This is a genomic window from Pseudomonas lalucatii, assembly GCF_018398425.1.
Taxonomy (GTDB): domain Bacteria; phylum Pseudomonadota; class Gammaproteobacteria; order Pseudomonadales; family Pseudomonadaceae; genus Aquipseudomonas; species Aquipseudomonas lalucatii.
The window spans coordinates 1-456,305 of record NZ_JADPMV010000001.1; the positions used below are offsets into that span (position 1 = coordinate 1).

Here is a 456,305-nt window from a genome sequence, read left to right on the forward strand (position 1 = left end):
AGGCCGGGGGTTTGCCTTTGTGCGCAGGTAATAGTTTGCTCGGTCCGATATTGGCCCTGAGCGCGAGCGGTACTTATCCGAGCGCATAAAAAAGCCACCTGAACGGTGGCTTTTTTATGCGCTCGGATTCAGTCGCCGCGGTACTCGCAGCCACTGGTGCAGGTCTCGTGAATACGGATGCGGGACAGTTCCGGAAGGAGGGGCTTGAGCTGTTGCCAGAGCCATTTGGCGATGACTTCGCTGGTGGGGTTTTCCAGGCCGGGGATATCGTTGAGGTAGTTGTGATCAAGCTGCTCGTAGAGCGGCTTGAAGATCTCCTTGATCTCGGCGAAGTCACGGATCCAGCCGGTGTAGGGATCTACCTCGCCCTCGATATAAACGGCGACGCGGAAGGAGTGGCCGTGCAGCCGTCCACATTTATGCCCGGCGGGGACGTGGGGGAGGCGGTGAGCAGCCTCGAAAATAAATTCTTTGAACAGTTCCACTACAACAGGTCTCTCTAGGTGCGCGGCCGCTAGCTCCGCTCTGATGAAGGTCGATCTTACCAGTTAGGCTCGCGTTTTACCCTATGATGTGATCGGCAGTCCTCGTGAGCTGCAGGCGAGCTGTAGATGACGCTTACTGGTCTTTAGGTGCGCCGTTCCTCTCGCGTCGATAGACGCTCACCGCCTCATACACGGATTTCCTCAAGCGGTTGATGCCGCCGATCGGTCGGTGCTCCGCAAGCGTGTGCCAGGGGTTGAAGGACAGGTTGTCGCAGAACAGATTCTGCTCCGTGCTATCGAAATCCTGGGCCGGCAGCTGGATGTTTGCCACGGTTTCATAAGGCGCGAGCGCCTCGTCCCACTCGACGCTGGGGTCTTCGATCGGCATATAGTGCGCGGGGTTCTGTTTTTGGACCTGCAGGGCGAAACAGGCGGGCACGCGATCAAGCGAGAGCTGTTGGTAGAGTGCGCTGCGCAGGAAGTTGGGCAGATCGGTATTCGGCGCAGGCAGATCGTAGTCCGGACAGTTTTCCGGAGCCGGGATGACGCGGTACTTGATGTTGTGTGGTCCGAGTTTGAACGGTGCAATGGAGTTGTAGGTGGTTGCGACCGGACTCTGCGGTGCCGGCGCCAGGGTCTTGAGGGCAATGATGAGGTGACGGAGCTCCCAGCTTCGTGGATCCCAACTGGGGAAGAATGCCAGGGCCTTCTTGCCATCGGCCTGGGCGGCGAAATTGCTTCGGTACTCGGCTACATCGCGCACGAAGAACACGGGATGGTTGAACATCACGAAGTCCTGTTCGTCCTTATGGGCTGCCCCGGCCATTAGCTTCTCACCGGGTACAGCGAGGAGCTTGATCGCCATGCCGCGGGCGTCGCGGATGCGGTCGAACTGCGGGTAGGCGTTGCCGTTGGACAGGCGCATCCAGGCCTGCCAGGTCTTTCCCGGCTCGCTCAGCACGCCATGCTGAAGACTCGCATCCAGATCGGCCAGAACGGTCACTTCGGCCTTTACACAACCATGGGCCTTGGCATGCGCGTCACGCAGGACACGGGTGTTGTCCCGGTGTTGCTCGACGATGCGAATGGCATCTTCGATGATGGCTTGAGTGTAGGCGGCCTCGTCGGGCGGAATTTGCTCCACGCTGGGCACCGGCCCGGAGTGCTTCCAGCTATAGTAGGCGGTCCCGGCAGCCCAGCCGCCTAGCCCGAGGGCCATCAACAGGAGCAGTAGTCTGCCGAACTGGCGGCCGAGCCAAAGCCAGATTCGTTTGAGCATGGGTCCCTTTCCTTATCCGTTGTAGGTGTATTTGGCTGCCGGGTGGCAGGTATTTCTGGTGTCACGTCGCAGAAGAGGCGCTACGCCTCAAGGTTGGCACTTGGGGCCAGGACTCCAGGGCCTGGCCTTGATCGGCGGCAACTGCTTTTCGAGTTCGCTATTGCCCAGGACCTTGAGGTATTCGATCAGGGCCAGGCGCTCGCTGGGTTGCAGGGCGCGGCCGATCACCCCGCCTTGGCGGCAGCCATCGCGGAACTCATGACCGCGGTTGCTGTTGCCCGTAACGCTGGTGTCGTAGAGGAAACCGCCGGGAAATTGCGCGCCGTCGAACCCGACTTTCTGCGGGTCGAATTCGAAGCTGCCGACCCAGAAGCGTGTCTGGCGCTCCGATACGGGCGAGAGCAGCTGGAACAGGGTCGGTACGGAGCCGTTGTGCAGGAACGGCGGGGTGGCCCAAATGCCGTCCAGGGGGCGCGCCTTGTAGCCACGTTTTTCCTGCACGCCAATCGGCAGGCCGAATCCGTCCATGCGCCAGCGTTCTCTGGGCTGAATGCCAGCGTCGCGATAGGCGCGGTCTTCCACGTAGGCGGTGATGTAGGCCAGCCCTTGGGCGCTGGAGATGTTGCGCAAGTCGATGTCTTCCAGGCGGGTATCGAACAGACGGACGTCCAGTTTGCCCAACTCGTCCTTGGTCCAGTCCAGTTTGCCGAGATCGAAGCGGTGGTCGGCGATGTTGTCGGCGGCCGTCGGGTCGGTGCCGACCACATCGGTAGGTACTACACGCATGTGCCACTCGGGGTTGCGCGCGGGGGCGAAACGCTTGTCGCGGGGTTTGGCCTCCGGCGCGTGGCAGTAGGCACAGTTCTCTTGGTACAGGGCACGGCCCTGGCTGGCGAGCGCCCGGTCGATTTGGCCGAATATGTGCTCGGGCCAAGCTGGGGGCTGCAATTGCTTGAGGGTTTCCTCCAGCTTGTAGAGCTCCCGCAGGCGTACGCTGGAGGCATAGCGCTCGGCTTCCGCGACAGGCTGGCCGTCACTTCCCATCAGGTGCAACGTCGCGCCTACGCCCAGGGCTTCGCCGATATTGCGTGCCATCGGCTGCATGGCCGAGGCGTTCCACTGCACCCAGTCGAACTTCCAGATGTCCCATACATGCGGGTAGCTTACCGGGGCATTGGCCACACGATAGTTGGCCGGGTCGATGGCATCACCGAAGACGCTGTTGGCGATGCGCCCGAAGGCGTCGGTGCGGCCGAAGCCCTCCTCGGTCGGGTAGAGTCCTCGGCGCCAGTCGTTGAGGGCGGTGTCGAGCAGGCGATCAAGCACTTCCTTGAAGTCGCGACGTAGTTGATCCCGCTCCTGAGCATAGTCCTCGCCCAAGACCTCCTTGGCGAAGCGCCTGAACTTCAGGGGGTTGTAGTAGGTGAACAGCATGCTCATGCCGAGCGCCTGGCCGAACCCGCCGCCGCGCAGGGTAGGCACCGTCGAGGCCAGCGAGTGCAGGGCCGCTCCGCCGTCAATGCGCACCGCTTCGCCTCGGTAGCGCAACTCGCCCGTGTGACAGGCGGCGCAACTGATATCCAGGTACTGGGTGCCGCTCGCGCTGTCTTCATGGCGGGCGAAACCGACGGGGAGGTTGGCCGGGTTGAGCTCGTTGGCACTCTGTTGCGGGTCGACCAGAAAGCCGAAGCGCGCCAAATACGCCGGGGTGGCGAACTTGTCGGTGCTCAAGGGCAGCTCCAGGGCGCTGAACCATGCATAACGCAGCCCCTTCACGCGGGTACCCTGGGGGGTGTAGTAGTAGGTCTGCCGCTGTGCCTCGCCCCACTGGTCGAGGTAGTGAAGCCGTGTCGGCTTCTGGTAGGCCGGCAGGTCCGGGTTGGCGATGAAGTACAGGCCGAGAGCGAGGCCGAGACCCAGCATCAGCAGTAGACCAGCTATGGTGCGACGGAGCATCCGCATCGGCACTTCCTTGTAGAGCAGTCTTTTGGACCTGAGTTTATGCCAAGCGCGCCGCCTAATGGCAAGCGGCCATGACCTTGGCCGTCGTTGCGCCTTCGCATATTGGCCGTCGACAGCGGACTCGAAAGCAGGGTGCGGCTGGAGCGCGCCACATGGGGCGGTGGCTGATAGCCTCAGGCATGAGGGTTTGCAGAGCCGCTCGAAGTCTGGCTACCCTGAGCGCACAATCGACAGGAGTTCGCGATGCATCCGTTCGAAGCCAAGCATCCGCAGCAATTGGCCATGCACCTGGGCTATGCCGGCCTGATTCCTTTCGTCAGCGGAGCCTTGGGCATCTGGATCACGCCCTTTGCCTGGCGGCCCTATGTCATGGCTGCGCTGCTGGATTATGCGGCAGTGATCCTGGCATTCATGGGGGCGATTCACTGGGGGCTGGCGATGCGGGCCGAGGCGAGCGACGAACGGGCCAAGCTGCAGCTTGGCCTGTCGGTGATTCCGCCCTTGCTGGGATGGGTCGCGGTGGCCAGCGGCATGCCTTTCGGTTTCGCCTTGCCGGTGTTCCTGGTGGCCTTCGTGTTGCTGTATCTCGCCGATTTGCGGGCGGTCAAGCTGGGCCTGGCGCCCAGATGGTATCCGGCCCTGCGGCGTCCGCTGACCATCGTCGTGACGATCAGTCTGCTGCTCGCCTGGGTCAGCCTGCTGCGTCTGTGAGCGGGGCGGTCGCCGATGCAGGTCTCTAGTAGGTGAGGCTATCGGCTTGGCGATAGAGCATCAGCAGCTTGCGGGTAATGGTCTGCTGGATGTCTTCGCGCTCGAAGGACGAGAGGCGGTTGAGGCGATGGACCTGCAGCCGGTGCAGGTGGATGTAGGGCATCTGCTGATCGAACTCGCGCAAGTCGCCCTTCATCATGATCGGCAGGAACAGGTCGCCGATTTTCTTCTGGTTGCTGATGATCTGTGCCAGGGCCTGTTTGAACGGCATGGTCTTGGGGGCCGGGCCGCCTTCTTTCATCTGGGTGGCCAGTAGCAGGCCGGGCTTGCCCAGCAGGGCGCCGGGCAGCACGCAGAGGCCGGTCTTGCGCACAGCCAGCGCTTCGATGCCGTGCAGCGTGTCATGGAAGGCATAGGGGTTGGGCAGCACCACCATCTTGCGGCCTTGGTCACTGGGGAAGTGCAGGTCGTAGTTGGTATAGAGCTGGCGAACGGACTCGGAGTAGACGCACAGGCGGTTCTCGAACAACTTGATGAAGCGTTCGGCCAACTCCCGGCGGGCGATACTGTCGAGATCCCAGATCAGGTCCTGGTTTTGCGCCTTGCCGAGTTCAACTTCCTGGTGTTCCATGCCGCTCATCTTCTTGCCTCATACATGAAACTGGTCGAGCACTCTGTCGAGTCATCCAGCGCCAGCGCATTATCCGGTGTCATGCGGGTCATCTGGGTGACTTTCTGATTAAAAACTTCGGGGGCGCGCTAGTGTTGCAGTGTGGTCCTGGCGCGCAAAGCATTCAAGGCCATCGGCTGCCCAGTCTGGCCGGCCCGGGGGGCTCTGCGCAAGAGTTGGCGCAGGCGCACCGGCAACGCGTGTTTCTCTGGTAGCATTTCGGCCCCTGTGGACGAGCCTGGACCGTCGGTGCTGGGTTGGCCGCGTGCCGGAACCTTACCGCAGGCGATGAGTCCGAAGCTCGTCCGTTATTGCTTAACCCCCGCATAGACAGGTAGTTCGCACGGTAGTGACCGCGCGCCTTAGGAGATTGGATGGATCTGTGGCTGGCCGTACAGGCTTTGATTTTGGGCGTTGTTGAAGGCATTACCGAGTTCCTGCCGATTTCCAGTACGGGTCATCAGATCATAGTCGCGGACCTCATCGACTTCTCCGGTGAGCGGGCCATGGCCTTCAATATCATCATCCAGTTGGGCGCCATTCTCGCGGTGGTCTGGGAGTACCGGCAGAAGATCCTCGAGGTCGTGCTCGGGTTGCCGGAACAGCGCCAGGCCCAGCGCTTCACGGCGAATCTGCTGATCGCCTTCTCCCCTGCGCTGGTGCTCGGCGTGGCCTTCGCCGACCTGATCCACGCATTTCTGTTCAATCCGATCACGGTAGCCGCCGCGCTGGTGGCCGGGGGCGTGGTCATGCTCTGGGCCGAGCAGCGCACTCATCGGATCAGCGCCGAGAGCGTGGACGACATGAGCTGGCAACAGGCGCTGAAGGTCGGCTGCGCGCAGTGCCTGGCGATGATCCCCGGAACTTCGCGCTCCGGCGCCACCATCATTGGCGGGCTGCTGTTCGGTCTGTCACGCAAGGCGGCGACCGAGTTCTCCTTCTTCCTGGCGATGCCGACCATGGTCGGGGCTGCGGTGTATTCCGGTTATAAGTACCGGGACCTGTTCCAACCGGCTGACCTGCCGGTATTCGCCATCGGCTTCGTCACCTCCTTCGTCTTTGCCATGCTCGCCGTCCGCGCGCTGCTGCGGTTTATCGGCAACCACAGCTATGCGGCCTTCGCCTGGTACCGGATAGTATTCGGCCTGCTGATCCTGGCCACCTGGCAGATAGGCCTGATCGACTGGAGCACGGCCCAGGGCTGAGCCTGCCGGGGGCTTTCAGCTGTCGAGCAGCAGGCCCGCTTGCAGACGCTTGGGCAGCCGGCGTACCACCAGCTGGTGGGAGCGGGTCAGCAGTTGGCGCAGTTCGTTGTCGCCGAGCGGCGGCTGCGCGCAGCTCATGCTGATCCAGTGTGCCCGCGCCAGGTAGGGAGCAGGCCGGACGCCCGGACGGTCGACATAGCCGAGGAACAGGTCGCCGTCGACCTTGAAGGCGAGATCCTGGCCGAGGAAGTCGAGGACGGCGAACATCTTGTTGCCGGCCACGGAAAACACCCGGTTGGAACCCCACTTGAAGTCCTCGCGGGCGCCGGGCAGGTGCAGACAGAAGTGCGCTATTTCATCCCGGGTCATTTCGCCTCAGCCGATTGATGGCTCGTCAGCCAGGCTCGTAGTGCTGGCGGTGACTGGGCGCCGCGCCGGCCGCCGGCAAGGCGTCGCCGCGTGCTACTGCTTGGCGATCAGGTTGCCGGCGTGCAGTCCGCACTCCTTCTGCGTGGCTTCCTCCCACCACCAGCGTCCCTCGCGTTCATGCTGGTTGGGCAGCACCGGCCGGGTGCAGGGTTCGCAGCCGATGCTGATGAAGCCGCGCTCGTGCAGGCTGTTGTAGGGCAGCTCGAGCATGCGGATATAGGCCCAGACCTCCTCGCTGCTCATCTGCGCCAGCGGGTTGAACTTGTACAGCGGCCGTGCCGCTGTGGAGAAGGCCGTGTCGATCTCCAGCGCCGCCACCTGGCTGCGGGTGCCGGGGCTCTGGTCGCGGCGTTGGCCGGTGGCCCAGGCCTTGACCGTGGCCAGCTTGCGGCGCAGCGGGGCGATCTTGCGGATGCCGCAGCACTCGCCGTGGCCGTCCTTGTAGAAGCTGAACAGGCCCTTTTCCTTGACCATCGCCTCGAGTGCGGTGGCATCCGGGGACAGCACCTCGATGGCGATGCCGTAGTGCTCGCGCACCTGGTCGATGAAACGATAGGTTTCCGGGTGCAGGCGGCCGGTATCGAGGCTGAAGACCTTGACCTGCTTGTTGAGCTTCCAGGCCATGTCCACCAGCACGACGTCCTCGGCGCCGCTGAAGGAGATCCACAGCTCATCGCCGAAGTGCTCGAAGGCGAGTTTGAGAATGTCCTGGGGCGACTTGTTCGCGTAGGTCGCGGCCAGTTCGGCTACATCGAAGGGGTGGCTCATCGGGCTGGATTCCTGGTTATGGTGCGCTGGCAGGGACGCCGCGGGGCGCTTGGCAAATCGGCCGCTCGCTCCGTCCGCGCGCCCTGGCGCTCTTTCTGTGCCGCGGATGGTAGCAAAAACGCGTTATGCGGCTAAATAAACAAATCCCATGAGAGCCAAGGTGTTTGGATATAAGGGCCGCGTTGCGTGGCTGTGGGCGAGCGGCTAGAGTGCGGCCTTCATTCAAGCTCAAGTCAGGAGTGTGCCGTGGAAATCGCTTGTCTCGATCTGGAAGGCGTGCTGGTCCCGGAAATCTGGATCGCCTTCGCGGAACAAACCGGCATCGACGCGCTGAAGGCGACCACCCGCGACGTTCCCGACTACGACGTGCTGATGCAGCAGCGCCTGCGCATCCTCGACGAGCATGGCCTGAAGCTGGCCGACATCCAGGAGGTGATCGCCACCCTCGAGCCGCTGGACGGCGCCGTGGAGTTCGTCGACTGGCTGCGCGAGCGCTTCCAGGTGGTGATCCTCTCCGACACCTTCTACGAGTTTGCGCAACCCTTGATGCGCCAGCTGGGTTTCCCCACGCTGCTGTGCCACAGGCTGGTCACCGACGACAGCGGTCGCGTGGTCAGCTACCAGCTGCGCCAGAAAGACCCCAAGCGCCAGGCGGTGATCGCCTTCAAGAGCCTGTATTACCGGGTGATCGCCGCAGGCGATTCGTACAACGACACCAGCATGCTCGACGAGGCCCATGCCGGCATCCTGTTCCATGCGCCGGACAACGTGATTCGCGAGTTCCCCCAGTTTCCGGCGGTGCACAGCTATGCGGACCTCAAGCGCGAGTTCCTCAAGGCATCCAGTCGCGCGTTGAACCTGTAGCCTCGGCGCGCAAGGGATCAAGGCCATGGCGGCGGGCCTTGCCCGTCAGTCGCAGAAGCGCTCCAGGGTTTCCAGCAGAACCTTCACCTTGGTGATCGACTCCTGGTACTCCGCCTGCCACTGGGAGTCGGCGACTATCCCGCCGCCGCCCCAGCAGCACAGCTGCCCGTCCTTGGCCAGCAGGCTGCGGATGGCGATCGAGCTGTCCATCTCGCCGCGCACGTCCAGGTACAGCAAGGAGCCGCAATAGAGCGCACGGCGCGTCGGCTCCAGCTCGTCGATGATCTGCATCGCGCGAATCTTCGGCGCCCCGGTGATCGAACCGCCGGGGAAGCTGCCGGCGATCAGGTCCAGGGCATCCTTGCCGGCGGCCAGTTCGCCGGTCACCGCGCTGACCAGGTGGTGGACATTGGGGTAGCTCTCCAGGGCGAACAGCTCCGGTACCCGTACCGAGCCGGTGCGGCAGCTGCGGCCCAGATCGTTGCGCAGCAGATCGACGATCATCAGGTTCTCGGCCCGGTCCTTCAGGCTGTCGATCAGCGCCCGGGCCTGTGCGGCATCCTGTTGCGGGTCGCTGTCGCGCGGCCGCGTGCCCTTGATCGGCCGGGTCTCCACCGCGCCCTGGCTGACGCGGATGAAGCGCTCCGGCGACAGGCTGATGATCGCTCCGCCCTCCGGCAAGCCCTGGTAGCCGGCGAAGGGCGTCGGGCAGGCCTCGCGCAGGGCCTGGTAGGCGCTCCAGGGATCGCCCCGGTAGCGGGCGCGGAAGCGTTGGGCGAAGTTCACCTGGTAGCAGTCGCCGGCCTGGATATAGGCCTGGATGCGCTCGATGGCCTGGCGATAGTCCTCCTGGTCGAGGTCGGCCTGGAAGGCGCCGAGCAGCTCGAAGGGGCGTGGCGGCACGGCGGCCGGCCGTTCGAACAGGACGATCAGTCGCTCGCGCTCTGCGGCCGACAGGCTCGGATGGAACAGCAGCTGGCTGGTCTCCGACTGGTGGTCGCTGATCAGCGCCCAGGCGTACAGGCCGAAGCGGGCGTCGTTCAGGCCGAGGTCATCGGCCGCCCGGGCGGGCAGCTTTTCCAGGCGACGGCCGAAGTCGTAGGCCAGGTAACCGATCAGTCCGCCGGCGAAGGGCAGGGGGCAGTCGGCGGGCGGTTCGGCGGCGCCGAGCCCGGCCAGGCCGCCGCGCAGGCGCTGGAAAAAGTCTTCCGCGCTTTCGTCGGGGCCCGCCATCAACTCCGCCAGCGGCCAGGCGCTGATCAGGTCATAGCGCCCGCGTTGCGCCGTCGGGCGTCCGGCATCCAGCAAGACCGCGCCGGGCGCCTGGCTGACGACGCTGAAATAGTCGACGGGGTCGGCCCGGTAGGGCAGAGAATGAATGAGGCAAGTAGGCATGCGAGGTATTCGAACGAGCGGACGCCGATTGTAGAACGCCGTCACCGTTCGTCCTAGGGTTTGCGCGTAGGTTTACTCGGCAGAATGGGGCTGATTAGTATGGACGGCCGCCCGGCAAGCGGTACGCCAGTGCCATAAAGTCACCCGATCAAGGACCGTGTTCATGGAGGAATGTCTGGGGGCAGCCGCTGCAAGCCATCTGCGCTCGAGGCTCGGCCCGCCCCAGTTGCCCGGCGAATACCTGTCGAGGCCCGGGGTAGAGGCCGCCCTGGCGGCTTGTCGGCATGCGCGCCTGCTACTGTTCTCGGCTCCGGCCGGGTTCGGCAAGACCTGCGCCTTGGCCGCTCTGGCGCATGCGCGCGCGGGTGCCGGCCAGGCGGTGGCCTGGCTGTCGCTGGAGAGCGGGGACGACGAGCCGACGCGCTTCTTCGCTCAGCTGCTCGACGCGCTTGCCGGGCGGCTTCCCGGCCTCGGTAGAGAGGCCCGGGCCTATATGGAAAACACCGTGGAGGTGTCGGAGGCCGCGGTGATGGAGTGCCTGCTGGCGGACTTGGCACAGCGGCACGAGCCGTTGCTGCTGATACTCGACGATCTGCACCTGATTCAGCATGCCGGGGTGCTGGCTGCCCTCCGGCGTCTGATCGGTTGCGCGCCCAATGGGTTCGTCCTGGCGGTCGGCAGCCGCGGACAGCCGGCCCTGGGCCAGGCGACCCTGCGCGCCAAGGGGCTGTTGCTGGAGCTGGGGGAAGCGGAGCTGCGCCTGGGACCGGCGGAGGCCCGCGAATACATGGATCGCCGTGGACTCCATCCGAGCGATGAAGCCTTCGCTGCCCTGTACCGGCACACCGAGGGTTGGCTGGTCGGGGTGCACCTGACCTGTCTCTGGTTGCGCCAGCGACCTGAGGCCAGCCTGCAATGGGCCGAGAGGGAGGCCGGCCAGGCCGCCGGCGATTACCTGCTGCGCAGCGTGTTCGAGCAGCTGCCGACGGACAGACAGCAGGTGTTGCTGGCCCTGGCCGTCGCCCAGCAGCTCGACGGCGACCTGGCCGGCACCCTGACCGGGCGCCAGGATGGCCAGTGGCTGCTGGAGGAGTTGGAGGCCCTGCAGCTGTTCCTGCTGCCGCTCGATCGCGAGCGGCGGTGGTACCGCTTCCACAACCTGTTCGCCGAGTTTCTGCGCGGACGCCTGCTGGCGACCGATTCCGAGCGATTCAGGCAGCTGCACTTCAATGCCAGCCTGTGGTTCGCCAACCACCACATGCACACCCTGGCGATCGAGCACGCCAGCCTGGCCGAGGACCCGCAGATGCTCGCGGCGCTGGTGGACGGGTGCGGCTTGGAGCTGATCAACCGCGGTCAGCTCCACCTGATCTACAAGTGGCGCCAGCGCGTGCCCGACTCGATTGCCGAGGGCTATCCGCTGCTGGTGCTGGCCGACGTCTGGAGCCGGGCGGCGGAGCTGGGGTTGGCGGAGGCCAATCGCATGCTCGACGAGCAGTCGCAGCGCTGGGGCCGGACGGAAGACGCGGCGCTGCTCAGCGACAAGCTGCTGGCGACCCTGACGATCAAGGCGGTGGTCGCCCTGCAGAAGGACGACCTGCCGGGTTGTCTCGCCCTGGCGCGGCGGGTGGAGCGGCAGCTGGGGCAGCACTCGGCCTTCCTCGAGGTGGCCATGCTGATCGTCGGCGCGCTGGCCTGCGTGATCATGGCGATGCCCGAGTCCGCTCGGCGCCTGCTGGCCCAGGCACAGCAGCGCAATCACTTCCTCCCAGGCCGCTATCTGGCTATGCAGCTGAGCAATGTGGAGGTCCTCCTGTGCCTGGAACAGGGGCGAGTCAGGCAGGCGCAACTGCTGTTCGCGCAGTTGCGCGCGCAGACGCTGCCTTGTTTCGCGCAACGTTCCCGGGCGTTGGTCCTGCCGAGTATCAGCGAGGCGCTGCTCGCCTACCATCAGGGCCATCTGGACGGCCTCGAGGAGAGCCTCTGCGAGGCCCTGGCGAGGGTGGACCTGATCAATCCGATCGACCTGTACGCCCAGGGCATGCTGTGCCTGGCCCAGGTCCGGCGCATGCACGGCAAGCCGAAGGAGGCGGCGGCGACCCTGTTGCAGATGCAGAGCCTGGCGGTGCGCAACCGCGCCTGGCGTTTCCAGGCCCAGGCCATCGGCGAGGAGGTGGCGCAGATTCTCCAGGAACCGGCCGCCGACCGCCTCGCGCGTGCCGAGCGACGGCTGCACGGCTTCGATTGGGCCGGGCTGGCCGAACACTACCGAGACATGCCATGCAATCCGTTGGTCTGGGTGCAAGGGCTGGCGCGCACCCGCCTGAGCCAGGCGCGGGGTCAGCATGGCGAGGCGCTGCACGAAATCGCCCAACTGCACGGCCTGCTGCTGGATGACTGGCACGGCTTGCCGCGCCTGCGCCTGAATCTGCTGGCGGCCCTCAGCTATCAGCGCCTGGGCTATCGGGAACGCGCCTTCAGCCTGCTCGAGCAGTGCCTGCTGGATGCCGAGCGCGAAGGGGTGCGCAGCCTGCTCATCGAAGAGGGCGCGCAGGTGCGCCTGCTCCTGCAGCAGTTCGAGGCGCTCGAACGGCAACCGGCACTGCTGCAGTTCGCCCGCTCGATCCTGGCGATCTGGCCGGGCCGCGACCATGGCCCGGCTCCAGAGGGCATCGCCGAGGGGTTGACCGAGCGTGAAGATGAGGTGATCCGGCTGGCGGCCCAGGGCCTGTCCAATGACGCCATCGGCCGGCGGCTGGGGCTGGCCCTGGGCACCGTCAAGTGGCACCTGCACAACATCTACGAGAAGCTCAAGGTGCGCAACAGGACCCAGGCGATCCGCCGCGCCCGCGACTTCGGCCTGCTTGCGCCATGAGCCTGCCCGAGCCGGCGCTCCCGCCGCTGTTGCCCAGCAAGCTGCTGCCGATGAGCGACGGCGGGCGCCCGCAGCTGGCGCGTGCCGCGCTGATCGAGCGCTTGTTCGAGGCCCGCGAGCGGAGTCTGACGATCTGTGCGCCGGCTGGGTTCGGCAAGAGCACGTTGCTCGGCCAGTTGCGCCAGCGCCTGCAGGCTAGCGGCGCGGCCGTGGCCTGGCTGACGTGCGACGAGGCCGACAGCGAGCCGCAGCGCCTGCTGCGCTATCTGTCGGCAGCCATCGCCGGGCAGCTGCCGGGCTTCGGCGCGGCCACCCTGGGCTTGTTGCAGGCTGGCGGGCGCCTGTCCCCTCGAGTCCTGGTCGACGCCTTCCTGGCCGAGCTGGAGGCGCTCGAGGCGCCGCTGTATCTGATCCTGGACGACCTCCAGCACCTCCGCCAGCCGCCGCACGACCCGCTGCTGTGCCATCTGTTCGAGCGGCTGCCGGAGCCTGTGCGGCTGCTCTGCGGCGCGCGCGCACTGCCGGGCTTCATCGACGGGCGCCGGGTGCGGGGGGCTGCGGCGCTGCAGATCGGCGCCGAGGACTTGTGCCTGACGGCGGAGGAGGCCGGGGCCTATCTGCACGAGGTTCAGGGCCTGCGGCTGAGCCACGCCGAGGTCATGCTGCTGCACGGGCGCACCGAGGGCTGGATCGCCGGGCTGCACCTGCTGGCGTTGTCCCTGGCGCGCTGTCCGGACCCTGCGGCCTTTCTCCGCGGCGTGTCCGGCAGCGAACGCTATATCGCCGACTACCTGGGTGAGGACGTGCTGGATCGGCTCCCACCCCGACAGCAGCGCTTCCTCGAGCTGACCTCGGTGCTCGACGAGTTCGATATCGAGCTGTGCGGGGCACTGACCGGCCATGACGACGTGCCCGCGATCCTGCACCAGCTGCAGGACGAGCAGCTGTTCATCGTTGCCCTGGACGAGCGAGGCCGGTGGTTCCGCTACCATCCGCTGTTCGCCGAGTGTCTGCAGGGGCGTCTGGCCCGGTGGGGGGAGCCGACTCAGCTGCTGCACGCCGCGGCGCGCTGGTGCGAGCAGCAGGGTCTGGTGGACAAGGCGGTCGACTATGCCCTGCGCGCCCGCGACTATGGTTTCGCCGCCGCCCTGCTGGAGCGTCAGGGCGTCTACCTGATGGCCAGCAACCGGCTGTACGACATCCTCGCGAGCATGGCCAGGCTTCCGGCGGAGATGATCCGCGAGTACCCGGTGCTGCAGATCTTCTATGCCTGGCAGCTGGCCTTCGAGCAGAAGTATCTGGATGCCGAGGCGCTGATCGACGATGTCGCTGCGCGCCTGCAACGAGGCTGCGGCCGTGGACTGCGTGGCGACTCGGGTGAGGCCCTGGCGCTGACGCAGGTGATCAAGGCCCTGGTGCTGCTCTACCAGGACAGGCTGGCGCAGTGCCTGAGCGTTACCCGTCACTGGCTCAGCCTGGTGCCGGACGAGCAGGCGCTGATCCGCGCCAGCCTGTCGTGCGTCCAGGCGGCGGCCCATGCCCTGCGCGGCGAGTTCGATGCGGCCAGGCACTCGCTCGAGCTGGCCCGTGACTACCTGCGGCGCAGCGCCAGCGAATACCTGCAGGCGATGCTCTGCCTGATCGAGGCGCTGCTGTGCAAGGAGCGGGGACAGTTGGAGCGGGGCTGTGCCCTGGCGGAGGACGCCCTGGCCAGCGCCGAGCGGGTATTCGGCCCGCATAGTCGGGCGGGTGGGCCCCTGGTGCTGGCCTACGCCGACCTGCTGTACGAGCGGGACCGCCATGCCGGCATCCTCGCCGCGTTGCCCCAGGCCGTCGTCCGGCGCGATGTCGCCACGCCAATCGAGCTGATCAGTCGTGGCCGCTTGCTGATGGCGCGTGCACGTTTCTTTGCCGGCGAGAGCGAGCAGGGGCTGCTGCAGCTGGACGAGTGGCTGGGGCAGCTGCATGGGGCGGATTGCCAACGGCTCTACGCGCTCGCCGTGAGCTGCAAGGTGCATTTCCTCCTGTGGCTGCGCCGTCCCCATGAGGCCGAGCGGCTCTGCCTGCAGGCGCTCGGTGATTGGCGCGGGCTGCCGGTGCCGGGCGCCGCCGATGTCGGCGTCGCCCTGGTGCTGTGCCAGGCGCGCCTGGCGCTGTCCGGGCGCCGGGGCGAGCGGGCGGTTGCGCTGCTGGAGGCCTGCCTGGCCAAGCAGGTCGCCGAGCACCAGCGCGACAGCCTTTTGCGCCTGTCCTTGCTGCTGGCGGTGGCGTACTGGAGCACGGGCAGCGGCGAGCGGGCCTTCGCCCTGCTGCGCGCCAGCCTGGCGGACGCCTGGGGCAGCGGCTACCGGCGCCTGTTCCTCGACGAGGCGCTGTGGCTGTTGCCGCTCTGGGAGGCCTGGCAGGCGAGCGACCCCGGCTGCGCCAGTGGCTGGCAGGGACTGACCGAACGACTACGGGAGCAGTGCCGATGCCTTGGCGTCGATCAGCAGGCGTTCGCCGGTCACCAGGATGTCAGCCATCGGGAGCAGGAGATCCTGCGCCTGGTCGCCGCCGGCCTGGCCAACCGCGATATCGCCAAGGCCATGCACCTGAGCGAAGCCACCGTCAAATGGCACCTGCATAACCTGTTCGCCAAGCTGGGGGTGCGCAGCCGCACCCAGGCGGTGCTGGTGGGCAGAGGTTCGGGCCTGTTGAACGAGGCCTGAGGAGGGCGCGGAGCCCGGCATCGGCCGGGCTCCGCGCGCCGCGGTCAGACTTCGTTCGGCTGGGCGTGGCCGAACAGTCCCTGGGAGAAGCGCATGCGCTCTTCGGCGCTTTCCTGGATGCCCTTGGCCTTGAGCTCGGCGAGGCGTGCCTCGACGGCGTGGGCGCGGTGGGTGAGGCCGCAGTCGTTGGCGATCTGGATGTTCAGCCCCGGACGGGCGTTGAGCTCGAGGATCAGCGGGCCCTTCTCCTGATCCAGAACCATGTCCACGCCGATATAGCCCAGGCCGCAGAGCTCGTAGCAGCCGGCCGCCAGCTTCATGAAGCCGTTCCAGTTGGGCAGTTGCACGCCGTCCACCGCGTTGGTGGTGTCCGGATGCTTGCTGATCTTGTTGTTCAGCCAGGTGCCGCGCAGGGTCACCCCGGTGGCCAGGTCGACGCCGACACCGATGGCGCCCTGGTGCAGGTTGGCCTTGCCGTTGGACTGGCGGGTCGGCAGGCGCAGCATGGCCATCACCGGGTAGCCCATCAGCACGATGATGCGGATGTCCGGCACGCCCTCGTAGCTGATGCTCTTGAAGATCGGGTCCGGGATCACCCGGTACTCGATCAGTGCGCGGTCGCGGTGGCCACCGAGGGAGTAGAGGCCGGTGAGGATGCTGGAGATCTGGTGCTCGATTTCCTCGTGGCTGATGATGCGCCCGGAAACCGTCTTGTAGCGCTCCTCGAAGCGGTCGGCGACCACCAGGATGCCGTCGCCGCCGGCACCCTGCGCCGGCTTGACCACGAAGTCGCTGCGCTCGCCGATGATACTGGTGAGCTTGTCGATTTCCTTCTCGGTGCTGATCACCCCATAGAGCTCAGGCACATGGATGCCGGCCTCGATGGCCCGTTCCTTGGTGATGATCTTGTCGTCGACGATCGGGTACAGGTGCCGCTTGTTGTACTTCAGCACGTAGTCCGCATTGCGGCGGTTGATGCCCATGATGCCCTTGGCTTCGAGGGCCTTCCAGGTTTTCCAGAGACCTAGCATGGCTCAATCCTTCAGGAAGGCTTTGAAGCGGAACAGTTCGGTCAGGCGGTAGCCGCGGTAGCGACCCATCGCCAGCATGAAGCCCACCAGGATCATCAGCACCGCCGGGAAGGTGAACACGAAGTAGACCAGTTCCGGAATGCTCATCAGCAGGTGCGACAGGGTCGCGGCCACCAGGGTGCCGATGGCGACCTTGAAGGCGTGGCCGCCGCCGCGCTCTTCCCAGGTGATCGACAGGCGTTCGATGGTCATGGTCAGGATCACCATGGGGAACAGCGCCACCGACAGGCCGCGCTCCAGGCCGAGCTTGTGGCTGAACAGGCTGATCACCGCGATCAGCACCACCACGAAGGTCAGTACCACCGACAGGCGCGGCAGCATCTGCAGCTTGAGGTGCTCGAGGTAGGAGCGCAGCGACAGGCCCAGGGCGGTGATGACGGTGAACAGCACGATGCCGAAGCCCAGCTGGGTCTCGCGGAAGGCCAGGGCGATCAGCACCGGGGTGAAGGTGCCGAGGGTCTGCAGGCCGCCGAGGTTGCGCAGGATCAGGATCAGCAGCACGCCGATCGGGATCACCACCATGATCTGGAAGGTCTGCTGGGTCGACAGCGGCAGGCCGTACAGCGAGTAGCCGAGGAAGTCGGCGTCGGTGCTCTCGTCGGTCAGCTTGGCCAGGCGGATGGCGTTCATCTCGCTCTTGTTCAGGCTGAAGCTGACCTGGGCCTTCTTGCCGCCTTCCAGATTGATCAGGTCGGCATTGCCGATCCACCAGATCAGGCGATCGGCCGGCAGGCCCTGCTCACCGCTCTCCGGGTTGAAATACAGCCACTTCTCGCCGTTGAAGCTGCGCAGCCAGAGCTCCGGGTTCTGCTGACTGTCGGCACTCAGGCGAATGGTGTGCACACGCTCCATCGGCACATGGGCGATCGACAGCAGCAGGTCGATGGCATTGGCCTTGTTGGCGGTGGAGGCGTCGCCGCCGAGCAGCAGCTTGACGTTGTCGTCGGTGACGTCGTTGACCCGCTTGATGGTCTCGCTGATGAAGGTCTCGACATCCGCCGAATGCTGGCGGATAGGCGCCAGCAGGGCGTCGGCGGCAATCTTCTCCGGCCCTTCGACCGGCAGACTGTCGCGGAAGATCGGCCCCTTGGCCTTGGTCTGCTCGCCGCTGTAGCGCTTGGTCAGCACCAGGCGGTAGTAGAGGGTCTGCTTGCCGCTGGCCCGCCGCGCCGACCAGGTGACACGGCGGTTGCCCTCGGCGCGGTTGATGCTGACGCCGTAGTTGTTGGAGATGAAGCTCTCGTTGAGGCTGACGTAGTCCTGGTTGAGCGGCGGCACGAACATCTGCAGCTTGACCGGCTCGCGGGGGTTGGCCTGGAACTCGACCTTGGCATCGATGTTCCACAGATCGTCCGTCTCGTCCTCGGTCACCGGGATGCCGAGGATGAAGATCTGGTAGGCCGTAATCAGAATGCCCAGGCTCACCAGGAGCGTGATCAGGACTTTCAGATGCAGAGTAAGAGAGCGCATGGGAATTACTCGCCAGGGTGTGCGTCAGGGGTGCAGCCGGGTTTCCCCGCTGCGTACTTTAGGCTTGGGTCGACCAGCGCGCTGAAGCGTTTGAGGGCTTCGGAGCCGATCAACAGCGGGTATTGGAAGGCACTGCGGTCGGTCAGGTTCACTTCGATCGTGCGCAGGGCTTGGCCCATGCACACGGTCAACTCGATAACGGGGCGTGCGGTGTAGGTCTTTTCTTCTTCGGGATCATAGTCGCCGGCGCGGCGCTTGATCTTGCTGATGCGCGCCAGCGGCCGTTCGATCGGGTGCTCGTGGGCCTCGTCGATGGCCAGGTAGAACTGTACCCAGGTTTCATCGTCACGCTTGAAGCGCCTGATGTCGCGTGCGCTCAGGGATGCGGTCTTGGCGCCGGTGTCCAGTTTCGCAGGAACCTCCAGGTCGAGATCGTAGAGCTTGGCGTACTCGTTGAGGCCATAGACGGTCTTGTTCGCGGCGAGTCCCATGCCTGGCAGGAGAAACAGGCAGAGCAGCAGGGCAGAGGGCTCGAGTCTCATAAGTCCTATTGAATGTTGCGCAACGTTTTGATCAGAAAGACCGGCGGGCGTGATGCAAAAGCCACGTGCGTCTGGCGTGGAGTCTAGCAGGCGTGGCGGACGCGCCCGCCCAGGCTAAAACCGGCGGCATTCTAGCATGGCGATTTTCTGCTGTAACAGACGCTTACGAGTAATCGCCCGGGTGATTTACCGAGCCCAGGCGTCGGGGTGGCCTGCCGGGAGATTGTCGACAGTATCCATTGCTTGGTTGACATTAAGGTCTGATAAGCCTATTTTTTCGGCATCAAGCAATCATGGTGTCGACAATATGCTGGACGCAGCCGAAGCCCCCCGCGATGCGCAAGAGGACAGCGAGACTCTTTCCGAGCATGTCTTCCGGCGTATCCAGGCGGCCATAGTCCGTGGCGAGATCGCGCCGGGCAGCAAGATCTCCGAGCCGGAGCTGGCGCGCACCTACGGCATCAGTCGCGGACCGCTGCGCGAGGCGATCCATCGCCTGGAGGGACAGAAGCTGCTGGTGCGCGTCCCCCATGTCGGCGCGCGGGTGGTGTCGCTGTCCCATGACGAGCTGATCGAGCTGTACGAGATCCGCGAGTCGCTGGAGGGCATGGCCTGCCGCCTGGCCGCCGAGCGCATGAGCCAGGAGGAGATCGAGGAGCTGCGCCGGGTGCTCGACCTGCATGAGCAGGACGAGGCCTTCAAGGCCGGCGTCGGCTACTACCAGCAGGAGGGCGACTTCGACTTCCACTACCGGATCATCCAGGGCAGCGGCAACAAGACCCTGAGCCAGATGCTCTGCGGCGAGCTGTACCAGCTGGTGCGCATGTACCGCCTGCAGTTCTCCGCCACGCCCAGTCGGCCGCGCCAGGCCTTCGCCGAGCACCACCGCATTCTCGATGCCATCGCCGACCGGGACGGCGAGCTGGCCGAGTTGTTGATGCGCCGTCACATCGGCGCCTCCAAGCGCAACATCGAGCGTCACTACAGCTCCCAGAAGGGGCAGGGCGCGCAATCCAAGACAGCCAAACCCAGAGGTGAGTCATGAGTCAGCTTTCCCCAGGCCAGCGTTTTCGCCAGGCTCTTGCCGAAGAACAACCGCTGCAGGTGATCGGCGCCATCAACGCCAACCATGCGCTGCTGGCCCAGCGTGCCGGCTTCAAGGCCATCTACCTGTCCGGCGGCGGTGTCGCGGCCGGCTCGCTGGGTCTGCCGGACCTGGGCATCAACACCCTGGATGACGTGTTGACCGACGTGCGCCGCATCACCGATGTCTGCGACCTGCCGCTGCTGGTGGACATCGACACCGGCTTCGGCCCCAGCGCCTTCAATATCGAACGCACCGTCAAGAACCTGATCAAGGCCGGCGCCGCCGCGGCCCATATCGAGGACCAGGTCGGCGCCAAGCGCTGCGGCCACCGCCCGGGCAAGGAAATCGTCTCCTGCGAGGAGATGGTCGACCGCGTGCGTGCCGCCGCCGACGCCAAGACCGACGCGGATTTCTTCCTGATCGCCCGCACCGACGCCATCCAGGCCGAGGGGGTGGACGCCGCCATCGAGCGCTGCCAGCGCTACGTCGAGGCCGGTGCCGACGGCATCTTCGCCGAGGCCGCCTATGACCTGCCGACCTACAAGCGCTTCGTCGATGCGCTGAACGTGCCGGTGCTGGCCAATATCACCGAATTCGGCGCGACCCCGCTGTTTACCCGCGACGAGCTGGCCTCGGTCGGCGTGGCCATCCAGCTCTACCCGCTGTCGGCCTTCCGCGCCGCCAACAAGGCCGCGGAAAGCGTCTACACCGCCATTCGCCAGCAAGGCCATCAGAAGAACGTGATCGAACTGATGCAGACCCGCGCCGAACTGTATGAGCGCATCGGCTACCACGCCTTCGAGCAGAAGCTCGACGCGCTGTTCGCCGCCAAGAAGTGACAGCGCCAGGCCAGATCAACCAGGATTCGAGGAGATAAGCATGAGTGCCACCGAAACCACCCCGGGCTTCAAGCCGAAGAAATCCGTCGCCCTCTCCGGCACCGCCGCCGGCAATACCGCGCTGTGCACCGTCGGGCGCAGCGGCAACGACCTGCACTACCGCGGCTATGACATTCTCGACGTGGCGACCACCTGCGAGTTCGAGGAGATCGCCCACCTGCTGGTGCACGGCAAGCTGCCCAACGTCGCCGAACTGGCCGCCTACAAGGTCAAGCTCAAGGCCTTGCGCGGCCTGCCAGCGGCCCTCAAGAGCGCCCTGGAACAACTGCCGGCGTCCGCCCACCCGATGGACGTGATGCGCACCGGCGTCTCCGTGCTCGGCTGCCTGTCGCCGGAGAAGGACGACCACAACCATCCCGGCGCCCGCGACATCGCCGACAAGCTGATGGCCTCCCTGGGCTCCATGCTGCTGTACTGGTACCACTTCAGCCACAACGGCAAGCGCATCGAGGTGGAGTCCGACGAGGACTCCATCGGCGGTCACTTCCTCCATCTGCTGCATGGCGAGAAGCCGCGCGACAGCTGGGTGCGCGCCATGCACACCTCGCTGATCCTGTACGCCGAGCACGAGTTCAACGCCTCCACCTTCGCCTCGCGGGTGGTCGCCGGTACCGGTTCGGACATGTACTCGGCCATCGCCGCGGGCATCGGCGCGCTGCGCGGGCCCAAGCACGGCGGCGCCAACGAGGTGGCCTTCGAGATCCAGAAACGCTACGACGACCCGGACGAGGCCGAGGCCGATATCCGCGCCCGCGTCGAGAAGAAGGAAGTGGTGATCGGCTTCGGCCACCCGGTGTACACCGTGAGTGATCCGCGCAACAAGGTGATCAAGGAAGTGGCCCGCGAGCTGTCGCAAGAACAGGGCAACAGCAAGATGTTCGACATCGCCGAGCGTCTGGAAAGCGTTATGTGGGACATCAAGAAGATGTTCCCCAACCTCGATTGGTTCAGCGCGGTCAGCTACCACATGATGGGCGTGCCCACCGCCATGTTCACTCCGCTGTTCGTCATAGCCCGCACCTCGGGCTGGTCGAGCCACGTGATCGAGCAGCGCATCGACGGCAAGATCATCCGCCCCAGCGCCAACTATGTGGGCCCGGAAGATCTGCAGTTCGTGCCGCTCAAGGACCGCAAGTGACATGAATACTCAATACCGCAAGAACCTGTCCGGCAGCGTGCTGGACTATTTCGACACCCGCGAGGCGGTCGATGCCATTGCGCCCGGTGCCTACGCCAGGCTGCCGTACACCTCGCGGGTGCTCGCCGAGCAGCTGGTGCGGCGCTGCGATCCGGCCGCGCTGAGCGATTCGCTCAAGCAGCTGATCGAGCGCAGGCGTGACCTGGACTTCCCCTGGTACCCGGCCCGCGTGGTCTGCCATGACATCCTCGGCCAGACCGCGTTGGTCGACCTGGCCGGTCTGCGCGACGCCATTGCCGAGCAGGGCGGCGATCCGGCCAAGGTCAACCCGGTGGTGCCGACCCAGCTGATCGTCGACCACTCGCTGGCGGTGGAGCACGCGGGCTTCGATCCGGAGGCCTTCGAGAAGAACCGGGCGATCGAAGACCGGCGCAACGAGGACCGCTTCCACTTCATCGAGTGGACCAAGACCGCGTTCAAGAACGTCGATGTGATCCCGGCCGGCAACGGCATCATGCACCAGATCAACCTGGAGAAGATGAGCCCGGTAATCCAGGTGCGTGATGGCGTGGCCTTTCCCGATACCTGTGTGGGCACCGACAGCCACACCCCGCACGTCGATGCCCTGGGCGTGATCGCCGTCGGCGTCGGTGGCCTGGAGGCGGAAACCGTGATGCTCGGCCGCGCTTCGATGATGCGCCTGCCCGATATCGTCGGCGTCGAACTGACCGGCAAGCGCCAGCCGGGCATCACCGCCACCGACATCGTCCTGGCCCTGACCGAATTCCTGCGTCAGGAGCGGGTGGTGGGTGCCTGGGTCGAGTTCTTCGGCGAGGGCGCCGACAGCCTGACCATCGGCGACCGTGCCACCATCTCCAACATGTGCCCGGAATACGGCGCCACGGCGGCGATGTTCTACATCGACCAGCAGACCATCGACTACCTCAGGCTAACCGGCCGCGAGCCGGAGCAGGTGGCGCTGGTGGAGCACTACGCCAGGACCACCGGGCTGTGGGCCGATGCGCTGGTCAGCGCCGAGTACGAGCGGGTGCTGCGCTTCGATCTGTCCAGCGTGGTGCGCAACCTGGCCGGGCCGAGCAACCCGCACAAGCGCCTGCCGACCTCGGCGCTGCATGAGCGCGGCATTGCCGACGAGGCCAAGCTGCAAGCCGGCAAGGCCGAGGAAGCCCAGGGCCTGATGCCCGATGGCGCGGTGATCATCGCCGCCATCACCAGCTGCACCAACACCTCGAACCCGCGCAACGTGGTGGCCGCCGGCCTGCTGGCGAAGAAGGCCAATGCCCTGGGTCTGCTGCGCAAGCCCTGGGTCAAGAGTTCCTTCGCCCCCGGCTCCAAGGTCGCCAAGTTGTACCTGGAAGAGGCCGGCCTGCTGAGCGAGCTGGAACAGCTCGGCTTCGGCATCGTGGCTTACGCCTGCACCACCTGTAACGGCATGTCCGGTGCCCTGGACCCGAAGATCCAGCAGGAAATCATCGAGCGTGACCTGTATGCCACCGCCGTCCTGAGCGGCAACCGCAACTTCGACGGGCGTATCCATCCCTACGCCAAGCAGGCTTTCCTGGCCTCGCCGCCGCTGGTGGTGGCCTACGCCATCGCCGGCACCGTGCGCTTCGACATCGAGCAGGACGTGCTGGGCCACGACCAGAGTGGCAACCCGATCACCCTTAAGGATCTGTGGCCGAGCGACGAGGAGATCGATGCCATAGTCGCCTCCAGCGTCAAGCCGGAGCAGTTCCGCCAGGTCTACATCCCGATGTTCGACCTGGGGGCCGTGCAGGAGGCCGAGAGCCCGCTGTACGACTGGCGGCCGATGTCCACCTATATCCGCCGCCCACCCTACTGGGAGGGCGCGCTGGCCGGTGAGCGCACGCTCAAGGGCATGCGTCCGCTGGCGGTGCTGCCGGACAACATCACCACCGACCACCTGTCGCCGTCCAACGCCATTCTGCTGGACTCGGCGGCGGGCGAGTACCTGGCCAAGATGGGCCTGCCGGAGGAGGACTTCAACTCCTACGCGACTCATAGGGGCGACCATTTGACCGCCCAGCGCGCCACCTTCGCCAACCCCAAGCTGTTCAACGAGATGGTGCGCGGCGAAGACGGCAGCGTGAAGCAGGGTTCGCTGGCCCGCGTCGAGCCGGAAGGCCAGGTGATGCGCATGTGGGAGGCGATCGAGACCTACATGCAGCGCAAGCAGAACCTGATCATCGTCGCCGGTGCCGATTACGGCCAGGGCAGCTCGCGGGACTGGGCGGCCAAGGGCGTGCGTCTGGCCGGGGTCGAGGTGATTGCCGCCGAAGGCTTCGAGCGCATCCACCGCACCAACCTGATCGGCATGGGCGTGCTGCCGCTGGAGTTCAAGCCGGGCACCACCCGCTTGACCCTGGGCATCGACGGCACCGAGACCTACGACGTGATCGGCGAGCGCCAGCCGCGCGCCACGCTGACCCTGGTGATCAGCCGGCGCAACGGCGAGCGCGTCGAGGTGCCGATGACCTGTCGCCTGGACAGCGATGAGGAGGTACTGATCTACGAGGCCGGCGGCGTGCTGCAGCGCTTCGCCCAGGACTTCCTCGAGTCGTCCAAGGGCTGATCCATCATCCGGGGCGGCAACGCCCCGGTCTTCTTTCAGGAGAACGCACCATGGCTCACGCAGCCCAGATCAAGATTCCCGCCACCTATATGCGTGGCGGCACCAGCAAGGGCGTGTTCTTCCGCCTGCAGGACCTGCCCGAGCGCTGCCAGGTGCCGGGCGCGGCGCGCGACCGGCTGTTCATGCGGGTGATCGGCGGCCCCGACCCCTATGCCGCGCACATCGACGGCATGGGCGGGGCCACCTCCAGCACCAGCAAGTGCGTGATCCTGGCGAAAAGCACTCAGCCGGATCACGACGTCGACTACCTCTACGGCCAGGTCGCCATCGACAAGGCCTTCGTCGACTGGAGCGGCAACTGCGGCAACCTGTCGACCGCCGCCGGTGCCTTCGCCCTGCATGCCGGGCTGGTCGATCCGGCGCGCATTCCGCAGAACGGCACCTGCGTGGTGCGCATCTGGCAGGCCAATATCCGGAAAACCATCATCGCCCACGTGCCGGTCAGCAATGGCCAGGTGCAGGAGACCGGCGATTTCGAGCTCGACGGCGTGACCTTCCCGGCTGCCGAGATCGTGCTGGAGTTCCTCGACCCGTCCGATGAGGGCGAGGCGGGCGGCTCGATGTTTCCCACCGGCAATCTGGTCGACGACCTCGAGGTGCCGGGCCTCGGCACGCTCGAGGCGACCATGATCAGCGCCGGCATTCCGACCGTGTTCGTCAACGCCGCGGCCATCGGCTGCAGCGGCGCCGAGTTGCGCGAAGACATCAACGGCGACGCCGAGGCGCTGGCGCGGTTCGAGGCGATCCGGGTCGCCGGCGCCTTGCGCATGGGCCTGATCAAGACCGCGGAAGAGGCGGCCACCCGCCAGCACACGCCGAAGATCGCCTTCGTCGCACCGCCCAGGGACTACATCACCGCCAGCGGCAAGCAGGTGCGGGCCGGCGACATCGACCTGCTGGTACGTGCGCTGTCCATGGGCAAGCTGCACCACGCGATGATGGGTACCTGCGCGGTGGCCATCGGCACCGCCGCGGCGATCCCGGGCACCCTGGTCAACCTGGCGGCCGGCGGTGGCGAGCGCGAGGCCGTGCGCTTCGGTCACCCGTCCGGCACCTTGCGCGTGGGCGCCGAGGCGGCGCAGGTCGCGGGCAAGTGGTCGGTGACCAAGGCGGTCATGAGCCGCAGCGCCAGGGTGCTGATGGAAGGCTGGGTGCGGGTGCCCGCAGACGCCTTCTAGGGCGGGGCGGCGGCGCTTCAAGGCGCCGGACGGGGCGCTACGCTGATAGGTGAGGGGCCCCGTGGCGGCCCCTGCACGGGGGTATGGTTCTTCAGCACCTCGCCCGAGGAGGAGGCGCCCGATGTCCACATCCATCGAGACGAATGCCCGTCCCGACTACGACCAGGTTCTGCAGGATATCGCCGACTATGTCCTGAACTACCGGATCGAGTCCGCCGAGGCGCGCAGCACCGCGCGCCACTGCCTGATGGACAGCCTTGGCTGCGCCCTGCTGGCGCTGGCCTTTCCCGCCTGCACCAAGCTCCTGGGGCCCCTGGTGGAGGGCACCCAGGTGCCGCACGGCGCCCGCGTGCCGGGCACCCGCCTGGTCCTCGACCCGGTCAAGGCGGCCTGGGACATCGGCTGTGCCGTGCGCTGGCTGGACTATAACGACACCTGGCTGGCGGCCGAGTGGGGGCATCCCTCCGACAACCTGGGCGGCATCCTCGCGGTGACCGATCACCTGTCGCGCAAGCGGGTCAGTCAGGGGGAAGCGCCGCTGACCATGGGCGCGGTCCTGGACGCCATGATCATGGCCCACGAGATCCAGGGGGTGATTGCCCTGGAGAATGCCTTCAACCGCGTCGGCCTCGACCACGTCATCCTGGTGAAGGTGGCAAGCACGGCGGTCTGCGCCAGGTTGATGGGGGCCACTCGCGAGCAGCTGCTGTCGGCCCTGTCCCATGCCTTCGTCGATGGCCAGGCCCTGCGCACCTATCGCCATGCGCCGAATGCCGGCAGCCGCAAGTCCTGGGCGGCGGGCGATGCGACCAGCCGCGGCGTGCGCCTGGCCGACATCGCCCTGCGTGGCGAGACGGGCATTCCCGCTGTGCTGACCGCGCCGCAGTGGGGGTTCTACGACGTGTCGTTCAGTCACTGCAATCAGGACCTGGCGACCAAGCCTGCGCAGCGGCGCCGGTTCAGCTTCTCCCGCGGCTTCGGCAGCTACGTGATGGAGAACGTGCTGTTCAAGGTCAGTTTCCCGGCCGAGTTCCACGCCCAGACCGCCTGCGAGGCGGCGGTGCAGTTGCACCCGCAGGTCCGGGAGCGCCTGGGCGAGATCGCCAGGATCGTCATCCACACCCAGGAGCCGGCGCTGCGCATCATCGCCAAGACCGGGCCGCTGGCCAATCCGGCCGATCGCGATCACTGCCTGCAGTACGTGACGGCGGTGCCCTTGATCTTCGGCACCCTCACGGCCGAACACTACGAGGACGACTTCCACGCCGCCCACCCGCTTATCGACGAGCTGCGCGCCAAGATGGCGGTGGTCGAGGAGCCGCGCTACAGCCGCGAATACCTGGAGGCCGACAAGCGCTCGATCGCCAACGCCGTCCAGGTGTTCTTCACTGACGGTACGAGCAGCGCCAGGGTGGCGGTGGAATACCCGGTTGGCCATCGGCGGCGGCGTCAGGAGGGCATCCCGCTGCTCGAGGCGAAGTTCAGGGCCAGCCTGGCGAGCCGCTTTCCCGGCCCGCGCTGCGCCGAGATCTTCGCCCTGTGCCAGGATCAGGCGCGGCTGGAGGCCACGCCGGTGCACCGGTTCATGGACCTGTGGGTGATCTGATCCGCCTCCACAAAAAAGCCGGAGCGCGGGCTCCGGCTTTCTTGTGGGGGCGGGGCCTACTTGAGCCGTCGCTCCACGCCTTTCTCCACGAGGATCTTCGCCGAGATCTCCTCCACCGAGAAATGCGTGGAGTTGATGAAGGCGATGTTCTCGCGGCGGAACAGGTTCTCCACCTCGCGCACCTCGAACTCGCACTGGGCGAAGCTGGCATAGCGGCTGTTGGGCTTGCGCTCGTTGCGGATGGCGGTGAGGCGGTCCGGGTCGATGGTCAGGCCGAACAGCTTGTCCTTGTGCTTCTTCAGCGCGGCGGGCAGTTGCAGTCGCTCCATGTCGTCTTCGGTCAGCGGGTAGTTGGCCGCGCGGATGCCGTACTGCATGGCCATGTACAGACAGGTGGGGGTCTTGCCGCAGCGCGAGACGCCGACCAGGATCAGGTCGGCCTTGTCGTAGTAATGGGTGCGCGCGCCGTCGTCGTTGTCCAGGGCGAAGTTGACCGCCTCGATGCGCTCCATGTAGTTGGAGTTGTGGCCGATGGAGTGGGACTTGCCCACCGAGTAGGAGGAGTGCGAGCTCAGCTCCTGCTCCAGCGGGGCGAGGAAGGTCGAGAAGATGTCGATCATGAAGCCCTGGGACTGGGCCAGCACGTCGCGGATGTCCTGGTTGACGATGGTGTCGAAGATGATCGGTCGCACCCCGTCTTTCTCGGCAGCGCTATTGATTTGTTGTACCATGGCGCGCGCTTTTTCCACGCTGTCGATGTACGGCCGCGTGAGCTTGATGAAGCTGGTGGTTTCGAACTGCGCCAACAGGCTCTGACCCAGGGTTTCGGCGGTGATGCCGGTACCATCGGAGATGAAAAAAGCGGTTCGTTTCATTTGCGCCGTGGGCCTTAAGCTGAGGACGATTCTTGGCTATCATAGGCCCGCTTTGGCTGGCCCGAACTGGTCGGCATTGTTACTTATTTTCCAGGGCCAGGCCACAATCGTGCGGATCCGCTCCGCCGAACTTTCCCAGCCCCTTGAGCTTTTCCAACACCTAAGTGGAGAGATCACCTTGGTAGAGTACGTAGTTTCCCTCGATAAGCTCGGCGTCCACGATGTTGAGCATGTAGGGGGCAAGAACGCCTCCCTGGGCGAGATGATCAGCAACCTTGCCGGTGCCGGTGTATCGGTTCCCGGTGGTTTCGCCACTACCGCCCAGGCCTACCGGGACTTTCTCGAGCAGAGCGGGCTGAACGCACAGATCCATGCGGCCCTCGATGCCCTGGACGTCGACGACGTCAACGCCCTGGTCAAGACCGGCGCGCAGATCCGCCAGTGGGTGATGGATGCACCGTTCCCGGCGCGCCTGGACGCGGAGATCCGCGAGGCCTTCGCCGCCATGGCGAACGGCAACGACAACATGGCCGTGGCCGTGCGTTCCTCGGCCACCGCCGAAGACCTGCCGGACGCCTCCTTCGCCGGCCAGCAGGAAACCTTCCTCAATATCCGCGGCGTGGACAACGTGATCCGCGCGGCCAAGGAAGTGTTCGCCTCGCTGTTCAACGACCGCGCCATCGCCTACCGCGTGCACCAGGGCTTCGACCACAAGCTGGTCGCCCTGTCCGCCGGCGTGCAGCGCATGGTCCGTTCGGAAACCGGCACCGCCGGGGTGATGTTCACCCTCGACACCGAGTCGGGCTTCCGCGACGTGGTGTTCATCACCGGCGCCTACGGCCTGGGCGAGACCGTGGTGCAGGGGGCGGTGAACCCCGACGAGTTCTATGTGCACAAGCAGACCCTGGAAGCCGGTCGTCCGGCCATCCTGCGCCGCAACCTGGGCAGCAAGGCGATCAAGATGATCTACGGCGACGAAGCCAAGGCCGGCAAGTCGGTCAAGGTGGTCGACGTCGACCGCGCCGACCGCGCCCGCTTCTGCCTGAGCGATGCCGAGGTCAGCGAGCTGGCCAAGCAGGCGCTGATCATCGAGAAGCACTACGGCCGGCCGATGGACATCGAGTGGGCCAAGGACGGCGATGACGGCAAGCTGTACATCGTCCAGGCCCGCCCCGAGACTGTGAAGAGCCGCGCCAGCGCCACCGTGATGGAGCGCTACCTGCTCAAGGAAACCGGCACCGTATTGGTCGAGGGCCGCGCCATCGGCCAGAAGATCGGCGCCGGCAAGGTGCGGGTGATCAACGACATCGCCGAGATGGACAAGGTCCAGCCCGGCGACGTGCTGGTGTCCGACATGACCGACCCGGACTGGGAACCGATCATGAAGCGCGCCAGCGCCATCGTCACCAACCGCGGCGGCCGCACCTGCCACGCGGCGATCATCGCCCGCGAGCTGGGCATCCCGGCCGTGGTCGGTTGCGGCAACGCCACCTCCGTACTCAAGGACGGCCAGGGCGTGACCGTCTCCTGCGCCGAGGGCGACACCGGCTTCATCTTCGAGGGCGAGCTGGGCTTCGACATCCGCAAGAATTCGGTCGACGCCATGCCCGAGCTGCCGTTCAAGATCATGATGAACGTCGGCAACCCGGACCGTGCCTTCGACTTCGCCCAGCTGCCCAACGAGGGCGTGGGGCTGGCGCGTCTGGAATTCATCATCAACCGCATGATCGGCGTACACCCCAAGGCCCTGCTGAACTTCGCCGGCCTGCCGCCGGAGATCAAGGACAGCGTGGAGAAGCGCATCGCCGGTTATGACGACCCGGTGGGTTTCTACGTCGAGAAGCTGGTCGAGGGCATCAGCACCCTGGCCGCGGCCTTCTGGCCGAAGAAGGTCATCGTGCGCCTGTCGGACTTCAAGTCCAACGAGTACGCCAACCTGATCGGCGGCAAGCTCTACGAGCCGGAAGAAGAGAACCCGATGCTCGGCTTCCGCGGTGCCTCGCGCTACATCAGCGAGTCGTTCCGCGACTGCTTCGAGCTGGAGTGCCGCGCCCTGAAGAAGGTGCGCAACGAGATGGGGCTGACCAACGTCGAGATCATGGTGCCCTTCGTGCGCACCCTCGGCGAGGCCAGCCAGGTGGTCGAGCTGCTGGCCGAGAATGGCCTGGCCCGCGGTCAGGATGGCCTGAAGGTCATCATGATGTGCGAGCTGCCGTCCAACGCCATTCTCGCCGAGGAGTTCCTCGAGTTCTTCGACGGCTTCTCCATCGGCTCCAACGACCTGACCCAGCTGACCCTGGGCCTGGACCGCGACTCGGGCATCGTCGCCCACCTGTTCGACGAGCGTAATCCGGCGGTGAAGAAGCTGCTCGGCAACGCCATTGCCGCCTGCAACAAGGCCGGCAAGTACATCGGCATCTGCGGCCAGGGCCCCTCGGACCACCCGGACCTGGCCCGCTGGCTGATGCAGCAGGGCATCGAGAGCGTCTCGCTGAACCCCGACTCGGTGCTGGATACCTGGTTCTTCCTGGCCGAAGGCCAGCAAGCCTGATCTGCCGCTAACCACCTTGAACGAGGGCGGGTTATCCCGCCCTTTTTTGTGGCTCGCCATCCCCGGCAGTCACCCTTAGGGCCGTCGCCAGGCGACGTGGAAAATTGCTCCCGGCAATTTTTTTGCAGCAGAGCGAAGTAGATGCAGAGCAGCAGTGAGCTTTTTCCCGTCGCCCTGATCGGCGCGGACATTCGGGGCGACCTGAGCGAGGATGTCTATCGCCTCAAGCCCGGCAACAGCCCGGACGCCAGCGTCGAGCTGGCACTGACCCGCCTGGGGCGGTTCGGCCGGGAGGGCGAGCGGGGCGTGCCGGTGGTGCTGCTGCCGGGCAGCTTCTCCAATCGACGGTTCTGGTACTCGCCCAAGGGCCTCGGCCTCGGCCCCTATCTGGCGCGTGCCGGCTTCGACGTGTGGATCGCCGAGATGCGCGGCCACGGCCTGTCGCCGCGCAACCGCGGCTATCGAGGCAACCGGGTCGGCGATTACGTGCGCTACGACCTGCCGGCGATCGCCGCCTTCATTCACGAGCAGAACCCGCAGGCGGCCCACTGGCTGGGCCACTCCCTGGGCGGCATCACCCTGGCCGGCGCCCTGGGCGGGGGCTACCTGGAGCAGGCCCGGGTGGCTTCGGTCGCGCTGTTCGGCAGTCAGGTCAGCCGCATCTACTGGCCGCTGAAGCTGCCGCCGGTGGAGTGGGGCGCACGCCTGCTGCTGGGGCGCTTCTCGGTGCTGTCCGGTGCGCGGCTCAGGCGCGGCCCGGAGGACGAGCCGATCGGCCTGGCCCTGGAAAGCCTGCGCTGGCATGGCCTGTTCGGCCGCTTCGGGGACGCCGAGCGGGACTGGTGGGCGGGCCTGGGCGAGGTGCGGGTGCCGGTGCTGGCCGTGGCTGCGGCGGGGGACCGGCAGGACCCGGCATGGGCCTGCCACAAGCTGCTGGAGCAGTTCGGCGGCGCGTCGCGCGAGTTCCTCTGTCTGGGCAGTTCGCGGGGCTTCTCCAGCGACTTCGGTCATGTCGAGATGCTGGTCAGCAAGGCGGCGCAGGATGAGGTCTGGCCGCTGGTCGAGCATTGGTTGCGGCAGGGCTCGCTGCTCGCCGCAGGGGTGCAGGCCCAGGCCCTCGAGCCGCGGGCGGGAATATCGTCGGAGCCCTCATCCGGTTAAGATATGACGCCGTGCGTTTTCGTGGTCACTTTGTGCGGTTGGTTCGGGCGGCTGTTCGCTGCCCAGGCGCGTGCCTCGGGCCTGCGCGAGGGCCATCCCGGCCCGCCGCAGGCGGATCACTGCCGTGGTCCAGGGCGTGCTGACGGGCGCGCACGCACGCTGTCTGTGGCAAGCTGGTGCAACCATCCTGGCCGTTGAGGCCGACCGCCTCGGCAGCGCCCGGTGACGCCAACCGCCCATTTCTTCAAGGAGCTTAGCCATGCACTACATCACCCCCGATCTGTGTGACGCCTACCCCGAGCTGGTGCAGGTGGTCGAACCCATGTTCAGCAACTTCGGCGGCCGCGACTCCTTCGGCGGGCAGATGGTCACGGTCAAGTGTTTCGAGGACAACTCGCGGGTCAAGGAGTTGGTCGAGCAGCCCGGCAAGGGCAAGGTGATGGTGGTCGATGGCGGCGCCTCGATGCGCCGCGCGCTGCTCGGCGACATGCTGGCGGAGAAGGCCGCGAAGAATGGCTGGGAGGGCATCGTGGTGTACGGCTGCGTGCGCGACGTCGACGTGCTGGCGCAGACCGACCTGGGCATCCAGGCGCTGGCCAGCCATCCGATGAAGACCGACAAGCGCGGCATCGGCGACCTCGACGTGCCGGTGACCTTCGCTGGCGTGACCTTCCGCCCCGGCGAATACCTGTACGCCGACAACAACGGCATCATCGTCGCGCCCAGCGCCCTGAAGATGCCCGAGTGAGGCCTGCGAGCGGCTAGTCAGGAGTTCTAGATGCCGATGGAAGACAACGCCCACTGGGGGCTGGTGCATGCCCTGGTGCTCGATGGCCGGGGCGGAGCGCGGGCGCTGGCCTACGAGGAGCTGGCCGGGCTCGAGCTGGGCGAGGGCGAGAGCCTGTGGCTGCACTGGGATCGCAGTCACCCGCAGACCCGCCAGTGGCTGCGCCTGAACAGCGGCCTCGGCGAGTTCGCCTGCGACCTGCTGCTGGAGGAGAACACCCGGCCGCGCCTGTTGTCGCTCCCCGGCGAGGAACTGCTGCTGTTCCTGCGCGGGATCAATCTCAACCCGGGGGCCGAGCCCGAGGACATGGTCTCGGTGCGCATCTTCGCCGAGGCCCGCCGGGTCATTTCCCTGCGCCTGCGACCGCTGCGCGCCAGCGAGGACCTGATCCGCGACCTGCAGGCGGGCAAGGGGCCGAAGACCTCCTCCGAACTGATCCTCAGCCTGGCGGACTACCTGACCGACAAGGTCGACGGCCTGGTCGGCGAGCTGGCCGAGCAGGTCGACGAGCAGGAGGAGCGGATCGATGCCGACGAGAGCACCCTGCCGGACCACGACCTGCTGCTGCAGGTGCGCCGCCGCGCCGCCGGCCTGCGCCGCTTCCTGGCCCCGCAGCGGGAGATCTACGCGCAGCTGAGCCGCAACCCGCGACCCTGGTTCCTGGCGGACGATTGCGACTACTGGAACGAACTGAACAACCGCCTGACCCGCTACCTGGAGGAGCTGGAGCTCAGCCGCGAGCGGGTCAACCTGGTGCTGGACGCGGAGAAGCGGCGCATGGACGAGCGGATGAACCGCATCATGTACCGCTTCAGCATCATCACCATGGTGTTCCTGCCCATGAGCTTCCTCACCGGGCTGCTGGGCATCAACGTCGGCGGCATGCCGGGGGCGGAGAGCTCCCTGGGCTTCGTCATCGCCTGCCTGCTCATGTCGGCCCTCGGCCTCGGCCAGTGGTGGTTGTTCCGCCGCTGGCGCTGGCTCTGATGTGACCCGGCGGGCGCTGACCTCGTCTAGCCGAGACGTCCTGTGAGGTGCTTCATGCACGATCCATTCGAAGAATCCCTGCGCGATCTGCTCAAGTCATCCGTCTCCGAGCACGACGACGATGCCTGTCTGCACCGCGTGCTGAAGACCGCCAACCGCCAGGTCGGCGCAGGCGACCTGTTCAGCCTGATGGGGCACTGGCTCGGTGCCCTGATGATCGCCCTGAATAGCGGTTCGGCGCATGTCGCGCCGGTCTCCCGCCGCCACTCTTCTACTCGTTCTACTGATAAGGCCGACTGAAATGGAACTCGATCCCTGGACCCAAAGCCTGATTGCCGCGATGACCGCCCTGTGGACCAAGGTCGCCGGCTTCATCCCGAACCTGTTCGTGGCGTTGATCCTGGTGCTGCTCGGCTTCGTCGTGGCCAAGCTGCTCGACACCCTGCTGTCCAAGCTGCTCGGCAAGCTGGGCCTGGATCGGCTGATGGCCGGCACCGGCCTGACCAAGCTGCTCGGGCGCGCCGGCATCCAGGTGCCGGTATCGACCCTGATCGGCAAGATCGTCTATTGGTTCGTGCTGCTGATCTTCCTGGTGTCGGCCGCCGAGTCCCTCGGCCTGGAACGGGTGTCGGCGACCCTCGACGTGCTGGCACTGTACCTGCCCAAGGTGTTCGGCGCGGCGCTGGTGCTGGTCGCCGGCGTGCTCCTGGCCAACCTGGTCAGCGGCCTGGTACGTGGCGCGGCCGAGGGCGTCGGCCTGGATTACGCCCACGGCCTGGGGCGCATCGCCCAGGGCCTGGTGATCATCATCAGCATCTCCGTGGCCATCGGCCAGCTGGAGGTCAAGACCGAGCTGCTCAACAACGTCATCGCCATCGTATTGATCTCGGTCGGGCTGGCCGTGGCGCTGGCGCTGGGCCTGGGCAGCCGGGAGATCGCCGGGCAGATACTGGCCGGCATCTATGTGCGGGAGCTGTATCAGGTCGGGCAACAGGTGCAGATCGGCGAGGTCGAAGGGCAGATCGAGGAGATCGGCACGGTCAAGACTGTCCTGCTGACCGAGGCAGGCGAGTTGGTCTCGGTGGCCAACCGCACCCTGCTCGAGCAACGGGTGAGCAGCCGCTAACGCGCCAATCCCTGCTAATGTATGCCGCCGAACCTGTCGCCTGAGGCATCAGGCGCTGGCGGCTCTTGTCCCGACTGTCGGCCCGACCCGTTTTGAATAAAGCCCAATCGTTGTCCATGCGATACGACCCCCGCGAGCTCTCGGACGAGGAGCTGGTGGCGCGGGCGCATGGCGAGTTGTTTCACGTCACCCGTGCCTACGAAGAGCTGATGCGGCGTTACCAGCGCACCCTGTTCAACGTGTGTGCGCGCTACCTGGGCAATGATCGCGACGCGGACGATGTCTGCCAGGAGGTTATGCTCAAGGTGCTCTATGGCCTGAAGAACTTCGAGGGCAAGTCCAAGTTCAAGACCTGGCTGTACAGCATCACCTACAACGAGTGCATCACCCAGTACCGCAAGGAGCGGCGCAAGCGCCGCTTGATGGATGCCCTGAGCCTCGATCCTCTGGAGGAGGCGTCGGAAGACAAGACGCCGAAAGTCGAGGAGCGCGGCGGTCTGGATCGCTGGCTGGTGCATGTCAACCCGATCGACCGGGAAATCCTGGTGCTACGTTTTGTCGCGGAGCTGGAGTTCCAGGAGATCGCCGACATCATGCACATGGGCCTGAGCGCCACGAAAATGCGCTATAAACGCGCGCTGGACCGATTGCGTGAGAAGTTTGCCGGCGACACCGAAAGTTAGTTCGGGGCAGCTCTCTCTGGCGCAGCAATCGTTCTGCTAAACTCGCCGCCGTTTTGCGTGTCTACCTGCACGCAATTCAATCAATCACCATGTGGGGATTTACGGATGAAACTGAAAAACACCTTGGGCGTAGTCATTGGCTCTCTCGTTGCCGCCTCTTGCATGAGCGCGCTGGCTCAGGGCCAAGGCGCAGTCGAGGTGGAAGCTTTCGGCAAGCGTTACATGACCGACAGCTCTCGCGACCTGTCCAACGGCAATCTGCTGGGTGGTTCTGTTGGCTACTACCTGACCGATGACGTCGAACTGGCCCTGTCGTATGGCGAATATCACGATATTCGTTCGGAAAACGGAACCGGTAACAAGAACATCAAAGGCAACCTCGCTGGCCTGGATGCCATCTACCACTTCGGTGAGCAGGGCGTCGGCCTGCGCCCCTACGTGTCTGCTGGCTTCGCCCACCAGAACATCAGCAACGTGCCGGCGCGCACCGGTCGTGATCACTCGACCTTCGCCAACGTCGGCACCGGCGTGAAGTATTTCTTCAGCGAGAACCTCTTCGCCCGTGCCGGTGTGGATGGCATGTACAACATCGACGCCAACGAGGCCGAGTGGGCCGCTGGCCTGGGTGTCGGCATGAACTTCGGCGGCAGCAGCAAGCCGGCCCCGGCGCCTGCGCCGGTCGCCGCGGTGCAGCCGGTTGCCGAGCCGGTTCAAGTCGAAGAAGAGCCGATGGAGATGGTCCGCGTCGAGCTGGACGTGAAGTTCGACTTCGACAAGGCCAACGTCAAGCAAGAGAGCTACGGCGACATCAAGAACCTGGCCGACTTCATGAACCAGTACCCGCAGACCACCACCACGGTCGAAGGCCACACCGACGCCAAAGGCAGCGACGCCTACAACCAGAAGCTGTCCGAGCGTCGTGCCAACGCCGTGCGTGAAGTGCTGGTCAACCAGTACGGCGTGCAAGGCGAGCGCGTCAACGCCGTCGGTTACGGTGAGAGCCGCCCGGTGGCCGACAACGCCAGCGATGCCGGTCGTGCGATCAACCGTCGTGTAGAAGCCGAAGTGGAAGCCCAGATCAAGCAGTGATCGCGGCGACGCTTCGAAGAAAACCCGGCCCCGGCCGGGTTTTTCTTTGCCCAGAAAAAGCCCGGCCGGAGCCGGGCAGGAACGACTTCGCAGGAGCGAAGCGGTTAGGCGCTTGCCGCCAGCTGCAGGGGTTGCGGCTCGGCGGCGACCTCGCCGATCACCAGGATGGCGGGGCTCTTCAGTTGGAAGGTCAGGGCATCGTGCTGCATCGCCGCCAGGCTGCTGCGGCAATCGCGTTGCTGGGGCAGCGAGGCGTTCTCGATCATGGCCACCGGCATGTCGGCGGGCATGCCGCCGGCCAGCAGGCCGTCGCGGATCTCCGTCAGCTTGGCCACGCCCATGTAGACCACCAGGGTGGTGCCGCCCTGGGCCAGCGCGGCCCAGTTCAGCGTGCTGTCGTCCTGGGTGTGGGCGGTGACCAGGGTCACGCCGCGGGCCACGCCGCGCAGGGTCAGGGGAATGCCGCACTGGGTGGCCCCGGCCAGGCCGGCGGTGATGCCGTTGACCAGCTCCACCTCGATGCCGTGGGCGCCCAGCCAGTCGGCTTCCTCGCTGCCGCGGCCGAAGATGCAGGGATCGCCGCCCTTGAGGCGCACCACGCACTTGCCCTGGCGCGCGTAGCGCAGCATCAGCCGGTGGATGAAGGCCTGGGGCGTGGAGCGGCAGCCGCCGCGCTTGCCCACCGGCACCACCCGGGCCCTGGGGCAGTGCTCCAGCACGGCCGGGTTGACCAGGTCGTCGATCATCACGATCTCGGCCTGGCCCAAGGCCTTTACCGCCTTGAGGGTCAGCAGCTCCGGGTCGCCGGGACCCGCGCCTACCAGCCAGACTTTCGCGCTCATCTTCATCACCTCAGGCGTTCGCTGCCGCGGCTACGGAGGGCGCCGCCAGCAGTCGTTTGATTTCCGGCACGCAGGAGCCGCAGCTGGTGCCGCATTTGAGCTCCTGCTTCAGTCCATCCAGGTTCAGGCCGCGAGCGATGCCGGCGCAGACCGCCGCTTCGCTGACGTCCAGGCAGTTGCACAGGGTCTTGCTGGCCTTGCCGGCAGCGGCAGTGCCGGGCGGGGTGGACAGCGGCGCCAGCAGCCAGCGGCGCAGGTCCGCGTCGGCCTGGCCCTCGCTCCACAGGCTCTTCAGCCAGTCGCGGGCGGCCGTTTCGCCGGCCAGGCGGATGGCGGTTATGCGCCCGTCCTCGATGCGCACGCGCTTGCCGACGGTGCGCCGGGGGTCGTCGTAGGCCAGCACCGGGCCCTCGACGACGTTGAGCAGCGCATCGATCCGTGCCAGCAGCTCGGCTTCCGGGGCCAGCGCACTGGCGGCGCGGATCAGCAGGGCGGGGCGCTCGCGGCCGGTGAGGGTCAGGCTGGCGTAGGCGAAGTCCTCGAACAGCGGGCGCAGCGCGCTGAAACGGCGCTGCACGTCGCCCTCGACCAGGGCGAACAGCTGCCAGGGCAGCTCGACCTTCTCCACCTCGATGCCGGCGTGCTTGAGTTCCGGCTGCTTGGACAGCGGATCACAGGCCGGCAGGGTCAGCACGTTGGTGCCCAGGCCCTTGAGGAAGCGGTCGCCCCAGTGCATCGGCAGGTAGGCCTGGCCGGAGCGCACCGCCTCGTCACCCTGCACCGGCAGGATCAGGCTGCCGCGGCGGCTGCGCACCTTGACCAGGTCGCCGGCCTGCAGGCGGCGCCGACGCAGCTCGTCCGGGTGCAGGCTGAGCACGGCCTCGGGGGCATGGCCGAACAGGCGGGCGGCGGTGCCGGTGCGGCTCATCCCGTGCCACTGGTCGCGCAGGCGGCCGGTGTTGAGGGTCAGGGGGAAGCGTGCCTCGCGCTTCTCCTTGGGGGCGCGGTAGGGGTCGGCGTGAAAACGCGCGCGGCCGCTGTCGGTGGGGAAGCGGCCGTCGCCGTACAGGCGCGGCGTGCCGTGGCGGGCACCGGTGGGAAACGGCCACTGCTGGGGGCCCAGCTCATCGATCAGCGCGTAGCTCAGGCCGCTGAGGTCGAGGTCGCGGCCCCGGGTCAGTTGCTTGTATTCCTCGAACAGCGCCTCGGGACCGTCGAAGGCGAACAGGCTGGGCAGGCCGGGGCGCAGCAGGGCTTCCAGGCGGCGGGCGAAGTCCGTGGTGATCGCCCAGTCCGGCCGTGCCTGCCCCGGCGCCGGCACGGCACGGCGCACATGGCTGACGCGGCGCTCGGAGTTGGTCACGCTGCCTTCCTTCTCGCCCCAGCTGGCGGCCGGCAGCAGCAGGTCGGCGTACTGGCAGGTCTCGGTGGTGAAGAAGGCTTCCTGTACCACCACAAAAGGACAAGCGGCGAGGGCCTCGTGCACCTTGTTCTGGTCCGGCAGTGACTGCGCCGGGTTGGTGCAGGCGATCCACAGGGCCTTGATGGTGCCGGCGCGCACCGCCTCGAACAGCTCGACGGCCGTCAGCCCGGTGCTGTGCGGCAGGGCGTCGACGCCCCAGTAGCCGGCCACCTCGGCGCGGTGCTCGGGGTTGGCGGCGTCGCGGTGGCCGGGCAGCAGGTTGGCCAGGCTGCCGGTCTCGCGCCCGCCCATGGCATTCGGCTGGCCGGTGAGGGAGAAGGGCCCGGCACCGGGTCGGCCTATCTGCCCGGTGGCCAGGTGCAGGTTGATCAGCGCGCTGTTCTTGGCGCTGCCGGCGCTGGACTGGTTCAGGCCCATGCACCACAGCGAGAGGAAGGAGGGCGCCCGGCCGATCAGCTCGGCGCAGGCCTGCAGGTTTTCCAGGGAGATGCCGCAGATGTCCGCCACCGTGCCCGGGGTGTAGTCGCGCACCAGCTTCTTCAGGGCGTCGAAGCCCTCGGTGTGGGCCTCGATGAAGGCGCGGTCGATCCAGCCTTCCCACAGCAGGATGTGCAGGATGCCGTGCAGCAGCGCCACGTCGGTGCCCGGCAGGATCGCCAGGTGCAGGTCGGCCAGCTCGCAGGTGTCGGTGCGCCGCGGGTCGATGACGATGACCTTCATCTCCGGGCGCCTGGCCTTGGCTTCCTCCAGGCGGCGGAACAGCACCGGGTGGGCGTAGGCCATGTTGCTGCCGGCGATCAGCAGGCAGTCGCTCTGCTCGATGTCCTCGTAGCTACAGGGCGGGGCGTCGGCGCCGAGGCTGCGCTTGTAGCCGACCACAGCGCTGGACATGCACAGCCGCGAGTTGGAGTCGAGGTTGTTGGTGCCGACCAGGGCCCGGGCCAGCTTGTTGAAGGCGTAGTAGTCCTCGGTCAGCAGTTGGCCGGAGATATAGAAGGCCACGCTGTCCGGGCCGTGCTCGCGGATGGTCTCGGCGAACACGCTGGCGGCGTGGTCCAGGGCGCTGTCCCAGTCGCTGCGGGCGCGGGCCAGGCCCTTGCCCAGGCGCAGCTGCGGGTACAGGCCGCGGGCGTCGAGATCGCCGGTCAGGTGCAGGGTGGAGCCTTTGCTGCACAGCTTGCCGTAGTTGGCCGGGTGGTTCGGATCGCCTTTGACGTCGAGGATCTGCTCGTCGTCGTGTTCGATCAGCACGCCGCAGCCGACGCCGCAGTAGCAGCAGGTCGACGCGGTGATCTGGTTGGTGCTGGCCATGATTCGGGCTCCTACTGGCGTAGGGTGGACGACGCTGTGCGGGTCCACCGATACGAGGGGGTGGTGGAAAAGCCCGCGGCGCTTTCCACCCTGCGGCTTAGGCGCACTGTTCTGCGGTTTTCAGGGCCAGCAGCACACGGCCGTTCTCGACCTTGGCCTCGTGCCGGTGGGCGCAGCCGACATCCGGGGCCACGGCCTCGCCGCTGGCCAGCTCGATCTGCCAGTTGTGCAGCGGGCAGGCCACGCGCTTGCCGTAGATCAGGCCCTGGGACAGCGGCCCGCCCTTGTGCGGGCAGCGGTCGTCGAGGGCGAAGACCTCGTCATCGGGGGTGCGGAACACGGCGATGTCGCCCTTGGGGCCGGCGACAATACGCGAGCCGAGCACGTTGATCTCTTCCAGGGCGCAGATATCCAGCCAGTTCATACGGTGGCCTCCTCGAGCTGCACGACATTGATGCGGTCGAACTCTTTCTTCAGGTTCGGGGTTTCGATGCGCTCCTTCCACGGGTCCTGCTCGAAGGACAGCGCGTACTGCAGGCGGGCGTTGAGCGCCTTGCGGTTGTCGGCGTCCTCGAGCACGGCCTTCTTGATGTGCTCCATGCCGACGCGCTGCATGTAGTGCACCGTGCGCTCCAGGTAGAAGGCTTCCTCGCGGTACAGCTGGAGGAAGGCGCCGTTGTATTCGCGCACTTCCTCGGCGGTCTTGAGCTTGACGAAGAACTCGGCGACCTCGGTCTTGATGCCGCCGTTGCCGCCGATGTACATCTCGAAGCCGGAGTCCACGCCGATGATGCCGACGTCCTTGATGCCGGCCTCGGCGCAGTTGCGCGGACAGCCGGAGACCGCCAGCTTGACCTTGTGCGGCGACCACATGTTGAACAGGTCGTGCTCCAGGTCGATGCCCAGCTGGGTCGAGTTCTGCGTGCCGAAGCGGCAGAACTCGCTGCCCACGCAGGTCTTCACGGTGCGGATGGACTTGCCGTAGGCGTGGCCGGAGGGCATGTCCAGCTCCTTCCAAACCGCCGGCAAGTCGTCCTTCTTGATCCCCAGGAGGTCGATGCGCTGGCCGCCGGTGACCTTGACCATGGGTACGTTGTACTTGTCGGCCACGTCGGCGATGCGGCGCAGCTCGGAGGGGTTGGTCACCCCGCCCCACATGCGCGGCACCACCGAGTAGGTGCCGTCCTTCTGGATGTTGGCGTGGGCGCGCTCGTTGATCAGGCGCGACTGCGGGTCGTCCTTGGCCTCGCCCGGCCAGGTGGAAATCAGGTAGTAGTTCAGCGCCGGGCGGCAGGTGGCGCAGCCGTTGGGCGTGCTCCAGTTCATGAAGGCCATGGCCTCGGGCAGGCTGGTCAGGTGCTGCTCACGGATGGTCTTGCGGATCTGCCCGTGGTTGAAGTCGCTGCAGCCGCAGATGGCTTTCTCGCTCTTGGGCTTCACATCCGCCGCGCCGCCGACGGTGCTGATCAGGATCTGCTCCACCAGGCCGGCGCAGGAGCCGCAGGAACTGGCGGCCTTGGTGTGCTTCTTGACCTCGTCGACCGAGAACAGGCCGTTCTCCTGGATGGCCCGGACTATGCTGCCCTTGCACACGCCGTTGCAGCCGCACACCTCCATGCTGTCGGGCATGTTGGCGGTCTTGTCGGCGCCCTGGTGGCCGACGTCGCCGATGGCGCCTTCGCCGAACATCAGGTGGTCGCGGATCTCGCCGACGTTGTGGTTCTCGCGGATCTGGCGGAAGTACCAGCCGCCGTCGGCGGTGTCGCCGTACAGGCAGGCGCCGACCAGCACGTCGTCCTTGATCACCAGCTTCTTGTACACGCCGCCGATGGGGTCGGAGAGGGTGATGGTCTCGGTGCCTTCGGCGCCCATGAATTCGCCGGCGGAGAACAGGTCGATGCCGGTGACCTTGAGCTTGGTCGAGGTCACCGAGCCCTGGTAGCGGGAGAAGCCGAGCTGGGCCAGGTGGTTGGCGCAGACCTTGGCCTGCTCGAACAGCGGCGCCACCAGGCCGTAGGCGATGCCGCGGTGGCTGGCGCATTCGCCGATGGCGTACACCCGCGGGTCGAAGGTCTGCAGGGTGTCGTCGACCAGGATGCCGCGGTTGCAGGCGATGCCGGCCTTCTCCGCCAGCTCGGTGTTGGGGCGGATGCCGGCCGCCATCACCACCAGGTCGGCGGGGATCACCTCGCCGTCCTTGAACTTCACCGCGCAGACCCGGCCCTCGCCGTTGTCCAGCAGCTCGGCGGTGTGCTTGGGCAGGAGGAACTTCAGGCCGCGGTCCTCCAAGGACTTCTGCAGCAGGTCGCCGGCGGTGCGGTCGAGCTGGCGCTCCAGCAGCCAGTCGCCGATATGCACCACGGTGACGTCCATGCCGCGCAGCTTGAGGCCGTTGGCCGCCTCCAGGCCGAGCAGGCCGCCGCCGATCACCACGGCGTGCTTATGGGTCTTGGCGGTCTCCATCATCATCTGGGTGTCGGCGATGTCGCGGTAGCCGATCACCCCGTCCAGGTCCTTGCCGGGAATCGGCAGGATAAACGGGTTGGAGCCGGTGGCGATAAGCAGACGGTCGTACTCGGCCTCGCTGCCGTCGTCGGCGACCACCTTGCGCGCCTTGCGGTCGATCTCCACGACCTTGCGCCCCAGGCGCAGGTCGATGCCGTTGTCGGCATACCAGGCCAGGTCGTTGAGGACGATTTCCTCGAAGCTCTGCTCGCCGGCCAGCACCGGCGAGAGCAGGATGCGGTTGTAGTTCGGGTGCGGTTCGGCACCGAACACGGTGATCTCATAGAGCTCGGGGGCGAGCTTGAGCAGCTCTTCGAGGGTACGGACTCCGGCCATGCCGTTGCCGATCATCACCAACTTGAGTTTTTTCATGGTTCCTCACCGTCACGCAAAACCGGAAAACAAAAAAAGGCGTCCCGCCAGTCACCTAGCGAGGACGCCTTTGTCCAGATCCCGTTCTCTCGGGAAGCGCGGCCTTCCACGTTGAAGGTCGCGCTTTTTGAATTGTATGAGTGCTTTAGCAGGCTCTGTGCCAACTCTCACGAATGCAGGTTTCATGGGCCCTGCAGCGCTGCCGATGGAACCGCACGGCGGTTCGGAGCGGGGCTCGGCGCACCTGTTTAAGGCGAGTTGCGCCCTTATGGTGCATGCCGGGGTGCGCTAGCCGAGCAGCGCCAGCAGCAGGGCCAGGTTGAGCAGCAGGGACAGCAGCGCTACGCCACGCCAGACCAGCAGCGGTTCGCGCTCCAGCAGCGGCCGCGGCTGGCTGTTGAGGGCCTGGCGTTCGCCCTGTTCCAGGGCCAGCAGCCATTCCTCGGCGGTCTCGTAGCGCTGTTCGGGGTTGGCGCTGACGGCGCGGTTGAGGCTCTCGTCGATCCAGCTCGGCAAGTCGGGGCGATAGCGGCTGGCCGGGGTCGGGTTGGCGAAGCGCGGACTCTGGAAGGCTTCGATCTCGCCGTGGGGGTAGTGGCCGGTGAGCAGGTGGTAGAGCGTCACACCCGCCGCGTAGAGGTCCTGGCGGGGGCTGGGCGGGCTGCCGGCGAAGGCTTCCGGGGCGATATAGCTGGGGGTGCCCGGCAGGCTGCCGGGGTCATCGCGGGACAGGCCCGGACAATAGGCCAGGCCGAAATCCACCAGGCGCAGTTCGCCATCGTCGCCCCACAGCAGGTTCTCCGGCTTGACGTCGCGGTGCAGGATATTGCGCCGGTGCAGCATGCCCAGGGCCTTGAGCAGGCGCGGGGCGAGGTCCAGCCACTCAGGCAGCGGCAGTGGGCCGGACAGGCGCAGGTGCTCGGCCAGGGTCTGCCCCGCGTACTCGCGCTGCACGTAATACAGGTGCTGGCGCTGCGGCAGCGGGTGCACCTCGGCGAAGTGGCGGCCGGCCACGCGGCGCAGGAACCATTCCTCCAGCAGCAGCGCCGGCCCGGCCTGGGGCTCGTCGCCCCGGGTCGGCGGCAGGGTCTTGAGCAGCCAGCGCCGGGCCTGGCCGTCGCGCACCCGGTAGACCAGGGACTGGCGCGATTCGGCCAGCAGGCGCTCGACCTGCCAGCCCTCGAAGTCCTGGCCCTCGCGCAGCCGGGGCGGCAGCGGCCAGTGGGCGAGCTGCGCCAGGGTGTCGGCCAGGTCGCTCTGCGGCAGCGACTCGACCCTGACCAGCAGGGCGCTGGCATTGTCCTGGCTGCCGGCCAGGTGGGCGGCGCTGACCAGCGCCCGCGACGCCGCGGCCGGGTCCGGCTCGTCGTGCAGGATGTTGCGGATGCCGGCATCGCCGAGCACCGCCCAGACCCCGTCGCTGACCAGCAGGAAGCGCTCGCCCTCGCGCAGCTCGCCATCCAGGTAGTCCACCACCAGGTGCTGGTCCAGGCCCAGGGCGCGCTTGAGCACATGCTGCATGCCCGGCTGCTCCCACACGTGGTCCTCGCTGAGACGTTCCAGTTCGCCGTCGTGCCAGCGGTAGGCGCGACAGTCGCCGACATGCGCCAGGGTGAAGCGGCGGCCGCGCAGCACCAGGGCGCTGAGGGTGGTGAGCAGCGGCTGACCGCCGCCACCCGCCTGCAGCCAGCGGTTGTGGGCCACCAGCAGGCGGTCCAGGGATTGCGCCACCGCCCAGGTCTCCGGGGTGGCGTAGTAATCCAGGGCCAGGGCCTGCAGGGTCGCCCGGGCGGCCAGGCCGCCATCGGCGCACTGGCTGACGCCGTCGGCCAGGGCGAACAGGTAGCCCTTGCTCACCGCCAGCGCCGGTGCCGGCGTCACCACGCGGATGGCGTCCTGGTTCTCTGCCCGGGGGCCGGTGGCGGTGGCTTCGCCGAAGGTCAGTTGCAGGGCCATCGGGCTGTCCTGTAGAGGGGAGGGCTGAGGCAAAGGCGGGGCCGGGGCACGGCTGCGGACGGGGCCGTCGCCGGCCTCGCCCGCCTTTCCTGACCAGTGCGTTGCCGCTCTGCCGGTCGGCCCCGCCTTTGCCTCAATGCTCCAATGTCTGGGAGGTTGTAGGGTGGACCGCGCTTTACCGATCCACCAAGGGTGGATGAAAAAGGCATCATCCACCCTAGGTTGCTTGCTTACACCCGCGCCGCGGTGACGGCCGCCGAGCCCCAGGTGGTGCGCCAGCGCTGCTTGACACCGTGCAGGCCGATCCAGGCCAGCACGCCCAGGCTGGCGAACAGCCAGAGGCCCAGCTGGTAGTCGCCGCTGTGCTGCTTGATGGCGCCCAGGCCGGCGGCCAGGAGAAAGCCGCCGACGCCGCCGGCCATGCCGATCAGCCCGGTCATCACGCCGATTTCCTTGCGAAAGCGCTGCGGCACCAGCTGGAACACCGCGCCGTTGCCGGCCCCGAGGCCGAGCATGGCGGCGACGAACAGGGCCAGCGCGGCGGTCGAGCTGGGCAGGTTGAAGCCCACCGCGGCGATGCACAGCGAGGAGCAGGTGTACATCACCAGCAGCGAGCGGATGCCGCCGATGCGGTCGGCCAGGGCGCCGCCCAGGGGGCGCAGCAGGCTGCCGGCGCAGACGCAGGCGGCGGTGTAGTAGCCGGCGGTCACCGGGTCCAGGCCGTACTGGTCGTTGAAGTAGCCGGGCAGGGCACTGGCCAGGCCGATGAAGCCGCCGAAGGTGACGCTGTAGAAGAACATGAACCACCAGCTGTCGCGGTCGCCGAGGGCCTTGAGGTAGTCGGCCAGGGCCTTGGGCTTGGGCCGCTCCGGCGCGTTCTTGGCCACCAGGGCGAACACCAGCAGGGTGATCAGCAGCGGAATCAGCGCCCAGCCGAACACGTTCTGCCAGCCGAACAGGGCGGCCAGGCCCGGGGCGAAGACCGCCGCCAGCACCGTGCCGGAGTTGCCGGCGCCGGCGATGCCCATGGCCTTGCCCTGGTGCTGCGGCGGGTACCACTGCGAGGCCAGGGGCAGGGCGACGGCGAAGGCCGCGCCGGCGAAGCCGAGGAACAGGCCGAGCAGCAGGGCGTGCTCATAGGTCTGGATGCCGATCTGCCAGGCGGCGAACAGCGAGCAGATCACCAGCACCTGGCCGATCAGGCCGGCGCTCTTGGGCGACAGGCGGTCGGCCAGCAGGCCCATGAAGATGCGCAGCACGGCGCCGGCGAGGATCGGCGTGGCGACCATCAGGCCGCGCTGCTGGGCGGTCAGCTCGAGATCGGTGGCGATCTGCACGGCCAGCGGGCCGAGCAGATACCAGACCATGAAACTCAGGTCGAAATAAAGGAAGGCGGCGAACAGCGTGGGGGCGTGACCGGCTTTCCAGAAACTCGTATTCATCGAACACCTCATCGGCAAAATTGGGTCCCGGCCGGGGCGCGGCAGACCGTGGTCGTGGACACGGCGGCCGCAGCCCGCCGGGGAGGCACGGCACTTGTGGTGCCGCACCCTGCGGCCGAAGCCACAGCTGGGTTGAGAGAGTTGCCCGCAAGGCCCATGGATCGCAGGGGCATCACCAGCCCCTGGCGCTGGGGCTAAAACGAAAAACGCCGCCCGACCCGGGCGCCGGCTGGCGCAGGGTGGGGCGACGTCTTTGTCGTTCGTGAGGCAGCCGCCATTGGTTGCCTGCCAGGAGATACCAGCAAGAGCCGGGCCAACCTGTGAAATGGCGCGGAATCAGGCGCGCAGAGGCGCTACTGCCGGCAAACGGCGAGTCAAAGTGGGGCGCGCGCCATGAACGTGCGCCGTGACGGGGCGCGACGCTGCAGCGCGTGAGCGAAGGCGGGGCAGACGGCCCGGGCTGGTGCGCTCAGTCGGCCGGCGCGGCGGGGAAGCGGATGACCGGCTCGGATGAGCGTCTGCTCGGGCGGCAGGTCGAGGCGCTTGACCAGGCAGCAGATGGTCAGCAGGCCCGGGGGAGCCCTCAGCCGGTGGTCGGCGAGGCGCCGTCCAGCCAGTTGGCTTGGGGGAACTTGGCGCTGAAGCTCGCCGGCATCGACACCACCCGGCCGCGCCTGTAGTCGAAGAACACGAAGCCGGACTTGGCCAGCGCCACCAGGGTGGCGTCGTGTGGGCGGCTGATGCGGAAGGTGATGTCGCCGCCGTAGCGGTTGAAGTCCATCACCCCGACCTCGAACAGCAACTGGTCGCGGGCATGGGCCTCGGCGCGGTAGGCGGTGGCCAGGTCGGTGACGATGATGCCGGTGCCGTCCGCGCGGGCTTCCTCCACGCCGAACTCGAACAGAAAGCGCGCCCGCGCCTCGGAAATCATCGAGATCATCGAGTCGTTGCCCAGGTGGTTGGCCCCGTTGATATCGGTGACCCGCACCGTGAGCTGGGTGCTGTAGCAGAACTGGTCTTCGGGGAACTCGAGTTGCAGACGGGCCATGGTCGGGTCTCTATGGGACGCAGCTGCGCTGGGTGGGGCCGCGATTGTACGCGAAGGCCGGCCTGTGGCGCGGCATTCGCCGCCTCGATGAATGCCGCGCCCGCGCCTGCCGGCGGTTGCAACCACCGGCAGGCGCGCCCGGGTGGCGCTCAGGCCGCCGGGCGCTGCTGCTTCTGGTAGAGGAACTCCAGCACCGCCGCGCGGTAGTCGTGGTAGCGCGCATCGTGGGCCAGGGCCATGCGCTCGCGCGGGCGCGCCAGCTTGACCTCGAGGATGTCGCCGATGGTCGCCGCCGGACCGTTGCTCATCATCACGATGCGGTCGGACAACAGCACCGCCTCGTCGACGTCGTGGGTGATCATGATCACCGTGTTGCCGAGCTCGGCGTGGATCTCCATCAGCGAATCCTGCAGGTGGGCGCGGGTCAGGGCGTCGAGGGCGCCGAAGGGTTCGTCCATCAGCAGCACCTTGGGCCGCATGGCCAGGGCGCGGCCGATGCCGATGCGCTGCTTCATGCCGCCGGAGATCTCGCTGGGCCGCTTGTCGCGGGCGTGGCTCATGTGCACCAGCTCGAGGTTGTGCTCGATCCATTCGCGCATCTCGCCCCGGCTTTTCTGGCCCTGGAACACCTGGCGCACCGCCAGTTCGATGTTCTGGTAGCAGCTCAGCCAGGGCAGCAGGCTGTGGTTCTGGAACACCACGGCGCGCTCCGGGCCGGGCGAATTGACCTCGCGGCCGTCGAGGATCACCCCGCCGGTGCTGGCCTGGTAGAGGCCGGCGACGATGTTCAGCACGGTCGACTTGCCGCAGCCGGAGTGGCCGATCAGCGAGACGAACTCGCCCTTGGCGATCTTCAGGTTGACGTTCTGCAAGGCGCAGTACAGGCCCTTGTCGGTGGGGAAGCTGATGCCGACGCCGGTCAGTTCGAGGTGTGCGTTGTTCATGGCGGACTCCTTAGTTGACTGTCGTTAGCGCAGGTCGGCGTGCTTGTCCCAGCTGGCACGGCGCTGCAGCATGAGCATGAGGCGGTCGAGGACGAAGCCGATCAGGCCGATGACGATCACCGCCACCATGATCCGGCCGAGCGAGTTGGAGCTGCCGTTCTGGAACTCGTCCCAGATGAATTTGCCCAGGCCCGGGTTCTGCGCCAGCATCTCGGCGGCGATCAGCACCATCCAGCCGGTGGCCAGCGACAGGCGCAGGCCGGTGAAGATCATCGGCACGGCGGCGGGCAGCACGATGCGCCGCACATGGGACAGTGGCGACAGGCTGAGCACGCGGCTGACGTTCTGCAGGTCCTGGTCCAGGTTGGCCACGCCCACCGTGGTGTTGATCACCGTCGGCCACAGGCAGCACAGCGCCACGGTGATCGCCGAGGTGACGAAGGACTTGGCCATCATCGGGTCGCTGCTGGTGTAGACCGCGCTGACCACCATGGTCACCAGGGGCAGCCAGGCCAATGGCGATACTGGCTTGAACACCTGGATCAGCGGGTTGACCGCGTTGTAGATCGGCTTGCTCAGGCCGCAGACGATACCCAGCGGAATGGCCAGCATGGAGGCGATGGCGAAGCCGGTCAGCACCGTGTAGAGGCTGGTGAAGATCTGCTTGAAGAAGGTCGGCTTGCCGGTATAGGGGCGAATCTTCACCTCGGCGTCGGGATTCTTCGCCAGCTTGGCGGCGTTGCGCGCTTCCTGGCGGGCGTAGAAGGCGTCGGCCTTGTCCTGCTCGCGCTGGTGCTCGCTGACCAGGGCGCCGAACTGGCTGGCGACCTGGGTCGGGCCGGGGAACTTGCCCAGGCTGGTGTCGATGCTGCCGGCGGCGATCTGCCAGAACAGCAGGAAGGCCAGCACGCCGATCAGCGGCATCAGCACGCTCGGCAGCCAGCGTTTGAAGGCGGCGCTGCGCGCCGACTTCAGGGTTTCCCGTATGGGTTGGGCGACGGCGGGGTTGCTCATCGTCTGATCCTCGAAGCAGGGGGGAGCCGGAGGGGCGGCTCCCTGGGCTATGGCTGGCTTACAGCGCGGAGTCGGCCTTCAGGCCAATGCTGAACTGGTTGATATAGGCGTTCGGCTGGCGCCCGTCGTAGGTCAGGCCGTCGATGAACTCGTTGGTCGGGGCGCGGAAGCCCTGCTCGTCGGCCGCCGGGAAGTCCGCGGCGCGGGCCCTGCCTTCGGCGACCAGTTCGGCGGCGGCGGTCTGGTAGATCTCCGGCAGGTAGACCTGCTTGGCCACGTCCAGGTACCAGCTGTCCGGCTTGGCCTCGCCGATCTGCCCCCAGCGGCGCATCTGGGTCAGGTACCAGATGGCATCGGAGTAGTAGGGGTAGGTCGCGTGGTGGCGGAAGAACACGTTGAAATCCGGCACTTCGCGGATATCGCCCTTCTCGTACTCGAAGGTGCCGGTCATGGAGTTGGCGATCACCTTGGCGTCGGCGCCCACATACTCGGGACGGGCGAGGATTTGCACGGCCTCGGCGCGGTTGGCGTTGCCGTTCTCGTCCAGCCACATGGCGGCGCGGATCAAGGCCTTGACCAGGCGCTTGTGGGTCTCGGGGTTGGCCGCGGCCCAGGCTTTGGACACGCCGAAGACCTTCTCCGGGTTGTTCTTCCAGATCTCGTAGTCGGTGATCACCGGCACGCCGATGCCCTTGAACACCGCCTGCTGGTTCCACGGCTCGCCGACGCTGTAGCCATCGATGGTGCCGGCCTCCATGGTCGAGGGCATCTGCGGCGGCGGGGTGACCGAGAGCAGCGCGTCGGCATTCAGGGTGCCGGCGATGTCGCCCTTGGCCGGGGCGTAGTAGCCGGGGTGGATGCCGCCGGCGGCCAGCCAGTAGCGCAGTTCGTAGTTGTGGGTCGAAACCGGGAACACCATGCCCAGGTTGAAGGGCTTGCCCTGGGCCTTGTACTGCTCGATCACCGGTTTCAGGGCATCGGCCTTGATCGGGTGCAGCGGTTTGCCGTTTTCCATCGGCACGTGCTTCTTCATCTCTTCCCAGACGGCATTGGACAGGGTGATGCCGTTGCCGTTGAGGTCCATGGAGAAGGCGGTGACCACCTCGGCCTTGGTGCCGAAGCCGATGGTCGCCCCCAGCGGCTGGCCGGCGAGCATATGGGCGCCGTCCAGCTCGCCGGTGATCACCCGGTCCAGCAGTACCTTCCAGTTGGCCTGGGCTTCCAGGGTGACGTACAGACCTTCGTCTTCGAAATAGCCCTTCTCGTAGGCGATGGCCAGGGGGGCCATGTCGGTCAGCTTGATGAAACCGAGCCTGAGTTCGTCCTTTTCCGGATCGGCCGCCTGGGCGACCTGCAGGCCCAGCGGCGAGAGGAGCAGGGCGGCGGCGCAGCCGAGTCCGGTCAGGGTCTTTTTCAGCAGGGAACGGCGAGCGATAGAGTGCGGCATGATGATTCCTCAGGTCTCAGAAACGAAGAAAGACGTCGCGGACAACACCGCCCAGGCGGGCAGGCTGTCTTCGACGTCTTTGTCTATTCGTCCCGATCACCGCCGTTGGCGATCCGATGACGTGGGCTGAGGGGAGTAGTGCAAGGGGCTTGCCAGCTTCCCCGGCAACGGCCGATCGCTGTTGCGCCCGGCACGGCCCAGGGACGCTGGATGGTCCAGGCGTCTGGGGGTAAAAGCTTTTAAAAGCATGGAGTTATGGCGAGTGTCCGAGAGTTTTCATGGTCCGGATCATCGCCCAGCGCCCGGCCTGCCAGCGCTCGCCCAGGTCGCGCCAGGGCCGTTCGTTGAGCCATCGGCGTGCGTACCGGGCAGCACCTGGACCTCCGCGCCTCGCCCTGGTGCGCCCCCGGCCACGCCGCCGCGCGGCCGGCGCAAGGGTCAGCGCGCGGCGGGCCGGGCGTGGCTTTCCTCGACGAACTCCCTGAGCCAGCGCAACACCTGCACGGCATCCCAGCGCCCCGGGTCGAACATGGCATAGGCCTGGCCCTGATAGCCGACCACATCCAGCTGCTTGTGGTAGCCGGCGCGCTGCAGCAGGGCCTCGATCTCGGCGAAGCAGGTGTTGAAGTGCACGCGGTTGAAGGGGGTCTTGCCCTCGGTGACTATGCCTTCGAGCTGCAGCTCCTCGACCGTCGTGCGGACCCTGTCCAGCGGCATCCGGTTAACCCGGTGTTTCAGTTGCAGTACGTCCAGCATCGCTTTGCTCCTGATTGATGCTCCGAAGTGGCCGGCCCGGGGCGTGGCGAAGGGCGACCGGTGACGAGGGACAGTCTAGTGGAAAAATACTGTACAAATAAACAGTATTCGACAATAGTGAGACCGTCGCCTTCCGAACTCACTCGTTCGCCCGGTCCCCAGATGCTGGAGGCAGTGGCGCACTGCAGAGGAGCAATGAGCAATGCAACAGAGCTTGATGACGATTGTGCTGTTGGCCCTGCTGAGCGGCTGCGCCCAGCCGCAGGTCGAGCAACCCAGGGCCAATGGTTCCTACCTGGTGATCGAGAACGGCCAGGCCTGGGCGGTGCTGGTGGCCGACGGCAAGCGGCGGGAGGAGCGCGGGACGGTGATCGATGCGATCCGTCTGCCCGGCGCCCATGCGCCGGTGGCCGCCAGTTATGTGATAGACACCCCCAACTGTGGCCGGGTGCAGTGGCTGACCGAGCGGCAGGATGCCGTGGAGGGGGTCACCAGCCTGATGTCGCTGCACTACAACCAGCGCCTGGGTGAGTCCGCTTGCGTGATAGGGGACGGGCTGAGCCGGGTCTGGACGGTGCTGGACTATTCGGGCTGAGGGGGCCGTTGCGCGGCGGCATGGCTACCGCGCGCAACGGTTCAAGGCATCAGGCTTCCGGTGCCTTGCGCGGCTTGCCGGCGGCGGCCGGCAGCAGGCCGTCGGCACGGAACATCGCCTTGATTCCGCGCAATGCCTGGCGGATGCGGTCCTGGTTCTCGATCAGGGCGAAACGCACGTGATCGTCGCCGTAGTCGCCGAAACCCAGGCCCGGCGACACGCAGACCTTGGCCTCGAGCAGCAGCTTCTTGGCGAACTCCAGCGAGCCCAGCGCGGCGTACTGTTCGGGGATCTTCGCCCAGACATACATCGAGGCCTTGGGGTTCTCCACCATCCAGCCGATCTCGTGCAGGCCCCTGACCAGCAGGTTGCGGCGCTGGCGGTATTGCTCGGCGATGTCGCGCACGCACTGCTGGTCGCCTTCCAGGGCGGCGATGGCCGCCACCTGCAGCGGGGTGAAGGTGCCGTAGTCGTGGTAGCTCTTGATCCGCGCCAGGGCGTTGACCAATTCCGGATTGCCGACCATGAAGCCGATGCGCCAGCCGGCCATGTTGTAGCTCTTGGACAGGGTGAAGAACTCCACGGCGATGTCCTTGGCGCCCGGCACCTGCATGATCGACGGCGCCTGCCAGCCGTCGTAGACGATATCGGCGTAGGCCAGGTCATGCACCACCAGCACGTCGTATTGCTTGGCCAGGGCCACCACGCGCTCGAAGAAGTCCAGCTCGACGCACTGGGCGGTGGGGTTGGAGGGGAAGCCCAGGATCATCATCTTCGGCTTCGGGATCGACTCGCGGATGGCCCGCTCCAGCTCGGCGAAGAAGTCCACGCCGGGCACCAGCGGCACCGAGCGCACCTGGGCGCCGGCGATCACCGCGCCGTAGATATGAATCGGGTAGCTGGGGTTGGGCACCAGCACGGTGTCGCCATGGTCCAGGGTGGCCAGCATCAGGTGGGCCAGGCCTTCCTTGGAGCCGATGGTGACGATGGCCTCGCTTTCCGGGTCGATCTCCACCGCGTAGCGGTCTTGATACCAGCGCGAGATGGCGCGGCGCAGGCGCGGGATGCCGCGGGAGGTGGAATAGCCGTGGGTGTCCTCGCGCTGGGCGACGGTGCAGAGCTTCTCGACGATGTGCGGCGGGGTGGCGCCGTCCGGGTTGCCCATGCTGAAGTCGATGATGTCCTCGCCGCGGCGGCGGGCCGCCATCTTCAGCTCGGCGGTGATGTTGAACACGTAGGGGGGGAGTCGATCGATGCGCGCAAAGCGGCGCGAAGCTTGATCAGCCATGCTGTCCTCGAGAAACGTAAGCGCCCGGAACCGTCCGAGCGACGTTGGCCAGTGCGCTGGCCAGGCGCCGAAGATAAGCGCAGCGCCCGGGGTTTGTCGAGTGGCTCGTCGGCTCCCGGCGCTGCGCTCGGCCCTACGCGCGCTTCAGGTGCAGCAGCAGGTCGCTCAGGGCGCGGACATCGGCATCAGCGGTGCGCCAGGACGACAGGCTGAGGCGAAAGGCCGGGCGCCCCTGCCAGAGGGTCGGGCCGAACCAGACCTCGCCGGAGGCCTGGGCCGCCTCGCGGATGGCCTGGGTCTGCTGGTCGGAGTCGGCGCGCACCAGTACCTGGTTCAGCACGACGCGGTTGAGCACCTGGTAGCCTCCAGCCCGCAGGGCCTCGGCCAGTTCGCCGGCCTGGCGGATATGCCGGTCGATCATCTCGCGCAGGCCGTCGCGCCCGAGGCTCGCGAGGGCGGCCCAGATCGCCACGCCGCGGGCGCGGCGGGAAAACTCCAGGGTGAGGTTCTTCTGCGCGTCCCTGGAGGCCGTGGCATATGCCGCGTCGCTGTTCATCGCGTTGGCCAGGGCGTCGGCGTCGCGGCAGATGGCCATGGCGCCGTCGTAGGGGGTGTTCAGCCACTTGTGGCCGTCGGTGGTCCAGCTGTCGGCCAGCTCGACCCCCTCGGCCAGGTGGGCGGAGGACGAGGCGCGGGCCCAGAGGCCGAAGGCGCCGTCGACGTGCATCCAGGCGCCGGCCGCCTTGGCCTTGGGGATCAGCTCGGCGAAGGGGTCGAACTCGCCGGTGTTCACCTCGCCGGCTTGCAGGCAGAGGATGGTCAGGTCATCCAGTGGCGGCAGTTGCTGCGGATCGACGCGCCCATGGACGTCGGTCGGCGCGACGATCAGCCGGTTCATGCCGAAGCCGAGGATGCGCAGGGCCTTCTTCACGGTGATGTGGCAGCTGGCGGAGACCACCACGCGCACTTCCGGGGCGCCGACCAGGCCGTCGCCGTCGAAGTCCCAGCCCTTGCGGGCCAGGAGCTTGCGCCGGGCGGCGGACAGGCAGGCCAGGGTGCAGGCGGTGGCGCTGGTGCCGAAGCCGACTGCGCTCTCGGGCGGCAGGCCGAGCACTTCGCAGACCCAGCGCCCGGCGATGCGCTCCAGAGTATCGGCCGCCGGCGAGTTATCGAACGAGGAGGCGCACTGGTCCCAGGCCAGCACCAGGCGCTCCGCGGCGGCGGCGGCGGGCAGGGTGGCGCCGATGACGAAACCGAAGTAACGCGGGCCGTTGGAGGCGACGGTGGCCGGTGAGGCGATGTCGTCCAGGCGACGCAGTACCTCGCTTGCCGGGATACCCTGGGCGGGGATGTCGTGCTCCAGGGATTGCAGGGCGGCGATCGCGCTGGCCGGCGGGAAGGCGGGGCGGCCGGGGATGCCGTCGAAGTAGTGCAGGGCGCGGCGGTCGGCCTCGGCCAGTAGCTGGCGCTCTTCGTTGTCGTGGTTCATCTGGGAACTCGCTGTCGCTGGGCTGGGAGGTATTCCAGCTTAGCCAGGGCGCTGCCCCGACAGCAGTCACACCCGAGCCTGGAAATGTCCGTACAGTGAGGCGTCAGGGGGCCGTGTCGGGGAGCACAGTTGGCCGTTCGGCGGTACAGCTGGCCGCCGGGCGGTGATCGGGTGGCCGGCGACCGCCCGGAGGCCTTCAGTCGCCGAGCATGTCGTGCATGGCGATGATCTGCTCGGCGACCTGGATCAGCTTCTGCTGGCGGCTCATGGCCTGGCGGCGCATCAGGGTGTAGGCCTCTTCCTCGTTGCAGCTCTTCATCTTCATCAGCAGGCCCTTGGCCAGCTCGATGCGCTTGCGCTCGGCCAGCTGGGCGTCGCGGGCCTGCAACTGGGCGCGCAGGGCCTGGTCGCTCTCGAAGCGGGCCATGGCCACGTCGAGTATCGGTTGCAGGCGCTCGGCCTGGATGCCTTCGACTATGTAGGCGCTGACCCCGGACTGGATCGCCTGGCGCATGACCTTGGGGTCGTGCTCGTCGGTGAACATGACGATGGGCCGGGGCTGGTCGCGGCTGACCAGGACCACCTGCTCCATGACGTCGCGGCCGGGGGATTCGCTGTCGATCAGGATGACGTCGGGACGGACCGCCTCGACCCGCTCCGGCAGGTCGATGGTCAGCCCCGACTCGTCGATCACCTCGAAGCCGGCCGCGGTCAGGGCGGACTTGAGCCGGCCGACCTTCTTCGGCGTGTCGTTGATCAGGAGGATGCGCAGCATGATGGCAGGGGTTCCCTAGGTTAGAGGGCCGCAGTCGCGGCCGAAGCGGCATCGGCCAGGGCGTGCAGGGCGAAGCTGCGGGCATAGGCGGCCGGATCGCTGCCGTCCCAGACCTTGCCATCGAGCAGCACGGAGCTGCGCATGGCGCTTGCCGGCAGGGCGACGCCCACTGCCGTGGCAGCTTCATGATACAGCCCGAGCTGCTGCACCTGACTCGCCACCGCGAGGTAGTCCGGGTCCTCGCGCAGCAGGCCCCAGCGGCGGAACTGGGTCATGAACCAGAGGCCGTCGGACAGATAGGGCATGTTCACCTTGCCCTCGTCGAAGAAGCGCAACGCCTGATCGTCCAGCCAGGCGTGGCCGTTGCCGTCTTCATAGTGGCCGAGCAGCCGCGGCTGGATGGCACTCAGGGGGGCATCGACGTAGTCCCCGGCACTGAGCAGCTGTGCGCTACTGCGCCTGTTCTCCTCGTTGGCATCGATGAAGCGGCTGGCCTCCAGCACCGCCATCACCAGGGCGCGGGCCGTATTGGGGTAGTCGCGGACGAACGCCTGGGTGCAGCCGAGGACCTTCTCCGGGTGGCCCGGCCAGATCGACTGGCTGGTGGCCAGGGTGAAGCCCATACGTTCTTCGATCGCCTGGGCGCCCCAGGGCTCACCGGCACAGAAGCCGTCGATGCGTCCGGCCCGCAGGTGGGCGACCATCTGCGCGGGCGGCACGACCAGCGTCTGCACGTCTTCCAGCGGGTGGATGCCCTGGCTGGCCAGCCAGTAGTAGAGCCACAGGGCGTGGGTGCCGGTGGGGAAGGTCTGCGCCAGGGTGAGTTTTGCACTATTTTGGCGCGCGCGTGCGCGCAGTGCCTCGGCATCGGTCACGCCGGCTTGCTGCAGGCCGTGGGAGAGGTTGATGCTCTGGCCGTTCTGCGACAGGCCCATGAGCACCGCCATGTCCTGCGCCGGGCTGCCGCCGATGCCCAGGTGCACCGCATAGAGCAGGCCGTAGAGGCCCTGGGCGGCATCCAGCTCGCCACTGAGCAGTTTGTCGCGCAGGCCGGCCCAGGAGGCCTGGCGCTTGAGGTTGAGGCTCAGGCCGTAGGGCTGGGCGAAGCCCTGGGTCGCGGCGACGATCAGCGAGGCCGAGTCGGTCAGGGCCATGAAGCCCAGATTCAGTGCGTTCTTCTCCGGCGCATCGCTGCCGTTGACCCAGGCCAGGGCGTCGCCGCGGGGAACATCGTGCTCGCTCATCGGACATTTTCCTTTCTCAACACTCGAGGTCGCCGCACCGGCTCGCGGGTTGAGCGGAACGACGCCACTGTCTGCGGGCCGCCTGCAACGCTGGCGCGGCCCCGTTGAGTCTCTACAAAGCAAGCGATATGCCACGACGGCGGAATGTCGCGCATAAAAAAGCCCCGCACGGGGCGGGGCTTCTTCGACGCGGGTAACGCTTAGGCTTGCACGACCGGAATCTGGGCGTTGGCAGCGGCTTCGCGGAACTCGGCGATCTGGTCGAAGGACAGGTAGCGGTAGACGTCGGCCGCCATGCTGTCGATGTCCTTGGCGTAGACCATGTACTCCTCGACCGTCGGCAGCTTGCCGGTGATCGCGGCGACCGCTGCCAGTTCGGCAGAGGCCAGGTACACGTTGGCGCCATCGCCCAGGCGGTTGGGGAAGTTGCGGGTCGAGGTCGAGACCACGGTGGAGTTGGCGGCGACCCGTGCCTGGTTACCCATGCACAGCGAGCAGCCCGGCATCTCCATGCGTGCACCGGCCTTGCCGTAGATGCCGTAGTAGCCTTCCTCGGTCAGCTGGTGGGCATCCATCTTGGTCGGCGGCGACAACCACAGACGGGTCGGAATGCCGCCCTTGACCTTGTCCAGCAGCTTGCCGGCGGCGCGGAAGTGACCGATGTTGGTCATGCACGAACCGATGAACACCTCGTCGATCTTGTCGCCGGCGACGGTGGACAGCAGGCGGGCGTCGTCCGGATCGTTCGGCGCGCAGAGCACCGGCTCCTTCAGCTCGTTGAGGTCGATCTCGATGACTTCGGCGTATTCGGCGTCGGCATCGGCGCTCATCAGCTCCGGGTTGGCCAGCCAGGCTTCCATGGCCTGGGCGCGGCGCTCCATGGTGCGGGCATCGCCGTAGCCTTCGCTGATCATCCAGCGCAGCAGGGTGATGTTCGACTTCAGGTACTCGGCGATGGCCTGTTCCGGCAGCTTGATGGTGCAACCGGCGGCCGAGCGCTCGGCGGAGGCGTCGGACAGCTCAAACGCCTGCTCGACGGTCAGTTCGTCGAGGCCTTCGATCTCCAGGATGCGGCCGGAGAAGGCGTTCTTCTTGCCCTTCTTCTCGACGGTCAGCAGGCCCTTCTGGATGGCGTAGTAGGGGATGGCATGGACCAGGTCACGCAGGGTGATCCCGGGCTGCATCTTGCCCTTGAAACGCACCAGGATGGACTCCGGCATGTCCAGCGGCATGACCCCGGTGGCGGCGGCGAAGGCCACCAGGCCGGAGCCGGCCGGGAAGCTGATGCCCATCGGGAAGCGGGTGTGCGAGTCGCCGCCGGTGCCGACGGTGTCCGGCAGCAGCATGCGGTTCAGCCAGCTGTGGATGATGCCGTCGCCCGGACGCAGGGACACGCCGCCACGGGTGCGGATGAAATCCGGCAGGGTGTGGTGGGTGGTGACGTCGATCGGCTTCGGGTAGGCCGCGGTGTGGCAGAAGGACTGCATCACCAGGTCGGCGGAGAAGCCCAGGCAGGCCAGGTCCTTCAGCTCGTCGCGGGTCATGGGACCGGTGGTGTCCTGGGAGCCGACGGTGGTCATCTTCGGCTCGCAGTAGGTGCCCGGGCGCACGCCGGTCACGCCGCAGGCCTTGCCGACCATCTTCTGCGCCAGGGTGAAGCCCTTGCCGCTGTCGGCCGGGGCTACCGGCTTCTTGAACAGCTCGGAGGAGCCCAGGCCCAGTTCGGCGCGGGCCTTCTCGGTCAGGCCGCGGCCGACGATCAGCGGGATACGGCCGCCGGCGCGGACTTCGTCGAGCAGCACCTCGGTCTTCAGTTCGAAGCTGGTGATGACTTCTTCGCTGCCGTGCTTGCACACCTTGCCGGCATAGGGGTAGACGTCGATCACGTCGCCCATGTTGAGGTTCGATACGTCGAACTCGATCGGCAGGGCGCCGGCGTCTTCCATGGTGTTGTAGAAGATCGGGGCGATCTTGGAGCCGAAGCAGAAGCCGCCGGCGCGCTTGTTCGGCACATAGGGGATGTCGTCGCCGAAGAACCACAGCACCGAGTTGGTGGCGGACTTGCGCGAGGAGCCGGTGCCGACCACGTCGCCGACGTAGGCGACCGGGAAGCCCTTGGCCTTGACCGCTTCGATCTGCTTGAGCGGGCCGATGGCGCCTTGCTGCTCGGGCTCGATGCCGTCGCGGGCCATCTTCAGCATGGCCAGGGCGTGCAGCGGGATGTCCGGGCGCGACCAGGCGTCGGGGGCCGGGGACAGGTCATCGGTATTGGTTTCGCCGGGGACCTTGAACACGGTCAGGCTGTACTTCTCGGCGATCGCCGGGCGCTTGGTGAACCACTCGCCATCGGCCCAGGACTGCAGCACAGCCTTGGCGTGGGTGTTGCCGGCCTTGGCCTTCTCGGCGACGTCGTGGAAGGCATCGAACATCAGCAGGGTGTGCTTGAGCTGCTCGGCAGCCACGGCGGCCAGTTCGGCATCATCCAGCAGCTCGACCAGGGTGGCGATGTTGTAGCCGCCCTGCATGGTGCCGAGCAGTTCGACGGCGCGCTGCTTGTTGATCAGCGGGGAGCTGGCTTCGCCCTTGGCCACGGCAGAGAGGAACCCGGCCTTGACGTAGGCGGCTTCGTCCACGCCTGGCGGCACGCGGTTGGTGATCAGGTCTACGAGGAATTCTTCTTCGCCAGCCGGCGGGTTCTTCAGCAGCTCGACCAGGCCTGCGGTTTGTTCGGCGTTCAGCGGCTGGGGCACGATACCCTGAGCGGCACGCTCTGCTACGTGTTTGCGATAGGCTTCAAGCACAGTTATTACCCTCATCAGTGGTCCCAAAGGGTTGTCCGGGACGCGATCCAGAAATCACTGAACCAGGCGCTTCGTGGCTTTATGGGCTACTCAGCCGAGGTTTCAGGGGTTTCTTCCAGAAGCTGCTTTCAAAGTTTTACGCCGGCAGGACGGGCGAGATGAGGGCTGGCGCTGACCCTTGAAGGAACATTCAAGAGCCGGCGCCAACATCGTACCTGCAGGATCGACTGTGCTCGTGACGCTTTGAAAACAGCTTCCAACGGACATTGGCGCCTATAAAAGGCGGGCCGATAGTACCGGAAAGCGCGGGCGAAGTTAAGCCGCCGCCTGGCCGGATTGGGGATGAACTGGTTTAGACAAAGGGCTAAGATGCCAGGCCGTTTCGCCCTCGACGCCTTCTTCACCATGTCCAATCAACGCATCAAGACGCCCTGCGTAGGCCTGTGCTCAACCGTATACGGCGATCTGGTATGCCGCGGCTGCAAGCGCTTCCACCACGAGGTGACCCATTGGAATGGCTACGACGACGAGGAGAAGCGTGCCGTCTGGCTGCGCCTGGAGCAGCTGCTGGTGCAGGTGATGGCGGCCAAGCTGGAAGTCTTCGACGCGGTGCGTCTGCGCCGCCAGCTGGAGCAGCGCCAGATCCGCTTCGTGCCGCAGCAGTCGCCCTATTGCTGGGCGTATCAGCTGATCGCCCGTGGGGCCCGGGTGATCAGCCAACTGGAAGCCTACGGTCTGGCGCTGCTGCCGGAGTTCCGCGACTGGTCCTTGCCGGAGTTGCGTGACGCCATCGATCGCGAGTTCTTCCTGCTGTCCGAGGCACACTACGAGCGCTACATCGCCCCGCGTTTTCTCCGAGACGGCATGACGCGGCTGTAGGCCGCCTCATGTCGTGCGGGCTTGCCCCAGGTCTCCGCGGCGCGCTCTGCCTCAGCGCTGGGCGACCAACTCTTCCAGGTGGGCGATGATGTCGGCCGGCTTGAGCACCAGGATGTCGCTCTCCAGCGAGTCCAGAATGACTTCGGCGGTGTTGCCGATCAGCACGCCGGACAGCCCGGTGCGGGCGACGGTGCCGATCACCGTGACCGCGGCGTTGAGGGTGCGCGCCATCTGCGGGATCAGGGCATCGGCCGGGCCCTCGGCGATATGCAGGCATTCGTCGGCGATCTCGTATTCGGCCTGGAAGGCCTTGCACTCCTCGCGGTAGCGCGCCTCGATGGTTTCCTTGAGCTGAAAGGTGGGGTCGGCGGCGGACAGCATCGGCGCCGGGTGGGCGCTGATCACGTGCAGCTGGGCCTTGGCCAGTGCGGCGATGTCGTAGCCGTGGCTGATGATGCTGGCATGCAGGGTGCGGTGCTCGGCGTCGGCATTGCCGACATCCACGGCCGCCAGGATGGTGCCGCCGATCCAGGATCTGTCGGTTTTTACCATCAGCACCGGGCTGGGGCAGTAGCGCAGCAGCTTCCAGTCGTCCGGGGTGAGCAGGGCTTTCTTCAGCGGGTTGTCGGGGAAGTGCTGCTTGACCACCAGGCCGCAGCCCTCGGCCTGCTGCACGGCGATCACGGTCTGGTACAGGTTCTCGTGCCAGGCCTGTTGGCCGGATACGCTGTAGCCTTCCTGCTGCAGGCTGTTGCTCAGGTCATGGAGGAGGGCCGAATGATCGTGCTTCTTGTCGCAGATCAGCAGGTGCAACTGTGACTGGGTCACTCCGGCGATCAGCTTGGCTCGTTTCAGGGCCAGGCCCTCCGGCTGTTCCGGCGTAATGACCACCAGAATGCTGCGAATCGCTTGCATGATCGTCTCCCTGCGCAATGGATGAGGCACTCGAATCACTATAGATGGCGGCGCGGCGCCTTGTCTTGACCACGGTCAACGCTGCGGCTGGCTGTTCCGGGCGTCATTCGTATAATGGCCGGCCGTGCCCGCTGGCGCCGCCATCCCAACCGTGAGCCTATGCAACTGCTACCCGAGATCGAAGCCTTTCTCCTCTGTCCCACGCCGGACGCCTGGATCGACCAGGCCCTGCAGCATCAGGACATCATGCTGATCGACCACGCCAACTGCGAGAAGAAGGCCGCCTCGACGGCCATGACCCTGCTGTTCCGCTATATCGAGAAGGCCGATTTGCAGTACAACTTGTCGCGTCTGGCCCGCGAGGAGCTGCGCCACTTCGAGCAGGTCGCGGCCCTGATGGCCAAGCGCGGCATCGCCTACCGGCCGGTCAGCGCGGCCTTTTACGCCCAGCGCCTGCACAAGCACATACGCAGCGCCGAGCCGCACAAGCTGGTGGACACCCTGATCGTCGGCGCCTTTATCGAGGCGCGTTCGTGCGAGCGCTTCTTCCGCCTGGCGCCGCACCTGGACGAGGAGCTGGGGCAGTTCTACCGTTCGCTGCTCAAGTCCGAGGCGCGCCACTACCAGGGTTACCTGAAGATGGCCCGGGACTATGCCGGCGAGTCGATCGACGAGCGGGTCGCGTATTTCGCCGAGGTGGAGCGCGAGGCGATCCTCACGCCGGACAAGGAGTTCCGCTTCCACAGCGGCGTCGCTGCCTAAGCCGCATCGAAGAGGGCTGCCACCGGGTGTGCCGGCGGCAGCTAGCGGGCTGCCGTCAGAAGGCGCCGGCCGTTGGCGGGATGATCGGCAGCACCTTGCGGTTGCCGCGCAGGATGACGATGGCCAGGGCCACCAGCAGCAGGGAGGCGGCCGTCAGCACGAAGAACACGTCGTGCAGCGAGCCGGTGGTCTCGCGGATATAGCCGGCCAGGAGGTTGCCCAGGGTGCCGCCCAGGCCGAAGGTCACCATGCAGATGCCGCTGATCTGCATGGTCGCGGTCGAGGAATAGTGCTGGTTGACCCAGCCGGCGACGATGCCCCACATCGGGAAATACATCAGGCCGTAGCCGAAGCCGGCGACCAGGGCGAACCTGCCCGGATCGAGGATGAACGCCAGCAGGCCCAGGGCGAAACCGCTGAAGATCACCATCAGTGCGGTGCCATGGCCCCGGCGGTCGGCCAGCTTGCCGGTGATGAAGCCCGCCACCATGCCCGTGCCGCCCACCGTCGCCCAGGTATAGCCGCCCAGGGCCGCGGGCAGGCTGAGCTCATCCAGATAGGTATTGAGCCAGTAGGAGAACGGCATGGTGGTGAAGCCCACCAGCAGGCAGATCAGGCAGGCGAACAGCGCGGTGCGCTCGCCGATGATGGTGGCGAACAGCTTCGACGTGGGGATCGCGGCGTCGACCGGAGCGGGGCCGGCGGTCGGGCAGGCGGGTGCGCTCTTCAGGTCGCGCAGCATGTGCCAGGTCAGGGCCACCACCAGCAGGCCGAACAGCCCGGCGACCTGCCAGCTGGCCTGCCAGCCGAGCAACGGCACCACCACCAGGATCAGCAGGCCGTTGAGGGCGTAGCCCCAGGCCGTGCCGCTGGAGGCGCAGGACAGGTAGGTCGAGCGCTGCTCGGCGCGGGCGCAGCGGCTGACGATCTCGACGATGCAGCCCCAGCTGATCGCCGCGCTGGCGGCCAGGCAGGTCAGGGTCAGGGTGATCAGCAGCGGATCGCGCAACTGCGACATGCACAGCAGCAGGGCGCTGCTGAAGATGCCGGTCAGCAGGGCCAGGCGGCCGGTGCCGAGACGATGGCCGACCAGGCCGAGCAGCATGGCCCCGCCCAGATAGGCCAGCTGGGTCAGGGCGCCGATGGTCGCCAGCTGCCAGGCGCTGATGTCGATGGACTCGCGCATGAAGGGCATCAGGGCGGCAAACAGGAACATGCCAAAGCCGTGGCTGACGATCTGGTTCATGCCGAAGGTGGTGGGCATCCGCATTGATTCAGGCTCCGAGGCAGCTCGCAGGGGTGAGCTGGATGCTGGCCAAAATAGAGGCTTGTCAGCGTTCAGGAAAACGATAAATATTGATCACTGCTTTCAATAAGGTTGAATTCTGTGATGCGTGACCTGCCCATAGCCTTGCTGCGCACCTTCGTGGTGGTCGCCGAGACGCTCAACCTGACCACCGCGGCGGCGCGCCTGCACCGCGCGCCCTCGACCATCAGCATGCAGCTCGGCCGCCTGGAGGAACTGGTCTCGGCCGAACTGCTGCAGCGCGGCCAGTACGGCGTCAGGCTGACCCCGGCTGGCGAGCAGCTGAAGTCCTGCGCCCCGCAGCTGTTGAACCTGCATGACCGCATCCTCGGTACCTTCCAGCATGCCGAGGTGGGGGGCCAGGTGCGCTTCGGCACCCACGACCAGTACGCCACCCGCAGCCTCACGCCGCTGCTGGAGGCCTTCGTGTTGAGCTATCCCGAGGCCAGCCTGGAGGTGGTCTGCGACCATCGTCCCGAACACCTGGCGGCGCTGGTGGCCGATGGCAAGTTGGACCTGGCCCTGGTGGAGATGCCGGCCTCGTCCACGGGCGGCCGCCGGCTGTTTCGCGACGAGCTGGTGTGGGTGGGCGCCGAGGCCCACTCGACCCATGAGCGCGCGCCCTTGCCGTTGGCGGTGTTCGTCGAGGGCTGTTACCACCGGGCCTCTGCGGACAAGGCCCTGGCCGGGGCGCAGATTCCCTACCGCGTCGCCTTCACCAGCCAGAGCCGCGCCGGGGTGCTGGCGGCGGTGCGTGCCGGGATAGGCGTGGGCATCATCCCGCGCTCGACCCTGGAGCCGGGGCTGCGGGTAATAGAGGAAGGCTTGCCGCCCTTGCCGGGCACGGACATCACCCTGTTCGTCGCCGAGCAGGTCAACGAGGCGACCCTGCGCCTGGCGCAGACCATAGAGGCGAGCCCGCAATACCGGCGCTACGAGCGCCAGGTCGCGCTGCAGCGCTAGGCGCGCGGCTCAGGCGAGGGGGAAGGGGGCCAGCGTCCAGCCTTGGCCGTCGATCTGCAGGGCCCAGCCCTGCTTGTCCCAGTCGCCCAGCACGATGCGCCGCGCCGGCTGGCCGGCCACCTGCAGTGCATGCTCCGCCGGGCGGTGGGTATGGCCGTGGATCAGCGTGCGCACGCCTTGGGCGGCCATGACCCGCGGCACCTCGCTGGGGGTGACGTCGACGATGGCGCTGGCCTTCATGGCGGTCTGGCTGCGGCTTTCCTTGCGCAGCTTGCGCGCCAGCTTGTGCCGGGTAGCCAGGGGCAGGTGGCGCAGGATGAACAGGCTCAGCGGATTGCGCAGCCAGCGGCGCAGGCGCATGTAGGCCTCATCCTGGGTGCACAGGCTGTCGCCGTGCATCAGCAGGACCTGTTCGCCGGCCAGTTCGACCCGGCTCGGGTCGTTCAGCAGGGTGCAGCCGGCCTCGCGGCAGAACGCCCGGCCCAACAGGAAGTCGCGATTACCGTGCATCAGGAAGATGCGCGTGCCGGCGTCGCTCAACTGGCGCAGGGCCTGGGCAACGGAGCGCTGGAAGGGGCTGATGGCATCGTCGCCGATCCACACCTCGAAGAAGTCGCCGAGGATGTACAGCGCCTCGGCCTGGCTGGCGCGGGTCTGCAGGAAATGCAGAAACGCCCGGCTGATGTCCGGGCGCTCCTCTTCAAGATGCAGGTCGGAGATCAGTAGGATCACTCAACGATCTCGGCACGCTCGATGATCACGTCGTCGACCGGCACGTCCTGGTGGCCGGACTTCATGGTGGTGGCCACGCCCTTGATCTTCTCGACCACGTCCATGCCTTCGCTCACTTCGCCGAATACCGCATAGCCCCAGCCCTGCACGGTCGGTGCGCTGTGGTCGAGGAAGGTGTTGTCGGCGACGTTGATGAAGAACTGCGCGGAGGCCGAGTGCGGTTCCATGGTACGGGCCATGGCGACGGTGCCGACCTTGTTGGAGACGCCGTTGTTGGCTTCGTTCTTGATCGGCGCGCGGGTCGGCTTCTGCTGCATGCCCGGCTCGAAGCCGCCGCCCTGGATCATGAAGTTGCTGATCACGCGGTGGAACACGGTGTTGTCGTAGTGGCCGGCCTTCACGTATTCCTTGAAGTTGGCCACGGTTTCCGGGGCCTTGTCTTCGAACAGCTTGAGGGTGATGACGCCGTGGTTGGTGTGCAGCTTGATCATGTGAGATTCGCTCTGTCGAGAAATTCGAAGGCCTGTCAGGGGGTTGACAGCTTCGGCTATGATAAGCGCTTTGTTTTAGCCGGCCTACCCTGCGCCGCACCTGCATGATCAAGGACCCCATGAGCAAGCCAGAGACTCCCGCCGCCACGAACTTTCTGCGTCCCATCGTCCAGGCCGACCTGGATTCGGGCAAGCACACGAAGATCATCACCCGTTTCCCGCCGGAGCCCAATGGTTACCTGCACATCGGCCATGCCAAGTCGATCTGCCTGAACTTCGGCCTGGCCAAGGAGTTCGGCGGCGAGTGCAACCTGCGCTTCGACGACACCAACCCGGCCAAGGAAGACCAGGAATACATCGACGCGATCAAGAGCGACGTGCAGTGGCTGGGCTTCCAGTGGGCCGGCCAGGAGCACTACGCCTCCGATTACTTCGACCAGCTGCACGACTGGGCCGTCGCGCTGATCGAGGCGGGCAAGGCCTACGTCTGCGACCTGTCGCCGGAGCAGGCTCGCGAGTACCGCGGCAACCTCACCGAGCCGGGCAAGAACAGCCCGTTCCGCGAGCGTAGCGTGGAGGAGAACCTCGACCTGTTCGCCCGCATGAAGGCCGGCGAGTTCCCCGACGGCGCCCGCGCCCTGCGCGCGAAGATCGACATGGCCTCGCCGAACATGAACCTGCGCGACCCGATCCTCTACCGCATTCGCCACGCCCATCACCACCAGACCGGCGACAAGTGGTGCATCTACCCCAGCTACGACTTCACCCATGGCCAGTCGGACGCCATCGAGGGCATCACCCATTCGATCTGCACCCTGGAGTTCGAGGACCATCGTCCGCTGTACGAGTGGTTCCTGGCCAACCTGCCGGTGCCGGCGCAGCCGCGCCAGTACGAGTTCGCCCGCCTCAACCTGAACTACACCATCACCAGCAAGCGCAAGCTCAAGCAGCTGGTCGATGAGCAGCATGTCGAGGGCTGGGACGATCCGCGCATGTCGACCCTGTCCGGCTACCGCCGCCGCGGCTACACCCCGGCCTCGATCCGCACCTTCTGCGACATGATCGGCGTCAACCGCGCCGGCGGCGTGGTGGACATCGGCATGCTCGAGTTCGCCATCCGCGAGGACCTCGACGCCAATGCCGCCCGCGCCATGTGCGTGCTCAAGCCGCTCAAGGTGGTGATCAGCAACTACCCCGAGGGCCAGGTGGAAAACCTCGAGCTGCCCCGCCATCCCAAGCAGGACATGGGCGTGCGCGTGCTGCCGTTCAGCCGCGAGCTCTACATCGACGCCAGCGACTTCGAGGAAGTCCCGCCGGCCGGCTTCAAGCGCCTGGTGCCGGGCGGCGAAGTACGCCTGCGCGGCAGCTACGTGATCCGCGCCGACGAGGCGATCAAGGATGCCGACGGCAATATCGTCGAACTGCGCTGCAGCTACGACGAGAACACCCTGGGCAAGAACCCCGAGGGCCGCAAGGTCAAGGGCGTGATCCACTGGGTGCCGGCCGCCGAGAGCGTCGAGTGCGAAGTGCGCCTGTACGACCGGTTGTTCCGTTCGGCCAATCCGGAGAAGGTGGAGGAGGGCGCCAGCTTCCTCGACAACATCAATCCAGAATCGTTGACTGTGCTCAAGGGCTGCCGCGCCGAGCCGTCGCTGGCCCAGGCGCAGCCCGAAGAGCGCTTCCAGTTCGAGCGCGAGGGCTATTTCTGCGCCGACCTCAAGGACAGCCAGCCGGGCGCCCCGGTGTTCAACCGCACCGTGACCCTGCGCGACTCCTGGGGAGGCCAATAATGGCGCTGTCGATCTACAACACCCTGAGCAAGACCAAGGACGTCTTCAAGCCGCTGGTGGACAACCAGGTGCGCATGTACGTGTGCGGCATGACCGTCTACGACTTCTGCCACATCGGCCATGCGCGGGTGATGGTGGCCTTCGACGTGATCGCCCGCTGGCTGCGCCATAGCGGCTATCAGCTCAACTACGTGCGCAACATCACCGACATCGACGACAAGATCATCAAGCGTGCCCAGGAAAACGGCGAGCCGTTCGAGGCCCTGGTCGAGCGCATGATCGCCGCCATGCACGAGGACGAAGCCCGCCTGGCGGTGCTGCGTCCGGACCAGGAGCCCCGCGCCACCGGCCATATCGCCGGCATGCACCAGATGATCCAGACCCTGATCGACAAGGGCTTCGCCTACGCCCCGGGCAACGGCGACGTCTACTACCGGGTCGGCAAGTTCGTCGGCTACGGCAAGCTGTCGAGGAAGAAGATCGAGGACCTGCGGGTCGGCGCCCGTATCGAGGTCGACGAGTCCAAGCAAGACCCGCTGGACTTCGTCCTGTGGAAGGGCGCCAAGCCCGGCGAGCCGAGCTGGGATTCGCCCTGGGGCAAGGGCCGGCCGGGCTGGCACATCGAGTGCTCGGTGATGTCCACCTGCTGCCTGGGCGAGACCTTCGACATCCACGGCGGCGGCCCGGACCTGGTGTTCCCCCACCACGAGAACGAGATCGCGCAGAGCGAGGCGGCCACCGGCAAGCTCTACGCCAAGGCCTGGATGCACGCCGGCGCGGTGCGGGTGGACGGCGAGAAGATGTCCAAGAGCCTGGGCAACTTCTTCACCATCCGCGAGGTGCTGGAAAAGTACCACCCCGAGGTGGTGCGCTACCTGCTGGTCGCCAGCCACTACCGCAGCCCGATCAACTATTCCGAGGACAGCCTCAAGGAAGCCAAGGGCGCCCTGGAGCGTTTCTACCATGCCCTGCGCGGCCTGCCCGAGGTGGCGCCGGTCGGCGGCGAGGCCTTCGCCCTGCGCTTCAGTGCGGCCATGGACGACGACTTCAACTCCCCGGAAGCCTGCGCCGTGCTGTTCGAGATGGCGCGCGAGGTCAACCGCCTGCGCGACGCCGACCTGCCGGCCGCCGCCGGCCTGGCCGCGCGCCTGAAGCAACTGGCCGGGCTGCTCGGCGTGCTGCAACTGGAGGCGGACGCCTTCCTCCAGGCCGGCGCCGGAGGCAAGGTGGACGCCGCCGAGGTGGAAGCCCTGATCGCCGCCCGCCTGCAGGCCCGCGCCGAGAAGAACTGGGGCGAGTCCGACCGCATCCGCGACCAGCTCGGCGCCATGGGCGTGGTGCTGGAGGACGGCAAGGGCGGCACGACCTGGCGCCTGGCCGAGTAGGCCGAGCCCCCGCCAGCAACGAGGCCGCCGGAACGCGGCCTTTTTGTTGGTCGTTCTTCGGCCGTTGCCGGTAGCGGGGGCGGGGCCGACGGTCCCGGTTCCTGCAATGGCAACACATGGTTCAACGGCCTATACGGCCTATCGAGTGGAACACGGCGAATGTTGTCAGCTGTCAGGCGTTACAAGGTGCTGGTCTCCGACGCCCTGGTGCGCTGCTTTCCCCGCACCACGGCGTACCTGCGCGGCGAGAGCGCCGCAGGCCCGGGCGCACCAGGAGCCAAGGGGCCGGCGCGGCCGAAGCAGGGCGGTGCCGGCAAGGTGCAAGGCGCCGCTGCGCGCAAGCCCGCCAAACCCCGCGGCACGTCGAAGAAGGCGCCCACTGCAGGGATCTATGGCCGCGCCGGGATGAAGGTCGAGGAGCATCAGGTCCAGGCGATGCGCGAGAAAGTGGCCCAGGCCGTGGCCGCGGGGCTGATCGGTCCGCCGTCGGACGAGCAATGGGCGATGATCCTCAGCGATCGTCCCCTGACCCGGATCTTTGCCGGGGCGGGCTCGGGGAAGTCCACGACGCTGGTGCTGCGGGTGGTGTTCATGCTGGCGCACCTGGGGATCGACCCGGCTCGCCTGACGGTGATCTCCTTTACCAATGCATCCTGCGCCGAGTTGCGCGCGCAATTGCGCCGGGTGCTGCGGGTCTGGCAGTACCCCTTCGATGACGCGGCGGCGCGGCGCTGCGTGCGTACCTTCCATTCGGCCATGGCCGCGCTGGCCAGGGAGGTGCTGGGCACGCCGCTCTGGTTCGAACAGCTGGACGACAAGGGGGCGGCGCAGGAGCCGGACAACCCGCTGGCGGCGTCGCGGCTGCGGCCGGCCCAGCGGCGCCTGCTGCAGCAGGCCTATCAGCGCTGCTACGACGAGGAGGCGCAGTTCCGGCTGCGGGTGCATGCCTTGCTCGGTCTGCCGGAGCCGGTGCCGGGCGCCCCGGTGGCGAAGGCGCCGCTGGACGGCTACAGGCTGGATGGCGAGTTCACCCCCGTGCCGCTGTTCGAGGCCTTCTACGCCCAGGCCGGATTCATGCAGAGCATCGCTATAGAGCTGGACCGGATGCGTCCCGAGACGCTGGCTGGCACGGGCCGCGAACGCCTGTTCGTCGAGGCCCTGCTGCAGTTCTGGCGCGTCTTCGAGGCCTGCCTGGCCGAGCGAGGGCTGATGACCTTCGATGGCGCCTTCCTGCGCCTGACCCGGATGTTCGAGGCGGGCGGCACTGCCACCTCCAGCGCGCCGCTGGCCCCGCTCGGCCATCTGCTGATCGATGAGTTCCAGGATATTTCGCCGCAGATCGTCCGATGGCTGCGCGCCGTGCACGGCAACCTGGCGCGCCAGGGCGAGGCGGTGAGCCTGATGGCGATCGGCGACGACTGGCAGTCCATCTACGGCTGGCGGGGCAGCTCCCCCGAGCTGTTCATGGAATTCGACCGCCACTTCCCGAGCCGCGGCCGGGCGAATCGCAGCCAGGTATTGCTGCTGGCCACCAACTACCGGTCGGTCGCGCCGGTGCTGCGCGATGCGGAACTGGTGCTCGATGCCGTCGCGGTCAAGCAGGCCAAGTCGAGCATGGCCTTCCGGGCCGTGCGTCCCGGCGATCACGGCGTCAGGTTGCAGACGGGCTTCGACATCAAGCAGCACCTGCCCAGGCTGCTGCGGGAGATCGAGGCGCAGTGCGCCGCGGTGGCCAGCCGCGGCACGGCCGAGCGCACCGCGGTGCTGGTGTTGAGCCGGCGCAACGAGCCGCTACGCGCGATCAAGGCCGCGCTGGACAGCCACCTGTCGGTCAAGGCCTACAGTATCCACCGGGCCAAGGGCTTGCAGGCCGAGGTGGCGATCATCGTCGACGACTGCGCCGCGCCGCAGACGCACCCTCTGCGCAATGCGCTCTATGCCTATTCGGGGTTGTTCCGCAACAGCTACGACCAGGCCATGCAGGACGAGAGTCTGCGCCTGGCCTATGTGGCTATTACCCGCGGGGTGAGCCGGGTCGTCTGGTTCACGCGCAGGCCCCAGGGCGCGACGCAGCTGTTGGCGAGCAGGGCCGGCCGGCAGGGGCGCGAGGCCTGCTGAGGCCGCGTGGCTAGGGTTTCAGGCCCTGCGCGCGCAGGCGCTTGTACAGGGTATTGCGGCTGACACCGAGGCGCCGGGCCAGGTGCGAGATGTTGCCGGCGCAGGCCTGGTACTGGCTGGCCAGGTCATGGTCGCCGGCGCCGTCCGCCGGGCCGTGCCGAGGGCGGACGACACCTGGTTCGGGGCGTCCGGCCAGGTCGGCGAAGAAATCGTCGGGCAGGTGCTCGGCCCGGATCGGCTGGTCCTCGGCCATGGCCAGGGCAACCTGCAGCACGCTGCCGAGCTGGCGCAGGTTGCCGGGCCAGGGGTGGCGCTCGAACAGCTCCAGCACCTCGCGACTCAGTCCCGCCCCTTGCCCGACCTCGCGATGCTGATCCCACAGGCGCTGGAACAGGGCCTGCTTGTCGCTGCGTTCGCGCAGCGGCGGCAGTTCCAGGTTGAGGCCGCTGATGCGGTAGTAGAGGTCCTGGCGGAACAGGCCGCCGTCGACGTCCTGGCGCAGCGGGCGGTTGGTGGCGGAGATCAGGCGGATATCCACCGGGTACAGCTCGCTGCTGCCCAGGGGCTGCACACAGCGCTCCTGCAGCACCCGCAGCAGGCGGGCCTGCACCCGTAGCGGCATGTCGCCGATCTCGTCGAGGAACAGCGTGCCCTTGTGGGCCTTGCGGATCAGGCCGATGCTGCCTTTCTGACTGGCACCGGTGAACGCCCCCTTCTCGTAGCCGAACAGTTCGGACTCCACCAATTCGGCGGGGATGGCCGCACAATTGACCGCGATCAACGCCTGGCCGGCACGGGAGCTGGCCTGGTGCAGGGCCTTGACGAAGACTTCCTTGCCGACCCCGGTCTCGCCGTGGACGAGTATCGGGATGTCCTTCTCCAGCAGGCGCTCGGCCTGGCGCACGGCCTTGGCCACCCGCGGGTCGCCGAGGTCGATCGCCTCCAGGGTCAGCGCCTGGGCGCTATTCGCCGGGCTCGGCGGTGGTGCGGGGCGAAAGTCCCGGGCCTGGATCGCCGCCGGTTGCTGCGGGCGCTTGAGCAGGCCGTGGAAGCGATAGCGGCCGGCGGCGCGCAGGGCGAAGGGCAGGCCCTCGGGCTGGTTGAGCAGCTGGCGCAAGGGCACACCGAACAGGCTTTCCAGCGTCACCCGCGACAGGCTGATGCCCAGCAGGGTGTCGGCGCGGCGGTTGGCGGACACCACCAGGCCGGTCTCGTCGAAGATCAGTAGGCCGGCCCACTGGCTCTCCAGGTTGTTCAGCCCGGTATTGAAGATCAGCTGGAAGTAGCGGCCCTGGAACAGGTTGAGGATCAGGCGGTTCTCCACCGACTGGCTCATCATCTTGACCATGCCCAGGGTGTGGGAGGGCGGCAGGTAGCTGTCGCTGGAGACGTCCAGCACGCCGATCATCTGTCGCTGGGCGTCGAAGATCGGCGAGGCCGAACCGGTCATGAAGCGATTGGCCTTGAGGAAGTGCTCGTCGTGCTGGATATGCACGGCCTGGGTGCTGCTCAGGGCGGTGCCTATGGCGTTGGTCCCGGCATGCCGCTCCAGCCAGCGGGCGCCGGCGACGAAACCGGACGCCAGGGCCGGCTCGACGAAGCGCCGGTCGCCCCAGGACTGCAGCAGCTGGCCCTGGCTGTCGGCCAGCATGATCAGGCAGTTGGAGTTGGCGAGGATGTTCTCGTAGTAGGGCAGCACCTCCCTGTGGGTGGTCTGCACCAGGAACTGCTGCCTGTCCAGCAGGGCCGACACCTCGCCGTCCGGGGGGCGGGAAAAGTCCGGGGCGCTGTGGTGGGACAGCCCGTGCTCGCGGCAACGGGCCCAGGAGTCCTGGATGATGGTCGCGTGGGGAAGCGCTTGGGCGGCATCCTTCATAAGGTGGTCCGATCACCTGCGTGTTGTTCTTGTTCTTGTTCGGTCGGCGAGTGGATGTTCGCCGCCGTTGTTCTCGGTGCAGGATGTTGTTCGCCGCTGTTCATTGTCAACGCCCGGCGTGTTCAGTTGTTCAGGTTGAACAGTGGTCAGCGGTTCGATCGAGCCCTGGTCTGGCGGCGGTTTGTTCGATAAAAGCCTTTTTATTCAATGGCCTGCAGGAGGTGTCGGGGAGGCGGGGGAAAGTGGCACGGATGTCGCTAAGTCATGGCGAGGCGGTTCATACCGCAGGACATAACAAGAATAAGGGCACGCCATGTCGCTTACCCTCGAGCATGTCAGCCGCATCGTCGACAACCAGGTCTATATCGACGATGCCTGCCTGACCTTCGAACCCGGTTCCTTCAACGTACTGCTCGGCCGCACCCTGGCGGGCAAGACCAGCCTGATGCGCCTGATGGCGGGGCTGGACAGGCCGAGCAGCGGCCGCATCCTGATGAGCGGCGCGGATGTGACCGGCGTGCCGGTGCGCAAGCGCAACGTGTCGATGGTCTATCAGCAGTTCATCAACTACCCGACCCTTACGGTATTCGAGAACATCGCCTCGCCGCTGCGCCAAGCCGGGGTCGGCCAGGCGGAGATCGTCCAGAAGGTCGAGGAAACGGCGCGCATGCTGCATATCGAGAAGCTGCTGCAGCGTTACCCGCTGGAGCTGTCCGGCGGCCAGCAGCAGCGCACGGCCATGGCCCGGGCGCTGGTCAAGGAGGCCGACCTGGTGCTGTTCGACGAGCCGCTGGTGAACCTCGACTACAAGCTGCGCGAGGAGCTGCGCCAGGAGATGCGCGAGCTGTTCCAGGCGCGCCACACCATCGCCATCTATGCCACCACCGAGCCGAACGAGGCGCTGGCCCTGGGCGGCACCACCACGGTGCTCCACGAGGGGCGGGTGGTGCAGAGCGGCAAGACCGCCGAGGTCTACCACCGGCCGCAGCAGGTCCTGGCGGCCGAGTTGTTCTCCGAGCCGCCGATCAATCTGCTGGGTGGGCATATCAGCGCCACCGAGGTGAGCTTCGAGGAGGCCGTGCATTTCCCGCGCAACCCCGACCTGGACGAGCTGGACGAGGGTGCCTACCGCTTCGGCGTGCGCCCCAGCCATATCGGCCTGGTGCCGTCCAACGACGACGACCTGGAGCTGGCGGTGACCGTCGAGCTGGCGGAAATCAGTGGCTCGGAGACCTTCCTGCATGTGGGCAACGAACATGTCTCCCTGGTCCTGCACCTGCCCGGGGTACACGAGTACGACGTCGATACGCCGATCCTCATCTACATCCCGACCCACAAGCTGTTCGTCTTCGACAGCCGGGACCGGCTCGCGCAGGCGCCCAGCCGGCGCATGGGGAGGGGTGCCTGATGGCCGAGATACGCTTGCATAACCTGGCCCACAGCTACAGCCGCACGCCGGCGGGCCCCCAGGACTACGCGATTCGCGAGATGAACCACGTCTGGGAGCAGGGTGGGGCCTATGCCTTGCTCGGTCCCTCCGGCTGCGGCAAGTCGACCCTGCTGAACATCATCTCCGGATTGCTCAGCCCCTCGGAGGGGCAGGTGCTGTTCGATGCCAAGGAGGTCAACCGGCTGCCCCCGGAGCAGCGCAACATCGCCCAGGTTTTCCAGTTTCCGGTGGTCTACGACACCATGACGGTGTTCGACAACCTGGCTTTCCCGCTGCGCAACCAGGGCCTGGCCGAAGCCAAGGTGCTGAGCAAGGTGCATGAGATCGCCGAGGTGCTCGACCTGCACCCGCTGCTGCACAAGAAGGCGCGCAACCTGACCGCAGACGAGAAGCAGAAGGTCTCCATGGGCCGCGGCCTGGTGCGCGACGATGTGTCGGCGATCCTCTTCGACGAGCCGCTGACGGTGATCGACCCCCACCTGAAGTGGAAGCTGCGGCGCAAGCTCAAGCAGATCCACGAGCAGTTCAACATCACCATGGTCTATGTCACCCACGACCAGCTGGAGGCCTCGACCTTCGCCGACAAGATCGCGGTGATGTACGGCGGCCAGATCGTCCAGTTCGGCACGCCGCGGGAGCTGTTCGAACGCCCCAGCCACACCTTCGTCGGCTATTTCATCGGCAGCCCGGGGATGAACCTGATCGAGGTCGAGCGCTGCCCCGGTGGGGTGCGCTTCGGTGCCATCGAGTTGCCGCTGGCCGATGCCCTCAACCGGCGCCTGACCGAGTGCCCGGACAAGCGCCTGCAGGCCGGCATCCGCCCGGAGTTCGTGCACGTCTGGGAGGGCCCCTACGAGGGGGCTTTCTGCAGTGAGGTGGTACATGTGGAGGACCTGGGCACCTACAAGATCCTCACCCTGCGCCTGGGCGAGCAGCTGCTCAAGGCGCGCCTGCAGGAGGACCAGCAGGTGCCGCACAGGCAGGCGTACATCAGCTTCCCGGCGCAGTGGCTGCTGCTCTACGCCGACGACGTGCTGGTCGACAGCGCACAGGCGGAGGAGCGGGCATGAACAAGGTGCACAACAACCGGGCCTGGTGGCTGGTGCTGCCGGTCTTCCTGCTGGTGGCCTTCAGCGCCATCGTGCCGATGATGACGGTGGTCAACTACTCGGTGCAGGACATCTTCGACCAGTCCAGCCGCTACTTCGTCGGCGTCGACTGGTTCCGCCAGGTGCTGCAGGACACGCGCCTGCACGACTCGCTGCTGCGCCAGTTCATCTACTCGGCCTGCGTGCTGCTGATCGAGATTCCCCTGGGGATAGGCATCGCCCTGTGCATGCCGACCAAGGGGCGCTGGGCCTCGCTGTGCCTGATCCTCATGGCCATTCCGCTGCTGATCCCGTGGAACGTGGTCGGCACCATCTGGCAGATCTTCGGCCGCGCCGACATCGGCCTGCTGGGCTGGAGCCTGAACGAGCTGGGGGTGGCCTACAACTATGCCTCCGACACCGGCGACGCCTGGGTCACGGTGCTGGTCATGGACGTGTGGCACTGGACCTCGCTGGTGGCGCTGCTGTGCTACTCCGGCCTGCGGGCGATCCCCGATGTCTACTACCAGGCGGCGCGCATCGACCGCGCCTCGGCCTGGGCGGTGTTTCGTCACATCCAGCTGCCCAAGCTCAAGAGCGTGCTGCTGATCGCGGTGATGCTGCGCTTCATGGACAGCTTCATGATCTACACCGAACCCTTCGTGCTCACCGGCGGCGGGCCGGGCAACGCCACCACCTTCCTCAGCCAGACCCTGACCCAGATGGCGGTCGGCCAGTTCGACCTGGGGCCGGCGGCGGCCTTCTCCCTGGTGTACTTCCTGATCATCCTGCTGGTGTCCTGGCTGTTCTATACGGCCATGACCCACGACGACAAGCAACGCTGAGGTCGACCATGAGCATACGCAAACGTCTGGTGCTGCTGGGCTACCTGCTGTTCCTGCTGGTGCCGATCTACTGGCTGCTGAACATGTCGTTCAAGAGCAACACCGAGATACTCGGCGGGCTGAGCCTGTGGCCCCATGCCTTCACCCTGGACAACTACCGGGTGATCTTCACCGATCCGAGCTGGTACCAGGGCTACCTCAACTCGCTGTACTACGTCAGCCTCAACACCCTGATCTCGCTCAGCGTGGCGTTGCCGGCGGCCTATGCCTTCTCGCGCTACCGCTTTCTCGGCGACAAGCACCTGTTCTTCTGGCTGCTGACCAACCGCATGGCGCCGCCGGCGGTGTTCCTGCTGCCGTTCTTCCAGCTGTATTCCTCCATCGGCCTGTTCGACACCCATATCGCCGTGGCCCTGGCCCATTGCCTGTTCAACGTGCCGCTGGCGGTATGGATTCTCGAGGGCTTCATGTCCGGGGTGCCCAAGGAAATCGACGAGACCGCCTATATCGACGGCTACAGTTTCCCGAAATTCTTCGTGAAGCTGTTCATCCCGCTGATCGGCTCGGGCATCGGCGTGACGGCGTTCTTCTGCTTCATGTTCTCCTGGGTCGAACTGCTGCTGGCGCGCACCCTGACCTCGGTGGAGGCCAAGCCGATCGTCGCGGTGATGACCCGCACCGTGTCGGCCTCGGGGATCGACTGGGGCGTGCTGGCGGCGGCCGGGGTATTGACCATCCTGCCAGGCATGCTGGTGATCTGGTTCGTGCGCAACCATGTGGCCAAGGGCTTCGCCCTGGGCCGGGTGTAAGGAGAGGACTATGGAGTGGATGGCTTGGACCCTGCCGACGGGGCTGTTCTTCGGCGCCATCGCCCTGACCCTGGTGGGCATGACGGCCTGGGAATTGCGTTCGCCCAGCGTGGAGCGCAAGGGCTTCCTGCCGATTGCCACCACCCGCGGCGATCGCCTGTTCATCGGTCTGCTCGGCAGCGCCTACCTGCATCTGCTGGTGGTCGGCGCGACCGACTGGAGTGTCTGGACGGCCTCGTTGCTGTCCCTGTTGTGGCTGCTTGCAGTGATGCGCTGGGGCTAATCCGCGGCGCTGGCCTCGTCCCGCCGGTGGGTTTCGGCGGTGCAGGGCGCAGACCGTGCTGCCTCTTATAAAAACTGAGATGGAGGTCTCCATGTTCGACAATAACAACAACACCCGACATAGCGTGGCCCTGGCCGCCTTGCTGGCACTGTCCGGGCTCAGCGGTGCGGCCTGGGCGGATGCCTACGAGGAGGCGGCGAAGAAATGGATCGCCGAGGAGTTCAACCCCTCGACCCTGACGCCGGAGCAGCAGCTGGCCGAGCTGCAGTGGTTCATCAAGGCGGCCGAGCCGTTTCGTGGCATGAGCATCAGTGTCGCCTCGGAAACCATCGCCACCCACGAATACGAGTCCAAGGTGCTGGCCAAGGCGTTCAGCGAGATCACCGGCATCCAGCTCAAGCACGACCTGATGCAGGAAGGCGATGTGGTCGAGAAGCTGCAGACCCAGATGCAGTCCGACAAGAATATCTACGATGGCTATATCAACGACTCGGACCTGATCGGCACCCACTTCCGCTACGGCAAGGCGGTGGCGATCAGCGACATGATGGCAGGCGAGGGCAAGGCGGTGACCTCGCCGACCCTGGATCTGCCGGACTTCATCGGCACCTCGTTCACCACCGGACCGGACGGCAAGCTGTATCAGCTGCCCGACCAGCAGTTCGCCAACCTCTACTGGTTCCGCGCCGACTGGTTCGAGCGCCCGGAACTCAAGGCCAAGTTCAAGGAAATCTACGGCTATGAGCTGGGCGTGCCGGTCAACTGGTCGGCCTACGAGGATATCGCCGAGTTCTTCTCCGAGAAGGTCAAGGAAATCGACGGCCAGCGCGTCTACGGCCACATGGACTACGGCAAGAAGGACCCGTCCCTGGGCTGGCGCTTCACCGATGCCTGGTTCTCCATGGCCGGCGGCGGCGACAAGGGGCTGCCCAATGGCCTGCCGGTGGACGAGTGGGGCATCCGCGTCGACGGCTGCCGGCCGGTCGGCTCCAGTGTCGAGCGCGGTGGCGACACCAACGGCCCGGCGGCGGTCTATGCCACCACCAAGTACGTCGACTGGATGCGTCAATATGCACCGCCTGAGGCCCAGGGCATGACCTTCTCCGAGGCCGGTCCGGTGCCGGCCCAGGGCAACATCGCCCAGCAGATCTTCTGGTACACCGCCTTTACCGCCGACATGACCAAGCCCGGCCTGGCGGTGGTCAACGGCGACGGCACGCCGAAGTGGCGCATGGCGCCGTCGCCCAAGGGGCCCTACTGGGAAGAGGGCATGAAGCTCGGCTACCAGGACGCCGGTTCCTGGACCTTCCTCAAGTCGACCCCGGAGAAGCAGCGCCTGGCGGCCTGGCTGTACGCCCAGTTCGTCACCTCCAAGACCGTGTCGCTGAAGAAGACCCTGGTCGGCCTGACGCCGATCCGCGAGTCGGACATCAACTCCCAGGCCATGACCGATGCGGCGCCCAGGCTGGGCGGCCTGGTGGAGTTCTACCGCAGCCCGGCCCGGGTACAGTGGACGCCGACCGGCACCAACGTGCCCGACTACCCGCGCCTGGCGCAGTTGTGGTGGCAGTTCATCGCCGAGGCGGCCAGTGGCGACAAGACGCCGCAGCAGGCGCTCGATGGCCTGGCGGCGGCGCAGGACACCATGCTCGGGCGCCTGGAGCGTTCCGGGGTACTGGGCGAATGTGGGCCTAAGCTGAACGAGCCGCGCGACCCGCAGTACTGGCTGGATCAGCCCGGCGCGCCGAAAGCCAAGCTGGCCAACGAGAAGCCCAGGGGCGAAACCATCAACTACGACGAACTGCTGAAATCCTGGGAGCAGGGGCGCAGCTAAGCGCTGGTCGGGCAAATGAAAAACGGCACCCTGGGGTGCCGTTTTTCATGCGCGCAAGATGGCCTCAGTCGTGCAGGTGCTCCGCCGCGTGCAGGGTGTTCTCCAGCAGGCCGGCGCGGGTCATGGGGCCGACGCCGCCCGGTACCGGGGTGATCCAGGCGGCACGGGGCAGGGCGGTCTCGTGCACCACGTCGCCGATCAGCTTGCCGTCGTCCTGGCGGTTGATGCCGACGTCGATGACGATGGCGCCTTCCTTGATCCACTCGCCCTTGACCAGTCCCGGCTTGCCGGCGGCCACCACCACGATGTCGGCCTGGCCGACATGCTGCGGCAGGTCCTTGGTGAAGCGGTGGGTGATGGTGACGGTGCAGCCGCCGAGCAGCAGCTCCATGGCCATCGGCCGGCCGACTATGTTCGAGGCCCCCACGACCACGGCATGCAGCCCGTAGAGGTCCACGCCGGTGCTCTGCAGCAGGGTCATGATGCCCTTCGGGGTGCAGGGCCGCAGCAAGGGCATGCGTTGGGCCAGGCGGCCGATGTTGTAGGGGTGGAAGCCATCGACGTCCTTGTCGGGACGGATGCGCTCCAGGAGCAAGGAGGCGTCCATGTGTTCCGGCAGGGGCAGTTGCACCAGAATGCCGTCGATGCTCGGGTCTTCATTCAGGCGGTCGATCAGTGCCAGGAGCTCCGCTTGGCTGGTGCTGGCCGGCAGGTCGTAGGCCTGGGAGAGGAAGCCCACTTCTTCACAGTCTTTGCGCTTGTGCGCGACATAGACCTGAGAGGCAGGGTCGCTGCCGACCAGGATCACCGCCAGGCCGGGGGCCCGCAGGCCCTGCTGGCATCGCTCGGCGACCCGTTGGGCGATCTGCTGGCGGAGGCTGGCGGCGATCGCTTTGCCGTCGATCAGTTGTGCGGTCATTGCGCTAGATTAACCATTGGAAAGGATAGGGAGAGGACGGGCATTCTCGCATGGCGAGGTGGCACGGCAAAGGCGCCGGTCCAGGATTTTCCCGTAACCCCTTTATCTCACTGAACTTTTTTTGAAATTAGTGTTGACGCCCCATGGGCGCCTCTATAACATGCGCCCCGCTTGTCGAGCACAGCCAGTCGCTGGGTAAGACGGCAAACGCAGGGGTCGCAAGGCCTCCGCCGAAGCCGAAAGCTTTAAGTCTGCGCTTGCAGATGGATAGGCGCCCGTAGCTCAGCTGGATAGAGCATCCGCCTTCTAAGCGGATGGTCGCAGGTTCGAGTCCTGCCGGGCGTGCCATTTGGCAGTCTTGGCACAAGCAAAATGCAATATGGTGGGCGTAGCTCAGTTGGTAGAGCACAGGATTGTGGCTCCTGGTGTCGTGGGTTCGATTCCCATCGTCCACCCCATATTCCAGAACGCCAGGCCGAAAGCCTGGCGTTTTTGTTTTATAGTCTGACCACGCGGACGTGGTGAAATTGGTAGACACACCAGATTTAGGTTCTGGCGCCGCAAGGTGTGAGAGTTCGAGTCTCTCCGTCCGCACCATCTACTTCCCCTCCCGATTGCCGCCTGCATCTAGGGTGACTTCTGCAAATTGACCCTCTAGAATGCATGCCCTTGATCTGGGGCCGGAAACGGCCGGCTTATGTCTGTGCAACGAGGAATATCCATGCAAGTTTCTGTTGAAAGCACTTCTGCTCTTGAGCGCCGCATGACCGTCGGCGTTCCCGTCGAGCGCATCGAGACTGAAGTCAACAAGCGTCTGCAGCAGACTGCCCGTCGTGCCAAGGTTCCCGGTTTCCGTCCCGGCAAAGTGCCGATGAGCGTGATCCGTCAGCGCTACGAAGCCTCTGCGCGCCAGGAAGCCCTGGGCGACCTGATCCAGGAGACCTTCTATGAGGCCGTGGTCGAGCAGAAGCTGAACCCGGCTGGCGCTCCGGCCGTCGAGCCGAAGCCGTTCGAGAAGGGCAAGGATCTGGAATACGTCGCCACCTTCGAGGTGTTCCCGGAGTTTCAGGTGCAGGGCTTCGAGTCCATCGCCATCGAGCGCCTGCAGGCCGAGGTGGCTGATGCCGACCTGGACAACATGCTGGACATCCTGCGCAAGCAGAACACCCGCTTCGAGGCCGTCGAGCGCGCCGCCGAAAGCGGCGATCAGCTGAACATCGACTTCGTCGGCAAGATCGACGGCGAAGCCTTCGCCGGCGGCTCGGCCAAGGGCACCCAGCTGGTGCTGGGCTCCGGTCGCATGATCCCGGGCTTCGAAGACGCCCTGGTCGGCGCCAAGGCCGGTGAAGAGCGCGTGATCAACCCGACTTTCCCCGAGGACTACCAGAACCTGGACCTGGCCGGCAAAGTGGCCGAGTTCAGCGTCACGGTAAACGGCGTCTCCGCTCCGCAGCTGCCCGAGCTGAACGAAGAGTTCTTCGCCCAGTTCGGCGTCAAGGACGGCGGCCTGGAAGGCTTCCGCGCCGAGGTGCGCAAGAACATGGAGCGCGAACTGCGCCAGGCCATCAAGTCCAAGGTGAAGAACCAGGTGATGGACGGCCTGCTGGCGGCCAACCCGATCGAAGTGCCGAAGGCGCTGCTGGGTAACGAAGTCAATCGTCTGCGCGTGCAGGCGGTCCAGCAGTTCGGTGGCAACATCAAGCCGGAACAGCTGCCGGCCGAGCTGTTCGAAGAGCAGGCCAAGCGTCGCGTGGTGCTTGGCCTGATCGTCGCCGAGGTGGTCAAGCAGTTCGAACTCAAGCCCGACGAAGAGCGCGTGCGTGAGTTGATCCAGGAGATGGCGTCGGCCTACCAGGAGCCCGAGCAGGTCGTGGCCTGGTACTACAAGAACGACCAGCAGATGAACGAAGTGCGTTCGGTTGTGCTGGAAGAACAAGTTGTAGATACTGTTTTGCAGAAGGCCAACGTGACCGATAAAGCGGTCTCTTACGAAGAAGCTGTCAAGCCGGCGGAAGCGCCCAAAGCCGACTGATTCTTTACCTCGTTCGAACACGCCATAAGCCAGCCTCCGCGCTGGCTTATGCGTATTTGTGACATGACTATTTAGGGAGCGAGTGCAAGACATGTCCCGCAATCCTTTTATGCAACACATGCCTGACATCCAGGCGGCCGGCGGCCTGGTGCCGATGGTGATCGAGCAGTCGGCCCGCGGCGAGCGCGCCTACGACATCTATTCGCGTTTGCTCAAGGAGCGCGTGATCTTCCTGATCGGTCCTGTCGAGGACTACATGGCCAACCTGGTCGCGGCCCAGTTGCTGTTCCTCGAGGCCGAGAACCCGGACAAGGACATCCACCTGTACATCAACTCGCCGGGCGGCTCGGTGACCGCTGGGATGTCGATCTACGACACCATGCAGTTCATCAAGCCCGACGTGTCGACCATTTGCATCGGCCAGGCCTGCAGCATGGGCGCCTTGCTGCTGGCCGGCGGCGCCGCGGGCAAGCGTTACTGCCTGCCGCACTCGCGGATGATGATCCACCAGCCGCTGGGCGGCTTCCAGGGCCAGGCCTCGGACATCGAGATCCATGCCCGGGAGATCCTGACCATTCGCGAGCGGCTGAACAAGATCCTCGCCGACCACACCGGCCAGCCGATCGAAGTGATCGCCCGCGACACCGACCGCGACAATTTCATGAGCGGTGAGGATGCGGTCAAGTATCGCCTGATCGATCAGGTGCTGAGCAAGCGTCAACTGGCGGGCTAAGCGGCTTGCGTATGGGGCGACTGGATTGTTCCAGCCGCCGCGCGGGCTTGAAAACGCCCGCATTTGCCTTCATCTTGTGTTTCAAGCCTACCGTATTGGATTGATCGAATGACTGATACCCGCAACGGCGAGGACAACGGCAAGCTGCTTTATTGCTCCTTCTGCGGCAAGAGCCAGCACGAAGTACGCAAATTGATTGCCGGGCCCTCTGTCTTTATCTGCGACGAGTGCGTCGACCTGTGCAACGACATCATCCGCGAGGAGGTGCAGGAAGCCCAGGCCGAGAGCAGCGCGCACAAGTTGCCTGCGCCCAAGGAGATCAGCACCATCCTGGATCAGTATGTGATCGGTCAGGAGCGTGCGAAGAAGGTCCTCTCGGTAGCGGTGTACAACCACTACAAGCGCCTCAACCAGCGCGACAAGAAGGACGACGTCGAGCTGGGCAAGAGCAACATCCTGCTGATCGGTCCCACCGGCTCGGGCAAGACCCTGCTGGCCGAGACCCTGGCGCGCCTGCTCAATGTGCCGTTCACCATCGCCGATGCCACCACCCTGACCGAAGCGGGTTACGTCGGGGAAGATGTCGAGAACATCATCCAGAAGCTGCTGCAGAAGTGCGACTACGATGTCGAGAAGGCCCAGATGGGCATCGTCTACATCGACGAGATCGATAAGATTTCGCGCAAGTCCGACAACCCGTCGATCACCCGCGACGTGTCGGGCGAGGGCGTGCAGCAGGCGCTGCTGAAGCTGATCGAGGGCACCGTCGCCTCGGTTCCGCCCCAGGGCGGTCGCAAGCACCCGCAGCAGGAATTCCTGCAGGTCGACACGCGCAACATCCTGTTCATCTGCGGCGGCGCGTTCTCCGGCCTCGAGAAGGTCATTCAGGGGCGCTCGACCAAGGGCGGCATCGGCTTCAATGCCGAGGTGCGCAGCAAGGACCTGGGCAAGAAGGTCGGCGAATCGCTGCGCGAGGTCGAGCCGGATGACCTGGTGAAGTTCGGCCTGATTCCCGAGTTCGTCGGCCGCCTGCCGGTCATCGCGACCCTCGAGGAGCTGGACGAGGCTGCCTTGATGCAGATCCTCACCGAGCCGAAGAACGCCCTGACCAAGCAGTATGCCAAGCTGTTCGAGATGGAGGGCGTGGAGCTGGAGTTCCGTCCGGACGCGCTGAAAGCCGTCTCGAACAAGGCCCTGGAGCGCAAGACCGGCGCCCGTGGCCTGCGCTCGATCCTCGAAGGCATCCTGCTCGACACCATGTACGAGATCCCTTCGCAGTCGGAAGTGAGCAAGGTGGTGATCGACGAAAGCGTGATCGACGGTTCGTCCAAGCCGCTGCTGATATACGAAAACAGCGAGCCGCCCGCCAAGGCAGCGCCCGACGCGTGACCGTTACATCCTGAATGCAAAGGGGCCTGCGGGCCCCTTTGCATTTCCAGGGCTAGCGCTTGTTTTTTGCTGGGGCTACCCCCATCTTAGGGCCAAGGGTACTCCCATCTGTTTACGGCCGTATGGCCGCCGTAGAGCCGAAATCATGAAGACAACCATCGAATTGCCTCTCCTGCCGCTGCGCGATGTCGTGGTCTATCCGCACATGGTGATCCCGCTTTTCGTCGGGCGCGAGAAATCCATCGAAGCCCTGGAGGCAGCGATGACAGGGGAGAAGCAGATCCTGCTGCTCGCCCAGAAGAACCCCGCGGATGACGATCCGGGCGAGGAGGGGCTCTACCGGGTCGGTACCGTGGCGACTGTTCTCCAGCTGCTGAAACTGCCGGACGGCACGGTCAAGGTGCTGGTCGAGGGCGAGCAGCGTGGCGAGATCGAGCGGTTCATCGAGGCCGATAGCCATTGCCGCGCCGAAGTGCAGTTGCTCGACGAGGTCGAAGCCGCCGAGCGCGAGTCGGAAGTATTCGTGCGCAGCCTGCTCAGCCAGTTCGAGCAGTACGTGCAGCTCGGCAAGAAGGTGCCGGCCGAGGTGCTGTCGTCGTTGAACAGCATCGATGAGCCGAGCCGCCTGGTCGACACCATGGCCGCGCACATGGCGTTGAAGATCGAGCAGAAGCAGGAAATCCTCGAGATCACCGATCTGTCGGCCCGGGTCGAGCATGTGCTGGCCCTGCTGGACGCGGAGATCGACCTGCTGCAGGTCGAGAAGCGCATCCGTGGCCGGGTGAAGAAGCAGATGGAGCGCAGTCAGCGCGAGTACTACCTGAACGAGCAGATGAAGGCCATTCAGAAGGAGCTCGGCGACATCGACGAGGGCCACAGCGAGCTGGACGAGCTGAAGAAGCGCATCGAGAACGCCGGCCTGAGCAAGGAAGCCTACGACAAGGCGCAGACCGAGCTGAACAAGCTCAAGCAGATGTCGCCGATGTCGGCCGAGGCCACCGTGGTGCGCTCCTATATCGACTGGCTGGTGAACGTGCCGTGGAAGGCCCACAGTAAGGTGCGCCTGGACCTGGCGCGGGCCGAGGCGATTCTCAACGCCGACCATTACGGCCTGGAAGAGGTCAAGGAGCGCATCCTCGAGTACCTCGCCGTGCAGAAGCGGGTGAAGAAGATCAAGGGCCCTGTGCTTTGCCTGGTCGGGCCGCCGGGGGTGGGCAAGACCTCCCTGGCCGAGTCCATCGCCCATTCGACCAATCGCAAGTTCGTGCGCATGGCCCTGGGCGGCGTGCGCGACGAGGCGGAGATCCGCGGTCACCGCCGTACCTATATCGGCTCCATGCCGGGGCGGCTGATCCAGAAGATGACCAAGGTGGGCGTGCGCAACCCGCTGTTCCTGCTCGACGAGATCGACAAGATGGGCCAGGACATGCGCGGCGATCCCGCCTCGGCGCTGCTCGAGGTGCTCGATCCGGAGCAGAACCACAATTTCAACGATCACTACCTGGAGGTCGATTACGACCTGTCCGACGTGATGTTCCTCTGCACCGCCAACTCCATGAACATTCCGGCGCCCTTGCTGGACCGCATGGAGGTGATTCGCCTGCCCGGTTACACCGAGGACGAGAAGGTCAATATCGCCATCAAGTACCTGGCGCCCAAGCAGATCCAGGTCAACGGCCTGAAGAAGGGCGAGCTGGCGTTCGAGGAGGCGGCGATTCGCGACATCATTCGTTACTACACCCGTGAGGCCGGGGTGCGCAGCCTGGAGCGGCAGATCGCCAAAGTCTGCCGCCGGGCGGTGAAGGAGCATACCCGGCAGAAGCGCTTCGAGGTGCTGGTCACGGCGGAGTCGCTGGAGCACTTCCTCGGCGTGCGCAAGCATCGCTATGGCCTGGCCGAGCAGGAGGACCAGATCGGTCAGGTGACCGGGCTGGCCTGGACCCAGGTGGGCGGCGAGTTGCTGACCATCGAGGCCGCGGTGGTGCCCGGCAAGGGCCAGTTGATCAAGACCGGCTCCCTGGGCGATGTGATGGTCGAATCGATCACCGCCGCGCAGACCGTGGTGCGCAGCCGTGCCAAGAGCCTCGGCGTGGCCCTGGACTTCTACGAAAAGCGTGACATTCACATCCATATGCCCGAGGGGGCGACGCCCAAGGACGGTCCCAGTGCGGGGGTCGGCATGTGCACCGCGTTGGTCTCGGCCTTGACCCAGATTCCGGTACGTGCGGATGTGGCCATGACCGGTGAGATCACCCTGCGTGGTCAGGTTCTGGCGATCGGCGGGTTAAAAGAAAAACTGCTGGCGGCTCACCGGGGCGGAATCAAAACCGTGATCATTCCCGAAGAAAATGTCCGCGACTTGAAAGAAATTCCCGAAAACATAAAGCAAGACCTGCAGATTAAACCTGTTAAATGGATTGACGAGGTCCTGCAAATTGCGCTGCAATACGCCCCGGAGCCCTTGTCCGATGCGGCTCCTGAGCTGGTTGCAAAGGATGAGAAGCGCGAGTCTGATTCCAAGGAGCGAATCAGCACGCATTAGCCGGGGGGCTTTCTTGACACAATTTTAGAGCCCTTGTTATAAAGCGGCTCTTATTGTGTCTGCAGGCCGCCCAGCACCCGCTTTGCTTACACTAAAAATCAAGAAACAAACTCAACAGAAATTAAGGGGACTTAGAGTGAACAAGTCGGAACTGATCGATGCTATCGCTGCATCTGCTGATATCCCGAAAGCTGTTGCTGGCCGCGCGCTGGACGCAGTGATTGAATCCGTCACTGGCGCTCTCAAGGCTGGTGACTCCGTCGTACTGGTAGGTTTCGGTACCTTTGCTGTCAAAGAGCGCGCCGCTCGCACTGGCCGCAACCCGCAGACCGGTAAGCCGATCAGCATCGCCGCCGCTAAGATCCCTGGCTTCAAAGCTGGCAAGGCACTGAAAGACGCCGTCAACTAAGCGTCTTTCGGGCCTAGCCCTACCAGGTCGGCTGCGAGGTCGATCTGGCAGCGGAGGGGAGAGGCGGTCGGTGAGAATTCCGGTCGGTCATGCAGGGTTCGCGGGTTCGGGCCCTATCCGCTCCGCCAGTTACGCGAAGGCGCATCCCCGGATGCGCCTTTCTTCTATCCGGATATTACCCACACTGCACGGCTGCGTTTTTTTTATACAGTCGTTCTGGGGGACGCATGCTGCAGAACATCAGGGACAATTCACAGGGGTGGATTGCCAAAACCATTATCGGTCTTATCGTCGTGTTACTGGCGCTGACCGGTGTCGAGGCCGTGTTCACCGGCACCAGCAACAGCCAGAACGCTGCCGAGGTGAACGGCGAGAAGGTCAGCTTGAATCAGCTGGGGCAGGCGGTCGAGATGCAGCGTCGCCAGCTGCTGCAGCAGCTCGGCAAGGACTTCGATGCCTCCTTGCTGGATGAGAAGCTGCTGCGCGAGGCGGCGCTCAACGGGCTGATCGAGCGGACCCTGCTGCTGCAGGCGGCGGCGGATGCCGATTTCGCCTTCTCGGAGCAGGCGCTCGATCAGCTGATCCTGCAGACGCCGGAGTTTCAGGTGGACGGCAAGTTCAACGCCGACCGTTTCGACCAGGTGATCCGCCAGCTGGGTTATAGCCGCCTGCAGTTCCGCCAGATGCTGGCCCAGGAAATGCTCATCGGCCAGCTGCGTGCGGGGCTGGCGGGCAGTGGTTTCGTTACCGATGCGCAGATCGAGGCGTTCGCCCGTCTGGAGCGGCAGACCCGTGACTTCGCCACCCAGCGCGTGCCGGCCGATACCGCCGCCGTGCAGTTGAGCGACGACGACGTCAAGGCCTACTACGAGGCCCAGGCCAGTCAGTTCATGAGTCCGGAGCAGGTGGTTCTGGAGTATCTCGAGCTGAAGAAGGACGCCTTCTTCGACCAGGTCGAGGTGGCCGAGGAAGACCTGCAGAGCGCCTATCAGAACGAGATCGCCAACCTGGCCGAACAACGCCGTGCCGCGCACATCCTGGTCGAGGTGGGCGACTCGCTGAGCGACGAGCAGGCCAAGGCCAAGCTCGAAGAGGCCCAGAAGCGGTTGCAGCAGGGCGAGGATTTCGCCGCATTGGCCAAGGAACTCTCCGATGACCCGGGCTCGGCGGCCGAGGGCGGTGATCTGGGTTATGCGGGGCAGGGTGTATACGACCCTGCCTTCGAGGGCGCCCTGTATGCCTTGGGCGAGGGCGAGGTCTCCGCACCGGTGCGCAGCGAGTTCGGCTGGCACCTGATCAAGCTGCTCGGCGTGCAGGCCCCCGAGGTGCCCAGCTTCGACAGCCTGAAAGACAAGCTGGTGCGCGAGCTGAAGGCGCGGCAGGTGGAGCAGCGCTTCGTCGAAGTCGCCAAGCAACTGGAGGACCTGGCGTTCGAGGCCTCGGACCTGGTCCAGCCTGCGCAGGAGCTGGGGCTGGAGGTGCAAACCACCGCTGCCTTCGGCCGTGAAGGCGGCGAAGGCCTGGCCGCCAACCGCCAGGTCGTGCAGGCGGCCTTCAGTGCCGAAGTGCTGGAAGACGGTAGCAACAGCGCGAGCCTCGAGCTCGATCCGAGCACCGTCGTGGTGGTGCGGGTCAAGGAGCACAGAAAGCCAGAGCGGCTGGCCCTTGAGCAGGTCAAGGAGAGCATTCGTGCGCACCTGATCCGGGTCCGCGCCAGCGAGGCGGCGAAGGCCCAGGGTGAGGAACTGCTGGCGGCCTTGCGCGATGGCAAGGCGCCGGCCGAGCGGGCTGAAGAATGGCAGGTGGTCGAAGCGGCCACGCGCAGCCAGGACAGCGTCGAGCCGCTCGTGCTGCAGGCGCTGTTCCGCATGCCCAAGCCGCGCGAGGCCGGGCAGCCGACCTTCGCCGGCGTCGGCCTGGACAGTGGCGACTTCGTGGTGATTCGCCTCAATGGCGTGAGCGAGCCGCAGGAGGCCTTGGCCGAGGAAGAGAAGGGCATGTACCGGCGCTTCCTGGCCTCGCGCAGTGGTCAGCAGGACTTCGCGGCCTTCCGCAAGCAGCTGGAAGCGCAGGCGGATATCGAGCGCTTCTGATAGCGACCAGCAATAAAAAAGCCCGCGTTAGCGGGCTTTTTTATTGTCGGCACCGGGCCGATCAGTCTTCCATGGCGCCCATGGCGGTGGTGTTGAAGCCGCCGTCGACGTACATGATCTCGCCGCTGACGCCCGAGGCCAGGTCGGAGCAGAGGAAGGCGCCGGCATTGCCGACTTCCTCGATGGTCACGTTACGGCGCAGTGGGGTCTGCTTCTCGTTGGCAGCGAGCATCTTGCGGAAGCTGGCAATGCCGCTGGCCGCGAGGGTGCGGATGGGGCCGGCGGAGATGGCGTTGACGCGAGTGCCTTCCGGGCCGAGGCTGGCGGCCAGGTAGCGCACGCCGGCTTCCAGGCTGGCCTTGGCCATGCCCATCACGTTGTAGTTGGGCATGGTGCGCTCGGCGCCCAGGTAGGAGAGGGTCAGCAGGCTGCCGTTGCGACCCTTCATCAGCTCGCGACCGGCCTTGGCCAGGGCGACGAAGCTGTAGGCGCTGATGTCGTGAGCGATCTTGAAGCCTTCGCGGGTGGTGACGTCGGTGAAGTCGCCGTTGAGCTGGTCGCCCGGGGCGAAGCCGACCGAGTGGACGATGCAGTCCAGGCCGTCCCACTTCTTGCTCAGGGCCTCGAACACGCTGGCGATCTCGTCATCGTTGGCCACATCGCAAGGGAAGCACAGCTCGGGACCCGAGCCCCAGCCGGCGGCGAATTCTTCGACCCGACCCTTGAGCTTCTCGTTCTGATAGGTGAAGGCCAGTTCGGCGCCCTCGCGGTGCATGGCCGCGGCGATGCCCGAGGCGATGGACAGTTTGCTGGCAACGCCAACGATCAGTACGCGCTTACCGCTTAGAAAACCCATGTGTCTCTTCCTCTTCCTACTTTCAAGGATTAGTCGGCAGCTGCTGGAGCCAGAAAGGCTGCCTCCAGCAGCTGCCGAGTGTAAATATGTTGCGGTGCGGCGAAGATCTTCTCCGCTGCCCCCTGTTCCACCACTTGCCCTTCCTTGACCACGATCAGCTGGTGGCTCAGTGCCCGAACCACGGCCAGGTCGTGGCTGATAAACAGGTACGTCAGGTTGTGCTTGATCTGCAGCGCGCGCAGCAACTCGACGACCTGGCGCTGAACCGTGCGATCGAGCGCCGAGGTGGGCTCGTCCAGCAGTATCAGCGCCGGTTTCAACACCAGTGCCCGGGCGATGGCGATCCGTTGCCGTTGCCCGCCGGAAAACTCGTGGGGGTAGCGGTGCCGGGTTTCCGGGTCCAGGTCTACCTCCAGGAGCGCGTCGATGATCGCTTGTTCCTGTTCCGCCGGCGTGCCCATGCGATGGATATGCAGGCCCTCACCGACGATCTGGCCCACCGACATGCGTGGGCTCAGGCTGCCGAAGGGGTCCTGGAACACCACCTGCATCTGCCGGCGCAACGGGCGCACGGCGTGCTGCGACAGTCCCTGCAGTGCCTCGCCCCGGAAGCGAATGGCGCCCTGGCTGCCGAGCAGGCGCAGGATTGCCAGGCCCAGGGTCGACTTGCCGGAACCGCTTTCGCCGACTATGCCCAGGGTCTGGCCCCGGGGCAGGCTGAAGCTGATCCCGTCCACCGCCTTGACGTGGTCGACGGTGCGCCGCAGCAGCCCCTTCTTGATCGGGAACCACACGCGCAGGTCGTCGACCTCCAGCAGCGGTTCGCCGGCAGCGACTGCCACCGGGTCGCCACTGGGCTCGGCACCGAGCAGTTCCTGGGTATAGGGATGCTGCGGCGCATGGAACAATTTTTCACACGACGCTTGTTCGACGATCTTTCCGCTCTGCATGACACATACGCGATGGGCAATTCGCCGCACCAGGTTGAGGTCGTGGCTGATCAGCAGCAGGGCCATGCCGAGGCGGGCCTGCAGGTCCTTGAGCAGTTCGAGGATTTTCAGCTGCACGGTGACGTCGAGGGCGGTGGTCGGTTCGTCGGCGATCAGCAGTTCCGGCTCGTTGGCCAGGGCCATGGCGATCATCACCCGCTGGCGCTGGCCGCCGGACAGCTCGTGGGGATAGGCCTTGAGGCGCTTGTGCGGCTCGGGAATGCCGACCAGCTCCAGCAGCTCCAGGGTGCGCTCGGTGGCGGCCGTACCGCTCAGGCCCTTGTGCAGCGCGAGCACCTCGTTGATCTGCTTCTCGATGCTGTGCAGCGGATTGAGCGAGGTCATGGGCTCCTGGAAGACCATGGCGATGCGATCGCCGCGCAGGGCGCGCAGGCGGTTCTCGTCGAGTGTGAGCAGGTCTTCGCCGTTGTAGTGGATGCTGCCGCTCGGGTGCCGGGCCAGGGGGTAGGGCAGCAGGCGCAGGATCGAGTGGGCGGTGACCGACTTGCCGGAGCCGCTCTCGCCGACCAGGGCCAGGGTCTCGCCGCGCTGGATGGAGAAGCTGACGCCTTCGACCACGCGCTGCTTCTGCTCGCCGGTGACGAACTCGACGGCCAGGTCGCGGACCTCGATCAGGGGGGCGGAGTCGTTCATCTCATTTCCTTGGGTCGAAGGCATCGCGGGCGGCTTCGCCGATGAACACCAGCAGGCTCAGCATGATCGCCAGCACGGCGAAGGCGCTGATGCCGAGCCAGGGCGCCTGCAGGTTGGCCTTGCCCTGGGCGACCAGCTCGCCGAGCGACGGCGCGCCGGGGGGCAGGCCGAAGCCGAGGAAATCCAGGGCGGTGAGGGTGCCGATCGCGCCGGTGAGGATGAAGGGCATGAAGGTCATGGTCGAGACCATGGCGTTGGGCAGGATGTGGTGGAACATGATGGCGCCGTTCTCCATGCCCAGGGCGCGGGCGGCGCGCACGTACTCCAGGTTGCGCCCGCGGAGGAACTCGGCGCGCACCACATCGACCAGGCTCATCCAGGAGAACAGCAGCATGATGCCCAGCAGCCACCAGAAGTTCGGCTGCACGAAGCTGGCCAGGATGATCAGCAGGTAGAGCACCGGCAGGCCGGACCAGACCTCGAGGAAGCGCTGGCCGAGCAGGTCGACCCAGCCGCCGTAGAAGCCCTGCAGGGCGCCGGCGAACACCCCGATGATGGAGCTGAGCACGGTCAGGGTCACGGCGAACAGCACCGAGATGCGGAAGCCGTAGATCACCCGTGCCAGCACGTCGCGGCCCTGGTCGTCGGTGCCCAGCCAGTTGGCCGCGGACGGCGGCGCAGGGGCCGGCACCTCCAGGTCGTAGTTGATGCTCGAATAGCTGAAGGGGATCGGCGGCCACAGCATCCAGCCGTTCTTCTCGGCGATCAGGCCCTGGATGTAGGGACTCTTGTAGTTGGCCTGCAGCGGGAACTCGCCGCCGAAGGTGGTCTCCGGATAGCGCTTGAGCACCGGAAAGTACCACTGGTCGTCGTACTGCACGACCAGGGGCTTGTCGTTGGCGATCAGCTCGGCGCCCAGGGTCAGGACGAACAGCGCCAGGAAGATCCACAGCGACCACCAGCCCCGCTTGTGCGCCTTGAACCGCTCGAAACGCCGCTGATTGATAGGGGACAGGGCCATCTCAATGCTCCCGGCTTTCGAAGTCGATGCGCGGATCGACCAGGGTGTAGGTGAGGTCGCCGATCAGTTTCAACACCAGTCCCAGGAGGGTGAAGATGAACAGGGTGCCGAACACCACGGGGTAGTCGCGGTTGATCGCCGCCTCGAAGCTCATCAGGCCGAGGCCGTCGAGGGAGAAGATCACCTCGATCAGCAGGGAGCCGGTGAAGAAGATGCCGATCAGCGCCGAAGGGAAGCCGGCGATGATGATGAGCATGGCGTTGCGGAACACATGGCCGTAGAGCACGCCGTTCTTCGACAGGCCCTTGGCCCGGGCGGTGACCACGTACTGCTTGTTGATCTCGTCGAGGAAGCTGTTCTTGGTCAGCAGGGTCAGGGTGGCGAAGTTGCCGATCACCAGGGCGGTGACCGGCAGGGCCAGGTGCCAGAAGTAGTCGAGGATCTTGCCGCCGAGGCTGAGCTCGTCGAAGTTGTTCGAGGTCAGCCCGCGCAGGGGGAACCAGTCGAAGTAGCTGCCGCCGGCGAACAGCACGATTAGCAGGATGGCGAACAGGAACGCCGGAATGGCGTAGCCGACGATGATCGCCGAGCTGGTCCAGACGTCGAAGGCGCTGCCGTGGCGCACGGCTTTGGCGATGCCCAGGGGAATGGACACCAGGTACATGATCAGGGTGCTCCACAGGCCGAGGGAGACCGACACCGGCATCTTCTCGACGATCAGGTCGATCACCTGCGCGTCGCGGAAGAAGCTCTCGCCGAAATCCAGGCTGGCGTAGTTCTTCAGCATGATCCAGAAGCGTTCCGGCGCCGGCTTGTCGAAGCCGTACAGACGCTCGATTTCGGCGATCAGCTCCGGGTCCAGACCCTGGGCGCCGCGGTAGTTGGAGCCGGCCACGGCCACCTCGGCGCCGCCGCCGGCGATGCGGCTGGTGGCGCCCTCGAAGCCTTCCAGCTGGGCGATCATCTGCTCCACCGGGCCGCCGGGGGCGGCCTGGATGATGATGAAGTTGAGCAGCAGGATACCGAACAGGGTGGGGATGATCAGCAACAGGCGGCGGACGATATAGGCCAGCATGCTAGCGCTCCGTGCTCGCCGCGTCGGCGTCGGTCGCCTTCGGGGCCTGTGGCAGTTCGCGGAACCACCAGGTGTTCAGGCCGATGTCGTAGAGCGGGGTGACCTTGGGGTGGGCCAGGTGGTTCCAGTAGGCCACGCGCCAGGTCTTGATGTGCCAGTTGGGGATGACGTAGTGGCCCCACAGCAGCACCCGGTCCAGGGCGCGGGTGTGGTCGATCAGGCTCTGCCTGGAGTCGGCGTTGATCAGGCCGTCGACCAGCTGGTCGATCGCCGGGTCCTTGAGGCCGATGTAGTTGCGGCTGCCCGGCTTGTCGGCGCTGCTGGAGTGCCAGTACTCGCGTTGCTCGTTGCCCGGCGAATTGGACTGGCCGAAGCCGCTGACGATCAGGTCGAAATCCCGCGAACGCAGGCGATTGATGTACTGGGAGACATCCACCCGGCGGATCACCAGCTCCATGCCGAGGTCGGCCAGGTTGCGCTTGAAGGGCAGCAGCACCCGTTCGAACTCCGGCTGGGCGAGGAGGAACTCGAAACTCACCGGCGTGCCCGTGGCGTCCAGCATATGATCGCCCTCGACCCGCCAGCCGGCCTCCTGCAGCAGCTGGTAGGCGCGGCGCTGCTGCTCGCGGATGATGCCGCTGGCATCGGTAACCGGCAGGCTGAACGCGTCGGTGAAGACCTCGGGGGGGATCTGCTCGCGCAGCGGTTCGAGAATCTTCAGCTCCGCCTCGCCGGGCAGGCCACTGGAGGCCAGCTCAGAGTTGTCGAAGTAGCTGTGGGTACGGCTGTAGGCGCCGTTGAACAGCTGCTTGTTGGCCCATTCGAAGTCGAACAGCAGGCCGAGGGCCTCGCGCACCCGGCGGTCCTGGAACAGCGGGCGGCGCAGATTGAAGATGAAGCCCTGCATGCCGGTGGGGTTGTGGTTGTCGATCTCTTCCTTGATCAACTGGCCGTTGGCCACGGCGGAGGTGTCGTAGGCGGTCGCCCAGTTCTTCGCACTGCTCTCCAGCCAATAGTCGAACTGCCCGGCCTTGAGCGCCTCCAGGGCCACGGTGTTGTCGCGGTAGTAGTCGATGCGCATGCGCTCGAAGTTGTAGAAGCCGCGGTTCACCGGCAGGTCCTTGCCCCACCAGTCCTCGACCCGCGCATAGGTAATGGAGCGCCCGGCCTGCACCTCGGCGACCCGGTAGGGGCCGCTGCCCAGGGGGATCTCCAGGTTGCCCTTGGCGAACTCGCGCTCGGCCCACCAGTGCTTGGGCAGTACCGGCAGCTGACCGAGGATCAGCGGCAGTTCACGGTTGCCGGCGTGCTTGAAGACGAAGCGCACCTGGCGCGGGCCTTCGATCTCGACCCGCTCGACGTCGGCGTAGTAGGCCCGGTACAGCGGCGCGCCATCCTTCATCAGGGTCTCGAAGGTGAACTTGACGTCCTCTGCGGTCACCGGCTGGCCGTCATGAAAGCGCGCCTCGGCGCGCAGGTAGAAGCGGACCCAGGCGTTGTCCGGGGCCTTCTCCATCTTCTCGGCCAGCAGGCCGTATTCGGTGAAGGGCTCGTCCAGGCTGTGGCGGGTCAGGGTGTCGTAGATCAGGCCGATGTCGTCGGCGGCCACGCCCTTGCTGATGAAGGGATTGAGGCTGTCGAAACCGCCGAAGCCGGACTGGCGCAGGGTGCCGCCCTTCGGCGCATCCGGGTTCACGTAGTCGAAATGCCGATAGTCGGCAGGGTACTTGGGCGCCTCGTCGTACAGGGTCAGCGCGTGTTGTGGCGCCGCCTGGCCGATAGCGGCCAGAGCCGACAGCAGCAGGCCGCTGCCGCGGACGAGGAGGGCGCGCAGGGAATGGGTCATCGAGCGGTCTCCGAGGATTTCAGCCACCAGGTGCGCAGGCCCAGGGTGTAGGGCGGCGTGGCGACGAAGGCGAAGCGGTTCCAGTACGCCAGGCGGTGATGGCTGATATACCAGTTGGGAATGGTGTAGTGCTGCCACAGCAGCACCCGGTCCAGGGCGCGGGTCGCGGCCACCTGCTGGTCGCGGGTCTTGGCCGCCAGCAGCTTGTCGAGCAGGGCGTCGACCACCGGATGGTCGATGCCCGCGTAGTTCTTGCCGCCCTTGATCTTGGCCTGGCTGGAATGGAAGTACAGCCACTGCTCCAGGCCGGGGCTGAGGGTTTGCGGCAGGGTCAGCAGGATCATGTCGAAGTCGAACTGGTCCAGGCGCTGTTTGTACTGGGCGCGATCGACGGTGCGCAGGTTGGCCTCTATGCCGATGCGCGCCAGGTTTTCGGCATAGGGCTGGAGGATGCGTTCCAGCCTGGGGTTGACCAGCAGAATCTCGAAGCGCAACGGCTGGCCATCGTCGTTGAGCAGGTGCTGGCCGCTGGGTTTCCAGCCGGCCTCGCCCAGCAGCTGCAAGGCGCGCCGCAGGGTGTCCCGGGGAATGCCGCGGCCGTTGGTCTGCGGCATCTTGAATGGCTCGGTGAACAGTCGCGCCGGCAGTTGCTTGCGGTACGGCGACAGCAGCAGCCACTCGGCGCCCTTGGGCTTGCCGGTGGCGGAGAATTCGCTGTTCGGGTAATAGCTCTGGGCCCGGGTGTAGGCGCTGTTGAAGAGGGCGCGGTTGGTCCATTCGAAGTCGAACATCAGGCCGATGGCTTCGCGCACCTTGCGCTCGGCGAAGGTCGCGCGGCGCGTGTTCATGAACAGCGCCTGGGTCTGGGTGGGGATCTGGTGGGGGATCTCCGCGCGGACCACCTCACCGCGCTCCACGGCCGGAAAGCGGTAGCCGCTGGCCCAGTTCTTCGCCTGATGCTCGATATAGAAGTCGAACTCGCCGGCCTTGAACGCCTCGAAGGCCACATGGCTGTCGCGGTAGAACTCCACCTCGACCCGGTCGAAGTTGTACTTGCCGCGGTTGATCGGCAGCGCCTCGCCCCACCAGTCCTTGACTCGCTCGAAGACCAGGCTGCGGCCCGGGCTCACCTGGGTGATGCGATAGGGCCCGCTGCCCAGCGGCGGCTCGAAGGTGGTGGCCTTGAAGTCGCGGTCTTTCCAGTAGTGCTGGGGCAGCACCGGCAGTTCGCCCAGGCGCAGGATCAGCAGCGGATTGCCCGAGCGCTTGAAGACGAAGCGCACGCGGTGGCGGTTGAGGATGTCGACCCGCTTGACCTCCTGCAGATGGGTGCGGTACTGCGGATGCCCCTCCTTGAGCAGCGTGCGGTAGGAGAACGCCACGTCATAGGCGGTGATCGGCTTGCCGTCGTGGAAGCGCGCCTGCGGCCGCAGGTTGAATACCACCCAGCTGCGGTCCTCGCTGTACTCGACCGACCTGGCGATCAGGCCGTAGCTCGAGGCCGGCTCGTCCCCGGAGGGGTCGTAGGAGTCGGTGCCGGCCATCAGCGGTTCGTTGAGGCCGGTGATGCCGTACTGCAGGAAGTTGGCCGTGGAGATCGGGCTGGTGCCCTTGAGGGCGTAGGCGTTGAGCGTATCGAAGGAGCCCAGCGCCATCATCCGCACGGTGCCGCCCTTGGGGGCGTCGGGGTTGACCCAGTCGAAGTGGCTGAAGCTGGCGGGGTACTTGAGTACGCCGAATTGCGCATAGCCATGGCTTTCGCGGATGGCGGCCCAGGTCGGCAGGCAGATGGCCAGGCCGAGGAGTAGCGAGAGGAGGGGACGTATCAAGTGAAATATCCGATCCGTGGCGGCTTTTGGGCTTCTTGTCCGGTACAGTAACAGCTTGTATCCGCTGGAAAAAGACCGGGCCTGAGGGCAGGACGCGGACGCCTTTCGACGACACTTGGACAACTCATAGCGGGGCCTCGAACTTGGATACACGTAGCCATGGTTTGCAGTCGTGGATAGAGCGCTTGAGCGAGGCGGAGTTGCCCGCGCTGGCCGCGGTGGTGCAGGACCTGCATCGCCTGGCGCAGGAGGAGAGCGCCTCGGTCAAGCAGCTGGCCGACGTGCTGCTGCGCGACGCCTCCCTCACCTCCAAGGTCCTGCGTGTCGGCAACAGCGCATACTACAACCCTTCGCAGGAAAGCATCCGGACTATCTCGCGGGCCATCGTGCTGATCGGTTTCGACAACGTGCGCCTGATCGGCCTGGCGGTGAGCCTGATCGACGGCCTGCTGACCCGGGCACCCCGCGAGCAGTTGCAGGCGTTGCTGGCTCGTTCCTTTCACGCCGCGGTGCAGGCGCGCAACATCGCCGGCTACGTGCTGTCCCGGCACCAGGAAGAAGTCTTTATCGCCGCGCTGCTGTTCCACCTGGGCGAACTGGCGTTCTGGGGGGGCGGTGGCGAGCAGGCAAATGAGCTGGCCGGCGCCCTGGCGCAGCCGGGCGTCGATGAGGAGGCGGCGGTGCGCGCCGTGCTCGGCACCAGCTTTCGCCAGTTGAGCCAGGGCCTGGTCAAGGCCTGGAATCTCGGCGAAATCGCCAGTCTGGCCCATGGCAGCGCCAACCAGAACGATCCGGCGGTGTATGCGGTCAACCTCGGCACGCGGATCAGCGAGGCCGCCCTGGAGGGCTGGGACTCGCCGGCCATGGAACGCCTGGTGGGGCAGCTGGCCGCATTCGTCGGGGTGACCCGGGAGGAGGCCATGCAGCAGGTGTTGGCCAGTGCCGAAGAGGCGGTCAGGGTGGCCGTCACCTTCGGCGCCGGCAAGCTCTGCAGCCTGATTCCCAACACCGACCCCGAGCAGATCCGCCTGCAGCAGGAACAGCGCCGGGCGCGCCTGCTGCAGCCCGACCTGCAGCTGCTGCAGGCGGCGCTGCAGGAACTCGGGCAGATGGCGGTGCGGCGCGGTGAGGTCGGCTCGATTCTCGATACCCTGCTCGAGGGCCTGCACCGCGGTGCCGGGCTGGAGCGGGTGATGCTGGCGGTGCTGGCCGACGGCCAGAGTCGTTTTCGCGCCAAGCGGGTGACCGGCGAGGGCACCGCCGGCTGGCTGAGCGACTTCGAGCTGCCGTTCGATCCGGCCGCGCAGAGCCATATCTTCGGCTATGTGCTGCGCCACCGGGAGGCGCTGTGGATGGGCGTGCCGGCCAGCTATGGCCTCAGCGACCTGGTGACCCAGGCAATGCGCGAGAAGCTTGGCCAGGGAATGTTCTTCATCGCCCCGTTGCTGGCAGGCAAGCGCGAGATAGGTGTGCTCTACGCCGACAGCCGGGTATCCGGGCGGGCCCTGAGCCATGAGCAGTTCGTCGCCTTCCAGCGTTTCGCCCTGCTCGCCGGGCGCTGCCTGGAGGCGCTGAGCCGGCGCGGCTGATCAGCGCGGCAGGTGCAGGGTCAGGGTCTGGCCCGGCTTGAGCGCGCTGCCGGTGCGCGGGTTCCAGCGCTGCAGGTGCTTCATCTGCACCTTGAAGCGCTTGGCGATCAGGTACAGCGAGTCGCCCTTGCGCACCCGGTACAGGGTCGCGGTGGTGCCGGCCGAGGTGGCCGGCGCCTGCAGGCGGAGGGTCTGGCCGGCGCGCAGGTCGTGGCCCGCGAGGCGGTTCCAGCGTTGCACATCCTTGACCGAAACCCGGTGGGTCTTGGCGATCTGCCAGAGACTGTCGCCGTTCTTCACCTTGTAGCTGCGTGGCGTGCCGGCACTGCTGGCGAGCGCCGCGAGCGCCGCGGGCGCGGCTTGCTGCGCCTGGCTGCTCGGTTGCGCGGGGATGCTCAGCACCTGGCCGATGCGCAGGCGGTTGCTGCTGAGGCGGTTGATCTCCTTGAGGGTGCGTACCGTGAGCTGGTGGCGATTGGCGATGGCGTGCAGGCTGTCGCCGGAGCGCACGCGATACTGCTGCCAGTCGACCAGCTCCTGGGGCTTGATCAGGGCCAGGTTGGCGGTGAGCATCTCCGCCTTGTCGGTCGGCACCAGCAGGTGCTGCGGGCCGTCCAGGGTGATGCGCCGCTTGAAGGCCGGGTTGAGCTGGAACAGCTCGTCCTCGTCGAGATCGGCCATGGCCGCCACGCGCGACAGGTCCATGCGCTGCTTGAGCTCGACCTTCTCGAAGTAGGGCTCGTTGGCGATGGGGCCGAGGCTGACGCCATAGGCCTGCGGGCTCATGATCACCTGGGACAGGGCGAGCAGCTTGGGCACGTAGTTGCGCGTCTCGTTCGGCAGCGCCAGGTTCCAGTAGTCGGTCGGCAGGCCGAGCTGCTGGTTGCGCTCGATGGCGCGGCTGACCCGGCCTTCGCCGGCATTGTAGGCGGCCAGGGCCAGCAGCCAGTCGCCGTTGAACATCTGGTGCAGGCGCGACAGGTAGTTCATCGCCGCGTTGGTCGAGGCCAGCACGTCGCGGCGGCCGTCGTACCAGCTGGTCTGGCGCAGGTTGAAGTGGCGGCCGGTGGAGGGGATGAACTGCCACAGGCCGACGGCGTCGGCCGGCGAATAGGCGAAGGGGTTGTAGGCGCTCTCGATCATCGGCAGCAGCGCCAGCTCCATCGGCATGCCGCGCTCTTCCAGGCGCTCGACGATGTAATGGATATAGGGGCTGCTGCGCTCGCCGACCTTCTCGACGAAGGAGGGGTTGCTGACGAACCACAGGCGCTGCTGCTCGATGCGCGGGTTGATGCCGATCTCGTCCTGCAGCTGATAGCCGTCGCGGACCCGCTCCCAGATGTCTTCCGGCTCGGCGGGCTGGATGTCGGGGGTCAACCATTCGGGCTCCCGCTCCAGACCGATCGCCCGGTCGGTGTCCAGGCCCGGGTCGTCGATGCCGCCGCGGCCCTGGCAACCGGCCAGGAGCAGCGAGAACATCACCACCAGCGCCGTGGCGCTTCGTGCCAATGCCTTTGAAATCAAGGTCTTGCGTGGTGATAAAGGCATTGGTCGGCGCGCACTTCCCAGGCAAAAGAGCGGGGGATTCTAGAAACCCCCGCCCGCCAGGGTCAAGTTCGCGGCGAACCTTTTGCGCGCGCGTCGAGCTTTTAGAAGCCGTCCTTCCAGGCGCGCAGGCTGGCGAAGACCTCGCTGGGCGAGCGTGCCCGGTGGCCTTCGCGCGTGTCGATGCGGGCCTGCACCGAGGCCTCGCCGCTGCGCAGGAAGGGGTTGGTGGCCTGTTCCAGGGCCAGGCTGGACGGGAGGCTGATGCGCCCGGCCTGGCGCCAGGCCGCGACCTGTTCCAGGCGCTGGGCGACCTGCGGGTTGTCCGGCTCGACCGCCTGGGCGAAGCGCAGGTTGCTCAGGGTGTACTCATGGGTGCAGTACACCCGGGTCGCGGCGGGCAGCGCCGCCAGGCGGCTGAGCGAGTCATGCATCTGCTGCGGAGTGCCTTCGAACAGGCGACCGCAGCCGGCGGCGAACAGGGTGTCGCCGCAGAACAGCCAGTGCTGCTCGGCCTGGTAGTAGGCGATATGGCCGAGGGTGTGGCCGGGGACCTCGAGGATGGCGAAGCTGTGGCCGAGCACCTCGACCCGGTCGCCTTCGCTCAGGGCCAGGTCGCGGGCGGGAATCTGCTCCTTGGCCGGGCCGAGCACGCGGGCACCGCTCGTCGCTTTCAGTCGCTCCACGCCGCCGACATGGTCATGGTGGTGGTGGGTGACCAGGATGTCGCTCAGTTGCCAGTCCGGGTGCTCGGCCAGCCAGGCCAGCACCGGCGCCGCGTCGCCGGGGTCGACGACCGCGCAGCGGCGTGTCGCGGCGTCTTGCAGCAACCAGATATAGTTGTCGGTAAAGGCGGGGAGGGCGTCGATCTTGATCATGGTGTGGGTCGCTAAGCGGTTCACAAAGGTGCATCTTAGGCCTCAATGGCACTGACGGCTACGCAGGCAAACCTTATGTCCGATCATCCTTTCGCTCAGGCCGATGCCGACTGGCTCTCGCTGATCGGCAAGGCACGTAATTGGTTCAACGGCCCCTATGGCCAGCTGCTGCTGGTCGAGGAGCGGCGCCTGCTGGAGGACGAGCTGGCGCGCTTCTTCGGCGGTTACCTGGTGCATTACGGCCCATCGGCCCAGGCGGTCCCGGGCGCCACCCAGATCCAGCGCAGCGTGCGCCTCGGCGCGCCGTTCAAGGGCGTGGAGATCGTCTGCGAGGAGCAGGCCTGGCCGCTCGGCGAGCACGCGGCGGACCTGGTGCTGCTGCAGCATGGCCTGGACTTCAGCCTGTCGCCCCACGGCCTGCTGCGCGAGGCGGCGCGCAGCGTCAGGCCCGGGGGGCACCTGGTGGTGATCGGCATCAACCCCATGAGCGCCTGGGGCGTGCGCCACCTGTTCAGCCGCGACGCCCTGCGCCAGGCCCGCTGCATCGCACCGACCCGGGTCTGCGACTGGCTGCACCTGCTGGGCTTCGCGCTGGAGAAACGCCGCTTCGGATGCTATCGTCCGCCGCTTGCTTCGCGTGCCTGGCAGGCGCGCCTGGCGCCGCTGGAGGCCTGGGGCGATGCCTGGCAAGTGCCCGGCGGCGGCTTCTACCTGCTGGTGGCGCGCAAGCTGGTGGTCGGCCTGCGGCCATTGCGCCAGAGCCAGCGCGCGCCCATGGGCAAGCTGGTGCCCATGCCGGTGGCCAAGGTCAGCCGGCGCGATTCCGAACAGCGCTAGACCAGCGGCCCCAGAGCCTGCCGGGCGACATTTACCGAGAGAAAGGCTGTGCATGTCTGAACAAGTCGAGATTTACACCGATGGCGCCTGCAAGGGCAATCCGGGCATCGGTGGCTGGGGGGCGTTGCTGGTTTTCAAGGGCGTGGAGAAGGAGCTGTGGGGCGGCGAGGCCGAGACCACCAACAACCGCATGGAACTGACTGCGGCGATTCGTGCCCTGGCCGAGCTCAAGCGGGCCTGCGAGGTGCGCCTGGTCACCGATTCGCAGTACGTCATGCAGGGCATTCAGGACTGGATGCCGAACTGGAAGAAACGCGGCTGGAAGACCGCCGCCAAGCAGCCGGTGAAGAATGCCGACCTGTGGCAGCAGCTGGATGAGCAGGTCAATCGCCACAACGTGACCTGGCAGTGGGTGCGCGGCCATACCGGCCATCCGGGCAACGAGCGGGCCGACCTGCTGGCCAACCGTGGCGTCGAAGAAGTGAGGGGCTTGAAGCGTGCGTAGCATCGTTCTGGATACCGAAACCACCGGCATGCCGGTCACCGATGGCCACCGCATCATCGAGATCGGCTGCGTCGAACTGGAAGGCCGGCGCCTGACCGGCCGGCATTTCCACGTCTACCTGCAGCCGGACCGCGAGATCGACGAAGGCGCCATCGCGGTGCACGGCATCACCAACGAGTTCCTGCAGGACAAGCCGCGCTTCAAGGACGTCGCCGAGGAGTTCTTCGAGTTCATCAAGGGCGCCCAGCTGATCATCCACAACGCGGCGTTCGACGTGGGCTTCATCAACAACGAGTTCGCCCTGCTGGGGCAGCAGGATCGCGCGGAGATCGCTGACCACTGCGCGATCCTCGATACCCTGCTGATGGCCCGCGAGCGCCACCCGGGCCAGCGCAACAACCTCGACGCACTGTGCAAGCGCTACGACGTCGACAACTCCGGCCGCGACCTGCACGGCGCCTTGCTCGACGCCGAGATTCTCGCCGACGTCTACCTGGCGATGACCGGCGGGCAGACCCACCTGTCCCTGGCCGGCGATGGCTCCGAAGGCGACAGCAGCGGTCGCCGGCAGCCCACCCCGATCCGCCGCCTGCCGGCCGAGCGCACCCGCACCCCGGTGATCCGCGCCAGCGAGGAAGAACTGGCCGAGCATGCCGCGCGCCTGGCGGTGATCGAGAAGTCGGCCGGTGCGCCGCCGCTGTGGCTGCAGCTGGAGCAGGCGACAGCCGAGCAGTAGGGGGCCGTTCAGGCCGTGCACACCAAGCGCTCCCTGCCAGGGGGGCGCCCATGAAAAAGCCCCGAGGCCTTGCAGCCTCGGGGCTTTTTCGTTCCGGCCTGGCGCGTGTCAGTCGAACACGATGCCCTGGGCCAGCGGCAACTCGCGGGAGTAGTTGACCGTGTTGGTCTGCCGGCGCATGTAGGCCTTCCAGGCATCGGAGCCGGACTCGCGGCCGCCGCCGGTCTCCTTCTCGCCGCCGAAGGCGCCGCCGATCTCCGCACCGCTGGTGCCGATGTTGACGTTGGCGATGCCGCAGTCGCTGCCGGCGGCACTCTGGAACTGCTCGGCCTCGCGCATATCGGTGGTGAAGATGCACGACGACAGGCCCTGGGGGACCTCGTTGTTCAGGCGCAGGGCCTGGTCGAAGTCGCTGTAGCTCATCACGTAGAGGATCGGCGCGAAGGTCTCGTGGCGCACCACCTCGCTCTGCGCCGGCATCTCGACGATGGCCGGGCTGACGTAGTAGGCGTTCGGGAACTGCTCGGCCAGCTGACGCTCGCCGCCGAACACCTGGCCGCCCTCGGCGCGGGCCTTGTCCAGCGCCGCCTGCATGGCCTCGAAGCTGTGCTTGTCGATCAGCGGGCCGACCAGGTTGCCCTGCAGCGGGTGGCCGATGCGCACCTTGCTGTAGGCGACCTTGAGGCGGGCGACGATCTCGTCCTTGACCGACTCGTGGGCGATCAGCCGGCGCAGGGTGGTGCAGCGCTGGCCGGCGGTGCCGACCGCACCGAACAGGATGGCCCGCACGGCCATGTCCAGGTCGGCGCTGGGGGCCAGGATCATGGCGTTGTTGCCGCCCAGCTCGAGGATGCTGCGGGCGAAGCGCGCCGCCACCTTGGGCGCCACCTCGCGGCCCATGCGGGTGCTGCCGGTGGCGCTGATCAGCGCCACGCGCGGGTCTTCCACCAGGGCGTCGCCGGCTTCGCGGTCGCCGATGATCAGCTGGCTGAGGCCCTCGGGGGCGTCGCCGAAGGCGGCCAGCGCCTGCTCGAACAGTGCCTGGCAGGCCAGGGCGGTCAGCGGGGTCTTCTCCGACGGCTTCCACAGCACCGCGTCGCCGCAGACCAGGGCCAGGGTGGTGTTCCAGGCCCAGACCGCCACCGGGAAGTTGAAGGCGCTGATGACGCCGACCACGCCGAGCGGCTGCCAGGTCTCGCGCATGTGGTGGCCCGGACGCTCGGAGGCGATGGTCAGGCCGTAGAGCTGGCGCGACAGGCCGACGGCGAAGTCGCAGATGTCGATCATCTCCTGCACTTCGCCCAGGCCTTCCTGGGTGATCTTGCCGGCTTCCCAGGACACCAGCTCGCCGAGGTCGGCCTTGTGCTTGCGCAGCACCTCGCCGAACAGGCGGATCAGCTCGCCACGGCGCGGCGCCGGCACGCTGCGCCAGGCCAGGAAGGCCTGCTCGGCGCGGGCGATCTTGGCCTGCACGGCGGCGCGGTCCTCGAGGCTGACCGAAGCGATCTGGCTGCCGTCGATCGGGGTGTGTACCGGGTAGTTGCCATTCTCCACTGCGTGGGCGCTAACCCCGAGGCGGCTCAGAAGTCCGTCAACCATGGCTCTCTCCTGTATCTGGTCGTGGTTGAAAATTATGCTCGGGGTCAGTATTAATCCTCCGCCTGGAGGGCAGCAAGCGAGCATTATTCGCCATGTCATTCCTTGGATTCATCGATTGGCCCATTCGCCGCCCTCAGCCTTCGCGAGATTTCCCATGTCCAAACGCCTGATGCCGTCCATGGCCGCCCTGCAGTGCTTCGAGGCGGTGGCGCGCCACCTGAGCTTCACCCGCGCGGCCGAGGAGCTGTTCCTCACCCAGAGCGCGGTGAGCAAGCAGGTGGCGCAGCTCGAGGAGATGCTCCAGCACCTGCTGTTCCGCCGCATCCGCCGGCGCCTGCAGCTGACCCCGGCCGGCTCGCTGTACCTGACCGAGGTGAACAAGATCCTCAAGCAGGTGGAGATGTCCACCCACTACATCCTCTCCTACGGCGGCGAGACCGAGGTGCTCAAGGTGGCCACCCAACCGACCTTCGGCGCGCGCTGGCTGATCCCGCACCTCAAGGGCTTCGGCGCGGCCAACCCGAACATCCACCTGGATATCCGCAACGAACTGGAACCCTTCGACCTGGTCCAGGCGCGGGCCGACGTGGTGTTCTTCTTCGGCCAGGGCACCTGGCCGGGGGCCGAATGCATCGAGCTGTTCGGCGAGCAGATGGTGCCGGTGTGCGCCCCGGACATCCTTCCCGCCGAGCCGCTGGTCAGCGCCCTGCAGCTCAGCGAGCGGGTGCTGCTGCAGTGCGCCTCGCGCCCCGAGGCCTGGCACGAGTGGTTCCAGGCCCAGGGCCTGCAGACCGAGCACAGCTACCACGGCCCGCGCTTCGAGACCTTCTACATGTGCATCCGCGCCGCCCAGTCCGGCTGCGGCGTGGCGCTGGTGCCGCGCTTTCTGGTGGAGGACGAACTGGCCGAGGGCAAGCTGGTGATTCCCTGGGACCACCCCCTGGCCAGCAGCGGCCGGCACTTTCTCGCCTACGCCGAGCACGCCGCCGAGGTGCCGAAGATCCGCGCCTTCGTCCGTTGGATCGAGGAGCAGGTGCGTCGCGAGTACGGCGCCGCCGGCCGCTGAGCCGTGCCCGGGCGGCGCTGACTCGGAAAAAAAGGAATAACTGACGCGTTTTTTTTCGTTTGTAGGCCGGCTTCCTCTCTCGCTTTCATAGTGGCCCCGCCCAACCGGCCAAGAGGACGCCCCATGCCTGCCCGCGAGAATGCCAGCCAACGCCCATCGACCTGCCGCCGCGACCGCGCCGCGGGAGCCCGCCCATGAGCCAGGCGCCGATCAGCAATGCCCTGGGCATCGTCCACCCCATCAGCCTCAGCCACGGCCGCAACGCCGAGGTCTGGGACGTCTCGGGCAAGCGCTATATCGACTTCGTCGGCGGCATCGGCGTGCTCAACCTGGGCCACTGCCACCCGCAGGTCGTCGCGGCGGTACGCGAGCAGGCCGGCAAGCTGACCCACTCGGCCTTCAACGCCGTGCCCCACGAGGGCTACGGCCGCCTGATGGAGGCCCTGGCGCGCTTCGTGCCGGTCAGCTACCCGCTGTCCGGCATGCTCACCAACAGCGGCGCCGAGGCGGCGGAGAACGCACTCAAGCTGGTGCGCGCGGCGACCGGGCGCACGGCGGTGATCGCCTTCGACGGCGGCTTCCACGGGCGCACCCTGGCCACCCTCAACCTCAACGGCAAGGTGGCGCCCTACAAGCAGAAGGTCGGCGTGCTGCCGGGGCCGGTGTACCACCTGCCGTACCCCAGTGCCGACAACGGCGTCAGCCGCGAACAGGCCCTGGCGGCCATGGAGCGGCTGTTCAGCGTGGAGATCGACCGCGCCGAGGTGGCCTGCTTCATCGTCGAGCCGGTGCAGGGCGAGGGCGGCTTCCAGGCCCTGGATGCGGCCTTCGCCCAGGACCTGCGGCGCTTCTGCGATGCCCACGGCATCCTGCTGATCATCGACGAGATCCAGTCCGGCTTCGGCCGCAGCGGCCAGCGCTTCGCCTTCAGCCGCCTGGGCATCGAGCCGGACCTGCTGCTGCTGGGCAAGAGCATGGCCGGCGGCCTGCCCCTGGCGGCGGTGGTCGGCCGCCGCGAACTGATGGATGCGCTGCCCAAGGGCGGCCTCGGCGGCACCTACTCGGGCAACCCGATCGCCTGCGCCGCCGCCCTGGCGACCCTGGAGGCGATGAGCGACAGCAACCTGGCGACCTGGGGCGAGCTGCAGGAAAGCACCATCCTCGCCCGCTACACCAGCTGGCAGCAGGCGCCCTGGGCGGCTGCCATCGGCCGCCTGAGCGGGGTCGGCGCCATGCGCGGCATCGAGCTGCGCAGCGCCACGGGCGGCCCCGGCAGCGAGCGCCTGGCCAGCCTGCTGGCCGCTGCCCGCGAGCAGGGCCTGCTGCTGATGCCCAGCGGCCAGCACCGGCACATCATCCGCCTGCTGGCGCCGCTGACCACCGAGCGGGCGATTCTCGACGAGGGCTTCGACCTCTTCGAGCATTGTCTGGCGCGGCTGGGCTGAGCCGATGATCGCCCGCCTGCCGCCACCGGCACCGCCAGCCGCGCGCTATCGCGAGTTTCTCGAAGCCCTGGTGGCCGCCGGCTTCCAGGGTGAGATCGCCGTCGATCACGCCACCCGCACCGTGCTGGCCACCGACAACTCGATCTACCAGCGCCTGCCCCAGGCCGCGGTGTTCCCCCGCGACGCGGCGGACGTGCAACGCCTGGCGCGGCTGGCCGGCGAGGCGCGCTTTCGCCAGGTGACCCTGACCCCGCGCGGCGGCGGCACCGGCACCAACGGCCAGTCCCTGAGCGACGGCCTGCTGGTGGACCTGTCGCGGCATATGAATCGCATCCTCGAGATCGATGTCGCGGGGCGCTGGGCGCGGGTGCAGGCCGGGGTGGTCAAGGACCAGCTCAATGCCGCGCTCCGGCCCCACGGGCTGTTCTTCGCCCCGGAGCTGTCCACCTCCAGCCGCGCCACCCTGGGCGGCATGATCAACACCGACGCCAGCGGCCAGGGCAGCTGCACCTACGGCAAGACCCGCGACCACGTGCTGGAGCTGCACAGCCTGCTGCTCGGCGGCGAGGCCCTGCACAGCCGGGCGCTGGACGCCGCCGAGCTGGCCGCCGCGTGCGCCCGCGGCGACCGCGTCGGCGCCGTGTACCGCTGCGCCCGCGCCATCGCCGACGAGCAGGCCGCGCTGATCGCCGCGCGCTTCCCGCCGCTGAACCGCTGCCTGACCGGCTACGACCTGGCCCACCTGCGCGAGGCGGACGGCCGCTTCAACCTCAACAGCCTGCTGTGCGGCGCCGAGGGCTCCCTCGGCCTGGTGGTGGAGGCCAAGCTCAACCTGCTGCCGATTCCGCGCCACAGCCTGCTGCTCAACGTGCGCTACGCCAGCTTCATGGACGCCCTGGGCGATGCCCGGGCGCTGATGGCCCGGGCGCCGCTGTCGATCGAGACGGTGGACTCGCGGGTGCTGCAACTGGCCATGCAGGACATCGTCTGGCATGGCGTGGCCGAGTACTTTCCCGATGACCCGCAGCGCCCGACCCTGGGCATCAACCTGATCGAGTTCTGTGGCGACGACGAGGACGAGCTGGCGCAGCGGGTCGCGGCCTTCATCGAGCACCTGCGCATCGATCGCTCGGTCGAGCGCCTGGGCCATACCCTGGCCCGGGGCGCCGCGGCGGTGGCGCGGGTCTATGCCATGCGCAAGCGCGCCGTGGGCCTGCTCGGCAACGTGGCGGGGGAGGCGCGGCCGCAGCCCTTCGTCGAGGATTGCGCGGTGCCGCCCGAGCGGCTGCCGGCCTTCATCGCCGAGTTCCGCGCGCTGCTCGACGGCCATGGCCTGGCCTACGGCATGTTCGGCCACGTCGATGCCGGCGTGCTGCACGTGCGCCCGGCCCTGGACATGAAGGATGCCGCCCAGGCCGCCCTGGTGCGGCCGCTCAGCGATGCCGTGGCGGCGCTCACCCGCAAGTACGGCGGGCTGCTCTGGGGCGAGCACGGCAAGGGCCTGCGCTCGGCCTACGCGCCGCAGTTCTTCGGCGAGCTGTACCCGGCGCTGCAGGCGCTGAAGGCGGCGTTCGACCCGCACAACCAGCTCAATCCGGGCAAGATCGCCACGCCCCTGGGCGCCGACGCGCACCTGCTGGCAGTCGATGAGGTGCCGCTGCGCGGCGAGTTCGACCGGCAGATCGATGCGCGCATCTGGCGCAGCTACCAGGGCGGGCTGCACTGCAACGGCAACGGTGCCTGCTACAACCACGACCCCGACGACGCCATGTGCCCCTCGTGGAAGGCCACGCGCCGGCGCGAGCAGTCGCCCAAGGGCCGCGCCGCGCTGATCCGCGAATGGCTGCGCCTGCAGGGCGAGCAGGGCGTCGACGTGCTGGCCAGCGCCGAGGCCATCCGCGCCGGCCGGGGGCCTGGGCTGTGGCGGCGGCTGCGCAACAGCCAGGGGCGCAGCCGCGACCAGGCGGATTTCTCCCACGAGGTCTACGACGCCATGGCCGGCTGCCTGGCGTGCAAGTCCTGCGCCGGGCAGTGCCCGGTCAAGGTCGACGTGCCGGAGTTCCGCGCACGCTTTCTCGAGCTGTACCACGGCCGCTACCTGCGCCCGGCCAAGGACTACCTGATCGGCTCCCTGGAATTCAGCCTGCCGTACCTGGCCCGCGTGCCGGGCCTGTACAACGCGCTGCTGGCGGCGCGGCCCGTGCGCCACCTGCTGCAGCGCGCCGGGCTGGTCGACAGCCCGCCGTTCAGCCGCCTGGACCTCGCCCCGGTGCTGGCCCGCTGGCGGGTGCGCACGGCCACCCCGGCGGCGCTGGCGGCCCTGACCGCGGAGCAGCGTCGGCGCAGCGTGGTGCTGGTGCAGGACGCCTTCACCCGCTACTTCGAGACGCCGCTGCTGGCCGACTGGATCGAGCTGATCGGCCGCCTGGGCTACGCCGTCTACCTGGCGCCCTACGCCGCCAACGGCAAGCCGCTGCAGGTGCAGGGCTTTCTCGGCGCCTTCGCCAGGGTGGCCCGGCGCAGCGCCGCCCGGCTGCGCGCCCTGGCCGAGCAGGGCGTGCCCCTGGTCGGTCTGGACCCGGCCATGACCCTGGTCTACCGCCAGGAATACCCCAAGCTGCTCGGCGCCGAGGCCTGCCCGAACGTGGCCCTGCCCCAGGAATGGCTGGCCCGGGTGCTGCCCGCCACGCCGGCCTGGGCCGGCGACGGCGGCGAGACCTACCAGCTGCTCGACCACTGCACCGAGAAGAGCAACGCGCCGGCCGCCAGCGCCCTGTGGGCCGAGCTGTTCCGGCGTTGCGGCCTGGGCCTGGAGCAGCCGCCCAGCGGCTGCTGCGGCATGGCCGGCACCTATGGCCACGAGCGCCGCAACCTGGCCACGTCCCGGGCCATCTACCGGCTGTCCTGGGCGCCCCGGGTGCAGGCCGGGGCCGGGGCAGGGCGCCTGCTGGCCAGCGGCTATTCCTGCCGCAGCCAGGTCAAGCGCCTGGACCAGCAGGCGCTGGCCCACCCGCTGCAGGCGCTGCTGGCGCAACTGCGCCGCTTCCAGGCTGGCCAATAGCCGGCGCGGGCCTGTGCCTCGGGCGCGCCGGCGGCAGTCCAGTTAATTCAGGCGCGGCCGGCCGAGCGGCCGCGCCCCTGTCCCGGAGCCCCCTGATGCACCCGCTGAGAGAGAGCCTGCACGAAGAGCTGCACGCGCGGCCGTCGATCTACTTCGACGGCCCGGCCCACGTCTACCACTTCGCCCTGCTGGACCACGGCCAGTCGCTGGAGGGCATCGTCCGCCGCCTCGACGAGCTGGCCGACAACCCCGGCCGCGGCGTGCAGCGCCACGGCCTGCTGCGCATCGCCGGCCACCCCTTCAAGTGGGAGCGCCACAGCGAGTTCCTCTCGCTGACCTGGGTGGTGCCGCTGCAGCCCGGCGACAGCCGCTGGGCCGAGTTGCCGCAACCGCTGCGCGGCCTGCTCGACGCCCACCGCGAGCTGATCATCAACGCCCTGGTGATCCTCGTGGAAAACCAGCAGGACGCCGCCCAGGCCCCGGCCGGCTACGGCTTCAAGGACCCGGCCGGCTCCCACATCGGCGGCGGCGACGCCACGGTGTGGAGCGACTTCCGCCTCTCGGCCCAGGGCTTCAACCGCCTGCTGCTGGTCAACCGCGGCCTCAACGCCTACCGCCTGGGGCGCATGATCCGCCGCCTGGTGGAGATCGAGACCTACCGCATGCTGGCCTCCCTGGGCCTGCCGGCGGCCCAGGAACTCGACACCACCCTGCAGGAGCTGGACCGCGAGCTGATCCGCATCGCCGAGGGCAACGCCTGCGCCGACAGCGCCCAGGCCAAGGCCCTGCTCGATGGCCTCACCGCCCTGTCGGCGCGGCTGATGCGCTGCTCGGCGAGCAACCGGCCGCGCTTCAGCGCCACCGCCGCCTATGCGCAGATCGTCTTCGAGCGCATCGCCGAACTGCGCGAGAGCCACGTCGGCGAGCATCAGCGCCTCGGCGTGTTTCTCGAGCGACGCTTCAAACCCAGCGTGCGCTACTGCGCCGCCACCGAACAGCGCCTCGACCGCCTGGCCGCCGGCATCGCCAACCTCGGCGAACTGCTGCAGGCCAAGGCCCAGGTGGAAGTGGAGGAGCAGAACTCGAAGATCCTCGCAAGCCTCAACGCCCGCACCCACACCCAGCTGAAGATCCAGAAGGCGGTGGAGGGCTTCTCGCTGATCGCCATCAGCTACTACCTGATCGGCCTGCTGAAGATGACCCTGGAGGGCCTGGGGGCTTTGGGCTCGCCGCTGTCCGGCAAGGTGCTGTTCGCCCTGCTGGCGCCGCTGTTCCTGCTGACCCTGGTGCTGCTGGCGCGGCGCCTCAAGCAGGCGGCGCGGCACTAGGTTCTATACGAAAAGTGCCCGCGCTCGACGATTTTTCGTACAGAGCCCGGGGCAGGGCGGCTAGTGCCGCTGGGCACTTGCGGTCCCGCGGCGCGGAGAAAACCCGCCGGAGCACCCGGCGGGCTGTTCGTGCGCAGGTCGACGGCCGGCCTACAGCTGCAGGCAGGTCTTCCTGGCCTGGTGATTGCCGCCGAACGGCGAACACAGGCGCTGATGTACCCGGCTGAGGAAGCCGATCTCGAACGCCCGGCGCTGCGCCCCAGGGGGCAGCGCGTCGCGCTCGATGATCAGGTTGGCCCACAGCCAGCCGCTGTCGTCGTTGCTCAACCAGGCCTGGGCGCTGGCCACGCCCCGCTCGAAGGCCTCGTGGCAGTTCACCGGCCACTTGATGATCGCGCCGCGATGGCCGTCGTGGGTTGGCAGATGGCTGGTGCAGGGTCTATTCATCGCCAGCCCTCCCGTGGGCCTGGGCCAACGAGCGGCGGTACAGCACCAGCACCTCGTTCAGCAGCGCGCGGGCGCTGTCGCAGGCCTCATGCAGCGGCCTCGCGCCGGGGTTGGACGCCTCCATGCGCGCCAGGATGGCGAACAGCCTATGTAGCATCGCCACCCGTATCTCGGCCGCCGCCTGGAAATGGCAGCCCTGGCCATCGGGGCAATCGAGTGGTGCGCAGCGTTTGGGGAAGGGAACGACAACGGCGTTTAATCTAGTCATGATGTAGTGGTCTACTGATCCCGGACACCGATTTAGGCGAAAATCCTCGCCATTAAGAGGTGTCCGATGAGCAAACAACGACGTACGTTTTCCGCCGAGTTCAAGCGAGAGGCAGCTGCCTTGGTGCTGGATCAAGGCTACAGCCATATCGAGGCCTGCCGTTCGCTTGGGGTGGTGGACTCGGCACTACGCCGCTGGGTGAAGCAGCTCCAAGACGAGCGCCAGGGTGTTACCCCGAAGAGCAAGGCGCTGACGCCCGAGCAGCAGAAGATCCAGGAGCTTGAGGCCAGGATCAACCGGCTGGAGCGGGAGAAAGCGATCCTAAAAAAGGCTACCGCTCTCTTGATGTCGGACGAACTCGATCGTACGCGCTGATAGACCAGTTGAGTGAGCAGGAGCCGGTGGAAGTGGTCTGTTCAGCTTTCGATGTGGTGCGGTCTTGTTACTACGCCCACCGCCTTCGACGTCGCCGTGTCGATGCGCGCCGCGTTGCGCTACGCAGCCAGGTCAACCAATTGTTCAACCAGAGTCGAGGCTCGGCCGGCAGTCGCAGCATCCTGGGCATGTTGCGCGAGGATGGCGTGACGATTGGCCGTTTTCGCGTGCGCCGGTTGATGCGTGAGCTGGGCCTGGTCAGCAAGCAGCCGGGATCGCACGCCTACAAGCAGGCCACGGTTGAGCGCCCGGATATCCCGAACCGACTGAACCGCGAGTTCGCTGTGCAGCGCCCCAATCAGGTGTGGTGTGGCGACATCACCTTCGTCTGGGCGCAAGGCCGCTGGCACTACCTGGCAGCGGTGCTCGATCTGCATACGAGGCGTGCAGTCGGCTGGGCGTTCTCCGCCAAACCGGATGCCGAACTGGTGATCAAGGCGCTCGACATGGCGTACGAGCAACGCGGCAAACCGCAGCAGGTAATGTTCCATTCAGATCAGGGCAGCCAATACGCCAGTCGCCTGTTTCGACAGCGGCTGTGGCGCTACCGGATGCAGCAGAGCATGAGCCGCCGAGGCAACTGCTGGGACAATTCGCCGATGGAGCGCCTGTTCCGTAGCCTGAAGTCAGAGTGGATTCCGTCGACTGGTTATCTGACGAAGCAAGAGGCTCAGCGGGACATCAGCCATTACCTGATGCACCGCTACAACTGGATCAGACCGCACCAATTCAACGACGGGCTACCGCCTGCGGTGGCCGAAGAAAAACTTAACCCACTGTCCGGGATGGGTTGACCACTACATGACGCACCTCCAGGCAGGAGGCGAACGACAAGACGAACAGCCCAAGGTGGAGCCCTTGGGTAAAAGGTGGATAGCGCATTTTCCTTATGCTCCTTCGTGTATTTAAGGAGCCGTCACCCCACCTTCTCACGGGTAAGGGTGGCGGACCGTGCAAGGGTGAGAAACCGGCCACGAAGGACACCGGCCAGGCCGAAGCCTGCCTCGCACGGCCCGCCATAACTGCACGAGAAAACAGCAGGCACAAAAAAAGCGCCTGCTCTCGGCTATGGCGCTACCGCGCCTTCGTGGAGATCGGGTTCTCACGCCCGGTCACGGGATTGACCGTGACCGGCGCACTCTAGCCCGGCGCCATGTGCAGGGCAAGCCCGAAGCAAGAAGGGCGTTTCGCCGCCACAACTTGTGCCGGCATTCCCCATTCGGGTAGCTTCAACCCAACGCAATGACGCACCCCGCAGGCAGGACGCCGGTTAGCTTTCCCCTGCTTGCATAGACCGTTTTCAACGGAGCCATCCGCCGATGAAAAAATGGCATGCCAACGCTTGCCCCTGGCTACCAATGCGCTCCCCTTGGTGCATAGCACCCCATCGCCCCCTGCTACAAGCCGAAAGCCTCAAGATAGAGAGGGTGTTCTGGCGACGGTGGGGAATGTTACCCACCAAGTGGTGCGTTTAAACGCACCATTTGGTGCCTAATTTTAGTTATGCCTCTCTTTAATCCGGCACCAAGGAACTGCTATTCATGCCAATCTTTATAAGCTATTCACATGAAAATAAAGAGTTCGTTGACAAACTTGCTATGCAACTCGTGCATAGAAATGTGAGCGTATGGCTTGACCGGTGGGAGCTAAGTATTGGCGACTCAATAATTGACAAGGTGCAAGAAGCTGTTGATGGCGCGAGCGCCTTGCTTGTAATTATGTCTAAGGCTTCAATCTCTTCAGAGTGGTGCAAAAGAGAGCTTTCATCAGGATTCCTAAGAGAGCTCGAAGAGAAAAGAGTAGTTGTAATGCCAGTTTTGCTAGAGGATTGCGACATACCACTCTTTGCAAGAGGGAAACTGTATGCAGATTTTAGAAAAAACTTTGACGATGGTTTAAGAACAGTAGTGGAAGGTGTCGCCAAAGTAACAAATCCATTTTTATCCCGAGCAAAAGAACCCGAGTACCATGTTGGCTGGTCAATCGACTGGGGAGATGTTAATGGGCTATTTGCAATAATTCTCAACTTTGTTGAGCAAGCCCAAAACCAGCCATACACATGCCTTACCAATATCGAAATACTAGCATCACCAATCGCCACCATTAAATATGAATCAACCAAGAAGTCGCAAGGCGAAGAGCATGCTAGAGCTTACATTATAAAATTAATAAACGAACATTTCCAAAGCCAGCCAGAACTTCGCCCGCTATTAGTAACAGAAAGAGAAAAAGTCGAACGATTGACCGTTAATGGGCCAGATACAGGCGAGGAATATCTCCTGCGAATTGGTGCTCGACGCCTTGGTGAGGATACTGGCAGAGATATATTGGTTAATACAACAAAACTTATTCTTCAATCATATCGGCACATGGAGGCGGTTCTAAAACAACCGCAACACCGAAATAAGGCATAACAACTGGTATATGGACGCTCCTCACAAGCAGGAGTAATAGGGGACAGACCACGATTCTTCCGATCTCGTCTAATCTTTTGGCGTCATTCCATGGAAAAGGAGTTTCCATATGCCGCGTCGAGCGCGGGTAATAGGGGACAGACCACGATTCTTCCGATCTCGTCTAATCTTTTGGCGTCATTCCATGGAAAAGGAGTTTCCATATGCCGCGTCGAGCGCGTGTGCTACTACCGGGAGTCACGTTGCACCTGGTTCAGCGGGGGAACAATCGTTCGGCCTGTTTCTTCGCCGAGGAAGATTACTTGTTCTATTTGGAGCACCTTGCAGATCAAGCAAGAAAGCACGACTGCGCGATCCATGCTTGGTGTCTGATGACCAACCATGTTCATCTGCTGTTGACCCCGGCCAAGACGGAAAGCGCCGGAATGCTGATGAAGGGGCTTGGCCAGCGCTATGTGCAATACATTAATCGTACGTATCGTCGCAGCGGCACGCTGTGGGAAGGTCGCTTCCGCTCCTGCTTGATGCAGGAGGAAAGTTATGTGCTGGCTTGCTATCGATACATTGAGATGAACCCGGTACGGGCCGGAATGGTGGAGCATCCGGCGGAATATCGCTGGTCGAGTTATCGGGTGAATGCCCAGGCCGAGCAATCGGCATTGATCAAGCGACATTCCTTGTACCAAGCGTTGGGTGAGGCGGATGGGGCACGGGCTGAGACCTATCGTGAGCTGTTTCGGCATCAGCTTGATCCTGGCTTGGTGGATCAGATCCGTTCAGTCACCAACGGGAACTATGCGCTTGGCAGTCCAAGGTTTGCGGCAGAGGTGGAGCGCGTGCTGGGGCGGAGGGTGATCCGCGGAAAGCCAGGGAGACCGAAACAAGCTGCTGAGGCTGACTGAAACTGTGGTCTGTCCCCTATTGTTCATCCCCTATTGTTTATGTCCCCTATTGTTCTATTGTTGCGGTCCCCTATTGTTGCGCTCTCCCAGTGAACAGTCACCACCGATTTCGGTATAGAACCGTGGTGCGGGGAGCGTCCATTACAGCACTCAAATCGCTCGCTTCGTTCACTGGTGCGGGCTAAAGCTAGTCCCGGTGAGCGTTAGAAACAGGAGGAATCCAAGTACATGAAACAGAATCTAAAAGGCCAGTGCCTCTGCGGTAATGTGAAATTTGAGCTGTCCGATGATTTCAAGGCTTTTTACCAATGCCATTGCGCTCAATGCCAACGGCTCACGGGCAGCGCATTTGCGTCGAATATCTTTACTCGCCCCGACAACATCGAGTGGACATCGGGTAAAGCGGACGTTTCTCATTATGAGCACCCGACAAGAGAGTTTTCCAAAGCATTCTGCAGGGTTTGTGGCTCTGCTGTGCCATTTGTCAACAAGAGCAGGACGTCGCTGATCGTGCCTGCCGGTTCTTTGCTTGACAAGCCAAGCATTTCGCCGCAGGCAAACATCTTTGCCGCCGAGGAGGCGCATTGGTTGGCCGATGGTTTGAAGGCTCGCCGGTTTGAAGGCTTTCCCGAGTGAAAGCCTCTAACAAGTCGATGCGTTCGGGCAGGGTCAAGCTGTCGTTTTGTTGAAAGCCCAACAAGGCAGCCATATTGTCTATGCCGCTTGTTGCGGCGTTATGTCCCACCGTTAACCAAGGAAGGTGTCATGAGAAAAGCAGTATTGCCATTGGTCGTGTTGCTGGCATTTACAGCCTACACGGCATTTGCGATGTCGCAGGCCGAGCAGTCGCTTATCCAGTTCGGCATGGAGCTGATGTCTAGCCTGGATACTGCGCAGGTTGTGATTGATCTCTACATCCTGGCCGCGCTTGCTTGCATTTGGATGTATCAAGATAACAGGGCGCGCGGCAAGCCAATTGTCGCCGTGGCTCCGTATATTCTGATTACTGCGATTTTCGTATCTGTTGGCCCGCTGCTCTATCTGGTCATGAAGTGTCTTTCGAAGGACTCCAGTGCGGGTGAAACATAACAAGGTTTATATGGAATACCCGCCGCAGGCGGTGAGCACTAGCTTGTTCAAGCACTGCCGCCAGTGCGGTTGTATGAGTGGGCCTTGTGCGGCGCCAGTCGCCGCTGAAGCGCCGCGCGGGGCAGCATGGCGCCCGGCGGGTGCGCAGCAGCTTGTTTTAGCCGATGCGCGTCGCTGTTTGAGCCTCGTCTTTTATTGCGAGTGGTTTTGATGGCATAGGGCTGAGTGCTTTGATACTTGCTTTATATCGGCATGCGGCAGTGGCAATAGGAAATTGGCGGCTTTTATTACCAAGTCATCAGGTTAATAAATGGCGTCTATACTGCTGTTTGGTTGTGGGGTGATCAATAAATTTCGATTAAACAATATAGGCAGCCAGTTGGGCGGCATAAGGATCGGCAAGCATGCTATTGGATAATCTCGACGCGCGAATCGAGCAGGCTGCCGACAAGGTGGCTGAGGTGCTGTTCCAGCCGGAGACCTATACCCAGGTCGGCATCGTCCTGGCGATTTACGCCGTCGCCTGGCTTATCGCCAATCGCATCCGCAGGTATGCGCCCATCCTCGATGCCCGCTACGAGGCGGCGGCGGTGCATCCCGTGCGCAAGTTCGTCAGCAAGTTGGGCGCGCTGATCTTTCCGCTGGTCGCCATCCTGATGTTGCGGGTATCCGTCGAGGTGAGCGAGAACCTGTTGGATCAGGGCTGGCTGGTGCAGGCGGCGCTGACCATTTCCATCCTGCTGATCTTCTACTCGATCATCCGTAATTTCATCCGCAACAAGTTCCTCGCCGTGGCCTTCAGGTGGCTGGGCATTCCGCTGTTGTTCCTGCACCTGGTCGGTCTGCTGGACGGCTTGATCGCGATACTCGAATCCATCTCGGTCAACCTCGGCAATATCGAGATTTCGGTCTACGGCATCGCCCGGGTCGCCATCTTCGGTTCGATCCTGTTCTGGCTCGGCCGTGTCAGCAGCCGGACCGGGCGCGATTTCATCTCCCACCAGGAGAACCTGGACGTGCGCACGCGGGAGGTGGCCGCGAAGCTGTTCGAGGTGGCGATCTTCTTCTTCATCTTCCTGCTGCTGCTGCAGATCATGGGCATCAACCTCACCACGCTCGCGGTGTTCGGCGGCGCGCTGGGCGTGGGCCTGGGCTTCGGCTTGCAGGCGATTGCCTCCAACTTCATTTCCGGGATCATCATCCTGATGGATCGCTCGGTGTCGATTGGCGACTATGTGGAGCTCGAGGACGGCCGCACCGGCATCGTGCGCGAGCTGAACATGCGCTCGACGACGCTGGAAACCTTCGACGGCAAGGACATCGTGGTGCCGAACGAGAAGTTCATCGCCGAGATCTTCACCAACTGGACGCACAAGGACAAAAGCCAGCGCTATCGCGTGGACTTTTCGGTTTCCTATAACTCCGATGTCAGGAAGCTGGTGGAGATCATCAAGCAGGTGGTGGCCAGCCACCCGCAGGTATTCAGCGGCGAGGACGTGCCGTTCGAGGAGCGTCCCGACTGCGAGATCGACAGCTTCGGCGACTCCGGCATCAACATGTTCGTGGAGTTCTGGATGGAAGGGGTGGACGACGGCAAGAACCGCGTAGGTGGCGACCTGCTGCTGATGATCCTGGAGGCCCTGCAGGAACACGGCTTCGAAATACCCTTCCCGCAGCGGGAGGTGCGCATCCTCGAGAAGCAGGCACCGGCCAGGGGCAAGCGGGGCGCCTGAGCGGCTCCCGGGCCGTGTCGCCGGGCCGGTTACGCTTGCGTATTCCGCTGGTTTTGGATTCTCCAGGGGAATGAACAGCAGAGGATTAGTCGTTTGAAAGCGCCTATTGCGCTCGCCAGAATGACTCCCATGAATGGCTGGAATAGCAGCCACCCTGTCCTGGCGATGCAAGGAGTCGTGTTCCCATGAGCGTTCAAGCTGCCGCTAACCCGGATGCGCTGGTTAGCCCCGATGAGATCCGCGCGCAGTTCTCCCGCGCCATGTCGGCCATGTACCAGGCCGAGGTGCCGTTGTACGGCACGTTGCTGGCGCTGGTCGGCGAGGTCAACCGCGCTGCCCTGGCGCGCGAACCGCAGCTGGCCGAGCAGCTGCGCACCACCGGGGAGATCGGCCGCCTGGACATGGAGCGCCACGGCGCCATCCGCCTGGGCACTGCCGCCGAGCTGGCCACCATGCGCCGCCTGTTCGCGGTGATGGGCATGCAGCCGGTGGGCTACTACGACCTGGCCAGCGCCGGGGTGCCGGTGCACTCCACGGCCTTTCGCGCCACCCACGAAGCGGCCTTGCAGCACAGCCCGTTCCGCGTGTTCACCTCGTTGTTGCGCCTGGAGCTGATCGAGAATGTCGAGCTGCGCGAGCTGGCCCGCGGCATTCTGGCGCGGCGCAACATCTTCACCCCGCGCGCCCTGCAGCTGATCGAGCGGGCCGAGGCGGCCGGCGGCCTGACTGCGGCCGAGGCCGAGGAGTTCGTCCAGCAGGCCCTGGAGACCTTCCGCTGGCACCGCGAGGCGACGGTGAGCGCCGCGCTGTACCAGCAGCTGAGCGCGCAGCACAAGCTGATCGCCGATGTGGTGGCGTTCAAGGGGCCGCACATCAACCACCTGACCCCGCGCACCCTGGATATCGACGCGGTGCAGGCCGGCATGCCGGGCCGCGGCATCAACCCCAAGGCGGTGATCGAGGGCCCGCCACCGCGGCGCTGCCCGATCCTGCTGCGCCAGACCAGTTTCAAGGCCCTGCAGGAGCCGGTGACCTTCGTCGAGGCGGACGGCGGCGGCGCGCTGGGCAGCCACACCGCGCGCTTCGGCGAGATCGAGCAGCGCGGCGTGGCCCTGACGCCCAAGGGCCGTGCCCTGTACGACCAGTTGCTCGAGGCCACCCGGGCAATCGCCGGCGGCGCGCCGAACGAGGAGGGCGCGGCGGCCTACATGGCCACCCTGAGCCAGCAGTTCGAGGCCTTCCCGGACGACTACCCCAGCCTGCGCCGGCAGCAGCTGGCCTACTTCCGCTACTTCGTCACCGAGCAGGGCCTGGCGGCCAAGGGGCGTGGCGAACTGGCGGCGAATCTGGAGGGGCTGCTGGCCGCCGGCCATGTGCGGTGCGAGCCTTTGGTGTACGAGGACTTCCTGCCGGTCAGCGCCGCCGGCATCTTCCAGTCCAATCTGGGCGACAACGCCCGCGACAGCTATGGCCAGAGCGCCAACCGCGAGGCCTTCGAGCACGACCTGGGCGCGCCGGTGCTGGACGAACTGGCGTTGTACGCCGAAACCCAGCAGCGCTCGCTGGCGCAATGCGCCGAGGCCCTGGGCCTGGCGGCGCTCGCCTGAACCCGGGCCGGCCCACTCATGAAGGATGACGCAATGAACGATCAGCACGCCCTGACCGACTCGGCCCGGCTCGCCGCACTCCTGGCCGCTCACTACGGCCTGGAGGGGGACTGCGAAGCGCTGCCCGGCGAGCATGACCTCAATTACCGGGTGCGCGCCGCGGACGGCCAGCAGTACCTGCTGAAGCTGCATGGCGCGGACGGCCAGCCGCAGGTGCTGGCGATGCAGGTGGCGGTGCTCGAGCACCTGGCCAGCGTAGCGCCGCAGCTGCCGCTGTCGCGGCAGTTGCCCAGCCGGCAGGGCGCCATCCTCAACGCCGTGGAGCTGCGCGGGCCGCGCCAGGCGCGCCTGCTGAGCTGGCTGGACGGCACGCTGTGGGCCAAGGCGCCGGTGCATACGGCGGCAAGCTGCGCCAGCCTCGGCCGCCTGCTGGGCGAGCTGGACCTGGCGCTGCAGTCGTTCAGCCATGCCGGCTGCCGACGCGCCTACGACTGGGATATCGGCCGCGCCGAAATCCACCTGGACCACCTGGCGGCGATCGACGATGCGGACAAGCGTGGCGTGGTGCAGGGCATCCTCGAGCGCTTCGCCCAGGTGGTGAAGCCGGCCCTGGCGGACTGCCCGCGCCAGGTGATCCACAACGACGCCAACGACTACAACGTGCTGCTGGACGAGCAGGGCGCGGTGAGCGGCCTGCTCGACTTCGGCGACATGGTGGAGAGCTGGCGGGTCAACGAGCTGGCGGTGGCCTGCGCCTACGCGCTGCTCGGCGCGGACGACCCCATCGCCGCCATCCTGGCGCTGGTGGAGGCCTACCACGAGGTCAACCCGCTGCTGGCCGGCGAAGTCGAGCAGCTGTTCGACCTGATCAAGACCCGCTACGCGGTGAGCATCTGCATGGCCGCCAGGCAGATCCGCGCGACGCCGGACAATCCCTACCTGCTGGTCAGCCAGGCCGATGTGTGGCGCGCGCTGCAGCGTCTGCAGCAGGAGAACCCGCGCCTGGCGACCCTGCGCCTGCGCGATGCCTGCGGCTTCGCCCCGGTGGCCGAGGCCGCCGCGGTGATGCGCTGGCTGGAGCGCAACGCCCACGACTTCGCCGCGGTGCTGCGCCCGGAGGTGGCCACGCCCAGGGTGCGGGTCTTCGACTTCAGCGCCGACGGCGCCGATACCGGGGCGATCGAAGGCCTGGACTGCGCCGGCATGCAGGGCTACATCGACGCGCAGATCGCCGCCGCGGGCGCCGATTTCGGCGTCGGCCGCTACGGCGAGCGGCGGGTGCTGTACAGCAGCGCCGCCTATGCCGGCGCTACGGCGCAGCAGCGGCGCGACACCCACCTGGGCATCGACCTGTTCGCCCCGGCCGGGGAGGCGGTGCATGCGCCGTTCGCCGGGGTGGTGGCGTGCGTGCACGACGATGCCCAGGACCAGGGCTTCGGCCCGACCCTGCTGCTGGAGCACCGCAGCGAGTGCGGCGTGCGCTTCTGGACCCTCTACGGCCACCTGTCGCGGGCATCCTGCGCCAAGCTGCGGGTCGGCCAGGCCCTGGCCCGGGGCGAGGCCTTCGCCCGCCTCGGCGACCGTGGGGAGAACGGCGGCTGGCCGACCCACCTGCATTTTCAGCTGGTCACCGACCATCTCGGCCTGCAGGCCGGCATGTACGGCGTCGGCGTGGCACAGCACTGGCAGGTCTGGCGCGCGCTGAGCCCGGACCCCAGCGTGGTGCTCGGCCTGCACGCCCGGTGCGCGGTCACGGTGGCGCGCGACAAGGACTGGCTGGTGCGCCAACGGCACCGGCGCATCGGCCGCTCCCTGAGCATCGCCTACGGCCACGAGCCGCTGAAGATAGTCGGCGGCGAGGGCGCCTACCTGATCGACGAGCAGGGCAGGCGCTGGCTGGACATGGTCAACAACGTCTGCCACGTCGGTCACTGCCACCCGCGCGTGGTGCAGGCGGCCCAGGCGCAGCAGGCGCGGCTCAACACCAACGCGCGCTACCTGCACGACTCGCTGGTGGAATATGCCGAGCGGCTGACCGCCTTGCTGCCCGAGCCGTTGAACGTGTGCTTCTTCGTCAACTCCGGCAGCGAGGCCAACGACCTGGCGATCCGCCTGGCGCGGGCCTATACCGGCCGGCGCGACCTGATCACGGTCGACCATGCCTACCACGGCCACCTGAGCAGCCTGATCGACGTCAGCCCGTACAAGTTCAACGGCCAGGGCGGCGCGGGCAAGCCGGAGCACGTCTGGGTCAGCGAGTTGCCCGATGCCTACCGCGGGCGCTTCCGCTACGGGCAGGCCGATGCGGGGGCCCGGTACGCCGAGGACGTCGCGCGCCAGATCGACGCCATGGCCGAGCAGGGGCGCAAGCCGGCGCTGTTCTTCAGCGAGGGCATCCTCGGCACCGGTGGCCAGCTGGTGGCGCCGCCGGGCTACCTGCAGGCGGCCTACGGCCATGTGCGGGCCGCCGGCGGCCTGTGCCTGGCCGACGAGGTGCAGGTGGGCTTCGGCCGCGTCGGCAGCCATATGTGGGCCTTCGAGACCCAGGGCGTGGTGCCGGACATCGTCACCCTGGGCAAGCCCATCGGCAACGGCCACCCGATGGCGGCGGTGATCACCACCGCGGAGATCGCCAACGCCTTCGCCAACGGCATGGAGTACTTCAATACCTTCGGCGGCAACCCGGTGTCGGCGGAGATCGGCCTGGCGGTGCTCGACGTGATACGCGACGAGCGCCTGATGCACCGCTGCGCGGTGCTGGGCGAGCAGCTGATGGCGGGCGTGCGCGGGCTGGCGCAGAAGTACCAAATCATCGGCGATGTGCGTGGCATCGGCCTGTTCATCGGCATCGAGCTGGTGCGCGACCGTCAGACCCTGGAACCGGCGGCCGCGGAGCTGGACTCCATCATCGGCGAGATGAAGCGCGAGCACGGCATCCTGCTGAGCAGCGAAGGGCCGCTGCACAACGTGATGAAGATCAAGCCGCCGGCCTGTTTCAGCGCGCAGAACTGCCAGCAGTTCCTCACTGCCCTGGACCGGGTCCTGGCCCGCCTGGCCTGAACCCGGCCGGTCCGGCCGCCCGCAATACGGGCGCTGCCGGCTGGGCCGGGGCCGGTGCAATCGACTAACGGTGCTGGCGGGCCCCGACACAGCGACCACACTGAAGGGTGAGCCAGAGGCGACAGATTGGCTCGTGCATACCATCGTCGAGCGCTGTTGATCGCCCGCGAGCGCCATGGCGGATGCCCTGTTGCCTGGGGGCGTCTGCGCAGGCTGGCCTGAGGACGCCGCGGGGTCGATGCCTGGCGATGGTCAATCCGTCCCCCCTCGACCGCCAGCCGACTGACCAGGCACTTGGGCTACGGCCCTCGGTGCGAGCCGCAGGCTGCACCGCGCTCTTTAATCCTTGACCAGACATACCGGAACAACAACACGCATTCGCCGGGCCCCGGCCCATGTAACGGTATTCATCTCCAGCAGGCCTAGTCCGACCGGCCTGTTTTCACGGCAGGCGCCAGCGCCCGCCGGGTTTCAGTCAGTGTCTTTACCACCGTTGCGTGCCGTGCTCGCAGTACCGGCTGCTGTTGACAGCTCGATGGATCGGGACAGGCACCCGCGACCGCGAGCTGCCCGCCCGAGTCCGGACCCAGGTCATCTCCTGTCGTCGAGCCGATGCAGATCAAACTCACGCACAGGACGTTCGTTATGCAAACTATCCGCAATACCCTCGTGGTGCTGGATGTAACGCAACCCGCATCCCAGATACTCAACCGGGCCAAGCTGATCGCCAGCGCGACCCAGTCGCACCTGCATCTGCTGGTGTGCGACAAGCACAACGATCATTCCGCCCTGCTGGCGCAGACGCAGGAAACCCTGCGCGGCGAGGATTTCAGCGTCAGCGCCGAGCAGGCCTGGCGCGGCAGCGAGCACCGGACCATCATCGCCGCGCAACAGCAGCAGGGGTGCGGCCTGGTGATCAAGCAACATCAGCGCGACACCCGCCTGAGCAAGAACCTGATTCTCTCCGAGGACTGGAAGCTGTTGCGCTACTGTCCGGCGCCGGTGCTGATCGTCAGAACCGACAGCCCCTGGCAGGGCGGCCACATCCTCGCGGCCATCGACGCGGGCAACAGCGATGTCGATCATCGCGTCTTGCATGCCGGCATCGTCGGCCATGCCCACGACATCGCCAGGATGACCGGCGGGGCCCTGCACCTGATGACGGCACACCCGTGCGCCGAGCTGATGGCGGCCGATCCGCTGTTTCGCGTCAAGGACAACATCAAGGCGCTGTACCGCAGCCAGTGCAGGGCGTTGCTGGCGGAGTTCGCGATTGCCGACGACTGCCTGCATATCGAGGAAGGCCCGGCCGATTCATTGATTCCCGCGGTGGCCAGGCGCCTGGGGGTGGCGCTCACGGTGATCGGCAGCGTCGCCCGCAGCGGCCTGTCCGGTGCGCTGATCGGCAACACCGCCGAAACCGTCCTCGACAGCCTGGACTGCGACGTGCTGGTGCTCAAGCCGGAGGACATCATCAACCATCTGGAGGAGCTGGCGGCGCCGCCGAGTGCGGACCTGGACCAGGCGATACACTCCTGGCCCTATAGCCATGCGGCCCGTGGCCAGGCACCGGGCGGGGGCCAGGCCAGGCCTAGCGAGCAGGACGAGGCGCCCGGGCCGGCTGCCGGGCCCGGAATTCCCGCGCGCTGAGAGCGCAGCCCGGTCCGTGACCGGGCGCCGGCCCCGGCGTGCCTCAGGCCTTCAGCGCGCCTGAGGCTTTGGCCACGTGGGTGGCGATGGCGTCCATCAGCGCGGGCGACAGACAGTCGTAGGGTTCCAGGCCGAGCGCCTTGAGGCGGGCGCGCACTTCGCCCATGAGCGCCGGATCGGTGCCCGACTCGATGATCGAGGAGACGAAGGCGGCAAACTGCGGGGCGCACCAGCCCTGGTCCGGCGACAGTTCGGTGTGGATGAAATCGAGCCCATAGAAGGGATGGGCGCGGTTTTCGATGCGGCCGAACAGGTGCACGCCGCACTGGCGGCAGGCGTGACGCTGGATGGTGGCGTCGGAGTCGACCACGGCGAGCTTCTCGGCGTGCTCGGTGACCTTGAGCTTGTCCCGTGGCACCACGGCGACCAGGGAGAACAGGGCGCCCTTGGGCTTCCAGCACTTGGTGCAGCCGCAGGCGTGGTTGTGCGCCGATTGCGCGTCGACCCGCACCTTGACCGGGTCCTGGGGGCAGTGACAGCTCAGGGTGCCCCCGGCGAAGCCCTCGATGCCGGGCTGGATGCCGTTGTCGATCGCTGGGTGAATCGAGAATGTGCCGGTCATTTTCCACCTCCTCAGGTTGCCAACCCTTTGAGCGTAGCGCGGGGCAGTGGCCGTGCCGGCGAGTCGGCGACCGTCGATCGGCCAGGCGCTGGCGGGGCGTATCGCGCCGCCGTGCGGCCCTCCAGGTTCCGTAGATTTTGGAATGAACCGAGTCCTTCTTTTCGTTTGAGGCCAGTGCCCATCCTTGTTTTCATCGATACCCGACGGCGGCCTGGGCTGGCGCCCGAAAGGCCGCAGCAGCTTGAGCGCCGACAGGCGGATGACGCGATTCAGGCCGTCGATGACGCCTGACTGTTAGGTGCATGGCCCTGGCGGGCGGCAGTATCTGCCAGGCTTAAAAAGAATAATAAGAGGTACCGCATGACCAGCTCCCCCTTCGCCCTGGAAATCCGCGATTTGCACAAGCGCTACGGCGCTCACGAGGTACTCAAGGGCATCTCCCTGAGCGCCCGCGACGGCGACGTGATCTCCATCCTCGGTTCCTCCGGCTCCGGCAAGTCCACCTTCCTGCGCTGCATCAACCTGCTGGAAAACCCCCACCAGGGGCAGATCATCGTCAATGGCGAGGAACTGCAGCTCAAGCGCGGGGCGGCCGGCGAACTGCACGCGGCCAGCGGCAAGCAGATCAACCGGCTGCGCAGCGAGCTGGGCTTCGTCTTCCAGAACTTCAACCTGTGGCCGCACATGAGCGTGCTCGACAACATCACCGAGGCGCCGCGCCGGGTGCTGGGCCTGAGCAAGGCCGAGGCCGTCGAACGGGCCGAGGCGCTGCTGGCCAAGGTCGGCATCGCCGACAAGCGCCACGTCTACCCCAACCAGCTGTCCGGCGGCCAGCAGCAGCGTGCGGCCATCGCCCGCACCCTGTGCATGGAGCCCAAGGTGATCCTGTTCGACGAGCCGACTTCGGCCCTCGACCCGGAAATGGTCCAGGAGGTGCTCAGCGTGATCCGCGCCCTGGCCGAGGAGGGCCGCACCATGCTGCTGGTGACCCACGAGATGAATTTCGCCCGCCAGGTGTCCAGCGAGGTGGTGTTCCTGCACCAGGGCCTGGTGGAAGAGCAGGGCCCGCCGGCGCAGGTGTTCGACAACCCGCAGTCGGCGCGCTGCAAGCAGTTCATGTCCAGTAACCACTGAGGGAGCGTCACCCATGCATAACTACAAGAAGATCCTGCTGGCCGCGGCCGCCACCCTGGCCTTAGGTAGCGGCGCGGTAGCCGCCGACACGCTGAAGATCGGCACCGAGGGCGCCTACCCGCCGTTCAACCTGATCGACGCCAGCGGTGCGGCGGTCGGCTTCGACGTGGAGATCGCCCAGGCCCTGTGCGCCAAGCTGCAGGCCGAGTGCGAAGTGGTCACCTCCGACTGGGATGGCATCATCCCGGCCCTGAACGCCAGGAAGTTCGACTTCCTGGTCGCCTCCATGTCGATTACCGAGGAACGCCAGCAGGCGGTCGACTTCACCGAGCCCTACTACACCAACAAGCTGCAGTTCATCGCCCCCAAAGGCGGCGACTTCAAGACCGACAAGGCCAGCCTCAAGGGCAAGGTGATCGGTGCCCAGCGCGCCACCATCGCCGGCACCTGGCTGGAGGACAACCTCGACGGCGTGGTCGACATCAAGCTGTACGACACCCAGGAGAACGCCTACCTGGACCTGTCCTCGGGCCGCCTCGACGGCGTGCTGGCCGACACCTTCGTCAACTGGGAGTGGCTCAAGAGCGACGCCGGCAAGGGCTTCGAGTTCAAGGGCGAGCCGGTGTTCGACAACGACAAGATCGGCATCGCCGTGCGCAAGGGCGATCCGCTGCGCGAGAAGCTCAACACCGCGCTGAAGGAGGTGGTGGCCGACGGCACCTACCAGCAGATCAACGACAAGTACTTCCCCTTCAGCATCTACTGATCCTCTCCGCTGGCGAGGAGGACGAGTGCTTTCCCTGGCCGCTCGGTGGAGCCGGCCAGGGGCGCCGCGTCCACGCCAGCTCTTGCGTAGGTTCGCACTATGACTCCTGATCTCTACGGGTTCGGCCCGGCGCTGCTCGCCGGCGCCGGCATGACCATCAAGCTGGCGCTTTCGGCCCTGTCGCTGGGCCTGGTCCTGGGATTGCTCGGCGCGCTGGCCAAGACCTCGCCGTACAAGGCGCTGCAGTGGCTGGGCGGCGGTTACTCGACCCTGGTGCGCGGGGTGCCCGAGCTGCTCTGGGTGCTGCTGATCTACTTCGGCACGGTCAGCCTGATGCGCGGCCTGGCCGACCTGCTCGGCGTGGCCAGCCTGGAGCTGTCGCCCTTCGCCGCCGGGGTGATCGCCCTGGGGCTGTGCTTCGGTGCCTACGCCACCGAGGTGTTCCGCGGCGCCATCCTGGCCATTCCCAAGGGCCACCGCGAGGCCGGCCAGGCCCTCGGCCTGTCCAAGGCGCGGATTCTCTGGCGGCTGATCCTGCCGCAGATGTGGCGCATCGCCCTGCCGGGCCTGGGCAACCTGTTCATGATCCTGATGAAGGACACCGCGCTGGTCTCGGTGATCGGCCTGGAGGAGATCATGCGCCGCTCGCAGATCGCCGTGACCGCCAGCAAGGAGCCCTTCACCTTCTTCCTGGTGGCCGCGTTCATCTACCTGAGCCTGACTATCCTCGCCATGATCGGCCTGCACCTGCTCGAGAAGCGTGCCAGCCGTGGTTTCCTGAGGGCTGCCGCATGAACTGGGAATTGATCGTCAAGTGGCTGCCGCGCCTGGCCGAAGGCGCCTGGCTGACCCTGGAGCTGGTCGCCATCGCGGTGATCGCCGGGCTGATCCTGGCCATCCCCCTGGGCATCGCCCGAGCCTCGCGGCACTGGTGGTTGCGCGCGCTGCCCTACGCCTACATCTTCTTCTTCCGCGGCACGCCGCTGCTGGTGCAGCTGTTCCTCGTCTACTACGGCCTGGCGCAGTTCGAGGCGGTGCGCGAAGGGCCGCTGTGGCCCTACCTGCGCGACGCCTACTGGTGCGCCATCGTCACCCTGACCCTGCATACGGCCGCCTACATCGCCGAGATCCTGCGTGGCGCGATCCAGGCGATTCCGCCGGGGGAGATCGAGGCGGCGCGGGCCCTGGGCATGGCGCGCTGGCAGACCTTGCTGTACATCGTCCTTCCGCGGGCCGCACGCATCGGCCTGCCGGCCTACAGCAACGAGGTGATCCTGATGCTCAAGGCCAGCGCCCTGGCCAGCACCATCACCCTGCTGGAGCTGACCGGCATGTCGCGCACCATCATCGCCCGCACCTACCAGCCGGTGGAGATCTTCTTCGCCGCCGGGCTGTTCTATCTGCTGGCCGCCTACCTGCTGGTGCAGGGCTTCCGCCTGCTGGAGCGACGCCTGCGGGTGGATGCCTGTCAGGGCCGTTGAGCCGCCTGCGCCCGGTGCCGCCCGAGGCGAGGGGGCAGGAACGCGCCGGCTGCTTTACGCGGCGCCGGCGCATAAGCAGACTGCGCTGGCGTCCTTGACGCCATGCACGCCGACTCGGGCGCCTCCAGGGGCGGCGCCCGAGTCGTAGCGAAATCAGTAAATTGCCAACGCTGGCCGGCCTTGCCGGGCGGCGTTTCGTTGTCTTGTGAGTTCTTGAGGTTGGTCCTGAATGTCTGATTTGAACCCGCTGCGCCTGGACGATATCGACCGGCAGCTGATCGCCGCGCTGCAACTCAATGCCCGCGAGAGCGTGGCGATGTTGGCGCGCAAGCTCGGCATCGCCCGCACCACGGTGATCTCGCGCATCGCCCGGCTGGAGAAGCACAAGGTCATCACCGGCTACGGCCTGCGCCTGGGCCAGCGGGTGCTGGACGGCGGGCTGCAGGCTTATGTGGGGATCACCCTGCAGCCGCGCTCGGGCAAGGAGGTGCTGCGCCGCCTGACCAGCATGGCCGAGGTGCAGCAGCTGTGTACGGTGAGCGGCGAGTTCGATTTCGTCGCCTGGCTGCGGGCCGACTCGCCGGAGCGCCTCGACCAGTTGCTGGACGAGATCGGCGAGGTGGACGGGGTGGAGAAGACCACTACCTCGATCATCCTCTCGTGCAAGCTGGATCGCGGGCAGAAGCTCTAGGGCCCTAGGCGGGCAGGCCGCCGCGCGGGCGTGGGCTCGGCGCCATAGGCTCCTATTATTGCGGGCAATAAAAATCCCCGGTCGCCGACAGGGTTACTGCCGGCGACCGGGGATCGATGACTCGCCGAGGCTTAGGCGGCCTCTTGAGTTTGCACCTCTTGCTCCTCGTAGGCCTGGCCGAAGCGGTTGCCGAGGAAGTCCTCCAGCGCCACCTGCTCCTGGCTGATAAAGCCCGACTGCGGCAGGCGCTGCTCGCGGAACAGGTCCAGGGCCGCACAGATGCCGGCGGCGGTGGTGATCTGGATGGCGCTGGTCAGGCGGCCGTTCTGTTCGGCGGCGAAGATCTTGCGACTGAACACTTCCTGCACCAGCTTGCCGCCGCGCAGGCCGTTGACGGTGACGAACACCAGCACCACGTCCTGCATGGTGCTGGGCACCGCGCCACGCAGGATGTCCTTGAGCTTATCCTGGTTGGCGGCCAGGCGCAGGTCTTCCAGGAGGAACTTCATCAGGTCGCGGTGGCCGGGGTAGCGCACGGTCTTGTAGTCCAGTACCTCGACCTTGCCTTGCAGGGTCTCGCACAGGGTGCCGAGGCCGCCGGAGGTGTTGAAGGCCTCGTACTCGACGCCGTCCAGGGAGAAGTGCTCCAGGCCTTCCAGCGCCTGGACCATCTGCAGCTTGCCGTTGCGGATGGCCTCGCAGGGGTGGCAGTACTCGTTGACCAGGCCGTCGACGCTCCAGGTCAGGTTGTACTTCAGGGCGTTGGTGGGGAACTCGGGCAGGGCGCCGACGCGCATCTTCACCTCGCGCACGCTGTCGAAGTGGCGCGCCAGGGAGTGGGCGGCGATGCCGATGAAGCCCGGCGCCAGGCCGCACTGCGGCATGAAGGCGGTCTTGGCGTCCTTGGCCAGCTCCATGATGGTCTTGGTCGCGTGCACGTCTTCGGTCAGGTCGAAGTAGTGGGTGGCGCTGGCCTTGGCGGCTTGGGCCACGGCGATGGCCATGTGATAGGGCAGGGCGTTGAGCACCGCATCCTGGCCCTGCATGGCGGCTTCCAAGGCCTGGCTGTCGGCCGAATCGAGTTCGCGGGTGGCGATGCCCAGGTCGGCGATGGCCTGCAGCGAGCCGGCGTCGCGGTCGGCCACCAGCACCTGGTAGTCGCCGGATTTGTGCAGCAGCTGAGCGATGGTGTAGCCGATGTGGCCCGCGCCGAGCAGGAGGACGTTCATTGTTGTTATCTCCAAGGTTGCGTGTCAGATGGGGCCAGTCTAGAGAGCAGTTGGTTCGACAATAAGACGCACAAGGCATCAGTTAGATGAAAAATATGGTCGTTTAGTCGTGTTTGCGAGTCATTGTGTAGTGATTGGCCGGACTGGCGAGCGGCGGCGTGCCGGGGTTCTTATAACTTTCCTGCCACATGGCGCCGTGGAGCCTCTACCCTGAGGGCAGGCAATCCCTTATCCGCCGCGCAGGAGCCGTCATGTACAAAGACCTCAAGTTCCCCGTGCTGATCGTCCACCGCGACATCAAGGCCGACACCGTGGCCGGCGAGCGGGTGCGGGCGATCGCCCATGAACTGGAGCAGGACGGTTTCAGCATCGTCTCCACCGCCAGCGCCGCCGAGGGGCGCATCGTCGCCTCGACCCACCACGGCCTGGCCTGCATCCTGGTGACGGCCGAGGGGGCGGGGGAGAACAAGCACCTGCTGCAGGACATGGTCGAGCTGATCCGCATCGCCCGGGTGCGGGCGCCGCACTTGCCGATCTTCGCCCTCGGCGAGCAGGTGACCATCGAGAACGCGCCGGCCGAGGCCATGGCCGACCTCAACCAGTTGCGCGGCATCCTCTACCTGTTCGAGGACACGGTGGCGTTCCTCGCCCGCCAGGTGGCCCGCGCCGCGCGCAACTACTTGGACGGCCTGCTGCCGCCGTTCTTCAAGGCGCTGGTGCAGCACACCGCGCAGTCCAACTACTCCTGGCACACGCCCGGTCACGGCGGCGGCGTGGCCTATCGCAAGAGCCCGGTGGGGCAGGCCTTCCACCAGTTCTTCGGCGAGAACACGCTGCGCTCCGACCTGTCGGTGTCGGTGCCGGAACTGGGTTCGCTGCTGGACCACACCGGCCCCCTGGCCGAGGCGGAAGCCAGGGCCGCACGCAACTTCGGCGCCGACCATACCTATTTCGTGATCAATGGCACCTCGACGGCCAACAAGATCGTCTGGCACAGCATGGTCGCCCGCGACGACCTGGTGCTGGTGGATCGCAATTGTCACAAGTCGATCCTCCATTCGATCATCATGACCGGCGCCATCCCCCTGTACCTGAGCCCGGAGCGCAACGAACTGGGCATCATCGGGCCGATCCCGCTCGACGAGTTTTCCGCCGAGTCGATCCAGGCCAAGATCGCCGCCAGCCCGCTGGCCCAGGCCCGCGCCCCCGGCGCGCCGCAGAAGGTCAAGCTCGCCGTGGTGACCAACTCCACCTACGACGGCCTGTGCTACAACGCCGAGCTGATCAAGCAGACCCTGGGCGACAGCGTCGAGGTGCTGCATTTCGACGAGGCCTGGTACGCCTATGCGGCCTTCCATGAGTTCTACGCCGGGCGCTACGGCATGGGCACCTCGTGCGAGGCAGAGGGCCCGCTGGTGTTCAGCACCCATTCCACCCACAAGCTGCTGGCGGCCTTCAGTCAGGCCTCGATGATCCACGTGCAGGACAGCGGCAGCCGCCAGCTGGATCGCGACCGCTTCAACGAAGCCTTCATGATGCACATCTCTACTTCGCCGCAGTACGGCATCATCGCCTCCCTCGACGTGGCCTCGGCGATGATGGAGGGGCCGGCCGGGCGCTCGCTGATCCAGGAGACCTTTGACGAGGCCCTGAGCTTCCGCCGGGCCCTGGCCAATCTGCGGCAGAACCTCGATGTCGGCGACTGGTGGTTCAGCATCTGGCAGCCACCCCGGGCCGAGGGGGCCGAGGAGGTGGCCACCGGCGACTGGCTGCTGCAGCCGCAGGCCGAATGGCACGGTTTCGGCGAGGTGGCCGACGACTATGTGCTGCTCGACCCGATCAAGGTCACCCTGGTGACCCCGGGCCTGACCGCCGGCGGCAGCCTGGACCAGTGCGGAATTCCCGCCGCGGTGGTCGGCAAGTTCCTCTGGGAGCGCGGCCTGGTGGTGGAGAAGACCGGCCTGTATTCCTTCCTGGTGCTGTTCTCCATGGGCATCACCAAGGGCAAGTGGAGCACCCTGCTGACCGAGCTGCTGGAGTTCAAGCGCTGCTACGACGCCAACCAGGCGTTGGGCGAGGCCCTGCCCTCCATCGCCCAGGCCGGCGGCGCCCACTACCAGGGCATGGGCCTGCGCGACCTGTGCGATGCGCTGCACGGCTGCTACCGCGACAACGCCACGGCCAAGGCGCTCAAGCGCATGTACACGGTGCTGCCGGAGGTGGCGCTGAAGCCGGCCGATGCCTACGACCAGCTGGTGCGGGGCGAGGTCGAGGCGGTGCCGATCGACCGCCTGGAAGGACGTATCGCCGCGGTGATGCTGGTGCCATACCCGCCGGGTATTCCGCTGATCATGCCGGGCGAGCGCTTCACCCCGGCGACCCGGGCGATCATCGATTACCTGGCGTTCGCCCGCACCTTCGACCACAGCTTCCCCGGCTTCGATGCCGACGTGCACGGCCTGCAGCGCCAGGAGGGCGCGCAGGGCATTGTCTACACCGTCGACTGCATCAGACCCTAGGCAGATCAATCGCTTAACGATGGGTTGCGAACGCCGACTTAAGTCCCGCGACGTGGTCTGCGTCACACTGGCCGGCATCGACATTCATGACGTCCTTGTTATAGTTGCCCGGTTCTAATCCCAAGAATATCTCGGCGCGTTCGCGCCATCTGCTCGAGGATGACTGCCGTGTCCGACTACAAAGCCTTTCGTGTCGAGTTGGCAGACAAGGTCGCCCAGGTGACGATCAATCGGCCGGAAAAAGTCAATGCCATGAATGCCGACTTCTGGGCGGAGATCATCGAGATCTTCCGCTGGGTCGACGCCACCGACGAAGTGCGGGTGGTGGTCCTGTCGGGGGCCGGCAAGCACTTCTCGTCCGGCATCGACCTGATGCTGCTGGCCCAGGTCGGCAGCCAGCTGGGTAAGGACGTCGGCCGCAATGCCGAAACCCTGCGGCGCAAGATCCTCGAGCTGCAGGCGTCGTTCAACGCCGTGGACCAGTGCCGCAAGCCGGTGCTGGCGGCGATCCAGGGCTATTGCCTGGGCGGCGCCATCGACCTGATCGCCGCCTGCGACATGCGCTACGCCACCGCCGATGCGCAGTTCGCGATCAAGGAGATCGACATCGGCATGGCCGCCGATGTCGGTACCCTGCAGCGCCTGCCGCGGATCATCGGCGACGGCATGATGCGCGAGCTGGCCTATACCGGGCGCACCATCGACGGCGAGGAGGCGCGCCGCCTCGGCCTGGTCAACCGCACCTTCGCCGATGCCTCGGCGCTGCTCGACGGGGTCATGGAGATCGCCCGGGAGATCGCCGCCAAGTCGCCGATAGCGGTGCGCGGCACCAAGGAAATGATTCGCTACATGCGCGATCACCGGGTCGATGACGGCCTGGAGTACGTCGCCACCTGGAACGCCGCGATGCTGCAGTCGGCAGACCTGCGCGTGGCCATGGCGGCGCACATGAGCAAGCAGAAACCGGAGTTCGCCGACTGATGCACTGCCTGCAACTGTCTTCTCTACCGGCGCGGGAGGCGCATTAGCCCATGGTTTCAGGAGCCAGGTCGCTGAGTCTGGTACGCGATGAGCTGTTCACTACCATGGAAGAGGCCGAGGCCAGCCTGGAGCAGTTCATCGCCGAGCGGCACAACGGCAGCCTGCTGCAGCAGGCCGTCGAGGGGCTGCAGCAGGTGCGCGGCGCGCTCAATCTGGTCGAACTGACCGGGGCGGAGTTGCTGGCCCAGGAGGTGCTCGACCAGGCCACCGACATTCCCGCCGATGCCGGCAGCGAGCGCGACGAGCAGTTGGCGGCCCTGAGCAACGCCCTGCACGTGCTGCGTCGCTATCTGGAGAGCGTCGACGCCAATCGCCAGGAAATGCCCGAACTGCTGCTGCCGGCGATCAACCACCTGCGTCTGGCGGGTGGCCAGGCCGCCTTGCCCGAGAGTTTCTTCTTCAGCGTGCGTCTGGACCAGCCGCGCCCGCGCAGGACGACGCCGGCCCTGGATGCCGCGGCCAAGCAAGGCGAGGGGCGGCGTCTGCGCCATATGTACCAGGTCGGGCTGCTCGGCTTCATCCGTGAGCAGAACCCGCTGGCGAGCCTGAAGTTGATGGCCCGGGCGATGAACCGTCTGGACGGCCTGTTCGGCAACGAGCCGCGCGGGCGCCTGTGCTGGATCGCCGCGGCGGCCCTGGAGGCGCAGGTCGACGGTCAGCTGCTGGCGCGCAAGTCGCGCAAGCAGCTGTTCTCCCGGGTCGACCGCGAGCTCAAGCAGATGTTCGGCAACGCCCAGCACGAGACCCCGCGCAGCCTGCTCAAGGAGCTGCTCTACCTGGTCGCCCTGGGCGACAGCCGCGGACCGGCCGTCACCCCGGTGCGGGAGGTTTTCGGGCTGGCGCCCTTGCCCTTCACCGACCATTTACTGGAAGAAGAGTACCGGCGCCTGGCCGGGCCGGGGCAGTCGGTGATGCGCTCGCTGAGTTCCGCGATTCGCGAGGAACTGACCGCCCTCAAGGACATGCTCGATCTGATCGAGCGCGGCACCGTGCAGGCGGAGAACCTCAGCAGCCTGCATGCGATGCTCGGCAAGCTGAGCAAGACCCTGGGCATGGTGGGGCTCAGTTCGGCGGGCAACTCGTTGGCGGCGCAGCTGCAGACGGTCGCCGGCTGGCGCGAACAGGTGGTGCCGGAGCCGGCCGAACTGAACAGGCTGGCCGAGGCGGTGCTCTACGTCGAGGGCATGGTCGCCAGCCTGGAGAGCGGCGAGCGGCGCGACAGCCGTCCGGCCCAGGCGCGGCCCGGACACGAGGCCGAGTCATTCGCCCTGCACCAGCTCAATGAGGCCCGCATCGTCGTGGTCGACGAGGCCCGGGCGGGTCTGGCGCTGGCCAAGCGGGCGATCACCGCCTATCTGGAAGCCGGCGGTGACCGCATGCACCTGTCCAACGTGCCCTTCAGTCTGCAGGCGGTGCGCGGTGGCCTGTGGTTCCTCGGCCAGGAGCGCGCAGCCCTGCTGGTGGCGGCCTGCAGCGACTACATCCAGGCGCAGATGCTCGATGCGCCGCAGATGCCGTCGGAGCAGATGCTGGAGACCCTGGCCGATGCCTTGAGCAGCCTCGAGTACTACCTGGAAGCCGGCGCCGTGTTGCGTCCGGAAACCCAGCCGAGCGTGCTCGATCTGGCCGCCGACAGCGTCCATGCCCTGGGCATGCAGGTGGCCGTCTAGATGACTCGGCACTGGCAGCCGGCCCTGCTCGACGTGCGGCAGCCCGGCGGCTGGGCGCTGCTGCACTGTCACCAGCAGTTCCTCGGCGATGCCAATGGCGTGCTGTTCCCCCGCGAGTGGCTGAAGAAGCAGGAGCTGACGATCCTCGCCGAGCATGGCCTCGGCCACTTCGCTGGCGATGCGGTCTACCTGCTGGAGCTGGAGCGGCCGCTGGAGCTGCCGGGATGCGCCTGGCAGAGCCTGCGGTACTTCATGCTGCAGGGCGAGGCGGACCTGTTCCGCTTGCTCGGCTACGCCACGCAGATCGGCACCTGGGCGCGCCAGCACCGTTTCTGCGGCAGCTGCGGCGGCGCCATGTCGGCGGTGGCCGGTGAGCGCGCCATGCAGTGCCCGCGCTGCGAGCTGCGGCACTATCCGCGGTTGTCGCCGAGCATGATCGTGCTGGTCACCCGCGGCGACGAGGTGCTGTTGGCGCGTTCGCCGCGCTTCGTTCCCGGCGTCTACAGCACCCTGGCCGGTTTCGTCGAGGTCGGCGAGTCGGTCGAGCAGTGCGTTGCCCGCGAGGTGCGCGAAGAGGTCGGGGTCGAGGTCGGCAACCTGCAGTACCTGGGCAGTCAGGGCTGGCCCTTTCCCCATTCGCTGATGCTCGGCTTCCATGCCGAGTACGCCGGCGGCGAGATCGTCATGCAGCCCGAGGAGATCGAGGATGCGCAGTGGTTCAGCGTGCACCAGTTGCCGCCCTTGCCGGCGCCGCGTTCCATCGCCCGCTACCTGATCGACCTCTACGTCGCCCGGCGCCTCGGGCTAGCCGAACCAGTGCTGCCAGGCTAGGCGCGCGGTCAGGGCCAGGACCACCAGGATGAACACCGGGCGGATGAATTTCGCGCCGCCGCGGATCGCCGTGCGCGCGCCGAGGTAGGCACCCAGCATCAGCGCCAGGCCCATGCTCAGGCCCAGCACCCAGGCCACCTGTCCGGTGCCGATGAATACGACCAGGGCGCAGGCGTTGCTGACGAAGTTCATGCTGCGCGCCACGCCGCTGGCGCGCACCAGGTCGAGGGGATAGAGCAGCAGACTGCTGACCGTCCAGAACGCGCCGGTGCCCGGACCGGCGATGCCATCGTAGAAGCCCAGCCCCAAGCCTTGCGGCCACTGCCGGCCCCTGGCGGGCAGCGCCGCGGAGTCCACCGGCGCCTCGGGCGGCCTGCCCAGCAGCAGATAGAGCCCGCAGGCGAAGACCACGGCCGGCAGCATCTGGTTGAGCCAGGCCGCGGGCATCCAGTGGGCCACCGCCGCGCCGAGCAGGGCGCCGACGGCCGTGCCGAGCAGGGCGTTGCGCCACTGTGCGGGGGCGAACAGCTTGCGCCGGTAGAAGGTGTAGCTGGCCGTGGCGGAGCCGAAGGTGGCGCAGAGCTTGTTGGTGCCGAGCACCAGATGCGGCGGCAGACCGGCGGTCAGCAAGGCGGGAATGGTCAGCAGGCCGCCGCCGCCGGCGATGGCATCGACAAACCCGGCCAGGAAGGCAACCAGGGCCAGAACAGCCAGCACCGCCGGGTCGACGGCCAGCTCGAAGGGAAGGGGCATGAAAAGACGACCTATGTCCGATTGTGCCGCGCACTCGCTGTTCGACATGCGCGACGGCAGCGCATAATGCCGGCATTTTCCAGGAGAAGGAATGGAGTCGATGCAGTACGACGCTCTGGCTTGGGCGGCCGCATTACTGGCGCTGCTGGCGCTGCTGGTCGCCGCGCGCATCCTGTTCAATCTGCGCTGGTTTCTCGGCTGGTTGCGCGGCACCTGCGGCCTGGCGTTTGTCGCCCTGGCCGGGTTGATCGGCCTGGTGGCCTACGACCTGTCCAGTTACCGGCCGATAGCCGAGGGGCAGCCGCTGGCGACCCTGACCTTCCAGGCGGACGGCGCGGCGTACCGGGTCAGCGTGCTGGAGGGCGCGCGCGAACGCAGCTTCACCTTCGAGGGCGACCTGTGGCAGCTGGATGCCCGCCTGCTGCAGTGGAAGGGGCTGGCCGCGCTGATCGGTCTGCAGCCGGGTTATCGCCTGGAAAGACTGTCGGGGCGTTTTCTCACCATCGAGCAGCAGGCGCGGGCTCAGCACGGCCGCATCGAGCTGGCGCAAAGCCCTTATGGCGTGGACCTGTGGCGCTGGCTGCGGCTCGGCCGGCATGACCTGTTCATGTTCGATCCCCAGGCGCGCCGGGTGACTTTCCTGCCGCTGGCCGATGGGGCGAGCTATGCCGTCAGCCTGACCTCGACCGGGTTGCTGGCGCAGCCGATGAATCCGGCGGCCAAGCAGGCCCTGGAGGACTGGCGCTAGGCAGCGGTCGTTCAGGCACGAAAAAAGGGACCGCAGGTCCCTTTCTTGTGTCCTGGGTTTGGCCTCAGGAGAGGAAGCCGCCATCTACGTTGAGCGCCACGCCGGTGGTGTAGCTGGACGCGTCGCTGGCCAGGTAAAGCACCGCCCCGGCCATCTCGCTCGGATCGGCCACGCGCTTGAGCGGGATGCGCTGCAGGGCGAGGTTGAGGATGGCGTCGTTCTTGGTCAGCGCCGAGGCGAACTTGGTGTCGGTCAGGCCCGGCAGCAGGGCGTTGCAGCGGATGCCGAACTGCGCGCATTCCTTGGCGAATACCTTGGTCATGCTGATCACGGCGGCCTTGGTCACCGAGTAGATGCCCTGGAACTCGCCCGGCGAGACGCCGTTGATCGAGGCGACGTTGACGATGCTGCCGCCACCGTTGGCCTTCATCAGCTTGCCGCCTTCGATGGACATGAAGTAGTAGCCGCGGATGTTCACGTCGACCGTCTTCTGGAACGCCGACAGGTCGGTGTCCAGCACGTTGCAGAACTGCGGGTTGGTGGCGGCATTGTTGACCAGGATGTCCAGGCGGCCGAACTGCTCGCGGATCTGCGCGAAGACGCCCTGAATCTGCTCCATCTCGCCGATATGGCAGGCGATCGCGGTGGCCTTGCCGCCGGCGGCGCTGATGGCGTCGGCGACGGCCTGGCAGCCCTCGAGCTTGCGGCTGGAGACGATCACGTGGGCGCCTTGCTGGGCCAGCAGCTTGGCGATGGCCTCGCCGATGCCGCGGCTGGCGCCGGAGACGAAGGCGATCTTGCCCTCGAGGTCGAACAGTTGCGTCTTGGACATGGCTTCTTTCCTTCTATCTGAGGCCCGTTCGGCCGGGTTACAGCTGCGACTTGGCGATGACCTGCAGGCTCATGTGCTCCAGCAGCTTGTTCATCTGGATGAACTGGGCGAAGCGCTTGTCCTGGGTCTGGCCGTGGTAGTAGCGGTAGTAGATCTGCTGCACGATGCCGGCCAGGCGGAACAGGCCGTAGGTGTAGTAGAAGTCGATGCTGCCGATCTCGATCCCGGCGCGTTCGGCGTAGTAGTCGGCGAACTCCTGGCGGCGCAGCATGCCGGGGGCGTTGCTCGGCTGGCGGCGTATCAGCTGGACCGGCGGCGGATCGTTCGCCTCGATCCAGTAGGCGAGGGTGTTGCCCAGGTCCATCAGCGGATCGCCGAGGGTGGTCAGTTCCCAGTCCAGTACGCCGATGATCTGCATCGGCTTGTGCGGGTCGAGGATCACGTTGTCGAAACGGTAGTCGTTGTGCACGATGCCGGGGCGGGCGTGGTCGGCCGGCATCTTGTCCTTGAGCCAGGCCTTGACCGGTTCCCACAGGGGGGCGTCGGGGGTCAGGGCCTTCTCGTAGCGAGCGCTCCAGCCGTCGATCTGGCGCTGCACATAGCCGTCGGGCTTGCCCAGGTCGCCCAGGCCGCAGGCCTGATAGTCGACCTTGTGCAACTCGACCAGCTTGTCGATGAAGCTCTTGCACAGGGTGCGGGTCTGCCCGGCATCGAGGTCGAGCTCGGCCGGCATTTCCGCGCGCAGGATGATGCCCTTGACCCGTTCCATCACGTAGAACTCGGCGCCGATCACCGACTCGTCGGTGCAGTGCACATAGGCCTTGGGGCAGTAGGGAAAGCCGCCGTTGAGTTGGTTGAGGATGCGAAACTCGCGGCCCATGTCATGGGCGGATTTGGCCTTGTGACCGAATGGCGGGCGGCGCAGGACGAATTCCTGCTCCGGGTATTCGAGCAGGTAGGTCAGGTTCGAGGCGCCGCCGGGAAACTGACTGATGCGCGGCTGGCCACTCAGTCCGGGAATCTGGGCCTTGAGGTAGGGGTCGATGATCGCGGCGTCGAGTTCTTCGCCTGTGCGGATGCCGGTGGACTGATCAGTAAGCGCCATGCATATCCCTTCTACTTATGATGGGTGCCCTAGATTATTGGCTAATCTAATTCTGCATCCCGGTGGTCACAAGCAATACGCGCCTTTATAGGCGGGCGTGTTGCCCCTCGATCAAGCTGCCTGATTGACCGGAGTCCGCTCGCCAGGCGAAAAAAAACCGGAGTGCGGGACCCCGGTTTTCTCGAATCGGCGTTGCCGCGAGGCTTAGACCGGGAACAGTTCGCCCAGCTTCATCGCCAGCATCATGTCGCCTTCGGCGCGCAGCTTGCCGGCCATGAAGGCCTGCATGCCATCGGTCTCGCCGCTGGTGATGCCCTTGAGGGTCTCGGTGTCCATGATCAGGGTCACGTTGGCGTTGTCGGCATCGCCCTGCTGGACGTCACAGGTGCCATCCTTGACCACCAGGTAGTGGTTTTCGCCGTCTTCGATGTTGAACTGGAATACCAGGTCCAGGCCTGCAGCGGCACCGGCGTTGAACTTGGACTGCATGGTTTGGACGATGTCTGCAACGCTCATGGTTTCTTCCTTTGGTTTCAGGTTTTTCTCGCGCCCGTATGGGTGCAGTGGGCCGGCACTCAGCGAAAGGTGATGAGTTCCGGCGCCTTCAGCAGCTGCAAGTGCGTGTGGCTGTTGAAGGAAGCCAGGCTCACCTGGCTGCCGCGGAACTTCAGGCAGCTCAGGGAAGTATTGACGATTTGCCAGTTCAGCTCGAATGCCTTGGTCGGCGGTACCCCGGTGATCAGGTGCAGCAGCGCGGTGATGGTGCCGCCGGAGGTGAACAGGGCGATGTTCTGGCCGCGCTCGGCCCGTTCCAGCAGGCGGGCGAGGCCGCCCTGGACCTGGGCCACGAACTCCGTCCAGCTCTGCAGGCCGGGCCGCACGTACTCGCCGGATAGCCAGCGTCCTATCAGGCGGGCGAACAGGCGCTGGAACTCGGCACGGTTCTGCGCGCCGTTGCGCATGATCTGCAGGGCGTCGGGTTCTTCTGGAAGCAGTTCGGGAAGCAGGGCGCGGATCACCGCGTCGGCATCGAATTCGTTGAAGGCGGCGTCGACCTCGAGCGGCGGTGTGCTCTGGCCGGCCGCCTGCAGTTGGCCCAGCGCGGCGCTGGCGGTGTGCTGCTGGCGCCGCAGCGTGCCGCTCAGGCTGCGGTCCAGGCGGATGCCGAGCTGTGCCAGGTGTGCCCCCAGCACTTCGGCCTGACGAATGCCGATGGGTGATAGCACGTCGTAATCTTCGGCGCCAAACGAGGCTTGGCCATGTCGGATCAGGTAGATGCTGCCCACGTCCGCTGCTATCCCGGTACGGTTAGAGTTTCGCGAGGGTATGAGGATAGCGGGGGGCTGTCAACGAAAAAACATACGCTTGTTTGAATTGCCTTGGTGGTCGCTCCGGCCTGCCGGTGGCTGGCCGCGGTGCGGGTGCGTCGGTATGCTTGAGCGGCGCGGGCGCTGCTCAAGGCTGGGCGCTGGCATGGACTACGAGGGGAATGACGTGGAGTTTCTGGCTGAGTATGCGGGCTTTCTGGCCAAGGTGGTGACCTTGGTGGTTGCCGTGCTGGTGGTGCTGGCGGCGGGTGTCGTGGCGCGCAGCAAGGGGCGCAAGACGCCTGGGCAGTTGCAGGTGGACAGGCTCAACGATTTCTACAAGGCGTTGCGCCGGCGCCTGGAGCAGGCGGTGCTGGACAAGGACCAGCTCAAGGCCCAGTACAAGGCGGAGGCCAAGGCCGAGAAGCTGGCGAAGAAATCCGGCGCGCACAAGCCGCGGGTGTTCGTGCTGGATTTCAATGGCGATATCAAGGCGTCGGCCGTCGACCAGTTGCGCCACGAGGTGACGGCCTTGTTGAGCCTGGCCAAGCCGCAGGACGAGGTGGTGGTGCGCCTGGAAAGCGGCGGTGGCATGGTCCACAGCTACGGTTTGGCGGCCTCGCAGCTGGCGCGCATTCGCGAGGCACGCATTCCTCTGACCGTGTGCATCGACAAGGTGGCGGCCAGTGGCGGCTACATGATGGCCTGCATCGGCGAGAAGATCATTTCGGCGCCATTCGCCATTCTCGGTTCGATCGGCGTGGTGGCGCAGCTGCCGAACGTGCATCGCCTGTTGAAGAAGCACAACATCGATTTCGAGGTGCTCACCGCCGGCGAGTACAAGCGCACCCTCACGGTCTTCGGTGAGAACACCGAGAAGGGGCGGGAGAAGTTCCAGGAAGACCTGGAAAGCATCCACGGCCTGTTCAAGGGCTTCGTTTCCCGCTATCGGCCGCAACTGCAGATCGAAGAGGTGGCGACCGGCGAGGTCTGGCTGGGGCTGGCGGCCCTGGAGAAACAGCTGGTCGATCAGCTGCAGACCAGCGATGAATACCTCGCCAGCCGGGCCAGGGAAGCCGAGCTTTTCCATCTGCACTTCGCCACCAAGAAGACTCTGCAGGAGCGCGTAGGCCTGGCGGCCGGCGTGGCCCTGGATCGTTTCGTGCTCACCTGGCTGGGTCGCCTCAGCCAGCAGCGTTTCTGGTAACTCACTTTCCGTACAGGGGGAACGACATGGGTAAGTTCATGGCACTGCAGGCCCGCGAAGGTACGTCGGGCGATTTCGAACAGGCGATTGTCGAGCGCGACACCAACGATCTGCCGGCCGGCGAGCTGCTGATTCGGGTCAAGTACTCCTCGCTGAACTACAAGGATGCGCTGTCCGCCAGTGGCAATCGCGGGGTGACCAAGCAGTTCCCGCACACCCCGGGCATAGATGCCGCCGGTGTGGTGGAGGAGTCGAGCGTCGCCGAGTTCGGCGTTGGCGACGAGGTGATAGTCACCGGCTACGACTTGGGCATGAACACGGCCGGTGGCTTCGGCCAGTACATCCGCGTTCCGGCGGCCTGGGCGCTCAAGCGACCGGCTGGATTGTCCTTGCGCGAGGCGATGGTGCTTGGCACCGCCGGGCTGACCGCCGCCCTGTGTGTCGACAAGCTGGAGCAGGCCGGGGTCGTTCCGGACGCCGGTCCCGTCCTGGTCACCGGTGCCACCGGCGGCGTGGGCAGTGTTGCCGTGACCCTGCTGGCCAAGCTCGGCTATCAGGTGGCGGCGGCCACGGGCAAGGCGGAGCAGGGCGCGTTTCTCCAGGCCCTGGGCGCCGAGCGCATCGTCTTGCGCGGCGAGCTGCAGGAGGGCGTCGAGCGGCCGATGCTCAAGGAACAGTGGGCCGGCGCGGTCGATACCGTGGGCGGTGACATCCTGTTCAATGTGGTCAAGTCCCTGCGTTACGGCGGCAGCGTGGCCTGCTGCGGCCTGACCGCCGGCGTCGCGTTCAAGGCCAACGTGCTGCCCTTCATCCTGCGCGGGGTGAACCTGCTGGGGGTCGACTCGGTCGAGCTGCCGCTGGTGGTCAAGGCGTCCATGTGGGACAAGCTGTCGCTGCAGTGGAAGCTCGACCTGGACCGTCTGGTCACCGAGGTCGGTCTGGCGCAACTACCCGACGCCATTCGCGGCATCCTGGCCGGCCAACTGGTGGGCCGGGTGCTGGTCCGGCTCGACTGAGGCCCGGCGGGCAGATGGTCCGGTCGCACCGGGCCGTGTGCCTTCAGGCACGGCTGAAGTAGATGCTGATCTCGGCGCGCAGTACCGGCTGGTCGCCGACATAGGTCATGACCGCGATCTTCAGGTCCCCCTGCGCGTTCCGGTCCACTGCGCGGCCATCGGCAAGCGTACGAATGTCGCCATCGACCTTGGCCAGGTGTTCCACCCTCATACCCCGGGGAGTACCGTGGTTGCCGGCGGGAATCGGGGCGTCGGCCAGGCTTCCGGCGACCCGTTCGGCAGCATTGCACCGGCCCGCTGGTGCAACTGGCCAGGGAGTACCTCGGGGCCGGAAACGCAAAAAGCCCCGCAAGGCGGGGCTTTTTGCGTGAGCCTGTGCTCAGGCGCGGCGGCGGAACAGCGGCAGCGGCTGGTCGCTGGAGGCCTGATAGACCTCGCCGAACTCCGCGAAGGCCTTCAGTGCGTCGTGCGGGTCCTTGTCTTCGCGCAGCGCGAAGGCATCGAAACCGCAGCGCTTGAGGGCGAACAGCTGATCACGCAGTACGTCACCGATGGCACGGACTTCGCCCTTGTAGCCGTAGCGGGTGCGCAACAGGTAGGCGGTGGAGCAGTGCCGGCCATCGGTGAAGGACGGAAAGTTCAGGGCGATGACCTGGAAGTTGTCCAGCTGGTCGGCGATCTCCTCGATCTCCTCGCCGGCTTCCAGCCAGACCCCGAGGCCACCGTCGCGGGCCTTCAGGGCCGGGGCGTGGTCGACCCACAGGCCCAGCGGGACTATCACGTCGTCGCAGTTGGGCAGCTCGTCGAAGCTCACATCCTTGGGCAGCAGGTGCCAGCTCTCGTCGACGACCTGGCCGTTCTTAATGATTCGCTGCATAAACGCGCTCCTTGAACGGGTCGACACCGATGCGGCGGAAGGTGTCGAGGAAACTCTCTTCTTCGTTGCGCTGCTCGACGTAGACCTTGATGATCTTGTCGATGACGTCCGGCATGTCGTCCTGGGCGAAGGACGGGCCGAGGATCTGCGCCAGGCTGGCCTCGCGGCCCGAGCTGCCGCCGAGGGAGACCTGGTAGAACTCCTGGCCTTTCTTGTCCACCCCGAGGATGCCGATGTGGCCGACGTGGTGGTGACCGCAGGCGTTCATGCAGCCGGAGATGTTCAGCTCGATGTCGCCGATGTCGAACAGGTAGTCGAGGTCGTCGAAGCGGCGCTGGATGGCCTCGGCCACGGGAATCGACTTGGCGTTGGCCAGGGAGCAGAAGTCGCCGCCCGGGCAGCAGATGATGTCGGTCAGCAGGCCCACGTTCGGCGTGGCGAAGCCCTGTTCGCGCAGCTCGCCCCAGAGGGTGAACAGCTGCGCCTGCTCGACGTCGGCGAGGATGATGTTCTGGTTATGGCTGTTGCGCACCTCGCCGAAGCTGTAGCGATCGGCCAGCTCGGCGATGGCGTCCAGCTGCTTGTCGGTGACGTCGCCCGGGGCGACGCCGGTGGGCTTCAGCGACAGGGTGACGGCGACATAGCCGGGCTTCTTGTGGGCGAAGCAGTTGCGCTGGCGCCAGCGGGCGAAGCCCGGGTGCTCGGCATCCAGCGCAGCAAGCGCGGCGTCCTGGTCGTCGAGGGCTTTGTAGCTTGGGTCGATGAAGTGCGCGGCGACACGGGCCACTTCGGCCTCGGTCAGGGTGGTCGGACCATCCTTGAGGTGCGCCCATTCGGCGTTGACCCGTTCGGCGAACACCTCCGGGGTCAGGGCCTTGACCAGGATCTTGATCCGCGCCTTGTACTTGTTGTCGCGACGGCCATAGCGGTTGTACACGCGCAGGATGGCGTCGAGGTAGCTGATCAGGTGCTGCCACGGCAGGAATTCGTTGATGAAGCTGCCGACCACCGGCGTACGCCCGAGGCCACCACCGACCGAGACGCGGAAGCCCAGCTCGCCGGCGTCGTTCTTCACCGCTTCCAGGCCGATGTCGTGCACCTCGATCGCCGCACGGTCGCCGACGGCGCCGTTGACGGCGATCTTGAACTTGCGCGGCAGATGGGTGAACTCGGGGTGGAAGGTCGACCACTGGCGGATGATCTCGCACCAGGGGCGCGGATCGACGATCTCGTCCTTGGCCACGCCGGCGAACTGGTCGGTGGTGGTGTTGCGGATGCAGTTGCCGCTGGTCTGGATCGCGTGCATCTGCACGGTGGCCAGTTCGGCGAGAATCTGCGGTACATCCTCCAGCTCGGGCCAGTTGAACTGCACGTTCTGCCGGGTGCTGATATGCGCATAGCCTTTGTCGTAGTCGCGGGCGATCTTGGCCAGCATGCGCACCTGCTGGGAGGAGAGCAGGCCGTAGGGCACCGCGATGCGCAGCATCGGCGCATAACGCTGGATATACAGGCCATTCTGCAGGCGCAGCGGGCGGAACTCTTCGCCGCTCAGCTCGCCCGCCAGGTAGCGGCGCGTTTGATCACGGAACTGCTGGACGCGGTCCTCGATGATTTGTTGGTCGTACTGGTCGTATACGTACATGAAGTGTCCTGTTATCAGGCTGCTTGCAGCAAATCAGCGCGCACGGCCGCGCTCTCCCAGCGGAGGCGAAGGAAGATACCAGTTCGGGGATATGCGCAAAAGTGATGTTTAAATATATGGAAAGAACCTTTAGCGCTAAGGATGGGCAGGAGCATAACCCCAGTGCTTGAGCATGCCGCAAGCCTGGTCTTAACTGCTCTGGCGAAGCCCCCATAAACACAAGAAAAGGATCCGCCAATGAACGAACATTCCTCGCCGGAGCAGCGCGATAGCGTCGTCGATGCCAGGGCCATCTTCAGCCTGATCCTCATTGTCGTCGCCACGGCAGTCTTCTGGGTCAGCCAGCAATAGGCCAGGGACCGTCCCGCCGCGGCGTTCGGACGGATGGTGGCAAGCGGCCACTTCCGACGCCTTATACTGCGCGCGCTTTTTCGCGGCGGAGCGCATGGCGTGATCGGGTCAACTGTCAGGATATTCTTTGGCCTAGTGCTGGCCACCCTTTGTGGGCTGGCGCTGGCCTCGCCAGTCAAGGTCGCCGCAACGCCAGGGGCGTCCGTGGTGTTTCTCAACCCGGGCTATTCCAACGAGCCGTTCTGGGTCGGCTACAGCGACTTCATGCAGGCCGCTGCCGACAGTCTCGGCATGCGCCTGCGGGTGATCTATGGCGAGCGCGACCCCAAGCTTCTGTTGAGCAATGCGCAGCGGGTGTTGGCCGAGGCCGAGCAGCCCGACTACCTGGTATTCGTCAATGAGATGTACACCGGCCCCGAATTGCTGCGACTGTTCGCCGACAGCCCGATCAAGCTGTTCTCCCTGCACAGCACCCTGACGCCGGAGCAGCAGGCGCTCGTCGGCGGCACAAGGGAGCGTTATCGGCACTGGATCGGCAGCCTGGTGCCCAACGATCGGGAGGCCGGGTACCTGATGGGCAAGGCCCTGATCGCCAAGCTCGGCGGTCGCCCCGGGGAGATGCTGGCATTCTCCGGTGTGCGTCACACGCCTTCGGCCACCCTGCGTGAAGACGGCTTGCGCCAGGCGCTGGCGGAACATCCGGAGGTGAAACTGCAACAGTTGGTATACGGCCAGTGGGCGCGGCAGCGCGCCTATCAGCAGGCCAAGTTGCTGTTGCCGCGTTACCCCGAGGTGCGGCTGGTGTGGGCGGCGAATGACGAAATGGCGTTTGGCGCGATGCGTGCGGCGCGGGAACTGGGCCTAGACCCGGGCAGGGACCTGCATTTTTCCGCGCTGAACAACTCGGAAGAGGTGCTCCAAGCCCGCATCTCGGGGCCCTTGTGCGTGCTGGTAGGCGGGCACTTCACCCTGGGGGGGTGGGCCATGGTGCTGCTGCATGACCACCACGCCGGGCAGGACTTCGCCCTGCGCGGCGGCAAGGATCGCGTCGACGCCCTGTTCAGCCTGCTCGACAAGCAGCAGGCCGCGGCGCTGTTGAAGCGTCTGCGCATGCCCGGTTACGGCCTAGATTTTCGCCAGTTCAGTGCCCTGTACCAGCCGGATATGAGCAATTATCGATTCTCGGTGGAGCCGCTGCTGCGCTGATCAGAGGCCGGCCAGGTGCAGGACCAGCTTGACCACGGCAACGAGCAGCAACACGAAAACCAGGGTGAACAGCACGCCGAGGACGATGAAATGACTGGGTTTGCCGCGGCTGAAGTCACGCAGACGGTGTTTGCTGCTCTGCACGCCCAAAGCCGCCGCCAGGACGCTCTGCAACATCTCGCGCAAGGTCAGTGGCTGCTCATCCTGCTTCTGCTTGTTACTCATGCTGCCTCCAATGGGGTCGGCCTGGGCGGGTCACCTCGGGGGCGCGCCGCAGGCTCTCGCGAGGCGCCTCCTCGGTAACCTTAGTCGTATGAGCTGCTCCTCCCGCCCGGTTCAGAGGCTTTCACCCCAGTACCGGCTCGCAACGCACGTCGCTTCTCACCGAATTGGCGATAAAGCATTCCTCGTGTGCCTGCTCGTGCAGGGCGCTCAACTGCTCGCTGCTCGGCTGGCGCTCACCGCCGAAGGTGACATGCGGGCGCAGCAGGACTTCGGTCATGGCCAGTCGGCCCTCGGCATTTTTGGCCATTACACCCTGGGCGTGGTCGGCGTAGCGATCGACCCGAAACCCCTGCTTGGCCGCGAGCGACAGGAACCACAGCATATGGCAACTCGACAAGGCGGCGACAAAGGCTTCCTCCGGGTCGACTCCATGGGCATCGGACCAGGGCAGCGGCACGACGTGGGGCGAGGAGGAGGCCGGCACTTCCACTCCGCCGTCGAAGCGCCAGCGGTGGGCCCGGCTGTAGCGATTGGCGAGGAAGTCTTGTTCGCCACGTTCCCAGATGATGTTCGCAGTGTATTCGGCCATTCCCTGTACCCATCGAAAGTTCACGGAGCATTATTACCGGCACAGCAGAGTTTGCCAGCCATTCAGTCGGCGGGGTGCGGCGTGCCACATGCCTGCTGACGCCGTCAGGGTGTGATGGATTCTGTTGGAAGTCTGGATGCAGCTATAGTCTCAACGGGAGTGCCATGACATGCGGGAGGCGTGTGCTCGATGCCCAACTCGGCTTTCCATAGGCTCGACGAAGCGCTTGGTTCGGTTGTGCGCAGCGCGCTGCCCGAGGCATTGCATGAGCTATTCAGGGGACTCGACTCGGCCTTGTCCGAGCAGTTTCTGCGGGCAGGTTCCAATCAAGACGCCCAGACCCTCCACGAATTCCAGCAGTTCTGCAAGACGCATGGCGAGCGGGTCATCGACACCTGCTGTAACGCGATTCGCCAGCACCTGAGCGCCGATGGCGCGGAGACGTCGGCTGAGCACCAGAACGTCAGCGAATGGAGCTTGGTGGACGATCGCGAAGTGGAGGACATGCTCCTGGCACGCAACTTGGTGCGGGCCCTTCGCGAGACTTTGGGAGTGTTCGAATGGCGCGCCTGTGCCTGCCTGAGTCGATTGGCCGGGCACTATTTGCCGGACGCCGATAATGCCCTCTCGCTCGAATTCCTCCTGCGCCGGCTACAGGCCGGACTGGCCATGCGCGAGCGTCCCGTATTGATCCGTAGCCTGTTTCAAGCCGAAGCCGAACGGGTGCTGCCCGAGGCCCTGCGACCCTATTTGCAGGCCTTGGCGGCGCAGTTCGAGATGCAGCGGGTGGAGCCCCTGCCGCAACCCGAAGTGTTGATGCGCGGTCGCTGTGAGCCGCAGGCCCGTCAGCCGGATAGTGCCGACGCGGTGTGTCAGGCGATTCGCCGCATGCGCCGGACGGATGCGCCCGTATCCCCGTCCCCTGCGCCGGCTCATGACGCCGGAGACGGGCCGCTCAGTGAGGCCATGACCGCATTACAGCGGCAACAGGCACCGACCAGTGGTTGGGGCGCCCAGCAGTTGCTCGAACAGCTGCAGCAGCAAGGCTGCCAGTTGACGCCCCGCCAATACGAGGACACCCATCTGGTCAGCGAGGTGTTCGAGGCGTTTGGCCAGGAGGCCGGGTTGGCGCCGACTCTGCGGCCCTTGCTCCAGCGTCTGTTGCTCCCGGTGCTCGAAGCCACACTGCGCGAACCGGCAGCCATTGCCGACAGCGCTCACCCGGTACGCGCCACCCTCGATCGTCTGTTGCAGCTGTGCGACTACACCGAGCCGCCGAACAAGACGCTGGAGGCTGGGGTGGAGAATCTGGTCGAGCGCATCCTCGACGAGTACCAGGGCGACGCCGAAGTATTCACACGGTTCGATGCGGAGCTCGATGAGTTGCTGAGCATCCAGCAGCGCGGTTACCAGCGTAGTGCTCAGCGGGTTATGCAGTTGCACCGCGGTCACGACATTCTGGCGAGCGCCCAGCGTGAGGTGGCGGTGGCCATGGCCGCAATCTGCGGTGAGCGGGTGCCGAAGCTGCTGGCGCAGTGGCTGGATAGCGGCTGGCGTGATCTGTTGGTCAACGAGCTGATTCGCTCGGATGATGAAAAGCTTTCCTGGCGGGCCGACTTGGCCCTCACCAGCCTGCTGGTAAAGCGCCTGCAGGAAGCCTCTGAGGGTCTGGCAGAGACTGAACGGGCTACCCGGGTGGATGAGGTGGATCACCTGCTGCAGATCCTGCGTCGGCGCATGAAGGAGTTTGGTGCGGGGCATTTTCAGCAGGGATCGGTGCTGGTGGAGCTGCGCGAGCAGCTGCTCGGCATGAGCCCGGTAGAGCTGGTCGAGGGGCCGCCCCTGCCGCCAGCGGCACCGGCGGTACCCATACAGTTGCAACGCTGGCGCGAGCGTCTGGAAACGCTGCAGCAGGGCGACTGGCTGTTGACTGAGGATGGCCAGCCCTTGCAGTTGATCTGGCGCAACCCACAGATGGACCACTATGTCTTGGTCGATGATCAGGGGCACGAGGCGGGCAGTTTCGGGGTGGCCGAGTTGGCTGGCAAGCTGGCCGAAGGCGCCTTGGTGGTCGATGGTGCAGGCGGAGAGGGCCTGCTCCAGCGCACCCTGCAGGACATAGTTGGCAGGCTCTATCGCGAGATCGCGCATGCCCGTAGCCACGACGAACTCACTGGCCTGCTCAATCGGCGCAGTTTCGAGGGCGCGTTGGCCCAAAGCCTGGCGGCCCGCGAAGTGCCGGCTTTCCTGATGGCCCATATCGACCAGTTCAGCCTGATCAACGGCCATGCCGGGCCGGTGGCCGGAGATGCCTGCCTGCGCCAGGTGGCCAGTCGGCTGCAGCACTGGTTGCCGGATGCCGAAAGCCTGGCGCGGGTCGGCGGTGTGGAGTTCGCCGTGGTCCTGCCGGCGTGCGAGGAGGCACGGGCCGCCGAACTGGCCGAGGCCTTGCGGGAGGCGGTGGAGGCCGAGGGGTTCGAGTGGAACGGCCATCGCCATGGCCTGACCCTCAGCATCGGCGTGGTCGAGGCGGGCCGGCGACATGATGTCGGCAACCTGTTCTTCGACTTGCAGAGTGCCTGCAACGGGGCCAAGGAGGCCGGACGCAATCGTGTGCAGCGCTTCAGCGAAGTGCTCGAGGACGGGCACGTCGGGCTGCTGGCGATCGCCGCGCGGGTCGACGACATCGTCGAGCGCGAGGAGCTTTCCCTGCGCGTGCAGCAGATCGCCCCCGCGGCGGCCGATTCTGCCGAGTTGCCGCACTACGAACTGCTGCTGGTGATGCAGAACGAGTTGCCGCTGCAGGACTTCATCGCCGCGGCGGAGCGTTATCACCGCATGACCAAGGTCGATCGCTGGGTACTCAGGCGGATTTTCAGCGAGCTGGAGCGCAACCCGCAGATCTGGCAGCGTTGCTCGGGCCTGTCGATCAACCTGTCCGGCAGCAGTCTCAACGACGACCGCCTGCTGGGCTTTATCGAGAGCCTGTTCGAGCGTTATGCCGTCGACCCGCGGCGCATCTGCTTCGAGCTGACCGAGACCGCCGCGGTGGCCAACCTGGCCAAGACCGCGGACCTGGTGCGGCACCTGCAGCGGTCGGGCTGCAGCTTCTCGATCGACGACTTCGGCGTCGGCTTTTCCTCCTTCGACTACCTCAAGCGCCTGCCGGTGGACTATGTGAAGATCGACGGCAGTTTCGTCAGGGAAATCGAACGCTCGCCGAGCGACCTGGCGATGGTCCGCTCGATCAACGAGATCGCCCACGCCCTGGGCCGTCGCACCGTCGCCGAATACGTGGAGACCCCATCGATACGGACCCGGCTGACGGAAATGGGCGTGGACTATGTGCAGGGCTTCGGGGTGCAGAAGCCGCGCCCATTGGGCGATTGGTTGAAGGCGGATGAAACGGTGCTGGAGACCTGCTGAGTGGCCGGGCGATAGCGTGTCGCCAGAGGCGCGGCCCGCTCAGCGGGCGCGTGCCTGGCGGGCGTTGAGCAGGGCCGAGGCCCGGGCGCGGAGCTGGCCGCAGCCGCCGTCGATATCCTGCCCCGCCGAGTTGCGCACCTTGGTCAGCACGCCGCGACTGTGCAGGTAGCGGACGATCTGCACGATGCGCTCGCCGTCCGGACGCTGGAAGTCGTCGGCTTCCAGGCTGTTGTAGGGGATCAGGTTGAGCACGGCGAACTTGCCCTTGAACAGGCGCAGGATGCCGTCCATTTCTTCCTGGCTGTCGTTGATGCCCTTGAGCAGCGTCCATTGATACTGGATCGGGTAGTCGACGCTGCGGGCATAGGCTTCGCCCAGCTCGACCAGCTCCGCCGGGTCGATACGCGGCGCCCGGGGCAGCAGCTGCTGGCGCAACTCGGCATCGGTGGTGTGCAGCGACAGCGCCAGGGCCGGCTTTATCCGCTGCTGCGGCAGGCGCTCGAACACGCGCGGGTCGCCGACGGTGGAGAACACCAGGTTCTTGTGGCCGATGCCGCCTTCGCTGCCGAGCAGGTCGATGGCCGCCAGCACATTGTCGAGGTTGTGCGCCGGCTCGCCCATGCCCATGAACACCACCTTCTTGACGTTGCGAAAGCGCCGGGCCAGGGCGACCTGGGCCACGATTTCGGCGCTGCTCAACTGGCGCAGCAGGCCGCTCTTGCCGGTCATGCAGAACACGCAGCCCACCGCGCAGCCGACCTGGCTCGACACGCACAGGCCGTCGCGCGGCAGCAGTACGCTTTCCACCATCTGGCCGTCGCCCAGCTCCACCAGCAGGCGCGCCGAACCGTCGGCACCCGGATGCTCTGAGCGCAGGCGGGCCAGCCCGTCCAGTTGCCCGGCCAGTTCCGCCAGGGCCTGGCGCACGGCGAGCGGCAGGAAGTTTTCGCTGCGCTGGTTGCGCGTGCCGCTGTCCAGTGCCTTGCCCTGCAGCCAGGCACGGGTGATGCGCCCGATGTGCTGGGGTTTGGCGCCGAGTTCGGCGAGGCGCTGGTGAAAGTCGTGGATGTGCATGGCGCGCGCATCCTACCACCGGTGCTATTGCGGCGGTATCCGTTCGCACGCGAGGTGCATGGGCGGGCGCGGCATTCGCCTGCGCCTCGTGCTATCGTCTTGATTTTCCGATAAAAGCGGCGTGGAGCTGTCGATGAAGTTCATACACCAGCGCGAGCATCTGAACGAGGACGATATCGTCGTCATCGAGTGTTCGCAGCCCTGCAACATCCGCCTGATGAATGACGCGAACTTCCGCAGTTTCAAGAATGGCGGGCGCCATACCTATCACGGCGGTGCCTTCGACAAGTTTCCGGCGAAGATAACCGTGCCCAGCAGCGGTTTCTGGAACATCACCATCGATACCGTGACCCGTAAGGCGATCAGCGTCACCCGCAAGCCGACGCTGAAGCATTCGATCAAGATTATCCGCCGCTCGGATTCGCGCTTGAGGTAAGGGCCATGGCGGCGCGCAAGGCGACCCTGGGGTTACGCCTGTAGCGCCAGGCGATACTGATTGTTGCCGCTGCGCTTGGCTTCGTACATCGCCATGTCGGCGAGATGGATCAGCCTGTCCATGCTGGGGGCGTGGTCGGGAAACACCGCGATGCCCAGGCTGGCGCCGGTGCGGTGGAGGGTGTCGCCGACCTGGATGGGTTTCGTCAGGGCGGCGAGGAGTTTCTCGGCGATGGCCCGGGCTTCGTCTTCGACAGCCCGCGTCATCGAGAAGTCTTCCAGGATGGCGACGAACTCATCGCCGCCGATCCGCGCCAGGGTGTCAGACTCGCGCAGGGTACGGCGCAGGCGTGCGCCGGTGGTGACCAGCACCTGGTCCCCGGCGGCGTGGCCATGTTGGTCGTTGATGGTCTTGAAACCGTTCAGGTCGATGAACACCAGCGCGATGCGCGTGACATTGCGCCGTGCCCGTTCGATCGCCCTGGCCAGGTGCTCTTCGAATACCAGGCGGTTGGCCAGGCCGGTCAGCGGGTCATGGTGGGCCAACTGATGCAGCTCGCGGGCCGAGGCCTTTTCTTCGGTGATGTCGCGTACCACGCCCATCATGCGCACGGCGCGCCCAGCGGTGTCCTTGACCACATTACCGGTCTCGCGCAGCCAGCGCTGGGTGCCGTCCGGCCAGACCACCCGGTACTCCTCGTCGTGGTTTTCGCCGGTCTCGATGCAGCGCAGTTCGCCGGCGCGGATCTGGGCCTGGTCATCCGGATGAACACTGGCGCAGAACAGCTGGTAAGACGGCGTCACTTGGCCCAACTGGTAGCCGAACATGCCGTAGATGGCATCCGACCAGTAGAGCTCGTCGCTGTCGATGCGCCAATCCCAGGTGCCGATGCGGGCGAAGTACTGGCTGCGCTTGAAACGCTCGACGTCTTCAGCCGGCCTGCTGCCCTTGCTGGCAGGCCGGATAAACAAGATGCCGGTATCGCTATCGGCAGGGCCAATGCGCAGGGCCTCCAGTGCCGCGCGGGTACTTTCGTCATCTTCGTTCAGGCCGCAGCGCTGGGGGGTATATGCCGCCATTCCGCTGAGCTGCGGCAGGCAGTCCACCAGGTGCTGACCGACCAGCGCCGCGTCACCATGCCCGAGCAAGCGTGCGGCCGCCTGGTTGTGGCGGCTGATCCGGCCATCGCGCGCGACCTGCAATACGCCCTCGGACAGCCGTTCGGCCAGCGCCCGGTACTGGGCGAGTTGCTCGCGAGCGTGGCGCTCACGGCGATGCACAATGGCCAGAAGCGCCAGGAGCAAGAGAACGCCTGCGCTGGTGAGAAGAGTCAGGGGCATGGCCTGTCGGGTGCCGAGCTGTGGGTGTAGGCCGCATTATGCCCTTGCAATACTGGCAGCGGGCTAGCCATTTGGCTCGATGCCTTGGCCAGGCCGCCCTTGCATAGGCCACGTACGGCCTGGATCCCTTACTCGGAGAAGCCGGCGCCGGCGGCGGCGACAAAGGTCATCTCCACCAGGTAGTCCGGGTTTGCCAGCTCCGCCTTGACGCAGGCGCGGCTCGGCGCCGTGCCTTCCTCGAACCAGGCGTCCCAGAGTTCGTTGAGCGCCGCCAGGTTGGCGAAGTCGGTGAGGTAGATAGTCGTGGAGAGGATGCGCGTCTTGTCGCTGTCGATCTTCGCCAGCGACTGTTCGGCCTGGGCGAAAATCTGTGCGACCTGGCCCTTGATATCGGCCTTGGGGTCGGCGTCGGCAATCTCGACAAAGTGGGCGATACCGTTGAACACGGTGATGTCGGACCAGCGCTTGGTGGGGTTGATGCGATGGATCTGCATGGATGCTTTCCTCTGTGGCAGATGAGTGGAGTCGGGCGTCTTTCTCACGTGCCCTTGTGGGGGCTGAAAAATTACTGGTAGTGAGCTCCCAGCCATCACTGCCGAGATGACTGGATGGCGCTGGGTAGGCGGTCGGGGGTATTGAAAGGCTTCTGGCCGTCAAAGCACAAGGCCCGCAGTTGCGGGCCTTGTGCTCGTTCCGGGGTCGACTTCAGTAGTCGTAGCCCAGGTTCGGCGCCAGCCAGCGTTCGCTGACCGCCAGTTCCTGGCCCTTGCGCCGGGTGTAGCTTTGTACCTGGTCCTTGTCGACCTTGCCGACGGCGAAATACTGCGCCTGCGGGTGGGCGAAGTACCAGCCGCTGACGGCGGCGGCGGGGAACATGGCGTAGTGATCGGTGAGGAACACGCCGCTGCGGCCCGGCTTGCCTTCTTCGGCGGTCGGGTCGAGCAGCTCGAACAGGGTGCCTTTCTCGGTGTGATCCGGGCAGGCCGGATAGCCGGGCGCCGGGCGGATGCCGACGTACTGCTCCTTGATCAGCGCCTCGTTGTCCAGCCGCTCGTCCGGCTGATAGCCCCACCAGTGCTTGCGCACCTCGGCGTGCAGCCATTCGGCGCAGGCCTCGGCCAGGCGGTCGGCCAGGGCCTTGACCATGATCGAGTTGTAGTCGTCCCCGGCCTGCTGGTAGGCCTTGGCCACTTCCTCGGCGCCGATGCCGGCGGTGGTGATGAACCCACCCACGTAGTCGGTGATGCCGCTGGCCTTCGGCGCGACGAAGTCGGCCAGGGAGAAATTGGGCTTGCCGTCCGGCTTGATGGTCTGCTGGCGCAGGTGGTGCAGGGTCGCCAGGGGCTGGCCGTCGTCGCCATAGAGCTCCAGATCGTCGTCGTTGACCTGGTTGGCCGGCCAGAAGCCGAACAGTGCGCGGGCCTGGACCAGTTTCTCGTCGATCAGCTTCTTGAGCATGGCCTGGGCGTCTTCGAACAGTGCGGTCGCGGCTTCGCCGACCACCTCGTCGGTGAGGATGCGCGGGTACTTGCCGGCCAGGTCCCAGGCGATGAAGAAGGGCGTCCAGTCGATGTACTCGGCCAGGGTCGCCAGGTCGATGTCGTCCAGCAGCTTGACCCCGGTGAAGCTCGGCACCGGCGGCCGGTAGCCGGCCCAGTCGAACTTCGGCTTGTTCTCCACCGCCTTGGCGTAGGGCAGGCGCTCGGTACGAGCACCGCGGGCGGCGGTGCGCTCGCGCACCTCGACGTAGTCGGCGCGGGTCTTCTCGACGAAGCCGGCTTTGAGCTCCTTAGACAGCAGCTGGGTGGCGACGCCGACGGCGCGCGAGGCGTCGGTGACGTAGACCACCGCGTCGTTCTGGTACTTGGGCTCGATCTTCACCGCGGTGTGGGCCTTGGAGGTGGTGGCGCCGCCGATCATCAGCGGCAGGGAAAAGCCCTGGCGCTGCATCTCGCGGGCGACGTGGACCATCTCGTCGAGCGATGGGGTGATCAGCCCGGACAGGCCGATGATGTCGCACTTCTCCTCTTTGGCCGTCTGCAGGATCTTCTCCGCCGGCACCATCACGCCAAGGTCGACGATGTCGTAGCCGTTGCAGCCCAGCACCACGCCGACGATGTTCTTGCCGATGTCGTGCACGTCGCCCTTGACCGTGGCCATGAGGATCTTGCCCTTGGCCTCGGGCTTGTCGCCTTTCTCCGCCTCGATGAAGGGGATCAGGTGGGCCACCGCCTGCTTCATCACCCGGGCTGACTTGACCACCTGGGGCAGGAACATCTTGCCCGAGCCGAACAGGTCGCCGACGATGTTCATGCCGCTCATCAGCGGCCCCTCGATCACCTCGATGGGCCGCGCGCACTGCTGGCGGCACTCCTCGGTGTCCTCGACGATGAAGGCGGTGATGCCCTTGACCAGGGCGTGTTCCAGGCGCTGGTTGACCGGCAGCGAGCGCCACTCCTCGTTCTCCACTTCCTTGACGCTGCCGTCGCCCTTGTACTGGTCGGCGATCGCCAGCAGGGCCTCGGTGCCGTTCGCCGTGCGGTTGAGCACCACGTCCTCGACCGCGTCGCGCAGCTGCTTGGGGATCTCGTCGTAGATCTCCAGCTGGCCGGCGTTGACGATGCCCATGGTCAGGCCGTTCTGGATCGCGTAGTAGAGGAATACCGAGTGGATCGCCTCGCGCACCGGGTTGTTGCCGCGGAACGAGAAGGACACGTTGGACACCCCGCCGCTCGACAGGGCGAACGGAAGATGATCGCGGATGAAGGCGCAGGCTTCGATGAAATCGACCGCGTAGTTGTTGTGCTCCTCGATGCCGGTGGCGATGGCGAAGATGTTCGGGTCGAAGATGATGTCTTCCGGCGGGAAGCCCACCTCGTTGACCAGGATGTCGTAGGAGCGCTGGCAGATCTCGCGCTTGCGCGCGGCGGTGTCGGCCTGGCCGGCCTCGTCGAAGGCCATCACCACCACGGCGGCGCCGTAGCGCTTGCACAGCTTGGCGTGGTGCTTGAAGGCCTCGACCCCTTCCTTCATGGAGATCGAGTTGACGATGCCCTTGCCCTGGATGCACTTGAGGCCGGCCTCGATCACCTCCCACTTGGAGGAGTCGATCATGATCGGCACGCGGGAGATGTCCGGCTCGCCGGCGATCAGGTTGAGGAAGGTGACCATGGCCTTCTGCGAGTCCAGCATGCCCTCGTCCATGTTGATGTCGATCACCTGGGCGCCGGCTTCCACCTGCTGCAGGGCGACTTCCAGGGCCTCGGTGTAGTTCTCCTCGCGGATCAGCCGGGCGAACTTGGCGCTGCCGGTGATATTGGTGCGCTCGCCGACGTTGACGAACAGCGAGTTGCGGTCGATGGTGAAGGGTTCCAGGCCCGACAGCCGGCAGGCCTTGGGGATATCCGGCAGGGCGCGCGGCGGGTACTTGGCCACCGCTTCGGCAATCGCCTGGATGTGCCCGGGGGTGGTGCCGCAGCAGCCGCCGACGATGTTGAGGAAGCCGGACGCGGCGAACTCCTCGACCACCGCGGCCATCTCCGCCGGCGTCTCGTCGTACTCGCCGAAGGCGTTGGGCAGGCCGGCGTTGGGGTGGGCGGAGACATGGGTCTCGGCCTTGGTCGCCAACTCTTCCAGGTAGGGGCGCAGCTCCTTGGCGCCGAGGGCGCAGTTCAGCCCCACGGAGATCGGCTTGGCATGGCGCACCGAGTTCCAGAAGGCTTCGGTGGTCTGCCCGGACAGGGTGCGGCCGGAGGCATCGGTGATGGTGCCGGAGATCATGATCGGCAGCTCGACGCCGAGCTGCTCGTAGACCTCCTGGACCGCGAAGATCGCCGCCTTGGCGTTGAGCGTGTCGAAGATGGTCTCGATCAGGATCATGTCCGCGCCGCCCTCGATCAGGCCGCGGGTCGCCTCGGTGTAGTTCTCCACCAGCTCGTCGAAGGTGACGTTGCGGTAGCCGGGGTTGTTCACGTCCGGAGAGATCGAGCAGGTGCGGCTGGTCGGACCCAGCACCCCGGCGACGAAGCGCGGCCGGTGCGGCGTCTCGGCGGTCTTGGCGTCGGCCACCTGGCGGGCCAGGCGGGCGCCCTCGACGTTCAGCTCGTAGACCAGTTCCTCCATGCCGTAGTCGGCCTGGGACACGCGGGTGGCGTTGAAGGTGTTGGTCTCGAGGATGTCGGCGCCGGCGTCCAGGTAGGCCTTCTCGATGGCGCCGATGACGTCCGGGCGACTGAGGATCAGCAGGTCGTTGTTGCCCTTGACGTCCTGGGGCCAGTCGGCGAAGCGCGCGCCGCGATAATCCTCTTCTTCCAGCTTGTAGCTCTGGATCATGGTGCCCATGCCGCCGTCGAGGATCAGGATGCGCTCTTGCAGAGCGTGCTGAAGGGCATTGAGACGGGCGCTGCGGTCGGACGGGGACATGATTGGTACTACCTGAGCAAAGCGGAAACTATGGGTCGGCGATCATAGCAAAGCTGTGCGCTTTTGGAGCAGGTCGGCCATTTGCATGAATGATGTTCATGTTGCTCGATTCCCCCGCGCCTAGGGGGCGCGCGTAGAATCGAGCCATTGCCATGCAAGGAATAGGGACATGCCGTATCGCGCGCTGCTCAGTGCTTGTCTGCTGTTGATCGGCCCGCCGCTGGCCGCGCAGCCGCTGTCCTATAGCCGCGACATCCAGCCGATCTTCACCCGCCATTGCGTGGCCTGCCATGCCTGTTACGACTCGCCCTGCCAACTCAACCTGGGCAGCGGCGAAGGCGCCGCGCGCGGCGCCCACAAGTTGCCGGTGTACGACGGGGTGCGCACCGAGGCCCAGGCCACCACCCGCTTGTTTCTCGACGCCCAGGGCAGCGAGGCCTGGCGGCGCAAGGGCTTCTTCTCGGTGCTGGAGCACCGGGGCAGCCAGGCGGCGCTGATGGCGCGCATGCTCGAGCTGGGGCATGCGGCGCCGCTGCCGGCCAATGCCAAGTTGCCGGACGGGTTGGCGATCGACATCCGGCGGGCCAACCAGTGCCCGCGCCCGAACGAGTTCGACGACTTCGCCCGCCAGCATCCGCGGGCCGGGATGCCCTTCGCCGTGACCGGTCTGCGCGACGCGGACTATCGGACCCTGCAACGCTGGTTGCGCGAAGGGGCGCCGGTCGACGCCCAGGACATCGTTGCGAGTGAAAGCGAGGCCCGCCAGATCGCGGCCTGGGAGCGCCTGTTCAATGCCCCCGGAGCCCGCGAGAGCCTGGTGGCGCGCTGGCTGTACGAGCACCTGTTCCTCGCCCACCTGTACTTTCAGGACGGCGAGGCGGGGCATTTCTTTCAGTTGCTGCGTTCGCGCACCCCCAGCGGTCACCCGGTGGACCCCATCGCCACGCGGCGGCCGAATGAGGCCCCGGGCACCGTCTTCTATTACCGCCTGGCGCCGGTGCAGGGCGTCATCGTGCACAAGACCCATATCACCTACGGCCTGAGCGAGCAGAAGCTGGCGCGGGTCAGGCAGCTGTTCTTCGCCGGCGACTGGCAGGCCGACGGCGTGCCCGGCTATGGCGCCCAGCGCCGCGCCAATCCCTTCGCCACCTTCGCCGCCATTCCGCCCCAGGCGCGCTACCAGTTCATGCTGGACGACGCCGAATACTTCGTGCGTACCTTTATCCGTGGGCCGGTGTGCCGCGGGCAGATCGCCACCGACGTGATTCGCGATAACTTCTGGACCCTGTTCCAGGACCCGCGGCACGACCTCTATCTCACCGATCCGCTGTACCGTGCCGAGGCCACGCCGCTGCTGGCCATGCCCGGCCAGTTCGATGAGATCGGCGACCTGCTAGGGCTCTGGCTCGACTACCGCGACAAGCGCAACGAATACGAGGCCCTGCGCCGGGGCGCCTATGCCGCCGCGCCGGCGGCGGACTGGGCGCATATCTGGAGTGGCAATGACAACGCCTTGCTGTCGATCTTCCGCCAGCATGACAGTGCCTCGGTGCGCAAGGGCCTGATCGGCGCGATCCCGCAGACCCTCTGGTGGATGGACTACCCGCTGCTGGAGCGCACCTACTACCAGCTGGTGGTGAATTTCGACGTGTACGGCAACGTCTCCCATCAGGCGCAGACGCGGCTGTACTTCGACCTGATCCGCAACGGCGCCGAGCAGAACTTCCTGCGGCTGATGCCGGCCGAGTCGCGCCAGGAGATACTCGGCAGCTGGTACCGCCGAAGCGGCAAGCTCAAGCTGTGGCTGGATTATCCAGGCATCGACGTCCGCACGCCGAGTGCGCTGGCGCTGGCAGGCAGCGACCCCAAGCGGAGTTTCGCCGAGGCCCTGCTGGTGCGCTACGCCGGCCTCAATGCCCGGCCCGATCCGCTCAACCGATGCCAGGATTCGCGCTGCCACCGCGAGGGCCTCGGCCGCGAGCTGCAGGCGGCCGAGCAGGCTCTGAGCCGTCTGGCGGGCCGGCCGGCGGCGGAGCTCGAGGTCATCAGGCTACTGCCGGAGGCGACCCTGCTGCGGGTGGTGCCAGCGGACGGACGGCGGGAGGTCTACAGCCTGCTGCGCAATCGCGCCCACAGCAACGTGGCCTTCATGCTCGGCGAGGCGTTGCGCTACCAGCCCGGACGCGACTCCCTGACCGTCTACCCCGGGGTGCTCAGCAGCTATCCGAACTTCCTGTTCGATATGACGGCGGTCCAGGTGCCGGCGTTCGTCATGCAGCTGGAGCGGGTACGCGACGCCCGGGACCTGGAGAGGCTGGTCGAGCGCTGGGGAATACGCCGCAGTCACCCGCAGTTCTGGCACTACTTCCATGACCTGTCGGCCTACATCCGCGAGCACGAGCCCATCGAGGCTGGCGTGCTGGACATGAATCGCTACCAGAACCTCTAGCAGCCCGTGGCAGGCCCCGCCGACCTAGCGCACCACCAGCACCGAGGCATCGGAGTAGGAGGCGAAATACCCGGCGTTGGAGGCGAACAGGTGCTCGGCCAGGCCGGGCACATGGGAGGCCATGACCACCAGGTCGGCGTGCTGCTCCTTGGCCGCTTTCAGCAGGGTCTTGTCCAGGTCCACGGCCGGGTCATGGCTTATGTAGGCCGCGCTGCTGACCGTGGCCAGGCCGTACTTCTGGGCCTGGGCCTTGGCGAAGGCCTCCAGCTTGGCGGTGAACTCGGCGGGGTTGTGGGCTATGGCGCTGGGCGTGTTGCTCGACACGCCGACATAGCAGACCGGGGCACCATACACCTTGGCCAGGTCGGCGCCGGTCGCCAGGGCCTTCTCCAGGCGCTCGACATAGGCGAGGTCGACGGGAATCATGATTTGGCGGTACATCCGATGGTTCCTCATTCGGGGTGAATGGCTTCTCCAGCAGAGAGTCGTCCTTGCACTGAGTATTGCAGATGATCGTCGGGCCCGCGTGCAGTCGGCCGCGGGGCTCAGTGCGAGTCGAGCTCGGCAGAGGCGGGCAGCCAGCCGCCGACCGCCTGATAGGGGGGCAACCGACCCGGGGCGCTGAGCCAGGCGACCACGGCCTGGCGTTCGCCGCGCCGGTCGCGGTGCAGGCGCGTCTGCCAGCGATTCGCCATGTCGGGGGCAATGCGCTGCAGGCTCAACACCACGAAATCATGTCCGAGCCGCTTGCCGGCGTTCTCGCCGCGCTGCACTTCGGTGCGCAGGCCGAAGCCGAGGCGGGCGACATGGGCGATCAGGCCAGGCGGCGCCGGGCGGCTGGGGGCGAAAGACAGCTGCAGGCTGTCGCCCTCCAGGCGCAGGCTCAGGTTGCCGACCTCGGTGGCGCAGGGCAGGCGCAGTGGCTGGTCGCGGAACCAGCCGTGCCACTCGCGCCCGGCCAGGATGAAGGCGGGGGTATAGACACCACGGCTGGCCCCCGCCCGAGCATAGCCGCGCTGCCGGGCACTATGCTCGGGGTTGGCGAAGGGGTCCGGCCAACCCAGCCGGTCCCAGTAGTCGACATGAAAGGCCAGGGGGATCAGGCCGTGCCACAGTGCCGGATGCTCGCGCAGCGCGGACAACCAGCGGTCGGCCGGCGGGCAGGAACTGCAGCCCTGGGCGGTGTAAAGTTCCAGCACGGCGGTGGCCGAGACGCCACTGCTGATATGCAGGCCGTCCTCGGCGCGGGCGAGGAGGCTGCAGAGCAGCAGGGCGAGGGGCAAGGCAAGCGGCGGTTTGCGCATGGCCGGACCTCGAGGCGTGACCTGGACTCTGGACTCGCCAGGTCGGCCGCCGTTACAGCGCTGTTTATCCGACGGAAACGCTCGGGCTTTATAGAGGGCCGATGCTTGGCGTACACTGCGCCCATGTTTGCGAGGAGTTGCCATGAGCACCATCACCATTACTGACGCCGCACACGATTACCTGGCCGATCTGCTGAGCAAGCAGAACACCACCGGCATCGGCATCCGCATCTTCATCACCCAGCCGGGCACCCAGTATGCGGAAACCTGCATCGCCTATTGCAAGCCGGGCGAGCAGAAGGCCGAGGACACCGCCCTGGCCCTGGCCAGCTTCACCGCCTGGATCGATGCGGTGAGCGAGCCGTTCCTCGAGGATGCCGTGGTGGACTACGCCACCGACCGCATGGGCGGCCAGCTGACCATCAAGGCGCCGAACGCCAAGGTGCCCATGGTCAACGAGGACAGCCCGCTCAACGAGCGCATCAACTATTACCTGCAGACCGAGATCAACCCGGGCCTGGCCAGCCACGGCGGCCAGGTCAGCCTGATCGACGTGGTCGACGACGGTATCGCCGTACTGCAGTTCGGCGGCGGCTGTCAGGGTTGCGGCCAGGCGGACCTGACCCTCAAGGAAGGCATCGAGAAGACCCTGCTCGAGCGTATCCCGGAGTTGAAGGGGGTGCGCGACGTGACCGATCACAGCAACAGGGAAAACGCCTACTACTGAGGCGGCAGTGCGAGAAGAAGGCGACCGAAGGTCGCCTTCTGCGTTTATGGCGCGCTACAAGCGGTTGAGCCTCCGGCGGCGAGGTGCTGTTATGCTGCGGGAAACAAGCACCATCCGTTAGCCACTGGAAAGAGCCCGCGACCTTGTCGATATCCTCGCTGCTGGTGTGTGATGACTCCAATATGGCGCGCAAACAGCTGATCCGGGCGCTGCCCGCCGATTGGTCGGTGACCGTGGTTCAGGCCGTCAACGGCCGCGAAGGGCTCGAAGCCATTCGCCAGGGCGGCATCGGCCTGGTGCTGCTCGACCTGACCATGCCCGAACTGGATGGCTATGCAGTCCTGGCGGCGATCCGCGCCGAGGCGCTGGATGCCCGGGTCATAGTGGTGTCCGGCGACGTGCAGGACGAGGCGGTCAAGCGGGTCCACGCCCTCGGCGCACTGGCCTTCCTGAAGAAGCCCGTCGACCCGGACTTGCTCCGGCGTACCCTGCTCGAGCATGGATTGCTGGTCGAGCGCCGGAACGAGCTGGTCCCGCAGTCCGCCTTCGACGAGCCCAGTGTGCAGTTTCGCGATGCCTTTCGCGAGGTGGTGAACGTGGCGATGGGCCAGGCCGCGGCCTTGCTGGCCCGGCTGCTGGATGTGTTCGTGCGTTTGCCGATCCCCAACGTCAATATTCTCGAGGTCGGCGAACTGCATATGGCCCTGGCCCACGCCCAGCAGGGCGACCAGCTGTCGGCGGTGTGCCAGGGCTATATCGGCAGTGGCATCGCGGGGGAGGCGCTGCTGATCTTCCATGACTCCGAAGTGCGGGACATGGCCAAGCTGATGCGCTGGAAGCCGGTCAATCGGGATGGCGAGCTGGAGATGCTGCTGGACCTGGCCAGCATCCTGATCGGCGCCTGCCTGAGCGGCATCGCCGAGCAGCTCGATGTCAGCTTCTCCCAGGGGCATCCGGTGGTGCTCGGCCAGCATTCGTCCATCGACGAGCTGATCCGCGTCAATCAGCGCCGCTGGAAGAAGACCCTGGCGGTCGAGCTCAGCTACAGCCTGGAGGGACACGATATTCATTTCGACCTGCTGCTGCTGTTCACCGAAGACTCGGTGGCCAGGCTTTCCCACAAAACCGCCTACCTGATGAGCTGATCATGAACGCACCGCTGGATCTCAACGAGTTTCACTGGCTGATGGCGATCGTGCAGAGCATCGATGTCGGCGTGGTCATGCTGGATCGCGAATGCCGTATCGAAATCTGGAACAGCTTCATGGAGAACCATTCCGGCCGCCAGCCCGGCGAGGTGCACCAGCAGTCCTTCTTCACCGTGTTCCCCGAGGTGGACGAGGCGTGGTTCCGGCAGAAACTGGAGACCGTTAGCCAACTGGGGACGCCGGCCTTCACCATCTGGGAGCAGCGGCCCTACCTGATGCGCTTCAAGAGCTACCAGCCGATCACCGGGCAGGAAGATCACATGTTCCAGAACGTCACGCTGATCCCGCTGCGGGCGACCGACAGCGAGGTCGCGCACATCTGCGTGATCATCTACGACGTCACCGAGGTGGCGGTCAACAAGCGCCAGCTGCAGAGCGCCAACCGCGAGCTCAAGCGCCTGTCCAGTACCGACCGGCTCACCGGCCTGAATAACCGAGGGCACTGGGAAGAAGCCCTGCGCCATGAATATGCCCGCCACCAGCGCTACCAGAGCATGGCGGCGCTGGTGATGTTCGATATCGATCATTTCAAGAAGGTCAACGACAGCCATGGCCATCAGGCCGGCGACAAGGTGATCAAGGCCGTCGCCGAACTGGTGCTCGCCCGCGTGCGCACCACGGATGTCGCCGGACGCTACGGTGGCGAGGAATTCGCCGTGTTGTTGCCGGACACCGATGCCGAGGGCGGCCGGCTGTTCGCCGAGCGCTTGCGCCTGGCGGTGGAGGCCATGCGGGTGGAGCACGACGGCGTTGCCATTCCGGTGACCATCAGCCTCGGCGTGGCTGATCTCGGCCGGCGCAGCAACGATTACCAGCAGTTCATCGAGTGGGCCGACCACGCCCTCTACGACTCCAAGAAGGGCGGCCGCAACCGCACCAGCCTTTACCATCCCGCCGCCCAGTAGGGCCACTCCTCGCCGCTCTGTGCCCCGTCAGGCCGGGCGTGGAGCAAGCGGCGCCCGTGTCGTGCGCCCGCGCCAGGCTACCAGTACTGGGGGTAGCGCGTGCTGCGGGTGCCGTTGTTGTACAGCAGGGCGACGACGACCAGCAGCAGGGCGCCGAACAGGGTGGGGAACAGCAGGAAGTCCCAGCTCGGTTGGGCGAGAAAGATGATCACCGGATTCGAGCCTGCCGGCGGGTGGACGCTGCGGGTCAGCATCATCAGGGCGATGGCGCTGCCCACCGCGAGGGAGAGCGACCACCATTGCGGGCCGACGCCATGGAGCAACAGCAGGCCTACCAGGCTGCTCAGCAGATGACCGACGATCACATTGCGCGGCTGCGAGAACGGCAGGTCGGGATAGCCGAACACCAGCACACAGGAGGCACCGAAGGAGCCCAGCAGCAGGCCCGATGGCAGCTGCTCGCCGACGTTGGCCACGCAGGCCATGGCCAGGGCGCCGCCGAGCCAGGCCAGGGCCATCTGCCGGGGCGTCGCGCGAGGTGGTAGGGCGCTCGCGGCGCCTCGCAGTTTCCGTAGGTAAGTCAGCATGATGCTCGCTCAGTGGCAGGGTTTCAGGATGCGTTCACGGACGGCGGGAAACCGGTCCAGGGCGCCAGCCGGCCTGGTCGGCCGCCTGAGCAGTTCGCCGCCGCAGTTCGGACAGCGGCCGTGCAGCAGCTGGTCGCAGCAGGCGCGACAGAAGGTGCATTCGAACGAGCAGATGCGCGCCTCTGTCGAGTCCGGCGGCAGGTCGCGATTGCAGCATTCGCAGTTAGGGCGCAGTTGCAACATGTTGAGCTCCTGGCGTGGGGGAAGTGACTTCAGGTGAAGCGTTCGGCGTACGCCTGCGGGCTGACCGCCAGATGTCTGTGGAAGGCGCGCCGGAGGTTTTCCGGATGGCCGAAGCCGGTCAGGCGCGCGACCGTGGCGATCGACGCCTGGGCATCCTGCAGCAGCTGACGGGCGGCCTCCAGGCGGACGCGCTCGACATAGCGGCCGGGGCCCATGCCCAGCTCCTCGACGAATACCCGTGACAGGGTGCGCGGTGCCATGCAGGCCTGCTCGGCCAGCGCGGAGAGGGACAGGTCGTCGGCCAGATGGGCCGGAATCCATTCGAGCAGGGCGACCAGGCGTGGTACCCGGCTCGGCTCCGGGGCGAGCAGGGTGCTGAACTGCGCTTGGCCGCCCGGCCGGCGCAGGAACATCACCAGGCGCCGGGCGATGGCCAGGGCCATGGCCCGGCCGAGGTCGGCCTCCACCAGCGCCAGGGCCAGGTCGATGCCGGCGGTGACGCCGGCCGAGGTGAAAATGTGCGCGCCGTCGGGGTTCTCGGGAGCATAGGTATGCAGGCAGTCGCCCTGCACCTCGACCTCCGGATGCGCCAGGCCAACGTCTCGAGGTCGGCCCAGTGGGTGGTGGCGCGCTGCCCCTTGAGCAAGCCGGCGGTCGCCAGGATCAGCGCGCCCGAGCAGACCGAGCCGAGCCGTCGTACCTGGGGCTCGGCCACGCGCAGCCAGGCCAGCAGTTCAGCGTCCTGGCACTGGCTGCGGACTCCCAGGCCGCCTGGAATCAGCAGGGTATCGAGGTGCGCCGGGTCGATTTCGTTCCAGGCCTGATCGGCCACCAGCCGGAGACCGGCCGAAGTGGCAATGGCCCCCGCCTGGGGCCCCAGCAGCCGCAGGCGGTAGCAGGCCGGCAGGCCATGGCGCCGACGCTCGTCGTTGGCCGAGGCGAACACCTGGAGCGGGCCGGTGACGTCGAGGCTCATGACCTCGGGGTAGATGAGGCAGGCGATGGTTTTCTGCGTGTCCATGGCGCGGTCTCGATGAGCGATGGACGCAGTGTGCGCTCGCCGAAGACCTGGCAACAAGGACAGAAAGCCCACAGATATTGCCATTCGCGGCACTCTCGATGCTCGGAGTGCGGGCTAATGTCAGGGGCCGACAGGAGAGGCTGCGCGGCGCCTGGCGCCGCGCTGGTGGGAAAGTGGCAGTCGGCGCGTATCAGTCCGGCATGGACCAGGGTGCCAGGTCGAAGCCTTGTCTGCTCAGTTCGTCGCGGGAGGTCTTCAGCACCTTGGCCAGTTTTTCCGGGTCGCTGTAGATGCTGCTGGACAGCTGGGTGCGGCCGAGCAGGCGGGTACTGGTGCGGTCGATGACCGTCAGGCTCAGCTCACCGGTGCCGTCCTGCGGGGACCAGGCGACGCATTGGAAGGGTTTGAAGGCGCGGTCGGCGATGAGCAGGGCTTCGTTGAAACGCAGCGGGGCGTTCATGGGGTTCTCCGAGATGATCCCAAAGGTTGGTGGGACAGCGGCGTGGCTGCACGCTGGCCGGTCATAGTGATTGATGACCGACCCTGACTAGTAAGTCACATGGCCCGATGAAAAAGTTCAGCTGCATCACAGAAGCTGTCGCGAAACTGTTCATGGATGTCGGAAACCCGCGCTCGAGCCGGCCGCTGAGCGCTTGAGCGGTGATCATGGACGGGGCGGAGCGGTCGCCGTTCGTCGGCCTCTTCGAGCAAAAAATGAACAAAGCGCCTTTGCGCCGCTCAGAGAGTAGCCAGTCGACGGCGGTGGCATTCGCCTCGCTTTCAACCCAACCAGGAGCTTTTTCTCACATGTACGGCACATGTGTGTGGGGGGAGCTTTTACCTTTGAAAGAGGAAATCGAATGATTAGAAGTTCATTCGCCAGGCTGTTCTGCATTTGATGTTTCTTCACTGAAACCGATAAAGCTGCACTGGAGTCGTTTCTTCACTGCAAATGTAAAAACACTTGAGTCCAGTATTCGGACTGTTTGGTTCACTCGACTATAAAAATGAGGCCCCCATGGACCTGAATGTAATCGCTGCGTTTTTCGAGCAGAAATCGACCATGGAGTTTATGCGCCTAGGGATAGTGTATGCGCACCTGATCGCTTGTTGTGTCGCCATCGGCATGGTGTTGACCAGCGATTTCGCAATGATCAAAGAGTTGTTCAAGGGCGGGAAGTCCCACCTGCAGGACAGCCAGCACATGGAAAGCCTGCAGAAGTCGGTTTCCGCGGCGCTGGCGGTACTCTGGGTCAGCGGTATCGCCATCATCTGGCTCGATATCAACGCCAACGGCCTGTCCTACCTGCTCAACCCCAAGCTGCAGGCCAAGATTGCCATCGTGATGCTGCTGACCTTCAACGGCATGCTGCTGCACGGCCTGGTGTTGCCCGCCCTGCAGAAGGCCGGCTCGCTGCTCGAGCTGAAGTTCAGCATGCGCATGTTCGCCCTGTTCGCCGGTGCCCTGTCGGGGGTTTCCTGGTTCTACGCGGCGATGCTGGGGGTCGGTCGCCCGCTGTCCTGGAAGTACTCGCTGGTCGAGATTCTCGCCGCCTATCCGGTGCTGATCGTCGGTGGTTTCCTCGCGATGGTGCTGCTCACCCAGTGGGCGAAGCAGCGCGAAGCCGTGCGCGAAAGCCAGGCTGCTGCCACGGCGCCGCGCAATGCGGCCCTGGCTGCCTGGTAGGTGGTGCCCTGAGGTTAAGTTCGAGCTCGGTTATATAGGAACTTAAGCCTTCAACTTGTGGTGCACATTCGACGCCCCCGCGTACTTCGACAGGTGAACTGTTGAAGTACGCGGGGGCGTCGTGCGTTGTGTCAGCGGTGCGCTGCGTTAGTGCCGATGGGGCCGCCAGGCTCAGTGCAACTGGATAAGACCTGTTGCAAGTAGTGCGCGACATAACGCTGGAAGTTTCTGTCCTGCCAATAGGCCAGGTGGCTCATCGGGGTATGGCGTTTATACCAGGGGCCCACGGGCATCGCGCGATCTTCGTCCACCACTCCGGCGTAGCTCGCGATCGGCCGCAGCGGGTAGCCGAGAATGTCCGCCGGCGCATAGAGATTCAGCCAGCGCGCCTGCTGGCGTACCTCCTCGTCGAGGCAATGGCCGGGAAAGCGGATCGGCACCACCGGGTCGTAGGCGAAGGTGAACAGGGGGATGTTGCAGCCGAAGGTGACCAGGCCGGTCAGCGTCTCCAGGGCGAGGAAGGGGTCCAGGGGACAGCTCGGCGTCCGGTTGATGCGCTGCTGGTCCCAGACGAAATTGGAGAAGATGTGGCCGCCCAGCGAATGGGCCAGCACCACCAGTGGCGTAGTGGCGTCGACCCGGGCGCGCAGACGGTTGAGACCGTTGCGCAGGCACTGGTGCACTTCTTCGTAGGTGGTGTCGTAGGCCTGGCTGACCTGGCGGTAGCCGCTGGCATCGCCGAGGAACAGGGTGACGATGCGACGCAACCAGCGCCAGCGGACCGGTTGGTCGCGCAGCCGTTCGAGGTAGGCCAGTTGGCGCTTGTCCAGCACGCTGGCCCAGTACAGGGTCTGGAAGGCCACCTGGTCGGCCTCCGCACCCAGGCGCTGGCGCAGCCCCGCGATCAGTTCCTGGGCGAAGACATGCTGGCCGTCGCCGTCGCGCAGGTCGGGTTGCGTGCCAATGCCGTGGATGATGGCGACTGCCAGTTTCATAGATGTCCTTCCTTGGTCGAATCCCGCTTGGTCGGCTTTCTCGGTGCGCCGCTGGCCTCACAGGGGCCGCATGCGCTGTGCCAGGCCGCCGTTCTCCAGCAGTTCGAGGAACTCGTCGCCGAGACGCCGACTCTCGTCCATGGCCTGGTGCCAGTAACGCCGGCGTCCGTGGTCGTCGCCCTGGTAGCGGGTGAAGTCCCTGCGGTCGGGGAGTTTGCCATGGGGCAGGCGCGCCAGGTACTCCGGCGACGGGGCGAGGAGCAGCACGTCTTGCAGGCGCCGGTCATCGCCGCGGCGCCAGGGCAGATTCTTGTCGAACCAGCCGGGAATCACCCGGTCGGTGAAGTGCGGATACAGCACGATGTCGTCACCGTCGTAGGGCAGGTCGAGGTGGTAGTCGAGCAGCCCGCCGTCGCGATAGATCCCGGGACCGACGCCGGGAATATCGCGAACGCCCTGCATGATCATGGGAATCGAGCCGGAGGCGAGCAGGGCGTGACGCAGATTGTGCCGGTCCAGTGGCAGGCAGCGTGACGGGAAGTCCGCCAGGGCCGCCAATGGCGGCGCCTGGCGGGCGTCATGCAGGATGATGCGCTCGAAATGCCGGGCCAGGCGCGGCCGTCCCAGCAGGTTGTTGCCGATGACCGCGGACAGGCCCAGCCCCAGGGCGGCGCGATGGTCATGCCGGAGCAGACCCTGGCTGCGCACCACCATGATGTTCAGGCGGTAGTGCGGGTTGTCCAGCACCCGGGCGTCCTGGCCCTCCAACAGCTGCTCGAGCATCAGCCGACAGCTGCGCGAGACCTCGGCCATGCTCACGCCCTTGGCAAACTGCTGTTCGGTATACAGCTCGCCGAGGCGGCGGATGCCGGCGGCAGCGTCGGCCAGGCAGGCGCTGGCGAAGCGCCAGGAGCCTATGGAGGCGCCGATCAGCGCGCGCTCGCGCGGGGCGCGTGGCAGCCAGTCGCCGAACAGCGCCAGATCGAGCCCCTGGATGCCCAGGGCTTTCGGGCCGCCGGCGGCGCCGGGCAGAATGCCGACATCCGCCGGTTGCAGGCCGCGCTGGCGAATGCGCGCCAAGGCGCGGCGGCCTGCCTTGATCGTCAGGGCAGGGGACTTGATGTGAATCGCGCTCATCTTCCTCTCCATCACCCAGGCCCCGATTATAGGGGCCTGCGCAGAGCGGCCAAGGCCCTTCAGGCGGTGAATGCTGGACCCGGGCCGGCGGCAATAAGCCCAGCCTGCCGGCGTTCGCCGCATGGGGTGGTCGCTGTCCGGCGCGCAGCCTCACATGCCGTTGGCGAAGTCCGGGGTGGTCATGTCGATGCTGCCGCGTACCGGCTTCAAGGCCTGGGCGTACTTGGCCAGGATGTCCAGGTCGTAGTCGATGCGCGCACGCAGGCGGCGGTCGTCTTCGCCGGCCGGCTCGGGGCCGTTCAGCAGGCTTTCGACACGGCGGACGATCAGGTGCTCGGGCAGGTAGCAGAGCCGGCAGTTCTTGTAGCTGGAGGCGCGTAGCTCGCTGATCGGGTAGGCGCCGCCCATGCCCGCGGAGACGCCGACCAGCAGCGCGGGCTTGTGCGCCAGCTCGCCCTTGCCGGCATAGATGAAGAAGTTCTTGATGGCCGGACAGGCCATGCCGTTCCACTCGGGGGCGATGATCAGCAGCGCGTCGGCAGCCTGCAGCTGCTGCCGGTAGAGGTTCCAGGGTCCGCTATCCTCGGCGGGCCACAGCGGCAAGGGGGCGAGCCCCAGGTCGATGAGGCTGCTCGAGTCCTGGTCGGTCAGCTGCAGTTGCAGCAGGCGCTGGCGGAGAAAACGGGCGACCTTGGCCGACTGGCTGTTGCTGCGACCGGAGCCGGCCACTACTGCGAAATTCAGCATTTCCCTGTCCCTGCAATGAAAGCGCCCAGGCTAGCGGCGGCTGGCCTGGGCGGCAAGGGCGTCGGCCTCGGCCCGGGGCAGTGTCAGACGCGGAACTGATCCATCAGGCTCTGTTGGTGGTTGGCCAGGCGGTTGAGGTTCTGGCTGACCTGTGCCGATTCCTCGGCCTGGCCGGAGATCGACTCGGTGACGTCACGGATGGAGGCGACGTTGCGGTTGATCTCCTCGGCCACCGAACTCTGTTCCTCGGCGGCGCTGGCGATCTGCAGGTTCATGTCGGTGATCACGCCGACCGCTTGGCCGATCCGCTGCAGGGCGGCGACCGCCTGTTCGACCTGGGCGACGCTGCCCTGGGCCTGGCGGTGGCTGCTGTGCATGCTGCTGACCACCTCGCGGGTACCGCTCTGCAGCCCCTCGATCACCTGGCGGATCTCCTCCACCGAGTCCTGGGTGCGCTTGGCCAGGTTGCGCACCTCGTCGGCGACCACGGCGAAACCGCGGCCGGCCTCGCCGGCACGGGCCGCCTCGATGGCGGCGTTGAGCGCCAGCAGGTTGGTCTGCTCGGCGATCGAGCGGATCACCTCCAGCACCGAGCCGATCTGCTCGCTGCTGCTGGCCAGGCCCTCGACCTCCTGCATGGCCTGGTTCATTTCCCTGGCCAGCAGTTCGATGGAGGCGGTGGTCTGGCCGATCACGCCGAGGCCTTCGCGGCTGGCCTGGTCGGCGCTGCGTGCGGCGTCGGCGGCTTGCGCGGCGTTGTGTGCGACGTCGTGGGCGGTGGCGCTCATCTCCTGGAAGGCGGTGGCCACCTGATCGACCTCGCGGAACTGCTGCTGCATGCCGGCACTGGTCTGGCTGGCGATGGCGGCGGACTGGTCGGCGGTGCCGCGGGCGTCCTGCACGCTGCGTTTGACGTCGGCGATCACCGGCTGCAGCTTGTCGAGGAAGCGGTTGAACCAACCCGCCAGTTCGCCCAGTTCGTCCTGCCTGGCGTAGTCCAGGCGGCGGGTCAGGTCGCCTTCGCCGCTGGCGATGTCCTCGAGCATGGCGGCCACGCCGAGGATCGGCCGGGTCACCCCGCGGGCCGTCAGCCACATCAGCAGCAGGCCGGCACTGACTGCCGCCAGGCCGATCAGCAGGCTCAGGCTGCTGTCGGTCGTGCGCCGACTGTCGAGCTGCTGTTCCAGCTGCAGGGCGGGGCCGAGCAGGACCTGTTCGGGCACCTCGAGCAGCACGCTCCAGGGCTGGGCATCGGGAATCGGCTTGAAGGGCTGCAGGACGCGCATCATGTCGCCGTGCTGCAATTGGGCGGCTTGGCCGTTGCCGATCAGCGGACGCAGCTCGCCGGCATGCTCGGCATAGGCCTTGTCGACCGCGGTGCTGAGCAGGCCGGCGTCGCGGCTGTGGCCGGCCAGCAGGGCCGCGGGGCTGAAGATGCTGATATGGCCTGCGCCGTCGTAGAGTTCGCGGTTGGCCTGCAGACTCAGCTGCTGCAGGCTGTCCAGGCTGATGTCCACGCCCATGACGCCGATCACCTTGCCGTCCAGCTCGAGGGGGAAGGCGATGCTGGTCATCAGCACCTGTTTGCCGCCGACCTCGTCGAAGTAAGGTTCCAGCACGCAGGTCCTGCCACTGTCGCGCGGGCAGGTGTACCAGGCGTTGTAGGGGTCGCCGCTGGGACCGATCTGGGTATCGCCGAGCATCTCCTCGCTCATCGACTCGGATTCCAGTGTGCCCGGCGAGGGTTGTGCCCAGTAGAGGGAGAAGCGTCCCCGGTCGTTGCTGCCCAGTTCGGCCTGGTCGGCGAACAGCTCGTCCTTGCCGTCCAGGGCGTTGGGCTCGAACACCAGGTAGAGGCCGAGCAGCGCCGGGTTGGCCTCCAGGCTGCTGCGCACCTGGCGGGTGAGGTCTTCGCGCAGGTCGAAGGCGTCGAGGAAGCGCTTCTGCGCCTGGTCGCGCAGGAACAGGATCTGCCGGGAAAAGCCCTTGCCGTACTGATAGGCGTCCATGAAATAGCGCTGGATGCGGATCGCCTGCAGCTCGCCACGGGCCTGCAGGCGCAGCTGGGCGCTGCTCTTGAGCATGTCGCTGCTGGCGGTGCGCACCAGTTCGGCGCTGCGGGTGGACTGGTAGAGCGAAGCCCCGACCAGCAGGGTGACGATGAAGGTCAGGCAGAGGCCCGCCAGCAGGGTGATTTTCAGCTGGATGGACAGGCGGCTGGGCGACATGCGGCGTTCCTTTATTCTGAAAACGACTTATGGGTCCACTATCGGCACGCCGCGGGCTTTCTTGACCCTGCTGGAGCTGGGCCCTGGGGCCGCCCGTCGATTCGGGTGATCGCGCATGCCGGAGGTCTGAATTATGCACATGCCGATCGATATTTCGCACGCCTGTTTTGACAGCTCCCGGCGCTTGCGGCAGAGTACGCGACTTTTTTCCGGGCGCCCCGCGAAGGGTGCGAGTTTCCGGGCTATTCGCAAGCTTCCTGGGAGCGCATTCATGAACGCAGTAATCGCAGCGGTCGGCCTCATGCTGATCCTCAGCCTGTGCCGCGTGCACGTGGTGGTCGCCCTGATCGTCGGGGCGCTGCTCGGCGGCCTGCTCGGCGGCCTGGGCGTCGAGGGCACGCTGGCGGCCTTCAATCGGGGCCTGGGCGGCGGCGCCACCGTGGCGCTGTCCTATGCGCTGCTCGGCGCCTTCGCCGTGGCCATCGCCAAGTCGGGCCTGGCCCATGCCCTGGCCGACAGGGCGCTGGCCCTGGTCGGCCGGCAGCAGGCGGGCGGCGGCGGGCTGCTCAAGTGGTCGCTGATCGCGCTGTTGCTGGCGGTGGCGGTCGCCTCGCAGAACATCCTGCCGATCCATATCGCCTTCATCCCGCTGCTGGTGCCGCCGCTGCTCTACGTGCTGAGCAAGCTGCAACTGGATCGCCGGCTGATCGCCTGCGTACTGACCTTCGGCCTGGTCACCCCCTACATGTTTTTGCCGGTGGGCTTCGGCGGCATCTTCCTCAACGAGATCCTGCTGGCCAACGTGGCCCAGGCCGGGGTGGACACCGGCGGCATCGGCGTCGCGCAGGCCATGGCCATTCCGGCCCTGGGCATGCTGTGCGGCCTGCTGGTGGCGGTGCTGCTGAGCTATCGCGGCAAGCGGGTCTATGACCTGGCGAAGATCGAGCGGGTCGAGCGCGTGGACGTGGCCTACAACCCGCTCAGCCTGCTTGTGGCCGGGGTGGCCATCGCCGCCGCTTTCATCGTGCAGCTGTGGCTGGACTCGATGATCATCGGTGCGCTGGCCGGCTTCGTGATCTTCTCGCTGTCCGGGGTGGTGCGCTGGAAGGAGGCCGACGGCCTGTTCACCGAGGGCATGAAGATGATGGCGATGATCGGCTTCATCATGATCGCCGCCGCCGGCTTCGCCGAGGTGATGAAGGCCACCGGCGAGGTGAAGACCCTGGTCGACGGCGCCGCCGAGTTGATCGGCCACGACAAGGCGACAGGCGCGCTGCTGATGCTGCTGGTCGGCCTGCTGGTGACCATGGGCATCGGCTCGTCCTTCTCGACCGTGCCGATCATCGCGGCGATCTTCGTGCCGCTGGGCGTGCAGCTGGGCTTCAGCCCGCTGGCCATCGTTGCCATCGTCGGCACCGCCGGGGCCCTGGGCGATGCCGGCTCCCCGGCCTCCGACTCGACCCTGGGCCCGACCGCGGGGCTGAACATCGACGGCCAGCACAACCACATCTGGGACAGCGTGGTGCCGACCTTCCTGCACTACAACCTGCCGCTGCTGGCGTTCGGCTGGCTGGCGGCGATGGTGTTGTAAGGGCCAGGGGCGCCAACGCGGGCCAGGGACAACGCGGGGTTGCCGGTCATTCGGCAACCCCGCTGTCGTTTCAGCCCAGGCTGATGCCGCTGAGCATCGCCAGCAGCGGCTGCGGGTAGATGCCGATGGCAAAGGCCAGCAGCGCCACGAACAGCAGCATGATGCCGCCGGCGCGCTGTCCCCAGTTGAAGGGGGCGTCGTGGCGGCGCAGGTTGGGCTCGTTGAGGAACAGGGTGACCATCACCCGCAGGTAGTAGAACACGGCGATGGCGCTGCCCAGCACCAGGGCGCCGAGCAGCCACCAGAGCTGGGCCTGCACGCCGGCGGCGATGACGTAGAACTTGCCGATGAAGCCGGCGGTGAGCGGTATGCCGGCCAGCGACAGCATCATCACCGTGAGCACCGCGGTCAGGTAGGGGCGGCGCCAGAACAGCCCGCGGTATTCGTACAGGGCGTCGGCATCGCGGCCGTTGTAGGGGGTCGACATCAGGGTGATCACGCCGAAGGCGCCGAGGCTGGTCAGCACGTAGGTGGCCAGGTAGACGCCGATGGCCTCCACGGCCAGGCCCTTGCTGGCGACCAGGGCCACCAGCAGATAGCCGAAGTGGGCGATCGAGGAGTAACCCAGCAGGCGCTTGAGGTTGCTCTGCAGCAGCGCCAGCAGGTTGCCGAACAGGATCGAGGCGATGGCGATCAGGGTCAGCAGATCGTTCAGCCAGCCGCCGGCGGTGGCCGGGGAGATCTGGTACAGGCGCAGCAGCACGGCGAACACCGCGACCTTGCTGGCCGTGGCGAGGAAGGCCGCCACCGGCGCCGGTGCGCCTTCATACACATCCGGGGTCCACAGGTGGAAGGGCACCAGCGACAGCTTGAAGGACAGGCCGATGAGCATCATGCCGATGCCGATCTGCACCAGCAGGCCTCCGCCGTCGGAGAGGCTGGCGCCGATCTGGGCGAAGCCCAGGCTGCCGGAGTCGGCGTAGAGCAGGGCCATGCCGAACAGCAGGAAGGCGCTGCCGGCGGCCGACAGCACCATGTACTTGATGCCGGCCTCCAGCGAGCGCTTGTCGAAGAAGGCATAGGCGACCAGGCCGTAGATCGGCACCGAGAGCAATTCCAGGCCGATGAACAGCCCGGCCAGGTGCTGTGCGCCGGCCAGCACCAGGCCGCCGGCGGCCGACAGCAGCATCAGCAGGTACATCTCCTCGCGGTTGCCCGGATAGCCCTGGCGGCTGGTTTCGCCGGCGTTCAGGGTCGCCTCGCCCAGGTAGGCGTGGGTCAGGGTCACGCAGGCCAGGGTGGCGGCCAGGATCAGGGCCATGTAGTAGCAGGCGAACTGGTCCACCAGCAGCAACGGCGTGACCTGCAACGGGGCCACCTCGAGCACCGGAATGATCGACAGCAGGGCCAGGTTCAGGCCGACCACCGAGATCAGGAAGGTCAGGCCGTGGTTGCGCTTCCAGGCGACGTTCAGCATGACCAGGATCAGCGTGGCGCTGGTCACCAGCAGCGGCAGCAGGGCGATGAGGTGCTGGAGGGTGAATGGCATGGCGCTGCTTTCCATAGGGCTGTTACCTGACCGAGGCGAATTGGCTGAGGCTGCTGCTGAACCACTGCTGCACGCCCTGCATGCTGGCCGCCGAGGTGTCGAGCACCGGCTGCGGGTAGATGCCGAGCAGCACCAGCAGCACGGCCAGGCCCAGGACCATGCCCAGCTCGCGGGGCTTGAGCCCGAGCAGGGCACCCTCCGCCTTGGCCGGGCCGAAGAAGGCGCGGTGGATCATGATCAGCGAATAGACCGAGCCGAATACCAGGCCGCTGGCGGCCAGCACGGTGACCCAGGGCGCGCTGGGGAAGGTGCCGACGAGGATGAGGAACTCGCCGATGAAGTTGCCGGTGCCCGGCAGGCCCAGCGCCGCGACGGCGAAGAACAGGCAGAGCGCCGGCAGCCAGGGCATGCGCGCCCAGATGCCGCCCATCTCGCGCATGTCGCGGGTGTGCAGGCGCTCGTAGAGCTGGCCGCAGAGGATGAACAGCGCGGCGGCCGACAGGCCGTGGGCGAGCATCTGCACCACCGCGCCCTGCAGGGCGATCTGGCTGCCGGAGTAGATGGCGATCAGCACGAAGCCCATGTGCGACACGCTGGAGTAGGCCACCAGGCGCTTGATGTCGGTCTGGGCGAAGGACAGCAGGGCGCCGTAGACGATGGCGAACACGCCCAGGGCCATGGCCACCGGGGCGAACTCCACCGAGGCGTTGGGGAACAGCGGCAGGGCGAAGCGGATCATGCCGTAGGCGGCGGTCTTCAGCAGGATGCCGGCGAGGTCCACGGAGCCGGCGGTCGGCGCCTGGGCGTGGGCGTCCGGCAGCCAGGAGTGGAAGGGCACCACCGGGAACTTCACCGCGAAGGCGACGAAGAAGCCGAGCATCAGCAGGTATTCGGTGCCCGGCGCCAGCTGGGTCTTCAGCAGGTCGGCATAGTTGAAGGTCAGCACGCCGGTGCCGTTGTAGTGGACGAACACCAGGGCGAGGATCGCCACCAGCATGATCAGGCCGCTGGCCTGGGTGTAGATGAAGAACTTGGTGGCGGCGGTGATGCGGGTCTTGCCGGCGCTGCCGCTGTGGCCCCAGAGCGCGATGAGGAAGTACATCGGCACCAGCATCATTTCCCAGAAGAAGAAGAACAGGAACAGGTCGATGGCCAGGAACACCCCGACCACGCCGCCGAGGATCCACATCAGGTTGAGGTGGAAGAAGCCGACGCGGTTCTGGATCTCGTGCCAGGAGCAGAGCACCGAGAGCACCCCGAGCAGTCCGGTGAGGCTGATCATCAGCACCGACAGGCCGTCCAGGGCCAGGTGCAGGCTGATGCCCAGGCGTTCGATCCACGGCAGCTGGAACTCGTAGGCCCAGACCGGATCGGCACCCGGCGCCGGGGCCAGGCTGAAGTCGGCGCTGGACCACAGCCACAGGCCCAGGCCGAACAGCAGGCTCATGGTCAGCAGGGCGACCCAGCGCGGCAGCGTGGTGCCGAAGCGCTCGCCCAGCCAGCACAGCAGGCCGCCGATAAAGGGGATCAGGACTAGCCAGGGCAGGATCATGATGGGCGGGGTTCCTTGCGCAATGGAATCATGGTCGGCTCAGGCCATCAGCACGACGGCCAGCACCAGCACGGCGCCGCCGACGATGGACGCCGCGTACCAGCGCAGCTGCCCGGTTTCGCTGCGGCTGAGGATGCCGTGGCCGCCGCGGGCCAGGCGCGGGATCAGGCCGATGCTCGAATCGATCGGGTCGCGGCCCAGCAGCCGGCAGGCCAGCAGGTAGGGGCGCACGAACAGCTTGTCGTAGAGCCAGTCGAAGCCCCAGGCGGCGAACCACCAGGCGCCGAGCAGACGCCCCGGCGCGCTGCCGGCCAGGGCGCCGACCAGGCGGCGCTGGCCGAGGAACAGCAGGGCGGCGAGGCCGATGCCGGCCAGGGCGATCAGCGCGGAAGCCAGCTCCAGGCTGTGCTTGGCCTCGCCGCCGGCGTGGCCGACGCTCTGCGGCAGGACCCCGGCCAGGGGCGGGCTGATCAGCGCGCCGACGAAGGTCGAGAGGACGATCAGCACCGACAGCGGCAGCCAGTGGGCCACGCCATGGCCGGCATGGGCCTCGGCCTTGGCCTCGCCGTGGAAGGCGATGAAGATCAGGCGGAAGGTGTAGAGCGAGGTCAGGAAGGCCCCGGCCAGGCCGGCGTAGAGCAGGCCGCCATGGCCGCTGGCGAAGGCCTCCCAGAGGATCTCGTCCTTGGAGTAGAAACCCGCGGTGAGCAGCGGCAGCGCGGCCAGGGCCGAGCCGCCGACGATGAAGCTGGCGTAGGCCAGCGGCAGCTTCTTCCACAGGCCGCCCATGCGGAAGATGTTCTGCTCGTGGTGGCAGGCGTTGATCACGCTGCCTGCGGCGAGGAACAGCAGGGCCTTGAAGAAGGCGTGGGTCATCAGGTGGAAGATCGCCGCACTCCAGGCGCCGACCCCCAGGGCGAGGAACATGTAGCCGATCTGGCTCATGGTCGAGTAGGCGAGGATGCGCTTGATGTCGGTCTGCACCAGGGCGGCGAAGCCGGCCAGCACCAGGGTCGCGGCGCCGACCAGGCCGACCAGCTCAAGAATCTCCGGGGTCAGCAGGAACAGGCCGTGGGTGCGGGCGATCAGGTAGACCCCGGCGGTGACCATGGTGGCGGCGTGGATCAGCGCCGAGACCGGGGTCGGGCCGGCCATGGCGTCGGCCAGCCAGGTCTGCAGCGGCAGTTGCGCCGACTTGCCGACGGCGCCGCCGAGCAGCATCAGGGTGGCGAGCCACAGCCAGGTGTCGCCGGCGACGTACTTCTGCGGCGCCAGCAGCAGCAGCTCCTGGATGTTCAGGGTGCCGAGCCGGGAGAACAGGATGAACAGGCCGATGGCCATGAACACGTCGCCGACCCGGGTGACGATGAAGGCCTTGAGCGCCGCGTTGCCGTTGGCGCTGTGCTTGAAGTAGAAGCCGATCAGCAGGTAGGAGCACAGGCCCACGCCTTCCCAGCCGAAGTACAGGAACAGCAGGTTATCGCCGAGCACCAGGAACAGCATGCTGGCGATGAACAGGTTGGTGTAGGCGAAGAAGCGCGAATAGCCTTTCTCGCCGCGCATGTACCAGCTGGCGAACAGGTGGATGAGAAAGCCGACGCCGGTGACCACGCCGAGCATGGTCAGCGACAGGCCGTCCAGGTACAGGGTGAAGCTGGGGGCGAAGCCGTCCACCGCCATCCATTGCCACAGCAGCTGGGTGTAGACGCCACCGGGTGGCGGCGCGACGTTGAACTGCCAGATGATCCAGGCGGCGGTGAGCGCCGACAGGCCGACCGAGCCGACGCCGATCAGCGCCGCGGTGTCTTCCGAGCAGCGCCCGCGGCTGAAGGCCAGCGCCAGCCAGCCGAGCAGGGGGAACAGACAGGTCAGAAATAGTAGGTTCATCCGCGCATCTCGCTGGCAGCGTCGATATCCAGGGTGTTGAAGCGGCGGTACAGCTGCAGCAGGATCGCCAGGCCGATGCTGGCCTCGGCGGCCGCCAGGCTGATCACCAGGATGAACATCACCTGGCCGTCGGCCTGGCCCCAGCGGGCGCCGGCGACCACGAAGGCCAGGGCCGCGGCGTTCATCATCACCTCCAGGCTCATCAGCACGAAGAGGATGTTGCGGCGCACCATCAGGCCCACCAGGCCCAGGCTGAACAGCACCCCGGCCAGGGCCAGGCCATGTTCCATCGGGATCCCGTTCATGGCGTGGCATCCTTGGCGTCGTGGCGACCGAGGTGATAGGCGGCGACGAGGGCGGCCAGCAGCAGCATGGAGGCCAGCTCGACGGCCAGCAGGTAGGGGCCGAACAGGCTGATGCCGACGGTCTTGGCGTCCACCGTGGTATGGCCGATGAGGGCGCCGCTCGGCGTGCCGAGCAGGACGTAGAGCAGCTGGCCGAGCAGCAGCGCGCAGAGGATCGCCGGACCCAGCCAGATGCCTGGCGTGAGCCAGCGCCTTTCCTGCTCGACGGCGGCGGAACCGAGGTTGAGCATCATCACCACGAAGACGAACAGCACCATGATGGCGCCGGCGTAGACGATGATCTCCAGGGCTCCGGCGAAGGGCGCGCCGAGGCTGAAGAACACCATGGCGACCGCCAGCAGGGAGATGATCAGGTACAGCAGGGCATGCACCGGATTGCTGCCGGTGACCACCCGCAGGGTGGACATCACGGCGACGCCGGCGGCGAAATAGAATGCCAGTTCCATCGTTCCTCCCTCAGGGCAGCAGGCTCTTCACGTCGACCGGCTCGGCCTCGTTCTGCGCGGCGCCCTTCGGCTTGCCGGCGATGGCCATGCCGGCGACGCGGTAGAAGTTGTAGTCGGGGTACTTGCCGGGACCGGAGATCAGCAGGTCTTCCTTCTCGTACACCAGGTCCTGGCGCTTGAACTCGCCCATCTCGAAGTCCGGGGTGAGCTGGATCGCCGTGGTCGGACAGGCCTCCTCGCACATGCCGCAGAAGATGCAGCGCGAGAAGTTGATGCGGAAGAACTCCGGGTACCAGCGACCGTCCTCGGCCTCGGCCTTCTGCAGCGAGATGCAGCCGACCGGGCAGGCCACCGCGCAGAGGTTGCAGGCCACGCAGCGCTCCTCGCCGTCCGGGTCGCGGGTCAGGACGATGCGTCCGCGGTAACGCGGCGGCAGGTACACCGCTTCTTCCGGGTACTGCAGGGTGTCGCGCTTGCGAAAGCCGTGGGCGAAGATCATCGCCAGGCTGCGCAGCTGGGTGAAGGTGCCGTGGAGGATGTGACGGATGTAGGTGAACATGGTGGTTCTCCTTACTGGGCCGCGGCCAGCACCAGGGCGCCGGTCACCAGCAGGTTGAGCAGGGTCAGCGGCAGGCAGAACTTCCAGCTGAACGCCATGACCTGGTCATAGCGCGGCCGCGGGATCGAGGCGCGCAGGAGGATGAAGAGCATGATGAAGAAGGCGGTCTTGGCGGCGAACCAGAAGAACGGGATCTGCGGCAGCAGACCGAAAGGACCATGCCAGCCGCCGAAGAACAGGGTCACCAGCAGCGCGGAGATGGTGACGATGCCGATGTACTCGCCGACGAAGAACATGCCCCATTTCATCCCGGCGTATTCGATATGGTAGCCGTCGGCCAGTTCCTGCTCGGCTTCCGGCTGGTCGAAGGGGTGGCGGTGGGTGACCGCGACGCCGGCGATGAAGAAGGTACAGAAACCGAAGAACTGCGGGATGATGAACCACAGGTGCCGGGCCTGGTAGTCGACGATGTCGCGCAGGTTGAACGAGCCGGCCTGGGCCACCACGCCCATCAGCGCCAGGGCCAGGAACACCTCGTAGGACACCGTCTGCGCCGAGGCGCGTAGGGCGCCGAGCAGGGCGTACTTGTTGCTGCTCGACCAGCCGGCGAACAGCACCGCATAGACCGACAGGCCGGCCATGGCGAAGAAGAACAGGATGCCGATGTTCAGGTCCGCCACGCCCCAGGTCGGGGTGATGGGGATGATGGCGAAGGCGATGAGCATGGCGCTCATGGCGATCAGCGGGGCCAGGGTGAAGATCACCCGGTCGGCGAAGGGCGGGGTCCAGTCCTCCTTGAAGAACATCTTGAGCATGTCGGCGGCGATCTGGAACAGGCCGAACGGCCCGACCCGGTTGGGCCCGTAGCGGTCCTGCCACCAGCCCAGCAGGCGGCGCTCGACGAAACTGAGCAGGGCGCCGCAGACCACCACCACCAGCAGGATGACCACGGCCCTGGCCACCGCCGCCAGGATGTCGACCAGCTCGGGCGTCAGCCAGCTCATTGCGCGGCCTCCCGTATCGCCGTCACCACGGCGCCCGCGAGCGCCGGCGGAATGCCGGGCAGGCCCACGGGCAGTCCGGCCAGGCCCAGGGCCAGGTCCTCGCGCACCTGCAGCGGCAGGCGCAGCTCCTGGTCATTGAGCGTCAGGCTGAGCAGGGCGCCGTCGTCGACCCCCAGGCGAGCCGCCTCCGCCCGGGCCAGGGCGACATAAGGCTGTGGCGCGCGGGCCTGGATCGGCGCGGCACGGGCCGAGGTCTCCTCGCTGCCGAACAGGTGGTGCAGGGGCACCGCCTGCAGGCTGCCCGGGGGCGGACTGAAGGCGGCGCACGGGGCGAACCAGGGCAGGGCAACGCCGGCGGCTTCGAACAGGCGCACGCCGGGGTCGCCGGCGCGCAGGTGGCCGCCGACCTCGTCCTGGAACTTGTTCCAGGCCTGGGGCGAGTTCCAGCCCGGCGACCAGGCGAAGGGAATCTGCTGGCGGGGTTCGGCGGAGCCGGAATAGCCCTCCATGGAGAAGGCGAAGGCGGAGTCCTGGTCCTGAGGCTGGCGCGGTTCGTGCACGCTGATATTGGCGCGCATGGCCGTGCGGCCGCTGTAGCGGTGGGGCTCGCGGGACAGCTTGAGGCCCCTGATGCGGAAGGTGGCGGACGGCGCGGCGGTGCGGATGCCGGCCAGTGCCGGCACGGCCGCGGCGCAGGCTTCGGTGACCTGATCCAACTGGGTCCAGTCGACGCTCCCGCCCTGCAGGGTGGCGTGCAGCGCATGCAGCCAGCGCCAGCCTTCGCGCACCAGATTGTCGCCGTCGTGGTAGGCGGGATCGAAGACCTGGAAGAAACGCTGGGCGCGTCCCTCCTGGCTGACCAGGGTGCCGTCGCCCTCGGCGAAGGTGGCGACCGGCAGCAGCAGATGGGCCTTGGCGGCGGTCGGCGTGTATTGATGATCGGCGACTAGCACCACCTTGGCGGCGGCCAGGGCGGCATCGACCCGGGTGGCTTCGGCACGGCGATACAGGTCGTTCTCCAGCACCACCAGGGCGTCTGCCTCGCCGGCGCTCAGGGCCTGCAGCGCGGCGTCCAGCGATTGGCTGCACAGGGCCTCGCCCTGCAGCAGCGCCAGGCCCATGCTGTTGGCTTCCGGCAGCACCAGGCTGAGCGAGCCGTGCTTCGCGCGGTTCTTCAGCGCGCCGGCGATATTGGCTGCCGCCTCGATCAGCGCCCGGCTGCCCAGGGAGACGCCGGCGACGATCAGCGGCCGTTCGGCCGCCAGCAGCGCCTCGGCGATGCGCCGGGCCAGCTCGGCGGCCTCGGCTTCCAGGCCGCTCACGGCCGGCGCGCTCGGGTCGATGGCGTGGGCCACGGCAAAGCCGAGGCGGGCGAGGTCGCCGGGCGCGGCGTGGGCGCACTCGCGGGCGACGTCGTCCAGGCGGGTGGCGCAGACGCTGGCGATGAACAGCGGGCTCAGCGCCTGCTGGGCGACGTTCTGCACCGCGGCCATGTGCCAGTCCTGGATCTTCAGGGCGGCGGCCATCTGGTTGGCCTTGCCCTTGACCGCCTGGCGCAGCGCCAGGGCCAGGCGTGCCGAGGTCTGGGTCAGGTCTTCGCCGAGGACGAACACCGCGTCGTGGGCCTCCACCTCGCGCAGGCTCGGCACCGGCAGCGGGCCGTTCTGCAGCAGGTCACGGATCAGCTGCAGCAGCTGCAGTTCGCTTTCGGCCATACCGGCATAGAAGTGCTCGGCGCCGACCAGTTCGCGCAGGGCAAAGTTGCTCTCCAGGCTGGCGCGGGGCGAGCCTATGCCGATCACCCGGCGCCTCTTCAGCAGGGCGGCGGCCTGGTCGAGGGCCGAGTCCAGACCCATCTTCATCTGGCTCAGCACCATCAGCGGCTGGCGCGGGCGGTCCGGGCGGTTGACGTAGCCATAGCCGAAGCGGCCGCGGTCGCAGAGGAAGTACTGGTTCACCGAGCCGTTGAAGCGGTTCTCGATGCGGCGGATCTCGCCGTAGCGCTCGCCGGGACTGATGTTGCAGCCGGCGGCGCAGCCGTGGCAGATGCTCGGGGCGAACTGCATGTCCCACTTGCGGTTGTAGCGTTCGGAGTGGGTCTTGTCGGTGAACACCCCGGTCGGGCAGACCTCGACCAGGTTGCCGGCGAACTCGCTTTCCAGGGTGCCGTCCTCGACCCGGCCGAAATAGACGTTGTCGTGGGCGCCATAGACGCCGAGGTCGGTGCCGCCGGCATAGTCCTTGTAGTAGCGCACGCAGCGGTAGCAGGCGATGCAGCGGTTCATTTCGTGGCCGATGAAGGGCCCCAGCTCCTGGTTCTGGTGGGTGCGCTTGGTGAAGCGATAACGGCGGGCGTTGTGCCCGGTCATGACCGTCATGTCCTGCAGGTGGCAGTGGCCGCCTTCCTCGCATACCGGACAGTCGTGGGGGTGGTTGGTCATCAGCCACTCGACGACGCTGGCGCGGAACTGCCTGGCCTCCTCGTCGTCGATGGAGATCCAGCTGTTGTCGCTGGCCGGGGTCATGCAGGACATCACCAGGCGACCGCGGCTGTCGTTCTCGTCGCTGTACTGCTTCACCGCGCACTGGCGGCAGGCGCCGACGCTGCCCAGGGCGGGGTGCCAGCAGAAGTAGGGAATGTCGAGCCCCAGGGACAGGCAGGCCTGCAGCAGGTTGTCTGCGCCATCGACTTCCAGATCTTTGCCGTCTACGTGGATAGTGGCCATGGTCTCGTGTCTTCTCACCCGCCGCAGCGGGCTTGGCTAAGGGCGTCACGGTTTGTCGCGGGGCCGGGTGAATGGCCGGCGCGACGCAAAAACTTCATGCCGGGGCCAGCTGCGCGCTGCCCGCCGGCGTGTTCTGGCCGGCAATGCCGGCCTCGAACTCCCCGCGGAAATACTTCAATGCACTGGCCAGGGGCTCGACGGCCCCCGGTGCGTGGGCGCAGAAGGTCTTGCCGGGGCCGAGGAAGTTGCACAGCTGCTCCAGGGTCTCCAGGTCGCCCGGTTGGCCTTCGCCGCGCTCCAGGGCGCGCAGTAGCTTGACGCTCCAGGGCAGGCCATCGCGGCACGGGGTGCACCAGCCGCAGGACTCGCGGGAGAAGAATTCCTCCAGGTTGCGCAGCAAGGCCACCATGCCGACGCCGTCGTCCACCGCCAGGGCCAGGCCGGTGCCCATGCGGGTACCGACCTTGCCGATGCCGCCGGCGTACATCTGCGCCTCGAGGTGTTCCGGGAGCAGGAAGCCGGTGCCGGCACCGCCGGGCTGCCAGCATTTGAGGCGATAGCCGTCGCGCATGCCGCCGGCGTAGTCCTCGAACAGTTCGCGGGCGCTGATGCCGAAGGGCAGCTCCCAGACGCCGGGGGTCTTCACCTTGCCGGAAAAGCCCATCAGCTTGCTGCCGTGATCCTCGCTACCGGGCCGGGCCAGGCTCTTGTACCAGTCCACGCCGTTGCCGATGATCGCCGGCACGTTGCACAGGGTCTCGACGTTGTTCACGCAGGTGGGCTTGCCCCAGACGCCGACGGCGGCCGGGAAGGGCGGCTTGGCGCGTGGGTTGGCGCGGCGTCCCTCGAGGGAGTTGATCAGCGCGGTTTCCTCGCCGCAGATGTAGCGCCCGGCGCCGGTGTGCACGAACAGCTCGAAGGAAAAATCGCTGCCCAGGATGTTGCGGCCCAGCAGGCCGGCGGCCTTGGCCTCGGCCACGGCGCGCTCGAGGATGTGCGCCGCGTCGACGTACTCGCCGCGCAGGAAGATGTAGCCGCGATAGGCCTTGAGCGCGCGGGCGCTGATCAGCATGCCCTCGATCAGCAGGTGCGGCAGCTGCTCCATGAGCAGGCGGTCCTTCCAGGTGTTGGGCTCCATTTCGTCGGCGTTGCACAGCAGGTAGCGGATGTTCAGCGACTCGTCGGTGGGCATCAGGCCCCACTTCACCCCGGTGGGGAAGCCGGCGCCGCCGCGGCCCTTGAGGCCGGATTCCTTGACCGTCTGCACGATGTCGGCCGGGGCCATCTCGCCCAACACCTTGCGCGCGGCGCTGTAACCGTTCTTCTGCTGGTACTCGTCGAACCACACGGGCTGGGCGTCATCGCGCAGGCGCCAGGTCAGCGGATGGGTCTCTTCCGGGCGGGCGATGCGGTTGGCCGGGCCGGCCGAGGTCAGCAGCTTGGCGTTCATGCATAGCCCTCCAGCAGCTTGGCGACGGACTCGGGGAGCACATCGCCGAAGGTGTCGTCGTCGATCATCAGCGTCGGCGCCTTGTCGCAGTTGCCCAGGCAGCACACCGGCAGCAGGGTGAAGCGGCCGTCGGCGCTGGTCTGGCCGAGGCCGATGCCCAGCTCTCGTTGAATACTAGACAGCACCGACTCGTGGCCGCCGATGAAGCAGGTCATGCTGTCGCACACGCGAATGATGTGGCGGCCCACCGGCTGGCGGAAAATCTGGCTGTAGAAGGTGGCCACCCCCTCGACGTCGCTCCCCGGAATGCCGAGCACCGCACCGATGGCGTCGGCGGCGCCGTCGGGCACCCAGCCGCGCGCCTGCTGCACGATCTTCAGCGCCTCGATGGACGCCGCACGCGGGTCCTCGTAGTGCTGCATCTCATGCTCGATGGCCGCGCGTTCGCTGGCGCTGAGGACGAAGCGGTCGGTCTGGATCAGGTCGCTCTGGTTCATGTCAGCGGTCCACATCGGCCATGACGAAATCGATACTGCCCAGGTAGGCGATCAGGTCGGCCACCATGCTGCCGCGGATCACCGAGGGAATCTGCTGCAGGTGCGGGAAGCTGGGGGTGCGAATGCGGGTGCGGTAGCTCATGGTGCTGCCATCGCTGGTCAGGTAGTAGCTGTTGATGCCCTTGGTCGCCTCGATCATCTGCAGGGTTTCGCCCGCCGGCATCACCGGACCCCAGGAAACCTGCAGGAAGTGGGTGATCAGGGTCTCGATGTGCTGCAGGGTGCGCTCCTTCGGCGGCGGCGTGGTCAGGGGGTGATCGGCCTTGTAGGGGCCGGCCGGCATGTTGTGCAGGCACTGCTCGATGATGCGCACGCTCTGACGCATCTCCTCGACCCGCACGATGCAGCGGTCGTAGGCGTCGCCGTTGTGCGCCAGTGGCACCTCGAATTCGAAGTGCTCGTAGCCCGAGTAGGGACGCGCCTTGCGCAGGTCGAAGTCCAGGCCGGTGGCGCGCAGCCCGGCGCCGGTGACGCCCCACTCGAGGGCCTCCCGGGTGTTGTACTGGGCGACGCCCAGGGTGCGGCCGCGCAGGATGCTGTTCTTCAGCGCGGCCTTCTCGTACTCGTCCAACCGCCTGGGCAGCCAGTCGACGAACTCCTTGACCAGGCCGTCCCAGCCCCGCGGCAGGTCGTGGGCGACGCCGCCGATGCGGTACCAGGCCGGGTGCATGCGAAAGCCGGTAATGGCTTCGATCACTTTGTAGGCGCGCTGGCGGTCGGTGAAGGTGAAGAACACCGGGGTCATGGCGCCGACGTCCTGGATATAGGTGCCGAGGAACAGCAGGTGGCTGGTGATGCGGAAGAACTCCGCCAGCATCACCCGGATGACGTCGACCCGGTCGGGCACCCTGATGCCGGCCAGTTTCTCCACGGCCAGCACGTAGGGCAGGTTGTTCATGACCCCGCCCAGGTAGTCGATGCGGTCGGTATAGGGGATGAAGCTGTGCCAGGACTGGCGCTCGGCCATCTTCTCCGCGCCGCGGTGGTGATAGCCGACGTCGGGCACGCAGTCGACGATCTCCTCGCCGTCCAGCTGGAGGATGATGCGGAAGGCGCCGTGGGCCGAGGGATGGTTGGGGCCGAGGTTGAGGAACATGTAGTCCTCGTGCTCGCTGTGGCGCTGCATGCCCCAGTCTTCCGGCTTGAAGCGGGCGGCTTCCTCCTCCAGCTGCTGCTTGGCCTGGGTCAGGCTGAAGGGGTCGAACTCGGTGGCGCGCGCCGGGTAGTCCTTGCGCAGCGGATGGCCTTCCCAGGTCGGCGGCATCATGATCCGGCTGAGGTGCGGGTGGCCCTGGAAGCCGATGCCGAACATGTCCCAGACTTCCCGCTCGTACCAGTTGGCGTTCGGCCAGATCGCGGTGATCGTCGGCAGGTTCAGGTCGCCTTCGCTCAGCGCCACCTTGACCATCAGGTCGCTGTTACGCTCGATCGACAGCAGGTGATAGAACACCGTGAAGTCGGCCGGGGGCAGGCCACGGCGCTGGGTGCGCAGGCGCTCGTCGATGCCATGCAGGTCATAGAGCATGACGTAGGGCCGCGGCAGGCCGCGGAGGAAACCGAGGACCTCGACCAGCCTGTCGCGGGGCACCCAAACCACCGGCATGCCGGTACGGCTGGCCTGCAGAGTCAGGCTCGCGGCATCGAAACGGGCCTGCAGCTCGGCGACGACGTCTTGTGCGTCGGCCTTGTAGGGCGGAGGTGACACGGCGCTGTCTGCAGTCATGGTCTCGGTCGCTGTCGGTCAAGCTGGGGAAAGTGCCGGGTTGCTCATGGGGGCTCAAACATCGTCGGGGCTGCGCAGCTGGGTGACGGCGATGCGCTGGGCGCGTCGCTGCTCGCGCTGCGAGGGCATCTCGGCGCGGTACACACCCTGGTCGCCGACCACCCAGGAGAGCGGGCGGCGCTCCTGGCCGATGGACTCCTGCAGCAGCATCAGGCCCTGCAGGAAGGCCTCGGGACGGGGCGGGCAGCCGGGCACATAGACATCGACGGGGAGAAACTTGTCCACGCCCTGGACCACCGAATAGATGTCGTACATGCCGCCGGAGTTGGCGCACGAGCCCATGGAGATGACCCACTTGGGCTCGAGCATCTGCTCGTACAGGCGCTGGATGATGGGCGCCATCTTGATGAAGCAGGTGCCGGCGATGACCATGAAGTCGGCCTGGCGCGGCGAGGCGCGTATGACCTCGGCGCCGAAGCGAGCGATGTCATGGGGCGCGGTGAAGGCCGTGGTCATCTCCACGTAGCAGCAGGACAGGCCGAAGTTGTAGGGCCACAGGGAGTTCTTGCGCCCCCAGTTGACCGCGTCGTTGAGCACGTTCTCCAACTTGCCCATGAAAATGTTCTTGTGCACCTGGCCATCTAGCAGCGGATCGGCAACGGTCTCCCGCTGGCCGATCGGATACTGCTCGTTCGGCGCATCCGGGTCGACCCGAGTAAGTGTGTATTGCATCGCCAAGGCCTCATTGTCTTAGCTTCGCCTGCCGTTCGCGACGTCCCGCCGGGGACCAGTCGAGCCCCCCGATGCGCCAGAGATAGACAAGCCCGGCCAACAGAATCGCTATGAAAATAGTAGCCTCGATAAAGCCGGCCCAGCCGCTTTCGCGAACGGAGACGGCCCAGGCGAAGAGGAACAGGGCTTCGACGTCGAAGATCACGAAGAGCATCGCGACCAGATAGAACTTCGCGGAAAAGCGCAGGCGGGCGCTGCCGGTGGGCAGCATGCCGGCTTCGAAGGGTTCGTTCTTGCGCTGGCCCCAGGCCTTGCCACCCAGCAGGCTGGACAGGCCGAGCATGAAGGCACAAAGACCGGCGATGCCGAGCAGGAACACGGCCAGCGCCCAGTCGTGGGACAGAGTTGCGCTTGCTTCCGACATGCCGGACTCCCCCCTGGAAAGGAACGGCGCTCTTTCGCAAATTATTGGATTGAGTCTCTGCGGACGAACGCTGGCGACCGCCTGAGATACTGCTTTGAGCTTAGGCCCCAGCTGAGCCCTTGGTAAGTTTTCGAGCGATAATTTTTAGAACATGGCCGCAAGGCCTTGTTTTAAGACCCGTTCATCGCTCAGGGAAGGTCCGGTAACGGTGACCGGCATGCGATCATGGCGCTCGGGAACCGGCGGAGAGGGGCGACCGGGCTGTTGCGCCTGGTCGCCGGGGGGCTCACAACAGGCGGCGGCCGTCCTCGCGCGTGATGATCAGGGTGGCGGAGCGCGGACGCTTGCCGGGGCCGTCCGGCCAGGTGCTGAGCAGGTTGCCGGCAGTCGAACCCTCGCCGGGATGCTGGACGTTGACGAACAGCGTGCGGAAGTCCGGGGTGGCGCTGATGCCGGTGATTTCCGCACCCGACGGGCCGACCAGGAAGCGCTTGAGCTCACCGCTCTTCGGATCGGCGACCAGCATCTGGTTGTTGCCGAAGGGGCCGCTGCGCAGCTGGCTGCGGCTCATGTCGGTCTGGATCCACAGGCGACCCTCCGGGTCGAACCACAGCCCGTCGGGACTGGCCAGCAGGTTGTCGGCGTTCAATGGGCGGCCGTTCGGCCCTAGGCTGTCGCTTTCCGGACCCGCCAGCAGGAACAGGCTCCAGGTGAAACTGCGCCCGGCATGGTTCCAGCTGCGTTCGCGCCAACGGATGATATGGCCGTAGGCGTTGGCCGGGCGCGGATTGGCGGCATCGCCCTCGCCGCGGGCGCTGTTGTTGGTGAGGGTGAAGTAGACCTCGCCGTTGTCCGGGTTCACGGCGCCCCATTCAGGGCGGTCCATCTTGGTGGCACCGACGATGTCGGCGGCCAGGCGGGTGTTGATCAGCACCTCGCCCTGGTCGGCGAAGCTCACGCCGGCGGCGTGGCAGGCCTTCTGGAAGGCCCTGTCGTGGATATCCAGGGCCAGCCACTTGCCCCTGCCGTTGGCGTCGAAACGGGCGACATAGAGCGTGCCGTCGTCCAGCAGGCTACCGTTGCTGCGGCCGGGGCGGTACTTGGCGCGGCTGACATACTTGTAGATGTACTCGTTCTGCGAGTCGTCGCCGGAGTAGCACACCACCGGCCGGCCCGGCTTGACCGGGGCGAACACCAGGCCTTCGTGGGCGAAACGGCCCAGGGCGGTGCGCTTGACCGGCACGGACTCGGGGGCGAAGGGGTCGATCTCGACGATCCAGCCGAAGTGGTTGGGTTCGTTGCGGTAGTCGCCGTCGGCTCGGGCCGCCTTGCGGCTGGCGTCGAAGCGCTCGAATTCGTCGCCGGCCAGGGTTTCCCAGCCATAGCGGCTGCTGCTGCGCAGGCCGTAGCGGCTCAACTGGCGGGGCAGCTCGCTGTCGCCGGAGGCGAAGTAGCCGGCCCAGTTCTCCTCGCAGGTCAGGTAGGTGCCCCAGGGCGTGAAGCCGTTGGCGCAGTTGTTCTGGGTGCCGCGTGTGGCCGTGCCATCCGGGCTGTAGCGGGTCTGCAACAGGGCATGGCCGCGGGCCGGGCCGCGGATCTGCATGGGCGTGGCGGCGGTGATGCGGCGGTTGCGCGCGCTCGGCAGCACCTCCCAGTCGCCCTGCGGGTTGCGACGGATTTCCACCACCGAGACGCCGTGGGCGTTGATTTCCTTGCGCACCTCTTCGGCGCTGACGCGCCTGCCGTCCACCACGGTCGGTCCGTTGGGATGGATCAGTCCGGCATCGATGTATTCGTGGTTGAGCACCAGCAGGCCGTGATCGCTGCTGCGGCCACGGCCGCGTTGGGCATCGATGGGGAAGAAGTGCATGCCGTCATGGTGCATGCCGGTCTGCTGGGCCTGGTCCGCGGCGCTGTTGCTGGCGTCCTCGAGAAAGGCCGGATAGCTGCCGGTGATGGGCGTGCCCCAGGGGATGAAGGGCGTGGCCTGGTAGCCGGCGGGGACGCTGATGGCGTCGGCCCGGCCGATGGCCACGGGGGTGAAGGGCAGCTTCGTCCGCGGCCTGAACACTGGACCTGCGTGCGGCGTGCCGGCCGCAGGCGCGGCTTCGCTGGTGCCCGGCAGGGCGGCGCCGAGAAAGGCCAGGGCACCCAGCGCCGCACCGCCGGCCAGCACCTGGCGGCGAGCGAGGCCGGGATTGATCAGCTCGCTGAAATGCGTGTTGCCGGAATGGTTGCTGGGCAGTTCATCGCCACTGCCGAACAGTACGCTGTGGTCATCTTCCTGGCGCATGGGGGCTCCTTGGGGCTAATCGACGGAGCCATGACGCTAACCAAGGAAAACGACGGGACGATGACAACGGTTGTGCGGCAGTCGACAGTGTGGTCAGTCGCTACTTCTGGGCAGGGCAGAAAAGAAAAAACCCAGCATTGCTGCTGGGTTCTTCCTACGCCACGCTCAAGCGGAATGCGGGGTTCCGCCTGGCCGAGCCGGTTCCACTCAGTGGAACTGGTTCATGGTGTTGTCTTTGCCACCGGCCTTCAGCGCGGCTTCGCCAGCGAAGTACTCCTTGTGGTTGTCGCCGATGTCGGAGCCGGCCATGTTCTGGTGCTTGACGCAGGCGATGCCCTGACGCAGTTCCTGACGCTGCACGCCCTTGACGTAGGCCAGCATGCCCTGGTCGGCGAAGTAGCCCTTGGCCAGGTTGTCGGTGGACAGCGCCGCGGTGTGGTAGGTCGGCAGGGTGATCAGGTGGTGGAAGATGCCGGCCTGAGCCGAACCGTCGCGCTGGAAGGTGCGGATCTTCTCGTCGGCGATCTGGGCCAGTTCGGTCTCGTCGTACTCCACGCTCATCAGCTTGGCGCGGTCGTAGGCGGAGACGTCCTTGCCTTCGGCGACGAAGGCGTCGAACACCTGCTGACGGAAGTTCAGGGTCCAGTTGAAGGACGGGCTGTTGTTGTACACCAGCTTGGCGTTCGGGATTTCCTTGCGGATCTCGTTGACCATGGCCGCGATCTGGCCGACGTGCGGCTTCTCGGTTTCGATCCACAGCAGGTCGGCGCCGTTCTGCAGCGAGGTGATGCAGTCCAGTACGCAGCGCGCTTCGCCGGTGCCCTTGCGGAACTGGAACAGGTTGCTCGGCAGACGCTTGGGACGCAGCAGCTTGCCCTCGCGCTTGATCACCACGTCGCCGTTGCCCAGTTCGGCCTCGGAGATTTCCTCGCAGTCGAGGAAGGAGTTGTACTGGTCGCCCAGGTCGCCCGGCTGGTTGGTCACGGCGATCTGCTTGGTCAGGCCGGCGCCCAGGGAGTCGGTACGGGCGACGATCACGCCGTCGTCGATGCCCAGTTCGAGGAAGGCGTAACGAACGGCGTTGATCTTGGCGAGGAAGTCGGCGTGAGGCACGGTCACCTTGCCATCTTGGTGGCCGCACTGCTTCTCGTCGGATACCTGGTTCTCGATCTGGATGCAGCAGGCACCGGCTTCGATCATCTTCTTGGCCAGCAGGTAGGTGGCTTCCGGGTTGCCGAAGCCGGCGTCGATGTCGGCGATGATCGGGACCACGTGGGTCTCGTAGTTGTCGATCTGCTCCTGGATGTCGGCGGCCTTGGCGTTGTCGCCGGCGGCGCGGGCTTCGTCCATGGCGGTGAACAGCAGGTCCAGCTCACGGGCGTCGGCCTGGCGCAGGAAGGTGTACAGCTCCTCGATCAGCGCGGCGACCGAGGTCTTCTCGTGCATGGACTGGTCCGGCAGCGGGCCGAACTCGGAGCGCAGCGCGGCGACCATCCAGCCGGACAGGTAGAGGTAGCGCTTGTTGGTGGTCTTCAGGTGCTTCTTGATCGAGATCAGCTTCTGCTGCCCGATGAAACCGTGCCAGCAGCCCAGGGACTGGGTGTAGACGGAGGAGTCGGCGTCGTATTCGGCCATGTCCTTGCGCATGATGGCCGCGGTGTACTTGGCGATATCCAAACCAGTCTTGAAGCGGTTCTGAGCACGCATACGAGCCACGGATTCCGGGTTGATAGCGCTCCAGGTGCTGCCGAAGGTCTCTTTCAGCGCAGCGACTGCCTTGATGTCGTTTTGATATGCGGACATGGTCAATCCTTCAATGTATGTGTTTGGTTGAGCACCGACTTTCCCACTCAGAAACTGCATCACGGCGGTTCTGGTTGCGGGGCTCACAACAGCACGGCGAAATATTGACCAGGACGGTGTTGAAACCGGGAGGAGGGGTGACGCGTGCACCGAGCGAGACTGCGGCGTGGTTTGCTGTTCCGGCTCGTGGATGCCGTCGAGCAGACTGGCTGTTACGGTCTGGCTGGTTGATGCCTTAAACGCTTCCCCGTCCCTCAGGACAACTTCGTTCCAGTCGCAATCTCGTCGAACTGCCTTGTGGGCTTTACAACGCGAATCGTCTCGGGCGGTAAGCCTGGAGAGCGACCCGGAGGCCCTTTCTAGGGCCCCTGATAAGCGGGAGCGAGGTCATCATGCCTCTGCAGGGAGGGTTCGTCAAACGTTTTGTAGTGCTTTTTGGCGACTACTACATAAGTCTTACGACGACCGGCGAGTCAGTTCCGGCCAGGCTTTAATCGATGACTTCGACCTTGACCCGCAGGCTCAGGTCCTCGCGGCCCTGGGTCGAACGGCGTTGGAGGAAGTCGGCCTGGTCGGCCTGGTTCTGCTCATCGACGGCGCCGATGCTGATCCACTCGCCGAGGCGGCCGCTGACCCGGGTGTCGGTGCTCTGCAGGTTGATCACGCCGGGCTGTGACGCACTCAGCCGGTCGCGGTTGCTGCTGATGCTGATATGCACCAGTTCGCCGCTCAGGCTGGCGGTGACGTAGAAGCCGCGGGTGACATCGCGGTACTGGGTGGCACCGTAGACCTGCCCGTAATGGTTGCGATCATAGGTGGTGAGGGGCACGCTCTGACCGACCTGAATCAGCGCCGGGTAGCCCTCGGTGGCCTGCACCTGCTGGGTGCCGCCGCCGCGGCTGTCGGTGCTGCGGCGGATGATGCGCAACTGGTCGCGACCGTCGATTTCGCCCTGGCCGATCACCACCTCGGCGCCGCCGGCGCTGATCGAGCCGTCGGCACGGTAGCCACGATCGCTCTGGTAGCTCGACTCGCTGCTGGCCACGCTGATCAGCAGGCGGCGCGGGCGGGTGTCCAGCTGATCGAGCAGCTGACGAATCTCCGCGATTTTCTCCGGCGCCGCGTTGACGATCAGCTGGTTGCCGTAGGGGCTGACGCGCCCCTCGTTGCCCAGCACCGACTGCACCACCGGCAACACCTCGTCGGCGCTGCGGTAGTTCAGGGCGATGACCTCGGTGGCGGCGTTGGCCGCGAGAGCGCTGCAAAGCAGCAGCCCGGCGGTCAATAGGCGAAGGCTCATAGCAGGAAGCTCCGTAGGTCAGGATCGCTGATGCTGGTTTCCCAGGCCTGATCGAACTGCGCCTGGCGCAGGCGCACGCGGGCCGGGTCCTGGTACAGGGCGTAGCCGGCGAACTGCTCCGGCTCCGGGCGCAGCAGCAGGCCACGGTCGTCGGCCAGGAGAAAGGCGATGTCCTCGCCCGGGTAGTCCGGATGCAGCTTGCGGATCTGCAGGTTGCTCGACAGGCGGCGGGACAGGCTGAGCAGGCGATGTCCTTCCTTCACCGCGCGGGTCGCGTCGCGCAGCAGGATGCGCAGGTGATTCTTCGGGCTGGCCAGGAGGAAGGCGGTGCAGGCGTCCTGCACGCTGCTGTGGTGATAGAGCCAGGGCTCGAGGTCGTCGCTGAAGATGCACAGGCTGCGGCGGGCCTGCTGCAGCAGGGCCAGGGCGTGGGCGCGGGCCTGCTCGGGCCGGTCGAAACGCTCCAGCGGCAGATGCTCGCCGAGCCGGAACGGGGCCGGCTCGCGGCGCCCGGCGTCCGCCTGCGGGGGCTCGGGGTTGTGCACGGCGAAACGCCCCGGCGACTCGAACTCGATGGCGGGAAGCTCGCGGGCCTCAGTGCTGCCGTTCAAGTCGTGCGGGGCGTTATCGTCGTTCATCCTGACCTCAGGGGGCCGCGCCGTGGCGCACCATGTCCACGTGGGGTATGCCGGCGTCGAGGTATTCGCCGCTGACTATCTCGAAGCCTAGCCTTTCATAGAAGGCGGTGGCGTGCACCTGGGCGCTGAGCATTTGTTGCTGCAGGCCACGTTTTTCCGCCTCGGCGATCACCGCGCGAATCAGTGCGTCGCCGACCTTCAGTCCGCGCCAGTCCTTGAGCACCGAGACGCGGCCGATATGCCCGTCGGGCAGCAGGCGCGCGGTGCCGATGGCGTAGTCGCCCTCGTAGGCGAGGAAATGCACGGCCTCGGCGTCCTCGGCATCCCACTCCAGCTCCGGCGGCACCGCCTGTTCGCCGACGAATACGGTTTCGCGGATCCGCCGCAGTTCGGCGTTGTTCTTGTGCCAGTCGGCCAGGCGCACGTGGATCTCATTCATCGGCGAACTCCAGACTTCCTTGCTTGACCAGTTCCCAGAGCAGATTACGCCCTTCGTCGTCGCCCAGCCATTGGCCGAGGTTGTCGATGTGCAGGGCATCGGCCGAGCAGACCAGCTTGAGCAATTCGCGCAGGCTCGCCGACAGCAGGCGGCTCTGGCCGCTGGCGAACAGCACCAGGTCTTCGCCGACTTCGGACCAGGCCATGCGGGCGCTGGGGTTGCGGATCAGCACGGCGCCGGCCTCCAGGTTGCCGAGGAAGGCCGCCTCGTCGATCTCCAGGCCGTTGACCAGTTCCGGGTAGCGCGGCTCGGTCATGAACTGGCCGAACCAGGTCATCAGCAGACGCTCGTCGCCCATGTGCTCGTTGAGCAGGGCCTTGAGGCGATCCAGGGCGTCGCGCTGGATCTGGTGCGGGTCGCTGGCCGGCTCGGCGTCGGCGTCGCTGTAGCGCTCCTCCTCGGGCAGGAACTGGCCCAGGAAGTCGGTGAAATGGGTCAGCACTTCGGCGGCGCTCGGCGCGCGGAAGCCTACGGAATAGGTCATACAGTCATCCTCAGCGGTACCACAGTGGGCCAGGAGCGGCGGCAGGTAGAGCATGTCGCCGGGCTCCAGCACCCATTCTTCAGTTTGTTCGAATTCGGCCAGGATCTTCAGGTCGGCGTGGGCCAGCAGCGGGCTGTCGGAGTTGCAACGCTGGCCGACCTGCCAGCGCCGCCTGCCATGGGCCTGCAGCAGGAACACGTCGTAGTTGTCGAAGTGCGGGCCGACGCCGCCGCCGGGGGCGGCGAAGCTGATCATCACGTCGTCGATGCGCCACTTGGGCAGGAACTTGAACTGCTCGAGCAGCTCGGCCACGTCCGGGACGAACTGGTCGACGGCCTGCACCAGCAGGGTCCAGTCGCGCTCGGGCAGCGTGGCGAAGGCGTCTTCGGCGAAGGGGCCGCGGCGCAGCTCCCAGGGGCGCTCGCCGTGCTCGATGACCAAGCGCGACTCGACTTCTTCTTCAAGGGCCAGGCCGGCCAGCTCGTCCGGCGTGATGGGGCTTTCGAAGTCGGGGATGGCCTGGCGTACCAGCAGGGGTTTCTTCTGCCAGTAGTCGCGCAGGAACTCGCGGGCCGTGAGGCCGCCCAGCATTTGCAGCGGAGTATCAGGATTCATCGGTAAGCCCTTGAAAGTAATAAATACCCATAAATAAAAACGCCCGGCACAGCCGGGCGTCCGATGGGCTGTCGCCGTTTAGATGCGCTGGGCCTGGGCCACTGCGTTACCGATGTAGCTGGCCGGGGTCAGCTGCTTGAGCTCGGCCTTGGCTTCGGCCGGCATGTCCAGGCCGTCGATGAACTCGAGCAACGCCTGGGGGCTGATGCCCTTGCCGCGGGTCAGCTCTTTCAGCTTCTCGTAGGGGTTCTCGATGGCATAGCGGCGCATGACGGTCTGGATGGGCTCTGCGAGCACTTCCCAGCAGGCGTCCAGATCTTCAGCAATACGTTGAATATTGAGTTCCAACTTGCTGATTCCCTTGAGGCTTGCCTCGTAGGCGATGACGCTGTGGGCGAAGCCGACACCGAGGTTGCGCAGCACGGTGGAGTCGGTCAGGTCGCGCTGCCAGCGCGAGATCGGCAGCTTGCTGGCCAGGTGCTGGAACAGCGCGTTGGCTATCCCCAGGTTGCCCTCGGAGTTCTCGAAGTCGATCGGGTTGACCTTGTGCGGCATGGTCGAGGAGCCGATCTCGCCGGCGATGGTCTTCTGCTTGAAGTAGCCGAGGGAGATGTAGCCCCAGACGTCGCGGTCGAAGTCGATGAGGATGGTGTTGAAGCGGGCGATGGCGTCGAACAGCTCGGCGATGTAGTCGTGCGGCTCGATCTGCGTGGTGTAGGGGTTCCACTGCAGGCCCAGGTCGTCTTCGATGAAGGCGCGGGCGTTGGCTTCCCAGTCCACCTGCGGGTAGGCCGAGAGGTGGGCGTTGTAGTTGCCCACGGCGCCGTTGATCTTGCCCAGCAGCGGCACCGCCGCGACCTGGGCGATCTGCCGCTCCAGGCGGTAGACCACGTTGGCCAGCTCCTTGCCAAGGGTGGTCGGCGAGGCCGGCTGGCCGTGGGTGCGCGACAGCATCGGCACGTCGGCGAACTTGACCGCCAGCTCGCGGATGGCGCCCGCGGTCTGGCGCATCAGCGGCAGCAGCACGTTATCGCGGCCCTCGCGCAGCATCAGGGCGTGGGACAGGTTGTTGATGTCCTCGCTGGTGCAGGCGAAGTGGATGAACTCGCTGACCTTCTCCAGCTCCGGCAGCTTGGCGGCCTGCTCCTTGAGCAGGTATTCCACGGCCTTGACGTCGTGGTTGGTGGTGCGTTCGATTTCCTTGACCCGCTCGGCATGCTCAAGGGCGAAGTTGTCTGCCAGCTCGTTGAGAATCGCCTGGGCTTCGGCGGAGAAGGGCGCGACCTCGGCGATACCCTCGTGGGCGGCCAGGCGCTGCAGCCAGCGGACCTCGACCAGGACGCGGAAGCGGATCAGGCCGTATTCGCTGAAAATGGGGCGCAGGGCGCTGGTTTTGCCGGCGTAGCGGCCATCGACGGGGGAAACCGCGGTGAGCGAAGAAAGCTGCATGGGAGGCGTTCTCGGACAGTCGGGCATTGAAAAGGGCGCATATCATACATGAAATTGCGGCCCGGGCCGCGCCCCGCCAATCGCCTTTCAGCGTCCCGGGCGGCGGATCGACAGCAGGCTGGCGACGAAGATCAGCGCGGCGCCTAACAGCGAGCTAGGGGCCGGGGCTTCACCCCAGCGCAGCCAGGCCAGCAGACCGGCGAAGACGATGGCCAGGTAGGCGAACGGGCCTATCAGTCCCGGCGGCGCCAGGGCGTAGGCCTTGGACATGATGATCTGACTGACGGTGGCGAGCAGGCCGATCACCAGCAGCGCGCCCAGCTCCCGCTCGCCCAGCGGCTGCCAGGCCCAGGTCAGGGGAATCGCCGAGGCCAGGGCGCCGAACAGCGCGAAGTAGAAGACGATGCGAAAGGCCGGCTCGCTGTCGCTCATCTCGCGGATGGAGACGAAGGCGAATGCCGCCAGGATGCTGGCGGCCAGGCCGATCGAGGCCTGGGCATCCAGCAGCGCGGCGGAGGGCTTGGCGACCAGCAGCACACCCACCAGACCCACCGCGCTGGTGAGCAGCATGCGCTTGGTCAGCGGTTCCTTCAGCCAGCAGCGGGCGATCAGCGGCGTGAACAGCGGCGCCGAGTAGGTGAACAGCATGGCGTCGGCCAAGGGCAGGTGGGCGATGGCGTAGAAGAAGCAGTACATCGCCGCCAGGCCGAAGGCCGTGCGCCACAGGTGCGCGCTGAGCCGCTCGGTCTTCAGCGGCCGCCAGCCCCTGAGCGCTATCAGGGGCAGGAAGAACAGCACGCCGACCAGGTTGCGGAAGAACACCACCGACTCGTTGTTGACGCTGGCGGAGACCTCGCGAATGCCCATGCCCATCAGGGCGAACAGCAGGGCCGAGCAGGCCAGCAGGGCGGCGCCCTGGGCGGGCCTGACCGAGCGGGGGCGCATCGCTCAGCCGCGCAGCAGCGGGTAGAGTTCCTTGAGCAGCTTGCCGCGGCTGAACACCAGCTGCCAGCGGTGGCCGCCCAGCTGGCGCCACAGGCGCGCCGCGCGAATGCCGGCGAGCAGCAGGGCGCGGATCTTCGAGGCATTGCTCGGTTGCTGCAGGTGACGCATGTCGCCCTGCACCTGGATGCGTTGGCGGAAGGTGCTGATGGTGTCCTGGTAGAGGCTGCCGCAGGAGGCGATCACGTTGTCGTGGACCAGGCCGAAGTGCTCGGTCTGCTGCTGGATCTGATCCAGGCGGCTGCCCATGATCTGCAGCAGGTCGTCGCGCTTTTCCAGTTGCCGCTCCAGGCCGAGCAGGGCCAGCGCATAACGCAGCGGGTCGCGCTGCAGGCTGCTGGGGTCGCGCTCAAGGGCGCCGACCAGGGCGCGATAGCCGTCGCGCAGGCCGAGGTCGTCGCCGCCGTAGATCTCAAGGGTGCTCTGCGGATCGCGCACCAGCAGGCTGCCGAGCATGCAGGCCAGGGCCGGCTCGCCGATCTGGCCGGTCCTGGCCAGCTTGTCGACCAGTACCGCGGATTCGAAGACGGCGCCCAGGGCGATGAGTTGTTCCTGCATTGGCGTCATGCGTCTTCACTCTCGGGAGTCCAGGGTTCGGCCGTTTCGATCACACCGCCGCCGAGGCACACCTCGTTGTCGTAGAACACCACCGATTGACCGGGCGTCACGGCGCGCTGCGGCTGCTCGAACACCGCGCGATAGCCGTCGGCGGTCTTCTCCAGGGTGCAGGCCTGGTCGCTCTGCCGGTAACGCACCTTGGCGGTGAGCGGGCGCGGGCGGCTCAGGTCGATCGGGTTGACCCAGTAGAGCTCCGAGGCCAGCAGGGCGCGGGAGAACAGCCAGGGGTGTTCGTTGCCCTGGCCGACCACCAGCACGTTGCGCTGCAGGTCCTTGCGCAGCACGTACCAGGGCTCGTCCCCGGCATCCTTCAGGCCGCCGATGCCCAGCCCCTGGCGCTGGCCGATGGTGTGATACATCAGGCCATGGTGGCGGCCGATGATCTCGCCGGTCGTGGTCTCGATATTGCCCGGCTGGGCCGGCAGGTACTGCTTGAGGAAATCGCTGAAGCGCCGCTCGCCGATGAAGCAGATGCCGGTCGAGTCCTTCTTCTTCGCCGTGGCCAGCTGATACTTTTCGGCGATGGCACGCACGGCGGGCTTCTCCAGCTCGCCGACCGGGAACAGGGTCTTGGCGATCTGCTCGCCGCCGACGGCGTGCAGGAAGTAGCTCTGGTCCTTGTTCGGGTCCAGGCCCTTGAGCAGCTCGGTGCGCCCGTCGACATCGCGGCGACGCACGTAGTGACCGGTGGCGATCAGGTCGGCGCCGAGGGCCAGGGCGTAGTCGAGGAAGGCCTTGAACTTGATCTCGCGGTTGCACAGGATGTCCGGGTTGGGCGTGCGCCCGGCCTTGTACTCGGCGAGGAAGTGCTCGAACACGTTGTCCCAGTATTCCGCGGCGAAGTTGGCGGTGTGCAGCTTGATGCCGATCCTGTCGCACACCGCCTGGGCGTCGGCCAGGTCGTCCATGGCCGTGCAGTACTCGGTGCCGTCATCCTCGTCCCAGTTCTTCATGAACAGGCCTTCGACCCGATAGCCCTGCTCCAGCAACAGCAGGGCGGAAACGGACGAATCGACGCCGCCGGACATGCCGACTATGACGCGTGGCTTTTCTGAGCTTGGCAGGGCTGGATCGGACATGGGATTTCGGCGTGGGTCTGCAAAAAAGGACGAAATTCTAACAGGCCGGCCGCGGCAAGGCGAAGACGGCGTTCAGTCGCGGATCACGCTCAGGCCGTGCGTTGGTCCGGCGAGGTAGTCATCGATGCAGCGCAGCACCAGTTCGCTGCGCCAGCGTTGCGGCTGGACGGCCAGTTCGGCGCGGCTCAGCCAGGGGGCGGCGACTATGCCGCTGTCCAGTGGGCGCTGCGGGTGATGGCGAAGGGCTCGGGCGGCGAAGCAGACGCGTTGATAGGTCACGCCGTTGCTCGGTGCGGTGTAGAGGTAGATGCCGACCACGCCGGTCAGCTCGACCTCCCAGCCGGTTTCCTCGAGGGTCTCGCGTACGGCGGCCTGGCGCAGGGTTTCGTCGGCTTCGAGATGGCCGGCGGGCTGGTTGAGCACCAGGCGTCCGCCCTTGAGCTCCTCTACCAGCAGGAAGCGACCGCGGTCCTCGACGATGGTGGCGACGGTGATATGGGGGTTCCAGTCCATTGCGGATGACCTCGTGTCGGAAGAGGCGGTCATGGCAGGTGCGGCTCGTGCTTCTGCCATGGCCGAGAAGCAGAAACCCCGGCGCCTGGCCGGGGTTTCTGCTGACGCTGGGGAGGCGTTACGCCAGGGCCGCCAGGGCGGCGTTGAAGGTGGCGCTCGGGCGCATCACCTGGCTGGCCAGCTGCGAGTCGGCACGGTAGTAGCCACCGATGTCCACCGGTTGGCCTTGGACGGCGGCGAGTTCGGCGACGATGCTTTCCTCGTTGTCGGTCAGGGCCTTGGCCAGCGGGGTGAACTGCGCCTGCAGCTCGGCGTCTTCGGTCTGGGCGGCCAGCTCCTGGGCCCAGTAGAGCGCCAGGTAGAAGTGGCTGCCACGGTTGTCCAGCTCCCCGGTCTTGCGCGACGGCGACTTGTTGTTGTCGAGCAGGCGGCCGGTGGCGGCATCCAGGGCCTTGCCCAGCAGCTTGGCTTTCGGGTTGTCGGTCTTGATGCCGGTCTCCTCCAGCGATACCGCCAGGGCCAGGAACTCGCCGAGCGAATCCCAGCGCAGGTGGTTCTCTTCGATCAGCTGCTGCACGTGCTTGGGGGCCGAACCGCCGGCGCCGGTCTCGTACATGCCGCCGCCGGCCATCAGCGGCACGATGGAGAGCATCTTGGCCGAGGTGCCCAGCTCCATGATCGGGAACAGATCGGTCAGGTAGTCGCGCAGCACGTTGCCGGTCACGGAGATGGTGTCCTGGCCGCGGATCATGCGCTCCATGCTGACGCGGATGGCCTCGTTGTAGCCCATCATGCGGATGTCCAGGCCGGTGAGGTCGTGCTCCTGCAGGTAGGCCTCGACCTTCTTCTGCAGCTGACGATCGTGGGCGCGCTCCGGGTCGAGCCAGAAGATGGCCGGGGTGCCGGATTGGCGGGCACGGGTGACGGCCAGCTTGACCCAGTCGCGGATCGGCGCGTCCTTGGTCTGGCAGGCGCGCCAGATGTCGCCGGCTTCCACCTCGTGCTGCATCAGCACGGTGCCGTCGGCCAGGACCACGCGCATGGTGCCGTCGGCGGTCATTTCGAAGGTCTTGTCGTGGGAACCGTACTCCTCGGCCTTCTGCGCCATCAGGCCGACGTTCGGCACGCTGCCCATGGTGGTCGGGTCGAACGCGCCGTTGGTCTTGCAGAAGTTGATCATCTCCTGGTAGATGCGCGCATAGGTGCTTTCCGGCATGACGGCCTTGGCGTCTTTCAGCTTGCCGTCCTTGCCCCACATCTGCCCGGAGCTGCGGATCATGGCCGGCATCGAGGCGTCGACGATCACGTCGCTGGGGATGTGCAGGTTGGTGATGCCCTTGACCGAGTCGACCATGGCCATTTCCGGGCGGCCGCTGTAGCAGGCGTGGATGTCCTGGAGGATCTCTTCCTGCTGCGAGGCCGGCAGCACCTTGATCTTGTCGTAGACGCTGCTGATGCCGTTGTTCGGGTTCACGCCCAGCTCTTTGAACAGCTCGCCGTACTTATCGAACACGTCCTTGTAATAGACGCTCACGGCATGGCCGAAGACGATGGGGTGGGACACCTTCATCATGGTCGCCTTGACGTGCAGCGACCACATCACGCCGGTTTCCTTGCAGTCCTGCAGGGTCTTTTCGAAGAAGTCGCGCAGCTTGCGGCAGCTCATGAACATGCTGTCGAACACCTCGCCTTCCTGCAGGGCGAGCTGCTTCTTCACTTCGACCTGATCGCGCTTGTCGACGAACTCGATGCGCACCTCGCCGGCCTGGTCCATGGTGATGGACTGCTCGCTGGAGAAGAAATCGCCGCCACGCATGTAGTCGGCGTGAGACTGCGAGGCCATGCTCCACTTGCCCATGGAGTGCGGGTGCTTGCGGGCATAGGCCTTGACGGCCGCCGGGGCGCGGCGGTCGGAGTTGCCTTCGCGCAGAACCGGGTTGACCGCGCTGCCGAGGACCTTGGCGTAACGGGCGCGGGCGTCCTTCTCGGCGTCGCTCTGCGGGTCTTCCGGGAAGTCCGGGATGCCGTAGCCCTGGGCCTGCAATTCGGCGATGGCGGCCTTGAGCTGGGGCACCGAGGCGCTGATGTTCGGCAGCTTGATGATGTTGGCGTCCGGCGTGGTGGCCAGGTCCGCGAGCTTGGCGAGGTCGTCCTCGACGCGCTGCTCGCCGCCCAGTTGGTCGGCAAAGCTGGCCAGGATGCGCCCAGCGAGAGAGATGTCGCGAGTTTCGACGGCTATGCCAGCGGAGGCGGCAAAGGCTTCCACGATGGGCAGAAGCGAGTAGGTGGCGAGGGCCGGGGCTTCGTCGGTGAAGGTATAGATAATCTTCGAGCGGGTGGGCATTGGGGGTTAACTCTCTCTTTTGCTGAGCGTACACAGAATCTCGACATGCGCAGGTAGGCGCCCTGGCTCGCCCGCCATGGGCTGGAGCCAGAAGTCGAGAACTCGCCGCGGTGATGATGGATGCACCAGTAGAGTGTCGAGCAGTTCGAGCCGCCGAGTTGCGGTAGCCGTTCGGCGGGCTCAGGAGGCGGCTGCCTGATTCAAGGCAAGCGGCCCCCTCATGACCTATTGGTCATCCGCCCAGTATATCACTGCGACCAGAGGTCGCAGAATGCCCTTGTGCATAAGACCAACGAACATATGGTTCGACCCGATTCAAGTGCGCTACTCTCGAAAGCTGAGCGCTGTTTAACCACGAGACGGAGTCCAGCATGGGATATCAAAAGATCCAGGTGCCAGCAACCGGTGACAAAATCACCGTCAATGCCGACATGTCCCTCAAAGTTCCGAACAACCCGATCATTCCCTTCATCGAGGGCGATGGCATCGGCGTCGATATCAGTCCGGTGATGATCAAGGTCGTCGATGCGGCCGTGCAGAAGGCCTACGGTGGCGAGCGCAAGATTTCCTGGATGGAGGTCTATGCCGGCGAGAAGGCCACCCAGGTCTACGACCAGGACACCTGGCTGCCGAAGGAGACCCTGGAAGCCGTGCGTGACTACGTCGTGTCGATCAAGGGGCCGCTGACCACGCCCGTCGGCGGCGGCATCCGCTCGCTGAACGTCGCGCTGCGCCAGGAGCTCGACCTGTACGTCTGTCAGCGCCCTGTGCGCTGGTTCGAAGGCGTGCCGAGCCCGGTGAAGAAGCCGGGCGATGTCGACATGGTGATCTTCCGTGAGAACTCCGAGGACATCTACGCCGGCGTCGAGTGGAAGGCCGGCTCGCCGGAAGCGGAGAAGGTCATCAAGTTCCTCACCGAGGAGATGGGCGTCAAGAAGATCCGCTTCACCGAGAACTGCGGCATCGGCATCAAGCCGGTTTCCCTGGAGGGCACCAAGCGCCTGGTGCGCAAGGCCCTGCAATATGCGGTCGACAACGATCGCAGCTCCGTGACCCTGGTCCACAAGGGCAACATCATGAAGTTCACCGAGGGTGCCTTCAAGGAGTGGGGCTACGAGGTCGCGCGCGACGAATTCGGCGCCGTACTGCTCGATGGCGGCCCCTGGATGCAGTTCAAGAACCCGCGGACGGGCAAGGATATCGTGGTCAAGGACGCCATCGCCGACGCCATGCTGCAGCAGATCCTGCTGCGTCCGGCCGAGTACGACGTGATCGCGACCCTCAACCTCAACGGCGACTACCTGTCCGACGCCCTGGCGGCGGAAGTCGGCGGCATCGGCATCGCCCCTGGCGCCAACCTCTCCGACACCATCGCCATGTTCGAGGCCACTCACGGCACCGCGCCTAAGTACGCCGGCCAGGACAAGGTCAACCCGGGCTCGGTGATCCTCTCGGCCGAGATGATGCTGCGCCACATGGGCTGGACCGAGGCGGCCGACCTGATCATCAAGGGGACCAACGGCGCCATCGCCGCGAAGACCGTGACCTACGACTTCGAGCGCTTGATGGAAGGAGCCAAGCTGATGTCCTGCTCGCAGTTCGGCGACGCCATGATCGCCCATATGTAAACCGCTCGAGGGCAAAAAAAGGCCGGTCTGTCGACCGGCCTTTTTAATTGGGCTAGTGGTGGCCCAGGGGTTCAGACTTCAATCGTCGTGTCTTGTGGCTGGCTGATGGCAGCAGGCGCTTCGGCGTTAGCCGATATCGCGCGGATGTTCACGGCGTGGAGTCCTTTTGGGCCTTGGATAATGTCGAAATTTACCGGTTGGCCGGCCTTGAGTGTCTTGTAACCGTCCATCTGAATAGCCGAGTAGTGGGCGAACAGGTCCTCATCTCGGCCATCGGCGAGGATGAACCCATAGCCTTTGGCGTTGTTGAACCACTTGACCTTACCGCTAAGCATGCTCATATCCCTCTGCAAAGGACTCCATCACTGGAGTATCATCCACTTCGATTCCGCGCACGATTCGACCGGGTTGGGCGAAGGCGCGGAATCCCTCTACCCGTAGTGGGTATTCTTTGTTTGTAACACCGTTTTGCCGATAGTCAAGGCAATGCTGCAACCGGCTGAGAAGCCGTTCAAACTCCGTCTAGCACCAGTATTCGCCCAGCCGTGAAGCACTATTCAGCATGCATGCAAGCAGCCAGATTCGACTAACATTCAATCAGGACCGCCCTGCAGCGCACGAGGACGACTCCACCGGCCTGGCCGTACAGGAATCCAAGCCGGCGCTGCAGGCACCACCGCTGTATAAGGTGGTCTTATTCAATGATGACTACACGCCCATGGATTTCGTGGTCGAGGTGCTCGAGGTGTTCTTCAGTCTGAACCGGGAGCTGGCGACCAAGATCATGCTGACCGTCCACACAGAGGGACGGGCCGTATGCGGGGTGTTTACCCGGGATATCGCCGAGACCAAGGCGATGCAGGTCAACCAGTACGCGAGAGAAAGCCAGCATCCATTACTCTGTGAGATCGAGAAGGACGGTTAACGCCGGCCGCTTGGGCATGAGGTGAAGCTATGTTAAATCGAGAGCTCGAAGTCACCCTCAATCTGGCCTTCAAAGAGGCTCGCACCAAGCGTCATGAATTTATGACGGTTGAGCACCTCCTGCTGGCTCTTCTGGACAACGAAGCCGCCGCCAGCGTATTGCGCGCCTGTGGCGCCAACCTCGATAAACTGCGGCATGACCTGCAGGAGTTCATCGACTCCACCACGCCGTTGATTCCTCAGCACGACGAAGAGCGTGAAACCCAGCCGACCCTGGGCTTCCAGCGTGTGCTGCAGCGGGCGGTGTTCCATGTGCAGAGTTCCGGCAAGCGCGAAGTGACCGGCGCCAATGTGCTGGTGGCGATCTTCAGCGAGCAGGAAAGTCAGGCGGTGTTCCTGCTCAAGCAGCAAAGCGTCGCCCGAATCGATGTGGTCAACTTCATCGCCCATGGCATCTCCAAGGTGCCGGGCCATGGTGGTCACCCGGAGTCGGAGCAGGACCTGCAGGACGAGGAGGGCGGCGATGCCTCCACCTCGGGCAATCCGCTGGATGCCTATGCCAGCAACCTCAACGAGTTGGCGCGCCTGGGGCGGATCGATCCGCTGGTCGGGCGCGAACTGGAGGTGGAGCGGGTGGCGCAGATTCTCGCGCGCCGGCGCAAGAACAACCCGCTTCTGGTGGGCGAGGCCGGGGTGGGCAAGACGGCGATCGCCGAAGGTCTGGCCAAGCGCATCGTCGACTTGCAAGTCCCCGACCTGTTGGCCGACAGCGTGGTCTACTCCCTGGATCTGGGTGCCCTGCTGGCCGGCACCAAGTACCGGGGCGACTTCGAGAAGCGCTTCAAGGCGCTGCTCAACGAGTTGCGCCGGCGCCCCCATGCCATCCTGTTCGTCGACGAGATTCATACCATCATCGGCGCCGGAGCGGCGTCCGGTGGGGTGATGGATGCGTCTAACCTGCTCAAGCCGATGCTTTCGTCGGGGGAGATCCGCTGCATAGGTTCGACCACCTTCCAGGAATTTCGCGGCATTTTCGAGAAGGATCGCGCCCTGGCGCGGCGCTTCCAGAAGGTCGACGTGGTCGAGCCGTCGGTCGAGGACACCGTCGGTATCCTCCGTGGGCTGAAGGCTCGCTTCGAGCAGCACCACAGCATCGAGTACAGCGACGAGGCCCTGCGTGCGGCGGCCGAGTTGGCGGCCCGTTATATCAATGACCGGCACATGCCCGACAAGGCCATCGACGTGATCGATGAGGCGGGCGCCTACCAGCGCCTGCAACCGGAAGAGAAGCGCGTCAAGCGCATCGATGTGGCCCAGGTCGAGGACATAGTCGCGAAGATTGCGCGCATCCCGCCCAAGCACGTCAGCAGTTCGGACAAGGAGCTGCTGCGCAACCTGGAGCGCGACCTCAAGCTCACGGTGTTCGGCCAGGACGCGGCGATCGACTCGCTGTCCACTGCCATCAAGCTGTCGCGGGCCGGGCTCAAGGCCCCGGACAAGCCCGTCGGTTCCTTCCTCTTCGCCGGTCCGACCGGGGTCGGCAAGACCGAGGCGGCGCGGCAGCTGGCCAAGGCCCTGGGCATCGAGCTGGTGCGTTTCGACATGTCCGAGTACATGGAGCGGCATACCGTGTCGCGGCTGATCGGTGCGCCGCCGGGCTATGTGGGCTTCGATCAGGGTGGTCTGCTGACCGAGGCGATCACCAAGATGCCGCATTGCGTGCTGCTGCTCGACGAGATCGAGAAGGCGCATCCGGAGGTCTTCAACCTGCTGCTGCAGGTGATGGATCATGGCACCCTGACCGACAACAACGGGCGCAAGGCGGACTTCCGCAATGTCATCCTGATCATGACCACCAATGCCGGTGCCGAAACCGCGGCCCGGGCATCGATTGGCTTCACCTATCAGGATCACTCGTCCGATGCGATGGAGGTGATCAAGAAGAGCTTCACGCCGGAGTTCCGCAACCGCCTGGATACCATCATCCAGTTCGGCCGCCTGAGCCACGAGGTGATCAAGAGCATCGTCGACAAGTTCCTTACCGAGCTGCAGGCGCAGCTGGAGGACAAGCGCGTCATGCTCGAGGTCAGTGACGAGGCGCGTGATTGGCTTGCCGAGCAGGGCTACGACGTGCAGATGGGGGCCCGGCCGATGGCGCGGCTGATTCAGGACAAGATCAAGCGCCCGCTGGCAGAGGAGATCCTGTTTGGTGAGCTGGCCGAGCATGGCGGCGTCGTGCATGTCGATCTGGCCGAAGGTGAGCTGACCTTCAGCTTCGAGACCACGGCCGAGATGGCCTGAGTTTTCGCGGCAACACAAAAACGCCCGGCAATGCCGGGCGTTTTCACTGGTGCTTGGCTTAGCGGGCGCGGTAGGTGATGCGGCCCTTGCTCAAGTCGTAAGGCGTCAGCTCAACGCGGACCTTGTCGCCAGTCAGAATGCGGATGTAGTTTTTGCGCATCTTTCCGGAGATGTGCGCGGTAACGACGTGCCCGTTTTCCAACTCCACACGGAACATGGTGTTGGGCAGGGTGTCGACGACAGTGCCTTCCATTTCGAAGCTGTCTTCTTTCGACATGCAGTAAAGCCCTCGGTATCCAAAGAATGGCCCGGCGCAACTGGCCCCAGGCAAAAGCGGCGTGCATTGTGCCCGAAAACGGAGGTTTCCGCCAAGACCTTCAGCTGAGGGTGACCCAGCGCTGATTGACCAGCAGCTCGATCGGGCGGTATTGCGTCTTGTAGTTCATCTTGCGGCAGTTCTTGATCCAGTAACCGAGGTAGACGGCGTGCAGGCCCAGGCGTGCCGCTTCGGCAATCTGCCAGAGGATGGCGAAGCGGCCCAGGCTGCGGCGCTCCTCGCCTGGATCGTAGAAGGTGTAGACGGCCGACAGGCCGTTGGGCAGGGCGTCGGTGACGGCGATAGCCAGCAGTCGGCCCTCCAGGCGGAATTCGTAGAAGCGCGAGAAAGGCAGGTCGCGTACCAGGAAGGTGGAGAACTGCTCGCGGCTGGGAGGGTACATGTCGCCATCGGCATGGCGCTGTTCGATATAGCGGGCGTAGAGGGCGTAGTACTCCTCGCTGAACGCCGGTCGTACCGGGCGCACCTGGATATCCTGGTTGCGCCTGAGGATGCGCCGTTGCTGGCGGCTGGGGTGGAACTGGGCGGCGGGAATGCGCGCCGCTACGCAGGCGGTGCAGTGCTGGCAATGCGGGCGATAGAGGTGGTCGCCGCTGCGGCGAAAGCCCATTTCCGAAAGTTCGGCGTAGACCTCTGCATCCATGGGCTGGCTGGGGTCGAGGAACAGGGTCGTGGCCTGCTCTTCGGGCAGATAGCTGCATGGATGAGGCTGGGTGGCGTAGAACTTCAAGCGGGCCAGCTCGGTCATGATCGACTCTCGGGGTTAGCCTTGAGTAAGTGTATGCCAGGCTGCCGTGCTCGCCTAGGCGAGCCAGTCGGCGCCGCTGGGTTGGTCGAGATGGCGCCGCAGCGCCTGGGCAAACTCGCTGCGGGGGATGGCGCGGGCGCCGAAATTGTGCAGGTGCTGCGTGGGCATCTGGCAGTCGATCAGGGCGAATCCCCAGCGTTGCAGGTGCTGGACCAGGGTGGCGAAGCCTACTTTGGACGCGTTGTCGGCGCGGCTGAACATGGATTCGCCGAAGAACAGGCGGCCCATGGCCAGGCCATAGAGGCCGCCGATCAGGTGCTCGCCCTGCCAGACCTCGACCGAGTGGGCGATGCCGCGGCGATGCAGTTCGAGATAGGCTGCTTGCATCTCATCGGTGATCCAGGTGCCGTCGGCGTATCGCCGGGGCGCGGCGCAAGCCCGGATCACCTCGCTGAACGCTTGATCAAAGGTCACGCGATAGCGGCCCTGGCGCAGGAGTTTGGCCAGGCTGCGGGAAAGGTGCAGCTCCTGGGGGATCAGTACGGTGCGCGGGTCGGGTGACCACCAGAGGATCGGCTGGCCGTCCTGGAACCAGGGGAAGCACCCATGCCGGTAGGCCTGGATCAGGCGCTCGGCACTCAGGTCGCCGCCGGCGGCCAGCAGTCCATTGGGGTCGCGAAGTGCCCGTTCGAGCGGGGGGAAGTGCAGTGAGTCGCGTTGCAGCCAGGTCAGCATCGAGCGCCCCGGAGGGAGGGCAGGGCGGGCGCGGGGCGTCCGCCCTGGGAGTGGTCAGATGTCGTCGAGAAACTTCTCGGCATCCAGTGCGGCCATGCAGCCGGCCCCGGCGGAGGTAACTGCCTGGCGATAGACGTGGTCGGCCACGTCGCCGGCGGCAAATACGCCTGCGATGGCGGTCGCCGTGGCGTTGCCCTCGCTGCCGCCCTTGACCAGCAGGTAGCCGTCGCGCATTTCCAATTGGCCCTGGAACAGCTCGGTATTGGGCTTGTGGCCGATGGCGATGAATACCCCGGACAGCGCCAGCTCCTTGGTCGCGGCACTGCTGGTGTCCTGCAGGCGGATGCCGGTGACGCCACTGGCATCGCCCAGCACCTCGTCCAGGGTGTGGTTCCAGTGCAGGCGAATATTGCCGTTCTCGGCCTTGTCGAACAGCTTGTCCTGCAGGATCTTCTCCGCGCGCAGCTTGTCGCGACGATGCACCAGGTGCACTTCCTTGGCGATGTTGGACAGGTACAGGGCCTCTTCCACGGCGGTGTTGCCGCCGCCGATCACGGCGACCACCTGGTTGCGGTAGAAGAAGCCGTCGCAGGTGGCGCAGGCCGAAACACCCTTGCCGGCGAAGGCTTCTTCGGACGGCAGGCCAAGGTACTGGGCGCTGGCGCCGGTGGCGATGATCAGGGCATCGCAGGTGTAGGTGCCGCTGTCGCCCTTGAGGGTGAAGGGGCGCTGTTGCAACTCTGCGGTGTGGATGTGGTCGTAGACGATCTCGGTGGCGAAGCGTTCGGCGTGTTTCTGCATGCGCTCCATCAGGGCGGGGCCGGTCAGCCCCTCGACGTCACCTGGCCAGTTGTCCACTTCGGTGGTGGTGGTGAGTTGGCCGCCGGGCTGGATGCCGGTGATGATCACGGGCTTGAGATTGGCTCGGGCGGCATAGACGGCTGCGCTGTACCCGGCCGGTCCGGAGCCCAGAATGATCAAGCGCGAATGCTTGACTTCGCTCATAAAAACACCTCATAAGCCTTTGTCACAAAAGAGAATGCATGCTCCAATTGAGCCGCGCGAAAGTTGTTGCGGGCTATGCTACACCGAAGCGGGAGCGAGCGGGAGTCGCAGGCGCCGGCGCGCCGTGCGGCGTGGCATCGCCCAGGTAAACCCGTACAATAGGCCACATTTTCGCCGTTACCCGATGAATCGGCGTTTGCCGACGCAGGAATGGATGCGTTTTGAAGAACTCTAGCTCTACTGCCCAGGCGCCCGTCTGGCGCCAGCAACTGTCTTACCGGCTCAAGGAGGGTGCGCTGATCGCCCTGGGCGCCCTGTGCCTGTACCTGTGGATGGCGCTGCTGACCTACGACGCCGCCGACCCTGGCTGGACCCATACCAGCAACGTCCAGCAGGTGCAGAATGCCGCCGGGCGGGCGGGGGCCTGGTTCGCCGACATCCTGTTCATGGCCTTGGGTTATTTCGCCTACGTATTCCCGCTGCTGCTGGGCACCAAGACCCTGCAGGTCTTCCGCGCGCGTCATCAGCCCTGGCAATGGAGCGGCTGGCTGTTTTCCTGGCGCCTGATTGGTCTGGTATTCCTGGTCTTGTCCGGTGCCACCCTGGCCTATATCCACTTCCATGCCGGCTCGAGCATGCCGGCCTCGGCCGGCGGTGCCCTGGGCGAGAGCCTCGGCCAGCTGGCGGTCAATGCCCTGAACGTGCAGGGCAGCACCCTGCTGTTCATCGCCTTGTTCCTGTTCGGCCTGACGGTATTCACCGATCTGTCCTGGTTCAGGGTCATGGACCTGACCGGCAAGATCACCCTGGACCTGGCCGAGCTGATCCAGGGGCTGGTCAACCGCTGGTGGAGCGCGCGCCAGGAGCGCAAACAGCTGGTCGCGCAACTGCGCGAGGCCGACGAACGGGTCAGCGAAGTCGCCGCGCCGGTGGTCCATGATCGCCGCGAGCAGGCCAAGGTCAAGGAGCGCCTGATCGAGCGCGAGGAAGCCCTGAGCAAGCATATGAGCGAGCGCGAGAAGCGCCCGGCGCCGGTCATCACGCCGCCGGCCGCACCCAAGGCCGCCGAGCCGAGCAAGCGGGTGCTGAAGGAAAAGCAGGCGCCGCTGTTCGTCGATACGGCGGTGGAAGGCTCCTTGCCGCCGATCTCCATCCTCGATGTGGCGGAGAAGAAGCAGAAGCAGTTCTCGCCGGAATCGCTGGAGGCCATGTCGCGCCTGCTGGAGATCAAGCTCAAGGAGTTCGGCGTCGAGGTCATAGTCGAGTCGGTGCACCCGGGTCCGGTGATCACCCGTTTCGAGATCCAGCCGGCCGCAGGGGTCAAGGTCAGCCGCATCTCCAACCTGGCCAAGGACCTGGCGCGCTCGCTGGCGGTGATCAGCGTACGGGTGGTGGAGGTCATCCCCGGCAAGACCACGGTCGGCATCGAGATCCCCAACGAGGACCGGCAGATCGTGCGCTTCTCCGAGGTGCTGTCGTCCGCCGAGTACGACGATGCCAAGTCGCCGGTGACCCTGGCCCTGGGCCACGACATCGGCGGCAAGCCGGTGATCACCGATCTGGCGAAGATGCCGCACCTGCTGGTGGCCGGCACCACCGGCTCGGGCAAGTCGGTGGGGGTCAACGCCATGATCCTGTCGATCCTGTTCAAGTCCAAGCCGGAAGACGCGCGGCTGATCATGATCGACCCGAAGATGCTCGAACTGTCGATCTACGAGGGCATTCCGCACCTGCTGTGCCCGGTGGTCACCGACATGAAGGAGGCGGCCAACGCCCTGCGTTGGAGCGTGGCCGAGATGGAGCGGCGCTATCGGCTGATGGCGGCGATGGGCGTGCGCAACCTGGCCGGCTTCAACCGCAAGGTCAAGGACGCCATCGAGGCCGGCACGCCGCTGCCCGATCCGCTGTACAAGCGCCAGAGCATGGAGGACGAGGCACCGTTGCTGCAGCCCCTGCCGACCATCGTGGTGATAGTCGACGAATTCGCCGACATGATGATGATCGTCGGCAAGAAGGTCGAGGAGCTGATCGCCCGTATCGCGCAGAAGGCGCGGGCCGCGGGCATCCACCTGATTCTCGCCACCCAGCGACCGTCGGTGGACGTGATCACCGGCCTGATCAAGGCCAACATCCCGACCCGCATGGCCTTCCAGGTGTCCAGCAAGATCGACTCGCGGACCATCCTCGATCAGGGCGGCGCCGAGCAGCTGCTGGGGCACGGCGACATGCTCTACCTGCCGCCCGGCACCGGCCTGCCGATTCGCGTGCACGGCGCCTTCGTCTCCGACGAGGAGGTGCATCGGGTGGTCGAGGCGTGGAAGCAGCGTGGCACGCCGGACTATATCGAAGACATCCTGGCCGGCGTCGAAGAGGCCGGCAGCGGCTTCGAGGGTGGCGGCGAGGGGAGCGGCGAAGGCAGCGAGGAAGACCCGCTGTACGACGAGGCCGTGGCCTTCGTCCTGGAGAGCCGCCGCGCCTCGATCTCCGCGGTGCAGCGCAAGCTGAAGATCGGCTACAACCGCGCCGCCCGCATGATCGAGGCCATGGAGATGGCCGGCGTGGTGACTTCGATGAATACCAACGGCTCGCGCGAAGTCATCGCGCCAGGGCCCGTTCGCGACTGATAACGGGAAACCGACTCTATGAGGACTACCATGCGCCCGATTCGCATGCTGATGCTGGTGTTACTGAGCATCGCCAGCTTTACCGCCCAGGCGGCCGACGAGGTCGCCGTGCAGCGCCTGACCCAGTTGCTCAGCCAGGCCCAGACCATCACCGCGCGCTTCTCCCAGCTGACCCTGGACGGCAGCGGCACCCAGTTGCAGGAAACCGCCGGCCAGCTGGCGCTCAAGCGCCCCGGGCTGTTCCGCTGGCACACCGACGAGCCGATGGAGCAGCTGCTGGTGTCCAACGGCGAGAAGGTCTGGCTGTATGACCCGGACCTGGAGCAGGTGACCATCCAGACCCTCGACCAGCGCCTGACCCACACTCCGGCGCTGCTGCTGTCCGGCGACGTGTCGAAGATCAGCGAGAACTTCGAGATCAGCCACAAGGAGGGTGGCAGCGTGGTCGACTTCACCCTCAAGCCCAGGGCCAAGGACAGCCTGTTCGACAGCCTGCGCCTGTCCTTTCGCAGCGGCGTGCTCAACGACATGCAGCTGATCGACAGCATCGGCCAGCGCACCAATATCCTGTTCCTCAATGTGCAGATGAACCAGAGCCTGGATGATGGCCAGTTCAGCTTCGACATACCCGAGGGCGCGGACGTCATCCAAGAGTAAGAGGCCGCCACCCGGTTCCATGGACCTGTTCAGCAAGGCTCCCGTCGCCCAACCCCTGGCCGCCCGCCTGCGCGCCGCCAGCCTGGACGAGTACGTCGGTCAGGAACACCTGCTCGCCCGCGGCAAGCCGCTGCGCGAGGCGCTGGAGCAGGGTGCGCTGCATTCGATGATCTTCTGGGGCCCGCCGGGGGTGGGCAAGACCACCCTGGCGCGGCTGCTGGCCCAGGTCACCGACGCCCACTTCGAGACCATTTCCGCGGTGCTCTCCGGGGTCAAGGAGATTCGCCAGGCGGTCGAAGTCGCCCAGCAGCACGCGGCGCAGTACGGCCGACGCACCATCCTGTTCGTCGACGAGGTGCACCGCTTCAACAAGTCGCAGCAGGATGCCTTCCTGCCCTATGTGGAAGACGGCACGCTGATCTTCATCGGTGCCACCACCGAGAACCCCTCCTTCGAGCTGAACAACGCCTTGCTCTCGCGGGCTCGCGTCTATGTGCTGAAAAGCCTCGACGAGGCGGCCCTGCGCAAACTGGTGACGCGCGCCCTGAGCGACGCCAGGGGGCTGGGCGAGCGCCGCCTGAGCCTGCCGGATGCCAGCTTCCAGATCCTCCTGGCCGCCGCCGACGGCGATGGCCGGCGCCTGCTCAACTTCCTCGAGAACGCCGCCGACCTGGCCGACGACGGCGGCGAGATCAGCGTCGAGATGCTGCAGGACCTGCTCGGCGACAGCCGCCGGCGTTTCGACAAGGGCGGCGAGGCCTTCTACGACCAGATATCGGCGCTGCACAAGTCGGTGCGCGGCTCCAGTCCGGACGGCGCGCTGTACTGGTTCGCGCGCATGCTCGACGGCGGCTGCGACCCGCTGTATATCGCCCGCCGCGTGGTGCGTATGGCCAGCGAGGACATCGGCAATGCCGACCCCCGGGCGCTGACGCTGTGCCTCAATGCCTGGGACGTGCAGGAGCGCCTGGGCAGCCCGGAAGGCGAGCTGGCGGTGGCCCAGGCCATCGTCTACCTGGCCTGCGCGCCGAAGAGCAATGCGGTGTACAACGCCTTCAAGGCGGCGCTGCGCGATGCCGCCGAGCACGGCTCGCAGGAGGTGCCGCTGCACTTGCGCAATGCGCCGACCAAGCTGATGAAGGAACTGGGCTACGGCGACGAGTACCGCTACGCCCACGACGAACCGGAGGCCTACGCGGCCGGCGAGGACTACTTCCCCGAACAGCTGGCGCCACGCCGCTACTACCAGCCGGTGCCGCGCGGCCTGGAGCTGAAGATCGGCGACAAGCTCAGGCACCTGGCCGAGCAGGATCGGCTCAGTCCACGGCAACGGAGGAAGCCATGCTAGGCGCCACCCTGGCCGTGGCGGCCGGCGGCGCGGCGGGTTGCCTGCTGCGCTTCGCCACCGCGAACTGGATCAATGCCCACTGGCCGCAGCACTTCAATATCGCCACCCTGGCGGTGAACCTGCTCGGCTGCCTGCTGATCGGCTACCTCTACGGCCTGTTCCTGCTGCGCCCGGAGGTACCGCTGGAGGTGCGTGCCGGCCTGATCGTCGGCTTCCTCGGCGGCCTGACCACCTTCTCTTCCTTTTCCCTCGACACCCTGCGCCTGCTGGAAAGCGGCCAGGCGCCGCTGGCCATCGGCTACGTGGCGCTCAGCGTGTCGGGTGGCCTGCTCGCGACCTGGGCCGGCCTATCTTTCACCAAACTCTGATCGACGAGAACCCGACATGCTCGACTCCAAACTGGTGCGCACCCAACTGCAAGACATTGCCCAGCGCCTGGCGACCCGCGGCTTCGAACTGGATGTAGCGCGTTTCGAGGCGCTGGAGGCCCAGCGCAAGACCGTGCAGACCCGCACCGAACAACTGCAGGCCGAGCGCAACAGCCGCTCCAAGGCCATCGGCCAGGCCAAGCAGCGCGGCGAGGATATCGCCCCCTTGCTGGCCGACGTCGACCGCATGGGCAGCGAGCTGGACGCCGGCAAGCAGGAGCTGGATGCCATCCAGAGCGAGCTGGACAGCCTGCTGCTGAACATCCCCAACCTGCCCCACGAATCGGTGCCGGTGGGCGACGACGAAGACCACAACGTCGAAGTGCGGCGCTGGGGCACGCCGAAGACCTTCGACTTCGAGATCAAGGACCACGTCAGCCTGGGCGAGCAACACGGCTGGCTGGACTTCGAGACCGCCGCCAAGCTGTCCGGCGCGCGCTTCGCCTTGCTGCGCGGGCCGATCGCCCGCCTGCACCGTGCCCTGGCGCAGTTCATGATCAACCTGCACACCGCCGAACACGGCTATGAAGAGGCCTACACGCCTTACCTGGTCCAGGCGCCGGCCCTGCAGGGCACCGGCCAGCTGCCGAAGTTCGAGGAAGACCTGTTCAAGATCGGCCGCGAGAACGAGGCCGACCTGTACCTGATCCCCACCGCCGAGGTATCGCTGACCAACATAGTCGCCGGCGAAATCCTCGACGCCAAGCAGCTGCCGCTCAAGTTCGTCGCCCACACCCCGTGCTTCCGCAGCGAGGCGGGGGCCTCCGGTCGCGATACCCGCGGCATGATCCGTCAGCACCAGTTCGACAAGGTGGAGATGGTGCAGATCGTCGAGCCGAGCACCTCCTACCAGGCGCTGGAGGAGCTCACCGGCAACGCCGAGAGGGTCCTGCAGCTGCTCGAGCTGCCGTACCGGGTGCTGGCCCTGTGCACCGGTGACATGGGCTTCGGCGCGACCAAGACCTACGACCTGGAAGTCTGGGTGCCGAGCCAGGACAAGTACCGGGAGATCTCCTCCTGCTCCAACTGCGGCGACTTCCAGGCGCGGCGCATGCAGGCGCGCTACCGCAACCCGGAGACCGGCAAGCCGGAGCTGCTGCACACCCTCAACGGCTCCGGCCTGGCGGTGGGCCGCACCCTGGTGGCGGTGCTGGAGAACTACCAGCAGGCCGACGGCAGCATCCGCGTGCCGGAGGTGCTCAAGCCCTACATGGGCGGCATCGAAGTGATCGGCTGACCCGCAGGGCGGAAAGGACCCCGGGTCTTTTCCGCCAGACGCTCCCTCGGTGGAAAGCGCCTCGCGGTTTTCCACCCTACCTTTCTAGCTCGTCGAGGCCGCGATGGATTTCCTACCCCTGTTCCACAAGCTGCAGGACCGTCGGGTGCTGCTGGTCGGTGGCGGCGAGGTGGCCCTGCGCAAGGGGCGCCTGTTGGTCGATGCCGGTGCGACGCTGCGAGTAGTGGCGCCCGAGGTGCGCGACGAGCTGCGCGCGCTGGCCGGGCAGGGCGCCAATCAGCTGTTGTTGCGCGGTTACCAGCGCGAAGACCTGGCCGGCATGGCGCTGGTCATCGCCGCCACCGACGACGAGCCGCTCAATGCGCAGATTTCCGGACAGGCCCAGGCCCTCGGCATCCCGGTCAATGTGGTCGATGCGCCGAAGCTGTGCAGCGTGATCTTCCCGGCGATCGTCGACCGTTCGCCGTTGATCGTCGCGGTCAGCAGCGGCGGCGATGCGCCGGTGCTGGCGCGGCTGATACGGGCCAAGATCGAGACCTGGATTCCCGCCGCCTATGGCCAGCTGGCCGGCCTGGCCAAGCGTTTCCGCGCCCAGGTCAAAGGCCTGTTTCCCGATGTGCAGCAGCGCCGGGTGTTCTGGGAGGAGGTATTTCAGGGCCAGGTGGCCGAGAGCGTGTTCGCCGGCAAGCTGCACGAGGGCGAGCGCCTGCTCGAGGCGAAGATCGCCGGGGCTGCCCCCAGGGCGCTGGGCGAGGTGTACCTGGTCGGCGCCGGCCCGGGCGACCCCGATCTGCTGACCTTCCGCGCCCTGCGCCTGATGCAGCAGGCCGACGTGGTGCTCTATGACCGCCTGGTGGCGCCGGCGATCATCGAGCTGTGCCGGCGCGATGCCGAGCGCATCTACGTCGGCAAGCGCCGCGCCGAGCACGCCGTGCCCCAGGAACAGATCAACCAGCGCCTGGTGAGCCTGGCCAAGGCCGGCAAGCGGGTCCTGCGCCTGAAGGGCGGCGATCCCTTCATCTTCGGCCGTGGCGGCGAGGAGATCGAGCAGCTGGCGGCCGAGGGCATTCCCTTCCAGGTCGTGCCGGGCATCACCGCGGCGAGCGGTTGCGCGGCCTATGCCGGCATTCCCCTGACCCACCGCGACCATGCGCAATCGGTACGCTTCGTCACCGGCCATCTCAAGGACGGCAGCTGCGATCTGCCCTGGCCGGAGCTGGCGGCGCCGCGCCAGACCCTGGTGTTCTACATGGGGCTGGTCGGCCTGCCGCTGATCTGCGAGCAGCTGATCGCCCACGGCCGCGCCGCGGATACGCCGGCGGCGCTGGTCCAGCAGGGCACCACCAGCAACCAGCGGGTATTCACCGGCACCCTGGCCAACCTGGCCGATCTGGTCGGCGATCACGAGGTGCATGCCCCGACCCTGGTGATAGTCGGCGAGGTGGTGCAGCTGCGGGACAAACTGGCCTGGTTCGAGGGCGCCCAGGACCAGGTCTGAGTCTGGAGGTACTGCCTCGGGCGCACGCCTCGACAGCCGATCAGGTTTTCTGCCAGACCCCTCTGCCGGACAGGCGCGCGCGATCATGGGGGCGGGCGAAGTCCAGCATCGGTCCGCGTGGCACTATGCCGCTCGGGTTGATGCTGGCGTGGCTGGCGTAGTAGTGGTTCTTGATGTGCGCCAGATCCACGGTCTGGGCGACGCCCGGCCACTGGTACAGCTCGCGCAACCAGTGGGACAGGTTGGGATAGTCCTCGATGCGCCGCAGGTTGCACTTGAAGTGGCCGTGGTACACCGCATCGAAGCGGATCAGCGTGGTGAACAGGCGCCAGTCGGCCTCGCTGAGGTACTCGCCGGCCAGGTAGCGGCGCTCGCCTAGCAGCGCCTCCAGGCGCTCCAGTTCGTCGAACAGCTCGCCGAAGGCCTCTTCGTACGCCGCCTGGGTGGTGGCGAAGCCGGCGCGGTAGACGCCGTTGTTGACCGCCGGGTAGATGCGCGCGTTCAGCGCATCGATCTCGCCGCGCAGTTCTGCCGGGTAGAAATCCAGGCGGTCGCCGGTAAGGCCGTCGAAGGCCGAATTGAACATGCGGATGATCTCCGCCGACTCGTTGCTGACAATGCGCTGGCGCTGCTTGTCCCACAACAGGGGCACCGTGACCCGGCCGCTGTAGCGGGCGTCGTCGGCGGTATAGCGCTGGTGCAGGAAACCGTGGCCATCCAGCGCATCGCCCGTGGAGCCGTGCTGCGGGTCGAAGGTCCAGCCGTCGCCGCGCATCAACCAGCCGACCACCGAGACGTCGACCAGGCCCGCCAGGCCCTTGAGCGTGCGCAGGATCAGGGTGCGGTGGGCCCAGGGGCAGGCCAGCGAAACGTACAGGTGGTAGCGTCCGGCCTCGGCCGCAAAGCCGCCTTCGCCGCTGGGGCCGGGGGTGCCATCGGCGGTGATCCAGTGGCGCCGCTGGGCGCTCTCGCGCTTGAACTGGCCATCCTCGCCCGTGTCGTACCACTGGTCGTGCCAGCGTCCATCGATCAGCAGCCCCATTGCGCCCGTCCTCTTCTGTTGGAAAGTAGAGGCTCAGTCTATCCAGGACTTATCGATAGAAAAGCGCAAAATAATGGCTTATATAATCGGATAACTAGATTGGTTTCCGGGCATCCCAGCGCCGTTGCGCCTCGACGAAGGCCTCGTCACGCGGTTTGCCCAGGGCGCGCAGGGCCAGCGCCATGGTGCTCAGCACGGCCAGCCGGCCGTAGGCATCCTCGGCTTCGCCGCGCCAGAACGCCTGTAGATGAGCGGGCTCCAGGCGCTCGGGCTTGACGTGGCGCTGGGGCGACAGCGGCGGCCAGTCCTCGTCCCAGTTGGCCCCGTCAGCCGTGCCGTAGAGGTGGCTGGTGGCGTCGGGGTTGATCTCGATCTCGCCGCCTTCGCCCTTGATCACCACGGCGCTGTCGCCGAGCAACTGGCTGGCCTCGCGGTGCACCGCCTGGTAGCCGGGGTGGAAGATGCTCTGCAGGCCACAGCGTGCGCCCAGCGGATTGAGGATGCGCGCCAGGGAGTGGATCGGCGAGCGCAGGCCCAGGGTGTTGCGCAGATCGATCATCCGCTGCAGCTGCGGCATCCAGGCGCCCAGGGGGATGAAGGCCAGGCGCTGGTCGTCCAGGGCGCGGCCGACTTCGTCCCAGTTCTGGCACCGGGGGATGGCCAGCGGGTCGAGGCACTGCTCGCTGTACAGGCGCCCGGCGGTGTGGGCGCCGCCGCCGTGCAGGAGGATGCGCGTATCGCCCTGCGCCAGGGCCTTGGCCGCCAGCAGGAACCAGGGCAGGTGGCGCTTCTTGCCGGCATAGCAGGGCCAGTCCAGATCCACGGCTATAGCGGGGGCGTGCAGGCGCTCGCGGATCGCCTCGGCGAAGCCGGCCATCTCCTCGGCGCTCTCCTCCTTGTGCCGCAGGAGCATCAGGAAGGCACCGAGCTGGGTGTCCTCGACTTTGCCGTCCAGCAGCATGGCCATGGCCTCGCGGGCCTCGGCACGGGTCAGGTTGCGCGCGCCGCGCTTGCCCTTGCCGAGGATGCGCACGAACTGGGCGAAGGGGTGTTCGGGTGGGGCTACGAGGTTCATAGGCAATTCGTCGGTTTGGGCAGGCCCGCCAGCTTGGCGGCGAGTTTGGCGGGAGCGCCTTTGAACAGCAGGTTGAGGTGCAGGCTGTTGCCTTTCTCCGGCCCGAGCTTGAGCGCCACGTACTTGATCAGCGGGCGATTGGCCGGCGACAGCTGGAACTCGGCGTAGAAGGCGCGCAGCACGCGGAGGATTGCCCAGTGGTCGGCGCCCAGGTGCAGCCCTTCCTCGCGGGCCAGGGCTTCGGCCACCGCTTCGGACCAGTCGTCCAGTGCGGCCAGGTAGCCGTCCTTGTCCAGGGCGATGGCCTGGCCATCGATCAACAGCTGCTTCATAGCCAGCTGTTGACCTTGGCGAAACGGCAGGTGAGCGCGACGAACTGCGGGTAGTCGACCCGTTGCACTCGCGCAGGTACTGCTAGGCCCCGTGCGTCCAGGTCTTCGGCCAGGGCGAACAGCTCGACGCCCTCGGGCAGCTGCTCCAGCGCCTGGTGCGGCGCGCTGCCGGCGCTCAGGGCATACACCGCATCGCCGCTGAGCAGCAAGCCATCGGCGCAGCCGAGCAGGCGCAGGCAGCTGTTGAGGCGGTCGTCGGCAAAGGGCGAGTGGGAAAGCAGGTGCAGGGTAGGCATCAGAGGGTGATCACCTGGTCGTAACGGTCGATGAGTGCGCGCAGGCCGGCGTCGTCCAGTACGTCGGCCGCCAGCGCCAGTTCCTGGCTGGCCAGGCCGCGCTCCTGCAGGCTGTGCGCCGAGGCATACAGCGACTCCACGCCGAACATCGGCAGGGCCTGCAGGTTGGCGCCCAGGTCTTTCTGTTGCAAGGTCTTGGATCGTTGCCCCCTGGCCAGCTGGAATACGCCGTCGTCGAGAAACAGCATGGCAATCGGCAGGTCGAAGGCGCCGCCGGCCAGGGCGATGTCCAGGGCTTCCCGTGCGCCGGGGCCGGCCCAGGGCGGCTGGCGGCTGATGATCAACAGGGATTTGCTCATGTCATGGTCCTCCGAAGCACACCAGGCGATCGGCTGTCTGCGCCGCCTCATGCAACTGGCCCAGGCCGGACAGCTCCCAGGGCGCCTCCAGGCTGGCCGCACTGCGGCCATAGCGCCGGGCCTCCTCCGCATTGAGTACGCCGCGGCGCAGGGCCGCGGCGATGCAGACCACGGCGTCGAGTCGCTGCTCGCGGACGAACTGGCGCCATTCGCTGGGCAGGTCCAGTTCATCCTGGGCGCAAATCACGCTGCTGGACGCGCTGTGCACGCCGTCCTGATAGAAGAACAGGCGCACAATCTCATGGCCAGCGTCCAGGGCCGCCTGGGCGAAGCGCAGGGCGCGGCGGGAGGAGGGCGCGTGGGGAGCGGAAAACAGGGCAATGGCGAATTTCATAGGGCGGCCAAGCGGGAAACCTGCCGGAATGATAAAGCCTGCGCGCGTAAGATGCTCGCCGCGGAAATGAAAAAGCCCGCCGAAGCGGGCTTTCGATGGGGGCTACTCGATCAGTCGTCGCCCATCAGGCCGAACAGTTGCAGCAGGCTGACGAACAGGTTGTAGATCGACACGTACAGGCTGATGGTAGCCATGATGTAGTTGCGCTCGCCGCCGTGGATGATCGCGCTGGTCTGATACAGGATGCAGGCCGAGGAGAACAGCACGAAGCCGGCGCTGATCGCCAGTTGCAGGCCGCTGATCTGGAAGAAGAAGCTGGCCACGATGGCGCCCAGCAGGACGAAGAAGCCGGCGGTGATGAAGCCGCTCAGGAAGCTCATGTCCTTGCGTGTGGTCAGCACGTAGGCGGACAGGCCACAGAACACCAGGGCCGTCATGGAGAAGGCCGAGCTGACCACTTCAGCACCGTTGGCCATGCCCAGGTAGCGGTTGAGGATCGGGCCGAGCGTATAGCCCATGAAACCGGTCAGGGCGAGGGTGGATACCAGCCCCCAGGGCGAGTTGCGCAACTTGGCGGTGAGGAAGAACAGGCCGTAGAAACCCACCAGCACCACGAAGATGTTCGGATAGGGCACGTTGGCGCGCTGGGCCAGGAACGCCACCAGGCCGCTGAAGGCCAGGGTGATGGCCAGCAGGCCGTAGGTGTTGCGCAGGACGCGGCTGACTTCTTGTTGCTCAACCTGCGAGTGGCTGAGTGCGTAATCTTGTTCGCGCATGGCGACACTCCTTATTAATGCAGTGCGGATGGTTCCGTGGTCAGAGCTGGTTTCGATCATAACAGAGCATAGGACAGTGCCAAGGCACAGAGTTTGACAGTGTGTTGCGTTCCGGTAAGATTGCCGCCCGCACGACGCCGGAAGCGTGGCAGAGCGGTTGAATGCAACGGTCTTGAAAACCGTCGAAGGGGAAACTCTTCCGTGAGTTCGAATCTCACCGCTTCCGCCACATAAGCCTTTGATTTTGTTGATTATTTTTCCAGAAATCTGCGTTTGGCAGCGGAAATGGCAACAAATCTGGCAACAAAAAGGCCCAGCAGGGGGTGTTTTCACACCTTGCCGGGCCTTGTTTGTTTAGGGCTCAGAGACCCAGTGCGGCCTCTACCAGCTTGGCCATATCAGGCCCGTCCTCGTTGATCCATTTGCCGTAGTGGCGCCACACCATTTGCGTTGATGTGTGGCCCAGTTGATCGGCCACCCAATCCACCGTGACCTTACCGCTCGAGAGCATCTGGCTGGCGAATGTATGCCGGCATTGGTTCGGCCCGCGGTGCCTTACTTGGGCCTTCTCCAGGTGGGCATTCCACCAGCCGTTTCGGTAGTTATCCGCCGTGCTGTAAGCCCGGCCGCTGGCCTCGTTGTGGAACACGAACCGCACGCGCTGCTTACGCACTGACCGGTTGTCCCGATCGGTTACGCCGATCTCCACCGCCGGCAGCTCGCCCGTCAGCTTGTACTGCCGCTGCAGGGCCTCCAGGGCAGGGCGCAGCAGCTTGATGCGCCGCTTCGAGCGCCTGGTCTTGGTCACCTTGTACTGGCTGCGCACGCGCGCCCGGCGGAACGTCACTTCGCCGCTTTTCAGGTCGACATCCTCCCAAGCCAAGGCGATCGCCTCGGATATGCGCGGCCCGCTCCACAGCATGAACTGCGCCAGGTTCACCTCCTGCTGCCGCTCGCTCGGCGTCTGCAGAATGGCGCGGATCTCCTCGCGGGTGAACGGATCCGGCTCATCCGGGTCCGGCTGGCGGATGTGGATGCCCTCAACCGGGTCGTGCGCCGAGCGATTGCGCGTGCGGTACAGGCGGAACACCTGACCCACGTAGCTGACGATGTCCTTGATCGTCTTGTTGTGCAGCTTGGGCATCAGCTCATCCTGCACCCAGGCCTGCAAGCTCAAATGGTCGATGTCCTCGATCAACTCGTTCGCCCACTTGGGCCGGATGTGGTTCTCCACCCGGCTCACATAGCCCCGGTAGCTGCTCGCCGCCACCTCGTTACGCTTGATGCCCAGCCACAGGTCCAGATAGAACCCAAAGCGGTTCTGCTCGAGCGCCGCGCTCTTGGGGAAGTGGCGGGCATAATCGAAGCTGCCGGTGTCGATCTCATAATTGATCGAGGCCACAAGCCGCTCGTAGTGCGCAATCCTCTCGGCAGTCGCCGGCCCCTTTACCGGCTCCCAGCACATCTCGCCGTTGTAGCGAAAGTAGATGCGGATGGACTTCCCACGCACCTGAACTCCATTTGCCATCTGCGTCCCCACGCTGCTGCAAAAAACCAGCTTACCGGCCGGCATACAAAAGGCCCGTCGCCGGGCCTAGAAAGGTTATGTGATTGTTCTAGGCGCGAGCCTTTCGCGCCGACGCATCTATTGGTCGCCCCAGCGCAACTTCGGCCAGCGAGCGTATGGAAAACTGCCGTGGCACCACCGGCCAGGAGGGCGCATCGGGCTGATGCATAGGCTCACCGGGCTGGTGGTGCTTCCTGGGCGCTCCCCTAACGCACCCACGCCATCAACAGCTCAGGCACCTGATTCCCAATAACCATCAGCAACACCAGCGCAGCCAGGCTGCCAGCGCAGGTGAGGGCGGTTTCTCGCCAGATGGATGGGTGGTGGTGTGGCTTCTCCATGGTGCTTCTCCTTTTTGCGGTGGTGGTCTGTAGAGGCAGCCCCTACGGCTTCTTGAAAATCCAGCACTTCACCGTGGTGCTACGCGCCGCCAGCGGGTTACGGGTGTTGAAGGCGGCACGCACGGCGCTGTCCACGCACTTGTTGGCCTCCACGTAGGGGCGGCTGCGGCTGTTTTTCAGCAGGTTGCGCAGGGTGGCGATGTCGGCCAGCTTCTGGCGGTGCTCGGCGGCGCGTTCGCAGAACTCGTTAAGGTTGATGGCGATCAGGCCCTCGTTCTTGCTGTGGTTCACCACCGGGTCATCGCCGATCGACTCCAGGTACTCGTAAACCTCCCAGAACTCCGCCACCTCCAGCGGGTCGGCGTTGATCGCGCCCTGGCGTTCCACCGCCATGCGCTCCAGCTCGGCCAAGGCATTGCCGTGCTGGCGCTCGCTCAGCGGCACGATGGTCGCCAGGGCGTCTACCAGCGCCATCAACTGGGCGTGGTTCTTGATGATCCGCTCCACGCGAATTTGGCCCAACGCCCGCAGGGCCTGCTCATGCACCCGCACCTGGCGGCGGAACACCTCCAGCACCGCCTGCTCGGCCTTCACCGCCAGCAGCAGAAAGTGGCTCACGTCCAGCGCCGTGAGGTGGTTGAGGTTATCTGCCGCCACTCGGCTGGCGTCGGTCACCGAAGGGCGCACAAAGTGCAGCTTCACGATCCGGGTGAGGATGGCCTCGCTGGCCGCCACCGTGGCGTTCTGGCTGATGGCGATGGTCCCGCGAAAGGGCGGCTCGTGCGTCTCGTTGCCGGCCGTCTTCACCCCGGTCACCCCTAGGGTGCCGCCGTTGAACAAGGGCTTGAGCTCGTCCCAGTCGTACCCCTTCACTGGGCCGCGGTCGTTGTCGTTGCGGTCGGCCTCCAGCAACACCAGGGGCATGCCGGAAACCTGGCCCATCCAGCGGCGCAGGCCCGCGCGGCTCATCTTCGACGGGTCCTTGCCTTCCTCGTCCGGGCGGCCCAGCAGCTTCCACAGGAACATCAGCAGGGTCGACTTGCCCGCGCCGGCCTCGCCGGTCACCTCCAGGAAGGGGAAGCTCTGGAACTCCGCGCGGATCTGCTCGGCGAACAGCGAGCCGAACCAGAAGGCCAGGCCGATCACCCCCTGGGCGCCAAAGCAGGTCCACAGCCAGTCCAGCCACTCGGCGCGGTAGCCCTGGGCGTCGCGGGCAATCTCCAGCTTGATGGACTTCTGCAGCGTCTTCAGGCGCAGCTGCTTGAACTCGAAGTAGTCCTCGGCGTTGGCCTTCTCCACGATGCCACCGCGCACCGCCAGCTCGCCGAACACATAGCAGCCGTGCTCCTTGCTGTAGCCGATGTAGTCGATGGTCTGCACGGTTTTCAGGCCGTACAGCTGGTCCTTCATAATCTTGTCCAGCTGTGCGCCGCTGCCGGTGAACACCGCGCCGGCGGCCATGCCCAGCAAGCGCTTCTTGAACTCGCTGGCCGCCGCCACCTGGCCACCGGTGAAGGTGTTGCGCACCGCCGGCGCGTCGTGGGGGAAGTCCACGCGGAAGTAGTACCAGCTCTCGTCCGTCACCTCGTTGCGCTGGAAGTACAGCGCCTGCGGGTAGCAGTTGGCGATCTCCACCACCGTGCCGCACTGGCGCAGCGCCTTCTCGCGGCGCTGCTTTTCGTTGAGCAGGGCGTCTTCGTGGCTGTCGGAGTTCTCCAGCTGTTGCCTGGCCTTGTTGTACTTCTCCACGTCCATCCTGAACCAGTACAGGCGGTTCTCGAAGCCGAAGTGAAATTCAAGGCGCTCGCGCCAGTCGTACATCAGCATGCCTTTCTCGGCGGCGCTCTCGGCGATCAGCAGGGCGCCGTGGTAGCGGGCTTCTGCCAGGTCACGCTCAATGCGCTCGGCGCGCTTGTCCGCGTCGTCGATAAAGGCCCAGCGCTGGTGCAGGTCGTTCCAGTCCACCTTACGCTCGCGCTGGGGTATCTGCGCCGCCTCGCAGGCATAGCCCAGCTCCCGGGCCAGGCGCACATGCTTGCGGGTGTAGCGGTGGCCGCTGGGCTCGTTGTCCAGCGCCCACACCAGGCGCGGCAGCTTGCCGCCACGGTTGCGCGCCAGGGCCTTGAGCGACTCCTCGGGGAAGTAACCGCTGCCCATGGCCGCCACCGCGGCGATGCCGTGGTGCAGCAGGGCGATGGCGTCGAAGATGCCCTCGACGATCCACAGCTCCTTCACCTCCAGCAGGTCCACGCACGGCGGGCACCACCAATGGCCGCGCGGGCTCTGCCCGGGGGCGAAGCGTGCCTTCTTCTTGCCGAAACGATGCGGCCGGTCGATCAGCCGCTCCCAGTAGCCGCCTTTCTCCAGGGCGAAGCGCACCGTGGCGCTGCCAATGCCCAGGTCGCGGTCCCAGTAGTTTTCCTGGCTGTACCAGCCCTTGATCAGGCCCAGGTCGAAGCCGCGGGCGAACTGCAGGTAGCTGTCGGCCGTCGCGCACGGGTTGTCATCGGTTGCTGGCGCACGCTTGCTCCAGTCGTCGAACAGGTCCTCGAACAGCTCCTTCACATGCCACTGCTCGCCGCACTTGCTCTCCCGCCCGCAGCGGATGAACCAGGGCTCGTCCTGGCGCGAATACAGCTCCCGCTTGCCGCAGCTCGGGCAGGTGCCCTTGCGCAGGTACGCCGTGCCCTGCACAGGCTGCAGGCCATAGTCCGCCTGCAAGCGGCGCAGCACCTCGCTGCGTATCTCCCGCGCCATCGCCTTCACGGCCGTTCCCCCAGCGCGGCCAGCAGCTTGCGCAGCTCCCGTGCGCTGCGGCTGATGCCGGCAATGTGCGGGTGGTCGGCCAGCACGCGCTGCGCCCGCAGGCCCTCCGGCACATAGCGGTAGCGGTCGGAGTACCAGCAGTCGGCCATCGCCTGCTCGTACTGGCTGGCCAGCCAACGCAAGTAGGCCCGGCACTGCTGCCGGTCCAGCTGGATTGAAACGGTGATGTCACTCATAGGGTCACCAATCGGGCGCAACTTGCCCCTACCCACGCAAGGCGGGCATAGGGCAGGGGGTTAACGGGGCTTAGCTGACGGCGCGCAGTCGTCGTCGGGCGGGGGACTCAATCAGGTGCTGCACAATCAGCGCCACCGGCACGGCAAAGGTCATGCCGCTGCCTGGGTCGGTAATCATCGCGGTATGGCTGCTGCTACTGGCCACATCCAGTTGCAGGCGCAGGCCTTGGGAGCGCAGCTCGCCATAGGCCAGGCCCACCAGGTTCTCGGCCATGTACAGCGGCACGTCCAGCGCGTGCTGCAGGTGGCTCACCGCGCGGGTGAACAGCAACTGCTCGTTGCCCAGGTACTCGCCCTGGTGGCGCTGCAAAAACGCCATCGCGGCGGCCTGCATGCTGTCGCGGTATTCCGTTTCGCTGGGGATGTTCATGCGCTTGCCTCCGCTGCATCGAGCAGGTCCAGTTGATCGGTTTTTTCCCGCAGGTCGCGTCGCGCCTGCATTCGCTGTATCGCCGGCGCCACCGGCAGCACCACCAGCGGCTTCTCCATGCCCGAAGGGCTCAGGGCGTAATCCCACGTCAGCGAGCCGCTAAACGTGGCCCCGCAGGGCAGGTGCATGCACTGCGCGTACATACTGCGAAACACTGGCGTTTGCCCCTCGCTATTGCGAATGCGCATGCGGTGCCCGCAAGCTGGGCAAACGAGCTTGTAAACGCTCATGGCTCAATCACCACGGAAGGAGTAACCAGTATGTCCACCGCCGACCTCTGCGCCACTCAACTCGACAGGTTGATCAGCAAAACCCACACCCTCGAAGTCGCGGTGGCCCTGCGCAACCTGTTCGCCATGGGCTGCCTGCTGGTGGCGCAAGGCCAACGGGAGCAAGGCCTCAAGCTGTGCAACGATGTGGTCCGCACCCTCGACGAGACGGGGCACAAAACCTACCTCGACCAGCTCTTCGCCGCCCTTGGCCGCGAACCCATCCGGATTGCGCGCAGTGTAGGGCCGAGCAGAGAACTGCTGGACATCCTCAGCTCTCCCGCAGTGGGTAGCCACTGAAACCAGGCCAGGGCGCGGCGGACACTCGCGAAAATGGGCCAGCAAGCTGTCGATGCCCTGGCTTGGGTCCACCTCGCCCAGGTCATCCGCACAGCGCACATTGAAACCCGCCTGCCGCAGGCAGTGGCCCACCAGGCCCAGCATCACGGATTTGCCCGAACCAGGGAGGCCGGTGATGTCGATGCGTACGTCAAAACTCCTCATTGCGCGTTCTCCTTGATGTGACGACGGTGCAGGGTAATAACCGCGCCCACCTCGGCATGCCGGGCGGCGATGTGCTGGCGGTGGGCGGCGATGATCTCGGCAATCTCGGTTTCGGTAATCTCCCCATCCACCAGGGCGGCGGCGATGATGGCGTCCACTTTGCCGCGCTTGATGGCGGTATCCATGCCGCGGGCGTACAGGTCCAGGTTGTCCAGCGCCTGCTGCTCGGGCATCGGCACGTACACACCGCCGTACAGCGCGCAGATGTAGTCCGGCAGGTGGGTGGTACCGGCCTGCTGCTCCAGGGTGTGAATCTGCTCATCCGTCAGCGGCTGGCTACCGGCGTTCTCGTACACGTGGTTGTCCAGCTTCTTCACCGTGCTCAGGCCCAGGCGGCTGGCAGCGCACTCGCGCCCGCCCGGGTAGGCACTCACCACGGCGCTCATTACCTGGCGGCGGGTTTCTAGAATCGTCCGTTTCATCTTCTCGTTTCCCCCTGGCCCTGAGCGCACTACTGTGCGACTACGCCTTCCTTGATGCCGAGCAACACGGCGGCGCGGTGCGCTTCGCCTCGGCGGCCCTTCTTGGTGCCCGCTAAGACCTGATAGGTGGTGGCTGGGTCAAGACCGTTCTCGTTAGCGAACTCCTTGACCGACTTGCCTTGCGCTGCGAGCCAGGCCTTCGCTTGTGCTGGGGTGCGAGTCGCGTGCATGATTCAAAACCATTCAAAAGCGTTTAATTGGCCAAAGAATACCACTCAAATGAGTGGTGTCAACGGGAAAATCTATTCAAATGAGTGGTATTGGCGACCGGCTGCGCGAAGAAAGAGAGCGCCTGCGACTCTCTCAGGCCGCCTTTGGTGAAATTGGTGGTGTGAAGGCCAATGCTCAAGGCAAGTACGAAAGCGGGGAGCGTTTCCCGGGAGCGGACTACCTAGCTTCTGTAGCTGAGCGGGGCGTGGATGTGCTGTATGTGGTGACAGGCGAGCGCAAGCCCGCTGCCGTCGACTGCATTCCCGCAGACGAAGCCCAACTGCTCGAGCACTACCGCTCACTGCCGGTTACGGTCAAAGCCACGCTGGCGCAGTTGGCCACTACCCTTGCGGACCCACACGGGGTCAGTTAGGGCTGCAGACTACGTTCGCTGGCGGAGGGCTGGCGTTTCAGGGAAGGAAGGCTTAAGGATTGAACATTCAGCAAGCGATTCTCGCATCGCGTAATCATCGATTATCCGATGCCGCTATGATACTGATTGGCCCGCCTCTCTATTTTGTATTCCTGTTGTTTCTTCTCCATCACTATGTCGTGTATATGGTGCAGCCTCAATTGCTTTGGCAGTTAGTGTGTATGCTTCGAGACATTGGTGCGAGTATCTACAATACAACTCATTTCTTTTGTAAATGACAGAAAGAACTTATCGTGCTGTGTCTGATAAGCAGGTAAGTCGTTGAGCGTGCAATAGGGCGAATCATGGCGCATGTTTAGTGGGTCGGTAAGTGTAAATAGATTGTGAGTCACTACTGAGCTAGTGCGGCATTAATTTGTGCTGGAAATTAAAGAATAAAGGGGTGTCGTTAATGTTTGAAGAAAGCGATCTGGAAGAGCTTCAGGTAGAGGTTGAAAATGACGAGTTGGCATATGTGGAGTTTGATATTTCGTCCACTCCTTCCGATCCGCAGCTCGAGCAGCTGGTCACTCAGCTGGAAAATAAAGATATTCTGATACCATTTTACCAACGTAGATATGTTTGGAAAATTGATCAAGCTTCGCGTTTGATTGAGTCTTTCTTGATGGGGTTGCCTGTTCCGCAAATTTTCTTGTATGTGAATGATGACAATCAGCTTGAGGTAATTGATGGGCAGCAACGAATTATGTCCGTTAAGTATTTTATGGAGGGGTACTTCGGTGAGGCTGATGCGCGCGGCAGGCGTACAGAGTTTAAGTTGAAACTGGCAGAGCAATCGCCATTTAATAATAAGCGGTTTGTGGATCTTGCTCCTAAAGATCAACGCAAGCTTCGTTTATCGACGCTGCGTGCGATAAATGTAAAGCAGCTACACCCAAGCAAAAGAAATGATAGCGTTTTTCATATTTTTGAGCGCCTCAATACTGGCGGTACGCGGCTTAAGTCGCAGGAAATTAGAAACGCTGTGTATAGAGGGCGGATAGTTGGTGAGCTGCAGCGATTAAATGAAAGCAGTTCTTGGCGGCGTATTCTTGGGATTAAAACTCCCGATAAAAATCAGAGAGATGTTGAGATAGTTTTGCGGCTCTTCTCGTTATTTGAGAACTGGGGAAATTATGAGAAGCCGATGCTTCATTTCCTCAATGGTTCGATGAAGGAGAATTCGGATTTTTCTTCTGTCAGGTCTGCCAGATTCACAGAGCGATTTCCGCAAGTTGTTGATTTCGTTAATAGTGTAATTGCCAAGCCTTTCCGGCCCAAGGGTGTATTGAACACCGCCACGCTTGAGGCTGTTATTATTGCCCTAATGGAGTTACCTGATATCTCGCATGATGCTTTAAGTGAGCGATATTTGATGCTAATTAGTGATGGGGAATTTGAAGAGCTAACAAAAGGGCCTACCACCGACACCAATGTTTTAAAAGGACGTATTGCCATGGCGAAGAAGGTGCTTGGTGATTAGGTGATTTTGTTGGGGGGCTAGGGATGATTAATTTTGCGGGCGGACGCCAGCTTCTTAGAAAGATTGGAAGAGTCGTTGGTAGTGCTCCGATTGAGTTAGACCTGAGGGCGGACTTGGCAGGTCTTTTAATTGTCTCGTTTGTCTCGTCCTATGAGAATGCAGTTAAGAAAATCTTGATTTCATATGCTGATAGCCATAATGATCAGTTTTCTTTTTTTGTTGAAAAACAGTTTGATAAGATTAATAGTAAAATAAATCTTCAGGATTTGAGAGGTTATGCTAGAAAGTTTGATGAGATTCTTGAGAAGAAATTCAATAACGAGCTGTTAAGGATTAAGGGGCGACTGGGTGAGCAACCAATTGACGATTGGTATGAACAGTTGCTGACGTGGAGACATGCCTTTGCTCATGCTGGTCAGCGCTCAACAACTATTGAGGAGGTCTTTAGGGCTCATCAATTTGCCAAATATGTTCTTTTTGCATTCTACAAAGCGTTCACTGAGGTTAGTCCATCAAAGAAAGCACAGGCGGATTCAATTCTAAAAGAATTTCAAGGCATTAGAGATGTTGGTCAAAGCCTGCTAGATGACTCCACGTATCTTGCGGCTTGTTGTGCTGACGATTTAGGTGTGATGGAGCAAGCGCGAGATTCTCTTATTGAGTTATCTAAGCTTTTTTCTCAGATTAAGAAGCAGAAGACGGTTTTGGATTTTTACGGAATGCGATCAAGTTTGAATTCAGCGAAATTCCACGTCGAGAAAATACGACAGATACATGACTCTATTTATGCATCTTTCTAGTGTTATCTGGAACTGGTCGATTTTACATCTCGACTAATTGAGCCAGACTCATGCCTGCCAGGACGGCCAACCATCAAGAAAGGACTCGACCATGCGCTACCTCAACTACCTGCTGATCTCCCTCGCTTCTGCCCTTGGCGCCGCATATGCGGCGCTCTGGCTGCACAATCCCGCCCCCATTGAACCCATCACGACCCTGCCACCGCTTGAGGTGAAGCAGCTGGGCGGTGATGTGCTGATATGGGGCGGCTGGCGTACGGTGGCGGGCTACATGGCCCCGGGCGTTAACGCAGTGGAGATCCGCTGCAACCGCGAGCGGCAAGCCTGCACCGAGGCGGTTGCCTCCATCCTGCATCACGATGAGGGTGAGGACCTGGAAGCGCAGGTGTTCGCCTACCAGGTCACCAGCTGGACGGCAGAGCGCGTACAGGCGCAGGCCAGTATAGCCGTGGGCCACTGTCTGGATCGGCACTTGGTAATCGACCTCACCACCCATGGCGCCGCGCTGGAGTGGTCACCGCCTGCTGGCTGTGAGGGGGATGTCGGCAGGGCGGTGCTGGTAGGGGACCCCATACTGCCTAATTGACCCGTCTGGCCGGTCAGCTCCATCGGCGCTGACCACTGTTTGCGCCCGATTTGGCCGGTGGGTGGTAGCGATGTGTCTGGCAGTGATCGCCCCATAGATGCCTGACGCATCGGGCAGATACCGGCCATAGAGCGTCTAAAAATTGGAGACCGCTTTAGTTGAATGGCGCAGACTGCTGCGTAGTATCGCGCTTGCTGCGGATCACCTCTGCCATCTGCTCATGCAGTTTGACCGCTCCCTGACTCGTTATCACCCCGCAGCATTGCAGTGTGACGATTTGGCTTTCTAGTATGCCGTGAAAGCGGTGGTACATCGCTTCTTCAGGGCTAGTCTTGGCGAAGTTTTCCAGATTCCTGGCGAACCGGGCCAGTTCGCTTACTTTTAGGCTGTTGTCTGCCATGAACTCGCTTTCCTGTGTGGGCGTTCCTAAAACGGTACTGAGTCGTCCCAAACTGGCTCTGCAGCTTGTTGCAGATTCTTCGCCTTGATCCGTGCTTCGAGTGACTTGATGAATCGGATGGATGAGGCCACGTGATTAAACACGAGCAAACTCTCGTCGTAGTTCAGAATGGGATTGTCATGGGCTAGGCTCTTATTGTTCCTTACGTCATTGAAGGCCTCGAGCACGGAAATGGAGGATCTGAGTATACGATCAGTCATGACTGACTCTAGGTGACCGCTTTCGCGCAGGGCTTTCACATACTCGCCGAAGACGCTGTGCAGAGGTTTGTCCCGGCTAATCGTGATGCCATGCGGTTCACAGGTGACCCGGATGAACTTGTTGACGAAGGTGTGTAGGCGATCAAGCGCGCCCTCGGGCTGGTTCTTCTCGATGGCCTCGCGAACATGCTCGGCCACCACTTCGAAGTCACGCTCTTCTGCAATGGCGGTCAGAGCATCCAGGTCGGTGACGGGCTGGTCGCTGAGCAGGCGCTGTGCGATCTTGCGGCAATCGTCGACCAGCACCGGGTTACTGTCGCCCAGGTTGTCACTCTGCACGCCGTAGGCGATGAGCCCTTCAAGCACTTTGCCAACCGTGTGGCTCGAAGCGATATCCCAGAAGGTTCGCATCCTCTTGGCCTTGGAGTCTCCCCCAGTCCGGAATTGGGGCGCATCGATGTCGACCCGAAAGTCGATGAAGAACTCCGCATAGGTGCGATCCGAGAAGTCCAGAACGTAGCCGTTTCCCATCCCTAGCAGTTTTTCGAGCTTGCGCCGCTCGAACGCATCGATCTCGGCCATCGCGCTTCCCCTGACCCTCTACTGAGAACCCTTTTTGAACTCTACCAATACAGCTTGGTACCCATCGTGCGGATAGCACGGCCAGTTTGATGGCATACAGAAGCCCGGGCGCGGGTCTCTTTCGTTGAACAGGGTATGCCATTCATTTCCGCGCTCAAATACCCAACCGCAGAGACTGGTTCCTTCAAACTGATCATGGGTAATGTCGACCAGGAACTCGCCTACCTCGAACCAAGCATGCGATTGCTCTTGTCCCAAATAGGGATGATCTTTCCCGCAAACGTAGACGCCATCGTAGCCGAGCTCTTCCTTCAGAAGTCGGCCAAGTATTTCCGAAGCCGGCCCACAAGCTGCTCTGGGAAAACCATGAAAGACGGAGCCCTTATCGCCAGATAGCCCCATGAGGCCTCTACGGCAAGCAATCGCCGCTAGCTCAAGCCGCTCTCGATCCATCTTCATTTCTACCTCAATGTGGTTAGCTGAGCGCAGGAGGAGGCCTAAGCAGTACATCGCCACTGTCTCGATACCCTGCTACCGGCAGGTCAGTGATCGATGCGGGATCTATCAGAGCCCGCTAGGTCTTCCGTTGGAACATCGGGAAGAAGCTGGTCTGGGATTTGAGCTTAATCGTGTCTTTGATGTCGATCTGGTTTGCTTTACGCCGTGTTCCACCTGACGGGGTGATAATCTCGAGGTCGGGGTTCTCGATCATCGTCACGTGAATGTCGTCGCTATGCGCTGGGGTGTGGTTGTAAATTCGGCCATAGAACTCGGCCATGTTCAGCGCATCGCCAAACTCCGAAACCAGCTTGGGTATGTCTTCATGAAGCTGACCTTTAGCCTCATCCCTCGCATTCATATCAAATAGGTACAGGGTGCCTTCTTCCTGAGGGTCATGAGCCAGCATATTCAGGCCCGAGCGACCAAAGTGAGCCTGGGACTTGCTGTTCTTGTGCAGCACATTATTGTACACCTGACGTGCCCGGTAAGAACTGGCAAGGTGTATGAGCCAATAGCGCCATCCCTGAGGGTTGTTGATGGAGAACGGACTGACGAACTGTGCGCATTTCTGGAAGGCAGAGAAGACGATATTTTCTGCGGTTCCGAGCCATTGGCGATTGCTCATTTGCTCGGTTAGAAGGTCGAGGTCGAGTTTGCTTATCGAGAGATGCGCCAGTTGCCGCTCGAGCATCTGCGGATTGTTTTTCTGCAGGTAAGTCAGCAGCGCAGTAATCATGAAGGTGTAGAAGATCTCGGTCGATGTGTCCGAGCTCATGATGTCCCGCAGTGTTTCGGTCGTGACGTGGCTATGTCCGCACTGATCCAGGTTGAACAGGATGTTCCGGAATCTACCTCGCTGCAGGTATTCCTTGATTCGCGGGTAAACCATCTCAAACTCATCATTCAGATAGTCGATTTGGACTGATAGGTACTCGCTTGAGTCAACGTACTCAACGAGGACTGGGGCTATGTGAGTTTTGAGGGAGTCTAGTGCAGCTGGCTCATAGTCGTTGAGCACCATGGTGCAATCAATGCGGATAGGTGCGAGGTTCTGCACCGCCCGATTCACATTGATGACATTAATTGCTCGATGAAGCTCTTGGATGAAGATCAGGGGGGAGCCAGGTGCTCCACATTTGTATCGTCCTCCGCCTGCAAAGCCATCCACAATAGCTAGGCGGAAACGTTCCATTTTAGGTGTCTGGCAGCGGGTGATGACGTACTCGTAGAAATACTCACGGAGGATCTGGTGTTTCATTCTCGAATGGTCGGCCAGTTCAGCACCGCCTTGCCACTCGTACTTCTTTCCTACCATCTCAATGTCCCTATCAAGCCGTTATTTTTCTACAGGGAAGCAGTGCCTACGATGTTGACGGGCATTTCATCCCAGGTCTTGCCTCTATACTCACGACCATTCGCTTTCTTGGATCGGCGAATGTTGTCCTTACCCCAGGTTCCCCACTGCTTGAAGAAGAATGCGGTATCGCTCTCAAGACATTGAGCATAGATCTCATCAATCCAGTTCTCCTTGATCTGGCGGGCCTTGTTACCGCTCTCGCCACCAACAATGGCCCAATCTATCCCTGTTAGATTAATTGGGCCTACAGGGCCAATTAAAGGCTCAAACGAGATAAACCTGATCTGAGCCGGGGTCTCCTTGATGTGCTCAGCACGAAAGGCGGTCTCGCTGTTCTCAATCGATGTACCGAGCCAAACGTTAGGAAGAACCTCTTGAATGATGTCCTGGAGGATCTGCTTCATTCGCTCAGGGCGCTTTGTCAGGATCTGATAGTTATGCTGCGGGGTATCCCGCATCACCGTCCAGACGTCTTGGATGAAGCTATCGCTGACCTGCTCATGGAACAAGTCGCTCATGGAGTTAACAAACACCTTGCGAGGCTTCTTCCAGCGATAAGGGATTTCGAGTGACTCCCTATCCTCGATGACCTTGCCATTCCAGACAACACGTTTGTTCTTCTTACGGGTCAGACCGGTGTACTTGGTCATACCCATGGATTCCAAGCGTCTGGCCATCTCCATGGCGTAGCAGTTCTTGCAGCCTGCGCTGATGATTGAGCAGCCTGCCACCGGGTTCCAAGTGGAGTCAGTCCACTCGATCTGTGTCTCTGCCATGTCCTTGTCCTGCTCCCGTTCGTTGGCGTTCCTGGTTGGTGCGTCTGAGACCCGAGCGAGAGAAATTTGGTCGCTATCTTAGAGAATGCCTGGCTGAAAGGGCAGGCATCTATGCCTGAAAACGAGCGAGTCGTTACACATGCCTGTATGGATAGCCAGTATAGTCATTGTGAGCGAAGAAAGGGGGCTCATTCATCCACCGGCAGCCGCCGTCCGCTTTTGGCCGGTACCTGCTGATTACGATTGAGGGGCGGTGGTCAGGTCAAGCGCACGAGCTAGTCAACGCCAAGGCACCTGCGTGGTCAAGCTAGGCGCAGTTTTTCATCCATACCGATGACCTGAATGGATGGAGCTACAGCCGGAATGGGCAGGGGCTGCATCGGTCTAGCTGTAAATACCTCGCGGGGAGTGCAATAATACTGTATTTATATACAGTATTACTTGAGGTAACCCCATGGCCCTGACAGTAATCGGCCGCTGCGAGCGGCCAGGTCTTAGGCTGCCGCTGTTTCTAAGCCGCATCGCGGCTGGCTTTCCGTCCCCCGCTGAGGATCACATCGAGGCCAATCTCTCGCTGGATGAGCTGTGTGTGCGCCACCCGGCCTCGACCTATTTCCTGCGGGTAGCCGGGGACAGCATGACCGGCCTGGGCATTTTCGACGGCGACACACTGGTGGTGGACCGGGCCCTCAAGCCCCAGGCCGGCATGGTGGTGGTGGCCATCGTGCGGGGGGACTTCACCTGCAAGCAGCTGGCCTTCGAGCAGGGCCTGCCGTTACTCAAGGCCGCCAACCCCAGCTACCCGGACATCCGCCTGCGCGAGGATGAGGAGCTGGAGGTGTTCGGCGTGGTCACCAACTGCATCCACAAGCTGCCGGTGTTTTGATGCGCACCGTTTACGCCCTGGTGGACTGCAACAACTTCTACGTGAGCTGCGAGCGCCTGTTCCGGCCGGACCTGCGCGCTACGCCGGTGGTGGTGCTGAGCAACAACGACGGCTGCATCGTCAGCCGCAGCAACGAGGCCAAGGCCCTGGGCATCGGCATGGGCGAGCCGTACTTCAAGATCCGCGACATGATCGAGCCCCACGGCATCGAGGTGTTCAGCAGCAACTACGCGCTGTACGGCAACATCTCGGCGCGGGTGGTCAGCGTGCTGCGCGAGCTGGCGCCGCGCATGGAGGTGTATTCGATCGACGAGAGCTTTCTCGACCTCACCGGCTTTCACCGGCCGCTGGCGGCCTATGGGCGTTTCATCAAGGCCGAGGTGGAGCGGCTCACCGGCATGCCGGTGGGGGTGGGCATCTCCACCACCAAAACCCTCACCAAGCTGGCCAACTGGGCGGCGAAAAAGCGCAGCCAGTCCGGCGTGGTGGTCGCCACCCGGCCCGAGCAGCAGGTGGCGTTGCTCAAGGCCGCCCCGGTGGGCGAGGTGTGGGGCATCGGCCGCAAAATGCAGTGCCACCTCACCGCGCTGAACATCACCACCGCCTGGGACCTGGCCCAGCAGGACGCCAAGAGCATGCGCAAGCTGTTCAGCGTGGTGGTGGAGAAAACCATCCGCGAGCTGCGCGGCGAGGCCTGCTACGGCCTGGACGACGGGCCCGAGCCCAAGCAGATGATCGCCTGCAGCCGTTCGTTCTCCGAGCGCGTGACCGAGCTGCCCGCCCTGCGCGAGGCGGTGGCCAGCTACGCCAGCCGCGCCGCGGAGAAGCTGCGGGGACAGGGCGACCTGTGCCAGCTGCTGCAGGTGTACATCCGCACCGGCGTGTTCAACCCCGACGAGCCGCGCTACTCCCGCACCGCCAGCGTGCCGCTCACCACGCCGAGCAACGACACCCGCGACCTGGTGCATGCGGCCCTGGCCGGGCTGGCGAGCATCTACCAGCCCGGCTACCGCTACCAGAAGGCCGGCGTGGTGCTGATGAACCTGACCAGCCCCAAGCACATCCAGCCCGACCTGTTCGCCCCGGCGCCGCGGCCAAGCACCGATGCCCTCATGGCCACCATGGACCGCATAAACGCCAACATGGGTCGCGGCACCGTGCGCCTGGCCCGCGTACCGGCCAGCGCCGGCTGGGCGATGAAGCAACAGCTGCGCTCGCCGGGCTACACCAGCCGCTGGGCGGAACTCCCCCGCACGCTCTAGTCCAGACCATAGCGCCTGGTTAAGCAGGGCTGGTGGCCCGCAAAAACGTGATGAAAATCACAAGCTCCCCGGGCGAATGGGGTGGCGCTACAGGAGGCGCCAGTCGCCCGGCATGTAAGAAGGGAGTAAGCGATGTTGGAGAACAAACACCCGACCACCCAGCGGGCCGCAGAAGACGCACCGCAAAACGAGATGGAGCATCTGCTGCTGCAGCGCTTCCGGCAACTGACGTCGCAGGTGCAGCGGGATGTGCTCGGGCTGATTGAGGCGATTGTGCAGATGTCACGTTAGCAAAATTAGGTTCCCTGCAAGGATGCAGGGGGCCTTTGTGATGGGCAAGCTATAGGCTATGTTTCTTAATTAGGCATTGTGCTGCGAAGATAATCTGATCACGCAAGGATGCTAGCCATGTTGAAATGCACTCATCGATTTAACCATCTCGCCCAGCAGAGCTTCGTCGAACGACTCAACAAGTCATGCATTCAGTTGTATGTACGCGTGCTGTCATCGTGCGAAAGGCGCACAGCCTACTAGGCTGCTATTCGATAACTATAGGAGTGACTGGTAATGTCAAATCTAGATTCTGCAGATATAAAAGTGGCGTTGCTTGGATTGTCTAGCGATAAAAATAATAAGCTAAAGAAACTTTTTAGCACTGCCAGGCACAATGTGGATGTTTATGAATTTTCGACAAAGGAAGACTTGTTTAAGGCGTTGGACAGTAAAGAGGTTAATGCGCTTTGTATAGACTTGTACCATGATTTGGGCGTAAAGAAATCTGTTCAATTGATTATGTCGGTGCGAGAGCGGTATAGCCATATCCCTATTTGTCTTCTGGGCGAAAAGAAAGCCCTTGAGAATATGTCTGAGCTTAGTCAGCACTGGCGCACAAAGTTCAAACATTACTATAAATTTTATTACGACGAGGCAAGTGCAGAGCAAGCGCTTCTGATTGTTGAGCTTTTTGTCTGTGATGTGGTGAAGTCGATGGTGTTCGATGAATATCAAACATTGGTAAGGGACTTTCCTGGAGGAAGGCGGAACTATTCCGTTTTACATAATAGCCATGATTTTAGCATGCTGACAACAGCGCTCCTGGCGGCTGCTTCGGGATCAATTCTAACCGTATTGGCGACGTTATATTTTCGTACTTAGTTGTCTGGCCTCCTAAATGATCGCGCCTGGCGTGAAGTGGAGGGCGATTGGATAGTATTTGCCAGGTGGTTGCAGAAGATGGGAGGGCGCCTCTGTGTGGCAGATAACTATAACGGGTGTTCTTTAGGGAGCATTGCCGGATTTCTCTGCCTCAATAAGAAGTTGGCAGTGGGTCGTTCATCGAGAGACTACACTTTTCACTGCTGGAAACTGTATGTGCGTGAAGTTTATTTTAAGATGCAATGTTTTGATCTTTTGCTTGATCTCATGACGAGCGGGAAGCCTAGGTTTCCAGTTCGGTTCATATGTGATGGATGAACCTTGAACCGCTCCACTCTCGCTCTACAGCCCGCTCCGCGCTGGCCTTGCTGGCGTACAGGTGCGTCAGCCGTTTGGGGTTGCTCTGCTCGCCGGCGCTGACCTGTTTCTGCTCCCCCGTTTTCTCGTCGCGATACCAGGCCAGCACGCCGCTGTGTTGCTCGGTTTGGTCGCTGGTCAGTTCGTCGCTGTCGGGCAGTTTGCTGGTGAGCTCCAGGCTGGTGGTGTAGGCGTCCGGGGTGAAGTTGTGGGTCACGTTGCCGCCGAGCCAGACGATGGCGGCGATCTCGGCCTTGATGCCGGTGAGGCTGTAGGTCAGCTCGGGGATGAGGTCCGGGCGGCCCTTGGCCAGGGTGTAGCTGAGGGTAGCGCTGCCGCGCTGCAGGCGCCGCCATTCGGCGCGGGCGGCGCGCAGGGCGCTGCTGCGGTCGGCGTAGGTGTGGCGCAGGGCCTTGGCGTTGTCGTCGCTGCCGGCGATCGCCTCTTTGCGCTGGGCACTGCCCAGCTCGTAGTAGTAGGCCTTGGCGCCGGTGTAGGCATCGCGGTCGGCCTCCAGGTAGCGGTGCTGGTCGCCGTCGCGGCGGGTGAGGGGGATGTGCGGCAGGGCCAGGCCGCTGGCCGAGGCGCTTTTGCCCATGGGCAGCATGAGCAGGCGCCCGGCCTTGATGCTGGCGATGGCGTCGTGTTCGCGGGCCAGGCGGGTGAGCAGGTTGAGGTCGCTCTCGCCGGTCTGGTCCAGGTGCGGCAGGCCGATGGCGGCCAGGGCCACCTGCACCAGGGGCTGCAGGCCGTACTCCACGGCGATGGCGCGGACGATGTCGCCCAGGGTCTGGCCGTGCCAGCTGCGCTCGCGCTTGCGCGCCAGGCCCTCGCGCAGGTCGGCGCTGCGGGCGCGGATGTTGAGCACGTCCGGCGCGCCGCTGTGCTCCACCTCGTCCACGGTGTAGCTGCCCTTATCCACCAGGCCGCTGTCGCTCCAGCCCAGCCACAGGCGCACCACGGCGCCGCGCGGGGGGATGGCCAGCAGGCCGTCGTGGTCGCTGAGCTGGATGTCGAGCTGGTCGGCCTCCAGGCCGCGGTTGTCGGTGAGCGTGAGGCTCACCAGGCGCGCGCTGATGCTGGCGGTGATGTCGCGGCCGTCGACCAGCACGCGGCACAGCGGGCGGGCGTAGCTCAGGTCGTTGCGCAGGCGGTCGGCCTGGTCGCGCAGCACGCCCAGGGCCTGGTGGGTGAGTCCGTCGATCATCGCAGCAGGTCTCCCAGGGTGCCGAACACGCTGCCGAGCAGGTCGACGCGGCCCTCGTCGATGCGCTTGAGGGCGAGGCTGAACTCGATGCGCCGGGCGGCGCCGTCCGGGAAGAACAGGGTGCGCGTCTCGCTGAGCGACTCGATGACGTAGATGCCGTAGATGCGCCCGGTGCCCTCGATCAGCGGCCAGGCCTTGCCGGTGTCGGCCATGATGCGCAGGGTGTCCAGGCTCAGGGTTTCGCCGGCCAGCTCGGGCAGCAGCACGCCGGGCAGGGTGATGCTGTCGTCACCCGGGCCCAGGTACTGGCGCGCCGGGCGCACGCCGATGCGCGAGGTGCTGGCGTGGCGCCACTCGGTTTGCCGTTGGAACTCCTGGTAGGCCAGGGTGGGCATGCCGAACACGAACATGCCGAGGCTCATCATCATGGGTCAGTCCCTGTCGTAGAGCGCCGAGCGCACGCGGGCGGCCTTGCCGCGCTCGCGTTCGTCGAGCAGCTGGTTGAGCATCTGCCGCAGGCCGGCCACGTCGGTGCCCGGTGCGGCCTGGATGGTGATGTGCAGGGTGTCGCCCTGGACCACCACCGGCGCGCCGCCGTTGCTGGCGGCCAGGGGCGCGCGACTGTCCAGGGCCACGGCGCCGCTGCCGATGCCCAGGGCTAGAGCGCCGGCCTGGGCCAGTTGCTTGCCGAGGCTGCCGATGGCGGCCAGGGGGCCGCCCTGGCCGCGCTCGAGGCCCTGGCTGAGCCCGGCCATGGTGTGGCCGCCCAGCTCGGCGAACACGCGGCTGGGGCTGTGGATGCCGAGCTTCTCCTTGAAGTAGCCGATGGCGCTGTCGCCGGCGTCCAGCACGGCGGTCTTGACGCTGCCCAGGGCGTTGCGGATGCCGTTGGCCAGCCCGGTCATCAGCATGCCGCCGAACTCGCTGAACTTGCCGGGCAGCTCCACGCCCAGGTAGCCCATGACGCCGGCGAAGGCGCGGTAGAGCAGGCCCAGGGGGCTGAAGTTGAGCAGGGTGGTGGCGATGCCGGCCAGGCCGCCGCTGAAGCCGGCCTTGATCTCGCCCCACAGGCCCTGGAAGTAGGGGCCGACCTTGTCCCAGTTGCGGTAGATCAGGTAGGCGCCGCCGGCGATGGCGGTGATGGCCAGGCCGATGGGGTTGAGCATCAGCGCGCGGCCGATCAGCAGCAGGCCCTTGCCGACCAGGGGCAGCACGGTGCGCCCCAGCCAGAGCAGGCCCTGGCCGAGGCCGAGGCTCTTGATGCCCAGCAGCATCATGCCGAAGCGCACCATGGCGAAGGGGCCGAGGATGCTGGCCATGGCCAGGGTGAGGCCGCCCATGCCGGCCATGAGCAGGCCGATGCCGGCGGCGGTCTTGACGATCTGCCCGGCCAGCTCGGGGTTCTCGGCTATCCAGCCCTTGACGCTGCCGATGACGCGGGTGAGGCCCTGGGTGAGGCCGCGCAGCGGGCCGTTCTGCTGGTCCTGCAGCTGGATGCCGAGATCCTCCCAGGCGCTGCCTAGGGAATCGAGGTCGCCGCGCAGGTTGTCGGCCATGACCTTGGCGGTGGTTTCGGCCTCGCCCTGGGCCTGGCGCAAGGTGCCGATGAACTGCTGCAGCTTACCGCTGCCGGCCTGGTCGACCAGCACCTGCAGGCCGCTGAAGGCCTCCTCGCCGGCGATGGCCTTGAAGAAGCCGGCGCGGTCGGCGTTGCCCAGGGCCTTGGTCTTGCTGTGCAGCTCGGCCAGCACGCTGGGCAGGTCGCGCAGGTTGCCCTGGGCGTCCTTGGCCTCGACGCCGAGCTTGGCCAGGGCCTTGGCGGCCATCTTCGGCGGCTCGGCCAGGCGGCTGATGATGGCGCGCAGGGCGGTGCCGCCCATGCTGCCCTGGATGCCGGCGTCGCCCAGCTTGCCGGCCATGGCCGCGACCGTCTCGATGTCCTGCCCCACGCCAGCGGCCACCGGCGCCACGTACTTCATGGTTTCGCCGAGCATCTGCAGGTTGGTGTTGGAGCGGGTGAAGGTGCCCACCAGCACGTCGCCCAGGCGCCCGGTTTCGCCGGCCTGCAGGTTGAAGCCGGTGAGGATGTTGCTGGCGATGTCGGCGGTTTCCGCCAGGTCGCTGTCGCCGGCCTTGGCCAGGGCGAGCATGCCGGGCATGGCGGCCTGGATGGCCTTGGGGTCGAAGCCGGCCATGCCCAGGAAGCCCTGGGCGTCGGCGGCCTGGCCGGCGGTGAACTGGGTGCTGGCGCCCAGCGCCCGGGCCTGGTCGCGCAGGGCCTGCAGCTGCGGGTCATCCTTGGCCAGGCGGGTGAGGGCCTGCACCTTGCTCATGCTGGCGTCGAAGTCCAGCCCTGGGGCGAGCAGGCGCGCGCCGCTGTAGAGAATGCCGCTGCCGGCCGCCAGGCCGCCGGCGCCGTTGGCGGCCATGCTGCCGGCCAGGGCCTGGGTGGCGTCGTACTGGCCCTTGGCCTTGGCCAGGCGCTGCTGCTGGGCGGTGACGCGCTTGAGGCGCGCCTCCTGCAGGGCGAGGGCCTGGTTGGTCTGGTTGATCTTGCCGCGCAGATCGCGCTCGTGCTGGCCGAGGGTGCGGGTGCTGATGCCGGCGGCGTTGAGCTGGCCACGCAGGCCCTGGAGCTCGCGCTGCTGCTCGGCATGCTTGGCCTTGAGGGCATGGCCCTCGCGGAGGTTGCTGCGGAAGGCCTGGTTGAGCGCCTGCAGCGGCGTGCGCGCCTCGCGCAGCTGGGTGGCCAGCTCGGCGACGCGCTCCTTGGTCTGCTTGGTGCTGGCTGAGCTGGCGCGATGCTGCTGGGCCAGGGCCTTCTGCTCGTCGCCCAGGCGGCGCACCAGGACCAACTGGTCCTTCTGCTTGGCGACCAGCTGGGCGTACTCGTCGCGCAGCTTCTGGGTGGGCTGGGCGGTGTTGCCCAGCTGCTGGCCCAGCTCGCGGATGCGCTTGCGGTTCTCCTGCCAGACCTGGTTGGCCGTGCGCGACTCCTGCCGGGCCAGGCGCAGCTGCTTGGTCAGGGCCTGGTGCTTGTCGGCCAGGGTGTTGGATTCGGCGCTGAGGGCGTCGTAGCTGGCCTGCAGCGGGGCGAGGGTGCGCTCGTGGCCGGCCAGCTCGCGGGACAGCTGGCGCAGGGTGTCGCGGTTGGCCTGCAGGGCGCTGGCGGTTTGCTCGCTGGCGCCCTTGAGGCTGCGGAAGCTGGCGATGTCCTTCTGCTGGGCCTGCAGGCCCTTGAGCTCGCCGCGGGTGTCGCGCAGGGTGCGGGCCAGGCCGACGCCGCTGCCGGCGATGGCCTTGAAGGGTCTGCTGGCGCGGTCCAGCGCGTGGAGTACTACCTCAAGTTTTAGATCGCGCGCCATGCTGCAGCTCCCATCGTTCGCGGGCGCGCTCGCGCCAGTCCATCAGTTCGGCCAGGTCCATGGCGTCCATCTGCTGCGGCCCCCAGTGGAAGACCATGGCGATGTCGGCCATGGCGTCATCTACGACGCGGGGGAGGGCTCGGCCTGCGCCTTGGGCGCCCGCGTTTGCAAAAAAACCACGATCTCGTCCGCGCAGGCGGTGAGGTCGACCACGTCCAGGGCGGCCACCTCCGGCTCGGTGAGGGTCGGCTGGCTGATGCGCGGCACCAGGCGGATCACGGCGTTGACGTCGCCCTGCAGCAGGTCGGCCAGCTTGAGGCCGCGCAGCTCGCCGGCGGCCGGCTTGCGCAGGGTGATGCTGTCGATGCGTTCCTTGCCGCGGGCGATGGCCTGCTCAAGGACGATGGGCGCGCTGTGGGTGGGTTGGGTCATGGGGTGGCTCCTTGGGGATGAGGGCGCCCGGCGCGCGGCCGGGCGCAGGGGTTACAGGCCGATGGCCTTGCGTTGCTCGGCGAGGCGGTCTTCGCCGCCCACGATGAATACGAAGTTGAGCAGGTCGATTTCGACCTCGACGTTGCCGTCCACGGTGAGCTTGTAGTAGCTGCAGGTGGTGGTGATCTTGTGCTCGGTGTCTTCCCCGACCTCGGCGTCGCCGAAGTCGATCTCCTCATGGCGACCGCGCACCACCACCTCCACCGCCGAAACCTCGCCGGTGTCGTCGCGCTGAACGGCGCCGGCCCAGCGCAGCATGGCGCCGCTGGCCGAGGTGATGCCGTACTGGCGCACGGCGGTCATGTCGTAGCCGCCGAGGGTCCATTCGACCTGGATGCCGTCGTCGCCGTGGCCCAAGTCCACTTTGACCGGGCCGTCCATGCCGGCGCCGCGCCAGGCTTCCATCTTGCGGGTGAGGTTGGGCAGGGTGACCGACTTCGACAGGCCCATGTAGCTGGCGCCGTCGTTGTACAGGTTCATGTTCTTGAGCTTGCGGGGCAGGGCCATGGTGGGGCTCTCCTAGAGGCGGGGCGGCGCTCAGCCGCCGATGCGGCTGGCGAAGTCGACCAGGTAACGGTCGGTGATGCGCTGGCGCAGCAGCAGGTTCTCCAGCGGCGGCACAGGGGTGTAGTCGTAGTCCAGGTACAGCTTGCCGGCCTTGAGGGTGGTGGCGTCGTTGGCGGCCTCGTCGTACCAGCACTGGCCGTCGATGATGTAGCCCTGGGCCTTGAGCTCGCGGAACTTGGCGTTGATGCCCTCGATGATGTCGCGCACCAGGCTGGCGTGCATGGGCTTGTCGACGGCCCACAGGTGCGCCTCGGCGATGGTGTCGGCCAGCACCTGGGCGGTGCGTGTGTAGTTCTCGAAAGCGAACAGCGGGTCATCGCTGCAGGTGCGCGAGCCCCAGAAACGGAAGCCGCCCTCGCGGATCAGGGTGGTGACCTCGTTGGCGTTGAGGTAGCCGGCGTCGGTGGCGGGGTTCTGCAGGTCCCAGAACACGTCCTTGCTGATGCCGGTGACGCCGTTCACCGGTATGTTGGACAACGTCTTGTGCCAGCCCACCTGCTCGTCGAGCTTGGCACGCAGGCCCAGGGCGCGGGCCACGGCCGGTGTGTTGAGGGCCTGGCTGGTGACGCTGTCCCAGATCTGGAAGTCCGGCCAGATGACCATCAGCTCGCGGGCGCCGAAGTTGTCGCGGTAGGCGACGGCCTCTTCCTTGGTGGCGCAGCCCCAGGCACTGACGTAGGCGAAGGCGCGCAGCTGCTGGGCGATGCTGGCCAGTTCGGTGGCCACCGCCAGGGTGTCCAGGCCCGGGCAGCCGAGGATGCGCGGGGTAACGCCGAGCTTGGTCTTGGCCGCCAGCAGGGCCTTGAGGCCGGTGAACTGGCCGCCGGCGGTGACGCTGCCGATGACGTTGCTGGTGGTGGCGGCCTCGTCGACGCCCTCGGCGACGCGCACCACCACGGTGAGCGGGCTGGCGTTGTCGGCGATGGCGTCCAGCGCCTTGGCCAGGGTGCCCTGGGTGCCGGCCTTGCCGATGGCGGTCAGCACATCGGTGAGCAGCACCGGGGTGTCGAGCGGGAAGGCCACGGCATCGGCATCGCTGGCGGTGGCCACCAGGCCGATCACGGCGGTGGAGATGGTGCGAATCGGGCGGGTGCCCTCGTTGATTTCGACGACGCGCACGCCGTGGTGGTAATCGGTGGCCATGGGCTGCAGCTCCTGGGCGGTTCGGCCGGCGTTATGCCTGGGCGATAACTGGATCAGTGAGCCTGCAGGGTGACGCGCGCGCGCGGCGGCCGCGAGCGGCGGGGCTTGTAGGGCGGGGCGCTACAGCGCGGACAAGAAAAAGCCCCGGCTGGCGGGGCTTGCTCCAGGTGTAAGGGGGATCAGCCGGCGTTGTTGCCGACGCCGGCCACGGCGGCCGCGATGCTGGCGATGGCCGCGGCGGCGATGGCCGCGGCGGCGATGGCCTGGGCCTGCTCCGGGTCGCCCTGGTCCATGGCCTGGCGCACCTGCTCCTTGGCCTGCAGGCGGGCCTCGCGGATCTGGTACAGGGCCTCGGTGTAGGCCGCGGCCTCGGCGAGGATGCTGTCGGCGGCCTGCTGGGCGCTGCGGCCGTTGATGGCCCAGGCGGCGACGGTGCGCGGCACGGCGCCCTCGGGGTAGCCGGCCGCGGCGAAGGCCTGGGCCTCGGCGGCGGCGCGGTCGTACTCCACGGCGCGCAGCGGGTCGCCGGCCACGGCGCGGCGGGCGGCATCGGCGGCGGTGTCGATCTGGGCGCAGAGGCCCGCCTGCAGGGCCCGCAGGTTGGCCGCCTGCAGGGCGGCGTCGAGCACCCAGGACGTGCCCGCCCACAGGTGGTCGGGCGAGGGGCGAGGCTGGTTGGTGAGCCCCTCGGGTAGCTCGCCCAGGTCGCCGTGCTGCTGCGCCTCGCCGGTGGTGGTGCTGTAGACGGTGCCGCGATGATCCTCGACCAGCTGCCAGGCGCTGCCGTCGGCGCTGCGCTGGGCGACCTGGCCGGCTGGGATGGCCGGCGGCGCGTCGGCATAGGCGTGGGCCGGAATCAGCCAGTTATCGGCATCGAGCGGATCGGGGTCGGCGCTGCTGATGCCGAGGTATTCGCGGGTGAGCGGGTGGGCGCAGTAGATTTCCATGGTGATCCTCGATCAATACTTGATGCAGGCAAGCAGCGCGATGTTTCTAGGCCGGTTGTCGCCAGCAGACGGGGTGACGTTGTTGCCTGCGGCCCGGAGGCTTTCCAAGGTCTCCGCAATCTCACCCCCGCCTGAGCCCACAACGAGGCGTCCGGCTAGCACTGAGACGGATGGCTGCGGGGCCGATCCAGTAGTCCCCCACCCATCGCGAGGAATATCAGGCGCAAGGGCCGCCTGAGCACTACCCAGCGCTCGTCCACCGTCCACGCCACGTCCGTCGTCCCAGCCGCGAATAAACTCGCCGCGCAGGTCCGGCAGGTTGAAGGTGGTGGAGCCGTTGCCGGCGCCGTAGGTCGTGCCGATGGCGGCGAACAGCGCCGCATAGGTGGAGCGGCTGACGGCCGCGCCATTGGCCTTGAGCCAGCCGGTGGGTGGCGCGGCCATGGCGAAGTACGCGACTTCGCCGGCATATACGCCAAGGAGCCTGGCCTCCGGTACGGTGCCTGATGCCAGGTTGTTGGCATTCAGGCCGGTGATGCTGCCGCCGCCCCCCGAGAAGCCACCACTGGCGGTAATGGTGCCGCTGGCGGCGATGTTGGTCTGGACGGTGACGTTGCCGTAGAAGTAGTGGTTGCCGGTGCTGCTGCCGTAGTGCGTATAGCTGGTGTTGCGGTTGCCGATCTCGATGGTGCCGTTGGCGCCGTTGGTGATCTTCAGGCCGTTGGTGGTGCCGTCCAGCAGCGTGCCGTTGAGCAGCGTGGTCTGGCCGTTGACCTTGAGCGCGGCGGTTTCGGTCAGACCGGAAGTCCAGATGCCACCAGCCATGCCCAGGGCCACGCCAGGCACGCCGTTGCTGCACACCACCAGCTGGTGACCGCCGGCCATGGTGCCGCCGGTCGGGTTGGCCGTGTGCTTGTAGGCCATGCCGTAGATGTTGCCGAAATTGGCGCCATCATCAGGAATGGCGTACTGCGTGCCCATCGACCAGACGTGGCCGATCTTGGTGCTGTCGTAATAGCCGTAAGCACCACCGGATAGCTTGGTTGAAATCGGTCGAACCTTGGAGCCACCAAGCACCATTTCGCCTTCGGTCGTAATCGTGCCGGGGCTCAGGCGAAAGCCGGTGCCGTTGAGGTAAGGCGTAGCGCCCAGGGCGAAATACGCCTGAATGAAGGTGCCGGCGCCGCCGTAACCACCCATGCCGGCGACCGTAGCGCCGCCATCGGTGATGTTAAACCCGCGCGCCCAGCCGGATCCGTAGTTGTCGGCCTCATATACGATGCTGCCGTCCATGGTGCCGCCAGCGGTGGGAAGCTTGGTGGCGTCTGCCACGGTGATGTTCGAAGTGCCGTCGAAAGCCACGCCGTTGATGGTGCGCACGGTCTTCAGGCGCTCGGCGTAGCGCGCAATATCCACGCGCACGCCGTAGGTTTGCGAGCCGTTCCAGCCCATCAGGGTAGGGTGCAGCGCCTGCCATGGCTGCGCGGGGTCGGTGTTACTGATCGCCGAGCCGTCCGGCGCCGTGCTGTCAGAGGCATCGAAGATGCAATGATTCGGCCCGTATTCCTTCCACAGCAGGCGGTCGGCCTGGCTGTTTTCGTTAAACCGCTCGGTGCCCGCTGCCGTTACGGTGATGCCGGCCTCGCTGGTGATGCGGCTGATCGACCAGCCCGAGCGCCAGGTATCGTCCACCCCGGAATACATGGCCAGCATGTTCTCGACCACCACCTTCGGGTAGGAGTGAGCGGTGCCGGTAGTGCCCAGGAGGATGCAGCAGTTGGTGCCGTCATGGCCGAAACGCACGGTAGCGCCGAACTTGTGCAGCCCAACCGCCTGCGCCGAGGTGTAGTACCAGGCGCTGTTGGCCGTCGGCGTATAACCGCTCACCAGCAGCTCGGCGGCGCCATAGCCGTCCGTGTAGTCGTACACGGCAATGCGCAGGCGCATCATGGTGTTGGACCACGACTTGGGCAGTGTGATCTTGATCGTGCCGTTGACCGCACCGGACTCCTGATAGTCGGCGCCGTCCGGGTAGTCGATCGACAGTATTCCGCCCCCGCCGGCAATCACCTCATGCGCCAGGGCGCCGGTCATCCTGTCGCCGGCCTTGGCCAGCTTGGTGGCGTCCTCCACCACGATATTGCCGCTGCCGTCGAAGCTGACGCCGTTGATGGTACGCGCGGTGGCCAGCTTGGTCGCCGTGCCGGCGTTGCCAGTGGTGTTCTGGTTACCTGTGGCGTTCACCCCGGGCAGGTTGATGTTCGCCGTGCCGTCAAAGCTCACACCGCCGATAGTCCGCGCCGTCGCTAGCTTGCTCGCCGATACGGCGTTGGCGGTCGCGTCGAGCTTGGTGTTGTTCAGCCCGGTGATCTGCGCCTGCAGTTTGCCGATGGCCGTCAGCAGCGAATCAGTAGCAGCGACAGCCGTCGCAGTAGCGGTGGACAGCCCTGTCATCAGTACTGCGCGCACCGCCGCGGCAAGATCCTGCCAGGTCTTGTCGCCCCGGCGGTACTGCGCGGTAGTGCCGGCGGCGAATGCCGGTTCCTTTTCATCCTGCAGCTTCTTGCCCTGGGCGGCCGTCAGGGCCTTGCTCGTGCTGGTGCTGGCCAGGCTGTTGTCGAGCTGTACCAGGCCCGCACGGCTGGTGTTGGCGGTGAGGGTTTTCAGCCCCGCGGGGGTGACGGCGCGGGTGCCGTCCAGGCCGTCCTGGGTTTCCTGCGCATCGGCCAGTTCGACCACGCCTGGGGTCGTGGTGGTGGCCGGCGGGTTGATGAACAGGATGTCGCCGAAGGTCAGGCTGCTGGCGTCGAGCGACTCGAGAATGATGTCGGTCGCGAGCAGCAGGGTGGAGGCGCCGGCCTTTTGGATGATCCAGCCGGCGCCGGCCGGCTGTGAATAGACCGCGACCAGGGTACCGCTGGCGCTGAACAGGCCGAACTCGCCGACGTTGTAGGCGTCCGGGCCTTCGTCCTTGGCGACGACGTGGATGGTGTCATCCGCCACCGCCTGGCCGGCGATGGTGCTGACCCGCTTGACTTCGGCCTGCAGGGCGGTCTGGGTTTTCGCCGGGCTGTACTGGCCGGTGCCGAAGCCGACTGCGGTGATGACCACCGGGCCGGTGCCGGTGTTGTTGGCGTTGATGATTTCCGCGCGGCCGGCGTTGGTGATGGTGATTTGCAGTGCCATTAGGGGGCCTCAGTGCATTGGAGGCGGCGGTAGACGATGGGCCGGGCTGCGCCTTGCAGCCCCAGGCCACCGCTGGCCGCCAGGCCGAGGGTGAAGGTGAAGTGCGAGCGCACCGGCTTGGTTCGTTCGATTTCGCCGATGACGTCCTGCTGGTAGGCCGCGGTGTTGGGTACGCCGGCGCCGAGGGTGAGTACCACCTCGAAGGTGTGCGGCAATCCGGCGGGGCTGAGCTGCCACCACTCGCGCAAGGCCAGGGCACTGCCGAAGGAGGCGACCACGTCGCGCACCGACTTGGCGGTGCCCTTGCGCCGCTGGATCTCCACGGCGGCCCGGATGCGCGCGCGCTTGACCGACTCCGGCCAGTAGGGTTGCCAGCTGTCGAGCGACAGCGACCAGGCCAGCCAGGGCAGCAAGTGCTCGGGGCAGGTGTCGGGGTTCCACAGCTCGCGCAGCGGCACCGGCAGGCCGGCCAGGCGCGCGGTGGCCTGCTCGACGGCGCGTTCCAGCTCGGTGGCGTTGCTGGGCAGCAGGCTCGGCAGGTTATTCATCGAGGCCACCGTCGGTCAGGTCGATGGCCGTGCAATAGGAGGCGCTTTGCCGGTTTATGACCAGATTGGCGCTGGGCGAGGCCAGCTCGACCCGCTGCACGCCAGGTTGGTGCAGGGCGGCATAGATGCCGGACAGGGTCACGTCGAGGCCGAGGCGGTGCTGGCTGGCGGCATAGGCCTCGATAGCCGCCTGGGCGGTGGCCATGACCACGGCTCTATCCGGCCCGGCATAGAAATGCAGGGTGGCCTCTACCTGGTAGGGGACGATGGTGGCGCCCTGGACCTGGACGAAGTCGGTGAGCGGGCGCACGGATTCGTCCGTGAGCGCGGCGCCGACCGTGGCGAGCAAGTCGGCGCTGGCGGTGCCGTCGTCCTCGCGGGACAGCACGGTGACCAGCACCTCGCCAGGGGTCGGGCTGATGGCGCTGGCGTCCAGCACCTGACCGCTGGCACTGAGGGCGTGGAAGATATAGGCGCCCTCGGGGCCGGCGGTGCTGAGGCCTTCGAGGGACAACTGGATGCGGTAGCGGAAGTCGCTGTCGTTCTCATAAACGGCGGCGATGGGCGGGATGGCACTGGGGTCGGCCGGGGCGATCTCCAGCCGGGTGACGCCGAACAGGGCGCCGAGGTTGTCCAGGTCGGTGCCCAGGGCATAGGGCAGCATGACCGCCCGGGCGGCGTCGTTGATGCGCTGGCGCAGGAGGGTTTCGCGGTAGGCCGCGACCTCGAGGATTTTCACCACCGGGTCGGACTCGAGGAAGGTGTCGAAGTCCGGCAGTCGGCTGGAGAGGTCGGCGAGCATTTCGGCGAGGACCTGCTCGTAGTCGATGACCTCGACCACCTTGGGCGCGGGGACCAGGGCGAGGTTGATGGCGGTGAACTGGCTCACAGGATGGCCCCCAGGCGCAGCGGAATGCTGAGGCTTTGTTGCTCGTTGCTGTCGAGGACGGTGGCGTCGAGGGTGATCTCGACCTGGCCGGGGTCACTGCCCTGGCTGAGCTGCACGCGGGTCAGGCGCAGGCGCGGCTCCCAGCGCATCAGGGCCATGGCGGTGGCGGCGTAGGCGCGCAGCCTGGTGGTGCCGTTGAACGGCTGGTCGATCAGCTCGGGCAGCAGGCTGCCATATTCGCGGCGCATGACGCGGCTGCCGATCCGCGTGGTGAGGATGTCCGCCACGGACTGGCGCAGGTGCTCGAGGCGGGTGATGGCACGACCTGTGGCTCGATTCATTTAGCCCCCCGCGAAGACGTTGGCCGAGCCCTGGGCCACGCTGCTGCCGCAGGCAACCGGGTCGCCGATGCGGGCCAGTTGCTTGCCGTTGGCGAACACCGTGGTGCTGCCGGCGGCCAGGGTGCTGGCGTGGCAGGAGGGCGTGGGGTTGCAGTGGCTGGCCCAGGCGTCGCCCTGGCGGTGCACGGCGGTGCCGTTGGCGTACACGTTGGGCGAGGCGCCGGTGCTGGGCCGCGGCGGCCAGGAACCGTGGCCGGTGCATAGGTCGCCGAGGCGGGAGACGGCAGGCATGGGCGGGCTCCTTACTCGTTGAGGTCGATGCGGCTGCCGAGGATCTTCACCGGGCCGGCGCATTGGATGGTGAGGGCGCCGGTGGCGGCGTCGTGCTGCAGGAAGTCGCCGTTGGCCCATTGGAGGCGGTGCAGGCTGGCGCTGGCGCTCTGCGCCGGGTGGGCGTCGGAGTACAGGCCGACCAGGGCGAAGCCCTGGGCCGGCTCGCCGCTGGGGCTGAGCACCAGGCACTGCTCGCCGACCGATACCGGGTCCCACTCGTTGGTACTGCCGGCGCGGCGGGTGAACCAGGGCAGCCAGCCGGTGGTGATGGCGCCGGTTTTCACCCGGCAGCGGGCCTTGACCAGGTCGACCGCGGCGACGGTGCCGGGGCGGATCAGGTTGTCGAGGCGGCGGTTGAGTTCGGCGATCGGGTCCATGGGCGAATGCTCGCCCTCGCGCGCGCGGGGTGCACGGCGCCGGCCCTGTAGGGGCGGGCGCTACAGGGCGCAGTCAGTCGGCGAGGTGATCGAGCAGGCGGTCGCGGATCAGCTCCAGGTCGGCGGCGGTGAGGCCGAGCAGCTGGCGGCGGGCGTATTGCACCTCGCTGGCGCCGCGGCCGGGGCGATCGCGCAGGCCGTACTGGTGGACGCGGGCCAGGCGCGCGGTGCGGCCGAGGAAGCCGATGGCGATGCGCCCGGCGTCGCTCTGCAGCTTGAGGTGCCGGGCCTGGCGCAGCTTGGCGAACATGGCCCGGCGCTTGATGCGCCCGGCCTTGCCGCGCAGGGGCTCGCGGGGCTTGCGCGGAGCGAAGGGGGTGCCGTCCGGGTTGCGCTGGGCGGCGATGCGCTGCTGCTGGCCGTGGCGCAGCTCGCGGGCTAGGCCCTGGTTGAGCTGGCGGCGGGCCTTGGGCTCGAGCTTGGCGAGCAGGGCGCCGGCCCAGTCTTCCAGGGCGCTGAGGTCATCCGCCATGGCGGCGGCCCGGGTGGACGGGGGGCAGATCGACGGCTTCTAGCCCCGGGTTGTGCCATTCGGCGAGCAGCTCGCCGTTGGCGTAGAGCTGGATCAGTCCGGCGTCCTCGTAGGGGGTGAGCGGCGGCTCGGCGGCGTGGGTGACGCTGAGGCTGCCGTCTTCCTGGCGCTTGACGATGACGCGCTCGCTGAGCGGCAGGGTGATGGACAGGTCGACCTTGTCGTTGGCCAGCACATCGGCCTCGAAGGCGATGGCGTCCTTGCCCTTTTCCTGGTTGAGCAGCAGCTCGGGCTGGTGGACCAGCAACCAGGCCAGCAGCGGCACGGCTACGGCGTCCGGGTGGCCGGCGTAGTCGGTGAGGATGAGGTTGAGGCTGTAGCCGTACTCGAAGGACAGCCCGGGCGTCGCGGTGCTACGGATGCGCCCCTGGTCGATGAACACCAGCAGGCGGTCGGGGTTGTGCTTGAGCTCCGGCACGCTGGCCAGCAGGTGGGCGCGCAGGGAGTCGGGTTTGTTCATGGGTGGGCGGCCTTCTGTTGCTGCTGGTAGACGGTGTCGACCTGGGCGGCGCATTCGGCCCAGGCAGCCTCGATGGCGTCCTGGTCGGTGAGCAGGTCGCCGTTGCTATGGGGGCGGGTCGCCGGCAGCTGGCACGGCACCACGGCCGGACAGCCAGTCACGATAAGCGGCGGCACCGCTGAGGGCAGGACGCTGGCGCAACCGGCGAGCAGCAGCAGGCAGAGGCTGGTCAGCCCAGCGGCGCAGTTCTTGGTTCTCACGTTTCAGCTCCTCGATCTGCTGGTTGCGCGCGACCAGGCCGGCGCGCAGTTGGTTGTGCAGGTGGCGCAGGTCGGCCTGGGCCTGGCGCTCGTCGGCGAGCAGGCCCTGCAGGCGTGCGGCGTTGGCCTGGGCGGTGGCGGCGGCCTGCTGGCTGTGGCGGGCCTGCTCGGCGCCGAGGGCGGCGCGGCCATCGGCGGCGCCGATGCGCTGCTGCTGGCCCCACAGCAGCAGGCCCAGGGCGGCGAGCAGGGCGAGGCCGTAGAGGCCCTGGCGCAGGGTGCTCATGCGCGGTACCAGCCGGCGGCGTTCATCTGCTCGCGGCTGAGGCGCTTGAGCTCGCCGATGACCACCAGGCACTTCACGCCAGGGGCGGCCAGGTGCAGGGCCTCGGCGAACTGGGCGGCGGCCTGCTGGCTGGTGCCTGCGGGCAGGGCGAAGACGTCGCCGTCCCGGGGGCTGAGCTTGCGTACCTGGGTGAGGTCGATCATGCCGCTTCCTTGTTGCAGTGGCAGTTGGCATGGCGCTGGTAGGCGCGTTCCAGCTTCACGTCGTAGAGGTTCCGGGCGTAGGCCGGGCCGTTGTAGGCCTTGGCGAACTGGGCCCACTTCTTGCCCTTGAGGGCCTTGTGCAGCGCCGGGTCGGATTCGATGTAGCGGACGAAGGCCTCGAACTGCTCGGCCTCGTTGGCGGCCATGCGGGCGGTGAAGTCGGCCAGGCTGGCGTAGCCGAGGGCCTGCCAGTGGTAGCCCATGATCTGGAAGGCGCCCCAGCTGGCCGATTCGTCGGCGCACAGGGCGTCGAGCAGGCGGGCCGAGGCCAGGCGCGCGTGCTCGGCGGTGCCGACGGCGTAGCCGCCGGGGCGCGGGTTGACCAGGTTGGGATAGAGGCGGGCCAGCTGCTCGGCGTGGGCCTGCAGCGCCGCGGCGTCGTCGCCCGCGTGGCGCGGGGTGGCGAGCAGGCGGTGCATAACGTGGCGCTCGTAGAGGATCTTGGGCTTGCCGTTGGCCAGGAAGCCTTCGCCGAGGCTTTCCACCTCGTTGACCGCGTAGACGGTGGCCAGCTCGACGCCCAGGCGCTGGGCGGAGGCGCGCAACTGGGCATGGCCGAGCAGGCGCGCGCAGTCGGCGCCGGCCAGGGCGGCGAGGGTCTTGGGTCCGGCGATGCCGTCGTCGACCAGGCCGGCTTTGCGCTGGAAGGCGCGCACGGCCTTCTCCGTCTCGTCGCCGAAGTCGCCATCAGGGTACAGGGTGGCGCCGCGCTGGTTGAGGGCCTTTTGCAGTTGGAGCACGGCCTGGGAGCGGGCGCCGTGGCGCAGGAGCTGGGTCATAGTTGGTCTGCCTTGCGGGTGGCGATGCGTTTGAGGCTGGAGCGGACGAAGTCGGCGCCGAGCAGGCCGACCACGCCGCCGAAGAAGGGGGCAAACTGCTCGGGGATGCCGAACAGGGCCAGGCCGTTGCTGACGGCCAGGGTGATGAGCCCGCAGATGAAGCCTTCGCCCAGGGCGCGGCGCAGGCTGCCGCCGGCGTAGATGAAGCGGGCTGAGGCGAGCAGGGCCGAGAGCACCGCGGCGTAGATGAGCGGGTGGTGCTGCTCGAGCCAGGCGAATAGCAGGGCCCAGGTTTCCGGACGATCAGGCATGTTGGGCATTCCTTAGCCCCCCTGTAGGGAGTGGCCGAGCTGGACGAAGGGAAGGGCGTTGATGCGCTGCACCACGTCGGCCAGCAGGGCCGGGCTGTAGCGCTGGGCATCGGGGAAGCCGAGACCAGCGGCGCAGAACTCGCTGCAGAACATGCGCCGCTGGTTGTTGACGGCCAGGGGCAGCAGTTGGCTGGCGAGGATGCCGAGCCAGTCGTAGCCCTTGCCCTGGTGGCGTTGGAACAGGGCCTGGATCTGGTGCGTGTTGGCCCAGGGCAGGGGGATCAGGTCCCAGTGCGCCAGATCCAGTTCGATGCGCTTGGCGCGCACGCCGCCGTCCATGGCCGAGGCGGACAGCCAGCGGCCATCAGGCATGACTAACTCGCAGTGGCTGTAGCGCGAGCGCGTCCACAGGCGGATCAGGCGGTTGAACAGGCGCCCGCGGCCTTTGTAGAGGGCGAGGTAGATCAGTCCCATAGGTTCACCATCTGGCGTTGTTCGGCCTGGGCCGGGGCGCTGGGCAGGTTGACGAGGGTGCCGTGGGGCAGGGTGGCGCCGAGGTCGGCCAGGCCCGGGTTGGCCTCGAGCACCTGCTCGACCACGCCGGCGGTGCGGCCGTAGTGCCGCCAGCAGAGCAGGTCGAGGGTGTCGCCCTGCTGGGCGCGGGTCTGGTCCATCAGATGAGCTCCACGGTGGTGCGGCTGACGCCGAGCAGGTCGCGGATGGCGAAGCGGGCATCGCGGCGGTACTCGTCGGCGCTGGGGGCTAGCTCGTCGGCCTTGGCCTCGCCGCTGTTGGTGGCATCAAAGCTGCGGTAGCGCTCGGCCACTTCGGCGGCGGTGGTGCAGTAGACGGCGCGCCGGTAGAGGGCGAGCAGCTCGCTCTGGCCGTTGACTTGGTCGGCCGGCACGGCGGCCAGGGTGGCGTGGCCCTCGGCCTGCCAGGCGAGCTTGGGGGCCTTGAGCTCGCGGTTGACGCTGAGCACGGCGGCAACGGCGGCCACCTCCAGGCGGGCATTGGTGACGCTGGCGTCGATGCGCAGGGCGGCGCGCAGGGCGTCGGCGTCCACGTCGGGCCAGAAGCCGTCGTTGCTGAGGGTGAATGCCTGCGGGGCGCCGCCGGCTACGAATCCGCTCATGGTGGCCACTCGAATAGATCGGCGGTGGTCGGGGCTTCACAGCCAGGCCAAGGAGTAAACCTGCTGCTCCACCCCGAGCCGCCGGGGTGCGTGGGGACGCTCGGTTAGCTGGCGGGGCCAGCGTGTTTCTTCAGGAGCCGGTCGACGCGCTCCATGTCCTTCTTGCCGCCGCAGTTGCTGTGCAGGTCGATGGCGCGGGCCAGGTGCTGCTTGGCCTGCTCGAGCGGCGCGGTGTCGGTGCCGGCCGGGGCATCGTCGGCGAACAGGGCGGCCAGGGCCTTGCCGATGGCCAGGTGCAACTTGGCGCGGGCCTGGTCGGGCATGTCCTGCGCGGCGGTGATCTGCTCGGCGTTCTCCAGCACGGACAGCGGGAAGGCCTCGCCGGCCTTCTGCGCCTTGAGCGCGGCCTCGGCGATTTCTTCGGCGATGAGGGTGCCGGTGGTGCGCTCGAAGCGGTCGGGCATGACCAGGCCGTGCTGCAGCACATAGGCGGCGATGGCCAGGGCGCCGGGGTAGTCGCCGGCGTCGATGCGCCAGACCATGACGGTGGTGAGCACCTCGTCCTGGGCGCCGTTGCCGGCTTGCAGGACGCCTTCGACATAGGGCGCGTAGGCCGGCAGCAGCTGGGCCTTGAGCTCGGCCTTGCCCTGGTTGGACTGCACCTGCTTGAGGCGCAGGCGGTCCTGGAGCAGTTGGGCCATTTGCAGCTCGTAGGCGTTGGCGCCTTCCATGGTCTGGGCCGGGCCAGCGACTGCCGCCGCCGCGATGGCGGCGGTGACACGCTGGAAGTGGCGGCGGCAGGGATTGGTCATGGTGGCGGGCCTCAGCTCAGGACGATGTTTTCAGCCAGAGCGGCGCAGCCGAGGTCTTCGATGACGTAGGCCTCGTTGACCGACTCGTAGTTCTCGATGCGGTCGCGCTTGGCGTTGTCGACGACGGTGCGCCGGCGGGTGCCTTCCTGCCAGTAGATCGACAGGTTGTCCAGGCGGGTGACCAGCAGGCCGGTGGCCGGGAAGTGCGGCACCCGCACGGCCGGCAGGTTGCCGAGGCGCTTCTGGCTGGTGACGATGTCGGCGGCGAGCATCTCGCTCGGGGCCTGGGTCTGGTTGATGATTGGGAAGTACTTGTCGGCGAGCAGTTGGCGACCGCAGACGACCACCAGCTGGGTGTCTTCCTGATACCAAGGCTCAATGAACTCATTGACCATGCTGACCACCAGGGCGTCCAGGTTCTCGAAGTCCTTGGCCGTGCCAATTTCGACTTTGCCACTGGCAGGCACGACTTCAGCCAGCACGCGGGCCGCATTCTCGGTGCGCATCTTCTGCAGCCAGCCGACGTTGACGTCTTGCAGCAGCGGGTTGGTGGCCGGGTTGGAGGTGGCCGCGCGGCTGGTGCCGTTCCAGCCGATCATGATGCGGTTCAGGGCCATCGCCTTGATGATGGCGTCGCGGATGCGGGCCTGGAAGTCGGGGAACTTGGCCCATTGGTCCAGCTTGCTGTACTTGAGCGCGGTGTCGAAGTTGGTCTGGGTGCAGATGTATCCACGATCGTCGAGCGCGCTAGGGTCGCGTGGCTCGCGGTCCTGGACGTTGGTATCGGTGGTGCCGGCAATGACACCGTCGATGTCGAGGCCGATCTTCTCGCCCATCTGCTCGGGCACGCCGTGGATGTTGATGCGGCGGAGGAACTCGCTGGATTCCTGGATGCGGGTTTCCAGGGTCTGGGCGACGCTCGGGGCGGCGGTGAACTTGGTGGTGACGTCGGGCACGCCGTGAAGCTGCGCGAGCTGCTGCAGGTAGGCGTTGAAAAGGGCACGGGTTTCGTTGCGCATGGTGTTCTCCGGGTAGTCCTTGCTGGATGGCTGTCCGTGGGTTAGCAGTCGGTGGTAACCCGGTTGGCATCGCCGCCCGTTGCAGCGGGCCGCTGCTGCTGGCGGTGGTCTTCGGTACCCGCGAGACGCTTGACCAGGTCGGCGAACTCGCCGGCCAGCTTGTCGTGGGCGGTTTGCAGGGTGGCGAGCTTGGTCTGCTCGGCGGCGAAGGCCTTGCCCTGGTCGGCTACGTGCGCCGCCATGGCTTCCACCGATTCGCCGAGTTCGGCGAACAGGGCGGCATCCTTGCCGTCGGCTTCCTTGCTCTTGCCGAGGGCTTCCAGGACGCGGGTGAACAGGCCGGTGACCTTGCTCTCCGCGTCGAGGACTTCCTCGAACTCGAGTTGGGCCTCGAGGGCCTCGGTGAACATGGAGGTCGCCGAGTAGTGGCGATCCTTGAAGGGGCTGGCTTCGGGCTTTTGCGCGGAGAAGGCGAGCACGTCGGTGCCCAGGCTGGCCGGCGAGTCGGTAACGGCGAGGCCGACGATGTAGGCCTCGCCGGTATCGGCGAAGCTGTCGTCGATCTCGATGGAGGTGTAGATCTTCTGCTTGGCCTTGTTCATGGCCACCAGGTCTTCGGTGGGCTCGATCTGGGCGAACAGGGCCAGCTTCTTCTGGCCGTTGATCTCGACCTCCTCGGCCTTGACCGCGAGGATGTCGCCGTAGGCCTTGAAGGGGCTGTCCGGCAGCAGGCTGCGGAAGTGCTCGAGCCAGACGCGGGCGCCGTAGGTGGCCTGGTTGAAGTTCTTGGCCGCCTGCTCCAGCCAGCTGCGCTCGATCTTGCGTTTGTCGGTGGTGGCGCCCTCGACGGCCACGCGGAACCACTTGGAACGGTATTTCTTCGACATTGGGTCTGTCCTCGATGCGGGGGCGGCGTGCTGCCGTTGCGTTGAGGGCATGGTCGATAGCTGGGCGTTGGCGGGCAATCTGCCGCCCTTGTAGGGCATGACGCTACAGGGTGCGGCGCTACTGGGCCTCGCGCGCGGGCGGCAGCATCTGCGCCATGAATGCCGCCGTTGAAATTCCCGCCCGTGATAACCGCCGCCAGGCCAAGTTCTTGTACTGGACGGGGTGGCGCGTCACCGAGATTGCCGAGTACCTGGGCGAGAAGGAGAAGACCGTCCACTCCTGGAAGGCGCGGGACGAGTGGGACCGGGCGGACAATGTAGAGCGGATCGGCGGGGCGTTGGAAGCCCGCCTGGTGCAGTTGATCCTGAAGGAGGGCAAGACCGGCGGCGACTTCAAGGAGATCGACCTGCTGCACCGCCAACTGGAGCGCCAGGCGCGCATCGAGCGCTACCAGGGCGGCGGCACGGAAACCGAGCTGAACCCGAAGCTGGCCAAGCGCAACGAGGGGCCGAAGAAGAAGCCGGCGAAGAACGAGTTCAGCGAGGAGCAGGTCGAGCAGCTGGTCGAGGCCTTCCTGGATGGCTGCTTCGACTACCAGAAGGACTGGTACCGGGCGGGCAACCAGCGCACGCGGGTGATCCTCAAGAGCCGGCAGATCGGCGCGACCTACTACTTCGCCCGGGAGGCGTTCATCGACGCGCTGACCACCGGCCGCAACCAGATCTTCCTCAGTGCCTCGAAGAATCAGGCGTACCTGTTCCGCGGCTATATCCAGGCATTCTGCCGGGATGTGTGCGGGGTTGAGCTGACCGGCGACCCGATCGTGTTGCCGAACGGCGCCGAGCTGTTCTTCCTGGGCACCAATGCGCGCACGGCGCAGGGCTACCACGGCAACTTCTACTTCGACGAGTTCTTCTGGACGTTCAAGTTCGAGGAGCTGAACAAGGTCGCCTCGGGCATGGCGATGCACAAGAAGTGGCGCAAGACGTACTTCTCGACGCCTTCGAGCATGGCCCATGAGGCGTACAGCTTCTGGACCGGCGAGCGCTTCAACAAGGGCAAGCCGGCGGCGCAGCACCTGAAGGTGGACATCAGCCACGGGGCGCTGCAGCAGGGGCGGCTGTGCGAGGACAAGCTGTGGCGGCAGATCGTGACGATTCTGGACGCCGAGCGCGGCGGCTGCGACCTGTTCGACATCGAGGAGCTGCGCCGGGAGTACAGCCCGGACGCCTTCGCCAATCTGCTGATGTGCGAGTTCGTCGACGACGGGGCGAGCATCTTCCCGCTGGCGATGCTGCAGAAGGGCATGGTGGACAGTTGGGAGGCCTGGAGCGAGGACTACAAGCCGTTCGCCTTGCGGCCGTTTGGCGATCGACCGGTGTGGGTGGGCTATGACCCGGCCGAGACGGGCGACAGCTCGGGCCTGGTGGTGGTGGCGCCGCCGCTGGTGCCGGGGGGCAAGTTCCGCGTGCTGGAGCGCCACCAGTTTCGCGGCATGGACTTCGCCGCCCAGGCCGAGGCCATCCGCCAGGTAACGCAGCGCTACTGGGTGACCTACATCGGCATCGACCAGACCGGCATGGGCTCGGGCGTGGCGCAGCTGGTGCGGCAGTTCTTCCCCAACGTGACCACCTTCAGCTACTCGCCGGAGGTGAAGACGCGCCTGGTGCTCAAGGCCTATGACGTGATCCACAACGGCCGGCTGGAGTTCGACGCCGGCTGGACGGACCTGGCGCAGTCGTTGATGGCCATCCGCAAGACGGTGACGGCCAGTGGCCGGCAGTTCACCTACACCGCCGGGCGCACCGATAACACCGGCCACGCGGACCTGGCGTGGGCGCTATTCCATGCACTGCACAACGAGCCACTCGAGGGGCAGACCGCTGCCAATACCGGATTCATGGAGATTTACTGATGACTACCGAAACCACGCCGGCCGCTGCGCCGGGCATTGAGGCGTTCACCTTTGGCGACCCGACGCCGGTGCTGGATGGCCGCGAAGTACTCGACTACCTGGAGTGCTGGCTGAACGGGCGCTGGTATGAGCCGCCGATGTCGCTGGATGGGTTGGCGAAATCGTCCCGGGCCAGCGTGTTTCTGCAGTCGGGGCTGAACTTCAAGCGCAACCTGCTGGCGCGCACCTTTATCCCGCACAAGCTGCTCAGCCGCCAGGCCTTCGAGCAGTTCGCCCTGGACTGGCTGTGGTGCGGCAATGCCTACCTGGAGAAACGCCGCAACATGCTGCGCCAGGCCCTGGGGCTGCAGCCGACGCTGGCCAAGTACATGCGCCGCGGCGTGGACCTGGAGACCTACTACCAAGTGCGGGGCTGGAAGGACGAGCACGAGTTCGACGCGGGCAGCATCTGCCACCTGCGCGAGGCGGACATCAACCAGGAGATCTACGGCCTGCCGGAGTGGCTGTCGGCGCTGCAAAGCGCGCTGCTCAACGAGTCGGCCACGCTGTTCCGCCGCAAGTACTACAACAACGGCAGCCACGCCGGCTTCATCCTCTATATGACCGACACGGCGCAGAACGAGACGGACGTCGGCGCGCTGCGCACGGCTCTGAAATCGGCCAAGGGCCCGGGCAACTTCCGCAACCTGTTCATGTACGCCCCTGGCGGCAAGAAGGACGGCATCCAGCTGATCCCGGTGAGCGAGGTGGCGGCCAAGGACGAGTTCGGCTCGATCAAGAACATCAGCCGCGACGACATGCTCGCGGCGCTGCGGATCCCGCCGCAGCTGATGGGCATCGTGCCGGTCAACGCCGGCGGCTTCGGCTCGATCAAAGAGGCCGCCGAGGTGTGGGCGGTGAACGAGCTGGAGCCGCTGCAGGCGAGGTTGAGCCAGGTGAATGAGTGGCTGGGGGAGGAGGTGGTGCGGTTCAAGCCGTTTGAGGTGAGCCCGACCAGCTGATCACCAGCTGCACCAACCAGCCGCCCTCGAGGCGGCTTTTTTGTGCCCGCACATCCAGCAGGCGCACCAGACCGACCAGCGGCACAGTCGGAGTAGTCCAGCCCTGGCGCGCGCCGTCGTCCCCCCACCACGCCTGCGGGCTAAATAGGTCGTTATTTCTGCACGCCTGCAGTGGAGCGTATGCGGCCATGGCTGGGGGCTCTGGCTGCGACCAGAACTGGAAGAATGCCTGCGAAACCCTGCGCCGGAGCGTGCTACATGCGGGCTCTGGGACGCCCTCACGGCTCACGGTTTTCAGTCGACACGTTGCGGGAGGGTAATTTTGGTTAGTTCAGTGGTGCGGTGATGCTCAAGGCCCCGTGGTTGCTGAGTTTGAGCGATTACCTGAAATGGTAATTTACGGTTAGGTGAAAGGTAATTTTTCCGTAAGTGATTGATTTTAAAAGGGTATGTCTAATGTCATGGCAACCATGAAAACGGGTTAGGTGCTTACCAAGGAATTACCATTTTATTACCTTTAAACAATCATTCTAAATCATTGAAATTAAAGAGATTTAATCCTTTATCGAAAGCACCTAACCAAAATTACCCTCTTTTGAGGGGGCAACCGAAAATTGGAAAACCGCTGCTGCCCCAGGGTACTTTCCTGCCGCGCGAAAATTGATGGCAACAAAATGGCAACAGAAATCCACGAAAAAGTGCCCGCAAAGCCAGTATTTACGTTCGAAAATTGCTGAGCCGGGGTTTCGAATCTCACCGCTTCCGCCAAATGTACACGACAAAGCCCCGATATTCGGGGCTTTGTCGTTTCTAGCGAGCTTGAGTTCGCACCCGGGTCCACACTTTGGCTTGGCTCTAGGGCCAGGTCCTGAGTTCCGCTATGCGCCAAGGGTCTACACAAACTGAGTGGATGCCTGACGTGCTCCCTGGTCTGTCCACCAGCTCCGGGACAGACCACTCAGTCGCGGTAGAACACCTGGACCAGGTGGTAGCCGAACTGGCTCTTCACCGGGCCGTGCACCTCACGTAGCGGCTTCTTGAAGATGATCTGGTCGATCACTCGCACCATCTGCCCCGGGCGCACCTCGCCGAGGTCGCCACCGCGTTTGCCCGACGGACAGGTGGAATACTTGCGCGCCAGGACGTCGAAGGCCTCGCCGGCGGCGATGCGCTTCTTCAGCGCGGCCGCTTCCGCCTCGGTCTTGACCAGGATGTGGCGGGCCATTGCCTTTGCCATGACGGGTTCCTCATTTCGACTGGGCGGCTATTGTGCCAGTAGTCGGCGCGCCAGCAGAATGACGCCAGCCTCGAGACTGCTGTTTTGCCGGGAGTAGCGGCCGAATCTGGCCTAACGTATTAAGTCCACCCAACGGAAGCACCGCCCCATGGATCTCCATTCGCTGCTGAAAATCCTGGCCAGCCAGGACGGTTCCGATCTCTACCTGTCTACCGGTGCGCCGCCCTGCGCCAAGTTCAACGGCGTGCTCAAGGCCCTCGGTCAGGAGCCGCTGAAGTCCGGCGACGTGGCGCAGGTGGCCGAATCGATCATGGACAGCGCGCAGCGCGAGGAATTCGAGCGCGAACTGGAGATGAACCTGGCGATTTCCCTGGCGGGCATCGGCCGTTTTCGCATCAACATCTTCAAGCAGCGCAACGAGGTGTCCATCGTCGCGCGCAACATCAAGATGGAGATTCCCAAGTTCGAGGACCTCAAGCTGCCCGAGGTGCTGCTCAAGACCGTGATGGAGAAGCGCGGTCTGGTGCTGTTCGTCGGCGGCACCGGCTCGGGCAAGTCCACCTCGCTGGCGGCGTTGATCGACTACCGCAACCGCAACAGCGGCGGCCACATCATCACCATCGAGGACCCGGTGGAATACGTGCACCGGCACAAGAAGTCGATCATCAACCAGCGCGAGGTGGGGGTGGATACCCGCAGCTTCCACGCCGCGCTGAAGAACACCCTGCGCCAGGCGCCGGACGTGATCCTGATCGGCGAGATCCGCGACCGCGAGACCATGGAGCACGCCCTGGCCTTCGCCGACACCGGCCACCTGGCCATCTCCACCCTGCATGCCAACAACGCCAACCAGGCGCTGGACCGCATCATCAACTTCTTCCCCGAGGAGCGCCGCCCGCAGCTGCTCAATGACCTGGGCAACAACCTCAAGGCCTTCGTCTCCCAGCGCCTGGTCAAGACCGCCGACGGCAAGCGCCGGGCTGCGGTGGAAGTGCTTTTGGGCACGCCGACCGTCCGCGACCTGATCAAGCGCAACGAGTTCTCCGAGATCAAGGAGATCATGGAGAAGTCGAAGAATCTCGGCATGCAGACCTTCGACCAGGCCCTGATCGATCTGGTCCATGAAGGCGCCATCGATGAGGAGGAGGCGGTGAAGAACGCCGACTCGGCGAACAACGTGCGCCTCAAGCTCAAGCTGTATCGGGACAACCCTGCCACGCCGAGCCCGGCACCCGTGGCCGAGAAGGCCGCCGCGACGCCGGCCGCGGCGAGCGCGAAGGGCGACTGGGGGCTGGAGCTGAAGCTGGAAGCGATCGAGGAGGAGGCGCCGTCCGAGGACCCGGGGCGCTCGGGGATCTAGTCAGCATCGGCAGTCGTCTCGACGCCACCTTCGCCCCGGCAGCTGTACAGGAAATTTGGCCTGCCACTGTAACTGACCCCTCACCTCGAGAAGCTTTATGTTGGCTCGGTGCCCGCGACTCGGGCTTTCGAACAGGAGACTGTGATGCGAATTGCCGTGCTGACCTTCGAGGGATTCAACGAGCTGGACTCCTTTGTCGTGGCCGGGCTGCTCAACCGCCTGCGCGGCCAGGGCTGGCAGGCCCAGATCACCTGCCCCAGCGAGCAGGTCATCTCGATGAACGGAGTGCGGGTCCAGGCGCAACAGCCCCTGGAATATGCCAATCAGGCGGATGTGGTGCTGTTCGGCAGCGGCATTCACACCCGTGCGATTGCCGAAACCCCAGCCATTCTCGAGCGCCTGCAACTCGATCCGCAACGCCAGTTGATCGGTGCACAGTGCTCCGGGGCCCTGCTACTGGCCAAGTTGGGATTGCTGAACGATATGCCCGCCTGCACCGACCTGACCTCCAAACCCTGGGTGATGGAGGCGGGTGTGCGGGTCTTGGATCAGCCCTTCCATGCCCAAGGCAACCTGGCCACTGCCGGCGGCTGCCTATCGTCGCCCTACCTGGCGGCCTGGGTCATCGCCAGGCTGGCCGGGGAGCAGGCCTGCGCCGAGGCGCTGCATTACGTGGCGCCGGTCGGCGAGAAGCAGGAGTTCGTCGAGCGGGCGCTGGCGGCGGTTCGCCCCTATCTGCAGGTTCGGCTTTAACTGACAGGGCTGGTTACCAGCCCGCCAGCTGCGTCCCGTCGCCATTGTCCGCCCGGCATCTGTTTGGGCTCATCGAAGCCGTGGGGCAGGCTGTTCAAGACGAAACCGAGCCCCCGGACTCGACCGCCGCGTCCCGCTCCCCCAGGCATTCCATGCTCGATGGCATCGGCGCGGTGCCAGGATTCGCAGATCCGGGTTTCCGGTTTCACGCCGACGTCCTGCAGACGGGCCGACAGGCCGGTCAGCGCCCGAGACACCAGCTGGAAGTGGACACCCTTGCCCTTCGGCCCCGGGCGCTGCATGCCACAGACCGCGGTGTCAGGCCCCTGCAGCATCCGCGGTGCGCCCTCCCGCTCGAAGTAGCCGAAACGATCAGGGCGCTCGTTGTCGTCAGGGTTGGGCCCGGAACCAGAACTCGATCTCGTCGCTATCCTCGGTGAACTCGGCGGCATGTTCGACGCCGGCCGGCACGTGATACCAGTCGCCGACCCCGTAGGTGGTGGTCGAACCCTGCATCGTCAGGATCAGTGCGCCGCGGGTGATCACGCCATAGTTGTCGGTGTCATGCGCGTGGGCCGGGATGCGGGTGTCGGCGGGGTAGGAGGCGAAGAGCACATCGGCGCCCTCGGCGGCGAGCCTGTAGGCATCGAAGCGGCCGTCGTACAGGGGCAGGCTCTTGATCTTGTCGGGGTACTGTCCAGCCATGCTGGGGCTCCTTGTGGGGTGATCTCCTGGAAGTGGGGTGACTCTCGGCTCAGCCAGGCTGCTGGGCCAGGGCCGCGTGCTCGGCGAGCTCGGCCTGGATAAAGGCGGCGATCATGCTCCGATAGACCGGCTCGACGACATCCGGGTTGGCACCCAAGGCCTGCGCCAACTCGCGCACCTTGGCGATCACCTGCTCGACCCGTTGCGGCGCCTTGACCTCCTCGCTGTTGCGCTTGAAGCGCGCGGCCTGGGCGACGAAGGCGCCGCGCTCGGCCAGCAGGGCGACCAGCTGGCGGTCGATGCGATCGATGTTTGCCCGCACTTCGGCGAGCGATTGGCAGTGAACGTCCATGTCTCGGCTGTCTCCTGGTTGGCGATGGTGGCGCGGCGAATGGCGGCGCACTAGCCGCCGCTGCCCAGCCGGCTCGGCGCTTAGCCGAGCTCGAAGCTGGTGATGCCGAAGATGCGTCCGAGGGGCAGGGTGGGGACGGTGCCTCGGTACATGCGGGCCGTCTCGAAGGATACCGTCATGCCGTGACGCTGCGCCATGGCGACCGCCGCGGCGTTGGTCGCCGGCACATCCAGGAAGATCTCCGCGCCGGCCGGGGCCGCGGCCCGCAGCGCCAGAAACAGCCGCTCGGCCAGCTCCGCGGTGTCGGCGAACAGGGGGCCGATCTTGTATCCGCTGCGGCACCTGCGCAGCACGGCGTAGCCGGCCAGCTGCCGGTCGCCAAGGATGCCGAGCGCCGTGCTCTCGGGCTGGGCGATCCAGTGCCGCAGGAACTCTGCGCGACTCTCCGGGAAAAATGGCCGGTCGTAGGCGCACAGGTCGGCGAAGGGCAGGCTGGACAGGGGCACTATCTCGGCATCGGTGCGCGGCTCGCCGCCCGCGAGCCCCTGGTAGCGGACGTTGGCATGGGCCAGGGCGAAGCCCGACTTGGCGTAGTTGCCTTGCTGCTCGACCACGCCGTCCAGGCCGACGGTGCGCCCGGCGAGGTAGGCCAGGCCGGCGTTCCAGAGCCGCAGGCCGTAGCCCTGGCCGCGGTACTGCGGCCTGACGATGTAGAAGCCGAGAAAGCCGAAGCCGGCGCCGTATTTCACCACCGAGATGACCGCAATGGGCTCATCGCCCAGCAGGCCGATGAGAAAGCCATCGGGGTCGGCTGCATGGTAGCAATCGGCATCGTGCAGGCCTGGATTCCAGCCTTCCGCCGCGGCCCAGTCGATGGCGATAGCGAGCTCTGCGCGGCGCATGGTTCTGATGCGGTAGTCGGGAGTATGCACGGTTTTGTCCACCCTGAAGGGCCGGGCGCGGTCGAGCCGCCGCCGGAGATGTCCGTCCCCCGACGCTATTCGATCCGTTCCGTGCTGTCCATCCGCACAGCGCTGATGGGCGGGCGCTGGGAGGGGCGTGAAGGGGGCAGCAGGGAGCGGGGGAATCGGCCCTGCTGCGGGGCGCTGCGGTCAGCTCTGCAGTTCGGGCAGATCCCGGTACAGCTCCAGCGCTTGCGGATTGGCCAGGGCGTCGGTGTTCTTCACCGGTTTGCCGTGCACCACGTTGCGCACCGCCAGCTCGACGATCTTGCCGCTGATGGTGCGCGGGATGTCGGCCACGGCGATGATCTTGGCCGGCACGTGGCGCGGGGTGGTGTTGGCGCGGATCACCTGGCGGATGCGCGCCTGCAACGCGTCGTCCAGCACCACGCCGTCGCGCAGGCGGACGAACAGCACCACGCGCACGTCGTCCTCCCAGTCCTGGCCGATGGCGATGGATTCCAGCACCTCCTCGACCTTCTCCACCTGGCGGTAGATCTCGGCCGTGCCGATGCGCACCCCGCCGGGGTTGAGCACGGCATCGGAACGGCCGTGGATCACCAGGCCGCCGTGTGCGGTCTCCTCGGCGTAGTCGCCGTGCGCCCAGATGCCGGGGAAGGTATCGAAATAGGCGGCCTGGAACTTGGCGCCGTCGGCATCGTTCCAGAAGCCCACCGGCATGGAGGTGAAGTGGCGGGCGCAGACCAGCTCGCCTTTCTCGCCCAGCACCCGCTGGCCGGCGTCGTTCCACACCTGCACGTCCATGCCCAGGCCCTTGCACTGCAACTCGCCGCGCCACACCGGCAGCACCGGGTTGCCGAGGGCGAAGCAGGAGACGATGTCGGTGCCGCCGGAGATCGACGACAGGCACAGGTCGGCCTTGATCTCGCGGTAGACGTACTCGAAGCTCTCGTGGGACAGCGGCGAGCCGGTCGACAGGATGGCCTTGAGGCGTGTCAGCCTGTGGCTGCTGCCCGGTTTCTCACCGGCCTTCTCCAGGGCGGCCAGGTACTTGGCGCTGGTGCCGAAGACGCTGATGTCCTCGGCGTCGATCAGGTCGATCAGGCGCTCGGCGCCGGGGTGGAAGGGCGAGCCGTCGAACAGCACCAGGGTGGCCCCCAGGGCCAGGCCCGAGATCAGCCAGTTCCACATCATCCAGCCGCAGGTCGTGTAGTAGAACAGGCAGTCGTCGGCCGTCAGGTCGGTGTGCAGGCCCAGCTCCTTGACGTGCTGCAGCAGCACGCCGCCGGTGCCGTGGACGATGCACTTGGGCACGCCGGTGGTGCCGCTGGAATAGAGGATGTACAGCGGGTGGTCGAAGGGCAGCGGGGTGAACTGCGGCTCGCCGCCGGCCCGGTAGAAGTCGTCCCACAGGGCGATCCGGGCGCTGGAGTGGAAATCGCCGGGCTTGGCGTCGGCATTGGCGTAGGGCACCACGATCAGCTGCTGCAGGGATGGCAGGCGTTCGAGGATTTCATTCAGTTTGCCGGTCAGATCGAGGTTCTTGCCGGCGTAGCGGTAGCCGGCGGCGGCGATCAGCACCTTGGGCTCGATCTGGCCGAAGCGGTCGATCACCCCCTGGGTGCCGAAGTCCGGCGAGCAGGAGGACCAGGTGGCGCCGAGGCTGGTGGCGGCGAGCATGCCGACCACCGTCTGCCAGGTGTTGGGCATGAAGGCGGCGACCCGGTCGCCGACCCCCACGCCGGCGTCGCGCAGGCTCTGCTGCAGGCCGGCGACATGGGACGCCAGCTCGGCGTAGCTCAGTTGCTCGCGGCTGCCGTCCTCGCCGACGGCGACCAGCGCCGGATGGGCATCGCGGCGGCGCAGCAGGTGTTCGGCGAAGTTCAGCGTCGCGCCGGGGAACCAGTGGGCGCTGGGCATGGCCGGGCCTTCCTGCAGCACGGCGTGCGGCTGCTGGCGGAAGCGGATCTCGAAGAAGTCGACCACGGCCTGCCAGAAGGCTTCGCGCTGCGCCACGCTCCAGTCGTGCAGGGCCGGGTAGTCGACCAGTTCGAGGCCGTGGCGCTGGTTGACGAAGCGGCGGAAGGCGTCCATCCGGGTGGCGGCGATACGCTCGGCCGAAGGGGCCCACAGGGGTTGTTGCATGACGACTCCTCATCTTCATTCGTGTTGTGCCAGACCATCGAAGCTGGCCGATGGCACGCTAGCCTAGCGCTCGCCACGCGCCTTGAACGCCAGCGACCCTTTTTACTCGGCTGCCGACCTGGGCCGTGCCGTGGCGGCGCTGCACCGGTCATGGTCGTCGGCGCGGCCCTCCTGGCGGCGGCGCTTTACAGGGCGTAAACAATGGCTGACGGCCTCGCCCGCTCAGGCGCCGGCCAGCCGCGCCCGGGCCACCCGCGAGCCGTTTTCCTTGCCCAGCACCGTGCAGATGCGCTGGCCGGCGGCGATCAGCCGGTCGAGGTCGACGTCGGTGGCGATGCCCAGGCCGTCGAGCAGGTACAGCACGTCCTCGGTGGCGACGTTGCCGGTGGCGCCCTTGGCGTAGGGGCAACCGCCCAGGCCGGCGACCGAGCTGTCGAACACGCCGACGCCTTCCAGCAGGCTGGCGTAGATATTGGCCAGGGCCTGGCCGTAGGTGTCGTGGAAGTGCCCGGCGAGCTTGTCGCGCGGGATGTCGCGTCCGACCACCTCGATCAGCCGGCGGGTATCGCCGGCGGTGCCGGTGCCGATGGTGTCGCCCAGGGACACCTCGTAGCAGCCCATGGCGAACAGGTCGCGGGCCACGCGGGCGACCTGTTCGGGGGCGACGAAGCCGTCGTAGGGACAGCCGAGCACGCAGGAGACATAGCCGCGCACGCGGACGCCGTGCTGCCGGGCGGCATCGAGCAGCGGCAGGAAGCGTTGCAGGCTCTCGCCTATGGAGCAGTTGATGTTCTTCTGCGAGAACGCTTCGCTTGCCGCGGCGAACACCGCCACCTCCTTGACCCCGGCCTCGAGGGCGGCCTCGAAGCCCTTCAGGTTGGGCGTCAGGGCGGCGTAGGTGACGCCTGGGCGCTGCTGGATGCCGGCGAACACCTCTCGGCTTCCGGCCATCTGCGGCACCCACTTGGGCGAGACGAAGCTGCCGACCTCGATATAGGCGAGGCCGGCGGCACTCAGGTCGTCGACCAGGCGCACCTTGTCGGCCACGCTGATCGGTTGTTTCTCGTTCTGCAGGCCGTCGCGCGGGCCGACTTCGACCAGGCGCACCTGTTTGGGTAGATTCATCGTTGCCTCTGCGTTGGTTGGCCTATTCGATGGGTATCGCTGTGCTCAACCCATCCTACGCCAGCCATCTTGTGGGATGGGTTGTACAGGGCGATAGCCATCAGGCGTTTTCCTCCAGTTCCACCAGCACGCTTCCTTCGGCGACCATCTCGCCCTCGCCGCAGTACAGCGCCTTGACCGTGCCGGCATGGGGCGCGCGGATGCTGTGCTCCATCTTCATGGCCTCCAACACCACCAGGGCGGTGCCGGCCTCGACGGCTTGTCCGGCCTCGACCAGCACGCGGACGATGCTACCGTTCATCGGTGCGGTCAGGCCGCCGTGGTGACTGTGGCGGGCCTCGGCCTCGGCGATCGGGTCGACCCGGCTGACGGCGTGCAGTTCGCCCCGGTACTCGAGGAACAGGCTGGCGCCGCGGCGGATCGCCAGGTGCGGGCGGCGCAGGCCCTGCCGCTCGACCCACAGGCGCTCGCCCTCGAGTCGCACGGCGCCGGCGGCGCTCGGGCGCAGGCGCACCAATTGGCGCTCACCGGCGCAGACCAGGTGCAGGTCGGTCTCCGCCGGCAGGCCGGCGCGCCAGCCGCTGGTGGCGCTCCAGGGCGAATGGAAGTCCTCGTGCTTGCGCCGCAGCGGCTCGCCCTGGGCGAAGGCTTCGGCGGCCAGTTGCCAGAACTCGGCGGGCAGGGCGCTCGCTTCCGGCAGCAACTGCTGCTGGTGGCGGGGGATGAAGCCGGTGTCCAGCTCGGCGTCGGCGAAGGCCGGATGGGCCAGCACGCGACGCAGGAAGGCCAGGTTGGTCCTGACCCCGCCGACGGCGGTCTCGTCGAGCATGGCCAGCAGGCGCAGGCGCGCCTCCTCGCGGTTGTCGCCCCAGGCGATCAGCTTGCCCAGCATGGGGTCGTAGAAAGGCGACACCTCGTCGCCCTCGGCCACGCCCGTATCGACCCGGCGCCCGGGACCCGACTGGGCTTCACGATACAGCGCCAGGGTGCCGGTGGAGGGCAGGAAGTCGTTGTCCGGGTCCTCGGCGTAGAGCCGCACCTCGATGGCGTGGCCGATCAGCGGCACCTGCTCTTGGCTGATCGGCAGCGCTTCGCCACGGGCCACGCGGATTTGCCAGGCCACCAGGTCGAGACCGGTGATGGCCTCGGTGACCGGATGCTCCACTTGCAACCGGGTATTCATCTCCATGAAGAAGAAATCGCCGCGCTCATCCAGCAGGAACTCCACGGTGCCGGCGCCGACATAGCCGATGGCCTGGGCGGCCTTGACCGCCGCCTCGCCCATGGCCCGGCGCAGCTCGGCTGTCAGGCCGGGGGCGGGGGCTTCCTCGACCACCTTCTGGTGACGACGCTGGATCGAACAGTCGCGCTCGTTGAGGTATAGGCAGTGGCCGTGCTGGTCGGCGAACACTTGGATCTCCACGTGGCGCGGCTTGAGCACGTACTTTTCCACCAGCATGCGCGCATCGCCGAACGAGGACTGCGCCTCGCGCTGGGCACTGGCCAGGGCCTCGGCCAGCTCGCTTTCGCGTTCGACCACCTTCATGCCCTTGCCGCCGCCACCGGCGGCGGCCTTGAGCAGCACCGGGTAGCCGATCACCTCGGCGGCGGCGCGGAAGGTCTCCAGGTCCTGGGCTTCGCCGTGGTAGCCGGGCACCAGGGGTACGCCGGCCTGTTCCATCAGGGCCTTGGCCGCCGACTTGCTGCCCATGGCGTCGATAGCCGAAGCGGGCGGGCCGAGGAAGAGCAGGCCGGCCTGCTCGATGGCGCGGGCGAAGCCGGCGTTCTCGGAGAGAAAGCCATAGCCCGGGTGGATGGCCTGGGCGCCGCTGGCCTTGGCCGCCGCGATGATAGCGTCGATGCGCAGGTAACTGTCGGCCGGCTTGGCGCCGCCCAGATCGATGGCGATGTCCGCCTCGCGCACATGCCGGGCAGCGCGGTCGATGGCGCTGTGCACGGCCACGGTGCGGATGCCCATGGCCTTGGCGCTGCGCATCACCCGGCAGGCGATCTCGCCGCGGTTGGCCACCAACAGGGTGTCGATATGCTTGAGACTCATGCGTGGGGCTCCTGCCAGGCGGGTTGGCGTTTGTCGAGGAAGGCGCCGAGGCCTTCCTGGCCCTCGGCGCTGACGCGGATACGGGCGATGGCGTTCTCGGTGTAGCGGCGCAGGGCCGGGGTCAGCACACCGCTGCCGACTTCGCGCAGCAGGTCCTTGGTCGCCTGCATGGCCTGGGGGCTGTTCAGCAGCAGGTTGGCGACCCAGTCGACGCCGGCCTGCTCCAGTTCGGCGGCCGGGTAGCACTCGGCCAGCAGGCCCAGCTCGCGGGCCCGTTCGCCGCCGAAGCGCTCGGCGCTCAGGGCGTAGCGGCGGGCGGCGCGTTCACCGATCGCCTGGACGACGAAGGGGCTGATCACCGCCGGAACCAGGCCGATGCGCACCTCGGACAGGCTGAACAGCGCATCGGTGGCGCCGATGGCCATGTCGCAGCAACTGACCAGGCCGACGGCGCCGCCGAAGGCCGCGCCCTGGACCACCGCCAGGGTGGGGATGGGCAGCTTGTGCAGGTTGTACATCAGCTCGGCCAGCTCGCGGGCGTCGTTGAGGTTGGCGTCGTAGTCCAGCGCGGCGGACTGCTGCATCCAGGCCAGGTCGGCGCCGGCGGAGAAGTGCTTGCCGCGCCCGCGCAGGACCAGGAAGCGCAGGCCCTTGTCGGCCTGCACCGCGTCCAGGGCGAGGATCAGCTCGCGGATCATCTGCGCGTTGAAGGCGTTGTGCTTGTCCGGGCGATCGAGCCACAGGGTGGCGACGCCGCGCGGGTCTGTTTCCAGTTGTACGGTGGTGAAGTCGGTCATGGTCATTTCCCTGGCTTACATGCGGAACACGCCGAAGGTCGTCGGCTCGATCGGCGCGTTGAGCGCGGCGGACAGCGCCAGGCCGAGCACCTCGCGGGTCTGCGCCGGGTCGATGACGCCGTCGTCCCACAGCCGGGCGCTGGAGTAGTAAGGGTGGCCCTGGCGCTCGTACTGCTCGAGGATCGGCTGCTTGAGCTTGGCTTCCTCTTCGGCGGAGAAGGCCTGGCCGGCACGGGCCGCCTGCTCGTGCTTGACCTGCACCAGCACGCCGGCGGCCTGCTCGGCGCCCATCACGCCGATCCGCGCGTTCGGCCACATCCACAGGAAACGCGGGTCGTAGGCGCGGCCGCACATGCCGTAGTTGCCGGCACCGAAGCTGCCGCCGATGATCACGGTGAACTTCGGCACCTTGGCGCAGGCCACCGCGTTGACCAGCTTGGCGCCGTGCTTGGCGATGCCGCCGGCCTCGTACTTCTGCCCGACCATGAAACCGGTGATGTTCTGCAGGAACAGCAGGGGGATGCCGCGCTGGCAGGCCAGTTCGATGAAGTGCGCGCCTTTCTGCGCCGACTCGGCGAACAGGATGCCGTTGTTGGCGAGGATCGCCACCGGGTAGCCCTGAATGTGGGCGAAGCCGCAGACCAGGGTGGCGCCGAACAGCGCCTTGAACTCGTCGAACAGCGAGCCGTCGACGATGCGGGCGATCACCTCGCGCACATCGAAGGGCTGCTTGGCGTCGCTGGGGATCACCCCGTACAGCTCCTCGGCGTCGTACAGCGGGGCGATCGGCTCGCGGTGGTTGAGCACGCCCTGTTTGCGCCAGTTGAGGTTGGCGATGCTGCGCCGGGCCAGGGCCAGGGCGTGCTCGTCATTGTCGGCATAGTGGTCGGCCACGCCGCTGGTCTTGCAGTGCACGTCGGCGCCGCCCAGGTCCTCGGCGCTGACCACCTCGCCTGTGGCGGCCTTCACCAGCGGCGGGCCGGCGAGGAAGATGGTGGCCTGGTTGCGCACCATGATCGCCTCGTCGGCCATGGCCGGCACATAGGCGCCGCCGGCGGTGCAGGAGCCCATCACCACGGCAATCTGCGGGATGCCCATGGCGCTCATGTTGGCCTGGTTGAAGAAGATCCGCCCGAAGTGCTCGCGGTCGGGAAACACCTCGTCCTGGCGCGGCAGGTTGGCGCCGCCGGAGTCCACCAGGTAGATGCACGGTAGGCGGTTCTCGCGGGCGATGGCCTGGGCGCGCAGGTGCTTTTTCACCGTCAGCGGGTAGTAGCTGCCCCCCTTCACCGTGGCGTCGTTGGCCACGATCATGCATTCGACGCCTTCCACGCGGCCGATACCGGCGATCACCCCGGCGGCCGGCACCTCTTCGCCGTACACCCCGTGGGCGGCCAGCTGGCCGATCTCGAGGAAGGGCGAGCCGAGGTCGAGGAGGCGGTTGATGCGTTCGCGCGGCAGCAGCTTGCCGCGGGAGATGTGGCGGTGCTGGGCCTTCTCGCCGCCGCCTTCGTGAATGCGCGCGAGGAGGCTGCGCAGGGCGCCGACCTGATCGCGCATGGCCGTGCTGTTGGCGGCGAACTCCGGCGAACGGGTATTGATCTGGGTGTGCAGGATGGCCATGGTCGCTTCCTGTAGGGTGCGCTCTGCGCACCACGCCGTTGTCTTGTGGTGCGCACAGCCTGGGCGGCCCCGCGCACCCTACGGATCACTTGGTTTCGTTGAACAGCTCGCGGCCAATCAGCATGCGCCTGATCTCGCTGGTGCCGGCGCCGATCTCGTAGAGCTTGGCATCACGCAGCAGGCGGCCGGTGGGGAACTCGTTGATGTAGCCATTGCCGCCGAGGATCTGGATCGCCTCCAGGGCCATCTGGGTGGCGCGTTCGGCGCTGTAGAGAATCACCCCGGCGGCGTCCTTGCGGGTGGTCTCGCCGCGGTCGCAGGCCTGGGCCACGGCATAGAGGTAGGCACGGCTGGCGTTGAGCTGGGTGTACATGTCGGCGACCTTGCCCTGGATCAGCTGGAACTCGCCGATGCTCTGGCCGAACTGCTTGCGGTCGTGGATATAGGGCAGCACCGCGTCCAGGCAGGCCTGCATGATGCCGACCGGGCCGCCGGCCAGCACCACGCGCTCGTAGTCCAGGCCGCTCATCAGCACCTTCACGCCGCCGTTCTCCACGCCGAGGATGTTCTCCTCCGGCACCTCGACGTCATCGAAGAACAGCTCGCAGGTGTTGGAGCCGCGCATGCCCAGCTTGTCGAACTTGCTGCCGCGGGAAAAACCCTTCCAGTCGCGCTCGACGATAAAGGCGGTGATGCCGTGGGGGCCTTTTTCCAGGTCGGTCTTGGCGTAGATCACATAGGTGTCGGCGTCCGGACCGTTGGTGATCCAGGTCTTGCTGCCGTTGAGCACGAAACGGTCGCCACGGCGCTCGGCGCGCAGCTTCATCGACACCACGTCGGAGCCGGCATTGGGCTCGCTCATGGCCAGGGCGCCGATGTGCTCGCCGCTGATCAGCTTGGGCAGGTACCTGGCCTTCTGTTCGGCCGTGCCGTTGCGGTTGATCTGGTTGACGCACAGGTTGGAGTGGGCGCCGTAGGACAGCCCGACCGAGGCCGAGGCGCGGCTGATCTCCTCGATGGCCACCACGTGGGCCAGGTAGCCGAGACCGGCGCCGCCGTATTCCTCCGATACTGTGACGCCGAGCAGCCCCATGTCGCCGAACTTCTTCCACATGTCGGCGGGGAACAGGTTGTCACTGTCGATGGCGGCGGCGCGGGGCGCCAGCTCGGCGGCGACGAAGGCCTGGACCTGCTCGCGCAGCATGTCGATGGTTTCGCCGAGGGCGAAGTTGAGGGACGGATAGCTCATGGTTCCACCTGTGATTATTCGATTTAAGTTCAGTAGTTAACGCTTTGTTTTTTAACAATTTCAGCCAGCGCGATCAGGCAGCGCTCCTCGGCTGTATCCAATTCCAGCTGCATCTGTTGAATGTCCAGCAGCTGCTGCTGCAGCTGGGCGCGGCGCTCGGCGATCTTGCCCATGAAGGTCTCCAGCTGCTTGCGATTGCCGTGGCCCGGGTCGTACAGCTCGATCAGCTCCTTGCACTCGGCCAGGGAAAAGCCGATGCGCTTGCCGCGCAGGATCAGCTTCAGGGTGACCTTGTCCTTGGCGCTGTAGATGCGCTCCTGGCCGCGCCGCTCGGGGCTGAGCATGCCTTGCTCCTCGTAGAAGCGGATGGCGCGGGTGGTGATGTCCAGCTCGCGGGCCAGGTCGGAGATACCGTAGGTGGCGGCCATGCGTAGATCTCGGCTGCTGTGCTTTACGTTAACGTAAACGTGCCGGGCTTCTAAGTCAACGCCCGTCACAAGAATGTCTGGGGCAGGGTGCCAAGGAATGTAGGAAAAAATCCTATAAGACAATTAGGTACAAAACTAACCTAAGGTGTAACGAGAACTGTTGCTTCCTCCCCCGGTGCACCGAGTGGTCGTCCGGCAGGGGGGCAGACCCTGGAAGAGTCCCCAGCCGCGCGGCGAGACCTGTCGCTTGGCTGGGGCAAACAGCAGGCGCTTTTAGTGGTGCGCTACCAGGCTGGCGCCGGAGTAGCTGGAGTAGCCGCGCAGCATCACATGATAGGTGCCGGCTTGTGGGGTGTTGAAGGTGCAGGTTTCGCTGTTGCCGTCGAGGTAGGGACGGCAGTCGTAGCTGCTGGTGGTCGGGGGCGTGCCGAAGCGCACGTAGAGGTCGGCATCCCCCGTGCCGCCGGAGAGGCTGAAGGTGAGGCTGCCGACGCCGCCTGGCACGGTGATGTTGTAGGCTTTGGTCGAGCCCTTGCTACCGGAGAGCCCGGATATCGGCTGGCCGTTGAACAGCGTATCGTCGTTCACCGGCGGTTCGCCGAGTTGCGCGTCGATTGCCGCGCGGGCATCGACCAGACCGCTGCCGCAGCCTCCGGAACAGCTGCCGGGCAGCGGCCGGGCAGAGTTCTTCAGGTGGCTTTCCACCTGCGCCGGGGTCTTCGGCGCCGCGGTCTGCATCAGGGCGACCACCCCGGCTACGTGCGGAGCGGCCATCGAGGTGCCGTTGTAGGCGGCGTAGCTGGCGCTGCCGGGGGTGGTGGTACCGCTGTTCAGGGTGGAGAGAATCCCCGACCCCGGCGCGGCGAGGTCGACCACAGAACCGTAGTTGGAGAAGCTCGAGCGCGACCCGCTGCGGGTGGTCGCCGCCACCGTGATGACGTTGTTGCAGTTGGCCGGGTTGAAGTTGCTGGCGTTTGCGTTGCTGTTGCCCGCCGCGACCACCACGGTGGTGCCGCGGCCGACCGCGCTGTTGATGGCGTTCTGCGTGGTAAGGCTGCAGCTGCCGCTGCCGCCCAGGCTCATATTGATCACCTGGGCCGGGGTGCTGGTGGTCGGCACGCCGCTGACACTGCCGCCGGAGGCCCAGACGATGCCGTCGGCGATGTCCGAGGTGTAGCCGCCGCAGGTGCCGAGCACGCGCACCGGCATGACCTTGGCGTTGTAGGCGACCCCCGCCACCCCCTCGCCGTTATGGGTCACGGCGGCCACGGTGCCGGCGACGTGGGTGCCGTGCCAGCTGGAGTCGCTGGGCGTGCCGCACTGGCCGGTGGTCCAGTCGCCCGGGTCGGACGGGTCGGCATCGCGGCCGTTGCCGTCGTTGGCCACCTCGGTATCGGAGATCATGTCGTAGCCGGCGACCAGGTTGCCGTCCAGGTCGGGATGGCTGACGACGCCAGTGTCCAGCACCGCGACCACCGTGCCGCTGCCGGTGCTGCGGTCCCAGGCGGCCGGTGCATTGATCCCGGCCGTGGCCTCGTAGTAGTGCCACTGCTCGTTGTAGCGCGAATCGTTGGGCGTGAAGACGGGCTTGAGCAGGGCGTCCACCTCGACGTACTCGACGTTGGGGTTGGCGGCGATCTGCTGCATCAGGGCCTCGGCGCCGGCACGGTCGAGCTTGCGGGCCGACTTGATGACATCGGCGCCAAGGGCGGTGCGGCGCAGCTGGCCTAGGCCGAGGCCCTGGAGCAGGCCGGCCTCGTTGAGGGCCTGGGCCCGCATGCTGCTGCTGGCCAGTTCGCTGCTGCCGCTGCGGTACTTGACGATGAAGCGATCGTAGTTCTGGCCTTCCTTGAGCACGCTGGTGTTGATCCGTGCGCTAGCTGCGTCTGGCGCGGCGAAGGCCATGGGTGCGGCGATTGCCACAGCGCAGGCGGTAGCCAGCGCAGGGTGGCGCAGGGCACGCGTGGTGCGAGTACGGGTAGAAGTCACGTTTGCATATCCCCTGTATTAGGTGGGTAACGGGCGCGCGGGTTGCGGCCTCGTCGCTCCTGACTGATAGAGGGATGCTCGGCAGCGCGCTCGTGGCGCCTGCAGAGGGCGTCCGGACCGGCGTCGATCGCCGGCGAACTCTCGCGACTGCGGGGGGCGTGACCCCTCGTCTGCGGACTGCACATCCCTGTGTACCCTCAAAACGCGATAACGCTTCGAGGCTCCTTGCTTCCTTCGTGCGATTGGGGTTGACGATGCCCGAAGACGGCAACCCGGCCCCGTGCTTCGGCGGAAGTACCGCGGGGGGCAGAGAAGCAAGCACCATGGTTCCAATTGCGTTGGTGAGAATAGCCGCGATCTCCCGGTGCGCTAGCCGACATCAGCCGGCAACGTGACGATGTGCACTGATCGAGATAAGTCGGCCAGATTCGCCCCGAGGGTAACTAGACAGGTGCAGATCACCAGTTTACGTTAACGGAATCACTCGCGACGACGATGGCCGAGCCGGTGCTGGGCGAAGCCGTCGAAGCCTTCCCATGGCGGTCAGCGACAAGCTGCGCAAGGCTCGCATGCCAAGCTCTGCAGCGTGTGCCGGCACGTGCCGCGGCCAACAGCGGTGCCGGTGTAGAAGCTGCCGCTGCCGATAAAGGAGTATCCGATGCGCCCGGCGATCAGCCACTTCCCGCTACCTGACAGCCTCGAGCACGTGCCGGACGACCTGCGCGAGCGGATTCTCGCGGTACAAGACAAGACCGGCTTCGTGCCCCATGTGTTTCTCATGCTGGCCCACCGCCCGGACGAGTTCCGTGCCTTCTTCGCCTATCACGATGCCCTGATGGAGCGGGAGTCCGACAGCCTGACGCCGGCGGAGAAGGAGATGATCGTAGTCGCCACCAGTGCCCGGCATGGCTGCCTGTACTGCGTGGTGGCGCATGGTGCGGTGTTGCGCATCTACAGCAAGGATCCGCTGCTCGCCGATCAGCTGGCGGTCAACCACCGCACCGCGCCGCTCGGCGGGCGCCAGCGGCTGATGCTCGATTTCGCCTTTCATGTCGGGCTCGAACGCGGCGGTCTGGATGGCGACTGGCAGGCGCGTCTGCAGGCTGTCGGTTTCAGCCTCGACGATATCTGGGACATCGGCGCCATCACCGCGTTCTTCAGTTTGTCCAACCGCCTGGTGTCGCTGGCCGGTACGCCGCCCAACCCCGAGTTCTACCTGATGGGCCGCGTGCCCAGGGCGCCGCGTTGAGGCCGTCCGAGCGCCGCGGTGCCCGTCGCCAGCGGGCGGCCCACGGAGTGTGACTGCAGCGCCTTCCCGCCTCGCGTTCAGGGGAGGGCAGGGCTGTGGCTGGCTGCTGCCGCCTCGCCGGTCGGTGCAATATTTTTGCATAACGCACCTGATTTTTTGCTCGTTATTATTTTACGAATGCCTGCTTATACTCTGGCTCGCCGGTCATCGGCGCGTCGCCCGGTTGGCCCTGTCGGCAGCAGCCATGGGCAGAGGCAACGAACCGGAAGCATAGGGATATGTCCGGGCAATGTAGCTCGCGGATAGATCATGAGGTCGGGATTAGACCTTCGTATAATGTTTTTCGTTTACGTAAAGGTAATAGTGTCTGCAGCGCCATAACCAATAACAACAATCAAGGTTAGAGGGCTCCACATGTCACCAGAGTTCGTATTGGAAACGCGCGGATTGACCAAGGAATTTCGCGGCTTCACCGCCGTGGACTCGGTCGACCTGCGTGTGCAGCAGGGACACATCCATGCCTTGATCGGACCCAACGGGGCCGGCAAGACCACGGTGTTCAACCTGCTGACCAAGTTCCTCCCGCCGAGCCGCGGCGAGATCCTCTACCAGGGCAAGGCGATCACCGGCCTGCAGCCGAACGAGATCGCCCGCCTGGGCCTGGTGCGCTCCTTCCAGATTTCCGCCGTGTTCGGCCACATGAGCGTGTTGGAGAACGTGCGTGTGGCGCTGCAGAGCAAGCTGGGCAACTCGTTTCGGTTCTGGCAATCCGAGCGTACGCTCGAGCGCCTCGATCAGCGCGCCCGGCAGATGCTCGACGAAGTGGGCCTGCTCGGTTTCGCCGACACCCTGGCCATCGAGTTGCCCTACGGGCGCAAGCGCGCCCTGGAACTGGCCACCACCCTGGCCCTGGAGCCGACCGTATTGCTGCTCGACGAGCCGACCCAGGGCATGGGCGCGGAGGACGTGGAAATGGTCATCGGCCTGGTGCGCCGCGCCGCGGCGGGGCGCACGGTGTTGATGGTGGAGCACAACCTCGGCGTGGTCAGCCAGCTGTGCGACCGCATCACCGTGCTGGCCCGTGGCGCGATCCTCGCCGAGGGCGACTACGCCAGCGTCTCGGCCAACCCCCAGGTGCGCGAGGCCTATCTGGGCAGCGAAGCGGCCGTCCTCGAGGAGGCACACCCATGACCAGCCTGCACAGTCCGCATTACGAGCAGCTGCGGGTCAGCGACCTGCATGCCTTCTACGGCGAATCGCACATCCTGCATGGCATCGACCTGCTGGTGCGCCGCGGCGAACTGGTGACCCTGCTCGGACGCAACGGCTCGGGGCGCTCCACCACGCTGCGGGCGATCATGAACCTGGTGGGCCGGCGTACCGGTTCGATCGTGATCAACGGCAACGAGACCCTCGGCATGGCCGCGCACCTGGTCCCGCGCCTGGGTGTGGGCTTCTGCCCGGAAGAGCGCGGCATCTTCGCCAGCCTCAACGTCGAGGAAAACCTGCTGCTGCCGCCCATGGTGCGCAGCGGCGGCATGAGCCTCGACGAGATCTACGAGATGTTTCCCAACCTCTACGAGCGGCGTTTCAGCCAGGGCACCCGGCTGTCCGGCGGCGAGCAGCAGATGCTGGCCATGGCGCGCATCCTGCGCACCGGCGCCAACCTGCTGCTGCTCGACGAGATCACCGAGGGTCTGGCCCCGGTGATCGTGCAGAAGCTGGCCGAGGTGCTGCTCAAGCTCAAGGAGAAGGGCCTGACCATAGTGCTGGTGGAGCAGAACTTCCGCTTCGCCGCACCGCTGGCCGACCGCCATTACCTGATGGATCACGGTCAGATCGTGGAGGAAATCAGCGCCGCCGAACTGCCGCTCAAGCAGGAGTTGCTGCACAGCAGCCTCGGCGTCTGACCCCCAGTCTCACCCCTCGAAACATGCCGTGCGGCGCGCCCCAGGCCCGCCGGATCGAGGGCGCTTTTCCCGGTACAACAACAATAACTGTGGAAGGTAACCCGATGAATCTGTTCCAGAAGACAGCAAGCACCATCCTCGCCAGCAGCCTGATCGCCTGCGCCGCCCAGGCGCAGGTCAGCGACGACGAAATCCGCATCGGCTACCTGGCCGATATGTCCGGCACCTACCGCGACCTCTCCGGGCCGGGCGGCCTGGAAGCGCTGAAGATGGCCGTCGAGGACTTCGGCGGCCAGATCGATGGCAAGAAGATCGTGATCTTCAGTGCCGACGACCTGAACAAGCCGGATGTCGGCGCCAACACCGTGCGCCAATGGGTCGATGAGCGCAACGTCGACATGGTCACCGGCCTGGTCGCCTCTTCGGTGGTGCTGGCGGCGAGCAAGGTGGTGGAGCAGTCGGGCAAGCTGGCGCTGATTTCCGGTGCGGCGGCCTCCAGCCTGACCGACGAATTCTGCTCGCCCAACCATGTCCACTGGACCTACGATTCCTTCGCCCTGGCCAACGGCACAGCCAAGGCGGTGCTGGCTAACGGCGGCAAGAACTGGTTCATCTTGACCGCCGACTATGCTTTCGGCCATGCCATGGAAGGTGACATCACCAGGGTGGTCGAAGCCGATGGCGGCGCCGTGCTGGGCAAGGTTCGCCATCCGTTCCCGAGCAGCGATTTCTCCTCCTACATCCTCCAGGCCCAGGGCTCCGGGGCCGATGTGATCGCCCTGGCCAACGCCGGCGCCGACACGGTCAACTCGCTGATGACCGCCAACCAGTTCGGCGTCGCCCAGTCCGGGCAGAAGCTGGCCGGCATGGTGGTGTTCCTCAACGATATCCACGCCATGGGCCTGGACGTGACCCAGGGCCTGATGCTGACCACCGGCTGGTACTGGGACCTCAACGAGGAGACCCGTGCCTGGGCCAAGCGCTATGAGGAACGCGTCGGCAAGATGCCGGGCATGGTGCCGGCCGGTATCTACTCGGCCGCCATGCACTACCTGAACGCGGTCAAGGCCACCGGTAGCGACGATACCCAGGCGGTGCGCGCGCAGATGATGGCCACGCCGGTCAACGACATGTTCGCCAAGAACGGCCATATCCGCGCCGATGGCCGCATGGTCCACGACATGTACCTGGCCCAGGTGAAGAGCCCGGCCGAGTCGAAGGGCGAGTGGGACCTGTACAAGATCGTCCGCACCATCCCGGGTGACCAGGCCTTCCGTCCGCTGGCCGCGAGCCAGTGCAAGCTGCTGGCGAAGAACTGACCGGCAGTCGACATCAGCTCACCACCCGGCTGCTGCAGCCGGGTGTCACTGACCTCCAGCGGGTGGACAATCATGACTATGGTACTCGGCATACCGCTGAGCGTGCTGCTCGGCCAGCTGCTGCTCGGCCTGATCAACGGGGCCTTCTATGCCCTGCTCAGCTTGGGCCTGGCGATCATCTTCGGCCTGCTGCGGATCATCAACTTCGCCCATGGCGCCCAGTACATGCTCGGGGCTTTCGCCGCGGTGCTCGGCCTCAACTACCTGGGCGTCAATTACTGGGTGGCGCTGGTCCTGGCACCGCTGCTGGTCGGAGCCCTGGGCATGCTCGTCGAGCGCGGCCTGTTGCGCCGGATCGCCGGCGAGGATCACCTCTACGGGCTGTTGCTGACCTTCGGCCTGGCGCTGATCGTCGAGGGCTGTTTCGTCAAGCTGTTCGGCGTCTCCGGTGCGTCCTACCCGATGCCCGAGCTGCTCAAGGGCGGCTACAACCTGGGCTTCATGTTCCTGCCCAGCTACCGCGCCTGGGTGGTGGTGGCCGCCTTGCTGGTGTGCCTGGCCACCTGGTACATGATCGAGCGCACCCGGCTCGGCTCCTACCTGCGCGCCGGTACCGAGAACCCCAAGCTGATGCAGGCCTTCGGCATCAACGTGCCCCTGCTGATCACCCTGACCTATGGCTATGGCGCGGCACTGGCGGCATTCGCCGGGGTGCTGGCTGCGCCCATCTATTCGGTCACCCCGACCATGGGCGCCAACCTGCTGATCGTGGTGTTCGCCGTGGTGGTCATCGGCGGCATGGGCTCGATCATGGGCGCCATCGTCACCGGCCTGGCCATGGGCCTGATCGAGGGGCTGACCAAGGTGATCTATCCGGAGGCGTCCAACACCGTGGTGTTCCTGGTGATGGTGCTGGTGCTGTTGATTCGTCCCGCGGGACTGTTCGGAAAGGAGGCATAGCCATGACCAGTCTGCATATCAAGCAGGACAGCCTGGTGCCGCAACCCCAGGCGGTGCGCGAGCGCCAGCAGGCCGCGCAGCGGCGCCAGCGCTGGTTCTACCTGGCGCTGCTGGGTGTCGCCCTGGTCGCGCCGCTGGCGGTGTACCCGGTGTTTCTGATGAAGCTGCTGTGCTTCGCCCTGTTCGCCTGCGCCTTCAACCTGCTGCTCGGCTACGCCGGCCTGCTGTCGTTCGGCCACGCCGCCTTTCTCGCCACCGGCGGCTACGTCACCGGCTTCCTGCTCAGCCAGTACAGCGGCCTGGGCACCGAGCTGGGGATACTTGCCGGCACCCTGGCCTCCACGGTGCTGGGCCTGCTGTTCGGCCTGCTGGCGATCCGCCGTCAGGGCATCTACTTCGCCATGATCACCCTGGCGCTGGCGCAACTGGTGTTCTTCATCTACGTGCAGGCGCCGTTCACCGGCGGCGAGAACGGCCTGCAGGGCGTGCCACGCGGTCAGTTGCTCGGCCTGTTCGACTTGAACGACAACCTGACGCTGTACTACTTCGTCCTGGCGGTGTTCATCTTCGGCTTCGCGGTGATCCAGCGCACCATCCATTCGCCCTATGGCCAGGTGCTCAAGGCGATCCGCGAGAACGAGCCGCGGGCGATCTCGCTGGGCTACAACGTCGACGCGCACAAGCTGCTGGCCTTCGTTATCTCCGCCGCGCTGACCGGTCTGGCCGGCTCGACCAAGACCGTGGTGTTCCAGCTGGCCTCGTTGACCGATGCCCACTGGCACATGTCCGGCGAGGTGATCCTGATGACCCTGCTCGGCGGTGTCGGCACCGTGCTCGGGCCGCTGGTCGGCGCCGGCGTGGTGGTCACCCTGCAGAGCTACCTGTCCAACGGTCCCTTGGGCGAGTGGGTGCATGTGATCCTCGGGGTGATCTTCGTCATCTGCGTGCTGCTGTTCCGAGCCGGCATCGTCGGCTGGGTGCTGAAGCTGGCCAGGCGCAACTTCTAGAGCAAGCCCTCCTTGGTACTTCGGGTGCGGACCGAGATCCGCGCCGGGGGGGGCTGTTTGCCGAAATCGCCCGGTCGAGTGGTCGGCAGGGCTGTCTAGCCGCCACGGCAAACCCGTGGCTAATGGGCCGGCTCCACCGGCCTTCGCCGGGTTACGCGCCGCAGTGGGCTGTCTGGGATGCGGCACTACCCCATCTACAAGAAGAGAGACCTATGTCCGTACTTCGTCCTACTCAGGTATTCATGCTCTCGGGCCTGGCCGCGGCCTTCGCAATTTGCACGCCGGCCTCGGCCGCGTTGCTCGACGACAGCAAGGCCAGCCTGGATATGCGCAACTTCTACATGAACCGCGACTTCCGTCAGGACGGCGCCAAACAGGCCAAGGCCGAGGAGTGGGCCCAGGGCTTTATGCTGCGCTTCGAGTCCGGCTACACCGAGGGGCCCGTCGGCGTTGGCCTCGACGCCATCGGCCTGCTCGGCATCAAGCTCGATTCCAGCTCGGACCGGGTCGGCACCGGTATCCTCAAGAGCGACCGCGAGGCGCCCAAGCGTGCCCAGGACGAATACGGCGAAGTCGGTCTGACCGCCAAGTTGAAGGCGTCGAACAGCACCCTCAAGCTCGGCACCCTGCAGCCGGTGCTGCCGGCCGTGATGCGCAACGACAGCCGTCTGCTGCCGCAGACCTTCCGCGGCGCCTGGCTCAACAGCAACGAGGTGGAGGGGTTGAGCCTGGACCTTGGGCGCCTCGACCGGATCAACCTGCGCGACTCCTCGGATAATGAGGAGATGACCGTGTTCAACGGCGGTAAGCGCAACATCACCCTGGGCAGCAGCAAGACCAGCGACGAGTTCCTGTTCGCCGGCGGCCGCTACCAGTGGACACCCGAGCTGGCCACCAGCTACTACTATGGCGGCCTCGACGGCATCTATAAGCAGCACCTGGTCAACCTGGTGCATCAGCTGCCGCTGGGCGAGGGGCAGAGCTTCAAATCGGATATCCGTTACGCCCGCTCCACGGACGACGGCGGCAGCAACGTCGACAACGATGCCTTCGGCGCGCTGTTCAGCTACCGCCTCGGCGGCAATGCTTTCACCGCCGGCTACCAGCACCTCTCCGGCGACACCGGTTTCGCCTACATCGCCGGCGCCGACAACGCGTTGGTCAACCTGGTGCAGATCAATGATTTCGGCAACCAGGACGAACGCAGCTGGCAGCTGCGCTACGACTTCGACTTCGTCGCCGTTGGCATACCGGGCTTGACCTTCATGACCCGCTACCTGTCCGGCGACAACGTCGACCGCGGCGCCGGCCAGCGCGAGGGCAAGACCTGGGAGCGCAACACCGATATCGCCTACGTGGTGCAGAGCGGCCCGCTGCAGAACCTCGGCCTGCGCCTGCGCAACGCCACCACCCGCAGCAACTTCGGCAGCGACCTGGACGAGAACCGCTTGATCCTCAGCTACAGCCTGCCGCTCTGGTAAGGCCGGGCTAGCCGCTCGATTCGCTTGCTCCCCGGTGTGTCCTGTGCCGGGCCCTGGTGGCCCGGCTTTTTTATTCTCCGGCCTCAATGCTGATGCGAGCCGTTTGCCGACCATGCATCTCTGACGGCCATTCTCGCCGGTAGTCGGGGAGCCATTGCGTTGACGTTAACGTAATGAGTTGTTAGCGTCCCAAGGTTCACACAGCCATGAACCCATGCCATACGCGCCGCTGCGCGCTGTCGCGCCTGGGCAATAGACCAAGGATCAAGCATGACCGCCAAGACCTACAGCATTTCCGAACTGGCGCGTGAGCTGGACGTGACCACCCGCACCATTAGGTTCTACGAAGAGCAGGGCATGCTGTCGCCGACCCGGCGCGGCCAGGAGCGGATCTACACGCCCAAGGACCGGGTGGCGCTGAAGCTGATTCTGCGCGGCAAGCGCATCGGCTTCTCCCTGGCCGAGTGCAAGACCCTGATCGAGCTGTACGACCCCCAGGGTGACAACCGTCACCAGCTCAACATCATGCTGGGCAAGATCGCCGAGCGGCGCCTGCAACTGGAGCAGCAGCTGCTGGATATCCGCCAGATGCAGCTGGAACTGGACACCGCCGAAGAGCGCTGCCGCGCCGCCTTGCTGGAGATTCCCGAGACCCATTGAAGCCCGGGTCGCCGCCCGTCAGTCCTGGGGCGCGCGCAAGGCCGCGCGCAGGGCGCTCATGACCATGTCGTGGAGCAGCTCGAGCCGTGCCGGGGCGCTCAGCCCTGGCGTCTCGAGCCAGGCCGGTAGCTGGTTGAGCAGGCTGACGATGCTGCTCAAGGCCGCGCGCCGGCTGCTGCCGAGCGGTTGCCCGCCGAATCGCTCCGCGCCTTGTATCAGCAGGTGTTCGTAGCGACCGCGCAGCTCGCCGATCCGCGCCTGCTGCTCGCTGGCCAGGCAGTGGCCGTCGTATTCGGCGAGGCGGAAATGCGCGCCCATGCTGGCGTGCAAGCGCAGGTGCGCCTCGAGCAGCCCATGCAGCTGCTCGGCTGGCGTGGCGGCGCGGCGACTCAGCTGACGGGCGCCGTGCAGCAGCTGTTCGTAGAGCTCTTCGATCAACTCGAACAGCAGCGCTTCCTTGCTCTCGATGTGGTGGTAGATCGAGCCGGGCTTGATCCCCAGGTGCTCGGCCAGGTCGCGCATGCTCACGCGGCTGAAGCCGCGTTCGGCGAACAGGCTCAGGGCCTGGCTGCGGGTGGCCTGGTAGCGCGAGGGATCGGCAAGTCGTTGAGTGGCGGGCATGGCGGTGCATTGGCTGTGAGTGGGCGAGTGCCGAGCATGGCGCCCCGGGCGGGGAAAACCCAGGTCGCCAGCGCTCGGTTGGCCTGAGCGGTTTGGCCAATGCCGGTTACAGCGGGTAGTTGGCCAGTTCGCGGGCGATCAGCAGGCGCTGGATCTCGCTCGAGCCCTCGTAGATCTGGGTGATACGTGCGTCGCGGTAGTAGCGCTCGACCGGGTAGTCTTCCAGGTAGCCATAGCCGCCGTGGATCTGCATGGCGTTGGAGCACACGCGCTCGGCCATTTCCGAGGCGAACAGCTTGGCCTGGGAGGCCTCCGACAGACAGGGCAGGCCGGCGCTTTTCAGCCGCGCCGCGTGCAGGATCAGCAGGCGGGCGGCGTTGAGCCGGGTGTGCATGTCGGCGAGCATATTGGCGATGCTCTGGTGCTCGGCGATCGGCTTGCCGAACTGGATGCGCTCGCGGGCATAGGCCAGGGCGGCCTCGAAGGCGGCCCGGGCGATGCCCAGGGCCTGGGCGGCGATGCCGATGCGCCCGCCGGCGAGGTTGGACAGGGCGATGGCCAGGCCCTTGCCGCGCGCGCCGAGCAGGTTGTCGGCGGGGATGCGGCAGTCGTCCAGGGTCACCGCGCAGGTGTCGGAGGCGCGGATGCCCATCTTGTGCTCGCTGCGCTCGACCACGAACCCCGCCGTATCGGTCGGCACCAGAAAGGCCGACAGGCCCTTCTTGCCCAGCTCCGGATCGGTCACGGCGAAGACGATGGCCAGGCGCGCGCGCTTGCCGTTGCTGACGAACTGCTTGGCGCCGTTGAGCACCCAGTGGCCGTCGACCAGCTCGGCGCGGGTGCGCAGGTTGTGCGCCTCGGAGCCGGCCTGGGGCTCGGTCAGGCAGAAGCAGCCGATGGCCTGGCCGCTGGCCAGCAGCGGCAGCCAGCGATCCTGCTGCTGCTGGGTGCCGAAGCCGAGGATGGGCCCGCAGCCCACCGAGTTGTGGATGCTCATCAGGGCGCCGAGGGCGCCGTCGCCGGCGGAGATCTCCTCTACGGCCAGGGCATAGGCCACATAGTCGGTGTAGCTGCCGCCCCATTGGTCCGGTACCACCATGCCGAGCAGGCCCAGCTCGCCCATCTGCGCCACCACGGCGTCGTCGAGCCAGTCGGCCTTCTCCCAGGCTTGGGCGTGGGGGGCGACTTCGCGGCGGGCGAAGTCGCGAGCCATGTCGCGGATCATGCATTGCTCTTCTGTCAGCTCGATGTCGTGCATCGCACCGTTCTCCTGTTATGGGGCGCCGTTCAGGCAGTGCGCTGGTTCGCGCGCGGGGCTGGCTTGAAGCCACTGAAAAATTGCTGCACCTGCTGCGCATCCAGGGCCTCGATGCGGGCCGTGCGCCAGCGCGGGGTCTTGTCCTTGTCGACGATCAGCGCCCGTATCCCTTCGATCAGGTCGCCCTGGTCGAACCACTGGTAGTCCAGGTGCAGTTCCTGGGCGAAGCAGTCGGCCAGCGGCAACTGGCGCCCGCGCCGCAGCAGCTCCAGGGTCACCGCCATGGCCAGGGGGGAACGGCTGTCGAGCACTCGAATGACTTCATCGCACCAGGCCCGCAGCTCGGCTCGGGTCTCCTGCGCCAGCGCGGTGCGGATGCTCTGCAGGTCGGCCAGGGCAAAATGCTGGTCGATGGCCGCACGGACGGTTTTGAGCTCGGCGCCGGGCAGCTGGTCGGTCGCCAGGCTGGCCACCAGGTTGCGCAAGGCTTCCCGCGGCTGGCCGGTCCAGTGCAGGTCGTCGAGACCGCGATCGAATTCGGCCAGCCGTTCACTGGGCAGGCACCAGTCGGCCAGGCGACAGTAGAGGGCGTCTGCAGCACGCACCTGCATACCGGTGACGCCGAGAAAGATGCCCAGCTCGCCGGGCAGGCGCGGCAGGAAGTAACTGCCGCCGACATCCGGGAAGAAGCCGATGGCGACTTCCGGCATAGCCATGCGCGTGCGTTCGCTGATCACCCGCAGGCTCGCGCCCTGGACCAGGCCCATGCCGCCGCCGAGGACGAAACCGTCCATCAACGCCAGCGTGGGTTTCGGGTAGGCGTGGATGTAGGCGTCGAGGGCGTACTCCTCCTCGAGGAAGATTTCGTGCAGATTGCCGCCGGATCGGTGGCTGTCGTACAGCATGCGGATGTCGCCGCCGGCGCAGAAGGCCTTCTCGCCGTTGGCGCGCAGCACCACCGCGAGGATCTCGGGGTCGCGCTCCCAGGCATGCAGCTGTTGCAGGAGCAGGCGCACCATCGGCAGGGTCAGGGCGTTCAGCCCAGCGGGCCGGTTGAGGCTCAGGTGGCCGACACGGTTGCGCACTTCTGCCAGTACGGGGGCCTCGGTTGCGCTCATGTTCAGGCCTCCTTGCGGTACAGCTTGATCACCGCGGAGAAGTCCAGGCCGCCATTACCCTGCAGACTGAAGCTCTGGTACAGCTGCTGCGCGGCGGCGCCGAGCAGCACCGGCTGGCGCGCGTGCCGGGCCGCTTCGGTGGCCAGGCCGAGGTCCTTGAGCATCAGGTCGGTGCCGAAACCGCCGCTGTAGCCGCGCGAGGCCGGGGCGTTTTCCAGCACGCCGGGGAAGGGGTTGTTGATCTCCGAACTCCAGCAACGGCCGCTGGAGGTGTTGATGATGCCGGCCAGCACCTTGGCGTCCATGCCCAGCGCAACGCCCAGGGCCATGGCTTCGGCGACGCCGACCATGGAGATGCCCAGCAGCATGTTGTTGGCGATCTTGGCCACCTGGCCATTGCCGCTGGCGCCACAGTGGACGATGTTCTTGCCCATGGCGGCGAGGATAGGCCCGGCCCGGTCGAAGTCGGCGACCTCGCCACCGACCATGAAGGTCAGGGTGCCGGCCGCGGCGCCGCCGGTGCCGCCGGACACCGGCGCATCGAGCATGGGGTTGCCCTGGGCGGCTGCCTGGGCGGCCACCTCGCGGGCGCTGAGCGGGTCGATGGTCGAGCTGTCGATCAGCAGCACGCCCGGACGGACATGCGCCAGCAGGCCGTCCTGGCCCAGGTAGACCTGCTTCACCTGGGTTGCCGCCGGCAGCATGGTGACGATGGCATCCACCTGGGCCTGGGCAATTGCCGCGGGCGAGGTGGCGGCCTGGGCGCCGGCTTCGACCAGGACGGCGACGGCCTGGTTCGAGGGGTCGAAGACGCTGACGCTGTGACCGGCCTTGAGCAGGTTGCGGGCCATGGGGCCGCCCATGTTGCCGAGGCCGAGAAAACCGATATGCATGGTGGATACCTCTGTAATGGGGGGCTCAACGGTGCTGGAAGTTGGGTTGGCGCTTTTCCACGAAGGCGTTCATGCCTTCCTTCTGGTCGTGGCTGGCGAACAGCGAATGGAACACCCGGCGCTCGAAGCGCACGCCCTCGGCCAGGCCGAGTTCGAAGGCGCGGTTGACGCATTCCTTGACCAGCAGGGTGGCCGGCAGCGACTTGGCGGCGATGCCGCGGGCCACCGCCAGGGTCTGCTCGAGCAGCTCGGCGGCGGGCAACACGCGGGCCACCAGGCCGGCGCGCTCGGCTTCCTCGGCGCCCAGCTGGCGGCCGGTCAGGCACAGTTCCATGGCCTTGGCCTTGCCCAGGGCGTGGGTCAGGCGCTGGGTGCCGCCGATGCCGGGGGTCACCCCCAGGCTCAGTTCCGGCAGGCCGAAGCGGGCGTTGTCGGCCGCGTAGATGAAGTCGCACATCAGCGCCAGCTCGCAGCCGCCGCCCAGGGCGTAGCCGGCCACCGCGGCGATCAGCGGCTTGCGCCGGTTGCCGATGCGGTCGGCGGCGGCGAAGAAGTCGTCCAGGTAGATCTGCGGGTAGCTCAGCGCGCTCATCTCCTTGATGTCCGCGCCGGCGGCGAAGGCCTTGGCCGAGCCGGTGATGACCAGGCAGCCGACCTCGGGGTCGGCCTCCAGGCGGTCGAGCACCTGGTTGAGCTCGCCGACCAGCTGGCTGTTCAGGGCGTTGAGCGCCTGGGGCCGGTTGAGGGTGATCAGGCCGACCCGGTCGCGAACCTCGACCAGCAGGGTTTGGTAGTCCATGGTGATGTCTCCCGAGGGGCCGGCCCCAGAGCCTGCTCATGATCTGCTGCGCGTCGGCCCTGCTGCGTTGCAACGACCAACGGGAGTAACAGCCGTAGGCTGGCCCGAAGGGCGAGCAACGCGTGTCAAACAGACTCGGAATGCTCATTTACAGCTCGTAAACTGCGCTTCCTCGTCTGTTTTCGCCTTGCATGGTGCTAGCTCGCGAGATCGTGAACAGGCTCTCCAGGCCGTCCCGCTTGTTTTATTTGAGGGTGATGGTGGTGTTGACCGAACCGCCGGCCTCGGTCTCGTCGAACCAGCGCTGGGTCACGGTCTTGGTCTGGGTGTAGAACTGCACCACCTGCTTGCCGTAGGGACCGAGGTCGCCGAGCTTGGAGGCGCGCGAGCCGGTGAAGGAGAACAGCGGCACCGGCACCGGGATAGGCACGTTGATGCCCACCTGGCCGACGTCGATGTCTTCCTGGAAGCGCCGTGCGGCGGCGCCGGAGCGGGTGAACAGGGCGGTGCCGTTGCCATTGGGGTTGGCGTTGATCAGCTCGATCGCCTCGTCCAGGGTCTTGGCGTGCATCACGCAGAGCACCGGGCCGAAGATCTCTTCCTTATAGATGCTCATCTCGGGGGTGACGCCGGCGAAGATGGTCGGACCGACGAAGTTGCCGTCCTGGTAGCCGGGCACCTGCGGGTTGCGGCCATCCAGGACCAGCTCGGCGCCTTCCTCGATGCCGCGGGCGATCAGGCCGCTGACCCGGTCCAGGGCGGCGCAGGAGATCACCGGACCCACGTCGGTGCCCGGTTCGCTGCCGGCACCCACCTTCAGGGTCTTGCTCTTCTCGATCAGCTCCGCCAGCCAGCTCTGCGCCTCGCCCACCAGGATCGCCACCGACAGCGCCATGCAGCGCTGGCCGGCGGCACCGAAGGCGGCGCCGAGCAGGTTGTTGAGGGTCTGCTGCTTGTTGGCGTCGGGCAGCACGATGGCGTGGTTCTTCGCCCCCATCATGCACTGCGCGCGCTTGCCGTTGGCGGTGGCGCGGTTGTAGACGTGGGTGCCGACCTTGGTCGAGCCGACGAAGGACACCGCCTTGATGGCCGGGTGATCGCACAGCAGGTTGACCGCCTCGGCGCCTCCGTGGATGACGTTGAGCACGCCGGCCGGCACCCCGGCCTCGAGCGCCAGCTCGGCCAGGCGCATGGTCACCAGCGGGTCCTGTTCGGACGGCTTGAGCACGAAGGTGTTGCCGGTGGCGATGGCCATCGGGAACATCCACAGCGGGATCATGGCCGGGAAGTTGAACGGGGTGATGCCGGCGCACACGCCCAGCGGCTGGTGCAGGGTGTAGGTATCGACGCCGCCGGCGACGTTGTTGGCCAGTTCGCCCATCTGCAGGCTGCCGATATTGGCCGCGTGCTCGACCACTTCCAGGCCGCGGAACACGTCGCCCTCGGCGTCCGCCAGGGTCTTGCCCTGTTCGGCGCTGAGCAGCGCCGCCAGCTCCTGCATGTTCTCGCGGATCAGTTGCTGATATTTGAGGAAGATCCGTGCACGGGCACCGATCGGGGTCTTGCGCCAGGTCTTGAAGGCCAAGGCAGCGCTGGCCACCGCGGCGTTCATTTCCTCGTCGGTGGCGAAAGGCACGCGAGCCAGCACCTGCTGGGTGGCCGGGTTGACCACGTCGCGCCACTGGCTGCTCGTCGATTCGACGAATTCACCGTTGATCAGCAGTTTCACGCTGGGGATGGAGGGGGTAGCGGTCATCTTGGTTCCTGCCTGTTGAGTGGGGCGAGCTAGGTCCAGCGGCCACTGCAGCCGCGTACGGATATGTCGGGGGAGGGCGCGGTTGCCGCGCCAGCCGGTTCAGCCCTTGAGTTGGGGGAAGTCTTCCTCGAAGAACTCCAGCGGCGCGCGGCTGTCGTCCTGCCGGCGCTGCAGCTCCATCTGCCGCAGTTCCACCCGGCGGATCTTGCCGGAGATGGTCTTGGGCAGCTCGCCGACGAACTCGATGCGCCGCACCCGCTTGTAGGGCGCCAGGTGCTCGCGGGCGAAGGCGAGGATGTCCGCGGCCAGTTCGGCGTCGCCGACCTGGCCGTGGGCGAGGATGAGGAACGCCTTGGGCACCGCCAGGCGCAGCGGGTCGGGGCTGGGCACCACCGCCACCTCCATCACCGCCGGGTGCTCGATCAGCGCACTCTCCAGCTCGAACGGGCTGATGCGGTAGTCGGAGGCCTTGAACACGTCGTCGGCGCGGCCGACGAAGGTGATGTAGCCCTCGGCGTCGACGGCCGCGGTGTCGCCGGTGCGGTAGTAGCCGCCGCGCATCACTTCGGCGGTCTTCTCCGGGCTGTCCTCGTAGCCGAGCATCAGGCCCAGCGGCGCGGGATCCAGCGGCAGGGCGACTTCGCCTTCGCTGGCCGGCAGGCCATCCGGGTCGAGCATGCACACCCGGTAGCCGGGCAGCGGACGGCCCATGGAGCCGGGCTTGAGCGGCTGGCCGGGGGTGTTGCCGACCAGCGCGGTGGTTTCCGATTGGCCGAAGCCGTCGCGCAGCGGCAGGCCCCAGGCCTCCTGGACCTGCTCGATGATCTCCGGGTTGAGCGGTTCGCCGGCGCCGACCAGCTCGCGCAGACGCAGGCGCTCGCGGCAGCCGGCCAGGTCCTGCTGAATCAGCATGCGCCAGACCGTCGGCGGCGCGCACAGGCTGGTGACGCCGTAGCGCTCCAGCACCTCGAGCAGGGCCGGGGCGCTGAAGCGCGCGACATTGTGGATGAATACGCAGGCGCCGGCGTTCCACGGCGCGAACAGGCAGCTCCAGGCATGCTTGGCCCAGCCCGGCGAGGAAATGTTCAGGTGCACATCGCCCGGCTGCAGGCCGATCCAGTACATCGTCGACAGGTGGCCGACCGGGTAGCTCTGGTGGCTGTGCAGCACCATCTTCGGCTTGCTGGTGGTGCCGGAGGTGAAGTACAGCAGCAGCGGGTCGCCGGCCCTGGTGCTGCCGTCGGCCTGGAACCGGGCGGGGTAATCGCCGGCGGCGCTGTGCGGGACCCAGCCGCTGACCGGCTGGCCGACGCAGATGCGCGTGCAGCCCGGGGCGAGCTGCTCGAACTTGTCGGCATGTTCGCTGCCCACCACCAGGTGGCGCACGCCGCCGCGCTCAATGCGGTCGTGCAGGTCTGCGGCGGTGAGCAGGGCGGTGGCCGGGATCACCACGGCGCCGAGCTTGAACGCCGCCAGCATGGTTTCCCACAGGGCGATGTGGTTGCCCAGCATCAGCAGGATGCGCTCGCCACGGCGCACGCCCAACTCGCGCAGGTGGTTGGCCACCCGATTGGAGCGCTCACTCAGCTCGGCGAAGCTGTAGCGCTGCTCGCTGCCGTCCTCCTCGATGATCCACAGCGCCGGGCTCTGGTTGCCGGCGGCCATGACGTCGAAGTAGTCCAGTGCCCAGTTGAACTGGTCGAGCTGCGGCCAGCGGAAGTCGCGTACGGCGGTGGCGTAGTCGCTGCGATGGGCCAGCAGGAAGTCGCGGGCGGCGAGGAAGGGGTGGCAGTTGCTGTTCATGGTGCTGACCCTGTTGTGTTGTTGTCGGGTGGCCTGATGCACAGCTCGATCAGGCGGATGGCTCGAGTATAGGTAAGCGTTTGCGCAGCAAACAGGCGCAAATAAACCGAATGGATGTGCAAAAAAATACCAATGGCCGCACTGGTCGTGGAAGCTGGCCCGGGGTATACCTGTGCGCACCTATCGCCTGTACCCCTAAGAAAGACGAGCGCCTATGCAAAAAAACACGGCTGGCGACAAGCTCAACTGGGACGACCTGCGGTTCTTTCTCGAAGTGGCACGTACCCGCACCGCGAGCGCGGCGGCGCGGCGCCTGGGGGTGGACTACACCACGGTATCGCGGCGCATCCGCGCCCTGGAGCAGAGCCTGGGAGCCCTGCTGTTCGAGAAGTCGCGCTCGGCCGGCTTCGTCCTGACGGTGGAGGGCCAGCGCCTGCTGGGCCATGCGGAAACCCTGGAGAGCACCCTGCAGGCCGCCTGCGAACAGGTGTCCGGCACCAGTCTCGGGCTTTCCGGCCACCTGCGCATCGCCAGCACCGAAGCCTTCGGTTGCTGCTTCGTCAGTGCGCAGATGAGCGGCTTTCTCGAGCGTTACCCGCATATCTCCCTGGATATCCTGCCGGTGCCGCACTTCGTCAGCCTGTCGCGCCGCGAGGCGGACATCGCCATCACCCTGGAGCGCCCGGAGCGCGGCCCCTATGTCTGTTCCAAGCTGTGCGACTACCGCCTGCGCCTGTACGCCACGCCGCAGTACCTGGCCAGCCATGCACCGATCCGTGAGCGCGAGGACCTGATCGGCCATCCCTTCGTCACCTACGTCGACGACCTGGCCTTCAGCGCCAAGCTGTTCTACCTCAACGATATGGTGCCCGGCGCCACCAGCCACCTGCGCAGCACCAGCGTGATCGCCCAGTACCATGCGGTGTTGCAGGGGCGGGCCATGGCCATCCTGCCGAGCTTCCTGGCCGGGCCGGACCCGCGCCTGTGCGAGGTGTTGCCCGATCAGGTCGACGTCATCCGCCAGTTCTGGCTGTCCTACAGCGAGGACCTGCGCAAGCTCAAGCGCGTCACCCTGGCCGCCGAGTACCTGCGCGCCTGCGCCGAGCTCAATCGCCCGCTGTTGATGGGGGAATCGACCGAGATGCACTACCTGGACATGGGGTGAACGGGCGGGCACCGGTTCTGGCCGGTGTTGGTTGAATGCCCAGGCATACGACCAATGACTGACTGGACAGTCGGCGAAGTCTTGCGCTAGCTTGCCGTTAACGTAAAGGCAAGGGTGGTTGTCGCCGGGCCTTCACACTCTGGAAAGCATCCCATTACAAGCACAACTAGGGGATTGTTCGATGAACCGACTCAGTTACACCCGCGGCCCGCAGGACCAAGCATTGTTGGCCATGACCATTGGCGAGGCCTTCGATGCCAGCGTGGCGCGCTATGCCGAGCGCGAAGCGCTGGTGGTGCGCCACCAGGGGATACGCTACAGCTGGGCGCAGCTGGCCGATCAGGTGGAGTGCGCCGCCCGCGCGCTGTTGGCGCTGGGCGTGCAGGCCGGCGATCGCTTGGGAATCTGGGCGCCGAACTGCGCCCAGTGGTGCATCGCCCAGTTCGCCAGCGCCAAGGTCGGCGCCATCCTGGTCAATATCAACCCGGCCTACCGCTTGAGCGAGCTGGACTATGCGCTCAAGCAGTCCGCCTGCAGCTGGGTGATCTGCGCCGACGCCTTCAAGACCAGTGACTACCACGCCATGCTCCTGGAGTTGGTGCCGGAGCTGGCCGGCAGTACCCCTGGCCAGTTGGCCAGTGCCAGGCTGGAGCAGCTGCGCGGAGTGATCAGCCTGGCCGAGGCGCCACCGGCCGGCCTGCTCAGTTGGGCGCAGTTCCTGGCCAAGGCCGCCGCGGTGGACCGCGAAACCCTGCTGGAGCGCCAGGCCGGGCTGCAGTTCGACGACCCCATCAATATCCAGTACACCTCGGGCACCACCGGCTTCCCCAAGGGCGCCACCCTGAGCCACTACAACATCCTCAACAACGGCTATATGGTCGGCGAGAGCCTGGGCCTGAGCGAGCACGACCGCCTGGTGATTCCGGTGCCGCTGTACCACTGCTTCGGCATGGTCATGGGCAACCTCGGCTGCCTGACCCACGGCAGCACCATGATCTACCCGGGCGACGCCTTCGATGCGCTGGCCACCTTGCAGGCGGTAGCCGAGGAGCGGGCCACGGCGCTGTACGGGGTGCCGACCATGTTTATCGCCGAGCTGGATCATCCCCGGCGCGGCGAGTTCGACCTGTCCAGCCTGCGCACCGGGATCATGGCCGGCGCCACCTGCCCGATCGAGGTGATGAAACGGGTCATTGGCGAGATGCACATGGCCGAGGTACAGATCGCCTACGGCATGACCGAGACCAGCCCGGTGTCCCTGCAGACCGGCCCGGACGACGCGCTGGAGCTGCGCGTGACCACGGTCGGGCGCAGCCAGCCGCAGCTGGAGACCAAGATAGTCGACGAGCAGGGGCGGCTGGTGCCGCGCGGCCAGATCGGCGAGCTGTGCACCCGCGGTTACAGCGTGATGCTCGGTTACTGGAACAACCCAGAGGCCACGGCCGAGGCGATAGACGCGGCGCGCTGGATGCACAGCGGCGATCTGGCCTCGATGGATGAGCAGGGCTACGTGTGCATCGTCGGACGCAGCAAGGACATGATCATCCGCGGCGGCGAGAACGTGTATCCGCGCGAGCTGGAGGAGTTCTTCTTCACCCATCCGGCGGTGGCCGACGTGCAGGTGGTGGGCATTCCCGACGACAAGTACGGCGAGGAGATCGTCGCCTGGATCAAATTCCACCCCGGCCACAGCGCCAGCGAAGGCGAACTGCGCGAGTGGGCGAAGCGCCGCATCGCCCATTTCAAGGTGCCGCGCCACTTCCGCTTCGTCGATGCCTTCCCCATGACCGTGACCGGCAAGATCCAGAAGTTCCGCATGCGCGAGATCAGCATCGAGGAGCTGGCGTTGGCCGAGTCCGTCTGAGCGCGCCGGTCGCAGCGCCCGGGTGCGCCGCGCTTCGCGGCGGCGATTGCCTGGGTGTCGCGTCCCTGCGACAGTGATGCCTCGACCCGCAACTGGCCTGGCACAGGGAAAACATGACGGGCACTTCTGCCGAAAAGGGCACCATCTCCGTACGCCTGGTCAACGAGGCCTTGCTGGAACTGCGCCAACAGGGCCTCGATGACGTGCCCCTGCTAGAGCGCGCCGGGATTGCCCCGGCGCTGCTGCAGCGGCCCTATGCACGGGTTTCGGCGCAGGCCTATGGGCGCCTGTGGCGCGCGATTGCCGCGGCCTCGGACGACGAGTTCTTCGGTATGAACCCCAGGCGTATGAAGTCCGGCAGCTTCGCCTTCATGGCGCATGCCGCGTTACGTGAGCCGGACATTGGCGCCGCATTGCAGAGCATGCTGCGCTTTGCCGGGTTGGTCTTCGACGGGCTGCAGCCGCGCCTGGAGCGTCAGGGCAGCCTGGCCCATATCGTCCTCGACGAGGAGGGCGCGCCGCCGAGTCGGGCCTTCGCCTATTTCACCCTGTGGATGATGCTGCACGGCCTGGTTTGCTGGTTGGCGGGAAGGCGCATCCCCATTCTCGGTGTGGAGCTGCGCTGCGCCGCGCCGGACTACCTGGCCGACTATCGGGTGATGTTCAGCGACAACCTGCGCTTTGCCCGGCCGCAGAGCCGCCTGTTGTTCAACGCCGATTGCCTGGCGCTGCCGGTGCGGCGCAGCGAGCCTGAGCTCAAGCGCTTTCTCGCCGGCGCGCCGGGCAATATCCTGGTGCGTTACCGCGACCCGCGGAGCCTCGGGGCGCGGATCAAGGTCTACCTGCGCAACCTCAAGCCCGAGCGCTGGCCGGACTTCGAGAACCTGTCCGGACACTTCTACATGGCGCCCTCGACCCTGCGGCGCAAGCTGGCCCTGGAAGGCCAGTCCTACCAGGGCCTGAAGGACCAGGTGCGGCGCGACCAGGCCATCGCCCGGCTGGACAGCGGCGAGGGCAACTTCTCCGAACTGGCCTTCGAGCTGGGCTTCGCCGACAGCAGCGCCTTCTACAAGGCGTTCAAGAAGTGGACCGGTACCACCCCGGGGCAGTACCGCGCGCTGATGCATCCCGAGCAGCCTGACTCCGGTTGTCCAAATCGCTCAGGCCGATAGACGCCTGTCGACATTGTCGCCGCACGCCGCCGCCGCGACTATTTCGGGACAACAACACACCGAGAGTCACCGAGATGCAGGATTACCTGAGCGCTGCCCGCGACTTCGATCTGCCCAGCACCGCCGCCGCCACCCTGGCCGGTTCCCTCGACGCCCTCAACGCCTGTGTCGAATGCTGCGACCGGCATGCCTTGCCGGGGCGTATCGCGTTGTTCTGGGAAGGCCGCGACGGCAGCAGCGCCAGCTACACCTTCTGCGAGCTGCAGGAGCAGGCGGCGCGTTTCGCCAACTTCCTCCAGGCCCAGGGCGTGCGCCCCGGCGACTGCGTGGCGGGCATGCTGCCGCGCAACGTCGAGCTGCTGATCTGCATCCTCGGCACCTGGCGCCTGGGCGCGGTCTACCAGCCGCTGTTCACCGCGTTCGGCCCCAAGGCCATCGAGCACCGGCTGCAGGGTTCCGGCGCCAAGGTGGTGGTGACCGATGCGGCTAATCGCGGCAAACTCGATGAGGTCGAGGGCGCGCCGCTGCTGGTCACGGTCGCGGGCGCCAAGGGCCAGGGCATCCAGCGCGGCGATTGCAGCTTCTGGGCCGAACTGCAACGTCACTCGGCGGCGTTCGAGCCGGTGCTGCGCTCGGCCGAGGATCCCTTCCTGATGATGTTCACCTCCGGCACTACCGGGCTGGCCAAGCCGCTGGCGGTGCCGCTCAAGGCGATCCTGGCCTTCGTCGGCTACCTGCGCGATGCGGTGGACCTGCGTCCCGAGGACGCCTTCTGGAACCTGGCCGATCCCGGCTGGGCCTACGGTCTCTACTATGCGGTGACCGGCCCGTTGGCCATGGGCCACCCGACCACCTTCTACGAAGGGCCGTTCAGTGTGGAGAGCACCTGCCGGATCATCCGCCAGTACGGCATCAGCAACCTGGCCGGCTCGCCCACCGCCTACCGCCTGCTGCTGGCCGCCCGGGAGCAGGTCGAGCCGCTGCTGCGCGGGCGCCTGCGGGCGGTCAGCAGCGCCGGCGAGCCGCTGACCCCGGAGGTGATCCGCTGGTTCGCCGATGGCCTGGACACCTGCATCCACGACCACTACGGACAGACCGAACTGGGCATGGTGCTGTGCAACCACCATGCGCTGGCCCATCCGGTGCGCCTGGGCGCCGCCGGTTTTGCCGTTCCCGGCCATCGCGTGGTGGTGCTGGACGAGCAAAACCGCGAGCTGCCGCCCGGCCAGCCGGGCATCCTCGCGCTGGACCGGCCGCGTTCGCCGCTGTTCTGGTTCCCCGGCTACCAGAACATGCCGACCAAGGCCTTCGTCGGCGACTATTACCTCAGCGGCGACACCGTCGAGCTGAACGAGGACGGCAGCATCAGTTTCGTCGGCCGCAGCGACGACGTGATCACCACCTCCGGCTACCGGGTCGGCCCGTTCGACGTGGAGAGCGCGCTGATCGAACACCCGGCGGTGATCGAGGCGGCGGTGATCGGCAAGCCGGACCCGGAGCGCACCGAGCTGGTCAAGGCCTTCGTGGTCCTGCAGCCGCAGTTCCGCGGCGAGGCCGAGCTGGCCGAGGAGCTCAAGCAGCATGTGCGCAAGCGCCTGTCGGCGCATGCCTACCCGCGCGAGGTCGAGTTCGTCATTGAGCTGCCGAAGACCCCCAGCGGCAAGATCCAGCGCTTTCTCCTGCGCAACCAGGAGATCGCCAAGGCCCAGGCGGCCACCCACTGAATTAAGGAAACGAAATCATGCGTATCGAAGACCGGGTTTTTCTCGTCACTGGCGCCAGCTCCGGCCTGGGGCTGGCCACGGCCCGCGCCTTGCTTGAACAGGGCGGCCGGGTGCTGCTGGCCGACATCGACGCCGAGGCCGGCGCCGCGCGGGCCGAAGAGCTGGGCGCCCAGGCGCGTTTCGTGCCGACCGACATCACCCGCGAAGAGGACGGCCGTCGCGCGGTGGCCGCGGCCATGGAGACCTTCGGTGGCCTGCACGGGCTGGTCAACTGCGCCGGGATCGCCCCGGCGGAGAAGGTCCTCGGGCGGGGCGGCGTGCATGGCCTGGACAGCTTCAACCGGGTGATCCAGGTCAACCTGGTCGGCAGCTTCAACATGCTGCGCCTGGCCGCCGAGGCCATGGCCCGGGGCGAGGCGAACGCGGAGGGCGAGCGCGGGGTGATCATCAACACCGCCTCGGTCGCCGCCTACGATGGGCAGATGGGCCAGGCCGCCTACGCCGCCTCCAAGGGCGGGGTGGCCGCCATGACCCTGCCGGCGGCGCGCGACCTGGCGCGCTCGGGGATCCGCGTGATGTGCATCGCCCCCGGCATCTTCGAGACGCCGATGATGGCCGGCATGCCCCAGGAAGTGCGCGACTCCCTGGCGGCCAACGTGCCGTTCCCGCCGCGCCTGGGCCGCCCGGACGAATACGCCGCGCTGGTGCGCCACATCATCGAGAACTCCATGCTCAACGGCGAGGTCATCCGCCTGGATGGCGCCCTGCGCATGGCGGCGAAATAATCTTGTCAAAAGACTGGGCGGCTCGGATCGCACCGAGGTTGCCCGGCACAGGCTCATAGAGGGACAGCGACATGAACATGCATTCCGATCCGGTGGTAATCGTCAGCGCCACCCGCACGCCCATGGGCGGTTTTCTCGGCGACTTCAAGGAGGTCAGCGCGGCCCAGCTCGGCGCCGCGGCCATTCGCGCCACCCTCGCGCGCGCCGGCCTGGCCAGCGACGCGGTAGAGGAGGTGCTGATGGGCTGCGTGCTGCAGGCCGGACAGGGCCAGGCCCCGGCGCGCCAGGCGGCCCTCGGCGCCGGCCTGAGCCAGGGCACGCCCTGCTCGACGGTCAACAAGATGTGCGGCTCGGGCATGAAGGCGGCGATGCTGGGCCACGACCTGCTGCTCGCCGGCAGCGCCGAGGTGGTGGTCGCCGGCGGCATGGAGAGCATGTCGGGTGCGCCCTACCTGCTGGAGCGGGCGCGCAGCGGCTACCGCATGGGCCACGGCAAGGTGCTCGACCACATGTTCCTCGACGGCCTGGAGGATGCCTACGACAAGGGTCGGCTGATGGGCACCTTCGCCGAGGACTGCGCCGAGGCCTATGGCTTCACCCGCGAGCAGCAGGACGCCTTCGCCATCGCCTCCCTGACCCGCGCGCAGAACGCCATGAACGAAGGGCGCTTCGCCGCCGAGATAGTCGCGGTCGAGGCCAGGGTAGGACGCGAAATGCGCCTGATCGACAGCGACGAGCAGCCGCCGAAGGCGCGCCTGGACAAGATCCCCAGCCTCAAGCCGGCGTTCCGCGAAGGCGGCACGGTGACCGCGGCCAACGCCAGCTCGATCTCCGACGGCGCCGCCGCGCTGTTGCTGATGCGCCTGTCCGCGGCGGAGAAGCGCGGCTTGACGCCCTTGGCGGCGATCCGCGGCCATGCCAGCTTCGCCCACGCGCCGAAGCTGTTCGCCACCGCGCCGGTCGGCGCCCTGCAGCGCCTGATGGTCCGCACCGGCTGGGAACTGAACCAGGTCGACCTGTTCGAGATCAACGAGGCCTTCGCCGTGGTGCCGATGGCCGCCATGCGCGACCTCGATATCGCCCACGACCGGCTCAACGTGCACGGCGGCGCCTGTGCCCTCGGCCACCCGATCGGCGCCTCGGGCGCGCGGGTGCTGGTGACCCTGCTCAACGCCCTGCGCCAGCACGACCTCAAGCGCGGCGTTGCCTCGCTGTGCATCGGCGGCGGCGAGGCCACGGCCATGGCCATCGAACTGCTGAATTGAACCGGGAGAACCCCATGATTCCATCCGAACAAGACCTGCAGATCCGCGACATGGCCCGCCAGTTCGCCCAGGAGCGGCTCAGGCCGTTCGCCGCCGAATGGGACCGCGAGCATCGCTTCCCCGCCGAGGCCATCGCCGAGATGGGCGAGCTGGGTTTCATGGGCATGCTGGTGCCGGAGCAGTGGGGCGGCGCCGAGACCGGCCACCTGGCCTACGCCATGGCCCTGGAGGAGATCGCCGCCGGCGACGGTGCCTGCTCGACCATCATGAGCGTGCACAACTCGGTGGGCTGCATGCCGATCTTGAAATACGGCAGCGAGGAGCAGAAGCGGCGCTTCCTCCAGCCCCTGGCCGAGGGCAAGCAGCTCGGCGCCTTCGCCCTGACCGAGCCCCAGGCCGGCTCGGACGCCAGCGACCTGCGCACCCGCGCCCGGCGCGACGGCGACCACTACGTGCTCAATGGCAGCAAGCAGTTCATCACTTCCGGCCGCCACGCCGGGCTGGTGATCGTCTTCGCCGTGACCGATCCCGCGGCCGGCAAGAAGGGCATCAGCGCCTTTATCGTGCCCACCGACAGCCCCGGCTATTCGGTGGTCCGCATCGAGGACAAGCTCGGCCAGCATGCCTCGGACACCTGCCAGATCCAGTTCGACGAGCTGCGCATCCCGGCCGAGCTGCGCCTGGGCGAGGAGGGCGAGGGCTACCGCATCGCCCTGGCCAACCTGGAAGGCGGGCGCATCGGCATCGCCGCCCAGGCCGTGGGCATGGCCCGCGCCGCCTTCGAGGCGGCCCGCGACTACGCCCATGAGCGGCAGACCTTCGGCAAGCCGATCATCGAGCACCAGGCGGTGGCCTTCCGCCTGGCCGACATGGCCACCCAGATCGCCGTGGCGCGGCAGATGGTGCATCACGCCGCCAGCCTGCGCGAGGCCGGCCTGGCCTGCCTGACCGAGGCCTCGATGGCCAAGCTGTTCGCCTCGGAGATGGCCGAGCGGGTCTGTTCCGCGGCCATCCAGACCCTCGGCGGCTACGGCTACCTGCAGGACTTCCCGGTCGAGCGCATCTACCGCGACGTGCGCGTGTGCCAGATCTACGAGGGCACCAGCGACGTGCAGCGCCTGGTGATCGCGCGCAGCCTGTGAGCTGCGGCGCCGTCAGCAGCAGTGGTAATCGTCCCCTGGTTGCAGGGCGATGCGGAGCGGGGGCACCTGTGCTCAGCTCGCGCCTTTGCTCAGCCATTCGATGAACAGCGAGAACAGCTCGGCCTGGGAGCCGATCTGCAGCTTGGTGTAGAGGTTCTTGCGGTGCATGCGCACGGTTTCCGCGGCGATGCCCAGGCAGCGCGCACTGGACTTGGCCGAGTGGCCGCGCAGCAACAGGTGGCACACCTCGAGCTCGCGGGCAGTCAGTTTGCCCTCGCCGAAGCTCATGAAGGCTTCGCGTAGCTGTTGTTCGAAGTCGGGGGTTTGCTGTTGTACACCAGCACCGGCGTTGTGCCAGTGCTGGCGACCCAGTTCCAGCACCAGCGGGGCGGTGTTGCGCAGCAGGTCCAATTGCCCCGGTGCGAATGGCGTGGCGCTGAGACCGTTGTACAGGCTGAGCGAAACACGCTCCTGCTGGTTCAGTCTGAGCATGAAATAGCAGTCTTCCACTGAGCCGGCGCCCAGGTAGTAGGTCTTGTAGTACTGGCTGCTGAAGAAGTCGTCGGGGGCGATCTCGCCCAGGCTGTAGAACCCCTCGGGCAGGCCTTGAGCCACCGCCAGGCAGAAAGGGTCGAGCAGGTAGCCGCGGGAGAAGTAGCGCTGCAACAGCAGTTCGCGGTTCTCGGCCGGGATGCCGCGTTCGTAGAGCAGGCTGGGGGCGCCGCCGATGCGCTCCAGATTGATCATCACCGACTCGACGGGCACCAGGCTGGCCAGGGCGTCGACCAGGGCCTCGGCGAAGTGCGGACCATGGCAGGCGGCCATGGCCCGGGCCAGGGCCTGATGCCAGCGCTGCAGGCTGTCCGGGGCGAGCATGGGGCAACTCCTCATTGCAGGGGCGCTCAGCATACCCCAGCGTATCCGACCCGGGCCGGCATACCCTCAAATGAGGTATGGCCGCCTGTGTCGCGGCTTCTTAGCCTGCAGGCAACACAGTCCAGCAGGAGTCAGCCCATGTCCATCGTCACCCCTATGCCCGCCGCCGTAAGCGACCAGGCCAGTCTGGCTGCCCTCGATCGCGCCCATTACATGCACGGCTATCACCTGTTCGACGAGCACCGCCAGCAGGACGCGCTGCAGATCGGCGCTGGCGACGGCGCCTATATCCAGGACCTGGCCGGCAACCGCTACCTGGATGCGGTGGGCGGCATGTGGTGCACCAATATCGGTCTGGGCCGCGAGGAGATGGTCGAGGCCATCGCCGAGCAGACCCGCCAGCTGGCCTACGCCAACCCCTTCTGCGACATGGCCAACCCGAGGGCGGTGGAGCTGTGCGCCAAGCTGGCCGAGCTGGCCCCGGGCGATATCGACCACGTGTTCCTCACCACCGGTGGCTCCACCGCGGTGGATACCGCCATCCGCCTGGTGCATTACTACCAGAACTGCCGCGGCCTGCCGCACAAGAAGCAGATTCTCAGTCGCCGCCACGCCTACCATGGCTCCACCTACCTGGGCATGTCCCTGGGCGGCAAGCAGGTGGACCGCGAGGGCCACTTCGACTTTATCCAGGACGGCATCCACCACCTCAGTGGCCCCTATCCCTATCGCGCCCCCGCCGGCCTGAGCGAGGCCGAGTACCTGGACAGCCTGGTGGCCGAGTTCGAGGCCAAGGTGCTGCAACTGGGGGCGGAAAACGTGGCGGCCTTTATCGGCGAGCCGGTGTTCGGCTCCGGCGGGGTGATGGTGCCGCCGGCCGGCTATCACCGGCGCATCTGGGAACTGTGCCAGCGCTACGACATCCTCTTTATCGCCGACGAGGTGGTTACCTCCTTCGGCCGCCTGGGGCACTTCTTCGCCAGCGAGTCGGTGTTCGGCGTGCAGCCGGACATCATCACCACCGCCAAGGGCCTGACCAGCGGCTACCAGCCCCTGGGCGCCTGCCTGTTCTCCGAGCGCATCTGGCAGGTGATCGCCGAGCCGGATCAGGGCCGCTGTTTCACCCACGGTTTCACCTATTCCGGGCATCCGGTGGCCTGCGCCGCGGCGCTGAAGAGCATCGAGATCATCCAGCGCGAGGGCATCCTGCAGCACGTCGAGGAGGTCGGTCGCTACTTCGAGGAGCAGCTCAAGACCCTGCTCGACCTGCCCATCGTCGGCGACGTGCGTGGCCTGCGCTTTATGGCCTGCGTCGAGTTCGTCGCCGACAAGGCGAGCAAGGCGCTGTTCCCCGAGGCGCTGAACATCGGCGAATGGGTGCATCTGAGGGCGCAGAAGCGTGGCCTGCTGGTGCGCCCCATGGTGCACCTGAACGTGATGTCGCCGCCGTTGATCCTGACCCGCGAGCAGGTGGACTTTATCGTCCGGGTGTTGCGCGAAAGCATCCTCGAGACCCTGGAAGATCTCAAACAAGCCGGCCACTACTAGCGCCCCATTTCATTCACAGAAGGAAGGCTCCAAATGGACGACAACAAGAACAAGGTCCTGCGCTTTCGTGACGTCACCCTCTACACCGTCTCGGCCATGCTGTTCATGGATCAGATCGCCCTGGCCGCGTCCCTCGGTGCCACCAGCCTGTTCTGGTGGGCCTATGTGCTGGTGCTGCTGTTCGTGCCCATGGCGCTGATGACCGCCGAGCTGGGCACCACCTACCCCGGCAGTGGCGGGGTCTACCACTGGGTGCGGCTGGCCTTCGGCGCCCGCTGGGGCGCGCGCCTGTCGTGGATGTATTGGGTCAACAACGCGTTGTGGATGCCCTCGGTGTATATCCTCTTCGCCGCCATGCTCAGCGAGTTCTTCCTGCCGGATCTGAGCCTGTGGACGCAGATCGCCATCGGCATAGCCCTGGCCCTGCTGACCGCGCTGTTCAATGCGGTGAAGCTGGGCATCGGCAAGTGGCTGCCCAACCTGGGCGCGCTGATGAAGCTGGTGGCGGTGCTGGCCCTGGGTATCGGCGGCATCCGCTACGGCCTGCAGCACGGCTTCGCCAACCCCCTGAGCCTGGACAACCTGATCCCGTCGTCGGGGCTGGAGATAGCCGCCCTGGGCATCATGGTGTACGGCATCATGGGCACCGAACTGGCCTGCTGCAGTGCGCCGGAGATGCGCAACCCGCTGCGTGATATCCCTCGGGCGATTCTTGCCGCGGGCCTGCTGATCGCCGCCTTCAACGTGTTCGGCACCCTCGGCGTGCTGGCCGCGGTGCCCAGCGACCAGACCGACGTGACCAAGATCTTCGCCGAGTCGCTGTACCAGATGTACGGCCACGACGGCCTGGGCGGCGCCTTCGCCAGCCTGATCGCCTGCTTCGTGCTGTTCACCCTGTTCACCAATATGGTGACCTGGAGCATGGGCACCAACCGCGCGGCGGTGGCGGCGGCCAAGGCCGGCGAGCTGCCGGCGCTGTTCGGTGTGGCCCATCCGCGTTACCACACCCCGGTGGGCCCGGCGCTGCTGGCCTCGACGGTGAGTATCGTGGTGATGCTGGTCTACGGCCTGGTGGCGAGCAGCGCCGAGGAGCTGTTTTGGACCCTGCTGTCGATCTTCGCGATGATCTTTATGCTGCCCTATGTGCTGATGAGCCTGGCCTTTATCAAGTTGCGCCTGGGTGACCCGCGGCCGCGGCCGTTCCGCCTGCCCTTGGGCAACTTCGGCGCCTGCCTGTGGGCAGCGCTGGTGGGGCTGCATGTGCTGGCCGGCATCCTGCTGTTCCTGGTCACCCCGGGCGAGCCGGTCGACTGGAACAACGCCGGCAAGATCCTGCTCGGGGTCGGCCTGGCCCTGGCCATCGGCGAGTGGCTGATCCGCGCCAAGGCCGGGCAGCAGGCCCAGCAGGACCTGGCGTTGCAGGGGCGCTAACGCGGCCCGGCGCACCCTGTACAGTCGTTCAGCGCGTCCTGTCGGACGCGCTGTGACTGGATAAGGATCGAGCATGACCCAACACACCCGTTTCGCCCGTCTTGAGCCGGAGCTGCGCAAGGCGCATCTGCTCGAGGCCACCCCCAAGTACCTCGAGCAGCACGGCTTCCAGGGCGCCTCCATCAGCAAGATCTTCGCCGAGGCTGGGGTCTCGGTGGGTCTGATCAACCATCATCACGGCGGCAAGGACGAACTGGTGGCCGAGGCCTGCCTGACCGTCACCGGGCGGGTCATGGGCCTGCTGCAGGAGGCCGTGGACCAGGCCGAGCCGACTCCGCGGGGGCGGTGTCGGCTTTCTTCCAGCTTCGTTCTGCAGCGAGCTGCTCGACCCGCAGCTGCTGCAGCGCGGTCGAGTTGTGCCGGCGGATTCGCGCCGATGCACCAGGACTGAATCGCCAGACGCCTATCTGTGCCTTTACCGCTAGAGCGTATGCGCCACCTGGTGCAGAAATGCTCTACGAAATATTGCCGATATAGGGTTGTCGAACGATTGTGGTAGCGCTAACATCTGGCTCAAACAATTAGCGGCACCCCCTTGATGGCGCCCTGGAGTTCCCATGCAGCAACAGCCTTTCGCACTGCCTACCCGCACCACATTGGTGGTCATGGGCGTCAGCGGTTCGGGCAAGAGCGATATCAGCCAGGCCGTAGCCACTACGCTCGGCTGGCGGCATATCGAGGCCGACCAGTTCCATCCCCAGGAGAACGTCGAACGCATGCGCGCCGGCATCCCCCTGAGCGACACCGACCGGGTGCACTGGCTGGATGCCCTGATCCAGCAGATGCAGGCCGCCCAGGCCGCCGGCGAGGGCTTCGTGCTGGCCTGTTCGGCGCTCAAGCTCAGCTATCGCGAGCGCCTGCGCGCCGCCGTGCCGGGGCTGCGCTTCGCCCACCTGCATATCGACCACGCCACCGCCCTGCAACGCGTCGGCGCGCGGCCCGGCCACTTCATGCCGACGTCCCTGGTCGACAGCCAGTTCGCCACCCTCGAAGCGCCGGACGGCGAGCCCGGGGTGCTGTGCCTGGATGGCAGCCAGAGCCGCAGCGAACTGGTCGAGCAGGTCTGTGCCTGGGTGCGCCCAAGCGCCACGGCGGTGGGGATGGCCGAGCTCGTGGGGCTTTCCGCGGCGGAATTTGATAGCGCTACCAAGGGGGAGGGCGCGCACCTCACCGGCGAACCCATCTACAGCGGCGGTCTGGCGCGTCTGTTCGACCGCCTGACCGACGGCCTGATGGCCGTGCTGATGGGCTTCATGGTCCTGCTGGTGTTCGGCAACGTGGTGCTGCGCTACGCCTTCGACTCCGGCCTTGCCGGCGCCGAGGAACTGTCGCGCCTGGCCTTCGTCTGGCTGGTGTTCGTCGGCGTGGCCTCGAGCATGCGCCGCGGCGAGCTGATGAGCTTCTCGCTGATGCGCGACCGTTTCCCTAAAGCCGCGCGGCTGCTGATCGACTCGCTCAGCTGGCTGCTGGTGGCGATTGCCAGCGGCCTGGCGAGCTGGGGCGCGTGGCAGCAGCTGCAGTTCGGCTGGGGCATCGCCAGCCCGGTGGTCGGCTACCCTCTGGCCCTGGCGATGCTGCCGGTGCTGGCGTGCATGACGGTGCTGGTGCTGCTGGCCCTGGTGCAGCTGGTCAATGTCTGGCGCCGGCCCGGCCGGCTGCCCGGCGCCCTGGCCAATGTCACGGTCGACTGAAGCGTCCGCCTTGCACGACTTATCCCATAACAAGACCGGGCACCGCCCACCGAGGACCCACCGATGACCGTCGCGGTTTTCCTTTCATCCCTGCTGGGCTTCATGGCCTTCGGCATGCCGATCGCCTTCGCCCTGATCCTCACCGGCGCCGTGCTGATGTGGTACCTGGAGTTCTGGGACGTGCAGCTGCTGGCGCAGAACCTGCTGGCCGGCGCCGACAGCTTCCCGCTGCTGGCCGTGCCCTTCTTCATCCTCGCCGGCGAGCTGATGAACGCCGGGGGCATCTCCAAGCGCATCATCGCCATGGCCCAGGCCTTCGTCGGCCACAAGCGCGGCGGCCTGGGGTTCGTCGCCATCGCCGCGGCGGTGCTGCTGGCCAGCATGTCCGGCTCGGCCCTGGCCGACACCGCGGCGCTGGCCACCCTGTTGTTGCCGATGATGCGCCAGCGCGGCTACCCGCTGCACGCCTCGGCGGGGCTGGTGGCGGCCGGCGGCATCATCGCGCCGATCATTCCGCCGTCCATGCCCTTCGTCATCTATGGCGTGGTCACCAATACCTCGATCAGCCAGCTGTTCATGGCCGGCCTGGTGCCGGGGCTGATCATGGGTGGCGGGCTGATCCTGGCCTGGAGCCTGATCGCCCGCGGCTTCACCGAACCGACCCCGCCCAGGGCCAGCGAGGCCGAGCGCCGCGCGGCGCTGGTCGACGGGGCCTCGGCGCTGATGCTGCCGGTGATCATCGTCGGCGGCCTGCGCTTCGGCATCTTCACCCCCACCGAGGCGGCGGTGGTGGCGGCGGTCTACGCCCTGGGCGTGTCGACCCTGCTGTACCGCGAGCTCAACTGGAGCGCCCTGGTCGAGGCGATGACCCGCGCCAGCCGCACCACCGCCTCGGTGATGTTCCTCTGCGCGGCGGCCACGGTGTCGGCCTACATGGTCACCCTGGCGCAACTGCCGGACGAGATCGGCGCCATGCTCGGCCCGCTGGCCGACCACCCGCAGCTGCTGGTGGCGGCGATCATGCTGCTGATGATCGCGGTGGGCATGGTCCTCGACCTGACGCCGACCATCCTCATCCTGGCGCCGGTGCTGGCGCCGATCGCGGTCAAGGCCGGCGTCGACCCGGTGTACTTCGGCGTGATGTTCGTGCTGATCGGCTCCATCGGCCTGATCACCCCGCCGGTGGGCACCGTGCTCAACGTGGTCGGCGGCATCGGTCGGCTGCGCATGGACGTGCTGGTGCGCGGCGTGATGCCGTTCTTCCTGATCTACCTGGCCATCGTCATCTTGCTGATCGCCGTTCCGCAAATCGTCACCGTGCCGCTGGCATGGCTGCGTTGACGGAAAGACCCAACAAGCCCGGAGCCGCGGTGGCCCGGGCAAGCGTCACCCCGTACTCTCCTACAACAACAAAGGTACTAGCCCCATGAAACGTTTCCTGCTCGCCGGCCTCGCCGCCGCCACCCTGCTCAGCCCGCTGGCCACCCTCAGCGTCCAGGCCGACGAAATCCGCTCGCGGCTGATCCGCTTCGGCTACGGCCTCAACGAGGACAGCAACCAGGGCCGCGCCGCCAAGCTGCTGGCCGAGGAAGTGGCCAAGGCCTCCGACGGCAAGCTGAAGATCCGCACCTTCGGCTCCGCCAGCCTGGGGGCCGACAACCAGATGCAGAACGCGCTGATCGGCGGCGCCCAGGAGATGATGGTCGGCTCCACCGCCACCCTGGTCGGCATCAGCAAGGAGATGGCCGTGTGGGATACGCCGTTCCTGTTCAGCAGCGAGCAGCAGGCCGACGCCGTGCTCGACGGCCCGCTCGGCCGGCAGGTGATGGACAAGCTGGAAGAGAAGGGCCTGGTCGGCCTGGTGTACTGGGAGAACGGTTTCCGCAACATGACCAACAACGTGCGGCCGATCGCCAAGGTCGAGGACTTCGCCGGCATCAAGCTGCGCGTGATGCCCAACCCGGTGTACCTGGAGACCTTCAAGCTGATGGGCGCCAACGCCGTGCCGCTGCCGTTCTCCGAGCTGTTCACCGCGCTGGAGACCAAGGCGGTGGATGGCCAGGAGAACCCCTTCAACACCATCCTCTCGTCGAAGTTCTACGAGGTGCAGAAGTACCTGACCGTGACCAACCATGTGTACAGCCCGTGGATCGTCACCGCCTCCAAGCGCTGGTGGGACGGCCTGTCGCAGGCCGAGCAGGCGATCATCCTGCAGGCGGCGATCAAGGCCCGCGACTTCGAGCGCCAGGACACCCGCGCCGAGGCCGCCAAGGCCCTGGCCCAGCTCAAGGCCAACGGCATGCAGGTCAACGAGATCAGTGCCGAGCAGGTCCAGCAGATGCGCGAGATCGCCCAGCCGGCGATCCGGCAGGTGGTCGAGACGGTGGGCCAGGAGCTGTTCGACCAGGTCCAGGCCGCGGCGGCCAAGGCCGCCCACTGATGAGGTTTCGCGGGGTACGCCAGAAATGCCGGTGGCTGCATGGCGCCGGCCCAGGGCGGCGTATCCCGCGCTTTTTACCAGCTGGTAGAATCGCCGGCTTCTTGTTCCGGGAACTGCCATGAGCCAGCGCCGACGTCGCACCGCCGATCGCGTCACCCTGTCCGATGTGGCCAAGGCCGCCGGCTGCTCGCTGATGTCCGCCTCAAGGGCGCTGTCGCAGCCGGATATGGTCTCCGATGCCCTGCGCGAGCAGGTGATGCGGGCGGTCAAGGAGCTCGGTTATGTGCCCCATTCGGCGGCCCGGGCGCTGGCCAGTTCGCGTTCGAACCTGGTCGCGGTGATCATCCCGTCGCTGTCCAACTCGGTGTTCGTCGACACCGCCGAGGCGATCCAGCGGGTGCTGATGCCGGCCGGCTTCGAGATGATGCTCGGCGTCAGCCATTACCGGCCCGAGGAGGACGAGCGCCTGCTGCGCGCCTACCTGGCGCACCAGCCGGCCGGCCTGCTGCTCACCGGGTTCGAGCGCAGCGACGCGGCGCGGGAAATCCTCGGCGGCTACCGCGGGCCGATCGTCAGCATGATGGAGCTGAGCGACGCGGCGGACGACTACTGCGTCGGCTTCTCCCAGCAGGAGGCGGGCGCGGCCATGACCCGGACGCTGATCGAGCGCGGCTACCGGCAGATCGCCTTCGCCGCCGCCCAGCTCGATCCGCGTACCCTGCAGCGCGCCGAAGGCTATCGCCGGGCGATGCGCGCGGCCGGGTGCCACGACCCGGCCCTGGAATTGCTCACCCCGCAACTGTCGTCCATCGGCCTGGGCGCCGACCTGCTCGACCGCCTGCTGGCGCAGCAGCCGCAGATCGACGCGGTGTTCTTCAACAACGACGACCTGGCGTTGGGCGCGCTGTTCCGCGCCCGTCAGCTGGGCCTGGCGGTGCCGGAGCGCCTGGCCATCGCCGGCTTCAACGACCTGCCGGCCGCTGCCTGGGTGCACCCGACGCTGACCACGGTACGCACCACCCGCGGCAGGGTCGGCGAACTGGCGGCGCAGATGCTGATGAGCCTGATGCGCGGCGAGCAGCCGCAGCATCGGTGCATCGACGTCGGCTTCGAGGTGGTGGTGCGCGAGAGCGCCTGAGCGGCGCCCAGAGTGTCCAGGCCCCGCACTGCGGGGCTTTTTTCTATGGGGGCTCAGGCAGTGGCTTGCTCGAGCTTCTTCTCCTGGGCGGTGACCTGCTGGCAGATCTCGATGATCTGCTCGCGCATCCAGCGGTTGGCCGGGTCCTGGTCGGTGCTTTCGTGCCAGTACAGGTGGGTCTCCAGGGTCGGCACGTCGTTCACCGGCAGCTCCACGTGGTGCAGGGCGTTGCGCCGGGCGAAGCGCTCCGGCACGGTCATGGCCATGTCGGTCTGCTGCATCACGGTGCTGGCCATCAGGTAGTGCTGCGAGCGCAGGGCGATCTTGCGCTGGATGCCCATCTTGCCCAGGGCCAGGTCGATATAGCCCAGGCCGCTGCGGCGACTGGAAATGTGGATATGGGTCAGCGACAGGTACTCGTCCAGGCTGAGCTTGTCCTTGGCCAGCGGATGCCCGGGGCGCAGGGCGCAGACGTAGCGGTCCTCCATCAATTTGACGTGGCGCACCTGGGGGTCGGTGTTGAGCGGCGCATCGACGGCGAAGTCCAGGCGACCGGCGGCCAGCTCCTTGGTCGTCTCGCGACGCTTGGCCAGCATGCTCTCGATCACCAGCTGCGGCGCCAGACGGCGCAGGCGCTGGAACAGCGGCGGCAGGATGACCGCCTCGGTGAGGTCGGTCATGCTGATGCGATAGGTCTTGCCCGCCTGGGCCGGGTTGAAGGTGCGGCTTTCCTGCACCGAGATGCGCAGCTGCTGCAGGGCGCTGCGCACCGGGCCGATGATGTTCTGCGCCATGGGCGTGGGCACCATGCCCTGGGCGGTGCGCACGAACAGCGGGTCGTTGAAGGTCTCGCGCAGGCGGGCGAGGGCGTTGGACACGGCGGGCTGGGTGATGCCGACGATCTGCCCGGCACGGGTCAGATTGGCCTCGGTGTAGATGGCATCGAAGACGACGAAGAGGTTGAGGTCGACCTTGTTCAGATTCATTTCGAGCAGGCTCCGCGGATTGTCCGATGGCCGGATCATATATCGGTGATGAATGTTTATACACGACGAAAATAGCTTAGATAAATCCACACCCCTGTTCTAGCATCCTCCCCATGTCGCCAAGACCCCACTCAAAATTCCTCAGAAGGTAGCTCCCATGGATTTCGCCTACTCCCCCAAGGTTCAGGAACTGCGTGAACGCGTCACCGCCTTCATGGAGACCCATGTCTATCCGGCCGAGGCCGTGTTCGAACGCCAGGTGGCCGAGGGCGACCGCTGGCAGCCGACCGCGATCATGGAAGAGCTCAAGGCCAAGGCCAAGGCCGAGGGTCTGTGGAACCTGTTCCTGCCGGAGTCCGAGCTCGGCGCCGGCCTGAGCAACACCGAGTACGCGCCCCTGGCCGAGATCATGGGCAGCTCGCTGATCGGCCCGGAGCCGTTCAACTGCGCCGCCCCGGACACCGGCAACATGGAGGTGCTGGTGCGCTACGGCAGCGAGGCGCAGAAGCAGCAGTGGCTGGTGCCCCTGCTCAGCGGCGAGATCCGCTCGGCCTTCGCCATGACCGAACCGGGCGTGGCGTCTTCGGACGCCACCAACATGGAGGCCAGCGCGGTACGTCAGGGCGACGAGTGGCTGATCAACGGCCGCAAGTGGTGGACTTCGGGGGCCTGCGACCCGCGCTGCAAGGTGATGATCTTCATGGGCCTGACCGACCCGGACGCGCCGCGCCACCAGCAGCACTCGATGATCCTGGTGCCGATGGATGCCCCAGGGGTCAAGGTGCTGCGGCCGTTGCCGGTATTCGGCTACGACGACGCGCCCCACGGCCACGCCGAGGTGCTGTTCGACAACGTGCGGGTGCCCTACGAGAACGTGCTGCTGGGCGAGGGCCGCGGCTTCGAGATCGCCCAGGGCCGCCTCGGCCCTGGGCGCATCCACCACTGCATGCGTTCGATCGGCATGGCCGAGCGCGCGCTGAAACTGATGTGCGAGCGCGCCATCGGCCGCAGCGCCTTCGGCAAGCCCCTGGCGCGCCTGGGCGGCAACATCGATCACATCGCCGACTCGCGCATGGAGATCAACATGGCGCGCCTGCTGACCCTCAATGCCGCCTACATGATGGACACCGTCGGCAACAAGATCGCCGCCAGCGAGATCGCCCAGATCAAGGTGGTGGCGCCGAACGTGGCCCTCAGGGTGATCGACCGGGCCATTCAGATCCATGGCGGCGCCGGGGTCTCCAACGACTTCCCGCTGGCCTACTGGTACGCCATGCAGCGCACCCTGCGCCTGGCCGATGGCCCGGACGAGGTGCACCGTGCCGCGGTCGGCAAGTTCGAGATCGGCAAGTACATGTCCCGCGAGGCGATGAAAGCCAGCCGCTGACGGCACGGCCCGTCGCGCCGACCCAGCTGCCCGCCCTCGCGCGGGCAGCTGTCGCTCGGGGGATCAGCGCCGCGGCTCGCCGTCCTGGCCGGCCTCGCGCTGCAGCCAGTGCAGACGCAGGTGCAGTTGCGCGGCGAAGGCGCGGGCGGCCAGTTCCTCCTGGAAGTTCAGCGCGCGCCGGCCGCAGCGTACCTGCCAGAGCAGGCGCCGGCCCTGGACGACGGCGTGGATACTGATCTCGGGGAGGGTCAACGGCTGCGGCGGTCCTTGGCGTGTTTGCGGGTCTTGAACAGCGACAACAGTACGCCACCGATCAGCAGCGTCAAGGTCACGCTAAGCGACATCAGGGCCGGCACAGGACCGACCAGGTCGTGCAGGAAGATCTTGCCGCCGATGAAGATCAGCACCAGCGCCAGGGCGTATTTCAGATAGATGAAGCGGTGCATCAGCGCCGCCAGGGCGAAGTACAGCGCGCGCAGGCCGAGGATCGCGAAGATGTTCGAGGTGTAGACGATGAACGGGTCCTGGCTGATGGCGAACACCGCCGGCACGCTGTCCACGGCGAAGATCAGGTCGGCCAGCTCGATCAGCACCAGGGCCAGCAGCAGCGGTGTGGCATGCAGCCGCAGCCTGCCGCCGCCGGGCTCCGGCAGGCGCACCAGAAAACGCCCGTCATGCAGTTCGTCGGTCACCCGCAGGTACCGGCGCAAGAGCCTCAGCAGTGGATTGCGCGACAGGTCGGGACGGCGCTCCTCGTGGCTGAACAGCATCTTCACCCCGGTCAACAGCAGGAATGCGCCGAACAGGTAGAGCACCCAGTCGAAGCGCTGCACCAGCGCCGTGCCCAGGCCGATCATCAGCGCCCGCAGCAGCACCACCCCGAGGATGCCCCAGAACAGCACGCGGTGCTGGTAACGCCGGGGGATGTCGAAGAAACCCAGGATCACCGCCATGACGAACACGTTGTCCATCGACAGGGACTGCTCGACCAGCAGGCCGGTATAGAACTCCAGGGCCTTGGTTGCCCCCAGCTGCCACCAGATCCAGGCGCCGAACGCCATGCCGACGCTGACATAGCCGCTGTAGAGCAGCAGGCTCTCGCGCATCTCGATTTCGTGCTGTTCGCGGTGCAGCACCCCCAGGTCGAAGACCAGCAGGGCGATGACGATGGCGGCGAAGGCCAGCCAGAACCAGCCGGGAGTGCCGAGGAAGGAGAGGGTGAAGAGGCTGTCCGGTGCGGTCATAGGCCCTCCCTGATGTCCGCCTAAGTTGAGAATCAACTTGGTGACGCCGACATCACGGTGAGCATTCACCGCCAGAGGGGCCCGGTATCACTGGAGTAAGGCTAGAGCCGAATGGCGTCCGGGGCAAATCCCCCGGCACCGTCCGGCCCGGGGTGGGTTCAGTAGACCCAGACCTCGACCCGGCGATTCTTGATCCGCCCTTCGTCGGTGTCGTTGACGGCCACCGGCAACTCGTCGCCCAGGCCGATGATGTCGCGGAAGATCACCCCGCGCTTGGCCAGTTCGCGGCGCACCGCCATGGCCCGCAGCTTGGACAGCAGCTCGGCGCGAGCGGGGTCGGACTTGGGGTCGCCGAAACCGACCAGTACCACCTGGTGGCGCAGCTTGTCCTGGTCCTTCAGAAAGCTCAGCACCCGGTCTAAGTCATGCTGGGTCTTGTTGTCCAGGCTGGCACTGCCTTCCTGAAAGCGGAAGTTCACCGACAGCCGCTGGGCATCCTGGGCCAGGGTCCGGTAGGCCGCCGGCATGGCCGGGTTCGGTTGCACCCGTACCGCCTGGACGGTCTGGGCGATAAAACCGCTCTGCGCCACTATGGCCTGGCCCCGCGGGCTATGGGCAAAGTGCACCAGGGCGTCGACCCAGGGGTTGGCAGCCTCCGGCTGCTTGTACAGGAACAGTCGCCGCGACAGGGGATAGTCCTCGGTGGCGATCAGCGTCTCGCTCGGCGGCATGGCCTGGGAGTCCCCCGCGGCGATGGCCAGGGCCTTGGCCTGACGGATATAGGGCAGGCCGATGAAGCCGATGCCCTGGGGGTCCCGGCTGACCAGGTCGGAGAGGCGCTCGCTGGACTCGAAGCGACGGGCGCCTCCGGCCAGGCTCTTGCCATTGGCGACCAGAACCAGTTCCTTGAAGGTGTCGTAGGTGCCGGAGTTGTCGTCCCGGGCGTACAGGTTGATCGGCCCCGGGCGGCCGCCGAGCTGTGCCCAGTCGCCGATCTCGCCGGCGAAGACCTGGGCCAGCTGATCGGTGCGCAGGGCGTCGATGGGGTTGCTCGGATGCAGAATGATGGCCAGGCCGTCGATGGCGATGATCTGTTCGGCATCGCGACTCTTCAGGTCGCCGAGCGCCGCCAGCGTGGCCACTTCGCTGGCCTTGACCGGCCGCGAGGAGGCCGCCAGGTCCGCGCTGCCGTTGTGCAGGGCGACGAAGCCGGTGCTGGAACCATGGGCAGCCACCTCGATGGTCACGCTGCGCCCCTGTGCCGTCGTGCCGATTATCTGCTGCTCGTTCTCCGCCTGGCCCGGTCGCACGCTGATGGCGGCGACGCCCTGCTGCTCGAGCAGCCCCCTGGCCAGTGCCGGGCCGAGCTTCGCGCCTATGGTGTTGGAGCCCTGGATGCGCAGCACGCTGCTGCCGTCGGCGGGAAGCGGCAGGGCGGCGGAGGCCGGCGCAGACAGGAGCGAGCCGATAAGACCGAGCAACAGCAGGGTTGCGGTCAGGCTCCGGGGTTGACGATCACGAGCTCGCAGGGCACGCGGCATGCTGCAGACACCTTGTGTGGGTGGATGAGGATGCCGCGACGATAAGACGGAAAGATGACTGTAATGTGACAGTCGCGTAGGGCGGATGCTCTAGGCCGAGGTTCCCCGGCAGGTTCGTCGACTGCCGGGACTCAGCTCAGCTCCAGCCAGATCGGCGCGTGATCCGAGGGTTTCTCCATGCCGCGCAGCTCGTAGTCGATGCCGGCGTCCTTGATGCGTTCCTGCAGGGCCTGGGAGGCGAGGATCACGTCGATGCGCAGGCCGCGCTTGGGCTCGTCCTCGAAGCCGCGGCTGCGGTAGTCGAACCAGCTGAAGCGGTCGTTCACCTCGGGATTGAGCCGACGGAAGCTGTCCACCAGCCCCCAGCCCTTCAGCTCGGCCAGCCACTCGCGCTCCTCCGGCAGGAAGCTGCACTTGCCGGTCTTCAGCCAGCGCAGGCGGTTCGGCTCGCCGATGCCGATGTCGCAGTCCTCCGGCGAGATATTGATGTCGCCCATCACCACCAGCGCCTGCTGCGGCTGGAACTGGCTGCGCAGCAGCCGCTGCAGGTCGGCGTAGAAACGCTGCTTGGCGGGAAACTTGAGCGGGTGGTCGCGGTTCTCGCCCTGGGGGAAGTAGCCGTTCATCACGGTCACCGGATTGCCCTGGGCGTCGGCGAAGGTGCCGTAGATGAAGCGCCGCTGGGCATCCTCGGGGTCGTCCGGAAACCCCTTGTGCAGGGCCAGCGGGGCCTGGCGCGAGAGCAGGGCGACACCGTAATGGCCCTTCTGCCCGTGGTAGTGCACGTGGTAGCCGAGCTGGCGGATCTCCGCCTCGGGGAATTGCTCGTCGGCGACCTTGGTCTCCTGCAGGCCGATCACGTCCGGCTGATGCTTGTCGATCAACGCCGCCAGCTGGTGGGGGCGCGCACGCAGGCCGTTGATATTGAAGGAGACGATCTTCATGGGCGGCAGGTCCTGGGGCAGATGGCTGGAAAACCGGGATGCTAGCCGATCCACCGGGCAGGCGGCCAGTCGCCTGGCGGGCTTGGGGCTGCGGTGCTAACGTGGCCCAAGGCCAGAGAGTCCAATAAGAAGAGAGGTCGCGCCATGCCCAACAGTCCAGCCGAGATTCGTCTGCTCGATGGCGGCTATGCCCGCGAGGCCCGCTCGCTGCTGTATCACGCCTACCGTCACGAGCCTACCTTCGCCTACCTGTTCGAGGCCGGGCGCACGGGCTATGACCAGCGGGTGCGGGCCACGGTGCGCGAGCTGGTGCAGCAGCACTTCGGCGAGGACCTGCCGGCCCTGGGCCTGCTGATCGACGACCGCCTGATCGGCATGGCGCTGATCGCGCCGCCGCAACGCCGCATGGACATCACCGAGAGCTGGGGCTGGCGCATGCGCATGCTGCTGACCACCGGCTTCCGCTGCACCCGGCGCTATCTGGAGTACCACGCCGCGGTGCTGGCCTGCCTGCCGCCGGGCACCTACCACCTGCTGCCGCTGCTCGGCATCCATCCGGAGTTCCAGGGCCGGCACTTCGGCGAGCAGCTGCTCGAGGCCGTGCACAACTGGTGCGCCGAAGACGGCAGCTCCCGCGGCGTGGTACTGGACACCGGCGACGAGCACTATCTGGAGTTCTACAAGCGCCAGGGCTACCAGGAGGTCGGTCAGGTGGCGGTCGGGCCCATCGTCGAGCACGTGTTCTTCCACCCCAATCCGCAGCCCGCGGTCAAGGCCAGCGCCTGAGACGCAGCCTTGTCCGCCTCCCGCGACTACTGCTGCGAAGGCCCTGGCTAGAGCGGCGGCGCATGTTAGCATCGCGTCCATGACGACCCTCACCAGGCTCGGCGCGGCTCTCGCGCTTCTGCTGCTCAGTGCATCCATCCTCGCCGAGGCGCGGCTGGAGGTGCGGGTGCAGCCGGCCAACAAGGCCCTGAAGAGCAATATCGAGGGGCATATCGGCAGCCTCGGCGAGCGCGACCCGGAGTCCCTGCAGCGTTTTCGCCGGGTGGCCGAATCCCAGGCGCGCAAGGCGGCCCAGGCGCTGGGCTACTACCAGGCGCGCATCACCAGTGAAGTGGTCGCCGGAGAGCCGCACCGGCTGATCATCGGCGTCGATCCCGGCGAGCCGGTGCGCCTGCGCGAGGTCATCCTGCGGGTCGAGGGCCCGGCCGAGCGCCTCGAGGCCTTCCGCCTGCCCCGCGAGGCCCAGCTGCGCAGCGGCGCGGTGCTCAACCATGGCCGCTACGATGCCGCCAAGCGGCACATCCAGAACCAGGCCTCGCGCTACGGCTTCTTCTCCGGACGCTTCAGCCGCCAGCGCCTGCGCATCGACCCGGATGCCGGGGTGGCCGATGTCGAGCTGGTCTACGCCAGCGGCCCGCGCTACCGCCTGGGCGCGGTGAGCTTCAGCGGCGATGCGCCGTTCGATCAGGAGCTGCTGGGACGCATGGTGCCGTTCGCAGCCGACAGTCCCTATGACTCGGAACTGATCGCCGAGCTGTACCAGGCGATGCGCTCCAGCGGTTACTTCGAGTCGGTCCGGGTCGATGCCAACCCGGCCACGGCCGAGGCCGAGGCCATCCCGGTCGAGGTCCAGCTGCAGGTGCGCAAGCCGCGCAGCCTGGGCCTGGGCCTGGGGGTTTCCACCGACGTCGGGGTGCGCGGCCGGGCCAACTGGACACGCCACTGGGCCAACCCCCAGGGGCACAGCTACGGGGTGGAGATGGAGCTGTCGCAGCCGCGGCAGAACGTCGGCCTGTGGTACGACGTGCCGCTCGACCCGCCGCTGACCGACAAGCTGCGCTATGCCGGCGGTTACCAGTACGAGGAACTGGCCGATACCGACAGCCTCAGCCGCCTGCTGACCCTGGGGCCGGAATGGCACAGCCGCCTGGCCGGTGGCTGGCAACGGGTACTTTCGCTGAAGTGGCAGCACGAGGAGTACCGCCTGGGCGATGACAGCGGGCTCAGCACCCTGTTGATGCCGGGCGTCAGCTTCGCCTACCTGCACAGCGACAATCAGCTGGACCCCAACCGCGGCTATCGCCTGCAGTTCGACCTGGCCGGGGCCAAGCAGGGGCTACTCGCCGACGCCGACGTGCTGCACGCCACCGTGCTGCTCAAGGGTCTGACCACCCTGGGCCAGCGCCACCGCCTGCTCGGCCGGGTGCAGCTGGGCGCCACCGAGTCCAGCGGCTTCAAGGCAGTGCCGCCGTCGCTGCGCTTCTTCGCCGGCGGCGACCAGAGCGTGCGCGGCTACGACTACCAGAGCCTGGCGCCGGAAAACGCCCAGGGCGACAAGATCGGCGGCCGCTACCTGTTCGCCGCCAGTGCCGAGTACCAGTACGGCCTGACCGAGCGCTGGCGCCTGGCGACCTTCATCGACCAGGGCAACAGCTTCAACGCCCTGGAGCTCCCCAGCCTGAAGAGCGCGGTGGGCCTCGGCCTGCGTTGGGTGTCGCCAGTCGGCCCGCTGCGCCTGGACCTGGCCCATCCACTGGATGACCAGGGCGGCGTGCGCCTGCACTTTTCCATGGGGCCCGAGCTGTGAGGCGCGGCCTGCGCCACGGCCTCCTTGGCCTGCTCGCCGTCATCGCCCTGGTGGTGCTGGCACTGTGGCTGCTGCTCGGCACGAACGGCGGCAGCCGCTGGGCCTTGGAGCGCGTGCCAGGGTTGCGGGTCGAGGGCTTCGAGGGCCGCCTGGGCGGCAGTTGGCAGGCCCAGCGCCTGCGCTGGCAGCAGGGCGGCGATCGCCTGGTGGTGCAGGCACCGCTGCTGGACTGGTCGCCGCGCTGCCTGTGGCGCCTGAGCCTGTGTGTCGAGCGCCTGCAGGCCGAGCGGATCGAGCTGCTGACGGCGCCTGGCAGCGCGTCCGAGTCGCAGCCTCTGGCCCTGCCGGAGCTGCAGTTGCCCCTGGCCGTGGAGCTGGGCGAGCTGCGCATCGGCAGCTTGCTGATCAACGACGACGAACAGCTGCAGGGCCTGCAGCTGGCCGCGCACTGGCAGGCCGAGGGACTGCGCATCGACCATCTCGCGGTGCGCCGCGGTGGGCTGCAGCTCGAACTGCAGGGGCATCTGCTGCCCAGGGGCGCCTGGCCGCTGCGCGCCAGCGGCCAGCTGCACCTGCCGGCACCGCAGCAACGCGACTGGCGCCTGGCCCTGGAGGTGGACGGCGACCTGCTCGGCAGCCTGCGCCTGAGCGCCGACAGCAGTGGCTATCTGCAGGGGCACCTGAGCGGGGAAGTGCAACCCCTGACCGAGAACCTGCCGGCGAGCGCCCGGCTGGTCGCCGACGGCTTCATGGCCAGCGCCGAGCTGCCGGCGACCCTGCGCCTGGACAAGCTCGAGCTCAGCGCCGGCGGCGACCTGGCCAGCGGTTACCGGGTCGCCGGCCGCGCCGAACTGCCGGGGGAGGGCGGCGCGCTGACCCTGGCGCTGCAGGGACGGGTGGATGCCCAGGGTGCCGAGGTGGCCGAACTGAGCCTCGCGGCCGAGCCGGAGCGGCGCCTGTGGCTCAGCGGCCGCCTCGACTGGCAGCAGGCACTGAGCCTCGACAGTCGCTTCGACTGGCAGGACTTCCCCTGGCGCCGCCTGCTGCCGGAGGTCGAAGAACCGCCGGTGAGCCTGCAGCGGCTAGGGGGCGAACTGGCCTACCGGGACGGCAATTACCTCGGTCACTTCGACGCGCAGTTGCAGGGGCCGGCCGGCGCCTTCAGCCTGCAGAGCCCGTTCAGCGGCGACCTGCAGCAGCTGTTCCTGCCGGAGCTGCTCCTGCAGGCCGGCCAGGGCCGGGCCGCCGGCCAGCTCAGCCTGGGCTTCGCCGAGAGCCTTAGCTGGGACGGCCGACTGCAACTGAGCGAACTCGATCCGGCCTACTGGCTGGCCGAAATGCCGGGACGCCTGGGCGGCCCCCTGAGCAGCCGCGGCGAGCTGCAGGACGGGCGCCTGAGTCTGGCGGCGGACATCGCCCTCGACGGCCGTCTGCGCGGCCAGCCGGCACGCCTGCAGGCCGCGGCGAGCGGGGCGGCAGGGCGCTGGTCGCTGCACCGGATCGACCTGCGTCTGGGGGATAACCGGGTGCACGGCAGCGGCGAGTGGCAGCAGCGCCTGAGCGGGCAGTTGCAGCTGGCGTTGCCGCGCCTGGGCCAGCTGTGGCCACAACTGCAGGGACAACTGGAGGGCCAGCTGCAGCTGGCCGGTAGCCTGCAGGCCCCGCAAGGCCGGCTGCAGGCCCAGGGTCGGCGCCTGGCCTTCGCCGAGCGGCGCGTGCAGCGCCTCGAACTGGATGCCCGGCTGGACGCTGCCCAGCAGGCGCGGATCGAGCTGCAAGCCGATGGCATCGCCCTGGACGAGCGCGAGCTGGGCCGCCTGAGCGCGACCGGCAGCGGCGATGCGCGGCGCCAGCAGCTGCAGGTGCAGCTCGATGGGCCGTTGCTGCGCAGCGCCCTGGCCGTGGCCGGCGAGCTGAACGGCGGCACCTGGCGCGGTCGGCTGCGCAGCGGCGAAGTGCACAGCGGCGGCCAGGACTGGCGTCTGCAGCAACCGGCCAGCCTGCTGCGCCGGGCCGACGGCCGCCTCGAACTGGGTGCCCATTGCTGGCGTTCCGGCCCCGCCAGCCTGTGCGGCGAGGCGCAACGGCTATGGCCCGAGCCGCAGATTCGCTATCGCCTGGCCGATTTTCCCCTCGACAGCCTGGGTCCCTGGCTGCCCAAGGATGTCGCCTGGCAGGGCCAGCTGGACGCCGAGATCGCCCTGGACCTGCCGGCCAGCGGGCCTCGCGGCCGGGTCTCGGTGGATGCCGGGCGCGGCAGCTGGCGCATCCGCGAACAGGAGCAGTGGCTGGCATTCGCCTACGACGAGCTGCGCCTGGACAGCCAGCTGCGCGCCGAGGGGATCGATGCCCGCCTCATGCTGCGCGGCCCGAAGATCGGCGAGCTGTCGCTGCAGGCCACGCTCGACCCGCGTCCGGCGCACAAGCCGCTGACCGGCAGCTTCCGCCTGAGCGGACTGGACCTGGCCCTGGCCCGGCCCTTCGTGCCGCGGGTCGAGCATCTGGGCGGGCGCCTGGAGGGCAGCGGCAGCCTCGGCGGCGAGTTGCTGGCGCCGCGGGTCGACGGCCATGTGCGACTGCACGACGGGGTGATCAGCGGCGGCGAGTTGCCGAGCAATTTCCGCGACCTGCAACTGCAGGCGCAGATTGCCGGCGAGCGTCTGCAGCTACAGGGCGGCTGGCACAGCGGCGCGCAGGGGCGCGGCGAACTCAGCGGCGAGCTGGCCTGGGGCGCCGGCCTGCAAGGGGAGTTGCGCGTGCGCGGCAGCCGCCTGCCGGTCAGCGTCGAGCCCTATGCGGAGCTGGAGGTTGAGCCGGATCTGCGGCTCAGCCTGGCCGAAGAGCGGCTCACCCTGGCCGGCAGGGTGGCGATCCCGCGGGGCAAGATCCACATCCGCGAGCTGCCGCCGTCCACCGTGCAGCTCTCTGATGACGCCGTGATAGTCGGTCAGGACAGCCCGCCGGACCGGCTGCCGGCCATCGCCATGGATATCGACGTGGAGGTCGGCCAGGAGCGCCTGAGCTTCTCCGGCTTCGGCCTCAGGGCCGACCTGGCGGGGCGCGTGCACGTCGGCGACGATCTGGACACCCGCGGCGAGCTGAACCTCAACAACGGGCGCTTCCGCGCCTACGGCCAACGCCTGACCATCCGCCGCGCACGCCTGCTGTTCGCCGGCCCCATCGACCAGCCGTTCCTCGACATCGAGGCGATTCGTCGGGTCGACCAGGTGATCGCCGGCCTGCGCCTGAGCGGCCGCGCCGATCAGCCCAGGAGCGAGGTGTTCTCCGAGCCGGCGATGAGCCAGGAACAGGCGCTGTCCTACCTGGTGCTCGGCCGGCCACAGGGGCAGGGCAGTGGCGACAGCAACCTGCTGGCCCAGGCGGCCCTGGCCATGGGCCTGGCCAGCAGCGCCTCGCTGACCGGCGGGCTGGCCCAGCGCCTGGGCATCGAGGACTTCCAGTTGGACAGCGAGGGCAGCGGGGTGACCACCAGCGTGGTGGCCAGCGGCAATCTGTCCGAGCGCCTGAGCCTGCGCTACGGCGTCGGGGTGTTCGAGCCGGCCAATACCCTGGCGCTGCGCTACCAGCTGAGCAAGCGCCTGTATCTGGAGGCCGCCAGCGGTCTGGCCAGCTCCCTGGACCTGTTCTACCGCCGCGACTTCTAGTCTCGGCCTGGCCAACGGCACGTCGCCCTGAGGCTGCATCGCCTTCGCTGAACTAAAGTGATCTAGCACGCCCGCGTGCGGGTCGATGTTCGCGGCCGGCGGGCGGCGCGCGCAACCAGTTGAAGGAGACTGCCATGGAGTTCATCACCACCCTGGTCAATCAAATCAACGGTCTGGTCTGGGGTCCACCCATGCTGGTGGCGATCCTCGGCACCGGCCTGTTCCTCATGCTGCGCCTGAAGTTCATGCCCCTGGCCAAGATAGGCGCCGGCTTCAAGCTGCTGTGGCAGGGGCGCAAGAAGGGCGACGAGGCCAGCGGCGAGATCAGCCCGTTCCAGGCGCTGATGACCTGCCTGGCCGCCACCGTCGGCACCGGTAACATCGCCGGCGTGGCCACGGCGATCTTCCTCGGCGGCCCCGGCGCGCTGTTCTGGATGTGGTGCACCGCCCTGGTCGGCATGGCCACCAAGTACTGCGAGGTGGTGCTGGCGGTGCATTACCGCGAGACCGACGAGCGCAAGGAACACGTCGGCGGCCCCATGTACGCGATCAAGAACGGCCTGGGGCCCAAGTGGGTGTGGCTGGGCACGGCCTTCGCCATCTTCGGCGGCCTGGCCGGCTTCGGCATCGGCAACATGGTCCAGGTCAACAGCATGGCCCACGCCCTGACCGACACCTTCGGCGTGCCGGCCTGGGTCACGGGCGTGGTCGCCATGGTCTTCGTCGGCCTGGTGATCCTCGGCGGCATCAGGCGCATCGGCCTGGTCGCCGCCTCCCTGGTGCCGACCATGGCCATCGCCTATGTGGCCGCGGCCATCGTCGTGCTGGTGGTGCACGCCGAGGCGATCCCCGGCGCCTTTGCGCTGATCTTCACCCATGCCTTCAGTCCGGTGGCCGCCACCGGTGGCTTCGCCGGCGCCGCGGTGATGGCGGCGATCCGCTTCGGCGTGGCCCGCGGCATCTTCTCCAACGAGGCGGGCCTGGGCACCGCCGGCATCGCCCAGGCGGCCGGCACCACCACCAGCGCGGTGCGCTCGGGGATGATCGGCATGCTCGGCACCTTCATCGACACCCTGATCATCTGCACCCTGACCGGCCTGGCGATCATCTGCTCGGGCATGTGGACCAGCGGCGCCAGTGGCGCAGGGCTCTCGGCGGCGGCCTTCGAGGCCGGAATGCCCGGCTTCGGCGGCGCCATCCTCAGCATCGCCCTGGTGGTCTTCGCCTTCACCACCATCCTCGGCTGGAGCTATTACGGCGAGAAGTGCTGGGAGTACCTGGCCGGTACCCGCTCGATCCTGCCGTTTCGCATCATCTGGGTGCTGGTCGTGCCCTTCGGCGCGGTGGCTCAACTGGACTTCGCCTGGCTGCTGGCCGACACTCTCAACGGCTTGATGGCCCTGCCCAACCTGCTGTCGCTGCTGCTGCTCAGCCCGATAGTGGTCAAGCTGACCAGGGATCACTTCGCGAGAAAATGGTGTATCGTGCGGCCGGGGAACAGAGTCTGACCCAGGGGTCAGGCTTCTCTTCCCGCTCCCCGCTTAATTAGGTCAAGTCCTCAACTCTGCTGAAAAAGGATCAACTCATGGCGCAAGTCACCCTCAAAGGCAACCCGGTCCCGGTCGCTGGCCAACTGCCGCAGGCCGGCCAGAAGGCGCCCGCCTTCAGCCTGGTCGGCAACGACCTGAGCGACGTCACCCTGGCCAGCCTGGCCGGCAAGCGCAAGGTGCTGAACATCTTCCCCAGCGTCGACACCCCGACCTGCGCCACCTCGGTGCGCAAGTTCAACGCCGAGGCCGCGCAACTGGCCAACACCGTGGTGCTGTGCATCTCCGCCGACCTGCCGTTCGCCCAGGCGCGCTTCTGCGGCGCCGAAGGCCTGGAGAACGTCGTCAACCTGTCGACGATGCGTGGCGCCTCCTTCCTCGAGGACTACGGCGTGGCCATCGCCGGTGGCCCGCTGGTCGGTGTCGCCGCCCGTGCGGTGGTGGTGCTGGACGAGCAGGACAAGGTGCTGCACAGCGAACTGGTGGCCGAGATCGCCGACGAGCCGAACTACGCGGCGGCCCTGGCGGCGCTCAAGTAACGTTCCGGGATTGGACAACGGCCTGCTCTGCAGGCCGTTTTCGTTCGTGCCTCGAAAATACGCCTGGAGCGATTACTTTACGTCGCCTGCGACGGCCCGAAGGGTGGCCCCCAGGGATGGCAGGCCACAAACAGTTAGAAACGTAAGGGGAGGGTAAAAGCGGGTAAATGGGCTTTGCTTCGCGGTTGCCAGTGCTTATCGTTCCGGCTCCCTCAAGAAGTGATCCGTCCTCGCCATGTTCGATACCGCCGCGACTCCTGCCAAAACCTCCCGCCAGTGGCTGATCGGCCTGAGCCTGCTCGCCGTGCTGCTCCTGCTGCTCTGGTGGTTCTGGCCGGGCAAGGCGCAGCCGCAGCAGATGGGGCGTGGTCGTTTCGGCGACATGGGCCCGGTGCCGGTGCGGGTGGCCGAGGTGCAGCGTGCCGACTTCGCCGTCGAGCTCAAGGCCCTCGGCACGGTCACCGCCTACAACAGGGTCGACGTGCGTTCGCGGGTGGACGGCGAACTGGTCAAGGTGCTGTTCGAGGAGGGCCAGCAGGTGGCGGCCGGCGACCTGCTGGCGGTGATCGACCCGCGTCCCTACCAGGCGGCGCTGCAACAGGCCCAGGGGGCCCTGCAGGAGAACCAGGCGCAGCTGAAGAACGCCGAGCTGGACCTGGCCCGCTACCAGGGGCTGTACGCCGAGGACAGCATCGCCAGGCAGACCCTGGACACCCAGCAGGCGCTGGTCAACCAGTATCGCGGCGGCCTGCTGAGCGATCGGGCGGACGTCGCCAGCGCCAGGCTCAACCTCGACTTCACCCAGATCCGCGCGCCGATTTCCGGGCGTCTCGGCCTGCGCCAGCTGGACGTCGGCAATCTGGTCAGCGCCGGGGACACCACGCCGCTGGTGGTGATCACCCAGACCCTGCCGATCGCGGTGACCTTTACCCTCCCCGAGGGCGACCTGCCGGCGGTGCTGCAGCGCACTCGCACTGGCACGACCCTGGCGGTGGAGGCCTGGGACCGTGGCGAGCGGCTGAAATTGGCCGAGGGCGTGCTGGAAAGCCTGGACAACCAGATCGACACCGCTACCGGCACGATCAAGCTCAAGGCGCGCTTCGCCAATGCCGAGCAGATGCTGTTCCCCAACCAATTCGTCAACGTGCGCCTGCGCGTGGAGACCCGCCAGGAGGCCACCATCGTCCCCTCGGCCGCGGTGCAGTTCGGCTCCCAGGGGACCTTCGTCTATGTGGTCGACGCGCAGAGCAAGGTCAGTATCCGTCCTGTCACCATCGCCGTCAGCGACGCCGAGCGCAGCCTGGTGGACGAGGGCGTGCAACCCGGCGAGCGCCTGGTGCTGGAGGGCACCGACCGCCTGCGCGACGGCAGCGTGGTGGAAGTGATCGACCCGGCCGTGGTGCAGAGCCCGGAGGGCGCCCAGCGCCAACCGGCGGCCCGCCAGGCGCGGAACGACGCATGAACGTCTCCCGCCCCTTCATCCTGCGGCCGGTCGCCACCACGCTGCTGATGGTGGCGATCTTCCTCAGCGGCCTGATCGCCTACCGCCTGTTGCCGGTGTCGGCGCTGCCGGAGGTGGATTACCCGACCATCCGTGTGCTGACCCTGTATCCCGGCGCCAGCCCTGACGTGATGACCAGCGCGGTGACCGCGCCGCTGGAGCGTCAGTTCGGCCAGATGGCCGGCCTCAAGCAGATGTCCTCGACCAGCTCCGGCGGCGCCTCGGTGATCACCCTGCGCTTCAATCTGGAGGTGGCGCTGGCGGTGGCCGAGCAGGAGGTGCAGGCGGCGATCAACGCGGCGAGCAACCTGCTGCCGGGCGACCTGCCGGCGCCACCGGTGTACAACAAGGTCAACCCCGCCGACACCCCGGTGCTGACCCTGGCGGTCAGCTCGGCGAGCCTGCCGCTGCCGCAGGTCAACGACCTGGTGGACACCCGCCTGGCGCAGAAACTGGCGCAGACCGGCGGCGTCGGCCTGGTCACCCTGGCCGGCGGCCAGCGCCCGGCCGTGCGCATTCGGGTCAACCCCGAGGCGCTGGCGGCCTACGGCCTGAGCCTGGCCGACGTGCGCAGCCTGATCAGCGCCAGCAACGTCAACCAGCCCAAGGGCAACTTCGACGGCCCGACCCGGGTCGCGCAACTGGATGCCAACGACCAGCTCAAGTCGGTGGAGGAATACCGCCAGCTGATCCTGACTTACCAGGACGGCGCGGCGCTGCGCCTGAAGGACGTGGCGCAGATCGTCGACGGCGCCGAGAACGAGCGCCTGGCCGCCTGGGCCGACCGCAACCAGGCGGTGCTGGTCAACGTGCAGCGCCAGCCCGGGGCCAACGTCATCGAGGTGGTCGAGCGCATCCAGGCGCTGCTGCCGCACCTGACCGAAGGCTTGCCGGCCAGCGTCGAGGTCAGGGTACTCACCGATCGCACCCAGACCATACGCGCCGCGGTGACGGACGTGCAGCACGAGCTGCTGCTGGCCATCGCCCTGGTGGTGCTGGTGACCTTCCTGTTCCTGCGCAAGCTGTCGGCCACGCTGATTCCGTCCATCGTCGTGCCGCTGTCGCTGATCGGCACCTTCGGCGTGATGTACCTGGCCGGCTTCACCATCAACAACCTGACGCTGATGGCGCTGACCATCGCCACCGGCTTCGTGGTCGACGACGCCATCGTCATGCTGGAGAACATCGCCCGCCACCTGGAGGAGGGCGAGACGCCGCTCGAGGCCGCACTCAAGGGCGCGCGGCAGATCGGCTTCACCCTGGTCTCGCTGACCCTGTCGCTGATCGCCGTGCTGATCCCGCTGCTGTTCATGGCCGATGTGGTCGGCCGGCTGTTCCGCGAGTTCGCCATCACCCTGGCGGTGGCCATCCTGATTTCCCTGGTGGTGTCGCTGAGCCTGACGCCGATGATGTGCGCGCGCCTGCTCAAGGCGGAGAAGCCGCAGCAGCAGGGACGTTTCTACAATGCCGCCGGCGCCATCATCGAGCGCATGATCGAGCGCTATGGCCTGTGGTTGCAGTGGGTGCTCAGGCATCAGCCGCTGACCCTGCTGGTGGCGGTGGCCACCCTGGGGCTGACCGTTGTGCTCTACCTGGCGGTGCCCAAGGGCTTCTTCCCGGTGCAGGATACCGGGCTGATCCAGGGCATCTCCGAGGCGCCGCAGTCGATCTCCTTCGCCGCCATGAGCGAGCGCCAGCAGCGCCTGGCCGAGGTGATCCTGCGCGATCCGGCGGTGGCCAGCCTGTCCTCGTCGATCGGCGTGGACGGCGACAACCCGACGCTGAACAGCGGTCGCCTGCTGATCAACCTCAAGCCCCATGCCGAGCGCGACCTGACCGCCAGCGAAGTGATCGAACGGCTGCGCCCCGAGCTGGCGCGCATTCCCGGCATCGAGCTGTACCTGCAGCCGGTGCAGGACCTGACCATCGAGGACCGCATCAGCCGCACCCAGTTCCAGTTCAGCCTGGAGTCGCCGGACGGCGCGCTGCTGGAGGCGTGGACGCCACGCCTGGTCGCGGCGCTGCGCCAGCAGCCGGAACTCACCGACGTGGCCAGCGACCTGCAGAACCGCGGCCTGCAGGTGTTTCTCGACATCGACCGCGACGCCGCCGCGCGCTTAGGTGTCAGCGTCGGCGACATCGACGACGCGCTGTACGACGCCTTCGGTCAGCGCCAGATCAGCACCATCTACACCCAGGCCAGCCAGTACCGCGTGGTGCTGGAGAGCCGCGACGGCGGCCGCATCGGCCCGGCGGCGCTGCGCCAGATTCACGTGGCCAGCGGTGATGGCCAGCCGGTGCCGCTGGCGTCGCTGGCGCGCATCGAGGAGCGTCCGGCCAGCCTGCTGGTCAACCACATCGGCCAGTTCCCGGCGGTGACCCTGTCGTTCAACCTGGCACCGGGGGCCTCGCTGGGCGAGGCGGTGGCGGTGATCGAGCGGGTGGAGCAGGAGATCGGCCTGCCTGCATCGATCCAGACCCAGTTCCAGGGCGCCGCCGAGGCCTTCCGCGCTTCGCTGGCCTCCACCCTGCTGTTGATCCTGGCGGCCATCGTCACCATGTACATCGTGCTGGGCGTGCTCTACGAGAGCTACATCCACCCGATCACCATCCTCTCCACCCTGCCCTCGGCCGGGGTCGGCGCCTTGCTGGCGCTGCTGCTGACCGGCAACGACCTGGGCCTGATCGCCATCATCGGCATCATCCTGCTGATCGGTATCGTCAAGAAGAACGCGATCATGATGATCGACTTCGCCCTGGAGGCCGAACGCCAGCAGGGCATGGCCCCCGAGGCGGCGATCTACCAGGCGGCGCTGCTGCGTTTCCGGCCGATCCTGATGACCACCCTGGCGGCGCTGTTCGGCGCCATCCCGCTGATGCTGGCTACAGGCTCCGGCGCCGAACTGCGCCAGCCGCTGGGGCTGGTGATGGTCGGCGGGCTGCTGGTCAGCCAGGTGCTGACGTTGTTCACCACGCCGGTGATCTACCTGGCTTTCGATCGCCTGTCGCGGCGCTTCGCCGGTCGCAGCGCGGCGGGCGTGGCGATCTAGATGAACCTCTCCGCGCCCTTTATCCGCCGTCCGGTGGCCACGCTGCTGCTGAGCCTGGCGATCATGCTGCTCGGCGGCGTCAGCTTCGGCCTGCTGCCGGTGGCGCCGCTGCCGCAGATGGACTTTCCCACCATCACCGTGCAGGCCAGCCTGCCCGGCGCCAGCCCGCAGATCATGGCGGCCACCGTGGCCACGCCGCTGGAGCGCTCGCTCGGCTCAATCGCCGGGGTCAGCCAGATGAACAGCAACAGCAGCCAGGGCAGCACGCGGCTCATGCTCCAGTTCGACCTGGACAAGGACATCAATACCGCCGCGCGCGAGGTGCAGGCGGCCATCAACGCGGCGCGCGACCTGTTGCCCAGCGGCATGCGCAGCATGCCCAGCTACCGCAAGGTCAATCCTTCGCAGGCGCCGATCATGGTCATCTCGCTGACCAGCGCGACGCTGAACAAGGGCCAGCTGTACGACGTCGCCTCGACCATCCTGGCGCAGAAACTGGCCCAGGTCGGCGGCGTTGGCGAGGTGCAGGTCGGCGGCAGTTCGCTGCCGGCGGTGCGCGTGGCGCTGGAGCCGCGCCTGCTCGATCACTACGGCATCGCCCTCGACGAGGTGCGTCAGACCATCGCCGCGAGCAACGCGCTGCGCCCCAAGGGGGCGGTGGAGGACGCGCAGCGCCATTGGCAGGTGCAGGCCAGCGACCAGTTGGCCAAGGCCGCCGACTACCTGCCGATGATCATCCGCTACCAGGATGGTGCCGCCGTGCGCCTGGGCGACGTGGCCACGGTCAGCGACGGCGTCGAGGATCGCTACAACAGCGGCTTCTACAACGACCGGCAGGCGGTGCTGCTGGTGATCAACCGGCAGAGCGGGGCGAACATCCTGCAGACCATCGGCGACATCCGCGCCGAGCTGCCGGCGCTGCGCGAGGTGATCCCGGCCAGTGTCGAGCTGGAAGTGGCCATGGATCGCTCGCCGGTGATCCGCGCCACCCTGCACGAAGCCCAGCAGACCCTGCTGATCGCGGTGGCCCTGGTGATCCTGGTGGTGCTGGCCTTCCTCGGCCGCTGGCGCGCCGCGCTGATCCCGGCGCTGGCGGTACCGGTGTCGCTGATCGGCAGCTTCGCCGCCATGTACCTGCTGGGCTTCTCGTTGAACAACCTGTCGCTGATGGCGCTGATCATCGCCACCGGCCTGGTGGTGGACGACGCCATCGTCGTACTGGAGAACATCGCCCGGCATATCCACGACGGCGAGAAGCCCATGGACGCCGCCTTCAAGGGCGCGCGCGAGGTGGGCTTCACCCTGCTGTCGATGAACCTGTCGCTGGTCGCGGTGTTCGTCTCCATCCTGTTCATGGGCGGCATAGTCGAGCGGCTGTTCCGCGAGTTCTCCATCACCCTGGCGGTGGCCATCGTCATCTCCCTGCTGGTGTCGCTGAGCCTGACGCCGATGCTCTGCGCGCGCTGGCTCAAGGCCGAGGACGAACAGCCGCAGAACCGCCTGCAGCACTGGGGCGAACGCCTGCAGGGGCGCCTGCTGGCGTTCTACGGGCGCAGCCTGGACTGGGCGCTGCGCCATTCGCTGCTGATGCTGCTGAGCCTGCTGGCGACCATCGCCCTGAACCTCTACCTGTTCGTCAGCGTGCCCAAGACCTTCATGCCGCAGCAGGACACCGGCCAGCTGATCGGTTTCATCCGCGGCGACGACGGCCTGTCGTTCCAGGTCATGCAACCGAAGCTGGAGATCTTCCGCAAGGCGGTGCTGGCCGACCCGGCGGTGGACAGCGTGGCCGGCTTCATCGGCGGCAGCGGCGGGATCAACAACGCCTTCATGATCGTGCGGCTGAAGCCGGTCGGCGAGCGCGGGGTGTCCTCGCAACAGGTGATCGACCGCCTGCGTGCCGGTCTGCCGAAGGTGCCGGGCGGGCGCATGTTCCTGATGGCGGACCAGGACCTGCACATCGGCGGGCGCGAGGGGCGCAGCTCGGAAACCGAGTACATGCTGCTGTCCGACGATCTCGACGCGTTGCGCCAATGGCTGCCCAAGGTACGCGAGGCGCTGCGCGTGCTGCCGGAGCTGACCGACATCGACGCCAAGGAGAACGAGGGCGCCCAGCAGATCCGCCTGCTGGTCGATCGCGAGGCGGCGCAGAGCCTGGGCGTGGAGATGAGCATGATCACCGCGGTACTCAACAACGCCTTCAGCCAGCGCCAGGTGTCGACCATCTACCAGGCGCTCAACCAGTACAGCGTGGTGATGGAGATCGACCCGCGCTATGCCCAGCATCCCGAGGCGCTGGACCAGATCCAGCTGATCGGCGCCGACGGCGCGCGCGTGCCGCTGTCGACCTTCGCCCGCTGGGAGCGCAGCCTGGAGAACGACCGGGTCAGCCACCAGGGCCAGTTCGCCGTGGAGAACATCGGCTTCGCCCTGGCCGAGGGGGTGAGCCTGGATCAGGCCAGCCGCGCCATCGAAGCGGCGGTGGCGCGGGTCGGCCTGCCCAGCGAGGTGCAAGGCATGATGGGCGGCACCGGCGCGGCGTTCCAGCAGACCCAGGACAACCAGCCACTGATGATCCTGCTGGCCCTGGTGGTGGTGTACCTCGTGCTCGGCGTGCTCTACGAGAGCTACATCCACCCGCTGACCATTCTCTCCACCTTGCCCTCGGCCGGGGTCGGCGCCTTGCTCGCGCTGCAACTGGTGGGCATGGCGTTCAGCCTGATCTCATTGCTGGGGCTGTTCCTGCTGATCGGCATCGTCAAGAAGAACGCCATTCTCATGGTCGACCTGGCCCTGCAGCTGGAGCGTGGCGAGCGCCTCAGCCCGCAGGAGTCGATCCGCCGTGCCTGCCTGCTGCGCTTCCGGCCGATCCTGATGACCACCCTGGCCGCCATTCTCGGCGCGCTGCCGCTGGTGCTGGGCGGCGCCGAGGGCGCGGAGATGCGCCAGCCACTGGGCATCACCATCGTCGGCGGCCTGCTGCTGAGCCAGCTGCTGACCCTCTACACCACGCCGGTGATCTACCTCTACTTCGACCGCCTGCGCCATCGGGTCAACCGCCGGCGCGGCGTGCGCACCGATGCTTCGTTGGAAACCCCGCTATGAGCCTTGCCATGCCCGTCAAACGCCCCCTGAGCCTGATCGCCCTGAGCCTGCTGCTGGGCGGCTGCATGCTCGGCCCGGACTACCAGCGCCCGGAATTGCCGGCGCCGGCGCAGTTCAAGCAGATCGAAGGCTGGAAGGCCGCCAGCCCCGGCGACGCCCTGGAGCGCGGCGCCTGGTGGACGCTGTACGGCGACGCCGAACTCAACGCCCTGGTCGAGCGCCTGCAGCTGTCCAACCAGAACCTGGCCGCCGCCGAGGCCCAGTACCGCCAGGCGCGCGCGCTGGTGCGCGGCGCGCGCGCCAGCTTCTATCCGACCCTGTCCGCCAGCGCCGGGGTGACCCGCGCCGGCCAGGGCGGCGGCGACAGCACCATCGGCACCGGCGATGGGCTGAGCATCAGTGGCGCGAACGCCTCGAACACCTCCAAGAGCTACCAGCTGGGCCTCAATGCCGCCTGGGAGCTGGATATCTGGGGCAAGCTGCGCCGCGGCCTGGAGTCCAGCCGCGCGGAGTTCGATGCCAGCGCCGCCGACCTGGCCGCCGCACGCCTGAGCCTGCAGAGCGAGCTGGTACAGAACTACCTGCAGCTGCGCGTGCTGGACGAGCAGAAGCGCCTGCTCGAGGCCACGGTGGCCGCCTACGCGCGCTCGCTGCGCCTGACCGAGAACCAGTACAACGCCGGCATCGTGCCCAGGTCGGACGTGACCCAGGCCACCACCCAGCTCAGGAGCACCCAGGCCCAGGCCATCGACCTCGACTGGCAGCGCGCCCAGCTGGAGCACGCCATCGCCGTGCTGGTCGGCGCCAGCCCGGCCGAGCTGTCCATCGCCGCGCGCGAGGACGTGCCGGGGCTGCCGCAGATTCCCGTGGCGCTGCCTTCGCAGCTGCTCGAACGGCGCCCCGACGTGGCCGCCGCCGAACGGCGGGTGATGGCCGCCAACGCGCAGATCGGCGTGGCCGAGGCCGCCTGGTTCCCCGATTTGACGATCTCGGCCAGTGGCGGCTACCGCGGCAGCAGCTTCGCCGACTGGCTCGAGGTGCCCAACCGCTTCTGGTCGCTCGGCCCGCAACTGGCCCTGAGCCTGTTCGACGGCGGCGCCCGCCGCGCCGAGCTGGAGCGCAGCGAGGCGGTCTACGAGCAGACCGTGGCGCAGTACCGCCAGGCCGTATTGGACAGCTTCCGCGAGGTGGAGGACCAGCTGGTGCTGCTGCGCGTGCTGGAGCAGGAGAGTGCGGTGCAGCAGCAGGCGCTGGACGCCGCCCGCGAGTCGCTGCGCCTGATCGACAACCAGTACCGCGCCGGCACCCTGGACTTCAACAGCGTGGTCAACGTGCAGGCCACCGCGTTGAACAACGAGCGCGCCAGCCTGACCCTGCTGGGCAGTCGGCTGAGCGCCAGCGTGCAGCTGATCGCCGCCCTGGGTGGTGGCTGGCAGGCGCCAGCCGAGGGCGGTGGCGCCCCCGGCGCCGATGGCATGGAAGGAAGATAGCGAATTGCCATCATTCCTGTTCCAGGCGACTGGACGTCGTCTATCCCTGAGCTAGGGTACTAGGAGAGAAATAGCGTGTGCCGGCAGGGATGCATCTATGGACAGACAGTTGGTATTGCCGTTCGGCTTGTCGGATCAACGCCTGGCCATTGCCCTCGAACAGGTGGTCAGGGTTCTGCCGGCGTTGCGGGTCACCCCCCTGCCTGGAGCCCCCCCGAGCATTCTTGGTCTGGCCAATATTCGCGGCCAGCTGCTTCCCGTGGTGGACCTGGCCCGGCGCTTCGGCTGGGTCGCCACTGCGCCCAGCCTGTGGCAACCCTTCATCTGGCTGACCAGCAGCACGCGCGAGCTGCTGCTGCCGGTCGCGCGGGTGGAAACGGCAAGCATCTACGCCGCCGAGGATTTCACCGCGGCGCCCGATCCACGGGTGCCCTCCACCTTGCTGCGCGGGGTGGTGCGCAGCGGCGACGGCTTGTTACTGATCCAGGACGTCGAACAACTGCTCAGCGACGAGGATGAGGGCCGGCTCGACGCGTTGTTGACCGCCAGGGCAGGAGGTCTCGATGACGCGCACTGAAGCGCATTGTTCACCGCGCCTGCTCGCCACCCTGAGTCACAAGCTGCTCCAGCACCTGGGCATGGACTTTTCCGGCACCCGCCGAGTCGACCTGCTGCGTCGCCTGCAACTGCTCGCCAGGGAGCATGAGGTCGATGATTTCGACGGCTGGCTGCAGGACCTGGCATTCGCCGAGTGGGACGCCGCCAAGGTACAGAGCCTGATCTCAGCCTTTACCGTCGGCGAAACCTATTTCCGCCGTGATGCCGAAGCCTTCGACTGGCTCGCCAGCGAGCATCTGCCCGCGCTGCTGGCTCGCCGTCGGGCCGCGGGGCGGCGCCACCTGCGCCTGTGGAGCGCCGGTTGCTGCACCGGCGAGGAGGCCTATGGCCTGTTGTTTCTGATCGATGAGTTGCTGGCGGGCGAGGGTGCGGACTGGTCGGTGGAGCTGGTCGCCAGCGACATCAACGCAGGCTTTCTCGCCAGGGCGGAACAGGGCGTATACGGCCGCAACGCCTTTCGCAGCAGCGAGGCGCATTTCCGCGACCGTCACTTTCAGGCCGAGGGCCGCCAGTGGCGGGTTCGCCCGGCCTGGCGCGGGCGCATCCGCTTCGTCCAGTACAACCTCGCCGACAGCCGCCTGCCCCCGGCGCTGGCCGAGGCCGATCTGATCCTCTGCCGCAACGTGCTGATGTACCTCTCCCCGGATCGAGCGCTCGCCGCCCTGCGCCGGCTGCTCGCCAGCCTGAGTGCGGATGGCGCCCTGCTGCTGAGCGCCGTCGAGGCTGGCCTGGCCACCCAGGCCGGACTCAGCGGCCGTTGGGCGGGTTGCAACTACGCTTTGTTGGCCGCTGGCGCGGTCGGTCTGGGACCGGCCGCGCCACCTGCGCCGGTATGTCTGCCGCCGCAACCCGCACCGCTGCCGCGTCCCGTCGAGTGGTGGCGAGTGCCAACCCCGGCGCCGGCAGCCGAGCCTCCAGCGCGGGATGCCGCCGCGCACGAGTCGGGGCTGCCTGAGCATTACTGGCGCCAGTTCGCTCAGGCCAGGGCCCGGGGGGCGCATGGGCAGGCCCGTGAAGCACTCTCTGGCTACCTGGGCTGTACCGGCCTGGGCAGGGAACAGCAGCATCGGGCCTGCCTGGCCATGGCGCGCAGCTGGGCTGACCAGCAGCGCCTCGAGCAGGCCAGGGAGTGGCTGCGGCGGGCGCTGCAACTGGATGGCGCAGCCCCCGCCGCCTATTGGCTGCAGGCCCTGCTGGCCCAGCAGGAGGGCGACAACCGCGCCGCCCTGCTGGCGCTGCAGCGGGCGTTGTACCTGGATCCGGGGTTCATCCTCGGCTACTTCCTGCGCGCCCGCCTGCTCCGCGCCGAAGGCCAGGGGCGTGCCAGCGACAAGACCTTGCGGGTGTGCCGGCAATTGCTTCTGGATCAGGACGGGGACGCGCTGGTGCCCCATGGCGACGGTATTGATTGTGCGCAGTTGCTGCGCCTGTGCGATCAACTGCAACAGGGAGGGCGTTAATGTCCGAGCCTCTGAAGGAAGATCAAGGTTGGACGCAGATTCGCCAGCGCCTGGCGCAATTCGAGCGGCGTCTGGCGGAAGGCTTCGGGATCGATGCCGATGAGCGCGATGCCCGAGTGTTGGCGCGCAGCCGGCAATGGGCCCGGCAGGAGGAAGAGGAACGGGCCGAAGACTGGCTGGAGGTGCTGATGTTCAGCCTCAGCGGCGAGCTGTATGCGATCGGCAGCGAGCACGTGGCCGAGGTGCTGCCGTTGGCTCAGTACACCCCCTTGCCCGGCACGCCGCCTCACGTGCTGGGCATCGTCAGTGTGCGTGGGCATATCGTGTCGCTGCTCGACCTGCGCGTGTTGTTCGATCTGCCGCTCGGCGGTCTTTCCGACAAAAACTTCGTGGCCATCCTGCGCAGTACCGAGATGGAGTTCGGCCTGCTGCTCGACCGGGTCCAGGGAATGGCGCGGATACGCCGCGATGCGGTCCAGGAAAAACTGGCCAATCTCGGCGGCGTTCGCGCCAGCTACCTGCTCGGGGTCACCACGGAGCAACGCACGGTGCTGGATGGCGCGCGGATGCTGAATGACCCGAGTCTGCGGGTGATGGATGAGGAGTAGGGGGATCTATGGACAGGCTTGTTAATCTGAGCATCGGCAGCAAACTGATTGCCGCCTTCGCCCTGCTGATCGGTGGTTTCGGCTTCCTCCAGTTCAGCAGCTTGGAGCGCTTCGTCGGCCTGCAGGAAAACGAGGAACGGCAGTTTCAGCAACACTACGGGCGTGTCGCCGATGTGAAGGATCTGCGCCTGAATATCGCGGCGCAACGCAACGACCTGCTGACGCTGCTCAACGAGGAGCAGCTCGCCGAACTGGACAACGTCGAGCAGGCCATCGATCGCCGCAACGCCGAGAACGAGCGCCTGGTACGGCGCCTGCAACAGACCGCCAGCGAGGATCAGGAATTTGCCGACCTGCTCGAGGAACTGCTGGCGGAGCGTGCGGCCCTGGCGAAGACCCGGGCGGAACAGCTGAAGCTGCTACGCGCCGGGGCACTCGCGCAGGCGCGGCAACTGAGCAGCGGTGTCCAGCTCGAACGGTTGAACAGAATTCATGAACTCGGCGTGCGCCTGTCCAGGGTGACCGACCGGCGTGTCGCCGCGGCCATGGCACGTTCCAGTCAGATACTGGATGCCCAGCGCGAGCGGACCTTGCGCCTGAGCCTGCTGCTGGTCGGCGTCAGCGCCTTGCTGGCCTGGCTGCTCAGTCACCATATCGCCAGACCGCTGGCACGCCTGACCGGCTGGGCGGAACGCATCGGCCGCGGCGAAATTCCCCAGGAGATGGTCAGCAGTACTCGCCGGGATGAAGTCGGGCGCCTGACCCAGGCTTTCGCCGACATGGGCCAGTACCTGCGCGAACTGGTCCGGGAAATGAACGAGGGCATCGGCGTGCTGGCCTCCTCCAGCGAGGAAATACTCGCCGCCGCCAGTCAGGTAGCCACCAGCACCCAGGAAACCGCTACGGCGATCAGCGAGATCGTCACCACGGTGGAGGAGGTCAAGCAGACCGCCGTCCTGGCTGGCAGCAAGTCGAAGACGGTTGCCGAAAGCACCGAGCGCACCCGCCAGGTGGCGCAGAACGGCCGCCAGGCGGTGGACGAGGCCCTCAAGGGCATGGGGCAGATCCGCGAGCAGATGCAGGCGGTCGCCGAGAGCATCATGCGCCTGGGGGAGCAGAGCCAGGCCATAGGCGAGATCGTCGCCTCGGTCGGCGACCTCGCCGAGCAGTCCAACCTGCTAGGGGTCAACGCCTCGATCGAGGCGATGAAGGCCGGCGAGGCGGGCAAGGGCTTCTCGGTGGTGGCGCAGGAAGTCAAGGCCCTGGCCGACCAGTCCAAGCAGGCCACCACCCAGGTGCGCGGCATTCTCGGCGAGATCCAGAAGGCGATGACCAAGGCCGTGCTGCTGGCCGAGCAGGGCAGCAAGACGGTGGAAAGCGGATTCGAGCGGGCGCAGTCGAGCGGTGACGCGATCCGCAGCCTGAGCAGCAATATCGAGACCTCCAGCGAGGTGGCGCTGCAGATCGCCGCCACCAGCCAGCAGCAGATGATCGGCATGGACCAGATCGCCTCGGCGATGGCGAACATTCGCCAGGCCAGCCAGGACAATGTCGGCGGCACCCAGCAGGTCGACCTGGCGGCGCGCAACCTGCACCAGCTGGGCTTGAAGCTCCAGGGCCTGGCCAGTCGTTTCAGGCTGTAGGCGGTTGCACAGATGTATCGGGTCCACGGACAAGGAGACGCGGGTATGTTCGGTAACATTGCCAACCTCAGTATCGGCAGCAAGCTGATTCTGGTGTTCGTCGTGCTCATCTGCGGCTTTGGCGCCTTGCTGCTGTCTTCCCTGCAGCGTTTCGCCAGTCTGCAGGAAACCCAGGCCGCGCTCTTCCAGCGCAGTTTCGAACGGGTCTCGATGGTCAAGGAGCTGCGCGTCAATATCATCAGCCAACGCGCCGAGCTGCTGCAGGCCATGACCGATGCCCAGGACGAGGGGCGGCGCCTGCGGCAGAGCGAAGGGGAAATCGAGGCGCTGTCCAAGGCCAACGATCGCCTGTTCGACGATCTGCTCGCCGGTCTGGGCGACGAGGGCGAGACGAGCAGGCTGCTGGAACGGTTGAGGGCAGTACGTACGGACTTCGTGAAGACCCGCGACAGGCAGCTTTTGCCCCTCATTCGCGCCGGTCGGATGGAAGAGGCCGAGGCCCTGGCGCTGGGCGTGCAGCTCGAGCGCATGGAGGAGATCAACGACCTCGGGCTGCACCTGGCCGAGCTGACCGAGCGAAAAGTGCTGCAGACCCTGGAGCACGCACAGTTGCAGATGGAGCGCCAGCGTACCGAACAGCTGACACTCGGGTTGCTCATGCTGATCTTCGGCATCGTCATGGCCTGGCAGCTCAGTCGCCACATCGCCCAGCCCCTGGCACGGCTGACCCTCATGGCCGAGCGGATCAGCCGCGGCGAAATACCCCGGGAACTGCGCAGCGAGAGCCGCCGAGACGAGGTGGGCCGCCTGGCCCAGGCCTTCAGCCAGATGAGCCAGTATCTGCTGGCCCTGGCGGCCAAGGCTGAGTACCTGGCCCAGGGCCATCTCAGCCAGGACAGCCAGCCGGTCTCCGAGCAGGATGTGCTGGGCACCGCCTTCGCCACCATGCTGAACAACCTGCGCAATCTGGTCGGCGAGCTCAACGAGGGCATCGCGGTGCTCGCCTCATCCAGCGAGGAGGTGCTGGCCGCCACCAGCCAGGTGGCGACCAATACCCAGGAGACCGCCACCGCCATCAGCGAGATCGTCACCACGGTGGACGAGGTCAAACAGACCGCAGTACAGGCCAGCGGCAAGGCGCAATCGGTGGCCGACAGCACGGCCCGCACCCGCGAGGTGGCCCAGGGCGGTCGCCAGTCGGTGGAGGAGGCGCTCAAGGGCATGGGGCAGATCCGCGAGCAGATGCAGGCGGTGGCCGAAAGCATCATGCGCCTGGGCGAGCAGAGCCAGACCATAGGCGAGATCGTCGCCTCGGTCAGCGACCTGGCCGAGCAGTCCAACCTGCTCGGAGTCAACGCCTCGATCGAGGCGATGCGCGCGGGTGAGACCGGCAAGGGCTTCTCGGTGGTGGCGCAGGAGGTCAAGGCCCTGGCCGAACAGTCGAAACAGGCCACGGCCCAGGTACGCGGCATCCTCGGCGACATCCAGAAGGCCATGACCAAGGCGGTACTGCTCGCCGAACAGGGCAGCAAGGCGGTGGAGTCCGGTTACGAGCGGGCGCAGAGCAGTGGCGAGGCGATTCGAGCCCTCGACAGCAGCATTGTCGAGTCCAACGAGATGGCGCTGCAGATCGCCGTCACCAGCCAGCAGCAGATGATCGGCATGGATCAGGTCGCCAACGCCATGGCCAGCATTCGCGAGGCCAGCCAGAGCAACGTCAGCGGCACCCGGCAGATGGACCAGGCCACGCGCAACCTGCATGAGCTGGGCATGAAACTTCAGGGCCTGGTGGCCCAGTTCAAGCTGTGAGCCGGCCATGAGCCTGGATCGCAAGGCGTTGCAGCAGCGCCTGCTTGAGAGCTTCCGCATCGAGGCGGGTGAGCGCCTCGGCGTGCTCGCCGACACCCTGGCCGACTGGCGCCAAGGGGCCGCCAGCGAAGACTCCGTCGAGTCGCTGTTTCGCGAGGTGCACAGCCTGAAAGGGGCAGCCCGCGCCGTAGGGCTGGCGCCCATCGAGCGACTCTGCCATGCCTGGGAGAGTCTGCTGGGGGCGGTGCGCAGCGGCCTGCTGGAGTTGTCGGCGGAGCGTGTCGAACTGTGCCGCCAGGCCTTGCGCCTGGTGCAGCAGTTGCATCAGGGGCAAGCCCTGGACGGGGCCGACCCCGAGCAATTCGGCGAGTTGCTGGCGAGCGCCGCACGCGGCGAAGCGGTCGAGTTGCCGAAGACTGCCCAGGTCGCGCCAGCGACGCCTGCGGCTGTGATTAAGTTGGCCGAGTCGGGCACCGTCAGAGTCTCCGCCCAGCGCCTGGATCGCCTGTTGTTCCACGGTGAGAGCCTGTTGCAGCACAAGCTCGAGGCTCAGGTCTATGCCCGCCGTCTCCGCGACCATGCGGCGTCCTTCGACCCGCAGCGCGGCAAGCGCCTGCTCGGGGCGGGCAGCCTCAAGCAGCTGAACGCGACGCTCGAGGAGCTGCCACTGGCCAGCCGGGATGCGCTCAAGGGGCTGCTCGACTACCTGCACTGGAGCCAGGCCCAGCTCGACAGCCTGCACTTCGAGGCGGTCCACCTGGAAAAGGCCGGCCGGCATCTGGCGCAGGGCCTGGCCCAGCTCTGCGAGGCGCATACCAGTGAACTGCGGGCGGCCCTGCTGTTGGCCGGCAGCCATCTGGTCGAGGGGCTGCCGGCCATGGTTCAGGACCTGGCCAGCCAGGCGGGCAAGCGTGTCGAGTTGCAGATCCGCGGCATCGACCTGCAGGTCGACAAGCGTATTCTCGACGAATTGCGCACGGTGCTCACCCACCTGCTGCGCAATGCCGTGGATCACGGCCTGGAGACCCCGCAGCAGCGCGAGGCATGCGGCAAGCCGGCGGTGGGGCTGATCCAGGTCGAGCTGCTGCAGGAGTCGGCGGACCGTTTCGAGTTGCGCGTGCAGGACGATGGTGGCGGCATCTCGGTGGCGGCGCTGAAGGCCAAGGCCCTGGCCAGCGGTGCGCTCGATGAGGAGCAGGTCGCCGCGTTGGGTGCGGCGGAAAGCCTGCGGCTGATCTTCCGCTCAGGACTGTCGACCAGTGCGCTGATCACCGACCTGTCCGGGCGCGGCCTGGGCATGGCCATAGTCCAGGAGGTGGTCGAGCGCCTGGGAGGGCGCATCGAGCTGGAGTCCGAGCCGGGCCGGGGCACCTGTTTCCACCTGCACCTGCCCCTCAGCCTGTCGACCTTCCGTGCGGTGATCGTGCGCAATGCCGAGCGCACCTTCGCCGTGCCGGCGCTCGCCGTGGAGCGCTGTCTGCGCCAGCCGAGCAGCGCGGTGAAGAGTCTCGAAGGCCGTCCTTCGCTGGCGTTCGAAGGCCAGGTGCTGCCGGTCTGGTCCCTGGCCGATGTGCTCGGCCTGGGGCAGCCGCTGGTTCTGGCCGATGACCTGATCCTTCTGTTGTTGAAGATTCGTGGCGAACGCTTCGTCCTGCGGGTGGACGAGTTGCTGGGCGATCAGGAAATCACGGTGAAGAATCTCGGCCGCCAGCTGCTACGGGTCCGCAACCTGCTCGGCGCAACCCAGCTCGGCGATGGCCAACTGGTGCCGATCCTGCACCCCGGCGATCTCTATCGCAGTGCCCTGGCCGTGGGCGCCGGCAGCTTCGAGCGTGGCGAGGCCGCAGCGGTCGGGGCGAAGCCGCTGCGGCTGCTGATAGCCGAGGACTCCTTCACCTCACGGGGCTTGCTCAAGGCCATTCTCGAGGGCGCGGGTTATCAGGTCACCACCGCCAACGATGGCCTGGAGGCCTGGAACGCCCTGAAGCAGGGCGCATTCGACCTGCTGGTGTCGGACGTGGAGATGCCGCGCATGGATGGTTTCACCCTGACCAGCCGTATCCGCGCCGACCGCGATCTGGCCGACCTGCCGGTGGTGCTGGTGACGGCCCTGCACTCGGCCGAAGACCGGGCGCGGGGCTTGGAAGTCGGGGCCAGTGCCTATCTGGTGAAGAGCGGCTTCGAGCAGGACAGCCTGCTGGACGCCATCGACCGTCTGATCTGACCGGGAGCTGAGATGCGGGTACTGATTGTCGATGATTCTCCGGTGCTGCGCATGTTGCTGACCTCGGTACTCGAGGGCGCCGGCTTCGAGGTGCGCGAGGCGGACGGTGGTGAGCAGGCCTTGCGGGTGCTGCAGAGCTACCGGCCGGACATCGTCACCATGGATGTGCACATGCCGGGCATGGACGGCTACGAAGCCACCGCGCGTATTCTCGAAAAGTATGCGCTGCCGGTGGTGGTGCTGACCGCCAGCGCCAATGCCTACGCGGCGGCAACTGCCATGCATGCGCTGGAGGCCGGGGCACTGGCCGTGTTGGAGAAGCCCCAAGGCCCCTGGGCGGCGAACTTCGAGGAGCGCATCGAGGAGCTGCTGAGCACCCTGCGCAGCATGGCGCAGGTCAAGATAGTGCGCCGGCCGCGCGCGCCGAGGCCGACTACCGCGAGCCTACCGCCCGGCAGGCCGGAGAGCAGTGCGCAGCCGCTGCTGGTGGCGATCGCCGCATCGGCGGGCGGGCCGGCGGCGCTCAAGGAACTGCTGTCACGCCTGGCGCCCCAGCAACCGTGGCCACTGCTGTTGGCGCAGCACATCGCCGCGGGTTTCGTGGCCAGCTTTCGCGACTGGTTGGCGAGCATTTGTCCTTTGGCGGTGGCGATCGCCGAGAACGGTCAGCTATTGCGTCCCGGCGTGCTCTATCTGGCTCCGGACGATAGCCAGCTGGGCGTGGGCCGTGAGTTGCGGGTTCACCTGCAGCGGCGCAACGGCGAGCTGCATTGCCCCTCCGCGGACCATCTGTTCAATAGCGTCGCCCAGCGGCTAGGCAGCCAGGCCATCGGCGTCCAGTTGTCCGGCATGGGCCGCGACGGCGCCGAGGGCCTGGCCGAGATGTATCGTCGCGGCGCACTGACCATCGTCCAGGAGCCGGCCAGCGCGGTGATAGATGCCATGCCCCAGGCGGCGATAGGCCTGCAGGCGGCGCGCCAGGTACTGCCGCCGGAGGGCATCGCGGCACTGCTCAACTCGATCGCCCTGCGCGGGACTTCACGCAGTACTGTGCCTAAAGGAGAGTGAAGATGTTCACGGACGCGGAGATTCTCATAGTCGAGGACAGCCCGACCCAGGCCGCCGAACTGCAGTTTCTGCTCGAGGCCGCCGGCTGCCAGGTACGGGTCGCACGCAACGGCGTGGAGGCACTTGCCAGCCTGGCCGAGCGTCATCCGACCATCGTCATCAGCGACATCGTCATGCCCGAGATGGACGGCTACGAGCTGTGCCGCCGGCTCAAGGGCGAGCCCGGCACCGCCGGCATTCCGGTGATCCTGGTCACCCGCCTGGCCGATGCGCGGGACGTTGTACATGGCCTGGCCTGCGGCGCCGACAACTTCATCGTCAAGCCCTTCGACGAGAAGTACTTGATGTCGCGCATTCGTTACTTCCTGGTCAATCTCGAACTGCGCACCAACGAGCGGGTACAGATGGGCGTCGAAGTCGTCCTGGAGGGCGAGCGGCACTTCATCACCGCCGGGCGCCAGCAGATACTCGACTTGCTGATCTCCACCTACGAGCAGGGCGTGCGTCTGAACCACGAACTGCTGGCCAAGCACGAAGAACTGACCCGCACCAACTCCCTGCTCAATTCCCTGTTCCAGTTCACCAGCGGGCTGACCGACGCCAGAAGCGAGCAGCACGTGATCCAGACCTCCCTGGGACGAATTCTCGAATTCCCCAATGCGGAGGGCGCCTGGCTGCTGCTCGCCGATGCTGACGGCAGCGGATCGGCCACCAACCTGCGGGTGGTCGCGGCCCGGGGTCGCCATGGCGACTACAGCCTGGAGCGCCTGACGGCCTGTTCCCAGGACTGTCCCTGCCGGCACGCCTGGTTGCGCGATCAGCTGAGCGTGCCGAGCAATATGTCGGCCTGCCCGGCCCTGACCCAGATGAAAGCGCAGAACCACGCCAGCATCCCGTTGCAGCTGGGCGGGGAAACCATCGGCATGCTCAATGTGGTGCGCAGCCAGGGGCAGATCTGGGCGGAGGACGCGCTCAACGCGCTGGCCTCCGTCGGCCGGCAGCTGGCCATGGCACTGGGGCGCGTGCGCCTGTTCGAAAGCCTCGAGCAACTGGTCGAACAGCGCACCCAGGCCCTGGCGCAGAACGAGGCGCTGCTGCGCAAGATTCTCGACAATCTGCCGGTTGGCGTCTCGGTCGCCGACAGCAAGGGACGACTGATTCTCAGCAACCCGGAGAACGGCCTGATCTGGGCCGGTCCGCAGCCGGCCGAGCTGGACGACTATGACCGCTATCACGGGGCCTGGTCGGAGCGCGGCGAACCACTGGGCGCCGCGGACTGGCCGTTGGCCAGGGCCGTGCGCGATGGCCAGGTGATGCGTAACGAGGTGATCGACATCCAGGCCTTCGACGACAGCCACAAGACCACCCTCAACTCGGCGGTGCCCTACCTCGACGAGCAAGGGGTGGTGCAGGGCGCCATCGCGGTAATCCAGGACATCAGCGAACAACGCCAGCGCGACCTGGAGATCCGCATCCGTACCCGGGCGATCGAAGCCAGCGTCAACGCCATAGTGATCACCGACAATCAGCGGGAAGACCAGCCGATCGTCTACGTCAATCCGGCCTTCGAGCGCATCACCGGCTACCCTAGCGAGGAAGTCCTGGGCCGCAACTGCCGCTTCCTGCAAGGTGAAAAGAGGGACCAGCCTGAGCTGGACAGCATTCGCCGGGCCCTGCACGCGGAGGAGGAGGGGCGGGCCGTTGTGCGCAACTACCGCAAGGACGGTTCGGCCTTCTGGAACGAGCTGCGGCTGTCGCCCGTGGTGAACGATCGCGGCAAGGTCAGCCACTTCGTCGGCATCCTCCACGACATCACCGAGGCCAAGGGCTACCAGGAGGAACTGGAGCACCAGGCCAACCACGACAGCCTGACCGGCCTGCCCAACCGCAACCTGCTCAACGACCGCATACTCCAGGCCATCGCCTTCGCCAGCCGCAACCAGAGCGGCTTCACCCTGGCGTTCATGGACATCGACAACTTCAAGGTGGTCAACGACAGCCTCGGCCACAATACCGGCGACCAGTTGCTGGTGCAGGTGGCAGACCGTCTGCAGGCCTGCGCCCGGGAGATCGATACGGTGGCCCGCCTGGGCGGCGACGAGTTCGTCATCCTGCTGCCCGATGGCGGTCAGCTCACCAAGCGTATCGGTGGGCTGGAGCGCTTCAAACAGAGTGTCGCCGCCCCCCTGACCCTGGACGGCCAGGACGTGGTGGTCAGTTGCAGCATGGGTTTCTGCTGCTTTCCCGATGACGGCAAGGACATCGGCACGCTGTTGCGCCACGCCGATACCGCCATGTACCAGGCCAAGCATCAGGGGCGTGACCGTATCTGCGCCTTCACCCCGCAGATGAACGAGCAGATGCAGCGGCGCCTGCAGCTCGACCGGGACATCCGCCATGCCCTGCAGCACGACGAGTTCCAGGTGGTCTTCCAGCCGCAGCTGGACCTGAACAACGGCCGCCTGTGCGGATTCGAGGCCCTGGTGCGCTGGAGCCACGACGGCAAGACGGTGATGCCCGACGAGTTCATTCCGCTGGCCGAGGAAACCGGCCTGATCGTCGGTATCGACTTCCATGTCTTCGATGCCGTGTGCCGGCAGCTGCAGAGCTGGAAGTACCTGTTGCTGAACGGCAGCATCGCGGTGAACTTCTCGGCCATAAGCTTCATGGCGCCGGAGTTCGTCGAGCGCATCCAGACGATTCTCCAGCGGCACGGGGTGGCGCCGCCCCTGCTCAAGCTGGAGGTGACCGAGTCCATGCTGATGACCAATGCCGACGAGGTGCTGGAGAGGATGCGCAGGCTGAGTGCCCTGGGCATGCGTTTCTCGATCGACGATTTCGGCACGGGCTATTCGTCCCTGGGCTACCTGAAACGCTTTCCCTTCAGCGAGCTGAAAATTGACCGCAGCTTCGTCACCGACGTGCACCTGGACCCGGACAGTGCCTCGCTGGTGCGCTCGATGATCTCCATCGGCCACAACCTGGGCATCAAGGTGATCGCCGAAGGGGTGGAAACCGCCGAGCAGCTCGGCTTCCTGCGCACCGCCGGCTGCGACGAACTGCAGGGCTACTATTACTCGCCGCCGTTGCCGCCCCAGGCCTGCCTGCAGTTCCTCGGCGAGAACGGCGAACTGAAGCTGCCGGCCCTGATGGCCGGCGAACCCGCCTGTCATCTGCTGCTGATCGACGACGAACAGGGCGTGCTCACGACCCTGCAGCGCGAGCTGCGCCTGGAGAACTACCGCATCCTGGTCGCCGGCGACAGCGGCGAGGCGCTGAACCTGCTGGCAACCCATAGCGTCGACGTGGTGCTGACCGCGATGCACCTGGCCGACATCCAGGGGGTGGAGTTGCTGCGGCAGATCAGGCGCATCTACCCGGAGATCATCCGCATGGTGCTGAGCGACTTCAGCGAAGTGCGGCATGTGCTCAAGGCGATCAACGAGGGCGTGGTCTATCGCTTCATCAGCAAACCATGGGACGCCGACGACCTGCGCAGCCAGCTGCGCGATGCCTTCGCCCAGCGGCAGCTGGTGCAGGACAACCAGCGCCTGCGCGAACAGCTGATGCTGCAGCAGCACTGATCGGCCTGCACGGCACGCCGCAATCTGCCGCCGCGCGCAGCGCCCGCTAGACTGAAAGAGTCACAGCGGGTTGGAGGTGTGCCATGAACCTGTGCGAGGGATTTACCGGTGCCATCGGCAATACCCCATTGATCCGACTCGCCCGGCTCAGCGCCGAGACCGGGTGCGAGATATTGGCCAAGGCCGAATTCCTCAACCCCGGCGGCTCGGTCAAGGACCGCGCCGCCCTGGGCATCATCGAGGACGCCGAACGCAGCGGCCGGCTGCGCCGCGGCGGCACCGTGGTGGAGGGCACCGCCGGCAATACCGGCATCGGCCTGGCGCATATCTGTGCGGCGCGGGGTTACCGCTGCATCATCGTGATCCCCGACAACCAGTCGCCGGAGAAACTCGACCTGCTGCGCCAGCTGGGCGCCGAGGTACGGCCGGTGCCGCCCAAGCCCTACAGCGACCCGCACAACTACCAGAAGATCGCCGGGCGCCTGGCCGCCGAGATGCCCGGGGCGATCTGGGCCAACCAGTTCGACAACACCGCCAACCGCGAGGCCCATTACCGCACCACGGGTCCGGAGATCTGGCGCGACACCGACGGGCGCCTCGACGCGTTCGTCTGCGCCACCGGTACCGGCGGCACCCTGGCCGGCGTGGCGCGCTATCTCAAGGAGCGCAATCCGGCGGTGCGCATCGTCCTCGCCGACCCCATGGGCAGCGCGCTCTATCACTGGGTGCTGGACGGCGAACTGCTTGCCGAAGGCAGCTCCATCACCGAGGGCATAGGCACCAGCCGGGTGACGGCCAACCTGAAGGACACCCAGATCGACTCGGCCCTGCGGGTAGACGACCAGCAGTGCGTGGACATGGTCTACCGCCTGCTGCGCGAGGAGGGCCTGTTCGTCGGCAGCTCCAGCGGCATCAACCTGTGCGCCGCCGTGCGCCTGGCCACCGACCTGGGGCCGGGGCATACCCTGGTGACCCTGCTCTGCGACCGCGGCGGTCTCTACGCCGGGCGCCTGTTCAACCCGGCGTGGCTGCGCGAGAAGGGCCTCACGCCGCCGGCCTGAGCGAGGCCGCCGGCGTGCCTCAGGCATCGGCCGCGCCCTGCGCCTCCAGCAGCGGCGCCAGCAGGGCACACATGTTGCGCCAGTGGCTGCCTTGCCAGTACAGGCGCCGGCAGCCACGGCACTGGACGAAGCGTGAATAGCTGTAGCCGATGCGGCTCGGCAGGCGTTCGCGGGCCTCTTCCAGGTCGATGGGCTGCAGCGGCAGGTTGCAATGCAGGCACAGGCTGAAGGGCGCGATGCTGCGCGCCAGATCGAGGCGCTCGAACAGCTCGCGCAGTTGCAGGGCCGGCTTGAGCGCATGCACGTAGCAACCATGGCTGATGACCCTGCGCTTGAGCAGCTCGCGGTCGCGGGTCAGCACGATGCGCCCATCGTGGGCGGCCACTTCGGCGATCGTCGTGTCCTCGAAGTGATTGTCGTAGAGGGTGTCGAAGCCGAGCATGCGCAGCAACCGGGCCAGTCCGCCGAGGTGGGCGTCGGCGACGAAGCGCAACACCCGCAGCGGCCGATCACGCACCTTGAGCAGCGGACTGATGTCCAGGCGCTCGAACTTCGGGTACACCGCCACCCGGTCGCCGTCCAGCAGCATCCGCTCGAAACCGACCGATTCGCCGTTGAGCAGCACCAGTTCGACTTCGGTGTGGGGCACTCCGAGCGCCTCGATCATGTGCTTGACGGTCGCCGCCTGGGCACAGTCGCAGTCGAACGCCCTGCGACGCCGGGCGGGCGCCAGGAAGTCGTTGAGCTCCTCGTAGAAGCGGAAGGTCGCCTGAACCATGCTCCAAGCATAGTCCCTGCGGGTGCCCGCGGCGCTCGACGCAGAGGGTCATGCCGCCCTCGAGAACGCCAGCCGGCTAAAGCGTGCCTGAGTAACGCTGTTAAGTTCGGCCTGCAAGTAGTTGTCACGTTTCGATTTATGCAGAAAGCATCAGGGTTTATCCGTTACTATCCGGCGCTTGTCGCGTGGCCGCCGGCGTAAGCGGGCTGCGCGCGCAGGCGTCCATCGCGGTCCGGAGAACCCCTCCGTCCGCCGTGTACAACCGTCGTTTCCCGGGTGCTCACTCAGCGGGGTCTAGAGCGTTGTAATGCTGGTTGCGAGCTACGATTTTTCCCTGGTACTAACCTCCCTGGCCGTGGCCATCCTGGCGTCCTATACGGCACTGGATCTCGCCGGGCGTATCGCCACGGCCAAGGGCCTGGCGCTGTTGCTGTGGATAGGCGGCGGGGCCGTCGCCATGGGCATCGGCATCTGGTCGATGCACTTCATCGGCATGCTTGCCTTGCGCCTGCCGATCGCCCTGGGCTACGACCTCAGCATTACCCTGCTGTCCCTGGCGATGGCGATGCTGTCCTCGGGATTCGCCCTGTGGCTGGTGAGTCAGCCGCAGATGCTGCGCTGGCACTGGCTGCTCGGCGCACTGGTGATGGGCGCTGGCATCAGCTCGATGCATTACCTGGGCATGGCGGCCCTGCGGATGCAGCCGGGCATCGACTATGACCCGCTGCTGTTCGGCCTGTCCCTGTTGATCGCCGTGGCGGCGTCCGCCGCCTCGCTGTGGATCGCCTTTCGCCTGCGCTGGCCGGGGCCGTTCGTGCGCATGGCGCGCATCGGCGCGGCCGTGCTCATGGGCGGGGCGATCGTCGGCATGCACTACACCGGCATGGCTGCGGCGAACTTCCCCCTCGACAGCTTCTGCCTGGCCGCGGGAGCCGGCCTGGACAGTGTCTGGCTGGCCGGTCTGGTCGGTATCGCCACCCTCGCGGTGCTGACCATCGCCTTGCTCACCTCGGTCCTCGATGCGCGCATGGAGGCGCGTATCGCCAAGTTGAACGAGTCCCTGGCCAAGGCCAATCGGGAACTGACCCAACTGGCCCTGCATGACCCGCTGACCAAGCTGCCCAACCGCCTGCTGCTGGAGGACAGGGTCGGCCAGAGCATTCACAAGATGGCGCGCAAAGGCGGGCATTTTGCGCTGATGTTCATGGATCTCGATGGCTTCAAGCCGATCAACGACGCCTATGGCCACCATATCGGCGACCTGCTGCTGTGCGCGGTGGGCGCTCGCCTGCGCGAGCGGCTGCGGGCGCAGGACACCCTGGCGCGGGTAGGCGGCGACGAGTTCGTGCTGCTGGCGGAACTGCGCGAACCGGATGATGCGGTGAACCTCGCCGGCCAGCTCATTCGGCTGATCGGCCAGCCGTTTCTGGTCGCCGAGCATGAGCTGCGCGTCTCCACCAGCGTCGGGATTGCCCTCTATCCTGGTGACGGCACGGATCAGCAAAGCCTGCTGCTCAATGCCGATGCCGCGATGTACCACGCCAAGGGCGCCGGCAAGAATGGCTACAGCTTCTTCGAGGCGTCGATGAACGCCAACGCGCGCAACCAGTTGCAGCTGCTGCACGACCTGCGCATGGCGCTGGAGCGCGAGGAGTTCTGCCTCTACTACCAAGCCAAGTTCGATGCCCTCAATGGCCGGCCGACCGGGGCCGAAGCCCTGTTGCGCTGGCAGCACCCGGCGCGGGGCCTCGTCTCGCCGGCCGAGTTCATCGACCTGGCGGAAAAAACCGGCATGATCATCGCCATCGGTGACTGGGTGCTGCAACAGGCCTGCCGGCAGATGCGCGAATGGTACGACCAGGGGCGTCACGACTGGCGCGTGGCGGTCAACCTGTCGGCGCTGCAGTTCTGCCATGCCGGCCTGGTCGAGAGCGTCGCCAGCGCCCTGGCACAACACGAGCTGCCGGCCAACCGCCTGACCCTGGAGATCACCGAGACCACGGCCATGCGCGATGCCGATGCCAGCCTGCTGGTACTCAAGCAGTTGGCACAGATGGGCGTCGACCTGTCCATCGACGACTTCGGCACCGGCTACTCCAGCCTGCTCTATCTCAAGCGCCTGCCGGCCAACGAGCTGAAGATCGACCGGGGCTTCGTGCGCGACCTGGCCCAGGACAGCGACGATGCCGCGATCGTCTCCGCCATCGTCGCCCTGGGCCAGGCGCTGAACCTGCGCATCGTCGCCGAGGGCGTGGAAACCCTGCAGCAGAAGAGCTTCCTCACCGACCTGGGTTGCGACGCGCTGCAAGGCTTTCTCCTGGGCCATCCGCTGCCGGCGCAGCAGCTCATCCAGGCCCTGGACGGAGGCGTGGTTTGCGCCGAGTGAAGAGCAGGCGTCCGCTCAGCGCCGCGACTTGCGATTGACGGCCTCGGCGGCCTGGAGCACATCGGCGCCTATCTGGGCCTCGAACTGCTGCCATACCGGGCGCATGGCGTTACGCCAGGCCTCGCGCTGCTCGGCGGTCAGGCTGATCAGCTGGCTGCTGCCGGAAGCCTCGATGCGTTGCCGGTCCGCGCGGTTGTCGGCCTCGGCCTGGCGGTTTACCGAGTAGCTGACCTCGTCGACTATGGCCTCCAGCTCGACCCGGATGCTGTGCGGAAGGGCGTACCAGAAGCGCGGGTTGCTCACCAGCATGTAGTCGAGCACGCCGTGGTTGGTCTCGCTGATGAAGGGCTGCACGCGATGCAGTTGCTTGCTGTAGATGTTCGACCAGGGATTCTCCGCTCCCTGCACCTGTCCGCTGCGCAGGGCCTCGAACACCTCGGTGAACGCCATGGCCCGCGTCCGGGCGCCGAGCCGTTGAAACTGTGCATCGAGCACCGCCGAAGGCTGGATGCGAAAGCTCAGCCCCGCCGCATCGCTCGGCAGCAGCAGGGCCCTGCTGGCGGACAGCTGCTTCATGCCGTTGTGCCAGTAAGCCAGGCCGACGATGCCGTGCGCCTCCATCGAGCGCAGCAACTGGCGGCCCTTGGCGCGCTTCTGGAAGCGATTGACCGCGTCCAGGTCGTCGAACAGGAAGGGCAGGTCGAACACCTGCAACTGCTTGGTGTACTGGCCGAACTTGGCCAAGGACGGGGCCAGCAGCTGGACCTCGTTCCGGCGCAGCGCTTCCAGTTCATCGGCATCGCCATAGAGCGAGGAATTGGCATGGACCTCGACCTCGACCTTGCCCGGCAAACGCTCCTCGACCAGTTGCTTGAACAGCAGGGCGCCTTGACCCTTCGGGGTGTTGTCGGCGACCACGTGGGCGAACTTGATCACGATGGGCCCCGCGGCCTGGGGCGCTGCCTGGGCGCCGACCGTGGCCAGGGCACAGAGGGCCAGGACGAAGAATGATGTGCGCATTGAGATGTCCTTTCTTGTTGTCGGGATCGGCGGCGCCAGGTGGCCCGCTTGCGTGACGTCCCTGCACTGCCCGTACGGCCAGGGCGCCGGAATCTGCGTACTGCAATGCCTGCGCCAATGCCTTCGCGACGGCTGAGCGCGCGGCGCGTGGAAACAACGGCGTGACGTACATCACGCTGGCTGGCGGATTGCCGCCAATTCCCCAAACCAAAGTGGCGAAAATCCGCTTGCCGGGTGCGTTCAGGATCGGCAGTGGGGCCATCGCAGGCGCCCCTGAAGCGGGCCAAGAAGCGCGATTCCTGCCGTTTCTCGGCCCGGCGCGGGGATGATCGGTCGAACGCGATGGGCCAAAGGCGGCTATACCACAGCGTATGGCGTGCACCGCATCCGCCGGGACGAGGACGAGGGACGGGTGCTCTTCCAGCCGCACGCCCAGGAGTGGTCATGTCCAAAGTAGCCATAGTCACAGGCGCCTCGCGGGGCATTGGCGCGGCTATCGCCAAGCGATTGGCCGTCGAGGGCGTTCGGGTGGTGGTGAACTACACGGCGCGGCCGGCCGATGCCGAGCAGGTGGTGCGCAGCATCGCCCGGGCCGGCGGCGAGGCCTACGCGGTGCTGGCCGACGTCAGCGACCCGGTGGCCGTCGAGGCCCTGTTCGACCAGGCCGAAGTGCGCTTCGGCGGCGTCGACATCCTGATCAACAATGCCGGCATCATCCAGCCCGGCACGGTCAATCTCGCCGACAGCGACGACGCGCTGTACCAGCGCCTGTTCGCGATCAATACCAAGGGCACCTTCAACACCCTGCGCCTGGCGGCGACACGCCTGCGCGAAGGCGGACGGATCGTCAATTTTTCCTCCAGCGCGGTGGCCCTGGCGTTGCCCGGTTATGCGCTCTTCGCCGCGTCGAAGGCGGCGGTGGAGAGCCTCACCCAGATCTTCGCCAAGGAGCTGCGGGGCCGGCATATCTGCGTCAACGCCATTGCCCCCGGACCGACCGCAACCGACCTGTTTCTCAGTGGCAAGAGCGCGGATACGATCGAGCGGCTGGCCAAGCAGTCCCCCTTGGAGCGCCTGGGCACGCCCGAGGATATCGCCAGCGTCGTGGCCTTCCTGGTCGGCGAGGAGGGCGACTGGGTCAACGGCCAGGTGCTGAGGGTCAATGGCGGCATCATCTAGCCGCTACCGCGAGCCTCATCACTTTGCCTAGGCAGGAATAAAAAAAGCCCCACGGCAGGGAGCGGCGTCGTGGGGCGGGAAAGGGTCGGCGAACGGTGCCGCCAACCAAGGAGTGGGTTCGTTTCAGCCGTAGGGCTGCCAGCCGCCGCCGAGGGCCTTGTAGATGGCGACTATGCCGCGATACAGCTCGACCTCGGCCTGGGCCTGGGCGTCTTCGGCAGCCAGGCGTTCGCGCTCGGCGTCCAGCAGCACGAGGAAATCCACCGTGCCTTCGCGATAGCGGATCGCCGCCTGCTCGGCCGCCGCGCGACTGGCCTCGGACTGGCGCAGCAGGGCGATCAGCTGCTCCTGGATCTTGCCGTAGTCGCTGAAGGCGTTCTCGCTTTCCTCCAGGGCCAGCAGCACCCGGTGTTCGTAGTTGGCCAGGGCGCCGTCGGCGCCGGCTTCGGCGCCGCGCAGGCGGGCACGCACACTGCCGAGGTCGAAGGCCGCCCAGCTGAGGGTCGGCGCCAGGCCCCAGGCGCGCGCCGCCGAGGCGCCCAGCTGCGAGCCACGGCCGGCGGTGAAGCCGAGGAAGCCGGACAGGCTGACCCGCGGGAACAGGTCGGCGGTGGCCACGCCGATGCTGGCGGTGGCCGCCGCCAGCTGTCGCTCGGCCGCCAGCACGTCCGGGCGGCGGCGCAACAGCTCGCCCGGATCGCCGATCGGCAGGGCCTTGGCGATGGCTGGCAAGGGCTGCACCGCGAGGTCCGCGGCCAGCTGCTGCGGGCGCTGGCCGAGCAGGGTGGCGATGCGGTTCTTCGCCCGCGCCTGTTCGCCCTGCAGGAGCGGCAGTCTGGACTCGGTGGCGGCCAGGCGCGCCTCGCTGCGCAGCACGTCCAGTTCGCTGCCGACGCCGGCGTCGCGCAGTCGTTCGACTATGGCCCGGGATTCCCGTTGATTCTCCAGGTTTTCCCGGGCGATGCCTTCGCGCAGCTGCGCGCCCCGCAGGCTGCCGTAGGCGTCCACCAGCTCGGCGATCAGGCTGACCTGCAGCCGGTAATAGTCGGCCTCGGCCACCTCGATCTGCGCCTCGCTGGCCTCCAGCTGACGCTGGATACGGCCGAACAGATCGAGTTCCCAGGCCAGGTCCAGGCCCAGGTCGTAGCGCTCGCCATTCACCCGCCGCTCGCTCACGCCGGGCTGTTGGGCCTTGCCGACTTCGCTGCTGGCCCGAGCGGCGACAATCGGCAGGCGATCGTTGGCCACCTCGTCGCGGATGGCTCGGGCCGCGCGCAGGCGGGCGAAGGCCACCCGCAGCTCGCGGTTTTCCTGCAGGGACTGCTGGACCAAGCGGTTCAGGGCCGGATCGTCGAACTGCTGCCACCACAGTGCCTCGAAGTGCGAGCGATCGTAATCCTGGTGCTCGGCACTGGGCAGTAGGGGCGCCGGCGTAGCCGGTGCCCGATAGTCCGGCCCGACGGCGCAGGCGCTCAGTGCCAGGGCGAGCAGGGCAGGGGTCAAGGCCTTCATGCCTGCACCTCCTGCAGCCGCAGGGCGCGTTGCGCCTGACGGCCCTCGACAAAGCGGCGGATCAGCACGTAGAACACCGGGGTCAGCAGCAGGCCGAAGAAGGTCACCCCGATCATCCCGGAAAATACCGCCACGCCCATGGCATGACGCATCTCGGCGCCGGCGCCGGAGGACAGCACCAGGGGCACCACGCCCATGATGAAGGCGATGGAGGTCATCAGGATCGGCCGCAGGCGCAGGCGGCAGGCCTCCAGCACGGCGCTGACGCGGTCCAGGCCTTCCTCCTGTTTCTCCTTGGCGAACTCGACGATGAGGATGGCGTTCTTGCACGCCAGGCCCACCAGCACGATCAGGCCGATCTGGGTGAAGATGTTGTTGTCGCCGCCGGCCAGGATCACCCCGACGATGGCCGAGAACAGCACGGTCGGCACGATCAGGATCACCGCCAGCGGCAGGCTCCAGCTCTCGTACTGGGCGGCCAGCACCAGGAAGGCCAGCAGCACGCAGAGCGGGAAGACGAAAATGGCGCTGTTGCCGGCGAGGATCTGCTGGTAGGTCAGGTCGGTCCACTCGAAGGTCATGCCGTTGGGCAACTCCTCCGCGAGCAGCCGGCCGATCGCCGCCTCGGCCTGGCCGGAGCTGTAGCCCGGCGCGGCCGCGCCATTGATCTCGGCGGTGATGAAGCCGTTGTAGTGCATCACCCGATCGGGACCTGCGCTGTCCTCGACCTTGACGAAGGTGGACAGCGGCACCATCTCGCCACGGTTGTTGCGCACCTTGAGCTGGCCGATCTGCTCCGGCTCCAGGCGGAACTGCTGGTCGGCCTGGACGTTGACCTGGTAGGTGCGGCCGAAACGGTTGAAGTCGTTGGCGTACAGCGAGCCCAGGTACACCTGCAGGGTGTCGAAGATGTCGCTGATGGCCACGCCGTGGGTCTTGGCCTTCTCCCGGTCGATGTTGGCATCCACCTGCGGCACGTTGACCTGGTAGCTGGTGAACACCGACATGGGGTTGAGCTCCGGCAGCTGGCGCGCCTTATTGAGGATGTTCTGGGTCTGCCGGTACAGCTCCTCGTAGCCCAGGCTGCCGCGATCCTGCAGCTGCAGGCGGAAGCCGCCGATGGTGCCCAGACCCTGTACCGGTGGCGGCGGGAAGATGGCGATGTAGGCGTCCTGGATCTCGGCGAACTGCTGGTTCAGCTCGGCGGCGATGGCGCCGGCGCTCATGGCCGGGTCCTTGCGCTCATCGAAGGCCCTGAGCGGGGTGAACACGATGCCGCTGTTGGGGCTGTTGGTGAAGCCGTTGATCGACAGGCCGGGGAAGGCCACGGTGTTCTCCACGCCCGGGTGCTGGCCGGCGATCTGCGACATGCGCTTGACCACCGCCTCGGTGCGGTCGAGGGTGGCGGCGTCCGGCAGTTGGGCGAAGGCCACCAGGTACTGCTTGTCCTGCTGCGGCACGAAGCCGGTCGGGGTGCTGGAAAAGCCCAGGTAACCCAGGGCCAGCAGGCCGGCATAGAGGAACATGGCGATGCCGCTGCCGCGCAGCACGCGCTGCACGGTGCCGACGTAGCCATGGCTGGCGCGGTCGAACAGGCGATTGAAGGGCGCGAACAGCCAGCCGCCGAACAGCTTGTCCAGCAGCCGCGAGAAGCCGTCCTTGGGGGCGCGGTGGTCCTTGAGCAGTACGGCGGCCAGGGCCGGCGACAGGGTCAGCGAGTTGAACGCGGAGATCACCGTGGAGATGGCGATGGTCAGGGCGAACTGCTGGTAGAACTGGCCGCTGAGGCCGGAGATGAAGGCGGTCGGCACGAACACCGCGCACAGCACCAGGGCGGTGGCGACGATGGGGCCGGTCACTTCCTGCATGGCCTGGCGGGTCGCCTCGATGGGGGACTTGCCGAGACCGATGTTGCGCTCGACGTTCTCCACCACGACGATGGCGTCGTCCACCACGATGCCGATGGCCAGCACCAGGCCGAACAGCGACAGGGCGTTGAGCGAGAAGCCCAGCAGGTGCATCACCGCGAAGGTGCCGATCAACGACACCGGCACGGCGGCCAGCGGGATGATCGAGGCGCGCCAGGTCTGCAGGAACAGGATCACCACCAGCACCACCAGCACGATGGCCTCGAGCAGGGTGTGCACCACCGCCTCGATGGAGCCGCGCACGAAGATGGTCGGGTCGTAGACGATCTCGTAGTCCACGCCCTGGGGAAAGCTCTGCTTCAACTCGGCCATGCGCGCGCGCACGGCATTGGAGATCTCGATGGCGTTGGAACCGGGGCGCTGGAACACCGGAATGGCCACCGCCGGCTTGTTGTTGAGCAGCGAGCGCAGGGCGTACTGGCTGGAGCCGAGTTCGACCCGGGCGATGTCCTTCAGGCGGGTGATCTCGCCCTGCTCGCCGGCGCGCACGATGATGTTCTCGAACTCTTCCTCGCTGACCAGGCGCCCCTGGGTGTTGATCGACAGCTGGAAGCTGTTGCCGGCATCGGCGGGCGGCGCACCGAGGGAGCCGGCGGCCACCTGACGGTTCTGCTCGCGGATGGCGGCCACCACGTCGCTGGCGGTGAGGCCCCGCGAGGCCACCTTGTTCGGGTCGAGCCAGACGCGCAGCGAGTAGTCGCCCATGCCGAACAGTTGCACGTTGCCGACGCCCTCCAGGCGCGCCAGCTCGTCCTTGATGTTGAGCGCGGCGTAGTTGGACAGGTAGAGCATGTCGTAGCGGTCGTCCGGCGAGGTCAGGTGCACCACCATGGTCAGGTCGGGCGAAGCCTTGTCCACGGTCACGCCGAGGCGCTGCACCTCGGTCGGCAGGGTCGGCATGGTACGGGTCACGCGGTTCTGCACCTGTACCTGGGCGGTATCCAGGTCGGTTCCCAGGGCGAAGGTGATGGTCAGGCTCAGCTTGCCGTCGTTGGTGGACTGCGAGGACATGTAGAGCATGCCCTCGACCCCGGTGATGGCCTGTTCCAGAGGCGAGGCGACGGTTTCGCCGATCACCTTGGGGTTGGCGCCGGGGAAGCTGGCACGCACCACCACGGTCGGCGGCACCACTTCCGGGTACTCGCTGATCGGCAGCTGGAACAGCGAGATGGCCCCGCCGATCAGGATCAGCAGCGACAGCACCGCGGCGAAGATCGGCCGCTGAATGAAGAATTGCGAGAAGTTCATGGTTGTCTACCTTTAGCCCCGTGGTGCGCTGGTCGATTTGCCGATCTGCTCGGCCAGCCGCGGCGCGTCGCGGGCTTCTACCGCCTGGCGCAGGCGGGCGAGGGTGGCCAGGGTTTCGGCATCGGCCATGGGCACGGCCTGCGGGTCGACGGTGGCGCCGGGCAGGGCGCGCTGCAGGCCGTTGACCACGATCTTCTCGCCCTTGGCCAGGCCCGCGCGGACGATGCGCAGGCCCTCGACCTTGGGCCCCAGCTCGATGGCCCGGTAGCTGACGCTGTTGTCCGCGCCGAGTACCAGGACGAACTTCTTGCCCAGGTCGGTGCCCACGGCGACGTCCTGGATCAGGGCGGCGGCGTAGGTATCGCTGCCGACCAGCTTGAGTCGGGCATAGAGTCCCGGGGTGAAACGGCCGTCGGTGTTGTCGAATACCGCGCGGCCACGAATGGTGCCGGTCTGCGGATTGACCTGATTGTCGAGAAAGTCCAGCTGGCCCAGGTGCGGGTGGCCGTCCTCGTTGCTCAGGCCGAGGTAGACCGGGCTGGCGGCGCGAGCATCGGCACCGGCCTGACGGGCCAGTTCCAGGTACTTGAGGAATACCCCTTCGTCGGCATCGAAGTAGGCATAGACCTCGTCGGTGCTGACCAGGGTGGTGAGCAGGTGCTGCCCGGCTGCCACCAGGTTGCCGGCGGTGACCTCGGCGCGGCTGACGCGGCCGTCGATCGGCGCAACCACGCGGGTAAAGCTGAGGTTGAGACGGGCGTTGTCCAGTTCGGCCTGGATCCCGGCTACCGCGGCGCGGGCCTCGGCGGCGGCGCTGGCGCGGGCATCGGCCAGTTCGGCGGAAATCGCGTTGCTTTTGCGCAGGCGTTCGCCGCGCGTGGCTTCGCTGGCGGTGCGGGCCTGGTTGGCACGGGCCTGTTGCAGCTGGGCTTCGAGGCGCTTGACCTCGGCCTGGAAGGGCCGCGGATCGATCTGGAACAGCAGGTCGCCCTTGCTCACCAGGCTGCCTTCGGCGAAGGCGACCCGGTCGATGAAGCCGGAAACCCGCGGGCGAATCTCGACCGACTCCGGGGCCTCGAGGCGCCCGGTGAATTCGTCCCATTCATTGAGTGGTTGTTCGATGACTTCGGCCACGCTGACTTTCGCCGCGGGCATTTGCTGCATGGTCTCGGGGGCCTGGCCACAGGCGCCGAGCGCCAACATCGCCACGAGGGCCAGGGCTGTGCGCCAGGGGTTGCTGAACTGTTCCATGGGGGGTCCGCCAGTCGGTTTATTCGATGGGCGGAGTCTGCGGCGCGGTCCGGCGTGCGACGAATCGAACGCCGCAAATATGGTTATCACCGGCAATGATGATGACGAGGCTGGTATCGATGCACGACCATGATCGAGGCGGGGCGTCCCCCTGGGGCGCGCGGTGTCCTGGGTTCGACCTAGAGGCTGTCCGGGTCGCCGACGAACATCTGGATCCGCGAACGCAGCCAGCGCTCGGCCGGATCGTTGTCCTGGGCACCACGCCAGGCCATGTGCAGTTCGAAGGTCTGGGTCTCCAGCGGCAGGTCCTCGGTGCGCAGGCCGCCGGCGGCGGTCAGGGCCGCGGCGGTGTAGTCGGGTACCGTGGCGATGATGTCGGTGCCGCTGAGCAGAGGGCCGAGGCCATTGAACTGCGGCACCGCCAGTACCACCCGGCGCTGGCGACCGATCTTTTCCAGCGCCGCATCGATGAAGCCGCCCAGGTCGCCGGCGAAGGACACCAGGGCATGGGGCCGCGCGCAGTAGTCGTCCAGGCTCAGCGGGCCGGGCACGCTGTCGGCCCGCAGCAGCTTGGGCTTGCTGCGGCGCATCACCTTGCGCTTGGCGTTGGCCGGCAGCTCCTCGGTGTAGCCGACGCCCACCGAGATCTCCCCGGAGGCCAGGAGACCGGGCATCAACAGGTAGTTGGTGCGGCGGATCACCAGCACCACCCCCGGTGCTTCGGCGCGCAGGCGCTTGATCAGCGGCGGCAGCAGGCCGAACTCGACATCATCGGACAGGCCGATGCGAAACACCGCCGTGCTGGTGGCCGGGTCGAAGTCGGCGGCGCGGCTGACCGCCGTGGAGATCGAGTCCAGTGCCGGGACGAGCAGGGCGAAGATCTCCTGGGCCCGGGCGGTAGGCTCCATGCTGCGCCCGGTGCGGACGAACAGCGGATCGTCGAACAGGCCGCGCAGGCGGGAGAGGGCGGCACTGATCGCCGGCTGGCCGAGAAACAGCTTTTCGGCCGCTCGCGTCACGCTGCGTTCATGCATCAGCGTTTCGAACACGATCAGCAGATTGAGATCGACTCGACGAAGATCGTTGCGGTTCATCCGGTGTCCATACAGGAGTGGTGGGCTCGTGGCGGCCCGTCTCAGGCTAATGCGAAGTCGCGCCGCGAGGCAACAAAGATGTGTCCGGCAATGATAGTTGCCGGCGCTGTCATCACCGACAAGCATGGTGAATATCACTCCCGGCGGCTGGTATTGCCCACAAAGCGCAGATAAAGTCCATGGCCATAAGGGGTCAACCGGTGAGGTTTGCGATGTCCCGCATCATCCGTTTCCATCAGTTCGGCGAGGCCGACGTCCTCAAGGTCGAAGAGCGTACGCGTCCCGTGCCGGCCGCCGGCGAAGTCTTGGTCCGCGCCCAGGCGCTCGGTGTCAGCTGGTACGACGTGCTCTGGCGGCAGAACCTGGCCAATACCCCGGCGACCCTGCCCGCCGGCCTCGGCCATGAGCTGGCCGGGGAAGTCCTGGCCGTGGGCGAGGGTGTCGACGACCTGGCGGTGGGCGACAAGGTCGCCAGCTTCCCGGGCCACAGTGCCAACCGTTATCCCTGCTGCGCCGAAGAGGTGCTGCTGCCGCGCAGCTCGCTGACGCGCTATCCCGATCTGCTGACCCCGCAGCAGGCCAGCGTGCACTACCTGCCTTCGCTGGTGGGCTGGTTCGGCTTCGTCGAACTGGCACGGCTCAAGCCCGGCGAAACCGTGCTGGTCACGGCGGCCAGCCGCTGCTGGGGTCCCTATATAGTGCAGCTGGGCAAGGCCCTGGGAGCCAGGGTCATCGCCGCGACCGCGGACAGCGAGGACCAGGACTTCCTGCGCGAACTGGGCGCCGACCACGTCATTCCTACCGAGGAGCAGGACCTGGTCAGCCGGGTCAACAAGCTGACCGACGGCCGGGGCGCCGATATCGTCATGGATGCCCTCGGCGGGCCGCAGATGTGCCTGCTCGGCGATGCCCTGGCGCCGCGGGGACGCCTGGTGCTGTATGGCCTGCAGGGCGGCAACGAGACCCCGTTTCCGGCCTGTGCGGCGTTCCAGAAGAACATCCAGTTCTTCGTCCATTGCCTCGGCAACTTCACCGGCAAGGAAGAACTGGGTATTCCGCAGGACAAGGAGGCCGTGGACAAGGCCCTGCAGGGCATCAACCAGCTGACCCGCGACGGGCTGCTGCGGCCGCTGATCAAGCAAGTATTCCCGTTCGACAAGGTGGTCGAAGCCCATCGGCTGATGGAGACCTGTCCGAGTCGAGGGCGGGTGGTGTTGCAGGTCTGATCCGCCCTCTGCCCGCTCGAGCGGGCAGGCCTGCATCGCTCCGCCCAGTCTATTGCAGCCTCTCGATACCATCCGTGGCGCCTGAGGACCGCCTGCAGCTGCGTCGGCTCAGGCGTCGGACATCGTCCGCTGGTCGCGGCGGTCGGCCACGCTCGCCGCCGCGCTGGATCGCATGGGGCCACGGGTGCATAGTGACAGGAGCTTTCTTGCCGAGGGTGTGAACATGCCGCAGGAAGCCCCCATCCCCGTCCCCATTCCCGACCGAATAGCCGCCGGCCAGATCCTGGCAACACGGTTGTCGACCTATGCCCGCCGCCCCGACGCCATCGTCCTGGCCTTGCCCCGGGGTGGAGTTCCGGTGGCCTACCAGATAGCCGAGGCGCTGGGCCTGCACCTGGACCTGCTGCTGGTGCGCAAGCTGGGAGTTCCGGGGCATTCGGAGCTGGCCATGGGGGCCATTGCCAGTGGTGGGGTGCGGGTGATGAATCGCGACGTGCTGGCGTATGCCGGAGTCGACCAGGCCCGCATCGAGGCCGTCGCGGCACGGGAGGGCGCAGAGTTGCAACGCCGTGCCCAGGTCTATCGCGGCAGGCGGCCGTTACCGCCGCTGCGTGATCGGCAGGTCATACTGGTCGATGACGGCGTGGCGACCGGTGCCACCATGCAGGCGGCCGTTCAGGCGGTGCGCCAGCAGGGGCCGGCGCGCATCGTCATCGCGGTGCCGGTCGCCGCGCCGGAGAGTGCCGCCCAGCTACGCACTCAGGTCGACGAACTGATATGCCCCTGCGAGCCGCCACTGCTGATGGCCATCGGGCACTGGTACGTGGATTTCGGCCAGACGTCGGACGACGAGGTCATCGAGTTGCTGCAGCGCGCCTGGCAACGTGAAGACGCAGCCGAGCCCTGAGGCTGCGCTTGGGCTGGCGTCATGGCCATGGCCGCTAACAGGGGGTATCCGCCCAGACCAGGGCGAAGCCGTTCTCGGAGGTTGGCCGCACCCCGCAACCGAAACGACCGCACTCGCGGCTGAGCGTGTCCTGCAGCCATTGCCGATCCGCGCCCTCGGCTCGCTGGATGCTCAGGCGACGCTGGCAGGTAGGCTGCAGTTCCAGCGCCACAAGCCGCCCCGCGCCGTCCAATTCGGCGAAATACAACAGGCCCAGGTCACCGCGATAGGCCCTATAGCCGTCGATGCCCTCGTAGTCGTCCAGCAGGTCGCCACAGCCGTAGAGAATCAGATGCTGCCGGTAGACCTCGATCGCCTTGATATGGTGCGCAGAATGACCGTGCAGCAGGTCCACGCCGGCTCGATCGATCAGGCCATGGGCGAAGTCGACCTGTTCGCGGGGGATGGCGAAGCCCCAGTTGCCGCCCCAATGGATCGACAGCACCACCCGGTCGCCCGGTCGTTTGGCCGCGCGGATGAGCCGCGCGATACGCTCCAGACTCCGCGGCGAGAGGTCGTCCAGCCGGGCAACCCCGGGCCGCAGCCGGTCGGCGGCCCAGTGCGCCGGGACACCGCTGTCCTCGGTGGCGAAGGCGAAAAACAAGAGCCGGCCACCGGGCAGACTCAGGACGGCCGGCGCCGTGGCGCCGGCCTCGTCGATTCCGGCCCCGGCATGCTGCAGGCCATGGGCATCAAGGCCACTCAGGGTATCGAGCAGGCCCGCTTCGCCCCAGTCCAGCAGGTGATTGTTGGCCAAGGCGCAGCAGTCGATGCCTGCGACCTCCAGCAGCGGCAGGTTGGCCGGGTTCATGCGGTAGTTGATGCCCTTGGGCTGCGGCCGGCCGCGGCGAGTTACCGCGGTTTCCAGGTTGACCAGGCGCAGGTCCGGACGGCGACGCCTGAACTCATCCAGGGCCGCGCCCCAGGCATAGGCGAAGTCCACCGGCCGGGGAATGGGACCGTTGCGCCGCTCGGCCAGCTGCACATAGTCGCCGGCATGCTTGACGCAGGCCTCATGGAGTCGGGGGTCGCCCGGATAGGGCAAGATCTGGTCGATGCCCCGCGCGCACATCAGGTCGCCGCCGAGAAACAGGGTGGTGAACGGCTTGCCGTGCGTCATGGCAACCTCCCGAGATCACAGGCGTCCCTGCATCCACGGATCGAGTTCCCTTGTTTCAGACTGCAATGATCGGCGGTTGCATTCAAGGGGCTGGCTTTGCCGATGCTCTGTGCAAGCTGCGGGGCAGTTCCGGGCGATGCGATGAACGCACAACGGCGCGATAGCTGGCCGACCTCGTCGGCGTACAGTGCAGTCGGCCCTGCCGGGCAAATGCCCCCAGCCCCGCGGCGCGCCGATTGGTTTGCGATTGCGCCATAGGCACTGCTACCCGACCCGATCCAGGGCGCAGAACCCAAGAGGACGGTATCTGGTTGCCGTCCCGGCAACTCCGGACGTTCGGTCGTTGACAGCCGTCTCGAGAGTGCTAACTTGAAGGCGTGGGAAAAATTCCCACATACTTGCACTGACTGGCTGAGAAGGATCGTGCGGAAACCGCAGTTGCGTCACTGATGCTGCAGATAGATGGCCGCGCCGGTTGGTTGGCCGCCCCAGAGGACGGCTTGGTATTCACTGCTCATTGCGTTCGATAGGGAGATGACGACGCAACTCCAAGCGGAGGTGCATCATGCTGCTCAAGAAATGTTTGTTGGCTCTGGCAATTGGTGGAGTTCTGTCGGCATCGACGGTCCTGGTGCCCGATTACGTCAGTAGTTTCTCCAGCGTGTATGCCAAAGATGGCGGCAGCGGGGGAGGCGGTAGCGGGAGCGGCAGTGGCAGTGGCAGTGGCAGTGGCGGCGACGGTGGTGGTGGCCGCGGTGGTGGTGGCCACGGCGGCGGTGGCAACAGCGGCTCCGGAGGCGGTGGCCACGGCGGTGATGGTGGTGACGGCAGAGGCGACGGTGGCCACGGCCGAGGGGGCCACGGCGGTGACGGTCATAGCGGCCGGGGAGGCGGTGACGCCGACCACGGCGGTATGGCTGGGAACAGCGGCCCTGGCAATGCCCGTGACAACGACGCGGGGAAAGATGCCGCCGATGCGGCCCGTGACGCCGCCAGAAGTGAGGCGAATGCGGCCCGAGAGTCTGCCAGAGACGCAGCCGATGCGGCCCGAGAATCTGCCAGAGATGCCGCAGATGCGGCCCGAGATGCCGCCAGGGCTTCGGCCGATGCCGCCCGAGACGCGGCCAAGGCGGCCGGCGATCCGAACGCAGATGCGGCCCGGGATGCCGCCAAGGCTGCTGCCGATGCGGCCCGAGACGCGGCCAGAGCAGCTGCCGACGCAGCTCGGGACGCCGCCAAGGATGAGGCAGATGCGGCTCGAGACGCTGCCCGAGCGGCTGCGAATGTAGCGCGCGACGCCGCCAGGGATGCGGCGAGGGCCGCCCGCCCGGATGACGACGATGCACCGGATGCACCCGATGCCCCGGACGCGCCTGATGAGCCGGATGACGATGTGGTCGAGGTAGAGTTCGAGCCCAACGACGGCCCCGACGCTCCGGATGTCGACGTGGTCGAGGTACAGCACTAGAGAACGTCCCGAGCGCCTGCAGGATGGATCCGCGCTGAGTCGCAAATCCCCAAGCATCAAGGGGTTTGCGACTCCTTCTGCGCCGCGGTTATCAAGCTCCGGGAAACCGAAAGGGTGCGCCGAGCGCCTCGGCATATCGTCCAGGCCTGCGCGGTCCGGACAGGGGAAATACGGCGGTCCAAGGCGATGAGTGACAAAGGCTGAGCGCGATCGGCACGGAGGTCAGGATTGTCGAGCGCCTCGGACGAAAAGCTGGGCTGATTGAGCAGGGGGCGTTTTAATCTAGCAACAGTGTTTGAAGGAATGTCTTGATGCGATTGCCCACTCTGCCTCCCTCTCTACTGCCGGCGCTGACGCATGTCATGCGCCCATTGGTGAGGCTGATGCTCAAGAAGGGGGTCTCGTACACCTGCTTTGCCAACCTGCTCAAGGAGATATTCGTCGATGTCGCCGAGCACGAGTTTCGTCTCGACGACAAGCCGTCGACCGACAGCCGGATCAGCCTGCTGACGGGGGTGCACCGCAAGGATGTCAGGCGCCTGCGGGCCAAGGTGAGCGAGCGGGCGGCCATCCTGCCCGAGGATATTTCGTTCGGGGCCCACTTGATCAGCGTCTGGCTGAACCACGCGCCGTTCTGCGCGGCGCCCGGCCGGCCACTGCCCCTGGCACGTCTGGCCAGCATGGGTGGCGAGTGCTCGTTCGATAGCCTGGTGGCTCGGGTCAGCAAGGATATCCGTGCCCGCGTCGTGTTGGATGAGTGGCTTCGGCTGGGGATTGTGCGAATGGATGAACAGGATCAGGTCCATCTGGAGGCGATGGCGTTCATTCCGCAACGGGGATTTGACGAGAAGGCCGCCTACTTCCAGCACAACCTCCACGATCATGCCTGCGCCGCCGTGCACAACCTGACCGAGGACGGCGCACCGTTCTTCGAGCGCAGCGTCCACTACGACAGCCTGTCGCCGGCCGGTGTCGAGCAACTGCGTGAGGCCGTGAAGGTAGAAGGCATGCTGGTGTTGAACGGTTTCAACCTGCTGGCAGCCGAACTGGAGGAACAGGACGTGCCCCCAGCCGATGCCAGGCAGCGCATCACCGTCGGTCTCTATTTCTACACTGAACCCAATCCACCAGCGGTGACCAAACCCACCACGGCCAGTTCGCCATGAACACTGCCACGCGCTTGCTGTTCGCCCTCATATTTATTTGCGGCCCATTGCTGCTGGCTTCTCCCGCCCTGAGCGCCGCACCGGCTTGCCTCGAGCCCGGCGGCATGGGCGGCACGGGCGCCGTGGCGACGGGCGGTATCGGCGGTACCGGCGCGCCAGCCGATAACGGGGGCGTTGGCGGTACCGGCGCGCCGGCCAACAACGGCGGAATGGGGGGGACCGGAGCACCTGCCGGCGAAGGTGGCAGCGGCGGTACAGGCATCGTCGGAACCATCACCGGCTTCGCCTCGATCTGCGTGAACGGCGTGGAAGTGCACTTCGATGACAAGGCTGCGATCAGTGAGAACGGCCTACCCGTCGGCAGCGAGCACCTGGCTATTGGTCAGGTGGTGGCGGTGGAGGCGCGCAGATCGCCACGCGGGCTCGAGGCGCGGAATATTGCGATCCTCCATGCCTATGAAGGTCCGATCACCGATGTAGCCACGGGCAGTGCGGCAATGCGGGTAATGGGGCAGCCCGTGCGCATCGCCGCAGGGGCCCACGTGGCCGAAGGTCTGCGAATCGGCGAGCCGGTACGGGTCAGTGGCTTGCGCGATGCCCGGGGCGAAGTGGTCGCCAGCCGCATCGATCGCGCACCGGAGCTGGCGCAGGTCAGTGCCATCGGCGCAATCGATCGAGCCGGCAACCTGCAAGGACTGACCCTCGGCAAGCCGCTGGCACCCCGCGATGAGGTCCTGGTGCGCGGCACCTGGAATGGCAGCCAGCTGGAGGTTGTCCAGGCGAACAGCGATCCAGGTATTCCCTTTGCCGGACGGGTGCGTAATGCGCTTGTAGAAGGCTTGGTGCGCGGGCGGCAGGCAGATCGCATCGAGTTCGGCGGGTTCACGGCCTATGTGGACAGCGGTACTGCCTATCTCGGCGGGCAAGCCGCCGACCTTGCAGTCGACCGGCGCATCCGGGTCTCCGGCGTGTTTGGCGAGGGGCGGAATATCCGGGCCGAACGCATCGAGTTCGCCCGGGAGCGCCCCGCAACCTCCAGCCAGGAAGGTGCCGGCCATCGGGGCTCGTCTGCGGAGGACGGCGAGCAGCACGAGGATGGCGGCTCCGGTCGGAACAGCGTCGACTCTCGCGAGCGCAGCAGCGATGGCGATACGCGGGTCAGGCTCGAACGCAGGGAGGAGTCCGCTGCCGGCGATCTGGAGCGTCGCGAGCGGATCGAGATACGCGATTCCGGCGACCGCCTGGAAACCCGGGAGCGGATCGAGATTTTCGAGAACGGCGTTCGGGTCGAGCGGATCGAACGTATCGAACGGATCGAGCGCTCGGACCGGGTCGACAAACCGGAGCGGGTGGAGCGCATCGAACGCATCGAGCGGGTGGACAAACCTGAACGCGTCGATCGACCTGAGGTGGAGCGGGTCGAGAGGCTGGACCGCTCCGGGCCCCATTAGAGGCCAATCCCTCTCAGCGGGAGACAGGCATTTGTGCAAGCGGCGAGTAGATGGACGACTAAGCTAAGCAGGGCCGGCAACAGTCGCGATGTGAACTTCGGTGTCTGGATTGCAACGAGGTCGATATGCTAGCTGCTCGTCTGATCGTACCCTGCCTTTGGCTGTCCCTGGTCGGCCCGGCCCTGGCCGATGAGTTCACGCTTTCTACCGGGGCCGATTACTCGCGGGGGAACTACGGGACTCCGACAACCAGCGAAACCTGGTATGTCCCGGTGGTCGTTAAATATGCAACCGGCCCCTTGCTCTACAGGTTGACCATCCCGTACCTGCGCATCACCAATCCCTCGGTGGGGCCGGATGGCGAACCGTTGCCTGGGGGCTGTGGCCGCGTCGAGAAGGGCCTGGGCGACACGGTGGCGAGTGCGAGCATTGCGCTGCTGGACGGCAGCCGAGGCGATGGACTGATTCTGGACCTGACCGGCAAGGTCAAACTGCCCACAGCCGATGAAGACGACTGCCTGGGAACCGGCAAGACCGACTTCTCCGCCCAAATCGACATCACGCAGCGACTCGGCGCTGTCAGCGGCTTCGCCACTGTGGGCTGGAAGAAGTTCGGCGACCCCTCGGGCAGCAACCTTCGGGACCCGTTCTTCGTGTCGCTCGGCTTCGTGACCGGATTGGCGCCCGCGACCTCCGCGGGCGCGGCTTACGACTGGCGACAGGAGGTGAGCGCCGATGGCCATGAGGTTCAGGAACTTACCCTGTTCCTGACCCAGAGGCTCAGCCGCTCCTGGAAGATCCAGCTGTATGCCCGCAAAGGCTTTTCCGACGCCAGCCCCGATGCCGGCGGCGGGCTGCTGCTCAGCCATTCGTTTTGAGTTGCTGTCCTGATCGGACATACGTACGAACGAAAGCTGCGGGTCAGCCATGGCAGCCCCGGTGTGACGTCATTCCAAATAGAGGCTTCGCATAATGTATATTATGTTAAATCATCTATTGCTCTAGCTAACGCCGTCGAAGCAACCTACCCACCCGAGCGTCTTCTCTCGCCATGCCTGATAGCGGCGCGGAATTGAAACTCCAGGTCATCTATACATGCATGTATAATACTCAGGCCGCGCGCCTATCGAGAGCCGAGTCCCTGCTGCGTGATTCAGGGATGGTCCCGTAACTGCGCGGAACATCCCTCAATGCTGCCATTGCGGTGAAGCGCAGACGCGACATCGCCCCGAGGAACTTAGCCAGAATGATTCGTACGCAAATCCATCGAGCCAGCGCCTATGTCCCAATGCCCTGGAAGAATGGCCTGGGCAGTACGCTCGAGGTCGCGCGGGACACCGGCGAGGGGCTGGATGGATTTGGCTGGCGCCTGTCGATTGCCGACATAGATGAGTCCAACGGTTTTTCTGCCTTCGCCGGCTACCAGAGGGTGATCAGCGTGCTGGAGGGTGGCGGCATGGTGCTGGAAGTCGATGGCACTGATACTCCCCCGCTGCTCGCGCTCGAGCCCTTCGCCTTCTCAGGGGACAGTCGCGTGCACTGCCGCCTGCTCAAGGGGGCGATCCGCGACTTCAATCTGATCTATTCGCCCGATCTGTTCGGCGCGCGCCTGCAGTGGCTGCGCGCCGACGAGGCTCAGCGAATCCTCACCAGCGCCACCACCCTGTTGCTGTTCGCCGCGCAAAGCGGCGTAGAAGTGCACCTGGACAACGCCGCCTGCGGTGTCCTGGGACAGTACGACTGCCTGCATGTCGAGCGTTCGGCCGAACTCGCCGAGTTGCAGATTCACGGCGGCCCATCGGCTTTCTGCTGCCTTATCGAACTCGAGCGTCGCTGACGAGCCCGAACCCTACCACCTCTCGCCCGACAGCAGCGCCACGGCCTGTATGGCCGTGGCGCTCGTAGGCGATGGCGTTGTGCTGTGTGCCTGGGCCTAGCGGACGTAGTGCGCCCTGCCCCACTGCAGCAGGCCCTGCAGCAACTGGCGCAGCACCGGGCGGACGGATTCGGCCGCTTTCGGACGGTAAGCGTAGGGGGGCGCTTCATCCATGTAGGTGCATTGCGCCAGTTCCAGCTGGATGGCGTGGATGTTGTCGGCAGGCCCGCCGTAGTGGCGGGTGATATAGCCGCCCTTGAAGCGTCCGTTGAGCACCTGGCTGTAGCCGCTCGCACCGGCGCAGACCTGCTGCAGTTGCATCGCCAGGGCCGGCGCGCAGCTGGCGCCGTCATTGCTGCCCAGGTTGAAGTCCGCCAGGCGACCGTCGAACAGGCGTGGCACCCGCGAGGCGATCGAATGGGCATCGAACAGCATCGCGTAACCGAACTCGTCGCGCAGGCGCTCCAGTTCGGCCGCCAGGACGCGGTGGTACGGCGTCCAAATCTGCTCCAGCGTGCGGGCCCGCTCGGCGCTCGACGGCTCGAGCCCTGCGCGGAACAAGGGCGTGCCGTCGAACAGGGTCGCGGGAAAGAGCCCCGTGGTCGCGCTGGCGTAGAGGGGCTTATCGTCGGCCGGGCGGTTGAGGTCGACCACATAGCGCGAGTAGCGGGCCGCCAGGGTACTGGCCCCCAACTCGGCGGCGAAATCATAGAGCCTGGGGATATGCCAGTCGGTATCCGGCAGGCTGCGGGCCCGCTCGACCAGGCCCGCCTCGACCGCCGGCGTGAGCAGGACGCCGGCGTGGGGCATGCTGATCAGCAGCGGCAGCCTCCCCCGGCTGAACTCGAAGGCATCGCTGTTATTGCTCATCGCTCAGTTCCTCGCCATGTCGGATCACCCGCTTGTCCAGGTCGCCCCCCAGCCAATAGGCCAGCTCGGCCGGCCGGTGGATATCCCAGGCCACGAAGTCGGCGTGCTTGCCCACTTCCAGGCTGCCATGGCTGCCGGCCAGGCCCAGCGCCTCGGCCGCGTGCAGGGTGACGCCGGCCAGGGCCTCTTCCGGGGTCATGCGGAACAGGGTGCAGGCCATGTTCATCATCAGCCGCAGCGACAGCGCCGGCGAGGTCCCGGGGTTGAGGTCGCTGGCGATCGCCATGGCCACCCCGTGCCGACGCAGCAGCTCGATCGGCGGCAATTGTGTCTCGCGCAGGAAGTAGAAGGCGCCGGGCAGCAGCACCGCCACGCTGCCGGCAGCGGCCATGGCTCGGGCATCGGCCTCATCCATGAACTCCAGATGATCGGCCGACAGGGCGCCGTAGCGCGCCGCCAGGCTGGAGCCGTGCAGCGGCGACAGTTGCTCGGCATGCAGCTTGACCGGCAGACCCAGCTCGCGCGCGCGCTGGAATACGCGCTCGACCTGCGCCGGCGAGAACGCCAGGTGCTCGCAGAAGGCATCGACCGCGTCGACCAGGCCTTCTCCGGCCAGGGCCGGGAGTATCTCGGCGCAGACATGGTCGATGTAGTCGTCGGCGCGGCCGGCAAATTCCGGGGGCAGCGCGTGGGCCGCCAGGCAGGTGGCCTTGACCGTGATGGGCAGGCGTTCGCCGAGACGGCGGATCACCCGCAACATCTTGCGCTCGCTGCCCAGGTCGAGGCCGTAGCCGGACTTGATCTCCACCGTGGTCACGCCCTCGCGCAGCAGCCCCCGCAGGCGCTGGGTGGCCGTGGCCAGCAGCTGTTCCTCGTCCGCACCCCGGGTGGCGCGCACGGTGCTGGCGATGCCGCCACCGGCGGCGGCGATCTCGGCATAGCTGACGCCCTGCAGGCGCTGCTCGAACTCGGCGCTGCGATCGCCACCAAACACCAGGTGGGTATGACAATCGATCAGTCCCGGGGTCAGCCACCTGCCGCCCAGGTCGATGCGTTCGGCATAGTCGCCTGCCGGCAACTGCGCCTGGGGGCCGATCCATTCGATGAGGGTGCCACGCGTCACCAGCGCCGCATCCTCGATGATCGAGTAACGGCCGCCGGCCATGGTGGCGGCGTGGCAGTTGAACCACAGGCGCAGCATAGGGATGGGCTCCTCGTGTGCTATGGGGGCGGCCTCGACCACTGCGGCGAGGCCGGTAGCGATGGGGTCGAGTCTAGAGCAGTGCCGGACCGACCCGTCGACGGCAATCCAGAAACCGACGCAGGGTGCACGGCTAGGCCGGCACCCTGCGCTGTCTTTCATCTCACTGGCTGGGCAGCAACTGCGCCGGGACCAGCGCGCTCAGGCAGCGCGACGCCAGCAACTCGCTGGCCGCCTCGATGTCCGGGGCGAAGAAGCGGTCCTGCTGGTAGTGCGCCACCCGCTCGCGCAGCGTCGTGCGAGCCTGTTCGAGCTTGGCCGAGGTCTTCAGCCCCTCGCGCAGGTCCAGGCCCTGGCAGGCGCCCAGCCATTCCACCGCGAGGATGCCGCGCACGTTGTCGGCCATCTCCCACAGGCGCTTGCCGGCGGCCGGGGCCATGGACACATGGTCTTCCTGGTTGGCCGAGGTCGGCAGGCTGTCGACGCTGTGCGGATGGGACAGCGCCTTGTTCTCGCTGGCCAGCGCCGCGGCGGTGACCTGGGCGATCATGAAGCCGGAATTGACCCCGCCATTGGCCACCAGGAACGGCGGCAGCTGCGACATGTGCTTGTCCATCATCAGCGAGATGCGCCGCTCGGACAGCGAGCCGATCTCGGCGATGGCCAGGGCCAGGTTGTCGGCGGCCATGGCCACCGGCTCGGCGTGGAAGTTGCCGCCGGAGATGATGTCCCCTTCCGCCGCGAACACCAGCGGGTTGTCCGATACCGCGTTGGCCTCCACCGCCAGCACCTCGGCGGCCTGGCGGATCTGGGTCAGGCAGGCGCCCATGACCTGGGGCTGGCAACGCAGCGAATAGGGGTCCTGGACCTTGTCGCAGTGCTCGTGGGACAGGGAGATCTCGCTGCTCGGCGTCAGCAGGTCGCGGTAGGCCGCGGCTGCGTCGATCTGCCCGCGCTGGCCGCGAGCGGCATGGATGCGCGCATCGAACGGCGAGCGCGAGCCGAGCATGGCTTCCACGCTGAGGCCGCCGCAGACCAGCGCGGCGCTGAACAGGTCCTCGGCGGCGAACAGGCCGCGCAGGGCGTAGGCGGTGGAGGCCTGGGTGCCGTTGAGCAGCGCCAGACCCTCCTTGGCGGCCAGGGTCAGGGGTTCCAGGCCGGCCACGGCCAGCGCCTCGACCGCCGGCAGCCACTGGCCCTGGTGGCGCGCCTTGCCCTCGCCGAGCAGCACCAGCGACATGTGCGCCAGCGGCGCCAGGTCGCCGGAGGCACCGACCGAGCCCTTGAGCGGGATGTGCGGGTAGACCTCGGCGTTGATCAGGGCGATCAGTGCGTCGATCACCTTGCGGCGGATGCCGGAGAAGCCGCGGGCCAGGCTGTTGACCTTGAGCACCATGATCAGCCGCACCAGGGCGTCGTCCAACGGCTGGCCGACGCCGGCGGCGTGGCTCAGCACCAGCGAACGCTGCAGGTTTTCCAGGTCCTCGCTGGCGATGCGGGTCGAGGCCAGCAGGCCGAAACCGGTGTTGATGCCGTAGACGGTGCGTTTCTCGGCGAGCACCTGCTCGACGCAGGCGACGCTGGCCTCGATGGCCTCACTGGCACTCGCGTCCAGGGACAGGTGCACCGGCGCCTGGTGGATCTGGCGCAGTTGGGCCAGGGTCAGCTGGCCGGGGACGATATTCAGGGTGCTCATGTTCAGGCTCCTTTGCCCGAGGTGATCATCGGCAGGTCGAGGCCCTGTTCGCGGGCGCAGTCGATGGCGATCTGGTAGCCGGCGTCGGCGTGACGCATCACCCCGGTGGCCGGATCATTGTGCAGCACCCGGGCGATGCGCGCGGCGGCCTCGTCCGTGCCGTCGCAGACGATGACCACCCCGGAGTGCTGGGAGAAACCCATGCCCACGCCGCCACCGTGGTGCAGCGAGACCCAGGTGGCGCCGCTGGCGGTATTGAGCAGGGCGTTGAGCAGCGGCCAGTCGGAGACGGCGTCGGAGCCGTCCTGCATGGCCTCGGTCTCGCGGTTGGGGCTGGCCACCGAGCCGGAATCCAGGTGGTCGCGGCCGATCACCACCGGCGCACTCAGCTCGCCGCTGCGGACCATCTCGTTGAAGGCCAGGCCGAGCTTGGCGCGCAGGCCCAGGCCGACCCAGCAGATACGCGCCGGCAAACCCTGGAAGGCGATGCGCTCGCGGGCCATGTCCAGCCAGTGGTGCAGGTGTTCATCGTCGGCGATCAGCTCCTTGACCTTGGCGTCGGTCTTGTAGATGTCCTCGGGGTCGCCGGACAGCGCGGCCCAGCGGAACGGGCCGACCCCGCGGCAGAACAGCGGACGGATATAGGCCGGGACGAAGCCGGGGAAGTCGAAGGCGTGCTCGACACCCTCCTCCAGCGCCATCTGGCGGATGTTGTTGCCGTAGTCGAAGGTCGGCACGCCCTGCTTCTGGAAGTCCAGCATGGCCTGCACGTGCACGGCCATGGACTGCTTGGCGGCCTTGACCACAGCGGCCGGCTCGCTCTGGGCGCGGTCGCGGTACTGCTCCCAGGTCCAGCCGATCGGCAGGTAGCCGTTGAGCGGGTCGTGGGCGCTGGTCTGGTCGGTGACCAGGTCCGGGCGCACCCCGCGCTTGACCAGCTCCGGGAGGATCTCGGCGGCATTGCCCAGCAGGGCGATGGAGATGGCCTTGCCTTCGCCGGTGTACTTGGCGATGCGCGCCAGGGCGTCGTCCAGGTCGCTGGCCTGCTCGTCGACATAGCGGCTGCGCAGGCGGAAGTCGATGCGGCTCTGCTGGCACTCGATGTTCAGCGAGCAGGCGCCGGCCAGGGTGGCGGCCAGCGGCTGGGCGCCGCCCATGCCGCCGAGGCCGGCGGTCAGCACCCAGCGGCCCTTGAGGTTGCCGCCGTAGTGCTGGCGACCGGCCTCGACGAAGGTCTCGTAGGTGCCCTGGACGATGCCCTGGCTGCCGATGTAGATCCAGGAGCCGGCGGTCATCTGGCCGTACATGGCCAGGCCCTTGGCATCCAGCTCGTTGAAGTGCTCCCAGGTGGCCCAGTGCGGCACCAGGTTGGAGTTGGCGATCAGCACCCGCGGCGCGTTGCTGTGGGTCTTGAACACGCCGACCGGCTTGCCCGACTGCACCAACAGGGTCTCGTCGTCGTTCAGCTGCTTGAGCGACTCGACGATGGCGTCGAAGCATTCCCAGTTGCGCGCGGCGCGGCCGATGCCGCCATAGACCACCAGCTCCTTGGGGTTCTCCGCCACTTCGGGGTCGAGGTTGTTCATCAGCATGCGCAGCGGCGCCTCGGTCAGCCAGCTCTTGGCGTTCAACTGGGTGCCGCGCGGGGCGCGGATTTCGACATCACGGAAACGGGTCGAGTTGCTCACAGGGAATCCTCCAGAAAGTAGTGCCGCCTGCCCGACGCTGCTTGCGAGTCTTGACGAGGCATGCGCATATCTAATCATGTATATACAACTTGAATCAAGGCTTTTCCGACCCGGGCGGGGTCGCAACGCATCACTGGTCTACCACGCCGCGCCGCCTGCCTCGGGCCCGGCAACGACCTCCCCCTGTGGCTCAGGCCATCTGCCGCAGCACGCGGGCGAAGGCCTGCTGGGTCTGTTCCTGAGCGGCATGCCGGCCCTCGCGAATCACCCAGCGCCCCGCCACCAGCACGTCCCGCACTTGCCGGTCGCCGCCGGCGAACAGCCAGCGGTTGAGAATGGCGTCCCCCTGCGCCGTGGCGATGTACGGGTCATCGCCGTCGAGCACCAGCAGGTCCGCACGCTTGCCGACCGCCAGCCCCCCGACCGGCTGCCCGAGCGCCTGGGCGCCGCCGGCAGCGGCGGCGTCGAACAGGCTGCGGCCGATCGTCGGCTGGTCGCGGCGGTAGATGCGGTTGCGCTTCTGGTCGCGCAGGCGTTGCCCGTACTCCAGCCAGCGCAACTCTTCGGCCACGCTCACCGAGACATGGCTGTCCGAGCCGATGCCCAGCCGCCCGCCCTGGGCGAGGTAGTCCACCGCCGGGAAGATGCCGTCGCCCAGGTTGGCTTCGGTCGTCAGGCACAGGCCCGCGACCGCCTCGCTGCGAGCCATGCAGCGGACTTCCTCGGGATTGGCATGGGTGGCATGCACCAGGCACCAGCGCCGATCCACCGCCACATGCTCGTACAGCCACTGCAGCGGCCGGCGCCCACTCCAGGTCAGGCAGTCGCTGACCTCCTTCTGCTGCTCGGCGATGTGGATGTGTATCGGACAGTCGCTCCGCTCGGCCGCCAGGACCGCGGCGATCTGCTGCGGGGTGACCGCCCGCAGCGAATGGAAACACAGCCCCAGGTGCTGGCCCGGCCGCCCGGCCAGTTCGGGGCGCAGGCGTTCGACCAGCTTCAGGTAGCTGTCAGTGCCGTGGACGAAGCGCCGCTGTCCCGCGCTGGGTGCCTGCCCGCCAAAACCGGCATGGGAATAGAGCACCGGCAGCAGCGTCAGGCCGATGCCGGCGTCCTGCGCCGCGCTGGCGATGCGCAGGGCCAGCTCCGCCGGGTCGGCGTAGGCCTGGCCGCGGCTGTCATGGTGCACATAGTGGAACTCGGCGACGCTGGTGTAGCCGCTCTTGAGCATCTCGATATACAGCTGGCGGGCGACGACCTCGAACTGCTCGGGATCCAGCCGCTCGACCAGGCGGTACATCAGGTCACGCCAGGTCCAGAAGCTGTCGTCAGGATGGGCCGCCACCTCCGCCAGACCCGCCATCGCCCGCTGGAAGGCATGGGAATGCAGGTTCGGCATGCCTGGCAGGACCGGTCCGGCGAGCCGCTGCGCCCCCTCTTCCGAGCCGTTGGCCGTGATTTTTTCCAGGTAACCGGCGGCATCGACCTCGAAACGCACGTTCTGCGCCCAGCCTTCGGCAAGCAGTGCGCGAGCGGCGAAAAATGCAGGCATAATGATTGTCCTAAGTACTGGCCTTTATTTGTATATACATATACATGCCTTTGCCGCCAGTGTAAACGACGGCCCAGGACCAGCAAGGAGCGTTACATGGCGAACACCGAACCCAAGCCCGCCACTCTGGCGTCTCAGCTCAGCGATGCGCCGGCGCCGCTGTATGCCCAGGTCAAGCAGCTGATCGTCCAGCAGATCAAGAATGGCACCTGGCCGCCGCACCACCGGGTGCCATCGGAAAGCGAGCTGGTCGAGGAGCTGGGATTCAGCCGCATGACCATCAACCGCGCCCTGCGCGAGCTGACCAACGACGGCCTGCTGACCCGCATGCAGGGCGTGGGCACCTTCGTCGCCGAACCCAAAGGCCACTCGGCATTGTTCGCCGTGAACAACATCGCCGACGAGATCGCAGCCCGGGGCAATCGCTACCACAGTCAACTGATTCATCTGGGCCGCGAGCCGGCCAGTCAGGAGACCGCCCAGGCCCTGGAGCTGCGCGAGGGCCAGGAGGTCTTTCACTCGGTCATCGTGCACTATGAGAACGATCTGCCGGTGCAGCTCGAGGACCGCCACGTCAATGCGCTGCTGGCGCCCGACTACCTCCAGCAGGATTTCACCCGCCTCACGCCCTATGCCTACCTGTCGAAAGTCGCCCCGCTGACCGAAGGCGAACACGTGGTCGAGGCGATACTCGCCGAGCCGGAGGAGTGCCGCCTGCTGCAGGTCGAGGGGAGCGAGCCCTGTCTGCTGATACGCCGCCGGACCTGGTCGGGCCAGCGCGCGGTGTCTTCGGCACGCCTGCTCCATCCCGGTTCCCGGCATCGCCTGGAAGGACGCTTCAAGTCGTAGAGCGGCGCGTACCCGGAGAATGATGGGCGCCTGCCGCTAGTTCGGCTGCCCCTGTGGGCTAAGGGTGTTGCGGATAGTGGCCGACTTCGATGAGGTTGCCGTCCGGATCGCGGAAATACACCGACTCGATCGCCCCGAGCGCGCCGGTGCGCATGACCGGCCCCTGCTCCACGGCGACGCCCTGCGCGGCCAGGTGGGCGAGCAGCTGCTCGATCGGCCAGCTGCTGATCAGGCACAGGTCGATGGCACCCGGCGTTGGCCGCCGCGCCTTGGGCTCGAACTCCCGACCGAGTCGATGCAGGTTGAGCTTCTGCTGGCCGAATACCAGGGCGCTGCGACCGCTGCCGAACAGCTCGTGGCGCATGCCCAGGACGCGCTCGTAGAACGCCACTGTTGCGTCGATGTCGGCCACGGTCAGGACCAGGTGATCCAGGCGATCGATCATCGGCCCCATCTCAGTCACGGTCCAGCAGGTGAAAGCGTGGCAAGGAGAAATGCCAGCGAATCGCCGCCAGGCGAATACCGAGGACGGTGGCCATGGCGATGCCGGTATCCAGCCAGTGCGGCGTCTCCAGCAGGCGCAGGGCGATGAACACCAGCGCCCCGGCGATGCAGGCGGTGGCGTAGATTTCCTTCTTGAAGATCAGCGGAATCTCGTTGCAGATCACGTCGCGCATCACGCCACCCGCCACCCCCGTCATCACCCCCATGATCACCGCGGTGCTGAGCGGCACGCCGTGCTGCATCGCCACTTCGGTGCCGATCACGGTGAAGACGGCCAGGCCGAAGGCGTCGGCGATCAGCAGGCCGGTTTCGTGGATCGGGCGGGTCAGGCGCACCCAGAGCACGGTGCCGACGGCCGTCAGGGTCGCCACGGCGATATAGGTGTCGTCGCGAATCCAGCTGACCGGGTGGTTGTCCAGGATCAGATCGCGCAGGGTGCCGCCGCCGAGGGCGGTGATCACCGCGATGACCAGCACGCCGAACAGGTCCATGGACTTGCGCCCGGCCATCAGCGCACCGGTGATGGCGAATACCGCCACGCCGAACAGGTCGGCCAGATAGAAGAGTTGCGTCATGCGACCTTCAGACGGTGATTGGGGTGCGCATGGTAACAAACTCCTCGGCGGCGGTCGGGTGCACGCCTACGGTGTCATCGAACACCTGCTTGGTGGCCCCGGCCTTCAGCGCCACGGCCAGGCCCTGGACGATCTCCCCCGCCTCCGGGCCGACCATGTGGCAGCCCAGTACCCGGTCGGTCTCGGCATCGACCACCAGTTTCATCAGGGTACGCTCCTGGCATTCGGTGAGCGTCAGCTTCATCGGCCTGAAGCGGCTCTCGTAGACCTGCACCTCGAAGCCCTCGGCCCGCGCCTGCTCCTCGGAGAGCCCCACGGTGCCGATATTGGGCAGGCTGAAGACGGCGGTCGGGATCGTCTGGTAATCGACCCGGCGATACGCCTCGGGCTTGAACAGCCGCCGCGCCACGGCCATGCCTTCGGCCAGGGCGACCGGGGTCAGCTGCACGCGCCCGATCACGTCGCCGATGGCCAGGATCGACGGGACGCTGGTCTGGAAGTGCTCGTCGACCCGGATGAAGCCCGCGTCGTTCAGCGCCACCGCGGTGTTCTCCAGGCCCAGGTTGTCCAGCATCGGCCGCCGGCCGGTGGCGTAGAACACGCAGTCGGCCGCCAGCGTGCGACCATCCTGCAGGGTGGCCAGCAGGCTGCCATCGGCCTGCTTGTCGATGCGTTCGATGTCGCTATTGAACTGCAGGTCCAGGCCGCGCTTGCCCAGTTCGTCGCGCAGGTGGCGGCGCACGGCGCCGTCGAAACCGCGCAGGAACAGCTCGCGGCGATAGAGCAGCGAGGTCCGGGCCCCCAGGCCATGGAAGATCGAGGCGAATTCCACCGCGATATAGCCGCCGCCGACCACCAGCACGCGCTTGGGCAGCTGCTCGAGGTAGAAGGCCTCGTTGGAACTGATCGCATGCTCGCTGCCGGGGAATTCGGGGATGTGCGGCCAGCCGCCGGTGGCGATGAGGATGTGCTTGGCGCTGTAGCGTTGGCCGTCCAGCTCCACGCTGTGGCCATCGAGCAGGCGCGCATGACCCTCGAGCAGGGTCACCCCGCTGCTCTCCAGCAGGTTGCGGTAGATGCCGTTGAGGCGCTGGATCTCGCGGTTCTTGTTGGCGATCAGGGTCGGCCAGTCGAACCGTGCATCGCCGAGCGACCAGCCGAAGCCAGCGGCCTGCTCGAAGTCTTCGGCGAAGTGCGCGCCATACACCAGCAGCTTCTTCGGCACGCAGCCGACATTGACGCAGGTGCCGCCCAGGTAGCGGCTCTCCGCCACGGCCACGCGGGCGCCGTAGCCTGCGGCGAAGCGCGCGGCGCGGACGCCGCCGGAACCGGCCCCTATCACAAACAGGTCGAAATCGTAGGTCATGCTCAGCCTCCTTAGCAGGCCGCCAGCATAGCGCAATCGCGGTCATAGCCTGAAGGCGGCGCCCGGACCTATGCTTGAAGGGTGTCGAACGGGAGAACCGCCATGCCCCCTACCCTCACCCACCTAGCCCTGCATGTCCCCGATCTGGATGCCTGCGTGGCGTTCTACTCCGAGTTCTGCGGCATGCGGGTGATCCACGAGCGCGCAGGCAAGGGCTCGCGCATCGTCTGGATGGCCGAGCCGGGCAAGGAGCACAGCTTTATCTTCGTGATCATGCCCGGTGGTGTCGATCGCCAGCTGGCCGCGGACGACTACAGCCATTTCGGCTTTGCCCTGGCGAGCCGAGCGCAGGTCGATGCCGTGGCCGCCAGGGCGCAGGCGGCCGGCTGCCTGGTCTGGGCACCGCGCGATGAACCCTATCCGGTCGGCTACTACTGCGGCCTGCGCGACCCGGCGGGAAACTACGTGGAGTTCAGCTACGGCCAACCCCTGGGGCCGGGTTCGGAGGCCATGCCCATCCCCTGAGAACAAGACAGCCACCCGAAGGTGGCTGTTCTGCTCTGTCTCAGGCCGAGGCTCAGTAGGCCTTGCCGGTCTTGTACAGGTGCTCGAAACAGAAGTTGGTGGCGTCGATGTAGCCTTCCGCGCCGCCACAGTCGAAACGCTGGCCCTTGAACTTGTAGGCCAGCACGCAGCCGTCCTGGGCCTGCTTCATCAGCGCGTCGGTGATCTGGATCTCGCCGCCCTTGCCCGGCGGGGTGTCCTCGATGATCTTGAAGATGTCCGGGGTGAGGATGTAGCGGCCGATGATGGCCAGGTTGGACGGCGCATCCTCCGGCTTGGGCTTCTCCACCATGTTGTGCACCCGGTAGATGTCATCGCGGATCATCTCGCCGGCGATCACCCCGTACTTGTGGGTTTCCTCCGCGGGTACCTCCTGGATGGCGACGATCGAGCAGCGGAACTGGTTGTACAGCTTGACCATCTGGGACAGAACGCCGTCGCCCTCCAGATTCAGGCACAGGTCATCGGCCAGCACCACGGCGAAAGGCTCGTCGCCGATCAGCGGGCGGCCGCTGAGGATCGCATGGCCGAGGCCCTTCATCTCCACCTGGCGGGTGTAGGAGAAGCTGCACTCATCGATCAGGCGGCGGATGCCGACCAGGTATTTCTCCTTGTCGGTATCGCGAATCTGATGCTCCAGCTCGTAGCTGATATCGAAATGGTCCTCCAGCGAGCGCTTGCCACGACCGGTGACCATGGCGATCTCGGTCAGGCCGGCGGCCAGCGCCTCTTCGACGCCATACTGGATCAGCGGCTTGTTCACCACCGGCAGCATTTCCTTGGGCATGGCCTTGGTTGCGGGTAGAAAGCGCGTGCCGTAACCGGCGGCTGGGAACAAGCATTTCTTAATCATGGGACTCCTTAACAGGGAACAGAATGCCGACGCAGTCTATCAGGCTGCGCTGACCAAACAACGCCCGAGCGCCGGCCTGCCGATGCCGCGGTAGAGAAAACCCAGCTCGGCGAGCTGGCCGGCGTCGTAGACATTGCGCCCGTCGAATAGCACTGGCATGCGCATCATGCCGCGGATCCGGGCGAAGTCCGGCTGGCGAAACTGTTTCCATTCCGTCACCAGCACCAGGGCGTCGGCCCCCTCGACGACGCCGTAGGGCGACTCGCTAAGCCGCAGCTGGCCACTCTCCTGGGCCTGGGCATAACGCGCAGCGACGCCACCGGTAGCCACCGGATCGCAGGCCTGGACGCGGACTCCGGCCGCCAGCAGCGCGTCCAGCAGCACCAGGCTGGGCGCCTCGCGCAGATCATCGGTGCCCGGCTTGAAGGCCAGGCCCCAGAGGGCGACCACTCGGCCCTGCAGGTGGCCCGAGAAATGCTCGCGCAGCGCCTGGAACAGCAGGGTCTTCTGCAGGGCGTTGCGCGCCTCGACTGCGCGCAGGATGCCCGGCTCTATGCCCTCCTGCTCCGCCGCGCGGATCAGCGCGCGCACGTCCTTGGGGAAGCACGAGCCGCCATAGCCGCAGCCGGCGTAGATGAAGTGGGTGCCGATGCGCTTGTCGCTGCCGATGCCCCGGCGCACCTGCTCGATATCCACGTCCAGGCGCGCACAGAGCCCGGCCATCTCGTTGATGAAGGAGATTTTCGTGGCGAGAAAGGCGTTGGCCGCGTACTTGCTGAACTCCGCCGCCCGCACCCCCATGCACAGCAGGCGTTCATGGTTACGCAGGAACGGGGCGTAGAGCCGGCGCAGCGCTTCGGTACCGGCAGGGTCATCGCAGCCGATGATCACCCGGTCCGGGCGCATGAAATCGTCGACGGCCGATCCTTCCTTGAGGAACTCCGGATTGCTGGCCACCACCACGCGAAAGCCCTTGCCGCGCTTGCCCAGGCCGAGATTGATGCGCTGCGCCACTCTCTCGGCGGTACCCACCGGAACCGTGGACTTGTCGACTACCAGGCAAGGTTGCTGCAGATGCTCGCCCAGCTCCGTGGCCACTGCCATGACGTGGGACAGATCGGCCGAGCCGTCCTCGCCGCTCGGCGTACCCACGGCAATGAAGACGACCTCGGCCTGGGCAATGCCCTCCGCCATCTGCTGGCTGAAGCTCAGTTGGCCACTGGCCAGGTGCGCCCTGAGCATCGGCTCCAGGGCGGGTTCGTAGATGGTCGCCTCCCCCTGCTTCAAGCGGGCGACCCGCGAAGGGTCGCGCTCTATGCACACCACCCGGTTGCCCATCTCGGCGAAGCATGCCGCAGACACCAAGCCCACATAGCCCGCCCCGATTACACTGATTCTCATGGTCGCTCCTCCGGAAGAGTTGCACCGATTGCAACCAATGCATGTGGCAGGCATATGGCATGGTCATGACAGTGCCGTGAACGGACTGACGACGCCACGAGAGCCTCGTCACGCCAGCTAACGGCGAGAGGGAAAGCAGACGCTATAGTCACAGCCCGCTGGCAAGGACCGACAATTGCTGGCGGCCATTAGCCATTACCCTGGTCCGCCGTCTGGAGAGGCCTCATGGATACATCCTTACCATGCAGGCGCTGCGCCTCCTCTTCGACGCGGCCGATGCCCAGTTCGACGAGGAAGTGGTTCTCGCCTTCATCCCCTTGGTCGGGACGTTTGCGCCCGGAGAGTGCGTCGAACGGAACGGCGGCGAAGTGGCCATCATCACGCGCCTGCTGCGCGTGCTCGACAGCAGCAAGAAGCCCTGTAAGCCCACCGCTAAAGAATCCCTGTGACGAAACCGGCAACGCCTACCGTGTCGCACAAGTGCGCCCGACCGGCGCCTTCGGCATCGATATCGAGGCCTATCGCCGCCAGGGACTGATTATTCCTGGCCGCCTCCAGGCGCAGCTGGCTTGGTAGCGCTAGTTGCTTTCCTTGAAACGAAAAAACGGCCATTAGGCCGTTTTCTGTGGACTTCAGGCGAGTCAGAGAACGCCTGATCTTTAATGGTGCCCCGAGCCGGAATCGAACCGGCAAGACCTTGCGGTCGGCAGATTTTAAGTCTGCTGTGTTTACCAATTTCACCATCGGGGCGCTGTGGTGATGCGTCACCTGGCTGCTCAGACTGGCTTCTGTTGCAGCTTGCAGTGCCAGCGATCTCTAGCGAGGTCGGGACTATATACAGCACTCGGTTGCCCCGCAAGCGGCCATTTCTTGTTGATAAATCTCATAACTCGTTAATTTTAAGAGCTTTCCTGGGCCTGGCTCAGAGCGCCTCCGAAGGTGGGCGCTCAGTTTGAGGGCAGTCCACATCTAGTTGCGCGAAGTACCTTCGCCGCCCAAAGGTGCCACTCGGACACTGGGGCGCATTGACTGGAACGGTTCCACAGCCACTCGACAAGGCTGCATAAGCGGCCCTGACTCACGCAGAGTGCGCCGTAAGAAGTAACACCAGGCAAACAAAAAAGCCCCAAGCACTATCAACTGCTTGGGGCTTTCTAATTGGAGGCTGAGGTCGGAATCGAACCGGCGTTCACGGATTTGCAATCCGGTGCATAACCACTCTGCTACTCAGCCTTGAAACCAAACGGGCCGTTGCATAACGGCCCGTTGAAACTGGAGCGGGAAACGAGACTCGAACTCGCGACCCCGACCTTGGCAAGGTCGTGCTCTACCAACTGAGCTATTCCCGCTTGTCTTGGTGACGGGCGCCATTCTATAGCTTCAGAACCTCCCGTCAACCCCTTGATTCAAAAAAGTTTATTTCTTTTCCACGGCGGTGCTCAGGTGCGGCCAGGCGGCCAGCAGATACTGCAGCATCGACCACAGGGTCAGTACCGCGGCGACGATCAGCAGCGCATAGCCGAGCAGGACCCAGAGGCTGAACAACGGCGGATTGGCCAGCAGGATGATCAGCGCAACCATCTGCGCGGCGGTTTTCCACTTGGCCAGGCTGGACACCGCCACATGGGCGCGGGCCCCCAGCTCGGCCATCCACTCGCGCAAGGCCGAGACCACGATTTCCCGGCCGATGATGATCGCCGCCGGCAGCGTCAGCCAAAGGTTGGCATGCTCGGCCACGAGCAGCACCAGGGCCACGGCCACCATCAGCTTGTCGGCTACCGGGTCGAGGAAGGCGCCGAAGGGCGTGCTCTGCTCCCAGCGCCGTGCCAGATAGCCATCCAGCCAGTCGGTGGCCGCGGCGCAGGCGAACACACCGCTGGCGGCCCAATAGCTCCAGGAGAATGGCAGGTAGAACAGCAGAATGAAGATCGGGATCAGCAGGACGCGGAGCACGGTAAGCAGGTTGGGGATATTCATCGGCACAACTGGGCTGCGAGGTGAGCCGGCATTCTACTCGCTGTGCAAGGCGGCATAAATCGACTCGGCGAGCTTTTTGCTGATACCGGGTGCCTTGGCGATCTCCTCGGCGCTGGCGCGAGTCAGTTCCTGCAAGCCGCCGAAATGATTGAGCAGCTCCCGGCGGCGCTTCGGCCCGACCCCCGCGACCTCCTCCAGGCTAGAGGTGCGCCGGGCCTTGCCGCGCCGCGCGCGGTGGCCGGTGATGGCAAAACGGTGCGACTCGTCGCGAATCTGCTGGATCAGGTGCAGGGCCGGCGAGTGGCCTGGCAAGGTGAACTCGTGGGCGGCGTCGTTGAGGTAGAGGGTTTCCAGCCCAGGCTTGCGGGTGGTGCCCTTGGCCACGCCCAGCAACAGCAGGTCTGGCACCGCCAGTTCCGCGAGCACTTCGCGCGCCATGGCCAGCTGGCCCTTGCCGCCATCGACCAGGAGGATGTCGGGCAGCTTGCCATCGCCGTCCTTGATCTTGCTGAAGCGGCGGGTCAGGGCCTGGTGCATGGCCGCGTAGTCGTCGCCGGCGGTGACACCCTCGATGTTGTAGCGCCGGTAGTCGGACTTCAGCGGGCCTTCCGGTCCGAACACCACGCAGGACGCCACGGTCGCCTCGCCGCTGGAGTGGCTGATGTCGAAGCACTCCAGGCGCTGCGGGATCTCCTCCATATTCAGGGCTTCGGCCAGGGCCTCGAAGCGCGCGGCCACATGCTGGCGGTTGGCCAGGCGCGCGCCCAGGGCCTGTTCGGCATTGGTCACGGCCAGCTGTTGCCAGCGCGCTCGAGTGCCACGCACGCGATGGCTGATGCTCAGCTCGCGGCCGCGCGCCTCGGCGACGGCGGCGATCAGCGTGGGGAAGTCCTCGTGCTGCGCGTTGACGATCAGCTCGCCGGGCAGGTCGCGCTCCTGGCTGCTAAGGTAGTACTGAGCGAGGAAGGCGAGCAGCACCTCGCTGCCCTCCTCCTCTATCGCCACCTGCGGGAAGAAATTCTTGCTGCCGAGCACCCGGCCGCCGCGCACGCTGATCAGGTGCACGCAGGCGCCCCCGGGGTTGACCATGGAGGCGACTATATCCACATCGCCGCTGCCGCCCTCCATACTCTGCTGGTCCTGCACCCGGCGCAGCAAGGCCACCTGATCGCGCAATTCGGCGGCCCGCTCGAAGTCCAGCGCGGCGGCGGCCTGCTGCATGGCCGCGGACAGCTCTGCGTTCAGGGCGTTGCTGCGGCCTTCGAGAAACATCACCGAATGGCGTACGTCCTCGGCGTATTCCCGCGGGTCGACGAGGCCGACACAGGGCCCCTTGCAACGCTTGATCTGGTACTGCAGGCACGGCCGCGTGCGGTTCTTGAAGTAACTGTCCTCGCACTGGCGCACCAGGAAGGCCTTCTGCAGCAGGCCCAGGCTCTCGCGAATCGCCCCGGCACTGGGGTAGGGGCCGAAATAACGGCCCTTGAGCTTCTTCGCCCCGCGGTGGATGCCCAGGCGCGGAAACTCGCCATCGGAGAGGAACACATAGGGATAGGACTTATCGTCGCGCAGCAGGATGTTGTAGGGCGGCCGCCATTGCTTGATCAGGGTCTGCTCGAGCAGCAGCGCCTCGGTCTCGTTGGCGGTGATGGTGGTCTCGACCTGGACGATGCGGGCGACCAGCGCCGCGGTCTTGGGCGCCAGGCCGCTCTTGCGAAAATAGCTGGCCAGGCGCTTCTTCAGGTTCTTCGCCTTGCCGACGTAGAGCAGCTTGGCGTCGGCGTCGAACATGCGGTAGACGCCCGGTCGGCTGCTGCAGGTGGCGAGGAAGGCGCCGGCGTCGAACGGGGTGTTCATCTCAGCTGACGGCATCGACCATGCCGTGGCGCACCGCGAGCAGCGCGAGTTCGACGTCACTGGTGATCGACAGCTTCTCGAAGATCCGATAGCGGTAGGTGTTCACCGTTTTCGGCGACAGGCAGAGCTTGTCGGAGATGCTCTGCACTTTGTGGCAGCTGGCGATCATCAGGGCGATCTGGATCTCGCGCTCGGACAACAGGTCGAACGGCGAGGCATGGCTCTGCGGCTGGAAGGACTTCAGGGCCAGCTGCTGGGCGATCTGCGGGCTGATGTAGCGCTGGCCGGCGAACACCTGGCGGATGGCCTGGACCATCTCCGCCAGCGCGGCGCCCTTGGTCAGGTAGCCGGCCGCCCCGGCCTGCAGCAGCCGGGTGGGGAAAGGGTCATCCTCGCACGCGGTAACCGCCACCACCTTCAGCTCGGGATGACTGCGCAACAGCTTGCGGGTCGCCTCCAGACCGCCGATGCCGGGCATCTTGACGTCCATCAGGACGACGTCGGGCTTGAGTTCGCGGGTCTTCTTCAGCGATTCCTCGCCGGATTCGGCCTGTCCCACGACCTGCAGGCCGTCGATGTCGGCCAGCATGCGCGTGATGCCTGTGCGAACCAGATCGTGGTCATCGACCACCAGCACCCTAATCAAGCGAGCTCCCTATGCGCATCACTGCTGCGGACTGAGTTGGTGTTTTCCGCCGTCACCATATCAAAAAAACGCGGCACAAACCTAGTTTGGTGCAGCTGCGTCAAATAGCAAACGCCAGAAAAATCGTACTGCCTCAATGACTTGGCCGCCCCACGGCGCCCGCTCTAGTGCAAGGGTTCTGGAAGCATGGCCGGACACCGTAGTGGATGTGGCATACAGGTGGTGACCGGGGGCTGCGCGAGCCCGACGACGGGCAGCGGCTAGGACTCGCGCCCCTTGCGCCGTGACGAGCGCCGCCGGTCACGGCCGCCCCGCTCCTGCGGCGGGGCTTCGGGCGCGTCCGGAGCATCATCGGCAAGCGGTCGATCCGGGCCTACGACATCCCAGCGCAGCATCATGGCGTGATCCTCGTGGATCAGGTTGTGGCAGTGCATCACGTACTTGCCGAGGAAGTCACGAAAGCGCAGCAGCACCTTGACCCGCGAGTTGGGCGCCAGGTTGAAGACGTCCTTGCGGCCCTGCTCATGGGGCGGCACGGCCACCTCATCGTCGTCGTCGGTGCCATCGACGAACTTGGCGATGATCCGTCCTTCCTCGAAGTGAATGTGGATGGGATGGGCCCAGCCGCCCGAATCGTTGACCAGATCCCAGACCTCGACGGCGTCCTGGCCGATCTCGACTGCGCTGCGCAGGGGGTTGAAGAACTTGTCGTTGATCGCCCACATGCCGTTGGTGCGCTCGAACTCGAAGCGGCGCACCCGGGCTGCGGCGATCTCCACCGGGTCGAGCGGACGCAACTCGCGCAACAGCGGCGGCACCCGGCTGAGGTCCTGCTCGGGCGGAAAGCGATCGACGATGACCTTCAGCACCCGCATGCCCGGTGCCTCCGCCTCGTCCGGTCGGCGGCTGTCGTCCTGCTCGAGGCGGTTGACCAGATAAAGTTCGGTGCCGATCGGATAACGGGCGAAATCCACCACTATGTCGGCGCGCTCGGCCACGCTCAGGCGCACCCGGTACTGGTTGAACAGGGGGGCGGGCAGCAGGTTGCCGTCGTTGGCGATATAGGTGTAGGGCTGCGCCCTGCCGTTGCCGTCGACCAGGTAGAACTCGTAGAAGCGGCTCGGGCCGCCGTTGAGCAGGCGCAGGCGGTACTTGCGCGCCGCCACCCGCAGCAGCGGCTCGATATAGCCGTTGACGGTGACCTTGTCGCCCAGGGTGCCGTCCGGGTCAACCTGGTCGTAGTACAGGATGCCGTTGCGGTCGAACAGCCGGTCGGCAAAGTCCAGCGGGTAGTCGTAGGGGTAGCTGGGCAGGCGCAGCGCCGCGGGGTTGGGGTCGCGCTCGTCGCCCGAGTCCACCTCGTCGAAGAGCAGGAGGAAGCCCATCAGGCCGCGCACCAGATTGGGCGCGGTGAAATCCATGGTGTGGTCGTGATAGAACAGCGTGCCCAGGGCCTCGCGGGGGTCGCCGATGCCATTTTGCAGTTCGTCGTACCCGGCGTAGATATTGGGGTAGAAGTGGTCCTTGAACTGGCCCGGAGCGGTCAGGGTCGGCCCGGCCTTGACCGCGCTGTAGTAGTCCCCGGGAAAGCCGTCGCTCTCCGAGGCCGTGTGCGCGTTGTGCAGGTGGGTGGAGATCTCCGGCGTACCGAAGCCCTTGTGGTCCCGGGGCAGTCGATTGTAGATGCGCACTATGGTCGGCTGGCCGTAGCGCGCGACTATGGTGGGCCCCGGCGTGGTCGCGGCATTGCCGCCATAGGCGAAGCCCCAGGTGCGCTGGGGCGGATAGGCCGGATTGAAGATCCAGGCGGGGTTTTCCTCGGCGCTGATCGCGTAGTGGATCGGCGGGAGTTCCCTCGGCCGTACATAGAGCTCGTCCCAGCGCTGATGGGCGTCGCGGCCGGCCTCGCCCGCCGCGATATTGGCCTCCTCCTGCGGCGCCGGGTCGAGCACCACGGCTTGCAACGGCTCATAGGCCAATGGCAGCTCTATCTGCCAGGGGATGGTTGGCGGGCTCTTCTCCGGCCGGTCATCCGGCTCGGCGTCATCGTCGTCCCGACGCTCCCGCCTCTTGGCGCTACCGCTCGTGCTACTCAGCAGCAGCGGTAGCGTCAAGCCCGCCGCCGTACCCGTGATAAAGGCCCGGCGGCCATTGTCCTCTGCCGCCATTTCTTGCAAGGCATCTACTGGCCTCGGGGAAGACGCGTCATGAGATAACGCATCACTCTTGTCCTTACCGCTTCCGGCTGTTGTGTGTTTCATCACACTCACCCTTGTTTAGGGCCCGAGCACCTCCTTGCTGCGAGCATCAAAACGCTCCCTAACGGCACCGCTCGGTGCCTGCTAACCGACGCGAGAGCTGTCCTGGTGCCCCTTGTAGACCGTATGCACCATGGCGCCATCGACATGGTTGATGGTGGTGATGATGCGTTCCGGGTCGGCCAGGGCCGGCGCCATGGTCCAGCGCTCGTTGCGGTCGTTGCCGACCCGCAACATGCCGGTATGGGTGGCCAGGTTGCGGTCGACTTCCGGGTCCGGGTCGTAGAAACCCAGCCCGTAGCGCAGGCGCTCGATATCGTCCGGCGCGCCGGTGAGGAACTTCCAGCCCGGCAGCAGGCGCTGCTGCCTGACGTATTCCCTGAGCTGCTGCGGCCGGTCGAGCAAGGGCTGCAGGGTGATGGAGTACATGAACACATCCCGGCCCAACCGCTCGCCCAGCAGTTCCTGGACCCGGCGCAGGTTGGAGGTCATGGTCGGGCAGGCGCCCGAGCAGTCCACGTACATCATGTTGACCGTGACGATCTTGCCGCGCACCAGATCGTCGTAGAAGCGCACCCGCTCGCCCTCGTGGGTGCGGACCCAGACGTTGGGAAAGTAGGTGGGCTCCGGCGCCTCCACGGTGTCGAGGATATCGCTGTCCGCCTCCGCCGGGAAACGCTGCCAGAGCAGGCCGCCCAGGGCCACCGCCCCCATTCCGGCCAGTACTTTTCTTCGCGTGTTCATCGCAATTACCTCCGGTCTCGGCGACTAGTCGTCTTCCTTGATGTCCCAGCGCAGCATCATGGCGTGATCCTCATGGATCAGGTTGTGGCAATGCATCACGTACTTGCCGACGAAATCGCGGAAGCGCATGAGCACCCGGAAGCTCGAGTTGCGCTCGAGCACGAAGACGTCCTTGCGGCCCTGCATGTGCGGCGGCACCGGCACGTTGACGCCGTCGCGGGTCATGCTGAGGATGCGCCCCTCCTCGAAGTGGATATGGATGGGGTGGTCCCAGCCGTTGTCGATATTGACCAACTCCCACACCTCGGCACCGCCCTTGGGAATGACCGCCCGCGGCTGGTTGGGGTTGAAGAATTGGCCATTGATCGCCCACATGCCGTTCTTGCGCTCGAACACCCAGCGCCGTACCGGTGCGGCGGCGATCTCCGCCGGGTCCAGGGGCGGCAGCTCACGCAGCGCATTCGGCACCTGGCTGAGGTCCTGCTCGTCCGGTTCGCGGTCGACGATGAACTTCAGCAGCGGGGTGGCGGCGCCAAGCCCCTCGTGCCGGCGCGTCTCGTTCTGCTGCAGACGGTTGGACAGGTACAGCTCGGTGCCGATGCTGTACCTGGAGAAATCGATGACGATGTCGGCGCGCTCGGCCACGGCGATGCGTACGCTGATCTGGTTGCGCAGTGGCGCGGGCAGCAGGTTGCCGTCGTTGGCGATGTAGGTGAAGGTCTGCGCGACGCCGTTGGTACGGGTCAGGAACAGCTCGTAGATGCGGCTCGGGCCGATATCCAGCAGGCGGAAACGGTACTTGCGCCGCGCCACGCGCAGCACCGGCTCGATCTTGCCGTTGACCGCCACCTTGTCGCCCAGGGTGCCGTCCGGCCCCACCTGGTCGTAGAGCAGCATGCCATTGGCGTCGAAGCGCCGGTCGCCGAAGCTCAGCGGGTAGTCGTAAGGGTAGCTCGGCAGGCGCAGGGCGCTGGGGCTCGGGTCGCGCTCGTCGCCCGAGTCGATATGGTCGTACAGCAGGTAGAAGCCGGCCATGCCGCGATAGAGGTTGGGCGCGGTGAAGTCGAAGGTGTGGTCGTGGTACCACAGGGTACCCAGGGCGTTGCGCTGGTCGCCGATGCCGTTCTGCAGCGCGTCGTAGCCGGCATAGATGTTGGAGTAGAAGTGGTCCTTCCAGCGTCCCGGTGCGGCCAGGGTGGGGCCGGCCTTCAGCGGGCTGAAGAAGTCGCCGGGGAAGCCGTCGCTCTCCGAGCCGACGTGGGCGTTGTGCAGGTGCATGGAGATTTCCGGCGAGCCGAAGCCCACATGGTCCTGCGGCAGGTTGTTTTTAAAGCGCACCACCACCGGCTGGCCATAGCGGGCCAGGATGGTCGGCCCCGGGGTGGTCGCCTTGCCGGAGTCGCCGGTGAAGCCCCAGATGCGCTGCTTCGGATAGGCCGGGTTGAATTCCCAGTCGTCATTCTCTTCGACACTCAGCTCATAGAGCGCCGGCGGGTACTGGCGCGCAGTGGCATACAGCTCGTCCCAGCGTTGATGCTTGTCACGCCCGCACTCGCCCAGAGCAGTCTGTGCCAGGCCCGTGGGGAGCGGGTCCAGCTCGCTGGCCTCGAGAATAGGCGGCTCCTCCGGCAGCTCCTCGACCCAGGGAATGCTCGGCGGGCTGGGCGGCACCGCCGGCGGCGCCGGCTCTTCCGGCTCCGGCTCCGGCTCCGGATCACGCCCGCGGCGCCGGCGGCGAGCCTCGCTTGCAGAAGACGCGAAGAACAGCGGCGCCGTCATGGCCGCCGCCGTGAGCCGCAGGAAATCACGCCGCCCCTCGCCGTTCGCCAGCTCGCCCGGGAGCTCGGGTACCGGCTCCCAGCCGCCGGCACGGATGGAGATCTTCCAGTCCCCTGCCTTTAACCGGTCCGTATGCTTCAGTGGTCGGGTCTTCATGGCGTTTTCCTCATTAACGTTCTCTGGCGCAGCCCAGCCAATCTCGAGGCCGCACGAAGCACCCCTGCGCGCCAGGCGCAGACCACAGATGCTGCTGAGTGAAGTCATGGCCATGACCAGTCCTCTTCGCGACAGTTGGCCGCAGCCTTGTCGCGAAACAGCGAGGACGTGGATATGGCGCCGTAGCTCGTCGAGGCCACGGCTCAGGAAAAGGGAGGCCCATGCAAGGGAGCCAGCAGAATAAGATCGTGAAGGCAAGGTCTCCTCTCGGGAACATGCAGCAACCTGTCCATCACAACCTCCCCTAGCGCTATTGCGCAGTTTGTTCGCGCCCTCTCCTTCGCGAATAACAGATGATTCTTCCCTCTCCCACGGTTAACTAAAGAATTGCTCCCTGGCATTGTCAAGCAAACGTCGTCCGTAATTTATCTGGCAATCAGTAAATCTATCTCTTTGATATTGCTATTTTTTTATACTCTGCAAGTGGCATAAGTCGATCGTTCCCGAAGCATTCGGCCCAATCAGTCGCGATGAGCTAACGACAAGGACGAGACGCGACTCGCCAAGCGGTCTGCTTCTGACTAAGTGCCCCTTCAAGGGGGATAATCGCCGCCAAATGGACTGTCCATGGCCGGAAGCACGGAGGCTGCCTGAGCCAGGACCGGTCGCCAGAGCGCCTAAACACCTAAGATATGGCGGATGCTGCGAAAACCGGCGGCAAGCCCGTTCCCCGCGCGACCCGATGCGCATCGACAACGGCGCCGAGCCTGACGGTACTGGGCTTCAGGCATCGGCCTTCATGCAACTGCCGTCGCACCTATGCGACAATGCGCCGAATATCTGGCGTGAACCCCGCATTAATTTCCCAGCAGCTCGGCCATGGTGCGCTGATGCTGCTGTCAACGTATGCCCGCTGGATCAACTCAGACTCCGGCTGGAGCGCTGAATATTGCTAGCGAATCGCTATCGGCCCATCCCAGCGAACCCTAAGTTATTGATAGGTAAGAATTTTGATTTCCACCGCTAACATCACCATGCAGTTCGGCGCCAAGCCGCTGTTCGAGAACGTTTCCGTCAAGTTCGGCAACGGCAACCGCTACGGCCTGATCGGAGCAAACGGCTGCGGCAAGTCGACCTTTATGAAGATCCTCGGCGCAGACCTGGAGCCCTCGGCCGGTCAAGTCATGCTGGAGCCCAACGTGCGCCTGGGCAAGCTGCGCCAGGACCAGTTCGCCTACGAAGACTTCAATGTGATCGACACGGTGATCATGGGCCATGCCGAGCTGTGGCGGATCAAGGCCGAGCGCGACCGCATCTACTCGCTGGCCGAGATGACCGAGGAAGACGGCATGGCGGTGGCCGAACTGGAGACCGAGTTCGCCGAACTGGACGGCTACACTGCCGAGTCCCGCGCCGGTGAACTGCTGCTGGGCCTGGGCATCCCGCTGGCCCAGCATTTCGGCCCGATGAGCGAGGTCGCGCCGGGCTGGAAGCTGCGCGTACTGCTGGCCCAGGCGCTGTTTTCCGACCCGGACGTGCTGCTGCTGGACGAGCCGACCAACCACCTGGACATCAACACCATCCGCTGGCTGGAAAACATCCTCACGGCGCGCAACAGCACCATGATCATCATTTCCCACGACCGCCACTTCCTCAACAGCGTGTGCACCCACATGGCCGACCTGGATTACGGCGAGCTGCGCCTGTTCCCGGGCAACTACGACGAATACATGACCGCCGCGACCCAGTCGCGCGAGCAGCTGCTGTCGGACAACGCCAAGAAGAAGGCGCAGATCGCCGAGCTGCAGACCTTCGTCAGCCGCTTCTCGGCCAACGCCTCCAAGGCCAAGCAGGCCACCTCGCGGGCCAAGCAGATCGACAAGATCCAGCTGGCCGAGGTCAAGCCGTCCAGCCGGGTCAGCCCCTTCATCCGCTTCGAGCAGACCAAGAAGCTGCACCGCCAGGCCGTGACCGTGGACAACATGGCCAAGGGCTTCGACGGCAAGCCGCTGTTCAAGGGCTTCAGCTTCACCGTGGAAGCCGGCGAGCGGGTGGCCATCATCGGCCCCAACGGTATCGGCAAGACCACCCTGCTGCGCACCCTGGTCGGCGAATTGCAGCCTGATGCCGGCACGGTGAAGTGGACCGACAGCGCCGCGCTGGGCTACTACGCCCAGGACCATGCCGACGACTTTGCCGACGAGAGCACCCTGTTCGAGTGGATGGGCCGTTGGACCCAGGGCGGCGAACAGCTGGTGCGCGGCACCCTGGGGCGCATGCTGTTCTCCAACGACGAGATCCTCAAGTCGGTCAAGGTGATCTCCGGTGGCGAACAGGGGCGCATGCTGTTCGGCAAGCTGATCCTGCAGAAGCCCAACGTGCTGGTGATGGACGAACCGACCAACCACCTCGACATGGAGTCCATCGAGGCACTCAACCTGGCGCTGGAGAACTACCCCGGCACGCTGATCTTCGTCAGCCACGACCGTGAGTTCGTCTCCTCCCTGGCGACCCGCATCATCGAACTGAGCGACAGCGGCGTGGTCGACTTCAGCGGCAGCTACGACGACTACCTGCGCAGCCAGGGCGTGCTGGTCTGACCGATCCGCCACCGCCCGGCGGCCTGCCTAACGAAAATGCCCGTATCTCGCGATACGGGCATTCTTCTTTGCGCCTCCCGAGCGACCCTGCACCCAGCGGGTCCGCCCAAGCAGCGCGGCTTTCGCGCTAGTAGGTCGGCAGCTCGACGCCGTGGAACAGTTCCTCCAGCTCCGATTTACTGTGGCAGTGAATGGCCTTGGCCAGGACGTCGCGGGTCAGGTGCGGGGCGAACTTCTCGATGAAGTCACACATGAAGCCGCGCAGGAAGGTGCCGCGGCGGAAGCCGATCTTGGTCACGCTGGCTTCGAACAGGTCGCTGGCATCCAGCACCACCAGGTCGGGGTCGAGCTTGGCGTCCACCGCCATCTTGGCCAGGATGCCCACGCCCAGGCCCAGACGCACGTAGGTCTTGATCACGTCGGCATCGGCGGCGGTGAACACCACCTTCGGCGTCAGGCCGCGGTGGCTGAAGGCCTCGTCCAGCTTGGAGCGCCCGGTAAAGCCGAACACATAGGTGACGATCGAGTGCTCGGCCAGGGCCTCCAGGGTCAGCTTCGGCATCTTCGCCAGGGGGTGTCCCTGGGGCACCACCACGCAGCGATTCCAGCGGTAGCACGGCATCATCACCAGGTCGTTGAACAGCTCCAGGCCTTCGGTGGCGATGGCGAAGTCCACGGTGCCGTCGGCGGCCATCTCGGCAATCTGCATCGGCGTACCCTGGTGCATGTGCAGGGCCACATCCGGGTACTGCTTGATGAAGCCGCTGATCACCGAAGGCAGGGCATAGCGGGCCTGGGTGTGGGTGGTGGCGATGGACAGGGTGCCCTTCTTCTCGTTGGAGAACTCCTGGGCGATCTGCTTGATGCTCTCGACCTTGCGCAGAATTTCCCCGGCGGTGGTGATGATCCGCTCGCCGGCGGGGGTCACCCGGGTCAAGTGCTTGCCGCTGCGGGCGAAGACTTCGACTCCCAACTCGTCCTCGAGCAAGCGGATCTGCTTGCTGATGCCCGGTTGCGAGGTATAGAGACTCTGCGCCGTGGCCGAAACATTGAGGTCGTGATGCGCGACTTCCCAGATGTAGCGCAGTTGCTGAAGCTTCATAGAAAACCCTCAAAGCAGATAGGCGGCCGCACAGGTGTCGGCAGGTCATATAACCATATTAATGGTTTAATCAATAAATCTAGACGGTTTATTTAGAAGTGCTTTCAGCCGTCCTTCAGGGCTCGCCACGGCCGCGATGCTGCAGCATCGGCACCAGATACACCGGCACTTCCGACAACTGCACCAGACGCGCGGCGGTTCGCCCCAAGGGGATCTCCAACTCGGTGCCATGGCTGTGGCTTCCCACCACCAGCAGGTCCACCGCGAGCTTCTGCGCCTCCTCGAGAATCACCAGGGGGGGATCGCCCTGCACCACCCGTACGCCCCGAATCATGTCCAGTTCATGCTGCGCCTCGTCGACTTCGTCGCGAAAGCCTTCCAGAACCCGCTGCTCGATGCTCGCCATCACCGTGCTCAGGCCCTTGTTGCGCAACTCCTTGAGACGCTCCTCATCCAGATAGGTCTGCAGCACCGACTCGGCGAACAGCCCCATGGGTTCGACCGCATGCACGACATACAAGCCGGCGTTGAAGGCGCGAGTCAGGGCCAGCGCGTGCTGCAGGACATAGGGGGCGTAGAGGCCGAGATCGGTGGCGTAGAGAATCGAGCGAATCATGCGGCCTCCTCGACAGCCGGCGCGGCGGGCCCTTTTCTGAGCTTAGCAGCGCCATCCGCAAGTCAACCAAACAGCGACCTTTTAGGACCAATGGCTATATACGCCGCCGGCTAGCGGCTCGGCTCGTTGCTCACCCCGTGGGGGACGTGGCCGGTGGCCACGACCTCCCGCGCCTTCTCGCAATGCCCGGCCTGGTCATCGAAGAACACGTCGGCGCCGAAGGTCTCGAGAATCGCCGCTTTCTCCAGGCCGCCGAGGAAGAATGATTCGTCGAGGCGGATATTCCACTCGCGCAGGGTGCGGATGACCCGCTCGTGGGCCGGCGCCGAACGTGCGGTGACCAGCGCCGTACGGATCGGGCAGGCTTCCTCCGGAAACTCCTGCTGCAACCGGTGCAGGGCGGCGAGAAAGGGCTTGAACGGTCCGCCGCCGAGCAGCTCGCGGGCGGCATCGCGCTCATGGCTCTGAAAGGCCGCCAGGCCGCCCTGCTGATAGACCCGCTCGGACTCGTCGGAAAACAAAACGGCATCGCCGTCGAAGGCGATGCGCAATTCGTTGCTCGCCGCCCGCCGCGCCCCGCCGGAAAGAATGGTCGCCGCACCGAAGCCCGAACGCAGTGCGCTGCGCACATCCTCGGCATGGGTGGAGAGGAACAACTGGCAGCCGAACGCGGCCAGGTAGGGGTCCGGGCTGCGACCACCGACGAAGGCCGCGCGGGAGATGCCCAGGCCGTAGTGCTGAATCGAATTGAATGCCCTCAGGCCGGTGTCGGCACTGTTGCGCGACACCAGGATCACTTCCACCCTGGGTTGCCCCAAGGCCAGGTTCAGCCCGAGCAGCTTCTCGACCAGAGGAAAGGCGTCGCCGGGCATGAGGATCTCGTCCTCATGCTCGATCTGATAGCGGCGGTAGGCTTCGACGCCCTGCCCCTCATACACCCGATGACTCTCGCGCAGGTCGAACAGCGCGCTCGAGGAGATCGCCAACACCAGCTTGTCGTCCAGCCCCTTGCCCATGACCACCTCCGACTCAACGACTATTGCTTGGCCCGGTCGAGAAAGTACAGCGCCTGATGCAGGGCGCGCACCCGCGGCATGTCACAGCCCTCGCGCTCGGCCACCGGGGCGAACTCGCTGCGCAGCAGGAAGTGCACATCGAAGCCGGCGCGCGCCAGCATCAGGCCGTCGAAACCGCCGATCGCCCCGATACCGATGACACCGATACGTGGACTGTGGATCGTCGTACTCAAGGAAGCTCCTCTGCGGGGCGCGACAGAGCCGTGCCCAAGGCATCGAGTAGATCGCCGACCTGCAGGCGACTGCGCAGCTCGCCAAAGAATTGACCGTCGCGCACCACGAACAGCGCCGGCAAGTGGAAGACCTCATAACGTGCCACCAGCCCCGCGTTATCGGCGGCATCTATCCAGGCCAGGCGCGCCACCGGCAGGGCCAATTGCGGCAACTCCCGGCGCGCCCAGCGACAGCTGGCACAGCCTATGCTGGTAAATATCAGCAGGGAGATTCCGGGCAGATCGAGCAGGCGGCGATCGGCATCAAAATCTGTCAGTTGCAGTTCATTCACTATACTGTGGTTAACGATGTCAATTTGATGGCATTGGGAGTCGGTAGTCATGCGTCGTTTCTTGCGTCATCCCAGTGATATGCCGGTGGAGCTGGTGCTCCGTAAACAGGACTTCGTGCCCACCCAGCGCCTGAACAATATCAGTCTCGGCGGCGTGGCGTGCAACTCCAGCCGGGGTTTTCGCCGCGGCACCGCGGTCGAGTTGCGCATTCCGCTGCTCGGCGAGCAGGCCCGCTATCCGGGCGTGGTCGCCTGGTGCCATAAGCTTGAGGAGGACTATCTGGTCGGCATCGCCTTCACCGATGAGGACACCCTGTTCCGCGCCCGCATGGTCGAGCAGATTTGTCAGATCGAGCACTATCGTCGGCAGCGCGAGCGGGAACTGGGCCATGCACTGCAGATCGAGAGCGTCGCCCGCGAATGGATCGCCCAGCACGCCGCCGAGTTCTCCGACGCCAGCCTCACTTAGCCATTCCCCCCGACTTACCTCCTTCGCCCCATTGTCTCGCCGGGCCTTAACGCGCTAAGGTTCAGCTTCCCCGCTGTGCTCATACTGCTGTGCTCCGCCACACGGGGATCGCTGGCGGCCGGCACCCGTGACCTGACGACTCTGACCTGATGAAAAGCACGATGGCTGATTTACCGATCGACGATCTCAACGTCGCCTCCAACGAAACCCTGATCACCCCCGCGCAGCTCAAGCGCGAGATTCCCTTGACCGACTCGGCCCTGCACACCGTTGCGACGGGGCGCCAGGTGATCCGCAACATCCTCGACGGCAAGGACCACCGTCTGTTCGTGGTCGTGGGGCCCTGCTCGATCCACGACATCAAGGCGGCTCATGAATATGCCGAGCGCCTCAAGGTGCTCGCCGCCGAAGTGTCGGACAGCCTGTACCTGGTGATGCGCGTGTACTTCGAGAAGCCGCGCACCACGGTCGGCTGGAAAGGCCTGATCAACGACCCCTACCTGGACGACTCGTTCAAGATTCAGGACGGCCTGCACATCGGCCGCCAGCTGCTGCGCGACCTGGCGGAAATGGGCCTGCCGACCGCCACCGAGGCCCTGGACCCGATCTCCCCGCAGTACCTGCAGGACCTGATCAGCTGGTCGGCCATCGGCGCCCGCACCACCGAGTCCCAGACTCACCGCGAAATGGCCTCGGGCCTGTCCTCGGCCGTGGGTTTCAAGAACGGCACCGACGGCGGCCTGACCGTGGCGATCAACGCCCTGCAGTCGGTATCCAGCCCACACCGTTTCCTCGGTATCAACCAGGAAGGCGGCGTGTCCATCGTCACCACCAAGGGCAATGCCTACGGGCATGTGGTGCTGCGCGGCGGTAACGGCAAGCCGAACTACGACTCGGTCAGCGTTGCCGTCTGCGAGCAGGAACTGACCAAAGCCGGCATCCGTCCGAACATCATGGTCGACTGCAGCCACGCCAACTCCAACAAGGACCCGGCGTTGCAGCCGCTGGTGATGGACAACGTGGCCAACCAGATTCTCGAAGGCAACCAGTCGATCGTCGGCCTCATGGTGGAAAGCCACCTGGGTTGGGGCAACCAGTCGATTCCCAAGGACCTCGACCAGCTCAAGTACGGCGTATCCATCACCGATGCCTGCATCGACTGGGACAGCACGGAGAAAACCCTGCGCGGCATGCATGCCAAGCTCAAGGATGTGCTGCCCAAGCGCCATCGCGCTTGAGGCGAGGCAGATAAACAACGCCGGGCATTGCCCGGCGTTGTTTATCTGCCCGGCAAAGGCTCAGCCCTTCACGGCATGACGCTGACGGCGCTCGATATAGCGCTCGACATACGAGCAGGACGGAATCACCGTGTAACCGCTGCGTTCGGCGTACTGCAGGGCATGCTCGGTCAATGCCGCGGCAATGCCGCGGCCGCGCAAGGTGTTCGGGACGAAGGTCCGGTAGATGTCCAAGGTCTGCTTACCCAGGTCCATATACGCCAGGTAGGCACGATCACCATCGACTGTGGTCTCGAACTGATGACCCCGGAGGTCATGGTGAATGGACAACGCCTCGCTCATTGCTACTCCTCTCCTAAACCTTAGAACTGCACCCGCACCTTATCGATCTTTTCCAGGCGGAGTGACATCTGCGCCGTGCCATTTCCGGCTTGTAGCCTGAGATAGGCCTTGTCGTTCGCAACCCGGGTCAGGATACCCTGATAGTACATGCCATCGTAGGTGACGAAGCGCAACCGCTTGCCGACATGATCGGCCAAGCTGGATACCGTGACAAACCCGGTGCGCGCACCCGCCGCCACCGAGCCGACCCTTTCGACAGCTGCTGGCGCAGACGTCGCGGAAGCCAGTCGCACAGTCGGGTCCACCCAGGCGAAGCCCAACGGCTGAACAGCCTGATGATTGACCAGGACCGCCGGGCGCAGCATCGCCAGCACATCCTTGGCATCGAAGAACTGCAGGCCATCCCAGACCATGCCTTCGCTCGGCTGGAACTCGACATGCAGCGCGCGTGGATCCTCCAGATAAAGCGCGTAGGCATCCAGCAGCGGCTGATCCAGGGCTACGCGTTGGCTGCGCAGCACCTTGTCGAGCTGTTCGACCGCAAGCTTCCTATAGGCCTCGGGTGCCAGGTCCAGCTTGGCCGCGCAATACGCCTGCACCCTGCGCTGATACTGGTTGTCGTTGAGCTCGACACTCAGCCGCTCGACCCGCGGTGGGCTGACGCGCACATCAGCCGGGTTGTCGGCCATGTTGATGAGGGACAAGGCGACCCGCAGTTCACCGATATCCCGCGTATCCGAAGTCAGGTTGAGGTGGAGTCGCCGCGCCCCGGGCTGAATCCGGTAGGAAAACTCGCCGTCCGTCTCGAAGGTGCGGTAGCCCATATCCAGCAACTCATCGGTACCTATGGTGCGGATCTTGCCACAGGCCACTTCGCTCATCGCCGTTAATACACTGCGCTCGGCCGGAACGGCATACAACTGGCGCATGAAGGGTCCATGGACATCCAGGCTCAAACCCTCGAGGCTAACCGCCATCTGCTCGGGAAACCGGCCTTCAGCCAAACGCTCCTTGAAGCGCAGCAACTCCCCGAGCCCCTCGAACTTCAGTGCGGCATGGCTAATCCGCAGGCTGTCGCCCATGGCCGGCACGCGAACTTCAATCTGGCTCAACCCCACCCGGCCATCGAACGAAGACGTAATCCCGCCGTAGCGAATCTCCATGATCGGCGACAGCTGCCGCGCCGCATCCTCCATGATCGAGCGCACCGATAGCCACAGCGACAGCTTTATCAGCACGGCGACTGCCAATACCGCCAGCACAGCCCATTTAATCAACTTCGACATACACGCATCCTTGGCCTGAGACAGCTTGCTCCTCGTTACGGATGCCTCGAGCTTATCAGCCCACCTCAAGATCGGCCACGTCGAATCAACGACTTAGCGTACCGAATGGAGGGTCCCGAGAGCTCCGGCGGGTCAGGCACAAGATGCAGGGGAAATATCCTGGCGAGCACCTCAGCCAAGGAAGCGCATCGCTGCCATCTGTACCGACTTGCCTTCTGCGTGGCCGTCGACTAATGCTTGTTCGCACGCAACTTTTGAGCAGCACAACTGGGCTCAGTAGTCCCCCTATCATCACCGGGCAACTAGCGTAAGCGGAGGTTCTGGGTGTTTTTTGTACAGAAGCTGACGCTGACGGAAAAACACACGAAATCAATGAAAAAAAAAAGTACGGCGCTTGCCTCGCCTCCGTTTACTTACTACAGGTTACGGGTAGTATGTACGCCGGCTAATTTCCTACCATTGGGAAATTGCTTTATATGGAAAACTCCACCTCAAGGGGAACACGATGAACAACGTTCTGAAATTCTCTGCTCTGGCTCTGGCCGCAGTTCTGGCTACCGGTTGCAGCAGCATGTCCAAAGAAACTGAAGCTCGTCTGACTGCTACCGAAGACGCAGCCGCTCGCGCTCAAGCCCGTGCCGACGAAGCCTATCGCAAGGCCGATGAAGCTCTGGCCGCTGCTCAGAAGGCTCAGCAGACTGCTGACGAAGCCAATGAGCGCGCTCTGCGCATGCTGGAAAAAGCCAGCCGCAAGTAAATAGCCCGCAACGGCTATTAGAGCCGATCCAGTTTCTGGGTCGGCTTTTTATTGCCCGGAGAACGACTGAGAACCGAAGGCAATAAAAAACCCGCCGCTGCTTGCGCAGGGCGGGCATGTCTCAACCAGTGCACCTCAGAACGCGTTGACCGCTCTACTGACCAGCTGCGCATCGGGTTCGGCGATTTCCACCGGCAGGCCATCTTCGGCCGCGACCACCTCGCGCACCACCTCCCAGTCCAGGCGCAATTCGCCCAGCTCTTCACGCTTGAGCAGCGCATTGATGACCGCAGTGTGCTTGTCGACCACCGAAGGCGCACCGCTGTCGTCCAGCGGGGCATGGGCCTCGAGATAGACCTTGCCGTTACTGCGACCAAACTTGTAAGGCTCATTGACGATTCGCACCGGCGTACCGACCGGCACCATATCCGCGAGCTGCAGCACGTTCTGGTTGAGCATGCGGAAACAGCCGTGGCTGACGCGCATGCCGATGCCGAACTTCTTGTTGGTGCCATGGATCAGGTAACCCGGTATCGACAGCGACATCTTGTAGGGGCCCAGCGGATTGTCGGGGCCTGGTGGAACATAAGCCGGCAACGGGTCACCGTCGGCGGCATGCTCTTCGAGGATCGACTTCGGCGGAGTCCAGCCTGGATTCGGCGTCTTGCTGGTGATACGGGCATCGGCCACCGGCGAACTCCAGCCCTCGCGGCCTATGCCCAGAGGATAGGTATGCACGACGCTCTGCCCCTTCGGGAAGTAGTACATGCGATATTCGGCGAGGTTGATCACTATCCCCTCACGCGGCCCCGGCGGGAGAATGAAGCGCGTGGGCAGGACGATCTCGGTCCCCTCACCGGGCAGCCAGGCATCCACGCCCGGATTGGCCGCGATCATCTCCAGATAGCCCAGGTCATTGGCCACGCCAAGATCGGCAAAGGTATCTTCGTATTTGGCCTTGACCACCTGCACCTGGCCGACGATGTCCTCGCCGGCCGGCGGCAGAGGCAACTCCAGAGCGATGGCGGGGCCTGCGGAGAACAGCATGGCGAGTGGCAGGCAACGGGCGACGGCAGAAACGCGCGACAACATCCGGTAATCCTTGGCGAGAATGGTTGACGAACTAGCCGTGTGATTGTACACCGCCGCCCGCCTATCCGGGAGCCCTCAGCGCTCGGGCCAAGGCGGCCGTGCGCCACGGCGCTGGGCCTCGAAGGCACTGCGGCATCCCGGACACAAGCGGGCGTCACGCAGCATCGGCCTGTTCAGCCCACGCCAGCGCGGTCGTGCCGGCAGCAGCCCTCCGCACAGGGTTCGATCGGCAAACTCACCCAGCTCCAGCTGACGCGCGACCAGGTGCAGGCGCACCTCCCGGCAGGCGAACAGATCCAGCTGCTCGTCCGGCTCGATCAGTTGGTAGGCATGCAAAGACCAGGCAGGACGCGGCATCGGGGGCTCCAGGGCGGGGGCGCCACCTTAGCCGAAAGGCCGAACGCAGAAAAGCCTGTCAGAGCAGTGGCTGCAGCTGCGGCCAGAGATTCTCCAGGAGAACGGGTTGCGCCGCCGCCGTGGGATGAATGCCGTCGCTCTGCATCATGCCCGGCACCCCGCCGACCCCTTCGAGGAAGAACGGCACCAAGGGAACTTCATGCGCCTCTGCCACTGCCGAGAAGCTCGCAGCGAAGGCCGTGGTGTAACGTTGGCCGTAGTTAGGCGGCAGGCGCATCCCCAGCAGCAGCACCTTGGCACCGGCGTCCCGCGACTGCCGGACCATGGTTGCAAGATTCTGTTGCAATTGCCCCGGTGGCTGGCCGCGCAGGCCATCGTTGCCACCCAGCTCGATTATCACCAGGCGCGGCCGGTGCTCGGCAAGCAGCCCGGGAAGCCGTGCAGCGCCGCCTGCGCTGGTGTCGCCGCTGATCGAAGCGTTCACCACTCGGTGCCCATAGCCCTGCTGCGACAGGCGCTGCTCCAGCAAGGCGACCCAGCCCTGGCGGGTATCCAGGCCGAAAGCCGCGCTGATACTATCGCCGACAACCAGCACGGTATCGGCCACGGCGGCCTGCACCGACAGCAGCAGAGCCAAGATGGCCCCCAGCAACCCTGTACGCATCGGACCCTCCATGAACTCACCCATCCTCACTGCGCGGAACCTTAGCAAAGTGGTCCCCAGCGCGGAAGGCGAGTTGACCATACTCCACGGCCTCTCCCTCGAACTGGCTGCCGGCGACAGTCTGGCCATAGTCGGCAGTTCGGGCTCGGGCAAATCCACCCTGCTCGGCCTGCTCGCCGGCCTCGACCTGCCGAGCGCCGGCGATGTCGCCCTGGCCGGCCACCACCTCGGCCGGCTCGATGAGGACCAGCGGGCCCGGGTGCGGGCCGAGCACGTCGGTTTCGTCTTCCAGTCTTTCCAACTGCTCGACAGCCTAAACGCCCTGGAGAACGTGATGCTGCCACTGGAGCTCGAGGGCCGGCGCGATGCCCGCGACCGGGCCCGCGGCCTGCTCGACCGGGTCGGCCTCGGCCAGCGCCTGAGCCACTTCCCGCGCCAGCTGTCCGGCGGCGAGCAGCAGCGCGTGGCCATCGCCCGGGCCTTCGTCGCCGCCCCGGCCGTGCTGTTCGCCGACGAGCCGACCGGCAACCTCGACAGCCACACCGGCGCGCACATCAGCGATCTGCTGTTCGAGTTGAACCAGGAGCGCGGCGCGACCCTGGTACTGGTCACCCACGACGAACGCCTGGCGCAACGCTGCCAGCGCCTGATCCGCCTCGAAGGCGGCCATCGGGTCGATCACGTGGAGGCCTGATGGCCCGCCTGCCGCTTGCCCGGCTACTGGCCCTGGCGCTCCGCCAACTGCTGCGCGACGCCCGCGCCGGCGAGCTGCGCGTGCTGTTCTTTGCCCTGCTGGTGGCGGTCGCCGCCAGCACCGCCATCGGCTATTTCAGCGCGCGCCTGAATGACGGCATGCTCAGGCGCGCCAGCGAGTTCCTCGGCGCCGACCTGCTGCTGACCGGCACTTCGCCCGCCGCTCCCGAGCAGATCGCCCAGGGCACGCGCCTGGGCCTGGCGCACGCCCAGCTGGTCGAGTTCTCCAGCGTGATCGCCAGCGATGCGGCCATCCAGTTGGTCAGCGTCAAGGCCGCCGACGACCACTATCCGCTGCGTGGCAGGCTGAAGAGCGCGGCGGCCCCCTATACGGCCGAGCAACCCGGTTCCGGCCCCCGCCCGGGTGAGGTGTGGGCCGAGGCGCGGCTGTTCGCCGCCCTGGGCCTGCAGGTCGGCGACCGCATCGAACTGGGTGCGACCAGCCTGACCCTGAGCCGCGTGTTGACCTATCTGCCCGACGAGGCCGGAGACTTCTACAGCCTGAACCCCCATGTGCTGATGCACCTCGACGATTTGCCGGCCACAGGTGTGGTGCAGCCCGGCAGCCGGGTCAGGTACCGCGAGCAATGGCGCGGCACGGACGAGGTGCTGGCCGCCTACCGGCAGGCCGTCGAGCCGACCCTCGCGGCCAACCAGCGTCTGGAGGATGCCCGCGACAGCAGCCGCCAGGTCGGTGGCGCCCTGAGCCGCGCCGAACGCTACCTGAACCTGGCCAGCCTGGCCGCCGTATTGCTGGCCGGCGTCGCGGTGGCGCTGTCCGCCGCACGCTTCGCCGTTCGCCGCTTCGATGCCAGCGCCCTGCTGCGCTGCCTGGGCCTGTCGCGCCGCCAGGCACTCGGCCTGTTCGGCCTGCAGCTGGCCGTGCTGGGGCTGCTCGCCAGCCTGAGTGGCGCCCTGCTCGGTTGGCTCGCCCAGCACGGCCTGTTCTATTTGCTCCGTGGCCTGCTCCCCGCCGACCTGCCCGCCGGCGGGGGCCGGGCCGGCACTGGCCGGCATGGCCACCGGGCTGGTCGCCCTGGCCGGTTTCGCCTTGCCGCCGCTGGCCGCCCTCGGCCGGGTTCCGCCGCTGCGGGTACTGCGCCGCGACCTGTTGCCGGTACCGGCCAGCTCCTGGCTGGTATACGGCGCCGCCCTGCTGGCGCTGGGCCTGATCATGTGGCGCCTGAGCCTGGACCTGCAGTTGACCCTGGCCCTGCTCGGCGGCGGCCTGCGCCGCGACCTGTTGCCGGTACCGGCCAGCTCCTGGCTGGTATACGGCGCCGCCCTGCTGGCGCTGGGCCTGATCATGTGGCGCCTGAGCCTGGACCTGCAGTTGACCCTGGCCCTGCTCGGCGGCGGGCAGGCGCTGGCCTTCGGCCTGATCATCCTGGCCATGGCGCTGATCGCCCTGCTGCGCGGCGAGCTGCTCGACACCTGGCAGGAGCAATTGCCGGCGCAGGCGCCCAATCACTTCGCCCTGAACGTTCTGCCGACGGAGCGGGCGGCGTTCGCCGCGCGTCTCGCCGAACTGTCGCCCCACCCCGCGCCGCTGTACCCGGTGGTGCCCGGGCGCCTGGTGATGATCAACGACGAGCCGGTGCGGCAGGTCGTCAGCAAGGACAGCCAGGGCGAGCGCGCGATCCGCCGCGACCTCAGCCTGACCTGGGCCGCCGAGCTGCCCGAGGGCAATCGCCTGCTGGCCGGCGACTGGTGGCAGGGTGATGAGGGTGGCGAACTACCCGGGGTATCGGTGGAATCCAAGTTGGCCGAGAGCCTCGGCCTCAAGCTCGGCGACCGCCTGGGCTTCAGTGTCGGCGGCCTGAACCGCGAGGCCCGGGTCAGCAACCTGCGCGAGGTGGACTGGAACAACTTCCAGCCCAACTTCTACATGATCTTCGAGCCTGGCACCCTGCAGGACCTGCCGTTCACCTACCTGACCAGCTTCTACCTGCCGCCCGATCAGGAACGCGAGCTGGTCGAGCTGGCGCGGGCCTTCCCCGCCGTGACCCTGCTCCAGGTCGACGCCTTGCTGGCCCAGCTGCGCAGCATCGTCGCCCAGGTGACCCTGGCCGTCGAATACGTCCTGCTGTTCGTCCTCGCCGCCGGACTGGCCGTGCTGTTCGCCGGCCTGCAGAGCACCCTGGACGAACGCATCCGCCAGGGCGCCCTGTTGCGCGCCCTGGGTGCCGAACGCCGTCTGCTGATCGACGCCCGGCGCACGGAGTTCGCCCTGCTCGGCGCGGCCAGCGGCGTGCTGGCCGCGCTGGGCTGCGAGCTGATCAGCGCCCTGCTCTATCGCTTCGCCTTCGACCTGCACTGGCAGCCGCACCCCTGGCTGCTCGGCCTGCCGCTGCTCGGCGCCCTGCTGGTGGGCGGCGCCGGGGTGCTCGGCACGCGCCGGGCCCTGAACCACAGCCCGCTGACGGTATTGCGCGAGGGCTGATAAGATCGCGGCCCTCATCACCATTCACGCCCTCGCAACCCCATGAGCCGTTATCGTCCGCCGCGCTCCGCCGGTACCCCCCTGATCACCCCCGAAGGCGAGGCGCGCCTGCGCGCCGAATTGCACGAGCTGTGGTACGTCCGCCGCCCTCAGGTCACCCAGGCGGTCAGCGAGGCTGCGGCCCAGGGCGATCGTTCGGAAAACGCCGAGTACACCTACGGCAAGAAGATGCTGCGCGAGATCGACAGTCGCGTGCGTTTCCTGAGCAAGCGCCTGGAGAACCTCAAGGTGGTCGACGCCCGCCCGAGCGACCCGAACAAGATCTACTTCGGCGCCTGGGTCACCCTCGAGGACGAGGAGGGCCTGGAGGCGCGCTATCGCATCGTCGGCCCGGACGAACTGGACCTGAAGCTGAACCTGATCAGCATCGACTCGCCCCTGGCCCGCGGCCTGGTCGGCAAAACCCTGGACGCCGAAGTACGGGTGCAGACGCCGACCGGGGAGAAAACCTGGTACGTGGTGGCGATCGACTATCCCTGAATGCCCGGTTCCTGGCGCCGGGTGATCAAGCCCTGGCGGGCGACCCGGGTCAGCTCGCGCACGGTGTCGTGCAGCTGCTCGGCACTCGGCGCCTGGACCACGGCCAGGTCGAAGCTGTCGCTGGCAAAGCGCGCCAGGGACTCATCGGCACGGGCAAACTGGATCAGGAAGGCGGGCGAGCCGCCCCAGCGCTTGGGCCAGCCGTCCAGGTAGCGCAGCAGGGTCGGCTGGTGGCTGCCGCCAAGCAGTATCTTGGCGTTACGCAGGCGCAGCCCGGTGGTGATGGGGGCCAATCGAATCAGCGGTTGGGGACAGGTCATGCTCGCGTCTCCGCCTCAGGAATCCCGCTGGGCAGCGGTGAGAGGCGACACCGAACCAGCGCTTTAGCGGTATTTCGAAGACCTCGTGGAGGTCTCCTCGGAGCCCTGCCCATGGCAAGTCGCTCGGCGCCCCGCAAGTAGCTGTTTAAATCGGCGCATGGGTCGGCATCCTAGAGAAGCCTGCGCGATACTGTCAACAAGGATATGCCAGCCGAAGCCGCACCCATGAATGCCCCCAGCATGCGCCTGTTCTTCGCTCTTCGCTGCCCGACCGGGCTGGCCGAGCGCATCGCCGAATGGCGCGATGGGCAGCGCCTGAGCGGCCGGCCCGTGGTCGCGGCGAACCTGCACCTGACCCTGGCCTTTCTCGGCCAGCAACCCAGCACTCGGCTAGGCGAGCTGCGCGGCCTCGCCGCCGCGCTGCAGGCCACGGCGTTCGAGCTGCGCCTAGACCGGTTGGTGCACCGTCGCAATGGCCTGTTGTACCTGGCCCCTAGCGAGCCTCCCGCCGCGCTGCTGGACTTGGCCGGGCAACTGCATCTGGCACTGCGCACCGCCGGCTTCACGCTGGAGGAGCGGTCCTTTCTCGCCCATCTGACCCTGATGCGCCGGTGCAGTGCGAGGCCGCCGCCGACCTGCCCAACCTTCGATTGGTCGGTCGGCCATTTCGCCCTGCTGGCCTCCGAAACCAGCCAGCGAGGTGGCCTCTACCAGCAACTCGAGCAGTGGCCACTGTTGCCAATCCGCTAGTCCTGGCGTTTCGCACCGTAACAGGCTCCACAGGGGGCGAACCCGTGTCAGGGAAAGTGTTTGGCACGAAAGTACCTGTTTCAGAGCCTCCCTGTGCCACTCGAGGCGAAGATGGCACGCTTTCTGCGACAAGCCGCCGCACCCCGGGCGGATCGCCGGAGTCGCTGATCGCCCGACCCACCCCTTGCGAGAGCACCCATGCACAAGAACAAGACCCTGCTCGCCCTCGGCCTCGGAGCCGGCCTCATGCTTTCCGGCCAGACCCAGGCCTTCTGGTTCGGCTCCTCCGGCTATACCCAGACCAAGTACCCGATCGTGCTCGCCCACGGCATGCTCGGCTTCGACAGCATCCTCGGCGTCGACTACTGGTACGGCATCCCCACGGCCCTGCGCCGAGACGGTGCCAAGGTCTACGTCACCGAGGTCAGTCAGCTCAACACCTCGGAAGCCCGTGGCGAAGAATTGCTGGAACAGGTCGAGGAGATAATCGCGATCAGCGGCAAGTCCAGGGTCAACCTGATCGGCCACAGTCACGGTGGCCCGACCATCCGCTATGTGGCCGCCGTCCGCCCGGACCTGGTCGCCTCGGTCACCAGCGTCGGCTCGCCGCACAAGGGCTCGGCCGCCGCGGACTTCATCCGCCAGGTACCGCCCGGATCGGCCGGCGAAACCCTGCTGGCCGGCATCGTCAACGGCCTCGGCGGGTTGATCAACTTTCTCTCCGGCAGCTCCAGCGCCAGCCCGCAGGATGCCCTGGGCGCCCTCGAATCGCTCAACAGCGAAGGGGCGGCACGCTTCAACGCCAAGTACCCCCAGGGCGTGCCGACCAGCAGTTGCGGCGAAGGGGCCTACAGCGTAGGCGGTGTGCGCTATTACTCCTGGAGCGGCACCAGCCCGCTGACCCACCTGCTCGACCCGAGCGACCTGATGCTCGGCGCCAGCGCGCTGACCTTCAATGGCGAAGCCAACGACGGTCTGGTCGGGCGCTGCAGCTCGCACCTCGGCAAGGTTATTCGCGATGACTACCTGATGAACCATCTCGACGAGGTCAACCAGACCTTCGGCCTGACCAGTTGGTTCGAAACCGACCCGGTGACGGTCTACCGGCAACACGCCAACCGCCTGAAGAACGACGGCCTGTAAGCACCCGGGGTCCCGCAGGACCCCGCCTCCCCAAGCCCCGGCCTCGGGGCCCATGCTCACTCGGCGAAACGACCCGTGAAGAAACTGTTGCTGCTCCCGCTGCTGGCCTTCATTGCCGTCCTCCTCGTCCTGCTCGATCTCGTCGGGCCGCAGCCCGGCCCGAGTACACCCGCCGTTCAGCTTCCGCACGGGGCCCGCCAGGCCGCCGAGACTGCACCGCAACAGTCCACCAGCGCTTCACCTGCGGCCGCCCGGAGCCAGGCGCCACAGACGCTGCCCGCCTCCTTCGCCGGCACCCGGGTGGACGGGAGGTTTCGCACGGACGCTGCCGGGCACCTGCTCATCAGCGAAGACATCCGGCGGATATTCGACTATTTCCTCGCGGCCATCGGCGAGGAGCCGCTACGCAGCAGCGTCGAACGCCTGCGCCTGCATATTGCCGAGCAACTGCCGACACCGGCGCGGGAGCAGGCGCTGGCGCTGCTGAACCAGTACCTCGACTACCGGCGCGAACTGGTGTTGCTGGAGCGCGACTGGCCCCAGCAGGCCAGCCTGGACGCCCTGCGCCAGCGTGAGGCCGCGGTCCAGGCCCTGCGCGCCAGCCTGTTCGGCCCTGAGGCGCATCTGGCATTCTTTGCCCGGGAGCAAGCCTACAACCAGTACAGCCTGCAGCGCCTGGCCATCCAGCAGGACGCCGGCCTGGACATCGCAGGCAAGGCCGCTGCCCTCGACCGGCTGCGCGAGGGCCTGCCGCCGGACCTACAGGCCAGCCTGCTGCCGCAATTGCAGAACGACCTGCGCCAGCAGACCGCCAAGCTGCAGGTCGATGGCGCAGACGCCGCGCAGATTCGGCATCTGCGCCTGCAGATGGTTGGCGCCGCGGCCACCGAACGCCTGGAGGCCCTGGACCACAAGCGCCAGGCCTGGGCACGGCGGCTCGCCGACTACCAGCAGGCCAAGGCCAGGATCGCGGCCAGCCGCGGTCTCAGCGCGGGGGACAAGGCAGCCGCCATCGCCCGCCTGGCCGCGGAGCATTTCGACGAGCGCGAGCGTCTGCGCCTGGAGGCGGCGGAACAGCTGGCCCAGGCCCGCAGCCCAGCGTCCTCCTGAAATGCACAAGGCCCGCACAGGGCGGGCCTTGGATACTGACCGGGCTTAACCGGCGAGGCGCTTGTCCAGCGACAACTTGCCAGCGCCCTCGACCAGCACCGCCACGCTGATGGCCAGCAGCGCCAGGGCGAACTCATAGCCGTTGCTGCTCATGAAGAAGCCATTGGCCAGGTGCACGCTGACGATTGCCACCAGCATGGTCAGCGCCAGTACCGCCGCCGCCGGTCGGGCCAGCACCCCGACGATCAATGCCACGCCACCGAAGAACTCGGCGCTGCCGGCCAGCAGTGCCATCAGGTAGCCCGGCGCCAGGCCGATGCTTTCCATCCACTGGCCGACACCCTCCAGGCCGTAACCGCCGAACCAGCCGAACAGCTTCTGCGCGCCGTGGGCGGCGAAGGTCACGCCGGCGACGATCCGCAGTACGGTCAGGCCGTAACCGGCTTGGGTGGCAACCAGGGACTTGAGTAGAGCATTCATGGGGCAGCATTCCTGTCTTGGGAAGAGATGCCGGTATATTAAACGAATTAAACGATGCTAATAGCGCAAAATTCCCCACAAACAAATCTATTTACTAGATATTTAGTGAGCAATGCCCGTCAGTGAGGCTCCAGCAGATAGCGCTCGCGGTCGTAGGCCAGGTAGTACTTGTTCACGCTGTTCACGTAGCTGACCACCCCCATGCCAACCTGCTCCAGGGCGATCCGCTCGACCTGGAAGAACCACTGGTTGGGGTTCAGTCCGCGCCGCCTGGCCTCGGCGCGCATGCTCTGCACCCGCTGTGGCCCCAGGTTGTAGCCCGCCAGAACGAAGGCCATGCGTTCGCGCTCGTTGAGCCGCGGGCTGTTGAAAAAGTTGCGCCGAATCATCGCCAGGTAGCGGGCGCCGGCCTGCACATTGTTCTCCAGTGTCGCGATATCGCCGACCCCGACGCTGCGCGCGGCAGCCGGGGTGATCTGCATCAGGCCGGTGGCGCCACCGGCGCCGCGCGCGCCGGGGTTGAGCGTGGACTCCTTGAATGCCAGCGCCGCCAGCGTCAGCCAGTCGAACTGCTGCTCGCCGGCATGCCGCTGCAACACCGGGCGCAGCTGCTCCAGACGCTGGCGCTCGACGCGCCCCAGGGGGGAGTGGACCCGATACAGGCGCCGGTAGATGCGCTGGAAGGCCGCGTCCTGGTCGGCCGGAGCGCGGTAGCTCTTGAGGAAGCGATCGATGCTGGCCGCCAGGGCCGGGGCATCGCGGCGCACGAACCAGCGCAGGTCGCCGTCACTGGCCAGGACCAGATGCGGCTCCAGGCGCAGCTTCGGCATGACCTTGACCCAGCGCTCGGCGATCGGCTGCTCCACCGCGGTGACGCTGAAGATACCGGCCTGGACCATTTCCAGCACGTCCTCGACCGCCAGGCTCGGGTCGACCCACTCGACGATGATCGGCGGCTTCTTGGCCGCGATCAGCTGCCGGTTGAGCCGCTGTACCGCCTCGCCCGCGGCGCTGCCGGCCGGCAGCGCCAGGCTGCGGCCCGACATCTGCTCCAGGCTGTGATAGCGGCGATCGCCCTGGCGCGCCACGACGATCAGCGGCACGTTGCTGCGAATCGCCGCGCTGGCCCGGACGTTGCCGCCAGCCCCCAGGCCGAGCAACTCGCCCGGCGCCACCAGGTCGCCCTCGCCACGCCGCAAGGCCGCCAGCAACTGATCCTTGGCCATGGGCACCATCTTGAGCTTGAGCCCCGCGCCGCCCTTCCCGCTGCGATTGAGGAACTGCTCGAACGCACGCAGGCGGTGGTACTCCACGCCGATGCTCTGGCCTTTGACCTCCCCGGAACTGTTGCGGCTCTGGTTGACCAGCACCCGCAACTCACCGCTGCCGCGGATGCTCGCCAGATCCCGCGCAGGCACCGGGCGCACCACTTCCTGCGGGCCGGCCAGGCGCGCCATGGCCGGCCACGGCAGCAGCAGCAACAGGCACAGGACGAACAATGGTCGCGACATCGCGGCTCCAGGACAGGGTCGCACGCTTCGGGAGCGGGTCGACTGAGAGTACGGCCAGCGCGGACAAGTTCCCCGGGCGCGCGGCGCGCGGAGGGTCGCACAGGCCCGTTCCGGATACCAGAACAGCCCGTCAACTGGCAGCAGAACCAGACCCCAAGCCCTTGAAAGCAATGGGCTTATTTCTGGTTAAAAAGCTTTGCTATGCTGCCACCCCCAGCCAGCAGGTAGCACCATGCAGCTCATCGACATTGGCGTCAACCTGACCCACCCCAGCTTTGCCGGACAGCATCGGGCTCTGCTCGACCGCGCCTACGCCGCCGGTGTCTGCCAGATCCTGGTGACCGGCACCAGCCTGGACGAGAGCGAGCAGGCCATCGCGTTGTGCCAGCAGCTGGATGAACCGGGCCAACAACTGTTCAGCACCGCCGGGGTCCACCCCCACGACGCCAAGAGCTGGACCGGCGACAGCGCCGCGCGGCTCAAGGCCCTGCTGGCCGAGCCCAGGGTGCGGGCAGTCGGCGAATGCGGGCTCGACTTCAACCGCGACTTCTCCCCCCGCCCGCAACAGGAGAAGGCCCTGGAGGAACAGCTGGCCCTGGCCGTCGCCCTGCAGATGCCGGTGTTCCTGCACGAGCGCGACGCCGACCAGCGCCTGCTGGAGATCCTCCGCGACTACCGCGACCGCTTGCCGGCGGCGGTGGTGCATTGCTTCACCGGCGAGAAGCGCGCGCTGTACAACTACCTCGATCTGGACCTGCATGTCGGCATCACCGGCTGGATCTGCGATGAGCGTCGCGGCAGCCACCTGCACCCGCTGGTGCGGGAGATCCCGGCCGGCCGGCTGATGCTGGAGAGCGACTCGCCCTTCCTGCTGCCGCGCAGCCTGCGGTCCAAGCCGAAGAGCGGGCGCAACGAGCCGGCCCTGCTCGGCGAGGTCCTGCGCGAGGTGGCCTTGCACCGGGGCGAATCCCAGGAACGCCTGGCGGCGCACACTACCGCCGCCGCCCGCCAGTTCTTCGACCTGCCGGCGATCGACGAGGAGCCACAGGCCGATTAGGCGCCTGACCTCAGGCGAACACCGTCACCGTCTGCCGGCTGATCGCCAGCAACTCGCCGCCCGGGCTCCACAGCGCTGCGGCGATATGCCCGTAGCCATCGCGGGCGTACTCGATGTGGGCCAGGTAACGGCACCACTCCAGGGTATCCATCGCGGCCACCGGCTGGACGAACTCGATGGTCCAGGTCAGCGAGCTGCCGGGTGCCGGTGCACGCAGGTGCGACAATACGGCCGGCGGCCAGGCGTCGACCAGGGCCAGCAGGTGCGCTTCGCTCAGGGGCTGCACCTGCCCCTCGACCTCCGGCCGCAGGCGCACCCAGCCGCCCATCTGCCGCGACGGATTATTGCTGAACGGCATGCCGCCGATGCCCCAGCGCATCGCCAGGAACCGGGTGAACGACGGGGTCACATTGGCGATATAGGGCAGCTCCTGACACTCCTCCACCGGCTTGAGCTGCGGCGCCGCCTCCGCGGCGACGCTGATCGTCGAGTTCCGCGCGGCGCCGAAGCTGCCCTGCACCAGGGTGACCACCTGACCATCCTGCACGGCCCGCCCCAGTACCTGGCTGACCGCCTTGCCCTCGCGCAGCACTTCGACCTGAAAGCTCACCGGCAGGGCCGGCGCCACCGGGCCGACGAAGGTCACCGCCAGGGAACGGACCGGGCGCCCCGTCGGCACCCGGGCGCCCATGGCCTCATACAGCAACGCCGCCACCAGACCGCCGAAGCTGGCGCGCCCCTGGGCCCAGGCGGCCGGTATCTGCAGCGACGTGGCGTCGGTTCGAACGGCCTGGAGCAATTCGGAAAAGGTCATGACTACCTCGGGACAGTTGTTCGCGGCTGATCTTAGGGGAAACCCGCGCCGCGCCGATAGGCCGGCAGCAGGCCGCTTCGGCCAATCGGCGCGGCATTTCGGCGCGGCTGTCGCCAGGCGCGAGCCTCACCGCGCCCGGCTGAGCCGCCACGGCAGCGCCCGGCGCAGAGCGGCCAGGCGCTGGCGCAACAGCGCCGGCGTGCCACCCGCGCCGGCATAACGCTGCGCCTCGAAGGCCGCGGCAAACGCGCGGATCGCCTGTGCCTGCCGGGGCAGCGCGCGCGCCGCCCGCTCGGCATAGTCCCGCGCTCCCTCGCCCGGCTGCCGGTGCAGGCCGTGGCGCCCCAGCAGACGCTCGAAGCGCTGAAAAGCCCGGCGCTGCGGATCGCGTTGACGGCGCCAGGGCCTGAACAGGGCAAGCGCCAGCAGACTCAGCAGCGCGGCGGCCCCACCCCCCAGATACAACGCCGGCAGGTGGCCATCGAACTGCCCGAACCAGCGCTGCAACAGCCGCAGCTGCTGGTCGGCCTGGTAGCCGAGGACCCAGCGCTGCCAGCCGTAGTTGAGGTTGTCCCAACCCAGGCGCAACTGGTTGAGCCAACCCAGCTGCCGGTAGCGCAACGGCGAGAAGGGCGAGTCTTCGAGGAAGCTCTGCTCCTCGACCAGCGCCTCTTCCAGGCCCTGCTCGATGCGCTCCGGCGCCACCTGGAAGGTCGGGTCGACGCTGGTCCATCCCGTGCCGGGCAGCCAGTATTCGACCCAGGCGTGGGCATCGAACTGGCGCACCTGCACGTAGTCGCCGCTCGGGTTGTATTCTCCGCCCTGGTAACCGGCCACCACCCGCGCCGGGATGCCGGCCGCGCGCAGGACGAAGGTCATGGCCCCGGCGTAGTGGGCGCAGAAGCCCCGGCGACTATCGAAGAGAAAGGCGTCGACGCTGTCCGCGTCCAGGCTGGGCGGCCGCAGGGTGTAGACATAGGGCTCGCGATGGAAATGGCCGAGCAGTGCCTGGACCAGACGCTCGGGCTGCGCGTGCTCGCGCGCGAGCTGCACGGCCCAGGCGCGGCTGCGCGGATTCCCCTGCGCCGGCAGCTGCAGGGCCCGGCGTGCGCCGGCCTCGGCGCCGGGCCCCTCGGGCTCGCGCACGGCATCGGGCCAGGAGGTCACCTCGTAGAGCAGCGAGCGCTCGACCGGCTGCGTCCGCTGCAGGCGGAAGTCGCTCATCTGCCGGGCCCCCGGCAGCGAGGTTTCGGCGACATCCAGGGCAAACAGCCAGGGCTGGGCACTGGGCTGCATGACGATGCTGTAGCGCAGCGGCTCGCCGCGCTTGTGCCAGGTCGGTGCCACCGGCCGCACGGCCGCGGACTGCGACCAGCGCCGGCCATCGAACCGCTCGAAGGTCAGGGCACGCCAGTACAACTGGCTGCGCGGCGGCGCCTGGCCATCGAAGCGGGCCCTGAAGGCCAGCGCAGCGGAACGGCTCAGCTCGGCGATATCCGCCGGGGCCATGCTGTCGGCCAGGCCGCTGACGCCCTTGTCGCTGGGCATCGGCAAGGACCATAGCGGCCCCAGCCGGGGGAAGAAGACGAACAGCAGCAGCATCAGCGGCAGCGCCTGCAGCAACAGCGCGCCGGCCAGCCGCGCGGTCGGCCAGGGCTGGGTGGCCAGGGCGCCCTGCTGCAGGCCGATCAGGGCGGCGAGCAAGGCGGTGACCGGCAGCAGGCTGAACAGCGCGGCGAGCATGCCGTCATCGAACAGGTAGGCGGTGACCACGGCGAAGAAGCCGAGGAAGATCAGCACCAGGGCATCGCGCCGCGTGCGCATCTCCAGCAATTTGAGGATGAAGACGGCGATCAGCAGCACGACCGCCGCGTCCAGGCCGACCAGGCCGCCCCGCGACAACCACACCCCGCTGGCGACCAGCAGCAACAGCAGGGCCTTGACCCAGGCGCTGGGATAGCCGGCGCGCATGCGATAGATCTGGATTCGCCAGGCTGCGCAGCCGAGCCACAGCACGGTGGTCCACGCCGGCAGATGGCCGAGGTGGGGGATGATCACCAGCAACTGGGCGACCAGCAGCCAGCTCAGGCTGACCCGGGGAATGCCCGGCTGCGGACTCACGGCGCCGCTCCGAACAGCGCCAGGGCGCGCAGGCAGCGCTCGCGGTGGGCATCGCCGCTGTCGGCTGCCAGCGTCCGCCCCGGCAGGTGCAGGGCGAACGGCTGGTGCCGCGCGGAGAGCTTCAGCACCCAGTGGCAGAGCCGCGCCAGGCGCGTCTCGACATCGCCGTCCAGGGCCGCGAAGTCCAACTGCGGGTCACGGCCGCTGAGGGTCGCGAAGTCCTTGATCAGCAAGCCCTGGCCGCGGGAGTAGGCCTTCCAGTGCAGACGCTGGCGGGAATCGCCGGGCTGGTAGGCTCTCAGGCCCTGGAAGTCGTCGCAGCCATGGCCCAGGGGGTGCAGCCCCAACTCTTCCAGCTCATCGCCGCCACCCGCCGACTGCGGCAGCTCGCCGGGCAGCGGCCGCGGGTAGACCAGCAGTGCCTGATCCAGGTCGACCCAGCTCCAGGCCACCAGGATGCCCAGGGGAAAACGGCTCTCGATCCGCAAGCGTCCGGGCCGCAGCCAGCCGCGGCGCAGCGTGGTCAGGCTCAACTCGCAGTCGCCCGCGCCCTGGACCGGTACGTCGACCAGTTGCAGCGCATCCTGCGACCAGCCCAGGCCGATCGCCTGATGCGCCCGCCGGCGGTCCTCCAGGCGCACCCGGAGGATGCCCTGTTCGCCGAGAAAGACCGCCTCCGCGGCGACGGCCTTGAGGGTCAGCCCGGCCAGGTTGCGGTAGGTATGGAGGATGGCGACGACGAACACCGACCCCAGCAGGAAGGTCAGGCCGTAGGCCAGGCTGTTCTGGTAGTTGATCGCCGCCAGCAGCATCGGCACCAGGGCCAGCACGTAAACGGCGCCGATGCGGGTCGGGCGGATGAAGATCTTGCGCTGGTCGAGCCTGACGCTGCTGGCGGCGGGAATCCGCCGGTCCAGCCAGCGCGTCCAGTAGGGTTTGAACAGCCCGATCAAAGTGCCGGCACCTCGCGCAGCAGCCACTGCACCAGGGCCCCGCCGCCATGCCCGGTGGGATCGGCCCGCTCGCGCAGGCGGTGCGCGACCACCGAGGGCAGCACCGCCTGCACATCCTCGGGGATCACATAGTCGCGGCCATCGAGCAAGGCCCAGGCGCGGGCCGCCGCCAGCAGCGCGAGGCTGGCGCGCGGCGACAGGCCCTGGGCGAATTGCGGCTGGCTGCGGGTGGCCTCGACCAGGCGCAGGACGTAGTCGATCAGCGCATCGCTGGCCCGCACCCTCGGCACCTCGGCCTGGACGGCCGCCAGCGCCTCGTGGTCGAGCACCGCTTGCAGGCGTGGCAGCAGCGAGCGGCGTGGATCGCCGAGGAGCAACGCCTTCTCCGCGGCCTGGGCCGGATAGCCGAGGGACAGGCGCATGAGGAAGCGGTCGAGTTGGGACTCCGGCAGGGCGAAGGTACCACCCTGGCTCACCGGGTTCTGCGTGGCGATGACGAAGAAGGGTTCGGGCAGCGGCCGCGTCGCCCCCTCTATCGTCACCTGCCCCTCCTCCATGGCCTCGAGCAGTGCGCTCTGGCTCTTCGGCGTGGCCCGGTTGATCTCGTCGGCCAGCAGCAGCTCGGCGAAGATGGGCCCGGCATGGAAGACGAACTGCCCGGTGTCGCGGTCGAACACCGAGGTGCCGAGGATGTCCCCGGGCAGCAGGTCGGAGGTGAACTGGATGCGCTGAAAGCTCAGGCCCAGCACCTTGGCCAGGGCATGACTGAGGGTGGTCTTGCCCATTCCCGGCAGGTCTTCGATCAGCAGGTGCCCCCGCGCCAGCAGGCAGGTCAGGGCCAGGCGTACCTGGGTCTCCTTGCCCAAGAGCACCTGATTCACCGCGTGCAGGCAGGCATCCAGTTTCGTGCGCATCCGTCACTCCCCATTGCAAGTGCGCCGATGCTACTGGTCCACGGCCCCCGGGCAAAGCGCCCGGAAACCTTTGCTCACCAAAGTGTGCGCCAGGCCCTCCGCGTTACAGGCGGAAATGCCCGGCCATGCCCTGCAGCTCGCGACCCAGCTCGGCCAGCTGGATACTGGAATTGGCGGACTCGTCCATGGCCGCGGCGGACAGGTCGGCGATATCGCGGATCGAGGTGACGCTGCGATTGATCTCCTCGGCCACCGCGGTTTGCTCCTCGGCCGCCGCGGCGATCTGCTGGTTCATCTCGAAGATCTGCGTCACCGCCTCGGCGATGGCGGCCAGCGCACCCTCGGTCTGGTTGGCGTCCTGCACCACCTGTTCGACCAGTGCGCCGCTCTGGCGCATGTCGGTGACCGAACGCCGGGCGCCCTCGCGCAGGGTGGCGATCAGGCCTTCGATCTCCGCGGTCGACTGCTGGGTACGCCGCGCCAGGGCGCGGACCTCGTCGGCCACCACGGCGAAGCCGCGGCCCTGTTCGCCGGCACGGGCCGCCTCGATGGCGGCATTCAGTGCCAGCAGGTTGGTCTGCTCGGCGACGTTCTTGATCACATCCAGCACCGAGTCGATGTTCTGGGTGTCCTGGCTGAGGCGCTCGATGCTCTGGGTGGTGGTCTCCACGGCGCTGGCCAGCTCGCCGATCCGCGTCAGGGTCTGGCGCACCACCTCGACCCCGCTGCTCACCCGGCGGTCGGCCTGGGCGGTGGAGGCGGCGGCAGCCTCGGCGTTGCGCGCCACCTCGTGCACCGTGGCGGTCATCTCGCTCATGGCGGTGGCCACCTGGTCGGTTTCCTCTTTCTGTCCGTTCACCCCCTGGCGGGTCTGCTCGGTGCTCGCCGACAGCGACTGCGCGGAAGCGGAAATCTGCGTCACCCCGCCCTGCAGCCGACCGACCATCTCGCGCAGGTTGTCGGACATGCCCTGCATGGCGGTCAGCAGCTGCCCGACCTCGTCACGCCGCTGCACCTCGATGCGCACGCTGAGGTCGCCTTCGGCGATCTGCTGGGCCTGCAGGATCACCTGCTTGAGCGGCCGCACGATCAACAGGGTGATGGCCACGGTCGCCAGCAGGCCGATCAGCAGCGCCAGCCCGGCGGCCAGCAGGATCAGCAGCGCACTGGCCTGGGACTGCGCCTGCATGTCGGCCTTGCGCAGCTCCTGCGCCTGATCGACCAGCCCGAGGATGCGCTCGGCCTGCTCGACCAGGCGGGCGTACTCCTGCTTCTGCTGCTGGAGATGGCCGGTGTATTCCTTGAGGCGGTCGTTGAAGGAGTTGACGTTGCCGACGACCTCGGCCAACACCGAGGCGTAGCCCGGATCGTCCATGGCGTCGCGCAACTCGCCGGCCAGGGCCTGGGCATCCAGGGCGTCCTGAATCACCGTCTGCACCGCCTCGCCGGAGCTGCGACTCTGCTCCAGACGCACCCGCGCCTGCTCGAGCGCCTGCAGCAGCAGCTGGTGGACCTTGCTGATCTGCGCGGCCTGCATGACCGAGGTATCGCCCTCCAGGCCCTGGCTGCTCTTGAGCAGGTCGATACCATCCTCGGCCAGGCCCTCCTTGAGCAGATCGAGGCTGTTGGCCGCACTCACCACCAGCCAGTTGGCACCATCCAGCGACAGGCGCATGTTGTCGGTCAGTTCGACATAGCGGTCGAAGGCGGTCTTGTACTCACCGATCGCCCCGCCCGCCTCCTCGAGCAGCTTGCGCTCCCCGCCCGGCAACTCGGCCTGCAGGGCTCCGCTGCTGTCGAGAATCGCCTGGGCCTGTTCATGCAGGCGCTTGGCGTACTGCACGTCGCCGGTCAGGGCGTACTCCTGCTCGCTCCGGCGCATGCGCTGCACCTGGCTGCCGATCGTGCTCATGCGCTCGAGCAAGTCCGCGCTGCCCGCCACGCCGCGCAGCGCGGAGAAACCGGTGGCGGCGACCAACAGGGTCAACGACAGCACCACACCAAAACCCAGGGCCAGTTTCTTCGCCGTGCTCAGGCTGGCGAGCCCTCGCTGCAGGACAGTCCACATAATTATTATTCCTTCCCCATCAGGCTGACGCTTTCAGGATTTCGAGACGCTCGAACCCTGTGTCGGCAACATAGGAGCAAAGCATTAGCGGCAACAAGCAGTCCGAAGTAAAGCGGGTCGCCATTCGCTATGTGCTGGTCGCTTTTCGGCACCCCGTGTCGTTATCCATGGACCCCAGGTCAGGGGCGCGCATCGACTCCCGCGGCCGACGCCTGCTGGCTCCGATGCATGTCACCCTGGACGACAACCCCGTGGTCGGGGGCAAGGTACTGCTGCCCATCGGCCTGCGACTGGCCTTCAGCCTGGCAGCGGCGACTGCGGCGGCGAGCCGACGCCGCGGGGACTCAAGTCGGCCGTTGCAGGCTGAACAGATCGCGGGTGCGGGTGTAGGAGCTGCCGCCCAGGCGGCCGACCAGGTCCAGCCTGGCCGCATCCACGCGGCCCTGCTCGTTCAGCACGGCGTCGTCGATATGGGCCAGCAACACCCGGGCGAAGATCAGGTGGCAGTTGGGTTGCTCCCGTGGATAGGGCATGGCCTCGGCCAGGGCGCACTCGAAGGTCACCACCGCGCCGCAGACCCTGGGCGGGCGCACCCTGGTGGAGGGCTCGCTGGCGATCCCGCAGTGCTCGAACTCGCTGATGCCGTGGGCCAGCATCGCCGCGCTGGCGTTCATGGCCTCGGCATGGGCGAAGGACACCAGCTGGATCACCAGCTCGCCGGTGGCCTGCACGTTGCGCAGGGTGTCTTTCAGGCTGCCGTCGTCGCGACTGCCGACATTGACCATCAGGGTCGGCGGCTGATCGCTGATCACCTGGAAGAAGCTGAAGGGCGCCAGGTTGCTGACGCCCTCGGCCGACAGGCTGGACACCCAGGCGATCGGTCGCGGCGTCACCGTGGACGCCAGCCAGCGATAGGCCTCCAGCGGCGACAGCTGGGCGAAATCCAGCAGCATCAGCGCCCGGCCCGCGATTCGCGGATATAGAAGCGCGCCCGCTCCGACTTGCTGGTGCAGCCCTCGTAGGCCTCGAACTGCTGCTGGGTCTTGGCCGCGGTCAGCAACGACAGGGCCTTGGAGTAGCTGACGGTGCCGGCAAAGCCTTCTGCCTTGGCCAGATCCAGCTCTTGCCAGGCGGCATCCAGCTGACTGGCGCAACTGTCGCGGTAGGCCGTCTTGCCGGCACAACCGGCCAGCACCAGGGCAATCATAGGTAGACAGATCCAGGCTTTCATTGCGCACACTCCCTCAAAACGACAAAAGATCAGGAAACAATTGACACGATTATGACGGCCGGACCCGGAAAAAGTGCCTGAACCTCAGCGCTCGGCCCGCTGGCGGAGGTACTCCAGCACTGCCGCCTGCTCGCCGACGAATTCGATTCGCCCGGCCTTGTTCTCGCGCTGGTAGGCGTACATCGGGTCGTAGTACTCCACCAGCAGCGCCTCGATCCAGCCGCGATGCAGGTCGACCGCGCCGCGGCGCTCCTGCTCCAGCAGGGCCTGGTCCATGATCGCCGCCAGGCGCTGGTAGCGTTCACCGCCCAGGCGCTTGAGGATGTTCGCCAGGCTCTGCTGCAGGCGCTCGGCGAAGGCCTTGAAGCCGGCCTCCGGCCCCAGCTGCTCGACGAACTCGGCGCACAGGTCGGTCACGTAGTCCTTGAGGATACGCTCGGTGCGGCCGGCCAGGCTGTCTTCCAGCCACACCAGCGGGAAGTCCTGCATGCCCTGATACAGCTCCAGCGGCAGCGAACAGCGACCGATCAGCCGTCCCTCGTCCTCGAGGACGAACTGCTGGTGGCCCGCCGCGCGCTTTCTCAGGAGGTCGATAGCCAGGGCGTTCTCGAAGTCGATCTGTGCCGGCTGTCCGGTGGCGCGCTTGCCGAAGCTGGAGCCGCGGTGGTTGGCGTGGCCCTCCAGGTCCAGGCTGTTGTCCAGCTGGGCGATAACCTCGGTCTTGCCGGTGCCGGTCATGCCGCCGACCAGGATGAACTGGCACTGGGCCTGCGCCTGCTCGGTGGTGTCGATGAGGAAGCTGCGCATCGCCTTGTAGCCGCCGAGCACCCGCGGGTAGTCGATGCCCGCCTCGCTCTTGAGCCACTGCTGGACGATCTGCGAGCGCAGGCCGCCACGAAAGCAGTACAGGTAGCCGTCCGGGTTGGCCTCGGCGAAGGCCGCCCAGGCGGCGATGCGCTCGGCCTTGAGCGGGCCGCTGACCAGCTGATGGCCCAGCTCGATCGCCGCCTGCTGGCCCTGCTGCTTGTAGCAGGTGCCGACCCTCTGCCGCTCGCTATCGTCCATCAACGGCAGGTTGACCACCCCGGGGAAGGCGCCCTTGGCGAACTCCACCGGTGCCCGGGCATCCATCATCGGCACGCCGTCGAGAAACAGCCGCCGATAGTCGCTGGTGTTGTCGCGCATCAGAGCACCTCGACTGCGTAATCCTGGCGTTCGAGCAGCTCGCCGATCGGCTCGAGCAGCAGCCCCAGTTCGGCGGCGGCGGACAGGAACTGCGCCTCGCCCTCCGGCGTCACCGCGATCAGCAGGCCGCCGCTGGTCTGCGGGTCGCACAGCAGCAGCTTGTGCAGCTCGGCCATCGGCGCGATCTTGTCGCCGTAGCTGTCGAAGTTGCGCAGGGTGCCGCCGGGCACGCAGCCCTGCTCCAGGTAATACTCGACGCTGGCCAGACGCGGCACCTTGGCGAACTCGATCCGCGCGCTCAGGCCGCTGCCGTCGGCCATCTCGACCAGATGGCCGAGCAGGCCGAAGCCGGTGACGTCGGTCATCGCCGCCACCCCCTCGAGCTTGCCGAAGCGGCTGCCGGGCTTGTTCAGGGTGCACATCCAGTCCCGCGCCAGGCCGATGTCCTCGGCGCGCAACTTGGCCTGCTTCTCCGCGGTGGTGAGAATGCCGATGCCCAGCGGCTTGCTCAGGTACAGCTTGCAGCCGGCGCTGGCGCTGTCGTTGCGCTTCATGTGGCGCTTTTCCACCAGGCCGGTGACCGCCAGGCCGAAGATCGGCTCCGGGGCATCGATGGAGTGCCCGCCCGCCAGGGGAATGCCGGCCTCGTCACACACCGCGCGGCCGCCGCGAATCACCTCGCGCGCCACCTCCGGCGCCAGCACGTTGACCGGCCAGCCGAGGATGGCGATGGCCATCAGCGGGTCGCCGCCCATGGCGTAGATATCGCTGATCGCGTTGGTCGCGGCAATCCGGCCGAAATCGTAGGGGTCGTCGACGATCGGCATGAAGAAGTCGGTGGTGGACACCACCCCGCGCTCGCCATCGATAGCGTAGACCGCGGCATCGTCGCGCGAGGCGTTGCCCACCCACAGCCTGGGGTCGAGGTGCTGCGCGCCGCTGCCGGCGAGTATCACTTCCAGCACCTTGGGGGAAATCTTGCAGCCACAGCCGGCACCGTGGCTGTACTGGGTCAAACGAATGGGCGCGCTCATGGCATCTCACTAATCGGGTCGACAGGCGGCGGCATTCTAGCAAAAGCCATCTTGGCGGCGGCCATCGGCGCGCGTATGTTGATAAAACAATGCGTTACGGGGGATAGCGAGATGACTAAGCGAGTGGCGCTGGTCTTGGGGGCCGGGGGTGCGCGGGGCTATGCGCATATCGGGGTGATCGAGGAACTGGAGGCCCGCGGCTACGAGATCGCCTGTATCGCCGGCTGTTCCATGGGGGCCGTGGTTGGTGGCATCTATGCCGCCGGCAAGCTCAAGGAGTACCGTGACTGGACCCAGAGCCTGGACTATCTGGACGTGTTGCGCCTGCTCGACGTGAGCTTCCGTCTCGGCGCCATTCGCGGCGAACGGGTCTTCGGCCATATTCGCGAGATCATCGGCGAGATCGACATCGAGGACTTGCCGATCCCCTTCACCGCCGTGGCCACCGACCTGACCAACCAGCAGGAGATCTGGTTCCAGGAGGGCTGCCTGCACCAGGCCATGCGCGCCTCGGCGGCCATCCCCAGCCTGTTCACCCCGGTGATCCAGGGCAAACGCATGCTGGTCGACGGCGGCCTGCTCAATCCGCTGCCGATCGTGCCCGTGGTGTCCAGCCACTGCGACCTGATCGTCGCGGTCAACCTCAACTCGACCAACCAGAAGCACTACGAGCTGCCGGTGATAGAGCGGCCGCTGGCACTCAAGGGGCGTTTCGACCAGATGATGACGTCGCTCGGCTCGCACCTGCCCTCCTTCCGCCGCAAGAATGGCGACGACGACGATGAGCTGCTGCTCCTGGAGGACCCCACGGACGCCCGGGCAGCGAACCAGACGGCACACCGCCAGCCCGCCGCCGAGGCGGAAAGCCCCGCTGCGACCAAGTCCGCCAGCGGCTCGCGGGTCGCCGACATGAGCGGCCCGGCGTCCCTGCTGGAGCTGATCAATCAGAGCTTCGAGGTCATGCAGACGTCCCTGGCGCAGTACAAGATTGCCGGCTATCCGCCGGACATCCTGGTCAACGTGCCCCGCCGCGCCTGCCGCTTCTTCGAGTTCTACAAGGCTCCGGAGCTGATCATGCTCGGCCAGCTGATCGCCCGCGAAGCCCTGGACAAGTACGAACGCGGGGATAGCTGAGGCCGTCGCGGCTACAGGTTCAGCCCGGCGGGCGGCCCCTCGCCCGGTGCGGCCGGGGGCGGCGCCTTGTTCGCCACCCAGTCGCTGAGCAGGCTGTAGGCCACGGCCAGCACCGTGGGGCCGAGAAACAGGCCCATGAAGCCGAAGGCCAGGATGCCGCCGAACACGCCGAGCAGCACCACCACCAGCGGCAGGTTGCCGCCGCGGCTGATCAGATAGGGCTTGAGGATGTTGTCCACCCCACTGATCACGAAGAAGCCCCAGATGCCGAGGAAGACGGCAAAACCGTAGTCACCCTGGCTGATCAGCCAGGCCGTGGCCGGCAGCCAGACCAGCGGCGGCCCCATGGGGATCAGGCTGAGCACGAAGGTGACGATGCCCAACAGCAGGGCGCCCGGCACCCCGGCGATGTAGAACCCTATCATCGCCAGCAGGCCCTGCGCCGCCGCGGTACCGATCACCCCGTTGACCACCCGCTGCACGGTCCCGGCGACCAGCTCCAGGTAATGGTCGGCACGGGCGCCGATCAGGCGGTCGAGCAGGCTGTGGACGAAGGCCGCCAGGCGCGGCCCGTCACGGTAGAAGAAGAACACCAGGACCAGGCTCAGGGCCAGCTCCAGCACCCCGCCGCCGATCTGCGCGCTGCGCGCCAGCAACCAGTTGCCGACCTGGCCCAGGTAGGGACGCAGGGTGGCGAAGAATGCCGAACCCTGTTGATCGACGGTCTGCCAAGCCGACACCAGGGACTCGCCGACCAGCGGCAAGGCCGCCAGCCAGGTCGGTGGGGGCGGCAGCCCCTCGACCTGAAAGCCCTTGACCAGGGCCGTGGCGTCTCGCACGTGATCGGCCAGGTTGAAGCCCAGCAGCACCAACGGCACGGCCACCAGGACGATCCAGCCGAAGGTCAGCAAGGCGGCTGCCGTGGCCTGTCGACCGTTCAGCCAGCGGGTCAGCAGGCGCATCAGCGGCCAACTGGCAAAGGCCAGCACCGCGGCCCAGAACAGCGCCGACCAGAAGGGTGCGAGCACCCAGAGGCTGGCGCCCAGCAGCCCGAGGAGCAGGATCTGCACCAGCAGGCGGTCGTTATTGAGCATTCGCGAGGCTCCGCAAGAAGAAGATTCACCATTCAGGGCCGGCGATCGCGGCGCAGGCGACAGCGGGAACAGGCATGCCCGGCCGAGCCGGACACCGGCACGTCACTCGAGCCCGGGCCGCGCCCGGACCCGACTCGCTAACGCAGCACGCTGATGCGCAGGCCCGGCACCGCGCTATCGCCCAGCTCCAGGCGCGCGGCACGCACCCGTTGCTCGACCAAAGCCTCACGCCAGGCCTCGGCCTGGGCACCGGCGAGGCTGACGCGTAGGGTGCTGTCGAGATTGAGGCTGCGCGACAGCAGATTCGCCCAGGCCGGGCTCGGTTCGCTCTGCCTCGGCAGGCGCAGTTCGCCGCTGCTGCGCAACTGCCGCAGCAAGGTGGCGGGCGTCGGCAGCAACTCGCCCAGCGCCGCATCGGCGGCGAGCAGTTCGGCATGCAGATAGGCCCGGCGGTTGCCGCGCGTGATGCTGTAGAGCGCCAGCAGGCTGTCTTGGCGCGGCGCGGCCAGGCGCATCAGGACATAAGCCTGTTGGTCGTCGGAACCGTACAGACTGGAGCGGCCGAATACCGCGTTGGCCCACAGGTTGCTCGAACCGCATTCGCGCCCCTCGCACCAGTACAGCAACTCGGCATCCTGGGCCTGCAGGGCCTCGCGTGCCGCGCGGAACACCTCGTCGGCCGTGTGGGTGCGCGGCAGCTCGTAGGTCAAGGCGGTGAACTGCCCCTTGGCCGCGACCTCGCGCTCGTAACGCAGGCGGCCGCTGATGCGGCGGATCGCCCCTTGCGGGTAGATCCGCTCCTGCTCGCCGCTCTCGGCATAGGCGACGATCTGGGTCCCGGGAAACCGTGGCAAGACTTCGAGGTCGCGACTACCCGGCAGATCCGCGGCCCAGGCCGCCCCCCCCGCCATGCACGCGAAAAACAGGCCGATACCGCGCATGGGCCGCCTCATCGGATCGGCATCGGTTGGGCGTTCCGCAGCGCGGAGGCATCACCGACTCCGCGCTGCGAAACCTGCAGACCGCGCGGCAGCGCCGGGCGCGCCCTGGCAGCCGGCGGCAGCAACTGCCCCGCCCGCGCGGCCAGGTGGATGAGGATGGCGCCGGACGCACGAACGGCGAAACGCTCGTCGCCGCGATCGACTGAGGCCGGGATGCGGCCACTGCGGCTGATCTTGAGAAGCGCCGGGGCTCTGTGTCCCTGCTCGGCGAAGCGCAGCGCCTGCGCACGGCACGGCGGCTTCTCGAGGAGCTTGGCCACTGTGCGGCCACTGGCGGGGGCGGCGGTGTACAGGTCGATCATGCAAATCTCCATGGCAATCGGCCACACCTTTCCCCAGTTGCCTTCGGCAAGTCAAGGCGAGCGCAAGAAAGCTTTGAAACAGTCTGCTACCAGCCCGGCACCCTCCTCGTCGTCCAGGTGCAAATGGTGCCCGCCCGGCAAGCGGCTCAGGACTATCGGCCGGTCCTCGAGCAACTCGGCGAAGTGCGGCTGCGCCGCCAGCATGCCCTGCTCCGCCAGCACCAGCTTGACCGGGCACTGCAGCCGCTGGACGAAGGCCATGGCGTGGGCCCGGGTCAGACGCATCGGCGAAGGCAGGGTCAAGCGGCTGTCGGTTCGCCAAGTATAGCCACCGGGCACCGGCATCAAGCCGCGCTGGGCCAGCAACTCGGCGGCCTCCCGGCTCACCGCGCCGACGCCGCGCATGCGCGCCTCGACGGCCCGGGAGAACTCGCCATAGACGGGCTTGCGCTTGCCGCCCAGGGCCATCTGCGCCTTCAGCGCCTCGCCCAGGCGTTGTGGCGCATCGGCCGCCTCGCCGGTGTAGGGAATCAGTCCATCGATCAGGGCCAGGCGCGCGACCCGCTCCGGCAGCGCACCGGCCAGCAGCACCGAGACGATCGCCCCCATGGAGTGGCCGAGCAGGGAGAATCGCTGCCAGCCGAACTGCTCGGCCACCAGCAGGACGTCCTGCACGTAATCCCAGATCGCGTAGCCGGCCCCCGCCGGCCGATGATCGGAGTGGCCGTGGCCGGCGAAGTCCAGCGCGACGATGCGCATCCCGGGCAGCCTGGGCGCCAGCCGGGCGAAGCTGGCGGCGTTGTCCAGCCAGCCGTGCAGGGCGATCACCGGCTCGCCATCCGCCGGCCCGTAGAGATGCGCCGCCAGCTCGATGTGCGGCAGGCGCAGGCGCACTTCCTCGAACCCCGGGCTCATGCGCAGGCCTCGCCGCTGCCCTGGCCGGCCCAGCGTGCGAACAGCGCGCGGAGCAGCTGTGCGGTCTCCTGCGGTCGCTCCAGCGGGAACATGTGGCCGCCGGGCAGCGTCAGGTACTCGCCCCTCGGCACGCGGCGCACCAGGCGGGCGTGATGGGCCAGCACCACCCGGCTGTGGCGCCCGCGCACCAGCGCCAGGGGCAGCTGCAGTTGCTGCGGCCGCCCCGGGCTGGTGTGCGGCACGCTGCGGTAGATGCTGATCTCCGTGGCCGGATCGAAGCGCAGGCGCAGGCCACTGCCTCCGCCATGCAGGCCGTGGCGCACGTAGGCGTCCAGGCACTCCGGGTCGAAGCGCTGGAACAGCGCCTTGCCGGCGAAATAGCGGCGCGCCTCGTCGAGGTCGGCGAACTCCTCGCGACGCCCGAGGGTGCGCCCGGCCGGGGTGATGCGGTCGATGAAGCCGAAACGCTTGGCCGCACGGATGACGACCCGGTCGGCCCGGGTCAGCACCGGCGAGTCGAGCATGACCAGCCCACGGTAGAGCTCCGGACGGCGCAAGGCGGCATGGTAGTGGAGTACGCCGCCGAGGGAGTGACCCACGCCCCAGACGGGCGTGGCGCATGACTCGAGATGATGGATCAGCTCGTCGACCAGATTGCTCCAATTGTCGTTCACCGGAAAGCGCGGGTCATGGCCGTGCAGCTCGAGGTGCTGCACCTCGTACTCGGGGGCCAGGGCGGCGAACAGCTTGCCGTAGGTGGCCGAAGGGAAACCGTTGGCATGGGCGAAGAAGACGGGCTGGGTCATGGCGGCTGGCTTTTGCGGAAGGACCTGGAAATTGTCCGGCAGCGGCGGCATGGCAGCAATGACCAAAGCGCCAGCGACCGAGGCCGATTGAGCCAAACCCCAGGGGAGGCCGGCCAGCAGCGTGGCTAGCCGCCCCCTTGGATTATCGCTTCCCGGCCCCGCGGCGCTTCGTCGGCGAAGGGGCCGGGGCCTCACTCATGCCACACCACCGCCTCGCGGCGCTCCCCCCACTCGACGAATCGCCCGGCGTAGGCCCCCTCGACCGCGTTGCGCTTGATCTTCAGGGTCGGCGTGAGGAAGCCATTGTCCACCGCCCAGACCTCCTTGATGAGAACCAGCCCCTGCAGGCGCTCATGCTGATCGAGGGCCGCATTGACCTCCTCGAGCAGCGCCCTTAGGCTGCCCTCCAGGGTGCCGCGGGCGCCATTGCCGGCCTCCTGCCGGCCGGTCTCGGACAGCACGCACAGCGCCAGGGGTTGCGGCAGGCCATCGCCGACCACGCACACCTGCTCGATGCGCGAGTGCGCGGCCAGGCGATTCTCGATCGGCGCCGGGGCGATGTACTTGCCCTTGCTGGTCTTGAAGATCTCCTTGAGCCGCCCGGTCAGCCGCAGGTTGCCCTCGGCGTCCTGCTCGCCCTTGTCGCCGGTGCGCAGGAAGCCGTCCGCGGTAAGGGTTTCGGCGGTCTTCTCCGGCTCCTTGTAGTAACCCTGCATGGTCGCGCCACTGCGTACCTGCACCTCGCCGTCGGCGGCGATGCGCACCTCGACCGCCGGGTTGTTCTGGCCTATCCAGCCGGACTTGAAACGCCCCGGCCGACAGACGTGGGAATAACCGCAGTTCTCCGTCATGCCATAGATCTCGAGCACTTCCAGGCCCAGGCGCTGGTACCAGTGCAACAGCGCCTCCGGCACCGGCGCGGCGCCGGACAGGGCATAGCGCACTTCATCCAGGCCGAGCCCGCGGAGCACCTTGCGGCCGACCAAGCGGCCGACAACCGGCAACCTGAGCAGCAGATCGAGCCGCTGCGCCGACAGCTTGCCGAAGACGCCCATCTGGAACTTGGTCCAGATCCGCGGCACGCCGAAGATCACCGTGGGCCGCGCGCGCCGCAGGTCGTCGAGGAAGGTCTCCAGGCTCGCGGCGAAAAATACCGTCTGCCCGCCATAGATCGATGCCAGCTCGACGAACATGCGCTCGGCCACATGGCACAACGGCAGGTAGGACAGCACCCGATCGGCCTCGCCGACGGCGAACAGCTCGATGGCCTGGCTGGCGGCGAAGCCGAAGTTGCCGAAGTTGTGCATCACGCCTTTCGGCGCTCCGGTGGTGCCGGAGGTGTAGATGATGGTGGCCAGGCGGTCGGCCGCGGGCCGGGGATCGTCGCGGATCGGCGCGCTGGCCTGCAGGTCCTGCCAGCGATAGCTGAAGGTGCCCTCGGGGCTCAACGGCAAGGCCACGCTGGCCAGCGTCTCGGGCACTCCCGGTGCCATGCTCGGCCAGTCGTCCAGCTTGCCGACGAACAGCAGTTGCGCCTCGGAGTGCTCCAGCACCTGGCGCACCGACTCGGCGCCGAGATTGGGATAGAGCGGCACCGACACGTGCCCGGCCATCCAGATCGCCAGGTCGGCGATTAGCCAGTGCGCGCAGTTCTTCGACAGGATGGCCACGCGACTGCCCTGCGCCAGCTCCCGGGCCCGCAGCCAGCTGGCGGCGCGGCGCGCCTGCTCGCCGACCTCGGCCCAACTCAGCTCCTGCAGCGCCCCGCCCGGCAGTGGCTGCACCAGGTAACGCTTGCGCGGGTGACGGGCCTCGCGCTGGTAGAACACTTCCAGCGGCAAACGGACAGCATCGACCATCGGGCTTCCTCCTTTGTTGTTCTTGTGGAGCCAACCAAGCAATCGCTTGGTCGGACTATTCCACGCACAAAAGGGGGGCCGCAAGTTAAGAAATGTATCGGCGCGCCGGCACTACCTGTCGTGCCGGGGGTGGACCAGGGCAAGCAGGTCCATGCAGCCTGCGGCCGCCAGTTCGCCGTCCAGCTCCGCCAGGCTGGCGGTCTGCATGGGCAGTGGCTGCTGTCGGTGACCGTGCAGCAGCAGCCCGGCCAGGGCGCCAACCAACGGCTGGTGGCTGACCAGCAGGAGTTCGCCGGCATCGTGCCGGTCCAGCTGCGCCAGCACCTGGCGCGGGTCGCTGTCGGGGGTCAGCCACGGCACGGTCAGCAGCGGACCGGCGTAGCCCAGGGCATCGCGCACCAGGGCCGCGGTCTGCTGCGCCCGCACGTAGGGGCTGGCGAGAATCGCCGTGAGCGGCCGCCCCTGCAGCTGCACCGCCACCTGGGCGACCTCCTCCCGGCCGCGCGGCGTCAGCGCGCGCTCGGCATCGCTCGGCGCGTGCGCCTCGGCCTGTCCATGGCGCAACAGCCAGAGCCTCACCGCCCTGCGCTCACAGCTTCGGCTCCTCGTCGCGCACCGGGTGCGGGGCCGGCGGCACGGCATGGGGCGCTTCGCCCTGTGGCGCCCGGGGCGTCGGCCAGTCGGAGAACGGCCAGGGCTTGTCGTCGCTGTTGAAGGTGCCGAAGCGGCCGATCTGCGCCAGGTACTGGCTGAGGCTGTCGCCGAAGCCGAGCAGGCTGGCACTCGGCGCGCCGTAGAACAGTCGATAGCCCAGCTGCAACAGCACCACGGCGCCGAGCACCAGTTCGGACAGCTGCCAGACGATGGTGAACAACACCATCCAGAGGATCCGCAGCAGGATGGATTCGCGTTCCAGTTCTTTGCTCTCTTCGCTCATGGTGCTCTCCCTGAGGGTGCGGGTTCAGAAACCCGTGGTGGAAATGAAATCGACGTCGGTCTTCGGTTCCGCGCGCATCAGCAGTTCGATCACCTGTCCCAGCGTGCGCCCTTCGAACAGGATGGCATGCAAGCCGGCCACCAGCGGCATGTACACCTGCAGCTCCTCGGCCTTGGCCTTGAGCACCCGGATGGTGTTGACGCCCTCGGCCACCTCGCCCAGGCGCTCGACCGCATCGTCCAGGCTCAGGCCTTCGCCCAGGGCGAAACCGACCTGATAGTTGCGGCTCTTGGGCGACGAGCAGGTGACGATCAGGTCGCCCACCCCGGCCAGGCCGAGGAAGGTCATGGGATTGGCCCCCAGGTGCACGGCGAAACGGGTCATCTCCGCCAGCGCCCGGGTGATCAGCATGCTCTTGGTGTTCTCGCCCATGCCCAGGGCGGCGGCCATGCCGGCCATGATGGCGTAGACGTTCTTCAACGCGCCGCCCAGTTCGACGCCGAAACGGTCGCCACTGGCATAGACGCGAAAGGTGCGGCCATGCAGCGCTTCCTGCACCTGCTGGCACAGCGGCTCATCCTCGCTGGCGATCACCGTGGCGGTCAGCGCATGTTCGGCGACCTCCTTGGCCAGGTTCGGCCCGGACAGCACGCCGATACGCGCCTGGGGAGCGATCTCCTCGAGGATCTGGCTCATCAGCTTGAAGCTCTGCGCCTCGATGCCCTTGGTGGTGCTGACCAGCAACTTGCCCGCCAGCAGCCCGGCCACCGGCTGCAGAGCCTGGCGCAAGGCGCTGGAAGGCAGCGCGACGAACACCAGCTGGCTGGCCGCCAGGGCCGCGGGGAGGTCGCTGAGGGGCTCGACGCCGGCATGGATCTTCACGCCCTGGAGGTAGCGCGGGTTCTCGCGGGTAGCCAGAATGGCCTCGACCTGCTCCGGGTCCCGCATCCAGTGCAGGACATGGCGACCGTTCTCCGCCAGCAGGTTGGCCAGCGCGGTGCCGAAACTGCCGCCGCCGAGCACGGCGATGGGGTGCTGCTCAGTCATAACGAATCCGTAATGGGTCATGGGATGACGATCTGCGCGCATTATACGGGGCATGGGCAAGGCGGCCAGCGTTTAGCCCGCTTTATCAGGCTGTGCACCGTTCGGCACAAAAGGCATCGGGGCGCCGCCGGGCGACTGGCAAAGGCGGCCGGCTCGGTTAACATGGGCATTTTTGACGCGAACAAGGCCGTTGCGTGACAGCCTCTCCATTACCCGCCGCCCTTCCCGCCACTGACGCCGCTCGCCAACGACGACGGCCCGGCCCATCGCCGTGCGCGCCGTCCCAGGGCCACGGCCCGGGCCCGGCATCGGCCCACGGAGTGGGTCGATGAGCGCGCGCCGCGGCTGGGACATCCATACCCTTACGCAGCTGATCAGCGTGGGACCGGCGCTGCTGCTGACCTTGCTGTTGACCGGCTTCTTCACCTTCGAGCGTCTGCAGGACCTGCGCCAGGAACTCAACCGCACCGGCCAGTTGATTGCCAACCAACTGGCACCGGCGAGCGAGTACGGGGTGATATCGGGCAATTTGCAAGTGCTCGAGACCCTGTTGCAGGCCACGCTCAACACCCCCCACGTCCGCTTTCTCGAGGTTCGCGACCACGACGACAGCATCCTGGTGTACGTCGAGCAGCCCGCCAGCCAGGGCCAGGCCAGCGGCCCGGTGGAAGTCTTCCGGGCGCCGATCCACCTGCAACGGGTCGATCTGCACGCCGCCGACCAGGAACGCGGCTCGCCCGATCAACCGCTTGGCCACGTGCTGGTCGGCATGTCCAGCGACGCCCTCAACGAACGCCAGCAGGCGCTGCTGCTCAAGGCCGCGATCCTGGCCCTGCTCGCCCTGCTCCTGACCTTCCTCCTCGCCCGTCGTCTGGCCAGGCGCCTGTCCAAGCCGCTCGGCGCCATAGGTTCGGCAGTCACGGCGATCCAGGCAGGCGACTATCGCACCCGCCTGCCGGCGCTCGAAACCGGCGAGCTCGGCGACCTGGCCCAGCACGTCAACGCCCTCGCCAGCGGCCTGGATCGCGCCGACCAGGAGCAGCGCCAGGCCATGGCCCTGCTGGTCAAGGCCCGCGAGGAAGCGGAGCTGGCCAATCGCGCCAAGTCGGACTTCCTGGCCATGATGAGCCATGAACTGCGCACGCCGATGAACGGCGTGCTGGGCATGCTGCAGCTGCTGGAGACCACCGAGCTGAGCGGGGAACAGACGGAATATACGGCCCTCGCCACCGAGTCCACCGAACACCTGCTGAAGGTCATCAACGACATCCTCGACTTCTCGCGCATCGAGCGCGGCGCGCTGGAGCTGGAGTGCATCGCCTTCAACCTGCTGGAGCTGGTCCAGGGCTCGGCCCAGGTATTCCTGCACAGCGCCCAGCAGTCGGGCCTGGCGCTCGAGCTGGACACCCAGGCCGGCCTGGAGCAACTGGAGGTGCAGGGCGACCCGACCCGCATCCGCCAGATACTGGTCAACCTGATCGGCAATGCCCTGAAGTTCACCGAGAGAGGCGGCGTTCGCGTGGAGACCCGCTGGCAGGAACTGGACGACCGCGTGCTGTGGTTCAGCTGCGCCGTGCACGACACCGGCATCGGCATCTCCCAGGAGCGCCTGGAGCACATGTTCGATGCCTTCCAGCAGGCCGACAGCACCATCTCCCGGCGCTACGGCGGGACCGGCCTCGGCCTGCCCATCGCCCGCACCCTGGCCGAACGGATGGGCGGCATGCTGCAGGCGCAGAGCGAGGAGGGCCGCGGCTCGACCTTCACCCTGGAGGTACCGCTGCCCTTCTCGCTCCAGTCCCGTCCCTCCCAGGCCAACGCCGAGGCCGAGGAGCACCACGGTCGAGACCAGAGCGTGCTGCTGGTCGAGGACAACCCGGTCAACCAGACGGTGATAGAAGCCATGCTGCGCAGCCTCGGCTATCGGGTCGACCTGGTCGCCGACGGGGCCCAGGCCGTGCTGCACGTCGAGCAGCGGCCCTACGCGGCCGTCCTGATGGATTGCCGCCTGCCGATCATGGACGGCTACGAGGCCACCCGGCGGATTCGCCAGCTCGACGCCCATGGCCAGCTGCCGATCATCGCACTCACCGCCAACGCCCTGCAGGGCGACCGCGATGCCTGCCTGGCCTGCGGAATGAACGACTACCTGGCAAAGCCCTTCAAGCGGGCCGACCTGCAGCGGGTAATGCAACGCTGGCTGCCGGCAAGGGCATCGGTGGCCAGCCAGGACTGTTAAACTTCCGTCGGTGGCTTGTCACGGCTCGCAGGTCGGGCGTCTGTGACAAGCCGCCGGGAGCGGAGTACAACTGTACTCGACAGGCTGTGACTTTCAGCACATCGCAACAGTCTATGACTAGGCTGCTGGCAGGCGCCCAGAGGTGCCGGCCAGCCAGGACGACTTGCCCAGCCTTGGCGCGTGGGGATTATTGAGGAGCTCGCATGACCAAACAAAACGCCTTCACCCGGGAAGACCTGTTGCGCTGCAGCCGCGGCGAACTGTTCGGCCCAGGTAATGCGCAACTGCCCGCGCCGAACATGCTGATGATCGACCGCATCACCCACATCAGCGACACCGGTGGCAAGTACGGCAAGGGCGAAATCGTCGCCGAGCTCGATATCACCCCGGACCTGTGGTTCTTCGGCTGCCATTTCGAAGGCGACCCGGTGATGCCCGGCTGCCTGGGCCTCGATGCCATGTGGCAACTGGTCGGCTTCCACCTCGGCTGGCAGGGCAACCCCGGCCGCGGCCGTGCCCTCGGTTCCGGCGAGGTGAAGTTCTTCGGCCAGGTCCTGCCGACCGCCAAGAAGGTCACCTACAACATCCAGATCAAACGCACCATCACCCGCTCGCTGATCCTGGCCATCGCCGATGGCAGCGTCAGCGTCGATGGCCGCGAGATCTACAGTGCCGAAGGCCTGCGCGTCGGCCTGTTCACCTCCACCGACAGTTTCTAAAGGATTCCCTCCATGCGTCGCGTCGTGATTACCGGTCTGGGCATCGTTTCCTGCCTGGGCAATGACAAAGACACCGTCTCCGCCAACCTGCGGGCTGGCCGCGGCGGTATCCGTTTCAACCCGGAATACGCCGAGAAAGGCCTGCGCAGCCAGGTATCCGGCTCCGTCGACCTGAACCTGGAAGAGCTGATCGACCGCAAGGTCTACCGTTTCATGGGCGACGCCGCCGCCTTCGCCTACCTGTCGATGCAGCAGGCCATCGCCGATGCCGGTCTCAGCGCCGAAGACATCTCCAACCCGCGCGTCGGCCTGGTCGCCGGCTCCGGCGGCGCTTCCACCTTCAACCAGATGGAAGCCATGGACATCCTGCGCGAGAAGGGCGTCAAGCGCGTCGGCCCCTACCGCGTGCCGCGCACCATGGGCAGCACCGTTTCCGCCTGCCTGGCCACGCCGTTCAAGATCAAGGGCGTGAACTATTCGATCTCCTCGGCCTGTGCCACCAGCGCGCACTGCATCGGCACCGCCATGGAGCAGATCCAGCTGGGCAAGCAGGACATGGTCTTCGCCGGCGGCGGTGAAGAGGAACACTGGAGCCAGAGCTTCCTGTTCGACGCCATGGGCGCCCTCTCCACCCAGTACAACGAGACCCCGGAAAAGGCCTCGCGTGCCTACGACGCCAAGCGTGACGGTTTCGTCATCGCCGGCGGCGGCGGCATGGTGGTGGTCGAGGAACTGGAGCACGCGCTCAAGCGCGGCGCCAAGATCTATGCGGAAATCGTCGGCTACGGCGCCACCTCCGACGGCTACGACATGGTCGCGCCGAGCGGTGAAGGCGCGGTGCGCTGCATGCAGCAGGCCCTGGCCACCGTCGACACGCCGGTCGACTACCTGAACACCCACGGCACCTCGACGCCGGTCGGCGATGTCGCGGAAAGCCGCGCGGTCCGCGAAGTGTTCGGCGACAAGGCACCGGCGATCAGCTCGACCAAGAGCCTGAGCGGCCACTCCCTGGGCGCCGCCGGCGTGCAGGAAGCCATCTACTGCATGCTGATGATGGAAGGCAACTTCATCGCCGGCTCGGCCAACATCGAGGAACTCGACCCCGAGGTCGCCGACCTGCCGGTACAGCTCAAGACCGTCGAGAATGCCAAGATCGACACGGTGATGAGCAACAGCTTCGGCTTCGGCGGCACCAACGCCACCCTGGTGCTCAAGCGCTGGACCGGCAAGTAAGCCAAGCTTGCTTGCGATGAAGAACGGCGCCTACGGGCGCCGTTCTTCTTTCTGGCAGGAGGACTTCAGGGCTTCCGCCTGGCCATCCCGAGGCATTCGCGTCAGCGCACCAGAAAGCGCTGCTCGGCCAGTTTGCGGTCATCCTGGAACACCAGGAAATGCCACTCCCCCGGAACCATCTCGTGGGCTTCGCTGAACTCGAACGCCATCAGGTCCAGAGGCGCGCCGGGCACCAGCTTCTGTGTCACCACGAATTTGTCATGGCGGATACCGTCTGGGGTCGTCACCCCGGGCGTGAGGTACAGCAGGGTCAGGGGCGCCCCCTCTGCCGTCTTGCCGCTCAGCTGGTAACGCAGGCCGAACTTGGTGCCGAGCCTGGCCGGAATCACCTCGGTGCGCTCGATTGCCTGGTTGCTGCGGGTCAGCACCCGTTCGCCCGGCTCGAAGTCCCGGTACGGGGTCGTGAAGATGCCGTACTCCACCTCGCCCTTCACTTGCACCTGCGCCTGGACCAGTCCGGTCAGCAGCAGGAGTGCGGCCAGCGCACTGAAACGGGTGTATTGCATGACGTGCTCCTTGGTTGAGATGGCGCGAGCCTATGACGCCCCGATGACAGGCTGATGACAGCATTAGTCGGCGAGCCCGGCACGAACGCGGCGCGGCAGCACGGCGAGGAAGTTGTCCCGGGCCACCCGCCGCGCCACGGGCTCCGGCAAGGCGTCGAGAAAGGGCGCGAAGCCCTGCAACTGGTCGCCGAGACTGTCGAAGCGGCCCACCACATCGCTGCCCAGCATGAAGCGCGCCGGATAGCTGCTGACCAGTTCCAGCCATTCGCCATCGGGCCTGCCCCGTTGATCCAGCAGGTAGGGCCTGAGCACGCTCCAGGACAGGTCGATGTACAGGTTCGGATAAGCGGCGAGCATGCGCCGCAGGGTCGGCAGGAGGAAGTCCAGCTTCTTCTGGTGCCGGTGAATTTCCATGCTGGTGCCGGCGTGGGCCCAGATGAAGCGCACATGGGGATGATTGCGCAGCGGCTCTTCGATCTCCGCCAGGTACAGCGGATTGCGCTCGCGCTTGGAGGTGATATTGGCATGCAGCATCACCGGCAGATCGTATTCCGCGGCGAGGTGGTAGACCCGCGCCAGCGCCTCGTTGTTGGCCCGCGGCACATCGCCGTGAATCAGCGCCGTGAGGTCGTCGTGACGGGTGAAGACCTCACCTATGCCCTGCCACAGGCCCGGGTCCAGCTCGAGCATGCGCCGGATATGGGCGTCCGAGTTCTTGTCGTTGGGATTGAAGCCCGAGAGAAACGGATGGAAGCGCTCGCGCTGTGCCGCCGGCAACTGCTTGTAGGCATGAGCGACCAGCACGTCGGTGGCGCTGTACCAGTAGGCATTGGCATCGTCGCCGGCGTAGTAGCGCGGTCGCTTCGGCTCGTTCTCGTGCCATTTCTTCGCCACCGGAATGCCGGAGAGCATCGCATGCTCGACCTTGCCGGCGGCCATGGCGGCGAGCAACTCGTCCATCCCGGCGCTTTCCTGGAAGAAGTCCACGTAATGCAGGTGCGCGTCGCTGTAGCGGTAGTCGCGGGCCTGAGCCGCCACGGCGGCGAGCAGCAGCGCCAGACCACAGTATCGAACCAGGCTCAAGGGCAGCCCTCCGCAACATGAGAGCTGGATAGACCCTCGGTGCCCGGCGCGAGTTCAGTCGAGCCTCCAGCCCTGCTCGCGCTCACCACTGGGTTCTGGGCCGGCGCCGACCGCGTCGACGGCCCCGGGGCGGCGGTAGCGCTGGCCACAGCCTGCGCCCTACCCGGGCGCGCTGTGTCAGCATAGGCAATACTGCAGCGGCAGCCGTGCAGCCGCCCCAGAACAGGAGCACAGTGCACATGAGTTTCGAACGCAATCCGCGAACCACCCCTTCCCGCCGGGTCCGACCATGAATGCCCCACTCCTGCTCCGGGCACGCCCGGAGGTCCTCGAGGGCCAACCGATCCTGCGCCTGCTGCCCACGGCCCAGTGCCGCAGCGTCGGGCCGTTCGTGTTCTTCGACCATATCCTGGAACACGACTATCCGCCCGGCGGCGGCCTGAACATCGACCAGCATCCGCATATCGGCCTGTCCACCCTCAGCTACCTGTTCGAGGGCCAACTGCAGCACCGGGACAGCCTCGGCTCGGACCAGCTGGTCCGGCCCGGCGATGTCAGCTGGATGACCGCGGGCCGCGGCGTCGCCCACGTCGAACGTACCCCGGCGCAGCTGCGCGAACGCGGCTCGCGCCTGCATGGCCTGCAAGTGTGGCTGGCGCTGCCGGAGGCCGAGGAACAATGCCAGGCGAGCTACAGCCACCATACCGCCGTCAGCCTGCCCAGCAGTGAAGCTCTGGGCGTGGAGATCCGCCTGATCGCCGGCAGCGGCTTCTGCCTGGAGTCACCGGTGCCGGTGCGCTCGCCGACCCTGTATGCCGAACTCAAGCTGGCCACAGGCGCCAGCCTGGCCATTGCCGCGGAACATCCCGAGCGCGCGCTCTACCTGATCGACGGCGAGGCACGGCTGGATGATCGACCCCTGTCGCTGCGCGGCCTGACGCTGCTGCCCGAAGGCGAGACCTTCACCCTGAGCGCCTGCAGCGAGTGCCACCTGGTGATGCTCGGCGGCCAGCCCCTCGGGCCCAGGCGCATGTACTGGAACTTCGTTGCCAGTGACCAGGCGCTGATCGCCAGCGCCCGTGTGCGCTGGCAGGACCGGGACTGGCCGCAGGTGCCGGGGGAGCGCCGGCGCATCGAGTTGCCGCCAGGCTAATCCGCGGCGAATACCTCGTCGAACAGATCGTTCATCGCCCGATAGGCCCGCGCCGCCACCTGCGGATGGTACTGGTTGCGCCCCGGATTGTTGGCCTCGGGGTTGGTGAAGGAATGCACCGCGCCGCCGTAGCTGACCAGTTGCCAGTCGGCCTGCGCGGCCTTCATCTCGGCCATGAAGGCGCCAACCTGAGCCGCCGGCACCGAAGGGTCGTCCGCACCATGCAGCACCAGCACCGGCGCCTGGATGTTCTGCGCATCGGCCGGATTGGGCGTATCCAGATTGCCGTGAAAGGACACGAAGCCTTGTAACGGCGCCCCGGAACGCGCCAATTCCAGTACCGAACCGCCGCCGAAGCAGAAGCCGATGGCGCCCAGCTTGCCGGGGTCCAGGGGAGCCTCGGCGGCCCGCGCCCTGAACACCTCTACGGCGGCCTGGGCGCGCTTGCGCATCAGCGCCCGGTCGGCACGCACGGCGCCGGCCGCCGCCCCCGCCTCCTCGGCATTGCTCGGGCGAATCGCCTTGCCGTACATGTCGGCCATGAACACCACGTACTTGTCAGCGGCAACCAGGGCCGCCTGCTTTTCCGAGCTTTTCGTCACGCCCATCCAGTCGGGCACCATCAACAGGCCAGGGCGCGCCGTGGCGACGCTGTCGTCGTAGATCAGGCGCCCCTCGAAGGCGACTCCGTCGATCTCGTAGGGCACCGCCTCGACCACCACGGCCGCCTGCGCGAGACCGGCCAGGCCGCACATTCCCAGGGCTATCAGTGACTTGTTCATCGACCCGCTCCTGTTGCGTGGGTAACTCTTCAACAGTAGCCCGTGGCAGCCGACAGCCAAGAAAAAAGCCCGCACTAGGCGGGCTTCTTCACTGCGCCGGCTATCAGGCCGAGAGCTCGACCAGCAGCTTGTTCAGGCGCTGCACATAGGCGGCCGGGTCCTTCAGGCTGTCGCCCGCGGCCAGGGCGGCCTGGTCGAAGAGGATGTGCGACAGGTCACCGAAACGGTCCTCGTCCGGCTCGGCATCCAGGCGTTCGATCAGCGGGTGGCCCGGATTGAATTCGAAGATCGGCTTGGACTCCGGCACCTTCTGCCCGCTGGCCTCGAGGATCTGGCGCATCTGCAGGCCCAGGTCCTGCTCGCCGATGGCCAGGATCGCCGGTGAGTCGGTGAGGCGGTGCGACACCCGCACCTCGGCCACCTGCTCGCCCAGCGCCGCTTTCAGGCGCTCGACCAGCCCTTCCTTGGCCTTGGCCACTTCCTCCTGGGCCTTCTTGTCCTCTTCGGAGTCCAGCTTGCCCAGGTCCAGGTCGCCGCGGGCCACATCGACGAACTGCTTGCCGTCGAATTCGGTCAGGTAGCTCATCAGCCACTCGTCGATGCGATCGGTGAGCAGCAGCACCTCGATACCCTTCTTGCGGAACACCTCCAGGTGCGGACTGTTCTTCACCTGGGCGTAGGACTCGCCGGTCAGGTAGTAGAACTTGTCCTGGCCTTCCTTCATGCGGCCCAGGTAATCGGCCAGGGACACGGACTGCTCGCCGCCGGTTTCCTGGGTCGAGGCGAAGCGCAAGAGCCCGGCGATCTTCTCCTTGTTGGCGAAGTCTTCCGCCGGCCCCTCCTTGAGCACCTGGCCGAAGTTCTTCCAGAACGCCTTGTACTGTTCCGGCTCGCCCTTCGCCAGTTTCTCCAGCATGTCCAGCACCCGCTTGGTCAGCGCGGACTTCATCGAGTCGATGATCGGGTCCTTCTGCAGGATCTCCCGGGAGATGTTCAGCGACAGGTCGTTGGAGTCCACCACGCCCTTGATGAAACGCAGGTACAGCGGCAGGAACTCGTCGGCCTGATCCATGATGAACACGCGCTGCACGTAGAGCTTGAGGCCCTTGGAGGCGTCGCGCTGGTACAGGTCGAAGGGCGCGCGGCCCGGCACGTAGAGCAAGGAGGTGTACTCGAGCTTGCCCTCGACCTTGTTGTGGCTCCAGGACAGCGGGTTCTCGAAGTCGTGGGCGACGTGCTTGTAGAACTCCTGGTATTCCTCGTCCTTGACCTCGGCGCGCGGACGGGTCCAGAGCGCGCTGGCGCGGTTGACGGTTTCCCACTCCGGCTCGGCCGGCTTGTCCTTCTCTTCGCCGTGGAACTCCTTGGGCAGCTCGATCGGCAGGGCGATGTGGTCGGAGTACTTCTTGATGATGTTGCGCAGGCGCCAGCCGTCGGCGAACTCGTCCTCGCCCTTCTTCAGATGCAGGACGATGCGGGTGCCGCGCTCGGGCTTGTCGATGCTGGCGACGCTGAACTCGCCCTCGCCATGGGACTCCCAGTGCACCCCTTCGCTGGCCGGCAGACCGGCGCGGCGGGTGAACACGTCGACCCGATCGGCGACGATGAACGCCGAGTAGAAGCCCACGCCGAACTGGCCGATCAGGTGCGAGTCCTTCTTCTGGTCGCCGGTCAGGTTCTTGAGGAAGTCGGAAGTGCCGGACTTGGCGATGGTGCCGAGGTGGCTCACCGCCTCTTCGCGGCTCATGCCGATGCCGTTGTCTTCCAGGGTGACGGTGTTGGCGTCCTTGTCGAAACTGACGCGGATCTTCAGCTCGGCGCCACCCTCGAGCAGCTCGGGCTTGGCCAGGGCCTCGAAACGCAGCTTGTCGACCGCGTCGGATGCGTTGGAGATCAGCTCGCGGAGGAAGATCTCCTTGTTCGAGTACAGCGAATGAATCATCAGGTGAAGCAGCTGCTTCACCTCGGTCTGGAAGCCCAGGGTCTCTTTTTGAGTTTCCACACTCATGGTCGTCTAACTCCCCATCGATGACTAAGCCGCGGTGCGGCGGATGTCATGCAGATGGGGGCTTGGGCCGGGATTTCAAGTGCTTAGCCGTGGTATCGCTCAAGGTTCGAGCAATTCGATGCGGCTGATCTCCTCCGGGCGCAGGCGGAAACTGGCCTGGCCGCTGCCGCCCAGGCGCTGCTGCAAGACCACCTGGCCCTGCTGGTCGATGCCCTGGAAACGCCCCTCGGCCGTACTGCCGCGCACGGTGACCGCGCGCATGCTCAGGTCCTGGTAGCGACTCGGGCTGCGCAACAGGCCCTCCAGGCTGAAGCGCCGGCGGCGGTCCAGCGGCCGGCTCGGGCTCACCGCCGGTGCAGCCACCTGCGCCGCCGCCCCCGGTGTTGCCGGCGCCTCACTGGCCTCAGGCAAGGCCGGAAAGCGATCGGAGCGCACCGCCCAGCCGCGAGCCTCGCCCTTGTGCAACTGTAGCGGCAGGCGCTGCTCCTGCCCGTCTATCCGCGCCTCGACGATCAGCTCCAGGCTCTGCGCCGGCAGCAACACCGCAGGCAGCGGGCGCAACTGTACCTGGCGGGTGGCGAAGCGCCGCTGCAAATAGTCCTCGATGACGTGGACCAGGGTATCGCGGGAGTCGACATGGCGGTCGACCTTGCCGTCGCGATAGCGCAGGCCGTCGCTGAACAGCTCGACTCTGCCGCTCAAGGTGGTCTTGAATCGCGGCGGCAGCACCAGGTGGAAATCACCCACCAGCTTGTTCGGGGGTTGCACTTCAAGGTCTAAATGCAGGCTGTAGCCACGGCTCAGGCGACGCGCCTCGGGCAAGTCCTGCTCGGGCAACAGCCAGCTGATCTCGACCTCCGGCAACCTGCCTTCATCCATGGGCAGCACATCGACGCGGATCGCCCCCGGCGACGGCTGCGGCAAGCGAATAGAGACTTCCCGGTGGGCGAAGAAGTCCTGCCCCTCGCTGAGCCTGAGCACCCCGTCGACTAATTCGCCATGCTGGGGTGCGAACGGCTGGCCGTTCAGCTCGCCTCGCAGTTCGATATCCAGTTCGCTGGGGGCTACCCCGTCGGCGTCCAGCCAGCGCAGGCCGAGTATCGCCTCCATGCGCTGAGGATCATGGCTGGCGAGCAGGGCCAGACCGACCACCAGCGGAATGAAGCCCATGAGGCTCAGCGCCAAGGCCTGGCGGGCGCTCCGCCAGTGACGCAGCACGTACAGCAGGGTCAGCGGCGGCAACAGCGCGAGCCAGCCCCACAGCAGGCTGGTGCCGAAGGCTCGCACGACCAGCCAGACCAGGCCGGTCAGTATCACCAACAGGCCGCCGAGGATCAGCAACGCATCCATCCAGAATTCCTTAGTGAACGGGCCAACGCCCCCGGTCCGGCACTCAAGCCCCCAACCCTTGAAGCGCGAGCTGGCTCGTGCGCCTCGCCGGACGGCAATCGCCGGTCCGGCGAGGGCAGCCCCTCTCGCCAGGCACGGCATCGAGATGACCAGCACAATAATGCTCCACGCGCGGAGATTCTATCGAGAGGTCGAGGATTCTCGCGAAATCCGGCTGCGCGATACGGGACTACAGCCCCCCTCTGGAGAGCCGCGACAGCCGGCCGGTCGGTGCGAAAAGGCGGTCCCGCGGTTTGCCAGGGGAACTTCGGCGAACCGCCCGGGCTCAAACGGCCCATGCTAGGACAAACCCGGCACTGACGATTACCACAAGGAGTACGACCGTGCAAAAGCCCCTTACCTATGCCCTGCTGCTCGCCGCCACCCTGGCCCTAGCCGCCTGCGAGGACACCCCGGAGTCCAAGATGGACAACGCCAAGGAATCGGTCTCCGAGGCGGCCGAAGCCATGGGTGACGCCATCGAAGAGTCCGGCGAAGCCATCGAGCAGAAAGCCAACGAAGTCATGGGCAACGAGCCTACCACCGGTGAGAAGATCGAAGCCGCTGCCGACGATGCCGCCGATGCCATGCAGGAAGCCGGCGATGCCGCCAAGGAAGCGGTCGACGGGCAGTAACCGGTCGCCGCAATGCACGAGGCCCGCGCAAGCGGGCCTCGTCGTATCGGCCAGCTCAAAGCGCCGGGGTGAGCATCAGCGCCAGGCTGCAGAGCAAGCCTACCGCCCACACCAGGCTGCGCTGCCAGTGCAAGTCGGCCCAATAGCACAGCAGGTACAGCACCCGCGAGACGACGAAGGTCACCGCCAAAGCGTCCACCAGCAGCCCCTGCGCGCCGCTCACGTGGGCCATCAATACACCCGCGACGAACAACGGGAATGCCTCGAAGCTGTTCAGGTGAGCGGCCAGGGCACGGGCCCCGAACCCGCGCAGGCGCGCCTGCTGACTGCGCGGGTGACGATTGTCGTAACGACCGCCCTCCTCCTGCATGGCCTTGGCCACGGGCGCCTTGGCCAGGAATATCAGCAGAGCGCTGATGAAGATGCACCAGAACGGCAGGCTCACTCGCTCTTCTCCTTGCTTGTTCCGAACATCGGCGTCTGGGTGTAGACCATCACTTCCAGCACGTCGGAATGGAACTCGCGACGATACAGCACCACCACCACACCTCCGGTCACCAGCATGAAAAACCAAGGGTTGATGAACCAGGCCAATGTCGCCATACCGAAGTAATAGGCCCGCAGCCCGTAGTTGAACTGGTTGGCGGCCATCGAGATCACCCGCGCGGTGCGCACGGCGAAGGCGTTGCGCTCCTGCTCGGTGACATGCCGCTCGCCGACCATCGGCGCGGAGCCCACCAGAATCGCAGCAAAGTTGTACTGCCGCATGCACCAACTGAAGGTGAAGAAGGCATAGACGAAGACGACGCCCAGGCAGAGCAGCTTGACCTCGGACATCTCACGACTGGCGACCTGCACGAAAGGCAGATCGGCCAGCAATGACACCGCACGATCGGAAGCACCGAGGACCGTGAGAATACCGGCCAGGATGATCAGGGTACTGGAGGCAAAGAACGAGGCATTGCGCTCCAGATTGCCTATGACGTTGGCGTCGGCGATACGGTTGTCCCGCAGCAGCATGCGGCGCATCCAGTCTTCCCGGTACAGGTGCAGGACGCTGGCCAGGCAGGGTGTGCTTTGCCCCTTGGAATGCGCATAGCGGGTATAGCCCCCCCAACAGAGCATGAACCAGACGATGGCCAGCAGCTGCTGCCACAGATTGTTGTCAATGATGTTCATCAATCCCCCCGGCTGAGACGCGATTATAGCCGGCAACCAGCAAACACTGCTGCCTTATGCTTTTCAAGCATACGTCTAGCCAGCGCTGCCGTGCCTGTTAAACCAACCTGCCGCGAACAGGCACGCGCGAATTGCAAAATGCCAGTACCTGGACAATGCTGTCAGCACGCACCAGATGAGTGCGCATGGCTCCCGGTAATTCGACGCCCCCCGCCGAGTCGACCGCCGTGTCCATGACAGGACGTCCGCGAAACCACTGCTAAGGAGAGCCGTAGTGTCCGTTCAGCGCTTGTTTTCCCTTATTTTCGCCACCATCATCCTCTGCACCAGCCTGCTGGCGCTGCTGGTCTTCCTGATGATCGACAATCAGGGGCGCTTGACCGCAAGCCAGGCGAACCGCTACCAGTCCTACCTGCTGGCGGACGAGCTGCGGCAAAGCTCCGATGATCTCACTCGACTGGCGCGCACCTATGCCGTCAGCGGCGAGGCTCGCTACGAACAGCAGTACTGGCAGGTATTGGACATCCGCAACGGCAAGTTGCCGCGCCCGCTGCAATACGAACGCCTGTACTGGGACTTCCTGGCCGCCGGCCATCCCGCGCCGAGAGCCGATGGTGAGCGCGCGCCCCTGCTCGAGCTGATGCGCCGCCAAGGCTTCACCCAGGCCGAACTGGACAAGCTGGCCGAGGCCCAGGCGAACTCGGACACGCTGGTACTGATCGAGA

At 66.4% G+C, this 456,305-nt stretch carries 394 protein-coding genes, 7 tRNA genes and 10 pseudogenes; 172 read left to right on the plus strand and 239 right to left on the minus strand.

Annotated features, from left to right (window positions below):
* Positions 1-128 precede the first annotated feature (128 nt).
* From queD to I0D00_RS00015, 3 genes are all read right to left on the minus strand, one after another.
* Positions 129-485 (minus strand): 6-carboxytetrahydropterin synthase QueD, encoded by a 357-nt coding sequence (gene queD / locus I0D00_RS00005; protein WP_213637718.1) that lies wholly within the window; start codon positions 483-485, stop codon positions 129-131.
* Positions 486-618: 133 nt separating this feature from the next.
* Positions 619-1,764, minus strand: a complete 1,146-nt coding sequence (locus tag I0D00_RS00010) for a catalase family protein (RefSeq protein ID WP_213637719.1) — start codon at positions 1,762-1,764, stop codon at positions 619-621.
* Positions 1,765-1,851: 87 nt separating this feature from the next.
* A complete protein-coding gene (locus I0D00_RS00015) occupies positions 1,852-3,726 on the minus strand; it encodes a c-type cytochrome (protein ID WP_213637720.1) in 1,875 nt (624 codons plus the stop codon).
* Positions 3,727-3,969: 243 nt separating this feature from the next.
* Here I0D00_RS00015 and I0D00_RS00020 point away from each other — a divergent pair, with 243 nt between their 5' ends.
* Positions 3,970-4,437 (plus strand): DUF3429 domain-containing protein, encoded by a 468-nt coding sequence (locus I0D00_RS00020; protein ID WP_213637721.1) that lies wholly within the window; start codon positions 3,970-3,972, stop codon positions 4,435-4,437.
* A gap of 25 nt (positions 4,438-4,462) precedes the next feature.
* Here I0D00_RS00020 and I0D00_RS00025 read toward each other — a convergent pair whose 3' ends face one another.
* Positions 4,463-5,077, minus strand: coding sequence for a hypothetical protein (locus I0D00_RS00025; protein ID WP_213637722.1), 615 nt, complete (start codon positions 5,075-5,077; stop codon positions 4,463-4,465).
* A gap of 404 nt (positions 5,078-5,481) precedes the next feature.
* On the opposite strand from I0D00_RS00025, the gene I0D00_RS00030 reads away from it, so the two are divergent.
* Positions 5,482-6,312 carry an undecaprenyl-diphosphate phosphatase gene (locus I0D00_RS00030; RefSeq protein WP_213637723.1) on the plus strand — a complete coding sequence of 277 codons (831 nt, stop codon included), beginning with the start codon at positions 5,482-5,484 and terminating at the stop codon, positions 6,310-6,312.
* A 15-nt stretch (positions 6,313-6,327) separates the two neighbouring features.
* Here I0D00_RS00030 and I0D00_RS00035 read toward each other — a convergent pair whose 3' ends face one another.
* Together I0D00_RS00035 and I0D00_RS00040 are read right to left on the minus strand one after the other, a co-directional pair.
* Positions 6,328-6,681: an MmcQ/YjbR family DNA-binding protein gene (locus tag I0D00_RS00035; RefSeq protein ID WP_213637724.1), complete on the minus strand. Its 354-nt coding sequence runs from the start codon at positions 6,679-6,681 to the stop codon at positions 6,328-6,330.
* Between the two features lie 93 nt (positions 6,682-6,774).
* Complete coding sequence (locus I0D00_RS00040) at positions 6,775-7,542, minus strand: phosphoadenylyl-sulfate reductase (protein WP_274611272.1); 768 nt, start codon at positions 7,540-7,542, stop codon at positions 6,775-6,777.
* A gap of 213 nt (positions 7,543-7,755) precedes the next feature.
* Here I0D00_RS00040 and thrH point away from each other — a divergent pair, with 213 nt between their 5' ends.
* The gene (gene thrH, locus I0D00_RS00045) at positions 7,756-8,373 is read left to right on the plus strand and encodes a bifunctional phosphoserine phosphatase/homoserine phosphotransferase ThrH (RefSeq protein WP_213637726.1); all 618 of its coding nucleotides are present in this window, start codon (positions 7,756-7,758) and stop codon (positions 8,371-8,373) included.
* Positions 8,374-8,418: 45 nt separating this feature from the next.
* Here the strand turns inward: thrH and pabB are convergent, their stop codons facing one another.
* Entirely contained in the window at positions 8,419-9,768 is a 1,350-nt protein-coding gene (gene pabB, locus I0D00_RS00050) for an aminodeoxychorismate synthase component I (RefSeq protein WP_213637727.1), read from the minus strand.
* Between the two features lie 163 nt (positions 9,769-9,931).
* Between pabB and I0D00_RS00055 the strand changes: the two genes are divergently transcribed.
* Together I0D00_RS00055 and I0D00_RS00060 are read left to right on the plus strand one after the other, a co-directional pair.
* Positions 9,932-12,643 carry a winged helix-turn-helix domain-containing protein gene (locus I0D00_RS00055; protein WP_213637728.1) on the plus strand — a complete coding sequence of 904 codons (2,712 nt, stop codon included), beginning with the start codon at positions 9,932-9,934 and terminating at the stop codon, positions 12,641-12,643.
* A complete protein-coding gene (locus tag I0D00_RS00060) occupies positions 12,640-15,351 on the plus strand; it encodes a winged helix-turn-helix domain-containing protein (RefSeq protein ID WP_213637729.1) in 2,712 nt (903 codons plus the stop codon). The genes I0D00_RS00055 and I0D00_RS00060 overlap by 4 nt, the downstream gene beginning before the upstream one ends.
* A 44-nt stretch (positions 15,352-15,395) precedes the next feature.
* Here the strand turns inward: I0D00_RS00060 and I0D00_RS00065 are convergent, their stop codons facing one another.
* The 3 genes from I0D00_RS00065 to rloA are packed head-to-tail and all read right to left on the minus strand — an operon-like array spanning position 15,396 to position 18,454.
* Positions 15,396-16,382, minus strand: a complete 987-nt coding sequence (locus tag I0D00_RS00065; protein WP_213637730.1) for an alpha-L-glutamate ligase-like protein — start codon at positions 16,380-16,382, stop codon at positions 15,396-15,398.
* A 3-nt stretch (positions 16,383-16,385) separates the two neighbouring features.
* Complete coding sequence (gene rloB, locus I0D00_RS00070; RefSeq protein ID WP_213637731.1) at positions 16,386-17,912, minus strand: osmotic stress tolerance membrane protein RloB; 1,527 nt, start codon at positions 17,910-17,912, stop codon at positions 16,386-16,388.
* 5 nt (positions 17,913-17,917) lie between these two features.
* Positions 17,918-18,454, minus strand: a complete 537-nt coding sequence (gene rloA / locus I0D00_RS00075; protein WP_213637732.1) for a retropepsin-like aspartic peptidase RloA — start codon at positions 18,452-18,454, stop codon at positions 17,918-17,920.
* Positions 18,455-18,761: 307 nt separating this feature from the next.
* Between rloA and I0D00_RS00080 the strand changes: the two genes are divergently transcribed.
* From I0D00_RS00080 to prpD, 6 genes are all read left to right on the plus strand, one after another.
* Positions 18,762-19,499 (plus strand): GntR family transcriptional regulator, encoded by a 738-nt coding sequence (locus I0D00_RS00080; protein WP_213637733.1) that lies wholly within the window; start codon positions 18,762-18,764, stop codon positions 19,497-19,499.
* Positions 19,496-20,380, plus strand: a complete 885-nt coding sequence (gene prpB / locus I0D00_RS00085) for a methylisocitrate lyase (protein ID WP_213637734.1) — start codon at positions 19,496-19,498, stop codon at positions 20,378-20,380. The genes I0D00_RS00080 and prpB overlap by 4 nt, the downstream gene beginning before the upstream one ends.
* Positions 20,381-20,420: 40 nt before the next feature.
* The gene (gene prpC, locus I0D00_RS00090; protein WP_213637735.1) at positions 20,421-21,578 is read left to right on the plus strand and encodes a bifunctional 2-methylcitrate synthase/citrate synthase; all 1,158 of its coding nucleotides are present in this window, start codon (positions 20,421-20,423) and stop codon (positions 21,576-21,578) included.
* 1 nt (position 21,579) lies between these two features.
* Complete coding sequence (acnD, locus tag I0D00_RS00095) at positions 21,580-24,192, plus strand: Fe/S-dependent 2-methylisocitrate dehydratase AcnD (RefSeq protein ID WP_213637736.1); 2,613 nt, start codon at positions 21,580-21,582, stop codon at positions 24,190-24,192.
* 50 nt (positions 24,193-24,242) lie between these two features.
* A complete protein-coding gene (prpF, locus tag I0D00_RS00100; RefSeq protein WP_213637737.1) occupies positions 24,243-25,430 on the plus strand; it encodes a 2-methylaconitate cis-trans isomerase PrpF in 1,188 nt (395 codons plus the stop codon).
* 121 nt (positions 25,431-25,551) lie between these two features.
* Positions 25,552-27,036, plus strand: coding sequence for a 2-methylcitrate dehydratase (gene prpD / locus I0D00_RS00105; protein WP_213637738.1), 1,485 nt, complete (start codon positions 25,552-25,554; stop codon positions 27,034-27,036).
* Between the two features lie 56 nt (positions 27,037-27,092).
* On the opposite strand, the gene ppsR is transcribed toward prpD, so the two are convergent.
* On the minus strand, positions 27,093-27,911 hold the full coding sequence (gene ppsR, locus I0D00_RS00110; protein WP_213637739.1) for a posphoenolpyruvate synthetase regulatory kinase/phosphorylase PpsR: 819 nt from the start codon (positions 27,909-27,911) through the stop codon (positions 27,093-27,095).
* 178 nt (positions 27,912-28,089) lie between these two features.
* Between ppsR and ppsA the strand changes: the two genes are divergently transcribed.
* From ppsA to I0D00_RS00150, 8 genes are all read left to right on the plus strand, one after another.
* Positions 28,090-30,462 carry a phosphoenolpyruvate synthase gene (ppsA, locus tag I0D00_RS00115; protein WP_213637740.1) on the plus strand — a complete coding sequence of 791 codons (2,373 nt, stop codon included), beginning with the start codon at positions 28,090-28,092 and terminating at the stop codon, positions 30,460-30,462.
* Between the two features lie 141 nt (positions 30,463-30,603).
* Positions 30,604-31,623 carry an alpha/beta fold hydrolase gene (locus I0D00_RS00120; protein ID WP_213637741.1) on the plus strand — a complete coding sequence of 340 codons (1,020 nt, stop codon included), beginning with the start codon at positions 30,604-30,606 and terminating at the stop codon, positions 31,621-31,623.
* 259 nt (positions 31,624-31,882) lie between these two features.
* Entirely contained in the window at positions 31,883-32,371 is a 489-nt protein-coding gene (gene rraA, locus I0D00_RS00125; protein WP_213637742.1) for a ribonuclease E activity regulator RraA, read from the plus strand.
* Between the two features lie 30 nt (positions 32,372-32,401).
* Complete coding sequence (locus I0D00_RS00130; RefSeq protein ID WP_213637743.1) at positions 32,402-33,397, plus strand: zinc transporter ZntB; 996 nt, start codon at positions 32,402-32,404, stop codon at positions 33,395-33,397.
* 54 nt (positions 33,398-33,451) lie between these two features.
* Complete coding sequence (locus tag I0D00_RS00135; protein ID WP_213637744.1) at positions 33,452-33,697, plus strand: CrfX protein; 246 nt, start codon at positions 33,452-33,454, stop codon at positions 33,695-33,697.
* Between the two features lies 1 nt (position 33,698).
* Positions 33,699-34,523, plus strand: coding sequence for a mechanosensitive ion channel family protein (locus tag I0D00_RS00140; RefSeq protein ID WP_213637745.1), 825 nt, complete (start codon positions 33,699-33,701; stop codon positions 34,521-34,523).
* A 92-nt stretch (positions 34,524-34,615) separates the two neighbouring features.
* On the plus strand, positions 34,616-35,206 hold the full coding sequence (gene sigX / locus I0D00_RS00145) for an RNA polymerase sigma factor SigX (RefSeq protein ID WP_213637746.1): 591 nt from the start codon (positions 34,616-34,618) through the stop codon (positions 35,204-35,206).
* Between the two features lie 105 nt (positions 35,207-35,311).
* Positions 35,312-36,295 (plus strand): OmpA family protein, encoded by a 984-nt coding sequence (locus tag I0D00_RS00150; RefSeq protein ID WP_213637747.1) that lies wholly within the window; start codon positions 35,312-35,314, stop codon positions 36,293-36,295.
* A gap of 104 nt (positions 36,296-36,399) precedes the next feature.
* On the opposite strand, the gene cobA is transcribed toward I0D00_RS00150, so the two are convergent.
* The 11 genes from cobA to I0D00_RS00205 all read right to left on the minus strand — a co-directional run bounded on the left by cobA (position 36,400) and on the right by I0D00_RS00205 (position 51,355).
* Positions 36,400-37,137 (minus strand): uroporphyrinogen-III C-methyltransferase, encoded by a 738-nt coding sequence (cobA, locus tag I0D00_RS00155; protein WP_213637748.1) that lies wholly within the window; start codon positions 37,135-37,137, stop codon positions 36,400-36,402.
* A gap of 10 nt (positions 37,138-37,147) precedes the next feature.
* On the minus strand, positions 37,148-39,871 hold the full coding sequence (locus tag I0D00_RS00160) for a nitrate reductase (RefSeq protein ID WP_213637749.1): 2,724 nt from the start codon (positions 39,869-39,871) through the stop codon (positions 37,148-37,150).
* Positions 39,872-39,968: 97 nt separating this feature from the next.
* Positions 39,969-40,295, minus strand: a complete 327-nt coding sequence (nirD, locus tag I0D00_RS00165) for a nitrite reductase small subunit NirD (protein WP_213637750.1) — start codon at positions 40,293-40,295, stop codon at positions 39,969-39,971.
* On the minus strand, positions 40,292-42,748 hold the full coding sequence (gene nirB / locus I0D00_RS00170) for a nitrite reductase large subunit NirB (RefSeq protein ID WP_213637751.1): 2,457 nt from the start codon (positions 42,746-42,748) through the stop codon (positions 40,292-40,294). Before nirB ends, nirD begins: the two co-directional genes overlap by 4 nt.
* A 288-nt stretch (positions 42,749-43,036) precedes the next feature.
* Positions 43,037-44,704 (minus strand): bifunctional protein-serine/threonine kinase/phosphatase, encoded by a 1,668-nt coding sequence (locus tag I0D00_RS00175; RefSeq protein WP_213637752.1) that lies wholly within the window; start codon positions 44,702-44,704, stop codon positions 43,037-43,039.
* A 230-nt stretch (positions 44,705-44,934) separates the two neighbouring features.
* The gene (locus tag I0D00_RS00180) at positions 44,935-46,146 is read right to left on the minus strand and encodes a nitrate/nitrite transporter (RefSeq protein ID WP_213637753.1); all 1,212 of its coding nucleotides are present in this window, start codon (positions 46,144-46,146) and stop codon (positions 44,935-44,937) included.
* Positions 46,147-46,729: 583 nt separating this feature from the next.
* Positions 46,730-47,194 carry a thioesterase family protein gene (locus I0D00_RS00185; protein WP_213637754.1) on the minus strand — a complete coding sequence of 155 codons (465 nt, stop codon included), beginning with the start codon at positions 47,192-47,194 and terminating at the stop codon, positions 46,730-46,732.
* A gap of 149 nt (positions 47,195-47,343) precedes the next feature.
* Positions 47,344-48,138, minus strand: a complete 795-nt coding sequence (locus I0D00_RS00190) for an ABC transporter ATP-binding protein (RefSeq protein ID WP_213637755.1) — start codon at positions 48,136-48,138, stop codon at positions 47,344-47,346.
* A gap of 24 nt (positions 48,139-48,162) precedes the next feature.
* On the minus strand, positions 48,163-49,152 hold the full coding sequence (locus tag I0D00_RS00195) for an ABC transporter permease (RefSeq protein WP_213637756.1): 990 nt from the start codon (positions 49,150-49,152) through the stop codon (positions 48,163-48,165).
* A gap of 58 nt (positions 49,153-49,210) precedes the next feature.
* Positions 49,211-50,599, minus strand: coding sequence for a CmpA/NrtA family ABC transporter substrate-binding protein (locus I0D00_RS00200; protein WP_213637757.1), 1,389 nt, complete (start codon positions 50,597-50,599; stop codon positions 49,211-49,213).
* Between the two features lie 438 nt (positions 50,600-51,037).
* A complete protein-coding gene (locus I0D00_RS00205) occupies positions 51,038-51,355 on the minus strand; it encodes a transcriptional regulator (protein ID WP_213637758.1) in 318 nt (105 codons plus the stop codon).
* A gap of 202 nt (positions 51,356-51,557) precedes the next feature.
* Between I0D00_RS00205 and I0D00_RS00210 the strand changes: the two genes are divergently transcribed.
* On the plus strand, positions 51,558-51,950 hold the full coding sequence (locus I0D00_RS00210; RefSeq protein WP_213637759.1) for a hypothetical protein: 393 nt from the start codon (positions 51,558-51,560) through the stop codon (positions 51,948-51,950).
* 49 nt (positions 51,951-51,999) lie between these two features.
* On the opposite strand, the gene alaC is transcribed toward I0D00_RS00210, so the two are convergent.
* The 5 genes from alaC to acnB form a co-directional block, all read right to left on the minus strand.
* Positions 52,000-53,238, minus strand: coding sequence for an alanine transaminase (gene alaC / locus I0D00_RS00215; protein WP_213637760.1), 1,239 nt, complete (start codon positions 53,236-53,238; stop codon positions 52,000-52,002).
* A 133-nt stretch (positions 53,239-53,371) separates the two neighbouring features.
* On the minus strand, positions 53,372-54,727 hold the full coding sequence (locus tag I0D00_RS00220; protein ID WP_213637761.1) for a pyridoxal phosphate-dependent decarboxylase family protein: 1,356 nt from the start codon (positions 54,725-54,727) through the stop codon (positions 53,372-53,374).
* Between the two features lie 196 nt (positions 54,728-54,923).
* Positions 54,924-55,502 carry an ANTAR domain-containing response regulator gene (locus I0D00_RS00225; RefSeq protein WP_213637762.1) on the minus strand — a complete coding sequence of 193 codons (579 nt, stop codon included), beginning with the start codon at positions 55,500-55,502 and terminating at the stop codon, positions 54,924-54,926.
* 20 nt (positions 55,503-55,522) lie between these two features.
* The gene (locus tag I0D00_RS00230) at positions 55,523-56,746 is read right to left on the minus strand and encodes a CmpA/NrtA family ABC transporter substrate-binding protein (RefSeq protein WP_213637763.1); all 1,224 of its coding nucleotides are present in this window, start codon (positions 56,744-56,746) and stop codon (positions 55,523-55,525) included.
* Positions 56,747-56,946: 200 nt separating this feature from the next.
* Positions 56,947-59,547, minus strand: coding sequence for a bifunctional aconitate hydratase 2/2-methylisocitrate dehydratase (acnB, locus tag I0D00_RS00235; protein WP_213637764.1), 2,601 nt, complete (start codon positions 59,545-59,547; stop codon positions 56,947-56,949).
* Between the two features lie 405 nt (positions 59,548-59,952).
* On the opposite strand from acnB, the gene I0D00_RS00240 reads away from it, so the two are divergent.
* Positions 59,953-60,426, plus strand: a complete 474-nt coding sequence (locus I0D00_RS00240) for a DUF1289 domain-containing protein (RefSeq protein ID WP_213640186.1) — start codon at positions 59,953-59,955, stop codon at positions 60,424-60,426.
* Between the two features lie 51 nt (positions 60,427-60,477).
* Here the strand turns inward: I0D00_RS00240 and I0D00_RS00245 are convergent, their stop codons facing one another.
* A complete protein-coding gene (locus I0D00_RS00245; RefSeq protein ID WP_213637765.1) occupies positions 60,478-61,341 on the minus strand; it encodes a universal stress protein in 864 nt (287 codons plus the stop codon).
* 159 nt (positions 61,342-61,500) lie between these two features.
* Here I0D00_RS00245 and I0D00_RS00250 point away from each other — a divergent pair, with 159 nt between their 5' ends.
* Positions 61,501-62,103: a MiaE family protein gene (locus I0D00_RS00250; protein ID WP_213637766.1), complete on the plus strand. Its 603-nt coding sequence runs from the start codon at positions 61,501-61,503 to the stop codon at positions 62,101-62,103.
* A gap of 55 nt (positions 62,104-62,158) precedes the next feature.
* Here the strand turns inward: I0D00_RS00250 and I0D00_RS00255 are convergent, their stop codons facing one another.
* Positions 62,159-63,373 carry an MFS transporter gene (locus tag I0D00_RS00255; RefSeq protein WP_213637767.1) on the minus strand — a complete coding sequence of 405 codons (1,215 nt, stop codon included), beginning with the start codon at positions 63,371-63,373 and terminating at the stop codon, positions 62,159-62,161.
* Between the two features lie 120 nt (positions 63,374-63,493).
* On the opposite strand from I0D00_RS00255, the gene I0D00_RS00260 reads away from it, so the two are divergent.
* Complete coding sequence (locus tag I0D00_RS00260) at positions 63,494-64,372, plus strand: LysR family transcriptional regulator (RefSeq protein WP_213637768.1); 879 nt, start codon at positions 63,494-63,496, stop codon at positions 64,370-64,372.
* Positions 64,373-64,381: 9 nt separating this feature from the next.
* Here the strand turns inward: I0D00_RS00260 and lpxH are convergent, their stop codons facing one another.
* Both lpxH and I0D00_RS00270 read right to left on the minus strand, forming a co-directional pair.
* Entirely contained in the window at positions 64,382-65,104 is a 723-nt protein-coding gene (lpxH, locus tag I0D00_RS00265; RefSeq protein WP_213637769.1) for a UDP-2,3-diacylglucosamine diphosphatase, read from the minus strand.
* Positions 65,101-65,595: a peptidylprolyl isomerase gene (locus I0D00_RS00270; RefSeq protein ID WP_213637770.1), complete on the minus strand. Its 495-nt coding sequence runs from the start codon at positions 65,593-65,595 to the stop codon at positions 65,101-65,103. The genes lpxH and I0D00_RS00270 overlap by 4 nt, the downstream gene beginning before the upstream one ends.
* Before the next feature lie 119 nt (positions 65,596-65,714).
* On the opposite strand from I0D00_RS00270, the gene I0D00_RS00275 reads away from it, so the two are divergent.
* The 3 genes from I0D00_RS00275 to I0D00_RS00285 all read left to right on the plus strand — a co-directional run bounded on the left by I0D00_RS00275 (position 65,715) and on the right by I0D00_RS00285 (position 70,888).
* Positions 65,715-67,385, plus strand: coding sequence for a glutamine--tRNA ligase/YqeY domain fusion protein (locus I0D00_RS00275; protein ID WP_213637771.1), 1,671 nt, complete (start codon positions 65,715-65,717; stop codon positions 67,383-67,385).
* Positions 67,385-68,770, plus strand: a complete 1,386-nt coding sequence (cysS, locus tag I0D00_RS00280; RefSeq protein WP_213637772.1) for a cysteine--tRNA ligase — start codon at positions 67,385-67,387, stop codon at positions 68,768-68,770. The genes I0D00_RS00275 and cysS overlap by 1 nt, the downstream gene beginning before the upstream one ends.
* Before the next feature lie 159 nt (positions 68,771-68,929).
* Positions 68,930-70,888, plus strand: coding sequence for a DEAD/DEAH box helicase (locus tag I0D00_RS00285; protein ID WP_213637773.1), 1,959 nt, complete (start codon positions 68,930-68,932; stop codon positions 70,886-70,888).
* Between the two features lie 10 nt (positions 70,889-70,898).
* Here I0D00_RS00285 and I0D00_RS00290 read toward each other — a convergent pair whose 3' ends face one another.
* On the minus strand, positions 70,899-72,764 hold the full coding sequence (locus tag I0D00_RS00290) for a sigma-54-dependent Fis family transcriptional regulator (protein WP_213637774.1): 1,866 nt from the start codon (positions 72,762-72,764) through the stop codon (positions 70,899-70,901).
* A gap of 313 nt (positions 72,765-73,077) precedes the next feature.
* On the opposite strand from I0D00_RS00290, the gene I0D00_RS00295 reads away from it, so the two are divergent.
* From I0D00_RS00295 to I0D00_RS00320, 6 genes are all read left to right on the plus strand, one after another.
* Positions 73,078-74,172 carry an ABC transporter ATP-binding protein gene (locus I0D00_RS00295; RefSeq protein WP_213637775.1) on the plus strand — a complete coding sequence of 365 codons (1,095 nt, stop codon included), beginning with the start codon at positions 73,078-73,080 and terminating at the stop codon, positions 74,170-74,172.
* Complete coding sequence (locus tag I0D00_RS00300; protein WP_213637776.1) at positions 74,172-75,284, plus strand: ABC transporter ATP-binding protein; 1,113 nt, start codon at positions 74,172-74,174, stop codon at positions 75,282-75,284. The genes I0D00_RS00295 and I0D00_RS00300 overlap by 1 nt, the downstream gene beginning before the upstream one ends.
* Positions 75,281-76,147: a carbohydrate ABC transporter permease gene (locus I0D00_RS00305; RefSeq protein WP_213637777.1), complete on the plus strand. Its 867-nt coding sequence runs from the start codon at positions 75,281-75,283 to the stop codon at positions 76,145-76,147. Before I0D00_RS00300 ends, I0D00_RS00305 begins: the two co-directional genes overlap by 4 nt.
* 8 nt (positions 76,148-76,155) lie before the next feature.
* Positions 76,156-76,956, plus strand: a complete 801-nt coding sequence (locus tag I0D00_RS00310) for a carbohydrate ABC transporter permease (RefSeq protein ID WP_213637778.1) — start codon at positions 76,156-76,158, stop codon at positions 76,954-76,956.
* 10 nt (positions 76,957-76,966) lie between these two features.
* Entirely contained in the window at positions 76,967-77,239 is a 273-nt protein-coding gene (locus I0D00_RS00315) for a DUF2160 domain-containing protein (protein WP_213637779.1), read from the plus strand.
* A gap of 91 nt (positions 77,240-77,330) precedes the next feature.
* The gene (locus I0D00_RS00320) at positions 77,331-79,073 is read left to right on the plus strand and encodes an ABC transporter substrate-binding protein (protein ID WP_213637780.1); all 1,743 of its coding nucleotides are present in this window, start codon (positions 77,331-77,333) and stop codon (positions 79,071-79,073) included.
* Positions 79,074-79,137: 64 nt separating this feature from the next.
* Here the strand turns inward: I0D00_RS00320 and folD are convergent, their stop codons facing one another.
* Positions 79,138-79,992 carry a bifunctional methylenetetrahydrofolate dehydrogenase/methenyltetrahydrofolate cyclohydrolase FolD gene (gene folD / locus I0D00_RS00325; protein ID WP_213637781.1) on the minus strand — a complete coding sequence of 285 codons (855 nt, stop codon included), beginning with the start codon at positions 79,990-79,992 and terminating at the stop codon, positions 79,138-79,140.
* A gap of 271 nt (positions 79,993-80,263) precedes the next feature.
* Between folD and I0D00_RS00330 the strand changes: the two genes are divergently transcribed.
* From I0D00_RS00330 to I0D00_RS00370, 9 genes are all read left to right on the plus strand, one after another.
* Positions 80,264-80,340 (plus strand) — tRNA-Arg (locus I0D00_RS00330).
* A 34-nt stretch (positions 80,341-80,374) separates the two neighbouring features.
* Positions 80,375-80,450: transfer RNA gene (locus I0D00_RS00335), tRNA-His, on the plus strand.
* 54 nt (positions 80,451-80,504) lie between these two features.
* Positions 80,505-80,589, plus strand: a tRNA-Leu gene (locus I0D00_RS00340).
* A gap of 124 nt (positions 80,590-80,713) precedes the next feature.
* A complete protein-coding gene (gene tig / locus I0D00_RS00345) occupies positions 80,714-82,024 on the plus strand; it encodes a trigger factor (protein ID WP_213637782.1) in 1,311 nt (436 codons plus the stop codon).
* Between the two features lie 91 nt (positions 82,025-82,115).
* On the plus strand, positions 82,116-82,757 hold the full coding sequence (clpP, locus tag I0D00_RS00350) for an ATP-dependent Clp endopeptidase proteolytic subunit ClpP (protein ID WP_208707018.1): 642 nt from the start codon (positions 82,116-82,118) through the stop codon (positions 82,755-82,757).
* A gap of 108 nt (positions 82,758-82,865) precedes the next feature.
* Positions 82,866-84,146 carry an ATP-dependent Clp protease ATP-binding subunit ClpX gene (clpX, locus tag I0D00_RS00355; protein ID WP_213637783.1) on the plus strand — a complete coding sequence of 427 codons (1,281 nt, stop codon included), beginning with the start codon at positions 82,866-82,868 and terminating at the stop codon, positions 84,144-84,146.
* Between the two features lie 145 nt (positions 84,147-84,291).
* Complete coding sequence (gene lon / locus I0D00_RS00360; protein WP_213637784.1) at positions 84,292-86,688, plus strand: endopeptidase La; 2,397 nt, start codon at positions 84,292-84,294, stop codon at positions 86,686-86,688.
* A 136-nt stretch (positions 86,689-86,824) separates the two neighbouring features.
* Positions 86,825-87,097, plus strand: a complete 273-nt coding sequence (gene hupB / locus I0D00_RS00365) for a nucleoid-associated protein HU-beta (protein ID WP_003239952.1) — start codon at positions 86,825-86,827, stop codon at positions 87,095-87,097.
* 227 nt (positions 87,098-87,324) lie between these two features.
* Positions 87,325-89,190, plus strand: a complete 1,866-nt coding sequence (locus I0D00_RS00370; RefSeq protein ID WP_213637785.1) for a SurA N-terminal domain-containing protein — start codon at positions 87,325-87,327, stop codon at positions 89,188-89,190.
* Positions 89,191-89,251: 61 nt separating this feature from the next.
* Here the strand turns inward: I0D00_RS00370 and fabI are convergent, their stop codons facing one another.
* Genes fabI through I0D00_RS00400 form a run of 6 tightly spaced genes read right to left on the minus strand, consistent with a single transcriptional unit; the run spans position 89,252 to position 97,457 of the window.
* Complete coding sequence (gene fabI / locus I0D00_RS00375) at positions 89,252-90,046, minus strand: enoyl-ACP reductase FabI (protein ID WP_213637786.1); 795 nt, start codon at positions 90,044-90,046, stop codon at positions 89,252-89,254.
* Between the two features lie 29 nt (positions 90,047-90,075).
* Entirely contained in the window at positions 90,076-91,689 is a 1,614-nt protein-coding gene (locus I0D00_RS00380; protein ID WP_213637787.1) for an ABC transporter ATP-binding protein, read from the minus strand.
* A gap of 1 nt (position 91,690) precedes the next feature.
* Entirely contained in the window at positions 91,691-92,710 is a 1,020-nt protein-coding gene (locus I0D00_RS00385) for an ABC transporter permease (RefSeq protein WP_213637788.1), read from the minus strand.
* A gap of 1 nt (position 92,711) precedes the next feature.
* Entirely contained in the window at positions 92,712-93,785 is a 1,074-nt protein-coding gene (locus I0D00_RS00390; RefSeq protein ID WP_213637789.1) for a microcin C ABC transporter permease YejB, read from the minus strand.
* Position 93,786: 1 nt separating this feature from the next.
* Positions 93,787-95,631 carry an extracellular solute-binding protein gene (locus I0D00_RS00395; RefSeq protein WP_213637790.1) on the minus strand — a complete coding sequence of 615 codons (1,845 nt, stop codon included), beginning with the start codon at positions 95,629-95,631 and terminating at the stop codon, positions 93,787-93,789.
* On the minus strand, positions 95,628-97,457 hold the full coding sequence (locus tag I0D00_RS00400; RefSeq protein ID WP_213640187.1) for an extracellular solute-binding protein: 1,830 nt from the start codon (positions 97,455-97,457) through the stop codon (positions 95,628-95,630). Before I0D00_RS00400 ends, I0D00_RS00395 begins: the two co-directional genes overlap by 4 nt.
* 146 nt (positions 97,458-97,603) lie before the next feature.
* On the opposite strand from I0D00_RS00400, the gene I0D00_RS00405 reads away from it, so the two are divergent.
* A complete protein-coding gene (locus I0D00_RS00405) occupies positions 97,604-99,049 on the plus strand; it encodes an HDOD domain-containing protein (RefSeq protein WP_213637791.1) in 1,446 nt (481 codons plus the stop codon).
* Here the strand turns inward: I0D00_RS00405 and I0D00_RS00410 are convergent, their stop codons facing one another.
* Both I0D00_RS00410 and gloB read right to left on the minus strand, forming a co-directional pair.
* Positions 99,050-100,597, minus strand: a complete 1,548-nt coding sequence (locus I0D00_RS00410; RefSeq protein ID WP_213637792.1) for a lytic transglycosylase domain-containing protein — start codon at positions 100,595-100,597, stop codon at positions 99,050-99,052.
* Positions 100,598-100,698: 101 nt separating this feature from the next.
* On the minus strand, positions 100,699-101,472 hold the full coding sequence (gene gloB, locus I0D00_RS00415; protein WP_213637793.1) for a hydroxyacylglutathione hydrolase: 774 nt from the start codon (positions 101,470-101,472) through the stop codon (positions 100,699-100,701).
* Between the two features lie 75 nt (positions 101,473-101,547).
* On the opposite strand from gloB, the gene I0D00_RS00420 reads away from it, so the two are divergent.
* The 3 genes from I0D00_RS00420 to dnaQ are packed head-to-tail and all read left to right on the plus strand — an operon-like array spanning position 101,548 to position 103,550.
* Complete coding sequence (locus I0D00_RS00420) at positions 101,548-102,309, plus strand: class I SAM-dependent methyltransferase (protein WP_213637794.1); 762 nt, start codon at positions 101,548-101,550, stop codon at positions 102,307-102,309.
* 52 nt (positions 102,310-102,361) lie between these two features.
* Complete coding sequence (gene rnhA / locus I0D00_RS00425) at positions 102,362-102,814, plus strand: ribonuclease HI (RefSeq protein WP_420850747.1); 453 nt, start codon at positions 102,362-102,364, stop codon at positions 102,812-102,814.
* Positions 102,807-103,550, plus strand: coding sequence for a DNA polymerase III subunit epsilon (gene dnaQ / locus I0D00_RS00430; protein ID WP_213637795.1), 744 nt, complete (start codon positions 102,807-102,809; stop codon positions 103,548-103,550). The genes rnhA and dnaQ overlap by 8 nt, the downstream gene beginning before the upstream one ends.
* A gap of 108 nt (positions 103,551-103,658) precedes the next feature.
* Here dnaQ and amaB read toward each other — a convergent pair whose 3' ends face one another.
* Complete coding sequence (gene amaB / locus I0D00_RS00435; RefSeq protein ID WP_213637796.1) at positions 103,659-105,149, minus strand: L-piperidine-6-carboxylate dehydrogenase; 1,491 nt, start codon at positions 105,147-105,149, stop codon at positions 103,659-103,661.
* A gap of 154 nt (positions 105,150-105,303) precedes the next feature.
* Here amaB and I0D00_RS00440 point away from each other — a divergent pair, with 154 nt between their 5' ends.
* From I0D00_RS00440 to I0D00_RS00455, 4 genes are all read left to right on the plus strand, one after another.
* Positions 105,304-106,215, plus strand: a complete 912-nt coding sequence (locus I0D00_RS00440) for a LysR family transcriptional regulator (RefSeq protein WP_213637797.1) — start codon at positions 105,304-105,306, stop codon at positions 106,213-106,215.
* Positions 106,216-106,409: 194 nt separating this feature from the next.
* Positions 106,410-107,660, plus strand: coding sequence for a 2-aminoadipate transaminase (locus I0D00_RS00445; RefSeq protein WP_213637798.1), 1,251 nt, complete (start codon positions 106,410-106,412; stop codon positions 107,658-107,660).
* Positions 107,661-107,664: 4 nt separating this feature from the next.
* A complete protein-coding gene (ydiJ, locus tag I0D00_RS00450) occupies positions 107,665-110,721 on the plus strand; it encodes a D-2-hydroxyglutarate dehydrogenase YdiJ (RefSeq protein ID WP_213637799.1) in 3,057 nt (1,018 codons plus the stop codon).
* A gap of 95 nt (positions 110,722-110,816) precedes the next feature.
* The gene (locus I0D00_RS00455) at positions 110,817-112,049 is read left to right on the plus strand and encodes a DUF3422 domain-containing protein (RefSeq protein ID WP_213637800.1); all 1,233 of its coding nucleotides are present in this window, start codon (positions 110,817-110,819) and stop codon (positions 112,047-112,049) included.
* Between the two features lie 150 nt (positions 112,050-112,199).
* Here the strand turns inward: I0D00_RS00455 and I0D00_RS00460 are convergent, their stop codons facing one another.
* Together I0D00_RS00460 and I0D00_RS00465 are read right to left on the minus strand one after the other, a co-directional pair.
* Complete coding sequence (locus tag I0D00_RS00460; RefSeq protein ID WP_213637801.1) at positions 112,200-112,496, minus strand: LasR-specific antiactivator QslA; 297 nt, start codon at positions 112,494-112,496, stop codon at positions 112,200-112,202.
* Entirely contained in the window at positions 112,489-112,764 is a 276-nt protein-coding gene (locus I0D00_RS00465) for a hypothetical protein (RefSeq protein WP_213637802.1), read from the minus strand. The genes I0D00_RS00460 and I0D00_RS00465 overlap by 8 nt, the downstream gene beginning before the upstream one ends.
* Positions 112,765-112,830: 66 nt before the next feature.
* Here I0D00_RS00465 and I0D00_RS00470 point away from each other — a divergent pair.
* The 9 genes and pseudogenes from I0D00_RS00470 to I0D00_RS00510 form a co-directional block, all read left to right on the plus strand.
* A protein-coding gene (locus tag I0D00_RS00470) for an IS3 family transposase (RefSeq protein ID WP_213637803.1) occupies positions 112,831-113,993 on the plus strand; the annotation gives its coding sequence in 2 pieces (ribosomal slippage) (positions 112,831-113,086 and positions 113,086-113,993; 1,164 coding nt in all).
* A 747-nt stretch (positions 113,994-114,740) separates the two neighbouring features.
* Positions 114,741-115,613 carry a toll/interleukin-1 receptor domain-containing protein gene (locus I0D00_RS00475; RefSeq protein ID WP_213637804.1) on the plus strand — a complete coding sequence of 291 codons (873 nt, stop codon included), beginning with the start codon at positions 114,741-114,743 and terminating at the stop codon, positions 115,611-115,613.
* A gap of 242 nt (positions 115,614-115,855) precedes the next feature.
* Positions 115,856-116,515, plus strand: coding sequence for a transposase (locus I0D00_RS00480; RefSeq protein ID WP_246533153.1), 660 nt, complete (start codon positions 115,856-115,858; stop codon positions 116,513-116,515).
* 228 nt (positions 116,516-116,743) lie between these two features.
* Positions 116,744-117,151, plus strand: coding sequence for a GFA family protein (locus tag I0D00_RS00485; RefSeq protein WP_213637806.1), 408 nt, complete (start codon positions 116,744-116,746; stop codon positions 117,149-117,151).
* 129 nt (positions 117,152-117,280) lie between these two features.
* On the plus strand, positions 117,281-117,604 hold the full coding sequence (locus tag I0D00_RS00490; RefSeq protein WP_213637807.1) for a DUF2834 domain-containing protein: 324 nt from the start codon (positions 117,281-117,283) through the stop codon (positions 117,602-117,604).
* 404 nt (positions 117,605-118,008) lie between these two features.
* A complete protein-coding gene (locus tag I0D00_RS00495; protein ID WP_213637808.1) occupies positions 118,009-119,337 on the plus strand; it encodes a mechanosensitive ion channel family protein in 1,329 nt (442 codons plus the stop codon).
* A gap of 185 nt (positions 119,338-119,522) precedes the next feature.
* A complete protein-coding gene (gene hglS / locus I0D00_RS00500) occupies positions 119,523-120,944 on the plus strand; it encodes a 2-oxoadipate dioxygenase/decarboxylase HglS (protein WP_213637809.1) in 1,422 nt (473 codons plus the stop codon).
* A gap of 33 nt (positions 120,945-120,977) precedes the next feature.
* A complete protein-coding gene (locus tag I0D00_RS00505) occupies positions 120,978-124,004 on the plus strand; it encodes an aminotransferase class III-fold pyridoxal phosphate-dependent enzyme (RefSeq protein WP_213637810.1) in 3,027 nt (1,008 codons plus the stop codon).
* 645 nt (positions 124,005-124,649) lie between these two features.
* Positions 124,650-125,504: pseudogene (locus tag I0D00_RS00510) on the plus strand (universal stress protein); the annotation flags it as partial.
* Positions 125,505-125,697: 193 nt separating this feature from the next.
* On the opposite strand, the gene gfa reads toward I0D00_RS00510, so the two are convergent.
* Entirely contained in the window at positions 125,698-126,276 is a 579-nt protein-coding gene (gene gfa / locus I0D00_RS00515) for an S-(hydroxymethyl)glutathione synthase (RefSeq protein WP_213637812.1), read from the minus strand.
* A gap of 360 nt (positions 126,277-126,636) precedes the next feature.
* Here gfa and I0D00_RS00520 point away from each other — a divergent pair, with 360 nt between their 5' ends.
* The 5 genes from I0D00_RS00520 (at position 126,637) to I0D00_RS00540 (ending at position 130,348) form a co-directional block, all read left to right on the plus strand.
* Entirely contained in the window at positions 126,637-127,410 is a 774-nt protein-coding gene (locus I0D00_RS00520) for an ABC transporter ATP-binding protein (protein ID WP_213637813.1), read from the plus strand.
* 13 nt (positions 127,411-127,423) lie between these two features.
* Entirely contained in the window at positions 127,424-128,176 is a 753-nt protein-coding gene (locus I0D00_RS00525) for an ABC transporter substrate-binding protein (RefSeq protein ID WP_213637814.1), read from the plus strand.
* Between the two features lie 99 nt (positions 128,177-128,275).
* Positions 128,276-128,971, plus strand: coding sequence for an ABC transporter permease (locus tag I0D00_RS00530; RefSeq protein ID WP_213637815.1), 696 nt, complete (start codon positions 128,276-128,278; stop codon positions 128,969-128,971).
* Positions 128,968-129,657: an ABC transporter permease gene (locus I0D00_RS00535; RefSeq protein WP_213637816.1), complete on the plus strand. Its 690-nt coding sequence runs from the start codon at positions 128,968-128,970 to the stop codon at positions 129,655-129,657. Before I0D00_RS00530 ends, I0D00_RS00535 begins: the two co-directional genes overlap by 4 nt.
* Positions 129,658-129,886: 229 nt before the next feature.
* Complete coding sequence (locus tag I0D00_RS00540; protein ID WP_208706984.1) at positions 129,887-130,348, plus strand: Lrp/AsnC family transcriptional regulator; 462 nt, start codon at positions 129,887-129,889, stop codon at positions 130,346-130,348.
* Between the two features lie 131 nt (positions 130,349-130,479).
* On the opposite strand, the gene I0D00_RS00545 is transcribed toward I0D00_RS00540, so the two are convergent.
* Positions 130,480-131,577 (minus strand): saccharopine dehydrogenase family protein, encoded by a 1,098-nt coding sequence (locus tag I0D00_RS00545; RefSeq protein ID WP_213637817.1) that lies wholly within the window; start codon positions 131,575-131,577, stop codon positions 130,480-130,482.
* 251 nt (positions 131,578-131,828) lie between these two features.
* Here I0D00_RS00545 and I0D00_RS00550 point away from each other — a divergent pair, with 251 nt between their 5' ends.
* The 4 genes from I0D00_RS00550 to nudC all read left to right on the plus strand — a co-directional run bounded on the left by I0D00_RS00550 (position 131,829) and on the right by nudC (position 137,638).
* On the plus strand, positions 131,829-134,096 hold the full coding sequence (locus I0D00_RS00550) for an Orn/Lys/Arg family decarboxylase (RefSeq protein WP_213637818.1): 2,268 nt from the start codon (positions 131,829-131,831) through the stop codon (positions 134,094-134,096).
* 168 nt (positions 134,097-134,264) lie between these two features.
* A complete protein-coding gene (locus I0D00_RS00555; RefSeq protein WP_213637819.1) occupies positions 134,265-135,077 on the plus strand; it encodes a crotonase/enoyl-CoA hydratase family protein in 813 nt (270 codons plus the stop codon).
* 50 nt (positions 135,078-135,127) lie between these two features.
* Positions 135,128-136,807 (plus strand): FimL-related protein, encoded by a 1,680-nt coding sequence (locus I0D00_RS00560; RefSeq protein WP_213637820.1) that lies wholly within the window; start codon positions 135,128-135,130, stop codon positions 136,805-136,807.
* The gene (gene nudC, locus I0D00_RS00565; protein WP_213637821.1) at positions 136,808-137,638 is read left to right on the plus strand and encodes an NAD(+) diphosphatase; all 831 of its coding nucleotides are present in this window, start codon (positions 136,808-136,810) and stop codon (positions 137,636-137,638) included.
* Here the strand turns inward: nudC and I0D00_RS00570 are convergent.
* Positions 137,612-138,391: a TSUP family transporter gene (locus I0D00_RS00570; protein ID WP_213637822.1), complete on the minus strand. Its 780-nt coding sequence runs from the start codon at positions 138,389-138,391 to the stop codon at positions 137,612-137,614. The two genes, nudC and I0D00_RS00570, sit on opposite strands and share 27 nt — an antisense overlap.
* Positions 138,392-138,491: 100 nt before the next feature.
* On the opposite strand from I0D00_RS00570, the gene I0D00_RS00575 reads away from it, so the two are divergent.
* Positions 138,492-139,139 (plus strand): hypothetical protein, encoded by a 648-nt coding sequence (locus I0D00_RS00575; RefSeq protein ID WP_213637823.1) that lies wholly within the window; start codon positions 138,492-138,494, stop codon positions 139,137-139,139.
* A 64-nt stretch (positions 139,140-139,203) separates the two neighbouring features.
* On the opposite strand, the gene I0D00_RS00580 is transcribed toward I0D00_RS00575, so the two are convergent.
* The 4 genes from I0D00_RS00580 to I0D00_RS00595 all read right to left on the minus strand — a co-directional run bounded on the left by I0D00_RS00580 (position 139,204) and on the right by I0D00_RS00595 (position 142,362).
* Positions 139,204-139,971, minus strand: a complete 768-nt coding sequence (locus tag I0D00_RS00580; protein ID WP_213637824.1) for an SDR family oxidoreductase — start codon at positions 139,969-139,971, stop codon at positions 139,204-139,206.
* Positions 139,972-140,008: 37 nt separating this feature from the next.
* The gene (locus I0D00_RS00585; RefSeq protein ID WP_213637825.1) at positions 140,009-141,076 is read right to left on the minus strand and encodes a phosphotransferase family protein; all 1,068 of its coding nucleotides are present in this window, start codon (positions 141,074-141,076) and stop codon (positions 140,009-140,011) included.
* Positions 141,077-141,280: 204 nt separating this feature from the next.
* Positions 141,281-141,592 carry an SCP2 sterol-binding domain-containing protein gene (locus tag I0D00_RS00590; RefSeq protein WP_213637826.1) on the minus strand — a complete coding sequence of 104 codons (312 nt, stop codon included), beginning with the start codon at positions 141,590-141,592 and terminating at the stop codon, positions 141,281-141,283.
* A 59-nt stretch (positions 141,593-141,651) separates the two neighbouring features.
* A complete protein-coding gene (locus I0D00_RS00595) occupies positions 141,652-142,362 on the minus strand; it encodes a histidine phosphatase family protein (RefSeq protein ID WP_213637827.1) in 711 nt (236 codons plus the stop codon).
* 208 nt (positions 142,363-142,570) lie between these two features.
* Here I0D00_RS00595 and sohB point away from each other — a divergent pair, with 208 nt between their 5' ends.
* Complete coding sequence (sohB, locus tag I0D00_RS00600; protein ID WP_213637828.1) at positions 142,571-143,590, plus strand: protease SohB; 1,020 nt, start codon at positions 142,571-142,573, stop codon at positions 143,588-143,590.
* Between the two features lie 26 nt (positions 143,591-143,616).
* Positions 143,617-144,606, plus strand: coding sequence for a YhdH/YhfP family quinone oxidoreductase (locus I0D00_RS00605; protein WP_213637829.1), 990 nt, complete (start codon positions 143,617-143,619; stop codon positions 144,604-144,606).
* 43 nt (positions 144,607-144,649) lie between these two features.
* Here I0D00_RS00605 and I0D00_RS00610 read toward each other — a convergent pair whose 3' ends face one another.
* Genes I0D00_RS00610 through I0D00_RS00620 form a run of 3 tightly spaced genes read right to left on the minus strand, consistent with a single transcriptional unit; the run spans position 144,650 to position 147,125 of the window.
* Entirely contained in the window at positions 144,650-144,958 is a 309-nt protein-coding gene (locus I0D00_RS00610; RefSeq protein WP_213637830.1) for a DUF4442 domain-containing protein, read from the minus strand.
* 27 nt (positions 144,959-144,985) lie between these two features.
* On the minus strand, positions 144,986-145,483 hold the full coding sequence (locus I0D00_RS00615) for a DUF934 domain-containing protein (protein WP_213637831.1): 498 nt from the start codon (positions 145,481-145,483) through the stop codon (positions 144,986-144,988).
* Complete coding sequence (locus I0D00_RS00620; RefSeq protein WP_213637832.1) at positions 145,467-147,125, minus strand: nitrite/sulfite reductase; 1,659 nt, start codon at positions 147,123-147,125, stop codon at positions 145,467-145,469. The genes I0D00_RS00615 and I0D00_RS00620 overlap by 17 nt, the downstream gene beginning before the upstream one ends.
* Before the next feature lie 486 nt (positions 147,126-147,611).
* Here I0D00_RS00620 and I0D00_RS00625 point away from each other — a divergent pair, with 486 nt between their 5' ends.
* Complete coding sequence (locus I0D00_RS00625; RefSeq protein ID WP_338050359.1) at positions 147,612-148,682, plus strand: ABC transporter substrate-binding protein; 1,071 nt, start codon at positions 147,612-147,614, stop codon at positions 148,680-148,682.
* Here the strand turns inward: I0D00_RS00625 and I0D00_RS00630 are convergent, their stop codons facing one another.
* The gene (locus I0D00_RS00630) at positions 148,683-148,907 is read right to left on the minus strand and encodes a DUF2970 domain-containing protein (RefSeq protein WP_213637834.1); all 225 of its coding nucleotides are present in this window, start codon (positions 148,905-148,907) and stop codon (positions 148,683-148,685) included.
* Between the two features lie 121 nt (positions 148,908-149,028).
* A complete protein-coding gene (locus I0D00_RS00635) occupies positions 149,029-149,496 on the minus strand; it encodes an OsmC family protein (RefSeq protein WP_213637835.1) in 468 nt (155 codons plus the stop codon).
* A gap of 294 nt (positions 149,497-149,790) precedes the next feature.
* On the opposite strand from I0D00_RS00635, the gene I0D00_RS00640 reads away from it, so the two are divergent.
* Positions 149,791-152,922: a DUF1631 family protein gene (locus I0D00_RS00640; protein WP_420850749.1), complete on the plus strand. Its 3,132-nt coding sequence runs from the start codon at positions 149,791-149,793 to the stop codon at positions 152,920-152,922.
* Between the two features lie 39 nt (positions 152,923-152,961).
* On the opposite strand, the gene I0D00_RS00645 is transcribed toward I0D00_RS00640, so the two are convergent.
* Complete coding sequence (locus I0D00_RS00645; RefSeq protein WP_213637837.1) at positions 152,962-153,996, minus strand: RNA methyltransferase; 1,035 nt, start codon at positions 153,994-153,996, stop codon at positions 152,962-152,964.
* Between the two features lie 133 nt (positions 153,997-154,129).
* Between I0D00_RS00645 and I0D00_RS00650 the strand changes: the two genes are divergently transcribed.
* Positions 154,130-154,432: a DUF1883 domain-containing protein gene (locus I0D00_RS00650; protein WP_213637838.1), complete on the plus strand. Its 303-nt coding sequence runs from the start codon at positions 154,130-154,132 to the stop codon at positions 154,430-154,432.
* A 32-nt stretch (positions 154,433-154,464) separates the two neighbouring features.
* Here I0D00_RS00650 and I0D00_RS00655 read toward each other — a convergent pair whose 3' ends face one another.
* The 3 genes from I0D00_RS00655 to metH all read right to left on the minus strand — a co-directional run bounded on the left by I0D00_RS00655 (position 154,465) and on the right by metH (position 160,197).
* Positions 154,465-155,736 (minus strand): sensor domain-containing diguanylate cyclase, encoded by a 1,272-nt coding sequence (locus I0D00_RS00655; RefSeq protein WP_213637839.1) that lies wholly within the window; start codon positions 155,734-155,736, stop codon positions 154,465-154,467.
* Positions 155,737-155,900: 164 nt separating this feature from the next.
* A complete protein-coding gene (locus tag I0D00_RS00660) occupies positions 155,901-156,266 on the minus strand; it encodes a RidA family protein (RefSeq protein WP_213637840.1) in 366 nt (121 codons plus the stop codon).
* Between the two features lie 211 nt (positions 156,267-156,477).
* Positions 156,478-160,197: a methionine synthase gene (gene metH / locus I0D00_RS00665; protein ID WP_213640189.1), complete on the minus strand. Its 3,720-nt coding sequence runs from the start codon at positions 160,195-160,197 to the stop codon at positions 156,478-156,480.
* Between the two features lie 166 nt (positions 160,198-160,363).
* Between metH and I0D00_RS00670 the strand changes: the two genes are divergently transcribed.
* Positions 160,364-162,643 carry a fatty acid cis/trans isomerase gene (locus I0D00_RS00670; RefSeq protein ID WP_213637841.1) on the plus strand — a complete coding sequence of 760 codons (2,280 nt, stop codon included), beginning with the start codon at positions 160,364-160,366 and terminating at the stop codon, positions 162,641-162,643.
* A 24-nt stretch (positions 162,644-162,667) separates the two neighbouring features.
* Here the strand turns inward: I0D00_RS00670 and I0D00_RS00675 are convergent, their stop codons facing one another.
* Together I0D00_RS00675 and I0D00_RS00680 are read right to left on the minus strand one after the other, a co-directional pair.
* A complete protein-coding gene (locus tag I0D00_RS00675; protein WP_213637842.1) occupies positions 162,668-163,084 on the minus strand; it encodes a universal stress protein in 417 nt (138 codons plus the stop codon).
* 104 nt (positions 163,085-163,188) lie between these two features.
* Positions 163,189-163,947 (minus strand): DUF1223 domain-containing protein, encoded by a 759-nt coding sequence (locus I0D00_RS00680; RefSeq protein ID WP_213637843.1) that lies wholly within the window; start codon positions 163,945-163,947, stop codon positions 163,189-163,191.
* A gap of 142 nt (positions 163,948-164,089) precedes the next feature.
* On the opposite strand from I0D00_RS00680, the gene nfuA reads away from it, so the two are divergent.
* From nfuA to I0D00_RS00695, 3 genes are all read left to right on the plus strand, one after another.
* On the plus strand, positions 164,090-164,674 hold the full coding sequence (nfuA, locus tag I0D00_RS00685; protein WP_213637844.1) for a Fe-S biogenesis protein NfuA: 585 nt from the start codon (positions 164,090-164,092) through the stop codon (positions 164,672-164,674).
* Between the two features lie 143 nt (positions 164,675-164,817).
* The gene (locus I0D00_RS00690) at positions 164,818-165,819 is read left to right on the plus strand and encodes a response regulator (protein WP_213637845.1); all 1,002 of its coding nucleotides are present in this window, start codon (positions 164,818-164,820) and stop codon (positions 165,817-165,819) included.
* 2 nt (positions 165,820-165,821) lie between these two features.
* Complete coding sequence (locus I0D00_RS00695) at positions 165,822-166,787, plus strand: sensor domain-containing diguanylate cyclase (protein ID WP_213637846.1); 966 nt, start codon at positions 165,822-165,824, stop codon at positions 166,785-166,787.
* Positions 166,788-166,864: 77 nt separating this feature from the next.
* On the opposite strand, the gene I0D00_RS00700 is transcribed toward I0D00_RS00695, so the two are convergent.
* The 4 genes and pseudogenes from I0D00_RS00700 to I0D00_RS00715 form a co-directional block, all read right to left on the minus strand.
* Entirely contained in the window at positions 166,865-167,374 is a 510-nt protein-coding gene (locus I0D00_RS00700; RefSeq protein WP_213637847.1) for an HPP family protein, read from the minus strand.
* Positions 167,375-167,383: 9 nt separating this feature from the next.
* Positions 167,384-167,617, minus strand: a complete 234-nt coding sequence (locus I0D00_RS00705) for a DUF1272 domain-containing protein (RefSeq protein WP_213637848.1) — start codon at positions 167,615-167,617, stop codon at positions 167,384-167,386.
* A 29-nt stretch (positions 167,618-167,646) separates the two neighbouring features.
* A pseudogene (locus I0D00_RS00710) lies at positions 167,647-168,638 on the minus strand (GlxA family transcriptional regulator).
* Positions 168,639-168,828: 190 nt separating this feature from the next.
* Entirely contained in the window at positions 168,829-169,098 is a 270-nt protein-coding gene (locus tag I0D00_RS00715; protein WP_213637849.1) for a hypothetical protein, read from the minus strand.
* Positions 169,099-169,656: 558 nt separating this feature from the next.
* Between I0D00_RS00715 and I0D00_RS00720 the strand changes: the two genes are divergently transcribed.
* Entirely contained in the window at positions 169,657-170,325 is a 669-nt protein-coding gene (locus I0D00_RS00720) for a hypothetical protein (protein WP_213637850.1), read from the plus strand.
* 131 nt (positions 170,326-170,456) lie between these two features.
* Here the strand turns inward: I0D00_RS00720 and I0D00_RS00725 are convergent, their stop codons facing one another.
* The 5 genes and pseudogenes from I0D00_RS00725 to I0D00_RS21750 form a co-directional block, all read right to left on the minus strand.
* Entirely contained in the window at positions 170,457-171,320 is an 864-nt protein-coding gene (locus I0D00_RS00725; protein WP_213637851.1) for a hypothetical protein, read from the minus strand.
* A 57-nt stretch (positions 171,321-171,377) separates the two neighbouring features.
* Positions 171,378-172,457, minus strand: coding sequence for a patatin-like phospholipase domain-containing protein (locus I0D00_RS00730; protein WP_213637852.1), 1,080 nt, complete (start codon positions 172,455-172,457; stop codon positions 171,378-171,380).
* A gap of 150 nt (positions 172,458-172,607) precedes the next feature.
* Positions 172,608-173,204 carry an NADPH-dependent FMN reductase gene (locus I0D00_RS00735; protein ID WP_213637853.1) on the minus strand — a complete coding sequence of 199 codons (597 nt, stop codon included), beginning with the start codon at positions 173,202-173,204 and terminating at the stop codon, positions 172,608-172,610.
* Positions 173,205-173,287: 83 nt separating this feature from the next.
* Entirely contained in the window at positions 173,288-174,043 is a 756-nt protein-coding gene (locus I0D00_RS21745; protein WP_420850788.1) for a methyl-accepting chemotaxis protein, read from the minus strand.
* Between the two features lie 102 nt (positions 174,044-174,145).
* Positions 174,146-175,432 (minus strand): annotated as a pseudogene (locus tag I0D00_RS21750) (methyl-accepting chemotaxis protein); the annotation flags it as partial.
* Positions 175,433-175,703: 271 nt separating this feature from the next.
* On the opposite strand from I0D00_RS21750, the gene I0D00_RS00745 reads away from it, so the two are divergent.
* Positions 175,704-177,023 (plus strand): Na+/H+ antiporter family protein, encoded by a 1,320-nt coding sequence (locus I0D00_RS00745; protein ID WP_213637855.1) that lies wholly within the window; start codon positions 175,704-175,706, stop codon positions 177,021-177,023.
* A 70-nt stretch (positions 177,024-177,093) separates the two neighbouring features.
* Here the strand turns inward: I0D00_RS00745 and nuoN are convergent, their stop codons facing one another.
* The 25 genes from nuoN to I0D00_RS00870 all read right to left on the minus strand — a co-directional run bounded on the left by nuoN (position 177,094) and on the right by I0D00_RS00870 (position 206,634).
* On the minus strand, positions 177,094-178,572 hold the full coding sequence (nuoN, locus tag I0D00_RS00750; protein WP_213637856.1) for an NADH-quinone oxidoreductase subunit NuoN: 1,479 nt from the start codon (positions 178,570-178,572) through the stop codon (positions 177,094-177,096).
* 22 nt (positions 178,573-178,594) lie between these two features.
* On the minus strand, positions 178,595-180,124 hold the full coding sequence (gene nuoM, locus I0D00_RS00755; protein ID WP_213637857.1) for an NADH-quinone oxidoreductase subunit M: 1,530 nt from the start codon (positions 180,122-180,124) through the stop codon (positions 178,595-178,597).
* A 39-nt stretch (positions 180,125-180,163) separates the two neighbouring features.
* Positions 180,164-182,011 carry an NADH-quinone oxidoreductase subunit L gene (nuoL, locus tag I0D00_RS00760; protein ID WP_213637858.1) on the minus strand — a complete coding sequence of 616 codons (1,848 nt, stop codon included), beginning with the start codon at positions 182,009-182,011 and terminating at the stop codon, positions 180,164-180,166.
* Entirely contained in the window at positions 182,008-182,316 is a 309-nt protein-coding gene (nuoK, locus tag I0D00_RS00765; RefSeq protein WP_213637859.1) for an NADH-quinone oxidoreductase subunit NuoK, read from the minus strand. Before nuoK ends, nuoL begins: the two co-directional genes overlap by 4 nt.
* Positions 182,313-182,822 (minus strand): NADH-quinone oxidoreductase subunit J, encoded by a 510-nt coding sequence (nuoJ, locus tag I0D00_RS00770; protein ID WP_213637860.1) that lies wholly within the window; start codon positions 182,820-182,822, stop codon positions 182,313-182,315. Before nuoJ ends, nuoK begins: the two co-directional genes overlap by 4 nt.
* 10 nt (positions 182,823-182,832) lie before the next feature.
* Positions 182,833-183,381 (minus strand): NADH-quinone oxidoreductase subunit NuoI, encoded by a 549-nt coding sequence (gene nuoI / locus I0D00_RS00775; protein ID WP_213637861.1) that lies wholly within the window; start codon positions 183,379-183,381, stop codon positions 182,833-182,835.
* Between the two features lie 11 nt (positions 183,382-183,392).
* Positions 183,393-184,385 (minus strand): NADH-quinone oxidoreductase subunit NuoH, encoded by a 993-nt coding sequence (nuoH, locus tag I0D00_RS00780; protein ID WP_213637862.1) that lies wholly within the window; start codon positions 184,383-184,385, stop codon positions 183,393-183,395.
* Positions 184,382-187,111 carry an NADH-quinone oxidoreductase subunit NuoG gene (gene nuoG, locus I0D00_RS00785; protein WP_213637863.1) on the minus strand — a complete coding sequence of 910 codons (2,730 nt, stop codon included), beginning with the start codon at positions 187,109-187,111 and terminating at the stop codon, positions 184,382-184,384. Before nuoG ends, nuoH begins: the two co-directional genes overlap by 4 nt.
* Positions 187,112-187,205: 94 nt before the next feature.
* Entirely contained in the window at positions 187,206-188,561 is a 1,356-nt protein-coding gene (gene nuoF, locus I0D00_RS00790) for an NADH-quinone oxidoreductase subunit NuoF (RefSeq protein WP_213637864.1), read from the minus strand.
* Positions 188,558-189,058 carry an NADH-quinone oxidoreductase subunit NuoE gene (gene nuoE / locus I0D00_RS00795; protein ID WP_213637865.1) on the minus strand — a complete coding sequence of 167 codons (501 nt, stop codon included), beginning with the start codon at positions 189,056-189,058 and terminating at the stop codon, positions 188,558-188,560. The genes nuoF and nuoE overlap by 4 nt, the downstream gene beginning before the upstream one ends.
* Position 189,059: 1 nt before the next feature.
* On the minus strand, positions 189,060-190,841 hold the full coding sequence (gene nuoC / locus I0D00_RS00800; RefSeq protein WP_213637866.1) for an NADH-quinone oxidoreductase subunit C/D: 1,782 nt from the start codon (positions 190,839-190,841) through the stop codon (positions 189,060-189,062).
* A 54-nt stretch (positions 190,842-190,895) separates the two neighbouring features.
* Positions 190,896-191,573 (minus strand): NADH-quinone oxidoreductase subunit B, encoded by a 678-nt coding sequence (locus tag I0D00_RS00805; protein ID WP_213637867.1) that lies wholly within the window; start codon positions 191,571-191,573, stop codon positions 190,896-190,898.
* Between the two features lie 10 nt (positions 191,574-191,583).
* A complete protein-coding gene (locus I0D00_RS00810; RefSeq protein ID WP_213637868.1) occupies positions 191,584-191,997 on the minus strand; it encodes an NADH-quinone oxidoreductase subunit A in 414 nt (137 codons plus the stop codon).
* Positions 191,998-192,283: 286 nt separating this feature from the next.
* Positions 192,284-194,290: a PhoX family protein gene (locus tag I0D00_RS00815; RefSeq protein ID WP_213637869.1), complete on the minus strand. Its 2,007-nt coding sequence runs from the start codon at positions 194,288-194,290 to the stop codon at positions 192,284-192,286.
* Positions 194,291-194,497: 207 nt separating this feature from the next.
* Complete coding sequence (locus I0D00_RS00820) at positions 194,498-196,093, minus strand: isocitrate lyase (RefSeq protein WP_213637870.1); 1,596 nt, start codon at positions 196,091-196,093, stop codon at positions 194,498-194,500.
* A gap of 490 nt (positions 196,094-196,583) precedes the next feature.
* Positions 196,584-197,393, minus strand: coding sequence for a secretin N-terminal domain-containing protein (locus I0D00_RS00825; protein WP_213637871.1), 810 nt, complete (start codon positions 197,391-197,393; stop codon positions 196,584-196,586).
* Positions 197,390-198,031 carry a DUF7931 domain-containing protein gene (locus I0D00_RS00830; protein ID WP_213637872.1) on the minus strand — a complete coding sequence of 214 codons (642 nt, stop codon included), beginning with the start codon at positions 198,029-198,031 and terminating at the stop codon, positions 197,390-197,392. The genes I0D00_RS00825 and I0D00_RS00830 overlap by 4 nt, the downstream gene beginning before the upstream one ends.
* A 7-nt stretch (positions 198,032-198,038) precedes the next feature.
* On the minus strand, positions 198,039-198,470 hold the full coding sequence (locus I0D00_RS00835) for a GNAT family N-acetyltransferase (RefSeq protein WP_213637873.1): 432 nt from the start codon (positions 198,468-198,470) through the stop codon (positions 198,039-198,041).
* Positions 198,463-199,629 carry a ribosomal protein uL16 3-hydroxylase gene (locus I0D00_RS00840; protein ID WP_213637874.1) on the minus strand — a complete coding sequence of 389 codons (1,167 nt, stop codon included), beginning with the start codon at positions 199,627-199,629 and terminating at the stop codon, positions 198,463-198,465. Before I0D00_RS00840 ends, I0D00_RS00835 begins: the two co-directional genes overlap by 8 nt.
* A gap of 78 nt (positions 199,630-199,707) precedes the next feature.
* Positions 199,708-201,078 (minus strand): adenylosuccinate lyase, encoded by a 1,371-nt coding sequence (gene purB / locus I0D00_RS00845; protein WP_213637875.1) that lies wholly within the window; start codon positions 201,076-201,078, stop codon positions 199,708-199,710.
* Positions 201,079-201,165: 87 nt separating this feature from the next.
* Positions 201,166-202,023 (minus strand): DMT family transporter, encoded by an 858-nt coding sequence (locus I0D00_RS00850; protein ID WP_213637876.1) that lies wholly within the window; start codon positions 202,021-202,023, stop codon positions 201,166-201,168.
* Between the two features lie 3 nt (positions 202,024-202,026).
* Complete coding sequence (hflD, locus tag I0D00_RS00855; RefSeq protein WP_213637877.1) at positions 202,027-202,647, minus strand: high frequency lysogenization protein HflD; 621 nt, start codon at positions 202,645-202,647, stop codon at positions 202,027-202,029.
* A complete protein-coding gene (mnmA, locus tag I0D00_RS00860) occupies positions 202,644-203,777 on the minus strand; it encodes a tRNA 2-thiouridine(34) synthase MnmA (RefSeq protein WP_213637878.1) in 1,134 nt (377 codons plus the stop codon). The genes hflD and mnmA overlap by 4 nt, the downstream gene beginning before the upstream one ends.
* A gap of 72 nt (positions 203,778-203,849) precedes the next feature.
* A complete protein-coding gene (locus I0D00_RS00865) occupies positions 203,850-204,290 on the minus strand; it encodes an NUDIX hydrolase (protein ID WP_213637879.1) in 441 nt (146 codons plus the stop codon).
* A gap of 118 nt (positions 204,291-204,408) precedes the next feature.
* Entirely contained in the window at positions 204,409-206,634 is a 2,226-nt protein-coding gene (locus tag I0D00_RS00870; RefSeq protein WP_213637880.1) for an NADP-dependent isocitrate dehydrogenase, read from the minus strand.
* A gap of 371 nt (positions 206,635-207,005) precedes the next feature.
* Between I0D00_RS00870 and icd the strand changes: the two genes are divergently transcribed.
* Positions 207,006-208,262 carry an NADP-dependent isocitrate dehydrogenase gene (gene icd, locus I0D00_RS00875; protein ID WP_213637881.1) on the plus strand — a complete coding sequence of 419 codons (1,257 nt, stop codon included), beginning with the start codon at positions 207,006-207,008 and terminating at the stop codon, positions 208,260-208,262.
* A gap of 71 nt (positions 208,263-208,333) precedes the next feature.
* Here the strand turns inward: icd and cspD are convergent, their stop codons facing one another.
* Positions 208,334-208,597 (minus strand): cold shock domain-containing protein CspD, encoded by a 264-nt coding sequence (gene cspD, locus I0D00_RS00880; RefSeq protein ID WP_213637882.1) that lies wholly within the window; start codon positions 208,595-208,597, stop codon positions 208,334-208,336.
* Positions 208,598-208,824: 227 nt separating this feature from the next.
* On the opposite strand from cspD, the gene clpS reads away from it, so the two are divergent.
* Positions 208,825-209,187 (plus strand): ATP-dependent Clp protease adapter ClpS, encoded by a 363-nt coding sequence (gene clpS / locus I0D00_RS00885; protein ID WP_213637883.1) that lies wholly within the window; start codon positions 208,825-208,827, stop codon positions 209,185-209,187.
* A 29-nt stretch (positions 209,188-209,216) separates the two neighbouring features.
* The gene (gene clpA, locus I0D00_RS00890) at positions 209,217-211,487 is read left to right on the plus strand and encodes an ATP-dependent Clp protease ATP-binding subunit ClpA (RefSeq protein WP_213637884.1); all 2,271 of its coding nucleotides are present in this window, start codon (positions 209,217-209,219) and stop codon (positions 211,485-211,487) included.
* Positions 211,488-211,545: 58 nt separating this feature from the next.
* Here clpA and infA read toward each other — a convergent pair whose 3' ends face one another.
* The 4 genes from infA to trxB form a co-directional block, all read right to left on the minus strand.
* The gene (infA, locus tag I0D00_RS00895) at positions 211,546-211,764 is read right to left on the minus strand and encodes a translation initiation factor IF-1 (protein ID WP_002553999.1); all 219 of its coding nucleotides are present in this window, start codon (positions 211,762-211,764) and stop codon (positions 211,546-211,548) included.
* A gap of 100 nt (positions 211,765-211,864) precedes the next feature.
* Positions 211,865-212,572, minus strand: a complete 708-nt coding sequence (locus I0D00_RS00900; RefSeq protein WP_213637885.1) for an arginyltransferase — start codon at positions 212,570-212,572, stop codon at positions 211,865-211,867.
* Positions 212,573-212,626: 54 nt separating this feature from the next.
* Positions 212,627-213,307: a leucyl/phenylalanyl-tRNA--protein transferase gene (gene aat / locus I0D00_RS00905; RefSeq protein ID WP_213637886.1), complete on the minus strand. Its 681-nt coding sequence runs from the start codon at positions 213,305-213,307 to the stop codon at positions 212,627-212,629.
* A 54-nt stretch (positions 213,308-213,361) separates the two neighbouring features.
* Positions 213,362-214,312 carry a thioredoxin-disulfide reductase gene (gene trxB / locus I0D00_RS00910; RefSeq protein ID WP_213637887.1) on the minus strand — a complete coding sequence of 317 codons (951 nt, stop codon included), beginning with the start codon at positions 214,310-214,312 and terminating at the stop codon, positions 213,362-213,364.
* A gap of 221 nt (positions 214,313-214,533) precedes the next feature.
* Between trxB and ftsK the strand changes: the two genes are divergently transcribed.
* The 6 genes from ftsK to cysG all read left to right on the plus strand — a co-directional run bounded on the left by ftsK (position 214,534) and on the right by cysG (position 222,104).
* On the plus strand, positions 214,534-216,936 hold the full coding sequence (gene ftsK / locus I0D00_RS00915; RefSeq protein WP_213637888.1) for a DNA translocase FtsK: 2,403 nt from the start codon (positions 214,534-214,536) through the stop codon (positions 216,934-216,936).
* A 30-nt stretch (positions 216,937-216,966) separates the two neighbouring features.
* Entirely contained in the window at positions 216,967-217,593 is a 627-nt protein-coding gene (gene lolA / locus I0D00_RS00920; RefSeq protein WP_213637889.1) for an outer membrane lipoprotein periplasmic chaperone LolA, read from the plus strand.
* Positions 217,594-217,612: 19 nt separating this feature from the next.
* Positions 217,613-218,941: a replication-associated recombination protein A gene (locus I0D00_RS00925; protein ID WP_213637890.1), complete on the plus strand. Its 1,329-nt coding sequence runs from the start codon at positions 217,613-217,615 to the stop codon at positions 218,939-218,941.
* Positions 218,935-219,309 (plus strand): fluoride efflux transporter CrcB, encoded by a 375-nt coding sequence (crcB, locus tag I0D00_RS00930; protein ID WP_213637891.1) that lies wholly within the window; start codon positions 218,935-218,937, stop codon positions 219,307-219,309. Before I0D00_RS00925 ends, crcB begins: the two co-directional genes overlap by 7 nt.
* 16 nt (positions 219,310-219,325) lie before the next feature.
* Positions 219,326-220,606, plus strand: a complete 1,281-nt coding sequence (gene serS, locus I0D00_RS00935) for a serine--tRNA ligase (protein WP_213637892.1) — start codon at positions 219,326-219,328, stop codon at positions 220,604-220,606.
* Between the two features lie 103 nt (positions 220,607-220,709).
* On the plus strand, positions 220,710-222,104 hold the full coding sequence (gene cysG, locus I0D00_RS00940; RefSeq protein ID WP_213637893.1) for a siroheme synthase CysG: 1,395 nt from the start codon (positions 220,710-220,712) through the stop codon (positions 222,102-222,104).
* A gap of 40 nt (positions 222,105-222,144) precedes the next feature.
* On the opposite strand, the gene I0D00_RS00945 is transcribed toward cysG, so the two are convergent.
* The 7 genes from I0D00_RS00945 to I0D00_RS00975 form a co-directional block, all read right to left on the minus strand.
* Complete coding sequence (locus I0D00_RS00945; RefSeq protein WP_213637894.1) at positions 222,145-223,146, minus strand: glutathione S-transferase family protein; 1,002 nt, start codon at positions 223,144-223,146, stop codon at positions 222,145-222,147.
* 94 nt (positions 223,147-223,240) lie between these two features.
* Positions 223,241-224,221 (minus strand): glycosyl transferase family protein, encoded by a 981-nt coding sequence (locus I0D00_RS00950; protein WP_213637895.1) that lies wholly within the window; start codon positions 224,219-224,221, stop codon positions 223,241-223,243.
* Complete coding sequence (locus I0D00_RS00955) at positions 224,218-224,553, minus strand: TusE/DsrC/DsvC family sulfur relay protein (protein ID WP_213637896.1); 336 nt, start codon at positions 224,551-224,553, stop codon at positions 224,218-224,220. The genes I0D00_RS00950 and I0D00_RS00955 overlap by 4 nt, the downstream gene beginning before the upstream one ends.
* Entirely contained in the window at positions 224,550-224,849 is a 300-nt protein-coding gene (gene tusB / locus I0D00_RS00960; protein ID WP_213637897.1) for a sulfurtransferase complex subunit TusB, read from the minus strand. Before tusB ends, I0D00_RS00955 begins: the two co-directional genes overlap by 4 nt.
* The gene (tusC, locus tag I0D00_RS00965; protein WP_213637898.1) at positions 224,849-225,208 is read right to left on the minus strand and encodes a sulfurtransferase complex subunit TusC; all 360 of its coding nucleotides are present in this window, start codon (positions 225,206-225,208) and stop codon (positions 224,849-224,851) included. The genes tusB and tusC overlap by 1 nt, the downstream gene beginning before the upstream one ends.
* 1 nt (position 225,209) lies before the next feature.
* Positions 225,210-225,602 (minus strand): sulfurtransferase complex subunit TusD, encoded by a 393-nt coding sequence (gene tusD / locus I0D00_RS00970; RefSeq protein WP_213637899.1) that lies wholly within the window; start codon positions 225,600-225,602, stop codon positions 225,210-225,212.
* Positions 225,603-225,712: 110 nt separating this feature from the next.
* The gene (locus tag I0D00_RS00975) at positions 225,713-226,378 is read right to left on the minus strand and encodes a Bax inhibitor-1/YccA family protein (protein WP_213637900.1); all 666 of its coding nucleotides are present in this window, start codon (positions 226,376-226,378) and stop codon (positions 225,713-225,715) included.
* A gap of 139 nt (positions 226,379-226,517) precedes the next feature.
* Here I0D00_RS00975 and I0D00_RS00980 point away from each other — a divergent pair.
* A tRNA-Ser gene (locus I0D00_RS00980) sits at positions 226,518-226,607 on the plus strand.
* Between the two features lie 132 nt (positions 226,608-226,739).
* On the opposite strand, the gene I0D00_RS00985 is transcribed toward I0D00_RS00980, so the two are convergent.
* The 6 genes from I0D00_RS00985 to I0D00_RS01005 form a co-directional block, all read right to left on the minus strand.
* Positions 226,740-227,906 carry a tyrosine-type recombinase/integrase gene (locus tag I0D00_RS00985; protein WP_213637901.1) on the minus strand — a complete coding sequence of 389 codons (1,167 nt, stop codon included), beginning with the start codon at positions 227,904-227,906 and terminating at the stop codon, positions 226,740-226,742.
* Positions 227,907-228,151: 245 nt separating this feature from the next.
* Positions 228,152-228,286 carry a hypothetical protein gene (locus I0D00_RS21630; RefSeq protein ID WP_274611207.1) on the minus strand — a complete coding sequence of 45 codons (135 nt, stop codon included), beginning with the start codon at positions 228,284-228,286 and terminating at the stop codon, positions 228,152-228,154.
* A gap of 42 nt (positions 228,287-228,328) precedes the next feature.
* The gene (locus tag I0D00_RS00990; RefSeq protein ID WP_213640190.1) at positions 228,329-231,043 is read right to left on the minus strand and encodes a toprim domain-containing protein; all 2,715 of its coding nucleotides are present in this window, start codon (positions 231,041-231,043) and stop codon (positions 228,329-228,331) included.
* A 5-nt stretch (positions 231,044-231,048) separates the two neighbouring features.
* Complete coding sequence (locus I0D00_RS00995) at positions 231,049-231,288, minus strand: hypothetical protein (RefSeq protein ID WP_213637902.1); 240 nt, start codon at positions 231,286-231,288, stop codon at positions 231,049-231,051.
* A 70-nt stretch (positions 231,289-231,358) separates the two neighbouring features.
* A complete protein-coding gene (locus tag I0D00_RS01000) occupies positions 231,359-231,718 on the minus strand; it encodes a hypothetical protein (RefSeq protein ID WP_213637903.1) in 360 nt (119 codons plus the stop codon).
* Positions 231,715-232,008: an ogr/Delta-like zinc finger family protein gene (locus tag I0D00_RS01005; protein ID WP_213637904.1), complete on the minus strand. Its 294-nt coding sequence runs from the start codon at positions 232,006-232,008 to the stop codon at positions 231,715-231,717. Before I0D00_RS01005 ends, I0D00_RS01000 begins: the two co-directional genes overlap by 4 nt.
* 30 nt (positions 232,009-232,038) lie before the next feature.
* Here I0D00_RS01005 and I0D00_RS01010 point away from each other — a divergent pair, with 30 nt between their 5' ends.
* Entirely contained in the window at positions 232,039-232,347 is a 309-nt protein-coding gene (locus tag I0D00_RS01010) for a hypothetical protein (protein ID WP_246533155.1), read from the plus strand.
* Positions 232,348-232,547: 200 nt separating this feature from the next.
* Here I0D00_RS01010 and I0D00_RS01015 read toward each other — a convergent pair whose 3' ends face one another.
* Positions 232,548-233,033 (minus strand): YmfL family putative regulatory protein, encoded by a 486-nt coding sequence (locus I0D00_RS01015; RefSeq protein ID WP_213637905.1) that lies wholly within the window; start codon positions 233,031-233,033, stop codon positions 232,548-232,550.
* 29 nt (positions 233,034-233,062) lie between these two features.
* Entirely contained in the window at positions 233,063-233,263 is a 201-nt protein-coding gene (locus tag I0D00_RS01020; protein WP_213637906.1) for a DNA-binding protein, read from the minus strand.
* An 80-nt stretch (positions 233,264-233,343) separates the two neighbouring features.
* Here I0D00_RS01020 and I0D00_RS01025 point away from each other — a divergent pair, with 80 nt between their 5' ends.
* The 4 genes from I0D00_RS01025 (at position 233,344) to I0D00_RS01040 (ending at position 236,584) form a co-directional block, all read left to right on the plus strand.
* Positions 233,344-233,676 carry a helix-turn-helix domain-containing protein gene (locus I0D00_RS01025; RefSeq protein ID WP_213637907.1) on the plus strand — a complete coding sequence of 111 codons (333 nt, stop codon included), beginning with the start codon at positions 233,344-233,346 and terminating at the stop codon, positions 233,674-233,676.
* A gap of 451 nt (positions 233,677-234,127) precedes the next feature.
* The gene (locus I0D00_RS01030) at positions 234,128-235,198 is read left to right on the plus strand and encodes a DUF262 domain-containing protein (RefSeq protein WP_213637908.1); all 1,071 of its coding nucleotides are present in this window, start codon (positions 234,128-234,130) and stop codon (positions 235,196-235,198) included.
* A gap of 23 nt (positions 235,199-235,221) precedes the next feature.
* Positions 235,222-235,998, plus strand: coding sequence for a HEPN domain-containing protein (locus I0D00_RS01035; protein WP_213637909.1), 777 nt, complete (start codon positions 235,222-235,224; stop codon positions 235,996-235,998).
* A 91-nt stretch (positions 235,999-236,089) separates the two neighbouring features.
* A complete protein-coding gene (locus I0D00_RS01040) occupies positions 236,090-236,584 on the plus strand; it encodes a hypothetical protein (RefSeq protein WP_213637910.1) in 495 nt (164 codons plus the stop codon).
* Positions 236,585-236,738: 154 nt separating this feature from the next.
* On the opposite strand, the gene I0D00_RS01045 is transcribed toward I0D00_RS01040, so the two are convergent.
* From I0D00_RS01045 to I0D00_RS01065, 5 genes are all read right to left on the minus strand, one after another.
* The gene (locus I0D00_RS01045) at positions 236,739-236,984 is read right to left on the minus strand and encodes a hypothetical protein (RefSeq protein ID WP_213637911.1); all 246 of its coding nucleotides are present in this window, start codon (positions 236,982-236,984) and stop codon (positions 236,739-236,741) included.
* A gap of 26 nt (positions 236,985-237,010) precedes the next feature.
* Positions 237,011-237,826 carry an abortive infection family protein gene (locus tag I0D00_RS01050; protein WP_213637912.1) on the minus strand — a complete coding sequence of 272 codons (816 nt, stop codon included), beginning with the start codon at positions 237,824-237,826 and terminating at the stop codon, positions 237,011-237,013.
* An 18-nt stretch (positions 237,827-237,844) separates the two neighbouring features.
* Entirely contained in the window at positions 237,845-238,285 is a 441-nt protein-coding gene (locus tag I0D00_RS01055; protein WP_213637913.1) for a hypothetical protein, read from the minus strand.
* A 115-nt stretch (positions 238,286-238,400) separates the two neighbouring features.
* Positions 238,401-239,642 carry a three-Cys-motif partner protein TcmP gene (locus tag I0D00_RS01060; RefSeq protein WP_213637914.1) on the minus strand — a complete coding sequence of 414 codons (1,242 nt, stop codon included), beginning with the start codon at positions 239,640-239,642 and terminating at the stop codon, positions 238,401-238,403.
* Between the two features lie 29 nt (positions 239,643-239,671).
* Positions 239,672-240,460 carry a DUF5131 family protein gene (locus I0D00_RS01065; protein ID WP_213637915.1) on the minus strand — a complete coding sequence of 263 codons (789 nt, stop codon included), beginning with the start codon at positions 240,458-240,460 and terminating at the stop codon, positions 239,672-239,674.
* Between the two features lie 454 nt (positions 240,461-240,914).
* Here I0D00_RS01065 and I0D00_RS01070 point away from each other — a divergent pair, with 454 nt between their 5' ends.
* The 4 genes from I0D00_RS01070 (at position 240,915) to I0D00_RS01085 (ending at position 243,763) form a co-directional block, all read left to right on the plus strand.
* Positions 240,915-241,346 (plus strand): LexA family protein, encoded by a 432-nt coding sequence (locus I0D00_RS01070; protein ID WP_213637916.1) that lies wholly within the window; start codon positions 240,915-240,917, stop codon positions 241,344-241,346.
* Positions 241,346-242,608 (plus strand): translesion error-prone DNA polymerase V subunit UmuC, encoded by a 1,263-nt coding sequence (gene umuC / locus I0D00_RS01075; RefSeq protein WP_213637917.1) that lies wholly within the window; start codon positions 241,346-241,348, stop codon positions 242,606-242,608. Before I0D00_RS01070 ends, umuC begins: the two co-directional genes overlap by 1 nt.
* Before the next feature lie 132 nt (positions 242,609-242,740).
* A complete protein-coding gene (locus tag I0D00_RS01080; RefSeq protein WP_213637918.1) occupies positions 242,741-242,899 on the plus strand; it encodes a hypothetical protein in 159 nt (52 codons plus the stop codon).
* 276 nt (positions 242,900-243,175) lie between these two features.
* Positions 243,176-243,763 (plus strand): hypothetical protein, encoded by a 588-nt coding sequence (locus I0D00_RS01085; protein ID WP_213637919.1) that lies wholly within the window; start codon positions 243,176-243,178, stop codon positions 243,761-243,763.
* 301 nt (positions 243,764-244,064) lie between these two features.
* On the opposite strand, the gene I0D00_RS01090 is transcribed toward I0D00_RS01085, so the two are convergent.
* The 27 genes and pseudogenes from I0D00_RS01090 to I0D00_RS01215 form a co-directional block, all read right to left on the minus strand.
* On the minus strand, positions 244,065-245,327 hold the full coding sequence (locus I0D00_RS01090; protein WP_213637920.1) for a phage late control D family protein: 1,263 nt from the start codon (positions 245,325-245,327) through the stop codon (positions 244,065-244,067).
* Positions 245,324-245,755, minus strand: coding sequence for a phage tail protein (locus I0D00_RS01095; RefSeq protein WP_213637921.1), 432 nt, complete (start codon positions 245,753-245,755; stop codon positions 245,324-245,326). Before I0D00_RS01095 ends, I0D00_RS01090 begins: the two co-directional genes overlap by 4 nt.
* A gap of 3 nt (positions 245,756-245,758) precedes the next feature.
* The gene (locus I0D00_RS01100; RefSeq protein ID WP_213637922.1) at positions 245,759-248,692 is read right to left on the minus strand and encodes a phage tail tape measure protein; all 2,934 of its coding nucleotides are present in this window, start codon (positions 248,690-248,692) and stop codon (positions 245,759-245,761) included.
* Positions 248,670-248,804, minus strand: a complete 135-nt coding sequence (locus tag I0D00_RS01105) for a GpE family phage tail protein (protein ID WP_213637923.1) — start codon at positions 248,802-248,804, stop codon at positions 248,670-248,672. Before I0D00_RS01105 ends, I0D00_RS01100 begins: the two co-directional genes overlap by 23 nt.
* Before the next feature lie 8 nt (positions 248,805-248,812).
* The gene (locus I0D00_RS01110) at positions 248,813-249,124 is read right to left on the minus strand and encodes a phage tail assembly protein (RefSeq protein ID WP_213637924.1); all 312 of its coding nucleotides are present in this window, start codon (positions 249,122-249,124) and stop codon (positions 248,813-248,815) included.
* 51 nt (positions 249,125-249,175) lie between these two features.
* Positions 249,176-249,691, minus strand: a complete 516-nt coding sequence (locus tag I0D00_RS01115; protein WP_213637925.1) for a phage major tail tube protein — start codon at positions 249,689-249,691, stop codon at positions 249,176-249,178.
* 30 nt (positions 249,692-249,721) lie between these two features.
* Complete coding sequence (locus tag I0D00_RS01120; protein WP_213637926.1) at positions 249,722-250,894, minus strand: phage tail sheath protein; 1,173 nt, start codon at positions 250,892-250,894, stop codon at positions 249,722-249,724.
* A gap of 179 nt (positions 250,895-251,073) precedes the next feature.
* Positions 251,074-251,841, minus strand: a complete 768-nt coding sequence (locus I0D00_RS21635; protein ID WP_213637927.1) for a hypothetical protein — start codon at positions 251,839-251,841, stop codon at positions 251,074-251,076.
* Positions 251,842-252,074: 233 nt separating this feature from the next.
* Positions 252,075-252,291, minus strand: a pseudogene (locus I0D00_RS21755) (phage tail protein); the annotation flags it as partial.
* A gap of 2,735 nt (positions 252,292-255,026) precedes the next feature.
* Complete coding sequence (locus tag I0D00_RS01135; protein WP_213637929.1) at positions 255,027-255,575, minus strand: phage tail protein I; 549 nt, start codon at positions 255,573-255,575, stop codon at positions 255,027-255,029.
* Positions 255,568-256,464, minus strand: coding sequence for a baseplate assembly protein (locus I0D00_RS01140; RefSeq protein ID WP_213637930.1), 897 nt, complete (start codon positions 256,462-256,464; stop codon positions 255,568-255,570). Before I0D00_RS01140 ends, I0D00_RS01135 begins: the two co-directional genes overlap by 8 nt.
* Positions 256,461-256,805 (minus strand): GPW/gp25 family protein, encoded by a 345-nt coding sequence (locus I0D00_RS01145; protein WP_213637931.1) that lies wholly within the window; start codon positions 256,803-256,805, stop codon positions 256,461-256,463. Before I0D00_RS01145 ends, I0D00_RS01140 begins: the two co-directional genes overlap by 4 nt.
* Entirely contained in the window at positions 256,806-257,096 is a 291-nt protein-coding gene (locus I0D00_RS01150; protein ID WP_213637932.1) for a PAAR domain-containing protein, read from the minus strand.
* An 11-nt stretch (positions 257,097-257,107) separates the two neighbouring features.
* A complete protein-coding gene (locus I0D00_RS01155) occupies positions 257,108-257,515 on the minus strand; it encodes a phage baseplate assembly protein V (protein WP_213637933.1) in 408 nt (135 codons plus the stop codon).
* A gap of 73 nt (positions 257,516-257,588) precedes the next feature.
* On the minus strand, positions 257,589-258,047 hold the full coding sequence (locus tag I0D00_RS01160) for a phage virion morphogenesis protein (protein ID WP_213637934.1): 459 nt from the start codon (positions 258,045-258,047) through the stop codon (positions 257,589-257,591).
* Complete coding sequence (locus I0D00_RS01165) at positions 258,037-258,567, minus strand: phage tail protein (RefSeq protein WP_213637935.1); 531 nt, start codon at positions 258,565-258,567, stop codon at positions 258,037-258,039. The genes I0D00_RS01160 and I0D00_RS01165 overlap by 11 nt, the downstream gene beginning before the upstream one ends.
* Positions 258,564-258,758: pseudogene (lysC, locus tag I0D00_RS01170) on the minus strand (Rz1-like lysis system protein LysC); the annotation flags it as partial. The gene I0D00_RS01165 and the pseudogene lysC, both read right to left, overlap by 4 nt.
* The gene (lysB, locus tag I0D00_RS21380; protein WP_246533156.1) at positions 258,673-259,113 is read right to left on the minus strand and encodes an Rz-like lysis system protein LysB; all 441 of its coding nucleotides are present in this window, start codon (positions 259,111-259,113) and stop codon (positions 258,673-258,675) included. The gene lysB and the pseudogene lysC, both read right to left, overlap by 86 nt.
* Positions 259,110-259,316 carry a hypothetical protein gene (locus I0D00_RS01175; protein ID WP_213637937.1) on the minus strand — a complete coding sequence of 69 codons (207 nt, stop codon included), beginning with the start codon at positions 259,314-259,316 and terminating at the stop codon, positions 259,110-259,112. Before I0D00_RS01175 ends, lysB begins: the two co-directional genes overlap by 4 nt.
* The gene (locus I0D00_RS01180; RefSeq protein WP_213637938.1) at positions 259,313-260,155 is read right to left on the minus strand and encodes an N-acetylmuramidase domain-containing protein; all 843 of its coding nucleotides are present in this window, start codon (positions 260,153-260,155) and stop codon (positions 259,313-259,315) included. The genes I0D00_RS01175 and I0D00_RS01180 overlap by 4 nt, the downstream gene beginning before the upstream one ends.
* The gene (locus I0D00_RS01185) at positions 260,152-260,466 is read right to left on the minus strand and encodes a phage holin, lambda family (RefSeq protein ID WP_213637939.1); all 315 of its coding nucleotides are present in this window, start codon (positions 260,464-260,466) and stop codon (positions 260,152-260,154) included. Before I0D00_RS01185 ends, I0D00_RS01180 begins: the two co-directional genes overlap by 4 nt.
* Before the next feature lie 12 nt (positions 260,467-260,478).
* On the minus strand, positions 260,479-260,940 hold the full coding sequence (locus I0D00_RS01190; RefSeq protein WP_213637940.1) for a hypothetical protein: 462 nt from the start codon (positions 260,938-260,940) through the stop codon (positions 260,479-260,481).
* A complete protein-coding gene (locus I0D00_RS01195; protein WP_213637941.1) occupies positions 260,931-261,140 on the minus strand; it encodes a tail protein X in 210 nt (69 codons plus the stop codon). The genes I0D00_RS01190 and I0D00_RS01195 overlap by 10 nt, the downstream gene beginning before the upstream one ends.
* Positions 261,140-261,601, minus strand: a complete 462-nt coding sequence (locus I0D00_RS01200) for a head completion/stabilization protein (protein WP_213637942.1) — start codon at positions 261,599-261,601, stop codon at positions 261,140-261,142. The genes I0D00_RS01195 and I0D00_RS01200 overlap by 1 nt, the downstream gene beginning before the upstream one ends.
* Positions 261,602-261,705: 104 nt before the next feature.
* Complete coding sequence (gene gpM, locus I0D00_RS01205) at positions 261,706-262,413, minus strand: phage terminase small subunit (protein ID WP_213637943.1); 708 nt, start codon at positions 262,411-262,413, stop codon at positions 261,706-261,708.
* An 11-nt stretch (positions 262,414-262,424) separates the two neighbouring features.
* Complete coding sequence (locus tag I0D00_RS01210; protein ID WP_213637944.1) at positions 262,425-263,432, minus strand: phage major capsid protein, P2 family; 1,008 nt, start codon at positions 263,430-263,432, stop codon at positions 262,425-262,427.
* Positions 263,433-263,473: 41 nt separating this feature from the next.
* A complete protein-coding gene (locus I0D00_RS01215; protein ID WP_213637945.1) occupies positions 263,474-264,319 on the minus strand; it encodes a GPO family capsid scaffolding protein in 846 nt (281 codons plus the stop codon).
* A 155-nt stretch (positions 264,320-264,474) separates the two neighbouring features.
* On the opposite strand from I0D00_RS01215, the gene I0D00_RS01220 reads away from it, so the two are divergent.
* Both I0D00_RS01220 and I0D00_RS01225 read left to right on the plus strand, forming a co-directional pair.
* A complete protein-coding gene (locus tag I0D00_RS01220; RefSeq protein ID WP_213637946.1) occupies positions 264,475-266,235 on the plus strand; it encodes a terminase ATPase subunit family protein in 1,761 nt (586 codons plus the stop codon).
* Complete coding sequence (locus tag I0D00_RS01225; protein WP_213637947.1) at positions 266,235-267,236, plus strand: phage portal protein; 1,002 nt, start codon at positions 266,235-266,237, stop codon at positions 267,234-267,236. Before I0D00_RS01220 ends, I0D00_RS01225 begins: the two co-directional genes overlap by 1 nt.
* Positions 267,237-268,194: 958 nt before the next feature.
* Here the strand turns inward: I0D00_RS01225 and I0D00_RS01230 are convergent.
* A complete protein-coding gene (locus I0D00_RS01230; protein ID WP_213637948.1) occupies positions 268,195-268,473 on the minus strand; it encodes a peptidylprolyl isomerase in 279 nt (92 codons plus the stop codon).
* A 148-nt stretch (positions 268,474-268,621) separates the two neighbouring features.
* Here I0D00_RS01230 and I0D00_RS01235 point away from each other — a divergent pair, with 148 nt between their 5' ends.
* A complete protein-coding gene (locus I0D00_RS01235) occupies positions 268,622-269,833 on the plus strand; it encodes a PilT/PilU family type 4a pilus ATPase (protein WP_213637949.1) in 1,212 nt (403 codons plus the stop codon).
* A 144-nt stretch (positions 269,834-269,977) separates the two neighbouring features.
* Entirely contained in the window at positions 269,978-270,586 is a 609-nt protein-coding gene (locus I0D00_RS01240; protein WP_213637950.1) for a DJ-1/PfpI family protein, read from the plus strand.
* 390 nt (positions 270,587-270,976) lie between these two features.
* On the opposite strand, the gene I0D00_RS01245 is transcribed toward I0D00_RS01240, so the two are convergent.
* From I0D00_RS01245 to I0D00_RS21405, 11 genes are all read right to left on the minus strand, one after another.
* Positions 270,977-271,291, minus strand: coding sequence for a cupin domain-containing protein (locus I0D00_RS01245; protein WP_213637951.1), 315 nt, complete (start codon positions 271,289-271,291; stop codon positions 270,977-270,979).
* Positions 271,292-271,340: 49 nt separating this feature from the next.
* Positions 271,341-271,643: a chorismate mutase gene (locus tag I0D00_RS01250; protein WP_213637952.1), complete on the minus strand. Its 303-nt coding sequence runs from the start codon at positions 271,641-271,643 to the stop codon at positions 271,341-271,343.
* 80 nt (positions 271,644-271,723) lie between these two features.
* Entirely contained in the window at positions 271,724-272,575 is an 852-nt protein-coding gene (locus I0D00_RS01255) for a GNAT family N-acetyltransferase (protein ID WP_338050364.1), read from the minus strand.
* 180 nt (positions 272,576-272,755) lie between these two features.
* A complete protein-coding gene (locus I0D00_RS01260) occupies positions 272,756-274,711 on the minus strand; it encodes an acetoacetate--CoA ligase (RefSeq protein ID WP_213637953.1) in 1,956 nt (651 codons plus the stop codon).
* 222 nt (positions 274,712-274,933) lie between these two features.
* Entirely contained in the window at positions 274,934-275,836 is a 903-nt protein-coding gene (locus I0D00_RS01265) for a hydroxymethylglutaryl-CoA lyase (RefSeq protein ID WP_213637954.1), read from the minus strand.
* A 100-nt stretch (positions 275,837-275,936) separates the two neighbouring features.
* Positions 275,937-277,895, minus strand: coding sequence for an acetyl/propionyl/methylcrotonyl-CoA carboxylase subunit alpha (locus tag I0D00_RS01270; protein ID WP_213637955.1), 1,959 nt, complete (start codon positions 277,893-277,895; stop codon positions 275,937-275,939).
* Complete coding sequence (locus tag I0D00_RS01275) at positions 277,892-278,692, minus strand: gamma-carboxygeranoyl-CoA hydratase (protein WP_213637956.1); 801 nt, start codon at positions 278,690-278,692, stop codon at positions 277,892-277,894. The genes I0D00_RS01270 and I0D00_RS01275 overlap by 4 nt, the downstream gene beginning before the upstream one ends.
* 15 nt (positions 278,693-278,707) lie before the next feature.
* A complete protein-coding gene (locus I0D00_RS01280; protein WP_213637957.1) occupies positions 278,708-280,315 on the minus strand; it encodes a carboxyl transferase domain-containing protein in 1,608 nt (535 codons plus the stop codon).
* An 85-nt stretch (positions 280,316-280,400) separates the two neighbouring features.
* On the minus strand, positions 280,401-281,564 hold the full coding sequence (locus I0D00_RS01285) for an isovaleryl-CoA dehydrogenase (protein ID WP_213637958.1): 1,164 nt from the start codon (positions 281,562-281,564) through the stop codon (positions 280,401-280,403).
* Positions 281,565-281,593: 29 nt separating this feature from the next.
* The gene (locus I0D00_RS01290) at positions 281,594-281,992 is read right to left on the minus strand and encodes a MerR family transcriptional regulator (protein ID WP_213637959.1); all 399 of its coding nucleotides are present in this window, start codon (positions 281,990-281,992) and stop codon (positions 281,594-281,596) included.
* Positions 281,993-282,265: 273 nt separating this feature from the next.
* Complete coding sequence (locus I0D00_RS21405; protein ID WP_338050365.1) at positions 282,266-283,981, minus strand: S8 family peptidase; 1,716 nt, start codon at positions 283,979-283,981, stop codon at positions 282,266-282,268.
* A gap of 658 nt (positions 283,982-284,639) precedes the next feature.
* Between I0D00_RS21405 and I0D00_RS01300 the strand changes: the two genes are divergently transcribed.
* The 8 genes from I0D00_RS01300 (at position 284,640) to I0D00_RS01335 (ending at position 292,567) form a co-directional block, all read left to right on the plus strand.
* Complete coding sequence (locus I0D00_RS01300) at positions 284,640-285,230, plus strand: peroxidase-related enzyme (RefSeq protein ID WP_213637960.1); 591 nt, start codon at positions 284,640-284,642, stop codon at positions 285,228-285,230.
* A gap of 414 nt (positions 285,231-285,644) precedes the next feature.
* On the plus strand, positions 285,645-286,421 hold the full coding sequence (locus I0D00_RS01305; protein ID WP_213637961.1) for an ABC transporter ATP-binding protein: 777 nt from the start codon (positions 285,645-285,647) through the stop codon (positions 286,419-286,421).
* Entirely contained in the window at positions 286,418-287,140 is a 723-nt protein-coding gene (locus I0D00_RS01310) for an ABC transporter ATP-binding protein (RefSeq protein WP_213637962.1), read from the plus strand. Before I0D00_RS01305 ends, I0D00_RS01310 begins: the two co-directional genes overlap by 4 nt.
* A gap of 104 nt (positions 287,141-287,244) precedes the next feature.
* The gene (locus I0D00_RS01315; RefSeq protein WP_213637963.1) at positions 287,245-288,459 is read left to right on the plus strand and encodes an ABC transporter substrate-binding protein; all 1,215 of its coding nucleotides are present in this window, start codon (positions 287,245-287,247) and stop codon (positions 288,457-288,459) included.
* 72 nt (positions 288,460-288,531) lie between these two features.
* A complete protein-coding gene (locus I0D00_RS01320) occupies positions 288,532-289,419 on the plus strand; it encodes a branched-chain amino acid ABC transporter permease (RefSeq protein WP_213637964.1) in 888 nt (295 codons plus the stop codon).
* A gap of 2 nt (positions 289,420-289,421) precedes the next feature.
* Entirely contained in the window at positions 289,422-290,426 is a 1,005-nt protein-coding gene (locus tag I0D00_RS01325) for a branched-chain amino acid ABC transporter permease (RefSeq protein ID WP_213637965.1), read from the plus strand.
* A 242-nt stretch (positions 290,427-290,668) separates the two neighbouring features.
* A complete protein-coding gene (locus tag I0D00_RS01330) occupies positions 290,669-291,907 on the plus strand; it encodes an OprD family porin (RefSeq protein ID WP_246533214.1) in 1,239 nt (412 codons plus the stop codon).
* Between the two features lie 270 nt (positions 291,908-292,177).
* Positions 292,178-292,567, plus strand: a complete 390-nt coding sequence (locus I0D00_RS01335; RefSeq protein WP_213637967.1) for a MerR family transcriptional regulator — start codon at positions 292,178-292,180, stop codon at positions 292,565-292,567.
* Positions 292,568-292,585: 18 nt separating this feature from the next.
* Here I0D00_RS01335 and I0D00_RS01340 read toward each other — a convergent pair whose 3' ends face one another.
* The 7 genes from I0D00_RS01340 to I0D00_RS01370 form a co-directional block, all read right to left on the minus strand.
* Positions 292,586-293,188, minus strand: coding sequence for a TetR/AcrR family transcriptional regulator (locus tag I0D00_RS01340; RefSeq protein WP_213637968.1), 603 nt, complete (start codon positions 293,186-293,188; stop codon positions 292,586-292,588).
* 106 nt (positions 293,189-293,294) lie between these two features.
* On the minus strand, positions 293,295-294,446 hold the full coding sequence (locus I0D00_RS01345) for an acyl-CoA dehydrogenase family protein (protein WP_213637969.1): 1,152 nt from the start codon (positions 294,444-294,446) through the stop codon (positions 293,295-293,297).
* Positions 294,447-294,475: 29 nt separating this feature from the next.
* On the minus strand, positions 294,476-295,564 hold the full coding sequence (locus I0D00_RS01350) for an enoyl-CoA hydratase/isomerase family protein (RefSeq protein ID WP_213637970.1): 1,089 nt from the start codon (positions 295,562-295,564) through the stop codon (positions 294,476-294,478).
* Positions 295,565-295,566: 2 nt separating this feature from the next.
* Positions 295,567-296,475, minus strand: coding sequence for a 3-hydroxyisobutyrate dehydrogenase (gene mmsB, locus I0D00_RS01355; RefSeq protein ID WP_338050415.1), 909 nt, complete (start codon positions 296,473-296,475; stop codon positions 295,567-295,569).
* Positions 296,476-296,482: 7 nt separating this feature from the next.
* Positions 296,483-297,256 carry an enoyl-CoA hydratase gene (locus I0D00_RS01360; RefSeq protein ID WP_213637972.1) on the minus strand — a complete coding sequence of 258 codons (774 nt, stop codon included), beginning with the start codon at positions 297,254-297,256 and terminating at the stop codon, positions 296,483-296,485.
* A 244-nt stretch (positions 297,257-297,500) separates the two neighbouring features.
* Positions 297,501-299,012 (minus strand): CoA-acylating methylmalonate-semialdehyde dehydrogenase, encoded by a 1,512-nt coding sequence (locus tag I0D00_RS01365; RefSeq protein ID WP_213637973.1) that lies wholly within the window; start codon positions 299,010-299,012, stop codon positions 297,501-297,503.
* A gap of 99 nt (positions 299,013-299,111) precedes the next feature.
* The gene (locus tag I0D00_RS01370) at positions 299,112-300,815 is read right to left on the minus strand and encodes an AMP-binding protein (RefSeq protein WP_213637974.1); all 1,704 of its coding nucleotides are present in this window, start codon (positions 300,813-300,815) and stop codon (positions 299,112-299,114) included.
* A gap of 214 nt (positions 300,816-301,029) precedes the next feature.
* Between I0D00_RS01370 and I0D00_RS01375 the strand changes: the two genes are divergently transcribed.
* From I0D00_RS01375 to I0D00_RS01405, 7 genes are all read left to right on the plus strand, one after another.
* Positions 301,030-301,980, plus strand: a complete 951-nt coding sequence (locus I0D00_RS01375) for a LysR family transcriptional regulator (protein ID WP_213637975.1) — start codon at positions 301,030-301,032, stop codon at positions 301,978-301,980.
* A gap of 181 nt (positions 301,981-302,161) precedes the next feature.
* Positions 302,162-303,844, plus strand: a complete 1,683-nt coding sequence (locus I0D00_RS01380) for an AMP-binding protein (RefSeq protein WP_213637976.1) — start codon at positions 302,162-302,164, stop codon at positions 303,842-303,844.
* A 113-nt stretch (positions 303,845-303,957) separates the two neighbouring features.
* Positions 303,958-305,016 (plus strand): AraC family transcriptional regulator, encoded by a 1,059-nt coding sequence (locus I0D00_RS01385; protein WP_213637977.1) that lies wholly within the window; start codon positions 303,958-303,960, stop codon positions 305,014-305,016.
* A 74-nt stretch (positions 305,017-305,090) separates the two neighbouring features.
* Positions 305,091-306,740, plus strand: coding sequence for an acyl-CoA synthetase (locus tag I0D00_RS01390; protein WP_213637978.1), 1,650 nt, complete (start codon positions 305,091-305,093; stop codon positions 306,738-306,740).
* 17 nt (positions 306,741-306,757) lie between these two features.
* Entirely contained in the window at positions 306,758-307,525 is a 768-nt protein-coding gene (locus I0D00_RS01395; RefSeq protein ID WP_213637979.1) for a 3-hydroxyacyl-CoA dehydrogenase, read from the plus strand.
* Positions 307,526-307,602: 77 nt separating this feature from the next.
* Positions 307,603-308,790, plus strand: a complete 1,188-nt coding sequence (locus tag I0D00_RS01400; RefSeq protein ID WP_246533215.1) for an acetyl-CoA C-acyltransferase — start codon at positions 307,603-307,605, stop codon at positions 308,788-308,790.
* A gap of 14 nt (positions 308,791-308,804) precedes the next feature.
* A complete protein-coding gene (locus I0D00_RS01405) occupies positions 308,805-309,932 on the plus strand; it encodes an acyl-CoA dehydrogenase family protein (protein WP_213637981.1) in 1,128 nt (375 codons plus the stop codon).
* A gap of 72 nt (positions 309,933-310,004) precedes the next feature.
* Here I0D00_RS01405 and I0D00_RS01410 read toward each other — a convergent pair whose 3' ends face one another.
* A complete protein-coding gene (locus tag I0D00_RS01410) occupies positions 310,005-310,808 on the minus strand; it encodes a helix-turn-helix transcriptional regulator (protein WP_213637982.1) in 804 nt (267 codons plus the stop codon).
* Between the two features lie 156 nt (positions 310,809-310,964).
* Between I0D00_RS01410 and I0D00_RS01415 the strand changes: the two genes are divergently transcribed.
* From I0D00_RS01415 to gntR, 7 genes and pseudogenes are all read left to right on the plus strand, one after another.
* Positions 310,965-312,356, plus strand: a complete 1,392-nt coding sequence (locus I0D00_RS01415; protein WP_213640194.1) for an aminotransferase — start codon at positions 310,965-310,967, stop codon at positions 312,354-312,356.
* Between the two features lie 33 nt (positions 312,357-312,389).
* Entirely contained in the window at positions 312,390-313,787 is a 1,398-nt protein-coding gene (locus tag I0D00_RS01420) for an APC family permease (RefSeq protein ID WP_213637983.1), read from the plus strand.
* Between the two features lie 73 nt (positions 313,788-313,860).
* Positions 313,861-314,188 (plus strand): annotated as a pseudogene (locus I0D00_RS01425) (TetR/AcrR family transcriptional regulator); the annotation flags it as partial.
* A gap of 216 nt (positions 314,189-314,404) precedes the next feature.
* Positions 314,405-315,538, plus strand: a complete 1,134-nt coding sequence (locus tag I0D00_RS01430) for a gluconokinase, GntK/IdnK-type (protein ID WP_213637984.1) — start codon at positions 314,405-314,407, stop codon at positions 315,536-315,538.
* A gap of 63 nt (positions 315,539-315,601) precedes the next feature.
* Positions 315,602-316,879: a TRAP transporter large permease gene (locus I0D00_RS01435; RefSeq protein ID WP_213637985.1), complete on the plus strand. Its 1,278-nt coding sequence runs from the start codon at positions 315,602-315,604 to the stop codon at positions 316,877-316,879.
* Between the two features lie 85 nt (positions 316,880-316,964).
* Positions 316,965-317,978, plus strand: a complete 1,014-nt coding sequence (locus I0D00_RS01440) for a TRAP transporter substrate-binding protein (RefSeq protein ID WP_213637986.1) — start codon at positions 316,965-316,967, stop codon at positions 317,976-317,978.
* Between the two features lie 118 nt (positions 317,979-318,096).
* A complete protein-coding gene (gene gntR, locus I0D00_RS01445) occupies positions 318,097-319,116 on the plus strand; it encodes an HTH-type transcriptional regulator GntR (protein WP_213637987.1) in 1,020 nt (339 codons plus the stop codon).
* Between the two features lie 53 nt (positions 319,117-319,169).
* On the opposite strand, the gene I0D00_RS01450 is transcribed toward gntR, so the two are convergent.
* Positions 319,170-320,102 (minus strand): LysR family transcriptional regulator, encoded by a 933-nt coding sequence (locus I0D00_RS01450; protein ID WP_213637988.1) that lies wholly within the window; start codon positions 320,100-320,102, stop codon positions 319,170-319,172.
* Positions 320,103-320,259: 157 nt separating this feature from the next.
* On the opposite strand from I0D00_RS01450, the gene I0D00_RS01455 reads away from it, so the two are divergent.
* On the plus strand, positions 320,260-321,489 hold the full coding sequence (locus I0D00_RS01455) for an acyl-CoA dehydrogenase (RefSeq protein WP_213637989.1): 1,230 nt from the start codon (positions 320,260-320,262) through the stop codon (positions 321,487-321,489).
* 63 nt (positions 321,490-321,552) lie between these two features.
* Here I0D00_RS01455 and I0D00_RS01460 read toward each other — a convergent pair whose 3' ends face one another.
* The 4 genes from I0D00_RS01460 to xthA all read right to left on the minus strand — a co-directional run bounded on the left by I0D00_RS01460 (position 321,553) and on the right by xthA (position 325,218).
* Positions 321,553-321,741, minus strand: a complete 189-nt coding sequence (locus tag I0D00_RS01460) for a hypothetical protein (protein WP_213640285.1) — start codon at positions 321,739-321,741, stop codon at positions 321,553-321,555.
* A complete protein-coding gene (locus I0D00_RS01465) occupies positions 321,738-322,733 on the minus strand; it encodes a TerC family protein (protein ID WP_213637990.1) in 996 nt (331 codons plus the stop codon). Before I0D00_RS01465 ends, I0D00_RS01460 begins: the two co-directional genes overlap by 4 nt.
* Before the next feature lie 158 nt (positions 322,734-322,891).
* The gene (locus I0D00_RS01470) at positions 322,892-324,274 is read right to left on the minus strand and encodes a substrate-binding domain-containing protein (protein WP_213637991.1); all 1,383 of its coding nucleotides are present in this window, start codon (positions 324,272-324,274) and stop codon (positions 322,892-322,894) included.
* 131 nt (positions 324,275-324,405) lie between these two features.
* Positions 324,406-325,218, minus strand: coding sequence for an exodeoxyribonuclease III (xthA, locus tag I0D00_RS01475; RefSeq protein WP_213637992.1), 813 nt, complete (start codon positions 325,216-325,218; stop codon positions 324,406-324,408).
* Positions 325,219-325,362: 144 nt separating this feature from the next.
* Here xthA and I0D00_RS01480 point away from each other — a divergent pair, with 144 nt between their 5' ends.
* The 18 genes from I0D00_RS01480 (at position 325,363) to I0D00_RS01565 (ending at position 356,783) form a co-directional block, all read left to right on the plus strand.
* The gene (locus I0D00_RS01480) at positions 325,363-326,004 is read left to right on the plus strand and encodes a GNAT family N-acetyltransferase (RefSeq protein WP_213637993.1); all 642 of its coding nucleotides are present in this window, start codon (positions 325,363-325,365) and stop codon (positions 326,002-326,004) included.
* Between the two features lie 79 nt (positions 326,005-326,083).
* Positions 326,084-327,811 carry an autotransporter assembly complex protein TamA gene (locus tag I0D00_RS01485; RefSeq protein WP_213637994.1) on the plus strand — a complete coding sequence of 576 codons (1,728 nt, stop codon included), beginning with the start codon at positions 326,084-326,086 and terminating at the stop codon, positions 327,809-327,811.
* Positions 327,808-331,476, plus strand: a complete 3,669-nt coding sequence (locus tag I0D00_RS01490) for a translocation/assembly module TamB domain-containing protein (protein ID WP_213637995.1) — start codon at positions 327,808-327,810, stop codon at positions 331,474-331,476. Before I0D00_RS01485 ends, I0D00_RS01490 begins: the two co-directional genes overlap by 4 nt.
* Before the next feature lie 134 nt (positions 331,477-331,610).
* Positions 331,611-332,984, plus strand: a complete 1,374-nt coding sequence (locus I0D00_RS01495) for an alanine/glycine:cation symporter family protein (RefSeq protein ID WP_213637996.1) — start codon at positions 331,611-331,613, stop codon at positions 332,982-332,984.
* A gap of 77 nt (positions 332,985-333,061) precedes the next feature.
* Positions 333,062-333,562 carry a thiol peroxidase gene (gene tpx / locus I0D00_RS01500; RefSeq protein ID WP_213637997.1) on the plus strand — a complete coding sequence of 167 codons (501 nt, stop codon included), beginning with the start codon at positions 333,062-333,064 and terminating at the stop codon, positions 333,560-333,562.
* Positions 333,563-333,797: 235 nt separating this feature from the next.
* Entirely contained in the window at positions 333,798-335,024 is a 1,227-nt protein-coding gene (locus I0D00_RS01505) for an MdtA/MuxA family multidrug efflux RND transporter periplasmic adaptor subunit (protein ID WP_213637998.1), read from the plus strand.
* Positions 335,021-338,113 (plus strand): MdtB/MuxB family multidrug efflux RND transporter permease subunit, encoded by a 3,093-nt coding sequence (locus I0D00_RS01510; RefSeq protein WP_213637999.1) that lies wholly within the window; start codon positions 335,021-335,023, stop codon positions 338,111-338,113. Before I0D00_RS01505 ends, I0D00_RS01510 begins: the two co-directional genes overlap by 4 nt.
* Positions 338,114-341,218 carry an efflux RND transporter permease subunit gene (locus tag I0D00_RS01515; protein ID WP_213638000.1) on the plus strand — a complete coding sequence of 1,035 codons (3,105 nt, stop codon included), beginning with the start codon at positions 338,114-338,116 and terminating at the stop codon, positions 341,216-341,218.
* Positions 341,219-341,226: 8 nt separating this feature from the next.
* Positions 341,227-342,708 (plus strand): efflux transporter outer membrane subunit, encoded by a 1,482-nt coding sequence (locus I0D00_RS01520; protein ID WP_420850754.1) that lies wholly within the window; start codon positions 341,227-341,229, stop codon positions 342,706-342,708.
* 97 nt (positions 342,709-342,805) lie between these two features.
* Complete coding sequence (locus I0D00_RS01525; RefSeq protein ID WP_213638002.1) at positions 342,806-343,285, plus strand: chemotaxis protein CheW; 480 nt, start codon at positions 342,806-342,808, stop codon at positions 343,283-343,285.
* Positions 343,272-344,786, plus strand: a complete 1,515-nt coding sequence (locus tag I0D00_RS01530; protein WP_213638003.1) for a CheR family methyltransferase — start codon at positions 343,272-343,274, stop codon at positions 344,784-344,786. Before I0D00_RS01525 ends, I0D00_RS01530 begins: the two co-directional genes overlap by 14 nt.
* Complete coding sequence (locus I0D00_RS01535) at positions 344,786-345,394, plus strand: chemotaxis protein CheW (protein ID WP_213638004.1); 609 nt, start codon at positions 344,786-344,788, stop codon at positions 345,392-345,394. Before I0D00_RS01530 ends, I0D00_RS01535 begins: the two co-directional genes overlap by 1 nt.
* 8 nt (positions 345,395-345,402) lie before the next feature.
* Positions 345,403-347,037, plus strand: a complete 1,635-nt coding sequence (locus I0D00_RS01540) for a methyl-accepting chemotaxis protein (protein WP_213638005.1) — start codon at positions 345,403-345,405, stop codon at positions 347,035-347,037.
* A 45-nt stretch (positions 347,038-347,082) separates the two neighbouring features.
* Entirely contained in the window at positions 347,083-348,846 is a 1,764-nt protein-coding gene (locus tag I0D00_RS01545; RefSeq protein WP_213638006.1) for a methyl-accepting chemotaxis protein, read from the plus strand.
* Between the two features lie 7 nt (positions 348,847-348,853).
* The gene (locus I0D00_RS01550) at positions 348,854-351,070 is read left to right on the plus strand and encodes a hybrid sensor histidine kinase/response regulator (protein ID WP_213638007.1); all 2,217 of its coding nucleotides are present in this window, start codon (positions 348,854-348,856) and stop codon (positions 351,068-351,070) included.
* Positions 351,071-351,082: 12 nt separating this feature from the next.
* The gene (locus I0D00_RS01555; RefSeq protein ID WP_213638008.1) at positions 351,083-352,138 is read left to right on the plus strand and encodes a chemotaxis protein CheB; all 1,056 of its coding nucleotides are present in this window, start codon (positions 351,083-351,085) and stop codon (positions 352,136-352,138) included.
* Positions 352,139-352,140: 2 nt separating this feature from the next.
* Positions 352,141-355,722 carry an EAL domain-containing protein gene (locus I0D00_RS01560; RefSeq protein WP_213638009.1) on the plus strand — a complete coding sequence of 1,194 codons (3,582 nt, stop codon included), beginning with the start codon at positions 352,141-352,143 and terminating at the stop codon, positions 355,720-355,722.
* Between the two features lie 83 nt (positions 355,723-355,805).
* Complete coding sequence (locus I0D00_RS01565; RefSeq protein WP_213638010.1) at positions 355,806-356,783, plus strand: cysteine synthase A; 978 nt, start codon at positions 355,806-355,808, stop codon at positions 356,781-356,783.
* Positions 356,784-356,802: 19 nt separating this feature from the next.
* On the opposite strand, the gene I0D00_RS01570 is transcribed toward I0D00_RS01565, so the two are convergent.
* The gene (locus I0D00_RS01570; RefSeq protein WP_213638011.1) at positions 356,803-357,561 is read right to left on the minus strand and encodes a Mut7-C RNAse domain-containing protein; all 759 of its coding nucleotides are present in this window, start codon (positions 357,559-357,561) and stop codon (positions 356,803-356,805) included.
* 307 nt (positions 357,562-357,868) lie between these two features.
* Between I0D00_RS01570 and I0D00_RS01575 the strand changes: the two genes are divergently transcribed.
* A complete protein-coding gene (locus I0D00_RS01575; protein WP_213638012.1) occupies positions 357,869-359,947 on the plus strand; it encodes a putative bifunctional diguanylate cyclase/phosphodiesterase in 2,079 nt (692 codons plus the stop codon).
* 15 nt (positions 359,948-359,962) lie between these two features.
* On the opposite strand, the gene I0D00_RS01580 is transcribed toward I0D00_RS01575, so the two are convergent.
* Positions 359,963-360,967: a TRAP transporter substrate-binding protein gene (locus I0D00_RS01580; RefSeq protein ID WP_213638013.1), complete on the minus strand. Its 1,005-nt coding sequence runs from the start codon at positions 360,965-360,967 to the stop codon at positions 359,963-359,965.
* A 444-nt stretch (positions 360,968-361,411) separates the two neighbouring features.
* On the opposite strand from I0D00_RS01580, the gene I0D00_RS01585 reads away from it, so the two are divergent.
* Positions 361,412-362,146 carry an SDR family oxidoreductase gene (locus tag I0D00_RS01585; protein WP_213638014.1) on the plus strand — a complete coding sequence of 245 codons (735 nt, stop codon included), beginning with the start codon at positions 361,412-361,414 and terminating at the stop codon, positions 362,144-362,146.
* A 123-nt stretch (positions 362,147-362,269) separates the two neighbouring features.
* On the opposite strand, the gene I0D00_RS01590 is transcribed toward I0D00_RS01585, so the two are convergent.
* The 4 genes from I0D00_RS01590 to I0D00_RS01605 all read right to left on the minus strand — a co-directional run bounded on the left by I0D00_RS01590 (position 362,270) and on the right by I0D00_RS01605 (position 369,179).
* A complete protein-coding gene (locus I0D00_RS01590; RefSeq protein WP_213638015.1) occupies positions 362,270-363,658 on the minus strand; it encodes an efflux transporter outer membrane subunit in 1,389 nt (462 codons plus the stop codon).
* Entirely contained in the window at positions 363,655-366,834 is a 3,180-nt protein-coding gene (locus tag I0D00_RS01595) for an efflux RND transporter permease subunit (protein ID WP_213638016.1), read from the minus strand. The genes I0D00_RS01590 and I0D00_RS01595 overlap by 4 nt, the downstream gene beginning before the upstream one ends.
* A 12-nt stretch (positions 366,835-366,846) precedes the next feature.
* Positions 366,847-368,085 carry a multidrug efflux RND transporter periplasmic adaptor subunit MexE gene (mexE, locus tag I0D00_RS01600; protein WP_213638017.1) on the minus strand — a complete coding sequence of 413 codons (1,239 nt, stop codon included), beginning with the start codon at positions 368,083-368,085 and terminating at the stop codon, positions 366,847-366,849.
* A gap of 179 nt (positions 368,086-368,264) precedes the next feature.
* The gene (locus tag I0D00_RS01605; RefSeq protein ID WP_246533157.1) at positions 368,265-369,179 is read right to left on the minus strand and encodes a LysR family transcriptional regulator; all 915 of its coding nucleotides are present in this window, start codon (positions 369,177-369,179) and stop codon (positions 368,265-368,267) included.
* A gap of 212 nt (positions 369,180-369,391) precedes the next feature.
* Here I0D00_RS01605 and I0D00_RS01610 point away from each other — a divergent pair, with 212 nt between their 5' ends.
* Both I0D00_RS01610 and I0D00_RS01615 read left to right on the plus strand, forming a co-directional pair.
* Positions 369,392-370,405, plus strand: coding sequence for a zinc-dependent alcohol dehydrogenase family protein (locus tag I0D00_RS01610; protein ID WP_213638018.1), 1,014 nt, complete (start codon positions 369,392-369,394; stop codon positions 370,403-370,405).
* A 223-nt stretch (positions 370,406-370,628) separates the two neighbouring features.
* Positions 370,629-371,312, plus strand: coding sequence for a phosphoribosyltransferase (locus I0D00_RS01615; RefSeq protein ID WP_213638019.1), 684 nt, complete (start codon positions 370,629-370,631; stop codon positions 371,310-371,312).
* A gap of 34 nt (positions 371,313-371,346) precedes the next feature.
* Here I0D00_RS01615 and I0D00_RS01620 read toward each other — a convergent pair whose 3' ends face one another.
* The gene (locus I0D00_RS01620; RefSeq protein ID WP_213638020.1) at positions 371,347-372,471 is read right to left on the minus strand and encodes a CapA family protein; all 1,125 of its coding nucleotides are present in this window, start codon (positions 372,469-372,471) and stop codon (positions 371,347-371,349) included.
* A 514-nt stretch (positions 372,472-372,985) separates the two neighbouring features.
* Positions 372,986-373,936: a hypothetical protein gene (locus I0D00_RS01625; protein ID WP_213638021.1), complete on the minus strand. Its 951-nt coding sequence runs from the start codon at positions 373,934-373,936 to the stop codon at positions 372,986-372,988.
* 314 nt (positions 373,937-374,250) lie between these two features.
* Here I0D00_RS01625 and I0D00_RS01630 point away from each other — a divergent pair, with 314 nt between their 5' ends.
* The 4 genes from I0D00_RS01630 (at position 374,251) to I0D00_RS01645 (ending at position 378,393) form a co-directional block, all read left to right on the plus strand.
* The gene (locus tag I0D00_RS01630; protein WP_213638022.1) at positions 374,251-375,105 is read left to right on the plus strand and encodes a DUF6502 family protein; all 855 of its coding nucleotides are present in this window, start codon (positions 374,251-374,253) and stop codon (positions 375,103-375,105) included.
* Positions 375,102-376,556, plus strand: coding sequence for a DUF5666 domain-containing protein (locus tag I0D00_RS01635; protein WP_246533158.1), 1,455 nt, complete (start codon positions 375,102-375,104; stop codon positions 376,554-376,556). The genes I0D00_RS01630 and I0D00_RS01635 overlap by 4 nt, the downstream gene beginning before the upstream one ends.
* Positions 376,557-376,681: 125 nt before the next feature.
* Complete coding sequence (locus I0D00_RS01640; protein ID WP_213638023.1) at positions 376,682-377,434, plus strand: hypothetical protein; 753 nt, start codon at positions 376,682-376,684, stop codon at positions 377,432-377,434.
* A 368-nt stretch (positions 377,435-377,802) separates the two neighbouring features.
* On the plus strand, positions 377,803-378,393 hold the full coding sequence (locus tag I0D00_RS01645) for a HutD/Ves family protein (RefSeq protein WP_213638024.1): 591 nt from the start codon (positions 377,803-377,805) through the stop codon (positions 378,391-378,393).
* Positions 378,394-378,489: 96 nt separating this feature from the next.
* On the opposite strand, the gene hutG is transcribed toward I0D00_RS01645, so the two are convergent.
* The 5 genes from hutG to I0D00_RS01670 all read right to left on the minus strand — a co-directional run bounded on the left by hutG (position 378,490) and on the right by I0D00_RS01670 (position 385,439).
* Positions 378,490-379,302, minus strand: coding sequence for an N-formylglutamate deformylase (hutG, locus tag I0D00_RS01650; protein ID WP_213638025.1), 813 nt, complete (start codon positions 379,300-379,302; stop codon positions 378,490-378,492).
* The gene (gene hutI, locus I0D00_RS01655) at positions 379,292-380,503 is read right to left on the minus strand and encodes an imidazolonepropionase (protein ID WP_213638026.1); all 1,212 of its coding nucleotides are present in this window, start codon (positions 380,501-380,503) and stop codon (positions 379,292-379,294) included. The genes hutG and hutI overlap by 11 nt, the downstream gene beginning before the upstream one ends.
* Positions 380,504-380,666: 163 nt before the next feature.
* On the minus strand, positions 380,667-382,199 hold the full coding sequence (gene hutH, locus I0D00_RS01660) for a histidine ammonia-lyase (protein WP_213638027.1): 1,533 nt from the start codon (positions 382,197-382,199) through the stop codon (positions 380,667-380,669).
* A gap of 2 nt (positions 382,200-382,201) precedes the next feature.
* Positions 382,202-383,887 carry a urocanate hydratase gene (gene hutU, locus I0D00_RS01665; RefSeq protein WP_213638028.1) on the minus strand — a complete coding sequence of 562 codons (1,686 nt, stop codon included), beginning with the start codon at positions 383,885-383,887 and terminating at the stop codon, positions 382,202-382,204.
* Between the two features lie 190 nt (positions 383,888-384,077).
* Positions 384,078-385,439, minus strand: a complete 1,362-nt coding sequence (locus I0D00_RS01670; protein ID WP_213638029.1) for a formimidoylglutamate deiminase — start codon at positions 385,437-385,439, stop codon at positions 384,078-384,080.
* A gap of 96 nt (positions 385,440-385,535) precedes the next feature.
* Here I0D00_RS01670 and hutC point away from each other — a divergent pair, with 96 nt between their 5' ends.
* Positions 385,536-386,288 carry a histidine utilization repressor gene (hutC, locus tag I0D00_RS01675; protein WP_213638030.1) on the plus strand — a complete coding sequence of 251 codons (753 nt, stop codon included), beginning with the start codon at positions 385,536-385,538 and terminating at the stop codon, positions 386,286-386,288.
* A 58-nt stretch (positions 386,289-386,346) separates the two neighbouring features.
* On the opposite strand, the gene I0D00_RS01680 is transcribed toward hutC, so the two are convergent.
* The 3 genes from I0D00_RS01680 to gorA are packed head-to-tail and all read right to left on the minus strand — an operon-like array spanning position 386,347 to position 388,733.
* Positions 386,347-386,733 (minus strand): VOC family protein, encoded by a 387-nt coding sequence (locus I0D00_RS01680; RefSeq protein WP_213638031.1) that lies wholly within the window; start codon positions 386,731-386,733, stop codon positions 386,347-386,349.
* Positions 386,734-386,743: 10 nt separating this feature from the next.
* Positions 386,744-387,367: a trimeric intracellular cation channel family protein gene (locus I0D00_RS01685; RefSeq protein WP_213638032.1), complete on the minus strand. Its 624-nt coding sequence runs from the start codon at positions 387,365-387,367 to the stop codon at positions 386,744-386,746.
* A 7-nt stretch (positions 387,368-387,374) separates the two neighbouring features.
* A complete protein-coding gene (gorA, locus tag I0D00_RS01690) occupies positions 387,375-388,733 on the minus strand; it encodes a glutathione-disulfide reductase (RefSeq protein ID WP_213638033.1) in 1,359 nt (452 codons plus the stop codon).
* Between the two features lie 102 nt (positions 388,734-388,835).
* Between gorA and I0D00_RS01695 the strand changes: the two genes are divergently transcribed.
* A complete protein-coding gene (locus tag I0D00_RS01695; RefSeq protein ID WP_213638034.1) occupies positions 388,836-389,258 on the plus strand; it encodes a VOC family protein in 423 nt (140 codons plus the stop codon).
* Positions 389,259-389,310: 52 nt separating this feature from the next.
* Here the strand turns inward: I0D00_RS01695 and galU are convergent, their stop codons facing one another.
* Complete coding sequence (galU, locus tag I0D00_RS01700) at positions 389,311-390,150, minus strand: UTP--glucose-1-phosphate uridylyltransferase GalU (protein WP_213638035.1); 840 nt, start codon at positions 390,148-390,150, stop codon at positions 389,311-389,313.
* 39 nt (positions 390,151-390,189) lie between these two features.
* Entirely contained in the window at positions 390,190-391,551 is a 1,362-nt protein-coding gene (locus I0D00_RS01705) for a UDP-glucose dehydrogenase family protein (RefSeq protein ID WP_213638036.1), read from the minus strand.
* A 242-nt stretch (positions 391,552-391,793) separates the two neighbouring features.
* Between I0D00_RS01705 and I0D00_RS01710 the strand changes: the two genes are divergently transcribed.
* Positions 391,794-392,000, plus strand: a complete 207-nt coding sequence (locus tag I0D00_RS01710) for a hypothetical protein (RefSeq protein ID WP_213638037.1) — start codon at positions 391,794-391,796, stop codon at positions 391,998-392,000.
* A gap of 214 nt (positions 392,001-392,214) precedes the next feature.
* Here the strand turns inward: I0D00_RS01710 and I0D00_RS01715 are convergent.
* The 9 genes from I0D00_RS01715 to I0D00_RS01755 form a co-directional block, all read right to left on the minus strand.
* Positions 392,215-392,301, minus strand: a tRNA-Leu gene (locus I0D00_RS01715).
* A gap of 409 nt (positions 392,302-392,710) precedes the next feature.
* Positions 392,711-392,784: transfer RNA gene (locus I0D00_RS01720), tRNA-Cys, on the minus strand.
* A gap of 40 nt (positions 392,785-392,824) precedes the next feature.
* A tRNA-Gly gene (locus tag I0D00_RS01725) sits at positions 392,825-392,900 on the minus strand.
* 67 nt (positions 392,901-392,967) lie between these two features.
* Entirely contained in the window at positions 392,968-393,528 is a 561-nt protein-coding gene (gene pgsA / locus I0D00_RS01730; RefSeq protein WP_213638038.1) for a CDP-diacylglycerol--glycerol-3-phosphate 3-phosphatidyltransferase, read from the minus strand.
* A gap of 33 nt (positions 393,529-393,561) precedes the next feature.
* Entirely contained in the window at positions 393,562-395,385 is a 1,824-nt protein-coding gene (uvrC, locus tag I0D00_RS01735) for an excinuclease ABC subunit UvrC (RefSeq protein WP_213640196.1), read from the minus strand.
* Position 395,386: 1 nt separating this feature from the next.
* The gene (gene gacA, locus I0D00_RS01740; RefSeq protein WP_213638039.1) at positions 395,387-396,031 is read right to left on the minus strand and encodes a response regulator transcription factor GacA; all 645 of its coding nucleotides are present in this window, start codon (positions 396,029-396,031) and stop codon (positions 395,387-395,389) included.
* Between the two features lie 260 nt (positions 396,032-396,291).
* On the minus strand, positions 396,292-398,145 hold the full coding sequence (locus I0D00_RS01745) for a multicopper oxidase family protein (RefSeq protein WP_338050371.1): 1,854 nt from the start codon (positions 398,143-398,145) through the stop codon (positions 396,292-396,294).
* A gap of 228 nt (positions 398,146-398,373) precedes the next feature.
* A complete protein-coding gene (locus I0D00_RS01750; RefSeq protein ID WP_213638041.1) occupies positions 398,374-399,033 on the minus strand; it encodes an SCO family protein in 660 nt (219 codons plus the stop codon).
* Between the two features lie 24 nt (positions 399,034-399,057).
* Positions 399,058-400,968, minus strand: coding sequence for a multicopper oxidase family protein (locus I0D00_RS01755; RefSeq protein WP_246533159.1), 1,911 nt, complete (start codon positions 400,966-400,968; stop codon positions 399,058-399,060).
* Between the two features lie 1,010 nt (positions 400,969-401,978).
* On the opposite strand from I0D00_RS01755, the gene I0D00_RS01760 reads away from it, so the two are divergent.
* Positions 401,979-403,568 carry an ABC-F family ATPase gene (locus I0D00_RS01760; RefSeq protein ID WP_213638042.1) on the plus strand — a complete coding sequence of 530 codons (1,590 nt, stop codon included), beginning with the start codon at positions 401,979-401,981 and terminating at the stop codon, positions 403,566-403,568.
* A gap of 127 nt (positions 403,569-403,695) precedes the next feature.
* Here the strand turns inward: I0D00_RS01760 and cysB are convergent, their stop codons facing one another.
* From cysB to I0D00_RS01785, 5 genes and pseudogenes are all read right to left on the minus strand, one after another.
* Positions 403,696-404,670: an HTH-type transcriptional regulator CysB gene (gene cysB, locus I0D00_RS01765; RefSeq protein ID WP_213638043.1), complete on the minus strand. Its 975-nt coding sequence runs from the start codon at positions 404,668-404,670 to the stop codon at positions 403,696-403,698.
* Between the two features lie 115 nt (positions 404,671-404,785).
* Positions 404,786-405,286 (minus strand): universal stress protein, encoded by a 501-nt coding sequence (locus tag I0D00_RS01770; protein WP_213638044.1) that lies wholly within the window; start codon positions 405,284-405,286, stop codon positions 404,786-404,788.
* Between the two features lie 110 nt (positions 405,287-405,396).
* Positions 405,397-406,302 (minus strand): 5'-nucleotidase, encoded by a 906-nt coding sequence (locus tag I0D00_RS01775; protein ID WP_213638045.1) that lies wholly within the window; start codon positions 406,300-406,302, stop codon positions 405,397-405,399.
* A 95-nt stretch (positions 406,303-406,397) separates the two neighbouring features.
* Positions 406,398-406,523, minus strand: a pseudogene (locus I0D00_RS01780) (2-dehydropantoate 2-reductase N-terminal domain-containing protein); the annotation flags it as partial.
* 8 nt (positions 406,524-406,531) lie between these two features.
* Positions 406,532-406,918, minus strand: a complete 387-nt coding sequence (locus I0D00_RS01785) for a YbbN family protein (RefSeq protein ID WP_213638046.1) — start codon at positions 406,916-406,918, stop codon at positions 406,532-406,534.
* Here I0D00_RS01785 and I0D00_RS01790 point away from each other — a divergent pair.
* Both I0D00_RS01790 and I0D00_RS01795 read left to right on the plus strand, forming a co-directional pair.
* Positions 406,917-407,336, plus strand: coding sequence for a PilZ domain-containing protein (locus I0D00_RS01790; RefSeq protein WP_213638047.1), 420 nt, complete (start codon positions 406,917-406,919; stop codon positions 407,334-407,336). The two genes, I0D00_RS01785 and I0D00_RS01790, sit on opposite strands and share 2 nt — an antisense overlap.
* A 161-nt stretch (positions 407,337-407,497) precedes the next feature.
* The gene (locus I0D00_RS01795) at positions 407,498-408,574 is read left to right on the plus strand and encodes a 3-deoxy-7-phosphoheptulonate synthase (protein WP_213638048.1); all 1,077 of its coding nucleotides are present in this window, start codon (positions 407,498-407,500) and stop codon (positions 408,572-408,574) included.
* Positions 408,575-408,634: 60 nt separating this feature from the next.
* Here the strand turns inward: I0D00_RS01795 and I0D00_RS01800 are convergent, their stop codons facing one another.
* Together I0D00_RS01800 and I0D00_RS01805 are read right to left on the minus strand one after the other, a co-directional pair.
* A complete protein-coding gene (locus I0D00_RS01800) occupies positions 408,635-408,916 on the minus strand; it encodes a GNAT family N-acetyltransferase (RefSeq protein WP_213638049.1) in 282 nt (93 codons plus the stop codon).
* Between the two features lie 20 nt (positions 408,917-408,936).
* Complete coding sequence (locus tag I0D00_RS01805) at positions 408,937-410,202, minus strand: hypothetical protein (RefSeq protein WP_213638050.1); 1,266 nt, start codon at positions 410,200-410,202, stop codon at positions 408,937-408,939.
* 505 nt (positions 410,203-410,707) lie between these two features.
* Between I0D00_RS01805 and oprI the strand changes: the two genes are divergently transcribed.
* On the plus strand, positions 410,708-410,959 hold the full coding sequence (gene oprI / locus I0D00_RS01810; protein ID WP_003239826.1) for an outer membrane lipoprotei OprI: 252 nt from the start codon (positions 410,708-410,710) through the stop codon (positions 410,957-410,959).
* Positions 410,960-411,094: 135 nt separating this feature from the next.
* Here the strand turns inward: oprI and I0D00_RS01815 are convergent, their stop codons facing one another.
* The 3 genes from I0D00_RS01815 to I0D00_RS01825 all read right to left on the minus strand — a co-directional run bounded on the left by I0D00_RS01815 (position 411,095) and on the right by I0D00_RS01825 (position 413,072).
* On the minus strand, positions 411,095-412,051 hold the full coding sequence (locus tag I0D00_RS01815) for a L,D-transpeptidase family protein (RefSeq protein ID WP_213638051.1): 957 nt from the start codon (positions 412,049-412,051) through the stop codon (positions 411,095-411,097).
* A gap of 75 nt (positions 412,052-412,126) precedes the next feature.
* Positions 412,127-412,408 carry a hypothetical protein gene (locus tag I0D00_RS01820; protein WP_213638052.1) on the minus strand — a complete coding sequence of 94 codons (282 nt, stop codon included), beginning with the start codon at positions 412,406-412,408 and terminating at the stop codon, positions 412,127-412,129.
* A gap of 58 nt (positions 412,409-412,466) precedes the next feature.
* A complete protein-coding gene (locus I0D00_RS01825; RefSeq protein WP_213638053.1) occupies positions 412,467-413,072 on the minus strand; it encodes an arylesterase in 606 nt (201 codons plus the stop codon).
* A gap of 10 nt (positions 413,073-413,082) precedes the next feature.
* On the opposite strand from I0D00_RS01825, the gene I0D00_RS01830 reads away from it, so the two are divergent.
* The 4 genes and pseudogenes from I0D00_RS01830 (at position 413,083) to greB (ending at position 416,808) form a co-directional block, all read left to right on the plus strand.
* Complete coding sequence (locus I0D00_RS01830) at positions 413,083-413,766, plus strand: ABC transporter ATP-binding protein (RefSeq protein ID WP_213638054.1); 684 nt, start codon at positions 413,083-413,085, stop codon at positions 413,764-413,766.
* Positions 413,766-415,060 (plus strand): annotated as a pseudogene (locus I0D00_RS21760) (ABC transporter permease); the annotation flags it as partial. The gene I0D00_RS01830 and the pseudogene I0D00_RS21760, both read left to right, overlap by 1 nt.
* A 71-nt stretch (positions 415,061-415,131) precedes the next feature.
* Positions 415,132-416,268, plus strand: a pseudogene (locus I0D00_RS21765) (ABC transporter permease); the annotation flags it as partial.
* Between the two features lie 42 nt (positions 416,269-416,310).
* Positions 416,311-416,808 (plus strand): transcription elongation factor GreB, encoded by a 498-nt coding sequence (gene greB, locus I0D00_RS01840; RefSeq protein ID WP_213638055.1) that lies wholly within the window; start codon positions 416,311-416,313, stop codon positions 416,806-416,808.
* On the opposite strand, the gene I0D00_RS01845 is transcribed toward greB, so the two are convergent.
* Positions 416,799-417,128 (minus strand): hypothetical protein, encoded by a 330-nt coding sequence (locus tag I0D00_RS01845; protein WP_213638056.1) that lies wholly within the window; start codon positions 417,126-417,128, stop codon positions 416,799-416,801. The two genes, greB and I0D00_RS01845, sit on opposite strands and share 10 nt — an antisense overlap.
* A 240-nt stretch (positions 417,129-417,368) precedes the next feature.
* On the opposite strand from I0D00_RS01845, the gene thpR reads away from it, so the two are divergent.
* The 3 genes from thpR to I0D00_RS01860 all read left to right on the plus strand — a co-directional run bounded on the left by thpR (position 417,369) and on the right by I0D00_RS01860 (position 420,131).
* Entirely contained in the window at positions 417,369-417,878 is a 510-nt protein-coding gene (gene thpR / locus I0D00_RS01850; protein WP_246533160.1) for an RNA 2',3'-cyclic phosphodiesterase, read from the plus strand.
* Positions 417,879-418,076: 198 nt separating this feature from the next.
* Positions 418,077-419,021 (plus strand): triacylglycerol lipase, encoded by a 945-nt coding sequence (locus I0D00_RS01855; protein WP_213638058.1) that lies wholly within the window; start codon positions 418,077-418,079, stop codon positions 419,019-419,021.
* 75 nt (positions 419,022-419,096) lie between these two features.
* A complete protein-coding gene (locus I0D00_RS01860; protein WP_213638059.1) occupies positions 419,097-420,131 on the plus strand; it encodes a lipase secretion chaperone in 1,035 nt (344 codons plus the stop codon).
* A 45-nt stretch (positions 420,132-420,176) separates the two neighbouring features.
* Here the strand turns inward: I0D00_RS01860 and I0D00_RS01865 are convergent, their stop codons facing one another.
* Complete coding sequence (locus I0D00_RS01865; protein WP_213638060.1) at positions 420,177-420,611, minus strand: DoxX family protein; 435 nt, start codon at positions 420,609-420,611, stop codon at positions 420,177-420,179.
* Positions 420,612-420,730: 119 nt separating this feature from the next.
* The gene (locus I0D00_RS01870) at positions 420,731-422,122 is read right to left on the minus strand and encodes an MltF family protein (protein ID WP_213638061.1); all 1,392 of its coding nucleotides are present in this window, start codon (positions 422,120-422,122) and stop codon (positions 420,731-420,733) included.
* 232 nt (positions 422,123-422,354) lie between these two features.
* On the opposite strand from I0D00_RS01870, the gene I0D00_RS01875 reads away from it, so the two are divergent.
* Positions 422,355-423,179, plus strand: a complete 825-nt coding sequence (locus tag I0D00_RS01875; protein WP_213638062.1) for a TatD family hydrolase — start codon at positions 422,355-422,357, stop codon at positions 423,177-423,179.
* Between the two features lie 10 nt (positions 423,180-423,189).
* Here the strand turns inward: I0D00_RS01875 and I0D00_RS01880 are convergent, their stop codons facing one another.
* From I0D00_RS01880 to selD, 10 genes and pseudogenes are all read right to left on the minus strand, one after another.
* Positions 423,190-423,993: an acyl-CoA thioesterase gene (locus tag I0D00_RS01880; protein ID WP_213638063.1), complete on the minus strand. Its 804-nt coding sequence runs from the start codon at positions 423,991-423,993 to the stop codon at positions 423,190-423,192.
* Between the two features lie 126 nt (positions 423,994-424,119).
* On the minus strand, positions 424,120-426,114 hold the full coding sequence (locus I0D00_RS01885; RefSeq protein WP_213638064.1) for a transglutaminase TgpA family protein: 1,995 nt from the start codon (positions 426,112-426,114) through the stop codon (positions 424,120-424,122).
* Positions 426,111-427,067 carry a DUF58 domain-containing protein gene (locus I0D00_RS01890; protein ID WP_213638065.1) on the minus strand — a complete coding sequence of 319 codons (957 nt, stop codon included), beginning with the start codon at positions 427,065-427,067 and terminating at the stop codon, positions 426,111-426,113. Before I0D00_RS01890 ends, I0D00_RS01885 begins: the two co-directional genes overlap by 4 nt.
* Positions 427,064-427,981 (minus strand): AAA family ATPase, encoded by a 918-nt coding sequence (locus I0D00_RS01895; protein ID WP_213638066.1) that lies wholly within the window; start codon positions 427,979-427,981, stop codon positions 427,064-427,066. Before I0D00_RS01895 ends, I0D00_RS01890 begins: the two co-directional genes overlap by 4 nt.
* Positions 427,982-428,084: 103 nt before the next feature.
* Positions 428,085-428,957, minus strand: coding sequence for a methyl-accepting chemotaxis protein (locus I0D00_RS21770; RefSeq protein ID WP_420850789.1), 873 nt, complete (start codon positions 428,955-428,957; stop codon positions 428,085-428,087).
* A pseudogene (locus I0D00_RS21775) lies at positions 428,940-430,049 on the minus strand (HAMP domain-containing protein); the annotation flags it as partial. The pseudogene I0D00_RS21775 and the gene I0D00_RS21770, both read right to left, overlap by 18 nt.
* 344 nt (positions 430,050-430,393) lie before the next feature.
* On the minus strand, positions 430,394-431,002 hold the full coding sequence (locus tag I0D00_RS01905) for a flavin reductase family protein (protein WP_213638068.1): 609 nt from the start codon (positions 431,000-431,002) through the stop codon (positions 430,394-430,396).
* Complete coding sequence (locus I0D00_RS01910) at positions 431,002-431,280, minus strand: Interleukin family protein (RefSeq protein ID WP_213638069.1); 279 nt, start codon at positions 431,278-431,280, stop codon at positions 431,002-431,004. The genes I0D00_RS01905 and I0D00_RS01910 overlap by 1 nt, the downstream gene beginning before the upstream one ends.
* Positions 431,281-431,364: 84 nt before the next feature.
* Complete coding sequence (gene mnmH, locus I0D00_RS01915) at positions 431,365-432,465, minus strand: tRNA 2-selenouridine(34) synthase MnmH (RefSeq protein ID WP_213638070.1); 1,101 nt, start codon at positions 432,463-432,465, stop codon at positions 431,365-431,367.
* A complete protein-coding gene (selD, locus tag I0D00_RS01920) occupies positions 432,465-433,499 on the minus strand; it encodes a selenide, water dikinase SelD (RefSeq protein WP_213638071.1) in 1,035 nt (344 codons plus the stop codon). Before selD ends, mnmH begins: the two co-directional genes overlap by 1 nt.
* Positions 433,500-433,610: 111 nt before the next feature.
* On the opposite strand from selD, the gene I0D00_RS01925 reads away from it, so the two are divergent.
* Positions 433,611-434,633, plus strand: a complete 1,023-nt coding sequence (locus I0D00_RS01925; RefSeq protein ID WP_213638072.1) for a patatin-like phospholipase family protein — start codon at positions 433,611-433,613, stop codon at positions 434,631-434,633.
* A gap of 11 nt (positions 434,634-434,644) precedes the next feature.
* On the opposite strand, the gene I0D00_RS01930 is transcribed toward I0D00_RS01925, so the two are convergent.
* From I0D00_RS01930 to I0D00_RS01970, 9 genes are all read right to left on the minus strand, one after another.
* Complete coding sequence (locus I0D00_RS01930) at positions 434,645-435,727, minus strand: AI-2E family transporter (RefSeq protein WP_213638073.1); 1,083 nt, start codon at positions 435,725-435,727, stop codon at positions 434,645-434,647.
* A gap of 137 nt (positions 435,728-435,864) precedes the next feature.
* Positions 435,865-436,668: a DUF4892 domain-containing protein gene (locus I0D00_RS01935; protein WP_213638074.1), complete on the minus strand. Its 804-nt coding sequence runs from the start codon at positions 436,666-436,668 to the stop codon at positions 435,865-435,867.
* 8 nt (positions 436,669-436,676) lie between these two features.
* Complete coding sequence (locus I0D00_RS01940; protein ID WP_213638075.1) at positions 436,677-437,030, minus strand: thioredoxin domain-containing protein; 354 nt, start codon at positions 437,028-437,030, stop codon at positions 436,677-436,679.
* A gap of 51 nt (positions 437,031-437,081) precedes the next feature.
* Complete coding sequence (locus tag I0D00_RS01945) at positions 437,082-437,945, minus strand: alpha/beta hydrolase (protein WP_213638076.1); 864 nt, start codon at positions 437,943-437,945, stop codon at positions 437,082-437,084.
* Positions 437,942-438,751, minus strand: a complete 810-nt coding sequence (locus I0D00_RS01950) for an alpha/beta fold hydrolase (RefSeq protein ID WP_213638077.1) — start codon at positions 438,749-438,751, stop codon at positions 437,942-437,944. The genes I0D00_RS01945 and I0D00_RS01950 overlap by 4 nt, the downstream gene beginning before the upstream one ends.
* Positions 438,752-438,942: 191 nt before the next feature.
* Positions 438,943-440,610 (minus strand): AMP-binding protein, encoded by a 1,668-nt coding sequence (locus tag I0D00_RS01955; protein WP_213638078.1) that lies wholly within the window; start codon positions 440,608-440,610, stop codon positions 438,943-438,945.
* Positions 440,611-440,721: 111 nt separating this feature from the next.
* Complete coding sequence (sixA, locus tag I0D00_RS01960; protein WP_213638079.1) at positions 440,722-441,189, minus strand: phosphohistidine phosphatase SixA; 468 nt, start codon at positions 441,187-441,189, stop codon at positions 440,722-440,724.
* A gap of 10 nt (positions 441,190-441,199) precedes the next feature.
* Complete coding sequence (locus I0D00_RS01965) at positions 441,200-441,547, minus strand: DUF4389 domain-containing protein (protein ID WP_213638080.1); 348 nt, start codon at positions 441,545-441,547, stop codon at positions 441,200-441,202.
* Between the two features lie 24 nt (positions 441,548-441,571).
* Positions 441,572-442,594, minus strand: a complete 1,023-nt coding sequence (locus I0D00_RS01970) for an NAD(P)H-dependent glycerol-3-phosphate dehydrogenase (protein WP_213638081.1) — start codon at positions 442,592-442,594, stop codon at positions 441,572-441,574.
* Positions 442,595-442,922: 328 nt separating this feature from the next.
* Here I0D00_RS01970 and I0D00_RS01975 point away from each other — a divergent pair, with 328 nt between their 5' ends.
* The 3 genes from I0D00_RS01975 to fabB all read left to right on the plus strand — a co-directional run bounded on the left by I0D00_RS01975 (position 442,923) and on the right by fabB (position 446,785).
* Positions 442,923-444,833 carry an ATP-binding protein gene (locus I0D00_RS01975; RefSeq protein WP_213638082.1) on the plus strand — a complete coding sequence of 637 codons (1,911 nt, stop codon included), beginning with the start codon at positions 442,923-442,925 and terminating at the stop codon, positions 444,831-444,833.
* A gap of 203 nt (positions 444,834-445,036) precedes the next feature.
* Positions 445,037-445,552, plus strand: a complete 516-nt coding sequence (fabA, locus tag I0D00_RS01980) for a 3-hydroxyacyl-[acyl-carrier-protein] dehydratase FabA (RefSeq protein ID WP_213638083.1) — start codon at positions 445,037-445,039, stop codon at positions 445,550-445,552.
* A 12-nt stretch (positions 445,553-445,564) separates the two neighbouring features.
* On the plus strand, positions 445,565-446,785 hold the full coding sequence (gene fabB / locus I0D00_RS01985) for a beta-ketoacyl-ACP synthase I (protein ID WP_213638084.1): 1,221 nt from the start codon (positions 445,565-445,567) through the stop codon (positions 446,783-446,785).
* A 101-nt stretch (positions 446,786-446,886) separates the two neighbouring features.
* Here fabB and I0D00_RS01990 read toward each other — a convergent pair whose 3' ends face one another.
* Entirely contained in the window at positions 446,887-447,351 is a 465-nt protein-coding gene (locus tag I0D00_RS01990; RefSeq protein ID WP_213638085.1) for a DUF3859 domain-containing protein, read from the minus strand.
* A gap of 63 nt (positions 447,352-447,414) precedes the next feature.
* Positions 447,415-448,440 (minus strand): amidohydrolase family protein, encoded by a 1,026-nt coding sequence (locus tag I0D00_RS01995; protein WP_420850790.1) that lies wholly within the window; start codon positions 448,438-448,440, stop codon positions 447,415-447,417.
* 283 nt (positions 448,441-448,723) lie between these two features.
* Between I0D00_RS01995 and I0D00_RS02000 the strand changes: the two genes are divergently transcribed.
* Positions 448,724-449,587 carry a pirin family protein gene (locus tag I0D00_RS02000; RefSeq protein WP_213638087.1) on the plus strand — a complete coding sequence of 288 codons (864 nt, stop codon included), beginning with the start codon at positions 448,724-448,726 and terminating at the stop codon, positions 449,585-449,587.
* On the opposite strand, the gene I0D00_RS02005 is transcribed toward I0D00_RS02000, so the two are convergent.
* The 3 genes from I0D00_RS02005 to I0D00_RS02015 form a co-directional block, all read right to left on the minus strand.
* Positions 449,584-450,369, minus strand: coding sequence for a dienelactone hydrolase family protein (locus I0D00_RS02005; RefSeq protein ID WP_213638088.1), 786 nt, complete (start codon positions 450,367-450,369; stop codon positions 449,584-449,586). The genes I0D00_RS02000 and I0D00_RS02005 overlap by 4 nt on opposite strands.
* 103 nt (positions 450,370-450,472) lie before the next feature.
* The gene (gene htpG / locus I0D00_RS02010) at positions 450,473-452,377 is read right to left on the minus strand and encodes a molecular chaperone HtpG (protein ID WP_213638089.1); all 1,905 of its coding nucleotides are present in this window, start codon (positions 452,375-452,377) and stop codon (positions 450,473-450,475) included.
* A 99-nt stretch (positions 452,378-452,476) separates the two neighbouring features.
* The gene (locus tag I0D00_RS02015) at positions 452,477-453,727 is read right to left on the minus strand and encodes an MFS transporter (RefSeq protein ID WP_213638090.1); all 1,251 of its coding nucleotides are present in this window, start codon (positions 453,725-453,727) and stop codon (positions 452,477-452,479) included.
* 383 nt (positions 453,728-454,110) lie between these two features.
* Between I0D00_RS02015 and I0D00_RS02020 the strand changes: the two genes are divergently transcribed.
* Entirely contained in the window at positions 454,111-454,401 is a 291-nt protein-coding gene (locus I0D00_RS02020; RefSeq protein ID WP_213638091.1) for a hypothetical protein, read from the plus strand.
* Positions 454,402-454,456: 55 nt separating this feature from the next.
* Here I0D00_RS02020 and I0D00_RS02025 read toward each other — a convergent pair whose 3' ends face one another.
* Positions 454,457-454,846, minus strand: coding sequence for an MAPEG family protein (locus I0D00_RS02025; protein ID WP_213638092.1), 390 nt, complete (start codon positions 454,844-454,846; stop codon positions 454,457-454,459).
* Complete coding sequence (locus tag I0D00_RS02030) at positions 454,843-455,580, minus strand: DUF599 domain-containing protein (protein WP_213638093.1); 738 nt, start codon at positions 455,578-455,580, stop codon at positions 454,843-454,845. The genes I0D00_RS02025 and I0D00_RS02030 overlap by 4 nt, the downstream gene beginning before the upstream one ends.
* Positions 455,581-456,305 lie beyond the last annotated feature (725 nt).

Bases quoted from the DNA above. Each gene is read 5' to 3' on its own strand.
- I0D00_RS00180 (WP_213637753.1), bottom strand. From the start codon at position 46,146: ATGAATACGAGTTTCTGGAAAGCCGGTCACGCCCCCACGCTGTTCGCC.
- I0D00_RS00925 (WP_213637890.1), top strand. From the start codon at position 217,613: ATGGACCTGTTCAGCAAGGCTCCCGTCGCCCAACCCCTGGCCGCCCGC.
- hutI (WP_213638026.1), bottom strand. From the start codon at position 380,503: ATGCTGCGCCTGTGGTTCAACTGCCACGCCGCCACCATGGCCGGCGGC.
- I0D00_RS00305 (WP_213637777.1), top strand. From the start codon at position 75,281: ATGAACAAGGTGCACAACAACCGGGCCTGGTGGCTGGTGCTGCCGGTC.
- I0D00_RS00080 (WP_213637733.1), top strand. From the start codon at position 18,762: ATGCTGGACGCAGCCGAAGCCCCCCGCGATGCGCAAGAGGACAGCGAG.
- I0D00_RS01380 (WP_213637976.1), top strand. From the start codon at position 302,162: ATGAACCGACTCAGTTACACCCGCGGCCCGCAGGACCAAGCATTGTTG.
- I0D00_RS00220 (WP_213637761.1), bottom strand. From the start codon at position 54,727: ATGAACCACGACAACGAAGAGCGCCAGCTACTGGCCGAGGCCGACCGC.
- I0D00_RS00700 (WP_213637847.1), bottom strand. From the start codon at position 167,374: ATGCTGACTTACCTACGGAAACTGCGAGGCGCCGCGAGCGCCCTACCA.
- I0D00_RS00275 (WP_213637771.1), top strand. From the start codon at position 65,715: ATGAGCAAGCCAGAGACTCCCGCCGCCACGAACTTTCTGCGTCCCATC.
- I0D00_RS00385 (WP_213637788.1), bottom strand. From the start codon at position 92,710: ATGGCCCTGTCCCCTATCAATCAGCGGCGTTTCGAGCGGTTCAAGGCG.
- I0D00_RS02030 (WP_213638093.1), bottom strand. From the start codon at position 455,580: ATGAACATCATTGACAACAATCTGTGGCAGCAGCTGCTGGCCATCGTC.
- I0D00_RS01785 (WP_213638046.1), bottom strand. From the start codon at position 406,918: ATGACTACCGACTCCCAATGCCATCAAATTGACATCGTTAACCACAGT.
- I0D00_RS01615 (WP_213638019.1), top strand. From the start codon at position 370,629: ATGCCGCAGGAAGCCCCCATCCCCGTCCCCATTCCCGACCGAATAGCC.
- I0D00_RS00680 (WP_213637843.1), bottom strand. From the start codon at position 163,947: ATGCGCAAACCGCCGCTTGCCTTGCCCCTCGCCCTGCTGCTCTGCAGC.
- I0D00_RS00140 (WP_213637745.1), top strand. From the start codon at position 33,699: ATGGAACTCGATCCCTGGACCCAAAGCCTGATTGCCGCGATGACCGCC.
- I0D00_RS21745 (WP_420850788.1), bottom strand. From the start codon at position 174,043: ATGCAGCAGCAGTTCCGCGAGGTCGATCAGGTGGCCACCGCCTTCCAG.
- I0D00_RS02000 (WP_213638087.1), top strand. From the start codon at position 448,724: ATGAATGCCCCACTCCTGCTCCGGGCACGCCCGGAGGTCCTCGAGGGC.
- mnmA (WP_213637878.1), bottom strand. From the start codon at position 203,777: ATGTCCGATCCAGCCCTGCCAAGCTCAGAAAAGCCACGCGTCATAGTC.
- hglS (WP_213637809.1), top strand. From the start codon at position 119,523: ATGAGCGTTCAAGCTGCCGCTAACCCGGATGCGCTGGTTAGCCCCGAT.
- I0D00_RS01190 (WP_213637940.1), bottom strand. From the start codon at position 260,940: ATGGGACTGATCTACCTCGCCCTCTACAAAGGCCGCGGGCGCCTGTTC.
- I0D00_RS01120 (WP_213637926.1), bottom strand. From the start codon at position 250,894: ATGGCCACCGATTACCACCACGGCGTGCGCGTCGTCGAAATCAACGAG.
- clpX (WP_213637783.1), top strand. From the start codon at position 82,866: ATGACTGATACCCGCAACGGCGAGGACAACGGCAAGCTGCTTTATTGC.
- gntR (WP_213637987.1), top strand. From the start codon at position 318,097: ATGAGCCAGCGCCGACGTCGCACCGCCGATCGCGTCACCCTGTCCGAT.
- I0D00_RS01230 (WP_213637948.1), bottom strand. From the start codon at position 268,473: ATGGCAAAGGCAATGGCCCGCCACATCCTGGTCAAGACCGAGGCGGAA.
- I0D00_RS01450 (WP_213637988.1), bottom strand. From the start codon at position 320,102: ATGAATCTGAACAAGGTCGACCTCAACCTCTTCGTCGTCTTCGATGCC.
- I0D00_RS01030 (WP_213637908.1), top strand. From the start codon at position 234,128: ATGTTTGAAGAAAGCGATCTGGAAGAGCTTCAGGTAGAGGTTGAAAAT.
- I0D00_RS01150 (WP_213637932.1), bottom strand. From the start codon at position 257,096: ATGCCTGCCGTCTCCCGCCTCGGCGACCTATGCACCGGCCACGGTTCC.
- I0D00_RS00035 (WP_213637724.1), bottom strand. From the start codon at position 6,681: ATGACCCGGGATGAAATAGCGCACTTCTGTCTGCACCTGCCCGGCGCC.
- I0D00_RS00580 (WP_213637824.1), bottom strand. From the start codon at position 139,971: ATGTCCAAGACGCAACTGTTCGACCTCGAGGGCAAGATCGCCTTCGTC.
- I0D00_RS00445 (WP_213637798.1), top strand. From the start codon at position 106,410: ATGAGCCAGGCGCCGATCAGCAATGCCCTGGGCATCGTCCACCCCATC.
- nuoG (WP_213637863.1), bottom strand. From the start codon at position 187,111: ATGGCCACTATCCACGTAGACGGCAAAGATCTGGAAGTCGATGGCGCA.
- I0D00_RS00240 (WP_213640186.1), top strand. From the start codon at position 59,953: ATGTCCAATCAACGCATCAAGACGCCCTGCGTAGGCCTGTGCTCAACC.
- I0D00_RS01830 (WP_213638054.1), top strand. From the start codon at position 413,083: ATGAACTCACCCATCCTCACTGCGCGGAACCTTAGCAAAGTGGTCCCC.
- I0D00_RS00200 (WP_213637757.1), bottom strand. From the start codon at position 50,599: ATGCCGCACTCTATCGCTCGCCGTTCCCTGCTGAAAAAGACCCTGACC.
- I0D00_RS01340 (WP_213637968.1), bottom strand. From the start codon at position 293,188: ATGCCCGCCACTCAACGACTTGCCGATCCCTCGCGCTACCAGGCCACC.
- I0D00_RS01420 (WP_213637983.1), top strand. From the start codon at position 312,390: ATGGACGACAACAAGAACAAGGTCCTGCGCTTTCGTGACGTCACCCTC.
- I0D00_RS00490 (WP_213637807.1), top strand. From the start codon at position 117,281: ATGAGAAAAGCAGTATTGCCATTGGTCGTGTTGCTGGCATTTACAGCC.
- I0D00_RS00955 (WP_213637896.1), bottom strand. From the start codon at position 224,553: ATGAAGCAGCTGTTGATCGATGGCCAGGCCATCGCCCTGGACAAGGAC.
- I0D00_RS00320 (WP_213637780.1), top strand. From the start codon at position 77,331: ATGTTCGACAATAACAACAACACCCGACATAGCGTGGCCCTGGCCGCC.
- I0D00_RS01065 (WP_213637915.1), bottom strand. From the start codon at position 240,460: ATGGCAGAGACACAGATCGAGTGGACTGACTCCACTTGGAACCCGGTG.
- I0D00_RS01820 (WP_213638052.1), bottom strand. From the start codon at position 412,408: ATGCCGCGTCCTGCCTGGTCTTTGCATGCCTACCAACTGATCGAGCCG.
- prpB (WP_213637734.1), top strand. From the start codon at position 19,496: ATGAGTCAGCTTTCCCCAGGCCAGCGTTTTCGCCAGGCTCTTGCCGAA.
- I0D00_RS00475 (WP_213637804.1), top strand. From the start codon at position 114,741: ATGCCAATCTTTATAAGCTATTCACATGAAAATAAAGAGTTCGTTGAC.
- I0D00_RS00605 (WP_213637829.1), top strand. From the start codon at position 143,617: ATGGGTAAGTTCATGGCACTGCAGGCCCGCGAAGGTACGTCGGGCGAT.
- I0D00_RS01080 (WP_213637918.1), top strand. From the start codon at position 242,741: ATGTTGGAGAACAAACACCCGACCACCCAGCGGGCCGCAGAAGACGCA.
- I0D00_RS00205 (WP_213637758.1), bottom strand. From the start codon at position 51,355: ATGCTGGACGTACTGCAACTGAAACACCGGGTTAACCGGATGCCGCTG.
- I0D00_RS00270 (WP_213637770.1), bottom strand. From the start codon at position 65,595: ATGATCAAGCTGCACACCAACCACGGCGTCATCACCCTCAAGCTGTTC.
- I0D00_RS00315 (WP_213637779.1), top strand. From the start codon at position 76,967: ATGGAGTGGATGGCTTGGACCCTGCCGACGGGGCTGTTCTTCGGCGCC.
- I0D00_RS01540 (WP_213638005.1), top strand. From the start codon at position 345,403: ATGGACAGGCTTGTTAATCTGAGCATCGGCAGCAAACTGATTGCCGCC.
- I0D00_RS00525 (WP_213637814.1), top strand. From the start codon at position 127,424: ATGCATAACTACAAGAAGATCCTGCTGGCCGCGGCCGCCACCCTGGCC.
- I0D00_RS01545 (WP_213638006.1), top strand. From the start codon at position 347,083: ATGTTCGGTAACATTGCCAACCTCAGTATCGGCAGCAAGCTGATTCTG.
- I0D00_RS00945 (WP_213637894.1), bottom strand. From the start codon at position 223,146: ATGGGGCTGCTGATCGATGGACGCTGGCACGACCAGTGGTACGACACG.
- prpC (WP_213637735.1), top strand. From the start codon at position 20,421: ATGAGTGCCACCGAAACCACCCCGGGCTTCAAGCCGAAGAAATCCGTC.
- thpR (WP_246533160.1), top strand. From the start codon at position 417,369: ATGCGCCTGTTCTTCGCTCTTCGCTGCCCGACCGGGCTGGCCGAGCGC.
- gloB (WP_213637793.1), bottom strand. From the start codon at position 101,472: ATGATCAAGATCGACGCCCTCCCCGCCTTTACCGACAACTATATCTGG.
- I0D00_RS01825 (WP_213638053.1), bottom strand. From the start codon at position 413,072: ATGCGTACAGGGTTGCTGGGGGCCATCTTGGCTCTGCTGCTGTCGGTG.
- I0D00_RS00645 (WP_213637837.1), bottom strand. From the start codon at position 153,996: ATGCACATCCACGACTTTCACCAGCGCCTCGCCGAACTCGGCGCCAAA.
- I0D00_RS00840 (WP_213637874.1), bottom strand. From the start codon at position 199,629: ATGAATCCTGATACTCCGCTGCAAATGCTGGGCGGCCTCACGGCCCGC.
- I0D00_RS01970 (WP_213638081.1), bottom strand. From the start codon at position 442,594: ATGACTGAGCAGCACCCCATCGCCGTGCTCGGCGGCGGCAGTTTCGGC.
- hutG (WP_213638025.1), bottom strand. From the start codon at position 379,302: ATGAGCAATAACAGCGATGCCTTCGAGTTCAGCCGGGGGAGGCTGCCG.
- lysB (WP_246533156.1), bottom strand. From the start codon at position 259,113: ATGAGCACCCTGCGCCAGGGCCTCTACGGCCTCGCCCTGCTCGCCGCC.
- I0D00_RS01480 (WP_213637993.1), top strand. From the start codon at position 325,363: ATGCCCAACAGTCCAGCCGAGATTCGTCTGCTCGATGGCGGCTATGCC.
- I0D00_RS01310 (WP_213637962.1), top strand. From the start codon at position 286,418: ATGACCAGCCTGCACAGTCCGCATTACGAGCAGCTGCGGGTCAGCGAC.
- I0D00_RS00635 (WP_213637835.1), bottom strand. From the start codon at position 149,496: ATGGCCGAATACACTGCGAACATCATCTGGGAACGTGGCGAACAAGAC.
- I0D00_RS01250 (WP_213637952.1), bottom strand. From the start codon at position 271,643: ATGGACGTTCACTGCCAATCGCTCGCCGAAGTGCGGGCAAACATCGAT.
- I0D00_RS01200 (WP_213637942.1), bottom strand. From the start codon at position 261,601: ATGAGCGGATTCGTAGCCGGCGGCGCCCCGCAGGCATTCACCCTCAGC.
- I0D00_RS01580 (WP_213638013.1), bottom strand. From the start codon at position 360,967: ATGCGCACATCATTCTTCGTCCTGGCCCTCTGTGCCCTGGCCACGGTC.
- I0D00_RS01485 (WP_213637994.1), top strand. From the start codon at position 326,084: ATGACGACCCTCACCAGGCTCGGCGCGGCTCTCGCGCTTCTGCTGCTC.
- I0D00_RS00535 (WP_213637816.1), top strand. From the start codon at position 128,968: ATGAACTGGGAATTGATCGTCAAGTGGCTGCCGCGCCTGGCCGAAGGC.
- I0D00_RS00585 (WP_213637825.1), bottom strand. From the start codon at position 141,076: ATGGCGCTTACTGATCAGTCCACCGGCATCCGCACAGGCGAAGAACTC.
- nuoJ (WP_213637860.1), bottom strand. From the start codon at position 182,822: ATGGAACTGGCATTCTATTTCGCCGCCGGCGTCGCCGTGATGTCCACC.
- I0D00_RS01845 (WP_213638056.1), bottom strand. From the start codon at position 417,128: ATGACCTGTCCCCAACCGCTGATTCGATTGGCCCCCATCACCACCGGG.
- I0D00_RS01455 (WP_213637989.1), top strand. From the start codon at position 320,260: ATGGATTTCGCCTACTCCCCCAAGGTTCAGGAACTGCGTGAACGCGTC.
- prpF (WP_213637737.1), top strand. From the start codon at position 24,243: ATGGCTCACGCAGCCCAGATCAAGATTCCCGCCACCTATATGCGTGGC.
- I0D00_RS01685 (WP_213638032.1), bottom strand. From the start codon at position 387,367: ATGACGCAACTCTTCTATCTGGCCGACCTGTTCGGCGTGGCGGTATTC.
- I0D00_RS01525 (WP_213638002.1), top strand. From the start codon at position 342,806: ATGGACAGACAGTTGGTATTGCCGTTCGGCTTGTCGGATCAACGCCTG.
- nirD (WP_213637750.1), bottom strand. From the start codon at position 40,295: ATGAACTGGCTGGATATCTGCGCCCTGGAAGAGATCAACGTGCTCGGC.
- I0D00_RS01305 (WP_213637961.1), top strand. From the start codon at position 285,645: ATGTCACCAGAGTTCGTATTGGAAACGCGCGGATTGACCAAGGAATTT.
- nuoK (WP_213637859.1), bottom strand. From the start codon at position 182,316: ATGAACGGGATCCCGATGGAACATGGCCTGGCCCTGGCCGGGGTGCTG.
- lon (WP_213637784.1), top strand. From the start codon at position 84,292: ATGAAGACAACCATCGAATTGCCTCTCCTGCCGCTGCGCGATGTCGTG.
- clpP (WP_208707018.1), top strand. From the start codon at position 82,116: ATGTCCCGCAATCCTTTTATGCAACACATGCCTGACATCCAGGCGGCC.
- I0D00_RS00730 (WP_213637852.1), bottom strand. From the start codon at position 172,457: ATGAGCGCGATTCACATCAAGTCCCCTGCCCTGACGATCAAGGCAGGC.
- I0D00_RS01240 (WP_213637950.1), top strand. From the start codon at position 269,978: ATGCGAATTGCCGTGCTGACCTTCGAGGGATTCAACGAGCTGGACTCC.
- I0D00_RS01360 (WP_213637972.1), bottom strand. From the start codon at position 297,256: ATGGACTACCAAACCCTGCTGGTCGAGGTTCGCGACCGGGTCGGCCTG.
- I0D00_RS01575 (WP_213638012.1), top strand. From the start codon at position 357,869: ATGCTGGTTGCGAGCTACGATTTTTCCCTGGTACTAACCTCCCTGGCC.
- I0D00_RS01470 (WP_213637991.1), bottom strand. From the start codon at position 324,274: ATGCCGCGTGCCCTGCGAGCTCGTGATCGTCAACCCCGGAGCCTGACC.
- I0D00_RS01385 (WP_213637977.1), top strand. From the start codon at position 303,958: ATGACGGGCACTTCTGCCGAAAAGGGCACCATCTCCGTACGCCTGGTC.
- I0D00_RS00285 (WP_213637773.1), top strand. From the start codon at position 68,930: ATGTTGTCAGCTGTCAGGCGTTACAAGGTGCTGGTCTCCGACGCCCTG.
- I0D00_RS00870 (WP_213637880.1), bottom strand. From the start codon at position 206,634: ATGCCCACCCGCTCGAAGATTATCTATACCTTCACCGACGAAGCCCCG.
- I0D00_RS00295 (WP_213637775.1), top strand. From the start codon at position 73,078: ATGTCGCTTACCCTCGAGCATGTCAGCCGCATCGTCGACAACCAGGTC.
- I0D00_RS00950 (WP_213637895.1), bottom strand. From the start codon at position 224,221: ATGAACCTCGTAGCCCCACCCGAACACCCCTTCGCCCAGTTCGTGCGC.
- I0D00_RS00720 (WP_213637850.1), top strand. From the start codon at position 169,657: ATGGACCTGAATGTAATCGCTGCGTTTTTCGAGCAGAAATCGACCATG.
- I0D00_RS01135 (WP_213637929.1), bottom strand. From the start codon at position 255,575: ATGAATAACCTGCCGAGCCTGCTGCCCAGCAACGCCACCGAGCTGGAA.
- gorA (WP_213638033.1), bottom strand. From the start codon at position 388,733: ATGACCTACGATTTCGACCTGTTTGTGATAGGGGCCGGTTCCGGCGGC.
- I0D00_RS00835 (WP_213637873.1), bottom strand. From the start codon at position 198,470: ATGAATGAGATCCACGTGCGCCTGGCCGACTGGCACAAGAACAACGCC.
- I0D00_RS01405 (WP_213637981.1), top strand. From the start codon at position 308,805: ATGATTCCATCCGAACAAGACCTGCAGATCCGCGACATGGCCCGCCAG.
- I0D00_RS01895 (WP_213638066.1), bottom strand. From the start codon at position 427,981: ATGCGCACGAAACTGGATGCCTGCCTGCACGCGGTGAATCAGGTGCTC.
- I0D00_RS01955 (WP_213638078.1), bottom strand. From the start codon at position 440,610: ATGGTCGATGCTGTCCGTTTGCCGCTGGAAGTGTTCTACCAGCGCGAG.
- I0D00_RS00830 (WP_213637872.1), bottom strand. From the start codon at position 198,031: ATGAACGACGATAACGCCCCGCACGACTTGAACGGCAGCACTGAGGCC.
- I0D00_RS01815 (WP_213638051.1), bottom strand. From the start codon at position 412,051: ATGTTGTCGCGCGTTTCTGCCGTCGCCCGTTGCCTGCCACTCGCCATG.
- I0D00_RS01285 (WP_213637958.1), bottom strand. From the start codon at position 281,564: ATGAGCTATCCGTCCCTCAACTTCGCCCTCGGCGAAACCATCGACATG.
- I0D00_RS01925 (WP_213638072.1), top strand. From the start codon at position 433,611: ATGACTAAGCGAGTGGCGCTGGTCTTGGGGGCCGGGGGTGCGCGGGGC.
- I0D00_RS01270 (WP_213637955.1), bottom strand. From the start codon at position 277,895: ATGAGTCTCAAGCATATCGACACCCTGTTGGTGGCCAACCGCGGCGAG.
- ydiJ (WP_213637799.1), top strand. From the start codon at position 107,665: ATGATCGCCCGCCTGCCGCCACCGGCACCGCCAGCCGCGCGCTATCGC.
- I0D00_RS01070 (WP_213637916.1), top strand. From the start codon at position 240,915: ATGGCCCTGACAGTAATCGGCCGCTGCGAGCGGCCAGGTCTTAGGCTG.
- I0D00_RS01635 (WP_246533158.1), top strand. From the start codon at position 375,102: ATGAACACTGCCACGCGCTTGCTGTTCGCCCTCATATTTATTTGCGGC.
- I0D00_RS01790 (WP_213638047.1), top strand. From the start codon at position 406,917: ATGCGTCGTTTCTTGCGTCATCCCAGTGATATGCCGGTGGAGCTGGTG.
- aat (WP_213637886.1), bottom strand. From the start codon at position 213,307: ATGCTGACCTGGCTGCAACGCGACTCACTGCACTTCCCCCCGCTCGAA.
- cobA (WP_213637748.1), bottom strand. From the start codon at position 37,137: ATGAGCGCGAAAGTCTGGCTGGTAGGCGCGGGTCCCGGCGACCCGGAG.
- I0D00_RS02005 (WP_213638088.1), bottom strand. From the start codon at position 450,369: ATGAACAAGTCACTGATAGCCCTGGGAATGTGCGGCCTGGCCGGTCTC.
- cspD (WP_213637882.1), bottom strand. From the start codon at position 208,597: ATGCTTAGCGGTAAGGTCAAGTGGTTCAACAACGCCAAAGGCTATGGG.
- icd (WP_213637881.1), top strand. From the start codon at position 207,006: ATGGGATATCAAAAGATCCAGGTGCCAGCAACCGGTGACAAAATCACC.
- hutC (WP_213638030.1), top strand. From the start codon at position 385,536: ATGGCGAACACCGAACCCAAGCCCGCCACTCTGGCGTCTCAGCTCAGC.
- I0D00_RS01400 (WP_246533215.1), top strand. From the start codon at position 307,603: ATGCATTCCGATCCGGTGGTAATCGTCAGCGCCACCCGCACGCCCATG.
- I0D00_RS01145 (WP_213637931.1), bottom strand. From the start codon at position 256,805: ATGAATCGAGCCACAGGTCGTGCCATCACCCGCCTCGAGCACCTGCGC.
- I0D00_RS00805 (WP_213637867.1), bottom strand. From the start codon at position 191,573: ATGCAATACACACTTACTCGGGTCGACCCGGATGCGCCGAACGAGCAG.
- I0D00_RS01570 (WP_213638011.1), bottom strand. From the start codon at position 357,561: ATGGTTCAGGCGACCTTCCGCTTCTACGAGGAGCTCAACGACTTCCTG.
- I0D00_RS00420 (WP_213637794.1), top strand. From the start codon at position 101,548: ATGTCCGATCATCCTTTCGCTCAGGCCGATGCCGACTGGCTCTCGCTG.
- I0D00_RS01945 (WP_213638076.1), bottom strand. From the start codon at position 437,945: ATGAGCCCGGGGTTCGAGGAAGTGCGCCTGCGCCTGCCGCACATCGAG.
- I0D00_RS01280 (WP_213637957.1), bottom strand. From the start codon at position 280,315: ATGGCCATCCTGCACACCCAGATCAATACCCGTTCGCCGGAGTTCGCC.
- I0D00_RS21635 (WP_213637927.1), bottom strand. From the start codon at position 251,841: ATGGAAATCTACTGCGCCCACCCGCTCACCCGCGAATACCTCGGCATC.
- I0D00_RS00225 (WP_213637762.1), bottom strand. From the start codon at position 55,502: ATGCTGCGCATCCTCCTGATCAACGACACGCCGAAGAAGGTCGGCCGG.
- I0D00_RS01440 (WP_213637986.1), top strand. From the start codon at position 316,965: ATGAAACGTTTCCTGCTCGCCGGCCTCGCCGCCGCCACCCTGCTCAGC.
- uvrC (WP_213640196.1), bottom strand. From the start codon at position 395,385: ATGAACACCCCGTTCGACGCCGGCGCCTTCCTCGCCACCTGCAGCAGC.
- htpG (WP_213638089.1), bottom strand. From the start codon at position 452,377: ATGAGTGTGGAAACTCAAAAAGAGACCCTGGGCTTCCAGACCGAGGTG.
- I0D00_RS01640 (WP_213638023.1), top strand. From the start codon at position 376,682: ATGCTAGCTGCTCGTCTGATCGTACCCTGCCTTTGGCTGTCCCTGGTC.
- I0D00_RS01375 (WP_213637975.1), top strand. From the start codon at position 301,030: ATGCAAAAAAACACGGCTGGCGACAAGCTCAACTGGGACGACCTGCGG.
- I0D00_RS01530 (WP_213638003.1), top strand. From the start codon at position 343,272: ATGACGCGCACTGAAGCGCATTGTTCACCGCGCCTGCTCGCCACCCTG.
- I0D00_RS01930 (WP_213638073.1), bottom strand. From the start codon at position 435,727: ATGCTCAATAACGACCGCCTGCTGGTGCAGATCCTGCTCCTCGGGCTG.
- I0D00_RS01910 (WP_213638069.1), bottom strand. From the start codon at position 431,280: ATGAAAGCCTGGATCTGTCTACCTATGATTGCCCTGGTGCTGGCCGGT.
- I0D00_RS00255 (WP_213637767.1), bottom strand. From the start codon at position 63,373: ATGCGGATGCCCACCACCTTCGGCATGAACCAGATCGTCAGCCACGGC.
- cysB (WP_213638043.1), bottom strand. From the start codon at position 404,670: ATGAAGCTTCAGCAACTGCGCTACATCTGGGAAGTCGCGCATCACGAC.
- I0D00_RS01195 (WP_213637941.1), bottom strand. From the start codon at position 261,140: ATGGACCAGACCCGCGCCCAGCAGGGCGACACCCTCGACCTGCTCTGC.
- I0D00_RS01610 (WP_213638018.1), top strand. From the start codon at position 369,392: ATGTCCCGCATCATCCGTTTCCATCAGTTCGGCGAGGCCGACGTCCTC.
- trxB (WP_213637887.1), bottom strand. From the start codon at position 214,312: ATGAGCGAAGTCAAGCATTCGCGCTTGATCATTCTGGGCTCCGGACCG.
- alaC (WP_213637760.1), bottom strand. From the start codon at position 53,238: ATGGCTGATCAAGCTTCGCGCCGCTTTGCGCGCATCGATCGACTCCCC.
- I0D00_RS01220 (WP_213637946.1), top strand. From the start codon at position 264,475: ATGAATGCCGCCGTTGAAATTCCCGCCCGTGATAACCGCCGCCAGGCC.
- I0D00_RS01390 (WP_213637978.1), top strand. From the start codon at position 305,091: ATGCAGGATTACCTGAGCGCTGCCCGCGACTTCGATCTGCCCAGCACC.
- I0D00_RS00865 (WP_213637879.1), bottom strand. From the start codon at position 204,290: ATGGACTGGAACCCCCATATCACCGTCGCCACCATCGTCGAGGACCGC.
- pgsA (WP_213638038.1), bottom strand. From the start codon at position 393,528: ATGAATATCCCCAACCTGCTTACCGTGCTCCGCGTCCTGCTGATCCCG.
- rnhA (WP_420850747.1), top strand. From the start codon at position 102,362: ATGTCTGAACAAGTCGAGATTTACACCGATGGCGCCTGCAAGGGCAAT.
- I0D00_RS01100 (WP_213637922.1), bottom strand. From the start codon at position 248,692: ATGGCGCGCGATCTAAAACTTGAGGTAGTACTCCACGCGCTGGACCGC.
- nuoI (WP_213637861.1), bottom strand. From the start codon at position 183,381: ATGTTCACCTACATCCGTCACATCCTCCACGGCACCTTCACCCAGCTG.
- I0D00_RS01495 (WP_213637996.1), top strand. From the start codon at position 331,611: ATGGAGTTCATCACCACCCTGGTCAATCAAATCAACGGTCTGGTCTGG.
- galU (WP_213638035.1), bottom strand. From the start codon at position 390,150: ATGATTAAGAAATGCTTGTTCCCAGCCGCCGGTTACGGCACGCGCTTT.
- I0D00_RS01865 (WP_213638060.1), bottom strand. From the start codon at position 420,611: ATGAATGCTCTACTCAAGTCCCTGGTTGCCACCCAAGCCGGTTACGGC.
- I0D00_RS01045 (WP_213637911.1), bottom strand. From the start codon at position 236,984: ATGGCAGACAACAGCCTAAAAGTAAGCGAACTGGCCCGGTTCGCCAGG.
- folD (WP_213637781.1), bottom strand. From the start codon at position 79,992: ATGACCGCACAACTGATCGACGGCAAAGCGATCGCCGCCAGCCTCCGC.
- I0D00_RS01505 (WP_213637998.1), top strand. From the start codon at position 333,798: ATGTTCGATACCGCCGCGACTCCTGCCAAAACCTCCCGCCAGTGGCTG.
- I0D00_RS01750 (WP_213638041.1), bottom strand. From the start codon at position 399,033: ATGAACACGCGAAGAAAAGTACTGGCCGGAATGGGGGCGGTGGCCCTG.
- I0D00_RS00590 (WP_213637826.1), bottom strand. From the start codon at position 141,592: ATGAGCGTTGCAGACATCGTCCAAACCATGCAGTCCAAGTTCAACGCC.
- I0D00_RS01215 (WP_213637945.1), bottom strand. From the start codon at position 264,319: ATGTCGAAGAAATACCGTTCCAAGTGGTTCCGCGTGGCCGTCGAGGGC.
- I0D00_RS00570 (WP_213637822.1), bottom strand. From the start codon at position 138,391: ATGCCCCTTCCCTTCGAGCTGGCCGTCGACCCGGCGGTGCTGGCTGTT.
- I0D00_RS01260 (WP_213637953.1), bottom strand. From the start codon at position 274,711: ATGCAACAACCCCTGTGGGCCCCTTCGGCCGAGCGTATCGCCGCCACC.
- xthA (WP_213637992.1), bottom strand. From the start codon at position 325,218: ATGAAGATCGTCTCCTTCAATATCAACGGCCTGCGTGCGCGCCCCCAC.
- I0D00_RS01795 (WP_213638048.1), top strand. From the start codon at position 407,498: ATGGCTGATTTACCGATCGACGATCTCAACGTCGCCTCCAACGAAACC.
- I0D00_RS01535 (WP_213638004.1), top strand. From the start codon at position 344,786: ATGTCCGAGCCTCTGAAGGAAGATCAAGGTTGGACGCAGATTCGCCAG.
- tusC (WP_213637898.1), bottom strand. From the start codon at position 225,208: ATGAGCAAATCCCTGTTGATCATCAGCCGCCAGCCGCCCTGGGCCGGC.
- I0D00_RS01010 (WP_246533155.1), top strand. From the start codon at position 232,039: ATGTCCACCGCCGACCTCTGCGCCACTCAACTCGACAGGTTGATCAGC.
- I0D00_RS01180 (WP_213637938.1), bottom strand. From the start codon at position 260,155: ATGACCCAGCTCCTGCGCCACGGCGCCCGCTCCCAGGCCGTGCTCCAA.
- I0D00_RS00160 (WP_213637749.1), bottom strand. From the start codon at position 39,871: ATGGCCAGCACCAACCAGATCACCGCGTCGACCTGCTGCTACTGCGGC.
- I0D00_RS01235 (WP_213637949.1), top strand. From the start codon at position 268,622: ATGGATCTCCATTCGCTGCTGAAAATCCTGGCCAGCCAGGACGGTTCC.
- nuoL (WP_213637858.1), bottom strand. From the start codon at position 182,011: ATGAACCTACTATTTCTGACCTGTCTGTTCCCCCTGCTCGGCTGGCTG.
- tig (WP_213637782.1), top strand. From the start codon at position 80,714: ATGCAAGTTTCTGTTGAAAGCACTTCTGCTCTTGAGCGCCGCATGACC.
- I0D00_RS01090 (WP_213637920.1), bottom strand. From the start codon at position 245,327: ATGATCGACGGACTCACCCACCAGGCCCTGGGCGTGCTGCGCGACCAG.
- I0D00_RS01630 (WP_213638022.1), top strand. From the start codon at position 374,251: ATGCGATTGCCCACTCTGCCTCCCTCTCTACTGCCGGCGCTGACGCAT.
- I0D00_RS01085 (WP_213637919.1), top strand. From the start codon at position 243,176: ATGTCAAATCTAGATTCTGCAGATATAAAAGTGGCGTTGCTTGGATTG.
- I0D00_RS01000 (WP_213637903.1), bottom strand. From the start codon at position 231,718: ATGAACATCCCCAGCGAAACGGAATACCGCGACAGCATGCAGGCCGCC.
- I0D00_RS01605 (WP_246533157.1), bottom strand. From the start codon at position 369,179: ATGAACCGCAACGATCTTCGTCGAGTCGATCTCAATCTGCTGATCGTG.
- I0D00_RS01365 (WP_213637973.1), bottom strand. From the start codon at position 299,012: ATGACCGCTACCCCCTCCATCCCCAGCGTGAAACTGCTGATCAACGGT.
- I0D00_RS00825 (WP_213637871.1), bottom strand. From the start codon at position 197,393: ATGAGCCTTCGCCTATTGACCGCCGGGCTGCTGCTTTGCAGCGCTCTC.
- I0D00_RS00745 (WP_213637855.1), top strand. From the start codon at position 175,704: ATGAACGCAGTAATCGCAGCGGTCGGCCTCATGCTGATCCTCAGCCTG.
- nfuA (WP_213637844.1), top strand. From the start codon at position 164,090: ATGAGCACCATCACCATTACTGACGCCGCACACGATTACCTGGCCGAT.
- I0D00_RS00735 (WP_213637853.1), bottom strand. From the start codon at position 173,204: ATGCTGAATTTCGCAGTAGTGGCCGGCTCCGGTCGCAGCAACAGCCAG.
- I0D00_RS01875 (WP_213638062.1), top strand. From the start codon at position 422,355: ATGCAGCTCATCGACATTGGCGTCAACCTGACCCACCCCAGCTTTGCC.
- I0D00_RS00370 (WP_213637785.1), top strand. From the start codon at position 87,325: ATGCTGCAGAACATCAGGGACAATTCACAGGGGTGGATTGCCAAAACC.
- I0D00_RS00725 (WP_213637851.1), bottom strand. From the start codon at position 171,320: ATGAAACTGGCAGTCGCCATCATCCACGGCATTGGCACGCAACCCGAC.
- I0D00_RS01515 (WP_213638000.1), top strand. From the start codon at position 338,114: ATGAACCTCTCCGCGCCCTTTATCCGCCGTCCGGTGGCCACGCTGCTG.
- I0D00_RS00495 (WP_213637808.1), top strand. From the start codon at position 118,009: ATGCTATTGGATAATCTCGACGCGCGAATCGAGCAGGCTGCCGACAAG.
- clpA (WP_213637884.1), top strand. From the start codon at position 209,217: ATGTTAAATCGAGAGCTCGAAGTCACCCTCAATCTGGCCTTCAAAGAG.
- infA (WP_002553999.1), bottom strand. From the start codon at position 211,764: ATGTCGAAAGAAGACAGCTTCGAAATGGAAGGCACTGTCGTCGACACC.
- I0D00_RS00985 (WP_213637901.1), bottom strand. From the start codon at position 227,906: ATGGCAAATGGAGTTCAGGTGCGTGGGAAGTCCATCCGCATCTACTTT.
- I0D00_RS01335 (WP_213637967.1), top strand. From the start codon at position 292,178: ATGACCGCCAAGACCTACAGCATTTCCGAACTGGCGCGTGAGCTGGAC.
- I0D00_RS21770 (WP_420850789.1), bottom strand. From the start codon at position 428,957: ATGCAGGGCATGTCCGACAACCTGCGCGAGATGGTCGGTCGGCTGCAG.
- mnmH (WP_213638070.1), bottom strand. From the start codon at position 432,465: ATGCGCGACAACACCAGCGACTATCGGCGGCTGTTTCTCGACGGCGTG.
- tusB (WP_213637897.1), bottom strand. From the start codon at position 224,849: ATGCCTACCCTGCACCTGCTTTCCCACTCGCCCTTTGCCGACGACCGC.
- fabI (WP_213637786.1), bottom strand. From the start codon at position 90,046: ATGGGTTTTCTAAGCGGTAAGCGCGTACTGATCGTTGGCGTTGCCAGC.
- I0D00_RS00010 (WP_213637719.1), bottom strand. From the start codon at position 1,764: ATGCTCAAACGAATCTGGCTTTGGCTCGGCCGCCAGTTCGGCAGACTA.
- fabB (WP_213638084.1), top strand. From the start codon at position 445,565: ATGCGTCGCGTCGTGATTACCGGTCTGGGCATCGTTTCCTGCCTGGGC.
- I0D00_RS00395 (WP_213637790.1), bottom strand. From the start codon at position 95,631: ATGACCCATTCCCTGCGCGCCCTCCTCGTCCGCGGCAGCGGCCTGCTG.
- I0D00_RS00575 (WP_213637823.1), top strand. From the start codon at position 138,492: ATGCAGTACGACGCTCTGGCTTGGGCGGCCGCATTACTGGCGCTGCTG.
- I0D00_RS01590 (WP_213638015.1), bottom strand. From the start codon at position 363,658: ATGAAGGCCTTGACCCCTGCCCTGCTCGCCCTGGCACTGAGCGCCTGC.
- greB (WP_213638055.1), top strand. From the start codon at position 416,311: ATGAGCCGTTATCGTCCGCCGCGCTCCGCCGGTACCCCCCTGATCACC.
- I0D00_RS01265 (WP_213637954.1), bottom strand. From the start codon at position 275,836: ATGAATCTACCCAAACAGGTGCGCCTGGTCGAAGTCGGCCCGCGCGAC.
- gpM (WP_213637943.1), bottom strand. From the start codon at position 262,413: ATGACCAATCCCTGCCGCCGCCACTTCCAGCGTGTCACCGCCGCCATC.
- ppsR (WP_213637739.1), bottom strand. From the start codon at position 27,911: ATGAAACGAACCGCTTTTTTCATCTCCGATGGTACCGGCATCACCGCC.
- pabB (WP_213637727.1), bottom strand. From the start codon at position 9,768: ATGCCTACTTGCCTCATTCATTCTCTGCCCTACCGGGCCGACCCCGTC.
- I0D00_RS01770 (WP_213638044.1), bottom strand. From the start codon at position 405,286: ATGATTCGCTCGATTCTCTACGCCACCGATCTCGGCCTCTACGCCCCC.
- I0D00_RS01165 (WP_213637935.1), bottom strand. From the start codon at position 258,567: ATGAACAAACCCGACTCCCTGCGCGCCCACCTGCTGGCCAGCGTGCCG.
- I0D00_RS01160 (WP_213637934.1), bottom strand. From the start codon at position 258,047: ATGGCGGATGACCTCAGCGCCCTGGAAGACTGGGCCGGCGCCCTGCTC.
- I0D00_RS00650 (WP_213637838.1), top strand. From the start codon at position 154,130: ATGAAGTTCATACACCAGCGCGAGCATCTGAACGAGGACGATATCGTC.
- I0D00_RS01520 (WP_420850754.1), top strand. From the start codon at position 341,227: ATGCCCGTCAAACGCCCCCTGAGCCTGATCGCCCTGAGCCTGCTGCTG.
- I0D00_RS00705 (WP_213637848.1), bottom strand. From the start codon at position 167,617: ATGTTGCAACTGCGCCCTAACTGCGAATGCTGCAATCGCGACCTGCCG.
- I0D00_RS01005 (WP_213637904.1), bottom strand. From the start codon at position 232,008: ATGAGCGTTTACAAGCTCGTTTGCCCAGCTTGCGGGCACCGCATGCGC.
- I0D00_RS01710 (WP_213638037.1), top strand. From the start codon at position 391,794: ATGCAGGCGCTGCGCCTCCTCTTCGACGCGGCCGATGCCCAGTTCGAC.
- I0D00_RS00135 (WP_213637744.1), top strand. From the start codon at position 33,452: ATGCACGATCCATTCGAAGAATCCCTGCGCGATCTGCTCAAGTCATCC.
- oprI (WP_003239826.1), top strand. From the start codon at position 410,708: ATGAACAACGTTCTGAAATTCTCTGCTCTGGCTCTGGCCGCAGTTCTG.
- acnD (WP_213637736.1), top strand. From the start codon at position 21,580: ATGAATACTCAATACCGCAAGAACCTGTCCGGCAGCGTGCTGGACTAT.
- I0D00_RS01110 (WP_213637924.1), bottom strand. From the start codon at position 249,124: ATGACCCAACCCACCCACAGCGCGCCCATCGTCCTTGAGCAGGCCATC.
- I0D00_RS01430 (WP_213637984.1), top strand. From the start codon at position 314,405: ATGCAGCAACAGCCTTTCGCACTGCCTACCCGCACCACATTGGTGGTC.
- I0D00_RS00460 (WP_213637801.1), bottom strand. From the start codon at position 112,496: ATGAATAGACCCTGCACCAGCCATCTGCCAACCCACGACGGCCATCGC.
- I0D00_RS00380 (WP_213637787.1), bottom strand. From the start codon at position 91,689: ATGAACGACTCCGCCCCCCTGATCGAGGTCCGCGACCTGGCCGTCGAG.
- I0D00_RS00995 (WP_213637902.1), bottom strand. From the start codon at position 231,288: ATGAGTGACATCACCGTTTCAATCCAGCTGGACCGGCAGCAGTGCCGG.
- I0D00_RS01330 (WP_246533214.1), top strand. From the start codon at position 290,669: ATGCTCTCGGGCCTGGCCGCGGCCTTCGCAATTTGCACGCCGGCCTCG.
- gfa (WP_213637812.1), bottom strand. From the start codon at position 126,276: ATGACCGGCACATTCTCGATTCACCCAGCGATCGACAACGGCATCCAG.
- I0D00_RS01155 (WP_213637933.1), bottom strand. From the start codon at position 257,515: ATGGACCCGATCGCCGAACTCAACCGCCGCCTCGACAACCTGATCCGC.
- I0D00_RS00120 (WP_213637741.1), top strand. From the start codon at position 30,604: ATGCAGAGCAGCAGTGAGCTTTTTCCCGTCGCCCTGATCGGCGCGGAC.
- selD (WP_213638071.1), bottom strand. From the start codon at position 433,499: ATGAGCGCGCCCATTCGTTTGACCCAGTACAGCCACGGTGCCGGCTGT.
- nirB (WP_213637751.1), bottom strand. From the start codon at position 42,748: ATGAAAAAACTCAAGTTGGTGATGATCGGCAACGGCATGGCCGGAGTC.
- I0D00_RS00670 (WP_213637841.1), top strand. From the start codon at position 160,364: ATGCCGTATCGCGCGCTGCTCAGTGCTTGTCTGCTGTTGATCGGCCCG.
- I0D00_RS00260 (WP_213637768.1), top strand. From the start codon at position 63,494: ATGCGTGACCTGCCCATAGCCTTGCTGCGCACCTTCGTGGTGGTCGCC.
- hutH (WP_213638027.1), bottom strand. From the start codon at position 382,199: ATGAGCACCCTGAATATCGTCCCCGGCCAGCTGACCCTGGCCCAACTG.
- I0D00_RS00455 (WP_213637800.1), top strand. From the start codon at position 110,817: ATGCACCCGCTGAGAGAGAGCCTGCACGAAGAGCTGCACGCGCGGCCG.
- I0D00_RS01325 (WP_213637965.1), top strand. From the start codon at position 289,422: ATGACCAGTCTGCATATCAAGCAGGACAGCCTGGTGCCGCAACCCCAG.
- nuoH (WP_213637862.1), bottom strand. From the start codon at position 184,385: ATGAGCTGGCTGACGCCCGAGCTGGTCGACATCCTGGCGGCGGTGGCC.
- prpD (WP_213637738.1), top strand. From the start codon at position 25,552: ATGTCCACATCCATCGAGACGAATGCCCGTCCCGACTACGACCAGGTT.
- I0D00_RS00550 (WP_213637818.1), top strand. From the start codon at position 131,829: ATGTACAAAGACCTCAAGTTCCCCGTGCTGATCGTCCACCGCGACATC.
- I0D00_RS00810 (WP_213637868.1), bottom strand. From the start codon at position 191,997: ATGTCGGAAGCAAGCGCAACTCTGTCCCACGACTGGGCGCTGGCCGTG.
- I0D00_RS00630 (WP_213637834.1), bottom strand. From the start codon at position 148,907: ATGAGTAACAAGCAGAAGCAGGATGAGCAGCCACTGACCTTGCGCGAG.
- I0D00_RS01880 (WP_213638063.1), bottom strand. From the start codon at position 423,993: ATGACCTTTTCCGAATTGCTCCAGGCCGTTCGAACCGACGCCACGTCG.
- I0D00_RS01950 (WP_213638077.1), bottom strand. From the start codon at position 438,751: ATGACCCAGCCCGTCTTCTTCGCCCATGCCAACGGTTTCCCTTCGGCC.
- nuoM (WP_213637857.1), bottom strand. From the start codon at position 180,124: ATGATCCTGCCCTGGCTAGTCCTGATCCCCTTTATCGGCGGCCTGCTG.
- I0D00_RS02015 (WP_213638090.1), bottom strand. From the start codon at position 453,727: ATGGATGCGTTGCTGATCCTCGGCGGCCTGTTGGTGATACTGACCGGC.
- I0D00_RS00020 (WP_213637721.1), top strand. From the start codon at position 3,970: ATGCATCCGTTCGAAGCCAAGCATCCGCAGCAATTGGCCATGCACCTG.
- I0D00_RS01805 (WP_213638050.1), bottom strand. From the start codon at position 410,202: ATGTCGAAGTTGATTAAATGGGCTGTGCTGGCGGTATTGGCAGTCGCC.
- I0D00_RS01565 (WP_213638010.1), top strand. From the start codon at position 355,806: ATGAACCTGTGCGAGGGATTTACCGGTGCCATCGGCAATACCCCATTG.
- rloB (WP_213637731.1), bottom strand. From the start codon at position 17,912: ATGCGCTCTCTTACTCTGCATCTGAAAGTCCTGATCACGCTCCTGGTG.
- I0D00_RS01680 (WP_213638031.1), bottom strand. From the start codon at position 386,733: ATGATCGATCGCCTGGATCACCTGGTCCTGACCGTGGCCGACATCGAC.
- I0D00_RS00620 (WP_213637832.1), bottom strand. From the start codon at position 147,125: ATGTACGTATACGACCAGTACGACCAACAAATCATCGAGGACCGCGTC.
- I0D00_RS00250 (WP_213637766.1), top strand. From the start codon at position 61,501: ATGCAACTGCTACCCGAGATCGAAGCCTTTCTCCTCTGTCCCACGCCG.
- I0D00_RS01050 (WP_213637912.1), bottom strand. From the start codon at position 237,826: ATGGCCGAGATCGATGCGTTCGAGCGGCGCAAGCTCGAAAAACTGCTA.
- I0D00_RS00185 (WP_213637754.1), bottom strand. From the start codon at position 47,194: ATGGCCCGTCTGCAACTCGAGTTCCCCGAAGACCAGTTCTGCTACAGC.
- I0D00_RS00245 (WP_213637765.1), bottom strand. From the start codon at position 61,341: ATGCAAGCGATTCGCAGCATTCTGGTGGTCATTACGCCGGAACAGCCG.
- purB (WP_213637875.1), bottom strand. From the start codon at position 201,078: ATGCAGCTTTCTTCGCTCACCGCGGTTTCCCCCGTCGATGGCCGCTAC.
- I0D00_RS00900 (WP_213637885.1), bottom strand. From the start codon at position 212,572: ATGACCGAGCTGGCCCGCTTGAAGTTCTACGCCACCCAGCCTCATCCA.
- I0D00_RS01935 (WP_213638074.1), bottom strand. From the start codon at position 436,668: ATGCGCGGTATCGGCCTGTTTTTCGCGTGCATGGCGGGGGGGGCGGCC.
- I0D00_RS00410 (WP_213637792.1), bottom strand. From the start codon at position 100,597: ATGCCTTTATCACCACGCAAGACCTTGATTTCAAAGGCATTGGCACGA.
- I0D00_RS00210 (WP_213637759.1), top strand. From the start codon at position 51,558: ATGCAACAGAGCTTGATGACGATTGTGCTGTTGGCCCTGCTGAGCGGC.
- I0D00_RS01275 (WP_213637956.1), bottom strand. From the start codon at position 278,692: ATGACCGACTTCACCACCGTACAACTGGAAACAGACCCGCGCGGCGTC.
- I0D00_RS00150 (WP_213637747.1), top strand. From the start codon at position 35,312: ATGAAACTGAAAAACACCTTGGGCGTAGTCATTGGCTCTCTCGTTGCC.
- I0D00_RS01855 (WP_213638058.1), top strand. From the start codon at position 418,077: ATGCACAAGAACAAGACCCTGCTCGCCCTCGGCCTCGGAGCCGGCCTC.
- I0D00_RS01370 (WP_213637974.1), bottom strand. From the start codon at position 300,815: ATGAACAGCAACTGCCACCCCTTCCTCGCCGCCCGCGACTTCCTGCTG.
- I0D00_RS01465 (WP_213637990.1), bottom strand. From the start codon at position 322,733: ATGACCGCACCGGACAGCCTCTTCACCCTCTCCTTCCTCGGCACTCCC.
- hflD (WP_213637877.1), bottom strand. From the start codon at position 202,647: ATGACGCCAATGCAGGAACAACTCATCGCCCTGGGCGCCGTCTTCGAA.
- I0D00_RS01320 (WP_213637964.1), top strand. From the start codon at position 288,532: ATGACTATGGTACTCGGCATACCGCTGAGCGTGCTGCTCGGCCAGCTG.
- I0D00_RS00520 (WP_213637813.1), top strand. From the start codon at position 126,637: ATGACCAGCTCCCCCTTCGCCCTGGAAATCCGCGATTTGCACAAGCGC.
- I0D00_RS00715 (WP_213637849.1), bottom strand. From the start codon at position 169,098: ATGAACGCCCCGCTGCGTTTCAACGAAGCCCTGCTCATCGCCGACCGC.
- I0D00_RS00695 (WP_213637846.1), top strand. From the start codon at position 165,822: ATGAACGCACCGCTGGATCTCAACGAGTTTCACTGGCTGATGGCGATC.
- I0D00_RS01290 (WP_213637959.1), bottom strand. From the start codon at position 281,992: ATGGCCGCCACCTACGGTATCTCCGACCTGGCCCGCGAGCTGGACATC.
- I0D00_RS01225 (WP_213637947.1), top strand. From the start codon at position 266,235: ATGACTACCGAAACCACGCCGGCCGCTGCGCCGGGCATTGAGGCGTTC.
- I0D00_RS01410 (WP_213637982.1), bottom strand. From the start codon at position 310,808: ATGCTCGCCCCGGACAGCCTGCAGCGCTGGCATCAGGCCCTGGCCCGG.
- I0D00_RS01345 (WP_213637969.1), bottom strand. From the start codon at position 294,446: ATGCACGACATCGAGCTGACAGAAGAGCAATGCATGATCCGCGACATG.
- I0D00_RS00530 (WP_213637815.1), top strand. From the start codon at position 128,276: ATGACTCCTGATCTCTACGGGTTCGGCCCGGCGCTGCTCGCCGGCGCC.
- I0D00_RS01300 (WP_213637960.1), top strand. From the start codon at position 284,640: ATGCGCCCGGCGATCAGCCACTTCCCGCTACCTGACAGCCTCGAGCAC.
- I0D00_RS00540 (WP_208706984.1), top strand. From the start codon at position 129,887: ATGTCTGATTTGAACCCGCTGCGCCTGGACGATATCGACCGGCAGCTG.
- I0D00_RS00990 (WP_213640190.1), bottom strand. From the start codon at position 231,043: ATGGCGCGGGAGATACGCAGCGAGGTGCTGCGCCGCTTGCAGGCGGAC.
- I0D00_RS21630 (WP_274611207.1), bottom strand. From the start codon at position 228,286: ATGGAGAAGCCACACCACCACCCATCCATCTGGCGAGAAACCGCCCTC.
- I0D00_RS01315 (WP_213637963.1), top strand. From the start codon at position 287,245: ATGAATCTGTTCCAGAAGACAGCAAGCACCATCCTCGCCAGCAGCCTG.
- I0D00_RS01550 (WP_213638007.1), top strand. From the start codon at position 348,854: ATGAGCCTGGATCGCAAGGCGTTGCAGCAGCGCCTGCTTGAGAGCTTC.
- fabA (WP_213638083.1), top strand. From the start codon at position 445,037: ATGACCAAACAAAACGCCTTCACCCGGGAAGACCTGTTGCGCTGCAGC.
- I0D00_RS01620 (WP_213638020.1), bottom strand. From the start codon at position 372,471: ATGACGCACGGCAAGCCGTTCACCACCCTGTTTCTCGGCGGCGACCTG.
- I0D00_RS00660 (WP_213637840.1), bottom strand. From the start codon at position 156,266: ATGCAGATCCATCGCATCAACCCCACCAAGCGCTGGTCCGACATCACC.
- I0D00_RS01990 (WP_213638085.1), bottom strand. From the start codon at position 447,351: ATGCAATACACCCGTTTCAGTGCGCTGGCCGCACTCCTGCTGCTGACC.
- I0D00_RS01940 (WP_213638075.1), bottom strand. From the start codon at position 437,030: ATGATCGACCTGTACACCGCCGCCCCCGCCAGTGGCCGCACAGTGGCC.
- clpS (WP_213637883.1), top strand. From the start codon at position 208,825: ATGCATGCAAGCAGCCAGATTCGACTAACATTCAATCAGGACCGCCCT.
- I0D00_RS01210 (WP_213637944.1), bottom strand. From the start codon at position 263,432: ATGCGCAACGAAACCCGTGCCCTTTTCAACGCCTACCTGCAGCAGCTC.
- cysG (WP_213637893.1), top strand. From the start codon at position 220,710: ATGGATTTCCTACCCCTGTTCCACAAGCTGCAGGACCGTCGGGTGCTG.
- I0D00_RS01755 (WP_246533159.1), bottom strand. From the start codon at position 400,968: ATGAAGACCCGACCACTGAAGCATACGGACCGGTTAAAGGCAGGGGAC.
- I0D00_RS01015 (WP_213637905.1), bottom strand. From the start codon at position 233,033: ATGAAACGGACGATTCTAGAAACCCGCCGCCAGGTAATGAGCGCCGTG.
- I0D00_RS01775 (WP_213638045.1), bottom strand. From the start codon at position 406,302: ATGGGCAAGGGGCTGGACGACAAGCTGGTGTTGGCGATCTCCTCGAGC.
- I0D00_RS01035 (WP_213637909.1), top strand. From the start codon at position 235,222: ATGATTAATTTTGCGGGCGGACGCCAGCTTCTTAGAAAGATTGGAAGA.
- nuoN (WP_213637856.1), bottom strand. From the start codon at position 178,572: ATGCCATTCACCCTCCAGCACCTCATCGCCCTGCTGCCGCTGCTGGTG.
- I0D00_RS01905 (WP_213638068.1), bottom strand. From the start codon at position 431,002: ATGCTGCTGGATTTCGCCCAGCTGTCGCCGCTGGAGGCCTATCGCTGG.
- I0D00_RS01415 (WP_213640194.1), top strand. From the start codon at position 310,965: ATGCCCGCCGCCGTAAGCGACCAGGCCAGTCTGGCTGCCCTCGATCGC.
- I0D00_RS01040 (WP_213637910.1), top strand. From the start codon at position 236,090: ATGCGCTACCTCAACTACCTGCTGATCTCCCTCGCTTCTGCCCTTGGC.
- I0D00_RS01020 (WP_213637906.1), bottom strand. From the start codon at position 233,263: ATGCACGCGACTCGCACCCCAGCACAAGCGAAGGCCTGGCTCGCAGCG.
- I0D00_RS01095 (WP_213637921.1), bottom strand. From the start codon at position 245,755: ATGATGATGAGCCTCGGCATGTTCGTGTTCGGCATGCCCACCCTGGCC.
- I0D00_RS01055 (WP_213637913.1), bottom strand. From the start codon at position 238,285: ATGAAGATGGATCGAGAGCGGCTTGAGCTAGCGGCGATTGCTTGCCGT.
- I0D00_RS00545 (WP_213637817.1), bottom strand. From the start codon at position 131,577: ATGAACGTCCTCCTGCTCGGCGCGGGCCACATCGGCTACACCATCGCT.
- I0D00_RS01105 (WP_213637923.1), bottom strand. From the start codon at position 248,804: ATGGCCGACATCGCCATGGTCTTCCACTGGGGGCCGCAGCAGATGGAC.
- I0D00_RS01435 (WP_213637985.1), top strand. From the start codon at position 315,602: ATGACCGTCGCGGTTTTCCTTTCATCCCTGCTGGGCTTCATGGCCTTC.
- I0D00_RS00310 (WP_213637778.1), top strand. From the start codon at position 76,156: ATGAGCATACGCAAACGTCTGGTGCTGCTGGGCTACCTGCTGTTCCTG.
- tusD (WP_213637899.1), bottom strand. From the start codon at position 225,602: ATGAAATTCGCCATTGCCCTGTTTTCCGCTCCCCACGCGCCCTCCTCC.
- lolA (WP_213637889.1), top strand. From the start codon at position 216,967: ATGCGCCCGATTCGCATGCTGATGCTGGTGTTACTGAGCATCGCCAGC.
- I0D00_RS00300 (WP_213637776.1), top strand. From the start codon at position 74,172: ATGGCCGAGATACGCTTGCATAACCTGGCCCACAGCTACAGCCGCACG.
- umuC (WP_213637917.1), top strand. From the start codon at position 241,346: ATGCGCACCGTTTACGCCCTGGTGGACTGCAACAACTTCTACGTGAGC.
- I0D00_RS01115 (WP_213637925.1), bottom strand. From the start codon at position 249,691: ATGGCCCTGCCCCGCAAGCTCAAGAACATGAACCTGTACAACGACGGC.
- I0D00_RS00390 (WP_213637789.1), bottom strand. From the start codon at position 93,785: ATGCTGGCCTATATCGTCCGCCGCCTGTTGCTGATCATCCCCACCCTG.
- I0D00_RS01670 (WP_213638029.1), bottom strand. From the start codon at position 385,439: ATGCCTGCATTTTTCGCCGCTCGCGCACTGCTTGCCGAAGGCTGGGCG.
- I0D00_RS00815 (WP_213637869.1), bottom strand. From the start codon at position 194,290: ATGCGCCAGGAAGATGACCACAGCGTACTGTTCGGCAGTGGCGATGAA.
- nuoC (WP_213637866.1), bottom strand. From the start codon at position 190,841: ATGACTGCAGACAGCGCCGTGTCACCTCCGCCCTACAAGGCCGACGCA.
- I0D00_RS01185 (WP_213637939.1), bottom strand. From the start codon at position 260,466: ATGCCTGATCGTCCGGAAACCTGGGCCCTGCTATTCGCCTGGCTCGAG.
- I0D00_RS01560 (WP_213638009.1), top strand. From the start codon at position 352,141: ATGTTCACGGACGCGGAGATTCTCATAGTCGAGGACAGCCCGACCCAG.
- I0D00_RS01965 (WP_213638080.1), bottom strand. From the start codon at position 441,547: ATGAGCGAAGAGAGCAAAGAACTGGAACGCGAATCCATCCTGCTGCGG.
- I0D00_RS00615 (WP_213637831.1), bottom strand. From the start codon at position 145,483: ATGCAGCGAATCATTAAGAACGGCCAGGTCGTCGACGAGAGCTGGCAC.
- I0D00_RS01175 (WP_213637937.1), bottom strand. From the start codon at position 259,316: ATGATCGACCTCACCCAGGTACGCAAGCTCAGCCCCCGGGACGGCGAC.
- I0D00_RS00025 (WP_213637722.1), bottom strand. From the start codon at position 5,077: ATGAGCGGCATGGAACACCAGGAAGTTGAACTCGGCAAGGCGCAAAAC.
- I0D00_RS01585 (WP_213638014.1), top strand. From the start codon at position 361,412: ATGTCCAAAGTAGCCATAGTCACAGGCGCCTCGCGGGGCATTGGCGCG.
- I0D00_RS00850 (WP_213637876.1), bottom strand. From the start codon at position 202,023: ATGCGCCCCCGCTCGGTCAGGCCCGCCCAGGGCGCCGCCCTGCTGGCC.
- I0D00_RS01025 (WP_213637907.1), top strand. From the start codon at position 233,344: ATGAGTGGTATTGGCGACCGGCTGCGCGAAGAAAGAGAGCGCCTGCGA.
- amaB (WP_213637796.1), bottom strand. From the start codon at position 105,149: ATGGTTGACGGACTTCTGAGCCGCCTCGGGGTTAGCGCCCACGCAGTG.
- I0D00_RS00130 (WP_213637743.1), top strand. From the start codon at position 32,402: ATGCCGATGGAAGACAACGCCCACTGGGGGCTGGTGCATGCCCTGGTG.
- tpx (WP_213637997.1), top strand. From the start codon at position 333,062: ATGGCGCAAGTCACCCTCAAAGGCAACCCGGTCCCGGTCGCTGGCCAA.
- rloA (WP_213637732.1), bottom strand. From the start codon at position 18,454: ATGAGACTCGAGCCCTCTGCCCTGCTGCTCTGCCTGTTTCTCCTGCCA.
- serS (WP_213637892.1), top strand. From the start codon at position 219,326: ATGCTCGACTCCAAACTGGTGCGCACCCAACTGCAAGACATTGCCCAG.
- I0D00_RS00190 (WP_213637755.1), bottom strand. From the start codon at position 48,138: ATGAACAACGCACACCTCGAACTGACCGGCGTCGGCATCAGCTTCCCC.
- I0D00_RS00030 (WP_213637723.1), top strand. From the start codon at position 5,482: ATGGATCTGTGGCTGGCCGTACAGGCTTTGATTTTGGGCGTTGTTGAA.
- I0D00_RS00195 (WP_213637756.1), bottom strand. From the start codon at position 49,152: ATGAGCAACCCCGCCGTCGCCCAACCCATACGGGAAACCCTGAAGTCG.
- crcB (WP_213637891.1), top strand. From the start codon at position 218,935: ATGCTAGGCGCCACCCTGGCCGTGGCGGCCGGCGGCGCGGCGGGTTGC.
- I0D00_RS01060 (WP_213637914.1), bottom strand. From the start codon at position 239,642: ATGGTAGGAAAGAAGTACGAGTGGCAAGGCGGTGCTGAACTGGCCGAC.
- nuoF (WP_213637864.1), bottom strand. From the start codon at position 188,561: ATGAACGCCAAGCTGCTGACCTCGGCCGGCCCGGCCAACCGCATCGCC.
- I0D00_RS00060 (WP_213637729.1), top strand. From the start codon at position 12,640: ATGAGCCTGCCCGAGCCGGCGCTCCCGCCGCTGTTGCCCAGCAAGCTG.
- rraA (WP_213637742.1), top strand. From the start codon at position 31,883: ATGCACTACATCACCCCCGATCTGTGTGACGCCTACCCCGAGCTGGTG.
- I0D00_RS00560 (WP_213637820.1), top strand. From the start codon at position 135,128: ATGGTTTCAGGAGCCAGGTCGCTGAGTCTGGTACGCGATGAGCTGTTC.
- I0D00_RS01870 (WP_213638061.1), bottom strand. From the start codon at position 422,122: ATGTCGCGACCATTGTTCGTCCTGTGCCTGTTGCTGCTGCTGCCGTGG.
- I0D00_RS00015 (WP_213637720.1), bottom strand. From the start codon at position 3,726: ATGCGGATGCTCCGTCGCACCATAGCTGGTCTACTGCTGATGCTGGGT.
- cysS (WP_213637772.1), top strand. From the start codon at position 67,385: ATGGCGCTGTCGATCTACAACACCCTGAGCAAGACCAAGGACGTCTTC.
- I0D00_RS01395 (WP_213637979.1), top strand. From the start codon at position 306,758: ATGCGTATCGAAGACCGGGTTTTTCTCGTCACTGGCGCCAGCTCCGGC.
- I0D00_RS01510 (WP_213637999.1), top strand. From the start codon at position 335,021: ATGAACGTCTCCCGCCCCTTCATCCTGCGGCCGGTCGCCACCACGCTG.
- I0D00_RS00485 (WP_213637806.1), top strand. From the start codon at position 116,744: ATGAAACAGAATCTAAAAGGCCAGTGCCTCTGCGGTAATGTGAAATTT.
- I0D00_RS01245 (WP_213637951.1), bottom strand. From the start codon at position 271,291: ATGGCTGGACAGTACCCCGACAAGATCAAGAGCCTGCCCCTGTACGAC.
- nudC (WP_213637821.1), top strand. From the start codon at position 136,808: ATGACTCGGCACTGGCAGCCGGCCCTGCTCGACGTGCGGCAGCCCGGC.
- I0D00_RS00055 (WP_213637728.1), top strand. From the start codon at position 9,932: ATGGAGGAATGTCTGGGGGCAGCCGCTGCAAGCCATCTGCGCTCGAGG.
- I0D00_RS01555 (WP_213638008.1), top strand. From the start codon at position 351,083: ATGCGGGTACTGATTGTCGATGATTCTCCGGTGCTGCGCATGTTGCTG.
- I0D00_RS01645 (WP_213638024.1), top strand. From the start codon at position 377,803: ATGATTCGTACGCAAATCCATCGAGCCAGCGCCTATGTCCCAATGCCC.
- I0D00_RS00290 (WP_213637774.1), bottom strand. From the start codon at position 72,764: ATGAAGGATGCCGCCCAAGCGCTTCCCCACGCGACCATCATCCAGGAC.
- I0D00_RS00065 (WP_213637730.1), bottom strand. From the start codon at position 16,382: ATGCTAGGTCTCTGGAAAACCTGGAAGGCCCTCGAAGCCAAGGGCATC.
- I0D00_RS00675 (WP_213637842.1), bottom strand. From the start codon at position 163,084: ATGTACCGCCAAATCATGATTCCCGTCGACCTCGCCTATGTCGAGCGC.
- I0D00_RS00975 (WP_213637900.1), bottom strand. From the start codon at position 226,378: ATGCGCGAACAAGATTACGCACTCAGCCACTCGCAGGTTGAGCAACAA.
- I0D00_RS00505 (WP_213637810.1), top strand. From the start codon at position 120,978: ATGAACGATCAGCACGCCCTGACCGACTCGGCCCGGCTCGCCGCACTC.
- I0D00_RS00820 (WP_213637870.1), bottom strand. From the start codon at position 196,093: ATGTCCGCATATCAAAACGACATCAAGGCAGTCGCTGCGCTGAAAGAG.
- I0D00_RS01800 (WP_213638049.1), bottom strand. From the start codon at position 408,916: ATGAGCGAGGCGTTGTCCATTCACCATGACCTCCGGGGTCATCAGTTC.
- mexE (WP_213638017.1), bottom strand. From the start codon at position 368,085: ATGGAACAGTTCAGCAACCCCTGGCGCACAGCCCTGGCCCTCGTGGCG.
- I0D00_RS01595 (WP_213638016.1), bottom strand. From the start codon at position 366,834: ATGAACTTCTCGCAATTCTTCATTCAGCGGCCGATCTTCGCCGCGGTG.
- I0D00_RS01350 (WP_213637970.1), bottom strand. From the start codon at position 295,564: ATGAGCGCAACCGAGGCCCCCGTACTGGCAGAAGTGCGCAACCGTGTC.
- I0D00_RS00230 (WP_213637763.1), bottom strand. From the start codon at position 56,746: ATGAGCGAGCACGATGTTCCCCGCGGCGACGCCCTGGCCTGGGTCAAC.
- I0D00_RS00465 (WP_213637802.1), bottom strand. From the start codon at position 112,764: ATGACTAGATTAAACGCCGTTGTCGTTCCCTTCCCCAAACGCTGCGCA.
- I0D00_RS00440 (WP_213637797.1), top strand. From the start codon at position 105,304: ATGTCCAAACGCCTGATGCCGTCCATGGCCGCCCTGCAGTGCTTCGAG.
- I0D00_RS01695 (WP_213638034.1), top strand. From the start codon at position 388,836: ATGCCCCCTACCCTCACCCACCTAGCCCTGCATGTCCCCGATCTGGAT.
- I0D00_RS01975 (WP_213638082.1), top strand. From the start codon at position 442,923: ATGAGCGCGCGCCGCGGCTGGGACATCCATACCCTTACGCAGCTGATC.
- I0D00_RS00175 (WP_213637752.1), bottom strand. From the start codon at position 44,704: ATGGCCCTGCAACTGACCTTCGGCGAAGCCACCGCCACCGGCCCCCGG.
- nuoE (WP_213637865.1), bottom strand. From the start codon at position 189,058: ATGAACCAGAGCGACCTGATCCAGACCGACCGCTTCGTCCTCAGCGCC.
- I0D00_RS01705 (WP_213638036.1), bottom strand. From the start codon at position 391,551: ATGAGAATCAGTGTAATCGGGGCGGGCTATGTGGGCTTGGTGTCTGCG.